Annotated in this window: 312 protein-coding genes, 11 pseudogenes, 1 CRISPR repeat array, 1 riboswitch and 2 other annotated features; of the genes and pseudogenes, 286 read left to right on the forward strand and 37 right to left on the reverse strand. The window is 37.2% G+C overall.

Features of this window, described 5'->3' with window-relative positions; all coding sequences use genetic code 11:
• Positions 1-476: 476 nt before the first annotated feature.
• On the forward strand, positions 477-1,535 hold the full coding sequence (locus ACE38V_RS06760) for a CAP domain-containing protein (protein WP_375840452.1): 1,059 nt from the start codon (positions 477-479) through the stop codon (positions 1,533-1,535).
• A gap of 60 nt (positions 1,536-1,595) precedes the next feature.
• On the opposite strand, the gene ACE38V_RS06765 is transcribed toward ACE38V_RS06760, so the two are convergent.
• Positions 1,596-2,087 carry a PaaI family thioesterase gene (locus tag ACE38V_RS06765; protein WP_375840453.1) on the reverse strand — a complete coding sequence of 164 codons (492 nt, stop codon included), beginning with the start codon at positions 2,085-2,087 and terminating at the stop codon, positions 1,596-1,598.
• A 134-nt stretch (positions 2,088-2,221) separates the two neighbouring features.
• Here ACE38V_RS06765 and ACE38V_RS06770 point away from each other — a divergent pair, with 134 nt between their 5' ends.
• The 5 genes from ACE38V_RS06770 (at position 2,222) to ACE38V_RS06790 (ending at position 4,280) form a co-directional block, all read left to right on the forward strand.
• Complete coding sequence (locus tag ACE38V_RS06770; protein WP_375840454.1) at positions 2,222-2,623, forward strand: YlbD family protein; 402 nt, start codon at positions 2,222-2,224, stop codon at positions 2,621-2,623.
• 20 nt (positions 2,624-2,643) lie between these two features.
• Positions 2,644-2,883 carry a YlbE-like family protein gene (locus ACE38V_RS06775; RefSeq protein ID WP_375840455.1) on the forward strand — a complete coding sequence of 80 codons (240 nt, stop codon included), beginning with the start codon at positions 2,644-2,646 and terminating at the stop codon, positions 2,881-2,883.
• A 98-nt stretch (positions 2,884-2,981) separates the two neighbouring features.
• Positions 2,982-3,401 (forward strand): hypothetical protein, encoded by a 420-nt coding sequence (locus ACE38V_RS06780; RefSeq protein WP_375840456.1) that lies wholly within the window; start codon positions 2,982-2,984, stop codon positions 3,399-3,401.
• 59 nt (positions 3,402-3,460) lie between these two features.
• On the forward strand, positions 3,461-3,898 hold the full coding sequence (locus ACE38V_RS06785; protein WP_375840457.1) for a YlbF/YmcA family competence regulator: 438 nt from the start codon (positions 3,461-3,463) through the stop codon (positions 3,896-3,898).
• 106 nt (positions 3,899-4,004) lie between these two features.
• On the forward strand, positions 4,005-4,280 hold the full coding sequence (locus ACE38V_RS06790) for a YlbG family protein (protein ID WP_375840458.1): 276 nt from the start codon (positions 4,005-4,007) through the stop codon (positions 4,278-4,280).
• Positions 4,281-4,358: 78 nt separating this feature from the next.
• On the opposite strand, the gene ACE38V_RS06795 is transcribed toward ACE38V_RS06790, so the two are convergent.
• On the reverse strand, positions 4,359-4,748 hold the full coding sequence (locus tag ACE38V_RS06795; RefSeq protein WP_375840459.1) for a DUF7147 family protein: 390 nt from the start codon (positions 4,746-4,748) through the stop codon (positions 4,359-4,361).
• A gap of 569 nt (positions 4,749-5,317) precedes the next feature.
• On the opposite strand from ACE38V_RS06795, the gene ACE38V_RS06800 reads away from it, so the two are divergent.
• The 3 genes from ACE38V_RS06800 to coaD all read left to right on the forward strand — a co-directional run bounded on the left by ACE38V_RS06800 (position 5,318) and on the right by coaD (position 8,169).
• Positions 5,318-6,745 carry a hypothetical protein gene (locus tag ACE38V_RS06800; RefSeq protein WP_375840460.1) on the forward strand — a complete coding sequence of 476 codons (1,428 nt, stop codon included), beginning with the start codon at positions 5,318-5,320 and terminating at the stop codon, positions 6,743-6,745.
• Positions 6,746-7,114: 369 nt separating this feature from the next.
• Positions 7,115-7,672: a 16S rRNA (guanine(966)-N(2))-methyltransferase RsmD gene (gene rsmD / locus ACE38V_RS06805; protein ID WP_375840461.1), complete on the forward strand. Its 558-nt coding sequence runs from the start codon at positions 7,115-7,117 to the stop codon at positions 7,670-7,672.
• Positions 7,673-7,686: 14 nt separating this feature from the next.
• Positions 7,687-8,169 carry a pantetheine-phosphate adenylyltransferase gene (gene coaD / locus ACE38V_RS06810; protein WP_375840462.1) on the forward strand — a complete coding sequence of 161 codons (483 nt, stop codon included), beginning with the start codon at positions 7,687-7,689 and terminating at the stop codon, positions 8,167-8,169.
• Positions 8,170-8,230: 61 nt separating this feature from the next.
• Here coaD and ylbJ read toward each other — a convergent pair whose 3' ends face one another.
• Complete coding sequence (ylbJ, locus tag ACE38V_RS06815; RefSeq protein ID WP_375840463.1) at positions 8,231-9,451, reverse strand: sporulation integral membrane protein YlbJ; 1,221 nt, start codon at positions 9,449-9,451, stop codon at positions 8,231-8,233.
• 191 nt (positions 9,452-9,642) lie between these two features.
• Between ylbJ and ACE38V_RS06820 the strand changes: the two genes are divergently transcribed.
• Together ACE38V_RS06820 and ACE38V_RS06825 are read left to right on the forward strand one after the other, a co-directional pair.
• Positions 9,643-10,422, forward strand: coding sequence for a patatin-like phospholipase family protein (locus tag ACE38V_RS06820; protein WP_375840464.1), 780 nt, complete (start codon positions 9,643-9,645; stop codon positions 10,420-10,422).
• 7 nt (positions 10,423-10,429) lie between these two features.
• Positions 10,430-11,455: a SepM family pheromone-processing serine protease gene (locus tag ACE38V_RS06825; protein ID WP_375840466.1), complete on the forward strand. Its 1,026-nt coding sequence runs from the start codon at positions 10,430-10,432 to the stop codon at positions 11,453-11,455.
• Positions 11,456-11,508: 53 nt separating this feature from the next.
• Here the strand turns inward: ACE38V_RS06825 and ACE38V_RS06830 are convergent, their stop codons facing one another.
• Positions 11,509-12,723 (reverse strand): nucleotidyltransferase, encoded by a 1,215-nt coding sequence (locus ACE38V_RS06830; protein ID WP_375840467.1) that lies wholly within the window; start codon positions 12,721-12,723, stop codon positions 11,509-11,511.
• A 155-nt stretch (positions 12,724-12,878) separates the two neighbouring features.
• Between ACE38V_RS06830 and ACE38V_RS06835 the strand changes: the two genes are divergently transcribed.
• From ACE38V_RS06835 to ACE38V_RS06850, 4 genes are all read left to right on the forward strand, one after another.
• Complete coding sequence (locus tag ACE38V_RS06835) at positions 12,879-13,403, forward strand: YceD family protein (RefSeq protein ID WP_375840468.1); 525 nt, start codon at positions 12,879-12,881, stop codon at positions 13,401-13,403.
• An 81-nt stretch (positions 13,404-13,484) separates the two neighbouring features.
• The gene (gene rpmF / locus ACE38V_RS06840; RefSeq protein WP_009791160.1) at positions 13,485-13,658 is read left to right on the forward strand and encodes a 50S ribosomal protein L32; all 174 of its coding nucleotides are present in this window, start codon (positions 13,485-13,487) and stop codon (positions 13,656-13,658) included.
• A gap of 133 nt (positions 13,659-13,791) precedes the next feature.
• On the forward strand, positions 13,792-14,550 hold the full coding sequence (locus tag ACE38V_RS06845) for an enoyl-CoA hydratase/isomerase family protein (protein ID WP_375840470.1): 759 nt from the start codon (positions 13,792-13,794) through the stop codon (positions 14,548-14,550).
• Positions 14,551-14,631: 81 nt separating this feature from the next.
• Positions 14,632-15,270 carry an RsfA family transcriptional regulator gene (locus ACE38V_RS06850; protein WP_375840471.1) on the forward strand — a complete coding sequence of 213 codons (639 nt, stop codon included), beginning with the start codon at positions 14,632-14,634 and terminating at the stop codon, positions 15,268-15,270.
• 90 nt (positions 15,271-15,360) lie between these two features.
• Here ACE38V_RS06850 and ACE38V_RS06855 read toward each other — a convergent pair whose 3' ends face one another.
• The gene (locus ACE38V_RS06855) at positions 15,361-15,837 is read right to left on the reverse strand and encodes an N-acetyltransferase (protein WP_375840472.1); all 477 of its coding nucleotides are present in this window, start codon (positions 15,835-15,837) and stop codon (positions 15,361-15,363) included.
• A gap of 609 nt (positions 15,838-16,446) precedes the next feature.
• Between ACE38V_RS06855 and ACE38V_RS06860 the strand changes: the two genes are divergently transcribed.
• The 21 genes from ACE38V_RS06860 (at position 16,447) to ftsZ (ending at position 39,403) form a co-directional block, all read left to right on the forward strand.
• Positions 16,447-17,331: a 2-dehydropantoate 2-reductase gene (locus ACE38V_RS06860; protein ID WP_375840473.1), complete on the forward strand. Its 885-nt coding sequence runs from the start codon at positions 16,447-16,449 to the stop codon at positions 17,329-17,331.
• 12 nt (positions 17,332-17,343) lie between these two features.
• Positions 17,344-17,733 carry a DUF3397 domain-containing protein gene (locus ACE38V_RS06865; protein ID WP_375840474.1) on the forward strand — a complete coding sequence of 130 codons (390 nt, stop codon included), beginning with the start codon at positions 17,344-17,346 and terminating at the stop codon, positions 17,731-17,733.
• Between the two features lie 81 nt (positions 17,734-17,814).
• Positions 17,815-19,449 (forward strand): bacillithiol biosynthesis cysteine-adding enzyme BshC, encoded by a 1,635-nt coding sequence (gene bshC, locus ACE38V_RS06870; RefSeq protein WP_375840475.1) that lies wholly within the window; start codon positions 17,815-17,817, stop codon positions 19,447-19,449.
• Positions 19,450-19,615: 166 nt separating this feature from the next.
• Complete coding sequence (mraZ, locus tag ACE38V_RS06875) at positions 19,616-20,047, forward strand: division/cell wall cluster transcriptional repressor MraZ (protein WP_375840476.1); 432 nt, start codon at positions 19,616-19,618, stop codon at positions 20,045-20,047.
• 136 nt (positions 20,048-20,183) lie between these two features.
• Complete coding sequence (gene rsmH / locus ACE38V_RS06880; protein ID WP_375840477.1) at positions 20,184-21,119, forward strand: 16S rRNA (cytosine(1402)-N(4))-methyltransferase RsmH; 936 nt, start codon at positions 20,184-20,186, stop codon at positions 21,117-21,119.
• Positions 21,120-21,207: 88 nt separating this feature from the next.
• Positions 21,208-21,576, forward strand: coding sequence for a cell division protein FtsL (gene ftsL, locus ACE38V_RS06885; protein ID WP_375840478.1), 369 nt, complete (start codon positions 21,208-21,210; stop codon positions 21,574-21,576).
• Positions 21,573-23,753, forward strand: coding sequence for a penicillin-binding transpeptidase domain-containing protein (locus ACE38V_RS06890; RefSeq protein ID WP_375840479.1), 2,181 nt, complete (start codon positions 21,573-21,575; stop codon positions 23,751-23,753). Before ftsL ends, ACE38V_RS06890 begins: the two co-directional genes overlap by 4 nt.
• 161 nt (positions 23,754-23,914) lie before the next feature.
• A complete protein-coding gene (locus ACE38V_RS06895; protein ID WP_375840480.1) occupies positions 23,915-25,843 on the forward strand; it encodes a stage V sporulation protein D in 1,929 nt (642 codons plus the stop codon).
• A 415-nt stretch (positions 25,844-26,258) separates the two neighbouring features.
• Positions 26,259-27,719: a UDP-N-acetylmuramoyl-L-alanyl-D-glutamate--2,6-diaminopimelate ligase gene (locus tag ACE38V_RS06900; protein WP_375840481.1), complete on the forward strand. Its 1,461-nt coding sequence runs from the start codon at positions 26,259-26,261 to the stop codon at positions 27,717-27,719.
• 1 nt (position 27,720) lies between these two features.
• Entirely contained in the window at positions 27,721-28,173 is a 453-nt protein-coding gene (locus ACE38V_RS06905) for a hypothetical protein (protein ID WP_375840482.1), read from the forward strand.
• A gap of 1 nt (position 28,174) precedes the next feature.
• Complete coding sequence (gene mraY / locus ACE38V_RS06910) at positions 28,175-29,149, forward strand: phospho-N-acetylmuramoyl-pentapeptide-transferase (protein ID WP_375840483.1); 975 nt, start codon at positions 28,175-28,177, stop codon at positions 29,147-29,149.
• Positions 29,150-30,502 (forward strand): UDP-N-acetylmuramoyl-L-alanine--D-glutamate ligase, encoded by a 1,353-nt coding sequence (murD, locus tag ACE38V_RS06915; RefSeq protein ID WP_375840484.1) that lies wholly within the window; start codon positions 29,150-29,152, stop codon positions 30,500-30,502.
• 110 nt (positions 30,503-30,612) lie between these two features.
• Complete coding sequence (spoVE, locus tag ACE38V_RS06920) at positions 30,613-31,713, forward strand: stage V sporulation protein E (protein ID WP_375840485.1); 1,101 nt, start codon at positions 30,613-30,615, stop codon at positions 31,711-31,713.
• A gap of 262 nt (positions 31,714-31,975) precedes the next feature.
• Positions 31,976-33,079 (forward strand): undecaprenyldiphospho-muramoylpentapeptide beta-N-acetylglucosaminyltransferase, encoded by a 1,104-nt coding sequence (gene murG, locus ACE38V_RS06925; RefSeq protein ID WP_375840486.1) that lies wholly within the window; start codon positions 31,976-31,978, stop codon positions 33,077-33,079.
• Positions 33,080-33,139: 60 nt separating this feature from the next.
• Positions 33,140-34,048: a UDP-N-acetylmuramate dehydrogenase gene (gene murB / locus ACE38V_RS06930; protein ID WP_375840487.1), complete on the forward strand. Its 909-nt coding sequence runs from the start codon at positions 33,140-33,142 to the stop codon at positions 34,046-34,048.
• A gap of 195 nt (positions 34,049-34,243) precedes the next feature.
• Positions 34,244-34,990: a cell division protein FtsQ/DivIB gene (locus ACE38V_RS06935; RefSeq protein WP_375840488.1), complete on the forward strand. Its 747-nt coding sequence runs from the start codon at positions 34,244-34,246 to the stop codon at positions 34,988-34,990.
• 13 nt (positions 34,991-35,003) lie between these two features.
• Positions 35,004-35,699 carry a DUF881 domain-containing protein gene (locus ACE38V_RS06940; protein ID WP_375840489.1) on the forward strand — a complete coding sequence of 232 codons (696 nt, stop codon included), beginning with the start codon at positions 35,004-35,006 and terminating at the stop codon, positions 35,697-35,699.
• Between the two features lie 20 nt (positions 35,700-35,719).
• Positions 35,720-36,433, forward strand: coding sequence for a DUF881 domain-containing protein (locus ACE38V_RS06945; protein ID WP_375840490.1), 714 nt, complete (start codon positions 35,720-35,722; stop codon positions 36,431-36,433).
• A 17-nt stretch (positions 36,434-36,450) separates the two neighbouring features.
• On the forward strand, positions 36,451-36,795 hold the full coding sequence (locus ACE38V_RS06950) for a small basic family protein (RefSeq protein WP_375840491.1): 345 nt from the start codon (positions 36,451-36,453) through the stop codon (positions 36,793-36,795).
• A 146-nt stretch (positions 36,796-36,941) separates the two neighbouring features.
• Positions 36,942-38,225 (forward strand): cell division protein FtsA, encoded by a 1,284-nt coding sequence (gene ftsA, locus ACE38V_RS06955; RefSeq protein WP_375840492.1) that lies wholly within the window; start codon positions 36,942-36,944, stop codon positions 38,223-38,225.
• A 38-nt stretch (positions 38,226-38,263) separates the two neighbouring features.
• On the forward strand, positions 38,264-39,403 hold the full coding sequence (ftsZ, locus tag ACE38V_RS06960; RefSeq protein WP_375840493.1) for a cell division protein FtsZ: 1,140 nt from the start codon (positions 38,264-38,266) through the stop codon (positions 39,401-39,403).
• Between the two features lie 59 nt (positions 39,404-39,462).
• Here ftsZ and hmpA read toward each other — a convergent pair whose 3' ends face one another.
• Complete coding sequence (gene hmpA / locus ACE38V_RS06965; protein WP_375840494.1) at positions 39,463-40,683, reverse strand: NO-inducible flavohemoprotein; 1,221 nt, start codon at positions 40,681-40,683, stop codon at positions 39,463-39,465.
• Between the two features lie 636 nt (positions 40,684-41,319).
• Between hmpA and spoIIGA the strand changes: the two genes are divergently transcribed.
• The 24 genes from spoIIGA (at position 41,320) to pyrE (ending at position 65,619) form a co-directional block, all read left to right on the forward strand.
• Complete coding sequence (spoIIGA, locus tag ACE38V_RS06970; protein ID WP_375840495.1) at positions 41,320-42,258, forward strand: sigma-E processing peptidase SpoIIGA; 939 nt, start codon at positions 41,320-41,322, stop codon at positions 42,256-42,258.
• A gap of 46 nt (positions 42,259-42,304) precedes the next feature.
• Complete coding sequence (gene sigE, locus ACE38V_RS06975; RefSeq protein ID WP_375840496.1) at positions 42,305-43,024, forward strand: RNA polymerase sporulation sigma factor SigE; 720 nt, start codon at positions 42,305-42,307, stop codon at positions 43,022-43,024.
• A gap of 184 nt (positions 43,025-43,208) precedes the next feature.
• Entirely contained in the window at positions 43,209-43,988 is a 780-nt protein-coding gene (gene sigG / locus ACE38V_RS06980; protein WP_375840497.1) for an RNA polymerase sporulation sigma factor SigG, read from the forward strand.
• A 134-nt stretch (positions 43,989-44,122) separates the two neighbouring features.
• A complete protein-coding gene (locus ACE38V_RS06985) occupies positions 44,123-44,389 on the forward strand; it encodes a YlmC/YmxH family sporulation protein (RefSeq protein ID WP_375840498.1) in 267 nt (88 codons plus the stop codon).
• 106 nt (positions 44,390-44,495) lie between these two features.
• Positions 44,496-45,317 (forward strand): peptidoglycan editing factor PgeF, encoded by an 822-nt coding sequence (gene pgeF, locus ACE38V_RS06990; protein ID WP_375840499.1) that lies wholly within the window; start codon positions 44,496-44,498, stop codon positions 45,315-45,317.
• Positions 45,318-45,324: 7 nt separating this feature from the next.
• Positions 45,325-45,996, forward strand: a complete 672-nt coding sequence (locus tag ACE38V_RS06995) for a YggS family pyridoxal phosphate-dependent enzyme (protein ID WP_375840500.1) — start codon at positions 45,325-45,327, stop codon at positions 45,994-45,996.
• A 66-nt stretch (positions 45,997-46,062) separates the two neighbouring features.
• Entirely contained in the window at positions 46,063-46,500 is a 438-nt protein-coding gene (locus tag ACE38V_RS07000) for a cell division protein SepF (RefSeq protein ID WP_375840501.1), read from the forward strand.
• Positions 46,501-46,506: 6 nt separating this feature from the next.
• On the forward strand, positions 46,507-46,770 hold the full coding sequence (locus ACE38V_RS07005; RefSeq protein ID WP_375840502.1) for a YggT family protein: 264 nt from the start codon (positions 46,507-46,509) through the stop codon (positions 46,768-46,770).
• 91 nt (positions 46,771-46,861) lie between these two features.
• Positions 46,862-47,635 (forward strand): YlmH family RNA-binding protein, encoded by a 774-nt coding sequence (locus ACE38V_RS07010; RefSeq protein ID WP_375840503.1) that lies wholly within the window; start codon positions 46,862-46,864, stop codon positions 47,633-47,635.
• A gap of 85 nt (positions 47,636-47,720) precedes the next feature.
• Positions 47,721-48,236 carry a DivIVA domain-containing protein gene (locus ACE38V_RS07015; RefSeq protein WP_375840504.1) on the forward strand — a complete coding sequence of 172 codons (516 nt, stop codon included), beginning with the start codon at positions 47,721-47,723 and terminating at the stop codon, positions 48,234-48,236.
• 48 nt (positions 48,237-48,284) lie between these two features.
• Positions 48,285-48,530 (forward strand) — a binding site (T-box leader).
• A 276-nt stretch (positions 48,531-48,806) separates the two neighbouring features.
• The gene (gene ileS / locus ACE38V_RS07020) at positions 48,807-51,572 is read left to right on the forward strand and encodes an isoleucine--tRNA ligase (protein WP_375840505.1); all 2,766 of its coding nucleotides are present in this window, start codon (positions 48,807-48,809) and stop codon (positions 51,570-51,572) included.
• A 326-nt stretch (positions 51,573-51,898) separates the two neighbouring features.
• The gene (locus ACE38V_RS07025) at positions 51,899-52,186 is read left to right on the forward strand and encodes a TraR/DksA C4-type zinc finger protein (protein WP_375840506.1); all 288 of its coding nucleotides are present in this window, start codon (positions 51,899-51,901) and stop codon (positions 52,184-52,186) included.
• An 80-nt stretch (positions 52,187-52,266) separates the two neighbouring features.
• On the forward strand, positions 52,267-52,731 hold the full coding sequence (gene lspA / locus ACE38V_RS07030; protein WP_375840507.1) for a signal peptidase II: 465 nt from the start codon (positions 52,267-52,269) through the stop codon (positions 52,729-52,731).
• Positions 52,731-53,642, forward strand: coding sequence for an RluA family pseudouridine synthase (locus tag ACE38V_RS07035; RefSeq protein ID WP_375840508.1), 912 nt, complete (start codon positions 52,731-52,733; stop codon positions 53,640-53,642). Before lspA ends, ACE38V_RS07035 begins: the two co-directional genes overlap by 1 nt.
• 206 nt (positions 53,643-53,848) lie before the next feature.
• Positions 53,849-54,385 carry a bifunctional pyr operon transcriptional regulator/uracil phosphoribosyltransferase PyrR gene (pyrR, locus tag ACE38V_RS07040; RefSeq protein WP_375840509.1) on the forward strand — a complete coding sequence of 179 codons (537 nt, stop codon included), beginning with the start codon at positions 53,849-53,851 and terminating at the stop codon, positions 54,383-54,385.
• Positions 54,386-54,493: 108 nt separating this feature from the next.
• Positions 54,494-55,804: a solute carrier family 23 protein gene (locus ACE38V_RS07045; protein ID WP_375840510.1), complete on the forward strand. Its 1,311-nt coding sequence runs from the start codon at positions 54,494-54,496 to the stop codon at positions 55,802-55,804.
• Between the two features lie 305 nt (positions 55,805-56,109).
• Entirely contained in the window at positions 56,110-57,039 is a 930-nt protein-coding gene (locus ACE38V_RS07050) for an aspartate carbamoyltransferase catalytic subunit (protein WP_375840511.1), read from the forward strand.
• Positions 57,002-58,288: a dihydroorotase gene (locus ACE38V_RS07055; RefSeq protein ID WP_375840512.1), complete on the forward strand. Its 1,287-nt coding sequence runs from the start codon at positions 57,002-57,004 to the stop codon at positions 58,286-58,288. The genes ACE38V_RS07050 and ACE38V_RS07055 overlap by 38 nt, the downstream gene beginning before the upstream one ends.
• Positions 58,285-59,391, forward strand: a complete 1,107-nt coding sequence (locus ACE38V_RS07060) for a carbamoyl phosphate synthase small subunit (RefSeq protein WP_375840513.1) — start codon at positions 58,285-58,287, stop codon at positions 59,389-59,391. The genes ACE38V_RS07055 and ACE38V_RS07060 overlap by 4 nt, the downstream gene beginning before the upstream one ends.
• Positions 59,370-62,582, forward strand: a complete 3,213-nt coding sequence (gene carB, locus ACE38V_RS07065) for a carbamoyl-phosphate synthase large subunit (protein WP_375840514.1) — start codon at positions 59,370-59,372, stop codon at positions 62,580-62,582. The genes ACE38V_RS07060 and carB overlap by 22 nt, the downstream gene beginning before the upstream one ends.
• On the forward strand, positions 62,579-63,358 hold the full coding sequence (locus tag ACE38V_RS07070; protein ID WP_375840515.1) for a dihydroorotate dehydrogenase electron transfer subunit: 780 nt from the start codon (positions 62,579-62,581) through the stop codon (positions 63,356-63,358). Before carB ends, ACE38V_RS07070 begins: the two co-directional genes overlap by 4 nt.
• Positions 63,355-64,266 (forward strand): dihydroorotate dehydrogenase, encoded by a 912-nt coding sequence (locus ACE38V_RS07075; protein WP_375840516.1) that lies wholly within the window; start codon positions 63,355-63,357, stop codon positions 64,264-64,266. The genes ACE38V_RS07070 and ACE38V_RS07075 overlap by 4 nt, the downstream gene beginning before the upstream one ends.
• A gap of 1 nt (position 64,267) precedes the next feature.
• On the forward strand, positions 64,268-64,978 hold the full coding sequence (pyrF, locus tag ACE38V_RS07080; RefSeq protein ID WP_375840517.1) for an orotidine-5'-phosphate decarboxylase: 711 nt from the start codon (positions 64,268-64,270) through the stop codon (positions 64,976-64,978).
• Between the two features lie 2 nt (positions 64,979-64,980).
• A complete protein-coding gene (pyrE, locus tag ACE38V_RS07085) occupies positions 64,981-65,619 on the forward strand; it encodes an orotate phosphoribosyltransferase (protein WP_375840518.1) in 639 nt (212 codons plus the stop codon).
• A 45-nt stretch (positions 65,620-65,664) separates the two neighbouring features.
• On the opposite strand, the gene ACE38V_RS07090 is transcribed toward pyrE, so the two are convergent.
• Positions 65,665-67,380, reverse strand: a complete 1,716-nt coding sequence (locus ACE38V_RS07090) for an Rqc2 family fibronectin-binding protein (protein ID WP_375840519.1) — start codon at positions 67,378-67,380, stop codon at positions 65,665-65,667.
• Positions 67,381-67,623: 243 nt separating this feature from the next.
• On the opposite strand from ACE38V_RS07090, the gene ACE38V_RS07095 reads away from it, so the two are divergent.
• The 17 genes from ACE38V_RS07095 to spoVM all read left to right on the forward strand — a co-directional run bounded on the left by ACE38V_RS07095 (position 67,624) and on the right by spoVM (position 85,886).
• Entirely contained in the window at positions 67,624-70,299 is a 2,676-nt protein-coding gene (locus ACE38V_RS07095) for a cation-translocating P-type ATPase (RefSeq protein ID WP_375840520.1), read from the forward strand.
• Between the two features lie 508 nt (positions 70,300-70,807).
• A complete protein-coding gene (locus ACE38V_RS07100) occupies positions 70,808-71,683 on the forward strand; it encodes a YicC/YloC family endoribonuclease (protein ID WP_375840521.1) in 876 nt (291 codons plus the stop codon).
• Positions 71,684-71,743: 60 nt separating this feature from the next.
• The gene (gene remA / locus ACE38V_RS07105; protein WP_375840522.1) at positions 71,744-72,007 is read left to right on the forward strand and encodes an extracellular matrix/biofilm regulator RemA; all 264 of its coding nucleotides are present in this window, start codon (positions 71,744-71,746) and stop codon (positions 72,005-72,007) included.
• A gap of 10 nt (positions 72,008-72,017) precedes the next feature.
• On the forward strand, positions 72,018-72,632 hold the full coding sequence (gene gmk, locus ACE38V_RS07110) for a guanylate kinase (protein WP_375840756.1): 615 nt from the start codon (positions 72,018-72,020) through the stop codon (positions 72,630-72,632).
• A gap of 2 nt (positions 72,633-72,634) precedes the next feature.
• Complete coding sequence (gene rpoZ, locus ACE38V_RS07115) at positions 72,635-72,835, forward strand: DNA-directed RNA polymerase subunit omega (protein ID WP_375840523.1); 201 nt, start codon at positions 72,635-72,637, stop codon at positions 72,833-72,835.
• A 181-nt stretch (positions 72,836-73,016) separates the two neighbouring features.
• Positions 73,017-74,231 (forward strand): bifunctional phosphopantothenoylcysteine decarboxylase/phosphopantothenate--cysteine ligase CoaBC, encoded by a 1,215-nt coding sequence (coaBC, locus tag ACE38V_RS07120; RefSeq protein ID WP_375840525.1) that lies wholly within the window; start codon positions 73,017-73,019, stop codon positions 74,229-74,231.
• The gene (gene priA / locus ACE38V_RS07125) at positions 74,218-76,632 is read left to right on the forward strand and encodes a primosomal protein N' (protein WP_375840526.1); all 2,415 of its coding nucleotides are present in this window, start codon (positions 74,218-74,220) and stop codon (positions 76,630-76,632) included. Before coaBC ends, priA begins: the two co-directional genes overlap by 14 nt.
• Before the next feature lie 62 nt (positions 76,633-76,694).
• Positions 76,695-77,180, forward strand: coding sequence for a peptide deformylase (gene def / locus ACE38V_RS07130; RefSeq protein ID WP_375840527.1), 486 nt, complete (start codon positions 76,695-76,697; stop codon positions 77,178-77,180).
• Positions 77,177-78,139 carry a methionyl-tRNA formyltransferase gene (gene fmt / locus ACE38V_RS07135; protein WP_375840528.1) on the forward strand — a complete coding sequence of 321 codons (963 nt, stop codon included), beginning with the start codon at positions 77,177-77,179 and terminating at the stop codon, positions 78,137-78,139. Before def ends, fmt begins: the two co-directional genes overlap by 4 nt.
• Positions 78,123-79,472 carry a 16S rRNA (cytosine(967)-C(5))-methyltransferase RsmB gene (gene rsmB, locus ACE38V_RS07140; protein ID WP_375840530.1) on the forward strand — a complete coding sequence of 450 codons (1,350 nt, stop codon included), beginning with the start codon at positions 78,123-78,125 and terminating at the stop codon, positions 79,470-79,472. Before fmt ends, rsmB begins: the two co-directional genes overlap by 17 nt.
• 23 nt (positions 79,473-79,495) lie before the next feature.
• Positions 79,496-80,560 carry a dual-specificity RNA methyltransferase RlmN gene (gene rlmN / locus ACE38V_RS07145; protein WP_375840757.1) on the forward strand — a complete coding sequence of 355 codons (1,065 nt, stop codon included), beginning with the start codon at positions 79,496-79,498 and terminating at the stop codon, positions 80,558-80,560.
• A 4-nt stretch (positions 80,561-80,564) separates the two neighbouring features.
• Positions 80,565-81,314, forward strand: coding sequence for a Stp1/IreP family PP2C-type Ser/Thr phosphatase (locus ACE38V_RS07150; protein WP_375840531.1), 750 nt, complete (start codon positions 80,565-80,567; stop codon positions 81,312-81,314).
• Positions 81,315-81,319: 5 nt separating this feature from the next.
• Positions 81,320-83,308 (forward strand): Stk1 family PASTA domain-containing Ser/Thr kinase, encoded by a 1,989-nt coding sequence (pknB, locus tag ACE38V_RS07155; protein ID WP_375840532.1) that lies wholly within the window; start codon positions 81,320-81,322, stop codon positions 83,306-83,308.
• A gap of 95 nt (positions 83,309-83,403) precedes the next feature.
• Positions 83,404-84,285, forward strand: coding sequence for a ribosome small subunit-dependent GTPase A (gene rsgA / locus ACE38V_RS07160; protein ID WP_375840533.1), 882 nt, complete (start codon positions 83,404-83,406; stop codon positions 84,283-84,285).
• A 2-nt stretch (positions 84,286-84,287) separates the two neighbouring features.
• The gene (rpe, locus tag ACE38V_RS07165; RefSeq protein WP_375840534.1) at positions 84,288-84,932 is read left to right on the forward strand and encodes a ribulose-phosphate 3-epimerase; all 645 of its coding nucleotides are present in this window, start codon (positions 84,288-84,290) and stop codon (positions 84,930-84,932) included.
• A gap of 88 nt (positions 84,933-85,020) precedes the next feature.
• Positions 85,021-85,668: a thiamine diphosphokinase gene (locus ACE38V_RS07170; protein ID WP_375840535.1), complete on the forward strand. Its 648-nt coding sequence runs from the start codon at positions 85,021-85,023 to the stop codon at positions 85,666-85,668.
• A gap of 137 nt (positions 85,669-85,805) precedes the next feature.
• On the forward strand, positions 85,806-85,886 hold the full coding sequence (gene spoVM, locus ACE38V_RS07175; protein ID WP_375840758.1) for a stage V sporulation protein SpoVM: 81 nt from the start codon (positions 85,806-85,808) through the stop codon (positions 85,884-85,886).
• A 468-nt stretch (positions 85,887-86,354) separates the two neighbouring features.
• Here spoVM and rpmB read toward each other — a convergent pair whose 3' ends face one another.
• Positions 86,355-86,543 (reverse strand): 50S ribosomal protein L28, encoded by a 189-nt coding sequence (rpmB, locus tag ACE38V_RS07180; RefSeq protein ID WP_066197044.1) that lies wholly within the window; start codon positions 86,541-86,543, stop codon positions 86,355-86,357.
• Positions 86,544-86,842: 299 nt separating this feature from the next.
• Between rpmB and ACE38V_RS07185 the strand changes: the two genes are divergently transcribed.
• From ACE38V_RS07185 to mutL, 127 genes are all read left to right on the forward strand, one after another.
• The gene (locus ACE38V_RS07185) at positions 86,843-87,205 is read left to right on the forward strand and encodes an Asp23/Gls24 family envelope stress response protein (RefSeq protein WP_375840536.1); all 363 of its coding nucleotides are present in this window, start codon (positions 86,843-86,845) and stop codon (positions 87,203-87,205) included.
• 16 nt (positions 87,206-87,221) lie between these two features.
• Positions 87,222-88,901: a DAK2 domain-containing protein gene (locus ACE38V_RS07190; RefSeq protein ID WP_375840537.1), complete on the forward strand. Its 1,680-nt coding sequence runs from the start codon at positions 87,222-87,224 to the stop codon at positions 88,899-88,901.
• Between the two features lie 239 nt (positions 88,902-89,140).
• A complete protein-coding gene (gene sdaAB / locus ACE38V_RS07195; protein WP_375840538.1) occupies positions 89,141-89,803 on the forward strand; it encodes an L-serine ammonia-lyase, iron-sulfur-dependent subunit beta in 663 nt (220 codons plus the stop codon).
• A gap of 123 nt (positions 89,804-89,926) precedes the next feature.
• On the forward strand, positions 89,927-90,805 hold the full coding sequence (gene sdaAA / locus ACE38V_RS07200) for an L-serine ammonia-lyase, iron-sulfur-dependent, subunit alpha (RefSeq protein WP_375840759.1): 879 nt from the start codon (positions 89,927-89,929) through the stop codon (positions 90,803-90,805).
• Position 90,806: 1 nt separating this feature from the next.
• Positions 90,807-92,855, forward strand: a complete 2,049-nt coding sequence (gene recG / locus ACE38V_RS07205; RefSeq protein WP_375840539.1) for an ATP-dependent DNA helicase RecG — start codon at positions 90,807-90,809, stop codon at positions 92,853-92,855.
• Between the two features lie 451 nt (positions 92,856-93,306).
• On the forward strand, positions 93,307-93,870 hold the full coding sequence (gene fapR / locus ACE38V_RS07210) for a transcription factor FapR (protein WP_375840540.1): 564 nt from the start codon (positions 93,307-93,309) through the stop codon (positions 93,868-93,870).
• Between the two features lie 91 nt (positions 93,871-93,961).
• Entirely contained in the window at positions 93,962-94,957 is a 996-nt protein-coding gene (plsX, locus tag ACE38V_RS07215) for a phosphate acyltransferase PlsX (protein ID WP_375840541.1), read from the forward strand.
• A 32-nt stretch (positions 94,958-94,989) separates the two neighbouring features.
• Positions 94,990-95,937, forward strand: a complete 948-nt coding sequence (gene fabD / locus ACE38V_RS07220; protein ID WP_375840542.1) for an ACP S-malonyltransferase — start codon at positions 94,990-94,992, stop codon at positions 95,935-95,937.
• Positions 95,934-96,677, forward strand: coding sequence for a 3-oxoacyl-[acyl-carrier-protein] reductase (gene fabG / locus ACE38V_RS07225; RefSeq protein ID WP_375840543.1), 744 nt, complete (start codon positions 95,934-95,936; stop codon positions 96,675-96,677). Before fabD ends, fabG begins: the two co-directional genes overlap by 4 nt.
• A gap of 138 nt (positions 96,678-96,815) precedes the next feature.
• Positions 96,816-97,049 (forward strand): acyl carrier protein, encoded by a 234-nt coding sequence (locus ACE38V_RS07230; RefSeq protein WP_375840544.1) that lies wholly within the window; start codon positions 96,816-96,818, stop codon positions 97,047-97,049.
• A 178-nt stretch (positions 97,050-97,227) separates the two neighbouring features.
• Positions 97,228-97,989 (forward strand): ribonuclease III, encoded by a 762-nt coding sequence (gene rnc / locus ACE38V_RS07235; RefSeq protein ID WP_375840545.1) that lies wholly within the window; start codon positions 97,228-97,230, stop codon positions 97,987-97,989.
• 32 nt (positions 97,990-98,021) lie between these two features.
• A complete protein-coding gene (gene smc, locus ACE38V_RS07240; RefSeq protein ID WP_375840546.1) occupies positions 98,022-101,588 on the forward strand; it encodes a chromosome segregation protein SMC in 3,567 nt (1,188 codons plus the stop codon).
• Positions 101,589-101,604: 16 nt separating this feature from the next.
• Positions 101,605-102,591, forward strand: a complete 987-nt coding sequence (gene ftsY, locus ACE38V_RS07245; protein ID WP_375840547.1) for a signal recognition particle-docking protein FtsY — start codon at positions 101,605-101,607, stop codon at positions 102,589-102,591.
• Between the two features lie 103 nt (positions 102,592-102,694).
• Positions 102,695-103,027 carry a putative DNA-binding protein gene (locus tag ACE38V_RS07250; RefSeq protein ID WP_375840548.1) on the forward strand — a complete coding sequence of 111 codons (333 nt, stop codon included), beginning with the start codon at positions 102,695-102,697 and terminating at the stop codon, positions 103,025-103,027.
• A gap of 12 nt (positions 103,028-103,039) precedes the next feature.
• Positions 103,040-104,392: a signal recognition particle protein gene (gene ffh, locus ACE38V_RS07255; protein ID WP_375840549.1), complete on the forward strand. Its 1,353-nt coding sequence runs from the start codon at positions 103,040-103,042 to the stop codon at positions 104,390-104,392.
• A gap of 162 nt (positions 104,393-104,554) precedes the next feature.
• A complete protein-coding gene (gene rpsP, locus ACE38V_RS07260; protein WP_375840550.1) occupies positions 104,555-104,827 on the forward strand; it encodes a 30S ribosomal protein S16 in 273 nt (90 codons plus the stop codon).
• Between the two features lie 10 nt (positions 104,828-104,837).
• Positions 104,838-105,068: a KH domain-containing protein gene (locus tag ACE38V_RS07265; protein WP_375840551.1), complete on the forward strand. Its 231-nt coding sequence runs from the start codon at positions 104,838-104,840 to the stop codon at positions 105,066-105,068.
• 75 nt (positions 105,069-105,143) lie between these two features.
• Positions 105,144-105,527, forward strand: a complete 384-nt coding sequence (locus ACE38V_RS07270) for a YlqD family protein (RefSeq protein ID WP_375840552.1) — start codon at positions 105,144-105,146, stop codon at positions 105,525-105,527.
• Between the two features lie 13 nt (positions 105,528-105,540).
• Complete coding sequence (gene rimM, locus ACE38V_RS07275) at positions 105,541-106,059, forward strand: ribosome maturation factor RimM (RefSeq protein ID WP_375840553.1); 519 nt, start codon at positions 105,541-105,543, stop codon at positions 106,057-106,059.
• Positions 106,056-106,790 carry a tRNA (guanosine(37)-N1)-methyltransferase TrmD gene (gene trmD / locus ACE38V_RS07280; RefSeq protein ID WP_375840554.1) on the forward strand — a complete coding sequence of 245 codons (735 nt, stop codon included), beginning with the start codon at positions 106,056-106,058 and terminating at the stop codon, positions 106,788-106,790. The genes rimM and trmD overlap by 4 nt, the downstream gene beginning before the upstream one ends.
• Before the next feature lie 144 nt (positions 106,791-106,934).
• Positions 106,935-107,279, forward strand: coding sequence for a 50S ribosomal protein L19 (gene rplS / locus ACE38V_RS07285; RefSeq protein ID WP_375840555.1), 345 nt, complete (start codon positions 106,935-106,937; stop codon positions 107,277-107,279).
• A gap of 183 nt (positions 107,280-107,462) precedes the next feature.
• A complete protein-coding gene (gene lepB, locus ACE38V_RS07290) occupies positions 107,463-108,014 on the forward strand; it encodes a signal peptidase I (RefSeq protein ID WP_375840556.1) in 552 nt (183 codons plus the stop codon).
• A gap of 22 nt (positions 108,015-108,036) precedes the next feature.
• Positions 108,037-108,909 carry a ribosome biogenesis GTPase YlqF gene (gene ylqF, locus ACE38V_RS07295; RefSeq protein WP_375840557.1) on the forward strand — a complete coding sequence of 291 codons (873 nt, stop codon included), beginning with the start codon at positions 108,037-108,039 and terminating at the stop codon, positions 108,907-108,909.
• A 120-nt stretch (positions 108,910-109,029) separates the two neighbouring features.
• The gene (locus ACE38V_RS07300) at positions 109,030-109,809 is read left to right on the forward strand and encodes a ribonuclease HII (protein WP_375840558.1); all 780 of its coding nucleotides are present in this window, start codon (positions 109,030-109,032) and stop codon (positions 109,807-109,809) included.
• Positions 109,810-109,821: 12 nt separating this feature from the next.
• On the forward strand, positions 109,822-111,726 hold the full coding sequence (locus tag ACE38V_RS07305; protein ID WP_375840559.1) for a hypothetical protein: 1,905 nt from the start codon (positions 109,822-109,824) through the stop codon (positions 111,724-111,726).
• Positions 111,723-111,998, forward strand: a complete 276-nt coding sequence (locus tag ACE38V_RS07310; protein ID WP_375840560.1) for an EscU/YscU/HrcU family type III secretion system export apparatus switch protein — start codon at positions 111,723-111,725, stop codon at positions 111,996-111,998. Before ACE38V_RS07305 ends, ACE38V_RS07310 begins: the two co-directional genes overlap by 4 nt.
• A gap of 535 nt (positions 111,999-112,533) precedes the next feature.
• A complete protein-coding gene (gene sucC, locus ACE38V_RS07315) occupies positions 112,534-113,694 on the forward strand; it encodes an ADP-forming succinate--CoA ligase subunit beta (RefSeq protein ID WP_375840561.1) in 1,161 nt (386 codons plus the stop codon).
• 100 nt (positions 113,695-113,794) lie between these two features.
• Positions 113,795-114,697 (forward strand): succinate--CoA ligase subunit alpha, encoded by a 903-nt coding sequence (gene sucD, locus ACE38V_RS07320; protein WP_375840562.1) that lies wholly within the window; start codon positions 113,795-113,797, stop codon positions 114,695-114,697.
• A 138-nt stretch (positions 114,698-114,835) separates the two neighbouring features.
• Positions 114,836-115,705, forward strand: a complete 870-nt coding sequence (dprA, locus tag ACE38V_RS07325) for a DNA-processing protein DprA (RefSeq protein WP_375840563.1) — start codon at positions 114,836-114,838, stop codon at positions 115,703-115,705.
• Between the two features lie 428 nt (positions 115,706-116,133).
• Positions 116,134-118,209, forward strand: a complete 2,076-nt coding sequence (gene topA / locus ACE38V_RS07330; RefSeq protein WP_375840564.1) for a type I DNA topoisomerase — start codon at positions 116,134-116,136, stop codon at positions 118,207-118,209.
• Between the two features lie 532 nt (positions 118,210-118,741).
• Complete coding sequence (trmFO, locus tag ACE38V_RS07335; RefSeq protein WP_375840565.1) at positions 118,742-120,049, forward strand: FADH(2)-oxidizing methylenetetrahydrofolate--tRNA-(uracil(54)-C(5))-methyltransferase TrmFO; 1,308 nt, start codon at positions 118,742-118,744, stop codon at positions 120,047-120,049.
• 63 nt (positions 120,050-120,112) lie between these two features.
• Positions 120,113-121,015 (forward strand): tyrosine recombinase XerC, encoded by a 903-nt coding sequence (gene xerC / locus ACE38V_RS07340; RefSeq protein WP_375840566.1) that lies wholly within the window; start codon positions 120,113-120,115, stop codon positions 121,013-121,015.
• Positions 121,016-121,028: 13 nt separating this feature from the next.
• Positions 121,029-121,571, forward strand: coding sequence for an ATP-dependent protease subunit HslV (gene hslV / locus ACE38V_RS07345; protein ID WP_375840567.1), 543 nt, complete (start codon positions 121,029-121,031; stop codon positions 121,569-121,571).
• Between the two features lie 15 nt (positions 121,572-121,586).
• On the forward strand, positions 121,587-122,993 hold the full coding sequence (hslU, locus tag ACE38V_RS07350; RefSeq protein ID WP_375840568.1) for an ATP-dependent protease ATPase subunit HslU: 1,407 nt from the start codon (positions 121,587-121,589) through the stop codon (positions 122,991-122,993).
• A 202-nt stretch (positions 122,994-123,195) separates the two neighbouring features.
• Positions 123,196-123,975, forward strand: a complete 780-nt coding sequence (gene codY, locus ACE38V_RS07355; protein WP_375840569.1) for a GTP-sensing pleiotropic transcriptional regulator CodY — start codon at positions 123,196-123,198, stop codon at positions 123,973-123,975.
• A 458-nt stretch (positions 123,976-124,433) separates the two neighbouring features.
• Positions 124,434-124,826 (forward strand): flagellar basal body rod protein FlgB, encoded by a 393-nt coding sequence (flgB, locus tag ACE38V_RS07360; RefSeq protein ID WP_375840570.1) that lies wholly within the window; start codon positions 124,434-124,436, stop codon positions 124,824-124,826.
• A gap of 2 nt (positions 124,827-124,828) precedes the next feature.
• Entirely contained in the window at positions 124,829-125,287 is a 459-nt protein-coding gene (gene flgC / locus ACE38V_RS07365; RefSeq protein WP_375840571.1) for a flagellar basal body rod protein FlgC, read from the forward strand.
• A gap of 16 nt (positions 125,288-125,303) precedes the next feature.
• Positions 125,304-125,612: a flagellar hook-basal body complex protein FliE gene (fliE, locus tag ACE38V_RS07370; RefSeq protein ID WP_375840572.1), complete on the forward strand. Its 309-nt coding sequence runs from the start codon at positions 125,304-125,306 to the stop codon at positions 125,610-125,612.
• Between the two features lie 68 nt (positions 125,613-125,680).
• Positions 125,681-127,276, forward strand: coding sequence for a flagellar basal-body MS-ring/collar protein FliF (gene fliF, locus ACE38V_RS07375; protein WP_375840573.1), 1,596 nt, complete (start codon positions 125,681-125,683; stop codon positions 127,274-127,276).
• A gap of 11 nt (positions 127,277-127,287) precedes the next feature.
• Positions 127,288-128,304: a flagellar motor switch protein FliG gene (gene fliG, locus ACE38V_RS07380; protein WP_375840574.1), complete on the forward strand. Its 1,017-nt coding sequence runs from the start codon at positions 127,288-127,290 to the stop codon at positions 128,302-128,304.
• On the forward strand, positions 128,297-129,064 hold the full coding sequence (gene fliH / locus ACE38V_RS07385) for a flagellar assembly protein FliH (protein WP_375840575.1): 768 nt from the start codon (positions 128,297-128,299) through the stop codon (positions 129,062-129,064). Before fliG ends, fliH begins: the two co-directional genes overlap by 8 nt.
• Positions 129,065-129,078: 14 nt before the next feature.
• Positions 129,079-130,398, forward strand: coding sequence for a flagellar protein export ATPase FliI (gene fliI, locus ACE38V_RS07390; protein ID WP_375840760.1), 1,320 nt, complete (start codon positions 129,079-129,081; stop codon positions 130,396-130,398).
• Positions 130,382-130,825 carry a flagellar export protein FliJ gene (gene fliJ / locus ACE38V_RS07395; protein ID WP_375840576.1) on the forward strand — a complete coding sequence of 148 codons (444 nt, stop codon included), beginning with the start codon at positions 130,382-130,384 and terminating at the stop codon, positions 130,823-130,825. Before fliI ends, fliJ begins: the two co-directional genes overlap by 17 nt.
• A gap of 8 nt (positions 130,826-130,833) precedes the next feature.
• On the forward strand, positions 130,834-131,445 hold the full coding sequence (locus ACE38V_RS07400; protein ID WP_375840577.1) for a MotE family protein: 612 nt from the start codon (positions 130,834-130,836) through the stop codon (positions 131,443-131,445).
• A 28-nt stretch (positions 131,446-131,473) separates the two neighbouring features.
• On the forward strand, positions 131,474-132,850 hold the full coding sequence (locus tag ACE38V_RS07405; RefSeq protein ID WP_375840578.1) for a flagellar hook-length control protein FliK: 1,377 nt from the start codon (positions 131,474-131,476) through the stop codon (positions 132,848-132,850).
• Positions 132,851-132,861: 11 nt separating this feature from the next.
• Complete coding sequence (flgD, locus tag ACE38V_RS07410) at positions 132,862-133,503, forward strand: flagellar hook assembly protein FlgD (RefSeq protein WP_375840579.1); 642 nt, start codon at positions 132,862-132,864, stop codon at positions 133,501-133,503.
• Between the two features lie 17 nt (positions 133,504-133,520).
• Positions 133,521-133,907: a TIGR02530 family flagellar biosynthesis protein gene (locus ACE38V_RS07415; RefSeq protein WP_375840580.1), complete on the forward strand. Its 387-nt coding sequence runs from the start codon at positions 133,521-133,523 to the stop codon at positions 133,905-133,907.
• A gap of 72 nt (positions 133,908-133,979) precedes the next feature.
• Positions 133,980-135,254: a flagellar basal-body rod protein FlgF gene (gene flgF, locus ACE38V_RS07420; protein ID WP_375840581.1), complete on the forward strand. Its 1,275-nt coding sequence runs from the start codon at positions 133,980-133,982 to the stop codon at positions 135,252-135,254.
• Between the two features lie 49 nt (positions 135,255-135,303).
• A complete protein-coding gene (locus ACE38V_RS07425) occupies positions 135,304-135,525 on the forward strand; it encodes a flagellar FlbD family protein (RefSeq protein ID WP_375840582.1) in 222 nt (73 codons plus the stop codon).
• Positions 135,515-135,940: a flagellar basal body-associated protein FliL gene (gene fliL, locus ACE38V_RS07430; protein WP_375840583.1), complete on the forward strand. Its 426-nt coding sequence runs from the start codon at positions 135,515-135,517 to the stop codon at positions 135,938-135,940. The genes ACE38V_RS07425 and fliL overlap by 11 nt, the downstream gene beginning before the upstream one ends.
• A 45-nt stretch (positions 135,941-135,985) precedes the next feature.
• Complete coding sequence (fliM, locus tag ACE38V_RS07435; protein ID WP_375840584.1) at positions 135,986-136,987, forward strand: flagellar motor switch protein FliM; 1,002 nt, start codon at positions 135,986-135,988, stop codon at positions 136,985-136,987.
• Positions 136,974-138,251, forward strand: coding sequence for a flagellar motor switch phosphatase FliY (gene fliY, locus ACE38V_RS07440; RefSeq protein ID WP_375840585.1), 1,278 nt, complete (start codon positions 136,974-136,976; stop codon positions 138,249-138,251). The genes fliM and fliY overlap by 14 nt, the downstream gene beginning before the upstream one ends.
• A gap of 22 nt (positions 138,252-138,273) precedes the next feature.
• A complete protein-coding gene (gene cheY / locus ACE38V_RS07445) occupies positions 138,274-138,636 on the forward strand; it encodes a chemotaxis protein CheY (RefSeq protein ID WP_375840586.1) in 363 nt (120 codons plus the stop codon).
• A 27-nt stretch (positions 138,637-138,663) separates the two neighbouring features.
• Positions 138,664-139,329 (forward strand): flagellar biosynthetic protein FliO, encoded by a 666-nt coding sequence (locus tag ACE38V_RS07450; protein WP_375840587.1) that lies wholly within the window; start codon positions 138,664-138,666, stop codon positions 139,327-139,329.
• A complete protein-coding gene (fliP, locus tag ACE38V_RS07455; RefSeq protein ID WP_375840588.1) occupies positions 139,326-139,991 on the forward strand; it encodes a flagellar type III secretion system pore protein FliP in 666 nt (221 codons plus the stop codon). The genes ACE38V_RS07450 and fliP overlap by 4 nt, the downstream gene beginning before the upstream one ends.
• A gap of 17 nt (positions 139,992-140,008) precedes the next feature.
• Positions 140,009-140,278, forward strand: coding sequence for a flagellar biosynthesis protein FliQ (fliQ, locus tag ACE38V_RS07460; protein WP_375840589.1), 270 nt, complete (start codon positions 140,009-140,011; stop codon positions 140,276-140,278).
• Positions 140,279-140,280: 2 nt separating this feature from the next.
• The gene (gene fliR / locus ACE38V_RS07465) at positions 140,281-141,060 is read left to right on the forward strand and encodes a flagellar biosynthetic protein FliR (protein ID WP_375840761.1); all 780 of its coding nucleotides are present in this window, start codon (positions 140,281-140,283) and stop codon (positions 141,058-141,060) included.
• Positions 141,060-142,142: a flagellar biosynthesis protein FlhB gene (gene flhB / locus ACE38V_RS07470; RefSeq protein WP_375840590.1), complete on the forward strand. Its 1,083-nt coding sequence runs from the start codon at positions 141,060-141,062 to the stop codon at positions 142,140-142,142. Before fliR ends, flhB begins: the two co-directional genes overlap by 1 nt.
• A gap of 34 nt (positions 142,143-142,176) precedes the next feature.
• Positions 142,177-144,213, forward strand: coding sequence for a flagellar biosynthesis protein FlhA (gene flhA, locus ACE38V_RS07475; RefSeq protein ID WP_375840591.1), 2,037 nt, complete (start codon positions 142,177-142,179; stop codon positions 144,211-144,213).
• The gene (gene flhF, locus ACE38V_RS07480; RefSeq protein WP_375840592.1) at positions 144,210-145,391 is read left to right on the forward strand and encodes a flagellar biosynthesis GTPase FlhF; all 1,182 of its coding nucleotides are present in this window, start codon (positions 144,210-144,212) and stop codon (positions 145,389-145,391) included. The genes flhA and flhF overlap by 4 nt, the downstream gene beginning before the upstream one ends.
• A complete protein-coding gene (locus ACE38V_RS07485) occupies positions 145,384-146,250 on the forward strand; it encodes a MinD/ParA family protein (RefSeq protein ID WP_375840593.1) in 867 nt (288 codons plus the stop codon). Before flhF ends, ACE38V_RS07485 begins: the two co-directional genes overlap by 8 nt.
• Positions 146,251-146,259: 9 nt before the next feature.
• Positions 146,260-147,357: a protein-glutamate methylesterase/protein-glutamine glutaminase gene (locus ACE38V_RS07490; RefSeq protein ID WP_375840594.1), complete on the forward strand. Its 1,098-nt coding sequence runs from the start codon at positions 146,260-146,262 to the stop codon at positions 147,355-147,357.
• A 20-nt stretch (positions 147,358-147,377) separates the two neighbouring features.
• On the forward strand, positions 147,378-149,432 hold the full coding sequence (locus tag ACE38V_RS07495) for a chemotaxis protein CheW (protein ID WP_375840595.1): 2,055 nt from the start codon (positions 147,378-147,380) through the stop codon (positions 149,430-149,432).
• A gap of 48 nt (positions 149,433-149,480) precedes the next feature.
• On the forward strand, positions 149,481-149,954 hold the full coding sequence (locus ACE38V_RS07500) for a chemotaxis protein CheW (protein ID WP_375840596.1): 474 nt from the start codon (positions 149,481-149,483) through the stop codon (positions 149,952-149,954).
• Positions 149,947-150,600, forward strand: coding sequence for a chemotaxis protein CheC (locus tag ACE38V_RS07505; RefSeq protein ID WP_375840597.1), 654 nt, complete (start codon positions 149,947-149,949; stop codon positions 150,598-150,600). The genes ACE38V_RS07500 and ACE38V_RS07505 overlap by 8 nt, the downstream gene beginning before the upstream one ends.
• Positions 150,593-151,090: a chemotaxis protein CheD gene (locus tag ACE38V_RS07510; RefSeq protein ID WP_375840598.1), complete on the forward strand. Its 498-nt coding sequence runs from the start codon at positions 150,593-150,595 to the stop codon at positions 151,088-151,090. Before ACE38V_RS07505 ends, ACE38V_RS07510 begins: the two co-directional genes overlap by 8 nt.
• A gap of 182 nt (positions 151,091-151,272) precedes the next feature.
• Positions 151,273-152,052 (forward strand): FliA/WhiG family RNA polymerase sigma factor, encoded by a 780-nt coding sequence (locus ACE38V_RS07515; protein WP_375840599.1) that lies wholly within the window; start codon positions 151,273-151,275, stop codon positions 152,050-152,052.
• Between the two features lie 26 nt (positions 152,053-152,078).
• A complete protein-coding gene (locus tag ACE38V_RS07520) occupies positions 152,079-153,434 on the forward strand; it encodes a flagellar assembly protein A (RefSeq protein ID WP_375840600.1) in 1,356 nt (451 codons plus the stop codon).
• Positions 153,435-153,496: 62 nt separating this feature from the next.
• Entirely contained in the window at positions 153,497-153,808 is a 312-nt protein-coding gene (locus ACE38V_RS07525) for a hypothetical protein (protein WP_375840601.1), read from the forward strand.
• Positions 153,809-153,817: 9 nt separating this feature from the next.
• Positions 153,818-154,516: a DUF6115 domain-containing protein gene (locus ACE38V_RS07530; RefSeq protein ID WP_375840602.1), complete on the forward strand. Its 699-nt coding sequence runs from the start codon at positions 153,818-153,820 to the stop codon at positions 154,514-154,516.
• 151 nt (positions 154,517-154,667) lie between these two features.
• Positions 154,668-155,375 carry a 30S ribosomal protein S2 gene (gene rpsB, locus ACE38V_RS07535; RefSeq protein ID WP_375840603.1) on the forward strand — a complete coding sequence of 236 codons (708 nt, stop codon included), beginning with the start codon at positions 154,668-154,670 and terminating at the stop codon, positions 155,373-155,375.
• A 227-nt stretch (positions 155,376-155,602) separates the two neighbouring features.
• Positions 155,603-156,484: a translation elongation factor Ts gene (tsf, locus tag ACE38V_RS07540; protein ID WP_375840604.1), complete on the forward strand. Its 882-nt coding sequence runs from the start codon at positions 155,603-155,605 to the stop codon at positions 156,482-156,484.
• Positions 156,485-156,593: 109 nt separating this feature from the next.
• Positions 156,594-157,316, forward strand: coding sequence for a UMP kinase (gene pyrH / locus ACE38V_RS07545; protein WP_375840605.1), 723 nt, complete (start codon positions 156,594-156,596; stop codon positions 157,314-157,316).
• Positions 157,317-157,318: 2 nt separating this feature from the next.
• Positions 157,319-157,876: a ribosome recycling factor gene (gene frr / locus ACE38V_RS07550; protein ID WP_375840606.1), complete on the forward strand. Its 558-nt coding sequence runs from the start codon at positions 157,319-157,321 to the stop codon at positions 157,874-157,876.
• Between the two features lie 359 nt (positions 157,877-158,235).
• Positions 158,236-159,012 (forward strand): undecaprenyl pyrophosphate synthase, encoded by a 777-nt coding sequence (locus ACE38V_RS07555; RefSeq protein WP_375840607.1) that lies wholly within the window; start codon positions 158,236-158,238, stop codon positions 159,010-159,012.
• A gap of 94 nt (positions 159,013-159,106) precedes the next feature.
• Complete coding sequence (locus tag ACE38V_RS07560) at positions 159,107-159,901, forward strand: phosphatidate cytidylyltransferase (RefSeq protein WP_375840608.1); 795 nt, start codon at positions 159,107-159,109, stop codon at positions 159,899-159,901.
• A 103-nt stretch (positions 159,902-160,004) separates the two neighbouring features.
• On the forward strand, positions 160,005-161,147 hold the full coding sequence (gene dxr / locus ACE38V_RS07565; RefSeq protein ID WP_375840609.1) for a 1-deoxy-D-xylulose-5-phosphate reductoisomerase: 1,143 nt from the start codon (positions 160,005-160,007) through the stop codon (positions 161,145-161,147).
• 16 nt (positions 161,148-161,163) lie between these two features.
• Positions 161,164-162,429, forward strand: a complete 1,266-nt coding sequence (gene rseP / locus ACE38V_RS07570; RefSeq protein WP_375840610.1) for an RIP metalloprotease RseP — start codon at positions 161,164-161,166, stop codon at positions 162,427-162,429.
• 162 nt (positions 162,430-162,591) lie between these two features.
• Positions 162,592-164,295, forward strand: coding sequence for a proline--tRNA ligase (locus ACE38V_RS07575; protein WP_375840611.1), 1,704 nt, complete (start codon positions 162,592-162,594; stop codon positions 164,293-164,295).
• 169 nt (positions 164,296-164,464) lie between these two features.
• A complete protein-coding gene (locus ACE38V_RS07580; protein WP_375840612.1) occupies positions 164,465-168,787 on the forward strand; it encodes a PolC-type DNA polymerase III in 4,323 nt (1,440 codons plus the stop codon).
• A 224-nt stretch (positions 168,788-169,011) separates the two neighbouring features.
• Complete coding sequence (rimP, locus tag ACE38V_RS07585) at positions 169,012-169,482, forward strand: ribosome maturation factor RimP (RefSeq protein ID WP_375840613.1); 471 nt, start codon at positions 169,012-169,014, stop codon at positions 169,480-169,482.
• A gap of 55 nt (positions 169,483-169,537) precedes the next feature.
• Positions 169,538-170,671, forward strand: coding sequence for a transcription termination factor NusA (nusA, locus tag ACE38V_RS07590; protein ID WP_375840614.1), 1,134 nt, complete (start codon positions 169,538-169,540; stop codon positions 170,669-170,671).
• A 17-nt stretch (positions 170,672-170,688) separates the two neighbouring features.
• Positions 170,689-170,979 carry an RNase P modulator RnpM gene (gene rnpM / locus ACE38V_RS07595; protein WP_375840615.1) on the forward strand — a complete coding sequence of 97 codons (291 nt, stop codon included), beginning with the start codon at positions 170,689-170,691 and terminating at the stop codon, positions 170,977-170,979.
• On the forward strand, positions 170,969-171,271 hold the full coding sequence (locus tag ACE38V_RS07600) for a YlxQ family RNA-binding protein (RefSeq protein ID WP_375840616.1): 303 nt from the start codon (positions 170,969-170,971) through the stop codon (positions 171,269-171,271). The genes rnpM and ACE38V_RS07600 overlap by 11 nt, the downstream gene beginning before the upstream one ends.
• A gap of 19 nt (positions 171,272-171,290) precedes the next feature.
• Positions 171,291-173,498 (forward strand): translation initiation factor IF-2, encoded by a 2,208-nt coding sequence (gene infB / locus ACE38V_RS07605; RefSeq protein ID WP_375840617.1) that lies wholly within the window; start codon positions 171,291-171,293, stop codon positions 173,496-173,498.
• Positions 173,498-173,779 (forward strand): DUF503 domain-containing protein, encoded by a 282-nt coding sequence (locus ACE38V_RS07610; protein WP_375840618.1) that lies wholly within the window; start codon positions 173,498-173,500, stop codon positions 173,777-173,779. The genes infB and ACE38V_RS07610 overlap by 1 nt, the downstream gene beginning before the upstream one ends.
• A 68-nt stretch (positions 173,780-173,847) precedes the next feature.
• Positions 173,848-174,195, forward strand: coding sequence for a 30S ribosome-binding factor RbfA (rbfA, locus tag ACE38V_RS07615; protein ID WP_375840619.1), 348 nt, complete (start codon positions 173,848-173,850; stop codon positions 174,193-174,195).
• Positions 174,196-174,264: 69 nt separating this feature from the next.
• Positions 174,265-175,185: a tRNA pseudouridine(55) synthase TruB gene (truB, locus tag ACE38V_RS07620; RefSeq protein ID WP_375840620.1), complete on the forward strand. Its 921-nt coding sequence runs from the start codon at positions 174,265-174,267 to the stop codon at positions 175,183-175,185.
• A gap of 38 nt (positions 175,186-175,223) precedes the next feature.
• Positions 175,224-176,171 (forward strand): bifunctional riboflavin kinase/FAD synthetase, encoded by a 948-nt coding sequence (ribF, locus tag ACE38V_RS07625; protein WP_375840621.1) that lies wholly within the window; start codon positions 175,224-175,226, stop codon positions 176,169-176,171.
• A 124-nt stretch (positions 176,172-176,295) separates the two neighbouring features.
• Positions 176,296-176,565: a 30S ribosomal protein S15 gene (rpsO, locus tag ACE38V_RS07630; RefSeq protein ID WP_375840622.1), complete on the forward strand. Its 270-nt coding sequence runs from the start codon at positions 176,296-176,298 to the stop codon at positions 176,563-176,565.
• Between the two features lie 145 nt (positions 176,566-176,710).
• Positions 176,711-178,831 (forward strand): polyribonucleotide nucleotidyltransferase, encoded by a 2,121-nt coding sequence (pnp, locus tag ACE38V_RS07635; RefSeq protein WP_375840623.1) that lies wholly within the window; start codon positions 176,711-176,713, stop codon positions 178,829-178,831.
• Positions 178,832-179,047: 216 nt separating this feature from the next.
• Positions 179,048-180,001, forward strand: a complete 954-nt coding sequence (locus ACE38V_RS07640; RefSeq protein WP_375840624.1) for a polysaccharide deacetylase family protein — start codon at positions 179,048-179,050, stop codon at positions 179,999-180,001.
• Between the two features lie 182 nt (positions 180,002-180,183).
• Positions 180,184-181,425 (forward strand): M16 family metallopeptidase, encoded by a 1,242-nt coding sequence (locus ACE38V_RS07645; protein WP_375840625.1) that lies wholly within the window; start codon positions 180,184-180,186, stop codon positions 181,423-181,425.
• A 202-nt stretch (positions 181,426-181,627) separates the two neighbouring features.
• On the forward strand, positions 181,628-181,870 hold the full coding sequence (locus ACE38V_RS07650) for a YlmC/YmxH family sporulation protein (RefSeq protein WP_375840626.1): 243 nt from the start codon (positions 181,628-181,630) through the stop codon (positions 181,868-181,870).
• A 196-nt stretch (positions 181,871-182,066) separates the two neighbouring features.
• Complete coding sequence (dpaA, locus tag ACE38V_RS07655) at positions 182,067-182,969, forward strand: dipicolinic acid synthetase subunit A (protein ID WP_375840627.1); 903 nt, start codon at positions 182,067-182,069, stop codon at positions 182,967-182,969.
• A complete protein-coding gene (locus ACE38V_RS07660) occupies positions 182,966-183,559 on the forward strand; it encodes a dipicolinate synthase subunit B (protein WP_375840628.1) in 594 nt (197 codons plus the stop codon). The genes dpaA and ACE38V_RS07660 overlap by 4 nt, the downstream gene beginning before the upstream one ends.
• Positions 183,560-183,788: 229 nt before the next feature.
• Positions 183,789-184,844: an aspartate-semialdehyde dehydrogenase gene (gene asd, locus ACE38V_RS07665; protein WP_375840629.1), complete on the forward strand. Its 1,056-nt coding sequence runs from the start codon at positions 183,789-183,791 to the stop codon at positions 184,842-184,844.
• An 89-nt stretch (positions 184,845-184,933) separates the two neighbouring features.
• A complete protein-coding gene (gene dapG, locus ACE38V_RS07670; RefSeq protein ID WP_375840630.1) occupies positions 184,934-186,163 on the forward strand; it encodes an aspartate kinase in 1,230 nt (409 codons plus the stop codon).
• A 34-nt stretch (positions 186,164-186,197) separates the two neighbouring features.
• Positions 186,198-187,073: a 4-hydroxy-tetrahydrodipicolinate synthase gene (dapA, locus tag ACE38V_RS07675; RefSeq protein ID WP_375840631.1), complete on the forward strand. Its 876-nt coding sequence runs from the start codon at positions 186,198-186,200 to the stop codon at positions 187,071-187,073.
• A 226-nt stretch (positions 187,074-187,299) separates the two neighbouring features.
• Positions 187,300-188,967 (forward strand): ribonuclease J, encoded by a 1,668-nt coding sequence (locus ACE38V_RS07680; RefSeq protein ID WP_375840632.1) that lies wholly within the window; start codon positions 187,300-187,302, stop codon positions 188,965-188,967.
• A 145-nt stretch (positions 188,968-189,112) separates the two neighbouring features.
• On the forward strand, positions 189,113-189,865 hold the full coding sequence (locus ACE38V_RS07685) for a ClpP family protease (protein WP_375840633.1): 753 nt from the start codon (positions 189,113-189,115) through the stop codon (positions 189,863-189,865).
• Positions 189,862-190,086, forward strand: a complete 225-nt coding sequence (locus ACE38V_RS07690) for a YlzJ-like family protein (protein ID WP_375840634.1) — start codon at positions 189,862-189,864, stop codon at positions 190,084-190,086. The genes ACE38V_RS07685 and ACE38V_RS07690 overlap by 4 nt, the downstream gene beginning before the upstream one ends.
• Positions 190,087-190,236: 150 nt before the next feature.
• The gene (locus tag ACE38V_RS07695) at positions 190,237-192,555 is read left to right on the forward strand and encodes a DNA translocase FtsK (RefSeq protein ID WP_375840635.1); all 2,319 of its coding nucleotides are present in this window, start codon (positions 190,237-190,239) and stop codon (positions 192,553-192,555) included.
• A gap of 305 nt (positions 192,556-192,860) precedes the next feature.
• A complete protein-coding gene (locus ACE38V_RS07700; protein ID WP_375840636.1) occupies positions 192,861-193,589 on the forward strand; it encodes a GntR family transcriptional regulator in 729 nt (242 codons plus the stop codon).
• 83 nt (positions 193,590-193,672) lie between these two features.
• On the forward strand, positions 193,673-194,758 hold the full coding sequence (locus ACE38V_RS07705) for a BMP family lipoprotein (protein WP_375840637.1): 1,086 nt from the start codon (positions 193,673-193,675) through the stop codon (positions 194,756-194,758).
• A 218-nt stretch (positions 194,759-194,976) separates the two neighbouring features.
• The gene (locus ACE38V_RS07710) at positions 194,977-196,512 is read left to right on the forward strand and encodes an ABC transporter ATP-binding protein (protein ID WP_375840638.1); all 1,536 of its coding nucleotides are present in this window, start codon (positions 194,977-194,979) and stop codon (positions 196,510-196,512) included.
• The gene (locus ACE38V_RS07715; protein ID WP_375840639.1) at positions 196,505-197,548 is read left to right on the forward strand and encodes an ABC transporter permease; all 1,044 of its coding nucleotides are present in this window, start codon (positions 196,505-196,507) and stop codon (positions 197,546-197,548) included. The genes ACE38V_RS07710 and ACE38V_RS07715 overlap by 8 nt, the downstream gene beginning before the upstream one ends.
• Positions 197,549-198,508, forward strand: a complete 960-nt coding sequence (locus ACE38V_RS07720; protein WP_375840640.1) for an ABC transporter permease — start codon at positions 197,549-197,551, stop codon at positions 198,506-198,508. It abuts the gene before it with no gap.
• Between the two features lie 385 nt (positions 198,509-198,893).
• On the forward strand, positions 198,894-200,171 hold the full coding sequence (gene yfmF, locus ACE38V_RS07725; RefSeq protein WP_375840641.1) for an EF-P 5-aminopentanol modification-associated protein YfmF: 1,278 nt from the start codon (positions 198,894-198,896) through the stop codon (positions 200,169-200,171).
• Entirely contained in the window at positions 200,171-201,457 is a 1,287-nt protein-coding gene (gene yfmH / locus ACE38V_RS07730; RefSeq protein ID WP_375840642.1) for an EF-P 5-aminopentanol modification-associated protein YfmH, read from the forward strand. The genes yfmF and yfmH overlap by 1 nt, the downstream gene beginning before the upstream one ends.
• Positions 201,458-201,853: 396 nt before the next feature.
• Positions 201,854-202,576 carry an elongation factor P 5-aminopentanone reductase gene (gene ymfI / locus ACE38V_RS07735; protein WP_375840643.1) on the forward strand — a complete coding sequence of 241 codons (723 nt, stop codon included), beginning with the start codon at positions 201,854-201,856 and terminating at the stop codon, positions 202,574-202,576.
• A gap of 88 nt (positions 202,577-202,664) precedes the next feature.
• Positions 202,665-202,922 carry a DUF3243 domain-containing protein gene (locus ACE38V_RS07740; RefSeq protein WP_375840644.1) on the forward strand — a complete coding sequence of 86 codons (258 nt, stop codon included), beginning with the start codon at positions 202,665-202,667 and terminating at the stop codon, positions 202,920-202,922.
• Positions 202,923-203,499: 577 nt separating this feature from the next.
• Positions 203,500-204,291 carry a DUF3388 domain-containing protein gene (locus ACE38V_RS07745; RefSeq protein WP_375840645.1) on the forward strand — a complete coding sequence of 264 codons (792 nt, stop codon included), beginning with the start codon at positions 203,500-203,502 and terminating at the stop codon, positions 204,289-204,291.
• A gap of 56 nt (positions 204,292-204,347) precedes the next feature.
• Entirely contained in the window at positions 204,348-205,229 is an 882-nt protein-coding gene (locus ACE38V_RS07750; protein ID WP_375840646.1) for a helix-turn-helix domain-containing protein, read from the forward strand.
• Between the two features lie 77 nt (positions 205,230-205,306).
• The gene (gene pgsA / locus ACE38V_RS07755; protein WP_375840647.1) at positions 205,307-205,885 is read left to right on the forward strand and encodes a CDP-diacylglycerol--glycerol-3-phosphate 3-phosphatidyltransferase; all 579 of its coding nucleotides are present in this window, start codon (positions 205,307-205,309) and stop codon (positions 205,883-205,885) included.
• 56 nt (positions 205,886-205,941) lie between these two features.
• Positions 205,942-207,198 (forward strand): competence/damage-inducible protein A, encoded by a 1,257-nt coding sequence (locus ACE38V_RS07760; RefSeq protein ID WP_375840648.1) that lies wholly within the window; start codon positions 205,942-205,944, stop codon positions 207,196-207,198.
• A 265-nt stretch (positions 207,199-207,463) separates the two neighbouring features.
• Complete coding sequence (recA, locus tag ACE38V_RS07765) at positions 207,464-208,507, forward strand: recombinase RecA (protein WP_375840649.1); 1,044 nt, start codon at positions 207,464-207,466, stop codon at positions 208,505-208,507.
• A 303-nt stretch (positions 208,508-208,810) separates the two neighbouring features.
• Positions 208,811-210,370, forward strand: a complete 1,560-nt coding sequence (rny, locus tag ACE38V_RS07770) for a ribonuclease Y (RefSeq protein WP_375840650.1) — start codon at positions 208,811-208,813, stop codon at positions 210,368-210,370.
• Positions 210,371-210,492: 122 nt separating this feature from the next.
• Complete coding sequence (locus ACE38V_RS07775) at positions 210,493-211,290, forward strand: TIGR00282 family metallophosphoesterase (protein ID WP_375840651.1); 798 nt, start codon at positions 210,493-210,495, stop codon at positions 211,288-211,290.
• 495 nt (positions 211,291-211,785) lie between these two features.
• Entirely contained in the window at positions 211,786-212,046 is a 261-nt protein-coding gene (gene spoVS / locus ACE38V_RS07780; protein WP_003181955.1) for a stage V sporulation protein SpoVS, read from the forward strand.
• Positions 212,047-212,368: 322 nt separating this feature from the next.
• Complete coding sequence (locus ACE38V_RS07785) at positions 212,369-214,105, forward strand: 2-oxoacid:acceptor oxidoreductase subunit alpha (RefSeq protein ID WP_375840652.1); 1,737 nt, start codon at positions 212,369-212,371, stop codon at positions 214,103-214,105.
• On the forward strand, positions 214,106-214,972 hold the full coding sequence (locus tag ACE38V_RS07790; protein WP_375840653.1) for a 2-oxoacid:ferredoxin oxidoreductase subunit beta: 867 nt from the start codon (positions 214,106-214,108) through the stop codon (positions 214,970-214,972).
• A 331-nt stretch (positions 214,973-215,303) separates the two neighbouring features.
• On the forward strand, positions 215,304-216,848 hold the full coding sequence (gene miaB, locus ACE38V_RS07795) for a tRNA (N6-isopentenyl adenosine(37)-C2)-methylthiotransferase MiaB (RefSeq protein ID WP_375840654.1): 1,545 nt from the start codon (positions 215,304-215,306) through the stop codon (positions 216,846-216,848).
• A 1-nt stretch (position 216,849) separates the two neighbouring features.
• The gene (locus tag ACE38V_RS07800) at positions 216,850-217,281 is read left to right on the forward strand and encodes a YlbF/YmcA family competence regulator (RefSeq protein WP_375840655.1); all 432 of its coding nucleotides are present in this window, start codon (positions 216,850-216,852) and stop codon (positions 217,279-217,281) included.
• A gap of 531 nt (positions 217,282-217,812) precedes the next feature.
• Positions 217,813-218,361 (forward strand): outer spore coat protein CotE, encoded by a 549-nt coding sequence (locus ACE38V_RS07805; protein ID WP_375840763.1) that lies wholly within the window; start codon positions 217,813-217,815, stop codon positions 218,359-218,361.
• 340 nt (positions 218,362-218,701) lie between these two features.
• Positions 218,702-221,314 carry a DNA mismatch repair protein MutS gene (gene mutS / locus ACE38V_RS07810; protein WP_375840656.1) on the forward strand — a complete coding sequence of 871 codons (2,613 nt, stop codon included), beginning with the start codon at positions 218,702-218,704 and terminating at the stop codon, positions 221,312-221,314.
• Between the two features lie 199 nt (positions 221,315-221,513).
• On the forward strand, positions 221,514-223,403 hold the full coding sequence (gene mutL, locus ACE38V_RS07815; RefSeq protein WP_375840657.1) for a DNA mismatch repair endonuclease MutL: 1,890 nt from the start codon (positions 221,514-221,516) through the stop codon (positions 223,401-223,403).
• A 42-nt stretch (positions 223,404-223,445) separates the two neighbouring features.
• On the opposite strand, the pseudogene ACE38V_RS07820 reads toward mutL, so the two are convergent.
• Both ACE38V_RS07820 and ACE38V_RS07825 read right to left on the reverse strand, forming a co-directional pair.
• Positions 223,446-223,592 (reverse strand): annotated as a pseudogene (locus ACE38V_RS07820) (site-specific integrase); the annotation flags it as partial.
• 545 nt (positions 223,593-224,137) lie between these two features.
• Positions 224,138-224,536: a YkvA family protein gene (locus ACE38V_RS07825; protein ID WP_375840658.1), complete on the reverse strand. Its 399-nt coding sequence runs from the start codon at positions 224,534-224,536 to the stop codon at positions 224,138-224,140.
• Between the two features lie 358 nt (positions 224,537-224,894).
• Between ACE38V_RS07825 and ACE38V_RS07830 the strand changes: the two genes are divergently transcribed.
• From ACE38V_RS07830 to ACE38V_RS07840, 3 genes are all read left to right on the forward strand, one after another.
• On the forward strand, positions 224,895-225,389 hold the full coding sequence (locus tag ACE38V_RS07830; protein ID WP_375840659.1) for a hypothetical protein: 495 nt from the start codon (positions 224,895-224,897) through the stop codon (positions 225,387-225,389).
• 242 nt (positions 225,390-225,631) lie between these two features.
• Positions 225,632-226,054 (forward strand): hypothetical protein, encoded by a 423-nt coding sequence (locus tag ACE38V_RS07835; protein ID WP_375840660.1) that lies wholly within the window; start codon positions 225,632-225,634, stop codon positions 226,052-226,054.
• Between the two features lie 540 nt (positions 226,055-226,594).
• Positions 226,595-227,044 (forward strand): hypothetical protein, encoded by a 450-nt coding sequence (locus ACE38V_RS07840; RefSeq protein ID WP_375840661.1) that lies wholly within the window; start codon positions 226,595-226,597, stop codon positions 227,042-227,044.
• 30 nt (positions 227,045-227,074) lie between these two features.
• Here the strand turns inward: ACE38V_RS07840 and mreBH are convergent, their stop codons facing one another.
• A complete protein-coding gene (gene mreBH / locus ACE38V_RS07845; RefSeq protein WP_375840662.1) occupies positions 227,075-228,079 on the reverse strand; it encodes a rod-share determining protein MreBH in 1,005 nt (334 codons plus the stop codon).
• 275 nt (positions 228,080-228,354) lie between these two features.
• On the opposite strand from mreBH, the gene miaA reads away from it, so the two are divergent.
• The gene (miaA, locus tag ACE38V_RS07850; protein WP_375840663.1) at positions 228,355-229,317 is read left to right on the forward strand and encodes a tRNA (adenosine(37)-N6)-dimethylallyltransferase MiaA; all 963 of its coding nucleotides are present in this window, start codon (positions 228,355-228,357) and stop codon (positions 229,315-229,317) included.
• 28 nt (positions 229,318-229,345) lie between these two features.
• Positions 229,346-229,582, forward strand: coding sequence for an RNA chaperone Hfq (gene hfq / locus ACE38V_RS07855; protein ID WP_375840664.1), 237 nt, complete (start codon positions 229,346-229,348; stop codon positions 229,580-229,582).
• Positions 229,583-229,670: 88 nt separating this feature from the next.
• Here hfq and spoVK read toward each other — a convergent pair whose 3' ends face one another.
• On the reverse strand, positions 229,671-230,618 hold the full coding sequence (gene spoVK, locus ACE38V_RS07860; protein WP_375840665.1) for a stage V sporulation protein K: 948 nt from the start codon (positions 230,616-230,618) through the stop codon (positions 229,671-229,673).
• A 285-nt stretch (positions 230,619-230,903) separates the two neighbouring features.
• Between spoVK and ACE38V_RS07865 the strand changes: the two are divergent.
• The 11 genes and pseudogenes from ACE38V_RS07865 to ACE38V_RS07915 all read left to right on the forward strand — a co-directional run.
• Positions 230,904-231,136, forward strand: a pseudogene (locus ACE38V_RS07865) (cation efflux transmembrane domain-containing protein); the annotation flags it as partial.
• Between the two features lie 196 nt (positions 231,137-231,332).
• Positions 231,333-232,595, forward strand: coding sequence for a GTPase HflX (gene hflX / locus ACE38V_RS07870; RefSeq protein ID WP_375840666.1), 1,263 nt, complete (start codon positions 231,333-231,335; stop codon positions 232,593-232,595).
• A 12-nt stretch (positions 232,596-232,607) separates the two neighbouring features.
• Positions 232,608-233,882: a methionine gamma-lyase family protein gene (locus ACE38V_RS07875; protein WP_375840667.1), complete on the forward strand. Its 1,275-nt coding sequence runs from the start codon at positions 232,608-232,610 to the stop codon at positions 233,880-233,882.
• Positions 233,883-234,063: 181 nt separating this feature from the next.
• Positions 234,064-234,471, forward strand: a complete 408-nt coding sequence (locus ACE38V_RS07880; protein ID WP_375840668.1) for a MerR family transcriptional regulator — start codon at positions 234,064-234,066, stop codon at positions 234,469-234,471.
• Between the two features lie 39 nt (positions 234,472-234,510).
• A complete protein-coding gene (gene glnA, locus ACE38V_RS07885) occupies positions 234,511-235,845 on the forward strand; it encodes a type I glutamate--ammonia ligase (protein ID WP_375840669.1) in 1,335 nt (444 codons plus the stop codon).
• Between the two features lie 493 nt (positions 235,846-236,338).
• Complete coding sequence (locus tag ACE38V_RS07890; protein WP_375840670.1) at positions 236,339-236,737, forward strand: MerR family transcriptional regulator; 399 nt, start codon at positions 236,339-236,341, stop codon at positions 236,735-236,737.
• A complete protein-coding gene (locus ACE38V_RS07895; protein ID WP_375840671.1) occupies positions 236,727-237,731 on the forward strand; it encodes an oxidoreductase in 1,005 nt (334 codons plus the stop codon). The genes ACE38V_RS07890 and ACE38V_RS07895 overlap by 11 nt, the downstream gene beginning before the upstream one ends.
• Positions 237,732-237,833: 102 nt before the next feature.
• Positions 237,834-237,929: riboswitch (guanidine-I (ykkC/yxkD leader) on the forward strand.
• 69 nt (positions 237,930-237,998) lie between these two features.
• Entirely contained in the window at positions 237,999-238,340 is a 342-nt protein-coding gene (locus ACE38V_RS07900) for a DMT family transporter (protein WP_375840672.1), read from the forward strand.
• The gene (locus tag ACE38V_RS07905) at positions 238,340-238,654 is read left to right on the forward strand and encodes a DMT family transporter (protein ID WP_375840673.1); all 315 of its coding nucleotides are present in this window, start codon (positions 238,340-238,342) and stop codon (positions 238,652-238,654) included. The genes ACE38V_RS07900 and ACE38V_RS07905 overlap by 1 nt, the downstream gene beginning before the upstream one ends.
• 196 nt (positions 238,655-238,850) lie before the next feature.
• A complete protein-coding gene (locus ACE38V_RS07910) occupies positions 238,851-239,861 on the forward strand; it encodes a DUF3231 family protein (RefSeq protein WP_375840674.1) in 1,011 nt (336 codons plus the stop codon).
• A gap of 242 nt (positions 239,862-240,103) precedes the next feature.
• Positions 240,104-240,356, forward strand: a binding site (T-box leader).
• Positions 240,357-240,442: 86 nt separating this feature from the next.
• The gene (locus tag ACE38V_RS07915; protein ID WP_375840675.1) at positions 240,443-241,834 is read left to right on the forward strand and encodes an amino acid permease; all 1,392 of its coding nucleotides are present in this window, start codon (positions 240,443-240,445) and stop codon (positions 241,832-241,834) included.
• Between the two features lie 224 nt (positions 241,835-242,058).
• On the opposite strand, the gene ACE38V_RS07920 is transcribed toward ACE38V_RS07915, so the two are convergent.
• On the reverse strand, positions 242,059-244,098 hold the full coding sequence (locus ACE38V_RS07920; RefSeq protein WP_375840676.1) for an SH3 domain-containing protein: 2,040 nt from the start codon (positions 244,096-244,098) through the stop codon (positions 242,059-242,061).
• A gap of 173 nt (positions 244,099-244,271) precedes the next feature.
• Positions 244,272-244,625 (reverse strand): hypothetical protein, encoded by a 354-nt coding sequence (locus tag ACE38V_RS07925; protein ID WP_375840677.1) that lies wholly within the window; start codon positions 244,623-244,625, stop codon positions 244,272-244,274.
• Positions 244,626-245,036: 411 nt separating this feature from the next.
• Between ACE38V_RS07925 and ACE38V_RS07930 the strand changes: the two genes are divergently transcribed.
• The gene (locus ACE38V_RS07930) at positions 245,037-245,303 is read left to right on the forward strand and encodes a phage holin (RefSeq protein ID WP_375840678.1); all 267 of its coding nucleotides are present in this window, start codon (positions 245,037-245,039) and stop codon (positions 245,301-245,303) included.
• 43 nt (positions 245,304-245,346) lie between these two features.
• Here the strand turns inward: ACE38V_RS07930 and lexA are convergent, their stop codons facing one another.
• Positions 245,347-245,970, reverse strand: coding sequence for a transcriptional repressor LexA (gene lexA, locus ACE38V_RS07935; RefSeq protein ID WP_375840679.1), 624 nt, complete (start codon positions 245,968-245,970; stop codon positions 245,347-245,349).
• A gap of 155 nt (positions 245,971-246,125) precedes the next feature.
• On the opposite strand from lexA, the gene yneA reads away from it, so the two are divergent.
• The 5 genes and pseudogenes from yneA (at position 246,126) to ACE38V_RS07960 (ending at position 247,880) form a co-directional block, all read left to right on the forward strand.
• Positions 246,126-246,449: a cell division suppressor protein YneA gene (gene yneA / locus ACE38V_RS07940; RefSeq protein ID WP_375840680.1), complete on the forward strand. Its 324-nt coding sequence runs from the start codon at positions 246,126-246,128 to the stop codon at positions 246,447-246,449.
• Positions 246,450-246,467: 18 nt separating this feature from the next.
• The gene (locus tag ACE38V_RS07945) at positions 246,468-247,109 is read left to right on the forward strand and encodes a YneB family resolvase-like protein (RefSeq protein ID WP_375840681.1); all 642 of its coding nucleotides are present in this window, start codon (positions 246,468-246,470) and stop codon (positions 247,107-247,109) included.
• Positions 247,110-247,188: 79 nt separating this feature from the next.
• On the forward strand, positions 247,189-247,422 hold the full coding sequence (locus ACE38V_RS07950; RefSeq protein ID WP_375840682.1) for a DUF896 domain-containing protein: 234 nt from the start codon (positions 247,189-247,191) through the stop codon (positions 247,420-247,422).
• Between the two features lie 53 nt (positions 247,423-247,475).
• Positions 247,476-247,670 (forward strand): annotated as a pseudogene (locus ACE38V_RS07955) (GNAT family N-acetyltransferase); the annotation flags it as partial.
• 45 nt (positions 247,671-247,715) lie between these two features.
• Complete coding sequence (locus tag ACE38V_RS07960) at positions 247,716-247,880, forward strand: hypothetical protein (protein ID WP_375840683.1); 165 nt, start codon at positions 247,716-247,718, stop codon at positions 247,878-247,880.
• A gap of 858 nt (positions 247,881-248,738) precedes the next feature.
• Here ACE38V_RS07960 and ACE38V_RS07965 read toward each other — a convergent pair.
• Positions 248,739-248,945, reverse strand: a complete 207-nt coding sequence (locus ACE38V_RS07965; protein ID WP_375840684.1) for a hypothetical protein — start codon at positions 248,943-248,945, stop codon at positions 248,739-248,741.
• A gap of 70 nt (positions 248,946-249,015) precedes the next feature.
• On the opposite strand from ACE38V_RS07965, the pseudogene ACE38V_RS07970 reads away from it, so the two are divergent.
• The 19 genes and pseudogenes from ACE38V_RS07970 to pntB all read left to right on the forward strand — a co-directional run.
• Positions 249,016-249,772, forward strand: a pseudogene (locus ACE38V_RS07970) (transposase); the annotation flags it as partial.
• Positions 249,773-249,793: 21 nt separating this feature from the next.
• The gene (locus tag ACE38V_RS07975; RefSeq protein ID WP_375840764.1) at positions 249,794-250,579 is read left to right on the forward strand and encodes an MmgE/PrpD family protein; all 786 of its coding nucleotides are present in this window, start codon (positions 249,794-249,796) and stop codon (positions 250,577-250,579) included.
• A gap of 33 nt (positions 250,580-250,612) precedes the next feature.
• The gene (locus tag ACE38V_RS07980; RefSeq protein ID WP_375840685.1) at positions 250,613-250,933 is read left to right on the forward strand and encodes a hypothetical protein; all 321 of its coding nucleotides are present in this window, start codon (positions 250,613-250,615) and stop codon (positions 250,931-250,933) included.
• 53 nt (positions 250,934-250,986) lie between these two features.
• On the forward strand, positions 250,987-251,289 hold the full coding sequence (locus ACE38V_RS07985) for a hypothetical protein (RefSeq protein WP_375840686.1): 303 nt from the start codon (positions 250,987-250,989) through the stop codon (positions 251,287-251,289).
• A 643-nt stretch (positions 251,290-251,932) separates the two neighbouring features.
• Positions 251,933-253,193: pseudogene (locus tag ACE38V_RS07990) on the forward strand (IS110 family RNA-guided transposase).
• A 476-nt stretch (positions 253,194-253,669) separates the two neighbouring features.
• Complete coding sequence (locus tag ACE38V_RS07995; protein WP_375840687.1) at positions 253,670-254,914, forward strand: MFS transporter; 1,245 nt, start codon at positions 253,670-253,672, stop codon at positions 254,912-254,914.
• A 126-nt stretch (positions 254,915-255,040) separates the two neighbouring features.
• Positions 255,041-255,814, forward strand: a complete 774-nt coding sequence (locus ACE38V_RS08000; RefSeq protein ID WP_375840688.1) for an IclR family transcriptional regulator — start codon at positions 255,041-255,043, stop codon at positions 255,812-255,814.
• Between the two features lie 14 nt (positions 255,815-255,828).
• Entirely contained in the window at positions 255,829-257,124 is a 1,296-nt protein-coding gene (locus ACE38V_RS08005) for a CapA family protein (protein ID WP_375840689.1), read from the forward strand.
• A gap of 21 nt (positions 257,125-257,145) precedes the next feature.
• The gene (locus ACE38V_RS08010) at positions 257,146-258,405 is read left to right on the forward strand and encodes a Zn-dependent hydrolase (RefSeq protein WP_375840690.1); all 1,260 of its coding nucleotides are present in this window, start codon (positions 257,146-257,148) and stop codon (positions 258,403-258,405) included.
• A 2-nt stretch (positions 258,406-258,407) separates the two neighbouring features.
• Positions 258,408-259,193 (forward strand): dihydroorotate dehydrogenase electron transfer subunit, encoded by a 786-nt coding sequence (locus ACE38V_RS08015; protein WP_375840691.1) that lies wholly within the window; start codon positions 258,408-258,410, stop codon positions 259,191-259,193.
• The gene (locus tag ACE38V_RS08020) at positions 259,190-260,134 is read left to right on the forward strand and encodes a dihydroorotate dehydrogenase (protein WP_375840692.1); all 945 of its coding nucleotides are present in this window, start codon (positions 259,190-259,192) and stop codon (positions 260,132-260,134) included. The genes ACE38V_RS08015 and ACE38V_RS08020 overlap by 4 nt, the downstream gene beginning before the upstream one ends.
• The gene (allB, locus tag ACE38V_RS08025; RefSeq protein ID WP_375840693.1) at positions 260,112-261,512 is read left to right on the forward strand and encodes an allantoinase AllB; all 1,401 of its coding nucleotides are present in this window, start codon (positions 260,112-260,114) and stop codon (positions 261,510-261,512) included. The genes ACE38V_RS08020 and allB overlap by 23 nt, the downstream gene beginning before the upstream one ends.
• A gap of 1 nt (position 261,513) precedes the next feature.
• On the forward strand, positions 261,514-261,693 hold the full coding sequence (locus ACE38V_RS08030; RefSeq protein ID WP_375840694.1) for a hypothetical protein: 180 nt from the start codon (positions 261,514-261,516) through the stop codon (positions 261,691-261,693).
• A 718-nt stretch (positions 261,694-262,411) separates the two neighbouring features.
• Positions 262,412-262,645 carry a DUF896 domain-containing protein gene (locus ACE38V_RS08035; protein WP_375840695.1) on the forward strand — a complete coding sequence of 78 codons (234 nt, stop codon included), beginning with the start codon at positions 262,412-262,414 and terminating at the stop codon, positions 262,643-262,645.
• Between the two features lie 767 nt (positions 262,646-263,412).
• Positions 263,413-263,973 (forward strand): TetR/AcrR family transcriptional regulator C-terminal domain-containing protein, encoded by a 561-nt coding sequence (locus ACE38V_RS08040; RefSeq protein WP_375840696.1) that lies wholly within the window; start codon positions 263,413-263,415, stop codon positions 263,971-263,973.
• A 134-nt stretch (positions 263,974-264,107) separates the two neighbouring features.
• Positions 264,108-265,139 carry a hypothetical protein gene (locus tag ACE38V_RS08045; protein ID WP_375840697.1) on the forward strand — a complete coding sequence of 344 codons (1,032 nt, stop codon included), beginning with the start codon at positions 264,108-264,110 and terminating at the stop codon, positions 265,137-265,139.
• A 92-nt stretch (positions 265,140-265,231) separates the two neighbouring features.
• A complete protein-coding gene (locus ACE38V_RS08050) occupies positions 265,232-266,002 on the forward strand; it encodes an SDR family NAD(P)-dependent oxidoreductase (protein WP_375840698.1) in 771 nt (256 codons plus the stop codon).
• A 167-nt stretch (positions 266,003-266,169) separates the two neighbouring features.
• On the forward strand, positions 266,170-267,708 hold the full coding sequence (locus tag ACE38V_RS08055) for a Re/Si-specific NAD(P)(+) transhydrogenase subunit alpha (RefSeq protein ID WP_375840699.1): 1,539 nt from the start codon (positions 266,170-266,172) through the stop codon (positions 267,706-267,708).
• Positions 267,709-267,721: 13 nt separating this feature from the next.
• Positions 267,722-269,113, forward strand: a complete 1,392-nt coding sequence (gene pntB / locus ACE38V_RS08060) for a Re/Si-specific NAD(P)(+) transhydrogenase subunit beta (protein WP_375840700.1) — start codon at positions 267,722-267,724, stop codon at positions 269,111-269,113.
• A 141-nt stretch (positions 269,114-269,254) separates the two neighbouring features.
• Here the strand turns inward: pntB and ACE38V_RS08065 are convergent, their stop codons facing one another.
• From ACE38V_RS08065 to ACE38V_RS08080, 4 genes are all read right to left on the reverse strand, one after another.
• Positions 269,255-270,244, reverse strand: coding sequence for an aliphatic sulfonate ABC transporter substrate-binding protein (locus ACE38V_RS08065; protein WP_375840701.1), 990 nt, complete (start codon positions 270,242-270,244; stop codon positions 269,255-269,257).
• A gap of 35 nt (positions 270,245-270,279) precedes the next feature.
• Positions 270,280-271,611, reverse strand: coding sequence for an LLM class flavin-dependent oxidoreductase (locus ACE38V_RS08070; protein ID WP_375840702.1), 1,332 nt, complete (start codon positions 271,609-271,611; stop codon positions 270,280-270,282).
• Between the two features lie 77 nt (positions 271,612-271,688).
• The gene (locus ACE38V_RS08075) at positions 271,689-272,531 is read right to left on the reverse strand and encodes an ABC transporter permease (RefSeq protein WP_375840703.1); all 843 of its coding nucleotides are present in this window, start codon (positions 272,529-272,531) and stop codon (positions 271,689-271,691) included.
• Positions 272,532-272,543: 12 nt separating this feature from the next.
• Positions 272,544-273,314 carry an ABC transporter ATP-binding protein gene (locus ACE38V_RS08080; protein ID WP_375840704.1) on the reverse strand — a complete coding sequence of 257 codons (771 nt, stop codon included), beginning with the start codon at positions 273,312-273,314 and terminating at the stop codon, positions 272,544-272,546.
• A gap of 1,031 nt (positions 273,315-274,345) precedes the next feature.
• On the opposite strand from ACE38V_RS08080, the gene ACE38V_RS08085 reads away from it, so the two are divergent.
• Together ACE38V_RS08085 and ACE38V_RS08090 are read left to right on the forward strand one after the other, a co-directional pair.
• On the forward strand, positions 274,346-276,373 hold the full coding sequence (locus ACE38V_RS08085) for a hydantoinase/oxoprolinase family protein (protein WP_375840705.1): 2,028 nt from the start codon (positions 274,346-274,348) through the stop codon (positions 276,371-276,373).
• A gap of 17 nt (positions 276,374-276,390) precedes the next feature.
• Positions 276,391-278,361: a hydantoinase B/oxoprolinase family protein gene (locus tag ACE38V_RS08090; protein WP_375840706.1), complete on the forward strand. Its 1,971-nt coding sequence runs from the start codon at positions 276,391-276,393 to the stop codon at positions 278,359-278,361.
• A 168-nt stretch (positions 278,362-278,529) separates the two neighbouring features.
• Here the strand turns inward: ACE38V_RS08090 and ACE38V_RS08095 are convergent, their stop codons facing one another.
• Positions 278,530-278,970: a DUF6376 family protein gene (locus ACE38V_RS08095; RefSeq protein ID WP_375840707.1), complete on the reverse strand. Its 441-nt coding sequence runs from the start codon at positions 278,968-278,970 to the stop codon at positions 278,530-278,532.
• A 969-nt stretch (positions 278,971-279,939) separates the two neighbouring features.
• On the opposite strand from ACE38V_RS08095, the gene ACE38V_RS08100 reads away from it, so the two are divergent.
• From ACE38V_RS08100 to ACE38V_RS08140, 9 genes are all read left to right on the forward strand, one after another.
• Positions 279,940-280,146 (forward strand): helix-turn-helix transcriptional regulator, encoded by a 207-nt coding sequence (locus ACE38V_RS08100; protein ID WP_375840708.1) that lies wholly within the window; start codon positions 279,940-279,942, stop codon positions 280,144-280,146.
• A gap of 51 nt (positions 280,147-280,197) precedes the next feature.
• The gene (locus ACE38V_RS08105; protein WP_375840709.1) at positions 280,198-280,575 is read left to right on the forward strand and encodes a permease; all 378 of its coding nucleotides are present in this window, start codon (positions 280,198-280,200) and stop codon (positions 280,573-280,575) included.
• 242 nt (positions 280,576-280,817) lie between these two features.
• Positions 280,818-281,141, forward strand: a complete 324-nt coding sequence (locus ACE38V_RS08110) for a TetR-like C-terminal domain-containing protein (protein WP_375840710.1) — start codon at positions 280,818-280,820, stop codon at positions 281,139-281,141.
• A gap of 288 nt (positions 281,142-281,429) precedes the next feature.
• Positions 281,430-281,987 carry a hypothetical protein gene (locus ACE38V_RS08115; protein ID WP_375840711.1) on the forward strand — a complete coding sequence of 186 codons (558 nt, stop codon included), beginning with the start codon at positions 281,430-281,432 and terminating at the stop codon, positions 281,985-281,987.
• 278 nt (positions 281,988-282,265) lie between these two features.
• Positions 282,266-283,468, forward strand: coding sequence for an IS110 family RNA-guided transposase (locus ACE38V_RS08120; RefSeq protein WP_375840712.1), 1,203 nt, complete (start codon positions 282,266-282,268; stop codon positions 283,466-283,468).
• 259 nt (positions 283,469-283,727) lie between these two features.
• Positions 283,728-284,288 carry a GNAT family N-acetyltransferase gene (locus ACE38V_RS08125; protein ID WP_375840713.1) on the forward strand — a complete coding sequence of 187 codons (561 nt, stop codon included), beginning with the start codon at positions 283,728-283,730 and terminating at the stop codon, positions 284,286-284,288.
• Between the two features lie 123 nt (positions 284,289-284,411).
• A complete protein-coding gene (locus ACE38V_RS08130; protein WP_375840714.1) occupies positions 284,412-284,636 on the forward strand; it encodes a cyclase in 225 nt (74 codons plus the stop codon).
• Between the two features lie 190 nt (positions 284,637-284,826).
• Positions 284,827-285,102, forward strand: a complete 276-nt coding sequence (locus ACE38V_RS08135; protein WP_375840715.1) for a hypothetical protein — start codon at positions 284,827-284,829, stop codon at positions 285,100-285,102.
• A gap of 182 nt (positions 285,103-285,284) precedes the next feature.
• Positions 285,285-285,896 (forward strand): class I SAM-dependent methyltransferase, encoded by a 612-nt coding sequence (locus tag ACE38V_RS08140; protein ID WP_375840716.1) that lies wholly within the window; start codon positions 285,285-285,287, stop codon positions 285,894-285,896.
• Between the two features lie 212 nt (positions 285,897-286,108).
• Here ACE38V_RS08140 and ACE38V_RS08145 read toward each other — a convergent pair whose 3' ends face one another.
• The gene (locus ACE38V_RS08145; RefSeq protein ID WP_375840717.1) at positions 286,109-286,846 is read right to left on the reverse strand and encodes an SDR family NAD(P)-dependent oxidoreductase; all 738 of its coding nucleotides are present in this window, start codon (positions 286,844-286,846) and stop codon (positions 286,109-286,111) included.
• Between the two features lie 118 nt (positions 286,847-286,964).
• On the opposite strand from ACE38V_RS08145, the gene ACE38V_RS08150 reads away from it, so the two are divergent.
• The 3 genes and pseudogenes from ACE38V_RS08150 (at position 286,965) to ACE38V_RS08160 (ending at position 289,087) form a co-directional block, all read left to right on the forward strand.
• A complete protein-coding gene (locus tag ACE38V_RS08150) occupies positions 286,965-287,516 on the forward strand; it encodes a TetR/AcrR family transcriptional regulator (protein ID WP_375840718.1) in 552 nt (183 codons plus the stop codon).
• 780 nt (positions 287,517-288,296) lie between these two features.
• A pseudogene (locus ACE38V_RS08155) lies at positions 288,297-288,751 on the forward strand (LysE family translocator).
• A 30-nt stretch (positions 288,752-288,781) separates the two neighbouring features.
• Positions 288,782-289,087, forward strand: a complete 306-nt coding sequence (locus ACE38V_RS08160; RefSeq protein WP_375840719.1) for a hypothetical protein — start codon at positions 288,782-288,784, stop codon at positions 289,085-289,087.
• 957 nt (positions 289,088-290,044) lie between these two features.
• Here ACE38V_RS08160 and ACE38V_RS08165 read toward each other — a convergent pair.
• A pseudogene (locus ACE38V_RS08165) lies at positions 290,045-290,740 on the reverse strand (DinB/UmuC family translesion DNA polymerase); the annotation flags it as partial.
• 65 nt (positions 290,741-290,805) lie between these two features.
• Here ACE38V_RS08165 and ACE38V_RS08170 point away from each other — a divergent pair.
• Together ACE38V_RS08170 and ACE38V_RS08175 are read left to right on the forward strand one after the other, a co-directional pair.
• On the forward strand, positions 290,806-291,267 hold the full coding sequence (locus ACE38V_RS08170; RefSeq protein ID WP_375840720.1) for a hypothetical protein: 462 nt from the start codon (positions 290,806-290,808) through the stop codon (positions 291,265-291,267).
• A 406-nt stretch (positions 291,268-291,673) separates the two neighbouring features.
• Positions 291,674-291,970, forward strand: a complete 297-nt coding sequence (locus ACE38V_RS08175; protein WP_375840721.1) for a hypothetical protein — start codon at positions 291,674-291,676, stop codon at positions 291,968-291,970.
• 547 nt (positions 291,971-292,517) lie between these two features.
• Here the strand turns inward: ACE38V_RS08175 and ACE38V_RS08180 are convergent.
• The 3 genes from ACE38V_RS08180 to ACE38V_RS08190 form a co-directional block, all read right to left on the reverse strand.
• On the reverse strand, positions 292,518-292,694 hold the full coding sequence (locus ACE38V_RS08180) for a hypothetical protein (RefSeq protein WP_375840722.1): 177 nt from the start codon (positions 292,692-292,694) through the stop codon (positions 292,518-292,520).
• A gap of 249 nt (positions 292,695-292,943) precedes the next feature.
• Complete coding sequence (locus tag ACE38V_RS08185; protein ID WP_375840723.1) at positions 292,944-293,387, reverse strand: carboxymuconolactone decarboxylase family protein; 444 nt, start codon at positions 293,385-293,387, stop codon at positions 292,944-292,946.
• 135 nt (positions 293,388-293,522) lie between these two features.
• Positions 293,523-294,164, reverse strand: a complete 642-nt coding sequence (locus tag ACE38V_RS08190) for an NAD(P)H-dependent oxidoreductase (protein WP_375840724.1) — start codon at positions 294,162-294,164, stop codon at positions 293,523-293,525.
• A gap of 243 nt (positions 294,165-294,407) precedes the next feature.
• Here ACE38V_RS08190 and ACE38V_RS08195 point away from each other — a divergent pair, with 243 nt between their 5' ends.
• Positions 294,408-294,899 (forward strand): RrF2 family transcriptional regulator, encoded by a 492-nt coding sequence (locus ACE38V_RS08195; RefSeq protein ID WP_375840725.1) that lies wholly within the window; start codon positions 294,408-294,410, stop codon positions 294,897-294,899.
• A gap of 513 nt (positions 294,900-295,412) precedes the next feature.
• Positions 295,413-296,351 carry a DNA/RNA non-specific endonuclease gene (locus tag ACE38V_RS08200; protein WP_375840726.1) on the forward strand — a complete coding sequence of 313 codons (939 nt, stop codon included), beginning with the start codon at positions 295,413-295,415 and terminating at the stop codon, positions 296,349-296,351.
• A gap of 214 nt (positions 296,352-296,565) precedes the next feature.
• Here the strand turns inward: ACE38V_RS08200 and ACE38V_RS08205 are convergent.
• Positions 296,566-297,318: pseudogene (locus ACE38V_RS08205) on the reverse strand (tyrosine-type recombinase/integrase).
• Between the two features lie 148 nt (positions 297,319-297,466).
• Between ACE38V_RS08205 and ACE38V_RS08210 the strand changes: the two are divergent.
• The 4 genes from ACE38V_RS08210 to ACE38V_RS08225 all read left to right on the forward strand — a co-directional run bounded on the left by ACE38V_RS08210 (position 297,467) and on the right by ACE38V_RS08225 (position 300,577).
• Positions 297,467-297,838, forward strand: a complete 372-nt coding sequence (locus ACE38V_RS08210; RefSeq protein WP_375840727.1) for a DUF2185 domain-containing protein — start codon at positions 297,467-297,469, stop codon at positions 297,836-297,838.
• A 120-nt stretch (positions 297,839-297,958) separates the two neighbouring features.
• Entirely contained in the window at positions 297,959-298,492 is a 534-nt protein-coding gene (locus ACE38V_RS08215) for a cysteine hydrolase family protein (protein WP_375840728.1), read from the forward strand.
• Between the two features lie 426 nt (positions 298,493-298,918).
• A complete protein-coding gene (locus ACE38V_RS08220; protein WP_375840729.1) occupies positions 298,919-299,068 on the forward strand; it encodes a hypothetical protein in 150 nt (49 codons plus the stop codon).
• A 342-nt stretch (positions 299,069-299,410) separates the two neighbouring features.
• Complete coding sequence (locus ACE38V_RS08225; protein WP_375840730.1) at positions 299,411-300,577, forward strand: epoxide hydrolase family protein; 1,167 nt, start codon at positions 299,411-299,413, stop codon at positions 300,575-300,577.
• 361 nt (positions 300,578-300,938) lie between these two features.
• Here the strand turns inward: ACE38V_RS08225 and ACE38V_RS08230 are convergent, their stop codons facing one another.
• Complete coding sequence (locus tag ACE38V_RS08230) at positions 300,939-301,508, reverse strand: DUF2812 domain-containing protein (protein WP_375840731.1); 570 nt, start codon at positions 301,506-301,508, stop codon at positions 300,939-300,941.
• On the reverse strand, positions 301,495-301,815 hold the full coding sequence (locus tag ACE38V_RS08235) for a PadR family transcriptional regulator (RefSeq protein WP_375840732.1): 321 nt from the start codon (positions 301,813-301,815) through the stop codon (positions 301,495-301,497). Before ACE38V_RS08235 ends, ACE38V_RS08230 begins: the two co-directional genes overlap by 14 nt.
• Before the next feature lie 994 nt (positions 301,816-302,809).
• Between ACE38V_RS08235 and ACE38V_RS08240 the strand changes: the two genes are divergently transcribed.
• Positions 302,810-303,676, forward strand: coding sequence for a hypothetical protein (locus ACE38V_RS08240; RefSeq protein ID WP_375840733.1), 867 nt, complete (start codon positions 302,810-302,812; stop codon positions 303,674-303,676).
• 494 nt (positions 303,677-304,170) lie between these two features.
• Here the strand turns inward: ACE38V_RS08240 and ACE38V_RS08245 are convergent, their stop codons facing one another.
• Both ACE38V_RS08245 and ACE38V_RS08250 read right to left on the reverse strand, forming a co-directional pair.
• On the reverse strand, positions 304,171-304,329 hold the full coding sequence (locus ACE38V_RS08245; RefSeq protein WP_375840734.1) for a hypothetical protein: 159 nt from the start codon (positions 304,327-304,329) through the stop codon (positions 304,171-304,173).
• A 187-nt stretch (positions 304,330-304,516) separates the two neighbouring features.
• Positions 304,517-304,981 (reverse strand): low molecular weight protein-tyrosine-phosphatase, encoded by a 465-nt coding sequence (locus ACE38V_RS08250; protein ID WP_375840735.1) that lies wholly within the window; start codon positions 304,979-304,981, stop codon positions 304,517-304,519.
• Between the two features lie 712 nt (positions 304,982-305,693).
• On the opposite strand from ACE38V_RS08250, the gene ACE38V_RS08255 reads away from it, so the two are divergent.
• On the forward strand, positions 305,694-306,959 hold the full coding sequence (locus ACE38V_RS08255) for a LysM peptidoglycan-binding domain-containing protein (RefSeq protein WP_375840736.1): 1,266 nt from the start codon (positions 305,694-305,696) through the stop codon (positions 306,957-306,959).
• A gap of 343 nt (positions 306,960-307,302) precedes the next feature.
• On the opposite strand, the pseudogene ACE38V_RS08260 reads toward ACE38V_RS08255, so the two are convergent.
• A pseudogene (locus ACE38V_RS08260) lies at positions 307,303-307,435 on the reverse strand (transposase); the annotation flags it as partial.
• Between the two features lie 82 nt (positions 307,436-307,517).
• The gene (locus tag ACE38V_RS08265; protein ID WP_375840738.1) at positions 307,518-307,928 is read right to left on the reverse strand and encodes a MerR family transcriptional regulator; all 411 of its coding nucleotides are present in this window, start codon (positions 307,926-307,928) and stop codon (positions 307,518-307,520) included.
• 361 nt (positions 307,929-308,289) lie between these two features.
• Between ACE38V_RS08265 and ACE38V_RS08270 the strand changes: the two genes are divergently transcribed.
• A complete protein-coding gene (locus ACE38V_RS08270; RefSeq protein ID WP_375840739.1) occupies positions 308,290-309,330 on the forward strand; it encodes an NAD(P)-dependent alcohol dehydrogenase in 1,041 nt (346 codons plus the stop codon).
• Positions 309,331-309,763: 433 nt separating this feature from the next.
• On the opposite strand, the gene ACE38V_RS08275 is transcribed toward ACE38V_RS08270, so the two are convergent.
• Positions 309,764-310,327 (reverse strand): hypothetical protein, encoded by a 564-nt coding sequence (locus ACE38V_RS08275; protein WP_375840740.1) that lies wholly within the window; start codon positions 310,325-310,327, stop codon positions 309,764-309,766.
• A 263-nt stretch (positions 310,328-310,590) separates the two neighbouring features.
• Here ACE38V_RS08275 and ACE38V_RS08280 point away from each other — a divergent pair.
• Positions 310,591-311,489, forward strand: a pseudogene (locus ACE38V_RS08280) (DNA replication protein DnaD).
• 39 nt (positions 311,490-311,528) lie between these two features.
• On the opposite strand, the gene ACE38V_RS08285 reads toward ACE38V_RS08280, so the two are convergent.
• Both ACE38V_RS08285 and ACE38V_RS08290 read right to left on the reverse strand, forming a co-directional pair.
• A complete protein-coding gene (locus tag ACE38V_RS08285; protein WP_375840742.1) occupies positions 311,529-313,475 on the reverse strand; it encodes an oxidoreductase in 1,947 nt (648 codons plus the stop codon).
• A 427-nt stretch (positions 313,476-313,902) separates the two neighbouring features.
• Entirely contained in the window at positions 313,903-314,160 is a 258-nt protein-coding gene (locus tag ACE38V_RS08290) for a hypothetical protein (RefSeq protein ID WP_375840743.1), read from the reverse strand.
• A gap of 776 nt (positions 314,161-314,936) precedes the next feature.
• Between ACE38V_RS08290 and ACE38V_RS08295 the strand changes: the two genes are divergently transcribed.
• From ACE38V_RS08295 to ACE38V_RS08340, 10 genes are all read left to right on the forward strand, one after another.
• Complete coding sequence (locus ACE38V_RS08295) at positions 314,937-315,953, forward strand: LacI family DNA-binding transcriptional regulator (RefSeq protein WP_375840744.1); 1,017 nt, start codon at positions 314,937-314,939, stop codon at positions 315,951-315,953.
• Positions 315,954-316,212: 259 nt separating this feature from the next.
• Complete coding sequence (gene fucP / locus ACE38V_RS08300; RefSeq protein WP_375840745.1) at positions 316,213-317,553, forward strand: L-fucose:H+ symporter permease; 1,341 nt, start codon at positions 316,213-316,215, stop codon at positions 317,551-317,553.
• A gap of 84 nt (positions 317,554-317,637) precedes the next feature.
• On the forward strand, positions 317,638-318,645 hold the full coding sequence (locus ACE38V_RS08305) for an aldose 1-epimerase family protein (protein WP_375840746.1): 1,008 nt from the start codon (positions 317,638-317,640) through the stop codon (positions 318,643-318,645).
• Between the two features lie 13 nt (positions 318,646-318,658).
• Complete coding sequence (rbsK, locus tag ACE38V_RS08310) at positions 318,659-319,600, forward strand: ribokinase (protein WP_375840747.1); 942 nt, start codon at positions 318,659-318,661, stop codon at positions 319,598-319,600.
• 103 nt (positions 319,601-319,703) lie between these two features.
• Complete coding sequence (locus ACE38V_RS08315; protein ID WP_375840765.1) at positions 319,704-319,904, forward strand: DUF5694 domain-containing protein; 201 nt, start codon at positions 319,704-319,706, stop codon at positions 319,902-319,904.
• A 390-nt stretch (positions 319,905-320,294) separates the two neighbouring features.
• Positions 320,295-320,351 carry a DUF4083 family protein gene (locus ACE38V_RS08320; protein ID WP_375840766.1) on the forward strand — a complete coding sequence of 19 codons (57 nt, stop codon included), beginning with the start codon at positions 320,295-320,297 and terminating at the stop codon, positions 320,349-320,351.
• Positions 320,352-320,526: 175 nt separating this feature from the next.
• Complete coding sequence (locus ACE38V_RS08325; protein ID WP_375840748.1) at positions 320,527-320,931, forward strand: hypothetical protein; 405 nt, start codon at positions 320,527-320,529, stop codon at positions 320,929-320,931.
• A gap of 703 nt (positions 320,932-321,634) precedes the next feature.
• Positions 321,635-322,606, forward strand: coding sequence for a DnaD domain protein (locus ACE38V_RS08330; protein ID WP_375840749.1), 972 nt, complete (start codon positions 321,635-321,637; stop codon positions 322,604-322,606).
• Positions 322,603-323,865 (forward strand): DnaB-like helicase C-terminal domain-containing protein, encoded by a 1,263-nt coding sequence (locus tag ACE38V_RS08335; protein WP_375840750.1) that lies wholly within the window; start codon positions 322,603-322,605, stop codon positions 323,863-323,865. The genes ACE38V_RS08330 and ACE38V_RS08335 overlap by 4 nt, the downstream gene beginning before the upstream one ends.
• Before the next feature lie 65 nt (positions 323,866-323,930).
• Positions 323,931-324,356 carry a hypothetical protein gene (locus ACE38V_RS08340; protein WP_375840751.1) on the forward strand — a complete coding sequence of 142 codons (426 nt, stop codon included), beginning with the start codon at positions 323,931-323,933 and terminating at the stop codon, positions 324,354-324,356.
• A 375-nt stretch (positions 324,357-324,731) separates the two neighbouring features.
• Here the strand turns inward: ACE38V_RS08340 and ACE38V_RS08345 are convergent.
• Positions 324,732-324,905: pseudogene (locus tag ACE38V_RS08345) on the reverse strand (TetR/AcrR family transcriptional regulator); the annotation flags it as partial.
• 23 nt (positions 324,906-324,928) lie between these two features.
• Here ACE38V_RS08345 and ACE38V_RS08350 point away from each other — a divergent pair.
• The 5 genes from ACE38V_RS08350 (at position 324,929) to ACE38V_RS08370 (ending at position 327,669) form a co-directional block, all read left to right on the forward strand.
• Positions 324,929-325,126: a hypothetical protein gene (locus ACE38V_RS08350; protein ID WP_375840752.1), complete on the forward strand. Its 198-nt coding sequence runs from the start codon at positions 324,929-324,931 to the stop codon at positions 325,124-325,126.
• A gap of 301 nt (positions 325,127-325,427) precedes the next feature.
• Positions 325,428-326,213: a hypothetical protein gene (locus ACE38V_RS08355; protein ID WP_375840753.1), complete on the forward strand. Its 786-nt coding sequence runs from the start codon at positions 325,428-325,430 to the stop codon at positions 326,211-326,213.
• A 208-nt stretch (positions 326,214-326,421) separates the two neighbouring features.
• Complete coding sequence (locus ACE38V_RS08360) at positions 326,422-326,655, forward strand: hypothetical protein (protein WP_375840754.1); 234 nt, start codon at positions 326,422-326,424, stop codon at positions 326,653-326,655.
• A 590-nt stretch (positions 326,656-327,245) separates the two neighbouring features.
• The gene (locus tag ACE38V_RS08365) at positions 327,246-327,527 is read left to right on the forward strand and encodes a DUF4011 domain-containing protein (protein ID WP_375840755.1); all 282 of its coding nucleotides are present in this window, start codon (positions 327,246-327,248) and stop codon (positions 327,525-327,527) included.
• Positions 327,528-327,534: 7 nt separating this feature from the next.
• Positions 327,535-327,669 (forward strand): hypothetical protein, encoded by a 135-nt coding sequence (locus ACE38V_RS08370; RefSeq protein WP_375840768.1) that lies wholly within the window; start codon positions 327,535-327,537, stop codon positions 327,667-327,669.
• A 274-nt stretch (positions 327,670-327,943) separates the two neighbouring features.
• Positions 327,944-328,435: a CRISPR direct-repeat array (repeat unit 32 nt; unit sequence GTCGCACTCTTTATGAGTGCGTGGATTGAAAT).
• Positions 328,436-328,593: the final 158 nt, after the last annotated feature.

Raw genomic sequence — 328,593 nt, forward strand, 5'->3', positions numbered from 1 at the left:
ATGAATATTGTGGGATCCAACAGCGACCATATTATTCAAATATTCCCTTTTTATGGAAAAGTTGAAGAAGAGGGCATATTTAAGCACGCCCTCCTCCACCAAAAGAATATTACTTTCTGACTATACATGATGAAAACAGTCATATAAAATTTAAAAAACTGAGAAAAACGGAGAAAACGCGAGAAAATCGTTACTTTTATGAGGGAGTATAAATTGGCAACCATGATGAAAATTCGACGTAGAAGCCAATTTTAGGAATAAAGTATAAGTGCACAAAGGGAGGCTTCTGAGAGACGCTTCGCAGCCGAAAAAAGCGCTTTTCTTTTTTCGGTGAACTACGCATCTGTCTTCGCCTGAAAACTCGCCAATCGGAGAGTTTTCGTTATTTATTGAATATTAGTGGAAATCTAGTAATTTTAATTCTACTTTTTATGATTCCACATATAATGGTAGAAAAGCGGAATAGGGGGTATGACATGCATAAGCGAACCCAATGGCTATTAGGAATCGCAATGATATTCTCCATTTTATTGCTTATTTTATGTGGACATAAATACTATTTATCGAGAGAATCAAAAGTTAGTGCTTTAGAGAAAGAGAAAAAAGAAACAGTGCAAGAAAAAAACACAGTTGAGAAGGTAATTCCAAAGAATAGCTTTTTAAATCTAATAGGTAAGGATATTCGTGAAGTAACAGAAAAATTAGGGCAACCAATAAGAATTGAGCCATCTTATTATCACTATGATTGGTGGATTTATAATCAGGATTTGGACAATTATCTGCAAATTGGGGTTAGTCATAATAAAGTAGTTACACTTTATGCGAATGGGAAAAATGTAGATGTACTACCATTTACGGTTGGTGAATCATATAGGAATATAAAAGAAAAATATCATTTAAACTCGAGGGTTAGTTTTGAGTATGAAAAAGGCTCTTATCAATTTGTTTTAACTGAGGATGATCTTAAGATACAGCCATTAATTCCAATAGGGGAAGCATTTGTACAAGCCTATATTGATAAGTTTACAGGGAAGCTTTCGGGTTTGAGGATGCTTGATAAAGAGACTCTAATTAAACAAGGACCTTATGAGCTTTTCTATCGGGGAGAATTAATCCAATCTACTATAAATAGCAGAAAGCAGATGGATAAAATTGAGAGAGCGAATGAAAGACAAATATTTGATATTACCAATATTCTAAGGATTAGAGAAGGGGTAAAGCCGCTAAAATGGGACGAAAAAATAGCGAAAGTAGCTTATTTGCACAGTAAGGATATGTTTACAAGTCAAGTGTTCTCTCATGATTCGAAAAAATATGGAAAATTGGCAGATCGATTAGATAATGGTGAGGTTTTCTATCAATTAGCAGGTGAAAATATCGCCGCAAATTATATTGATGCGCCTGCCGTTGTGGAGGGATGGTTAAATAGTTTTGGACACCGGGAAAGTCTTCTAAATGGGGAATTCACCCATTTGGGAGTAGGAGTTTATCGAAAATACTACACTCAAAATTTTATCGAGAAATGGACCCAATAAAAAGAATAAACAAGACTGACTCCATTAGGGTATCAGTCTTGTTTATTTTTATGGTTATCCTTATTTTGCTTTTTTCTCAATAACAAAAAAGCTACCTGTCGCTTGGGCAATTTTTTTTCCATCGGAGCGGAAAACATCTGAAGTTAATACCATAGTTTTGGATCCCTTATGTTCCATTTTTGCTTTACAAATTAAGGATTCTCCAACACCTGCAGATAAATAATGAATATTTAAACTGGTTGTTACTGCTCCAAAGCCTTCAGGTAAAATCATATTAGCAAAAACTCCCATCGTTGTATCGACAAGTGTTGCTGTAAAGCCACCATGAACGATATTTAAGTTATTATTTAAAAGTGGGGTAATTGGAATTGTAATTTTCAAACTGTCGTTTTGAAAATTATGTTCCATTTGCATGAGTTCGCTAATATAAGTACTAAATGGATTTTCCTTTTTTCGATGCAACCCCTCGAGGATGTTCTTCAACACCAATTGTTCTTCTTCTGTTGCTACCTCAATGTAGTGATTAAATAATTGTTGTAAATCTTTTTTCAATTCAGCACACTCCCATCATCTATGCAAAATATCTTATCATTTTTTTGGCATTTTTGAAATTCTGCAGAATCACCTTTTTTTTCTTTACTCATATGGTAATATAGGTAATTGTTTCAATCCTGAGGTGAAATAAAATGAAAAGCAAAAATCTGCATCCCTCAATTATTAAATTTAAAGAATTTGTTCGTGAAAATCCCCACATTTTGAAAGAAGTCAGGAATGGAAATAGTACGTTGCAGGAGTTATATGAGGACTGGTATTTACTTGGTGAAGACGATCCAAAATGGAATGGTATGGGAATTGAGAAAGAAGAAACAACTGTTAAAGAAGATAAAAAAGAAAATGATTGGTTATCGAAAATTATGAACAATGTGTCAAAAATGGATCCAAATCAGATTCAATCCCATCTATATAATGCAAATCAAGCAATATCTGCCATTTTAGGTGTGATTTCGCAGTTTCAGGGGCAAGGACAAACCCAGCAGCCACCGCAGCAAAATCAATCACCACACCCTTTCTCCTTTAGAAAAGACTAATGGTACGGAGTGATAAGAATATGAGAAAGGAAGTAATGAATTATATTTATCAAGAGAAAGAATTAAAGCAATTTTTAAGAGAACAATCTAGATGGTATAGAGAGCTATCGAGAAATCCTAATAAACTCCAGGCTTTTGAAATAGCCTCTCTTCATTATTATAAAAAGACAATTCCACACCAAGTTGAAAAAATTACTTCTGGAGTTCAGATGGCATCTGTAATGATGAGTATGTTTCAAGCAATGAACAAGCCATCATAATTTGTGGGATCAAGCTTTCTCAAAATACGGGAGGGCTTTTTATTTTTGATTAAAAAAGGAATTGCTCGCTAACAATAAGAAACAAAGGAGTGATTCGTTTGCTATATAGGATTGTTTTCTTCATAGTCACTTTATTTCTATTAACAGCTTGTCAAAAGGATATGCCGGAGCCAGAAGCAAAGAAAGGGAAAGACGTGTCACAATCAATATCACAATCCAAAGCATCCCCCGTTTTTCAAGCTTCAAAAGGAGTTACTTTTGATGTTTCTCATCAATTAAGAGCGAATACGATCTTTGTAGAATGCAAAGTGAATGGCATCACATTTCGAAAAAATGAAAAAGGGGAGAGTGGGAGAATTCTTATTTTTATTGACGGAAAGAAGAAACATGAGATTGGGCGGGCAGCATTTGTTATTAAAGGGCTCTCAAAAGGAAAACATACGGTAAAACTTATCCTTTTGAATAAGGATTCTCAGTTCATGAATACAAAATCATTCGAGGTAGAAATTCCCTCATAAGGTTGTTAGCTTTTCTGCTAAATGGATTCATGGTAAAATATGAATCGGAGGTGAGCCTTTTGCTTGCTACATTAGAAAGTGTGAAAATTATGGATGAAGCTAACATATTGACGAGAATGATTTTAGAGTCAGATATAGCGGAGAGTTATCGCTTTTATTTATATAAAATGAAAAAAAGTCAAAAGACCCAAGATAAAATTAAGGCATTTGTCCAAGTGAAAGAACAGTATGAGGATGTTCAACGATTTGGTCGCTATCATCCTGATTATAAGAAGGTGATGCAATCCATTCGTGAATTGAAACGAGAAATGGATTTGGACGAGAATGTAGCTAATTTTAAGAAAGCAGAAAATGATCTGCAAAACATGCTAGATGAAATTAGTGTGCTCGTTGGCCACTCTGTATCTGAGCATATTAAGGTACCGACTGGAAATCCATTTTTTGAATCAAGCTGCAGTGGAGGCTGTGGTTCAGGTGGTAGCTGTGGTTGTTCCTAAGAGTTCAATGCCGCTTCATTAATAAAATGCTTTTTACTTATTGAAAAAAATACTTTTTGTATGCTAGACTTATGTAAACAATTGGTCTTTGAAGGGGAAGGAAACAATGCTCGGTCAACGTCAAGGAATTATTATTTGGTTACATTCTCTTAAACAAGCAAAAATGCTTCGTAAATTTGGTAATGTCCATTATGTTTCAAAACGATTGAAATATGTGGTTCTTTATTGCGATCAAAAAGATATAGATGGAATTATGGAGAAAATCAACTCATATTCCTTTGTGAAAAAGGTTGAGCCTTCCTTAAAGCCGTTTTTAAAAATTGAATATGAAAATTCAAAACCAGATAAAGCGAAAGAATATGATTATAAAATGGGAATTTAAAAGGTGAGTCCTAAGAGACTCACCTTTTTTTTGCAATATCTCTGATGAGATCATGATAGTTGGTATTTTAAAACTCAATTATTTCATTGGTGGAATGTATCGATTCATTCTTAAAATGCCAATTAAGTGCTGGAAATATAGCTCTTTTTCGGCAAATTGGCTAGATGGCTTCACGGTTAATTCCATGATGTCTTTTTGTTGTGATTTTGCGGTTTTAGCAAACAAATCAAATCTTTTATTTGGAGTTGTATGGGGATTTGGAATTCCTTCCCGACATATATAAAGCGGTTGGAAGTCCCCAGGATTTGTTGGACTTAAGACGATGGCTAAGGAAGTAACATCCCGATCTTCCTTATTTGTATGAAAAGCCATAAAATGCTGTAATCGGTGTTGATTTGCTTTGGCGATCTCCAATAATTCGTATAGATCAGAATACCCTTCTCCAAGTTCAATAAAGCGTTGAATCAAAATAATCTCTCCCTTAATCATGTTCAATGAAGTTTCAGATTCTAAACTCTACTTTATCATTTTCATCATTATAATAGAAGAAGTAATCCTCTGAACAAAAAAATCTAGAAAAGCTGTTCATATTTAAAAAATCTATGAAGATTAAGTAAGAATTTGATAAGGTAGTTTTATCCCACTCTTAACGGACATTTTGACTCCCACTTCAAGATTCTGAGAATACGAAGAAGATAAGTGGGAGATCAACTGTCCGTAAAGGCCCGACGAGGGATTAAGGTCCTAGTCAGGCGAAGCCACAGGATGTGGCGTTATGAGCGTGATAAGTGAAATAAGATTTTTCTTTGGGCTTCAGACTTAGAAAAATCAATCAGGCTCTGCGTGACTAACCATCAGTGGGGGATGAATGGCAGACTAAAAGCGCGACGTCAACACATAAGTCTGCACACTTCACGTCCTGTGCGTCGAAAACCCCCACTGATGGAAGTTTCACTTTATCAGTTTAATTTAAGAAAAAAACTAATTTTCGTAAAGTTGCTATCAGCGAAAAAGTGTAATAAATAAAGGAGAACTAAATGTGGAAGGTATTATTAAGTATATTTTTCGCCCTTGCAGCCACGGTTGGTGGCTTGCTGCTTTGGCAATGGCATTCATACTCCAATCAAACTGATCAATCAAACAAGTCAGAGGTGGAAAGCATTAACCAAATGATATCAATTGAAGTGAGAAATAATCAATTGAACATTGTACAAAATATTGAAGGGCTTTCCTCAAATAAAGAATATCGGCTTATTGCTCCAGCATCAGTAAAAAGTTGGAAATGTTTTGTGCAGGATTCGAAATCCTGTAGTTCACAGGATAAAAATTCAAACACATTCCAGGCAAAGAATGAGAAAATGAGAATACAAACCATTATTCCGTTAAATAAAAAAGAGGAAGCATTCCTTTTAAATCATTGGCTTGTAACCATTTCAAATACGACGATTAACCATTCTTCAATGGAAATTGTTGACTATAGAAGAAAGAATGGTTCATGGGTAACTGGAATCCCACTGAAAGGGGGTAAACAATTAGACTTTGTCAGCTATTATTTTTTTCAAGGAAATAAAGATCCAGGTTCTCTTTATTGGCAAACAAAGACTTTAAAACAAACTGATGATTCAATGGGCTTTTCGTTTTTTTATGAAGGACAGCAAAAGCCTAAATTTTCCATTTCAAACCTAAAAGACTCAGTTGCTTTCCCTTACGTATCCATTGTCATATCGAGCCAATTTCATGAAACGTTTGGAAAGGGAATCTTGATTATGAATCGTAATGTCCGCCAAGAGGTGATTGAAAGAAAGCTGATGGAAGTCTATTATGCATCAAAATTTGAGGGGATAGCCCAAGAAGAAAAATGGCTCATCGAAGTATTTGCCTCTATGGCGATAAATCAAAATAGTCATAGTGCTAAAGGAAATAGAATGATTAAGGATATTGAAAATGTTTTAGATGGTCAACAATTAAAGAGATTTTTAAAGACTGTAAATTCAGAAAAATCGCCATTAAACCCACGAATATTAGATAATCTCTTTAGTAAGACGGTTGGACGACCAACACATTTTTTCACGCTGAATCAAAATGAAAAGACGCATTTTATTCCAATCTTCTATTATGATCAGCGAAAAGTGGTCATTAGCAAAAGGATAACAGATCAAATTGAGGTTATTTATCATGGTGAAGATAAATTATTTCCATTAGAAGCCACCTTAAAGGAATTGGGTTATGAAGTGGATATTTCCACAAATCATGATTCGATTGTCTTAAGAAAAGGAAATAATCAGTATCGCTTATTTTTGTATGACCCCATTTTTATTTTTAATCAACAAAACTATGGGTTACTAGAAAATCCACTTGTAAAAATGAATGGAACCGTCTTTATAAAGCAAAATGGGTTACAATCGATCTTTAAAATTCTAATTAATGAGACGAGCGAGAGGATTATGTTGTCTTCTATGAAATAATATGATTTTTAATTGGTGGAACTTGTCAACCATAATTTGCTTAATTATTTTTTTACAAAAGTAAAAAACCCTGCATTTCTGCAGGGTCCTTCTATATCCTTTTTAGGAAAGAAGGCAAAGGGAGAGGAGAAACCGGAGGAAGAACTTATGGGGAAACGTAAGTCTTCTCCGCGGTTGGCAACAACACCCTCGAATAGATGTTGTTACTTACATTATTTCCATAAAATATATCATTATACATTCAATTTGGATATTTTTTGGCTGCAATGGACTATTGCTAATTCTGAATATTTTGGATATTGTCGTTTCCTATCTAAATATGTTAGGATAGGTGGGAATGAAATTTGTAAAATGATAGTGGTGATTAAGATGAGAGTCGTTTCCGGTGACTGTAAAGGAAAAACACTGAAAGCCGTACCGGGATCTTCAACTAGACCTACAACGGATAAAGTTAAAGAAGCCATTTTCAATATGATTGGTCCGTATTTTGATGGGGGAACTGTACTTGATCTTTTTGCTGGTAGCGGAGGTTTGGGTATCGAGGCATTAAGTCGAGGAGTAGAGAAAGCCATTTTTGTTGATCGTGATGGTAAGGCTATCCAGGTTATTTGGGATAATATCAAATATTGTCAACTCGAGGAAAGAGTAGAGGTTTTTCGTAATGATTCTGATCGAGCATTAAAGGCCATTATGAAAAGGGAATTGAAATTTGATTATATTTTCTTAGATCCGCCTTATAAAAAGCAGCAATTGCAAAAATTAATTGAACTCATCGATAAAAATCAGTTATTGCAAGACAATGGTGTTATTGTATGTGAGCATAGTTCGAATGTAAATCTTCCAAACATAATTGGGGATTTAGTGAACATAAAGCACGAAACCTACGGCATCATTGCCATTTCAATTTATACATATAGCAAGGATTAATGAGGGGGATTTTAGTGGAACGTATTGCCGTCTGTCCAGGTAGTTTTGATCCAATAACTTATGGTCATATTGATATTATTAAAAGAGGGGCAAAGGTCTTTGATCAAGTAAGAGTAGTAGTTATGCATAATTCTTCAAAGCACCCACTCTTTACACCTGAAGAAAGAATTCAATTAATTCGGGAAGTAACGAAAGATATTCCCAATGTAGAGGTTGATTCTTCAAGCGGCTTATTAATGGATTATGCGAAAAAAGTCAATGCAAATGCGATTATAAGAGGCTTAAGAGCAGTTTCAGATTTTGAATATGAGATGCAGATCACGTCTATGAACAGAGTCCTAGATGAAGACATTGAAACATTTTTTATTATGACCAATAATCAATATTCTTTCCTAAGCTCAAGTATTGTTAAGGAAGTAGCAAAATATCATGGGAATGTTTCTACCCTTGTTCCAGCTATTGTGGAAAAATCGTTGAATGAAAAATATGCTAAGTAATGAAAAAAGGATGAAGGGGTCGTTTGCATCAGACGCTTTCATCCTTTTTTATTTGGAATCATTAATTCCTAAGATTCTTCATTCGTTTGAAATAAATCAAGATATAAATGATTAACGCGATGATCGTTAAAAGTGGACCTAATTCTTTTGCGATTGTTAGCCATTCAATCATCCAGGAATTTTCATTAGCAAAAAAGGTAGGTACAACCCCTTTTGGGCTTTCTGCAAAATGATTTCTTACGTATACAGGCTCCCAAAGGAGAAAAGCAAAGAAGCTTGCGAAAAAGCCGTGACAAATTCGTGCAAAGAAAAAGGGTTTAAAACGAATATCGGCTTGTGCTAAAATGCTGGCAACTTGAGCTTGAACACTAAATCCACTAAAGGCTAAGATAAAGCTTGTGACAACGGCTTGTTGCATTAAGCTAGCTTCCTCAACACCACTAGCTAATTTACTTCCAAGTGTAATTTCAAATAGTCCAGAGATGAATGGAATACTGAGTTCTTCTGTTAAATGAATGGAATGGAAAATAAATTCTACTCCTTTGCTAAAGAACGAAGTAATATGTAATTGCACAAGAAGTTGATTGATTACTGAGAATAATATGATGAATCCACCAATCATAAGTAAAGTTTGGATGGATGATACCACTGCGTCTCCTAACAATTTGCCGATAGGGCGTTTGTCATTTATCCTTGTCTGATGCAATGCACTAAATGCTTTACGAATGGAAATTTTCCTCCGCTCTTGCTTTCGGCTTCTTTCATTTTCTTTTCCATAAAATCTCATCATTAGTCCTACACATAAATTGCCTAAATAATGAGCTAACGCTAATAGAATCCCTAAATGAGGATTGTTAAAAAATCCAACAGATACAGCTCCAAAAATGAAGAGCGGATTGGATGAATTTGTGAAAGATGCTAGTCGTTCTGCTTCAATCTTTGTGAGTTGTTTTTCCTGTCTGAGTCGTGTGGTCAGCTTTGCGCCAGCAGGATATCCGGAGGCCATTCCCATCGCCCACGCAAATCCCCCCACTCCAGGAACCTTAAATAAAGGCCTCATAAAAGGTTCTAATAAAACGCCGATAAATGTAACCACTCCAAATCCGATAAGAAGCTCCGTTACGATAAAAAAAGGCAATAGGGATGGAAAGACAATTCCCCACCACATATTAAGCCCCCTGATAGAAGCATCAACTGACTCTCGGGGAAAAGAAATGAGTGAAATGGCTACTATGAGTATGGTTGTTGAAAGTAAAATCGTTTTAAGTTTTGATCGAAACACGCCATCAATGCCTCCCTGTAAAGGTGAACTAACCGTGCAACTTTTTATAAAGAATGATAGAATGAGTGTTATACTTCTAAGATTTAGGCCTTGTCCTCATATATTTCAATATACTCATAGAAAACAAAATTAGACCATAAGATTAAATGTGTCAGTTTAAAATGGGGTCATATTTAAGGAGGGATTCTTGTATGCATCGGCCAAAAATTGGTCTTGCTCTTGGTTCTGGAGGTGCACGCGGGTTTGCCCATTTAGGAGTCATTAAAGTACTAACTGATGAAGGAATTCCCATTGATTTAATTGCCGGAAGCAGTATGGGAGCGATGATCGGCTGTTTTTATGCTGCCGGTCAAAATATCGATAACTTGTATAAATTATCCAAAGTGTTTAAACGTAAATATTATCTAGACTTTACTGTACCTAAAATGGGTTTTATTGCAGGGAAAAGGATTAAAGGGTTAATTCGTATGTTTACACATGGAAAAACGATGGAACAATTGAATATTCCTGTTTCTGTCATTGCAACAGACCTATTAAGCGGTGAAAAAGTGATTTTTAATACAGGTTCTATTTCGGATGCCGTGAGAGCAAGTATTTCGATTCCAGGAATCTTTGTTCCAGAAAAAAATAATGGCAGACTTCTTGTTGATGGCGGTGTGATTGATCGGGTACCTGTTTCTGTTGTGAAAGAGATGGGGGCAGATATTGTCATAGCAGTTGATGTTGCTCATGTCAAAACAAATGCGGAGATAACGTCTATTTTTGATGTGATTATGCAAAGTATTGATATTATGCAAATGGAACTAGTTACAAACCGCGAGATCGCATCGGATATTATGATTCGTCCACGCGTTGAAATTTATAGTTCAAGAGCTTTTACAAATATAGAAGAAATTATTAAAATGGGTGAGGAAGAGACGAGAAAACAGATTACGAAAATTAAGCAATTATTGGACCAGTGGGAGGAGTAAACTTGAAATGAGGAAAAAGATATTCATCCGTTCTTTAGTATTCTTCATCGCACTCATTTTAGTGGCAGGTTCATTTGTCTATTTACCTTATTATGTTTCAAAACCAGGAATGGCAAAAGAGCTTAAGCCCATTATAAAAGTGGAAGATGGCTACAAGGAACAGGGCAATTTTATGCTAACAACAGTGAGAATGGGTCGAGCTAATATCTATTCATATATGTATGCAAAATTAAGTAAATACCAAGAAATCTATCCACTAGATGAAATACGGGCTGAGGATGAATCTGAAGAGGCTTATAATGTGCGCCAGCTTTATTTAATGTCCAGTTCCAAATCGAATGCGATTGAAGTTGCTTTCAAAAAGGCTGGTATTCCAATAAAGTACGATTATAATGGTGTTTATGTGTTAAATGTTCTTCCAGATATGCCAGCAGATGGAAAACTCAAGCCTGGCGACCGAATATATCAGGTGGATGGAAAAGAGTTTAATTCGACTGAACAATTTATTCAGAATATAAGTAAGAAAAAAGAGGGAGATCGCGTTAAACTTGCCTTTGATCGCAATAATAAGAAAAAGGATATTACGCTTTCATTAAAAAGATTTGAGGACAATCATACAAAAAAAGTTGGTGTTGGGATTTCCTTAGTCGATGATAAGGAGCTTGAGGTGAGTCCAAAGGTATCTGTGCAGACAGATGATATTGGTGGTCCTTCAGCAGGCCTCATGTTTTCTTTAGAAATCTATAATCAATTAACGAAGACGGATTATACGAAAGGATACCAAATTGCCGGAACTGGAACTATTTCTCCAAATGGAACAGTGGGACCAATCGGGGGTATTGAACAAAAGATTATTGCAGCAGATAAGTCAGGTGCGGAAATATTTTTTGCCCCTAATGAAAATGGAAGTAAGAAATCAAATTATCAAGATGCGGTAAAAACAGCAAAGGATATTGGAACGGATATGAAGATAATCCCAGTGGATACCTTCGCTGATGCACTTAATTATTTGAAAACTTTAAAAGCAAAATAAAGAAAAGTGAGCGGGGCGAGGTATGCTTAATCCTCCCCGCTCACTTTTCTTCATTATTGATAATAGATAGGGGGCTGTGAAAATTCTTTTTCTAATAATAATTGCTTAGCTTCTTCCTTTACCCCTAAGGCATAAACTCTCGCTGCTTTTATATCTAAGTGGATCTGCTCGTTTTGAAAGGAAGAGAGCTTAGACACTAGCGGGATTGAAAGCTTGCTTTTTCTTTTGTTTAAAAAATCCCGTCCTTTATTTGTCATTCCAAGAAGGCGCAAGTAACTGACTTTTTCATCTCTCAATTTCATTTCCGCTTTTTTTGTATTGGTTAACACATGGACGCACATTCTTTGAAGTCTTGTCCATGTGTATCGCTTTGTTTTTAAAAGATTCATAAAGTCTACAAAAGAATGGGCCTTTAATCCAGCTGAGATTAAGCGATTTTCAATTCCTTCCTCTACCTCGTATATACCTCTCAGTTCTTCTTTTGATAGACTAATGAGCCGATATTTCAATAAGGGCCAATAGCTTTCCCATTGTTGAAAAGATCCGATACTCCTTTTATATTGAAGCAATCTTTCGAAAGTACTTTCAGGTACAAACTGTCGAATCTGTTTGATATCGCTATCTTTTGAAAAGAGCGCTTTTCGAATGCTTGTTGCACTGGCAATCGTATCAGAGGAGAAATGACTGTCATGGTATGCCGCCTGACTTCTTGAAACGGTCAAAACTTTCATTGGAATTCCATTGGTATGGACAGCCTTTAAATAATGGTAGCCTAGAATGTTATTAGGCTTGGAAAGATCCATCATTTCGTTATTTGGGAAAAGCCTTGAAAAACTTTGAGCGGATGCAGATGGATAACTTAGACCCTGACCCATCAATTCTTTAATATGAAATTGATATTCTGTGTCATTTTTTTCAAGAAAATGTAAGGTGTTTAAAAACAGATCCATATCACCCGCTTCACTTCCAAAACATAACGCTTCACAGCCTGCCTCAGCGAGAATGGATACGGCACCATTTGCGAATGTTTCTGCCTTTTGTGTAGCAAACTGATAAGGTAATTCAAAAACAATATCTACTCCTGCTGCTAATGCCATTTCTGTTCGAGCCCATTTTGTCATTAATGCAGGTTCGCCACGCTGAAGGAAATTTCCGCTCATGGCGGCAATAACAACATCGTTGTTAGAGATTCTTTTCGCTGCATTTAGATGAAAAGCATGTCCATTATGAAATGGATTATATTCGACAACAATCCCAACAGCCTTCATAATTACCTCCTTGCCATGTGAAAATAGATATGATTAAATAGAGAATATTTGATTAAAGAACTTGGATAATGACCACATTATACTGTAAAGAAAAAATATTGACAAATAATTATAAGGAAGCTATAATTACCTTTGTTGCCTTTGGGGTGATTCGAATGAAATGGACGTTAAGTCAATTATCAAAATATCGAAGCAAGGATTTTCCGATTGATGAAACAATCATTGTAGACGATATTAAAGAAATCGATCAAACAATACGAGATGTTTCACCAATGCATATAACGGGTCGAGCAGATATCGACTCGACAAAAGTGACTTTTCATTTACAAATAAATGGTCATCTTGTTTTGCCTTGTTCTCGTACGTTAGTTGATGTGAATTATCCAATTAATGTTGAAACAACAGAAACTTTTCTCTTAAAAGATTTCGATTATGAAACGGGAGAGGAAGTTCATCAAGTAAATGGGGATATCATTGATCTCTATCCGGTTATCAAGGAAATTCTTTTACTTGAAGTACCATTGCAAGTTTATTGCGATGAAAATAGCAAGGAAACTGGTGCTCCACAGTCCGGGCAGGATTGGGAAGTTATTCAGGAATCGGATCAAACAAAAAAAGTGGATCCGCGCCTTGCTGGACTTGCAAAATTTTTCGATCAAGACCATTCTTCTTCCGATTGACACGGAAGAACTTAGAAAGTATGGAGTTAAAGTGATTTAGCCTTCATAACTTTCTTGATTCTCTTTAAGGAGGTGGGAATAATGGCTGTACCTTTCAGAAGAACATCTAAAACTGCGAAAAGAAAGCGTCGTACTCATTTTAAATTACAGGTTCCAGGTATGGTAGAATGCCCAAACTGCGGTGAAATGAAACTTGCTCACCGTGTATGTAAAGCTTGTGGAACATACAAAGGAAAAGAAGTTGTAAACGACTAATTTCTTGACTGAGATATAAAGCACAGGAACAAATTGTTCCTGTGCTTTTGTCGTTTTTTCGGGAAAATGCTTGAAAAAATTTAATTTTTGTATATAAAATAAAGAATATTCGTATTTTTTTCAGGAGGGCATTATGGAACCATATACTATTAATGAGGAACCGGAAGGATATATACTATTTACAATTAATAGACCAGAGAAGCGTAACGCCATAAATGATGACGTGATGAACGGACTTCGAGATGCAATTGATAGGACAGAAGAGTCAGATGCTAAGGCACTTGTTATTACAGGTGCAGGTGATAGAGCCTTTTGTTCAGGAGGAGATTTATCTGTTTTTCATGAGCTTCGTACGGAAGAGCAAGCATACTCTATGCTTTCAAAAATGGCAAAAATACTATACCGCTTGCTAACCCTAAGCAAACCTACAGTTGCTGTTATCAACGGTGCTGCTGTTGGTGGAGGGTGTGAAATCGCTACAGCATGTGATTTTCGAATTGCTCAAAAGGGAATTAAAGCAGGATTTGTCCAAGGTACATTAGCCATTACAACGGGCTGGGGTGGAGGAACCATGTTACTGGAAAAAATCCCAACTGCCAATGCCTTGAAAATGTTAATGGAGGCTAGGGTCTTTACCTCAGATGAATTAGTTGACCTCGGGTTTGTACAATCTACTTACGAGGGGGCAGAAGAAAATAGATGGAGGGAAGTACTGGCTCCACTCCTTCATATTGAGTCTGAAGTTTTACAAGCCTATAAAAATTTATTGCTCCAAAAATGGACTGATAGTCAATTATGGGAAAGAATGGAGAAGGAAGTACGTGGTTGTGCGATTTTATGGGAAGGGGAGAAACATCACCGACAAGTAGAATTATTCCGAAATCGAAAATAGTTCAGATACAAATTGGGAATCGAGTCTATCTTTTCTAGTAGATGCATATGTATGATAAAAAACACTAGGAGGGATTGACGGATGCCAATAACTCGTCAAGATGCATGGTCACAAGACGAAGATTTGCTTCTTGCAGAAGTAGTTCTTAGACATATTCGCGAGGGCAGCACCCAACTGCAAGCATTTGAGGAAGTAGGGAGACAATTGTCCAGAACATCAGCTGCTTGTGGATTTCGGTGGAATTCATTTGTGAGAAAACAGTATAAATCTGGAATAGATTTGGCTAAAAAGCAAAGGAAAGAGTTGAAAAAATCAGCTTCACTGGATAATGCAAACGATACAACAGGCGCAATTAAGTCACTAGCAACGAATGTGACTTTACTTCCTAAGACCACTGAAGGAGAAAAGAAGCTTGATTTTGAAGAAGTGATTTCTTATTTACAAACCATTTATAAGGAAGCACAAATAGCAATGAATCACGAGGAAGAAATGGGTGCTTATGACCATAAAATTCAATCTCTAGAGAAACAAATATATTATTTGGTAGCAGAAAATGAAAAATTAATCAAGGATATCAAAACAATTGAATCGGACTATAAGGCATTAATCGAAATTATGGAACGAGCTAGAAAAATGGTTGTTTTACAGGAGGAGGATCGACAGCAAAAGGTTAAATTTCAAATGGATAAAAACGGGAATTTAGAACGTGTTGAAAAGTGAATAAAGAGAGAACAGATAAAAATGAAGGGACTGATTCATGATCATTAAATCAGTCCCTTCATTTATTGGTGTTGGCATTATTCGAAATCATCAACTTGCTGAAGTGACAGGAAATTTTCCTGGAAGCCAAACAAGTGAGTTTTCAAAAGAAAGATCTTCCCCAATATTTTCAATGGGGGAAAAGCCCATTTTGTTCCAAAACTCTTTGGAATTCACCCTTGAAATGGTTTTGATAGGAAGTCCCTTTGATTTAGCGTATTCGACAAGTGCGGTACCAAAGCCTTGATGCTGATATTCAGGTAAAACTTCAAGCTTCCAAAGCTCAAGATAATATTTAGCAGGTTTTAAAACGGGATTAAATTTAGCGTTCACCTTGTATAGGCTCATACGGGCGGCAAGTTTACCTCCGAAATAAATCCCATAAAACGGTGAGTCGCTATCATTATCAATGATATTTGCTTCAAGATCCTCAAGCATGGAAAGCTCCTGAAGGCCATACTCCTTAAATTCCTTGAATTCCTCTAACGTTTTAAAGTTCACCTTTAACTTCTCAACAGTAAGATTCAATTTTATTTCCCCCTTTGCAATGTTGTAATAATAATAACTATTTCCATCAAGAGAACGTTTACTTTAGAAAAATGGTAAAGATTTGCTCTAATTGTTTTGGCGTGAATAGACTAATAGGCTAAAAAATTGAAGTTAAAATGGTCTTGTAGTATTTTTTTTCATGATTCATTGGATTTGTTCGTTTAGACCTATACTTTGAAGCTCTACATTGTCGTAGATTAATAGGAGTCAAATTTGGATAAGGAAGTATCACTTTGACGAACGGGTTTTGACCTTTTAAATAATTTAAAAGATCCGTTGTTTGTATACGAATTGAAGTAAACGCTTCCATTGATATCATTATATACTAATTAAACCAAAAATTCTGCACTTAAATTTTGAAAACTTTTACAAAATGAACTGAAAATAGATTTTTTCTACAAAATTCCTAACCAGATGGGCATCACGCTTAGATTATTACATTTTTTCCTCCCTGTATTCACAAATTGGGACATTCATCTGATAAAATATGACTAAAGCAAATAAAAAAACATAGTCGATAACTTGCTCCTAATAAACACAAGGAATTTTTATTTAACGAAAACAATTTTGTTAAAAGAGGAGACGCACATGAAAATTGGGATAATTGGTGGTGGAGCAATTGGCCTGTTGTTTGCAGGTTATTTACAAAAAAATCATCAGGTCATGATATATACAAGAACAGTCGAGCAAAAATTAAATTTGCTAAAACATGGATTATACATAACTAAAGATCAGCATACTTCCCAGATAGAGGTTGAAGCGAAATTAATGGATGAGTGGAAGGGGGATGATGACTTAACACTCATTACGGTTAAGCAATATCAACTTCCTCAAGTGATGGAGAAAATAGTGGCCCAAGGAAATCAAGAAAATTCCTTTCTGTTTTTGCAAAATGGAATGGGACATTTGAAATGGTTGGAAAAATTGGTTGCTAACAATATCTATGTTGGCACAGTTGAACATGGAGCAATACGTGAAAGCAACAATCATGTTCGATTTACTGGGAAAGGGAAGACGAAGTTAGCCATATATCACGGGGAAGATTCTTTGCTAACAAAATTAATGGAGCCAGTGAATCCAGAATTTCCGTTTGAAGTTGAAGAAGATTATTATGAAATGCTCATTTCCAAGCTGATCATAAATGCTGTTATTAACCCATTAACTGCTGTTTTGAAGGTCAAAAATGGAGAATTAGTCAATAATCCCTATTATTATCGTGTTTTAATTCAAGTTTTTGAAGAGGTTATTGATGTGCTACAAATTCATAATCGTTCTCGATATTTTGGCCAACTCCTGCAGGTTTGCAGGAATACTGCAGCAAATCGTTCCTCAATGTTAAAGGACATTGAAGAAAACAGACAAACTGAAGTAGATTCCATCTTAGGCTATTTATTAGAGAAGGCATTGAAAGAGGAGAGAAAAGCACCATTATTGATGGCTTTTTACCATTGTGTAAAGGGTAGTGAACAATAGGGAGGGAAGTAAATGTCTTCTTTTTTGTCCATATTTTTGTCGATTTTCATTACCATCCCGTTCCTTGGTTACCTTATGGTCTTCATCATCACAAAATTAATTACTGGAGAGCACCGTAAGTCTGTTCATCTAGCGATTGACTGTAGTACATTCCTGTTTATCATATCCGTTCATTATTTAATTTTAACAATCTGGCATAAATCTTATTTCTGGGTCGTAATATTATTTATGCTTATCGAGGCCATGATTTTTGTTATCATCCATTGGAAAATCAAGCATGAAATCCACTTTTCGAAAGTCTTAAAAGGATTTTGGAGATTCAATTTTTTAATCTTTATATCTGCCTATTTTGTTTTACTCCTGTTTGGTGTGATTAAAAGTGTTACCCAATCTATTATGTAAGAAGCGGATTTTTTCCTTTTTTCGTCTTTCAATGATATACTCTATTAGGAAAAACAAGTTGACTAGAAAGGAAGTACATGAATGGAGATTTTAAATCTCTCTCTCCCTGCAACTAATCGATTTGCAACGGATTATTTAGCGCAAGATCATGCAGTGGAAGGTTTTTTTCATTATCATTTTCTACATTCATCTGAGTATGAAAGACGTGTAATGGAATTAAGGAATAGATCTTTTAAACGAAAAGAACTATGTGACCATATTGAACAATTTATGGATCCATTTCCAACCTCCAATCAAGTTAAGAAATCATTGGAGAAATTAAGAAGTGAAAATAGTGTTGTGGTCATTGGTGGTCAGCAAGCTGGTTTATTGACAGGACCACTTTACTCCATACATAAAGTCATATCCATTATTATGCTTGCAAGACAACAGGAAATGGAACTTGGAGTGCCAGTTGTTCCTGTATTTTGGATCGCTGGAGAGGATCATGATTTTCAAGAGGTAAATCATCTATACATAAATAAGAATCGAAAAGTAGAAAAATGGATTTACCCAGAAAAAATAAAAGAAAAGAAGATGGTCTCTCATATTGAATTAAATCAAGAAATCTGTTTATCTTGGATCGATAGTATTTTGGAGACCTACGGCGAAACGAAAAATACGAAAGATTTACTTGATTTTTCTAAAAAGGCTTTAGAAAAATCAACAACCATGGTTGATTTTTTTAGCTGGATTATTATGGAGTTATTTAAGGAAGATGGTCTTCTCATCATTGATTCAGGGGATTATAATCTGAGAAAGCTTGAAAGTGAATATTTTATTAAACAAATTCAATGTGCCAATGAAATTACTAGCTTAGTAAAAGAGCAACAAGCAGAGATAAATCTATGTGGGTTCCCAAATACAATCGAAATTCCAGAACAAGCAGGAAATCTCTTTTATTATGATGAGGAATTCAATGAACGGATTTTACTTGAATACGACGAAGAAAATTTAATTTTTAAATCGAAAAATGGTCAAATTCATTTTACGAAGGAGCAATTGCTTCAGATTGCTTCCCAATATCCGGAAAAACTTAGCAATAATGTGGTTACTAGACCGATAATGCAGGAATGGTTATTTCCTACATTAGCCTTTATTGCAGGACCTGGAGAGATCTCTTACTGGGCAGAGCTTAAAAAGGCATTTGAATTTTTTGATATCAAAATGCCGCCAATCGTTCCTCGTTTAAATCTAACCTTTGTGGAAAGACAAATTGAAGCAAACCTTCGAGCTTTCCATTTATCCATTGAAGATGTATTAAAAGAGGGGATTTCTAAAAGTCGGGAAGAATTTTTGGCTTCTGTACGGAATAAAAAGCTCCAAGCACTGTTTGCAAAGACGAAAGAAGAGGTTATTAACCGTTATCGAGAGCTCGAAGAATGTGCTAATGAAGAAGATAAAGGTTTGGCTCCTTTATTGGAAAAGAACAGTAAACTAATAATGGATCAGCTCCAATTTATGGAGAATAAAATGGAATTAGCATTACAGTTTAAAAACGATGTGGTGCTGAAAAAGTATGCAGCAATTGAAAACTCGTTAAAACCTTTAGGCTCTCCACAGGAGAGAATCTGGAATATTTACTATTATTTAAATCAATATGGTTTTTCGTTTATTCATCAGATCATGCAGTTGCCATTTGAGTTTGATGGAAAACATAAGGTGATAATTATGTAAAGCTTAACTCATGTGAGTTAAGCTTTTTTTTTGATACCTGCAATAAAATTTTAGAAATATCACAAAACAATGAAGGAAAATAATGCTAATCGTAGAATTTATATAAATAGGTGGTGAAAAGTGGGGGGATGTGGTACATTTGATGTAGAAAGTGGGGGTAGTGGGTATGTTCATGGGTGAGTATCATCATAACGTTGATATAAAAGGCCGTTTAATAGTACCTGCAAAATTTCGTGACGACTTAGGCGAAATCTTTGTATTAACCCGTGGACTTGACCAATGTTTATTTGGCTACCCGCTTGATGAGTGGAAGATACTTGAAGAAAAGTTAAAGGGTCTCCCCCTTACAAAAAAAGATGCTCGTGCTTTTACCCGTTTCTTCTTTTCAGGGGCAACGGAGTGTGAACTTGATAAACAGGGAAGAATTAATATCACAGCTCCTTTGTTGAATTATGCAAAGCTTGAAAAGGAATGTGTGATCGTAGGCGTTTCCAATCGAATTGAAATCTGGAGCAAGCCTCTTTGGGAGGAATTTTTTGCACAATCTGAAGATTCTTTTGCGGAAATAGCAGAAAATATGATTGGATTTGATATATAATGGGAATGTTTTTTGTAAATAAGTAAACTTCTCGATTAACTGTTCTCGAAAAGAACGATGCAAACTTTTTGCAGGACACTCAGATTCCAACATACAAAAACTCCGGAACAATTTCGGTAGAAAAAGGTGGACAAGCATGTTTAAACATACAACAGTTCTTTTGCATGAGGCGGTCAATGGCTTAAATATTAATCCGGATGGGATATATGTTGACTGTACCCTTGGTGGTGCTGGTCATTCCTCATTGATTTTATCAAAGCTATCCGATAAGGGACATCTATATGCATTTGACCAAGATGATGTGGCCATTGCGAATGCAAAAGAGAAGCTGTCACAATATGGGGATAAAATAACGATTATTAAAAGTAATTTTAGATATTTGAAGGAAGAACTTACTCAACTAGGGGTTCAGAAGGTAGATGGAATTCTTTATGATTTGGGTGTTTCATCCCCACAATTAGACACCCCTGAAAGAGGTTTTAGTTATCATAATGATGCTCCACTCGATATGAGAATGGACCAAGAATCTGATTTGTCGGCCTATGATGTTATCAATCATTGGAGTTATGAGAAGCTAGTAAAAATCTTTTTCAAATATGGCGAGGAGAAATTCTCCAAGCAAATTGCAAGAAAGATTGAATCTGCAAGAGAAAAGAAGCCGATTGAAACAACAAGTGAATTAGTTGAGCTAATCAAGGATGCGATTCCTGCACCGGCAAGAAGAAAGGGAGGTCATCCAGCAAAACGAATTTTTCAGGCTGTCCGTATCGCGGTGAATGATGAACTTGGTGTTTTTGAAGATTCCTTGAAGCAAGCAATTGAGATTTTGAACAAAGATGGCAGAATCAGTGTCATTACCTTTCATTCTCTTGAGGATCGTATTTGTAAGGTCACTTTAAAACAGGCAAGTGAAACACCGAATTTACCGGTGAATTTGCCAGTAATCCCTGATGAGTATCAACCAAGCTTAAAGTTAGTTACAAGGAAACCGATTTTACCTTCCGAAGAGGAATTGACTGAAAATAATCGGGCACGCTCAGCTAAATTACGTATAGCTGAAAAAATTAAGTAGGGTTTATCCCTTCAAAATGAAGATTCTGTTAGATCAGGGAAATAGTCAGTAAGAGGGGAAGGTATTCATTTTTTAGGAGGCGAATTGGATGGGTAATCTAGCAAGAACATTACAGCAGGAAGAAACACAAAAGAAGAAATATCAAAAAGAACTTGCACCTAAAAAAGCAGAAATATCGAAATCATGGTTTTCGCCTGGAGAGAAAATTTTAGGGCTTATTTTTGGTGCAGCACTTTGCTTTGGTGGAGTCCATGTAATATCAAATCAAGCCATGATATATAACATGAATAAAAATATTCAGGAAACTGAAACCTCGATTCAAGACCAAAAAAAGGTAAATAATGACTTAAAAATGCAGGTGAGCGAATTAAGTACATATGATAGAATTATAACGAAGGCAAAAAAATTAGGCCTTAAATTAAATGAGAATAACGTTAAGGTTGTGCAAGAAAAATGATAAAAAAACAAAAAAATATGAACATAGGAGCAGCGATATTATTAGTAATATTTTGCCTGCTCTTTTTTGTCTTAATATTTCGTTTTGTCGGCATTCAGGTTACGGGAAAAATAGATGGTGTAAATCTATCCGTAAAGGCGTATCAGAAATATATGAAGGTTGAATCTTTAGATGCAAAACGAGGGAACATTTTTGACAGGACTGGAAAAATCGTGGCTGAAGACACGTCTACTTTTACGGTGGTGGCTATACTTGATAAGAAGATGACGATTATCCCAAAAGAGCCACAGCATGTCACAGACCCTGAGAAAACGGCGCGGGAATTATCCAAGTATATTGATTTAAAGGAATCTGAGATTTATAGAATTTTAACGAAAAAGAAAAAACAAGTTGAATTTGGCAAGGCTGGAAGAGGCCTGACTTATGAACAAAAGAATCAAATTGAAGCATTAAAGCTTCCTGGGATCATTTTTAATCGCGAAACGAAACGATTCTATCCTAATGGATATTTCGCTTCTCATTTAGTCGGTTATGCGGATCAAAAAAATAACAAAATGGTGGGGCAGCTTGGTATTGAAAAGAGTATGGATCATGAGCTCACTGGGACAAACGGAAAAATCGATTATGAGAGCGATTTGTGGGGTTATTTACTTCCAAATAGTAAGGAAAAAGTAAAACCGGCAAAGAACGGAAATGATGTGTACTTAACGATTGATAAAAAAATTCAAACCTTCTTAGAAGAATCCTTAACAAAGGTTCAGAAAACCTATAATCCTAAAAAAATCATTGCGATTGTCGCCAATCCAAAGACAGGAGAAATTCTTGCGATGGGGCAAAGGCCGACATTTGATCCGATGACAAGGGATGGAATTGAAAATAGCTGGCATAATTTGGCGATAGAAGAATCATATGAGCCTGGTTCAACAATGAAAATGTTTACTTTATCCGCCGCCGTTCAGGAAAATGTATTTAATCCGAATGCATGGTATAAATCTGGTACTTACGCTGTAGGGCCTAATATTGTTCCAGACCACAATGGCGGGGTTGGTTGGGGAACAATCACCTATTTAGAAGGGGTTCAACGGTCCTCTAACGTTGCCTTTGCGAAAATCGCAAAGGAACAATTGGGCTTTACAAAATTCCGGCAATATTTGACGAAATTCGGTTTCGATAAACCAACTGGAATTGATCTTCCCAATGAAACAAGTGGGAAAATCCTTTTTCAATATCCAATTGAAAAGGCGACAACGGCATTTGGACAAGGAACTGCCATCACACCGATTCAGCAAATTCAAGCTGCAACAGCAGTTGCTAATGATGGCAAAATGATGAAACCACATGTTGTTGATAAAGTAGTTGATCCCAATACGAATAAAGTGATTAAACAAGTTGAACCAGAGGTAGCAGGCCAACCAATTTCAGCGGCAACGGCGAAAGAAGTACGGGACATTCTTGAGACGGTCATCACCTCTAAAAAAGGTACTGGGTATGAAATCTATAATATCCCTGGCTATGATGTCGCTGGGAAAACGGGTACAGCCCAGATTCCAGATCCGAATGGAGGGTATTTAGAAGGCTATAAGAATTATGTATTCTCCTTTTTAGGGATGGCACCAAAGGATGATCCTGAATTGATTATGTATGTTGCTGTGCAGCAGCCGGAAATTGATGCAAGTGTGAGCGGTTCTGAGCCGGTATCGATGATTTTTAAATCAGTGATGAAGAACAGCTTACAATATATGAATATTAAACCGACAAAGCAAAAGAAAAAAGAAATTATTACGGTTCCTGACTTAACCACAATGTCTGTTGATGAAGCAAAACAAGCATTAGAGCAAAAAGGTGTTGAACTTGAAGTGTTAGGAACAGGTGACCAAGTTCATGCACAACTACCTGAAAAAGGTACTACCATTCTTGAGGGAGAAAAGGTGGTTGTGAAAACGACAGGGAAAATGGCGATTCCTAACCTGGTAGGATGGTCGTTAAGGGATGTCCTCAAGGTGACAGAGATTGCCGATTTAAAATTGAACTCTACAGGTGAAGGATATGTCACGAAGCAGAATATGAAAGCTGGAACGGAAATCAAAAAAGGGGATTATCTAGTTGTTAACCTGCAAACGGCACAGGAGCAAATAGAGGGAAAGAAAAAAACGAATAAAGAAGCGGCGAATGAATGACTAGGTGGTTAGATCATTTCTAATGATGAAAAAATTGGCGGAAACGCCAATTTTTTTTTTGCCATGAATGGACGTTTAGTGGAAATCGCTCAAAAGTTCTATAGGACGAGGTACAAGCATATATTTAAACGAGCCAAATGTGAGGAGGTTCGAATGAGCTTATGCGAGTATCAAATGTTACCGTTCGAAAACGATTAACAGCAGCGTTGTTAGTTGGGTTTCTTATCTTTTTTATTATTGATGTCAGATTGGGGTATGTTCAATTTTATTTAGGTGATTGGTTGACAGGACTTGCGAAAAATTCATGGAGCCGTGAAATTCCGTTTGAACCTGAAAGAGGTGACATTGTTGATCGAAATGGTGTGAAACTGGCAACTAATATTAGTGCTCCAACCGTTTATGTAGTTCCAAGACAAATTAAGGATCCCGCCAAAACAGCAGAAAAATTAGCTGCAACATTGAATCTCTCAAAGGAAAAAGTCTATAAGGAAATTACAGTAAAGGAATCTATTGTCCGAATTAAGGAAGGGCGAAAAATCTCTCATGAAAAGGCGAAGGAGATCAGAGGCTTAGGGTTAGATGGGGTTTATATTGGGGAAGATTCCAAACGGCATTATCCTTTTGGAAACTATTTGTCCCATGTTTTAGGGTTTACTGGCGTGGATAATCAAGGGTTAATGGGATTGGAACTCTATTATGATAAAGAACTAAAAGGAGAAAAGGGCTCTGTTCAATTTTATGCCAATGCCAAAGGGGAACGGATGAATGATATGGCGGATGATTACAAGGCTCCTGTTGAAGGGCTAGATTTAAAGCTAACCATTGATTCAAAAGTTCAAACGATTGTGGAAAGAGAGCTTGATATTGCGCAAGCAACCTATAATCCTGATGGCATTATGGCGATTGCGATGGATCCTAATACGGGTGAAATTCTCGCGATGAGCAGCAGACCAGATTTTGATCCGGATAATTTTCAAAATGTAGCACCAGAAATTTATAATCGAAACCTTCCTGTTTGGAGCACTTATGAACCAGGTTCAACCTTTAAGATTATTACTTTAGCGGCTGCACTGGAGGAAAAAAAGGTAGATTTAGAAAAAGAGCATTTTCATGATCCCGGCTATGTAAAAGTGGATGGTTCTAGACTTCGCTGTTGGAAAAGCGGTGGTCATGGGGATCAAACTTTTCTAGAAGTCGTCCAAAACTCCTGTAACCCTGGTTTTGTGGAATTGGGTCAAAGGCTAGGAAAAGATACATTGTTTAAATATATTAAAGATTTTGGTTTCGGTGAAAAAACGGGAATTGATCTTCAAGGTGAAGGAAAAGGAATTCTATTTAATATTGATAAAGTCGGTCCGGTAGAATTAGCAACAACGGCTTTTGGTCAAGGGGTTTCTGTCACACCGATTCAACAGGTCACGGCCCTGTCGGCGGCAATCAATGGAGGGGCGCTATATACGCCATATATAGCGAAAGAATTAGTTGATTCGACGACAGGGGAAGTGGTCATGAGGAATTCGCCCAAGGCTAAAAGGAAGGTTATTTCCGAAAAAACATCGAAAGAAATTCGATATGCATTGGAGAGTGTCGTTGCGCAAGGATCAGGAAAGAGATCATTTATTGAAGGTTACCGTATTGGGGGAAAAACTGGGACGGCCCAAAAAGCCAAGGATGGAAGATATTTAGAAAATAACCATATCGTTTCCTTTATCGGGTTCGCTCCCGCTGATGATCCGCAATTAGTTGTGTACGTAGCCGTCGATAATCCAAAAGGGACCGTTCAATTCGGGGGAGTCGTTGCTGCCCCTATTGTGGGAAATATTATGGAGGATAGTCTTAGAAGCATGGGTGTGAAGCCAAGGAAGGACCAAATTGAAAAGGAAATAACTTGGCCGGATACCCCGCTTATTAAAGTTCCAGATGTAGTCGGAATGACTAAAAGCGAATTAGAGGAATTATTCGTTAATTTAAAAATTGATGCAAGTGGCTCAGGAGATACGGTTATCAAGCAATCTCCAGAACCAGGTGTGAAGGTAAAAGAAGGTTCTACGATTCGCTTATATTTTAACGATGAAGAAAAAGATAACTAAAATAAAGTGAAACTTCCATCAGTGGGGGTTTTCATTCATCCCCCACTGATGGTTAGTCACGCAAAGCCTGATTGATTTTTCTAAGGGCTGAAGCCCAAAGAAAAATCTTATTTCACTTATCGGACCTTTACGGACAGTTGATCTCCCACTTATCTTCTTCGAAATCTCAGAATCTTTAAGTGGGAGTCTTACTGTCCGTTAAGAGTGGGATAAAAATAGATGGGTGGGTGGTGTTCCAACTGCCCACCCTTTAACTATGGAAGAGGATATTAGGAACAACGATTGAATTTACTGTTGAATTTATTCTCAAATCCATCATAATACATAGCGTAAAGTTCATTTTTCATGTAAAATAATAGTCGCATGTTTTTTGCTAATGCTTTAAGTTTTTTACTTTTGAGAGGATTGAATAGTAATGAAATTACATACTCTTCTAGAAAAGTTACACCCGCTTGTGTCTTTTTCTGGAGATAATCCGGAAATCACCTCGATTGCAAATGATAATCGAAAAGTGATTGAGGGTAGCTTATTTGTTTGTATAAAAGGGTACACCGTGGATGGGCATTCATTTGCATTAGATGCTGTGAAAAAAGGAGCTGTAGCAGTATTAGCTGAAAGTAAGCTGCAACTTGATGTCCCAGTTATTGTTGTCAAAGATACGAAAAGAGCACTGTCCGTTCTGGCTGACGCATTTTTTGGTCAACCAAGTCATAAAATGCATGTTATAGGGATTACTGGCACAAATGGAAAAACAACGACAAGCCACTTAATTGATCAAATTCTTATTGATGCAGGGAAAAAGACTGGCTTAATTGGAACAATGTATACAAAAATTGGCGACCAAATCAATGATACGAAAAATACCACTCCAGAAAGTTTAACTTTACAAAAAACATTGAAGGATATGGTTGATTGTGAAGTTGAAAACGTTACGATGGAAGTATCCTCCCATGCTCTCGATGAAGGGAGAGTTCATGGCGTGGATTATGATGTCGCTGTGTTTACAAATTTAACACAGGATCATTTAGACTATCATAAAACAATGGATGACTATCGCAGAGCAAAAGGTCTCCTCTTTGCTCAACTTGGAAATGTCTATTATCATGATCGCCCTAAATATGCGGTCTTAAATATGGATGATCCGGCAAGTAAGGAATATATCCGCTCCACATCGGCAGTTATTGTGACATATGGGATCGATGAAGAAGCAGATATTATGGCAAGAAATATTGAGATTACGGCGAATGGAACTACTTTTGAGCTAATCAGCCCATTCGGCAAGCATTTCATTTCCATGCAGTTACTTGGAAAATTCAGTGTTTATAATGTACTTGCAAGTATTTCAGCTGGACTTGTTTCTGGAGTATCGATAGATTCCATCATAGCGACGATTGCGAAAATTGAAGGAGTTTCTGGTCGTTTTGAGTTAGTGAACGCGGGTCAGAATTTTACCGTTATTGTTGATTACTCACATACTCCTGATAGTCTTGAAAATGCCTTGAAAACCATCAATGAATTTGCAAAGAAAAGAGTTTTGGTCGTTGTCGGTTGTGGTGGAGACAGAGACAAGACAAAGCGACCGTTAATGGCTCAAATTGCATGTAAATACAGTACAAATCCGATTTTTACGTCAGATAACCCAAGAAGTGAGGATCCTGAACAAATTCTGTTAGATATGACAGAAGGTGTGAAGGGGGGAAAATATGAGGTCATGGTTGATCGTAGAGAAGCCATCTTCCATGCCGTTCGTCAAGCAAGTGAACAGGACATCATTCTAATTGCCGGTAAAGGACATGAAACGTATCAGCAAATCGGAAAAGAATTTCATGATTTTGATGATCGCCTTGTTGCAAGAGAGGCAATTGAGGAGAGATAGTATGGTTTTGAAGAACGCGGACTTAATGACATTATTTCCAAAAAATAGAGGGTATATCAGTGAGAAGATTATTTACAAAACAGTTGCTTTACGTGCCTCTTCCATACAGCCTAAGGGACTATTTTTTCCAATTTTCAGCGATTCCGGCGAGTTGAAGGAAGCAATTAGGAATGGAGCGATTGCGGCTGTATGGAATGAGGAGAAAAGCATTCCTCCTTATACTCCAAATGATTTTCCAATTTTTTTAACAAATGATTTATTGAAAGGCTTATTGAACATGATAAAACTATATTTAGATAAATTAGAAGAAAACAAGTTTAACAAAAACGAATTGGCGAATTTTCTTTTTGAGGAGGATAACCTTCTTCATCATGAAGAAACAAAAAATATCGCGGTAATTGCCCAGCAGCTGCAACAATCGATCGAGCAAATTCGTACGGAAAGGAGGGGGTAATATGTTGGAGCAAGTTATTTTTTTCACGATCTTACTCGGATTTTTAATTGCTGTTCTCTTATCGCCCATATTTATCCCTTTCTTAAGAAGGTTGAAATTTGGACAAAACATTCGTGAGGAAGGTCCTAAATCCCATCAAAAGAAATCTGGGACACCGACCATGGGTGGGATTATTATCCTTTTTTCCATCGTTGTGACAACACTAATCATGACGGAGAAATTTGCAGAGCCAACAGTGAAAACTTTTGTACTTTTATTTGTCACTTTAGGATTTGGTCTACTTGGCTTTTTAGATGATTTTATAAAGGTAGTGATGAAAAGAAATCTAGGGCTGACTTCAAAGCAAAAGCTATTGGGTCAAATCATTATTTCTATTATTTTCTATTTCATTATCAAGCATAGTGGATTTTCAACAGAAATAGAAATTCCTTTTACGGATTATTCCTTTGATTTAGGATGGGGATATGCACTTTTTATCATTTTTTGGTTAGTCGGATTTTCAAATGCTGTTAACTTAACGGATGGCTTAGATGGATTAGTATCAGGAACTGCTGCCATTGCTTTTGGTGCATTAGCTGTCCTTGCTTGGAATCAATCGCTTTTTGAAGTTTCTATTTTTTCAGTGGCCGTGGTTGGAGCAGTCCTTGGCTTTTTAGTATTTAATGCGCATCCTGCTAAAGTGTTTATGGGGGATACCGGTTCTTTAGCACTAGGTGGAGCCATTGCCTCAGTAGCTATATTAACGAAACTAGAGATCTTACTCATCGTTATTGGTGGCGTTTTTGTGATTGAGACTTTGTCCGTTATTTTGCAAGTAATCTCATTTAAAACAACAGGAAAAAGAATTTTCCGCATGAGTCCATTGCATCATCATTATGAGCTTGGTGGATGGTCTGAGTGGCGTGTCGTGGTAACGTTTTGGACGGTAGGATTATTGTTTGCAATAATTGGAATCTATATCGAGGTGTGGATGTAATTGAAAAAGATTAATACGTATCTTCACAAAAAGGTTTTAGTATTAGGGTTAGCAAAAAGTGGTGTTGGAGCGGCATCTCTCTTACATAAACTAGGTGCTTTCGTAACGGTAAATGATTATAAACCTTTATCAGAAAATCCAGCCGCTCAAGGTTTATTAGAGCAAGGAATAAAGGTAATCTGTGGGGAGCATCCTGTGGAACTGCTTGAGGATGGTTTTGAAATAGTAGTGAAAAACCCAGGCATTCCTTACCACAATCCAATGATTGTGGAAGCTTTGAAGAGAGAAATACCGGTAATTACAGAAGTGGAGCTCGCTTATCAAGTGTCAGAGGCTCCTTTTATTGCGATTACAGGAACAAATGGAAAAACAACCACTACTACATTAATTTATGAAATGCTTCATTCAGGTAAGAAAAAACCATTAATTGCAGGGAATATTGGTACAGTTGCATCCGAAGTGGCTCAAAAAGCACATGCTGACAATAAAATTGTGATCGAACTATCCTCTTTTCAATTAATGGGGATTGATGCTTTTCGTCCGAAAATTGCCATTATCACCAATCTATTTGATGCTCATTTAGATTATCACGGAACTAGAAAAGAATATGAGAAAGCGAAAGCAAGAATTACAAAGAATCAAATGGAAGAAGATTATTTAATAGTAAATGCTGAACAAGATGAGGTAATGGCCATTGCCCGTCAATCTAAAGCGCAAATAATTCCTTTTTCAACTAAAAGAAAAATGGATAACGGAGCTTATATTGAAAATGGTTGGATTATGCTCCAAGGTGAAAAAATCATGGAAACGAAGGATATCGTTTTACCGGGTGCCCATAACCTGGAAAATATCTTGTGTGCAGTTGCAGCCGCAAAGCTTTCAGGCGTTGATCATGAAGCCATTTTTCATGTTTTAAGTACCTTTAAGGGTGTAAAACATCGTCTGCAATTCATAGGAGAAATAGCAGGAAGAAGATTTTATAATGATTCAAAAGCAACCAATATTTTGGCGACATCGAATGCCATTAAAGCTTTTGAGCAGCCGATTATACTTCTCGCTGGAGGACTTGACCGGGGGAATGAGTTTGATGAATTGTTACCACTATTTAAGAAGGTCAAAGCGATTATTACCTTTGGCCAAACAGCAGAGAAATTAGAGCGTGTGGCGAAACTTGCAGGAATAAAAACGATTCAGCGTGTCGATAATGTTGAAAAAGCCGTACCAGTCGCTTTTGAACTTTCTGAGCCGAATGATGTTATTCTTTTATCCCCTGCATGTGCAAGTTGGGATCAATATAAAACTTTTGAGGTTAGGGGAGACATTTTTACGAGTGCGGTGCATAAGCTTAAGTAAGGGCTTGTCTATATGTAAAACATCCGGTATTTCATCATAAGAATTTTGTTCGAGCGTGGTTTTGTCCACACTCATACAGGCCCTAAAACTTGCCGTTCGAGGTGTGTGCAGTGCCGACAAAAAAAGCAACTCCCGATATGATTTTGATTATGACCACTTTTGCCTTGCTTGCCGTAGGTTTGATTATGGTTTATAGTGCAAGCGCCATTTGGGCAGAGTACAAATTTGATGATTCTTTTTTCTTTGCCAAGCGACAGCTTCTTTTTGCTGGAGCTGGTATTGTCGCGATGTTCTTTTTCATGAATGTGGATTATTGGACATGGCGAAAATGGTCAAAACCATTATTAATCATTTGTTTTGCTCTATTAATTGTTGTTCTTATTCCTGGAATCGGAACAGAGAGAAATGGCTCAAGAAGCTGGATTGGGGTAGGGGCATTTTCGATTCAACCTTCTGAATTTATGAAGCTTGCCATGATTACTTTTCTTGCTAAGTTTCTCTCGGAAAATCAAAAGAAAATTACTTCCTTTAAAAATGGACTGGCTCCATCATTAGGGTTAGTATTTTTAGCTTTTGGATTGATTATGCTTCAACCGGATTTAGGAACAGGGACTGTTATGGTAGGAACCTGTGTTGTCATGATTTTTATTTCTGGAGCAAGAATAAGCCATTTTGTTGGTTTAGGAATGATTGGGGTACTTGGATTTGTTGGCTTAGTTATTTCCGCTCCATACCGCATGAAGCGAATTACATCCTTTCTGGATCCATGGGGAGATCCGCAAGATAGTGGTTTTCAAATTATTCAATCCCTTTATGCAATAGGTCCTGGAGGTTTATTTGGGTTAGGTCTAGGGCAAAGCAGACAAAAGTTCTTTTATTTACCTGAGCCTCAAACGGATTTTATTTTTGCCATTGTTGCTGAAGAGCTAGGGTTTATCGGAGGCTCTTTTGTTTTACTACTATTCGCTCTATTGTTATGGCGGGGGATTCGCATTGCTTTGGGAGCACCAGATTTATATGGAAGTTTTCTCGCAGTAGGGATTATTGCAATGGTAGCCATTCAGGTCATGATTAATGTTGGAGTAGTCACGGGATTAATGCCCGTAACAGGCATTACGCTTCCATTTCTGAGTTATGGAGGATCATCGCTAACGCTTATGTTAATGGCTATAGGGGTATTATTAAATATTAGTCGACACTCAAGGTATTAAGCTTTTAAAGATGGCATGCCAAATTTTTTGTTCATTGAACAAAAAAATCTTGTAAAACTTCTGACCCTGTTTATTACAGGGTTCTTTTATTTTTGTATCAAAAAATGATGAATTTTCCATAAATATTACATTTAAGTGACATTCTTGTGTAGAAACTAAGTTGTAGTCTAGAGTATAGTAGAATAGGGGAGAAAAAGAATGCTTTGGATTAGAAAGATTGTTGATTGCAATAAGAATGAACACTCTTTAATGAGGTGAAAAAATGCGTATTGTCGTTAGTGGAGGAGGAACCGGCGGCCATATTTATCCGGCTCTGGCCTTAATTCGAGAGATTCAAAAGGAAACTAGAGATGCTGAATTTTTATATATTGGCACGGAAAAAGGATTAGAGAGCAAGATTGTGACAAGAGAAAATATTCCCTTTAAATCCATACATATTACAGGTTTTAAAAGAAAGCTTTCCTTTGAAAATGTAAAAACGATTTATCGATTTTTAAAAGGTGTGAGAGACAGTAAAAAAATTTTGAAGCAATTTAAAGCGGATGTTGTGATTGGGACAGGAGGCTATGTTTGCGGACCTGTTGTCTATGCTGCTTCAAAGTTGGGAATTCCAACGATTATTCATGAGCAAAACAGCGTCCCAGGATTAACGAATAAGTTTCTTAGCCGATTTGTTAACGCAATTGCTGTTTGCTTTGAAGAGGCAGCTGAATTCTTTCCAAAAGATAAAGTAACGATGACCGGAAATCCGCGAGCATCTGAGGTATTAGGTCAGGATGGAATAAAAGGGCGTCTTTCTGTTGGATTAAGCTTGAAAATCCCGACGGTTTTAATTTTTGGTGGTAGTAGAGGTGCACGTCCAATTAATGAAGCGGTAATTAAATCTTTAGCTGAGTTTGGGGCAAGAAAATATCAGGTTCTTTATGTAACTGGAGATGCCCATTTTGAAGAAGTACAAAAGGAAGTTCAGTTAGTAGGAAATCCAGAAAATGTGATTATTAAGCCATTTATTCATAATATGCCTGAGGTTTTAGCAGGAATTGATTTAACTGTTGCCCGTGCGGGTGCGACTACATTAGCAGAACTCACATCCTTAGGAATTCCAAGCATCTTAATACCAAGCCCTTATGTGACGAATAATCATCAGGAAAAGAATGCAAGAGCTTTAAGTGACCACGGAGCAGCGCAAATATTGCTTGAAAAGGAATTAACCGGAAAGAAGCTAGTGGAACATATAGATCAAATTCTAATGGATGATAAAGTCTTAAATGAAATGAAAAAATCCGCCCTTGAGCTTGGAATTCCAGATGCAGCTAAAAGATTATATAATGTCATGGAAGAGCTCGTGAAACAAAAACAAAAGTAGCCCATTTTGCTCTTAAGCATAGAATATAAGAACATCAAAGTAAGCGAGAGGGAGGTTATCATGAAAGAATTTTTGACTAAAATAATGGAAGAAAATATTGGTAAAATAAAAGAAAATGAACCTATGTCAAACCATACGACGATTAAAATAGGTGGACCTGCAGAAATATTTATTGAGCCTTCATCCATTGAAAACCTTCAAAAAACGATGGAGTACATTCATCAATATCAGATGAAATGGAGAGCAATTGGTCGTGGATCCAATTTGCTTGTTTCGGATAAAGGAATTGAGGGAGTTGTCATTAAACTTGGTGCTGGACTCAATCAATTAGAAATAAAAGGAACTGAAGTAAAGGTGGGAGGAGGCTATTCACTTGTTAGTTTGGCCACATCCATCAGTCGCCAAGGTCTTTCAGGGCTAGAATTTGCTGGGGGTATTCCAGGATCTGTCGGTGGTGCTGTGTATATGAATGCTGGTGCCCATGGATCAGATATTTCCAGAATTCTGACTCAAGCGCTGATTTTATTTGATGATGGCAAGCTAGAATGGCTGACGAATGAAGAGATGGAATTTAGCTACCGTACATCGGTGTTACAAAAGAAGCGTCCTGGAATTGTTGTTGAAGCGATCTTTCAATTAAAGAAAGGGAATCGTGAAATCATCATTGCAGAAATCCAAAAGAATAAAGAATACCGCAAAGTGACTCAGCCTTGGAATTATCCATGTGCAGGCAGCATCTTTCGAAATCCACTTCCAAATTATGCAGGAAAATTGGTTGAGGAGTCAGGACTGAAGGGATATTCTATCGGGAATGCGCAAATCTCTGAAATGCATGGGAATTTTATCATAAATGCTGGTCATGCGACTGCAGAAGATGTGCTCGCACTTATCGACTTTGTGAAAAAATCAATTGACGAAAAATTTGGTGTGAAAATGGAAACAGAAGTAGAAATAATTGGCCGAAAGTAACAGGATTTTCTTCTTACGAATGACAAATATTGTGTTATAATATGACACTAGACAACATTTTAAATGTTAGAATGTGGATAACGGCATGAGAATTCGTGCCGTTTATTAACTAATCAGTCATCTAATAGAGGAAAACGATAGAAAGAAATGGACAAGCAGTAACAGTAAGTAAATTGCGTTTTTGAGGTGAAGGAGATGAAACAAGGAAAAGTCGTATCGATTGAAGATCGAATTCCTAAATTAAAACAACAAAGGCGAAAAAAGGCTAATAAAAGACTAATTTTCCTCTTGTTTTTATTCTTTTTTCTTATTGTCTTAATTGTTTATTTCCAATCACCATTGAGCCACGTAAGAACAATATCAATCTCAGGAAATCAAATTTATTCAAAGCAGCAAATTGAAAAGATAAGCGGAATTAATCATCATACAAATATCTGGAAGATAAATGATGAGAAAATAAAAAAAAGCATTCGCAAACTTCCTGAAATTAAAATGGTAAAAGTATCTGTTCAATTGCCTAACACATTGATTATTACCTTAAAAGAGGAAAAAAGAGTGGCTTACATGGATATTGATAATGCTCTTTATCCTGTGCTCGAAAACGGAAAAATATTAAAGCAAAATTCAGCAGCGAAACTGCAAATGAATGTCCCAATCTTAAAGGGCTTTTCTGAAGGAGATATATTAAATACCTTAATAAAAGGGTTAGGGGAAATGCCTGGAGAAGTGAAAAATGCCATTTCTGAAATTCACTACACTCCTAAAAAAATGGATGATGACCATATTTCTCTATATATGAATGATGGATTTGAGGTTAGCGCATCCTTAAGAAATTTCTCCAGTAAAATGGCTCATTATCCTGCAATAGTCAGCCAATTAGATCCAAATAAAAAAGGAGTCATTGATTTGGAGGTTGGTTCCTATTTTAAGTCTTTCGAATAGGATGTGTTAAAAAATGAAAAGAAAGGGCAGGCACGTTATCTTTTCACTAATTTTTCTTGTTTTAGGATATATGTTGGCATTTTCGTTTCACCTTACCCAAACAGATAATAAAAGCTCGAAATTAACGAATAAGCAATGGGATCGGGACTTAAATCTTCATAATCAAATCATTGCTCAAGAAGAAAAAAACCGAAAGCTGCAACAAGAACTTAATGAAAAGCAAGCGAGTGTTTTGGATATCGAAAAAGAGCTGGCTAAGGAAGAAAAAATATTTTTCAATCTTGCAGAGGATGCTGAAAAATATCGGATGTTTGTTGGAAAAGTAAAGGTGAAGGGGAAAGGTGTAAAAATCACCTTAGCAGATGGAGAGTATGACCCTTCAAAGGAAAATGTAAATAACTATATCGTTCATGAGCATCATATCTTTAAGGTCATTAATGAATTATACATATCTGGAGCAAGTGCTATTGCTGTAAATGGACAAAGAATTAATCACAGCTCTTATATAATGTGTAATGGACCAGTCATCGAGATTGATGGGAATCAGCATCCGGCGCCGTTTGTTATTACAGCGATTGGAGATCCAGATGTTCTCTATTCTTCCTTAAACTTAAATGGAGGCATCAAAGATTTACTCGTGAATGAAAATGTTGAATTTTCGATAGAGAAAGAAGAAGAGATTGTGATGAATCCAATTTTAGGAAATTAATTTCCTTGCAGGTGAAAAAAGTGGAGAAAAAACAAAAGCTTAGCTTATTTTTAATCGCAATGATTATCGGGTTAATGGTGGTTGTTCAATTTCGCTCAGTTCACAAACCTATAGTGAGAGATACAAGGGATACATGGCAATTGCGAGAGGATTTAGCGAAGGCAAAAGATTTACAGTCTAAATTATTAATTGAAATTACTTCAAATGAAGATAAATTAGCCAAGTATGAGACAAAAAGAAAGCAAAGCAAAGAACAAGCATTAGTTGAGACATTAAATGAACTTAAGAAAGACGCTGGTCTTGAGAAAGTACATGGTCCTGGTCTCAAAATGATTATAGAGCCAGCTTATGAAGATTTGCTTGTCAATCATACAAAGGCGCAAATTTCACCTGATATACTCAAGAGGTTAATAAATGAGCTAAATATATATGATGCCGATCAAATATCGATTGATGGAAGAAGGGTCATAAATACAACGGTAATACGAGATATCAATGGTGACACAAAAATAGATGGTCATTCATTAAATCATTTTCCAATAGAAATTCATGTGATTACGAATAATCTTCAAAATGCTGAAAAGCTCTATAATCAAATGAAAGTATCCAAAATTGACGATGAATTTTTTATTGACAGTATGAAAATCAATGTATTAAAGCCAGAGTCAAATTTAACGATTCCTGCCTATCAGGATACGATACGGATTCAAAACATGGAACCCGCTAATCAATAGACTAAGGAGCGAACCAAATGTGGCTACCTCTTCTTGGATTACTTGTAGGGGTAATTCTTGGATTATTAACAGATTTTAGAATTCCAGATGAATATTCAAATTATTTGTCCATTGCGATACTTGCTGCACTTGATACTTTATTTGGGGGAATTCGGGCCTATTTGCAAAATATTTATAATCAAAAAATATTTGTGTCGGGCTTCTTCTTTAATATTATCTTAGCTGCAAGTTTAGCTTTTCTAGGTGTCCATCTTGGTGTAGACTTATATTTAGCAGCAGTTTTTGCGTTTGGCGTAAGATTATTTCAAAATATTGCGGTGATTCGCAGAATCTTGTTAACAAAATGGTCATCAAAGCCATGAAAATTTAGAAAAAAAATGGTTTAATAAAAAAGGGAAAATACCAGTTTTGACGAATAATTTTAAATATAAATAAAAAAACTGCAATGATTATAGTGATTGATTGTTGTTGTTCAATTACTTGAGTAGTAAAAGGGAGGTGCCAAAGAATGAACAGCAATGAAATATTTGTAAGTCTTGACATCGGTACATCCAGTGTAAAAGTAATCATTGGTGAAATGGTCAATGACTCTTTAAATATTATTGGAGTGGGGAATGTTAAATCTGAGGGCTTAAGAAAAGGCTCCATTGTCGATATTGACGAAACCGTTCATTCTATTAGGCAGGCGATAGAACAAGCTGAGAGAATGATAGGAATGCATATAAATAAAGTGATCGTAGGAATATCCGGAAATCACGTTTTTCTTCAGCCTTGTCATGGCGTTGTCGCTGTTTCAAGTGAGAACCGTGAAATTACGGATGAAGATGTTGCCAGAGTAATTGATGCAGCTCAAGTGGTTTCAATTCCTCCAGAAAGAGAAATTATTGATGTAATCCCTAGGCAATTTATCGTCGATGGTCTTGATGAAATAAATGATCCACGGGGAATGATTGGTGTTCGCTTAGAAATGGAAGGAATAATTATAACTGGTTCAAAGACAATCCTACATAATACTTTACGCTGCGTGGAAAGAGCTGGATTAGAAATTATGGATATCGCCCTACAGCCTCTTGCAGCAGGTTCTCTTGCCTTATCAAAGGATGAAAAAAATCTTGGTGTTGCTCTAATCGATATTGGTGGCGGCTCAACAACGATTGCTGTTTATGATCAAGGCTTTTTGAGAGCAACAAGTGTCCTGCCAGTCGGTGGAGATCATATCACAAAGGATCTATCCATTGGTTTAAAAACTTCTTCGGAGGATGCTGAGAAAATTAAGATTAAATATGGACATGCCTTTTATGATCTTGCTTCCGAAGAAGAAGTCTTTAGTGTCCCTATTATTGGGAGCGACCAACATCAACAATACAATCAACTTGAAATTTCGGATATCATTGAGGCAAGAATGGAAGAAATTTTTGAATTAATTCTAAAAGAAATTAATAGATTAGGTGTTAGAGGGCTGCCGGGAGGTTACGTTTTAACAGGTGGAGTTTCTAATACAGAAGGAATTTTAGAATTAGGACAAGCTGTTTTACAAAATCGTGTAAGAATTGCAATTCCTGATTATATTGGGGTAAGAGAACCTCAATATACAACTGCAGTTGGACTCATTAAATTTGCTTATAAAAACGCAAAGGTTCAAGGCAGAAAAATGGGACATGCAGCTATTGCTGGAGAAATGAAAGAAAAAAGAATACAAAAACAACCGCAACCAAAACAAAAGCCGGTGAAGCAACCGGAAGAGAAAATGTCATCTAGAGTAAAAAAATTCCTAGGCTACTTTTTTGAGTAAGATGGTATCTGGAATACGTCGAAATAGGAGGATTTATCATGTTGGAATTTGATACAAGTGTAGAGTCTTTAGCAACAATAAAAGTCATCGGCGTTGGCGGCGGTGGTAATAATGCGGTAAACCGTATGATTGAACACGGCGTACAAGGCGTCGAATTTATAGCTGTTAACACAGATGCTCAAGCGCTTAATCTTTCAAAAGCAGAGATTAAAATGCAAATTGGGGGAAAACTGACTCGTGGACTAGGTGCAGGTGCAAACCCTGAGGTTGGCAAAAAAGCTGCTGAAGAAAGTAAAGAGCAAATTGAAGAGGCGTTGAAAGGCGCAGATATGGTGTTTGTTACTGCTGGGATGGGTGGTGGAACAGGTACCGGTGCAGCTCCAGTTATTGCACAAATTGCTAGAGATTTAGGAGCTCTTACGGTAGGAGTTGTTACTCGCCCTTTTACTTTTGAAGGAAAAAAGCGTTCTACGCAAGCTGCTGGAGGAATAGCGGGTATGAAGGAAGCGGTTGATACGTTAATCGTTATCCCTAATGATCGCTTATTAGAAATTGTTGATAAAAGTACCCCAATGTTAGAAGCCTTCCGTGAGGCCGATAATGTATTACGTCAAGGTGTTCAAGGGATCTCCGATTTAATTGCTGTACCTGGTCTAATAAACCTTGATTTTGCTGATGTGAAGACGATTATGTCAAATAAAGGTTCTGCCTTAATGGGTATTGGGGTGTCCTCTGGTGAAAATCGTGCAGCAGAAGCTGCGAAAAAAGCAATATCATCCCCACTTCTAGAAACCTCCATTGATGGAGCACAAGGTGTACTTATGAATATTACAGGTGGAACCAACTTAAGCCTATATGAGGTTCAGGAGGCTGCTGATATTGTAGCTTCAGCTTCAGATCAGGAGGTCAATATGATCTTTGGTTCTGTTATAAATGAAGATTTTAAAGATGAAATTGTCGTTACCGTTATTGCAACTGGTTTTAATGAAGAACAGTCTCAACAAAGAATTGTCCGTTCTTCAAATCCTCAACAAACTAAACCTGGTGTTGAAACCGGAAGAAGAGAGCCAAAGAAAGATGATCCGGTCTATGACCAGCCAAGAGGAACTAGCACAACTCAAATGGAAGAAGCTTTAGATATTCCAACTTTCTTACGTAATCGCAATCGTCGAAAATAATGAAAAAAGCAATCGAGAAAACTCGATTGCTTTTTTCATGCAAATGATTAGTTAGTTTGTCATTCTTTAAAGGTTAAAGCAGGTCCGAAAAATTCATAATGGATGTTTTCCTTCTTGAGGCCAATCTCAAGTAATGCATCGTACATAGCTTGCATGAATGAAACAGGACCACACATATAGACCGTCGACTGTTTATCATGAATAATTGTATCCAGTATATTTGCTGTGATATAGCCAGATCCATTAAAGTGATTATTTTCAAAATCTTTGTCTGTTGGCTTTTCAAAATAGACATATTTTTTAATATTTGAGTTTTCATTAACAATCTTGTCGACACTGTCTGAGAAGGCTTGATGTTCACCATTGAACGCAGCTTGAATAAAGTTTACTTTTTGTTGTGGAATTTGATGGCTTAAATGATTTAACATGCTCATCATTGGTGTTATTCCCACTCCACCACCTAATAGAACAATTGGACTTTCATACTGATTTTTCAAAACAAATTCACCAGCTGGAGCGCTAATTTCAAGAACATCACCTTCTTGAATCTTGGAGTGAAGATAAGTTGAAACCATTCCATCTGGACGATTAGAATCACCTGCTTCTCTTTTAACAGAAATGCGATAATAATCTTTGTCTGATGAGTCTGATAAACTATACTGACGAATATGAGTATTAGCTTGTCCAGGAATGGTTACTTTGACACTAATATATTGCCCTGGAATAAACGAAGAAATTTCACCGTTATCAGCTGGTTTTAAGTAGAATGAAGTAATCACAGCACTTTCTTCTACCTTCTTTACTACTTTAAAGCTTCTAAAATCCTTCCAGCCTCCCACTTTTTTCTCTGCTTTCTCATATAGATTTTCTTCAACCCCAATAAAGGCATCTGCAATGATTCCATAAGCTTCCGTCCAAGCATCAATAATTTCATCTGTCGCTGCTTCTTTTAGGACGTCCTTAATTGCGAGAATTAAATGCTCTCCCACGATTGGGTAATGTTCTGGTTTAATTCCAAGAGAACGGTGCTTATGAGCAATTTGGGTAACAACTGGTAGAATCGTTTCTAATTGGTCGATATATTGGGCAGCTGCATAAACCGTATTGGCGAGTGCTTTTTGTTGACGCCCTTGTTTTTGATTGGCATGATTGAAAATATTTAATAATTCTGGATGATTCGTGAACATCATTTGATAAAATCTCTTCGTAATGGCTTCCCCATGAACTTCTAAAACAGGCACAGTACTTTTAATAATGTCGATTGTTTTTTGATTAAGCATCTTTTGTAACCTCTTATTATTTATTTGCACCGTAATTATAGTGATAAAACTTTGCTGCGTTAGTGATGTAAATCACACTTTGCGCTGTTTTACTGAAATAAAAGAACGCAAAAGGAGAAAAAATGACAAAATTTGAAAGAATAAATGAAAATTTCTGTTTTTTTGAATACAGAAAGTGACACACTTCATGGAAGCATTTGGCTATACTAGACCGTAACATGATTAATAGAAACCTCTTTGATGAATATTTGATAAAGTGAGACTTCCATCAGTGGGGGTTTTCGACGCACAGGACGTGCTAGTGCAGACGTAGCGATTGACGTCGCGCTTTTAGTCTGCCATTCATCCCCCACTGATGGTTAGTCACGCAAAGCCTGATTGATTTTTCTAAGGGCTGAAGCCCAAAGAAAAATCTTATTTCACTTATCACGCTCATAACGCCACATCCTGTGGCTTCGCCTGACTAGGACCTCCTGTCCGTCGTCGGACCTTTACGGACAGTTGATCTCCCACTTATCTTCTTCGTATTCTCAGAATCTTGAAGTGGGAGTCAAAATGTCCGTTAAGAGTGGGATAAATAAATAGAGTTACCAATGGATGGATTAATATCTAACGAAACGAAAAGGGGGTAAATGATTGGCAGTTTATTTAGATATTATATGGGCTTTGAACCTTCTATTTGATAGTTTACTCCTTTACTTAACTGGAATTATTTTGAAAAGAGAAATCAAATATTGGCGGGTTTTATTAGGGGGATTTATTGGCTCTATTTTAATTTTATTAATGATCACACCAATACATACCTATACTGCCCATCCATTCACAAAATTATTATTTTCCATTTGGATGATTTTAATCGCTTATGGATACAAACGCCTGTCCTTTTTTTTGAAAAATTTACTGCTCTTTTATCTTGTAACATTTTTAATGGGTGGTGCTCTCATTGGTACTCATTATTTTTTAAATTTTGACACTGAGTTGTCATCGTCCTTTTTTTTGGCAAGCGTGAAGGGTTTTGGAGATCCAATTAGCTGGTTATATGTCATTCTTGGTTTTCCCATTGCCTGGTATTTTTCAAAAAATAATATTGAAAATATTGAGATGACGAAAATTCGATATGACCAAATCATCAACATCAAGATATCGATTGATGACACCACTCTTGATTTTAAAGGATTAATTGATAGTGGAAACGGATTGTATGATCCGATTTCCAAAGCGCCGGTCATGTTTGTATCAATCAAAAATCAAATGGAAAAGGTGAATGAAACGATTCAACAGCTCGCAACACATCCAGAGGAAATAATTATGGGAGGTAAGCCAATCCACGAAAAATGGGAGAATCGAATGAGAATTATTCCATACAAGGTGGTCGGTCAGGAACATCAGCTTATTATTGCTATAAAGCCAGACCAATTAATCATCGAACATAATGAAGAGTGGCTTATGGTGGAAAAAGGTCTGGTTTCGTTTACCGCACAACAACTCTCATCAGATGAAACATTTCAATGTATTGTTCATCCGAAAATGCTCACAGGTACTAAAAAGCTTCATTCCAATATAAAGGTTAGCTAAACACAAAAAAATAAATGTATTTCGCACAATAGAAGGAGGATTCTGGATGAAAAATATAAAACTTCGATTATCCTATTATTGGTATAAATTATTAATAAAACTTGGTTTAAAAACAGATGAAATCTACTATATAGGTGGAAGTGAGGCACTGCCACCGCCATTAAGTAAAGAGGAAGAGGAAATACTGCTGGAGAAGCTTCCAAAGGGAGATAAAGCAGCCCGATCGATTTTAATTGAAAGGAATTTACGATTAGTTGTATATATTGCTAGAAAATTTGAAAATACGGGTATTAATATTGAGGATTTAATTAGTATAGGAACGATTGGACTTATTAAAGCGGTTAATACCTTTAATCCGGAAAAAAAAATTAAGCTTGCAACCTATGCTTCTAGATGTATCGAAAATGAAATCTTAATGTATTTAAGAAGGAATAATAAGATTCGTTCCGAGGTTTCATTTGATGAACCATTAAATATTGACTGGGATGGGAATGAACTTTTGCTCTCGGATGTTTTAGGAACGGATGAAGATATTATTACGAAGGACTTAGAAGCTAATGTAGATAAAAAATTACTTTTAAAGGCTTTGCAGCAGCTAACCGATCGAGAAAAGCAGATTATGGAGCTTCGTTTCGGACTAGGAAATGGAGAGGAAAAAACACAAAAGGATGTTGCAGATATGCTTGGAATATCGCAATCCTATATTTCCCGTTTAGAAAAAAGAATTATTAAAAGATTAAAGAAGGAATTAAATAAAATGGTATAAAGGTTTTGCCTCATAATCATAAGCTTTATAGGGACAATCCAAAATAATTTTTTAATCTCTCATCCCTTATTTATGAATGCTTTTCCTAAGTTTTGTCAATCTCATCCCTCATAAGGAGTGCATATTTTTCCTGCTCACGGAGATACTGTTTTTGTACAGCAGCTCCTGTGAGGAGGGAACAGAATTGACTCGAAATAAGGTTGAAATTTGCGGAGTTGATACATCAAAGCTTCCTGTTTTAAAGAATGAAGAAATGAGAAAACTCTTTAAAGAGATGCATAATGGAGATTTAACTGCTCGGGAAAAACTCGTCAATGGGAATTTGCGTCTCGTATTAAGTGTTATACAACGATTTAATAATCGGGGCGAGTTCGTTGATGACCTATTCCAGGTTGGCTGTATCGGTCTCATGAAATCAATTGATAATTTCGATTTAGGACAAAACGTGAAGTTTTCTACCTATGCAGTACCGATGATTATTGGAGAAATTAGGCGTTATTTACGCGATAATAATCCAATTCGGGTTTCACGATCATTAAGGGATATCGCTTATAAAGCTTTGCAGGTAAGGGAAAGATTAATGAGCGAGACTTCAAAGGAACCAACAGCGGAAGAAATTGCAAAAGTATTGGAGGTTCCCCATGAAGAGATTGTCTTTGCGCTTGATGCCATTCAAGATCCAGTTTCCTTATTTGAACCAATTTATAATGATGGCGGAGACCCAATATATGTAATGGATCAATTAAGTGATGAACGGAATAAGGATATTCAGTGGATTGAAGAAATCGCCTTAAAAGAGGGTATGAGAAGATTAAATGAACGTGAAAAATTAATTTTAAGAAAACGATTTTTTCAAGGAAAAACGCAAATGGAAGTGGCTGAGGAAATTGGAATTTCCCAAGCGCAGGTTTCCCGTTTGGAAAAAGCTGCGATCAAGCAAATGAATAAAAATATTCAAAGTTAGCCACCAGTATTGGTGGCTTTAATTTTTTTTTTAGCATGATTAAACTAAAGATAAATGAATATTATGATTCGTGGTAAAAAAATCATTTTTCCATGCTTATCCCTCATATATTGAAAAAAAGGAGTGAATAAGAAATGGTGAAAATATCAGAGTTTCAAGTGAAGGACGTTGTGAGTGTGGTTGACGGCAAAAAATTAGGCAATATTACAGATATTGAAATTAATTTAAATTCCGGAAAAATCGAAGCGATTATTATTAACGGATCTGGAAAAGTACTTGGTTTTTTTGGCCGTGATGAAGATATTGTCATCCCTTGGAATCATATTTTAAAGATTGGAACAGATGTCATCTTAGTCCGAAATAAAGATGTTGTTCCTACTAGTTATATCGAAGAAAAGTAATGATATAGCAGACTGGGAGCAATTGCTGGATTATGATAGAATGAATGTAAAATAAAAACATGAAAGAACGATTGCGAGGAAGCTTAATATATAGTGAGGTATCATGATGGAGCCGTTTTTATTTAAAGAAAAGGAATACTTTAGTATCGAGAATTGGAGTGGGCACGATTCGGCGCTAATTGCGGGGTTTACAACAAAACACGGCGGGGTGAGTCTTGCTCCTTTTTCAAGCTTAAATTTAGGTTTTCATGTGCAAGACAAAGAAGCGGCGGTACGAGAAAATCGACGAAAACTAGCTGATATCCTCGATTTTTCCATCAATAATTGGGTTGGGGCAGAACAAACCCATGAAGTGCGTATTGAAACTATAACACGAGCTGGGTGTGGAAGAGGCTCATTGGATTATGGATCTTCATTTAAGGCAACAGATGGTTTTTTTACTCAAGAAAGAGGGATTCTGCTCACGCTTTTATTTGCGGACTGTGTTCCAATCTACTTCTATGCTCCTAAAAAAGGGGCAATTGGAATTGCTCATGGCGGTTGGAAAGGAACTGTTGGAGGAATCGCAGGGGAAATGGTCAAGCATTTTCAAGAAAATAACATCCCCCCATCTGAAATTTTTGTCGTAATTGGTCCTTCTATTTGTGAAACATGTTATATTGTAGATGAACGTGTTATCACTTTAGTGCAAAATATACTAGAAGATGTCGGGAAAAAGCCATATAATCGAATAAAAGATAACCAATATCATCTAGATTTAAGAAAATTAAACAAACAAATTCTGATGCATTGTGGAATACTTGATGAGCATATTCAAGTAACGAATTATTGCACTAGTTGCCATGTTGATCATTTCTTTTCACATCGGAGAGATAAAGGACAAACTGGGAGAATGATGGGGTTTATTGGCTTTAAGGAGGCTTATTGAATAAAAAATGAAAGTTCAAGATAATTTGACAAGAATTGAGGCTGAAATCCAGAAAGCATGTAAAGTTGCCCGCCGTAATCGTTCTGAAGTGAAAATTATTGCTGTTACCAAGTATGTTTCAACAGAAAGAGCATTGGAAGCCTTAGAAGCAGGGATTAGGCATCTTGGGGAAAATCGTCCAGAAGGATTACTCGAGAAACAAGAAGTGCTTTTGGACAAGCCGGTTTGGCACTTTATAGGATCCTTGCAAACACGTAAGGTAAAAACTATTATTGATAAAGTAGATTATATTCACTCTTTGGATCGATTAACACTTGCTGAGGAAATCCAAAAAAGGTCATCGAAAAAAATGAAATGCTTTGTTCAAGTCAACACTTCTGGAGAGGAATCGAAGCATGGGCTTTCACCTGATGAAGTTATTAATTTCATTGATGAACTAGCAGGATTTGATCGGATTCAGGTGGTAGGTCTAATGACAATGGCACCTAATACAACGGATGAAGCGATAGTAAGAAATTGCTTTCATACCTTGAGAGAAATAAGAGATCAAATTGAAAAACGAAATCTTGACTATGCTCCTTGTCATGAATTATCCATGGGTATGTCCAATGATTTTGCTATAGCGATTGAAGAAGGGGCAACGATGGTTCGAATCGGAACCGCATTAGTTGGAGAATAAAATGAAACCAAAAAATTCGATAAAAGTCACTGATTATGGGTTATATATTTAAGGAGGTGTAAGAAAATGAGTTTAAAATCAAAATTTAAAACATTTTTCTTTTTAGATGATGAATATATTGATGAAGAAGAGGACATGGTCGAAGAGGAAATGGAGCCAGCCAAGCCTCATAAGCAGCAAGTTCAAAAACAAAATGTGGTCAGTTTACAAAGTGTGCAAAAATCTTCAAAGGTGGTTCTAATTGAACCGCGCGTTTATGCTGAAGCACAGGATATTGCGGATCAATTGAAAAACAGACGTGCTGTTGTAGTGAATCTGCAACGAATTGAACGAGATCAAGGAAAAAGAATCGTTGACTTCTTAAGTGGAACGGTTTATGCCATTAGTGGGGATATCCAAAGAGTGGGAACAGATATCTTTTTATGTACTCCAGACAATGTCGAAGTATCAGGGAATATTTCACAGATAATGGCTGAAAATGACTTTGAAAATACGAGGTGGTAGCATTACATGTATATTCTTCTAAGTATTTTAACGAAATTAATCGTGTATTACTCCTATGCTTTAATCATCTATATTTTGATGAGCTGGTTTCCAGGAGCGAGAGATACATCAATTGGGAGATTTTTTGAAAAAATATGTGAGCCATATTTGGAACCATTCCGACGAATCATTCCTCCATTTGGAATGATTGATTTCTCTCCAATTGTTGCCTTTTTAGTTTTACGCTTAGCATCCGGTGGTCTAAGACAATTATATTACTGGTTTCTATAAAGAAAAAGAGTATTTATTTGGAGAGCATTCACCGTCTTCATTTAATAAAAGTGAATGGTCTCTTTTCTAAATGGGTAAGGGAGCAATATAAATGAATATTTATCAGCATTTTCGACCTGAAGAACGTGACTTTATTGATTCTGTACTCCAGTGGAAGGATGATGTTGAAAACACCTTTGCCCCCAAATTAACGGATTTTCTTGACCCAAGACAACAACATATTGTCAAACTCATTATTGGTCAGGGGTCAGAAGTTCAATGTCAAATTTTTGGAGGCGCAGAAGGAACGGAAAGAAAGAGAGCTTTACTATATACTCAATATGATCAGATTGAACCTGCTGACTTCAAAATTAGCTTATATGAAATCAACTATCCAAGTAAATTTTTGAAAATCGAGCATTCCCAGGTACTGGGGACTTTGATGTCATTAGGTTTAAAGCGAGGGAAATTTGGTGATATATTGGTTCATCATGAGAGGGCTCAATTTTTTGCAACATCCGAGGTGGGTCACTATATTTTGACACAATTGAGCTCTATTGGAAGAGCAAAGGTGCAAATTGAAGAGATATCACTAGATCAAGCATTGGTGACCTTTGAGAATTGGAAGGAAGTATCTGTAACCGCCACATCATTGCGCCTAGATGTAATCCTTTCCACTGTATATCAAATTTCAAGAGCAAAGTCACAGGCTCTGATTGTTGCTGGGTTAGTCAAGGTTAATTGGACCACAATAGAAAGCTCTTCCTTTGAATGTCAAGAAAGTGATCTTCTTTCAGTTCGCGGTCTTGGAAGGTCGAAAATTCTATCGATAGAAGGAAAAACCAAAAAAGATAAATGGAAAGTGAATGTAGGAAAACAAAATTAGCCAAAATTTGCAGGATTTCTATGAAAACTGTCGAATATTAGAAAAATACATAAACAAGAGCATATCATTCAGGGAGGTGGCCTTTATGCCATTAACACCATTAGATATTCATAATAAAGAATTCAGTAAAGGTTTTCGGGGATATGATGAAGATGAAGTTAATGAATTTCTTGACCAAGTGATTAAGGACTATGAATTAATTATTCGTGAAAAGAAAGAAATGGAAGAGAAATTAAAGGATTTAAATGATCGCCTTGGTCATTTTAATAATATCGAAGAAACATTAAATAAATCGATTGTTGTCGCGCAAGAAGCAGCAGAAGAAGTGAAAAGAAATGCTCAAAAGGAAGCAAAGCTTATATTAAAAGAGGCAGAGAAAAATGCTGACCGCATCGTTAATGAATCTCTTTCTAAAGCAAGAAAAATTGCTTTGGAAATTGAAGAATTAAAAAAGCAATCTAAGGTATTCCGAACGAGATTTAAAATGCTGATTGAAGCTCAGCTCGATTTATTAAATAATGATGATTGGGACCATCTGCTTGAATATGAATTGGATGCGACCGAATTAAAATCAACGAATAAAGAAGATACTTTGGCTTGACGAATAAGCCAGAAATCGCATATAATTTCTTAACAAAAGCTAAATCATGAGTATACGATGATGGGGAGAGTACAATTTTTTCGCAAAAGTTGTAAAAGCGAGTCGGGGATGGTGAAAGCCCGAAAACTTGAAAAATTGGAAAATCACCCTTGAGTACCCAACACGAACTTCGATTATCGATTAATAGTGGAGGGCGTTTCATTCACGTTACGAATATTCGGAGTGGATGTATTTTTATTTTTCAAATGCATCTATAAGGGTGGTACCACGGGAAATAACCTTCTCGTCCCTTTTGGGATGAGGAGGTTTTTTTATTTTCCAAAGTAATTCATTCGTGATTTATCCCACTCTTAACGGACATTTTGACTCCCACTTCAAGATTCTGAGAATACGAAGAAGATAAGTGGGAGATCAACTGTCCGTAAAGGTCCGATAAGTGAAATAAGATTTTTCTTTGGGCTTCAGCCCTTAGAAAAATCAATCAGGCTTTGCGTGACTAACCATCAGTGGGGGATGAAGGAAAACCCCCACTGATGGAAGTTTCACTTTATGAAATATAGGAGGATTAAAATGGAGTACAAGGATACGTTATTAATGCCGAAAACAGAATTTCCTATGCGTGGAAATCTTCCAAAGCGCGAGCCAGAAATTCAAACTAAATGGGAAGAAATGGATATTTATGCTCGAGTTCAAGAGCACACTAAAGGGAGACCGATGTTTGTTTTACATGATGGACCTCCATATGCAAATGGAGATATCCATATGGGCCATGCGCTAAACAAAATTTTAAAGGACATGATCGTTCGATATAAGTCTATGAGCGGATATCATGCACCTTATGTACCTGGGTGGGATACTCATGGTTTACCAATTGAACAGGCTTTGACGAACAAAGGCGTAAAACGTAAGGAAATGTCCGTGGCCGAATTTCGCAAGTTATGTGAAGAGTATGCTTACGAACAAATCAACAATCAACGGGAACAATTTAAACGACTTGGTGTTCGCGCCGATTGGAATAATCCATATATCACTTTGAAACCCGAATATGAAGCGCAGCAAATTAAAGTATTCGGAGAAATGGCGAAAAAAGGATATATTTACAAAGGGAAAAAACCTGTATATTGGTCTCCATCTAGTGAATCAGCATTAGCTGAGGCCGAAATTGAATATAAAGATAAAAAGTCTGCTTCTATCTACGTAAGCTTTCAAGTTAAAGATGGAAAGAATGTTCTTGATACAGATACAAACATTGTCATTTGGACAACAACTCCATGGACGATTCCGGCGAACTTAGGGATTTCAGTTCATCCAGATTTAACCTATGTAGTGGTTTTAGTGAATGGACAAAAATATTTGGTTGCCCAAGAATTATTAGAATCTGTAACGAAAGAAATTGGTTGGGAAAATCCAGAGGTCGTACAAACAGTCAAAGGAAAAGACCTTGAATATATTGTTGCTAAACATCCTTTATATGATCGGGATTCTCTAGTCATGTTAGGGGAACACGTAACCATTGATGCTGGTACAGGTTGTGTTCATACCGCACCAGGCCATGGTGAAGACGACTTTATTATCGGACAAAAATACGGTTTAGATGTGTTATGTCCGGTCGATGATAAAGGAGTGATGACGGAAGAGGCTGTTGGCTTTGCTGGTCTATTCTATGATAAAGCCAATAAACCAATTACCGAAAAATTAGAAGAAGTAGGGGCATTATTAAAGCTTTCCTTTATTACACACTCCTACCCACATGATTGGAGAACAAAGAAACCCGTTATTTTCCGGGCAACAGCTCAATGGTTTGCTTCCATTAAAGATTTCCGTGAAGAGTTACTTCAAGCTGTTAAAGAAACCAAATGGGTTCCGGCATGGGGAGAAACCCGTTTGTTTAACATGGTTCGTGATCGTGGAGATTGGTGTATTTCCCGTCAACGTGCATGGGGTGTTCCAATTCCTGTCTTTTATGCAGAAAATGGCGATGCGATTATTTCAGATGAAACGATTGAGTATATTTCTAATCTATTCCGTGAATATGGTTCGAATGTGTGGTTTGAAAGGGATGTAAAAGACCTACTTCCTAAAGGCTTTACACATCCAAGCAGTCCAAATGGCATCTTTACGAAAGAAACAGACATTATGGATGTTTGGTTCGATTCCGGTTCTTCACATCAAGCTGTTCTTGTTGAACGAGAAGACTTGCAGAGACCAGCGGATTTATATCTAGAAGGCTCCGATCAATACCGCGGATGGTTTAACTCAAGTTTATCAACAGCGGTTGCTGTTACTGGAAAAGCTCCATATAAAGGAGTCCTTAGCCATGGATTTGCTTTAGATGGAGAAGGACGGAAGATGAGTAAATCAATTGGTAATGTTGTTATCCCTGCAAAGGTTATGAATCAGCTTGGTGCTGATATTTTAAGATTATGGGTTGCTTCTGTTGACTATCAAGCGGATGTTAGAGTATCCGATGCCATCTTGAAGCAAGTGGCAGAGGTTTACCGTAAAATTCGTAATACTTTCCGCTTCTTACTTGGAAATTTAGCAGATTTTAATCATGCAAAGGATTCTGTGCCTTATGCGAACTTAAGAGAAGTAGATCAGTTTATGCTTGTGAAATTAAATAAATTGATTAAAACGGTTCGTGATTCTTACGAAAACTATGAGTTCTCAACGATTTTCCATGCAGTTAATAACTTCTGTACGTTAGATTTAAGTGCTTTCTATTTAGACTTTGCAAAAGACGTCCTTTATATTGAAGCGGAAAATCATCCAGAAAGACGAGCCATCCAAACTGTCTTGTATGACTGTTTACTAACTTTAACGAAATTAGTGACACCAATTTTACCTCATACGGCTGATGAAGTGTGGTCCTATATTCCTCATGTTGAGGAAGTTAGTGTACAATTAACTGATTTACCTGAGTATCAGGAGCTTCCAAATGCTGAAAGTTTAGAGGAAAAATGGACAGCATTTTTGAAATTAAGAGATGACGTTTTAAAGGCTTTAGAGGAGGCACGTAATGAAAAAATTATTGGTAAATCCTTAACTGCAAAGGTTACATTATATGTTCATGAGGATACGAATAAATTATTAAATTCGATTCAAGAAAATCTAAAGCAAATCTTTATTATTTCTGGTTTTGAAATTGCAGGAAGTTATGAAGATGCTCCAGAAAATGCCTTAAAGCTTGATACAGCAGCTATCGTTGTGACTAAAGCAGAGGGAGAGACATGTGAACGCTGTTGGACTGTAACAACAGATGTAGGTCATGATCATGATCATCCAACACTTTGTTCACGTTGTGCAACGGTTATAAAGGAAAATTATAGTAGCTAATTGGTAAGGATCATTACTTAACTTTATCTATATTAAAAAGACACACGATCATTTTCATAAGAAAATGACGTGTGTCTTTTTTTGGATATCCTTAATACGGCAAATTTTAATCTGATTTTCATTTATGTTTGAAAGGTAAAACAGTAACGTTGGTTGATTTAGACTCTATTCAATTGATGAAAGAAAAAAGATATTTCCACCTTCACTAATTGTTGTTCTCAATGTCAAATTTTTTTGAGAGTGCTTGACATTGCTCAGGAAATAATAGAGTCAACAACACGAAATAATCGATAGGTATTATGAAAAAGCGAAACGGAGGTAAAAAGATGGAAGCCCAATTTGAAAAGCTCTATTCGGAACTCCGTAAGACAAGAGAAGAATTACAGGATAAGCTAAAGGATGAAAATGGATCAAAACTGATTAAACCAATCATTAAAGCGGAATTAATGGATATTGAAACCGCCATAGAAAAAATAGTAAACGGTACTTATGGAAGATGCGAAATTTCAGGAGAGTTGATTCCATTTGATTTATTACAATCTTTTCCGACAGCAAAGACCGTTAATGATTTTCAAGCATTACAAAAATATTACCGTAAACCTTTTTGGTCCTAAAGCTATTGCTATAACTTTCTAATAAAGTGTGATAAAATTCAGAAGGTAGCAGAAGAAATTGTGTTTGGAGGTTGCCTTTCTTGTTTTATTACATAATTGCATTATTTGTTATTGGATTGGATCAATTGACAAAATGGCTTGTTGTTCAAAATATGGAATTTGGTGAAAGTATACCGATTATTGATCATTTCTTGAATATTACCTCTCATCGTAATCAAGGTGCGGCGTGGGGAATTCTGCCAGGGCAAATGTGGTTGTTTTATATCATCACGATTATTGTCATTTTAGGGATTATTTATTACATTCAAAAGGCGGCAAAAGGGAAAATTCTATTTGGTGTTTCATTAGGATTCATTCTTGGTGGAGCAATTGGAAACTTTATTGACAGAGTTGTGCGAAAAGAAGTGGTTGACTTTGTTGACACTAATATTTTTGGATATGATTTTCCAATATTTAACATAGCGGATTCAGCCCTTTGTATCGGAGTGGTGATGCTGATTATACATCTGTTCTTAGAAGAGAGACAATTGAAGGAGAAAGCTTAATGGAAATAAGGGAATACACCGTTCAGGAGACTGAAATAGGAGAAAGAATGGATAAGTTTCTTTCTGTACAAAATGAAGACTGGTCACGAACCCAAGTCCAACAATGGATAAAAGAAGGACTAGTTTTAGTAAATGGGAAAAAAATTAAATCGAATTATAAATGTCAATCGAATGATAAGATAGAAGTCCACATACCGGAGCCTGAAGTTTTAGATTGTTTTCCGGAACAAATGGATTTAGATATTTATTATGAAGATCAAGATGTCTTAGTTGTTAATAAACCAAGGGGTATGGTGGTTCATCCGGCACCTGGACACTTAACGGGAACACTTGTAAATGGAATCATGTATTATTGTCATGATTTGTCCGGTATAAACGGTGTTTTACGACCAGGAATCGTACATCGAATTGATAAGGATACCTCAGGATTGCTGATGATTGCCAAAAATGATATGGCACATGAAAAGCTTGTCAATCAATTAGTTGAGAAAACTGTTACGAGGAAATACCGCGCTATTGTCCATGGCGTGATTCCTCATGATTATGGGACCATCGATGCACCATTAGGACGTGATCCAAAAGATCGACAAAGCATGACGGTTGTGGAAAATGGAAAGCATGCCGTTACTCATTTTCAAGTTTTGGAAAGATTTAACGATTTTACTTATGTGGAATGCCAATTGGAAACGGGTAGAACACACCAAATTCGCGTTCATATGAAATATATTGGGTATCCGCTTGCAGGTGATCCCAAATATGGGCCAAGAAAAACATTGGATATTAACGGCCAGGCTTTGCATGCTGGAATATTAGGATTTACCCATCCAAGAACGGGTGAATATTTAGAGTTTGAAGCTCCACTTCCTACAGATTTTGCCGAATTATTAGATTTCCTCAGAAATAACCGTTGACAGAAAGCTGAATGAGGTATAAGATATTTTTAGTTGAATAAGTCCTTTAAATACAGTCCCGTGAGACTGAGAAGGAGACGGATATTTCAAGTGGATCTTATTTCTGCTTGGAAAGATACGCGTATGCGCTAATCCTCTCACCTCATGGTGTGAGGATTTTTTTGTAAATCGCTATTTCACAAAATAATTCTGAAAGGGTGAAGCATGTGTCCCAGAAAGCGATTGTCTTAGATGAACAAGCAATCCGCCGTGCATTAACAAGAGTAGCACATGAGATCATAGAGAAAAATAAGGGCATCGAAGGTTGTATTCTTATCGGGATACGTACTCGAGGAATTTATTTAGCGAAACGTTTAGCTGATAAAATTGAGCAAATTGAAGGGACATCAGTTCCGGTCGGTGAACTCGATATCACTCTATATCGTGATGATTTAACGACCAAAACGGATGAACCGCTTGTAAAAGGTTCTCATATTGAAACAGATATAAAAAATCTCAAAGTCATTTTGGTTGATGATGTTTTGTATACCGGAAGAACTGTACGTGCAGCCCTTGATGCACTTGTTGATATTGGTAGGCCCGCTTCTGTGCAACTTGCTGTACTTGTAGATCGTGGACATCGGGAGCTGCCGATTCGTGCAGACTACGTCGGAAAGAATATTCCAACATCAAGTTCAGAAAAAATTGTGGTTGAATTGCACGAGGTAGATAAAATTGATCAAGTAAGTATTTATGATAAATAAATAATCACCCTTTTAATGAAGTCCAGAGAGACTGCCAAAGGGAAAGCAAATGAATTTAATTGCTTTTATACATGGTGCATTAAAGGGTATTAAAAAGGAGAATACCTAATGGATAAACCAAATTTAGACATTAACGACATTCCATCACCAGGTAAATGGTTGACTTTAAGTATCCAGCATTTGTTCGCCATGTTTGGCGCAACCATACTTGTTCCTTATTTAGTGGGTTTAAGTCCAGCAATCGCATTAATTTCTAGTGGTCTAGGAACGCTTGCCTTCCTTATCATTACAAAATGGCAGGTTCCAGCCTATCTTGGATCTTCATTCGCCTTTATCGCACCAATCATCGCTGCAAAGGCGAGCGGCGGACCAGGAGCCGCAATGGTTGGTACTTTTTTAGCCGGTTTAGTTTATGGAATTGTATCATTAATCATCTATAAAGCAGGTTATAAATGGATTATGAATTTACTTCCACCAATTGTAGTAGGCCCAGTCATTGTTGTTATTGGTTTAGCTCTTGCAGGAACAGCAGTTGGGATGGCAATGAATAATCCAGCTACGGGAAAATATAGTTTGCTCCACTTTTCAGCAGCACTGATAACTTTGATTGCGACAATTGTTTTCACGATATACGGACGTAAGATGCTGAGCCTTATCCCTATTTTAGGGGGGATTATCGTAGGCTATATATATTCCGTCATCATCGGAATTGTGGACTTCAGTCCAGTGTTAAAAGCAAACTGGTTTGAGATGCCAAAATTCATGTTCCCGTTTGTCGATTATAAAGTGAACCTGACACTTGATATTGTCTTACTAATGGTTCCTGTGGCTGTCGTGACTTTATCAGAACATATTGGACACCAATTAGTACTAAGTAAAGTAGTTGGCCGTGATTATATAAAAGAACCAGGCTTACATCGATCCATCCTTGGAGATGGTACAGCTACGATGATTTCCGCTCTTATTGGAGGACCGCCAAAAACAACGTATGGTGAAAACATTGGAGTATTAGCCATTACAAGAATATACAGTGTATATGTCCTTGCTGGTGCAGCTGTTATCGCCATCATCTTCGGTTTTATCGGAAAGATTACGGCTTTAATTAGTACGATTCCATCCCCTGTCATGGGAGGGGTATCAATCCTACTCTTTGGAATCATCGCTTCTTCAGGATTACGTATGCTTGTGGATAGCAAAATCGATTTTGGCAATAATCGCAACCTGGTTATCTCATCGGTCATTCTCGTTATCGGAATCGGTGGTGCTTTTATCAAAGTTTCTGATCAATTCCAAATCCAAGGTATGGCGCTTGCAGCCATTCTTGGGGTTTTATTAAATCTAATCCTTCCTGGTAGAGAGAAAGTAGTGGATCTATTTAATCTCGAAGACAATGTAGGAGAGAAAGATGACGTAGCTTAAATCACCTTTTAAACAGGTCCAGAGAGACTTAAAAGGGTGTTGAGAGGAATTGGTTTCATTTGTTCCTGAACAAACGGCAACATTCATGCTGTTTAAAAACCAATCCTCTATTACAGGACATACATTTTATGCTTACTTAATGAATCAGGCTTCTTTCATAATTAATATGAGAGGTGTGTCTGATTTAAATAAGTCAGAATGACAGTCTGTATCAACACCCTGACAAAATAAGGTCAGGGTGTTTTTTTTATAAAAATGTTGTGATCAAATGAAAACCATAACTGAACCTTTGAGGAGGATGAACAATGAAGCATTTATTGAGAACAACAGACTTAGCATTAGAGGAAATTTTCGGGATTTTGTCAGATGCACAACAATTTTCTGAAGGAGGAAGCTGGAAAACAGAATCACAAATGTTTGCAGCTAATTTATTCTTTGAGCCAAGTACAAGAACAAAATGCAGCTTTGAGGTTGCTGAACGTAGACTTGGATTAAATGTTATCCCATTTGAAGTAAGTACCTCTAGCGTACAAAAAGGTGAAACACTATATGATACTGTACGAACACTTGAGTCTGTAGGAGTGAATGCTGTTGTCATTCGTCATCAAGCGGATGAATACTTTCAAGAATTAGTTGGGCGGGTTAATATCCCGGTGATTAATGCTGGTGATGGCTGTGGGCACCACCCAACACAATCATTGCTTGACTTATTAACGATACAGCAGGAGTTTGGGCATTTTACCGGACTTAAGGTGGCCATCATAGGAGATATTCGTCATAGTCGTGTGGCTAGATCCAATGCTGACACTCTTGTTCGATTAGGAGCGGAGGTTGTATTCTCTGGTCCAAAGGAATGGTTTGATGAAAACATTATGCAAAACGGACACTACGAAGACATCGATTCCGCGATCGAAACTTCTGATGTCGTGATGCTCCTTCGAATCCAACATGAAAGACATCATTCCGGTGTCAATCGAACAGCAAATGAATATCATCAAGAATTTGGATTAACGGTGGAACGGGAAAAACGAATGAAATCCAATGCCATTATTATGCATCCAGCACCAGTGAATAGGGATGTCGAAATTGCGGATTGTTTAGTAGAATGTGGGCGGTCTAGAATCTTTAAACAAATGCAAAATGGAGTATTTGCGCGAATGGCAGTATTGAAGAGATCTTTAGAAGGGGGTGTAAAATATGTCGATACTTATCAAAAATGGCCAATTGCTTACTGATGATGGAAAACAAGTGCAAACAGATATATATATAGAAAATGGAGAAATCGCAGAAATCGGAGTGTCAATAGTTCAAGAGGCAGAGGAAATCATTGATGCAACGGGGTTATTGATTGCTCCTGGATTTGTCGATCTTCATGTCCATTTACGTGAACCGGGAGGGGAACAGAAAGAAACGATTGCAACAGGTACACAAGCAGCTGCAAAAGGCGGGTTTACAACGATTGCAGCCATGCCAAATACGAGGCCTGTTCCGGATAGTATCGAGCAATTAAATTGGCTCAATCAGCGGATTGACGAACAAGCAGTTGTTAGAGTTTTACCATATGCTTCAATTACTGTAAGAGAACTAGGTAGGGAATTAACGAATTTTTCGGAATTAATGGAATCAGGAGCATTCGCATTTACAGATGATGGCGTTGGTGTTCAATCGGCAACCATGATGCTTGACGCAATGAAAAAGGCTGCCAAAATCAATGCAGCAATCGTGGCACATTGTGAAGATAACACACTCATTCATAAGGGATGTGTTCATGAAGGTCATTTTTCACGGGAACATGGTTTAAATGGGATTCCATCTGTTTGTGAATCGGTTCAAATCGCGCGAGATGTTCTTTTAGCAGAGGCAGCAGGATGTCATTATCACGTTTGTCATATTAGCACGAAGGAATCTGTGCGGGTTGTTCGTGATGCCAAACGGGCAGGAATCCATGTGACAGCGGAAGTAACACCGCATCATTTATTGTTATGTGAGGAAGATATTCCTGGTTTAGATGCTAATTTTAAGATGAATCCACCATTAAGAGGAAAAGATGATCGTGCAGCGTTAATTGAAGGACTTCTTGATGGAACGATTGATTTTATCGCTACCGACCATGCTCCACATACGGCTGAAGAAAAAGCTGAAGGAATGGAATTGGCTCCATTTGGAATTGTTGGTTTAGAAACAGCGTTTCCTCTCTTGTATACACATTTTGTTGCGGAGGAATTGATGACGTTAAAGCAATTAATCGCTCTTTTAACAATTAAACCTGCTCATAGCTTCAATCTCCCCTATGGAAAGTTAGAAGTAGGCTGTGAAGCAGATTTAGTTTTGCTTGACTTGGAACATCGAAAGGTGATTAATCCTGATACATTTTTATCAAAAGGGAAAAATACCCCATTTGTTGGCTGGGAATGCACAGGATGGCCGGCATATACGATTTCTAGAGGGAAAATTGTTTGGAGTAAAGGAAGTGTCATCGTATGAATAAACAGTTAGTTCTTGAAGATGGAACGGTTTTTATCGGGAAAGGCTTTGGCAGTGATACTAGTACGATTGGTGAAGTCGTTTTTAATACGGGGATGACAGGATATCAAGAAATTTTGTCGGATCCGTCTTATTGTGGACAGATTGTGACCTTAACCTATCCGCTAATCGGAAATTATGGAATTAATCGGGATGATTTTGAATCCATTATTCCCGCTGTTCAAGGTTTTATTGTGAAGGAAGAAGCGGAGTTTCCATCCAATTGGCGCAGCAAATTTTCATTAAATGAATATTTTCAAATGAAAAATATTCCAGGGATTGCAGGAATTGATACAAGAAAGCTAACTAGAATTATTCGAAAGCATGGGACATTAAAGGGTGCTATCTGCAGTGCAATGGAAGACCCTAATGCGATTATTGAAAAGCTAAAAGCAACAAAGTTACGGAATGACCAAGTTAAACAAGTGTCAACGAAGACGCCTTATCCGAGTCCAGGTCGTGGAAGAAGAATTGTTCTTGTCGATTTTGGAATGAAGCATGGGATATTGCGAGAATTAAATAAACGCAATTGTGATTGTATAGTTGTTCCTTACAATACAAAGGCAGAAGAAATTATCAGCTTAAGTCCAGATGGTGTCATGCTTTCCAATGGTCCTGGGAATCCAAAGGATGTTCCTGAAGCCATCGAAATGATCCAAGGAATTTTAGGAAGTGTTCCGATATTTGGCATATGCTTAGGACATCAATTATTCGCCCTTGCCAATGGCGCAAATACGGAAAAAATGAAATTTGGTCATCGCGGTTCTAACCACCCAGTCAAGGATATCAGAACAGGTCGAGTGTCCTTAACTTCACAAAATCATGGATATACCGTTGATGAATCATCCATTTCAGGTACTCCTTTAGAAGTGACGCATGTTGCTCTAAATGATGGCACAATCGAAGGATTGAGGCATAAGAAATTTCCTGCCTTCACGGTTCAGTACCATCCAGAGGCATCGCCTGGTCCTGAAGACAGCAACTACTTATTTGATCAATTTTTACAATTGATAGAATCTGAGAAAAAGGGATGTGCTGATAAATGCCAAAGCGTACAGATATAAAGAGTATTTTAGTCATTGGTTCTGGTCCAATTGTCATTGGGCAAGCGGCAGAATTTGACTATGCAGGAACACAAGCTTGTATCGCCTTAAAGGAAGAAGGATATCGAGTTATTCTAGTCAATTCGAACCCTGCAACGATTATGACAGATACAGAAATTGCGGATGCCGTTTATATCGAACCTCTTACGCTCGAATTTGTGAGTACTATTATTCGAAAGGAGCGTCCCGATGCGATTGTCCCAACCTTGGGAGGTCAAACTGGGTTAAATCTTGCTGTCGAGCTTGCGGGATCTGGTGTTTTAGAAGAATGTGGAGTAGAGATATTAGGCACGAAGCTTTCTGCCATCAATCAGGCAGAGGATCGAGATTTATTTCGGAGTCTAATGAATGAATTAGGAGAACCCGTTCCTGAGAGTGAAATTATTCACTCATTAGAAGAAGCTTATTCATTTATTAAACAAGTTGGCTATCCAGTAATTGTCCGTCCTGCCTTCACGCTTGGAGGTACAGGCGGGGGGATATGCCAGAATGAGGAAGAACTAATCGAAATCGTCACAAGTGGATTAAAACATAGTCCCGTCACGCAATGTCTATTAGAACGGAGTATTGCGGGCTTTAAGGAAATTGAATATGAAGTTATGCGTGACTCAAATGACAATGCCATTGTGGTCTGTAATATGGAAAATATCGATCCAGTTGGAGTCCATACTGGTGACTCCATTGTGGTTGCACCGAGTCAAACCTTAAGTGATCGGGAATATCAGTTGCTGCGAAATACCTCATTAAAAATTATTCGTGCATTAGAGATTGAGGGTGGCTGTAATGTGCAAATGGCTTTGGACCCAGATAGCTTTAATTATTATATCATCGAGGTAAATCCACGGGTGAGCAGGTCATCTGCACTAGCATCGAAGGCAACAGGATATCCAATCGCAAAACTGGCTGCCAAAATTGCTGTTGGTCTTACCTTAGATGAAATGATTAATCCCGTTACAGGTAAAACATATGCTTGCTTTGAACCTGCTTTAGACTATATTGTAACGAAAATTCCACGGTGGCCATTTGATAAATTTGAATCTGCGAGCAGAACATTAGGAACGCAAATGAAAGCAACCGGTGAAGTGATGGCCATTGGGCGTACATTTGAAGAATCACTCTTAAAAGCAGTACGCTCGTTAGAAGCAAACGTCTATCATCTAAGCCTACATGATGCAGAAACCATTCGTGATGAAATACTGGAAAAACGGATCCGTAAAGCAGGAGATGAACGTTTGTTTTATATTGCTGAGGCGATAAAAAGAGGTATTAGCATTGAAACGATTCATGAATGGTGTCTAATCGATCTCTTTTTCCTACACAAAGTGGAGAAAATCGTCTTATTTGATGAGGTTGTGAGAAAAAGTCCATTCCAATTAGAAGTAGGGAAGCTTGCAAAAGAAATGGGCTATGCCGATCAAGTAATCGCCAAGATGTGGAATTGTTCGGAACTGGAAGTATATAATTGGCGAAAAACTCTTGGGCTAATCCCAGTCTATAAAATGGTTGATACCTGTGCAGCGGAATTTGAATCAGAAACTCCATATTATTATGGAACGTATGAGGAAGAAAATGAATCCGTTGTTACAGAAAGAAAAAGTGTTATTGTGCTAGGCTCTGGACCAATCCGGATTGGTCAAGGGATTGAGTTTGACTATTCTACCGTTCATGCAGTCTGGGCCATTAAGGAAGAGGGATATGAAGCAATTATTATCAATAATAACCCAGAAACTGTTTCAACGGATTTTAGTATCTCTGATAAGCTCTACTTTGAACCGCTGACGATTGAAGATGTCATGCATATCGTTGATTTAGAAAAACCAGTTGGCGTTGTTGTTCAATTTGGTGGGCAAACCGCCATTAACCTAGCTAGCAAGCTAGTTGAAAGAGGAGTCAAAATTCTCGGTACTTCTCTTGAAAATCTTGATCGAGCAGAAGATCGTGATAAATTTGAGCATGCTTTATCAGTCATGGAAATTCCACAACCTGAAGGGAAAACCGCTCTCTCTGTTGAAGAAGCTGTAGAAATTGCCAAGGAAATAGGCTACCCGGTTCTTGTGAGACCATCCTATGTTCTTGGCGGAAGAGCAATGGAAATTGTCTATCAAGAGGAAGAATTGCTTCACTATATGGAAAATGCCGTAAAGATCAATCCGGAACAACCGGTATTAATTGACCGTTATATAACAGGAAAAGAAATTGAAGTCGATGCAATTTCAGATGGAGAAAATGTGGTCATTCCTGGGATTATGGAGCATATTGAACGTGCAGGGGTCCATTCTGGAGATTCCATTGCTGTATATCCACCTCAAAGCTTAAATAGGGAGATTAAGGAAAAATTGGTTGACTATACAGAAAGATTGGCAAGAGGATTAGGAATAATTGGTCTATTAAATATTCAATATGTGGTGACAAAAGATCATGTTTATGTTCTTGAAGTCAATCCCCGCTCAAGTAGAACGGTTCCGTTTTTGAGCAAAATAACAAATGTACCAATGGCGAAAATTGCAACCAAGGTAATATTAGGTCAATCATTAGAAGGTCTTGGATACAAATCAGGTCTAATACCAGAGAAAAATGGTGTCTATGTGAAAGTCCCTGTCTTTTCCTTTGCAAAGCTTCGCAAAGTGGATACCACATTAGGCCCAGAAATGAAATCTACTGGTGAAGTGATGGGGAAAGATATCACCCTTGAAAAGGCTTTATATAAAGGGTTAGTAGCCTCTGGAATCAAAATTAACAAGTTTGGCACTGTTTTGATGACCATTTCAGATAAGGATAAAGCTGAGAGCTTGCAATTAGCGAAACGATTTGCTTCAATTGGCTATCGTCTTATGGCAACAAACGGGACGGCAGGATACCTGCAAAAGCATGGGATTCCTGTGAAGATTGTTGAAAAAATAGGATCTGACGGCCCGAATTTACTTGATGTTATCCGAAATGGGGAAGCTCAATTTATAATTAATACTTTAACAAAAGGAAAGCAACCTGAAAGGGACGGTTTCCGAATTCGCAGGGAATCTGCTGAAAATGGTGTCCCTTGTCTCACTTCATTAGATACGGCTGAAGCCATTTTAAGAGTTATAGAATCCATGAATTTTTCCGCTGATCCAATGAATAAACCAGTGGAAATTCGGGAGGCAATACTATCATGATAAAAAAGGAAATATGTCAAATCGTCTCACAAAAACAGTTAGCAGAAAATATTTTTGAGCTCACCATAACAGGTGAGCTTGTTCAAGAAATGGGTGAGCCGGGTCAATTTGTTCATTTGAAAGTAAATGATGGCCATGATCCGCTATTACGTCGGCCAATAAGTATTAGCAGGATCGACCATAATAATTTACAATTGACACTCATTTATCGAAAAGAAGGAAGAGGCACCTCTATCCTTTCAAAAAAAGTTGCCGGAGAAACAGTAGATATTTTAGGACCATTAGGGAATGGTTTCCCAATTGCAGAAACAAAAGAAGGGGAAACTGCTCTACTTGTAGGTGGAGGAATCGGAGTTCCTCCTCTGTATGAATTATCCTATCAACTTGTTAAAAAAGGGGTCAAAGTCATCCATGTGTTAGGATTTCAAACAGAATCTGTCGTGTTTTATGAGAAAGAGTTTACAAGATTAGGAGAAACCTATATTGCAACGGTTGATGGAACTTTAGGGATAAAAGGATTTGTAACAGATGTCATTGATCACCAAAGAATTCGATTTGATAGTATGTATGCATGTGGTCCAACACCAATGCTAAAAGCTCTATCTAATAACTATTCTCAGGAAAAGTTGTTTTTGTCATTAGAGGAACGAATGGCTTGCGGTATCGGAGCCTGCTTTGCTTGTGTTTGTCATACAGACAATGATTCTAATGGGCATTCATACAAAAAAGTCTGCAGTGATGGTCCTGTATTTCGTGCTGGGGAGGTTGTCTTATGAAGCGACTACATGTTGAGCTGCCGGGATTAAATCTAAAAAATCCAATAATGCCAGCATCCGGCTGCTTTGGTTTTGGCCGTGAATTCAGTCAGTTATATGATTTAAGCAAGCTTGGTGCAATCATGATTAAAGCGACCACGTTAAACCCGCGGTTTGGCAATCCGACTCCACGAGTGGCCGAAACAAGTGCTGGAATGTTAAATGCAATCGGTTTACAAAATCCAGGACTTCAAAAGGTTTTAACTGAGGAGCTTCCTTGGCTAGAACAATTTGATGTACCCATTATTGCCAATGTGGCAGGTTCATCAGAAGAAGAATATGTTGCGGTAGCAAGGAAAATCTCGAAAGCACCGAATGTAAAGGCACTTGAATTAAATATTTCCTGTCCAAATGTCAAAACAGGTGGAATCGCTTTTGGGACTATTCCAGAAGTAGCGAAGAATTTAACCAAACAAGTTAAGACAGTCTCAAGTGTTCCAGTATATGTGAAACTCTCACCGAATGTAACCAATATAGTAGAAATGGCAATGGCTGTAGCAGACGGAGGGGCAGATGGCTTAACCATGATCAATACTTTAATTGGGATGAGAATCGATTTGAAAACAGGCCGTCCTATTTTAGCGAATAACACAGGCGGACTTTCTGGACCAGCGATAAAACCAGTGGCTATCAGAATGATTTATGAGGTTAGTCAGCATGTATCATTACCGATAATTGGCATGGGTGGCGTGGAAAGTGCTGATGATGTGGTTGAATACTTTTATGCTGGTGCAAGTGCCGTTGCAGTTGGGACGGCAAATTTCGTGGATCCATTTGTATGTCCAAAGATAATAGAAGAGCTTCCACATGTATTAGAGAAGTTAGGCTATGAGCATATATCGGAATGCATCGGAAGGAGTTGGAAGTAGGATGAAGAATCCACTCATCATTGCCTTAGATTTTCCAAACAAGGAGGAAGTGCTTCAATTTCTAAGTAAATTTTCAAATGAAAAATTATTTGTTAAAGTTGGAATGGAGCTATTTTATCAAGAGGGTCCGCAAATCATTTACGATTTAAAGGAACGGGAGCATCAAATTTTTCTTGACCTAAAGCTTCATGATATTCCCAATACAGTAAAACAAGCGATGAAAGGCCTGGCTCGCATGGACTGTGATTTAGTCAATGTTCATGCAGCAGGTGGTAAAGATATGATGGAATCTGCGCTTGAAGGATTAGAAATGGGAGTTCATTCGAGTAAGGATCGTCCCAAGCTTATCGCGGTTACCCAATTAACTAGCACTTCAGAAGAGCAAATGAGAAAAGAACAATTAATCCAGGCTTCTCTACAGCAATCTGTTTTACATTATGCCATGTTAACTCAAGAAGCTGGTCTAGATGGAGTGGTTTGCTCGACACATGAAGCTGAGATGATTCGAAATGAGCTTGGAAATAATTTTTTAACGGTAACGCCAGGAATCCGTCTCAATCATGATGATGCCGAGGATCAAAAGCGGGTTGCAACACCGCAAATTGCAAAAGCAAAAGGGGTGTCTGCCATTGTTGTCGGACGGTCCATAACAAAAGCGGAAGATCCACTATTAAGTTATTATACAATCAAGCAGGCATGGGAAGGAGAATGACAATGAAAAAATTAATTGCAGAAAGATTATTAGAGATAAAAGCGGTGGCCCTTCAGCCTAATCAACCTTTTACGTGGGCATCTGGAATCAAATCTCCTATTTATTGTGATAATCGTTTAACTCTTTCCTATCCAGAAATTAGAAGAGAAATTGCCAAAGGCCTAAAAGCATTGATTTTAGAAAAATTTCCTGAGGTGGAATTAATCGCTGGAACAGCAACGGCAGGTATTCCTCATGCCGCATGGGTTAGCGAATTATTAGAATTGCCTATGTGCTATGTTCGTTCAAAACCAAAGGATCATGGACGCGGAAATCAAATTGAAGGAAAAGCGGATAAGGGTCAAAAAGTAGTGGTCATTGAAGATTTAATTTCCACAGGAGGAAGTGTGATTACAGCCGTTGAAGCATTAAGAAATGCTGGATGTGAAGTGATAGGGGTCGTTTCTATATTTACTTACGAACTTGAAAAGGGTCGTAAACTGTTAAATGATAAGGAAATTATGACCTATTCCTTAACAGATTTCACTACATTAGTCACGATTGCATCAGAGAAAGGATATATGCAGAAAGAAGATTTAAAGAAAGTATTAGAATGGAAGAAAAACCCTGAAGCATGGGGAAAAGCATTCATTCATGAATAAAGAAAAAATCCAAGCTTTATGGCTTGGATTTTTTTTGCGGATCAACTAATTATTCGCTTTTAGCTTTAAGATGATATCTTCATCAGGTGTAACATATACGGTTTGCTGATTTTCATAGATGACAAATCCAGGCTTTGCTCCATTTGGTTTTTTGACAAAGCGTACCTTTGTGTAATCAACTGGTACGGCACTGGAACTTCGTGCTTTACTAAAGTATGCCGCAAGCATCGCCGCTTCCATGATGGTATTTTCGTCCGGTTCTTTGCTTCTAATGACGACGTGAGACCCAGGGATATCCTTTGTATGAAGCCAAATTTCATCTCTTGCTGCAAATTTATTCGTTAAATAATCATTTTGTTTATTATTCTTCCCAACGAAAATGTCTGTTCCATTTGAAGATAGGTAGTGATCTAGAATGGGTTTTGAGTTCGCCAATTTTTTCTTTTTCCGTTTACTGCGAATACGTAAATAACCACCTTCTGCTAATTCCTCCCTTATTTCTTCAATGTCACTCGTGGATGCAGATTCAATTTGTTGATAAAGCATATCAAAATAGGCAATTTCTTTTTCCGTCAGTTCAATTTGTTCTTTGACAAAATGAATAGCATTTTTCGCTTTTTGATATTTTGTAAAGTATTTTTGGGCATTTTCAGAAGGAGTCTTTTGCGGATCTAATTGAATTTTCACCTTCGCCTCATTTTCGTCATAATAGTTAATGACTTCTATTTCTTTCATGCCTCTTTTCATCGCATAAAGATTGGCTGTTAATAATTCGCCAAAGAGCTGATATCGATCGGAATTTTCCGCTTCCTCTAAGGTTTTCAATAGCTTCGTTAATTTTTTTTCATTTTTTACTTTTTCATTAACGATAAATCGCTCAAGATCATTTCCTTGCTGTTTGACACGGTCCCGTTCTGCTTTTCCAAAGTAAAAACGGTCTAGCATTTCACTTAATGAAGGGAATTCTTTTGTTTCCCCTTTCATATAGGTAAGCGGAAAGAGATAAAAGGCCTCTTTTCCGTTTTGTAAAGTGATAGTTGGGAAATATTGTCTTTCTTTTATTTGATTTAATAAACTGAAAAATGTTTTAGGAACCGTGACCCGATTTGCTGTACCTGCTTGGTAGATGACCTCGCGCGCAAATAATGGGGAAACCCCTGCAAATTGGTCTACTAATTGACGATCTACCTTTCCGGCATTGAAATCTAGCTCTTTCTGAATTTCCTGTTCATCCACTTCTAATGGATTCACCTTGTTTTGATTAGGAGGAAAAATATAGGGCTGCCCCGGTAAAATCGCCCGGTGGGTGTTCACAGCAAAAGAAATATGTTTAATCGAATCTAAAATCATATTTTTCGACTTATCCACTAAGATAATGTTGCTGTGCCGTCCCATAATCTCGACAATCAATTGTTTGTTTGAGAGATCCCCAACTTCATTTCGTCCTTTTACATCAAAAATAATCATCCGATCGAGATTAACCTGGTGAATTCCTTCTAAAATATAGCCTTCTAAATGCTTTCTCAGCAGCATGCAGAACATTGGCGGCTCGTTTGGATTATTATGTTGCTCATGTGTAAGCTGTGCTCTTGCATAGCTAGGATGGACAGACAGCAGTACCTTATGATTTTTTCCACTGGCCCTTACTATCATGATGATTTCATTCTTATTTGGCTGATGGATTTTATTTATTCTTCCACCAGATATTGCTTGAGAGAGCTCTTCTACCATTGCCCTAGTAAATAATCCGTCAAACGACATATAAACATCCCTTTTCTATAAAAATGCAAACAATCAAAGTCGTAGATAAATTTTTTTCTTCGTGATTCTAGTAATTATAGGAGGTTACCTTACCCTGTTTAAAAGAATAGCAAATTAATGAAAAGGAATCGAGTAAATAGCGGAATTCCCTTAGCATTTTTTTGGACAAGTGTGAATATGTTTAGGTTAGAGAAAGTTCAGAACCGACAATGATGGTTGAAATAAAGGAGGAAGTGAGTCCTTATGAAATTTCATGAAATGAAGACAGAAGAAGTGGGGGTAGCATTAAACACGGACTTTTCGGCAGGATTATCGGATCATGCTGTAAATGAGAGAAGGAAAAAAGATGGTTTAAATGAATTAGAAGAAGGAGAAAAGCAATCTGCTTTACTCTTATTTTTTAGTCAATTTAAAGATTTTATGGTACTTGTCTTATTGGGGGCCACTCTCATCTCAGGCCTGCTTGGAGAATATATAGATGCTATTGCCATAATTGCTATCGTCATTATTAATGGATGTCTTGGCTTTTTTCAAGAAAGAAGAGCAGAGAAATCACTAGATGCTTTAAAAGAACTGTCTGCTCCACAAGTTCACTTATTGCGAAATGGGAAGTGGACAAAGGTTGCTTCAAAGGAAGTGGTAGTAGGTGATGTTTTACGATTTTCAAGTGGAGACCGCATTGGTGCCGATATGCGCATTATCGATGCTCATAGCTTAGAAATTGAGGAATCTGCTTTAACCGGGGAATCCTTACCCGTACAAAAAACGATCGAAAAGCTTGCAGGAAGTGATCTAGGGATTGGCGATATGGAAAATATGGCATTTATGGGGACAATGGTTACCAGAGGAAGTGGTAAAGGAGTAGTGGTCGCAACAGGAATGAAGACAGCAATGGGACAAATAGCTGATTTGCTGCAATCAGCTGAAACCATTGAAACGCCATTACAACGAAGATTAGAACAACTAGGTAAAATTTTAATTATCGCAGCGTTATTTTTAACCGTACTTGTTGTTCTTGTGGGTGTGATTCAAGGACATGACTTATATACTATGTTTCTTGCAGGCGTTTCCTTGGCTGTTGCGGCTATTCCTGAGGGATTACCAGCTATCGTAACGGTTGCACTTTCTCTTGGTGTTCAAAGAATGATTAAGAAAAATGCAATTGTGAAAAAGCTTCCTGCTGTTGAAACCCTTGGCTGTGCATCTGTTATCTGTTCCGATAAGACAGGGACAATGACGCAAAATAAAATGACGGTCACACATCTTTGGAGTGGAGGAAGAGTTTGGACTGTTGATGGAGTTGGTTATTCACCTAAGGGAAATTTTTATCGGGAAAATAACCAAATTCATTTAAAGGATCATAAGGAATTACAACAATTGCTAATGTTTGGGATGCTTTGTAATCATGCAGATATTTTGCAAAAAGAGAAAGAATTCGTTATTGATGGCGATCCAACCGAAGGAGCGCTGCTTGTTGCTGCTATGAAAGCGGGGTACAAGCGGGAACAACTTCTGAATCAGTATGAAATTGTCAACGAATTTCCGTTTGATTCGACTAGAAAAATGATGAGCATCATTGTTAAAGATCATACAGGAAGAACCTTTGTTGTGACAAAGGGCGCCCCTGATGTCCTAATTGGAATAAGTGAATCCGTATTATGGGAAGGCAAAAAGCATTTAATGACAGACAATATGAGTAGGGCAGTTAAGGAGGCAATAGATGGCTTAGCTTCACAAGCATTAAGAACGATAGCCATTGGGTTTAAAGAAATATCCCCCCAAACGATTATTTTAGCAGATAAAGAAGCAGAGAAAGAGTTAACGATCATTGGATTACAAGGAATGATCGATCCACCAAGACCAGAAGTTAAAGAGGCTGTCAGAGAATGTAAGCAAGCAGGAATTAAAACCGTTATGATTACTGGTGATCACGTCATTACAGCAAAAGCCATTGCCAAACAGCTTGGGATTTTAGCTAAAAATAATAAGGTTCTCGATGGGAAAGCTTTATCAGAAATGACGGTGGAAGAGTTGGAGGAGATTGTGGAGGATGTTTCGGTATTTGCCCGGGTTTCACCGGAACATAAATTGAAGATTGTGAAGGCTTTACAAAACAAAGGCCATATTGTTGCCATGACAGGGGATGGAGTTAATGACGCTCCTGCCATAAAAACTGCTGATATCGGGGTTGCAATGGGGATAACAGGGACCGATGTTGCTAAGGAAGCATCCTCCTTAATCCTTCTAGACGATAATTTTGCGACGATCAAAGTGGCGATAAATGAAGGCAGAAATATTTATGAAAATATTCGAAAATTTATCCGCTATTTGCTTGCATCTAATGTGGGAGAAATTTTAGTGATGCTTTTTGCTATGCTGCTTGCTCTTCCACTTCCATTGGTACCTATACAAATATTGTGGGTGAATCTTGTAACAGATGGTCTTCCTGCTATGGCACTTGGTTTAGATCAACCAGAAGAAGATGTCATGAAAAGACATCCACGGAGTCCAAAAGAGGGGGTTTTCGCCCGCGGATTAGGATGGAAGGTTATTTCAAGAGGGTTTTTGATCGGATTAATGACCTTATTTTCATTTATGATTTCTTATCATGAACATCCTGATAACCTTGCTTATGCCCAGACGGTGGCTTTTTCAACACTCGTTTTAGCTCAACTTATTCATGTCTTTGATTGTCGAAGTGAGAAATCAGTTTTCTCAAGAAATCCATTTGGAAATAAATATTTATTATGGAGTGTGCTTTCGTCTGTATTGCTGATGCTTGTGGTTATTTATTATCCGCCATTACAGCAAATTTTCCATACGATTCCGATACTCGGGAGAGATTGGCTGTTAGTTATCGGATTATCCGCAATCCCAACTTTTTTACTTGCGGGTTCACTTTTCGCAAGAAAAAAATAGGAAGTTATGATATAATCCAAAAGGTAGTAGAGTTATACTCTATTACCTTTTTGTTTTGAACATAGGTAATGATTTATCCCACTCTTAACGGACATTTTGGCTCCCACTTCAAGATTCTGAGAATACGAAGAAGATAAGTGGGAGATCAACTGTCCGTAAAGGTCCGACGACGGACAGGATGTCCTAGTCAGGCGAAAGCCACAGGACGTGGCGTTATTGAGCGTGATAAGTGAAATAAGATTTTTCTTTGGGCTTCAGCCCTTAGAAAAATCAATCAGGCTTTGCGTGACTAACCATGAGTGGGGGATGAATGACAGACTAAAAGCGCGACGTCAATCGCAACGTCTGCACTAGCACGTCCTGTGCGTCGAAAACCCCCACTCATGGAAATTTCACTTTATAGAAAGCATCCTGATCAATTAGATATATGATAATCTTGTTAGCGTGATATTTCACGACCTCTTAACTATAATGATATAGAAGATAAATTGAATGGATGTGTTATAAATTGGTTTTAAGTATGACAGGATTTGGAAGAAGCAAAAAAGAATCTCAAAGCTATTCAGTAACTGTAGAAATCAGATCTGTAAACCATCGTTTTTCTGAATTTGTGATTCGTATGCCAAGACAATTATTGAAAATTGAAGATAAATTGAAAAAGAAAATGGCTGAACAAATTAAACGGGGACGTGTGGAGGTATTTGTTACGATTGAGGGATCTGGAGCCTTTCATCGCAGCATTCAAGTAGATTGGGATTTATTAGACCAATATTATCAATACATAGAACAAATTCAGCAAAGATATCAGCTAAATGATTTTATTTCACTAAGTAATCTTTTAAATAGAGAAGAATTCGTTTCTATTGAAGAAGAAAGTGACAGAAACGAAGAATTAGAGCAATTAGTGACAAGTGCCGTTGAGGAAGCAGTTGAACAGGTAATTGAGATGCGGAAAATTGAAGGAGAGGCATTAAAAAGAGATTTAGAAGCTCAGTTGCAAAGGCTAGGAACGATTGTTTTCAAGGTTAGTGAATTTGCACCAACTGTCGTGCAACAATATCAGGAAAGGTTGGAAAAGAAGTTTCAGGAATTTTTTCAAGGGGAAATTGACCAGAATCGTATCTTAACCGAAGTTGGAATTTTTGCTGATAAGGCAGATATTAATGAGGAACTGAAGAGATTGGAAAGCCATCTACAACAATTTCAGCAAACGCTAAAAGAACAAGAACCTGTCGGGAGAAAGCTAGATTTTTTAGTACAAGAAATGAATCGGGAAGTGAACACGATTGGTGCAAAGGCTAATCATTCAAGCATTGCCCAACAGGTAGTTGAAATGAAAAGTTTATTAGAAAAGATGAAGGAACAGGTGCAGAATATCGAATAATGATGTTTAGAAAATATATGGCAAGGTCAAAATAATTAACTGATGATTGGAGTAACACGGATGTCAATTAAATTGATAAATATTGGCTTTGGCAATATTGTCTCTGCGAATAGAATTATTTCTATTGTTAGTCCAGAGTCAGCGCCGATTAAAAGAATTATTCAAGAGGCTAGAGAACAAGGATCACTAATAGATGCAACATATGGAAGAAGAACGAGAGCTGTCATTATCATGGATAGTGATCATGTTATTTTATCAGCAGTTCAACCTGAGACGGTAGCTTCCCGTTTGAATGATCGTGATGAAATTAGTGAAGAAGGGTAGGAATATAATGATTAATGAGAGTGGTTTATTAATTGTTCTTTCGGGACCATCAGGAGTTGGTAAAGGGACCGTCAGAAAAGCCATCTTTTCTCAACCTGATCTCGATTTTGAATACTCTATCTCGATGACAACAAGATCTCCTAGAGAGGGAGAGGTTGATGGTGTGGATTACTTTTTTAAATCGAGAGAGAAATTCGAAAGTTTAATTGAGCAGGGGAAATTACTTGAATATGCCGAATTTGTTGGCAATTATTATGGAACTCCTGTTGATTATGTTCGGGAAACATTAGATAATGGTAAGGATGTTTTTTTAGAGATTGAAGTAGAAGGTGCGAAACAAGTTAGAGAGAAGTTTCCTGATGGACTATTTATCTTTTTGGCGCCTCCTAGCCTTTCTGAATTAAAAAATCGCATTGTAACAAGAGGGACTGAATCAGAAGAGGTTATTAATAATCGCTTAAATGTGGCGAAAGAAGAAATTGACATGATGCATTTATATGATTATGTGGTTGAAAACGACCAGGTCGAGCATGCTTGTGAGAAAATCAAAGCGATTGTAGTAGCTGAGCATTGCCGTAGAGAAAGAGTAGAACCAAGGTATAAAAGAATTTTGGAGGTTGAATAATTATGTTATATCCGTCTATTGATTCCTTATTAACAAAAATTGATTCAAAATATTCATTAGTATCTGTAGCAGCAAAGCGTGCGAGACTGCTTCGCCAAAATGCGACTCCATTGCTTGATAAATATGTGTCACATAAAGCAGTTGGTAAAGCACTGGAAGAAATTCATGCGAATAAATTGACATATAAAATAACTCAAGATTAATGAAGTGAAAAAAATGATGACAAAATGAAGGGTCTCTCTCTAATATGGCGCACAATAAAAAGTGTGAATGGATTGGAGAAATAGACCCTTTATTTTTTTGACCATAAGAATAAATTAATGAAAAAAATCGTCATTTCCTGCATAATGAAAAGAAGGATTAGAAAAGAGGAAGTGCATGAAAATGTTGAACGGAAAAAAGATTTTATTATGTGTAACGGGCGGAATTGCCGTATTTAAGGCAGCTGCGTTAACAAGTAAATTAACCCAAAAAGGTGCAGAAGTAAAGGTGATCTTAAGTGAGTCCGCTGCTAAATTTGTGACTCCTCTAACCTTTCAAGTTCTATCTAAAAACGATGTTTATACTGATACATTTGATGAAAAAAATTCAAAGGTTGTAGCTCATATTGATTTAGCTGATTGGGCAGATCTTGTACTTATTGCTCCAGCTACAGCTAATGTCATTGGAAAGCTGGCTAATGGAATTGCTGATAACATGCTTTCTACGACATGCTTGGCAGTAACAGCACCTGTATATATAGCCCCTGCAATGAATGTGCATATGTATGCTCACCCTGCAGTGCAAAAAAACCTTCAAACATTAGCGAATTACGGATATCGTTTCATCGAGCCAGGAGAAGGCTATTTAGCATGTGGCTATGTCGGAAAAGGAAGATTAGAAGAACCGGAGACCATCGTTGATATTCTCGAATTTGAAACTTCAGCGGAAAAGCCTTTTAAAGGGAAAAAAGTAGTCATTACTGCTGGTCCAACGAGGGAAAAAATCGATTCTGTTCGTTTTCTTTCCAATCATTCAACGGGAAAAATGGGTTATGCCATTGCCGAGGCAGCTCGCGACTTCGGAGCAGAGGTGGTCTTAATATCAGGTCCCGTCTCTCTTTCGGCACCAACTGGAGTGGGAATGATTCAAATTGAAAGTGCTGAAGAAATGTATCAAGCTGTTTTACATGAATTTGAGGGAGCTGATTTAGTCATTAAATCAGCTGCTGTAGCTGATTATCGTCCAAAAACGGCCTATGATTACAAGGTGAAGAAACTACCAGGGGAACAATTATTAGAACTTGAAAGAACAAAGGATATTTTATTCGAGCTAGGCAAAATAAAAACAAGCCAAGTCTTGGTGGGCTTTGCAGCAGAAACAGATCATCTTGAAGAGTATGCCAAAGGGAAGCTGGAACGGAAAAATGCAGATATGATTGTCGCCAATAATGTGAAATCAGAAGGAGCCGGCTTTGGAACCGATACAAATATTGTGACGATTTTTAAACGAAATGGTGATCCTATCGAGCTTCCTCTTTTAGCCAAAAAAGATGTGGCACAACGTATTCTCAAAGAAGCACTCACCTTTTTTAAGGATGATCTGAATGAAAATTGTTAGTATTATTGTGGATGTTCCGGCGAAACAAACGGATCGTGCATTTGATTATTTTATTCCGGATGAATATGAAGAGATTATTAAACCTGGAATGCGCGTCATTGTCCCTTTTGGACCAAGAAAAGTACAAGGATTTGTCGTCGCTATTCAAGAGGAGTCAGATTTTCCGCAACTTAAGGAAATCATTGAACCGATGGATATAGAGCCAGCTCTTACAAATGAACTCTTATTGCTTGGAGACTGGCTAACTGATAATACCCTATGTTATAAAATCTCTGCCTTTCAAGCGATGTTGCCTGCTGCATTAAAGGCAAAATATCAGAAAAAAGTTCAAGTGGTGGATGGCTCCTTATTTCAAAAGGCATCTGAAAAAATCCAAGCGTTATTTCAGGGAGTTTCTACACTTAATTGGGAAGAAGTCAAAAACAGCGGACTTCTGTCTGCCGTGCAAAAGGAAGTAGCAACTGGATCTATGGAAGTCATCTATGAAGTGAAAGGGAAAATCAATAAGAAAAAAAAGAAATATGTTTTTCCAAATGGGACAACCTCAGAGCTCCAGATGAAAAAAAATCAACTTTCCACCCGAGCGATAAAGCAGAAGGAAGTTGTTGATTATTTTATTGAATATCCGCATCCGGTAGAACATCGTTTTATTCTTTCTGAATTAGGGATTTCTAGTGCCATTATTAAAGGCTTAGTTGAAAAAGGGATCCTACAGGAAAAGGAAATGGAGGTTTATCGGGATCCGTATCAAGACCGAATTTTTGAGAAAACGGAACCTCTTACACTTACAAAGGAACAAGATGAAGCCATCACTCCGATCTTAGGGGCGATTGAGAAAGAAATGCATCAAGTTTTCCTTTTATTTGGTGTGACAGGAAGCGGGAAGACCGAGATCTATTTACAATCCATTCAAGAAGTCTTAAATAAGGGGAAAGAGGCCATTGTTCTTGTTCCGGAAATCTCATTAACTCCTCAGATGGTGAAAAGATTTAAAGGAAGATTTGGCAATGAAGTGGCGGTTCTTCATAGCGGCCTTTCTGTCGGTGAAAAATATGATGAATGGAGAAAGATCCACCGAAAAGAAGTTCGGGTTGTCGTTGGTGCAAGATCTGCTATATTTGCTCCCTTTGAAAATTTAGGAATCATCATTATCGATGAGGAGCATGAAAGCAGCTATAAGCAGGAAGAGAATCCAAGATATCATGCAAGGGATGTTGCAATCGAAAGAGGAATCTATCATCATTGTCCTGTTATTTTAGGAAGTGCGACACCTTCTCTTGAAACATTTGCAAGGGCACAAAAAAAAGTATATCAGCTTTTAACCTTACCAAAGCGGATGAATAATCAGGCTTTACCTACCGTTAATATCGTTGATATGCGTGAAGAATTGAGAGATGGCAATCGTTCGATGTTTTCTAAAATTCTATTTGAAAAGCTACAAGATCGTTTAGAAAAACAGCAACAAACCGTTCTGCTTCTAAATAAGAGAGGACATTCTTCTTTTGTTATGTGTCGAGATTGTGGTTATGTTTTAAATTGTCCTCATTGCGATATCTCCCTCACCTACCATCGGTTTCAATCACAAATGAAATGCCATTATTGCGGCTACGAAACTTTTGTTCCTACTCGTTGTCCAGAGTGTAATAGTGAGCATATCCGTTATTTTGGAACAGGAACACAAAAGGTGGAGGAAGAGCTTGGAAAGGTATTGCCTGAGGCAAGGGTGATCCGTATGGATGTAGACACCACCAGCCGAAAAGGCGCACATGAACGATTATTAACAGATTTTGCGGAAGGAAAAGCGGATATTCTATTAGGAACACAAATGATTGCCAAAGGATTGGATTTTCCCAATATCACTCTCGTTGGGGTCTTAACTGCGGATACCATGCTTCATTTACCGGATTTCCGATCCTCTGAAAAAACCTTTCAGCTGCTCACTCAAGTCAGTGGACGGGCAGGTCGTCATAAATTGAAAGGCGAAGTGGTCATACAAACATATTCTCCTGAGCATTATAGCGTTGTGCTATCGGGAAAACAGGATTTTGAACAGTTTTATCAGCATGAGATGATTGAAAGGAAATTGCGAGCATACCCGCCTTTTTATTTTCTATCATTAATTACCGTTCAGCATGAAAATTTAATGAAGGTTGTATCAGTTACGGAAAATATAACAAAATACGTTGAGTCCAAACTATCAAATGAAGCGATTATTTTAGGCCCTGTTGCTTCTCCTATTCCTCGGATAAACGATAGATATCGCTATCAATGTTTGATAAAATACAAACGGGAACCGAAGCTTGGGATTTGTTTGAAAGCAATCTTAGACCAATATCAACAGGAAATAAGTTCAAATGGATTGCAAATATCGATTGATTTAAATCCTAATATTATGATGTAAAAAGTTATGAATTTCAACTTTTTGGTTGAAAATAGAATATAGTATTTTTGGAGGAATTGCATTTGACTGTTAGAACGATAATCTCTTATCCAGCAGAGATTTTGGAGAGAGAATGTGAACTGGTTACGACTTTTGACCGGAAGCTTGGCAAACTATTAGATGATATGTACGATACGATGATTGAATATGATGGCGTAGGATTAGCTGCTCCACAAATTGGCTTAGCAAAACAAATCGCTGTAGTGGATATAGATGATGAGATCGGAACCATTGAATTAATCAATCCTGAAATTTTAAAAACAAGTGGTGAGCAAACCGATGCCGAAGGATGTTTAAGTTTTCCAGGTATATATGGAGAGGTAACACGCCCTAATTATGTTAAGGTAAAGGCCAAGGATCGAAAAGGGAGAACCTTTATTTTTGAGGCGGAAGGATTTTTGGCCCGCGCTGTTCAACACGAGATTGATCACCTTCATGGGATATTATTTACGACAAAGGTTTCAAAATATGTAGAAGCAGAGGAATTAGAAGGGGGAGAAGAAGCGTGACAAAGATTATCTTTATGGGAACACCTGATTTTTCCGTCCCTATTTTAAGAAATGTGATTGCAGAAGGTTATGAAGTGATTGCCGTTGTAACACAACCGGATCGGCCGGTGGGAAGGAAGAAGGTTTTAACCCCTCCTCCTATAAAAGTAGAGGCAGAAAAGCATGGAATTCCTGTTTATCAGCCAGAAAAGCTTCGTCAAAAAGAGGAGTTAAGTAAAATCTTAGCTTTAAATCCTGATCTTGTTATTACGGCTGCCTTTGGACAAATCCTTCCTAAGGAATTGTTAGAGGCACCTAAATACGGTTGTATTAACGTCCATGCATCCCTTTTGCCAGAATTGCGCGGAGGGGCTCCTATCCACTATGCAATCCTTCAGGGGAAGAAAAAAACGGGAATAACGATTATGTATATGGCTGAAAAACTTGATGCCGGAGATATATTAACGCAAGCAGAGGTTGAAATCGACGAAAAAGATACTGTTGGCTCCTTGCATGATAAGCTTAGCTTGGCAGGAACGAAGCTCTTATCTGATACGCTTCCAAAATTATTGGCAGGAAATATTACCTCCATCAAGCAAAATGATGAAGAAGCCACTTTTGCTTCCAATATTAAAAGAGAGCAGGAGAAAATTAATTGGTCGAAATCAGGAGAGGATATTTATAATCACGTCCGCGGATTGAATCCGTGGCCTGTTGCCTATACCACCTTCCAGCAATCCGTTTTGAAAATTTGGTGGACAGAAAAAATTCCTGCGACGAAAAAGGCTGAACCGGGTACGATCATGGCAATCGAAAAAGATGGGATGATCATCGCAACTGGAAATGATACAGCTATTAAAATTCTGGAACTTCAACCTTCTGGAAAAAAGAAAATGGCAGCAGAACAATATTTAAGAGGTGCAGGTTCACACGTTGCCATTGGAGATAGGTTAGGAGCAGAAGATGAAGACAGCAAATAAAAATGTTCGTGTTTCGGCCTTAGAGGCTCTTGAAACCATCGAGAAAAATCAAGCTTATAGCAACATATTATTAAATCATACGATTAAGAAAAATGAGATTACCAAGAAGGACGTTGGCTTATTAACTGAATTAATCTACGGCTCCCTTCAAAGGAAAATGACTTTGGACTTCTACCTTGCTCCGTTTATCAAAAATAAAAAGAAAATGGAAAACTGGGTGTTACAATTATTGCGTTTAACGCTCTATCAAATGGTATATTTAGATAAGATTCCAGATCGGGCCGCTATTTATGAAGCAGTTGAAATTGCCAAAGGACGGGGACATAAAGGAATATCTGGTCTTGTCAATGGCGTTCTTAGAAGTATCCAGAGAGAAGGATTGCCAAGTTTTGAAACGATCAGCGATCCAATTGAGCGATTATCGATTGAGACAAGTCATCCAGTATGGCTTGTCAAAAGATGGGTGAAGCAACTGGGGCTTGAGAAAACAAAGGCAATGTGTGAAACCAATTTGATAGCTCCTTTGCAAACTGCAAGAGTTAATCTGACAAAAACAAGCAAAGAAAACTGTATTCAGCTTTTACAAGAGGAAGGATTCCAAGTGGAAGAAAGCACCATCATCCCAGTGGCCATTAAATGTCTAAAGGGAAACTTGGCTCATTCTTCCGCATTTAAGGAAGGTCTGTTAACAATCCAAGATGAGAGTTCGATGCTTGTCAGCTATGCTTTAAACCTGGAAAAAGGAAATAGGGTGTTAGATGCTTGTGCTGCACCAGGGGGGAAATCAACTCATATTGCTGAAAAGCTCTCACATACTGGTCAAGTTATTTCACTTGATCTTCATGATCATAAAGTAAAGCTTATTTCAGAAAATGCGGACAGACTTGGCCTTTCCAATATTGATGTTAAATCACTTGATGCAAGAAAGGTTCAGGAATATTTTCAGAAGGAAGAATTTGACCGGATTTTGGTAGATGCTCCTTGTTCAGGGTTAGGTGTCATGAGAAGAAAGCCAGATATGAAATATACGAAAAAAGAACAAGATGTTAAACAATTGCATTCTGTGCAATTAAATATTTTACAAGCAGTCGCGCCGCTCATGAAAAAGGGGGGCATTCTTGTCTATAGTACATGCACAGTGGATAAAGAAGAAAACCAAGGTGTTATTGACTCCTTTTTAGCAGAAAATCCTGACTTTTATGGAGATGAAACTTTAAAAGAAAGAATGCCAAAAGCCATCCAAGCATTAGTTGATGGATTTGATTTGCAAGTCTTACCGCAGGATTTTGGATCAGATGGTTTTTATATAGCTTGTTTAAGAAAGAAGGGTTAATTAAAGTGGAACAAACAAAAGAAATGGCATCAATAGAAACACAGAAACCATCGATTTATTCCTTGGAATTAGGAGCTTTAAAGGATTGGCTCAAGGAAAAGGGAGAAAAGCCATTCCGTGCTGAACAAATATTTGATTGGCTTTATAAAAAACGTGTAACCTCATTTGAGGAGATGTCCAATCTTTCGAAGAATTTACGTGAATTACTTGATGAATCCTACTCCATCACTACATTAAAAACATTAATTCAACAAACTTCTTCTGATGGGACAATTAAATTTCTGTTTGAACTTCATGATGGTTTTTCCATTGAGACTGTGTTAATGCGCCATGAATATGGAAATTCTGTTTGTGTGACGACTCAGGTAGGGTGTCGCATTGGCTGTACTTTTTGTGCCTCTACTTTAGGTGGGTTAAAAAGAAACCTGCAAGCTGGAGAAATTGTTGCCCAAGTTGTCAAGGTTCAAAAAGCGCTTGATGAAACAGATGAAAGAGTAAGTTCTGTAGTCATTATGGGAATTGGAGAGCCGTTTGACAATTATGATCAAATGTTGTCCTTTCTTAAGATCATCAATCATGATCAAGGGTTAAATATTGGTGCTCGCCATATCACCGTCTCAACAAGTGGGATTATTCCGAAGATTTATCAATTTGCAGATGAGAATATGCAAATTAATTTTGCTATTTCATTACATGCACCAAATACGGATATTCGAAGTCGATTAATGCCGATTAATCGGGCATATAAATTACCTGATTTAATGAAAGCTGTCCATTATTATATTGAGAAAACAGGGCGGCGTGTAAGCTTTGAATATGGATTATTTGGTGGAGTTAATGATCGAAAGGAGCATGCTGAGGAACTTGCACAATTAATCAAAGGGATAAAATGCCATGTGAACTTAATCCCTGTGAACTACGTCCCTGAAAGAGACTACGTTCGAACTCCGAGAAATCAAATATTTGAATTTGAAAAAACGCTTAAAGAGCATGGCGTAAACGTAACGATACGCCGCGAGCACGGTCATGATATTGATGCAGCATGTGGACAACTTCGTGCAAAGGAGCGAAAAGAGGAGACGAGGTGATCGTATGAAAGCTGTTTTTATGACAGATCGAGGAAGAATTCGACAGCATAACGAGGATAATGGTGGAATCTTTTTGAATAGGGATGGTGACCGCTTAGCCATCGTGGCAGATGGCATGGGGGGACACCGTGCGGGAGATGTTGCCAGTGAATTAACGATGTCCCATTTACAAAAATTATGGGAACAATCAGAAAAAATCGAAACCGCTGATGATGCTGAAAGTTGGCTAAGAGCCCATATTACTCAAGTGAATTCGTTAGTTTATCAACATTCGCAAGATCATACTGAATGTGAAGGAATGGGTACAACGGTTGTCGCTGCCATTGTCACCAATCGTTTTACAACCATCGCCAATATTGGAGATTCAAGAGGATATATCTTAAATGAGACAGGCTTTCAACAGTTAACAGAGGACCATTCACTAGTCAATGAACTGGTTCGAACAGGACAAATTTCCAAAGAGGATGCGGAAAATCATCCTAGAAAAAATGTCCTGTTAAGGGCGCTGGGAACAGAAGGCGCCGTTGAAATGGATATTAAAACGATTATTTTTGAGGATGGAGATCATGTATTGCTTTGTTCGGATGGACTTTCCAATAAGGTTTCTGAGGAACAAATGGAATCAATCCTCAAAAAAGAAGAAACGCTTGAACAAAAGGCATCAGAACTGATTGAACTTGCAAATGAAAATGGCGGCGAAGATAATATCACCCTGGTAATCTTAGAATTCTTAGACAACAGTGAAAGAGGGTGATATAAGTGCTAATTGGAAAAAGAATAAGTGGTCGCTACAAAATTTTGGAAATGATTGGCGGCGGCGGAATGGCGAATGTGTACTTAGCACACGATATGATCTTGGATCGTGATGTGGCTGTTAAAACACTTCGACTTGATTTCGCAAACGATGAAGAATTTATTCGCAGATTTCATCGAGAGGCACAATCAGCAACCAGTCTTGCACACCCGAATATTGTCTCCATTTATGATGTTGGAGAAGAGGATTCCATTTATTATATTGTTATGGAGTATGTAGATGGACAAACTCTAAAGCAGTATATTCAGCAATATGCACCATTAAAGGTGGAAGAAGCAATAGATATTATGAAGCAATTGACATCAGCCATTTCACATGCCCATCAAAATCATATCATTCATCGAGATATTAAGCCGCATAATATTCTTATTGATCGAAATGGCAATGTGAAAATTACGGATTTTGGTATTGCAATGGCCTTAAGTGCGACAAGCATTACACAGACAAATTCTGTCCTTGGGTCAGTCCATTATCTTTCCCCTGAACAAGCAAGAGGAGGAACAGCTAATCGCAAATCAGATATCTATTCTTTAGGTATCGTGATGTTTGAGATGTTAACGGGAAGATTGCCTTTCTCTGGTGAATCTGCCGTATCGATTGCTTTAAAGCATTTACAATCAGAAACGCCATCTTTAAGACGCTGGAATCCAAATATTCCACAAAGTGTCGAGAACATTGTCTTAAAAGCAACTGCAAAGGATCCTTTTCATCGCTATGCCAATGGGGAAGAAATGGAAGATGATTTAAATACCGCTTTAGATCCAGATCGGATTAATGAAAAGAAATTTACGATTCCTGTCGATATGGATGCAACGAAAGCGATCCCGGTTATTACAAATGATCGCCCTTTCCAGAATTTAGATGAAACCATTATTCATCGAAATGAAGAAGAGGAACCAGAAAAGAATGAGAAGAGAAAAGAGAAAAATGTTAACAAGAAGGCAAAACCGGATAAGACTAAGAAAAAAAGAAAGAAATGGCCAGTCATTTTAATATCTGTATTTGCTTTTCTCCTTATTCTTGGAATTTTTGTTATTACTGTATTGCCTGATTTAATGACACCAGAAGATGTTGAAGTCCCTGATGTGACCGGTCTTGAGTTAAGCCAAGCTAAAGAGCAATTAAAGGATAAAGGCTTTGAAATTGGTGAAGTTATTTCAATCAATGATGATAAAATTGAAGAAGGCAACGTGATTAAAACGAATCCAAAAGAAGGAAAGCTTGTTAAAGAAGGCAGTGAAATTGATATTTATCAAAGCTCAGGCAAGGAGAAATTTGAGCTCTCAAATTATCGAGATCGCAAATATAATGACGTTGTTAGTCTATTGGAAAATCGTAATTTTAAAGATATTCAGAAGACTGAAGTATATGATGAGTCGGAACCTGGCACCATTATTGATCAATCTCCAAGTGAAGGTGAAAAGGTTGTTCCGGAAGACACTGTTTTAAAATTTACCGTTAGCAAAGGAGAAGAACCTATCTATCTAAAGGATCTCACAGAATATAATGATAAAGCACTTAAGGACTATGCATCATCTGTGGGCATTAAGATAGAAGTTTCGAAAGAGGACTACAGTGATACAGTGGAAAAAGGGTTAGTGATATCACAAAGTCCAAGCTCTGGTACACAAATTTATAAAGGTGATAAGGTTACGGTTGTTATTTCTAAAGGGAAAAAGGAAATTCCACCAAAAACGGTGACAAGAGAAATCACCATTGATTATGAACCTGAAATTATCGGAGAACCACAAAAGGTTCAGATTTTTATTGACGACATGAACAGAAGTATGACGGAGCCTTATAAAACATTATCCATTACGCAAACGGTGACGAAAACGATTGAACTGAAGATTCCTTATGGTGAAAAAGCTGGGTATAAAGTCATTCGAGATGATAAAGTTATTATAGATGAGGTTGTTCCTTATCCGGAATAATGTAAATGAAAACTAGGAGTGACAATATTCCACCTATTATATCGGGAAATATTGTCTCTTGCTCTCTAAAAATGTTGCAGACAAGGAGAGATGCTATGCCAGAAGGCAAAATTATTAAAGCACTTAGTGGATTTTACTATGTGCTAGCAGGTGATGAAGTAATCCAATGCCGCGGTCGAGGAGTATTTCGCAAAAACAAAGTCACTCCATTAGTAGGAGATGAAGTTATTTTTGAAGCAGAGAATGAAACAGATGGCTATATTTTAGAGGTAAAGGCACGAAAAAATGAATTAGTTCGCCCGCCAATTGCCAATGTTGATCAGGCATTTTTAGTCTTTTCAGCAGTTGAGCCAGATTTCAGTACGTCTTTACTTGATCGGTTCCTTGTTCTAGTAGAATTTAATCAAGTTCGGCCGATCATCTTGATCTCAAAATTAGATTTAACGACTAAAGAAGAGCGGTTTTCAATAGAGAGATATGCAGAAGAATATAAGCAGGCTGGGTATCAAGTGATATTGACATCATCTGAAACGGATGATGGGGTAGAGGAGGTTTTAACCTTCATTGATGGGAAGATTTCGGTTTTTGCCGGTCAATCTGGAGTGGGGAAATCCTCCTTGCTCAATGCTTTGAATCCAGAATTAGAATTGAAAACGGATCATATTTCTTCTCATTTAGGACGGGGAAAACACACCACAAGGCATGTTGAACTTATTCATATAGAAAACGGTTTAGTTGCTGATACTCCTGGATTTAGCTCTTTAGATTTTTCAGAAGTGGAGCCTGAGGATTTGAATTATTGCTTTCCGGAAATTCAAGAAAAAAGCAATGATTGTAAATTTCGCGGGTGTCTACATGTAGCTGAGCCGAAATGTAAGGTGAAAGAAGCCGTTGAAAATGGGGAAATACCAAAATATCGCTACGATCATTACATAGAATTTTTACAAGAAATTAAAGAGAGAAAGCCGAGGTATTAATTATGGTGAAAATAGCACCTTCCATTCTTTCAGCTGATTTTTCTAAATTAGGAATGGAAATAAAGGATGTTGAACAAGGCGGCGCAGATTATATTCATGTTGATGTCATGGATGGACATTTTGTGCCTAATATTACAATAGGACCGCTAATTGTTGAGGCCATTCGACCTGTAACCAAATTACCGCTTGATGTTCATCTTATGATTGAAAATCCTGATTTATATATTGAATCTTTTGCAAAAGCGGGTGCTGACTATATTACGGTCCATGTTGAAGCATGCAAGCATTTGCATCGTACCATTCATTTTATTAAAAGCTTCGGTGTAAAGGCAGGGGTTGTCTTAAATCCGGCAACACCGCCTGAGATGATTCGTCATATTATTGAGGACGTAGATATGGTTCTCTTAATGTCTGTGAATCCAGGCTTTGGAGGTCAAAAATTCATCCCATCTGTATTGCCAAAAATAAAAGAGGTAAAACAGCTTGCTGATTCATTAGGCTTATCGATTGAAATTGAAGTGGATGGCGGAGTGAATGAACAAACTGCAAAGCAATGTATTGCGGCAGGTGCTAATGTTCTTGTTGCAGGATCAGCAGTTTATAACGCAAAGGATCGGGCGAAGGCTATCGCTGGTTTAAAAGGCTAAATAGGGAGTATTTTTTCATCAGTCAGCTGACTTTCAGCTGGCTTTTTTACTCAAAATCTTGCATAAAAATAGGAAGGCGGATAGTAAGATGAAGATTCATATTCTAGGGGGAGGGCCAAGCGAATTAATCCCAGAACTACAAAGTTATGCTGGGGAAGATGTGATTTGGGTAGGTGTCGATCGCGGGGTTTACTATTTAATTTCCAAGCAAATGGAACCGCATATAGCATTTGGAGATTTTGATTCTGTTTCAGAGCAAGAATATGACCTGATATTAAATCATGTGCCGAATGTGAATCAATATCAAGCAGAAAAAGATGAAACAGATATGGAACTCGCGATTGAATGGGCCCTAAAGCAAAATCCTGAAATCATTCGCATATTTGGTGGAACGGGTGGGAGGTTGGACCATTTATTTGCCAACGTTCAGTTATTATTAAGACCGATCATTCAGGAAAAAAAGACGATTATTGAAATGATTGACCGACAAAATATCGTTTCTGTTAGAAAAGAAGGAAAATATCCATTAAAGAAAATGGGTGAATATCGTTATATTTCATTTGTTCCCATTTCAGCTGATGTAAACAATTTAACCCTTGAAGGATTTAAATATCCATTAAAAGACTGTCATATTCCTTTAGGATCTACATTATGTATTAGTAATGAACTTATTAATACTTATGGTACTTTTTCGTTTACGAAAGGCATATTAATGGTGATAAGAAGTCGAGATTGATCAAAAAGTTAAATTAAGTGCCTCGATGCTTTTATAGGGAATGCTTCATTCTAAAAGTACTTATTTCTATTTTTTGAATATGCTATTGAAGAACGTATTAAAAAGATGGATGGGTAATATCCGCGAGGAGGGACATTATGAAGTTTTATACGATTAAACTGCCAAGATTTTTAGGCGGCCTTGTCCGCGCCATGCTAGGGACATTCAAAAAAGGATAAAGTGAAACTTCCATCAGTGGGGGTTTTCGACGCAAAGGACGTGAAGTGTGCAGACGCTGCGATTGACGTCGCGCTTTTAGTCTTCCATTCATCCCCCACTGATGGTTAGTTGAACATATCGGACCTTTACGGACAGTTGATCTCCCACTTATCTTCTTCGTATTCTCAGAATCTTGAAGTGGAAGTCTTACTGTCCGTTAAGAGTGGGATAAAAAAGGATATTGTTGCCATTTTGAAGGTAGTGTAATAGCGAGGCATACTTAATGGAATAGGATTGCAAGGAAAATAGCCCATTAATTAGCTATTTTCTTTGCTTTTCGTATTTGCAAACAGTGGCCTCATTTTTTTGTGCATGAAAAAATTCTGTTCCTTGATTACAGGTCTACATAAAAACCTAATTGGGGAAACTATCTTTGAGATAAAAAAACAGAGCATCCATAAAAGGTGCTCTGTTTTATCAATTTCACATTATACGCGTTCTACTTTACCTGATCTTAGCGCTCTTGCAGAAACCCAAACTCGTTTAGGTTTACCATCAACAAGAATGCGGACTTTTTGTAGGTTAGCACCCCAAGTACGTTTGTTTGCGTTCATAGCATGTGAACGTGCGTTACCTGAAGTGGTTTTTTTACCAGTTACTACACATTTGCGTGGCATATGTTTTCCCTCCTTACTTGCTAAGCTTGAAAAATATGTTTTCATGCTTTTCATATACAAAATGATGATGAAAAACCGCGTTGTTAAGGTTTTTCGCGCATTAAAAGATACTTTAATAATTTATCACACATATATGGTGTTTGCAATAGTTAACCCAAAAGGTTTCAAGAAAAATTCCTTGACATAGGTGCTGAAATGGTACTCTATAATTAAATATAGCTTTTATGGTATACTTTTAATATTGTTTTACTTATAGTAAAATGGCAATAGTTAAGGATTATTCCAAAGGGGGAATAAAAATGACCATCGAACTTAAAACGAAATACGGACAAATTGATATTTCCAATGATGTTATTGCAACATTAGCTGGCGGTGCTGCCGTTGATTGCTATGGAATTGTTGGAATGGCGTCCAAAAACCAAATAAAAGATGGCCTTACTGATATTTTAAGAAGAGAGAACTTTACACGAGGTGTAATTGTTCGCCAAGAGAATGATGAAGTCCATATTGATATGTATATTATTGTTAGCTATGGAACGAAAATTTCCGAGGTTGCTCACAACGTGCAATCAAAAGTAAAATACACTCTAGACAAAACAGTTGGACTTAGCACAGACTCGGTTAATATTTACGTTCAGGGAGTTCGTGTAACGAACCCATAGTGAGGAGGAAAGTTTTGTGTCAATTAAAATTCTAGACGGAAAACGATTTGCCCAGATGGTTATTCAGGGTGCTAACCATTTATCCACGAATGCAAAGTACGTGGATTCATTGAATGTTTTCCCAGTCCCAGATGGTGACACCGGTACGAATATGAATTTATCTATGACTTCTGGTGCCAAGGAAGTGAAAAACAATATACAAGATCATATAGGCAAAGTTTGTCAAGCTTTATCCAAAGGGTTGCTTATGGGGGCAAGAGGGAATTCTGGGGTTATTTTATCACAGCTTTTCCGAGGCTTTTCAAAAGCAGTTGAACAAAAAAATGAGATAAACGGAAAAGATTTTGCCAGTGCATTAGAGGCTGGTGTTGAAACAGCTTATAAAGCGGTTATGAAACCTGTAGAAGGAACGATTTTAACCGTTGCGAAGGATGCGGCAAGACAAGCAGTTGCAACAGCTAAAAAAACAGATAACATCGTTGAGATTATGGAGGAAACTGTTACTGAGGCAAAAGCTTCACTTGTTAGAACACCGGAATTACTGCCAGTCCTTAAGGAAGTTGGTGTTGTTGATAGTGGTGGTCAAGGATTAGTCTTTGTTTATGAAGGTTTCTTAGCAGAACTGAAAGGTGAGGCGTTACCAGATACGTCCATTCAGCCGTCCATGAATGATTTAGTGAATGCAGAACATCATAAAAGTGTCCAAGGTTACATCAATACTGCAGATATTATTTTTGGATATTGTACGGAGTTTATGGTTAAAGTAGACCAAGCGAAACTAAAGGGCAAGGCATTTTCTGAAGACCAATTCCGCCGAGATTTAAGTAAGTTAGGAGACTCTTTGCTTGTTATTTCCGACGAGCAAATTGTTAAAGTACATATTCATTCTGAGCATCCAGGAGAAGTGCTAAACTATGGACAGCAATACGGAAGCTTAGTGAATTTGAAAATTGAAAATATGCGAGAGCAGCATACGAATATTGTTGGAGAGTCTCATGTCGCGAGTCAAGCAGTGAATCCTGAACAAAAGCAGGAGTTACTTGAATATGGAATTGTCACAGTCTCAATGGGTAATGGCGTGGCGGATTTATTTAAGAGTATAGGAGCCCATGCAGTCATTGAGGGCGGACAAACAATGAACCCAAGTACAGAGGACATTGTGAAAGCGATTAAAGAAGTACACGCAAAGAAAATCATTATTTTACCAAATAATAAAAATATTATTATGGCTGCTGAACAGGCTGCTGAGGTTTCTGAAGAAGACGTTATTGTGATTCCATCTAAAACGGTACCACAAGGACTATCTGCCCTTTTAGCCTTTAATCCTAATGCTAATTCGTTTCAAAACAAAGAGGCCATGACAGAAGCATTACAACATGTAAAAACAGGGCAAATCACCTATGCCGTTCGGGATACCAGTATAGATGGTTTAGAAATTGCGAAGAATGATTATATGGGTATTGCTGATGGGAAAATTGTTGTTAAGGGAATCAATAAAGTAGAAACTTCTATTGAGCTACTGCAAAAATTACTTGATGAGGATTCTGAAATCTTAACCATCATTCAGGGTGAAGATGCTTCAACTGAAGAAGTAGACGAGATTACTCAATATGTTAAGGCAAATTATGAGGATGTTGAAATAGAAATCCATGATGGCAAGCAGCCGTTATATGCTTTTATTTTTTCTATTGAGTAATGAATCGGTAAAGCCTAGAAAAGGGTTAGCTCTATTATCATCATAGAGCTTTGCCCTTTTCTTTTTTTGCTCTTTTAGGTTAAATTTAACAGAACTTTTTTTGTAAAAACATCCCTTTTTCATAAGATTTCAATATATTATAGAAAAGATAATATATGTATTTGGATAATAGATGTCTGTTGAAGTGTGAATTAGAACGCTTATAGATAAATGCATCATTAGATTAGGAGGATAGAGATATGAAATATAAAAGCGTTTTTGATATTATCGGACCTGTTATGATCGGACCTTCTAGCTCCCATACTGCCGGAGCTGCAAGAATCGGAAGAGTTGCAAGAAGTCTTTTTGGGCGTGAACCGAAGACTGTTCGAGTATCACTCTACGGGTCTTTTGCTGAGACATACAAAGGTCATGGTACAGACGTAGCTATAATTGGCGGGATCCTGGATTTTGATACCTTTGATGAACGAATTATTCATTCGATTGAGATTGCTGAACAAAAAGGGATTTTAATCGAATTTATTGAAGAAGAAGCGATTCCTAATCATCCTAATACAGCAAGAGTGGTGATTCGTGATGACCATGGTGAGCTTGAGTTAGTGGGAATTTCAATTGGCGGAGGGAAAATTGAAATTACAGAATTAAACGGCTTTGAATTAAAATTATCTGGTCATCATCCCGCCATTTTGGTTGTTCACAATGACCGATTTGGAGCTATAGCTAATGTTTCTAATGTACTAGCAAAATATGAAATCAATATTGGTCATATGGAAGTATCACGAAAAGAAAAAGGACAACTTGCATTAATGACGATTGAAGTTGATCAAAATATTGACGATTTCATCTTAGAAGAAATAGAAGCATTACCTAATATGGTGAAAGTGACGAAAATTGTCGAGTAGGGATGATATTTAATGGAAACGCTTACAAAATATTCAGAAAACGAATGCGTTTCTTTCATAAATTTGACTTGAACCATACAGATGATTAGTTTAAAAACATGATAAAAAGGGGAAGGTTAAATGATGTTTCGTAACGTTAGTGAGCTTGTTAAACTTGCCGTTACTCAAAATAAAAAAATTTCTGAAGTAATGATTGAGCAAGAAATTGAGGCAACAGGAAGAACAAGAGAAGATATTCTCGCTAAAATGGAAAATAATTTGCAGGTAATGGAAAAAGCTGTTGAAAGAGGATTAGGAGGAGTTCATTCTCATTCCGGTTTAACTGGTGGAGATGCGGTGTTGCTGCAAAAATATCTGGAAAAAGGAAATTTTCTATCAGGTGAATTACTACTCGATGCAGTCAGTAAAGCTGTCGCAACGAATGAAGTAAATGCTGCAATGGGAACAATATGTGCTACACCTACTGCCGGTTCAGCAGGTGTGGTACCAGGTACCTTATTTGCTGTGAAAAAGAAATTAAATCCTACAAGAGATGAAATGATTGCTTTTTTATTTACTGCTGGAGCCTTCGGGTTTGTTGTTGCAAATAATGCCTCCATCTCGGGAGCCGCTGGTGGCTGCCAGGCAGAGGTAGGTTCAGCCTCTGGAATGGCTGCCGCTGCAATCGTTGAAATGGCGGGTGGAACCCCAGAACAATGTGCTGAAGCTATGGCAATTACATTAAAAAATATGCTAGGATTAGTATGTGATCCTGTAGCCGGGCTGGTAGAAGTTCCATGTGTGAAGCGAAATGCCATGGGAGCTGCCAATGCGATGGTTGCAGCAGACATGGCTCTAGCGGGAATTACCAGCAGAATCCCATGTGATGAAGTGATCGATGCTATGTTTAGAATAGGTCAAACAATGCCTACAGCATTAAAAGAAACAGCGCAGGGAGGTTTAGCGGCAACCCCGACAGGTCGAAAATTAGAGGAGAAGATCTTCGGAATACCGCGAAAGTAACGTGAAAAATACGCTAAATCAATCAGTTACCGTCATAAAAGGGATTGGGGAAGAAACGGCAGAAGCGCTAGCCGCGATGAATATTCATACGATAAATGATTTATTTGAACATTTTCCATATCGATTTGAGGATTATCGTTTACGTGATTTAGCTGAGGTTCAACACGAGGAAAAGGTTACTGTTGAAGGGAAGGTCCATAGCGAGCCTTCTCTTACCTTTTTTGGGAAAAAACGTTCTCGGTTGACGATCAAACTGCTGGTTGGTCGTTATTTAATTTCCGTCGTATTCTTTAATCAGCCTTATTTAAAAAATAAGATGAAAATCAACGAAACGGTTACTGTAACTGGAAAATGGGATCAACATCGACAAACCATTACTGCCAATGAAGCAAGCATAGGTGAAATGAAGCAAGCCAAAAGCTTTGAGCCTGTATATAATGTGAAGGGAAATATGACGGTGAAGGGAATTAGAAGAATGATGAAGCTTGTCTTTTCACAATTTGGTCATGACATAGAAGAAACCCTTCCACAACATCTTCTTTCGAGGTACAAACTGTTAAACCGCAAAGACGCATTTCGGGCAATGCATTTTCCCCTAAATGAAACAGATATTAAACAGGCAAGAAGAAGGCTTGTATATGAAGAATTTCTTACTTTTCAATTAAAAATGCAGGCGTTGCGAAAATTTGAGCGAGAGAATTCGCAAGGTGTACCACAACATTTTCAATTAGAAAGATTAAAAGCTTTTATTGACTCCCTTCCATTTCCTTTAACGAATGCGCAGAAAAGGGTTGTGAATGAAATCTTAGCAGATGTGAAATCACCCTACAGGATGAATCGCCTTCTGCAAGGGGATGTTGGCTCTGGCAAAACGGTCGTTGCTGCTATCGTATTATATGCAAGTTATACTGCTGGTTTCCAGGGAGCATTAATGGTACCAACAGAGATCCTTGCTGAACAGCATGCTGACTCTTTAATTGATTTATTATCACCTTTTGGAGTTCGTTGTAAATTATTAACGAGCTCTGTTAAAGGAAATAAAAGAAAGGAGATTCTGAAAGATTTAAAAGAAGGACAAATTCATATTTTAATAGGAACTCACGCTCTTATTCAGGATGAAGTAGCATTTAAAAATCTTGGTCTCGTTATTACGGATGAGCAGCACCGCTTTGGCGTGGAACAGAGAAGGATTTTAAGAGAAAAGGGAGAAAATCCGGACGTCTTGTTTATGACTGCCACCCCAATTCCACGAACCTTGGCTATTACGGTATTTGGTGAAATGGACGTGTCGATTATTGATGAAATGCCAGCTGGTAGAAAGGCGATTGATACGTATTGGGCAAAACACAATATGCTGGATCGAGTTCTTGGTTTTATGGAAAAGGAATTGAAGAAGGGAAGGCAGGCCTACGTTATTTGTCCTTTAATTGAAGAATCTGAGAAGCTGGATGTACAAAATGCCATTGATGTACATACTACTCTAACGAACTATCTTCAAAATCGGTCTCGGGTGGGTTTGATGCATGGCCGTTTAGGATCTGATGAGAAAGATGCCGTCATGAAATCTTTTAGTCAGAATGAGGTACAAGTCCTCGTTTCCACAACCGTTGTGGAAGTAGGTGTAAATGTACCAAATGCTACATTTATGCTTATATATGATGCAGAGAGATTTGGATTGTCACAACTTCATCAGCTACGTGGAAGAGTCGGGAGAGGGCAGGAGCAATCCTATTGTGTTCTTTTGGCTGATCCGAAGACAGATATCGGTAAAGAACGAATGAGAATCATGACAGAAACGAATGACGGCTTTGTCTTAAGTGAAAAGGACTTAGAGCTACGAGGACCTGGAGATTTCTTTGGAAGGAAGCAGAGCGGCGTGCCAGAATTTAAGGTTGCTGATATGGTACATGATTTTCGAGCCTTAGAAACTGCACGAAGTGATGCCCAAACCATGATTGAATCGAAAATTTTCTGGGAATCGGAAGAATATCAGCATTTACGGGAAAATTTGCTTCAGGCAGGCGTTCTTGAAGGTGAGAAATTAGATTAAATCATTTATCCCACTCTTAACGGACATTTTGACTCCCACTTCAAGATTCTGAGAATACGAAGAAGATAAGTGGGAGATCAACTGTCCGTAAAGGTCCGACGAGGGATTAAGGTCCTAGTCAGGCGAAGCCACAGGACGTGGCGTTATGAGCGTGATAAGTGAAATAAGATTTTTCTTTGGGCTTCAGCCCTTAGAAAAATCAATCAGGCTCTGCGTGACTAACCATCAGTGGGGGATGAATAGCAGACTAAAAGCGCGACGTCAACACATAAGTCTGCACACTTCACGTCCTGTGCGTCGAAAACCCCCACTGATGGAAGTTTCACTTTATGTTGATTGCAAGAAGGAATTAAGGGGTCTAGGTGAAGGTTATTTTTATTCTTGCAATCTGTTTTTCTTAATTATATACTACTATTAGTACCTAGTCATAATATCTCGGACGGTGTATTATATGAGGAGAAGTAAGAAAGAACGTCAAATATTGCTGACGAAAACGATTCAAGGGAATCCTTTTATCACGGATGAAGAATTGGCTGATAAGTTTTCCGTTAGTGTTCAAACGATTCGTTTAGATCGCTTAGAATTATCGATTCCGGAATTACGTGAACGGATCAAATCAGTTGCTGAAAAAAGATTCGAGGATGAGGTTAAATCTCTTCCTTTGGATGAGGTCATCGGGGAAATTATTGATATCGACCTTGATCATTCAGCTATCTCGATTTTTGATGTAAAAAGTGAACATGTATTTAAACGAAATAAGATTGCGAGAGGGCATCATCTTTTCGCTCAGGCAAACTCTCTGGCGGTTGCTGTCATTAATGATGAACTTGCCTTAACAGCGAAAGCGAAAATATATTTTACCCGCTCTGTTATAGAAGGCGAAAGAGTGGTTGCCAAGGCGAGAGTTTTAAGAAACGATCAAGAAAATGATCGAACTTTTGTTCATGTTGATAGCTTTGTCAATAATGAAGTCGTGTTTCGCGGAGAATTTGAAATGTATCGTTTATATAAATAATCATTTTTTTATTGTTAGAAGTCAGATGTCCGATTCATATTTGGTACATTCTTCTTACAAAGAGAAAAATGAAAATAGAGGGTGAACATTCATGAGATTAGCGATTGATGCAATGGGTGGAGATAACGCCCCAAAAGAAATCGTGCTTGGAGCGATGAAGGCCATTCAGGCTTTTAGTGATATTGAGATAACCCTTGTTGGTCATGAGGAAAAAATAAATGAATTTCTCATCAATAAAGAAAGAATCCAAATATTACATACAGATGAAGTTATACTTGGAACTGATGAGCCGGTAAGGGCTGTTCGCCGAAAAAAGAATGCATCGATGGTTCTCGCTGCAAAACTTGTGCATGATGGAGAAGCGGATGCCTGTATCTCAGCAGGAAATACAGGAGCCTTAATGGCAGCAGGATTGTTTGTAGTGGGTCGTATTGAAGGAATTGATCGTCCTGCATTATCACCAACACTACCAACAATAAATGGGGATGGTTTTACTCTCCTTGATGTTGGAGCAAATGTGGATGCAAAGCCACAAAATCTGCTTCAGTATGCCATTATGGGATCGATATATTGCGAAAAAGTAAGATCCATCTCAAAACCTCGAGTTGGTTTATTAAATATCGGAACGGAAGAAAAAAAAGGATCAGAGCTTACAAAAAATACATATAAACTTCTTGAAAAAGCCGATCTCCATTTTGTTGGCAATGTGGAGGCACGTGATTTACTTGATGGGGTTTGTGATGTTGCTGTGACAGATGGCTTTACTGGGAATATGGTACTGAAAACAGTTGAAGGAACGGCAATGTCAGTATTTCAAATGTTGAAAGCTGCCCTTTCCAGCAATTTGAAAAGCAAATTAGCAGCAGCCGTTCTTATGCCTAATCTTAAGCAATTAAAATCAAAAATGGATTATTCAGAGTATGGGGGTGCCGGTTTATTTGGGCTTAAAGCTCCTGTGATTAAAGCGCATGGTTCATCAGATGCTAATTCCATTTACAATGCAGTCAGACAAGCAAGAGAAATGGTTAATAAGAATGTGACTGGGAAAATAAAAGAAGCGATTGAAAAAGAAATAATAGAGGAATAGCTATTAGAGAAATTTCATAAAGAGGTGTTTGCATGGGTAAACTGGCATTTTTGTTTCCAGGACAAGGATCACAAATCGTTGGGATGGGAAAAGAACTAGCAGAAACGAATGAGTTGGCAAAAGCAATCTTTAAAAAAGCGGATGAACGCTTGGAGGATCCATTAACCTCCGTGATATTTGAAGGACCACAAGATAAACTAACATTAACCACAAATGCACAGCCTGCATTACTTACAACGAGCGTGGCAATTCTCACAATGTTTGAAGAGGCTAGCATTCGTCCAGATTATGTTGCAGGCCATAGTTTAGGAGAGTATAGTGCCCTGGTTGCAGCAGGGGCTATTTCGTTCGAAGATGGTGTATATGCTGTTAGAAAACGTGGAGAATTTATGGAGGAAGCCGTTCCTAATGGAGAAGGAACAATGGCTGCTGTCTTAGGATTGGATAGAGAAAAGCTTCGCGAGGTCACGGAAGAAATTACGAATAACGGTGATTCTGTCCAATTGGCCAATATCAATTGTCCAGGGCAAATTGTTATTTCTGGAACAAGAAAAGGGATCGAACTTGCTGGGGTGAAGGCGAAAGAAGCAGGGGCTAAAAGAGTTTTACCACTTGAGGTAAGCGGGCCTTTTCATTCTTCATTAATGAAGCCGGCTGCTGAAAAGCTATCCGTGGTTTTGGATGAAATCGCGATTCAAGATGCTAAAATTCCAGTTATAGCTAATGTTGCAGCTCAAGAGATGACCCATTCCGAGGATATTAAAGAAAAATTGATTCAGCAATTGTTTTCGCCCGTTTTATGGGAGGATTCTGTGCAAAAAATGATCTCTCTTGGTGTTGATACCTTTATTGAAATCGGACCAGGAAAGGTTCTCTCTGGTCTTGTGAAAAAGATTGATCGCAGTGTGAAGACCTATGCTGTTTCCGATGAAGTGACCTTTCAATCTGTATTGGAAGCCTTAAAGGAGGAAATACAATGAGATTACAAGGAAAAAATGCCCTTGTTACAGGAGCTTCACGTGGAATTGGACGTGAGATTGCTCTTGAGCTAGCAAGAAATGGTGCCAATGTGGTGATAAACTATGCTGGCAGCGAAGAAAAGGCAAATGCTGTTGTTGATGAAGTAAAAGCATTAGGGATGGATGCTATTGCGATTCAAGCAGATGTTTCTAATGCGGATGCAGTTGGATCAATGGTAAAAGAGGCAATTGCAAAATTTGGAAGCCTTGATATCCTTATCAATAATGCCGGTATCACAAAGGATAATCTTCTTATGAGAATGAAGGAAGATGAATGGGATGCTGTTATCAACACCAATCTAAAGGGAGTATTCCTGACAACGAAGGCCGTTACAAGACAAATGATGAAACAACGAAGCGGCAGAATCATTAATATTTCCTCTATTGTTGGTGTTTGTGGAAATCCTGGTCAAGCAAACTATGTTGCTGCGAAGGCCGGAGTGATCGGACTTACGAAAACCTCTGCCAAAGAACTTGCATCAAGAGGAATAACCGTAAATGCGGTAGCACCTGGATTTATTACAACAGATATGACTGATCAATTGAATGAGGAAGTAAAAGCGGAAATGTTAAAACAAATTCCATTGGCTCATTTTGGCGAGCCACGTGATGTCGCACAGGTTGTTATTTTTCTTGCATCTGATGAAAGCCGCTATATGACTGGTCAAACCTTGCATGTTGACGGTGGAATGGTTATGTAGGATTTTAGGAAATCCTTATAAGATTAACTGTGAAAATGAGAATTTCTCGCTAAATCAATAATTTTTGTGAAAAATTCTCAAACGACATTTATTATTTTACAAAAATACAATATAATGTCTTGAGGGGAGGTGACAAGCATGGCAGATGTATTAGAACGTGTAACGAAGATTATCGTTGATCGACTTGGTGTTGAAGAATCCCAAATCACACTTGAAGCTTCATTTAAAGATGATCTTGGTGCTGATTCCCTAGATGTTGTTGAACTAGTTATGGAATTAGAAGATGAATTTGATATGGAAATTTCTGACGATGACGCTGAAAAAATTTCTACAGTGGGTGACGCTGTAAATTACATAAATAGCAAACAGTAATCGTTGGATCAAGAAGGCTCCGTTTAATCGGGGCTTTCTTCTTCTAAAAATGGTAAACAAAGAGTAGGGATTAATAAGTAAAACTTGGAGTGAAAAATCCTCCAAGTTTCTTTGCGTTTTTTAGCTAAATTCCGTAAACTTATAATGGTATGCAAATTATTAGCAAGGTGGAGTAATAATGAGAAAGATGGGTAAAGAAAGAGATAAACGTATGCAAAGTGCAATTGATAAACAATTGAAGGAATTACAAAACAAGATTGGGATTCAATTTTCGAATATTCAGTTGCTTAAACAAGCATTTACACATTCATCATATGTGAATGAGCATCGAAAAAAGCCATATGAAGACAATGAAAGACTTGAATTTTTAGGAGACGCAGTATTAGAGGTGACGGTTTCACATTTTCTATATAATAAATATCCGATGATGAGTGAAGGAGAGCTCACGAAATTACGGGCAGCTATTGTATGTGAGCCATCACTTGTTGATTTTGCCAATGAACTCATCTTTGGAAATCATGTTCTTCTTGGTAAAGGAGAAGAAATAACTGGTGGAAGAGAAAGACCGGCATTGCTTGCAGATGTATTTGAAGCCTTTATCGGTGCTTTATTTCTTGATCAAGGAATGGATAAAGTAATCTGTTTCCTAGAAAATATTGTCTTCCCAAAAATAAATTCTGGTGCTTTTTCTCATGTGATGGATTTTAAAAGTCAACTACAAGAACTAATTCAGCGAGATGGAATCGGGGTTTTAGAATATAAAATTTTACAAGAAAAGGGTCCTGCCCATAATCGTGAATTTGTTTCCATTGTTTCGTTAAATACCAAAGAGCTCGGGACCGGTACAGGGCGTTCAAAAAAAGAAGCAGAACAGCATGCCGCGCAAATGGCATTAGAAAAATTAAGAGCTCATCTTTTTCAGGATGAACAAAGGAAATAACCAGATTCATTTATTAGAAATGGGGGGATACTGTGTTTCTGAAACGTTTAGACGTTGTCGGCTTTAAATCATTTGCCGAACGAATTAGTGTTGATTTTGTCCCAGGTGTGACAGCTGTTGTTGGACCAAATGGAAGTGGGAAAAGTAATATTACAGATGCAATTCGTTGGGTACTAGGGGAACAATCTGCCAAATCCCTCCGTGGCGCAAAGATGGAAGATATCATTTTTGCAGGTAGTGATTCAAGAAAAGCACTGAATTTTGCTGAGGTTACCCTTACTTTAGATAATGAAGACTCTTTCCTGCCTCTTGACTATAACGAGGTTAGTGTGACAAGAAGGGTCTACCGCTCTGGTGAAAGTGAATTTTTTATAAATAAACAGCATTGCCGTTTAAAGGATATCGTCGATTTATTTATGGATTCTGGGTTGGGGAGGGAAGCCTTCTCCATCATTAGTCAGGGAAAAGTAGAGGAAATTCTTAATAGTAAGGCGGAAGAGCGCCGAACAATCTTTGAAGAAGCTGCAGGTGTGTTGAAGTACAAGACAAGAAAGAAAAAGGCTGAGAGCAAGCTTACTGAGACACAAGAAAATCTTAATCGTGTGAATGATATTTTATATGAACTTGAAAGCCAGGTAGAGCCGCTAAAAATCCAGGCGTCCATTGCCAAAGATTATCTGCAGCAGAAGGAAGAGCTTGAAAAGATTGAAGTGGCCCTTACCGTTTTTGAAATTGATGAGTTGCACGGAAAATGGGAAAAGACTTCCGAACAATTTGAAAAGCATAAAGAAGAAGAAATGCAATTATCCGTATCTTTACAAGCGAAGGAAGCTCAGGTTGAGGAACTGAGGGATCATATTCAAGCATTAGATGAATCAATTAATGATTTACAATCTGTTTTGCTTCATACGACAGAAGAGCTAGAAAAGCTAGAAGGTCGTAAAGAAGTATTAAAAGAAAGAAAGAAGAATGCCTTTCAAAATAAGGATCAGCTTGAAAAAAATATCGAAGAGCTGACAAGTAAGCTACAGGGTATAGAAGCGAATAAAGTGGAAGAACTTCATGCGGTGAAGCTCCTGGAAGAGGAAGCGAAAACACTGCAGCAGGAGCTTAAGAAAAAACAAGAAAACATAAAGCTCTTTTCGGTTAATATCGAGGAAAAAATTGAATCTCTAAAAGGAGATTATATTGATTTATTAAATCAACAGGCTGCCTCTAAAAATGAGCTGCAATTTGTGGAGCGAGATTTAGATCAATTGGATCATCGCACCGGCAAGCTTGAAGAAGAAAATGAAAAATACCTTCAAGAACGAAGTGAAATGGAGGCTGTTAAAAAAAGAATTGAAACCAGTCTCGAGGAAATCCAGCAAAAATTAGAAAATCAGGTTCATATTTTTCGAAATGAGCAAAACAAACTCGAAACATTAAAGAATAGTTATCAGAAGCAAGAAACAACGCTATATCAAGCCTATCAATATTTACAAAAATCAAAATCGCGAAAAGATATGCTTGAGGAAATGGAAGATGACTATTCTGGCTTTTTCCAAGGCGTTAAAGAAGTATTAAAAGCACGCGATCACAAGCTCCAAGGGATAAAAGGTGCTATAGCTGAACTGATTACGGTTCCTAAAAAATTTGAAACAGCGATTGAAACTGCTCTGGGTGGCGCGATGCAGCATATTGTCGTTGGCGATGAGGAAAGTGGTCGAAAAGCCATTCAATATTTAAAGCAAAATTCGTATGGCCGAGCTACCTTCCTGCCCTTAAATGTGATAAAAGGGAAGACATTATCCAATCAGCAATTACAAGCTATTCAAAGCCATTCGAATTTTATTGGAGTTGCTTCTGATTTAGTTCAATATTCTGAAGAATATCGCCCTGTATTTTCTAATTTGCTTGGGAATGTTGTCATTACAAGTGATTTAAAAGGAGCTAACGAGTTAGCAAAGATTCTCCAATATCGCTGTCGCTTTGTAACCCTTGATGGTGATGTCGTGAATCCGGGTGGGTCCATGACAGGGGGAGCGATAAAGCAAAAGTCTACTTCGCTTTTAAGCAGAAAAGGAGAATTAGAAGAACTAAAATCGAAGCTTATCACCATGGAACAACAAACGGAGAAGCTTGAGGAACAGGTTAAATCCTTTAAAAACAAAATTCAAGATCAAGAAAAAGCATTGGAAGATTTAAGAAAACAAGGGGAAGAGTTAAGAATCGCTGAACAGACCATAAAAGGTGACCTCCGTGAGGTAGAACTCAATGAAAAGAATAATAATGAACGCCTGACATTATATGATTTGGAAAAGGTTCAATATCTAGAAGAAAGGGCTCGACTGACGAAGCGCAAAGAAGAATTGCAACAGCTGTTAGCTAGTTTCCAAGAACAGATAACAGTCTTAGACCAAGAGATCGCTAATTTAACGGAACAAAAAAATACGGATAATGTTTCAAAAGATACATTAAGTGCTGAGATTAGTGATTTGAAGGTGAAGGTTGCTGCGAAAACCGAACAGCTCTCCCACGCGAAAGAGAAGTTGAATCGATGCCTAGCTGATTTAAATGAAACAAAAGAGAAGCTTGCAACATTGAAGGAAGATCTTAACTTATTAAGTTTAGAAATGACGGATAGCTCTTCCGGTGAAGTCTATTTAGAAGAAGAAGCCAAAAGAAGGTTACAAGACAAAACAGAAACACTTAACTTAATATCTACGCGGAGAGATGAACGGCTACGATTACAAAATAACCTGGAAGACCTAGAATTAGAGGTAAAAGAGTTAAAGAGACAGCAAAAAGGAATGAACATCAGCCTTAAAGATGAAGAGGTGAAAATGAACCGACTTGACGTCGAATTGGATAATCATTTAACCCATTTGCGAGAGGAATATCTTCTATCATATGATGGCGCCAAGGAAATGTATCCTTTAATGCTGCCTGCTGAAGAGGCTAGAAAGAAAGTGAAGCTGATTAAGCTCTCCATTGAAGAAATGGGTGCAGTTAATATTGGCGCGATTGAAGAATATGAACGTGTGTCGGAAAGATATGAGTTTCTCTTAGAACAAAAGAATGATTTGCAGGAAGCTAAGGATACCCTATTCCAGGTCATTGCTGAAATGGATATTGAAATGAAAAAACGCTTTGAACAAACCTTCAATGGTATTCGTTCACATTTTGAGTATGTCTTCCAAGCATTATTTGGTGGAGGTAGAGCGGATTTGAAACTGACGGATCCTGATGATCTTTTGAATACAGGGGTTGAAATTGTCGCACAGCCACCTGGTAAAAAGCTGCAAAACCTTGGATTATTATCAGGTGGCGAAAGAGCTTTAACCGCCATTGCTCTTCTTTTCTCTATTTTGAAAGTTCGACCGGTTCCATTTTGTATTTTAGATGAGGTAGAGGCTGCTCTCGATGAAGCAAATGTATTTCGGTTTAGCCAATATTTAAAAACTTATAGTACAGAAACTCAATTTATTGTTATCACCCATCGGAAAGGAACGATGGAAGAAGCGGATGTGCTTTATGGAGTGACCATGCAAGAATCTGGAGTATCAAAACTTGTTTCTGTCCGACTCGAGGAAACAAATGAACTCATTCAAACATAAGTAAGGAAGTGAAATAATGAGCTTTTTTAAAAAGTTAAAAGAAAAAATTACAAAACAAACAGATGCTGTTACAGAAAAATTTAAGGATGGCTTAACCAAAACACGGAATAATTTTTCCAATAAAGTAAATGATCTTGTTTCTCGATATCGAAAGGTAGACGAGGATTTTTTTGAAGAGCTTGAAGAAATTCTCATTCAAGCAGATGTTGGTTTTGACACGGTGATGAAATTAATTGATGAATTAAAATCAGAGGTAAAACGAAGAAATATTCAAGATCCAAAGGAAGTTCAAGATGTTATTACAGAAAAATTGGTTGAAATATATAAACAAGATGAGGAACAATCTTCAGAGCTTAATTTTCAAGAGAATGAGTTAACCGTTATCTTGTTTGTGGGTGTAAACGGTGTTGGTAAAACGACAACGATTGGCAAGCTTGCTTATAAATTTAAGAGTGAAGGAAAAAAAGTCCTTTTAGCAGCAGGAGATACTTTCCGTGCCGGAGCCATTGATCAATTAGAAGTTTGGGGAGAAAGAGTAGGGGTTGATGTCATTAAACAAGCAGAGGGTTCTGATCCAGCTGCTGTTATGTTTGATGCAGTAAAAGCAGCAAAATCTCGTAAAGTCGATATTCTCCTCTGTGATACAGCTGGGAGACTGCAAAATAAAGTCAATTTAATGAAGGAACTTGAAAAAGTTAAACGTGTCATCGAAAGAGAAATTCCGGGTGCACCTCATGAGGTTCTCCTTGTCCTTGATGCGACGACTGGTCAAAATGCCATGATTCAGGCTAAGACGTTTAAAGAGGCGACCGATGTTAGCGGCATTGTTTTAACAAAACTAGACGGAACAGCTAAAGGTGGAATTGTTTTAGCCATTCGCAATGAACTCAATATTCCAGTGAAATTTGTCGGTTTAGGTGAAAAAATGGACGACCTGCAAGAATTCGAAGCCGAACAATATGTATATGGTTTATTTTCTGAGTTAATTGATAAGGAAGACTAAACTGGAACGCTTTTCTGTAAAGATTTTTTCTTGACATCGCCCTATCATCTGTGTAAACTAGTGAATTGTAAAGGCTTTTCACTTAACAAAAGGGGGAATTGCCATGCTTGAGAAAACAACGAGAATGAATTTTCTGTATGATTTCTATCAGTCGTTGTTGACACCAAAACAGCAAAGCTATATGTCCCTGTATTACTTAGATGATTTTTCTCTCGGTGAAATTGCGGAGGAATATGATGTAAGTCGACAAGCTGTGTATGATAACATCAAAAGAACAGAAGCAATGCTTGAGGAATATGAAGAAAAGCTATTATTATTTCAAAAATTTCAAGAGCGCAGTAAACTTTTTACCCAACTAAAAGAGATGATAGAAATGGAGTCTTCTTCAAAGCAATCTCTTTTAGACATTGTAACAGAGATTGAGAAATTAGATTAGGAGGCGGCATTTATGGCATTTGAGGGATTAGCCGACCGACTGCAAAATACAATCCAGAAAATCCGCGGTAAAGGGAAAGTATCAGAAGCAGATGTAAAAGAAATGATGCGTGATGTGCGTCTTGCTCTTTTGGAAGCAGATGTTAACTTTAAAGTTGTTAAGGAATTTGTTAAAAAAGTCAGCGAGCGTGCTGCTGGTCAGGAAGTCTTAAAAAGCCTAACCCCAGGTCAACAGGTTATTAAGGTTGTGAAAGAAGAACTAACGGAATTAATGGGCGGAGAACAAAGCAAGATTGCTGTAGCTAATCGTCCTCCAACCGTGATTATGATGGTCGGTCTTCAAGGGGCAGGGAAAACAACTACTACCGGAAAACTCGCGAATTTGCTGAGGAAAAAGCATAATCGTAATCCTTTACTTGTGGCAGCGGATATTTATCGTCCAGCGGCAATTAAGCAGCTAGAAACTCTGGGCAAGCAGCTGAATATGCCGGTATTCTCTCTAGGTGATCAAATTAGTCCTGTTGAAATTGCAAAACTTGCGATTGAGAAAGCAAAAGAGGAACATAATGATTATGTCTTGATTGATACAGCAGGTCGTTTGCACGTAGATGAACGATTGATGGATGAATTAAAGCAAATTAAAGAATTGACCAGTCCGGATGAAATTTTTCTAGTTGTTGATGCCATGACTGGACAGGACGCGGTAAATGTGGCTCAAAGCTTTAACGAGCAATTAGGACTTACCGGGGTTGTGCTCACTAAATTGGATGGCGATACCCGTGGTGGGGCAGCTTTATCTATTCGTTCTGTCACGAATACACCGATTAAGTTTGTCGGTCTTGGTGAAAAATTGGATGCCTTAGAGGCTTTTCATCCAGAACGCATGGCCTCTCGTATTCTAGGTATGGGAGATGTTCTTACCTTAATTGAAAAAGCGCAGGCAAATGTCGATGAAGAAAAAGCAAGGGAGATGGAGCAAAAATTCCGAACAGCTTCTTTCACATTGGATGATTTTTTAGATCAATTAGGCCAGGTTCGTAAAATGGGACCGCTTGATGAATTGCTAAAAATGATGCCCGGGGCGAATAAAATTAAGGGATTAAATAATATGCAAATCGACGAAAAGCAAATTAGTCATGTTGAGGCAATTATTAAATCCATGACAAAGAATGAAAAAAATCATCCAGAAACAATAAATGCCAGCCGCAGAAAACGAATTGCGAAGGGGTCTGGAACTACAGTACCCGAAGTCAATCGTTTATTAAAGCAATTTGAAGATATGAAAAAAATGATAAGGCAAATGAGTGGCTTACAGCAAAAAGGAAAGAAAAAAGGCGGCTTTAAGCTCCCATTCAATCCTTTTTGATGGGGATTTTTGCCTGATTTTATGTAAAAAACATCAATTTTTCTTCGCTAAATGCAGTTTTTTAACAAAAATTTAACATGTAAAGAAAAAACACTTTACAAACATTAAAACAATTGATATTATACTATCTTGTGTGAAACTATTCGGAGGTGCTTATTTAAAATGGCAGTAAAAATTCGTTTAAAACGTATGGGAGCAAAGAAAACTCCTTTCTATCGTATTGTAGTAGCAGATTCTCGTTCACCACGTGATGGACGTTTCATTGAAACAGTTGGAACATATAACCCAATTACAGTTCCTGCTCAAGTAGAAATCAATGAGGAATTAGCATTAAAATGGTTAAAAGACGGTGCAAAACCATCTGACACAGTTCGTAATCTTTTCTCTAAACAAGGCATTATGGAAAAATTCCATAACGCAAAATATAGCAAGTAATTCTTAACAAATGAAAGAATTAATTGAAACGATTGTGAAACCCCTTGTTGATTATCCAGATGACGTTCTTGTTGATGTAGTGGAAGAGGATGATCGCATCATCTATCATCTAGCTGTCAATAAGAGTGACATGGGAAAAGTGATTGGAAAACAAGGTCGGGTTGTTAAAGCTATACGAACTGTTGTCTATGCAGCAGGAGCTTCACAGCAGAAGAAAATTTTATTAGAAATAATAGAATAAGTAGGCAAAAAATTAGGAGGGGATTCCCCTCCTTTTTTTACAATTCAGTTTGAAAAACGCTAAGGAGGCAAGAATATGAAAATCCTTCAAAGTGTCGTCATAAAGCAAGTATTAACAGAAAAAAGCAAGGAAGAACTATTATCTAAAATTGAAAGTGATAAAAACCAATACCAAAAAGAATGCGATCAGCTGCGGTTTGAAATTAAAAAACTTGAAAAGACGAATAAGCTGAAGCGGACAAGATTCATTCAGCATTTAGAAAATGAAATCATGAATCGTCAAGAAAAAATAAAACTCCTCGATTTTCAAATAGAACAATTACATATGCTACCAATAGGAAGTGAACTGAAGGAAAAGGAAGTTCAAGCGATCCTTGATGTTCAAGTAGGGGATAGCTGGGACGATAAGGTAGAGCAAACGATCGTGATTAAAGATGGAATTGTCGTAGAAATACGCTAGAGGTGAAAAGAAAATGGAAAAATGGTTTAACGTTGGAAAACTCGTGAACACTCATGGAATAAAAGGCGAAGTAAGAGTTGTTTCAAGAACAGATTTTGCGAATGAGCGCTATCAATCAGGAAGTATCCTTTATTTGTTTATGCCAGATGAAAAAGAACCCATTCAGCTAAAGGTAAAATCGCACCGTGTCCATAAATCATTTGATTTATTAACCTTTGAAGGCTATGAGAATGTTAATGATGTGGAGAAAATGAAGGGCGGGATTTTGAAGGTTTCAGAGAGTTCCTTAGGTGAGCTAGAAGAAAATGAATTTTACTACCATGAAATTATTGGTTGCACAGTATATACGACTGCCGGTGAAATTCTAGGGGAAATTAAAGAGATTTTAACACCGGGTGCAAATGATGTATGGGTGATAAAGTCCAAAGGCGGAAAAGACATCCTTATCCCTTACATTGAAGAGATTGTGAAAAAAGTAGATGTTAAAGAGAAAAAGGTCATAATCGAACCAATGGAAGGGTTATTATCATGAAAATCGATGTCCTAACTCTTTTTCCTGAAATGTTTGATGGTGTTCTGGGCCAATCAATTTTGAAAAAAGCTGATGATCAGCATATTGTTTCCTATAATATCGTGAATTTTCGTGAGTATGCAGAAAATAAGCATGGACAAGTCGATGACTATCCTTATGGTGGCGGAGCAGGTATGGTACTAAAGCCGCAGCCTATTTTTGATGCGGTTTCTGCTTTAACAGAAGGAGCTAAGCAAAAGCCTCGTATCATTTTAATGTGTCCTCAGGGAAAAAGGTATAATCAAAAAATAGCTGAGGAATTAGCGCGTGAAGAGCACCTCCTAATAATATGTGGGCACTATGAAGGCTATGATGAGAGAATTAGAGAGCATTTGGTGACGGATGAGATCTCAATTGGGGATTTTGTCCTAACTGGTGGAGAGCTTGGGGCAATGGTTGTGATTGATAGTGTTGTAAGACTTCTTGGAGGAGTATTAGGCAATGAGGAATCCCATCAGAAGGATTCTTTCAGCACAGGATATCTGGAGCATCCCCATTATACGCGTCCGGCTGATTTTAGAGGCATGGAGGTCCCAGAAGTATTACTGAGTGGAAATCATCGTTTAATCGAGGAATGGAGAGCGAAAGAATCGCTCCGAAGGACCTTTATGCGAAGACCAGATTTACTGGATGAGATTGAATTGAATGATCAACAAAAAAAGTGGTTGGAAGAGTTTAAAAGAGAAGAATAGTGGTTGCGTCTATTCACCGGTTATGGTATGATATTTTTTGTGACTTAGACTGAAACTTTTCAGTTTATAGTCTGATAACGATGTTCCGCTGCACGTGATTTAGTAACAGTTATGCAAGAGCATCTGTGGGAGGAGTTGAAAACGATGCATAAATTAATCGAAGAAATCACTAAAGAACAACTTCGCACTGATCTTCCAGCTTTCCGTCCTGGTGATACTGTACGTGTACACGTAAAAGTTATCGAAGGAACTCGTGAACGTATTCAGGTGTATGAAGGTGTTGTGATTAAGCGTCGTGGTGGTGGCATTAGCGAAACTTTTACAGTACGTAAAGTTTCTTACGGAGTAGGCGTTGAACGTACATTCCCTGTACACACACCAAAAATTGCGAAGCTTGAAGTTATCCGTCGCGGTAAAGTTCGCCGTGCGAAACTTTATTATCTACGTAATCTACGTGGTAAAAAAGCTCGTATTAAAGAAATTCGATAATCGCCTTAAAGAAGGAGCTTGTTCAACAAGCTCCTTTTTCATAGCAAAAGATACTTGGGATTGTAAACTTTTTATAAAAAAGTTGATCATGTTAGGTATATTATTCTTTTTTTTGTAAAATAAACATATTAGGGTATGATGATCATAAACCCAAATTTTCTATTGATGGATGGAGGGGAAAGGATGGCAAAACAAAAAAACGAGCTTTGGGAATGGGTAAAGGCACTAATCATTGCGGTTGTATTAGCTGCAGTCATTCGCTATTTTTTATTTGCTCCAATCGTTGTGGATGGGGAATCTATGATGCCGACACTACAAGATAAAGATCGTATGATTGTGAATAAATTCAGCTATAAAATTGGCGAGCCAAATCGATTTGATATCATTGTTTTTCACGCTCCGGAAAATAAAGACTACATAAAAAGGGTTATCGGTTTACCCGGAGACAGAATTGAATATAAGAATGATACGTTATATATAAATGGGAAGAAATACGATGAGCCCTATTTAGATAAATATAAAAAAGAACTGGTCGATGGACCATTAACAGAACCATTTACACTTGAAGAAATTATTGGACAATCTACTGTCCCAAAAGGGCATTTGTTTGTTATGGGAGATAATCGCAGATACAGTAAGGATAGTCGCCATATAGGGACGATTCCATTGGAAAAAGTCCTTGGTCATACAAGTGTCATTTATTGGCCATTAAAAGATGTCCAAATTGTGAAATAAACATGAGGGAGGTGTCCCTTAAATGACAATTCAATGGTTTCCGGGGCATATGGCAAAAGCAAGAAGACAGGTGACAGAAAAACTGAAGCTTGTTGATATCATTTTTGAATTAGTGGATGCAAGAATTCCGTATTCCTCTCGAAATCCAATGATTGATGAAATCATTCAGCATAAGCCAAGATTAGTGCTCTTAAATAAAGCGGATATGGCAGATAAAGAAAAAACGAAGGAATGGATTCAATTTTTTCACGACAACGGTATAAAAGCATTAGCGATCAATTCTCAGGCTGGAGTAGGGATGAAAGAAATCGTTCAAGCTTCTCAAGAGATTTTAAAGGAAAAGTTTGACCGGTTAAAAGCAAAAGGTGTAAAGCCTAGAGCAATAAGAGCTATGATTGTAGGGATTCCTAATGTTGGGAAATCCACTTTAATTAATCGCCTTGCTAAGAAAAACATTGCGAAAACAGGAAATACACCTGGAGTAACAAAAGCGCAGCAATGGATTAAAGTCGGGAAGGAACTGGAGCTTTTAGATACACCGGGGATTCTATGGCCGAAATTTGAGGATCAAGAGGTAGGCATGAAGTTAGCTGTAACGGGTGCAATCAAGGATACGATTTTAAATCTCCATGATGTCGCGATTTACGCATTGAAATTTCTTGAAAATGAATATCCAGAACGCCTTAAAGATCGTTATAAGCTTGATATAATACCGTCAGATATAATTGAGTTGTTTGATACGATTGGAAGGCTTAGAGGTTGTTTAATGGGCGGAGGAGAAATCGATTACGATAAAGTAACAGAACTTATCATTCGTGAAATCCGTACTGAACAGCTTGGGGCCATTACATTTGAAAACCCTGTGATGATTGAAGAAAAAGAAGCAGAGAAATAAATATCGACAATGAATATACGTATAAAGGCCTTCGTATGAAGGCCTTTATTTTTTCAGAAAAAATCCGATAAAAGGATTAGAGAACGTTAAACATATAGGTGTTTACTAAAAGGAGTTATGATGAAAAAATTAACCATTTCAGAAATTGAAACAAGATTAGATTCTATAATGGACCAAGCGGATCCGTTTATTGTTCAATTAGGGGAAGATGAACGAAAAGGGGTTCAAACCTTACTAGCTAGGTGGAGAAAGAAAAAAGCACAGATTGAAAAGGAAAAAACAAAATTTCTAGAGATGTGTTGTTATGAAAAAAAATATCGAGCACAAGGGTTTGAACGTATTGCAGGGATTGATGAGGTGGGCAGAGGACCACTCGCTGGACCGGTTGTGGCTGCGGCCGTAATATTACCAAAAAATTTTTATCTACCGGGTATTGATGATTCTAAAAAATTGTCCGAATTAAAAAGGGAGGAATATGCTGAGATTATTCAGCAAAAGGCATTGGCTGTTAGTATTGGAATGATTGGTGTTGAGGAAATAGATCAAATAAATATTTTAGAGGCATCCAAAAAAGCCATGCTTGCCGCCATTTCTGACTTATCAATGCCGCCCGATTTCTTATTGGTGGATGCTGTGAAGCTAGCTACCCCATTTCCAAACGAGGCGATTATTAAAGGGGATGCCAAAAGTATTTCGATTGCAGCCGCATCCATTGTTGCAAAGGTAACAAGAGATCGATTGATGCGGCAAATGGATCAAGAGGTGCCGCAATATAGGTTTTCACAAAATATGGGATATGGCACTAAAGAACATTTACAAGCGCTGGAGCAGTACGGGGCAACAAAATATCATCGGAAAAGTTTTTCGCCAGTGAAAAATGTGCTGGAAAGAAAGAGGTAAGAGGGTGTAAATATGAATTCGGCAAATGTTATCCAATCACTGATTAAACAGGATGGAAGCAGTATTAAAAAGGCTATTTCTCTTCAGCCTGGGCAAATTATTCATGGAAAAGTGATAAAGCTTTTTCCTAATCAAACAGCCGAAATTCAAGTAGGTTCCCAAAAGATGGTTGCTCAACTTGAGGTGCCTTTAGCTGCAAATGATCGTTATTGGTTTCAGGTACAGCCTGGAGAAGGGAAAATTCATTTAAAGGTTTTGCTGAATCAAGCATTAGGAGACAATGGAAAAATCCTGAATATCGATGGTTTATTAAAGCAGTTGGGCTTAGCTGCTTCAAAAGAAAATATCGAACTTGTTCAATTTTTTATAAAGGAGCAATTACCATTAACAAAGGAAACATTGAGTACTGCAAATGAATGGTTTCTTCAGCTCGAATCCGATAGGGACGGGTTGGAAGCGTTAAAACAGATGATCACAAGAAATCTACCTCTTTCAAAGAATGTCTTTTACAGTATGCTAGCAGCCGTAAAGGATGATTCGATGAATTCGCTTGTGACAAATCTACAAGATCTTCTCGAAAATGATCAACTTTCATCGGATAGTGCGAAGAAATTATTCGCTACTTTGACAATGCTGCAAAGTCCCATTAGCACGGAAGGTAAAGATAAAGTCGTATCGCAAATGATGATGTCCTTGCTTAGTCCCAATTATGAAAAATCAGAAACTACTATTCAACTATTACAAAAGCTTGGTTGGATATCGATGGATAAGATTAAGGAAAACCAGAATCAAGAAATCATAAAAGATGGTCAGTTGACATCCAACAGGAATAATCAGAGTCAAACTGTTCCATATCAAATCAATCTCACAGAGAAAAATAATGAAAATCAGCATGAATTGATAACAGCTTTTCAGGAAAAGGAAAATATACTGTCAAGGAATTCCCTTCATCAGTCATTGAATGTCCTTGCTGAAACCTTAACAAATATGATAGATAAAAAAGATTACCTCTCGGAGAATATCAAGCCAGTAATACATTCTTTCATTTCAGATGAACATTTATCTGACATGCAGAAGCAAAACATCATGAGAAATGTTATTAATCTTCTCGAACATCTTCAAGATGAAAATACGGGAAATCATGCTTTTCAATCTCTTTTAAAAGCTATAAATGGAATAAAGGACGGCAAGGGATTACATTTGTCCTTTTCAGAAAGAGAAATATTAACGGCAATTAGCACTCTCATTGATCGCGATATCAGTCAATTATCAGAGGGACCTTTTGTCGCGAATAAGCTGAAACAGCTTATTAAGGTAATAGGCTACGATTATGAGCATGATGCAATTCAATTCATGAATAATGGTCAAATATCGAAGGATGCGCAAGATTTCGGAAGTCTTAAGCCATTGCTGATTAAATACCTAAATGAGGATCCGCCGCAAATGGTAAAAGAAGCTGCTGAGCAATTATTAAACAAAATAACAGGAATTCAAACCCTTTCTCAGGAAATGGGTCCCGTTCAGCAATTTGTCGTTCAACTCCCTTTAAGGATTTTAGATCAATCACTGGATATAACGATGCAATGGAGTGGTCGAAAAAACAGTGATGGCAAGATTGATCCGAACTATTGTCGGGTATTATTCTATTTGGATTTAAGTGCCTTAAAGGAAACGATTGTGGATGTGAAAATTCAAAATCGCATTATGAATGTTTCCGTGATAAATGATCACGAGGATATCAAAATAGTTGCCGCTCCATTGATCAACCATTTAAAGGAAAATTTAGCCTCTTTTAATTATCATTTATCTTCTATATCATTTGTCCAAACAAAGAATATGGCGAATCATGTATCAGCCAAGACCTTTGATTCATTATCGAGAATCAAACAATATACTGGAGTAGATATTAGGATATGAAAAAGGAAAACGAACGGAAGGAAGCAATTGCATTAGGATATGATACATCCGAAATGGATACCCCTAGAGTTTTGGCCAAGGGTAAAGGGATTATTGCTGATAATATTATTGCCAAAGCGGAAGAAAGCAATATACCTATCCAAGAGGATCCCTCACTGGTGCAGCTATTAAGTAAGTTAAATATTAATGAAGACATTCCTGAAGAACTTTATCAAGTTGTCGCAGAGTTATTTGCGTTTGTCTATCGCATTGATAAAAAAATTCAGCAATAAGCAGACCGAGATAGCAGGTCTGTTTTTTGCTGATCAGGTTAAAAATGCAACTGTTTTCTCAAAGGTTTTAGCTATTAAATAAAAAATTCGAGAAGTAAGATTTTTCAGTTTGGATTCAAATGTAAGACTCCTACGGAAAAGGCCAACCGCTACCCATGGAAAGTGAATTGGTTCTAGGTGGAGTTTTATTAGCAGCATTCGAAGTGAAAACTGTATGATTAATGAAAAAAAATAAGAAAGATAATACTATTTTAGTAAAATAAAATCATAATAAATATTCTATTAAAATAGTAAAAATAAATAAATGAAAATATAATTATTCCAAATAAATCTAATATTTTATGCATAATGGTAGACAAGGTATGTGTTGTTTTATAAAATGAAAGCGCGGTCTTATTTTTTGAAAAGTTAGATAGAAAAAAATGCACAGTCGACAAAGATACATACATGGAAATGATTGCATAAAAGTTATTCTCTTAAACAATTATTTTTGAGTGTTTCAAGAGACTAGTGCAAGATTAAAGGAGGATGGGTAATGAATATTCATGAGTACCAAGGAAAAGAGATCCTCAGAAAATACGGGGTAACAGTTCCAAATGGGAGAGTTGCATTTACAGTTGAAGAGGCTGTTGAAGCAGCAAAAGAGTTAGGTACAGATGTTTGTGTTGTGAAAGCGCAAATTCATGCAGGGGGACGTGGAAAAGCTGGCGGTGTAAAGGTTGCCAAAAATTTAGATGAAGTTCGTACATATGCGAGTGAAATCTTAGGCAAAACACTTGTAACACACCAAACAGGTCCAGAAGGGAAAGAAGTTAAACGCTTACTTATTGAAGAAGGCTGCGATATTAAGAAAGAATATTATGTTGGCTTAGTTTTAGACCGTGCAACCTCACATGTCGTTTTAATGGCCTCAGAAGAAGGCGGAACAGAAATTGAAGAAGTAGCTGCAAAAACTCCAGAAAAAATATTTAAAGAAGAGATTGATCCAGTTGTTGGATTATTGCCATTCCAAGCAAGAAGAATTGCCTACGCTATTAATATTCCAAAAGAATTAGTGAATCAAGCTGTGAAATTTATGCTTGGCTTATATCAAGCATATATCGAAAAAGATTGTTCCATTGCAGAAATTAATCCATTAGTTGTTACAGGTGATGGAAAAGTTATGGCACTGGATGCAAAATTAAACTTTGACTCAAATGCATTATTCCGTCAAAAGGATGTTGTGGCTTACCGTGATTTAGAAGAAGAGGATCCAAAGGAAATCGAAGCCTCAAAATATGATTTAAGCTATGTTGCTTTAGACGGAAATATCGGGTGCATGGTTAATGGCGCAGGTCTAGCTATGTCAACGATGGATATTATTAAATATTATGGTGGCGACCCGGCTAACTTCCTTGATGTTGGTGGCGGTGCAACAGCAGAAAAGGTAACGGAAGCCTTTAAAATTATCCTTTCTGATCCAAATGTAAAAGGTATTTTCGTTAATATCTTTGGTGGAATTATGAAATGTGACGTCATTGCCGAAGGTGTAGTAGAGGCTGCTAAACAAGTTGGGCTAAGTGTACCATTAGTCGTTCGTTTAGAAGGAACAAATGTTGAGCTTGGTAAGAAGATTCTTGCAGAATCTGATGTATCTATTATCTCTGCTGACTCAATGGCTGATGGTGCCCAAAAAATTGTTTCATTGGTTGGTTAATGAAATTCATTTGAACGGACCTCGGAGAAGGGATATTTTCGTCTGAATTTCGGAAAGGTTTCCTACTAGGCAATGCGGATTAAAGAAAGGAGAAATCGAAGTGAGTGTATTTATTAATAAAGATACCAAGGTGATCGTCCAAGGGATTACTGGAGCAACGGCTAGATTTCATACAAAAGAAATGCTTGATTATGGGACAAAAATCGTCGGAGGAACTTCACCTGGCAAAGGTGGAACTGAAGTGGAAGGGGTTCCTGTATTTAATACGGTATCAGATGCAGTGAAGGAGACAGGTGCCAACGCTTCTGTTATCTATGTTTCAGCACCTTTTGCAGCTGATGCGATTATGGAGGCAGTTGATGCCGAATTAGATTTGGCTATTTGTATAACGGAACATATTCCGGTTTTAGATATGGTTAAGGTTAAGAGATATATGGAAGGAAAGAAAACAAGATTAGTGGGTCCAAACTGTCCAGGTGTCATTAGTGCGGATGAATGTAAAATTGGAATCATGCCTGGTTATATCCACAAAAAGGGCCATGTAGGCGTTGTTTCTCGCTCAGGTACCTTAACCTATGAAGCAGTTCATCAATTAACTCAAGCGGGCATTGGACAAACGACAGCGGTAGGTATTGGCGGGGATCCAGTTAACGGAACAAACTTCATTGATGTATTAAAAGCTTTTAATGAGGATCCAGAAACCTACGCCGTAATCATGATTGGCGAAATTGGTGGTAATGCGGAAGAAGAAGCGGCCCATTGGGTGAAGGCTAATATGACAAAGCCCGTCGTTGGTTTTATTGGTGGTCGTACTGCGCCTCCTGGAAAACGCATGGGTCATGCTGGTGCCATTATTTCAGGTGGAAAAGGAACCGCAGATGAAAAAATAAAAGTCATGAATGAATGCGGAATTGAAGTGGCTAATACCCCTGCTGTTATGGGAGAAACATTGATTAAAGTTCTAAAAGAAAAAGGACTCTATGATCAATGTAAAACACATTAATCAATATGTGCTGAGGGGTTGACAATATTTGTCAGCCTCTCTCCTCATTTCTTCTTTACCTCATCAACCCCGATTTTCATCATTATCAATTTATTAATATAATAATCCATATTTAAAACATATTTGGGAGGAAGAACAATGCATGATTTTAAAAATCGCTTGGCTCATCTTCTTCACTGTCGTGGAGTGGGATGGAAATTGGTCTATCAGTTAATGAAATTAGACCCGGAATTAAAAAGTCTTTATCAAGATTCCACCATTAAATTTTTTGAAAAGTCGGCTCCAGCAAATTACTCCTCGATTATCTCTGATTTGCACTCTCCAACTATTCTCAAACAAATTCTCAAGTATCAAGAAAACCAAATCAACATGATTAGTATAGTTGATCAAGAATATCCTGCCCTTTTAAAAGAGACTTACCAGCCACCGTGGATATTATTTGCCAAAGGCAATATCGAATTATTAAGGAAATCCCCCAAGTTAGCTGTAGTTGGTTCAAGGTATGCGACTGAATATGGGAAAAATGCGATCCGTCATCTATTTCCATCATTAATGAAAAAAGGAATTGTTATTGTAAGTGGTTTAGCAAAAGGAATAGATACGATTGCCCATCAAACGGCTATAAGAAATAATGGGAGCACGATTGCTGTCCTTGCAGGGGGTTTTAACCATGTCTATCCAAAGGAAAATAGAGCATTAGCCTTAGAATTAATGGAAAATCAATTAATCATTTCAGAATATCCGCCTGATATGAAGCCATTAAAATGGCAATTTCCTATGAGAAACCGCATTATAAGCGGTATCAGTTGGGGGACATTTATTATAGAAGCAAAAGGGAAAAGTGGCTCATTAATCACAGCTAATTATGCCTTAAATGAGGGAAGAGAAGTATTTGCCCTTCCTGGGAGCATTTTCAGTCCTTTCTCTATAGGGACAAATGAATTAATACAGCAAGGAGCAAAGGCGGTTAAATGCCCTCAGGATATTTTAGAAGAAATAGTGGAGTAACAGCCAGTTCAGGAGGATGATTTGACTCGAAAAGTGGTCAAAATTCATAAATATTCCATATTTAAATGAAAAAATTTTTAGAAATTAAAAGGAATTTTCATAAATGGGTTGAAATTATTTTTAAACTGGTATACATTTTGCTTCATAAGTTTGAATAATTTGGTTGTAAATTGCTATTAATCAAAAGAGATGTTTGAAATCGCTTAATTTTTCTCGAATTTCTCCGTCAACAAGATAAAAAGGTGCTCGTTAAGTTTGACAAGGGCAAACTTTTGATTAATAATAATCAATATTTTAAAGGGGAAACTACTCAAAAATTTTATGATGAAATCATGTCTTATCCTGAATCATATTTTCAGGTCTATTATAATGGAGTGAACATTAGTGATATTTGATTGCTATATTATCCCTCTCAAGGAGGATTTTTGATGTCAGAGTTTTTAGTAATCGTGGAGTCTCCGGCAAAGGCGAAAACGATTGAACGCTATTTAGGAAAAAAATATAAAGTGAAAGCTTCTATGGGCCATGTCCGTGATTTGCCGAAAAGCCAAATGGGTGTAGATGTTGAAAATCATTTTGAACCAAAGTATATAACGATTCGGGGAAAAGGTCCGATATTAAAAGATTTAAAATCCGCAGCAAAAAAAGCAAAGAAAATATATCTTGCAGCTGACCCAGATAGAGAAGGGGAAGCCATTGCCTGGCATTTGGCCCATACATTGGATATGGATATTCATTCAGATTGTCGGGTTGTCTTTAATGAAATTACAAAGGATGCCATTAAAGAATCGTTTAAAAACCCCCGACCAATTAATACTGATTTAGTTGATGCACAGCAGGCACGCAGGGTTTTGGACAGACTGGTAGGCTATAATATCAGCCCTTTGTTATGGAAAAAAGTGAAAAAGGGATTAAGTGCAGGTCGAGTTCAATCCGTTGCGGTTCGTCTAATCATCGATCGTGAGAAAGAAATTAAGGAATTTATTCCAGAAGAATATTGGACAGTTGAGGGTCAATTTTTAAAGGGAACGAACCAATTTGAAGCCTTTTTCTATGGAATAAATAACAAGAAAATGGAATTGCCATCTGAAGAAGATGTGAAGGCGTTATTAGCGAAAATTAAAGGGAATACTTTCCAAGTTATGAATGTAACCAAGAAGGAAAGAAAACGGAATCCGGCAGCTCCATTTACAACGTCATCCATACAGCAGGAAGCAGCACGAAAATTGAATTTCCGTGCCAAGAAAACGATGATGATTGCTCAGCAACTATATGAGGGCGTTGATATCGGGAAAGAAGGTACTGTCGGTTTGATTACCTATATGAGAACTGACTCAACTAGAATTTCTGAAACAGCCCAAGGAGAAGCAGCTTCTTATATTAATCAACATTATGGTATGGAGTATTCTCAAGTTGAAAAAAGGAAAGAAAAGAAAATTGCGAATGCTCAAGATGCCCATGAGGCAGTTCGTCCAACAAGTCCTTTAAGGGAACCTAATTCAGTTAAAGCGTTCTTGTCACGTGATCAATTTCGATTATATAAATTAATCTGGGACCGCTTTATCGCAAGTCAAATGGCCCCTGCGGTGATGGATACCATGAGCGTAGATATGCAAAATGGGGACGTTACTTTCCGCGCTAATGGATCGAAAATAAAGTTTCCAGGATTTATGAAAGTATATGTGGAAGGTACAGATGATCAAACTGAAGAAAAAGATCGAATGCTTCCAAATCTTGAAAAAGGAGACGAAGTGTTCATCAAGGATATTGAGCCGAGCCAGCATTTTACCCAACCGCCTCCGCGTTATACGGAAGCTAGATTGGTTAAAGAACTTGAAGAATTAGGAATCGGAAGACCTTCAACCTATGCTCCAACCCTTGATACCATCCAAAAAAGAGGTTATGTTGCTCTTGATAATAAACGATTTATTCCGACGGAGCTAGGTGAGATTATCACAGAATTAATGATGGAATTCTTTCCTGAAGTCCTCGATGTTGAATTTACGGCTAAAATGGAAAAAGGTTTAGACAATGTCGAAGATGGAAAAGAAAAATGGGTGAATATCATTGACGATTTCTACAAGGGTTTTGAAAAACATTTGAAAATTGCAGAGCAAGAAATGCAAAAGGTCGAAATCAGGGATGAGCCAGCTGGCGAGGACTGTGAATTATGTGGAAGTCCGATGGTGTTTAAAATGGGCAGATATGGTAAATTTATGGCATGCAGTAATTTCCCGGATTGCCGCAATACAAAGGCCATTGTGAAGGAAATTGGGGTTACCTGTCCGAAATGTAATGAAGGACAGATTATCGAAAGAAAGAGCAAGAAAAGGAGAATTTTCTATGGCTGTAATCGATTCCCCGAATGTGATTTTCTTTCTTGGGATAAACCACTACCGCGAAACTGTCCAAAGTGCGATGGTCTTCTCGTGGAAAAGAAATTGAAAAAAGGCGTACAAGTACAGTGTGTGAACTGTGATTATAAAGAGAATCAACAATCATAAAAGAGTGAGCAGGAGCTCACTCTTTCTCTTGGAAAAAAAGAAAAAGTACGTTATAATCATATCCTGCTTGAATTTATCCCACTCTTAACGGACATTTTGACTCCCACTTCAAGATTCTGAGAATACGAAGAAGATAAGTGGGAGATCTACTGTCCGTAAAGGTTCGACGAGGGATTAAGGTCCTAGTCAGGCGAAAGCCACAGGACGTGGCGTCCCTTGAGCGTGATAAGTGAAATAAGATTTTTCTTTGGGCTTCAGCCCTTAGAAAAATCAATCAGGCTTTGCGTGACTAACCATCAGTGGGGGATGAATGACAGACTAAAAGCGCGACGTCAACACATAAGTCTGCACACATCACGTCCTGTGCGTCGAAAACCCCCACTGATGGAAGTTTCACTTTATGTGATTTTCAAAGCTTTTTACGATTTTCTCGTATGAATTAATGTAAGTACAACTGCTCAAGTGGGAAGACTGAATATATAACAGCTGTTTCCTGGTGAAATGTACATATGCTTTCGGAGGTTAAATGACTATGTCCAATAAACAAATTAATGTTATCGGTGCTGGATTGGCTGGAAGTGAAGCGGCCTTTCAAATTGCAAAAAGAGGAATTCATGTCAATTTATTTGAAATGAGACCGGTAAAACAAACACCGGCACACCATACAGATAAATTTGCAGAACTAGTTTGCAGTAATTCCCTTCGAGCCAATACCTTAACCAATGCGGTCGGAGTCTTAAAAGAAGAAATGAGGATGCTTGATTCCGTCATTATTCAATCTGCAGATGCTTGTGCGGTTCCGGCGGGAGGTGCCCTTGCGGTTGATCGCCATGAATTTTCTCAGTTGGTAACAGATAAGGTAAAGAATCATCCTAATGTAACAGTCATCACAGAGGAGGTAACGGAGATTCCTGATCTTCCAACAGTCATTGCGACAGGTCCTTTAACTTCTGAAGCTTTATCAAAAAGTTTAAAGGATATCATGGACGAGGAATATTTATATTTTTATGATGCGGCCGCTCCGATTATTGAAAAGGATAGCATCAATCTGGATAAGGTATATTTGAAATCCCGTTATGATAAGGGTGAAGCCGCGTATTTAAATTGTCCCATGACTGAGGAAGAGTTTAATCGTTTTTATGATGCCCTTATTTCGGCTGAAACCGTGGAGTTAAAGGAATTCGAGAAAGAAGTTTATTTTGAAGGATGTATGCCGGTTGAGGTTATGGCAACTAGGGGGAAAAAGACGCTTCTTTTTGGTCCGATGAAGCCAGTGGGACTAGAAAACCCTAGAACCGGAAAAAGACCTTTTGCTGTCGTTCAGTTAAGACAAGATGATGCAGCAGGAACATTATATAATATTGTCGGTTTTCAAACTCATTTGAAATGGGGACCACAAAAAGAAGTCTTACGCTTAATTCCAGGGTTGGAGAATGCAGAAATTGTTCGTTATGGCGTGATGCACCGCAATACATTTATCAATTCTCCTAAAGTGCTAAATGCAACTTATCAATTTAGAAATCGACCTGACTTATTTTTTGCTGGGCAAATGACAGGGGTTGAAGGTTATGTGGAATCTGCTGCGAGTGGATTGATTGCAGGAATTAATGCGTCTCGTCTAGTTAATGGAGAGAGCACTGTGGAATTTCCGGCTGAAACAGCAATTGGAAGTATGGCGAGATATATTACGACAGCAAATCCAAAAAGCTTCCAACCTATGAATGCTAACTTCGGATTGTTTCCAGAATTACCAGTGAAAATTAAAGGAAAAAAAGAAAGAAATGAGCAGCACGCAAAAAGAGCATTAGAAACAATTCAGAAATTTGTGAAAAGTTTGTAAACTTTCTTGCATGGGCTATGAAAGTATGCTAATATTTAGTAGCCCTTGTGAGGTGTTTATATAATGGAAGAAAATCCACATCAATTTCTAAAGCTTTTCATGGAATATATGCAAATTGAAAAAAACTATTCTCCATATACCGTTGAATATTATAAGAAGGATATTGAAGAATTTTTTTTGTTCATGATTGAACAATCGATCAAAACATTATATGATATTCAATATTCAGACGTCCGATTATATCTTACTACACTTTATGAAAAAAAACTCTCCAGAAAATCAATTTCTAGAAAAATTTCAAGTTTGAGAAGTTTTTATAAGTTTTTAGTAAGAGAAAAATATTTATTGGAGAATCCATTTGCGTTAGCCTCCGTTCCAAAACAAGAAAAACGACTTCCACAGTTTTTCTATGAAGAGGAGATGGATGAGCTTTTTAAAGCATGTAATGAACAAACTCCATTAGGTCAGAGAAACAGGGCGCTTCTTGAATTATTATATGCTACAGGAATTCGCGTAAGTGAATGCTGTGGATTAACGATGGATGATATTGATATGTATTTATCCACTATACTCGTTCATGGGAAAGGTCAAAAAGATCGTTATGTCCCATTTGGCCATTTTGCTCATGATGCATTAGAACAATACATACAATATGGACGTAGGGAGATTTTGAAAGATAAAAATGATCACAGATTTTTATTTGTCAATTTTCGAGGTGGTCCCATTACGGCAAGAGGGATAAGGACAGTCCTAAATAGCATTATTGAAAAGTCTTCCTTATCTGCTAATATTCATCCGCATATGCTCAGACATTCATTTGCAACTCATCTGTTAAATAACGGGGCTGATATGAGAACGGTTCAAGAACTATTAGGACACGCGTTTTTGACTTCTACGCAGGTTTATACCCATGTGACAAATGAACATCTAAGAAAAACATACATGAATCACCATCCCAGAGCATAGGAGGAGATATGAAATGTCAGATTTTCATGCTACAACGATATTTGCTATTCAACATAATGGGAAATGCGCAATGGCTGGCGATGGTCAGGTGACATTTGGAAATGCCGTTGTGATGAAGCACACAGCGAGAAAAGTCAGAAAGTTGTTTAATGGAAGAGTATTAGCTGGATTTGCAGGCTCTGTAGCGGATGCTTTTACTTTATTTGAAATGTTTGAAGGCAGGCTTGAAGAATTTAATGGAAATCTCCAAAGAGCTGCAGTCGAATTGGCGAAAGAATGGCGCAGTGACAAAGTGCTCCGAAAGCTAGAAGCAATGCTCATCGTCATGAATGAAACAGATTTATTGCTCATTTCAGGCACAGGAGAAGTCATTGAACCGGATGATGGAATATTAGCGATCGGTTCAGGTGGAAATTATGCATTAGCTGCTGGAAGGGCTTTAAAAAGATTCTCAAGTGAACAATTGTCAGCGAGTGACATAGCAAAAGCGGCACTTGAGATTGCTGCAGAAATATGTGTATATACTAATCATCAAATAATCGTGGAAGAATTATAGGGGAGGTACTTTGTGATGAGTAAAGAAACAAACTTGACACCCCGTCAAATTGTAGAACGTCTTGATCAGTATATTATCGGCCAGAAGGAAGCCAAAAAAGCAGTTGCTGTTGCCCTACGAAATCGATTTCGTAGAAGTTTACTTCCTGAAAAGCTACGTGATGAAATCATTCCCAAAAATATTTTAATGATTGGACCAACTGGAGTTGGAAAAACAGAAATCGCCCGCAGAATTGCAAGAATTGTCAGGGCTCCATTCATTAAAGTGGAAGCCACGAAGTTTACTGAGGTTGGCTATGTCGGTCGCGACGTAGAATCAATGGTTAGGGACTTAGTTGAAACCGCTGTCCGCCTTGTTAAAGAAGAAAAAATGCAAAAGTTTAAAGGCATCGCTGAAAAGAGTGCGAATAAGCGACTTTTGGATTTACTCGTTCCTTCAAATAAAAAATCATCAGGCTATAAAAATCCATTAGAAATGCTGTTTGGTGGAAATAATTCTGATGATAATCAGGAAAATGAGCCAGCAGAAGATGTTCAAATGCAAGAAAAACGAAAAGTAATTCAAGAGAAATTAGCTAATGGCGAATTAGAAGATGAGATTGTTACCGTAGAAGTTGAGGAACAACCTCCATCCATGTTTGATATGCTTCAAGGCTCTGGTATGGAGCAAATGGGAATGAGTATGCAGGATGCGCTAAGTGGGTTAATGCCTAAGAAGAAGAAGAAAAGAAAATTAACCGTTCGTGAAGCAAGGGTCATACTAATTAATGAAGAAGCATCAAAATTAATCGATATGGATGAAGTGACACAGGACGCCATTTACCGGGCAGAGCAAACTGGAATTATTTTTATTGATGAAATTGACAAAATTGCCAGTAAAAGTGCTGGAGGTTCATCAGCAGATGTTTCCAGAGAGGGAGTTCAAAGGGATATTCTTCCAGTTGTCGAAGGATCAACGATTGTCACCAAATATGGATCGGTTAAAACCGACCATGTCCTTTTCATTGCTGCTGGTGCCTTTCATATTGCTAAACCATCAGACTTAATTCCAGAATTGCAAGGGAGATTTCCTATTCGGGTGGAACTAACTAAATTAACTGTTGATGATTTTTACAAAATATTAGTTGAACCGGATAATGCATTGATTAAACAATATCAAGCATTATTGGAAACAGAAGGTATACAAATTGAATTTTCTGACGATGCTATTCGTAGGATTGCAGAGGTAGCTTTTGAAGTGAATCAAAATACGGATAATATTGGTGCTAGAAGATTACATACCATTCTTGAAAAACTATTAGAGGATTTATCCTTTGAAGCACCGGATATTGCAATGGAAAAGATTACGATTACTCCTCAATATGTCGAAGAAAAACTTGGGGCTATTTCTAAAAATAAAGATTTAAGTCAATTTATTTTATAATCCCTATATGTTATATTCTGATAATAAAGGAGTAAAAGATGCGAGTGCGTACTTAATTAAGAATAGAGAGAAACAATCACGTTTGTTTGGAAGGGTTTAAAGATAAAACTCCTTTATAAGGAAAAGTTTATAGAAAAAGATATTGTAAAATTGAACCAATTATTATTATTAAGACGTTTTGGAAAATTAGGAGGAAGAATCAATGGATTTATTAACAAAAACGAGAAAAATTAATGCATTATTACAAAAGACTGCAGGGAAACAAGTTAATTTTAAAGAAATGGCAGAAACATTAAGTGATGTTATTGAAGCAAATATTTTCGTCGTGAGTAGAAGAGGGAAATTATTAGGTTTTGCTATCAATCAGCAAATTGAAAATGAGCGTATGAAAAAAATGCTAGAGGATCGTCAATTTCCTGAAGAGTATACCAACAGTCTCTTTAATATAAATGAAACATCTCCAAACCTTGATGTTGACAGTGATTATACTGCTTTTCCTGTCGAAAATAAGGAATTATTCAAATCAGGATTAACAACGATCGTTCCTATCATCGGTGGGGGCGAAAGACTTGGAACATTAATTCTTGCAAGACTTAATGAGAAATTCCATGATGATGATTTAATCTTGGGGGAATACGGGGCAACGGTTGTAGGTATGGAAATTCTGCGAGAGAAAGCGGAAGAAATTGAAGGAGAAGCACGCAGTAAAGCTGTGGTTCAAATGGCGATTAGCTCATTATCTTACAGTGAACTAGAAGCAATTGAACATATTTTCGAAGAACTTAATGGAAATGAAGGATTATTAGTTGCTTCAAAAATTGCAGATCGCGTTGGAATAACACGTTCTGTGATTGTAAATGCGCTTCGTAAATTAGAAAGTGCTGGTGTCATTGAATCTCGTTCATTAGGTATGAAGGGGACCTATATTAAAGTTCTTAATGACAAGTTTTTAGTTGAATTAGAAAAATTAAAAACCAATTAAGCTTATATATAGATAGATGCATTCGGAGATTAGAGTTGGAGTGAAACTAACTCTAATCTTTTTTTGCTCTTTTTCTTAAATGTCATTGTTTTGTTCTAAATCATAAGGCATGCTGAGAGAGGTTAATACAAAATCTGTTCGAAAAAACAACGATCTTAACGAAAACAGCACATTTTTTAGAAAACTCACCGATATATATTTAATTTATTAAAGATCGGATAAATAGGAATATAGGAGAAACGATGTAAAATTGTGGGGATCAATAGTGGAATCAACTAGAAATACATAATTTTATGCCTAAAATAGGTAATTTTTATTAGGAAATAAGACTTTTATTACATAGACATCTGAATTAATTTTCATTACAATAAACATTAGATAACATTTGCCGTCATTTTTCAGCAAAATCCAGCAAAATAAGTATTATTTCAAATTAGTCGTATAGTGAGGTGGCATTCTTGAAATTATTTTCTAATACATTCACAACGCTTGAAAATGCCTTGAATTATTCATCTTTGAAGCAGAAAGTGATTTCGCAAAATATTGCGAATGTTGACACTCCAAATTACAAAGCAAAGGATGTTAGTTTTCAGGCTGTTTTTCAATCGGCTTTAGATGGTTCGATGTCTGCTCATCGGACAAATAGTAAACATATTGAATTTGCACAAACTTCCACTACAAATCCAATCGTTAATCAAAAAAATGTCTCGTATAACGATAACGGAAATAGTGTGGATATGGATAAAGAAATGGCTGATCTTGCTACCAATCAAATTTATTACAATGCCATGATTGACCAAATGAATGGGAAATTCTCATCTCTACAGAATGTCATTCGAGGTGGTAAATAAAAATGTCGATATTTAATAGTATTAATACATCTGCTTCGGCATTAACTGCTCAAAGACTTAGAATGGATGTAATATCCTCTAATATGGCAAATGTTGATACAACAAGAGCTAAGCAGCTTAATAATGGAGAATGGGAACCGTATCGTCGGAAATCTGTTGTTCTCCAAGCAAAGGAAGGCAATTTTTCTTCCTTTTTAAATGCTGCTGCAAATAATCAAAGTGAAGTAGGTACTGGCGTCAAGGTGAAATCAATTGAAGAAGATACCGAAACCCCTTTTAAAGAGGTTTATGACCCAGAGCATCCAGATGCTGATGAAAATGGCTATGTAGAATTACCTAATGTCGATCCATTAAGAGAAATGGTCGATTTAATAAGCGCCACAAGATCCTATGAAGCAAACGTTACAGCGTTGAATGCTTCAAAAGGAATGTTAATGAAAGCACTCGAAATCGGAAAATAGAAGGTGGTATTTCTAAATGAATCCAATTACTTTTCCAACAACAACTAAGATTTTATCTAACCAAGAGATAACTAATAAGCCTTCATCTACACCATTCGAAGCACAAAAGAGTTTTGCGTCCGTCTTAAAAGAATCTATTAATCAAGTAAATGAAGCTCAGGTTACTTCAGATAAACTAACGGAAAAACTCGCTTCCGGACAAGATGTAGATCTGCACGAAGTGATGATTGCAGGCCAAAAAGCAAATATTACTTTGCAGGCAACAATTGAAATTAGAAATAAAGCAATTGAAGCTTACCAAGAAATGATGCGAATGCAAGTTTAATATATACATATCATTTTTATTTGGTTATTAGATGCTGTCAATTAGACACAATAACCGGGGGTTCATAAATGGCAGGTACTATTAAAAAATATTTAATTAATATAAAAGAATATTGGACAAGCCGATCAAAAAAACAAAAATTCTTTTTCATCGGTTCTTTCTTTTTTTTGATAGCAATAATTGCAGTTGTCGCTTTTTTAACAACGAGAACGACTTTAGTTCCTTTATATAGTAATTTAACTCCATCTGAAACAGGAACCATTAAAGAAAATCTTGATGGACAGGGGATTAAATCTGAAATAACCGATGGCGGAACGACGATCAATGTACCTGAAGAACAGGTGGATAATCTAAAGGTAGAACTTGCTGCTGAAGGTATTCCAAAATCAGGCAGCATTGATTATTCCTTTTTTAGTCAAAAAGCCGGCATTGGCATGACAGAAAATGAATTTAATGTCGTCAAACTTGAAGCAATGCAAACTGAATTATCCAATCTAATTAAAGGAATAGATGGCGTTAACGATGCGAAAGTAATGATCAATCTTCCTGAAAAAGGCGTTTTTGTTAACGATGGAAAAGAAGAGGCTTCTGCCTCAATTGTTCTAAATACGAAACCGGGTTATCAATTTCAAGATAATCAAATCCAGGCCTTATATCGTTTGGTTTCTAAAAGTGTTCCGAATTTACCTACTGATAATATCGTCATCACCAATCAATATTTTGAGTACTTTGATCTGAAAAATAGTGAAAACTCTTCAGGCTCCACTTTTGAAGCTCAAAATGATATTAAAAAGCAAATTGAAAGAGATATTCAAAGACAGGTTCAAAGCATGCTTGGAACATTAATAGGTCAAGACAAAGTGGTAGCGAATGTTACAGCTGATATAGACTTTACACAAGAAAAACGTGAAGAACATTTAGTAACCCCACCTGATAAGCAAAATATGAAGGGGATTGCAGAAAGTGCCCAAAAGATTACTGAAACCTATACGGGTAACGGAAGTAATGCTGCCGGGACTCCACAGGCAGAAGATCCTGCTGATTCACTCGGCTCTAGCTATGTAGCTGGAAGTGATTCAAATGGAAATTATGAAAAGGTTCAAGATACAGTTAATTATGGTGTGAACAAAATTCGCAGAGACATTGTGGAAAGTCCATATAAAATCAGAGATTTAGGCATCCAAGTAATGGTTGAACCACCGGTGGCAAAAGATCCTACCTCACTTCCACAGGCACGGGTCGATGATATTACGAAGATGTTGGGCACGATTGTTCGTACAACCATAGATGGAACACAACCTGAGTTAACAAATCAGGATTTAGCACAGAAAATAGTCGTTTCTGTTCAACCATTTAAAGGGAAAACAACTACCGCTACAAATTCAACGAAATCAGTTATACCATGGTGGATTTACGTGATCGGTGGAGTACTTCTTGCTGTTATTGGTCTATTGATCTTCTTATTTATTCGTGCACGTAAAAAGCATGAGGAATATGATGAAGAACTATTCATGGATGAAGTGGCCTCCACTATTTCGGTTCCAGATGTAAACGATGAAAAGGAAACAGAAGAAACGCTAAAACGAAAACAACTGGAGAAAATGGCGAAAGAAAAACCAGAGGAATTTGCTAAGCTATTGAGAACTTGGATTACTGAAGACTAGGGGGAGTGAAATTGGCAAAGAAAGATCATAAGGATTTAACAGGAAAACAAAAGGCTGCCATTCTTCTTATTTCTCTTGGTCCTGATGTGTCTGCATCCGTTTATAAGCATTTAAGTGAAGAGGAAATTGAAAAATTAACACTTGAAATATCTAGCGTGAAAAAAGTAGATTCTCATGCAAAAGAAGACGTATTAGAAGAATTTCATAATATTGCTTTAGCACAGGACTATATTACTCAAGGTGGTATTGGCTATGCAAAAACGGTATTAGAAAAAGCGTTAGGCAGTGAGCAGGCCGCTGTTATTATCAATCGTTTAACTTCTTCCTTGCAGGTAAGACCATTTGATTTTGCAAGAAAAGCGGATCCTGCTCAAATATTAAATTTTATTCAAAATGAACATCCACAAACGATTGCTTTAATTTTATCTTACTTGGATGCTTCACAGGCAGGACAAATTCTTTCAGAGCTTCCACAAGAGATGCAGGCCGACATTGCGAGGAGAATTGCAGTGATGGACAGTACTTCTCCTGAAATTATCAATGAGGTGGAACAAATCCTTGAAAGAAAGCTTTCATCAACTGTGACACAGGATTACACGCAAACAGGCGGTGTGGAAGCAGTTGTAGAAGTGTTAAATGGTGTGGATCGTTCTACTGAAAGAACGATTCTTGATGCTCTGGAAATTCAAGACCCTGAACTTGCTGAAGAGATCAAGAAACGCATGTTTGTCTTTGAGGATATTGTTACATTGGATAACCGTGCAATCCAAAGAATTATTAGAGATTGTGAAAATGAGGATCTGATGCTATCGCTTAAAGTATCTAGTGATGAGGTTAAAGAAATTGTCTTTAAAAATATGTCGACACGTATGGCAGATACATTTAAGGAAGAAATGGAATATATGGGACCTGTCCGCTTACGTGATGTGGAAGAAGCACAGTCTAGAATCGTTGCGATTATTAGACGTTTAGAAGACGCAGGTGAGATTGTGGTAGCTCGTGGCGGAGGAGATGATATCATTGTCTAGATTGATCAAATCAGGATGGACTCCACCAAATGCTGAAGGGAAAAAAATTATATCTATTAAAATGCTGGATCATTTTTTTCAGGAAGATCATGAGGTTTCGTCATTTCACAGCGAAATCGAGTATCAACGAATAATGGAACAGGCAAATCTTGAAGCGGAAACCTTGATCCAAAAGACAAATCTTGAAGCGGAAGCAATCTTGAATCAAGTCAATCAAGAAAAACAATCTTGGGAACAGGAAAAGCAAATTCTTACCAATCAAGCTCAAGAACAGGGTTTTAATAGTGGACTTGAACAGGGGAGAATAGAAGCTCATAACGAGTATCTTGAACAACTCCACCTTGCCAAAAGCGTTGTTGATTCTTCTAAGGAAGATTATCTAAATAAGATAGAATCCTCAGAAAGAACGATATTGGATTTGGGAATCAAGGTTGCTGAGAAAATTCTTGGCTTAAGGCTTGGTACACGTCCAGAAGATTTTATTTCCATCGTGCGACTGGCAATTAAAGAGGCAAGAGATTATCGGGAAGTCCAAATTCATGTAAACCCGATTCACTATGATTTATTGTTAAGTCAAAAAGAAGATTTAATTAGTATTTTTCCGAAAGAAACAGATTTGTATCTATATCCTGACGATGATTTGCCAAAGGATAGCTGTATCATTGAATCTGCCAATGGCCGGATCGATGCCAGTATTGATAGCCAATTAGAAGAAATAAAGCATAAACTAATCGAGCTTTTGGAGAGTGAGGATTCTTGAAGTTAGCAGAGGTCATGCAGCAAATAGAATCAATCAATAGCTTTAAGAAGTTTGGAAGAGTCAAAAAAGTCATTGGATTAATGATTGAATCTCAAGGTCCAGAAAGCTCTATTGGTGATGTTTGTCATATTCATGTTGGTCAAAAAGGCAGAAAAAGAGTCATTCAAGCTGAAGTAGTAGGTTTCAAGGATGAAAACATTCTTTTAATGCCTTACACAACCATTAATGAAATTGCTCCAGGTTGTTTAGTTGAGGCAACGTCAAAATCACTTGAGGTTAAGGTCGGTATGGGACTGATAGGAAATGTTATCGATTCACTTGGCAATCCATTGGATGGTTCATTATTGCCGAAAGGGCTTTTAGCCGTACCAACGGAACAGAATCCTCCAAATCCGATGACCAGACCTCCAATTTCAGAACCAATTGAAATGGGTGTCCGGTTAATTGATGGTTTACTAACAGTTGGCAACGGACAGCGTGTTGGGATATTTGCTGGAAGTGGTGTTGGTAAAAGTACTTTGCTTGGGATGGTTGCAAGAAATTCAAAGGCAGATTTAAATGTAATTGCCCTAATTGGTGAACGCGGGCGTGAGGTTCGCGAATTCATTGAGCATGATTTAGGTCCGGAGGGACTGAAAAAATCAGTCGTAGTTGTGGCGACCAGTGATCAACCAGCACTTATGAGGATTAAAGGGGCTTTTACAGCAACAGCGATAGCAGAGTATTTTCGTGATAAAGGGTTAAATGTCATGATGATGATGGATTCTGTCACGAGGGTAGCAATGGCTCAACGTGAAGTAGGTTTGGCAACAGGAGAGCCACCAACAACCAAAGGATATACACCATCTGTATTTGCAATTTTACCGAAATTACTAGAGCGAACAGGACGAAATGAATTGGGCTCTATCACAGCTATCTATACGGTGCTTGTTGATGGAGATGATATGAATGAACCCATTGCCGATGCGGTACGGGGGATATTAGACGGACACTTTGTGCTTGATCGCAGTTTGGCCAATAAAGGTCAATATCCAGCCGTCAATGTGCTAAAGAGTGTCAGTCGGGTCATGAATAACATCGTTCCTTTCGAACATTGTCATTCAGCAGAACAGCTTCGTGATATGCTTAGCACCTATATTAATTCAGAAGACCTTATTAATATAGGTGCGTATAAAAAAGGTTCTTCCAATCAAATCGATGAAGCGATTCGATTATATCCTGAAATCATTTCTTATTTAAAGCAAAGTACCGATGAAAAAGTCACTTTTCAAGATAGTGTCAATTCTTTGCATCAGCTAATGGAAAAGGGTAGAAACAATGAGATATCAATTTAAATTCGAAAAAATATTATCGATTCGTGAACGAGAAAAAGATGAAGCACTTTCGGTTTACAATGAGTCAATCAAAAAATTCGAAGAAGTCGCTGAGAAACTTTATAGTTTATTGAAAAAGAAAGAGGATATCGAAAATTATCAATCATCGAGGTTAAAGGAAGGTCTTCCCATACAAGAAATTAGGCACCATCAACAATTTATCATCAATATTGAAAAAAGTATTGAACACTATCAAAAAATGGTTATGAATGCCAGAAATCGGATGAATTTTTACCAGGAAAAACTGATGGAAAAAAATATTGAAGTAAAAAAATATGAAAAAATGAAAGAAAAAGATGCCTTAAATTTTTTTAAGGAAATGCAAATGCTTGAGAATAAACAAATGGATGATATCTCGATTCAGTTTTATATGAATCGAGGAGGCTAGGTGATGAAATGGATAAAGCGATAGAACAACCTGAAAAAAAACAAAATCGATTTCAATGGTTTTTATTTGTTATTCTCATTCCTTCCTTATTTGCCATTGCGCTAGCTCTAATTGTATTAACGATAGCGGGAGTAAATGTATTCGACAAAGCCAAGGATTTGAGCGAAAAAATACCGTTTATTTCATCAATGGCTGATGAAAAACAACCATCGAAGTCATTAGAATCATTGGAAAAAAAGTCCATTTCTCTTGAGGCTGAAATAAAAGACAAAGAAGCAAAAATTGACCAATTAGAAAGTCAGCTCGATAGCAAGGATTTAGAAATAGAACGTTCCAATCTTGAAAAACAGCAACTCCAAGCAGAGATTGATGAGTTACAGGCAGCTAAAAATGAAAATAAAAGAGCGATGAAGGATATTGTGCAAACTTATGAATCAATGTCTCCTAGCAAATCAGCTCCAATCATTGCAGCAATGAAACAGGAAGAGGCAGCTAAAATATTGTCTAATGTCCAGGCTGATACACTGGCTGCTATTATGGAAAAAATGGATCCAAAGGATGCAGCAAGATTTACAGAAATCTTAACGAATAAAAGCCAAACATCAGCATCACAACCTTAATTCATGGATTTTGAAAGGAGGTGAAAAAGTGGAAATTGGTGCACTTGGTTTTATTAATAGTTTAATTTCAAGTGGAAAAAAGGAAATCTCGGCAGGGAGTCAGCAAAAAGGCTTTATTAGCATTTTAAATGCTCAAATTCAAGGGAATTCAAGTGAAGTTTCATCAAGTATAGCTTCTGATTCAAAGTTATCTAACGCTGATTTAAAAAGTCTGATTGATTTTCTGCAGACGGATGATATTCTCGATTTGGATAATGGTTTGAGTCTGCTCGATCAGACACTTTCTTCCGGCCAAACCAATTTGCTGAAGCTGATTCAGGATTTCTTAGGATTATCGGATTCATCTATTCAGGAAGCAATTCAGTCTTTGAAAAAACTAATCTCACAATCTTCTATTGCAAATGATCAATTAAACGAATCCCTTAGCGCAATTGGGAATCAAGATGATGAGAAAGATCATCAAACGGAGGATACAGTAAGTAGTTTAGCTGCGCTCATGTCAATGATTGCAGCAATGCCTGCTAGTGAGCTTAAGTCCTTAACAACAAACGATTTTGCAGAAGTTGTAAAGGTGGCAAAATTGTTGGATCTAATCTCAAAGCACGAGGATGGAAATGGAAACAAGGGTCAATGGAATGAATTATTAAATAAGGTTAGCGAAAAAATAGAAACCTTTCTTCAAAGTCAGACCCAAAAACAACCAGAGCGGCTTGAATTTTTACAAAAGACTTTTGCTCCAGTAGCAGCAGAATTGAATCAAAAAGAATCAACAAGGCAAAATAGTGTTTTTACGGAGAATCTCAGCCGTGAATTGCAAAATGCTGTAAAAGAATCCGAGAAGAATTCCAATATTGTCACCTCCGTAAAAGGAGAGTCAGGCGTTCAAAACAAAGCAGAATTCTTAAATGGACAGGCTATTCAATTACAGCAAATGTCTAAACCGGAACAATTAACTTTAATGCTTGAAAAAAATGGGAGACCCGTTTCAACGGAGCAAATGATTCAGCAGTTTGAATCTATATTATCTAAAAGCAGCTTAATGAAGTCGGGTGACGCGCAAACTTTATTATTAAAATTAAACCCAGAGCATTTAGGTTCACTGCGAATTCAATTAATTCAAACTGAATCGAGTTTTGTCGCAAAAATTATGACCTCAACAGGAGCAGCTAAGGATGCGTTAGATGCGCAATTGCAGCATTTAAAGCAAGCGTTTAGCGCACAAAATATACCAGTTGATAGAATCGAAGTAACCCATCAAGTGAATCAAAATGAGAGCTTTTTAAATCAGGAGCAGCAAGGGAAAGAGCAGCAAAGGCAAAATCCGAGGAACCAGAAGGATGATCAAGATCAAAACGAAGGATTTCAGATATCCTTTGAAGATGCCTTGCTAAATATTGAAGTATAGGAGGTGGAATGATGACGAATTCTATTGATTCATCTTTGTTATTAGACAACTATCAAAATAATCAAAGAAAGACAGGCGATGTTTTAGGAAAGGATGATTTTTTGAAGTTGTTAATGACGCAATTACAAAATCAGGATCCATTGAATCCCATGCAGGATCAAGAGTTTATTGCTCAAATGGCTCAATTTTCTACCTTGGAACAAATTACGAATATGAGCAATGCATTTAATGCATTTGCCGAGGCGCAGGACCAAAATAAAATGATTACCTATAATCAATTTATAGGAAAAGAAATTACTTGGCACAAAATTGCTGATGAGAAGGATGAAAATGGTAATACGATTATCCAGCAGGGGTCAGGAAAGGTGAAATCAATTCAATTTAAGGATGATCAAGTCTATTTTATCCTTGAGGATGGAACCACCCTTGAACCAGGAAATATTTCACAGGTAAATGAACTGTCTACCGATAATAATCTGGTACAGGCAAGTCAGTTAATAGGGAAAAAAGTAACGTATCTCAATGATAAGAATGAAGAAATATCAGCAACGGTAAGCTCGGTTTCCTTAAAAGACGGAAAAACCTTGTATGAACTAAATGATGAAGCAAAAACAAAAATTAATTCTTCACAAATAACCAAGATTGAAGGCTAGAAAAAGGAAGTGATTGGATGGAGAAGCCAATCTTTCGTCCGATTCAGTCACCAAGTTTAAACTCTCATTCTGTTCGTAAAAATCCGCAAGCAGTGAACCCAGGTTTATTCTCTAATCAATTGCATGCGGCGATGAATGCAAGTAACAAATTAACAATTAGCAAGCATGCACAAGAACGAATTGAACAAAGAGGGATCGATATTAATGCGGATAGATGGAAGCGAATAGAGAGAAAGGTAACTGAAGCAAAAAGTATGGGAGTCAATGATTCACTCGTATTATTGCAAGATGCTGCCTTAATTGTGAGTGCTAAAAACAACATAGTTATTACCGCAATGGATCGGAATGAAATATCATCACAAATTTTTACCAATATTAATGGAACTATTATTTTAGATGATTAGGCTGGACCACATAATGGAGGCCAAGAGTTGCGGACTGACTGAAGCAGCTCAAGTCATGAAAGGAGAACAATTATGCTACGTTCAATGTATTCCGGTATTAGTGGGATGAAAAATTTTCAAACGAAATTAGACGTAATTGGTAATAACATCGCAAATGTGAATACACCAGGCTTCAAAAAGGGTCGTGTAACATTTAAAGATACCATGAACCAAACAATCTCTGGTGCAAGTGCATCAACTGCTTTACGTGGTGGTAAAAACCCAACTCAGGTAGGATTAGGCTCAACCCTTGCAACGATTGATACGATCACGACTGGCTCAAGCTTACAAACAACGAGCCGACCTCTTGATCTGGGAATTGATGGAGATGGTTACTTTGTTGTGAAGCAAGGGGATGCTGAGTTTTACACTCGTGCTGGGAATTTTTATTTAGATGATACTGGAACACTCGTGAATGCTGATGGCCTTAAAGTTCAGGCTTATAAATATGATGACAAAGGGAACTTAACCAATGTTTATGGGGATGTTTCTGTCAATGTCAATGCAATACTTCCGGCCGTTACAACGAAAAACATTACATTTTCTGAAAATTTATCAGCGGATGCGAATGTTAATACGGTTTTTAGTCAGCAACTGAAGGTTGTTGATAAGAATGGAGATCCGCAGGCGATCACTATATACTTCAAAAAGACTGCTCAAGATAAATGGGATGTTTATATTGATAAGGATCCTAATGCTAAAAAGGATGATGGTTCACCTTTATATACAGCTACGGATGCAGATGTGAATCTTGATTTCTCAGGTACCACTGTATCACCAGCTAAGAAAGCTTTAACAAATGTTCAGATACCTTCTGGACTAAAGGATGATGAGGCAACTGCTACCGTAGATGAAAGTAAGCAGACATTAGCAACATTAGATCTTGATTTTACCAAACTTACCCAAAATGATGGTGCAACCACAGCACTAGTAAATCCGGATGGAAATACAGAAGGAAAACTTGAAAGCTTTAGTGTAGGTTCAATGGGTGAAATCAATGGAGTCTATTCAAATGGCCAAATCGTCACACTAGGGCGTCTTGCTATCGCTAAATTTAGTAACTCCTCAGGTCTAAACAAAGCAGGCAGTAATCTCTTCCAAGAAACGGTAAACTCAGGTACGCCAGATATTGCTGCTGCTGGTGAAGGCCGGGGGACAATTGCTTCTGGTTCTCTCGAAATGTCAAACGTTGACCTTTCAGAAGAATTCACGGAAATGATTACTGCTCAACGTGGATTCCAGGCGAATACGCGAATTATCACAACATCCGATGAAATACTTCAAGAGCTAGTAAACTTAAAACGATAGTTTAAGGGAGGGACAGGGTTGAAGTCTTACTTCAACCCTGAAAATAACATTGATTAAGCTTACTCGGTTAAATGGCAAACCATTTATAATTAATGCGATCTATATTGAAACCATTGAATCGTTTCCAGATACGACGATTACATTAACCAATAATAGAAAATATGTTGTAAGGGAAAAGGAAGAAGAAGTCATCCAATTGGTAGAAAAATTTTATCAATCCGTTAATCTTCTTGGTAGACAGCAGTTGGAGGATAATGAAGATGAAGAATAATAAGCTATTAATGATTATGTTAATTTTGATTGTTGCTATCACACTTGTTGGTGCAGTAGCGGCTGTAGTTGTGTTAAAATTTACAGGTCAGGAAGATAAAAAGCCGACGATTGATGAAGTATTAGAGGCTTCTGTGGATGTCCCGGAAATTACCACTAACCTAGCGGGTGAGGATTTTATTAAAATTTCCTTTAAAATTCAAACTGATAGCAAAAAAGCAAAAGAAGAACTAGAAAAAAGAGATTTTCAGGTGAAGAATATTATTATTGAAGAATTGTCTGAGAAAAAGGCTGAGGATCTGAAAGGTAAAGAAGGAAAAACCAAATTCGAAGAAGATTTAAAAATGAAAATAGATGGATTAATGCAGGAAGGAAAGATTGAACAAGTCTATATTACAGAGTGTCTCCTCCAATAAGTAAATATATTGGATAATTGAAGACTTAATTTGGAGGTGAGAACATTGTCTGGTGAGGTTTTATCACAAAGTGAAATAGATGCATTATTGTCAGCATTGTCAACAGGAGAAATGGACGCGGATGAGCTAAAAAAGGAACAGACCGAAAAGAAGGTAAGAGTCTATGACTTTAAAAGGGCATTGCGGTTTTCAAAAGACCAAATTCGAAGCTTAACACGAATTCATGAAAACTTTGCAAGGTTATTAACGACTTTCTTTTCTGCCCAGCTAAGAACCTATGTTCAAATTTCGGTTGCCTCAGCTGACCAAATTCCATATGAAGAATTTATCCGCTCTATTCCGAAGATGACAGTTCTGAATGTCTTTGAGGTTCCGCCTTTAGATGGACGGATCTTAATGGAGGTCAATCCCAACATTGCTTATGCCATGATGGACCGGCTCCTTGGAGGAAAGGGGGCAAGTATTAATAAAGTTGAAAATTTAACCGAAATCGAAACGAGAATCATGTCAAATACATTTGAACATGCTTTTGAGAATTTGCGAGAAGCATGGGAATCTATTGCAGAGATTGATCCAATTCTCTCAGATTTCGAAGTGAATCCACAGTTTTTACAAATGGTATCTCCGAATGAAACCATTGTTGTCATCTCATTAAATACCACTATTGGTGAAACGAGTGGAATGATCAATATTTGTATCCCACATGTAGTTTTAGAACCAATTATTCCTAAGCTATCTGTACATTATTGGATGCAAACAGATAAAAAGGAAAAAAATCCTCAAGAAATTGCATTACTTGAGAAAAGAATTCAAAAAGCAGATGTAACTGTAAATGCGGAGCTTGGTGATTCAGAAATCACGATTCATGATTTTCTTATGCTCGATATTGGAGATGTAATTGAACTCAATCAAAAGATTGATCAGCCGCTAATAATCAAAATCGGCGATATCCCAAAATTTATTGGACAACCAGGGAAATTAAACAAAAAATTAGCGATACAAGTTTTAGATGCTCTGAAGGAGGGAGACGACGATGATGAACGGTGATATGCTTTCTCAAGATGAAATAGATGCGCTTTTACGAGGAACAGATGATGTGAATGATGATATGACGAAAAATGATGTAAACGTCGATGATTTGCTGTCTCCAATGGAACAGGATGCATTAGGTGAAATCGGAAATATCTCATTTGGGAGTTCAGCGACCGCATTATCTACTTTATTAAATCAAAAAGTTGATATTACTACACCAACAGTTACGATAGTCTTAAAAAATAAGGTTGCTGATGAATTTCCACATCCTTATGTCGCCATTCAGGTTAAATATACAGAAGGATTTGCTGGAAGTAATCTCCTCATTATTAAACAAACAGACGCAGCGGTTATTGCAGACCTTATGCTTGGTGGAGATGGGAAGAGTACAACAACAGAAATGCTAGGCGAGATTCAACTAAGTGCTGTTCAAGAAGCAATGAATCAAATGATGGGATCTTCTGCGACATCCATGTCAACGATCTTTCATAAACGGGTCGATATCTCACCGCCCTCCATTGATTTCTTAGATGTCATTCATGGAGAAGGAACAGACCAGTTGCCAAACGATGATATGCTTGTAAAGGTTTCTTTTCGCTTAAAAGTTGGGGATTTAATTGATTCGAATATTATGCAACTCCTTCCTTTGGACTTTGCAAAGAGTTTAGTCAATGAATTATTAAATCCAAATACTCAAGTAGCGGAGGAACCTGTTAAAATAGAGGAGGAATCTCCCACTAATACGATTGAACAGCCTGGTGCAACTCCGTCAACATCGATACCAAATCAGGAATTTCCAAGCAATTCTTCACCGTATACGGAGAACGCGTCATATAGTTCTGGGCAAGCTGGTAGCATGAATATGCAACAGACAACTATTGAGAATCCGGCGAATTTTCAAAATCCTTCTTCTCAAAGCAGTCCACAGCTGTTCGGAGGTTATCCAGGTGGAAACCCACCAAATGTTCAACCTGCCGTTTTCTCAAGTTTTGAGCCGGTTCATCTTCAAGAATCAGAAACAAAGAATTTAAATATGCTTCTAGACATTCCATTACAAGTAACCGTTGAACTTGGCAGGACGAAAAGATCCGTGAAGGAAATTTTAGAATTATCGGCTGGATCGATTATTGAATTGGACAAGTTGGCTGGAGAACCAGTAGATATTCTCGTCAACAATCGACTCATTGCAAAAGGTGAAGTGGTTGTCATTGATGAAAACTTTGGTGTACGCGTAACGGATATAATAAGCCAAAGTGACCGATTAAAAAAATTAAGATAATCTAGTGGAGGTTAAACACGATATGGCACAAAGGATTTTAATTGTTGATGATGCAGCATTTATGAGAATGATGATTAAAGATATTCTCTCAAAAAACGGATATGAGGTTGTAGGGGAAGCTGCAGATGGGGCTCAAGCCGTTGAAAAATATAAAGAAACGCAACCTGATTTAGTAACAATGGATATCACGATGCCTGAAATGGACGGAATTACTTCCTTAAAAGAAATCAAAAAAATTAATCCTAATGCAAAAGTAATTATGTGCTCGGCAATGGGGCAGCAAGCGATGGTGATCGATGCGATTCAAGCGGGTGCAAAGGATTTTATCGTGAAACCTTTCCAAGCAGATCGTGTATTAGAAGCTATTTCCAAAACCTTGGGATAAATCTACTGATTTAGAGGTGCTTAAATTTTGCGAAACCTAATGTTTTTCATGAAAGTATTGCTTTTCGCAACGATTGCTCTGCTGGGCGTAGAGAAGATGGCCTATGCAGAGCAGGTTAATCAAAGCGTCAAGGAATGCATTGAAAACCCAGATGCATGTAAGCAAAGTCAACCCGCTAATGATAATAACACCAATGCCTCAAATCAAAAGAACGCTGATGTAGGATTAACAATTTGGGATTTTATTAAGATGATTTTTGCGACTATATTTGTTATTGCCTTGCTTTATTTCCTGCTTAAATTTCTTAATAAAAAAAGCCGATCCTTTAAAAGTTCTCAGATAATAGAAAACATTGGTGGAACATCCCTCGGGTCTAATCGTTCTGTACAGATTATTAAGGTAGGTCATCAATTATTAGTCGTTGGTGTTGGGGAAAGTATTCAGCTTCTTAAGGAAATTGATGATGAAGAAGAGTATCGCCAAATTTTGTCAGACTATAATCAAAAGATGGAACAACTTGTTCAGCCAAGCGATATTGTGACAAAGGTATTGCAAAGAGCAAAATCAAAGAAAAAAAACATAAATGAAGAGAACCAGTTTAACAAGTTATTGAAAAAACAGCTACAAGATATAAAAAATGAAAGAAAAAAGGTATTTGAAGAGATGGATAAGAAGGGACCAGAAGATCAATGAGTCAGTTTATGGAGTTTTTTAACAGCAGCTCACCTGAAAATGTTTCTACTTCAGTGAAGCTTTTACTTCTTTTGACTGTACTATCAATTGCTCCTAGCATACTCATATTGATGACATGTTTTACACGTATTGTCATTGTTCTTTCCTTTGTCAGAACGGCGCTTGCAACGCAACAAATGCCACCCAATCAGGTGATAATCGGTTTATCTATATTTTTAACCTTTTTTATCATGGCGCCAACTTTTCAAGAGGTCAATAAAACAGCTCTAACTCCTCTTTTCAATGAGGAGATAAATTTGGAGCAGGCCTATGATAAAGCGGCACTCCCCTTTAAAGAGTTTATGAGTGCTCATACAAGGCAGAAGGATTTAGCATTATTTCTTGATTATGCCAAAGCGGATAAGCCGAAATCGATAAAAGATATCCCATTAACGACTCTCGTACCTGCATTTGCAATCAGTGAAATTAAAACAGCTTTTCAAATCGGATTTATGATTTTTATTCCATTTTTAGTCATTGATATGGTTGTAGCGAGTGTGTTAATGTCTATGGGAATGATGATGCTTCCACCGGTCATGATATCATTGCCATTTAAAATTCTTTTATTTGTTCTTGTTGATGGATGGTATCTAGTAGTGAAATCATTATTAGAAAGTTTTTAAAAAGCAGGTGACAAATAGTGACCCCAGAATCTGTTATTTCAATTGCTGAGCAAGGAATATGGGCCGTGATAATCGTATCCGGACCACTTCTTTTGTTAGCGCTTATTGTCGGATTAGTTGTTAGTATTTTTCAGGCAACAACACAAATTCAAGAACAGACACTTGCATTTGTCCCTAAGATTGTTGCTGTTTTAGTTGGAATTGTCTTTTTTGGACCATGGATGCTTAGTCATATGCTTTCTTACGCCAATGAAATATTTTCGAATTTAACTAGGTTTGTAGGATGAATATAGTAGAGTATTTACCAAAGTTTCCGGCATTTTTATTAGTTTTTGTTAGGGTTACTTCCTTTTTTCTAATGATGCCCTTATTTTCTTACAGGACGATTCCAACTCATTATAAGATCGGTCTAGGGTTTTTTTTATCATGGATTATGTTCTTTACAATCGATGCACCGACACTTGATATTGACGGTGCTTACTTTTTATTGATTTTAAAAGAAGCCTTGGTGGGGATTTCCATTGGCTTTATGGCGTATTTAATTTTATCGGCTATTCAAATAGCTGGGGGATTAATTGACTTTCAAATGGGATTTGCGATTGCCAATGTTATTGACCCACAAACAGGTGCTCAAAGTCCACTTACTGGGCAATATTTCTACATAATTGGTCTTATGTTTCTATTAGCAGTAAATGGTCATCACCTTTTGTTGGATGGAATTTTCTATAGCTATAAATTTATCCCACTTCAACAAGCATGGCTTCCATTTAGTCACGGAAATGTGATGGAGTATATCATCCAATCCTTTAACTCGATGTTTATTATTGCCTTTCAAATGTCGATTCCTGTCGTAGGGAGCCTCTTCCTTGTAGATATTGCTTTAGGGATCGTTGCGAGGACGGTTCCACAGCTTAATATTTTTGTTGTGGGGATTCCCGTAAAAATTGTGGTTAGCTTTATAGTATTAGTTTCTGTCATGAGCGTTATGATTATGGTCGTTTCACAGTTGTTTAACACGATGTTTGATACGATGAGAGGTCTTATGGATCTATTGGGAGGGTCATCGTGATGAATTGGATATCCTTAGATTTACAATTTTTCGCTGGTGAAAAGACAGAAAGGGCGACACCGAAGAAACGGCAAGATGCTCGAAAAAAAGGACAAGTTGCAAAAAGTCAGGATATCAATACGGCTGTGGGATTACTTGCCATTTTTCTTTATTTAATGTTTGCAAGTAGTTATTTAAAGGAACATATCGTCAATTTATTTCGGTTTCCTTTTCAAAAATATATGTTAATGGATCTTACGGAAAATAATATTCAAGTTATTTCCCTTGATATATTAAAAGAACTTGCTCTCTTTCTTGGACCAATCCTTTTAGTTGCAATGGTTGCCGGGATTTTATCGAATTATATGCAAGTGGGTTTTTTATTTTCAGCCGAAGCAATTCAATTTAAATTAGAAAAGATTAACCCTATTAGTGGATTTAAAAGAATTTTTTCAATGAGATCCATTGTAGAGCTGTTAAAATCCATTTTAAAAATTAGTTTTGTCGGCTTCGTCACTTTTACGGTTCTTTGGTCGAAAAAGGAAGAGATTTTGGTTTTATCTCATAAATCAATTGGGGCCATTATGGCCACACTTGGTAATTTGACCGTGCAAATGGGTTTGTTTGCTTCTGGCGCCCTTCTGTTTTTAGCTTTATTAGATTTTCTTTATCAAAAATATGATTTTGAAAAAAATATTCGCATGTCAAAGCAGGATATTAAAGATGAATATAAAAACTCAGAAGGGGATCCGCTGATTAAATCAAAGATTAAGCAAAGACAGCGTGAAATGGCAATGAGAAGAATGATGCAGGAAGTCCCAAAGGCAGATGTCGTCATTACGAATCCAACGCATTATGCGATTGCCTTAAAATATGATGAAAAAAAGTTAGAAGCTCCCTTTGTTGTAGCAAAAGGAGTGGACTTTATGGCACAAAAGATTAAATTAATAGCAAAAGAAAATGATGTGATGACTGTTGAGAATCGACCATTGGCACGGGCATTATATAGCCAAGTGGAAATTGGTGATGCCATTCCGGAAGAATTCTTTAAGGCTGTAGCTGAAATACTTGCTTATGTCTATAAAACGAAAAATATCATGTAAGTTCATTTTCTATTGAAAGATTGGGGAGGAAATCATGTCAGCTAGAGACTTATCAGTATTGCTTAGTGTTATTTTAATCGTAGCAATGCTAATTATCCCTTTTCCCACGTGGTTGTTAAGTATATTAATCATTATCAATATTTCCCTGGCATTGCTTGTTTTATTAACTACCATGAATATGAGTGAGCCTTTGCAATTTTCGATCTTTCCTTCCTTATTATTATTGCTTACTCTCTTTCGCCTTGGTTTAAATGTTTCAACCACACGTTCTATATTATCAACAGGAGATGCAGGTGGGGTCGTTCATACGTTTGGAACATTCGTTGTTGGAGGAAATGTTATAGTCGGGCTGGTTGTCTTTTTAATCTTAGTCATTATTCAATTTGTGGTTATTACGAAAGGTGCAGAACGTGTTTCTGAGGTAGCAGCACGTTTTACATTAGACGCGATGCCTGGTAAACAAATGAGTATTGACGCTGATTTAAATGCAGGGATGATTTCTGAACAAGAAGCACGTGAGCGACGCGAGAAGGTAAGCCGTGAAGCGGATTTCTATGGGGCCATGGATGGTGCTAGTAAATTCGTTAAAGGTGATGCGATTGCAGGTATCATTATCGTATTAATCAATTTGATTTTTGGAATCGTCATTGGAATGCTCCAACAAGATATGTCCATTGCAGATGCAGCCACTCACTTTTCACTTCTTTCCGTCGGTGATGGAATTGTAAGTCAAATTCCCGCTCTTTTGATCTCAACGGCAACAGGTATTGTGGTAACGCGTGCAGCATCTGATGGAAATCTTGGACAAGATATTACAAAGCAATTATTTGCTTTTCCAAAGATGCTTTATGTGACGGCAGGTACTATTTTTCTATTAGGTTTATTTACTCCAATCAGCGATATTCTAACCATTCCTGTAGCTGGGTTATTAACTTTAGGGGCATATTGGTTTAATCGGATACCAGAACCTGATCAAAGTCAGCTGCAAGAGCTTGAAGAAGTCATTGAAACTGATGAAATGAAGAGTCCGGAAAGTGTTGTGAGCCTTTTAAATGTTGACCCTATTGAATTTGAGTTTGGTTATGGTTTAATTCCGCTTGCAGATACCAATCAAGGAGGAGATTTACTTGATCGCATTGTGATGATTCGTAGGCAGCTTGCGATTGAGCTTGGCTTAGTAATCCCGGTTGTCCGAATCCGAGATAATATTCAATTGCAGCCTAATGAATATCGCTTGAAAATAAAAGGGAATGAAATGGCACGGGGAGAATTATTGCTTGATCATTATTTAGCGATGAGCCCGGGTATTGAGGATGATTCGATTGATGGAATTGATACGATAGAACCTTCATTTGGTTTACCGGCAAAATGGATTACAGAGGATATGAAGGAAAGAGCGGAGATATTTGGCTATACGGTAGTAGACCCTCCTTCCGTAGTGTCTACGCATGTAACAGAGGTTATTAAAGCGAACGCGCATGATTTGCTTGGCCGCCAGGAAACCAAGCAATTAATCGATCACTTAAAAGAAAGCTATCCAATATTAGTGGATGAGGTTACACCGAATCCGTTATCAATTGGAGATATCCAAAAGGTTCTTGCTAAGCTTCTCAAAGAAAATGTATCCATTCGAAATTTACCAATTATTTTTGAGACACTAGCTGATTTTGGGAAAGTAACGACGGACACGGATTTATTAACAGAATACGTAAGGCAGGCTTTGGCTAGACAAATTACGAATCAATTTGCAGCGCAAAATGAAGCTTTAAAAGTGGTTACCTTGTCCGGAAAAGTGGAAAAATTAATTGCAGACGCTATTCAACAGACAGAGCATGGGAACTATTTATCACTTGATCCAAACAGTTCGCAAAGTATTCTTGAATCTATTGCAAGTTCTGTGGAGCAACTTTCTGTGATGAATCAAACTCCGATTGTCCTTTGTTCACCAGCGGTTCGAATGTATGTTCGACAATTAACCGAACGTTATTTTCCACAAATTCCAATATTATCTTATAATGAACTTGAGGCTAATGTAGAAGTTCAAAGTGTAGGGGTGGTGAATATAGATTGAAGGTAAAAAAATATGTCGCACCAAGCATGCCAGAAGCAATGAAAAAAATACGGACTGAGCTTGGAAATGAGGCAGTCATCTTAAATTCTAAGGTCATTCAAACAGGCGGATTCCTTGGGCTATTTAAAAAGAGAAATATTGAAGTTATCGCAGCTATTGATCCTAAACCCAAAATGGAGCCTGTGGTGAAGAATAAAGAAAGACCTGCTCCAATCTTTCAGGAATCACAGGGATCAGCTATTCCAAAAGATTCATTGATTCAATCCATGGTCAAACCCGATCACGATGAAAAAGCGACAGAAGTAGTGTTAAAGGAATTGAATGAATTAAAAGCTCTTATCCAAAATTTTCCTGCCCAAAAGGGAGAAAATAATATTCCATATCCGGAACCGATTAAGGAAGTGGAGCAAATGCTCCTTGGGATGGAAGTGAACGAGAAAATAAGGGAAGAACTTTTAATTCAACTTCTTGAACGCTGGTATCGAAGTGGAGCACATTTAACTAAAAATGAGCTTCAAATTTGTATAAAAGAATTATTATTGCTGAAAATATCAAGAATTTCCCATGGAGGGATTTCTTTTACCAAGAAATTTGTCAATGTTATTGGTCCGACCGGTGTAGGGAAAACAACAACCCTTGCCAAAATCGCTGCAGAATGTGTTTTGAAGCATAAAAAGAAGGTGGCATTTATTACGACAGACACCTATCGAATTGCTGCGATTGATCAATTAAAAACGTATGCCAAAATATTAAATGTCCCTTTGGAAGTTTGTTATAATATGGAAGATTTTAATAAGGCTTCTATCCAATTTAGTCAGTATGATATTGTTTTAATTGATACAGCTGGACGGAATTATCGAAATAAAAAATATGTCGACGATCTGTCGGAAAAATTGGATTTTTCTAATAATATCGAGACATTTCTTGTCTTATCTTTAACAGCAAAGCAAAAGGATATGGAGGAAATCTATCAACAATTTTCCACGATAACCATTGATAAATTTATTTTTACCAAGGTGGATGAAACCTCTTCGTATGGAGCAATGTTGAATCTTATAGATAAATATAATATTGGAATGGCTTATTTAACGAATGGTCAAAATGTCCCAGAAGATATGATTGAAGCAAAACCAGAAGTGATTACGAATATTATACTTGGAGTCGATCGCCATGAATGATCAAGCTCAAGGTTTAAGAAATCAATTGAACTCGATGGATTCTAGCAAAAATACCAAGACCCTTGCAGTTATAAGTGGGAAGGGTGGAGTGGGAAAATCGAATTTTTCGTTAAATTTTGCCATCTCCTTGGCTAAACGGGGACATGCCGTGTTACTATTTGATATGGATATTGGAATGGGAAACCTTGATATTTTAATGGGGCAAACAGCTGATTTCACCATTGTTGATTTCTTTAATGAAACAGCTACATTAACAGAAATCATTATGAAAGGTCCTAATCATGTAGATTACATTGCAGGAGGTACTGGGCTTTCCCAATTTGTAAAGTTAGATAAAGAAAAAGCAAACCGGTTTATGAGAGAGCTATCCACAATCTTAATCCATTATGATTATGTGATTTTCGATATGGGTGCCGGAGCCAGTGAGGAATCGTTAAATATAATTCTTTCGGTAGACGAGGTTGTGGTCATTACAACATCAGAACCAACCTCTATTACGGATGCTTATGCTATGATGAAGTATATTCATTTATTAAATACAACTATTCCTTTCAATATCGTAGTCAACCGAGTGCAAACAGAAAGAGAAGGAAAAGAAACGATGCAACGTTTACAGACTGTTGTGAAGCAATTTCTTGAAAAAGAAACGAATGCTATCGGAATGATTCCAGATGATCGTTCTATTCATCAAGCGGTTAAGAGACAAATTCCTTATTCACTTTATAATGAAAATTCTCCTGCTGCAAAAGCTTTACGCGAAATAACCGACCGATATGTGAATGAACAATTCAATCAAAGCCAAAGATCCAGTGCTTTTCGTTTTGTTTCAAAGTTAAAGCAATTTCTCTTTGAAAGGTAGTGCGATTGTGTGGAAAAAATTAAGGTGCTTGTCGTAGACGACTCAGCTTTTATGAGAAAATTAATCCAGGACTTTTTTTCGGGAAATCCACGTTTTCAAGTTGTAGGGACAGCTCGAAATGGACAAGATGCGATTAAAAAAGTAAGTGAATTAAAGCCTGATGTAGTAACGATGGATATTGAGATGCCAATATTAAATGGCTTGGAAGCTCTTAAAATCATCATGAAAGAAAATCCTACCCCCATTGTCATGCTTTCAAGTACAACTTATGAAGGGGCAGAAAATACGGTTCTGGCTATTCAACTTGGGGCAGTGGATTTTATTGCAAAACCGTCTGGGGCAATATCTTTAGACCTCCACAAGATTAAAGAGGAACTTTTTGAAAAGGTAATCTCAGCAAGTAAAGTCAATATGAAGCAACTTGTTAAATTGCCTACTTTAGGAAAAAAGAATTTAAAAACAAATCAAAACTATAGTAAAATAGAACCAAATGATAGAATGCAAAAACCATTGAAAGAAAGCAGTTGGAATGCTACTGCAAAAAAAATAATTTGTATTGGAACTTCAACCGGAGGTCCTCGTGCATTGCAGCATGTAATAACGAAGCTTCCAAAAAATTTAGGTGCGCCTGTACTGATTGTCCAGCATATGCCACCTGGTTTTACCAAGAGTCTTGCTCATCGACTTGATTCTCTGTCTGAAATTACTGTGAAGGAAGCAGAAGATGGAGAAATGATTAAGAAGGGAACAGCTTACATTGCTCCTGGAGGATATCATCTTAAGGTCAAACAAACGGGAAGTAATTTAACTGTTCAATTGGATCAAACACCAGCAAGAAATGGACACCGCCCATCAGTAGATGTCCTGTTTGAATCAATCAGTGAAATTACGGATCATGCAAAAATTGCTGTTGTCATGACTGGAATGGGTTCAGATGGTTCCCTTGGACTACAAGCATTAAAGAAAAAAGGTATTGTTAAGGCAATAGCAGAATCAAAAGAGACATCCATTGTTTTTGGAATGCCAAAAGCCGCAATTTTAACGAATCAGGTAGATGAAGTACAAAATGTTGAGTGTATTGCAGAATCAATCATGAAATATGTTTAATGCCAAGGGGTGTAAGGCTAATGGATATGAATCAATATTTAGAAGTGTTTATTGAAGAAAGTAAGGAACATTTACAGGCTTGTAATCAACATATACTAGAGCTTGAAAAAAATCCGAATGACATGGATATTGTGAATGAAATCTTTCGCTCTGCCCATACTTTAAAAGGAATGTCTGCAACAATGGGCTATGAGGATTTAGCTAATCTAACCCATAAAATGGAGAACGTTTTAGATGCAATCAGAAACCATAAAATTACCGTGACTCCTGAAGTATTAGATGTTGTTTTTTTGGCAATTGATGACCTTGAAGCGATGGTTGAATCGATTGCAGAGGGTGGTGACGGGAAAAGAGATGTTTCTGAAGTCGTCAACAAATTAGGCTTAATTGAAAAGGGAGAAAGTCCTGTCATAACCGACTCAAAAGAGGAAGTGGCTGTCGCAACGCTTGAGCCAAAAGTTAAATTAAGTAGTCAGTATGATGAATTCGAACTCACTGTTATCCAACAATCAAAAGAACAAGGTTTTGAATCTTACGAAGTCCATGTCACTTTGAGAGAGGATTGTTTATTAAAGGCTGCTCGAGTTTTTATGGTATTTGAAGTCCTTGAAAAGTTAGGTGAGGTCATTAAATCTTATCCAACGACGGATCAATTAGAGGAAGAACAATTTGATCATGATTTCATGGTGACCCTCGTCTCTAAAGATTCAAAAGAAGATATTCAAAAGAAAATCATGAAGGTTTCAGAAATAGAAAAAGTGGAAGTACAACCGATTTCTTTTGAGGAAATTCGCCAAAGACAAGAAGAAACAGTTCGAGAGGAACAAAAAGTTTCTGAGGAACAAGCTGTAACGGATAGTACAGTAACACCAAAACAAACCGATCAAAATAAGAAGGCAAATACCACACATGCAACGAAACAAACAGCAAGCAAAACCATTCGCGTCAATATTGAAAGATTGGATATTTTGATGAATTTGTTTGAAGAGCTTGTCATTGATCGCGGTAGATTAGAGCAAATTTCCAAGGAATTAAATAATCAAGAATTACATGAAACCGTTGAAAGAATGTCTCGTGTATCAGGAGATTTGCAAAATATTATTCTTAATATGCGCATGGTTCCAGTTGAGACCGTATTCAACCGCTTCCCACGCATGGTTAGACAACTTGCTAGAGATTTAGGAAAGAAAATCAACCTCGAAATTATTGGGGCTGAAACGGAATTGGATCGAACGGTTATTGATGAAATTGGTGATCCACTTGTCCATTTAATTCGAAATGCTCTTGATCATGGTGTTGAAACACCAGATGTTAGAAAGGCAAAAGGAAAAAATGAGGAAGGCTCAGTTGTTCTGAAAGCCTATCATAGTGGGAATCATGTATTTATTGAAATCGAGGATGACGGTGCAGGTATTAGTAGAGAGAAAGTTTTGAAGAAAGCGTTAAATAAAGGGATTATAAACGAACAAACGGCTGCTGCGATGACTGACAAACAGGTATATGAGCTTATTTTTGCCTCAGGATTTTCTACGGCTGAAAAAATATCTGATGTCTCTGGACGTGGAGTTGGCTTGGATGTTGTGAAAAATACAATTGAGTCTTTAGGTGGAACGGTTTCAATCGATTCTAAAGAAGGAGAAGGGTCCATCTTTTCCATCCAATTACCACTAACCTTATCGATCATTTCTGTCATGTTAGTTGAAATTCAGAAAGAAAAATATGCGATTCCATTATCATCCATTATTGAAACAGCTATCGTGAAAAAGGACGAAATCATGAATGCACATAATCAAAGAGTGATTGATTTTCGCGGTAGAGTCGTTCCTCTTTTATTCTTAAAAGATATTTTTCAAGTTCCTGTTTTTGAGGAAGAAGATGAATTTTATTCCGTGATTATCGTTCGAAAAGGCGATAAAATGGCGGGACTTGTAGTTGACTCCTTTATCGGACAACAAGAAGTTGTCTTGAAATCACTGGGAAATTATTTAACCAATGTGTTTGCAATTTCAGGAGCAACAATTCTTGGTGATGGACAAGTAGCACTCATCGTTGATTGCAATGCTTTGATCAAATAGAAAATTTCTTAGGTGGAAAAATGTACGTTAAATAAAGGAGTGAAAATGATGACTGAAGCGGTTATAAAGCCTTCTGATGTAAAATTAATTGTATTTCAAATAAAGGAAAAAGAATACGCTATTCCAGTCAGTCAAGTTCGATCAATCGAAAAAATCGAGCATATTACTAGAGTTCCAAGTACCGTTAATTTTGTCAAAGGGGTTATTAATTTACGTGGTGTAGTGACTCCGATTATTAATTTGAGAACTCGTTTTTGTTTGGATGAAGTGGAATATTCAGATAATACTCGGGTGATTATTGTAGCTTTAGAAGATATGGAAGTCGGTTTAATAGTGGATGCCGCTAATGATGTCATCGATATTCCGACAAATTCAATTGAGCCTCCACCCGATATAGTTGGGGTTAAAGAAGCTGAATATGTCCAAGGTGTTGCCAAAGTAGATAAACGGTTATTAATTTTAATTGATCTTGAAAAAGTGCTAATGACAATGGAAGCAAAAGGACAAAATGTACATGACTGATAACAGTAATTTCATTCAAAATATATCCACCCTCCATCTTGATGTATTGAAGGAAATTGGGAATATCGGTGCAGGTCATGCAGCCACTGCTTTATCTCTGTTGCTTAATAGAAAAATAGATATGAAGGTTCCAGATGTTCGCATTGTTTCATTTGATGAAATGATGGAGATGGCGGGTGGAGCGGATAATGTTGTTGCTGGGGTTTTCTTAAGAATTGAAGGGGAAGCACCAGGTAGTATGTTCTTTGTCTTACCCTTACAACAAGCTACCAAATTTATCCAACATATGATTGGGGACGAATCTTTTCGTTTCGAAGAACCCCCATATAATGAAATTGCTCTTTCTGCCTTACAAGAGTTAGGAAATATTTTGGCTGGATCGTATTTAACATCATTATCAGATTTTACACGTCTAGATTTATACCCATCTGTTCCGGCATTGACAATTGATATGGTTGGAGCCATTATTAGTTACGGGTTATTGGAATTATCTCAAGTAAGTGATTATGCCATTGTCATCGATACTGCACTAAATGAAGAGGTTGATAAAATATCCGAAAGTGTCAGAGGGCATTTCTTCTTACTTCCTGATCCGGATTCTTTTCATATTATTTTCCAGGCTTTGGGAGTTATAGAAAATGAATGAATGTCTTCAAGTGATTAAAGTTGGAATAGCAGATATGAATATTGTCACAACGCCTAATTGTATTCGTACATCAGGATTAGGTTCATGTGTTGGGGTTGTATTATATGATCAAGCGAAGGAAATTGCAGGCTTGGCACATGTTATGTTACCAGATTCCTCTCTTGCTAAGGCTGGTCAACTGAATATCGCAAAATATGCAGACACAGCAGTAAAGGAACTGGTCAATATTTTGGCCAAAAACGGTGCCCGCTCCAGTTACTTAAAAGCAAAAATAGCTGGAGGGGCTCAAATGTTTCAATTTACAAATGCAAATGATCTGATGCGAATTGGTCCTCGAAATGTTGAGGCCGTGAAAAGAGAATTAAAGGACCTTCGAATTGAAATTATCGCTGAGGATGTCGGTGGAAATAGTGGCAGGACAATTGAGTTTAATCCGAAAAACTGTATGTTGAATATTCGAACAGTCAATAAAGGGATCCAAGAAATATAAAGTTTCGTATATTAATGTTTTCTATAAATTAGTTAGGTAATATATTATGAAACAAATGATCCATGATAAATATCAGCCATCGAATAATAGATAGGCTGATTTTTTATGAATTGACTTTGTTAATGCAAAACAGATTTTGGTATAATGATGGTAAGGATGGTAACGTTTTAAGGAGGATTACAATGGTACAAGCTTCCACAACAGAAGAACAAAAGATTTGGGAGAATTGGATACAATCTCGAGATTCTGAAGCAGGAAATCTTTTGGTAAAAAAGTATATGCCATTAGTGAATTATCATGTTCAGAGGATCTCAGTAACTCTTCCGAAAAACGTTTCAAGGGATGATCTCCGAAGTTTAGGTATGGTAGGATTATATGATGCATTAGAAAAATTTGATCCATACAGAGATTTGAAATTTGATACATATGCTTCGTTCAGAGTAAGAGGTGCCATTTTAGATGGATTAAGAAAAGAAGATTGGCTGCCACGAGGAACGAGAGATAAGGCAAAAAAAATAGAAGCAACAATTGAGAGACTTGAACAGAAATTCATGAGAAATGTGAAGGTATCTGAAATTGCATCTGAACTAAATATTAGTGAGGATGAGGTCTATACAACAATTAATGAATACTATTTTGCCAATTTTGTTTCTATCGATGAACGTCCTAGTGACAAGGAAGATAATGAAAACCACTCATTTCATTTAAAGGATGAAAGGGCTCAAGACCCACAGGATAAAATCGTAAAAGAAGAAAATATCCAGGAATTAACGAGGATCATTTCTCAATTGAATGAAAATGAACAATTGGTTTTAAGCTTATTTTATAAAGAAGAGTTAACCTTAACCGAGATTGGACAAGTCTTAAATTTATCTACATCTAGAATCTCTCAAATTCACTCAAAAGCACTCTTTAAGTTGCGTCAGACTTTACAAAATGCAATGAACAAAGTAAACAAATAGAGACAGTCTATGGGGAGATGATCACTTTGGAAGAATTATTGAAAATACAAGTATCCAAAGAACGATTAAAAGCGTACCTAGAAGTCACACATACTACGGATACCCATACCTTTTCTTTAGATGAACTGGATACATTTATTCAGAAACAGAGGATTGTATTTGGAGTAAAGAGAGAGCAGTTAATGAATTTAGTCACTCAATTACCGTTTATTCAACAACCTGTATTAATTGCTGAGGGAGAACCATCCATTCCTGGACAAGATGCTTATTTACAATATGAAATACAAAATATGAAGCATGAGCAAAAGGAAAAGCGAAATTTTCGCGAGGTGCTCGATATTCCCTCAGTCAATAACGGGCAGTTACTTGCAAGCGTGGTTCCTCCGACTAATGGAAAAAATGGAAAAGATATATTTGGCAGGATTGTGCCAGCTAAACCGGGAAGGCCATTGAAAATCAGACCTGGGAAAAATGTGGTTCTCAAAGGAAATCAGTTTTTTTCAACAATTGACGGTCAACTTAGTGTAACCAATCATCAGATTTCTGTTAATCCAGTTTTTGAAGTGAATGGAGATCTTGATTTAAAAACAGGTAATATCCATTTTGTTGGGACCGTTACGATATCTGGGGATGTTCCATCTGGATATGAAATAATCGCTGGAGGAGATATCCTAATTCAAGGGACTGTTGAGGGTGCGATCTTAGAGGCCGGTGGAAATATAACTGTTAAGGGAGGAATAACAGGTGGGAATCGTGGTAAGGTTGTTGCAAATGGTGATATCCAAGCTGCTTATTTAAACCAAGCAAATGTTAAGGCAAAGCAAAATATCATCATTGATTCCTCTATTTTAAATAGTCATGTTCAAGCAACGGGTTCAATTTTCTGTCATAATGGACGCATCATTGGCGGTCAATTATCAGCCGGGGAAGAGGTCAGGGCAAAGGAAATTGGAAATCGCTTATTTGCCAAAACCGATTTGTACGTTGGATACGACCCTCAATTGGAGGAAAAAGAACAAGGATTACAGGAAGAAATAAGAGATTTAACGGAAAACTTAAAAAAACTAATGGAATTTGAAAAGAAGTTATCAAATGTGCTTAAAGTAACTGGAAAATTGAATACGGAACAAAAGCAAATTTTTCAGCGACAACAAGCAACTAAATCTATGCTTCAAGCGAATATCAATCAAGCGAATGAGCAATTAGATGAAATTGCAGAGGAAAAACAATCGAAGTTAAACGCTTCAGTTTCAGTAACGGATACTGTTTATCCTAATACTACCATTCACTTTGGTAAGTATGCTAGAGTCATTCAGAAAAAGCATGAATTCACTAAATTTTATATCACAAACGGAGAAATTCAATTTGAACCACTTGCTTAAATAGTTGGGAATTTGTTTTTTTAGAAAATATAAATAGTTCATAATTTAAGGGAAGTGATAGTTTGAGTCTAAAATCGATTGAACTACAAGTGGCACTTCCAAGAACACTTGAAGCAGGAAAACTTCAAGAACAGTTACAACAACAAGGAACCATACTTCAGGAGCATGCCTCTTTGAGTGTGAAAAGGGAAGAACAAGAACAAAGGACAAAGGTATTGAAATCAGATTTAAAAGAAATAAGGGCTACGCTAAAGGATCAAGGCGGTAATGGAGCTGCTAATTATAGTAGAAAAAAACAAAAACGAATAAAAGAGGAAGAGACAAAGAAAGAAAATCATCCATATAAGGGGACAAATATTGATTATTGTGGATAGAGGGATGTCATGACCACGTTTCTATTATTTCTAAGTTTCATATTAAACATTATTGCGATTTTTGCGGTTATTATCCTATATCTCCGTCAAAATCGTTTTTTTCAAGCAGAAGAACGTCAAGCTAAAATGATGAAAGAGCTAGAAGAATTGATTTCCACTTATATGTTGGAAATGAAGGAAGAAAACGAGGATTTCATTAAGAAGTTCTTAAAACAAAAAGCGAGTCAGGAAAATACAGAGCGTCATAAGGAATTTTCCTATAAGCAGCAGAACCAAGGTCGGGAAACCGCGCCTTCTATACATTTAATGGAAGAATCGAAGGAACTGATTGAGGTACAAAATGATGAAATGGGCAAGTTTGAGTTCGCGCCGCGAATAGAGAAAGCTGTAGCCTATCAGGCAGTTAAAGCCTATCAACAAAATACATCACCGAAAATCAAAGAGCAGCATGAAAAGGATTGGGTTCCTGGCGAGAAATTTATGGAAGATGAAATTAGAGTGGAAATTGATCATCATTCTGTTCATCAAGACATACAGGAAAATAATAAAAAGGAGAAAGAGGACAAGGATAATCTTTATATGAAATCCTTGTATAATCAAGCTCTTCTTCTTAAAAAACAAGGATATAGTGAGGAAGATATCGCTAGAAAATTAAATAAGGGCAAAACAGAAATTGAGTTGTTATTAAAATTATATCAAATCAACTAAGAATACTTGATTTCTCATATACCTTTATGCTATATTTACAAATGGTGTTAATACACACGCTTATGGATTTAGTCGAATGGTGCTGGATGAAAACAGTTTTTGACTAAAAATGAAATGGGCGGAGGAAATCAAACCATTAGGAGGAAAAAACATGTCAGTAATTTCAATGAAACAATTGCTTGAAGCTGGTGTACATTTTGGACACCAAACTCGCCGTTGGAACCCTAAGATGAAAAAATATATTTTCACAGAGCGTAACGGCATTTATATCATCGACCTTCAAAAAACAGTGAAAAAGGTTGAAGAAGCCTACAACTTCGTAAAGGAACTTGCTGGTAACGGCGGAAAGATCCTTTTCGTAGGAACAAAGAAACAAGCTCAAGATTCTGTTAAAGAAGAAGCAGCTCGTTCTGGTATGTACTTTGTTAACCAACGTTGGTTAGGTGGAACATTAACAAACTTCGAAACAATCCAAAAACGTATTGCACGTCTTAAAGATATCGAAAGAATGTCTGAAGATGGAACTTTTGAAGTTCTTCCTAAGAAAGAAGTTGTTCAATTAAAGAAAGAACAAGACCGTCTAGAAAAATTCCTTGGTGGAATTAAAGATATGAAAGAGCTTCCTGATGCTTTATTCATCATCGACCCACGCAAAGAGCGCATCGCTGTTGCAGAAGCTCACAAATTAAACATTCCTATCGTCGGAATCGTTGATACAAACTGTGATCCTGATGAAATCGATGTTGTCATCCCAGCAAACGATGATGCTATCCGTGCTGTTAAATTATTAACTGCAAAAATGGCAGATGCTATCCTAGAAGCAAAACAAGGTGAAGAAACAGCTGCTGAAGCTGAATAATTTCGTAGCCGAGTTTTTCGAAAAGCATCTCGATGACAGCCCTAGTATTAAAAAAGGTTTTTATTCTCAGAGGGATTAATCGAGAGTTGCTTGATAAGCTATGATTTGGGAGGAAAGGTGATAAGAGGGATGTACCTTTTATCACCTTTTTTTAAAACGAAAGGTTTAGCATTGCAAATGCTTGCAAAGTATATTATTACATAGGATTTAAGGAGGAATTATTCGTTATGGCTATTACTGCACAAATGGTAAAAGAACTGCGTGAAAAAACTGGCGCAGGTATGATGGATTGTAAAAAGGCTCTCACTGAAACTGGTGGAGATATGGAAAAAGCAATTGACTTTTTGCGTGAAAAAGGAATCGCAAAAGCAGCGAATAAATCGGATCGTATTGCTGCAGAAGGTACAACATTTATTCAAGTGGAAGGGAACGAAGCAGTTATCCTAGAAGTAAACTCTGAAACTGACTTTGTTGCGAAAAACGAAGGTTTCCAAGTTTTAGTTAAAGAACTTGCAACTCATCTTCTAAAGCAAAAACCTGCAACAATTGAGGATGCGCTTGCTCAAACAATGGATAACGGTGCAACAGTAGATGCTCATATTAATGCAGCTATTTCAAAAATTGGAGAAAAAATTTCACTTCGTCGCTTTGAAGTGAAAACAAAAACAGATAATGATGCATTTGGTGCATATTTGCATATGGGCGGAAGAATTGGTGTTCTTTCTGTTCTTGAAGGTACAACAGATGCAACAGTCGCAAAAGATGTTTCTATGCACATTGCTGCATTAAATCCAAAATATGTTTCACGTGACGAAGTTTCTCAAGAAGAAGTAGAACATGAACGTGAAGTACTAACTCAACAAGCATTAAATGAAGGAAAACCTGAAAAAATCGTTGTCAAAATGGTTGAAGGTCGTCTAGGTAAATACTTTGAAGATGTTTGTGTAAATGACCAAGCATTCGTTAAAAATCCAGATCAAAAAGTTGGTCAATATGTAAAAGCAAACGGAGCTACCATTCGTGATTTCGTACGCTACGAAGTTGGCGAAGGAATGGAAAAACGTGAAGATAACTTTGCTGAAGAAGTTATGAACCAAGTGAAAAAATAATCTTTCTTTTTCTACACGAATATAAAATGCAGAATAGGGAACACGTTGTGTTCCCTATTTTTAAGAGAAAGTGTTCATTGGAATTCACTTATTACATATGGAGGTTCTCATGCTTAGTCCAAAATACAAAAGAATTGTTTTAAAATTAAGTGGTGAAGCGTTAGCTGGAGAGCAAGGATTTGGGATTGACCCCACTGTGATTAAATCCATTGCTACTCAAGTTAAAGAAATTGCTGATTTAGGTGTTGAGGTTGCTGTTGTTGTTGGAGGCGGCAATATCTGGCGTGGGAAAATCGGTGAAGAGATGGGAATGGACCGAGCAAATGCCGATTATATGGGAATGCTTGCAACAGTGATGAATTCCTTAGCTCTACAGGATAGTCTTGAACAATTAGGAATAGAAACAAGGGTACAAACTTCAATTGAAATGCGTCAGGTAGCTGAGCCGTATATTAGAAGACGTGCCATTCGCCATCTTGAGAAAAAACGCGTCGTAATTTTTGCAGCAGGTACGGGTAATCCTTATTTCTCCACAGATACGACAGCAGCTTTACGTGCAGCAGAAGTGGAAGCGGAAGTCATCTTGATGGCTAAAAATAATGTGGATGGCGTTTATTCAGCAGACCCAAGAGTCGATCAAAATGCAAAGAAATACGAGGAGCTCACCTATTTAGATGTTTTAAAAGAAGGTTTAGCTGTTATGGATTCAACCGCTTCATCTTTATGTATGGATAATAATATACCGCTTCTTGTATTTTCGATTATGGATCAAGGAAATATTAAAAAAGCCGTAATGGGTGAAACCATTGGGACTATTGTGAGGGGGAAATAATCATGCCTAAACAAATTATTGCAACTGCAAAAGAAAAAATGACAAAGGCAGTGGCTGCGTATTCACGTGAACTAGCTAGCATTCGTGCTGGGCGAGCAAATGCATCTCTTTTAGATCGAATCACTGTTGATTACTATGGCGCTCCGACCCCAATTAATCAATTAGCTGGTGTATCTGTGCCAGAAGCTAGACTTTTGGTCATTCAACCCTATGATAAATCGATTTTGGGGGATATAGAAAAAGCCATTTTAAAAAGTGACATCGGATTAACGCCAACAAATGATGGCAGCCTTATCCGCTTGACGATTCCACAATTGACTGAGGAAAGACGTAAGGAATTGGTTAAAGTTGTGAAAAAAGAATCTGAAGAAGCTAAAGTTGCCGTTCGTAATATTCGCAGAGATGGCAATGATGATTTGAAAAAGCTTGAGAAAAATGGTGAAATCACAGAGGATGATTTAAGAGGTTATTCAGATGATATCCAAAAATTAACGGATGATTACATCGCTAAAATTGATCAAATGACGAAAGAAAAAGAAAAAGAAATTCTTGAAGTATAATTGAATTTAGTTTGTGACTCACAGTAAATGATGGACTCGGAATTTGCTGAAATAATGACCCTCTATCAATAGGGGGTTTTTTCGCTGTTTAAATCAAGTTCATTTCATTCTGAAGAAAAAAGTATTGAATGATTGATTATAGTATTTTCATCTCTGTCTATTCTTAAATTTAATCATGTACATATCTTTTTATAGAGACTTTTGTAGAAAATTTGGTATGATAATAAAAACGGTGCCTGAAAAAGTCATTATTATATCATAAATTATAAGTCTAGAAACTTTTTTATTCATAAAAAGTACTTATCAAGATTATTCTAATTTCGGAGACCGAGATTAATTTCTTTTGGAGGAGCATTATTATGTTGAATAAATTGAAGCTTTGGAAGGACAAAAATCATTCTTCCAATCTCCGAGAGCGAATAATAGCTATTCGTAATCAGCAAGTTCCATCACACGTAGCCATCATCATGGATGGAAATGGAAGATGGGCAAAGAAACGCGCTTTGCCTAGGATAGCTGGTCACCATGAAGGAATGAAGGTCGTACGGAAGATTACTAAATTAGCGAATGAGCTTGGAATTAACACGTTAACTCTCTATGCTTTTTCAACAGAAAATTGGAAGAGACCCAAAAATGAAGTGGACTATCTAATGAAGCTTCCTGAAGAATTTTTAGGTACCTTTCTACCTGAATTAATCGACGAAAATGTTCAAGTGAAAATGATTGGCTACAAAGATAAATTACCTGAGCACACAAGAAGATCAATTGAAAAAGCAATGAATGAGACACAGAATAATACAGGGTTAATTCTAAATTTTGCGCTAAACTATGGCAGTCGTGCGGAAATTTTGGAGGCTGTAAAACGCACGGTGACAGACTGTAAAAGCGGGATAATGGATATAAATGAATTAAATGAAGATCTATTCTCAAACTATTTGATGACCAAAGGCTTAGAAGATCCAGATCTCTTAATACGGACAAGTGGGGAAATTCGCTTAAGCAATTTTATGTTATGGCAGCTCGCTTATACAGAGTTCTGGTTTACAGATGTTTTATGGCCAGATTTTGAAGAAAAGCACCTATTGGAAGCCATCGAGGTTTTTCAAAATCGTCAAAGAAGGTTTGGCGGTGTTTAGGGCCTTAACCACAAAAGGAAAGAGCATTCATTTTCTTTCAAAAATGTATCGAAGTAAGAATCAATAGATGAAGCAAAGGTGTTGAAAATAATATATGAAGCAAAGGATTATTACAGCGGTAATTGCAGCTGGAATTTTCTTGCCAATAGTTGTATTTGGTGGGATTCCTGTTATTATCGTTTCTTATTTATTAGCTTCTGTTGGTCTATATGAATTATTAAAAATGAGGAAGATCTCTCTTTTATCCATTCCCGGAATCATATCATTGATTATACTTTGGATCATATTAATTCCATCACGGTATATGTTTATTTGGGATCATATCCTGTTTTCAAAAGTTGAAGTGATACTTTTTGCTATTTTTTGCTTCTTAGCTTATACCGTAGCGACTAAAAATCGATTTACTTTTGATGATGTGGCCTTTTCTCTTTTAACTGTTTTATATGTAGGAGCAGGGTTCTATTATTTTGCTGAAACAAGGGATGCACATAATGGATTACAATATCTTTTTTATTCTTTGTTTATTATGTGGGCGACAGATTCCGGAGCTTATTTTTTTGGAAGAGCCTTGGGCAAACGTAAGCTTTGGCCTGAGATTAGTCCAAATAAGACAGTGGAAGGATCAATAGGAGGAATATTGTCAGCTCTTGTCGTAGCCATTTTATTTGCTCTATTTTCTGATATTGATCATTCATTTCTTACTATCATGATTGTGACAGTTGTTGCATCTGTATTTGGTCAAATTGGTGATTTAGTGGAATCGGCATTTAAACGTCATTATCATGTGAAGGATTCAGGTAAAATTCTTCCTGGACATGGTGGGATATTAGATCGAATGGATAGTTTATTATTTGTGTGGCCTTTATTGCATATATTACACTTTATCTAGTGAAGGAAAAGCTAACTCGTTTTAAAATATAATGGGTACTATTAAAATCAAATTCTTATTGATATTAAGGTGCTAGCGTTTTCCCATTTTGGAGATGATATTAATGAAACATATTAGTTTATTAGGTGCGACGGGATCTATTGGCACGCAAACTTTAGATATTATCAGGGAGCATCCTGAAGAGTTTTCACTAGTGGGCATTTCAGTCGGAAGAAATTTGGAATCAGCAAGAAAGATAATCGATGAATTTCAACCAGAAGTGGTTTCAGTGTTAGAAAAATCTGATTCAGATCGGTTAAAAGCTGAATTTCCTTTCATTTCGTTCTATAATGGAATGGAAGGCCTAACAGAAGTGGCTGTATATGATAAAACGGATATGATGGTGAATGCCGTAATCGGGAGTGTTGGGTTACTGCCAACCCTTCAAGCGATTGAAGCAAAAAAAGCAGTGGCACTAGCAAATAAAGAGACATTAGTGACAGCGGGACATTTAGTCATGGATGCTGCACAGAAAAACGGTATTCAGGTTCTCCCGATTGATAGTGAGCATTCTGCCATTTTTCAAGCCCTGCAAGGAGAGCAAGAAAAAAATATAGAACGATTAATCATTACAGCTTCTGGCGGGAGTTTTCGCGATCGAACAAGAGAGGAATTAAAACATGTTACCGTAAAAGAAGCACTCAATCATCCAAATTGGTCCATGGGTGCGAAAATTACGATTGATTCTGCTTCGATGATGAATAAAGGACTTGAGGTGATCGAAGCACACTGGCTATATGGAATTGAATATGAGAGAATAAATGTTCTTCTTCATAAGGAAAGTATCATCCATTCGATGGTAGAATTTCATGACAGCAGCATCATTGCTCAACTGGGGACACCAGATATGCGGATTCCCATTCAATTTGCTCTATCCTATCCGGACCGTTTGCCACTTCATTCAGCGAAAAGACTCAATCTTGCTGATGTTGGATTATTGCATTTTCAGGAAATGGATTTAGAAAGATTTCGTTGTTTAAAATTTGCCTATGAGGTAGGAAAAGCCGGAGGAACACTTCCAACGGTAATGAATGCAGCAAATGAAGTTGCGGTCGCTCTCTTTCTAAATGAAAGAATAACTTTCTTACAAATCGAGGATTTGATTGAAAAGGCGATTTCTACTCATGATAATATTGAAAATCCAGACCTTTCAACTATTCGAGAGGTAGATCAACAAACAAGACATTACGTAAAAACACTTCTATAAAAAAGGTGGTCATATTTTGAGTACAGTCATTGCCTTTATCGTTATTTTTGGGGCGTTAGTATTTTTTCATGAATTAGGACATTTTATTTTTGCTAAAAGAGCTGGAATCCTTTGTCGTGAATTTGCGATTGGAATGGGTCCAAAGGTCCTTTCATTTAAAAAGGGTGAAACCGTCTATACGGTGAGACTATTGCCAATTGGAGGCTTTGTCAGAATGGCGGGGGAAGACCCAGAAATGGTAGAAATCAAACCAGGATTTCGCGTTGGACTTTTATTTGACCAACAAGACCATGCTAATAAAATTATTTTAAATAATAAAGAAAAGTTTCCCAATGCCAGAGTAATCGAGGTTGAAAAGGCTGATATTGAGCATGAATTGTTCATCCAAGGATATGTGGAGGGTGAAGATGAAGAGGAAACACTTAAAACCTTTCCAATCAGCCGCGATGCTGTGCTCATTGAAAACGGAGTTGAAACACTTATTGCTCCATATGACCGACAATTTGCTTCGAAAACCCTTGGTCAAAGAACAATGACAATCTTTGCTGGTCCAATGATGAACTTTATCTTGGCATTCGTAGTCTTTGTCCTGATTGCCTTATTACAAGGTATGCCCACGAATGAGCCAGTTCTTGGAAAATTGACTCCTGATGGCGTTGCCCTTGATGCCGGCTTTAAGCAAGGGGATATTGTCCAAAGCATTAATAAAGCTGAAATATCTGAATGGACTGATGTTGTGGAAATCATTCAGAAAAGCCCAAATAAAGAATTAAATTTTGCTATTGAAAGAAATGGAAAGGAAATAAATATTCCCGTAACACCTGAAGAAAAGGTTGTCGACAAGGAAAAAATCGGTGTAATTGGTGTGTACAGTCCAATGGAGAAATCACCTTTAAAGTCATTAACCTATGGAGTTAGCGAAGTCTATAATTGGACAAAAGATATCTTCGGAATGCTTGGAAAACTCGTGACGGGTCAGTTTTCCATTGATGCCTTATCAGGTCCAGTGGGCATTTATGTGTCAACAGATACAGTGGCTAAAAGTGGAATTTATTATTTAATGAAATGGGCAGGTGTCTTAAGCATCAACCTTGGGATTATGAATCTATTGCCAATTCCTGCATTAGACGGTGGTCGCTTGTTGTTCTTTGCAATTGAAGGACTTAGAGGAAAACCAATTGACCGTCAAAAGGAAGGAATGGTCCATTTTATTGGTTTTGCTTTACTCATGCTGCTGATGTTAGTTGTTACATGGAATGATATTCAAAGATTCTTTCTTTAATGAATAGCAGCATTTGACCTTGAAATTAACGATTTACTCAAGGCCAAATGCCGCTTTTTTCGAGCAATCCTTTTTTTATTGTTTTTACTACTATTCGAATAGATGTTATGATGTGAAAATACATGTTGATTTTTTATGAAGCAAAAATGAGGTGCTAATTTAATGAAACAGAGTTCGATGCTTATCCCTACTCTACGTGAGGTTCCAGCAGATGCAGAAATTAAAAGCCATCAGTTGCTACTGAGAGCGGGTTTTATCAGACAAAATGCTAGCGGGGTATATAGCTATATGCCACTTGCTATTAGAGTGTTAAAAAAAATAGAGAAAATCGTTCGAGAGGAAATGGAGGCAGCAGGTGCTGTTGAGCTATTAATGCCTTCATTAGTTTCAGCTGAGGCTTGGCAGGAGTCTGGCCGTTGGTATACATATGGACCTGAGCTTATAAGATTAAAGGATCGTCATGATCGCGACTTTGTCCTTGGTCCAACCCATGAGGAAGTGATCACGCAATTAGTGCGCGACGAGGTAAAATCATATAAACGCTTGCCTCTAACATTATATCAAATTCAAACAAAATTTCGCGATGAGAAACGACCACGATTTGGGCTGCTTCGCGGGCGGGAATTTATCATGAAGGATGCCTATTCCTTCCATTCTTCACAGGAGAGCTTAGATAAGGTTTATCAGGATCTTTTTCAGGCTTATTCTCATATTTTCACTCGTTGTCAGTTGAATTTCAGAGCAGTTATTGCGGATTCTGGAGCAATGGGTGGAAAGGATACTCATGAGTTCATGGTTTTATCGGAAATCGGCGAGGATACAATCGCTTACTCTGATACATCCGATTATGCGGCGAATATTGAAATGGCTCCGGTGATGACGAAGTATGAAAAAAGCAACGAGCCCGTTAGAGATTTAGAAAAGGTGAAAACGGAAAATCAAAGAACAATAGAAGAAGTATCTTCCTTCCTTCAGGTAAAAGCAGAACAATGTATTAAATCATTATTATTTAAAATTGATGATCAGTTCGTCTTGGTGCTTGCACGTGGTGATCATGATATCAACGATATTAAACTTAAAAACTTATTTGAGGCCGGCTCTGTTGAATTAGCAACACCAGAGGAAGCAAAGGAAGTATTGGGCTGTGCTGTAGGTTCTTTAGGTCCTATCGGAGTGGAAAATGTTGAAATCGTTGCAGATCACGCTGTAGAAGCCATTGTGAACGGAGTTTGTGGTGCAAATGTTGAGCATTATCATTATCTTCATGTCAACCCAGAACGAGATTTTGCAGTGAAGCAATATGCTGATCTTCGTTTCATTCAGGAAGGGGATGTATCTCCTGATGGACAAGGAAAGATTCTCTTTGCAAAAGGAATAGAAGTCGGTCATGTGTTTAAGTTGGGAACACGTTATAGTGAAGCGATGAATGCGACTTATTTAGATGAAAACGGCCGGGCTCAACCAATGATTATGGGCTGTTATGGAATCGGAGTTTCTCGTACCATGGCTGCTGTTGCCGAACAGTGCAATGATGAAAAGGGCCTTGTATGGCCAGTAAATATTGCGCCATTTGATCTTCATCTTATTGCGGTGAACATGAAGGATGAGGCACAAGCTTCTTTAGCAGAGGAATTATATGCGGAATTCTTGAAAAATCATTTTGAAGTATTGCTTGATGATCGCGTTGAAAGACCTGGTGTTAAATTTGCCGATTCTGATTTAATCGGCTTACCAATCCGGATAACGGTTGGAAAGAAAGCTCAGGAAGGTATAGTTGAAGTGAAGGTCCGAAAAACAGGAGAAATGCAGGAAGTTCATAAAGATCATCTAATCGATATGATTACTAATCTTATGGTAACATTATAATAGAGTGAAAAAGCGGGTTCCGTTACACGGAACCCGCTTTTTAAAAATTCATGAATTTGGTTGGATTTTCTATTGCATGAAATGATATTGGATTCGACACTTATGATATAATGACGTAGTTCAAAAAAATTTTTAAGTGAGAAGAGATAAAAGAGGGGGAGAGAGACGAATGAACGATTTCGCCGGATCAAAAGAGCGATTTCAACTCTTGCTCCAGCAGTTGAATTTAACTGATGATTTTTATGTTCCACATTTTCAAAATGCGAGCATTCAAAAGGTTTTAGTTGAGAAGAAAGAAAGAAAATGGCATTTTCAATTTCAAATGCAAAAAATCTTACCAAATCGGATTTTTGAGCAATTTCATGTTCATCTAAATCAGGCATTTTCCCATATTGCGAATATTTCTTTTACGATTGATGTGCTCGATAAACAAATTTCTGACAACTTGGTTTTGGATTATTGGAAAACATGTATTCAAGAAATTGAAGGGATTTCACCGCCTATTATTAAACTACTTAATGAGCAGCACCCAAAAATCCAAGGTCATAGAATAACGATTGATGTTAATAACGATTTAGAAGCTATGGCAATCAAAAATAAATACTCGTACCCCATCATTCATGCCTATCAGTCCTTTGGATTTCCTTCTCTTGCCATTGATACGGAAATAAAAAAAGAGGCTTCCTCTAATAAGGCATATGAGCGTTTTCTTGAAGAAAAGGCAAAAGAGGACCAAGAAAGAGGCCTCCAAGCATTACTTGAATTAGAGAGAAAATCTGAAGAAATAGCATCTGGTGGGGAAGAGCAACAAGGACCGTTAATGATTGGCTTAACCATTAAAGATGATGCTGATTTCAGAAAACTTGAAGAAATCGTGGATGAGGAAAGAAGAATTGCGATTGAGGGCTATGTATTCAGTGCTGAAACGAAGGAGCTTCGAAGTGGTCGAACGTTATTAACCTTTAAAATCACGGATTACACTAGTTCCATTATGGTTAAAATGTTTTCTCGCGATAAAGAAGATGCGGCAAATTTCCTACGTGTGAAAAAGGGGATGTGGCTTAAAGTTCGTGGAAGCATTCAAAATGATACCTTCGTTCGTGATTTGGTCATGATTGGGAATGATGTAAACGAAATAAAACCAATTGAAAGAAAAGATACAGCTCCTGATGGAGAGAAAAGAGTTGAGCTTCATCTTCATACTCCTATGAGTCAAATGGACGCTGTAACTCCGGTAAGCACATTAGTGGCTCAAGCGAAAAAATGGGGACATAGAGCAATTGCCATCACGGATCATGCGGTTGCACAATCCTTCCCTGAAGCCTATGGAGCAGGGCAAAAGAATGATATTAAAATCTTATACGGGTTAGAGGCAAATCTAGTAGATGATGGTGTTCCAATTGCCTATAATGATGCTCACCGTTTACTTGCATCAGACACTTATGTTGTATTCGACGTGGAAACAACAGGTCTTTCAGCTGTATACAACACGATTATTGAGTTAGCTGCAGTTAAAATACACAATGGAGAAATTATCGATCGTTTTGAATCTTTCGCTAATCCTCATCATCGACTTTCTGCAACAACGATTGATTTAACAGGGATTACAGATGAAATGGTTGAAATTGCACCTGATATTGAGATCGTGCTAAAGAAATTTCAAATTTGGATTGAGGATGCCATTCTTGTTGCTCATAATGCCTCATTTGATATGGGATTTTTCAATGTTGGTTTGAAAAAAATTGGACAAGAAAAGGCGACCAATCCAGTAATTGATACTCTTGAACTTGCTCGTTTCCTTTATCCAGAAATGAAGAACCACCGCTTAAATACACTTGCTAAGAAATTTGATGTGGATCTAACCCAACACCATAGAGCGATTTATGATGCAGAAGCCACTGGTTATTTGCTATTAAAAATGCTTAAGGATTCGGAGGAAAAAGGGATTGAGTACCATGATCAGTTTAATGATAATATGGGGAAAGGAAAGGCTTATCAAAGATCCCGCCCCTATCATTGTACATTGCTTGTCCAAAATGATGTGGGATTAAAGAATCTTTTTAAGCTCGTCTCATTGGCACATATCAATTATTTCTATCGCGTTCCACGCATTCCGCGCTCTCAATTGCAAAAATACCGAGAAGGAATTATTGTCGGATCTGGCTGCGACAAGGGCGAGATTTTTGAAGGAATGATGCAAAAAGCACCGGAAGAAGTCGAAGAAGCAGCTAATTTCTATGATTATATCGAAGTTCATCCAAAAGAAATCTATGCTCATTTAATTGAATTAGAATTAATTCGCGATGAAAAAGAATTAGAAGATATCATCGGCAATTTAGTAAAATTAGGGGAGAAATTATCGATTCCCGTTGTGGCAACAGGAAATGTCCATTATTTAAACGAAAATGATAAAATTTATCGAAAGATCTTAATCAACTCTCAAGGTGGAGCGAATCCGTTAAATCGACATAAGCTCCCAGACGTTCATTTTCGGACAACAAACGAAATGCTTGATGCTTTTTCATTTTTAGGAGAGGAAAAAGCAAAGGAAATTGTTGTCACCAACACCAATAAAATCGCCGATATGATAGATAACGTGAAACCCATTAAAGATGACCTTTATACCCCAAGAATTGAAGGCGCGGAAGAAGAAATGCGCAGTATGAGCTATGAGATGGCAAGAAAAATTTATGGCGACCCACTTCCTGAAATCGTTGAGGCTAGACTTGAGAAAGAGTTGAAGAGTATTATTGGACACGGATTCGCTGTTATTTACTTGATTGCGCATAAGCTTGTGAAAAAATCATTAAATGATGGCTACTTAGTTGGTTCTCGGGGTTCTGTTGGTTCCTCTCTAGTAGCAACGATGACAGAAATTACGGAAGTCAATCCATTGTCGCCACATTATATCTGTCCAAACTGTAAGAACTCAGAATTCTTTAATGATGGGTCAGTTGGTTCAGGATTTGACTTACCAGATAAGGATTGTCCAAAATGTGGGTCGACCTATAAAAAGGATGGACATGATATTCCATTCGAGACCTTCCTTGGCTTTAAAGGGGATAAGGTACCTGATATCGATTTGAATTTCTCTGGTGAATATCAACCACGAGCCCATAATTATACGAAGGTCCTCTTTGGTGAAGACTACGTTTATCGTGCAGGAACGATTGGTACCGTGGCAGATAAAACGGCATTTGGCTATGTAAAGGCCTATCAGCAGGATAATAATTTACAAATTCGTGGTGCAGAAATAGAAAGATTGGCCTCTGGATGTACAGGTGTGAAACGGACGACTGGCCAGCATCCAGGTGGAATCATCGTGGTTCCAGATTATATGGAAATTTACGATTTTTCGCCTATTCAATTTCCTGCAGATGATAAGAATTCAGAGTGGAGGACGACGCATTTTGACTTCCACTCCATCCATGATAATATTTTAAAGCTTGATATTCTTGGACACGATGATCCGACGGTTATCAGAATGCTGCAGGACTTGAGCGGGATTGATCCAAAGACGATCCCAACGGATGATCCAGAAGTAATGAAAATCTTCAGTGGTCCAGAGACACTTGGAGTAACTGAAGAACAAATCATGTGTAAAACCGGGACCCTTGGTATTCCTGAATTTGGAACTAGATTCGTTCGACAAATGCTAGAAGATACAAAACCTACGACATTTTCTGAACTCGTGCAAATATCTGGTCTTTCTCATGGTACGGATGTTTGGCTTGGAAATGCTCAAGAACTTATTCAAAATAAAACTTGTACTTTAAGTGAAGTAATCGGATGTCGTGACGACATTATGGTTTACTTAATCTATCAAGGATTAGAGCCGTCCTTCGCATTTAAAATCATGGAATCCGTCCGTAAAGGAAAAGGATTGTCTGATGAAATGGAAGCGGAAATGAGAAAGAATGAGGTTCCTGAGTGGTATATTGATTCTTGTAAAAAAATCAAGTACATGTTCCCGAAAGCTCACGCGGCAGCCTATGTTTTAATGGCTGTTAGAATTGCCTATTTTAAAGTACATCATCCGCTTTTATATTATGCAGCCTATTTTACAGTTCGTGCTGAGGACTTTGATATCGAAGCGATGGTCAAGGGTAGTCATGCGATAAAAGCAAAGATCGAAGAAATAAATGCAAAAGGGCTGGATGCTTCAACGAAAGAAAAGAATTTGTTAACCGTCTTAGAATTGGCGTTAGAAATGTGTGAACGTGGTTTTTCTTTTAAAAAGGTGGATTTATATCGTTCGAGTGCTTCTGAATTTACCATTGATGGAAATACATTGATTCCGCCTTTTAATTCCATTCCAGGACTTGGAACGAATGCAGCGATTAATATCGTTAAGGCTAGAGAACAAGGGGAATTCCTTTCAAAAGAAGATTTACAACAACGAGGAAAAGTTTCCAAAACAATCCTTGAATATCTCGATAATCACGGCTGTTTAGTAGATTTACCAGAACAAAATCAGCTATCCCTATTTTAAAGAAAAAGAGTGATAGCAATTGGTCAAAACAGGGAAATTGCCGGCTGCGTTTGCATTAAATATTTGGTTATGGTATAGTTTTATTGGAAATACTAAGAATAACTCTCGTTTTTAAGAGTGGGGAAACCCGCTCTTTCGTATTTTGTAGGCAATTTTACATATCAAGCTCGTTTGATTTTAGTAAATATTCGAAATGGAAATTGATGAAGGTTTGGAGGGATACGATGAGTAAAGTGACGGAAATTGTTGAAGACTTAGTTATTCCTATTTTAAATGAGCTAAATCTAGAATTAGATAATATTGAATATGTGAAAGAAGGAAAAGACTGGTTCCTTCGCGTATTTATTGATAAAGAAACAGGTGTCGACATCGAAGAATGTGGAATTGTCAGTGAAAAGTTAAGCGAGAAATTAGATGAAATAGATCCAATTCCATATAATTATTTTTTAGAGGTTTCTTCACCAGGTGCAGAACGTCCTTTGAAGAAAGAGAAGGATTTCGAAAAGGCTATTGGAAAAAATATATTGATAAAATTATATGAACCATTAAATGGTGAAAAAACTTTTGAAGGCATTTTAAAGGAATTTAATGGGGAAACCGTCATCCTTGAAGTAAAAATAAAAACAAGGAAAAAAATAGTGAAAATTCCATTTGAAAAAATCGCCAAAGCTCGTTTAGCCATTACTTTTTCATAAATCGTGAGAAAAAAAGCTAGTAATTGTATAGAAAATGAAGGGGGATACAAAAATCATGAGCAGTGAATTAATAGATGCTCTAACCATGCTTGAAAAAGAGAAAGGCATTTCACGTGATGTAATCATTGAGGCAATTGAAACAGCACTAGTATCTGCATATCGCCGAAACTTTAATCAAGCACAAAATGTTCGCATTGATTTAAATTTAGGCGTAGGAACGATGAGAGTATTCGCTCGTAAGGAAGTCGTGGATGAGGTGTTTGACCCACGATTAGAAATTTCTCTTGTAGATGCTCATAAAATCAATCCAAACTATCAACTAGAGGATGTCGTTGAATTAGAAGTAACACCAAAGGATTTTGGCCGAATTGCCGCACAAACAGCAAAGCAAGTTGTGACACAACGCGTGAGAGAAGCAGAAAGAGGAATTATTTATTCTGAATTTATTGATCGTGAAGAAGACATCATGACTGGGATTGTTCAACGTCAAGATGCAAAATTTATTTATGTTAGTTTAGGGAAGATTGAAGCCATTCTCCCTGCAAATGAGCAAATGCCTAATGAACATTATAAGCCACATGATCGCATTAAGGTGTTTATTACAAAAGTCGAAAAAACGACCAAAGGTCCGCAAATTTTTGTTTCAAGAACCCATCCTGGTTTATTAAAACGACTCTTCGAAATCGAAGTTCCAGAAATTTATGATGGGACAGTTGAAATTAAATCTGTTGCAAGAGAGGCAGGAGATCGTTCAAAAATCTCTGTTCATTCTGATAAACCTGAGGTAGATCCAGTAGGTTCATGTGTTGGTCCAAAAGGAACTAGAGTTCAGGCTGTTGTTAATGAACTAAAAGGCGAGAAAATTGATATCGTCAAATGGTCTGAGGATCCGGTTGTATTTGTTGCAAATGCTTTAAGTCCTTCTAAAGTATTAGATGTCATAGTAAACGAGGAAGAAAAAGCAACAACTGTAATCGTTCCGGATTATCAATTATCATTAGCCATTGGAAAAAGAGGTCAAAATGCAAGATTAGCAGCAAAATTAACAGGCTGGAAAATTGATATTAAATCGGAAACGGATGCAAGAGAGGCTGGAATTTATCCACGCGAAGAAGGTATTCTTTCATTTGATGACGAAAAAGCAGATGATGCTGATTTAGAATTCAATTTATTAGATGAGACTGAATGAAGGATAGGTGAATGATCGTGAACACTCGAAAAAAAGTTCCTTTGCGAAAATGTGTGGCAACAGGTGAAATGAAGCCTAAAAAAGAACTTGTTCGCATCGTTCGCTCAAAAGATGGCATTGTTTCAATTGATTTATCTGGGAAAAAATCTGGTCGTGGGGCGTATCTTTCTAAAGACAAAGATGTAGTATTACAAGCAAAGAAGAAAAATATTTTAGCGAACCATTTACAAGTCCCAATAAGTGATGCAATATATGATGAGCTCTTAGAGATTATCGAGAAGGAGAACCGACTTCCAAATGAAAGATAACCGGTGGATGTCATTGCTTGGCTTAGCAAATCGAGCGCGTAAAATCATTTCAGGAGAAGAGCTTTCCATTAAGGAGATTCAGCGTGGGAAAGCGAAACTCATTTTGTTATCAGCAGATGCTTCTCCTAATACTACTAAAAAAGTGACGGACAAATGCAATTTCTATCAGGTTCCTTTTAAAACGGTTCAAGACCGATTTCTTCTGGGGCAAGCGATAGGAAAGGATGCTCGTGTTGTAGTAGCTATTTTAGACAATGGATTTGCCAAAAAACTTTTAACGTTGCTCGATTAATATTATCGGGGGTGAAAATATGAGTAAAATGCGAGTGTACGAATTCGCGAAAAAGAAAAATGTCTCCAGTAAGGACGTAATCGCAAAACTGAAAAGTATGAATGTTGAGGTTTCTAATCATATGACAACAATTGAAGAAGATACGATTGAAAAACTAGAAAGTTTATATAAGAATGATAAAAAAGAAGTTGCAGTAAAACAAGAAAGAGATCATAAACCGGTGCAAAAGGTTCAACCAAAGGTAGAATTGAAGCAAAAAGCAAGTGCTTTTGAGGACGATGACGAAAGAAATATTGCTCCAACAAAGGAAAAGGTTAAAACATCACCTAAAAATAAGCCCACTCAAAATTCCGGATCAAAAGAAAATAAAGTATTTAATAAAAATAAAGCAAATAAAAACAAGCATCAACAAAAAGGAAAACATCAAAATCATCAACCACAACAAGTTCAGCCACAAAAGAAAAAAGAAAAAGAGCTACCGGCAAAAATCACTTTTAGTGAATCTCTAACAGTAGCAGAGCTTGCGAAGAAGCTTCACAGAGAACCATCTGAATTGATTAAAAAGCTCTTTATGCTTGGTGTAATGGCTACGATTAACCAGGACCTTGACAAAGATGCGATTGAATTAATCGCTGCAGATTATGGGGTTGAGGTTGAAGAAGAAATCAAAATCGATGTGACGGATCTAGAGGCTTATTTTACAGAAGATGAAACAAAGGATTTGGTGGAAAGACCATCAGTTGTCACCATCATGGGCCACGTTGACCATGGGAAAACGACATTACTTGACTCGATTCGAAACACGAAGGTAACCGCTGGAGAAGCAGGTGGAATTACGCAGCATATTGGTGCCTATCAAGTTATTGAAAATGGAAAGAAAATAACCTTCCTTGACACACCAGGACATGCAGCGTTTACAACCATGCGGGCACGTGGTGCGCAAATTACGGATATTACCATTCTTGTTGTGGCTGCAGATGATGGTGTCATGCCTCAAACAATCGAAGCCATCAATCATGCTAAGGCAGCAGAGGTTCCGATTATTGTGGCGGTTAACAAAATTGATAAACCAACAGCAAATCCAGATAGAGTGATGCAAGAATTAACGGAATATGGTCTTATTCCAGAGGCGTGGGGTGGAGATACCATTTTTGTTCCCCTATCAGCACTAACTGGAGAAGGTATTGATAATTTGCTTGAGATGATCCTATTAGTAGGTGAAGTAGAAGAATATAAAGCAAATCCTAAGCGTAAGGCACTTGGTACGGTGATTGAAGCACAATTGGATAAAGGACGAGGTTCAGTCGCAACTTTACTTGTACAAAATGGTACCCTTCATGTTGGAGACCCAATTGTTGTCGGAAATACGCATGGACGTGTTCGTGCGATGGTCAATGATTTAGGACGCCGTGTGAAAGAAGCAGGTCCATCTACTCCTGTGGAAATCACGGGTCTTAATGAAGTGCCACAAGCAGGAGACCGTTTTGTGGTTTTCGAAGATGAGAAAACAGCACGTCATGTTGGTGAAGTCCGTGCCAACCTTGCACTACAAGCTCAAAGAAGTGAAAAAACAAGAATCAGCTTAGACAATTTATTTGAACACATGAAGCAAGGGGAAATTAAAGAACTTAATCTAATCATTAAAGCAGACGTTCAAGGTTCAGTTGAAGCTTTAGCATCCGCCCTTCAAAAAATTGAAGTGGAAGGTGTTAATGTAAAAATTATTCATACCGGCGTAGGTGCTATCAACGAATCAGATATTACTCTTGCAGCTGCTTCAAATGCAATTGTGATTGGATTTAACGTCCGTCCTGATAATAATGCAAAACGAGCTGCGGATGAAGAAAAAGTTGAAATCCGCCTACACCGAATTATTTACAAAGTCATTGATGAAATCGAATTGGCAATGAAAGGGATGCTCGATCCTGAATTTGAAGAGAAAATCATTGGTCAGGCAGAAGTTCGTCAAACCTTCAAAGTTTCTAAAGTTGGAACCATTGCTGGTTCTTATGTAACAGACGGGAAAATTACTCGTGATAGCGGAATCCGTTTAATTCGTGATGGTGTCGTTATTTTTGAAGGGGAAATCGATGCATTAAAACGCTTTAAAGACGATGCCAAAGAAGTAGCCCAAGGCTATGAATGTGGAATTACGATTAAAAAATTCAATGATATCAAAGAAGGCGATGTTATTGAAGCATATATTATGGAGGAAGTGGAACGTTAATGGTAGTTGGTTTAGCTACCTGTGAGTGCTTGATTTATGAAGCTCACTCTTTAAAGGACAAAAGAGCCGTACTTCAAAGAATCTTAATGAGACTGAAACAGAAGTACAATGTTTCTGTGTCGGAGGTTGATTATCAAGATTTATGGCAGCGAACGAAAATTGCGATTGTTGCCGTAAGCTCTTCTCAAGTTTCAACTGAGAAAGAATTAACGAATGCACTAAATCTAATTGATTCCTTTCCGGAAATTGAACGAACGATAACGGAATGGGAATGGATATGAATGAAAAGGATGGGGCTAGAACTCCATCGAAAAGAATATACGTATCGCACGATAAAGAGGTGATATTTATGAGCCTAAGAGCTAATCGTGTTGGTGAGCAAATGAAGAAAGAGCTAGGGGATATTATTGGTAGAAAAATTAAAGACCCCCGTATCGGCTTTGTGACTGTTACAGATGTCCAAGTAACTGGTGATCTCCAACAAGCAAAAGTATATATTTCTGTTTTAGGTGATGAAGAGCAACGAGAAAATACGTTAAAGGGACTGGCAAAAGCGAAAGGCTTTATCCGTTCAGAAATTGGACAACGTATTCGCTTACGTAAAACACCTGAAATCATTTTTGAATTTGATGAATCAATTGATTATGGAAATCGAATAGAGTCACTTCTCCATCAAATTCATAAAAACGAGGATTAAGGTAAAGGCATTAAAGAATAATAAGAGGCTGACCCATGTTAGTCTCTTTTTTTCAATTGGAGGATGAAGATGGAAGGAATTTTACCATTATTTAAACCTAAAGGGATGACATCACACGATTGTGTCTTTAAACTGCGAAAGATGCTAAGAATCAAGAGGATTGGTCATACAGGGACATTGGATCCTGAGGTAGATGGTGTGCTTCCAATTTGTATTGGAAGAGCAACCAAGGTGGCAGAGTACATAACGGATGCGGGCAAAGAGTATATTGGAGAAGTAACCTTGGGCTTTTCTACGACAACAGAGGATGCTACAGGAGAAATGGTTGAGAAGAAATATCTTCAAGAAAACATAAAAAGGGAACAAATTCTTTCCGTATTTAAGAATCTTACAGGAGAAATTTCTCAAACTCCTCCGATGTTCTCTGCTGTGAAAGTGAAGGGAAAAAGATTATATGAATATGCGAGAGAAGGTAAAACAATAGAAAGGCCCTCACGATTGGTCACGATTTATTCCATGGAACTACTAGATGGCCGAACGGTTTTTGAAGGGAAGACAATTTCCTTTCGTTTTCGAGTTGCCTGCAGCAAAGGAACGTATATTAGAACGCTTGCAGTGATGATAGGGGAGGAATTAGGATATCCTGCTCACATGTCACAGCTAACAAGAACACGTTCAGCCTCATTTACCCTTGACGATTGTTTGACACTAGAAGAGGTAGCTAAGAAAATGGATCTAGGCACTTTCATCAATGAGTTGCGCCCACTTGAATTTGCGTTAACTCATTTGCCGAAATATCAAATAAATGATAAAGTAGCAGAGAAAGTAAAAAATGGAGCCGTTCTTCAAATTCCGGAAGGCTTGGAGGATGAAGATGGTCCTATATTGATTGAAACCTCTACTGGAACGGCTTTGGCAGTCTATCAAAAACATCCAAGCAAAATAGGTTTAATGAAGCCAACAAAGGTCTTGCGAAACGATCAATGTTAAGTTAAACCTGAAAGTATGAAGAAAAGGTGAGTAGCTTCATGGAAGTAATAACGATTGATCATCCTCATGAGTTTAATAGATTTGATTTTCCACCTCTTGCGATGGCATTAGGTTATTTTGATGGAGTTCATTTAGGACATCAAAAGGTTATTCTCACAGCCAAAGAGAAAGCAGAGCAGAAAAACTTGAAAAGCTCCGTCATGACATTTGACCCGCATCCCTCCGTTGTATTAGGAAATCGGGATAAAGTAGAATATATTACCCCTTTAAAAGAAAAGATTAAAAGGATTTCTGATTTAGGGGTTGATTATTTATTTGTGGTTCACTTTTCAGCTGATTTTGCCAATCTACTCCCACAGGAATTTGTTGATCATTATTTAATTGGGTTGCATGTTGAGCATGTGGTAGCTGGATTTGATTTTACATATGGGAGAATGGGAAAAGGGAATATGGAAACACTTCCTTTTCATTCTAGAAATCAATTTGAGTATACAACTGTATCAAAGCTTTCCTGTCATAATGAGAAGATTAGCTCTACCCTAATTAAGAATCAAATCAAAGCAGGCAGACTTGAAATCATGCCTGAGCTATTGGGATGTTTTTATACAACATCTGGACTTGTCATCCACGGAGACCACCGGGGAAGGACCATAGGTTTCCCAACAGCTAATGTAGACATATCTGAGGAATATATCCTGCCTCCGCTTGGAGTCTATGCAGTTCGAATGAAAGTGGGGGACAAATGGTATATTGGTGTATGTAATGTTGGCTATAAACCAACCTTCCATGAAGAACGGATTGAAAAACCTTCTATTGAAGTTCATATCATGGATTTCAATCGTGATATTTATGGAATGGAAGCGAGCATTCAATGGCACAAGCACTTGCGTTCAGAGAAAAAATTCTCTGGAATTGATGCACTAGTATCTCAAATTCAACTAGATAAAGAGCAAACGGTGGAGTACTTTGAAAAAAACAGAGGTTAGTCTTGCTTTTTGTCAAAAAAAGTTGTATTCTAATAAACGTACTAAATGAACCTTTCCTTGGCAAGTCGAATCTCCGACGCTTGCTCAGGTATGGGGATATTTAAATTAATAGGAGGTGAACAGGATGGCAATCTCACAAGAACGTAAAAATGAACTCATCAATGAGTATAAAACTCATGAGAACGATACTGGATCTCCAGAAGTTCAAATCGCTGTCCTTACAGAATCAATTAACAATTTGAACGAGCATTTACGTACTCATAAGAAAGACCACCATTCACGTCGCGGTCTTTTAAAAATGGTTGGTAAACGTCGTAATCTACTAACTTATCTACGTAACAAAGACGTTCAACGTTACCGTGTGTTAATTAATAAACTTGGTTTACGTCGATAGTCAGCAAAAGCGGGATTTTTTCCCGCTTTTTTATTAGGATAAAATATCTTTTTACATAGTAAAAAAATGTACATACTAGGTAGAAAACAGTTAGAATGAAAATGTAAATATTTCGACCAGATTTTAAATAGAGAGGGGTTATTAAATGGGACAAGATAAACATGTCTATTCAATAGATTGGGCAGGACGTAAATTAACTGTTGAAATTGGCCAGCTTGCGAAGCAGGCAAATGGTGCAGTTCTTGTGCGCTATGGTGAAACGGCGATTTTAAGTACCGCTACTGCATCAAAAGAACCAAAAAACGTTGACTTCTTTCCATTAACTGTAAACTACGAAGAGCGTTTATACGCTGTTGGAAAAATTCCAGGAGGATTTATTAAAAGAGAAGGTCGTCCATCTGAAAAAGCGATTTTAGCCAGTCGCTTAATTGACCGTCCAATTCGCCCATTATTTGCGGATGGCTTCCGTAATGATGTGCAAGTTGTTAGTATGGTAATGAGCGTGGATCAAGATTGTTCTCCTGAAATGGCTGCGATGTTTGGTTCCTCATTAGCTCTTTCCGTATCAGATATTCCTTTTAAAGGTCCTATTGCAGGTGTGACAGTCGGACGTATTGATAATGAATTTATTATTAATCCAACAGTTGCTCAAGCTGAAAAAAGCGACATGCATCTCATTGTTGCCGGTACTAAGGATGCCATTAATATGGTTGAAGCAGGTGCGGAGGAAGTTCCTGAGGAAATCATGCTAGAGGCGATTATGTTTGGTCATGAAGAAATCCAACGATTGATTGCCTTCCAAGAGGAAATTGTTGCTGAAATCGGTAAAGAAAAGATGGAGGTTTCTTTATACGAAGTTGATCAGGAACTAGAGGCAAAGGTGCGCGGCATGTGTGAGCAAGAAATGATTCAAGCCATTCAAGTTCAGGAAAAGCATGCACGAGAAGATGCAATTAAAGCAGTTAAAGACTCTGTCATTGAAAAATATACAGCTGACGAAGTGGAAGAAGAGTTACTCAAGCAAATCAAACAAATTTTAGATAAGATTGTGAAAGGTGAAGTTCGTCGTTTAATTACGGAAGATAAGATACGCCCTGATGGACGTAAAATTGATGAAATTCGTCCACTGTCTTCAGAAATTGGAATATTACCTCGGACTCACGGGTCAGGTTTGTTTACTCGTGGACAAACACAAGCTCTTAGCATTTGTACTTTAGGTGCTTTAGGGGATGTCCAAATTCTCGATGGACTTGGAATTGAAGAAGAAAAGCGTTTTATGCACCATTATAATTTCCCTAATTTCAGTGTTGGGGAGACTGGTCCAATGAGAGGACCTGGTCGTCGCGAAATTGGTCATGGCGCATTAGGAGAACGTGCTCTTGAGCAGGTGATTCCTTCTGAAAAGGATTTCCCATATACGATTCGTCTAGTATCAGAAGTTTTAGAATCCAATGGTTCTACTTCTCAAGCAAGTATTTGTGCAAGTACATTAGCCATGATGGATGCTGGGGTACCAATTAAAGCTCCAGTTGCAGGGATTGCAATGGGTCTTGTAAAATCAGGCGATTACTATACGATTTTAACGGATATCCAAGGCATGGAAGACCATCTTGGAGACATGGATTTCAAAGTGGCCGGCACGGCTATTGGGGTAACGGCTTTACAAATGGATATCAAGATTGAAGGCTTATCGCGTACGATTTTACAAGAAGCTTTACAACAAGCGAAAAAAGGCCGCATGCAAATTCTTGACTCTATGTTGGCAACGATTTCTGCACCAAGAGGGGAATTATCTCAATACGCTCCAAAAATATTAACGATGACGATTAATCCAGATAAGATTCGTGATGTGATTGGACCAAGCGGAAAACAAATTAATAAGATTATCGAAGAAACCAATGTCAAGATTGATATAGAGCAAGATGGAACGATCTTTATCTCTTCAACAAATGAAGAAATGAACCAAAAAGCGAAGAAAATCATTGAAGATATCGTTCGCGAGGTAGAAGTAGGTCAAATGTATTTAGGAAAAGTGAAGCGAATTGAAAAATTCGGTGCATTTGTAGAAATCTTCAGTGGTAAAGATGGACTTGTTCATATTTCTGAACTTGCAGAGGAACGTGTTGGTAAAGTGGAGGATGTCGTTTCCATTGGAGATGAAATCTTAGTAAAAGTCATGGAAATCGATAAACAAGGTCGTGTAAATCTTTCTCGTAAAGCAGTTTTGCGTGAACAAAGAGAACAGAAAGAGCATGCACAACAATAAGTAAGTTTTCTATGTTTACTCCACAGTTTAGAAGTCAGGGGGAGCCCCCTGGCTTTTTCTTATATCAAGGCAAAAGGAAAAAGCAATTATTTTCTATCGGTTTAAATGACAGCGCTTTATTTTTCACTATGCAATCTCTCTCTGCGGTTATCGCTGCAAATCGTTCTACCTTGTCCTTTTCATACATAATTTGTATGGAAGGGGGAGGCTTTATTTATGAAAAAGTTAATTTCGATTTTTTTCATCATGGTTGTTTCATTAATCATCGTCAGTAATCCATTGACTGGGGAATATATAAAAGCTCTTACTATGAAGGCTGAACCTGCGTTTAGCTATAGTGCCGGAGATCATTTGCTAGAACAAATTGAAGAGAAGGCAATAGAATACGATATAAAGCCAATTGATGCAAAAATAGATCCTATTTGGAAGGCTGTTCCAGGATTAAATGGCAGAAAGGTGGATATTGAGGGGTCTTATCGGAAAATGAAAAAGGATGGAGAATTTAATGAAGATAAGCTCCAATTTCAAAAAATTAAGCCAAAGGTACATTTGGCTGATTTGCCTCCAAATCCAATTTATAAAGGGAATCCGAACAAACCAATGGTTGCTTTTATTATCAATGTTGCATGGGGAAATGAGTACTTATCTGATATGCTCACGATCTTAAAGGAACAAAATGTAAAAGCAAGCTTTTTCTTAGAAGGACGTTGGACGAAAAACAATCCGGAGCTTGCGAAAATGATTGTTAGTGCGGGTAATGAAATAGGGAATCATTCCTATACTCATCCGGATATGAAGCATCTTACTTCTGCTAGAATTGACGAAGAAATTCAAAAAACCAATGATGTGATTGAGGCAACCACTGGTGTACGACCAAAATGGTTTGCTCCTCCGAGCGGAAGTTATCGGGATGAAGTCGTTAAGATTGCGGCAAAGGAGCATCTTGGGACGGTCATGTGGAGTGTGGATACAATTGATTGGCAAAAGCCTGAAACCAATGTATTAATCAATCGGGTGATGAGCAAGGTTCATAATGGTGCTTTAATCTTAATGCATCCAACGGAATCAACGACCAAAGCCTTAGAACAACTAATCATTCAAATGAAAGAAAAGAACCTGGAGATTGGCACAGTATCGGATTTGTTAAATGAAGAGAATTTGAAGAGGTAATACTTCCAAAATGAAATGGTTTATGATATTTTAAGCGTGGTGACCTCTAAGTTTAGAAGAGATTCATTTTTAAATAAAAAGGGATAAAAAATCTTTTTTGGAAAAGCTAAAAATGATGATAAAACTTCATTAGTCATATGGTTGGTTGTTTCATCTGGTTTTAGAGAACAGGAGGAATTTAGTTGATTAAGAAATATACATGTCAAAATGGAGTAAGGGTTGTTTTAGAAAATATTCCAACGGTCCGTTCTGTCGCAATTGGTATCTGGATTGGAACAGGATCTAGAAACGAAACCCCTATTAATAATGGAGTTTCTCACTTTTTAGAGCATATGTTCTTTAAAGGGACCCAAACAAAATCAGCAAGAGAAATTGCAGAAGCCTTTGATAGCATTGGTGGTCAAGTTAATGCCTTTACCTCAAAGGAATACACATGCTATTATGCGAAGGTGCTTGATACCCATGCACAATTTGCTTTAGATATTTTAGCTGATATGTTTTTTAACTCTTCTTTTGTGCAAGAGGAATTGCAAAAGGAGAGGAACGTGGTTTGTGAAGAAATAAAAATGTATGAGGATACCCCCGATGATATCGTTCATGATATTTTAAGCAAAGCCATTTATGAGGACCATCCACTTGGCTACCCGATATTAGGAACAGAAGAAACTTTAGAAACGTTCACGGGTGATACGTTAAAACAATATATGCATGATACATACACTCCTGAAAATGTGGTCATCTCGATTGCTGGTAATATTTCTGAAGCTTTTATTAAGGAAGTGGAACATTATTTCGGATCCTACGAGGCTGGAAAGCTTTCAATTGCAGAGAATAAACCATCCTTTCATGCAAATCAATCGGCTAGGAAGAAAGATACGGAACAGGCTCATCTATGTTTAGGATTTGAAGGCTTACATGTTGGACATGATGATGTATACAGCTTAATTATTTTAAATAATATTCTCGGTGGAAGCATGAGCAGTCGTTTGTTCCAAGAAGTGAGAGAAAAGCGCGGACTTGCTTATTCCATTTTTTCTTATCATTCCGCATTTCAAGATAGTGGGATTGTTACGATTTATGGTGGAACAGGGGCCAAGCAACTGGATGTCCTATATGAAACCATTCAGGAAACGTTGTCTATCATTAAGAAAGATGGCGTTACCGATAAAGAAATTAATAATAGTAAAGAACAGCTTAAAGGAAGCCTGATGCTTAGTCTTGAAAGTACGAATAGTCGAATGAGTCGTAATGGAAAAAATGAATTATTGCTCGGTCGCCATCGCTCCCTCGATGAAATTGTCGATCAAATTGATTCTGTAACATTGCAAAGTGTTAATACGATGGCTCAAACGATATTTTCTGCTCCACATTCGGTAGCTCTTGTAAGTCCAAGTGGAGAACTGCCGAAGATCTTAGATAAATAATTCGAATCACTTAAAGTCTACAGTACATTGTTGTAGGCTTTTTTTGCGGTTGAAGTTTGACCAAAATACGCAAGAACTTTAAGGAAGAAAGTTTTTTTGAGTTATTCCAAGATTGTTTTTTAATAACTGATTCTAAATAGGGACGACTGTCGATACATTATTAGTAAGAGATTAAATTGTACGAGGGAGGCACCAGATACCAATGAGATTAAGCGAGCTTAGCGGAAAAGAAATCGTCGACTTAAAAAAGGCAGAGCGTCTTGGTGTGCTTGGACAAACGGATTTGGAAATCAATGAGAGCACAGGACAAATTCAAGCATTATTGATCCCATCTTCGGTTAGCTGGTTTGGTTTAAAGAAAAATGGGAATGAGGTTAGGGTACCGTGGAGCCATATTAAAAAAATCGGCAATGATATGGTGATTATCGATATTCCAGAAGAATAAATGAGCTTTTAATACAAAAAATCCTCTGTAAATCAGAGGATTTTTTGTTTGAACGATTAACTATATGATGTCTGGGCATTTTCCCTATTTTTTTCCCTAAGAGCACTCACCGTTTTTTATCTAAAACATAAGATGTTGAGTAGTCGACAATCATTTTCTACAAAGGATTTCTTTTAAAAGGTAAGGTGAAAATACAATGCTGACAGGGATGCAAATTGCCGTCATTGGTGGTGATGCAAGGCAGCTCGAGATTATCCGTAAACTGACGGAGCTTGACTCGAAATTGTCCTTGATTGGATTTGAACAGCTTGATCATGCCTTTTCTGGTGCAATAAAGGAAAAATTAGATGAAGTGGATTTTTCAAATATTGACTCAATTATTTTACCAGTACCTGGAACTAGCTTGGATGGGCAAATTGAAACTATTTTTTCCAATGAAAAGGTTTATTTAAGTGAAGAGGTATTAATGAAAACACCTCCTCACTGTACAATTTATTCAGGGATTACAAATTCGTATTTAAATGCAATCACAAAAAAGGCTAACAGGCGGCTTGTTCAGCTGTTTTCAAGGGATGATGTAGCTATATATAATTCCATCCCAACAGTTGAAGGAACGATCATGATGGCCATTCAGCATACTGATTTTACGATACACGGTTCGAAAACCATTGTTTTAGGATTAGGGAGAGTAGGAATGAGTGTGGCAAGAACCTTTGCTTCATTAGGAGCAAGAGTTCAGGTTGGTGCAAGAAAGAGTGAGCATATTGCTCGTATAACGGAAATGGGCTTAACTCCATTCCATATTAACGATTTAGCGCAGCATGTTCGCGATGTAGATATTTGCATCAATACGATCCCACATTTGGTCGTAAGTGCTTCGGTAATTTCGCGAATGCCCTCACATACATTGATTATTGACCTTGCCTCAAAGCCAGGAGGAACGGATTTTCGCTATGCTGAAAAACGCGGAATAAAAGCGTTGCTTGCACCGGGTTTACCGGGAATCGTAGCCCCAAAAACGGCTGGGCAAATATTAGCCAACGTTCTTTCTCAATTGCTTCAGGATGATTTTCAATCTAGGAAGGGGAAAGTAACATGAATTTGAAGGGAAAAAGAATAGGTTTTGGATTAACAGGATCGCATTGCACCTATGATGCCGTCCTTCCTGAAATAGAAAATCTTGTCAATGCAGGAGCAGAAGTTCTACCAGTGGTCACTTTTACCGTTCAAAATACAGAAACTCGTTTTGGAAAGGGCGAGGATTGGATTCATCGAATTGAAGAAATCACAGGAAATAAGGTGATTGATTCCATTGTAAAAGCAGAACCCCTGGGACCGAAAATTCCACTTGACTGTATGGTCATCGCTCCACTTACAGGAAATTCCATGAGCAAACTGGCGAATGCCTTGACAGATTCTCCGGTGCTCATGGCAGCGAAAGCAACGTTAAGAAATGGGAATCCCGTAGTATTAGCTATTTCTACAAATGATGCACTCGGCTTAAATGGGGTGAACTTAATGAGGCTTATGGCAACGAAAAATATCTATTTTGTTCCTTATGGACAGGATGATCCCATTAAAAAACCAAACTCCATGGTTGCACGAATGACGATGCTGAAGGAATCTGTGGAATCCGCTCTCGAAGGGAAACAAATTCAGCCTGTCATTGTAGAAAGATATCGCGATTAAAGGACCCTTTCTGCTTTTTTCGGCAATAGGACAAAAAATTTTGCTTCTATAGCGAATGAATATGGTAAAATAAGTTTTATTATAAGATTCAATCAACCATGTTATATATTTAAGCGAAGAAAGGCAATGGAGAAGGCGGAAGTCATGTCCGCCTCATCCAATCATCTGATTTCACTTTTGCCGGAAAAAGCTTACCAAATCTATTGGAATTGGAAGGGGAAACTTAGATATGACAGTGAAAAAAGGATTTCATGTTGCAGTTGTTGGGGCAACAGGCGCAGTAGGTGGGCAAATGCTTCAAACTTTGGAAAATAGAAATTTTCCCATCTCTAAATTAACTTTATTATCCTCAAGTCGTTCTGCTGGGAAGAAGTTAACCTTTAAAGGTGAAGAATATACGGTACAAGAAGCAAAACCTGAAAGCTTTGAAGGGGTGGATATTGCTTTATTTAGCGCTGGTGGAAGTGTTTCAAAGGCATTGGCACCAGAAGCTGCAAAACGCGGTGCCATTTGTGTGGATAATACAAGTGCATTCCGCATGGATCAGGATACTCCACTTGTTGTCCCTGAAGTGAATAAGGCGGATCTTCACGAACATCATGGAATTATTGCGAATCCAAACTGTTCAACCATTCAAATGGTCGTTGCACTTGAGCCGATTCGCCAAAAATTTGGTCTAAAAAAAGTGATTGTTTCCACTTATCAAGCAGTATCAGGAAGCGGGGCTTCAGCCATTGAAGAATTGAACCAACAAACGAAAGCAATCGTTTCTGGTGAAAGCTTTGAACCGAAAATTTTACCTGTTAAGTCTGATAAATTGCATTATCAAATTGCTTTTAATGCCATTCCGCAAATTGATGTTTTCGAGGATAATGGTTTCACTTATGAGGAAATGAAAATGATTAATGAAACAAAGAAAATCATGCATTTACCAGAAGTACAGGTAGCAGCAACTTGCGTGAGAATTCCAGTTGCAACCGGACATTCTGAATCTGTCTACTTTGAAATCGAAGAAGATGGGGTAACAGCGAATGATTTGAAGGAAATATTCGCCACTGCACCTGGAGTTATTCTTCAAGATGACCCAAGTAATCAAATCTATCCAATGGCTGTAGATTGTGTGGGTAAAAATGATGTTTTTGTTGGCCGAATTAGAAAGGATTTAGATGAACCAAAGGGATTTCATATGTGGGTAGTATCTGATAATCTACTTAAGGGTGCAGCATGGAACTCAGTTCAAATTGCCGAAAGCTTAATTCATTTAGGATTAGTAAAAGAAAAATAATCAACATGTGAGTAAAAGCTCCCGATAAGTCAAAATGTCATATATCAATTAAACTAAATGAAAATGGGATCTTTTTTTGAGGTGTTATCATGAAAATTATTGTTCAAAAATTTGGCGGAACCTCTGTTCGTGATGAAAAAAGCAGAGAGCATGCTAAAAAGCATATTGAACATGAATTAGCGATAGGATACAAGGTAGTGGTTGTTGTTTCAGCGATGGGACGCAATGGGGATCCATATGCAACGGATACATTACTTTCATTAATTGGTGGGACGAGAGGCAAAATCAGCAAAAGAGAAAGTGATAGCTTACTTGCATGTGGTGAAATTATCTCCAGTGTTGTTTTTTCAAACATGTTGTTGGAAAGTGGAATAAATGCGACTTCATTAACTGGAGCACAAGCAGGTTTCCTTACTAATAATGAGCATTCCAACGCTAAAATTGTGGAAATGAAGTGTGAACGCTTATTCGAAGAATTAGAGGATTATGATGTAGTGGTCGTGGCAGGATTTCAAGGGGCAGGACCAAACGGGGATACCACAACCATTGGTCGTGGTGGCAGTGATACCTCAGCCGCTGCTCTTGGTGCTGCATTAAATGCCGAACGCATTGATATTTTTACCGATGTTGAAGGGATTATGACAGCAGATCCAAGGCTCGTTGATAATGCGAGACCACTTCCGCAGGTGACGTATACCGAAGTGTGTAATTTGGCCTATCAAGGGGCGAAAGTGATTCACCCACGCGCCGTTGAAATTGCCATGCAGGCGAAGATACCTCTAAGGATTCGCTCTACTTATTCCGAGGGTCTAGGGACTTTAGTAGCGGATTTACCGGACCATAATTTGGGTAGTGATATATCTGAAAGATTAATAACTGGAATAGCCCATCTTTCTCCTGTCACGCAAATTAAGGTATTTCCGAAGAAGGATCAATATAATTTACAAACAGAAGTATTCCAGTCCATGGCTAATGAGAAGATTAGTGTGGATTTCATCAATATCTCACCAAGTGCCGTTATTTATACGGTAACAGATGAGATGACAGATAAGGCAGTTGAAGTACTAAGAAATCTTGGACATGAACCAAGTTTAGAAAGAAATTGTGCAAAGGTATCAGTAGTTGGTGCAGGAATGGCAGGAGTCCCAGGGATTACTTCAAAGATTGTATCAGCTCTTTCAGAAAGTGGTATTCGCATTTTGCAATCTGCTGATAGTCATACAACGATTTGGGTTCTTGTAAAGCAAGATGATTTAGTCCAAGCGGTGAATGCATTGCATGCTGCATTTGAGTTAGAATCAGATGCTAATTCAAAATAGGGCATTAAGATTTAAACAGATAGGAGTGAGAAAAGTGGTTTTATTTGGTAGAGTGGCAACGGCGATGGTGACACCATTTGATATAAAAGGACATATCGATTTTCAAAAAACAACCGTTCTGATTAATCACTTAATTGAAAATGGTACAGATACAATTGTCGTGGCGGGTACAACGGGGGAATCTCCAACCTTAACGAAGGAAGAAAAAATTGCCCTTTTTCAGCATGTTGTAAAAGTTGTTGATAAAAGGGTTCCGGTTATTGCTGGTACTGGAAGTAATAACACGTATGATTCCATCCTATTAACAAAAAAGGCGGAAGAGATTGGCGCAGATGCGATTATGATCGTCGCTCCGTATTATAATAAGCCAAACCAGGAAGGATTGTATCAACATTTCAAAGCAATTGCTGAAAGTACTTCCCTTCCAGTGATGGTATACAATATCCCGGGAAGATCGGTCGTTAATATTCAGCCGGATACGATTATTCGCCTGTCACAAATTTCTAATATCGTGGCGGTTAAAGAGGCTAGCGGTAATTTAAGTGCAATGACAAAAATTATTGCAGAGACGGATAATGATTTTCTTCTATATAGTGGTGATGATGGATTAACTCTTCCAGTAATGGCGATCGGTGGAGCAGGAATCGTTTCGGTTGCCTCTCATATTATTGGAAATGACATGCAAGAAATGATTCAGGCGTTTCTAAATGGTGAAAATGAAAAGGCAGCTAAGATTCATCAAAGAATATTGCCAATCATGGAAAGCTTATTTAAGGCTCCAAGTCCTACTCCGGTTAAAACAGCTTTGCAACTGAAAGGTCTGGATGTCGGTTCCGTCCGTTTGCCATTAGTTCCTCTTTCCGAGCAAGAAAGAGTTGCATTGGCTAAAACTTTAAATAGTTATCAATAATGTTAGAAAAAATATTTCGACAAATTTCTTCCTAAGGCAATTCTTATTATATATAGAAAAAGCCAATCAGATTCGTTAAAATCTGGTTGGCTTTTTCTATATGGCTCGTTTTCAAAATATGGCAGATTTTGTCGTTAATAAATTGGGTTGTAAAGGTTTTCTATCATCAAGTATAATAGTCATAACTGATTTCGATCGGAAAGTTTCAACATAGGAGGATACTGAAGTGAAAAAAAGAAAGAATGAAATCATTAAATTGATGCCACTTGGTGGAGTAGGGGAAATCGGCAAGAATATGAATATTGTTGAAGTGGATGATGAAATATTCATTGTGGATGCTGGTCTTATGTTTCCCGAAAATGAAATGCTCGGAATCGATATTGTCATCCCTGATTTTACATATTTAATACAAAATGGTGAGAGAGTAAAGGCTGTTTTTTTAACTCATGGACATGAGGATCATATTGGTGCCCTGTCTTATTTGCTAAGACAAATTAAGGTGCCTGTATATGGGACACGCTTAACGTTAGCACTGGCGAAAGCAAAATTGAAAGAGCAGGAATATAAGGGGAATGTTCAATTTAATGAAATTCATTCCAATTCCATCATCGAATTTGATTCGGTAAATGTGAGCTTCTTTAAAACAAATCATAGTATTCCAGATTCTGTTGGTATTTGTATTCATACCTCGGAAGGAACTATAGTCCATACTGGAGATTTCAAGTTTGATCAGGCTGCAACGGATTTATATAAACCTGAGATTGGCAAAATGGCACAAATAGGAGAAGAAGGAGTCTTATGTCTATTATCGGACAGTACGGAAGCGGAAAAACCAGGCTACTCCATTTCTGAAGGGGTCATCTCCCGCGAAATGGCAGATGCATTCTATAATGCTTCAGGAAGAATTATTGCTGCATGTTTTGCTTCTGATTTAAGTCGCATTCAGCATGTGTTTGATGCGGCCTATGAAAGTAGAAGGAAGGTTATCCTCTTAGGAAAAAGTTCACAACGAATTCTCGATATTGCCTTAAGTTTGGATTATCTTCGCGTTCATGATGAAATTATTATTCCGATAACAGAAATGAGCCACTATGCCGATGATGAACTTGTCGTTTTAACGACAGGGATCCAGGGTGATTTTATTGAAGTTTTACAGAAAATGGCGAAACAAAATTATAAACATATGAATATTAAACCAGGTGACACTGTATTAATTGCAGCTTCAACGTTAATTGGCAATGAGGTTTTTGTCTATAAAACGATTGATATGCTATATCGGGCAGGGGCCAATGTCTTAACCAAAAAAAATATGGTGAATAATTCAAGTCACGGACATCATGAAGAACTTAAATTTATGATTAATTTAATGAATCCCAAATATTTTGTTCCGATTCATGGTGAATTTAGAATGCTGAAGGCACATGCGAAAATCGCCAAGGAATGCGGCCTCACGGATGATTCCATTTTTATTGTTGAAAAAGGCGATTGTCTTGAATGGAAAAATGAACGTCTTAGATTTGGCGGAAAGGTTCCTTCTGGCAATGTTCTAATAGATGGAAGTGGTGTAGGCGACGTAGGAAATATTGTTTTGAGAGATCGTAGATTATTATCTCAAGATGGAATCTTAATTGTAGTAGTGACTCTAAATAGGGTAGATAAAAAAATAACTGCCGGACCGGAAATTATTTCTAGAGGATTTGTCTATGTGAGAGAATCAGAGGAATTAATGGTAGAAGCGACGAAACTCGTTAAGGAAATTGTAGAAAAAAACATTGGCAAGGAGACATTTGATTGGGCGAGCATTAAACAGGACATGCGTGACCAGCTTTATCAATTTTTATTTGAAAAAACCAAGCGTCGTCCTATGATTTTACCAATCATCATGGAAGTTTAATGAATAAAAATGGGTCTATCTCTTTCAAGAGAAGACCCATTTTTATTTTTCTAATGTGAAATCATGGATTCCATTTGTTCTTTTTGGCATGAAAATCTGTTGGGTGTTTCATACTAAACATATCATGTGTGAAGGGAGAATTGGAATGGATAGAGAAAAGGAACAGAGTGAAACGGTTAACAATGAGGATCAAGATCAGCCGAAAGAAGATAAACCGTCTTCCTTAATGGAAAAGATCCAGCAATTAGGTCAAACGAATGTTCCTCAATTATCTCAGGATACAAGAATCCATTGTTTAACGATTGTCGGTCAAATTGAAGGTCATATACAATTACCTCCACAAAATAAAACAACCAAGTATGAGCATCTTATTCCACAATTAGTTGCGATTGAGCAAAATCCAAAAATTGAAGGCTTGTTAGTGATTTTGAATACAGTTGGGGGCGATGTGGAAGCAGGACTTGCGATTGCTGAGATGCTAGCCTCTATTTCAAAACCGACTGTATCGATTGTACTTGGAGGAGGTCATTCGATCGGGGTTCCGATTGCAGTGTCATGCAATTATTCCTTTATCGCAGAAACAGCTACGATGACGATTCATCCGGTTAGGTTAACGGGCCTCGTTATTGGTGTTCCGCAAACTTTTGAGTATTTGGATAAAATGCAGGACCGCGTCATTAATTTTGTGACAAAGCATTCAAATATAACAGAAGTTCGATTTAAAGAGCTCATGTTTGAAAAAGGGAATTTAACAAGAGATATTGGAACCAATGTTGTTGGAACAGATGCAGTAAAATATGGTCTTATCAATGAAGTTGGCGGTCTTGGAGCAGCTATGAAAAAATTAAATGAATTGATTGATTTAAATAAGGATGAAAGTGAGAGTATGGTTCAATGATTCTATATACAATGATGCCTCATGATATGATTTTTCCGACTAATCAAGATGATTTTTCAAAACAGAAAATGGTCTCATTTGATGGTATTCCATTGCTTGTGGAAAAAGATGATCAATCTCAACAATATCGAGTTTTGAGGGTTTTAAGCAGTGATCCGGTCCATTATTTAGATGGTAGATGTGAGCCCGGTTCTTATCTATCTATCCTAGAGGTTGAATAAGATAAATAGACAAAAATGTGGTATAATTAGGATAAACTTCAGGAAGCAGCCAAATAGGGCTGCTTTCTTCATTGATTATGATGAGACTGGATATGCAAATATTCCCTTTTTGAGTAGTGGTACGTAATTATGAACTGATAAGGTGATTCTATGGTAAAAAGGAAGAAAAGAAAAACAAGACAAAAGGAAAAATTCAAGCGATCCGTGCAATTTGAGCTATTAGGAATCATATTGATTGCTCTTGCTGCTATATCCATAGCAAAGCTTGGAGCGGTTGGAAAGGCAGTTGTCCTGTTTTTTCGCTTTTTTTTGGGCGAATGGTACATGGTCTCTCTTATCGCTTTAGTCGTATTGGGTGTTTACTTTATGTGGAAAAGGGCGGTCCCATTTTTATTTCATACAAAGTTAATCGGACTTTATCTCATTTTTTCAGCTATATTGCTATTAAGTCATGAAAAGTTGTTTGAATTGTTATCGAATGGTGAAAAATTCGCGAATCCCAGTGTAATTAAAAATACTTGGGAACTGTATCAAATGGAAATTAAAGGCGAGACAAGTACAACTGATTTAGGTGGCGGTATGCTTGGAGCTGTTCTTTTTGCCGCTAGCCACTATTTATTTGCAGATGCGGGAACGAAAATTATCGCCTTTGTTTTATTCATCATTGGTTTTGTTTTACTGACTGGGAAAACATTTGGTGATGTTCTTGGTAAGGTGTTTATCGCCATCTATCAATTTATAAAACAACAGTGGAATGCGTTTAAAGAAGATACGAAGGAATGGAAAAATAATAAAAAGAAGAAGAATACGGCAAAAAGGGAAAAACGGAAAGAAAAACGAATCGCGGAAAAACCTCCTGTCGAACCTGAGGCAGAAGTTGAGGAACCACTTCCCGAGCCAATCATCTCTAGCTTTGCGCAAAAGGTTCAACATCCAGAAACATTGGCTGAAAACAGCAGAACAAATCCAGTACATGAGGAAATGGATGAGGTGGATGATGGTTCTCCTCCAATGATGTTTACAGAGGTAGAAAATGTGGATTATCAATTACCTCCTCTACATATTTTGAAATTTCCCAAACAAGCTGATCAAAGTGGAGAATATGAAATGATTCATTCCAATGCAGCAAAGCTTGAACGAACCTTTCAAAGCTTTGGCGTGAAGGCTAGAGTGACTCAGGTCCATTTAGGACCAGCTGTAACTAAATATGAAGTTCATCCAGATGTCGGAGTCAAGGTAAGTAAGATTGTTAATCTCAGTGATGATTTAGCACTTGCGTTGGCAGCGAAGGATATCAGAATTGAAGCTCCAATACCAGGAAAGTCCGCAATAGGGATTGAAGTCCCCAATTCCGAAATTGCGGTGGTGTCATTACGGGAAGTCATTGAAGCAACGCAAAATGAAAAGCCGGAATCAAAACTTTTGATTGGGTTAGGCCGCGACATTACGGGAGAAGCTGTCCTTGCTGAATTGAATAAAATGCCCCATTTACTTGTTGCAGGGGCAACAGGTAGTGGGAAGAGTGTGTGTATTAATGGCATTATTACAAGTATTCTTATGCGGGCAAAGCCCCATGAAGTGAAACTGATGATGATTGATCCGAAAATGGTGGAATTAAATGTTTATAATGGGGTTCCCCACCTTTTAGCACCTGTTGTGACAAATCCGAAAAAAGCAGCTCAAGCCCTAATGAAGGTTGTCAATGAAATGGAGCGGCGTTATGAGTTATTCTCCCATACAGGCACGAGAAATATTGAAGGTTATAATGAACATGTGAGAAGACAAAATGCTGAAGAAAATGAAAAACAGCCATTATTACCTTTTATTGTGGTAATCGTGGACGAGCTTGCGGATTTAATGATGGTTGCCTCTTCAGACGTTGAAGATGCTATTACTCGCTTGGCACAGATGGCTCGTGCTGCAGGAATTCACTTAATTATTGCGACACAAAGACCTTCTGTAGATGTCATTACTGGAGTCATTAAAGCTAATATCCCTTCCAGAATTGCCTTTGCCGTTTCTTCACAAACGGATTCGAGAACGATTTTGGATATGGGAGGTGCAGAGAAGCTTCTAGGGAGAGGGGATATGCTCTTCATGCCTGTTGGGGCTTCAAAACCGATTCGCGTTCAAGGCGCCTTTCTTTCAGATGATGAGGTAGAAGAGGTCGTGGATTTTGTTATTTCTCAACAAAAGGCTCAGTATCAGCAGGATATGATTCCTGATGATATCCCAGAAATAAACTCTGAAGTAGATGATGAATTATATAATGATGCCGTTGAGCTAGTAATCGAGATGCAGACTGCCTCTGTTTCCATGCTGCAGCGCAGATTTAGGATTGGTTATACAAGAGCTGCTAGATTAATTGATGAGATGGAGCTAAGGGGAATTGTTGGACCCTATGAGGGAAGTAAGCCTCGAACTGTGCTAATACCAAAGTCTTCTGATGAGGCTAGTTCTTCATTTTAGTGAAGGAAAAGTAAGTAAAAAATTGTGAAATCAAAATGAAATCATGAAAATAAGAAAAGAGCGGATATGTGGAGCTCTTTTCTTATTTTCCATTCAAAGTTTTGAAAGCGCTTTATTCTAGCGCTATTTTTGAAAAAAATGGCGTTATTATTGAGAAAAATCCTTATTTGGATTTTTGACATTATCGAGAAAAATAAAAATCTCTATTTATTTATACAAAAAAAAATGGTATATTATTGACGATTAGTAGGAATGGTAAAACATCAGAGGTCTGATGTCTATAGAGAAACTGGGGGAATGCCTACATGTCATCAATCAAGTCAGATAATCGACATTTGTATTTACAGGTCATTGATCGGCTGAAGCAGGACATTGAGCATGGCAACTATAAAGAAAAAGAGAAGTTGCCTTCGGAATTTGATCTTGCCAAGCAGCTGGGGGTTAGCAGAGCAACACTGAGGGAAGCGTTACGTATATTAGAAGAAGAAAACGTTATCATTCGTCGCCATGGTGTTGGAACTTTTGTTAATTCAAGGCCCTTGTTTACCTCTGGTATCGAGCAATTACAAAGTGTCACTGCAATGATTGAGCAAGCAGGTATGAAGCCAGGTACTATTTTTCTTAGCTCAGAAAAACATGTTGTAACCGAAGAAGATATGCGGCGATTCTCTTGTTCTAAAGAAGATTCTATGGTGGTAATTGAGAGAGTAAGGACGGCGAACGGTGACCCGGTGGTTTATTGTGTGGATAAGATTCCAGAAAATATTTTGCCAGCGAGGATATCACCAATTGAAACATCGATATTTGGAATATTAGAGGATGTTTCAAACCGGAAAGTTACATATGCTGTTGCCCAGATTGAACCTCTGGGGTATCATACGAAAATCTCACCTATCCTTAATTGTGACCATGAATCTGCACTGCTTGTTTTAAAGCAAATGCACTATGACGAGATGGACGAGCCAATTCTCTATTCGGTCAATTACTTTAGAGCGGATAAATTCAGTTTTCACGTTTTACGAAAAAGAATGTAATTCGTATATTTGGGGAAACTACAATTTGACGCGAGTAAAGTTCATTTCTACCAAATCAAAATAAAAAATAGGGGGCAACATCCTTGAAAAAGCGTAAATTTGGTTTAGCGCTATCACTTGTTTTAGCTGCTGGAACGATTTTAGGTGCTTGTGGCAACGGTGACGAAAAAGACAAAACAGCTGATAAAGGAACGAAAGAAGATAGTTTCTCAGTTGGGATGGTTACGGATATTGGCGGTGTTGATGACAAATCCTTTAACCAATCTGCATGGGAAGGTCTTTCTGCATGGGGTAAAGAAAGTGGAATGGAAAAAGGTAAAGGTGGATATGATTATCTTCAATCCAAATCTGATGCAGACTATACAACTAACCTCCAACGTTTAGCTCGTGAAAATTTCAACTTAATTTTCGGTATTGGCTATTTATTACAGCCAGCAGTTGAGGAAATTGCCAAACAACGAAAAGATACAAACTTTGCAATTGTTGACTCAACAGTTGATCAACCAAACGTAGCAAGTATTACATTCAAAGAACATGAGGGTTCATTCCTAGTTGGTGTTGTTGCTGGATTAGCGACTAAATCAAATAAAGTAGGATTTATTGGCGGTGTTGATGGAGACTTAATCAATAAATTCGAAGTAGGCTTTGTTGCAGGGGTAAAATCAGTTAACCCTAAAGCTGATGTAGATGTTGAATATGTAGGTTCCTTCGGTGATGCAGCAAAAGGTAAATCAATCGCAGACAAAATGTACAACTCTGGTATCGATGTTATCTATCATGCTTCAGGTGGTAGTGGTGAAGGATTGTTCGCAGATGCTGTAGAATTAAAGAAAAAAGATCCTAGTAGAACAATTTGGGCTATTGGTGTAGATAAAGACCAATCTGATCTTGGTAAAGTTGATGATAAAACAAATATCACTTTAACTTCAATGGTTAAACGTGTGGATATTGCTGTAAAAGACGTAGCACAAAAAGCGAAAGACGGCGAATTCCCTGGCGGAAAAATTCTTGAGTATGGACTTGAAGAAAATGCCATTGGTATTGCACCAACACAAGATAACTTAACTCCTGATATGTTAAAAGCAGTAGAAGAGTGGACAACTAAGATTAAAAACGGTGATGTTAAGGTTCCAACTACTCGCGATGAATTAAAGAACTTTAAATATTAATATGAATGAATGGAATAGAGGGCTATTTTATATGATAGCCCTCCATTTTCCTAGTGGAAAATAAAATTTCAAAGAAAGAATTGAATTGAAAGTAAAATTCAAATCTTTCTTTAGGATTTTATTATAAAAGTGGATAATAAAATTCATTATTTGTTTGAGGTAAGACCTCTTACAACCTACAATATTATGAATATTGTTTTTTAAGGAGTGAGTACAGGGTGGAATACGTTATTGAAATGCTTAACATTCGTAAAGAGTTTTCTGGTTTCGTTGCCAACGATAATATTACCCTGCAGCTGAGAAAAGGCGAAATACATGCCTTACTCGGTGAAAATGGCGCCGGAAAATCAACTCTAATGAATGTTTTATTTGGTTTATATCAACCGGAACAAGGGGAAATACGTGTTCATGGTAAGAAAGTAGATATCACCAATCCAAATATCGCTAATGATTTAGGGATTGGGATGGTACATCAACACTTTATGTTGGTTGATAAATTTACGGTAACAGAGAATATCATTCTTGGCAAAGAACCAAAAAAGGGTTTGAAGATTGATATTAAAAAAGCTGAACAAGAGGTTCGCGAAATTTCCGAGCGTTATGGACTGTCAGTCGATCCGCAAGCAAAGATTTCTGATATTACAGTTGGGATGCAGCAACGTGTTGAAATTTTGAAAACCTTATACCGTGGTGCAGAAATTTTAATTTTTGATGAACCAACAGCTGTATTAACTCCTCAAGAAATCCACGAATTAATTGGAATTATGAAAACTCTAATTAAAGAAGGAAAATCCATTATTTTAATTACACATAAATTAAAGGAAATAATGGAAGTAAGTGATCGTGTAACCGTTATTCGTAAAGGAAAAGGGATTGATACGCTCAATGTCTCTGAAACGAATGTTAATGAACTGGCAAGCTTAATGGTTGGCCGCGAGGTTGTGTTTAAGACAGAGAAGGTCGAAGCAAAACCTAAAGAGGAAGTATTGGAAATCAACAATTTAGTTGTCAAGGATTCTCGCGGAATTGAAGCAGTTAGAGGCTTGAATTTATCTGTTCGCGCTGGTGAAATTGTGGGAATTGCCGGAGTAGATGGCAATGGCCAGGGGGAATTAATCGAAGCAATCACAGGTTTACGAAAATCTGAAAGTGGAACGGTTAAAGTCAACGGGAAGGAAATTCAAAACCATTCACCAAGAAAAATTTTAGAAACGGGTGTAGGACATATTCCACAAGATCGTCATAAGCATGGACTTGTTTTAGACTATCCCATTGGAGAAAATATGGTTCTGCAAACCTATTATAAAGAGCCATACTCTAAGGCTGGTGTCCTAAATTATAAAAAAATCTATGAACATGCTAAAAAAGTCATTCAAGAATTTGATGTGAGGACTCCAAGTGAGAAGACGTTGGCGAGAGCACTTTCAGGTGGTAATCAGCAAAAAGCCATCATTGGCCGTGAAATCGATCGAAATCCAAACCTTCTTATTGCTGCACAGCCTACACGGGGGCTAGATGTTGGTGCGATTGAATTTATTCATAAGCGTTTGATTGAACAGCGGGATCATGGTAAGGCTGTCTTACTTGTTTCTTTTGAATTAGATGAAGTCATGAATGTGAGTGACCGAATAGCTGTTATCTATGAAGGGAAAATCGTTGCAATCGTGGACCCTAAAGAAACAACCGAACAAGAGCTCGGTTTATTAATGGCTGGCAGTAAAGGTAAGGGAGAAGGTGTAGAGAAGCATGTCTAGTCGATTACAAAATATCATCGTACCAGTAATTTCTGTTATTTTGGGGATTATCGCAGGCGGAATTATCATGCTTATTAGTGGTTATAATCCAATAGATGGTTATGCTGCACTATGGAATGGAATTTTTGGTGAAGTATATTTTATGGGGGAAACCGTTCGCCAAATCACTCCATATATTCTTGCAGGATTGGCGGTTGCATTTGCCTTTAAAACAGGACTTTTCAATATCGGAGTTGAAGGACAGTTTATCGTGGGCTGGACAGCAGCCGTTTGGGTTGGAGTTGCTTTTGATTTACCTAAATTTATTCATTTACCTTTAGCTTTACTTGCAGCAACTGTTGCTGGGGCTTTATGGGCATTTATTCCGGGATTATTAAAAGCAAAGCTAAAAGTTCACGAAGTTATCGTAACCATAATGATGAACTATATTGCTTTATATGTAACCAATGCACTTATTCGTGGTGTTATCGCAGTTAAAGGGGATACAACAGAAACGGTTCACCGTTCCGCATCCCTAAGATCATCATTTTTAGAAAGCATTACGGACTATTCACGGATGCACTGGGGGATTATCATTGCACTCGTAGCTGCGTTTGTGATGTGGTTTATCCTTGAAAAAACAACTTTAGGCTATGAATTACGTTCTGTTGGATTTAACCAGCATGCTTCTCAATATGCAGGGATGAATGTTGGGAGAAACATCATTTTATCCATGGTGATTTCAGGTGCTTTTGCAGGCCTAGCAGGTGCAATGGAAGGGCTTGGAACCTTCGAATATGCTTCCATTAAATCAGCTTTTACTGGCGTTGGTTTTGATGGGATTGCGGTTGCGTTATTAGGAGCAAACTCTGCAATTGGTGTTATTTTTGGAGCTATATTATTTGGGGGCCTAAAAATAGGTGCCTTGAATATGCCGCTTGAGGTGGGAGTTCCAAACGAATTAGTTGATATTGTTATTGCCTTAATTCTTTTCTTTGTCGCTTCAAGCTACATTATCAAATGGGCGATTTCACGTTTTAAAAAGGGGGGGAAATAAATGGATGTCATGCAAGTTTTAGAATTCATAATTTCATCAACGATTTTTATGGCCGCTCCTCTTGTTTTTACTGCATTAGGCGGGGTATTTTCAGAACGATCTGGTGTTATTAACATCGCATTAGAAGGATTAATGTGTTTTGGAGCCTTTGTTGCGATTGTCTTTAACCTCACTTTTGCGGATACTTTTGGCGATGCAACGAAATGGATTGCTTTATTGGTTGCAGCCATTTTAGCTGGAATTTTCTCCCTACTCCATGCAGTAGCGTCCATCTCTTTCCGCGCTGACCAAACCATCAGTGGGATTGCGATGAACTTTTTAGCTTTAGGGTTAGCCATTTTCTTAGTAAAGAAATTCTATGGCAAAGGGCAAACAGATGTTATCACTGACCGTTTTTATAAGACGGATGTTCCTTTCTTAAGTGATATTCCAATTATTGGTCCATTGTTCTTTTCCAATGTTTACTATACTTCCTTTATTGCTATTGTTGTGGCAATCTTAGCATGGTACATTATTTTTAAAACACCATTTGGTTTAAGATTACGCTCTGTTGGTGAACATCCATTAGCAGCAGATACAATGGGGATTAATGTTGTAAAAATGCGATATATCGCTGTTTTCATTAGTGGGATTCTTGGTGGTCTTGGTGGTGCTGTTTATGCCGAAACCATTACGATGAACTTTGGACATTCAACGATTGCAGGACAAGGCTTCATGGCTTTAGCGGCGATGATCTTTGGAAAGTGGCATCCAATTGGTGCCCTTGGAGCTGCTATTTTCTTCGGCTTTGCCCAAAGCTTAAGTATTGTAGGTTCAAGTATTCCATTATTAAAAGATGTTCCGGATGTTTATCTATTCATAACACCATATGTATTAACAATTCTGGCACTAGCAGGTTTTATCGGCCGTGCAGAAGCTCCAAAAGCAGATGGTGTTCCATATATTAAAGGGCAACGATAAAGAAAACTCGTCGATTGGCGAGCCCCTAAGGGCGAAGACAGAGGCGTAGTTGACCTTATACTAAATTCCTAAAATTGGCCACAGCGCCCGAGTTTCTTCTTTGCAGCCAATTTATTCATTCTTTACGTATAAGAAGAAACCTGTCAGTCTTTAGGCTGATGGGTTTCTTTGTTTTTCACTTAATTTTTGAAGGAAGAATGTTTTTATTAACTTAATATCCAATTACTTGAAAATTGGAATCCATGCAAGTTATAGTAAGAATATGTTTAGCACATAGGGTAAACATATGATTATTACGTTTAAGCTCTTTAAATGATCAAGAAAGCAAAATGATTTGAAAATGGATTACATAGAATGAATAAACAGGTTTAGAAGGAGGCAGGTTATGGCGATTATTTCAGAATCCGTTGAAGAAATGAAGGGCTATAAGCTTCATCTTGTGAAATCAGATAAATACAAAACAAATACGTTTGTCTGGAAAATGAAATCACCTTTGTTAGAAGAAACGGTGACCAAAAGAGCTCTCTTACCTTATGTATTGCAAAGCAGTTCAAAGAATTATCCAACTACAGCAAAGTTACGTGCCTATCTTGATGATTTATACGGAGCATCCCTTTATGTTGATTTAGCAAAAAAGGGTGAGTATCATGTAATCAGTTTTTCTCTGGAAATAGCGAATGAAAAGTTTTTATCGGACTCAACGCCGTTATTAAGAAAAGGAATTGAATTATTTGCTGAAATCTTGAAAAATCCGAATCAAAACGGGATTTCCTTTGACGTAGACACTGTAGAACGGGAGAAGCGAACATTAAAGCAACGAATTCAATCTGTCTTTGATGATAAAATGAAATATGCAAGTAATCGACTTGTTGAAGAAATGTGTGAAGGAGAACGATATTCGCTCTCAACATTCGGTGAGAAGGAACAGGTTGATGCCATTACAGCGGAAAGTTTATTTACTTATTACGAACAGGCATTTAAAGAAGATGAGCTTGATTTTTATGTGATTGGTGATGTGGACTTCAAGGAAGTAAGCTCCATCTGTGATGAACTATTATCATTTTCAAATCGCACAAGCCCATTACTAGAAAGAAAGAAAGTAACCATAGATAAAGTTAATGAAGTCAAGGAGAACCAGGATATTAAACAAGGAAAGTTGAATATCGGTTTTCGAACAAATATTTATTATGGCGATAACGACTATTATGCCCTTCAAGTTTTTAATGGAATATATGGGGGATTTTCCCATTCAAAGCTGTTTATTAATGTGCGCGAGAAAGCAAGTCTTGCCTATTATGCTGCAAGTAGATTGGAAAGTCATAAAGGCTTAATGATGGTCATGTCTGGTATTGATAATAAAAACTATGACCAGACTGTAACCATCATTAAAGAACAGATGGACGCCATGAAAAAGGGCGACTTTACAGGCCAAGAGCTTGAACAGACAAAGGCTGTCATAAAAAATCAAATGCTTGAAACGATTGATTCTGCAAGAGGATTGGTTGAAGTCCTTTATCATAACGTGGTTGCAAAAACCGATATTACCTTAGACACATGGCTTCAAGAAACAGATAAAGTAACAAAAGAGGAAGTCATCCATGTTGCACAAAAGATTGAATTAGACACTATTTATTTTCTTACTGGATTGGAGGCGGGCAAATAATGGAGAAAATATCTTTTGACCAGCTTCAGGAGGAATTATTTCATGAAAAACTAGAAAATGGTTTAGAAGTTTATATTCTTCCAAAAAAAGGTTTTAATAAAACGTATGCGACTTTCACAACGAAATATGGTTCCGTTGACAATTACTTTGTTCCAGCTGAAAAAAGTGAATTTACAAAGGTACCTGATGGAATCGCCCACTTTTTAGAGCATAAAATGTTTGAAAAGGCAGATGGAGATGTCTTTCAGCAGTTTAGCAGACAAGGGGCTTCTGCCAACGCCTTCACTTCTTTTACAAGAACGGCCTATTTATTCTCAAGTACTTCTGATGTGGAAAAGAATTTAGAAACTCTCATTGATTTTGTGCAGGATCCCTATTTTTCAGAGAAAACAGTGGAAAAGGAAAAGGGGATTATCGGCCAGGAAATTACGATGTATGATGATAATCCGGATTGGCGCCTCTATTTTGGTTTGATTCAGAATATGTATAAAAATCATCCGGTAAAAATCGATATCGCAGGTACGATTGAATCGATTTCGCATATAAACAAGGATTTGTTATATGAATGCTACTATACATTCTACCATCCAAGCAATATGCTCCTGTTTGTTGTCGGACCGGTGGATCCAGAGGCAATCATGGATCAGGTAAGAGAGGATCAGGCGAAAAAGACCTATCATGAGCAACCGGAAATTAAACGGAAATTTGCTGAGGAAATCGAAGCGGTTGCAGAGAAAAAGCAAATTTTAAAAATGAACGTCCAAACATCCAAATGTTTGGTAGGGATGAAGGCTGTTGATGTAGATATCCAAGGAGAAGAGATGTTAAAAAAGGAATTGACGGTTAATATTCTTCTTGATTTACTCTTTGGAAAAAGCTCGGATAATTATAATCAATTGTATGATTCAGGCTTAATTGACGAAACCTTTTCCTATGATTTTACTCAAGAAAAGGGTTTTGGATTTGCCATGATTGGTGGAGATACAAGCGACCCTGAAAAATTAGCGGATACATTAAAAATGATGTTATTTGCTGCACATAATGGGAAAGTGACGGAGGAAATGTTAGAACGAACCAAGAAGAAAAAGATTGGTGGATTTTTACGAGCAGTCAATTCTCCAGAATACATTGCTAATCAATTTACGCGTTATGCTTTTAATGAAATGGATCTTTTTAATGTCGTTCCGGCTCTTGAAAAAATCACTTTAGCGGATGTTTTAGCTGTAGCAAAGGATTTCATTAAGGAGGAGCGGTTCACCGTTTGTCAGGTTATTCCTAAAGGATAAAGGATTCTTTTTTAGGCTTTTTCTCAAAAAAATTGAGAGTAAAGCCTTTTTCTTTTGATGATTTGCAATAGTGGAAGGATGTGACCATACTATAAAGTGAAACTTCCATCAGTGGGGGTTTTCATTCATCCCCCACTGATGGTTAGTCACGCAAAGCCTGATTGATTTTTCTAAGGGCTGAAGCCCAAAGAAAAATCTTATTTCACTTATCACGCTCAATAACGCCACGTCCTGTGGCTTTCGCCTGACTAGGACATCCTGTCCGTCGTCGGACCTTTACGGACAGTTGATCTCTCACTTATCTTCTTCGTATTCTCAGAATCTTGAAGTGGGAGTCTTACTGTCCGTTAAGAGTGGGATAAAAGATGTAAGCATTTTTACTGTGGGGTAGAGGACATGAATAAATACATATTAATAACAGGTGCTAGCGGGGGAATTGGTCAAGCCATCGCCAAAAAACTGGCACAACAAGGGTATTCCTTATATTTACACTATTATAAAAATCAAACTGGTATGGAAAGGCTTTTAGAGGAGCTTAAGGAGTATGGCGGGGAGTATATTCCGATCAAGGCAGATTTAGCTTCAAAGGAGGGATATAAAGAACTGACGCAAAATATTTTCTCCTTGGATGGAATGATACATAATAGCGGAATAAGTCACTATGGACTTGTGATGGATTTAGACCCAAACTTGCTTGAAATTATGATGCGGATCCATGTTACATCCCCTATTTTGGTTACGAAGGAATTATTGCCGAAGATGCTTTCTAAACAAGCTGGAAGTATCATTTTTATCTCATCCATTTGGGGGCAAATCGGCGCTGCATGTGAAGCCGCGTATTCTGCAGCTAAGGGTGCGCAAATCGCTTTTATGAAAGCGTTAAGTAAAGAGGTAGCCTATAATGGGATTCGGGTGAATGCGGTTGCCCCTGGAGCCATTCAAACGGCTATGCTTGAAGGTTTTACGAAAAAAGAGCTTGAGGATATTCAGGGAGAAATTCCGATGGGGAAGCTAGGCAGTGCAGAAAATGTAGCGGACGCAGTGAATTTTCTCTTATCTGAGCAAGCTTCTTATATGACGGGTCAGGTTTTATCGGTAAATGGCGGCTGGTTTATGTAGAAAAAAATGCAGGCAATTTCAGTGCCATGAATATTTTTGTCCTCCTTATGCAAAATATAGTTGTACTACCTAAAAAGGAGGATAATACATGTCTGTACTAGAAAATTGGCAACAATGGAAGGATTTTTTAGGTGACCGATTAGATCATGCACAAAATCAAGGGATGAACAAAGAAGTTATTAATGATCTTGCCTTTCAAATTGGAGATTATTTAGCGAAACAGGTAGAACCAAAAAATGAGCAGGAAAGAATTCTAGCTGATCTTTGGTCTGTTGCAACACCAGAAGAGCAGCATGCAGTCGCTAGCATCATGGTGAAACTTGTTGAAAATAACGGAAGTCATTAAAATGAAGAGAGGGTAAGCCTCTCTTTTTATTATGGGAAAAATAAAAAACAATAATTATTCTATGTGTTTAGCTTGTGCTTGTTGCATCTATTCAAGCCGCCTCCGCTTTTCGTGTTGTCCAGCTCCGGCGGCTAGGGGCTCGAGGTCATAAGCCAAGCAGTCCATGGGAGGAAAAGGCACCTCCCACGGCCTGCTTGTCTTATGCTTGTCGCCCCTGTTCAACGATAAGTCAACATCGGTTCGTGCCTCACCGTGTTTCCTTTATCTCCTACGGCTGCAGTCCAGTCCATACGGCGCTGAGCAAGCCGCCTCCGCTTTTCGTGTTGTCCAGCTCCGGCGGCTAGGGGCTCGAGGTCATAAGCCAAGCAGTCCATGGGAGGAAAAGGCACCTCCCACGGCCTGCTTGTCTTATGCTTGTCGCCCCTGTTCAAGCCGCCTCCGCTTTTCTGTACATGTGGCATTATTTTAACATTTTATTATTGAATTTGGTTTTTTCTTTCATCTTAATGGAAAATCATATATTATAGTATGTGGAATCTATTGTATAATCATTGCTAGCAGCCATAGGAGGGGTTTTATGGAAAAAAAAGAATGGTATTTAGAATATGAAATTCAAAAAAACCGTCCTGGTTTGCTCGGTGATATTTCTTCATTATTAGGGATGCTTTCTATTAATATCGTAACGATTAATGGCGTTGACGAAGGGCGGAGAGGTTTATTAATCTTAGTAAAAGATGATGATCAGATTGTTCGCTTAGAATCAATTTTAAATACAATGGACACAATTAAAGTAATTAAAATTCGTGAACCAAAACTGCGTGATCGACTTGCAGTTCGCCATGGAAGGTATATACAAAGAGATGCAGATGATAAGAAGACCTTCCGATTTGTCAGAGATGAATTAGGATTACTAGTGGATTTTATGGCTGAATTATTTAAGCAAGAAGGGCATAAACTAATCGGTATTCGTGGCATGCCCCGTGTGGGAAAAACCGAATCCATTGTTGCAGCAAGCGTTTGTGCCAATAAACGTTGGTTATTTGTCTCCTCTACACTACTAAAGCAAACCATACGGAGTCAGCTCATTGATGATGAGTACAATGAAAATAACCTTTTTATTATCGATGGCATTGTCTCAACTAGAAGAGCAAACGAACGTCATTGGCAGCTTGTCAGAGAAATTATGTCACTTCCTGCAGTCAAAATAATTGAGCATCCAGATGTTTTTGTGCAAAATACCGAATATTCTTTGGAAGATTTTGATTCCATCATCGAACTTAGAAATGAACCTGAAGAAGAAATAAAATACGATGATGTTGAAAAAGAAAATATATTCTCTGATATGGATTTCGGAGGGTTTGATTTTTAGTATATTGGAAGGTGTTTTCGTTGTCAGAACTAGGGAATAGACTAAAAGAGGCTCGAATGAATAAAAATATGAGCTTGGACGATTTACAAACGGTTACGAAAATTCAAAAACGTTATTTACAAGGAATTGAAGAAGGAAACTATGACATGATGCCCGGAGCTTTTTATGTTCGTGCATTTATTAAACAGTATGCAGAAGCGGTTGGGCTTGAACCTGAAGAAGTATTTACGCAATATGCTTCAGAAGTACCGGCTACTCATAATGAGGATATTCCGGAAAAAATCTCTAGAGTTCAATCTAGAACAAGTATTTCTCCTAATCACTCAAAAATTTTTGATATTTTACCCAAAGTTTTAATTGCGATTATAGTTATTGGGATAATTGCGGCAATTTGGTATTTTCTGCAAAAAAATGCGAGCGATGCCGATCAAAATTCGAAAAAGAGTGATAATCAAACCGTTACATACCAAAAATCTGATAACTTAAAAACAGATGAAACAGATTCAAAGGATCAGTCTACTAAAGACGATGCGAATAAAGAAGAGCCTAGTAAAACTGAAGATAAAACTCAGGATGAAATGGCAAAAGAACCAACTCAAGAACTTACGGTTGCGGAATCAAAAGGTGATGCAACCACATACGAATTGAAGAATGCAGATGATTTTCAAGTGAAGATTGTTTCAACTGGAGAAACATGGATCAATATGTTAAACGGGAAAGGTTATTCCTTCTTTCAAGGTACGTTGAAAAAAGGGGAAACAGATAATAAGACCGTTGATTATTCAAAAGAAGAAGAAGCAGTTATTGTTGTTGGAAATGCAGCGAATACCGAAATCTACGTTAATGACCAAAAATTAGAGTATAAGGTATCTCCAACAGATGTGGTTACTCAGAATATAACCATTAAGAAGGATGCAGATGATTCAGTGGGTGAATAGTCATCAAGGGATGACTATTTTTCACTTTCATATTAAAGAAAGACTTACACGTTCTTTTACACACGGAGGTCACATGAATGAATTTACCAAATAAAATCACAATCTCAAGGATATTTTTAATTCCAATCTTTCTCATCATTATGCTCGTCCCGTTTTCATGGGGGGAAATGACTATCCTCGGAGCGACGATGCCGGTTACTCATTTTGTGGGTGCGCTTATTTTTATTTTGGCTTCAACCACTGATTGGATTGATGGACATTATGCACGAAAATATAATCTCGTAACCAATTTAGGGAAATTTTTAGATCCATTAGCAGACAAATTATTGGTTTCCTCTGCTTTAATTGTTTTAGTTGACTTAGGTTACGCTCCTTCTTGGATGGTTATTATTATCATTAGCCGTGAATTTGCCGTTACTGGACTTCGTCTTGTCCTTGCAGGTGCAGGAGAAGTAGTTGCGGCTAATATGCTTGGAAAAATTAAAACCTGGACTCAGATTGTTGCCATATCTTCCTTGCTTTTGCATAATATTATTTTTGAGTTGATTTCTTTGCCTTTTGATACCATTGCCTTGTGGGTAGCTACCTTCTTTACCATTTTGTCTGGATGGGAATATTTCAGCAAGAATATGGATGCTTTTAAAAATTCAAAATAGCCATCCTACGGGCTTTAACTGTGTAGGGAATAAATCATATTAGAGGTGATGAATCAATGAACGCTGAGATCATAGCGGTTGGTTCGGAATTACTCCTTGGACAAATTGCCAATACCAATGCCCAATTTTTATCTCAAGAGTTAGCAAATATGGGAATTGATGTCTATTTTCATACAGTGGTTGGTGATAATTCTGTGCGACTTCAAGCTGCAATTGAAATCGCAGAAGATAGGGCCGATTTCATTATTTTTACAGGCGGTCTTGGACCAACGAAAGATGATTTAACAAAAGAAACCATTTCCCATCATCTTGGAAAGAATTTAATCATGGATGAATATGCATTGACTTCTATTGCGCAGTTTTTTCAAAAAACGAATCGAGTGATGACCGATAATAATCGGAAGCAGGCACTAGTATTAGAAGATTCATCCGTTTTGAGAAATGATCATGGAATGGCACCTGGAATGCTTTTTGAAGGTCCATCCAAGATGTATCTTCTTTTGCCTGGACCTCCGAAGGAATTAATTCCAATGTTCTTAACATATGGAAAGCCAATGCTTCTTGATAAGCTTAGGACAAACGAAAAAATTATTTCACGTGTCTTACGTTTTTTTGGAATCGGCGAGTCGATGCTTGAGACACAAATAGAAGATTTAATTGATCAGCAATCGAACCCGACTATTGCTCCTTTAGCAGCTGATGGAGAGGTGACATTGCGCTTAACGGCTAAGGCTGAGACGCTTGAAAAGGCAAAAAATGTAATTGATGATACAGAGGCAAAAATTCTAGCAAGAGTGGGCGAATATTTCTATGGCTATGATGATACAACTTTGATAAAGGAATTATTTCATTTATTAAAAGCTAAAAAATGGACGATAGCATGTGCTGAAAGTCTAACGGGTGGACTATTTCAAGAAGAATTGACTTCCCTTCCCGGTGCAAGTAATCATCTAAAAGGTGGAATTATTTGCTATACGAATGAAGTGAAGGAGCGAATTCTACGGGTGAGGAAAGAAACACTTGAAAATGAGGGAGCTGTTAGCGAACCATGTGCAGCTCAGTTAGCGGAAAATGTAGCTCATTTACTAGATACGGATATCGGCATAAGTTTTACTGGAGTTGCAGGACCTGGAGAATTAGAAGGGAAACCAGCAGGAACAGTATTTGTGGGAATATCTATGAAAAATGCACCAACAATCGTAAAACGATTATCTCTCGCAGGGTCAAGAGAGGCAAATAGAATGAGAACTGTTAAATATGGATGCTATTATTTAATTAATAGGATCAAAGAAATCACAGAGAGCTCTATTTAGCTTTCTGTGATTTTTAATGGAATCCCTTAAAAATTTTTTGAAAATCCCTTAAATAGTAAATATCAGCGCTCGTGACAGATCAAAAATTCATTTTTCTCTAGAGTAAAATGTGAATTTACTATCTATTTCACTTCTGAAAATAAACGAATGGATGTTCGATTTTTATCTCGACAAACAAATAAAAAACGGGTATAGTTAAGATAGAATTTCGAGCACGAATTTGTCTCGTTAAAGCATTATTTGTTATCTAAAGGAGGATTTATTTGTGAATGATCGTCAAGCAGCCCTTGAAATGGCGTTAAAACAGATAGAAAAACAATTTGGTAAAGGTTCTATTATGAAGCTCGGTGAAAAGACCGATCGTGAAATTTCTTCCGTGCCAAGTGGTTCATTAGCATTGGATGCAGCCCTTGGAATTGGGGGTTATCCTCGTGGAAGAGTCATTGAAATATATGGACCTGAAAGTTCAGGTAAAACAACAGTTGCTCTCCATGCCATTGCTGAAGTTCAAGCAGACGGCGGACAAGCAGCATTTATTGATGCAGAACATGCGCTGGACCCGATATATGCCCAAAAGCTTGGAGTAAATATCGATGAGCTATTATTATCGCAACCTGATACAGGGGAGCAAGCCCTTGAAATTGCGGAAGCGTTAGTCAGAAGTGGTGCGGTAGATATTATTGTTATTGACTCCGTCGCTGCCCTTGTACCGAAGGCTGAAATCGAAGGGGAGATGGGGGATTCCCATGTGGGTCTTCAAGCTCGTTTAATGTCTCAGGCCCTTCGTAAACTATCAGGAGCGATTAATAAATCTAAGACAATCGCTATTTTCATCAACCAAATCCGTGAAAAAGTGGGTGTCATGTTTGGAAATCCTGAAACTACGCCAGGTGGACGTGCGCTTAAATTCTATTCTTCTGTCCGTTTAGAAGTTCGACGTGCAGAACAATTAAAGCAGGGTACAGATATCGTCGGAAATAAGACAAAGATTAAAGTTGTAAAGAATAAGGTAGCGCCACCGTTCCGTACAGCTGAGGTGGATATTATGTATGGGGAAGGGATTTCAAAAGAAGGAGAAATCATTGACTTAGGTTCTGAACTCGATATTGTTCAAAAAAGTGGCTCTTGGTACTCTTATAATGATGAAAAGCTGGGCCAAGGTCGTGAAAATGCCAAGCTCTTCTTAAAAGAAAATCCAGATCTTCGCCTGGAAATTCAAAAGAAAATCCGCAATCATTATGGTTTAGATAATGTAAAAGTTGCTCCAAATGAGGATGAGGGACAAGAAGAATTTGAATTAACTGACTAAGTTAGCGGGTAACTATTTAATAGTTACCCTTATTTTTTAATAGTGGAAAAAGAAAAAAATTTTTAGTGATTTTTATTATATGCATATTACTTAAGGTTAATTCTAAATATTAGGAATTGCCGAAAGGACAAACCCTTGACAATAAAAATTTCCAGCTTTACAATTAGGATGTATATTTTACATTTTTATATGACTATTAAAACGTTTAAAAGCCCATGTGCTGTATATTGATGAGAACAATGTACATGCCGACACTTTAGAAAACGTAACACAAACAAGTTCATAGCAAGAGGAGGTGAAATGATGGATTTATTAGCAATCATCTCCATTTTGCTTGGTCTAATCGTAGGTGCAGTTGTTGGCTATTTTGTTCGTAAATCTTTTTCTGAGGCAAAAATAGCAGGAGCAAAGAATTCCGCTGAGCTTATTTTAGAGGATGCAAAGCGTGAAGCGGACTCCCTAAAAAAGGAAGCTCTTCTTGAAGCGAAGGATGAAATTCATAAGTTGCGTTCTGAAGCTGAACGTGAAGTTCGTGATCGAAGAAATGAACTGCAAAAACAAGAAAATCGTTTATTGCAAAGAGAAGAAAATCTTGATCGCAAAGACGAAACGCTAGATAAACGTGAAGCACAATTAGAAAAGAGGGACGATTCTCTAAACAAAAGACAACAGCATATTGAACAGATGGAAAGCAAAGTGGACGAGATGATACGTACACAACAAAATGAGCTTGAACGCATCTCAGGTCTAACTCGTGATGAGGCAAGGTCCATCATTTTAGAGCGAGTTGAGCAGGAATTATCTCATGAAACTGCTTTAATGATTAAAGAGAGTGAAAATAGAGTGAAAGAGGAAGCTGACAAGAAAGCGAAAGATATCTTGTCACTAGCAATCCAACGGTGCGCTGCAGATCATGTTGCTGAAACGACAGTATCCGTAGTCAACCTTCCAAATGATGAAATGAAGGGACGTATCATTGGTCGTGAGGGACGTAATATTCGTACACTTGAGACGTTAACGGGAATCGATTTAATCATTGATGATACTCCTGAAGCAGTTATTTTGTCAGGATTTGACCCGATTCGTCGTGAAACAGCCCGCTTAGCTCTAGAGAAGCTTGTTCAAGATGGTAGAATTCATCCAGCTCGGATTGAAGAAATGGTCGATAAGGCAAGACGCGAAGTGGATGAGCATATTCGAGAAATCGGTGAACAAACGACTTTTGAGGTTGGTGTTCATGGTCTTCATCCGGATCTTATCAAAATTCTTGGCCGCTTAAAGTTCCGTACAAGCTACGGACAAAATGTACTAAAGCATTCAATCGAGGTTGCCCAATTATCTGGATTACTTGCAGCAGAGCTTGGTGAAGATGAAACCTTAGCTCGCCGATCTGGTTTACTTCATGATATTGGTAAGGCAATTGACCATGAAGTAGAAGGAAGCCATGTTGAAATTGGTGTTGAGCTTGCAACGAAATATAAGGAACATCCTGTTGTCATTAATAGTATTGCCTCACACCATGGTGATACAGAACCAACTTCCATTATTGCAATCCTCGTGGCAGCCGCTGATGCATTATCAGCCGCAAGACCAGGTGCACGTAGGGAGACGTTGGAGAATTATATCCGACGCCTTGAAAAGCTTGAGGAAATTTCTGAGTCTCATGATGGGGTAGAAAAATCTTTTGCCATTCAGGCAGGTCGAGAAATTCGTGTGATTGTTAAGCCTGATCAAATTGATGACTTAGAAGCTCATCGCTTAGCAAGGGATATTCGAAAGAAAATTGAAGAAGAACTTGATTATCCAGGACATATTAAAGTAACAGTGATTCGTGAAACGAGAGCTGTTGAATACGCAAAATAAAGCGGTGCTTTTGCACTGCTTTATTTTTTGCTCTCTATTATTTTGGATTAACTTGAATAGAAAGCTTTAGTATTGTGATACAATTTAAATAATATCGATTTTTACATAGAAAGGGTCAATACATGAATATATTATTTATTGGGGATGTTGTAGGGTCACTCGGACGGGATATGGTCCATGAATATTTACCAAAATTGAAGGAAAAATATCGTCCGCATGTGACGATCATCAATGGAGAGAATGCCGCAGGCGGAAAAGGAATTACTGAAAAAATTTATCGGGGATTTCTGGAAGCAGGTGCACAGGCCGTTACATTAGGTAATCATACATGGGATAACCGCGAGATATTCGAATTTATTGATCAAGCCAAATACATGGTTCGACCAGCTAATTTTCCGGAAGATAATCCAGGGAAGGGCATCACCTATCTAAAATTAAATCAATTTGAAGTAGCTGTCATTAACCTACAGGGTCGAACTTTTCTTCCGCCCAATGATTGTCCATTTAGAAAGGCGGATGCATTGCTTAAAGAAGCAAAAGAAAGGACTCCCTTTATTTTTGTTGACTTTCACGCAGAAGCTACCAGCGAGAAACAAGCAATGGGCTGGTATTTAGATGGTCAAGTATCTGCTGTTGTTGGGACACATACACATGTACAAACAGCAGATAACCGTATTTTACCAGAAGGAACGGCTTTTATTACCGATGTTGGAATGACCGGTCCCTATGATGGAATTTTAGGGGTTGAAAAAGAACTAGTTCTCAAACGGTTTTTAACCAATCTTCCTGTTCGCTTTGAAGTGCCGAAAAATGGGAATACACAACTTAGTGCAGTACATATAGAATTGGATAGTAAGACGGGATTAGCGAAAAAAATCGAAAGAATTTTGATTAATCAGGACCACCCTTTTTATTCCTAAAAATAGGAAGGAAATAAGCCTGCCGTATGTGGCAGGCTTATTTTTATCCCACTCTTAACGGACATTTTGACTCCCACTTCAAGATTCTGAGAATACGAAAAAGATAAGTGGGAGATCAACTGTCCGTAAAGGTCCGACGAGGGATTAAGGTCCTAGTCAGGCGAAAGCCACAGGACGTGGCGTCCCTTGAGCGTGATAAGTGAAATAAGATTTTTCTTTGGGCTTCAGCCCTTAGAAAAATCAATCAGGCTTTGCGGGACTAACCATCAGTGGGGGATGAATGACAACCCCCACTGATGGTTAGTTGAACTTTATGTAAATAAAAAAGTCATCTTTCATGTTAAGCTCTCTTACTTGAAAAGAGGCTGTTTTTATGCTTTTTTTTGACCAAGCCGGAATATGTGGAAAAAAGCCTGAATATAGTAGCAATGGAAGAGATATACCGAACATGCCTGATTACAGGCATAGGGATGGGAAAACAAGGAGGAGCTAGGAATGGAAATATTAAAAGTTTCAGCAAAATCTAATCCTAATTCTGTAGCAGGTGCGCTTGCAGGAGTTCTGCGGGAAAGAGGTGCTGCAGAAATCCAAGCAATCGGTGCGGGTGCATTGAATCAAGCCGTCAAGGCAGTAGCAATTGCAAGAGGATTTGTGGCACCTAGCGGAGTAGATCTAATTTGCATTCCCGCATTCACGGATATTCAGATTGATGGCGAAGAACGAACTGCAATTAAGCTCATTGTTGAGCCTCGCTAAATTACTCATATTTCAGCCTGTTTGCCTTTAAGCAGACAGGTTCTTTTTCATGAAAAAATCTATTTTTTAATAAAAATTCTCTAACTTATTTATCATTATTTTAATAATAAAAAAATATTCATATTTTCGTCAATATTTTACTTGAAAGGGTTGCTTTTTTTGAAACATAGGTCTAGAATTGAAAGCGTTTAGTACCCTACAAGGCATAATTATTCATAAATTTCAACTGTGAAATTATGAATAATTAGCAAACAAATTGTATGAGTGCTATTCAAGAAAAAATAATTACATAATTTTTTAGGTGTCTAAAGGGGTGTAAGTCATGATCAATCAACTTTCTTGGAAAGTTGGCGGACAACAAGGGGAAGGTATCGAAAGCACTGGGGAAGTTTTCTCTATTGCTCTGAATCGTCTAGGCTACTACTTGTATGGGTATCGTCACTTTTCTTCACGTATTAAAGGCGGCCATACAAACAATAAGATTCGTGTAAGTACAAAGCAAGTACGTTCTATATCAGATGATCTAGATATACTTGTGGCATTTGATCAAGAAACAATAGATTTGAATTACAAGGAGCTTCATGTTGGAGGAATCATCATTGCTGATTCCAAGTTTGATCCAAAGAAACCGGAAGATACAGAAGCTGGCATGTATGCGGTTCCATTTTCGCAAATGGCTACTGAATTAGGAACATCTTTAATGAAAAACATGGTAGCAATTGGAGCAACAAGTGCTATATTAGACTTGGATATTCAAGTATTTGAAGAGGTTGTTAAAGAGATTTATGGAAAAAAAGGGCAGCAAGTAGTGGATAAAAATATGAAAGCCATTGCGGCTGGATTTGATTTTATGAAGGAAAAGCTAGGAACTACTACTCCTCAAATGCACTTAGATAAAGCGGATGGAAAAAAACGCTTATTTATGATTGGCAACGATGCCATTGCATTGGGAGCGATAGCTGGTGGATGCCGTTTTATGGCTGCATACCCAATAACACCTGCTTCTGAAATAATGGAATATTTAATTAAAAAATTGCCTGCATTAGGTGGAACAGTCATTCAAACCGAAGATGAAATCGCCGCATGTACAATGGCGATTGGTGCTAACTATGGTGGTGTTCGTACCATAACTGCATCCGCAGGACCAGGTCTTTCTTTAAAAATGGAAGCTATTGGTTTGTCTGGTATTACAGAGACTCCATTAGTTATTGTCGATACTCAACGTGGCGGCCCTTCAACAGGTCTTCCAACAAAGCAAGAACAATCTGACTTAATGGCCATGATTTATGGTACACACGGAGAAATTCCAAAAATTGTCCTTGCTCCAAGTACAGTTGAAGAAGCATTCTATGATGCTGCTGAAGCCTTCAACTTGGCAGAAGAATATCAATGTCCGGTTATTGTATTATCTGACTTACAATTATCACTAGGAAAACAAACAGTTGAACCTCTTGATTATAATAAAATTGAAATTCGTCGTGGTAAGCTTGTGAAAGATGAATTACCTGAAATTGAAAATAAAGGGTACTTCAAACGTTATGAGGTTACAGAAGATGGGGTTTCACCTCGTGTTATTCCAGGCATGAAAAATGGGATTCACCATGTAACTGGTGTTGAACATGATGAAACAGGGAAACCATCTGAATCCGCAGCAAATCGTAATGCACAAATGAATAAACGTTTCCGTAAAGTCGAAAATATTCGTTTTAATACACCTGTATACAAAAATGCTCCACATGATGAGGCAGACCTACTTTTAATCGGTTTTAATTCAACTCGTGGTGCGATTGAAGAAGCGATGATTCGTCTTGAAAATGATGGAATTAAAGTGAATCATGCACATATTCGTTTAATCCATCCATTCCCTACTGATGAACTTTTACCACTTGTAAAGAGTGCGAAAAAGGTTGCTGTAATTGAAAACAATGCTACAGGGCAGCTAGCAAATATTATTAAGATGAACGTCGGAAATGCAGAAAAGATTCATAAGCTGTTAAAATACGACGGGAATCCGTTCTTGCCACATGAAATTCATACAAAAAGCAAGGAGTTGTTTTAAATGGCAACATTTAAAGATTTTCGAAATTCAGTAAAACCAAACTGGTGCCCTGGGTGTGGTGATTTCTCTGTTCAAGCAGCGATTCAGCGTGCAGCTGCAAATGTTGGATTAGAGCCTGAAACTTTAGCTGTTATTTCTGGTATTGGATGTTCTGGACGTATTTCTGGATACATTAACTCATATGGTTTTCATGGGATTCATGGTCGTTCTTTACCACTTGCTCAAGGTGTGAAGATGGCTAATCGCGATTTAACCGTTATTGCCTCTGGTGGTGATGGCGACGGTTTTGCTATCGGTATGGGTCATACAATTCATGCAATCCGTCGGAATATTGACATTACTTATATTGTAATGGATAACCAAATTTACGGCTTAACAAAGGGCCAAACTTCACCAAGATCACAAGCAGGTTTCAAGACAAAATCTACTCCATCTGGATCGATTGAACAACCAATTCATCCAATGGAAATGGCTTTAACAGCTGGCGCAACGTTTGTGGCTCAAAGCTTTTCAACCGATTTAAAAGATTTGACTGCTCTAATCGAAGCGGGTATTAAACATAAAGGATTCTCATTAATCAATGTGTTTAGTCCGTGTGTTACTTATAACAAAGTAAACACCTATGACTGGTTTAAAGAAAATTTAACGAAATTATCCGATATTGAAAATTATGATCCATCTAATCGCAAATTAGCGATGCAAACCTTAATGCAACATAAAGGTTTAGTGACAGGATTAGTTTATCAAAATACTGATCGTCCATCTTATCAAGAATTAATAACAGGATATTCTGAAGCCCCATTAAGAGATGCTGATTTAACATTAGATGAAGCGCATTTTAATTCTTTAGTTTCAGAATTTATGTAATAGTATGTGAAAAATGCTAAAGCCTTCATTCGAAAGAATGAAGGCTTTTTGAATATTATTTTATCGAAAGAAATATGGCCTTTGTTAATAGTTACGTTGATAATCATAGTGTTTTCACAGTGGAAATGAAATGTTTAAGTGAATAAATTTTCATTCTATTGTTTTAAAGACCTGAAAGCCTTATACTATAATAATGTGTATATATGATAAATATATGCATCTTTCAACGAAAAAAATAATTTTCTTAAACCGTCTCCATGTATTTGAAAAAGGGGCTTAAGTCTATTTTTATGGCTACTATTATAATAATGAGAAAGGGGATTTTTCATTAATGAATGAAAAACAACGACTAGATAATCAACAAGTGAAAACGGCTAATTCTTCGGACAAAAAATCCGATAAGGACTACAGCCAGTATTTTCAAACCGTATATATTCCGCCTTCCTTGAAAGATGCAAAAAAGAGAGGAAAAGAAGAGGTTCATTATCATGATAGCTTCTCCATTCCTGAAGAATTTAAAGGGATGGGAAAAGGCCGCAAGTTTTATATTCGCACCTATGGTTGTCAGATGAATGAACATGATACAGAAGTAATGGCGGGAATTTTCTTGGCGTTAGGTTATGAACCGACAGATACAGTAGAGAATGCGAATGTGATTTTACTTAATACTTGTGCCATTCGTGAAAATGCGGAGAACAAGGTTTTTGGGGAGCTTGGTCATTTAAAGCAATTGAAAATCGAAAACCCAGATCTATTACTTGGTGTATGTGGCTGTATGTCTCAAGAGGAGTCTGTTGTAGGGAAAATCCTCAAAACTTATCATCATGTTGACATGATATTTGGAACTCATAATATCCACAGACTGCCAAACATTTTGCATGAAGCCTATATGTCGAAAGAAATGGTCGTTGAGGTGTGGTCAAAAGAGGGAGATGTCATCGAAAATCTTCCAAAAGTCCGCCGTGGAAACATAAAGGCATGGGTTAATATTATGTATGGTTGTGACAAATTCTGTACGTATTGCATCGTTCCTTTCACTCGAGGAAAAGAACGCAGCCGCAGACCGGATGATATCATCCAAGAAGTTCGTCACCTTGCAGCCCAAGGTTATCAGGAAATCACTCTTTTAGGACAAAATGTCAATGCCTATGGAAAAGATTTTGAGGATATGTCATATGGTCTTGGAGATTTAATGGAAGAAATCCGTAAGATTGATATTCCAAGAATTCGTTTTACGACTAGTCATCCAAGAGATTTTGATGATCGCCTAATTGAAGTATTAGCAAAAGGCGGAAACCTGGTAGAACATATCCACCTTCCTGTACAATCTGGGTCAAATGATGTCTTGAAAATAATGGCCAGAAAATATACAAGAGAGCAATATCTTGAGCTTGTTAGAAAAATTAAGGCAGCAATCCCAAATGTCTCATTATCAACGGATATCATCGTCGGATACCCAAACGAAACAGACGAACAATTTGAAGAAACCCTTTCATTATATCGCGAGGTTGGTTTTGAAATTGCTTATACCTTTATTTACTCTCCGCGTGAAGGGACACCAGCAGCAAAAATGGTGGACAATGTCCCAATGGAAGTGAAAAAGGAACGCCTTCAAAGATTGAATGCATTAGTCAATGAGCTGTCTGCTAAAGCGATGAAACAGCATGAGGGACAAATTGTGGAGGTCCTTGTAGAAGGAGAAAGCAAGAATAATCCAGATGTCCTTGCTGGCTATACGAGAAAGAATAAGCTTGTGAACTTTGTTGGACCTAAATCTGCAATCGGGAAGCTCGTAAAGGTAAAAATTAACGAAGCGAGAACATGGTCACTGAATGGAGAAATGGTGGAAGAATTCAATGCGGCAGAGGTGAAATAGTATGGTCAATTTTACAAAAGAGGATATTGTTGGCAAGGCAAGAGAAATTGCAAAGATGATTGCGGAAACAGAAGAGGTGGATTTTTTCAAAAAGGCAGAAGCGAAAATCCATGAGAATAAAAAAGTGACAGAAATCATCTCGCAAATTAAAGGGCTGCAAAAACAAGCAGTCAATCTTCATCATTATGGCAAAGAAGAAGCTTTGAAGAAGACAGAAGAAAAATTGGCTGCTTTGGAGCAGGAATTAGATGAAATTCCAGTTGTTCGAGAGTTTAAGCAATCGCAAATCGATGTGAATGATCTTTTACAAATGGTTGCTAATACGATATCGAATCGGGTAACGGACGAAATCCTCATTTCAACCGGCGGTAATCTATTAAGTGGTGAAACAGGCGCAGAAATTAAAAATAAAGAATGCTCCCATCATCATTAAGATTTATCCCACTCTTAACGGACATTTTGACTCCCACTTCAAGATTCTGAGAATACGAAGAAGATAAGTGGGAGATCAACTGTCCGTAAAGGTCCGACGACGGACAGGATGTCCTAGTCAGGCGAAAGCCACAGGACGTGGCGCTATGAGCGTGATAAGTGAAATAAGATTTTTCTTTGGGCTTCAGCCCTTAGAAAAATCAATCAGGCTCTGCGTGACTAACCATCAGTGGGGGATGAATGGCAGACTAAAAGCGCGACGTCAATCACAACGTCTGCACTAGCACGTCCTGTGCGTCGAAAACCCCCACTGATGGAAGTTTCACTTTATGAGGCTGACTTTTTATAAGTCAGTCTTTTTCTATTCCATTTTTCAAACCTCCTACTTCCCACATCTAAAATCACACTTCCATAGGTAAACGCATAAAATGCACTATACTTCAAACTTATATCTTGCATGAAAAATATAATCACACTAGTCTAATATCCCGCATAGGATGAATTGAAAATGAATGAGGAGGTTTCGCTCGTAATGGGAGAATACAGAGAGATTATTACGAAAGCCGTCGTAGCAAAAGGCCGCAAGTTTACACAGTCCAGCCATACCATTTGCCCCGAACACCATCCGTCAAGTATCCTTGGCTGCTGGATTATTAACCATACGTACGAGGCAAAAAAGCACGGCAAGGCTGTTGAAATAAGTGGCTTCTATGATATTAACGTTTGGTACTCCTATAACGATAATACAAAAACAGAAGTTGTTACGGAGCGTGTTGAATATCTTGACGTCATTAAATTAAAATATCGTGATCCTGATTTCTTAGACGATCAAGAAGTCGTCGCACGTGTACTTCAACAGCCAAACTGTGTGGAGGCCGTTATTTCACCAAATGGGAATAAAATCATTATTCACGTTGAAAGAGAGTTTCTAGTCGAGGTTATCGGAGAAACCAAAGTATGTGTAAAGATTTACCCTGGTGAATGTGAAGACAATGATGAAGACTGGGGCTTCGATCAAGTGGAAGACGAAGAGTTTGAAGAATTAAGCCCAGACTTCCTATTAGGAACTGAAGAGGAATAAATGATCGCTAGGAAGGTAATGCTTCCTAGTTTTTCTTATTTTTTAGTCTATTTTCTCATAGCTAGTTGATTTAAAAAAAGAATACACGAAGATTCCTATGAGCGAAAGGAGAAGCCTGATAGAGCGGTTGGTAGTGAGGAAACTCGCCTGTAGCTAACGAATTTCAGTTGTACACATGGATGGTTTTTATAGCAGTATTTCAGATGGAAATCAACCTATTAAAAATTTTTGGTGACAGAAGTACAGACCTTCCAAAATCAGATGCGGTCCATGCCAAAAAAATTATGATATAATGTATTGTTGAAGACGATAAATAAGTATGGATTTTTTGGAGGAAATTATGGCAGCTTATACGCCGATGGTACAACAATATTTACAGGTAAAGGCTGATTATCAAGATGCCTTTTTATTTTTTCGTTTAGGAGATTTTTATGAAATGTTCTTTGATGATGCGGTGCAGGCATCAAGAGAACTTGAAATTACATTAACCAGCCGTGAAGGTGGGGGAACCGAGCGGATTCCTATGTGTGGCGTTCCTTATCATTCTGCTGCAACCTATATTGAACAATTAATTGAGAAGGGCTATAAAGTAGCAATCTGTGAGCAGACTGAGGACCCGAAACAGGCGAAGGGTGTCGTCAGAAGAGAGGTCGTTCAGCTGATTACTCCCGGAACGATGATGGAAGGCCGAGGCTTAAATGAAAAGGAAAATAATTATCTCGCCTCCATTTCTTCATTTGGAGAAAAATCATATGGCTTTGCTTATACGGATCTTACCACTGGTGAAAGCCGGGTAACCCTTTTAATGGATGGTTTTGATGAAGTGTTAAATGAATTGTCTGTCTGTGGCGCCAAGGAAGTGGTACTCGCCCATGATTTTGATCAAGGGCTACAGCAGCAACTAAAGGAAAGATCCTCCATCACGATTTCGTATGAAGATGCTGATGAATTACAAGAACATGATCAATCTTTAGTTGCAAAAATCGATCAAGAAAAGATGAAAAAGACGATTTCCCGCTTATTTCATTATTTACATCGCACGCAAAAAAGAAGTCTTGATCATTTGCAACCAGTTGAAAGCTATCAAACCAATCATTTTATGAAAATTGATTATTATTCAAAACGAAATCTTGAATTAACCGAGACCATTCGTTCAAAAGGGAAAAAAGGTTCTTTATTATGGCTATTGGATGAAACGAAAACCGCCATGGGTGCAAGGCTCCTTAAGCAATGGATCGATCGTCCGTTAATCAACCAAAGTAAAATTGAACGGCGTCATGCGTTTGTTCAGATTTTAATAGAACACTATTTCGAACGTCAGGATTTACGGGAAAAATTAAGAGAAGTTTACGATATCGAACGGCTTGCAGGAAGAGTGGCTTTTGGAAATGTCAATGCACGCGAACTAGTACAGCTAAAGCGTTCCTTACAGCAAATTCCTTTGCTTAAAGCGATTTTAGAGCCATTTTCTGAACGGTCAGCTCAAGATTTAGCTACTCGTTTAGACCCGTGTGAAGAAATTACTGACTTGCTTGAAAAAGCCTTAGTCGAAAATCCACCTATTTCTGTAAAAGATGGAAATATGATTCAAGACGGTTTCCATGAAGAATTGGATAAGTATCGGGATGCGAGTCGAAATGGGAAGACGTGGATTGCCCAATTAGAAAGAAAAGAACGGGAAAAAACAGGGATCAAGTCTCTTAAAATTGGCTATAATCGTATTTTTGGCTATTATATCGAAGTGACAAAAGCTAATATTGGCTTATTAAAAGAAGGTCAATATGAACGAAAACAGACTCTTGCTAATGCAGAGCGTTATATTACCCCGGAATTAAAAGAGAAAGAAGATTTGATTTTACAAGCGGAAGAAAAAAGTGTGGGGCTTGAATATGAATTATTTGCATCAATTCGCGAGCAAGTAAAAGAATTTATTCCGAGATTACAAGCATTAGCAAAAACTGTCAGTGAATTGGACGTGCTTCAATGCTTTGCAACGATCAGTGAAGAGCGGAAATATGTGAAACCAGGCTTCTCTTCTGAAAAAAAATTATGGATTAAGGATGGCCGTCATCCTGTTGTCGAAAAAGTCATGAATGCCAGAAGCTATATTCCCAATGATTGTTTAATGGACAAGGAACGCGAGGTTCTCTTAATAACAGGACCAAATATGTCTGGGAAAAGCACCTATATGCGGCAAATTGCCTTAATTTCAATATTGGCGCAAATTGGTTGTTATGTACCGGCTTCGGAGGCCATTCTTCCTATCTTTGATCAAGTTTTTACGAGAATTGGAGCGGCAGATGATTTGATTTCGGGACAAAGTACATTTATGGTGGAAATGCTTGAAGCAAATAATGCGATTTCGAATGCCACGGAGAACAGTTTAATCTTATTCGATGAAATTGGCCGTGGAACTTCCACCTATGACGGCATGGCCCTTGCTCAAGCGATCATTGAATACATTCACAATCGAATTGGCGCCAAAACATTATTTTCAACTCACTATCATGAATTAACTTCACTAGATATGGAGTTAACGAGAGTGAAGAATGTTCATGTTAGTGCGATGGAGCAAAATGGGAAAGTCCTCTTCCTTCACAAGATTAAAGAAGGGGCGGCTGACAAAAGCTATGGAATTCATGTGGCTGAATTGGCAGAATTGCCAAAGGATTTGATTTCAAGAGCCAAAACGATTTTACGAACCCTTGAAGAACAAGCTCCTGATGCGATTGAACAACATAAAAATGCAGCAATTGCTCATACCATACAGGAACCGATTCAGGAAGAAATTGCTCAACTATCATTCTTTGCAGAAGTTAAAGATGATAAGAAGCATCACTTAGCTTCAAAGGAAAAGAAAGTCATTGATTTACTAAAAGAAATCGATATATTAGAAATGACACCGATGAAGGCCATGAATTTATTATATGATCTTCATAAAAAGATGAAATAAGGTTCATATTTGGAAGTGGATCAGTGTGGGATTAAATTGACCCAATATCTTAAGCTCATTGATCTTAAATAAGCCTATTAAACGGATTTAATATAAAATATTCTACCAAAAGACACCTCTTTGGCATAAAGAAAAAAATAGCAAGACCGATAAAAATGAACTGTTTTCAATACTAGCCTTAAAAAGGGAGGCGAATTCTATGGGCAAAATTATTCAACTGGACGATGCACTTTCGAATAAAATTGCTGCTGGCGAAGTGGTAGAAAGACCAGCCTCTGTAGTCAAGGAATTGATTGAGAATTCAATTGATGCGGGTAGCACAGTTATTGAAGTGGATGTCGAAGAAGCAGGGTTAGCACAAATTCGAATCGTGGATAATGGGGATGGCATTGAAGAAGAGGATGTTCTTCTTGCCTTTTCCCGCCACGCCACAAGCAAAATCAAAGATGAGAATGATCTTTTCCGCATTCGCACATTGGGATTCAGAGGAGAAGCACTTCCAAGTATCGCTTCTGTCTCGAGATTGGAAATGGCCACATCAACAGGTGAAGCCGGAACGAAGGTTGTCATTGAAGGGGGAAAAGTTCATTCCTTTGAAAAAGCAGCGAGCCGAAAAGGGACAGATATCACCATCTCTGATTTATTCTTTAATACACCGGCACGACTTAAATATATGAAAACGATTCATACGGAACTAGGAAATATCACTGATGTGGTTAATCGGTTGGCGTTAGCACATCCAGAGGTATCCATCCGCTTAACCCATAACGGTCGTAAACTGCTCTTTACAAATGGAAATGGGGATGTTAGACAAGTATTGGCTGCGATTTACGGATTAAGCATTGTGAAAAAAATGGTTCCAATTGATGCCTCTTCTTTGGATTTTCATATCACCGGATGGTTAGCATTACCGGAAATCACAAGAGCATCACGAAATTATATCTCGACGATGATTAATGGTCGTTTTATTAAAAATTATCCATTAGTGAAGGCTATTCAAGAAGGGTATCATACCTTGCTTCCAATTGGTCGATACCCGATCGTTTTGATGAATATCGAAATGGATCCAATTTTAGTAGATGTGAATGTCCATCCTTCTAAAATGGAGGTTCGCCTCAGCAAGGAGCAGGAATTGAATAGGCTTGTGAGCGAATCGATTAAATCTGTCTTTCAAAAGCAGCAACTAATTCCTGCCGGTTTTTCTCAAGAAAAGAAAGAACGACCAAAATCAGAGCAGACGATTCTGAATTTAGATCATATCCCTGTTGAAGATGACGTCCTTTCCTTGCAAAAACAAGCAAGCAGTCTCTTCATAAAAGAGCCAGAGGTTCATAGCAGGAATGAAGCTTCTATTTTTGAAAAAGAAAAGGTTCAGGATCGTTTCGAGGAATCATTTGAATTGCCTGATTTCGGGGCCTTTGATCTAGAAGACATTCATGATAGAGGGGAAGAGCAAAAAAACGGTGAGGAGGTTTTACTCGCGGAATTGGGGGCAAAGGATTCCTCCCGGGTACCTCCACTTTATCCAATTGGACAGATGCATGGAACCTATATCTTCGCGCAAAATGAACGCGGGCTTTATATTATCGATCAGCACGCGGCCCAGGAACGGATCAAATATGAATTTTTTAAAGAAAAGGTAGGAGAAACGATCCAAGAACTGCAAGAATTACTTGTCCCATTAACCTTTGAATACTCAACTGATGAAACCTTGAGAATTAATGAAGCAAGAGAAGAGCTTGAAAAGGTTGGGGTTTATTTAGAGCCATTCGGATTTAATAGTTTTATTGTTCGTTCTCATCCAACCTGGTTTCCAAAGGGGGAAGAGAAAGAAGTCATCGAAGACATGATTGAGCAGCTTTTATCAATGAAAAAGGTGGACGTGAAGAAGTTAAGAGAAGAAGCAGCTATTATGATGAGCTGCAAAGGTTCCATCAAGGCTAACCGACATTTGCGTAATGATGAAATTCAAGCATTATTAGATGAATTGCGACAAACAACCGACCCCTTTACCTGTCCGCATGGAAGACCGATTATTATTCATTATTCTACCTATGATATGGAGAAGATGTTTAAGCGCGTGATGTAGAGGAGTTCCTGGCGTATCTAAACCTCTTTTGGCCACTTTAGTTCAATACGCTTCTAAATTAAGGTGATTTTCTGTTTCATATTTCTTTGTTATATGAACATATACATTGGCGGTCATGTTCACACTAGCATGTCCTAATCGATTACTCATAAATTTAATATCTGCACCCCTTTCTAAAAGCATGATAACGTGAGTATAACGTTATCCATGTGGAGTAATGTGGTGCAGATTTGTTTTTGATAAGATAGAATCAATAGCTTTATTTACTCCGAATTCACTTATTTCTTTACTTCTTGGGAAGGCTATTAAATATTCTGATTGCCGGTAATCTTTGCATATTTTTATTTGTTCTTATTCTGCTCAGGTATTTTCCTGCTTGTTAAAATTCTGTTGCTTATTAAGAAGCTGATTCAATCTATCCCGTTTTTGGTAATGCCCTCAAAAAGAGCTTCTTTAAATTCTTGTATTTGTAATTTCAAATATTGCTTCTTTGAGAGCAAGGTATCTGTGGTGAAAGTGTGGTTTTGGGTAACAGGAAATCTTGCTCTCAAATATTACAATAACCAGTTTTTGTTATTACTATACCATGTGTGAGTTTTAGACCTTTGGGATTTTTCCTATCTCTACTTGAGTTTGTGGGTATACTTGTTCAATAACTTTTTGAAAACCATAGTTCATCAATGCATCTGCGTATATTAAAAGGAAGAAATAAGTAAATAAAAAACAAGCATTTTTTAATGAAATGCTTGTTTTACAAGTTTATAAACCCAAACAGCAAGTAATATCCAAGTTAGTATAAAAAGAATGCCAACAAACCAATTTTTAGGCTTTCCATTCTTTTTCATCTCTTCAGCTTTTTCTCTATTGTCTTCTATGATATGTTGTGGAATTAATTTTAGGGCCAATGAGATACCAAGAGGGACAATGACTAAATCATCTAAATATCCTAAAACCGGTATGAAATCTGGAATTAAATCAATTGGGCTAAACGCATAGGCTACAACACAAATTGCGATAACTTTTGCATACCATGGTGTTCTTTTGTCTCTTTGGGACAGGTATAGCACGAAAAGATTTTGTTTTAATTTTCTTGCATAACTCTTGAGCTTAGATAATTTACTGTCATTGTTCATGTCAAACCTCCCATTTACACATATTATAAAGTAAATAATGGGAAATAAAAATATGGTGTCAGAGTACGATAATTTACCTCAATAAATGAAAAGCAAGGCTATTCCCTACTTAGCCGCCTGCAGCATGAAATAAGCGGGCTTGTTCCAGTTGAACCAGAAGGTGGAAAGGTAGCCAGGGCAAATGTTGTTTCTCCTTTTGCGGAAGCAGGAAATGTTGATCTTCCCCATCCTAACCAATGCCTGTAGGTAAATGATTTCATATAGCAATATGTTGTGGATTAAAACACATATAAATATGGTCCACTGGTTATTTTAACAATAAAAGGGGAAATGACCATTAATAAAGGGATGATGTTCTATGACTATCAAAATTCAAAGATTGGTTAATATTGCTCTGATTTTATTGACTTGGTTAACACTCCCTTTTATGGGGGGGCGTAATTTAAAAAGATTTCTTCCTGCTACCATTATTATTGTCCTTTTTGAAATTATAAACGGAATGATTGGAAAAAGACGTCATTGGTGGTTTTTTTATAACAAGCCACAATCACATTTATTTGGGGAATTTCCATATTATATTGGACCATTTTTTGTAAATTCACTTTGGATATTAAAATGGACGTTTGGAAATTTTAAAAAGTTTTTATTATTCAATGCGATTCTTAATTTTACCTTTGCTTTTCTGATATCAAGATTTTCAAGGAAAATAAAATATTGGTCATTAGATAGAATAAATGAATTTCAGTTTTTCCTTTATTATTTTTATAAAGCATTAATATTATATGGGGTTCAAATCCTATTTGAACGATTTTATTCGCAGAAAGCTAAAAGAAAATTTTTTGGGATTAATTAGATAGGTTGAGGCCAACAGTTATATGTTGGCTTTAGTGCCGTATTCGAAGAATAAACACCACAAACCCCACTAATTAGTTGGTGTAATTTTTATGCCTATAAGAACTCATCATGTTCTGAGCCGATCGGGACTATTTTTATAGAAAGAAGGTTAGTCAAACAGTTGGAAATCATTTTCCCCCATACACTTAATTTATTGTAGTATAATCTTATACAATAAGTAAAAAGCAAGGGTGTGAGAATGTGAAATTCCTCAAATATTTATTCATATTGATTATTGTACTGGGTATTCTTGGTTATGGTATCTACTATTTTGGAACTAATATAGCATCTGAAAAGGTAATGAGTATCGTTTCAACTGAATTAGAGGATAGTGGTCAAAAAGAAGAACTTAAACAGACTATTGAAAAGGATCCAGAATTAAAAGCTTTTATAGAAGATGCTGATAATGTAGATGAGTCCAAATTACCATTTACTACAAAGGAAGAAGCAACAAGAGTTTTAGTAAAAAAACTTGGAATCTCAGAAATTAAAGATATTCAAACAAAAGTACAAAAAGGAACAATTTCAAAAAAGGAAGTATATCAGGAAATTAAAGGTAAATTAACAGACGATGAAATACAAGCTTTGAAATTAATAGCGTACAAAGAATTATATAAAAAGTGAGATTAAAAGAGAGTTTTGATGCTCTCTTTTTATATTTCATAATGATATTAATTTGTTCCGAGCCGATCGGGGCCATTTTTATCCTTGCATTATTTTAGTGTGAATTTTTTGGAAAATCACCTATTTTCTTTTACACCAAGTACATCACTGAAAGTAGCTTCTTTTATATTGTTTTCTTATATTTAATCTAATATTAGGCTTGTATGCACTACCTATGGTATGGAAAGATGCTGAAACGCGTGATGTAGCCTAAATACATGTTTTCCTTTTTTACAAAAAAATAATCCGGCACCTACAAACCGGATCATTCAACATATGTTAAAAAAAGGGGGTGTGTGAAAAAGTGTTTTCACTAGCACATCTTTATCCTACAAAATAAAAATGAAAAAACTATGAAAAAATGATTAAGTTTTTAATAAAATTTCATATGAATCAAATAAGTAGACCAAATGAAATTTAATGAGCACATGCCAATAAGGGTTCCATAACCATTTCCTATCCTTTATATTTGAAGTAGAAAGAGTGAATGGAGGTGTTCACTTGATTGCTTTTAGTATGGCTTTAGGAATTGTACCGATTATTTTCATTATTTTTGTTATTGCTTATGCAGTGAAGTATAAAGAAAAAGGAGATGAGAATGTGTTCCGAAATTTATACATGTATTTGGTCTTATTTGCGACATTAATGATGGTTATTGGCGGAGGAATCTCCATTTTTATGGCGGCCGCGGATTTAGTCAGTCCAACCTCTTATTACCAAAGTTATTCTGATTTTAAGCTAGTCAGATTGTCTGATAAGGCAGGAAATACAGAAACAAATCTTACAGAACAACAATTACGGTCAGAATATGATCAATTACAAAAGGATGAAAAACAAAGACAGCAGCAAAATGCAAAGAATCAATTGATCAAAAGCTTAGGATTTATTGTGATTCCATTACCAATCTTTCTTTACTTTAATCGCAAACGAAGAACAATTGTTAATGAATGAGGAAAGCTCTGAGCTGGTAACTCGACCAGCTCAGCTCTTTTTATTTAAGGTGTTAATATATTTTAAAGCTTCCCCTGTTCCAATCGCAACAGATTCTAACGGACTTGGTGCAAGTTGAACGGGAACATCAATTTCTCCGCTAATCCATTCTTGCAGACCATTTAAGAGCGCTCCTCCGCCTGTTAAAATAATACCGCGATCAACGATATCACCACTTAACTCAGCAGGGCTGTCCTCTAAAGTCATGCGAATGGTCTCGAGAATTTGCGACAAGGAATCTTTTATGGCACGATAAATTTCTGTTGAGGTCAATTCGATTGTTTTGGGAAGTCCCGTTAATAAATCTCTTCCACGGATAGGGAGCGAAAGCGGCTCGTGATCCTGCAGGGCATGACCGATTTCCATCTTTATTTTCTCTGCCGTATGTTCGCCAATCAAAATATTATAGGTTTTTCGAACATAGTTGATAATATCTTCATCCAGGTGATCCCCGCCAAAGCGTAATGAATGACAGGCTACGACTCCGCCAAAGGAAATAATCGAAACTTCTGTTGAGCCGCCACCTATATCGACAATGACATTGGCGACCGGTTCATCGACCGGAAGCCCTGCCCCTATAGCAGCAGCAACAGATTCTTCAATGAGATGAACCTTCTTCGCTCCGGCATTTCGAACCGCATCTTGAATCGCTCTTCTATCCACACTCGTTGATCCTGATGGAGTGCAGACAATCACGTTTGGTTTGCGAATGGCAAATCCCAGTTTTTTTGAAGCATTTTTTAATATAACCCTGAGCATATTGGTGGTCATATCATAATCAGCGATTACTCCATTCTTCAAGGGTCTGATGACTTTGATTTTTTCAGGAGTTTTGCCAATCATTTCTTTTGCCTCATGACCTACAGCAACAATTTTATTCGTTCCCGTTTCAATCGCGACAACGGATGGTTCATTGATCGCTACTCCTTTATTTTTACTATATACCAATATATTGGCTGTTCCTAAGTCTATTCCGATATTTGAAGTTGAAAACATCATTGTCCCACCTATTCTAATTATTAATGTACAAGAATAATTTTCTGTCCTAAACTTCATCTTTTGGGGGTATTGACCTGAGTTGTAAAGAACTCGTAATGCCTGTAATTTTTCAGAGGATTGGTAATAAAGAAATATTGATTTACTTGATTAGAAAATTTGAAAGTGGGAATAATGCATAGATGTTTAACTGCTTTTTTTAATTATGTTATGATTTATCCGACCATGGTAAGATGTCATTATAGTATTTTGTTGAAGAAAGCAGTGTGAAGATCTTGAGTCATAAGGAAAAATTATTGGTGATTATTGGTCCCACGGCCGTTGGAAAAACAAAGCTAAGTATCGAATTAGCGAAAAAATACAATGGGGAAATAATCAGTGGCGATTCGATGCAGATTTATAAAGGGATGGATATCGGAACGGCTAAGATCAAAGTAGAAGAAATGGAAGGAATTATCCACCATTTAATCGATATTAAACAGCCTGAAGAGTCGTTTTCTGTTGCAGAATTTCAAGAGCTAGTTCGAGCCAAAATTACCGAAATCACGAGCAGAGGGAAACTGCCGATGATTGTTGGGGGAACAGGCCTTTATATTCAAGCCTGTATTTATGATTACCATTTTTCGGACGCACCATCAGATGAAGGTTTTCGAGAAGAATTAGAGAGTAGAGCTCAAGTAGAAGGAAATGAAATTCTTTATCAGGAATTACAGAAAGTGGATCCGCTTAGTGCCGAAAGAATTCATCCCAATAACGTACGACGTGTGATTCGGGCATTAGAAATTTTCCATTGTACAGGAAAAACGATGCAGGAATTTCAGGAACAGCAGAGACCCGGATTATTCTATGACGTAGCCTTAATTGGACTCACGATGGAGCGGGAATTGTTATATGAGCGCATAAATTTGCGTGTGGATCAGATGGTTTCTGAAGGGCTAATAGAAGAAGTAAAGCAATTATATGATCATGGTTTGCGCCAATGTCAATCGATTCAAGCGATCGGCTACAAAGAGCTTTACGAATTCTTGGATGGTCGTGTTCTATTGCCGGAAGCGATTGAAAATTTAAAGCAAAATTCCAGACGCTATGCCAAAAGGCAATTAACCTGGTTTCGCAATAAAATGGATGTGAAGTGGTTTGATATGTCAGTTGCCATTGAAAAACAACTGTTTGATAAAAAAATTGCGGAAATTTCATCCTATATTGAAGGAAAGCTCGAGATAAAATCGAATACATAGTAATAGAGATAAAAGAGGAGGATTTTGTATGAAACAACCCATTAATATTCAGGACCAATATTTAAATCAATTACGTAAAGATGGAACAAATGTGACGGTTTTCTTATTAAATGGTTTTCAATTGAGAGGCCAAATAAAAGGTTTTGATAATTTCACTGTTCTTTTTGAATCTGAAGGTAAGCAACAGCTTGTCTATAAACACGCCATTTCAACATTTGCACCACAAAGAAATGTTCAAATTGATTTAGAAGGTCAACAAGCTTAATCGTCGCTTATTTTTTTGATAAAATTCTCTATTATAAAAGGATAAGAGGTCTCAGTTGAAAAGGGACCTCTTTATCATGAGTACTTCTTTACTCATCCTCAAAGACTAAATCATTACTCCGAATCGTAACTAGCTCGTGGCGATCATACTGATTTTGCATCAGCAGCCTCATAGCCTGTGCTCGAATGGATTTTTCAATGACATTGCGGACATAACGGCCATTGGAAAAGCTAATCGCACTGATATCCACCTTTTTCCATATGAGATGCTCCCGCAATTTTTTTTCTCCCTCATGACTTAATGAATACTCTTTTTCCTTTAACATTCTTTGAGCAATTTCCATTAATTGCTCAACCGTATAATCTGGGAAATCAATGACAAGAGGAAAACGGGAATGGAGGCCAGGATTTAGAGTAAGAAATTGGTTCATCTCTTTTGAATATCCGGCAAGGATTAAAATAAATTCGTGCTGCTTATCCTCCATATGTTTAACCATCGTATCGATTGCTTCTTTTCCAAAATCCTTTTCACCGCCACGACCTAGGGAGTAAGCCTCATCAATAAATAAAATGCCACCGAGCGCCTTTTTGATTAAGTCGCGGGTTTTTTGTGCTGTATGACCAATGTATTCCCCGACGAGGTCTGCTCTCTCTGCTTCAATTAAATGTCCCTTTGATAGAACATTCATTCTTTGAAATAGTTTTCCTATTAGCCTTGCAACAGTTGTTTTCCCTGTTCCGGGGTTGCCTTTAAACATCATATGGAGGGCTTGCTTTCCTGCTTTCAGTCCAGCTTCCTCTCGCTTTTTATTCACGTAAATCCAAGCATAAATTTCTTTAATCATTTTTTTCATTTCTTCCATCCCGACGAGAGCACTTAATTCCTCTTCAATCTCTCTGAGAGCAGCATGCTCCTGTGGAAGGACCTTTGGAACAACTTCTGGATCGGGAAACACAGTATTAAATGTTTTTCGTTTTTGTGTATTCAGGACGACACTAATTTGCCCATTATTCTTCATTCGAATTGGTTGGTCCAAAGTGTTCACCTCTCTTGTCAAACATTATACGCAACAAAAGGGAAATTTGTGACATTCGCCCATAAGGGAATAGGTTATCTATGTTGAGTAGGATCACTCTAGATACAAAATCTATATTTACGCGAAAATGACAAACTATATACTATACTTATTCAAACATTTTTCATTTCATTAAAGGTTTTCGCTTCTTCGCCTTTTTATATTTGAAAGGTCCACATTGTGAATCAATATTATGAATTTAGAAGAGGAATAGTAAGGATAGAAAAATGATATGGAGGTATAAAATTGAAACCAAAACCAGAGAAAGAAAGTTTTCGCAAGCTGATAAAAAAAGGCAATAAGTCGTCATTCATGGCTGCTCTTGGCAATGTATTTATGGCATTGATTAAATGGATAGCCGCTGCAATGAGTGGAAGCGGTGCTATGTTCGCATCCAGTATCATAGTCTAGCAGATGCAGTCAATCAAGCCTTCGTATTTACAGGAAGTGTATTAGCAGAAAAGAAACCCACAAGAAGATTGCGAATAGTCATAAGTCTATGACTCGCTTTTATTATTTATCATCGTGTTCTCTTTCATCAGAAATTCATGAAGATTGTAGATTCTATTTTGATTTTTGAAATATAATGAATGAAGGAATAGTTGGTCATTCGTGTTTTCATGTATTTTTTGATAAGATGATGGAATGCAAAGATGAAAGAAAGAAGATGATTACTTGGAACAAAAATCACTGTCAGATAGTGAAAAAGTCATCCTTGTAGGATGTCAAACAGATGAAGAGGATTCAAGATTTGCTTACTCAATCGAGGAGCTTTCTTCCTTGACAGGAACAGCAAAAGGAAACGTTGTTGCGACTTTAACTCAGAAAAGAGAGAGAATTCATCCTTCTACATACATAGGAAAAGGGAAAGTTGAGGAATTAAGAGCATTAGCAGATGAGTTGCAGGCTGATTTAATTATTTTTAATGATGAGTTAACACCTAGTCAGGTGCGAAATGTTGCTAGTGAAATGGACGCGAGAGTCATTGATCGGACACAATTAATTTTGGATATTTTTGCGCAAAGGGCACGTTCCAAGGAAGGAAAGCTTCAAGTTGAACTTGCGCAGCTTCAATATTTGCTGCCGAGACTTGGGGGACAAGGGACACAGCTTTCAAGACTTGGTGCCGGAATCGGAACAAGAGGACCAGGTGAAACGAAGCTGGAATCAGATCGAAGGCATATCAGACGTCGCATTGATGATATTAAATCGCAGCTTTCCGTCATTGTCCAGCATCGTGAGCGTTATCGCGAGAGAAGAAAGAAGAATAGGACCTTTCAAATTGCCTTGGTTGGCTATACAAATGCAGGGAAATCAACCCTTTTTAATCGATTAACCGAGGCTGATTCCTTTGAAGAAAATCAATTATTTGCAACCCTTGATCCGATGACAAGAAAATTGATTTTATCAAGCGGCTTTGGGACACTATTAACAGATACTGTTGGATTTATCCAGGATTTGCCGACTACTTTGATTGCTGCTTTCAGGTCCACTCTTGAGGAAGTAAAAGAGGCTGACCTTTTATTGCATGTCGTTGATATGTCTAATCCAGATTATTTTCAGCATGAGAAAACAGTTAATTCCTTATTGGATGATATGGAAGTGATGCAGATTCCACAATTAACGGTCTATAATAAAAAAGATATGAAGCACCCTGAATTTGTGCCAACGGCCAAAACCGAAACGATTTTAATCAGCGCATTTGATGAAGAGGATTTGAAGCTGTTGAAACAGAAAATGGAACAGATGATGATCCAGCAAATGGATGCTTATCATGTGGAAATTCCAGCAACGGAGGGGAAGCTGCTTTCTCAGCTGAAAAATGAAACGATTTTACGAAAATTAGAATTTGATGAAGAAAAACAGGTATATGTTTGCGCAGGGTATACGCAACGGTATCATCAAATTTCCGGGAAATTACAACAATACAAACAGTAAAAGGAGAACAACATGTTTCAACAATTGCAAAATGGGGAAAAGCTTGAACCAATCGTTCAAGCGGTAGAAAAACAAATAGAAGCGGTTCATAAAGAAATTGATGCTAAAATTGAGATCAATCAATTTCGTGTATTAAAAAGTTTTCAAGAGCATAAGGTGAGTGATTCCCATTTTAATCCATCAACGGGCTACGGGTATGATGATATTGGGAGAGATACATTAGAAAAGATTTATGCAGATGTATTTGGTGGGGAAGCTGGATTAGTCCGACCACAGATTATTTCCGGTACACATGCGATTTCCATCGCTCTTTTTGGCGTTCTTCGACCTGGTGATGAATTATTGTACATAACTGGAAAGCCATATGATACATTGGAAGAAATCGTTGGAATAAGAGGAAATGGGGTTGGCTCTTTAAGGGATTTTCAAATTGGCTACAATAGCGTTCCGCTTAATGAGCAAGGTCGAGTTGACTTTGAAGCCGTAAAAGAAGCGATACATCCAAATACAAAAATGATCGGCATTCAGCGTTCAAAGGGATATGCCACAAGACCCTCCTTTACGATTTCAGAAATTGAAGAGATGATTCGGTTTGTTAAAGAAATCAAACCCGATGTAGTTGTTTTTGTCGATAATTGCTACGGTGAATTTGTGGAAGACTGTGAGCCTTGTCATGTTGGCGCGGATCTGATGGCAGGATCTTTAATTAAGAATCCTGGCGGAGGGATTGCGAAAACGGGAGGATATATCGTTGGGAAGGAGAAATGGGTCGAAGCTTGTTCCTATCGAATGACATCCCCCGGAATCGGAGCAGAGGCGGGAGCTTCTTTATATAGTTTACAGGAAATGTACCAAGGCTTCTTTTTAGCTCCACATGTTGTCGGTCAAGCATTAAAAGGCGCTGTTTTTACAGCGGCAATGCTTGCAAAACTAGGGATGAATTCCAATCCAAAATGGGACGCGAAAAGAACAGATTTGATTCAATCTGTACAATTTGATGATCGTGATAAAATGGTCGCCTTTTGTCAGGCAATTCAATTTGCTTCACCAGTCAATTCCTATGTCAAGCCATATCCAAGCTATATGCCAGGATATGAAGATGATGTAATCATGGCTGCCGGAACTTTTATTCAAGGTGCAAGTATTGAATTGACAGCAGATGGTCCAACGAGAGCGCCATTTGTTGCCTATATTCAAGGAGGACTTACCTATTCCCATGTAAAAATCGCCATCTGCATCGCCCTCGATCGGTTATTAGATGAGGGATTAATCGGATTAAATTCATAGATGAGAGAGGAACAGCTTTTAGTTGTTCCTATTTTCGTAGATTTTGAAGATAGGAAATCATTTGATTTTCTTATGTCAGAAATTTTTCATAATTTTTATGTTATATTTCCTTACATTCCATTGACAACATATATAACATTGAATATAATGATATCAAGATTAGAGGAATGGAGAATGCAAAATGAGTGGAAGCGAAATACGCCGTTCGATGCCTCTTTTTACAATTGGGATTGTGATGAAACTAACGGATTTATCCGCTAGACAAATCCGCTATTATGAAGAACATGAATTGATTTCTCCTGCAAGAACTGAAGGGAATAAACGCTTATTCTCTTTATATGATATTGATAAACTCTTAGAAATTAAGGATTTAATTGATCAAGGTGTGAATATGGCGGGGATAAAGCAATTATTCCAAGTGAAAGAGCAGCACCTGCAAGAATCTGATTTAAGTCAGCAAAAAGAGAAGGTTAGACGTGAATTGAGTGATGATGAACTTCGAAAATTACTGCGTGCTGAATTAGTGCAAGCCGGACGCTTTAATCGATCCTCATTACGCCAAGGAGATATGTCTCGCTTTTTCCATTAAACAAATATATATTTTTTGAATCATTAAGGAGGAACCGTAATGGTAAAGTTCACAAAAGATGACATCAAGAAAATGGCTACAGAAGAAAATGTAAAGTTTATTCGTTTACAATTTACCGACATTCTAGGTACAATTAAAAACGTGGAAATTCCGATTAGTCAGCTTGAAAAAGCTTTGGATAATAAGATGATGTTTGATGGTTCATCAATTGAAGGTTTTGTACGTATTGAAGAATCTGATATGTATTTATATCCTGATTTAGACACTTGGGTTATTTTCCCTTGGACAGCTGAAAAAGGAAAAGTGGCACGTCTTATCTGTGACATCTACAATCCAGACGGAACACCTTTCGAAGGGGATCCTCGTAATAACCTAAGAAGAGTATTAAAAGAGATGGAAGAATTGGGCTTCACAGATTTCAACTTAGGACCTGAACCAGAATTCTTCTTGTTCAAATTGGATGAAAAAGGAGAACCTACTTTAGAGTTAAACGATAATGGTGGTTATTTTGACTTAGCACCAACTGATTTAGGTGAAAACTGCCGCCGTGATATCGTTCTTGAATTAGAAGAAATGGGATTTGAAATCGAAGCTTCTCACCATGAAGTGGCACCAGGCCAACATGAAATTGATTTCAAATATGCGAATGCTTTAACAGCTTGTGACCAAATTCAAACTTTTAAACTAGTAGTTAAGACAATTGCTCGTAAGCATGGTCTTCATGCTACATTTATGCCAAAACCATTATTCGGTGTAAATGGCTCAGGTATGCACTGTAATCTATCATTATTTACTAATGGAAAGAATGTATTCTATGATCCTACCGGTGACTTAGAATTAAGTGATACAGCTCGTTACTTTATCGCTGGTGTGTTAAAGCATGCTCCTAGTTTTACAGCTGTAACTAATCCAACAGTAAACTCTTATAAACGTTTAGTTCCAGGTTATGAAGCACCTTGCTATGTTGCATGGTCAGCTAGAAACCGTTCACCATTAATTCGTATTCCTGCTTCTCGCGGCTTGAGTACTCGTATTGAAGTACGCAGTGTTGACCCATCCGCCAATCCTTATCTTGCAATGGCAGTTCTCTTAAAAGCAGGATTAGATGGAGTGAAGAACGAATTAACTCCTCCAGCTTCTGTTGACCGCAACATTTATATCATGAGCAAAGAAGAAAGAGAAGAAGCTGGAATTCATGATTTACCAGCAACCTTAGCTCTAGCTTTAGATGTGATGGCTTCTGATAACGTAATTGTATCTGGACTTGGAGATCATATTTTTGAACACTTCATTGAAGCAAAAGAAATTGAGTGGGATATGTTCAGAACTCAAGTTCATCCTTGGGAACGCGAACAATATATGAAGATGTATTAATAAGGAGAAGCCTTGACACCATTGGTGTTGAGGCTTTTTTTATTTTGTGGGTGTTTTTATGTTTGGTTTCATGAATTTTGAAACTGCCCCGAAAATAAATAATAAAATGATTTGAGGATGTTTATACATATGCTCCTCGAATTTCCTCATTTGAGCCTGTTCAATTTACTTATTGATGTGCATTGTGCATAATCATCAGCTGAAATCTGTATGATTCCGCCCTAATCGCTCTTGGATATATTTCAAATCTGCTCCGGCTTCTAATTGAAGAGCTTCAGGTGTATGTTTTGTGGATTGGATAATCAATCAGAAGCAGTCTGAAGACTTGGAAATTAAATCTTAGACTGTCATAAATTAATTATGAACTATCGTCTCTGATACGTGATACTTTCTTTCTTCTTTTTGTTCTGAAGGGTTAGGAAACCTTGACTTAGAGTATACTCCAAGTAATAAGATTATGATGGGAGAAAGAAAAGCAAGAAAGGAGACATTTATGAACAAAGAACAGACGTATTCGATTTCCAAAGTTGCTGAACGAACAGGACTTTCTACGGAAACCCTTCGTTATTACGAGAAAATAGGACTGCTCGCTTCACCGATGAGAGGCGGTGGACAAAAACGAATGTACAACGAGAAAGATATAGGCCGTATCCTTTTTTTGAACCATCTCAAACGAACAGATATGCCACTCAAGAAAATTAAGGAGTATGTGCATCACTACTCGCAGAAAAACGATGCACATTGTTATGCGTTGTTGGATTCGCACCGAGAGGCGATCGAGCAACGGATATCCGAACTAAACGCTACTGCTGAAATCATTCGATACAAGCTTAAGCATTTTCAAGAAATCAAGGATGGACATCAAAAGGAGGAAAACACTGATGAGAATTGATGCAAACCAACGGACACCGCAACAACCACTGCATACCGGATATGGACCACGTACGACTGCCGAAGAGATCATGCAAGGAGTGGATTTGACTGGCAAGGTTGCCATTGTGACTGGCGGATATTCCGGAATTGGCTTGGAGGTATCAAGGGTATTTGCGAAGGCAGGAGCCCAAGTCGTCGTTCCTGCCCGTTCGCTAGACAAGGCCAAAGTCGCATTGAATTCGATTCCTAATGCAGAACTAGGAGAACTTGATCTTGCCAATCCAGATTCGATCGATGCCTTCGCTCACCGATTCGAGGAATCGGGCCGTCCCCTTCACATTCTCGTGAACTGCGCAGGGATCATGGCCATACCTGAACAACACGATCGTAGAGGATATGAATTACAGTTCGCTACCAATCACTTGGGTCACTTTCAACTGGCATCACGGCTCTGGCCAGCTCTGAAACGAGCAAACGGTGCTCGAGTTGTTTCCGTTTCTTCAGGCGCTCATAGACAAAGTAGCATCCATTTCGAGGATCCGAATTATCAACGTCGCCCTTATAGCAAATGGGAGGCTTACGGGCAATCCAAGACGGCTAACGCCCTTTTCGCCCTAGAACTGGATAAACGGGGCAAGCCACATCATGTAAGAGCTTTCTCCGTTCATCCCGGAACCATCATTACCGAGCTCTCCCGTCACTTGTCCAATGAAGAATTGAGCGCTTCTGGGGTGATCAATGTGCAGGGACGGCGGACGTATAGTGAATTGACGGAAGAACGCAAAACCGTACCGGAAGGAGCCGCGACGATCGTCTGGTGTGCTGTAAGCAACCAACTTGACGGGAAAGGTGGAGTTTATTGCCAAAATGTCGATATTGCTCCTTTGGTTCCAATTGAAGATATAAAGAAGCCGGGGGTACCCGGAGTATGCCCATGGGCTATAGACGAGCAGACTGCTAAGCGTCTCTGGTCACTGAGTGAAGACCTCACAGGTGTTCGTTTTACCATTTAACGGACTGATTTTGAGATTAAAAAGATAAAACCATAATCGTAACGATCATTTTTGTATTGAATGATTATGGATTATGTGTATAATTTTAAATAATTGTATAGATTAAATGTTTTCTAGGGTTCCGCAACTTCATGTTGGTCTGGTCCGAGAGAAAACGCACAGTTTGCTGTGTCACGGAAGGATAAAAGCCTGGGAGAAACTATTGATAGTTTTCTCTCAGGCTTTTTTGTTTTTTATCACAAGTAAAATGGAGGTTGGATTTTTAAAATGAGCATTAATTGGATTAAAGTATTTATTGCAGCTCTATTTGAAGTAATATGGGTGATTGGTCTGAAGCATGCAGATGGCTTTTGGACATGGGCTGGTACGACTGTAGCCATCATCATCAGCTTCATGGGCTTGATTATGGCAGGAAAAAAACTCCCAATAGGAACAGTATATGCAGTATTTGTGGGGTTGGGGACAGCAGGTACTGTTATTTCCGAAATACTATTCTTTGGGGAACCGTTCAAAATGAGTAAAATTCTTTTGATTATACTGTTGCTAGTAGGTGTAATTGGCTTGAAATTAGTTACAAAGGAAAACGTTAAGAAAGGGACTGATTCCTAATGGCGTGGATTTCATTAGTAATAGCAGGGTTATTTGAAATGTTTGGTGTGACAATGATCAATAAAGTTCATGATGAACGTAATTGGAAATCAATTGTTTTATTAGTGTTTGGATTTGGAGCAAGCTTCCTATTATTGAATTATGCAATGGAAACACTCCCTATGGGGACAGCTTATGCCATATGGACGGGAATCGGTGCATCCGGTGGAGCAATATTGGGAATGATGTTATACGGGGAGTCTAAGGATTGGAAAAGGCTGGTTTTCATTGGTATGGTTTTAAGTGCAGCAGTTGGGCTAAAACTTGTTTCTTAATTAATTTAAGAATCCAATAAATTCTTTTCAAGTCGCATTAGGTTTTTGAACCTTCGCCAAGTAGATAACTACTCCCGATGCCGTGTTTAGTCGTATTGGGTAAGTGCATATATTTGTGAATATCTATAGGCGCTGTATAATTTTGTTTCGTATTTATTAAACTATATGGAAAGCCGCTAAAAGGAGTTTTTCGATAATGAATGAGAATTTACCATTAAATGAATCATTAACCTCCGCAGAAATGGGAAAGCTTTGGACTACTTATACAGGAAACACGCTTGCAAAGTGTATAATTCGCTATTATCTCCAGCATATTAAGGATCAGGATATACAAAATGTATTAAGTAATGCCCTAAATTTAAGTGACACGATTGTGGAAAATGTGAAAGAAATATTCATTAAGGAAAAATTTCCTATCCCAATTGGGTATACAGAAGAAGATATCAATTTGGATGCTCCCAGATTATTTTCTGATGAATTTTATCTTCATTACTTGAAATATGCAGCTAAAGCAGGGTTGGGGATGTATTCCATCGCTATTCCAATCATGACTAGAGAGGACATAAGAGATTTTTTTATCCGTACTCTTAACTCGACTGTGAATTTAATCACCGAAGTTAACGGAATATTAAAGGCAAAAGGGTTATATATAAGGCCACCTCAAATTCCTATCCCCAAAAGAATAGATTTTATAAAAAAGCAGAATTATCTTCATGGTTTTTTGGGAGATGTTCGCTCTCTTAATGCATTAGAGATTGCCCATCTATATGATAATCTTGAAAATAATTTAACTAGCAAGGCATTATTATTAGGATTTAGTCAAGTAGCAGAAAATAATAAAGTTCGGGAATATTTTATTCGCGGCATGGAGATGACCAACAAGCATATAGAAATTAATTCACAAAAACTAAATAAGGAAAATTTACCATCCCCTATGTTATTAGATCACTTTGTTAGTGAAGCAACCGTTTCACCCTTTTCTGATAAAATAATGGTAGCCCATAAAATTGAAATGTTTTCAATGAAAATCAGAACTATAGGAAACGCATTATCACTTAATGCCCGAAAAGATATTGGCGGGATGTATGCAAAGGCATTAATGGATATAGGTCTTTATGTTGAGGATGGGGCCAATATTATGATTGATCAAGGCTGGATGGAACAACCACCAAAAGCTGCCGATCGGGATAAGCTAGTATTGGATTGAAAATTGGGTAACAATATCTACTTTTTTTCTATGTCAAAAAATCTTCACAATTCTTTCCGTAACATTTTAAGATGGGTTTAAGCAGCATTCATAACAAGCTGAAAGCATTCATCTATGAATAATGGAGATAAGGATGAACGGAGTATCTTTGTTGCAAAAGCACATTTGATATTGACAAACTTAAATAAATCGCTAAAATTATAAACAATTAATATTTGCATAAATCATTTCGGAATATAAGAACAAAAGCTATGATAAGAAATAGTAGCAATCATGTAAACAGACAGAAAGTGACCGGTTGATGAGAGGTGCATGTGGAATGATTGCGAATTCATCTTGGAGCTGTGTACTGAATAGGATTCCCTTAGTAGGCTACACCGGCTTAGCACCCGTCATCATGTGCTAAAGTATCGTCTGACGACTGTACTTATGAAGGTAAGCAATTTGAGTTGCTTATGAATTAAAGGTGGTAACACGAGCTGAATCGTCCTTTTGGTTAATCCAAAAGGGCGTTTTTTTTTATCATTTGTTTCTTATCGATTTGGCGATATTAGAAATCATATATTTAGGAGGAATCACCATTGAGGAAAGATCAGCAAAATAAGAGACTTCAACGAGGATTAGACAATCGGCATATCCAGTTAATTGCCCTTGGAGGTGCAATTGGAGTTGGATTGTTCTATGGCTCAAGTGCAACGATTCAAATGGCGGGCCCAGCTATTTTGTTCTCCTATTTAGTCGGAGGCCTGGTTATTTTCACCATTATGAGAGCGCTTGGGGAAATGGCGGTGGAAGAACCGGTTGCCGGTTCATTTAGTTCATATGCTCATCGATATTTAGGCCCTTTTGCCGGTTATTTAACCGGCTGGACTTATTGGTTCATGTGGGTTGTCGTTGAGATGGCAGAAATAACGGTGGTCGGCGTATATGTAAACTATTGGTTTCCTGATATTCCCCAATGGCTGACAGCACTAGCCGCACTTATTGTCATTACTATGATCAATATTGCGAATGTAAAAGTCTATGGAGAGCTTGAATTTTGGTTTGCACTGATTAAAGTCGTGGCCATTATCGGAATGATTCTCCTCGGATTAGGAATCATCTTCCTTGGAATTGGAAACGGAGGTCAGCCAATTGGCTTTGACAATCTTTGGGCTCACGGTGGGTTCATGCCAAATGGAATCAAGGGGATTATTATGTCATTGGTTCTCGTGATGTTTTCTTTTGGCGGGGTTGAATTGGTTGGAATTACGGCAGGAGAAGCAAAAAATCCGCAAAAATCGATTCCATCTGCAATTAATAATGTGATTTGGAGAATCCTCATTTTCTATATTGGTGCATTAGGAGTCATGATGATTCTATATCCTTGGAATAAAATCGGCACAAACGGCAGCCCATTTGTGTTAATTTTTGATAAAGTGGGAATTCCTGGTGCTGCGAATATCATTAACTTCGTTGTCATAACAGCAGCATTATCTGCTTTTAATAGTGGTTTATTCGCTTCTGGAAGAATGCTGTACAATTTATCCCTGCAAAATAACGGACCGAAATACTTCGGAGAACTTAGCAAGAATGGCAGCCCGAGACGTGGAATCCTTTTCTCTTCCTTATGTTTATTAGTTGCAGTCGTGTTGAATTATATCGTTCCTGAAAAAGTGTTTCTGTATATTTCTGCAGTCGCCACGGTTGCGGTTATTACCAGCTGGACGATTATCCTGATTACACAATTAAAGTTCAGACAATCAAAAACAAAAAAAGAAATAGAGAAATTATCATTTAAAATGCTCTTATATCCAGTTTCAACCTATTTAGCATTAACATTTTTGGGATTTGTCGTTGTCCTAATGGCATTTATAGAGGACATGCGAATTGCCTTAATGGTAGGGCCTATATGGTTTTTGATTCTGTATTTCGGATATAAAATCAAAAAAACAAATGCAAAAGAGGATACCATGGAAAAGGAGATTGTTTGATCTATCGGAAATAGAATTCGATTTATGAAGAAAATTACGTTGAAAACAGTGTATAGAAATAAGGTATTTTGAGTCTACCAAATCCTTGTGTTATTAATGAAAAAAAGGGAGTTTACCATCTCAGGTGATAAACTCCCATGAAAGGTTTAAGAAATCAGGCAGGAAGCCACACATAAGCTCATTAAAATGCCCCTCCTGTAAAAAGGAAAGGCATTCATTAGAATTTATTTTAGTTCTCGTGTTAGATAACTAGCAGAAACCCAACCGATTTTCTCTGATGAAAGTTTGACTTTATACCAGGTTTTAGAAGGGTCCATGGTTAAATTGCCGTTACTGTCTAATACAAGTTGAACATATTGATTTATGGATAGTGTAGCGATTGGAGCATTGGCCGTTGATGGATCGGGCCGGACGTTTAATCCGTCAACATTCACTCTTCCTAAGTTTTTCACGGATAAATAATCATTATAGTGATCAAACTTGATGATGGATATCCAATAAGTTTTCCCTTCATACTGAACCCTTACCCAGAAATCATTCGTTTTTTCGAGGAGAACAAATTCCTTGCCTTTTTTCAGCGTAATGACTGAGGCGGTATCTCCTTTTTTCAATTTTAATTCTAAATCCATTTTGGCAACTGCAAGGATACTAGCTGGAAATACCTCGCTTCCAGTAGGAATCGGTGGATTTGCGAATACTCTTGTATCTACTGCTGCCCCAGTATAATCTGCTTTATTATATGGAAGAATGTTTTGCATATGTGCGGCAATCTTCACTCCCCATTTTGGATCAGAGGCATAATAGAAGTTCATTCCTTCACTATTCGCATCTACTCGTGTATTATTCAGCGTCTTTGTACTAAATCCCAGATATGCCCCTTGATATTTCCAGCTTTTTGGATTTAAATAAGTGGCTTTCAATTCTTGAGCGATGTACATGATATTATCGTCCACTGTTTGGAAACGGTAGGCCGCAATAAATGGTGTCGCATCATAGGCCGCAAAGCCAAATAAATTGAATTTTCCCAAAGAAATATTCGAAGTTCCATAAGCACTTTCATGAATCGCATGCGCAGCAAGATAGAGGGCATTTACGCCATATTGGTCGCCTGCTTGGATAAAAACACTGCCTTTATTATGTAAAACGCTGGTTTTTCCCGTTAATTTTTCATATGCACTAATATAATTATTGATTTGTGCTGCGGTTACTCTTGATTTAGTTCGCAAGTCAATAAATTGATAACCATCGTGATGATCCAGTGGATCTCCGGTGGTGACTTCTTGGAGAGTGTTGCCATTAACATAGCCGATTTTTCCACTATAAGCCACTTTATACCATCCATTTGATGTTTGATGTGTAGGAATGACGATTTTTCCTTTTGACACGGTGGTTGTCATCGCGCTGCTCTCTGCTGGAGTCTTTCTTGCGATGGTATCAGCAGTCATTAAAAAGGTCTTTCCTGAAAGGGCAATCTCCGTATAATCAGGATTATCATCATCTGGTTCTTCCTCATCGATAACCTGCTCAAAATCATCTTTGTAGATGTATCCGGTTATCCCGTTATAGGTCACTTTGTAGAAATCTCCAACGATTTTACTTGCCGAGAGGATTTGATTCATCCCAATTTTTGCAAGAGCTTTATAAGATTTTCCGTATGCCTGATATATAACTGTATTCGCTTTTGCCTTTAACTGAATAGCAGCGAACGTTTTTGGAGTCACTTTCGCAACGGAACTACTTTTTACATAGAGTGTTCGTCCATTATATGAAACACGATACCAGGTTTGACCAACACTGTTAATAATTTGCTGGGTGGAATAAAATCCGTTGTTTTGCGCGATTTTATAAGCTGCTTTTTTCTTCGTATCTGGCGCAGGGTACAGATACGCCGTTTTATTGGAAAAATAGTAGGTGCCCTTGGTTTTAATATATTGGTAATACTCCTTCATATAAGTTGAGCTCACCCATCCGCTTTTTGTCAGCTTTTTCCCCCGATAGGTATACGTATACGAAACCTTAACCCATCCACCTTTTTTTTCAGTTGCATAGATGATTTTACTTTTTGGAATCGATAATATGATGGAATATTTGGTGCTTGTGCCAGTACGTAAGTTTAGATTTGCGGTTGTTTGGTAAGCAGTCTTTGGCAATTTCGCAGTGCTAGTTGCCTCTACATGATTGCTTCCAAAAGGATGTGGCAACCCAATAAGAAAAAAGATCATAAGAAACGCTGTAAGGATGCTTTTTTTCCAATTCGTTTTCATATAACACTTCCTTTACTGATTTTATCTAATGCTGCATAAGAAATTCTATTAATCTATGAAACCGTTATAGTCATTATAATGTGAAATTTGGAAAAGATAAATAGAATTGTAGGCACAATAAACCATTATAAAGAAAGGATGCTCTCAATAAAGAGACATCCTCGTAATCATGATTATTTAGATTTATTATCACGGAAGGTTCCTTGAGAAAACCAAGGGTATTGCTGACCCATTCCACCTTGAGGATAAGGATAACCTGATTGAAAACCACCAGGCATTTGTCCAAATCCAGGGCCATACATTTGGCCCGGATAATGTTGCATCCCATGACCGTATCCCGGCATATGAGGCATTTGCCCATGACCGTATCCCGGCATATGGGGCATTTGCCCATGGCCTTTTCCATATCCCTTTCCAAGGCCTATACTTTTACCAGGTGCTTGCGGATAAGGCATTTGACCATAGGGTTGTCCATAGCCTCCTGGTTGTGGATACATTGGCTGCGGATAATGCGGATTAAAAGTCATTCTTTCACTTTCCTTTCTATAGTTGTCCATATACATTATGTGGGAACTTGGACATCGTGCCTGTCCAAAAGAAACATAGGCAAGGATTACAAGGTTTTGACAATTTGTGTAGATCCTTTTTGTCGTATTCCTAAACTGGGATGAAAAATATATTTAAAGAAGCAAAAAGTTTTCTATTATTGTTCATATATGACTAAGTACAAGGTTCTATTTGGGGTATCAGTGGATTTTTATTTAAGGAAGTCATAAGTGGTACGAAATATTAATGATATTAATATAATAAATTAACTAGTTATTTTTATAGAATGACGAAAGGTTTGTTAATTTATTCACAATGTAATCTTATCCCCATTTATTCATTCTATAAAAATGGCCTAAATCATAAGATAGAGAATTAGAGGGGGGGTTACTTTGATTAACTGGAAGGTTCGACTAAAAAATAGGCTCTGGGTTATCACTCTAATTGCGCAAATTTTTATATTGGCGGAAATCCTATTATATGGTGCCCATGCGATTGGACTGACAGATTTTCAATTAAATAAAGAGTTTGAAGATTGGGTAATAGGGTTAGTAAATGCTGTATCTATGATTTTATCTACTTTAGGAATCATTCAAGACCCAACCACAAAGGGTTTAAGTGATAGTGAGCAGGCATGTAAATATGATAAGCCAAAGTAAAAACAACAAGCTGGATGGCTTGTTGTTTTTTACTAGATTGGTATTAGTGAATACGGCGATAAACGCCGATGACTTTTCCGAGAATGGAAACATTATTCAAAATAATCGGCTCAAGAGTAGAGTTTTCCGGCTGAAGACGAATGAAATCTTTTTCTTTAAAGAATCTTTTCACGGTTGCCTCATCCTCTTCGGTCATAGCGACGACAATATCCCCATTTATAGCAGTATTTTGCTGCCTTACAATGACATAATCTCCATCCAAAATTCCAGCCTCAATCATACTGTCTCCCATTACTTCAAGCATAAAGATCTGTTCATCTGAAGGGGCGAGACTCTCAGGCAATGGAAAGTATTCTTCTACATTTTCAATCGCAGTAATAGGCTGGCCGGCTGTTACCTTTCCAACAACTGGAACGTTGACAACATTGTATTTTGGAATATTGGAATTTTCATCATATTCCAATATTTCAATGGCCCGAGGCTTTGTGGGGTCTCGACGAATTAGGCCCTTGCTTTCCAGTCTAGCAAGATGTCCATGGACGGTTGAACTGGATGCCAGTCCAACAGCTTCCCCAATCTCTCTTACGGAAGGGGGATATCCTTTTGAACGAACTTCATCTTTTATGAAAGATAATATATCCTGTTGACGTTTCGATAATTTTGTCATAAACGTACACCTCTAAGATTATTCTTGTTCGTATTATAGCATGAATTACCAGTTGGTACAAACATAAGTTCGAATTATTTCTTGACACAAACGAATGTTCGTATTATGATAAAGAAAAAGAATCCGAACAAACATTCGTATAGAGGTGTTAAGAAATGAAAAAAATATGGAATCAATACAGCTATATCATTCTATTCATCATATTAAGCTTTTCGGCAGCCTTTGTTTTTTCAAATAAAATTCATGAAAATAATCCTTCAAATTATGTTAAGATAACGGTTCAGGAAGGAGAGTCACTTTGGAAAATCTCTGAAAGATATGCTTCAGAGCATCGGCTTTCTTCCAATCAATTTATTAAATGGGTAGAAGAGAAAAATGGAATTTCTGGAGATCAAATTTTTCCTGGTGAAAAGATCATGATCCCCGTAAAAAATACAAAATCAGACGAAACGCAAGTAGCAAGTTCAGAAAATTATTGATCTTATTAAGGTGATTAGATGAAGAGCATCATATATTGCAGAGTGAGTACTACTAAGGAAACGCAAGAAACCTCGCTAAAGCGTCAGGAAGAGGAATTAACAGACTTGGCGAAAAGAAGCGGCTTCCAAATCGCTGCAGTGATAAGGGAGCAGGCAAGTGGTTATGATTTGGAAAGAGAAGGAGTTTTTGAATTATTAGACGCGATTAAGGATCCGGATGTGAAGGCTGTTCTCATTCAGGATGAAACAAGATTAGGTCGAGGGAACGCCAAGATTGCGCTATTGCATTGTATCCTTAAAGAGGATGTGAAATTATATAGTTTAACTCAAAATGGTGAAATGCAACTTTCAGAAGCCGATTCAATGGTCTTGCAGATTGTGGGAATAGTAGAAGATTACCAGCGGAAAATTCACAATATGAAAATCAAAAGAGGAATGAAAAGGGCGATAAAGAAAGGATTTCAGCCTGAAAACAACTTAAAAAATCAAGGCCAGAATGCTGGAAGGGACCGAAAGCAAGTACCAATTGAGGAAATTATTCGATTAAAACAAAATAAACTCACTTTTTCCGAAATCGCAGCGACCTTAAGAGGTTTCGGCTATGATGTTTCAAAGGCTACGGTACATAGAAGATATAAGGAATATATGGAAAATCAATAAAGCACGTGCAACTTGCTTGTCAATAACACTTGATTCGAGTAACATATATTTATTATGTTTGATTAAAAGGAGTTAAAGAATGATATCCAAAGAAAAATTGGCAAGAATTAATGCCCTCGCTAAAAAATCGAAAGAATCAGGTTTATCGATTGAAGAGGCTAAGGAACAATCCTTATTAAGAAGTGAATACTTAAAGGCCTTTCGATCTTCCATGAAGAACACATTAAAGAACGTCACAGTTCTTGATCCAAACGGGGAAGATGTAACCCCTAATAGAATAAAAGAATTAAGAAACAAAAAAAATCTGCATTAATAACTAACTCACCTATTGAGTTGGTTGTTTATGTGGATTTTTTTTCGTTGTTAAAATATCTGTTAAATATGGCGATGAAAATTGCGCTGGAACGTAATAAAAAGAAAATCTGGTTAGGCGTATGGGAAAAAAATGAAAATGCTCTTGCCTTTTATAAGAGTAGGGGATTTGTTCAAACAAGAATCCACTCTTTTTATATGGGGGAAGAAGAACCAATAGACTTCATCATGACCAAAACACTTATATAACTATCTTGGTACGAAACACCGAAGTCAGTACCTATTTGGAATTATGTGTCTGTCCATATTTATGGGAAATTGGAGATAATTGAAGAGCGAAAAGTAATAATTGATTCGTTAGATTGCTTGGTAAATAAGAAAGCCCTGATAGTCCATACCACTAAAAGATGTAGACTCCAGTTTTATCGAAGGGATGATGAAAGGATATCCAATTTGTAGAAGTAGCTTTAAATTATCAAAATTAAGTTTTGCATTTGCATTAAAGACAGGTTTCATGAACGAACGAATTGTTACATGCCCCGTTTGTGGCTATAAGGGGAAAATGCCAATTATAAAAGATTAGACCAGAAAAAGCATGATCCTTTCAAAAGTTGAATGGTCATGCTTTTCTTTTGCTAATTGATATGTTTTTTACATTTTTTGATTTGAAAAGGAACGTTAAAGAAAATATAGCCCCCTCATTTTTATTGTGAAAGACTCCCTGGGTACCGTCAGAAGAAGAATTCTTCTGCGTTCCTGCTTACATGTATTTTTTGGGATTTATGGAAAGATGCTAGAATATAAAGCGATATATGCAAACCTCCGATTACTTAGGCAGCTATGAAAAAAGTAGTTACTTTTTATTTTTAAACTGACTGGCGTTTGCAATAAGAAGATACATACACAGAAAAAGGCATCTCTGAAGAAAATGCCTTTTCAATGAAGTATGAAAGGATAATTAAATTTAGGAATGTGGATATACATAAGTAGTTCAGATAATGTGGATAAAATCTTAAATGATAATGGATTTTCAAGTTAATTTTTATAAATTTCCATTTCTAACCTTGATATTACTGAATGACGATATTCCCTACATATTGAGCAGTTCCTTTATACGTAGGGAGGTCTAAAACAATCATATACTCGCCTTTTTCTTTCGGTAAGTTGAAATTTTGACCAGCGGTATCAATTGCTAAATCAATTATGTTTTTATTTGCCAAAGTGAAATTTTTACCTTTTTTGCGTCAAGTTCTCCGTTTTCAAGATTGAATTGAACTCGCTGTCCGGAATTAAAGTACATTGTGTTTTGTTTTTTTGCTAATGATAGAATACCCTTCGTTTTCTTGTTGTATTTTTTATCAAGGTCCAATCTATGTTTGCTTCTGCTAATTTTTCTTCTTGGGTAATATCGTCAGGATTTACAAGTGAAACAGTAGGGGGAGTAAAATCATATTCTTCTCCAAAACATCCTGTTAATGTCAAGATAAATAACAAGCCTATAAATAATTTGAAAAATCTGTTCACATATTCACTCCTCCACATTTTTGGCTAATAAATTCTATACAATTTTTAACATTCTATAATATTATTTTAACAAATTAAAAAACGATATGGTTTCCGTTTAGGCTGCGGAATTTGTTTTCTGATAAAGTACCATCAGAAGTAGCTTATTCAAGAATGGGGACCATTCTTAGTGAATCGAGTGTTCTTGAAAAGGCTATGGGCACAATTCTATAATCCATTACAGAAAGATTTATCTAGGATGAAAAGGCAGCCACTGATGCGACACACTTAAAAGCTAAAGATCAAGCACCTCCGAAAGTGGAAAAACCCAAAACTGAGCCCAAGAAAAGAGGGCGTAAATCAAAAGAAGAGAGAGAACAATGGTTGATTGAGAAGGATGAACGCGAAGCCAATCTCCCTCTTTTTGAAAAGAAAATAGAAGCACAGTTGGATGTTCCTTTAGATCAACTTCGTGCCGAAATTCCTCAAAATCCAGAATGGAGTGTGAAGAAAAACAGCGAAGGAAAGAACGTTTTTTGGTGGGGATAGAAGGAACAAAAAGCCAGTACATTCTTCAATCCATCTTTTATTCTGGTAATTTGAATGACGGGAAGGCAGCAATTCCTTTATTAAAAGGAATCCTCGAAAGTGTACAACTTCCCACTTTACGTTATCAAACGATGGATGCAGGATATGATTAAGAATCTATTTATGAACAAATTCATCGAATGGGCCAACAATCGGTTATTGCGCGTAATGAGCCGGAGCCAGTAGGTTTTGATAAACATTTCGCGTCCACTTATTTCTGGGAACACTCGTATCGGTATGATAGTTTCGATCCAAAGTATAGCGGGGGGGGGACATCGTGGATGCCAAGCTTGGTCGGTGCAACCATACGAAATGCTTATCCCGCGTTAACCATAATGACTGCTTTTTTTGTTAAGGATCTCATTGAAAGTGGATTTGTCGGTTACGAGTATGCCCTTTCAGAGGCTTTTGGTAAAATTTTAGGGGAAGATTTTTCTAGTGAAACATTAATTGAAAAACTGAATTGTAAATACGGAGTTTTAGATAATTATTTTAAGTTTCATGCGGCTTATGCACTAACACATCCGGCTTTGGATGCAGCAGTGGACGCTGTCAAAAAAATGATTCATACAGGTGAATATCCACCTATTAAAACCTCACGTACATTTAAAGCTGATGAAATTAAAGAGGTTAATGTTAAAGTCGCACAAAATGCAGCGAGGCTCGATGTTCTTGTAGCATCCCATCAGCTTTCGGCAAAGTTTTCCATTCCCTACGCTGTTGCTGCTATTTTATCTAAAGGGCATACATCATTTGAGCTATTTAAGGAGCCTTATTTATCGAACAAAAATGTACAAGATTTGCTGAAAAAAGTGAATGTAGCGGTAGACAATCATTTTAGTCGCGAATGGCCAACAAGCGCGATGGCTGAGGTTAGCATTTTTTTAAACAATGGAGAAATATTACATGGAGAGTGTATCAATCCTTATGGGAGCGTCCAAAATCCTTTCATTGAAGTAGATTTATACGTCAAATTTTCGGAATTAACTAATAACATTTTAGGTAAGGAACAAAAAAAAGAAACTATGGTTCTCACTATTAAACGTAGAACAATATTCAGATATTAATAAACTATTTCATTAATCAGGTGGAGGATGGGTATGTATTATGATTTGGTAATTAAAAATGGGGAAATCGTTAATTCTAAAGAAACATTTACTGCAAATATTGGTGTGAAGGATGGGAAAATCATTACTATTGGAACAATTGATGGGGGAAAGGAGATAGAAGAATACGATGCAGGCGGCAAATATGTATTTCCAGGGTTTATAGATGAACATGTTCATAGCCGTGACCCTGTTCTTACTTATAAAGAAGATTTTTATCATTTAACAAAGTCGGCAGCTGCCGGCGGAGTAACGACGGTTATTGAGAGCCAAATTCGATACCTCCCGTTAGCGATGTCGATTCATTCCGTTTAAAAGCTGAAACTCTTGGGAAAAATGCTTTTGTCGATTTTTCACTTTTAGGTATGGTGCTCGGTGACTTCAACATCAAAGAATTACCGAAATTAGCTGAAGCTAGTGTTGTAGGATTTAAGCTGTTTTGGGGATACTCATTAAATCCTCATACACTTGAACTGGTTTATAATTTTTCTAAAGATGATGATGTAGTTCTGCCACCGGATGATGGGCAAATCTATGATGCCTTTTGTGAAATTGGGAAAACAGGCAAAGCTGTGTGCATTCATGCAGAAAACAGTGCGATTATTTCTAGATTGGCATCTACGATAATTTATTACCTCAAAAAGCAAGGATTTTGCTCATGCTGGCACTGAAAAAGACAGATGACTTTGACGAAATTCAACAATTGTTTAATCAGTATTAGCACCAGAAAATCTGATTCTATTTTCTCTATTTATTTTCATGTCAGATTTTCTAACAAAGACCTTTACAGATTTAATTTGGAAAATTTATAATAATATTATTATTTTTATTGAATAACTTTAAATGCTAAGAAGTAAAAATTCATTTAAGGGTGGTGTTATTAAGGTTTAAAATTAATATAAATGCTATTCATTTGTATCTCCATCTCAATTCTTTCAACCTAGAATGGTCATCTCAAGAAACTTTTTGCATCTTTAGAGTACTTCGTATTAAAGAAAAATCTCCAAAATATATTGGGTTATGACTGTGATTAGATAAATGAAAAAAGTCTAATTCAAATAGGGTTTTAAAAATCCTATTAATAACCAAACTATTGCCGTAAATTGGAATGGTGTTCCGTTGGAAGGAACGGGTAAATAATTTAAACATCAGGAAAAGTCTTAATAATTTTTTTAGTTTTCATTTATTAAAGGAGCATTCCTGTAATGAAGAAATTTGAGGTTTGAAAGAAGAAAAGCCCCCTTGGTAGAATACGAGGTGTCCAAAAGCTGCGCAGCAAAAGGACCCTTAACTGATTACAAAGGAGGACTCAAAATGAATGATAACCAAAATCGTAAAATATCTCAAATTACTTCTTCAACTCTCATCATTGGCGTTGATATTGCTAAACACAAGTATGTAGCACGTGCACAGGATTTCAGAGGAATAGAATTTGGGAAAGCCCTCACCTTTGAAAACAAAAAACATGGATTTGAATTCCTTGAACAGTGGATCCAGCTACTTTTAAACAAACACGGTATGTCGGATGTAATCATTGGAATGGAGCCTACAGGACATTATTGGCTTAATTTTGCCTATTTCCTTAAGAGAAAGGGATTAAGTTTGTGATCGTAAATCCAATGCATGTCAAGAAAAGCAAAGAATTAGATGATAATTCCCATACCAAAAATGATGTGAAAGATGCAAAGACTATTGCGTAGTTAGTTAAAGACTGAAGATACGCCGAACCAAACCTTCCAGAAGACATGAAATTGCACGATCTTCTATCTTCTGACCTTCAATCAGCACAGGGGCAAGTCCACAACTGGATTGACCGATATTTTCCTGAGTTTCTAGCAGTCTTTAAGGATTGGGAAGGGAAAGCGGCACTACAAGTTTTAAAGCTTTGCTTATTGCCAAATGAAATATTAACTTGGGCCGACTACGCATTATTGGCTCACATAAAAAGGAGGCTAAACGAGGCGAAGGTCTAGCCTGAGTAAGGGCTTTAAAAGATGCGGCACGACGTTCTATTGGCATCAAAGAGGGAGTTGGATTAGCCAAATTAGAACTAGAAACCCTTTTGGAAAAGTATTGCCTTATCCAAAGGAAACTCTAAGAGTTGGAATCACAAATAGATGAGTTACTTAAAGAGATTCCAGGGGTAACCGAAATCCTTCAAATCAAAGGTATTGGGAAGCTTACTGTAGCAGGGTTCTTCGCTGAAGTAGATGAACTGAGTAAATATTAACATCTCAAGCAGATTTGAAAGTTGGCAGGGCTTAATTTGCGCTTGAATACTTCAGGGAAACACAAGGGTCAAACCAGGATTACTAAGCGGGGACGTCCAGGCCTAAGTGCTCTTTTATTCCGAGTCATTATGCCTCTGGTCGCTAAAAATCCTGCTTTTAAAGCGTTGAACCAATACTATACAACGCGCCCAGTCACCCCCTTGAAGAAGAAGCAGTCTTTAATAGTCCTATGTTGTAAGTTAATACGAATTTTGTTTACAGTAGCGACAAAACAATGCCAATTTAGCTATAAAAAAACGTTAAATGATATGCCATATATGAACACATTACAGGAAGTAGCTTAAAACTTTGAAACAGCTTGAAATGTACTCTAACTCAGTATAAAGAATTGTTTAATCAAAGGTATGACATTAGAAGCACGGAGAAGCCAGACGTATTTTTTTCCATACGGGCATTGACCCTGCAAAGGAGCTTTACTGACACCCACCTCATGGATAAGTTGAACGAAGGAATGTAGGAGCATTGACTCTGTTAGACATGGGAGGTTAAACCGCCGTGAGCCTTGTGGAGATCCAATTGTGCGATCAAAAAGGTTATTGATTTTTCCGCTATAAGGAAAATAGGTAGTGGGCTATATTTCCACGTTCCCCCACTATCCAAATATTTAAAGAAATTCAATTTTCATCCATAATTCTTGTGTCAATGATATTTTAACTAATACGAAAAACTGAGAAAACGGGAGTATTTTTAAGAAAACTAATAGTTTATAGAGAGAGAAATCACTTTACATTGAAGGGATTTCTTAAATGGGAGGAACAATATGGAAGCAAATATTCGAAAAATCACAGGTCAAATTGAAGTTGGTTCAGAAAAAATAACTGGTTATCAATGGAAGACGCTTTGGGCCTCAACAATTGGTTACGCTATGGATGGCCTAGATATGATGATCCTTGCTTATACCATGCCGTTGATTATTGCTTATTTTGGGATCAACGCAGCCCAGGCCGGCAGTATTTCCACCATTACATTATTAGGGTCTGTGCTTGGCGGAATTGTCTTTGGTGTGTTAGCCGATAAATATGGACGTGTCCGTGTGTTCACTTGGACCATTTTAATCTTTTCATTATTTACGGGGCTATGTGCTGTGGCACCTAATCTTGAGACATTGGGAATTTTCCGTTTCCTTTCCGGGTTAGGGCTTGGGGGAGAGTTCGGAATTGGAATGACCCTTGTAAGTGAAGCCTGGCCAAAGAAATACCGTTCACGGGCTACATCTGTCGTGGCAACTGGGTTTCAGATTGGAATTGTACTTGCGACATTAGCTGTATTATTTATCGCTCCAAAATTCGGCTGGCAGGGAGTTTTCGTTGCTGGTGTAATTCCAGCATTGTTAGCCTTCTGGTCCCGCCGGAATATGAAAGAACCTGAAATTTGGGAGAAATTAAAGGAGGAAAATAAGAACAAAGTTGCCATTGGCCACTTATTTTCTTCAAGTAAAATAACAAAAGCAACAATTGGATTAATCATTGCTACCAGTGTTCAGAATTTTGGCTTTTACGGAATTATGACTTGGATGCCAACGATGCTGTCTAGCGAATTAGGATACAACTTTAATAAAACTACCTGGTGGACGGTTATAACGATTGTTGGGATGGTTGTCGGAATTATTGTTTTTGGTTACCTTGCAGATAAGATTGGGCGGAAACCGTCCTACTTAATCTTCCTTTTTGCCTCCGCGCTGATTGTTTGGATCTATTTCCAACAAACATCCATGGTTGCGTTATTAATTCTAGGAGGAATATTAGGATTCTTCGTAAATGGAATGATGGGCGGTTTTGGTGCACTTCTTGCAGAGAACTATCCGACAGAAGCAAGGTCATCAGCAGAGAATATTATTTTCAATATTGGTCGGGCCATTGCCGGATTTGCCCCTTTCGTCATTGGATATATTTCTTTAAACCATTCATTAAGTTATGCGCTAAGCTTAATTTCCGGAATTTATATTTTATCTGCACTTGCATTTATCTTTTTAATACCAGAAACAAAAGGCAAAGAATTAGTATAAGTAAAATATCCTCCCTACTCTATTATTATGAGTAGGGGTGTTTCTTTTCATGAAAATGGAACAATGTCCCGTTTAGCAGAACTATCAATAATAAATCATTTATTACACGCAAAGGAAGATGGATAGATGGAATGGCTTAATCGATTTACAGAGGTTATGGATTGCATTAGTGAAAATCCAATTGAGGGGATTGGTATCAGTGAATTGTCAAGGAGAACGAGTCTTAGTAAAAGCACAGTTCACCGGATGCTGAGCAGCATGATGTTGCACCAACTCGTAACACAAAACCTTCAAACGAAGCACTATACCCTTGGTCCAAAGGCTATGTTTTGGGGAAGTCAATTCTTACGGGCGCAAGACCCCATTGGATTAATGGGGAGGTATTGCGAAGAGGTTTCAAGAAGAACAGGCCAGTATTCTTATTTAAGTAGATTCCAGGATGATCAGGTCTATTGTACACATACCCACCAACCGTCTCAATTACGAAGTAAATATTTTGTTCATGTTGGACAGCGAATGCCGTTTAATTGTTCAGCTGCATCGAAAGCCATCATCGCTTATCAAGAGAAGGAGAAAATCTGTTCATTACTGGCAAAGGAGAGCTTTACACCCATTACCCCCTATACCATAACGGAATGGGAGGCTTTGGAAAAAGAGTTGGAAACGGTTATAACAGAAGGTGTTTCTTATTGCCTACAAGAATTGGAAATAGGTGTGTCAGCCATTTCTGTTCCGATTTTTCATGATGATGGAAAAACTTCTATGAGTCTAAGCGTTGTTGGGGAGAGTTCCTACTTCGAATTCCATCATGACCGGATTGTCACTGCACTAAAAGAGGTTTCGATGTCTGCCAGCGAGCAACTAAAGTCAATGAATTTACTTACATCAATCAAATTTTAGAAAGGGGTAAACCAATGATTAGGGCAGCCTTAACCGGTGATTCATTTATTACGCAAAGATTGTCAAGAAATGAACCTTATTTAAAAGAAATTCAAGAATTCCTTCGACAATATGATGTGAAGTTTACAAACTTTGAAGTTACGGTACATGAGTTTAATCAGTCACCATCCGCAACAAGTGGGGGGACATGGGCGGCTGCACGTCCGTTTGTATTAAAGGATTTAGAATGGCTGGGTTTCAATATGCTTGCCTGTGCCAATAATCACAGCCTGGATTGGCTTCATGGGGGACTGTTATCAACCATTGAGTGTTTAGAGAAAGAAGAGTGGGTTTTTGCCGGCATTGGCAGAAACTTGGCAGAAGCGTCACAGCCTAAATACCTGGAGACAAAAGAGGGAAGAATTGCTTTGATTTCGGTTACCTCCTCGTTTGAACCATGGCATCGGGCAGGGGAACAAAGACCGGATGTTCCCGGTAGACTGGGCGTAAATCCTCTTGGCCATAAAAAAGTTCATAGAATAAGTAAAGAGAAGCTTGCAGTTTTACAAGAGATTGATTCCTGTACGGAAGTGAATAGTACAAGGAACCTGAATGTGAAAGAGGGGTTCTGGAAAGAAACGAACGGTTCGTATGTCTTTGGCAGCCTTCATTTTGAAGAAGGGGAGTCAGGTACTTGTACGTTTATGGATCAGGTCGATGCATGCCGAATCAGAAAGGCGATTTATGAGGCGTCCCGTCAGGCAGATCTCGTATTTGTTAGTCTTCATGCCCATGAAATGAAGGGTGATCAAAAAAATAGACCGGCTGACTTCATCCGCGAGTTTAGCAGGTTTTGCATTGACGAAGGAGCCCATGGGGTGATAGGGCACGGACCCCATATTTTTAGGGGAATCGAAATCTATCAAAAACGGCCAATTTTTTATAGTTTAGGAGATTTTATTTTTCAAAATGATACGGTTGAAAGACAGCCAACTGAATTTTATGACCTTTATCAGCTTGATCATGGTCATACGCCGGCAGATGGGTTTGATGCCAGAAGCCAAAATGGAACCAGGGGACTCGCTGCCAATCATAAAGTGTTTGAATCAGTTATTGCTTCGTTTGAAATTGAAAATAGTTCGATATCGACGATTGAACTGACCCCAATCTCTTTAGGTTTTGAGAAAAGGCGGGCAGGAAAAGGCAGACCGAAATTTGCAGATCAAGAGCATGGGGCTCGAATTCTTCAGGAACTGAAGGAATTATCGGCTGAGTTTGGGACCACAGTCACCATCGAGAACGGGAAAGGATACATTACTTTGCAGGATTGAAATATAATGGAGGACATTTGTATGGATAGGAAACAAAGATACCAAACCTTACTTGATAAGATTAATCAATATAACTCAGGGGAAAAGGGCATAACCAGAGTTGCTTATACCAATGAAGAGCAAGCTTGTATCCATGCACTGATGCGACTTTGTAAGGATGAAAAAATGGAGGTTAGGCTTGATCAAGCAGGAAACCTGATTGCCAGAAGAGAAGGGATGAATCATAATTTACCACCGGTTATAATGGGATCTCATATTGACACGGTCTATGAGGGTGGGAAATATGATGGGGTGGCAGGCGTTACGGCAGGCCTTGAAATCATCCGCCGTTTAAATGAAAAAGGAGTTGTTACAGAACATCCGATTGAATTGATTTCATTTGCATGTGAAGAATCCGCCCGTTTTGGAGTATCAACTGTTGGAAGTAAGGCGATGGCTGGGCGTATTGATAAAGAAAAATACCGTCGATTAACGGATCGAGATGGAATATCGATGGAAAAGGCCTTTTCACTTTGTGCCCTTGATTTTAATAGTATTAATGAAGCGAACAGAACAAAAGAAACATTTCGGGCTTTTTTTGAGTTACATATTGAACAAGGGCCCGTCCTCGAAAATGAACAAAAAAAAGTGGGGATTGTTACTGGGATTGCAGCACCAGCCCGATATATTGTAAGAATCCTCGGAAAGGCTTCACATTCTGGGACTACACCCATGGATATGAGAAAAGATGCCCTTTTAGGAGCAGCAGAGATTGCTCTAGAGTTAGAAAAGGCTGCTGTTTCAGAGCAAGCATATGGCACAGTTGCAACGGTTGGGGTTCTGGAGGTCCATCTGGGAGCTATGAATGTAGTACCGGGTGAGGTTGAAATGAATATTGATATTCGGTCATCTTCCGTTGAATCTAGAAAGCGGGTGCTTGACAGGTTATTTGAAACGATTGTTTCTTCCAGGCAGCGAAGATTGCTAGAAATTGATTTGAAGGAAATTAGCATGGAGGACCCTGTGCAGTTATCCTCTGAAATTATCGTGTCATTTAAGCAAATTTGCGAGTATAAACAATTGCCTTATAGACTTATGCAAAGTGGCGCAGGGCATGATTCTATGAATATGGTCAGCCTTGGACCGGTGGGACTTATTTTTGTTCCGTCAAAGGATGGTTTAAGCCACCATCCTAATGAACACACAGAAATTGATGAAATCTTAACCGGGATCGATGTTATGGAAGCGGCGGTGCTTCAATATGCAAAAGTGTGTCCATCATCTTTACAAGTTGGGGGTTAATAATGAATTTAACAAACGCAGAGATTCTCTCCAATCAACCAATCAGCGAGAGATATTGTCATATGGAAATTGCAATAACCGGCTGGAGTGTAGCCGACGTGAAGCCGGGGCAGTTTTTCCACATTCGGACGATTGATGCTTATTCTCCTTTGCTAAGACGCCCATTCAGCATTTACCGAATTAATGAAGAAGATAATACATTGGAATTTCTTTATCTAGTCAAAGGAGTAGGTACAAAGGTAATGGCTAAAAGAATGCCAAAAGAACACTTGGATATCTTCGGTCCGCTTGGAAATACCTTTACATTCCGTGAGGGATCAAGCGGTATCTTGTTAATTGCCAGAGGTGTTGGAATTGCAACTCTTTCCGCTCTCGCATTTGATGCAGGCAAAAAAGGTATTCCCTGTTATGCAATTTTAAGTGCCAGAACAAAGGATGACATTTTAATAGAAAAAGAACTGACTGCCGCTGGAATCAAGACATTTCCTGTGACCGATGAGGATGGCTCAAGCGATCCTCTTCTTGTACGAAAGCTGGCAGAGGAAATCATTAAAATGCAGCAAATTGATTCTGTCTATACCTGCGGCTCAAGGAGGTTAGCGATTCTAACGAAAGACATTGGAGAACAACATCAGTTATTTGCAGAAATTGCTCTTGAGGAAAACATGGGTTGTGCGATGGGAGCATGCTATGCATGTGTTTGCGATATTCAGGATGAAGATGAAATTCGCTCGATTCGAGTTTGCCAGGAAGGGCCTGTTTTACCATTGAAGAAGGTGATTTTATGAGAAATTTAGCAGTGTCAATTGGAAGTCTTTCATTGAAAAATCCTATTATGCCTGCTTCTGGAACATTTGGGGAGGAAATGGAAAAAATTATTGATTTTAATCAACTTGGTGCCCTTCTGCCGAAAAGCATTACAAAAGAAGTAAGGGGAGGGAACCCCACTCCCCGTATTTGTGAAACAACGGGGGGGATGATTAATTCAATAGGGATCCAAAGTAAAGGATATGATTATTACCAGAGGGTCACCGTCCCTTTTTATTCACGATTTTCCAGCCCGCTTATATCTAGTATTTCAGCAGATAGCATAGATGAATTTGAAGAAATGAGTGAGAAAATTGCTTCAATGGATGCCGTTGCAGCCCTCGAACTGAATATTTCCTGCCCTAATTTGAAAAATAACGGGCTTGCGTTTGGAATGGATGAGAATGTTACTCATAAGCTGGTCAAAAAGGTTCGTCAGGTCACAGATAAACCGATCATCGCGAAATTATCTCCAAATGTTACGAATATTGGGGTAGTGGCAGCGGCTGCAGAAGCAGGTGGAGCGGACGCACTTACGGTAGCAAATACTTTAATTGCCATGTCGATTGATGTTCATACAAGAAGACCGAAGATTGGAAATGTCATAGGGGGAATTTCAGGTCCGTCAATTAAGCCCATTGTAGTTCGCTTGATTCACCAGGTGTATCAGGCTTCGTCTATACCAATCATTGGTTGTGGGGGAGTGATGAATGGAGAAGATGCCATTGAAATGATGCTAGCAGGAGCAACAGCAGTTCAAGTGGGTACAGCCAATTTTGTTCAACCGACCGCCATGTTAACGATTTTAAAGGAAATTAAGGACTATATGGAGCACTATGATATTGTCGATATAAAGGAATTAATCGGTCAAGTGAAAATTGAATCAAGGAGTGATGAAAATGGTATGGGATCATGTCATTAAAAATGGGTATATTTATTCGGGAACTGATTTTGTTAAAGGGAATCTTTATATTAAGGATGGGAAAATCGCAGCGATTTCAGAAAATGAGCTGGAAGGTGAAACTTTAAAAACAACGGATGCAAACGAACAATATGTGCTTCCAGGCTTTATTGATACACATATACATTCAAGGGATCCAGGAGCGACATATAAAGAAGATTTTTATTATAGCACACAAGCTGCTGCTGCCGGTGGGATTACATCTGTGTTTGAGATGCCAAATACGAATCCGCCCATTAATAATGTAGAAAATCTGCAAAAACAGGTCGGAAATCTTTCTCCTAAAGCACATGTTGACTTTGGTATTTGGGGAATTTGTCTTGGGGATTTGAACATGAAGGATCTTCTTCCGCTTCACGAGGCAGGTGTCATTGGATTTAAGTTTTTCTGGGGCTATGCAATTAACAGTAAAACTTTCCAGCTTATGTATAACTATAAGGATGGGGAGGAAGAAGTTATTCCGCCACTACCGGACGGCGAGGTATATGATATTTTTCAGGAAGTGGCAAAAACGGGCCAAACCCTTGCCATTCATGCTGAAAACAATGAATTGATTCAGAGACTTACGAAAAAGGTTGAAGAATCCGGAAGACGTGATTATGAGGCACTGCTTCAATGCAGACCGAATCTTGCAGAGAAATTGACGATTCAGACGGGTATTGCCATGGCGAAAAAGACCGGAACCCGGCTCCATATTCTTCACATCAGTTCGGAGGAAGGCGTGCAGGCCGTTCGGCAGGCGCAGAAAGAAGGATATCCGATTACAGGAGAAACCTGCCCACATTTTCTCTTTTTAAGCAATGAGGATTATGAAACGGTTGGGCCGCAAATGAAAGTGTACCCTCCAGTAAAATATAAGAAGGACCAAGAGGAGCTTTGGCAGGGTATTCAGGATGGAACAATTAGTATTGTTTGTTCCGATCATGCCCCTCATACAGAAGAAGAAAAGGATGGTGACTTATGGTCCATTCCTGCAGGGATGTGCGGGGTAGAAACACTTGCTCCGCTTCTGCTAAATGCGGTGAGTGAGGGGAAAATTACACTTAACCGAGCTTGTGAATTGCTTTCAGAGAATCCAGCTAAGCAGTTTGGGGTCTATCCGCAAAAAGGTTCTCTTGCAGTTGGAACTGATGCGGATATCACGATTGTGGACATGAACAAAGAGATGGTGATTAAAAGGGAGAATCTTCATAGTAAGAGCAAGGTAACGGCGTTTGATCAGTTTCCTGTTAAAGGGGTGCCTACTGCCACAATTGTGCGGGGAATTACGGTAATGGAAGAGGGCCAAATTGTTTCAAAACCGATTGGGCAAATAATAAAATCAGGGAAGGTGGATTAATATGGCGGAAAAAGTGGAAAAGGTAAAGCGGTTATCAGAATTATATGATCTTATTCAATATTATTATGAAAATCGCGATCGGCCTGTAAATGATAGTGGTGATTTCTTCCAAAAGGTTAAGGAGTGTTGTGACGTTCTTGATTTGGATTTTGAGGTATTTAAAAGGGAATTTAAGTTATAAGGTTTCAATGTTTTTTGTGGGAGAGGGCGAAGAGTCAAGGACCGGGATGTTTTTGTAACGGGTTCCGTTTCCTACCTTAAACATTGAAAATGTAATGTAAATTGGCTATCAATTTGTATCTGAATTTAAAGATATGGTTTTAAGAAATAATTTTTAAAAAAGGTATTCCAAAATGGCAACGGGCTCACTATAGATGTGTTCCAACAAATAAATCACAAATGAAAACGCATTAGGAATCACATTGAATTCTAATGCGTTTTCATTTGTTATAATGGTTCTGGTGCAAATACTTGAAGAAAATATAAAAAAGCAAAAGATTTCTAGTGATCCCTGGTCTTAAGCAACTAGTCCAAACAGTTGATGGATGAATTCTTTTTGATTGTGGAGAGACTTCTCCCTTGACCGAAAAAATGTTTTTTTTCAATTAATCACAGGTTAAATTCACCCGTATCGGAGGAAAGGGAGCCTCCATCATTTGACAATTTGATTTTGTGATTGAAATCAAGCGTTTTTTTCGTTAAAGTGACCATATAAAGAATCCTTTCTGTGTGTTTTTGTGTGGTTACTTAAACTTTAACAGGAATGGATTCTTTTTTGTATTAATTTAGTGCAGAATCAAAACGGCCAAGATAGCCTAGAGAACTGGAATTTAAGGTTGATTCTTAAATAACTATGAATAGATCGGGATTTATTATGTTTGATTAAAAGGAGTTAAAGAATGATATCCAAAGAAAAATTGGCAAGAATTAATGCCCTCGCTAAAAAATCGAAAGAATCAGGTTTATCGATTGAAGAGGATAAGGAACAATCCTTATTAAGAAGTGAATACCTAAAGGCCTTTCGATCTTCCATGAAAAACACATTAAAGAACGTCACAGTTCTAGATCCAAACGGGGAAGATGTAACTCCTAATAAAATAAAAGAATTAAGAAACAAAAAAAATCTGCATTAATAACTAACTCTCCCATTGAGTTGGTTGATTATGTGGATTTTTTTTCGCTGTTTTGTTTGCAGTATGGAAAAGAAATCTCAAGGGTTAATATGAAAATTCTAATACGTATCAATTATTTTTTTGCTGCTATGTAATAAAATGGAGGGAAAAAATGGGTCTACACCAAAACATGGTTTTGACCCTACAAAAAAGATGATAGATATTTTTGCTTATCGCAGCAAAAGTATTGCTTATACAATTCGTTTGCACACTATTGATAACTTATTAGCCTTAAATTAACAAAAGAAGGGAATGTCATATTAGAAAAAATGGTTTATGACTATTGTGATTCTAATATATACTTTAGACATTCTTTATTTCCTTATAGAAAGAAGCAACATTACAATTTTATCCTTTTTATTAAGCTTTATATTGATTCCGATCCTTTGCTATTCTTGTCTAACCTTATTGTATCTGGCTAAAGAGAAAAAGCTGATGCAAATGCTTGGTAAAAATATGATTATTCAGGGGTTTACTATTTCATTATCTATTTGATAATTTCTAGAAAAAAATTTTTTGAAATGATTATTCATTACACAAACATGCTTCTAATTCTCAAATGAAAATAAATAATTTGTCAGTATATACCAGTTTCTCTTCGTTATTATTTATCTTTTTCAAGTCTATATTATTACAGCCTTATTAACGTTAGGGAGATATAAAAACATTTTCATTCTGTGTTATCATATTGATAGAGAATATTTAGTAAATGGTGTGGGGGGAGTCACATGGCTAATGCTAAAATGACCGAAACTGCTATAGCAAATGCGATGAAAAAGCTTATGAAAGTCAAGCCTTTTAGCGATATTTCAGTAAATGACATTATTAAGGAATGTGACGTCAGCAGAAAAACCTTCTATTATCATTTTCGAGATAAATACGATGTGATCAATTGGATATTTAATACAGATGTAGTAGATAGCATACTTGAAAGCACAACTTTGAACAACTGGGCTGATGGCTCCTTAAAGCTGTGCCGCTATATTTATGAGAATCGAACCTATTATACTAATGTCGTTAATATAGTAGGACAGAATAGTTTTATTGAATATCTGAAAAATTTAACACGTTTACAGGTTGAAAAATTATCTACACAGGCATGTGGACATCTTAAGATTGATAAAGATGATAAGGATTTCATGATTGAGTTTTTTTATAATGCCTTTGTTGCGGTTTTTACAACGTGGATAAAAAGTGGAATGAAGGATACGCCAGAATTAATAGTAAAAAGGTGGAAGGCAATAGCTGATAAAAGCTTGGAGAATTATGTTAAAATAATGGCAAAATAGTCATTGATCATATAGGTAACAAAAGAGACTGTTTGTATCGTTTTTACACAAACAGTCTCTTTTGTGTATGTAATAGTTTTCATATTTTTTGTAATATTAATTATATAATAATAATTAATGAGAGGGGTATATTTATGAAAAAATATAAAGTTATTATTTGGGGTCTTGGCAATGTAGGAAGAGCAGCCTTACGTATGTGTATGGAGAAAGAATCTCTTGAGCTTGTGGGTGTTCTAGATGTTGATCCTAACAAAGTTGGAAAGGATGCAGGAGAAATCTTTGATTTTGGCAGAGCAGGAGTACTTGTATCCAATGATATGGATAAAGTATTCTCTATGGATGCAGATGTTATCCTAAACTATACTCCTCTTATAAGAGATGAAAAGGGTGAATTTACTCCCAGTGCCATGAGTATAATAAAGGCTCTTGGATACAAGAAAAATGTTATTACAACTATTCCATTATACTATTCGCATGTTACAACACCTGAACTGTTTAAGCTGATTGACGATGCTGCAAAGGAAAATGGAGTAACATATCTTCCTTCAGGCCTACTTCCCGGTGCATATGCAAGTTATATCCCAATGGTTATGAGCGGTATTATGGGCAGGGTGGATAAAATTGTTGTTGAGAGTGGCGAAGATGATCAGCATAACTTCTCAAGTTGGGTTAAAGTATTTGGTTATGGAATGGATCCGAAGATATTTCCAAATGAGAAACTGAAAGCAGGAATCGTTTCTTACTATAGTTCTGGCGTGTATGAGATGGGAGATGTGCTCGGCTTTAAGTTCACAGAACTTCGAACAAGCCATGAAGTATTCACAGCTCCTATTGATCTGCATCCAATCTTTGGTGAGGTTAAGGCAGGAACGATTTGTGGGCATAGGTTTGAAATGACAGGTGTAGTTAATGGAGAGGAAAAGGTTACTCTTAGATACGTTCATAAGATTTGTGATGATAAAGTAAAAGAGCCTAGAATAAGTGATAAGATTCATATTGAGGGATGTCCAAGTTCATTAGACATCGAAATTCAGGGCATGATGCCTTTAGACGAGAGTTATGTAACTAGTGCAGCACCTACGGTTAACATCATTCCTTCAGTTGTAAATGCAGCACCAGGATTTAAACAAGCAATGGAGTTAGCGGTTGTAAGACCAATTCATTAATAACAGGTACTTAACAGAGTCTATCAAAGTAATAAAAATTAATTCTTATAATAGCCTATTAGATGCTGATAAATTGAGGGGGTAACAATGTTATGAAGTATCAATTCGATTTTACTGATAAGATAGTGCTAATTACGGGCGCAAGCCGGGGAATAGGGAGAGCGATTGCAGAAGGATTTTCTTCATTGGGAGCAATTAGCCTTTTGGTAGGACGTAATGTTGAAAAACTGAATGAAACAGAAGCAGCTATCCTAGAGCAGGGTGGAAAATGCATTAAAATTCAGGCAGATATAAACGTCGTTTCTCAAGTTGATACCATGATTAATAACATAAAACGCGATTTTAATAGGGTAGATATTTTGATCAACAATGCCGGTGTCGGACATCGAATCCCATCTATCGATGTAACTGAGGAGCAATGGAAAACAGTACTAGATACAAATTTGAATACACCATTTTTCCTTAGCACAAAGATAGCAAAGGAATTTATGATTCCACAAAAATGTGGCAAAATTGTTAATACTGCTTCCATGGGTGGCTTTTCAGGAATACCAATGTCTGCAGCTTATAGCTCAAGCAAGGGAGGAATACTTCAGATGACTCGTTCTCTTGCTGCAGAGTGGGCAAAATATAATATTCAGGTTAATTGTATTTGTCCACATTATACGAAAACAGACCTTATACAAGAAGCTATGTCAAACGAAGATTGGATACGTTTGGTGGCTAGTAGAACACCAATTGGCAGACTTGCTGAACCCGAAGAAACAGTTGGTGCAGCTTTATTCCTTGCTTCCCATATGGCAAGCTATATTACAGGTACGTATATTCAAATTGATGGTGGTTGCTATGGTGGTGGATTTTAAGTTAATGGTCAGAAATATCCTACTGAGATAGTGGAATAATTGACTATTGGACCTCTTTTTGAATGTGGTTATATGAATAATCTCACATTTTTATTGTTTTTTTCATCTCTTGTAGAATCAATTCAATTGGTAAATTTATGGCTTTACAAGCAGGAAGGAGAATGAGCATGAGAATTGGTATTCCAAAAGAAAGCGTTGGTGGAGAAACCCGCGTTGCTGCAACTCCTAAAACCGTCGAGCAATTAAGAAAACTAGGCTTAGATGTTGCAGTTGAGTTTGGAGCAGGTGAGCAAGCCAGCTTTACCGATGAACTGTATATCATCGCAGGAGCTAATGTTGTAAACGCAGCCGATGTTTGGCAATCAGATTTGATCTACAAAGTAAATCCTCCAAACGAGGAGGAAATCGCGAAAGTAAATGATGGAACAACCTTGGTTAGCTTCTTATATCCAGCACAGAATTCAGACTTGGTTAGTAGGCTTTCTCAAAAAAATATTAATGTGCTGGCGATGGATATGGTACCAAGAATTTCCCGCGCCCAGTCAATGGATGCATTATCCTCAATGGCTAATATCGGCGGATATAGAGCTGTAGTGGAAGCAGCTCATCATTTCGGACGTTTTTTTACCGGGCAGATAACTGCAGCTGGTAAAGTACCGCCAGCTAAGGTTTTGGTAATTGGTGCAGGGGTAGCAGGACTAGCTGCAATAGGAACCGCCAGATCGCTTGGAGCCATTGTGCGGGCATTTGACACTCGTCTTGAAGTAGCAGAACAAATAGAATCTATGGGAGGAGAATTTTTAAAGCTAAGCTTTGATGGTGATGAAGATAGCTCTACTTCTGGCGGCTACGCAAAGGTAATGTCGGATGAGTTTATTAAAGCGGAAATGGAATTATTTGCTGAACAAGCAAAAGATGTAGATATCATTATTACAACCGCACTTATTCCTGGGAAACCGGCACCAAGGTTAATTTCCAAAGCCATGGTTGACAGCATGAAACCAGGATCAGTGATCGTTGATATGGCAGCTTCTACAGGTGGTAACTGTGAATATACGGTTCCAGGTGAATTGTTTGTTACTAATTCCGGAGTTAGAGTTATAGGCTATAATGATCTTCCTGGGCGTTTACCAACCCAATCCTCGGAAATGTATGCAACAAATCTGGTGAATTTAACCAAACTGCTTTGTAAAGATAAAGATGGTAATATTAATATTGATTTTGAAGACGTCATATTGCGCAACATGAGTGTAATAAATAATGGAAACGTAACCTTTCCTCCACCTGCAATCAATGTGTCTGCGACACCAGTAAAAAAAGAAGCCGATCAAACCGAAGCACCAGTTAAAGTCCAGAAAAAGCCTTCAAAACTAAAATACGTGATCGGTGCAGCGGCTATCGTGCTGTTTGGATGGATCGGTCAAGTAACACCTCCAGAGTTTTTGTCCCATTTTACCGTTTTTGTTCTTGCTTGTGTAGTAGGCTATTATGTTGTTTGGAATGTAACACATTCTCTGCATACCCCCCTAATGTCCGTTACGAATGCTATCTCCGGAATTATCCTGGTGGGGGCATTATTACAGATCAGCAGTACAATCCTTACAGTTAAGATAATATCTTTTATTGGTATATTGATAGCGTCAATTAATATTTTTGGAGGTTTTACTGTAACCCAACGTATGTTAAAGATGTTTAACAAGGAGTAGGGAGGTGGTCTGCATGTCAAATGGTTTAATTACAGCAGCATACATTATTGCAGCAATACTATTTATTCTAAGTCTGGCAGGTTTATCAAAACAGGAAACTGCCAGAAATGGTAACAAGTTTGGGATAATTGGAATGGCAATTGCATTGATTGCCACGATTGTAAGTCTCAATGTCCAGAGTATAGTCTACATTTTGGTTGCAATGCTGTTAGGCGGCCTGATCGGAGTTCGTTTGGCTTTAAAGGTAGAAATGACTGAGATGCCTGAATTGGTTGCGATTCTGCACAGCTTTGTAGGCTTGGCAGCAGTTTTGGTTGGCTATAATAGCTTTATCAGAATTTACACAGATGCTCATTCCTATGCAAATGGGGCAATCTTAAATATTGAATTGACTGAAATATTTCTTGGAGTTTTAATTGGGGCAGTAACTTTTACCGGATCTGTTGTCGCTTTTGGTAAGCTTCATGGTTTAATTAATTCTAAAGCAATTTCTTTGCCAGGCAAGAATAAGCTTAACCTGTTTGCTCTTCTAGCATCTATTGTACTTATGTTCTTATTTATCCATGCAGGAGGTTCATTGCTCTACCTTGCCATTATGACGGCAATTGCTTTAGTTTTTGGTTGGCATTTGGTTGCATCAATAGGCGGAGCAGATATGCCAGTTGTCATCTCCATGTTAAACTCCTATTCCGGATGGGCAGCAGCCGCAGCTGGATTTATGCTTTCAAATGACCTGTTAATTGTAACTGGAGCTTTAGTTGGCTCTTCTGGGGCCATTTTATCATACATCATGTGCAAGGCGATGAACAGATCATTTATTTCCGTTATTGCCGGAGGATTTGGCAATGCAGGAGTTAGTGTGGGAGACTCAGAAGAAAAGGGTGAATACCGTGAGATGATTCCGGAAGAAGTTGCGGAAATTTTAAAACAATCCAGTTCTGTTATTATCACTCCAGGTTATGGCATGGCTGTGGCTCAGGCTCAATATCCGGTAGCTGAAATTACAAAAAAACTTCGTGACATGGGTATAAAAGTTCGCTTTGCTATTCACCCAGTGGCAGGCCGTCTGCCAGGCCATATGAATGTACTTTTAGCGGAAGCAAAAGTGCCATATGACATTGTTTTAGAAATGGATGAGATTAATGATGATTTTCCTGAAACAGACACCGTACTTGTAATCGGGGCTAATGATACGGTAAATCCTTCTGCTCAAGAAAATCCATCCAGTCCGATTGCTGGTATGCCAGTACTTGAAGTATGGAAAGCACATAATGTAATCGTATTAAAGCGTTCAATGAGAACCGGTTATGCTGGAGTACAAAACCCGCTATTTTTCAAAGATAATACATACATGTGCTTCGGTGACGCTAAAGCTACGGTACAGGCAATACTAAATTCAATTTAATTCATGTTTTCTTCATATTGTATTGCTGAGAATACAAACCATTTTAAAGAGGCTCGCCGTGTGTTAATGTTTTGCCCGTGAACGACAAAAAAAAGAGATGGCTTTCCATCTCTTTTAAATTTTTTAATATAAAGTTTCCTGTTACTTTAATGCTTTTTCAACAAATTTATTATCGATTATTTTAGAGATATCGATTTTTTTATCGATTACTTTTTTCGCATATAAAAAGTTTGCTTGTTCCTGCTGTGCTTTTGCAAACTCTTTCGTTGTCGGGGAGAGAATAGGATCTGATTTCTCAATTACTTTACGAATAATTTTTTGATCTATCCCTTGAGACGCAGCTAATTCCTTTGATACTGAATCAATATTTGCAATGTACGATTTACTTGCATTATGATATGCCTTTAAGAACAGTACAGTATAATTGGGATGCTCCTCGGTGAATTTTGTTCTTGCAACAATAAATCCCGGTGATAATGCATTCAAATCCTCTGAGGTTAGAATTGGTACTGCGCCTAATTGATAGATCGCTGTTGTCAAATAGGATTCCCATATTGCCCATGCATCAATGGAACCGTTCTCAAATGCTGGACGTGCTTCGTCCGGCTGCAAAGGAACGATTTCAACATCTTTATCCGTAAGTCCATTTTTGTCCAAAGCTGTATATAAAAAATTGTAAGAACCGCTCCCTTGTGCGACAGCTATTTTCTTACCCTTTAAATCTTTTAAACTTTTAAAGGATGATCCCTTATTAACCAAAATGCCATAATTTTTCTTTCCGTCACCCGTCACCCCAATGGCACGAAAATCAATTCCTCCGGCCTGACCCGAAATAAGAGGAGTCGCCCCGGTAGCACCAAAATCAAGTCTGCCTGATGCAATCGCTTCAAATTCCGGAGGACCGCTGGTAAACTCGTTCCATTTTATCTCCACATTTTCTTTTTCAAATGCCTTTTCAAAAATTTTCTTCTCTTTTGCGTATTGCAGGACGCCAACCTGACCTTGAATTCCGATGTTTATGGTGGTTTTTCCCTTTGATTTATTCCCGGCGTTTGCTTTCTGATCCACTCCGCAGGCACTTAAAGCCATGACTATCAATAATATAAGTACTCCCATAATACTTTTTTTCATTTTATTAAACCCTTTCTTTTTATCCTTCAAAAAGTTTATACAGACAGAAATTGATTACTCGGTATTGTCAATCCAAAATGTTCTCTTAAGGTATCTCCGGTATATTCGGTTCTAAACAGGCCTCTTCTTTGCAATTCAGGAATGACCAGTTGAACAAAACGCTCAAAATCATGATTCATCACCTGAGGCATGATATTAAAACCATCAGCCGCTCCATTTAAAAACCAATATTCTAGGACATCCGCAATTTTTTTAGGTGTAGCGGCAATGGTATAATGGCCTCTGCCGCCTCCTAAGCGAATCAACACTTGTCTGAGCGTAAGGTTCTCTCTTTGCGCCAATTCAACGATTAGCTGTGTGCGGCTCTTATGGCCTTGAATCTCATCAAGCTCCGGCAGCTCCGGAAATGGTTCATCCAGAGGTGCTGAAGTTAAATCCACTCCAACTCGATTGGATAATTTCAGAAGGCTGTGATCAAAATTGATTAATTCCTGCATCTTACTTTCTCTTTCGATAGCCTCCTCTTCGGTTTCTCCAATAATAGGGCAAATGCCCGGTAAAATTTTGACTTGCTCCGGATTTCTTCCATTATTAATGACCCTTTGTTTTATATCCTGGTAGAAGGCTCTTGCATCTTTAAATGATTGCTGAGCTGTAAAGATCGCTTCAGCATATATTGCGGCAAATTCCTTACCATTCTCCGATGTCCCGGCTTGGACAAGCACCGGCCTTTTTTGAGGGGACCTCGGGATATTTAAAGGCCCGCGGACTTGAAAAAATTCTCCTTTATGATTGATTTCATGCACTTTTTGGCTGTCAGCAAATACCCCGGTTTCTTTATTTGCCAGGATGGCATTATCCTCCCAGCTGTCCCACAGCTTTACAGCCACTTCTAAAAATTCCTTTGCCCTTTGATAGCGTCGGGCATGATTTGGAATCTGCTCCAAGTTAAAATTCTGTGCTTCCTCGTCCGTTCCTGAAGTGATGATATTCCATCCGGCCCGCCCGTTGCTCAAGAAATCAAGTGATGAAAATCTTCTGGCGACATTGTACGGTTCATTAAAACTTGTTGAAACCGTTCCTATTAATCCAATCTTTTCTGTTACTGCCGCCAGACCCGATAATAGTGTTGTCGGTTCAAAGAAACCTGTAGCACCATTTTTTACTGATTGTGGCGAGGTTGAGGTTCGATCTGCTAAGAAGATCGCATCCATTTTGGCGTTTTCAGCTTTTTTTGCCAGTTCCGCATAATACGAAAAGTTCTTTGCTTTTTCAACAGGGGCATCCGGATAACGCCAGGATGACTCATGGTGACCCAAAACACTTAAAAATAAATTGAGACTCATTTTACGTTCTTTGTTGCCCATTAATAAATTCCCTCCAATTTAAAAAAATTTATTGTTACTATTTCAAATAACAAGTATGTAGTTTGAAATAGCTACAGCTAACCCTGAAAGCTATCACGCCATTTAAGTAATCTTTTTTCTAAATAACGAATAAGCGAATCTGTAACTTTACCGAATAAGGCAAAAATAATGATCCCAACAAAAATGACATCCGTTCTTGAAAATGTTCTTGCATTCACGATCATGTATCCAACCCCTTCGCTTGATCCCATCAGTTCTGCTCCGACAAGGGCAACCCAAGCGGCACCTAACGAAAGGCGAATACCAAGCAGAATATTCGGCATTGCTGACGGAATGATCAGCTTTGTGATTTGTTTCCATTTACTAAACTCAAGAACCTTTGCCACATCTAAAAGTTTCGCATCCACTCCCCGGATCCCTAAAAAGGTATTAACATAAATGGGAAAGAAAGCCGCTTTGGCAATTAAAAGCGTTTTAGAAAATTCACCAAAGCCAAACCATAAAATAAATAACGGCAGAACAGCCAAGGTCGGTATAGTTCTAATCATTTGCAAAGTCGAATCCAATGACTGTTCAACTTTATGAAAAAAGCCGACAAGAATCCCGGCGGTCAAGGCGATAAAACCTCCAACGAAAAACCCGCTCATTGAACGGCGAAGACTTACTAGAAAGTGCCGCAATAATTCTCCATTCATTGATAACTCAATAAATCTTCGAAACACAGTATCTGGGCGCGGTAATAAAGTTTCAGACACCAGACCGGCCAGTCCGGAAAGCTCCCAAATGAATAGAATGATAATAGGTAGTCTGATTTTCCGAAGAAATTGCATGTATTTAATCTGTTTTTTTCCTTGCCAAAAGCTGACCCGTTTCTTGGGATTCAAATGTACAGGCAGCAAGACTTCTTTTGTTTTACTCAAGTCATTCCCCTCCTATATTCCGGCACTATTTACTAACTCAAGTTCATCTACCTTTTCAAACTTATTTAAGAGCAAATGCCTTATTTCTTGAAAGGAAGATGAAGATTTTTTTCTCGGAAAAGGAAGGTCTACAGGGAATATTTCTCTAATGGTTCCGGGTTTGGAACTCATAATAATCACCTTCTTTGCGAGATAAATCGCTTCATCAATATCATGTGTAACAAATAGCATCGTCGTACGATTTTCCTGCCAAATATCAAGGAGAACCTCCTGCATATGAGACCGAGTAAAAGCATCTAATGCTCCAAACGGTTCATCCAGTAACAATACCTTTGGATTTCTCAATAAGGCTCTTGCAATTGCCACTCTTTGTGCCATTCCTCCCGAGAGTTCCTTCGGGTAGGCAGCTTCAAAGCATTCCAAGCGAATCAGTTTAATTAACCGTTCTACTTCTTTTTTTATTTCCGCTTTTTTAAGCGGAAGATCTGAGGCGATATTTTTTTCCACAGTCATCCAAGGAAACAGCCGTGGCTCCTGAAAAATAAATCCTTTATCAATCGAAGGTGCCTTTACTTCACTTCCATCCAAAAATATTTCTCCATCAAAATTTGTATCCAGCCCGGCTATTGCTTTAAGCAAAGTGCTTTTGCCACATCCACTCGGGCCAATAATGGTAATAAATTCACCCTCCTTGCATTGAAAACTAACATCCTGTAATGCCTGCACTTTACCTTTTGTAGTATCAAATGTTTTTTGCCGAATACTAACCTTTAACAATGGCATGTCATCACCCCTTCATAAAATCGTATTAAAAAAATAAAAGCTCCTATACTTGGTAAACAAGTCTAGGAGCCTCCTGTGGCCTGGTCGGCAATTTATTCATAAGGAAATATAAATATTATCACTGTTACTAAATTTAAAATCCATTTTAATCCCATTATTCCTAGCTGTCAACAGAGATTTAAATAAAATTAATTTAGTTGACACTTATCATTAAGAATTTTACAATGATTAAAATATATTATTCATATCGAAATAAAGTTTCGTTTATTTCTTGTCTACTGGACAACCAGTGATGCTTTCTTAGTTGAGGATGGATTACCGGTTGTCTTTCTTTATTGGTAGAATTTAAAATGGAGGGCAGGTTCATCTTTGAAGGAACCAGTGATCACAATTCTCCATTTGTTGTCTTTTAAAAAAAATTATCAAATCCTGATATCCTTGGTATGCACGGTATCAGGATTTAATTTGAGACAGCCTTTAGCTGCTTAAATTATTTGGACATTGCTGCTGTTTTATTAAACAGTATCTTTGCTGAGTTTTAATTAATTACCAGTTCTCTGAAAGTACGATTAATAATCGTTAGTTTACACAAAGGAAAATCGAAAGGAAATCTGTTAACATCTAAGATATCAATAAAAGAGCAGAATTTTTTCTGACGAGTTAAAATATTTTAAAATAGCTATTGAATTATTCAGAAAATTCTTATAAAATTAAGATTAACTTCATTTGGTTCGCCTTTTCAGCGGAAGTAGTGAAGGAATTTTTATAAAAATCAAAATAATATTTGACTGTTAAGTTTCCACTCCCAGCCTTAGCCGGCTGGTTTAAATGGATTTTAAAGCCAGTCCATACCACTATTGTGTGTATTTGGGCTGGCTTTTTATTTTTAGAATAATATAAGAAAAGGAGGGGTGGAAAGTATAAAATAGTACGACTTTAAAGTAAGTATTTATTTAATCCTAGCAATTTGGAACGGTTGTAATCTGTTAAAAAATAAATTAAGAATTATCGAAAATAGGGAGGTTACAATATTGAAACCTATTAGACTTGCTATTGATGTTGGCGGAACATTCACAGACGTGTTTGTTTTTGATGAAGATACTAGGAGTATTTCGGTCACTAAAACTTCTTCTACCCCATCCAATCCAGAGCAGGGAATATTAGATGGAATAGAAAAAGCCAAGATAAAGGGCGGCGACATTAAGGTCTTTTCTCATGGTACCACCGTTGGTACCAATGCATTAATTGAAAGAAAACTTCCCAAGACTGCCCTAGTTACAACAAAAGGATTCCGAGATGTCCCAGAGATCCGCCGCGGAACAAAACTAGATTTATGGGATGCTTATAAGGATAACGCAAAACCATATATTCAACGCCGAGACCGATTTGAAATTAATGAAAGGATTGATTTTAACGGAAATATTTTAACCCCGGTTGACCTAAATGAAGTTCGTCAACTTGCCCAAAAATTGAAAAAGCGTGGAACTGAATCTATTGCTGTTTGCTTCATGAATGCATATGTAAATGGTGAAAATGAAAAAATAGTGAAAGAAATCCTTCAAGAAGAATTGCCAAATGTTTACGTTTGTGCCTCAAGTGAAGTTTTACCAGAAATCTTTGAGCATGAGCGAATGAGTACAACCATTGTAAATGCGGTTTTAGGGCCGATTATTAGTAAATATATCAGTACATTAGAAGGAGAGATGGAACAAAAAGGTTATGAGGATGATATTCTTGTACTCCATTCTGGCGGTGGAGTGATGACTTCCAGCACTGTCCCTCGTTATGCGGCAAGGATTGCGAGCTCCGGTATTGCTGCCGGTGCAATTGCCAGTAAACACATAGCAAAGCTATGCGGATTTAATAACGCCATCGGCCTTGATATGGGAGGAACGAGTACTGATATCTCTCTCATGTACGATGGTGATATAAGAATCACAAAGGATTGGTATATCGAATATGGCTACCCAATTGGTTTTCCAAGTATTGAAATCTTAACGATAGGTGCAGGCGGCGGTAGTATTGCTTGGAAGGATGAGGGAGGTTCACTGCGTAATGGTCCGCAAAGTGCAGGTGCTGTCCCGGGACCAGCTTGTTACATGCGCGGCGGCGTGGAGCCTACTAACTCTGATGCCAATTTAGTGCTCGGAAGACTTGGGGCAAATCTATTAGATGGAAGCATGCATTTGAATCAAGAGAGAGCCGAACAAGCTGTTAATAAAATTGCGGAAGAGTTTCATTATTCAACTGTTGAGGCGGCCGACGCCATAATCGAATTAGCTAATGCTAATATGTGTGATGCATTAAGATTGATTTCGGTAAGACGCGGCTATGATCCAAGAGAATTTGCCCTAGTTGCCTTCGGCGGGGCTGGTCCATTACACGGGGCTTATTTAGCAAAAGAAATGGAAATCCCGACTGTCATCGTTCCACCCCACCCAGGTGTAGCTGCAGCCATGGGATGTTTGCTGGTTGATGTACGCCACGATTTATCGAAAACATACGTGAGAAAATTTGATGAGGTTTCATCAGAAGAATTAGATTTGGAATTTTCCGCATTGGAAAAAGAGGCAGAAAAGCTGCTAGATGATGAAGGGGTAGCAAAGGACAATGCTACACTAATGCGTTATATCGAAATGCGATATAGCGGTCAGTGGAGATCTTTAGCAATACCAATTAGTTCAAAAACTCCTTCTTTATTAGAGACATTAGAAGCTTTCCATCAGGAGCATGAACGTGAATATGCATTTTCTAATCGAAATCAGTCGGTTGAAATATATGGTTTACAATTAACGGCAATCGGAACAGTCCCAAAGCCGGAGTTTCCTAAATATGGTCCATCAGGAAGTTTAGAAGATGCCCTTAAAGAGATTAGAGAAGTTTACTTTGAAAACGAATTTGTTCCAACTAAAGTATATGATCGTGAAAAAATTCCTGTTACTTCTGAAATACATGGCCCTGCTATCGTCGAGCAGCTTGATGCAACAACAGTAATTCCGCCAGAGTATACTGCCGTTGTGGATGAGTATAAAAATATCATTATAACTGTTAACAAATAAGGAAGAGGTGAGAGACCATGAGCAATATTCAAACGGCTAATATGAATAGGTTAGATCCTGTTACATTTGAGGTTTTAAAAAATGGATTTGTTAACCTTGTAGACCAAATGGCAGAACAAATCTTAAGAACCTGCTATTCCTTTGTTATTTACAGTAGAGATTTTAGCTGTGCCCTTTGTGATGCAGAAGGGAATACCGTGATGCAAGGAACACAGGACATTTCTGTACATGTTGGGACATTACATTTAACAGCGAAGGCTGTGTTAGAGGATTTTAAAGATGATATCCACCCTGGGGATGTCTTCCTTGTCAATGACCCGTACCGCGGGGGAACCCATTTTAATGACACCCGGGTTATTTTACCTGTTTTTTATGAAGGAAAAATGATCGCTCTAATGCAAACGAATGGTCACTGGGCAGATATGGGCGGTTCCACACCGGGGTCTTTCGATATTACCGCAAAAGAACACTATGGTGAAGGAGTTCGGATACCGCCGGTTAGGATTTACAGCAAGGGAGCTTATTTAAAAGATGTAGTAAATGTATTGGCAGCCAATATGCGGATTCCAGAGGAGCGAATCGGCGATTTACGTGCCCAAGTTGAGGCTGCAAAGGTCGGGCAGACTCAGTTGATGGGTATCGTCAATAAATATGGAATTGAAACGACCTTGATCGCATTTGAAGAAGTGCAGAATTATGTTGAAAGGCTAGCAAAATCGAAAATTGCTTCCTTGGAAAAGGGGACGTGGGAGACAGTTGACTACATTGACATGGATCCGGAACTAGGGGACGGACTTATTCCAATCCGTGTAAAAATGACTATTTCTGACGATGAGATTTTGTATGATTTGGCTGGCTCACATGACTATATCGGCTGTTTCTTAAATGCTGGGTTTGGTGCTTCATTATCTGCTGTCTATGCGGGAACCAAAACCTTTTTCCCGGAAATCCCTTTAAATTCAGGTTTTTATCGCGTGGTTAAAGTGAAACTGCCTGAAAATTCCGTTGTAAATGCTCCAGCACCTATCGCTGTAACTGGTTTTTGTTCTGGCGCATATGAAAAAATTATGAATGCATGCTTTGAATTATGGTCAAATATTTTGCCGAAAAGAGCAATCGCATGTTCATTTAACCTTGAGTATTTATTAATTGGCGGATGGGATCAAAGAATGGAACAAAAACATTACTTTATGTGGTATGACTGGATGGCGGGAGGTCATGGCGGCCGTTCAGGACTAGACGGTGCTAATTCAACCTCGCCGGTGTTTGGCGTAGGCTTAAGCGTACAACCATGTGAAGGGCAGGAAAGACTGTCGCCGGTCATTACGACAAAGCATGAAATTATTACTGATTCAGGCGGACCCGGAAAATACCGCGGTGGGTGCGGAGTTGAGAAAGGGGGCGTTCTAACCAAATTAAATAACTCGGTTATGTCCTATTGCTGTGATCGTGCGCGATCTGTAACGTGGGGGATATTTGGAGGACTGCCTTCTTCACCACATGGGGCATGGTTAAATCCTGGACGAGAAAATGAACAATATTTAGGCGCTATTTTTTCAAACGTAAAGGTAAATAGCGGTGATTCATTTACAAGACCATCAGCAGGAGGCGGTGGTTTAGGAGATCCTCTTGAAAGAAATCCAGAAGATGTCCTGGAAGATGTGATTGATGAATACGTTTCGATTGAAAGAGCAAAAAAAGATTATGGAGTCATAATAAACGAAATTGACAGAGACCTGGATCTATTTGAAATTGATTACGAAGAAACAAATGCAGAAAGGGATCAAATCAGAAGAGAACGGAAGCTTTGGTTAGAGGTTGATCCAAAGCTGGTTGAAGAGAAATACCTTAATGGTCAAATCGATAAGTTAGATGTCATCCGCAGGTATGGCGTGATTATGGATTATGGAACCAATAATGTACTACTCAATTCGACAGCACAATATAGAGAATCTATGAAAAAACGTTCACTTGCTTTTTGGGAGTAAGGTTATAAGGCTGACTCATAAATACTGTTTTTTAAATCTAAAATGGTATTTCATGCGAGTCAGCCTTTTTTACCTGACGATATTCCAAAGATGGATTTAGTTTTTAGGGAATATAGTGCCTCCTTTAAACGTTCTTTTATTTAGGTTTGATAAAGAAAAAGACTCCTTTTATTGACCAAGGTTTTCAATTCTATTTAATAAATTTGTTAATTCAGTAATCGTTGTAAATATTTCTGAGTTTTCTAACTTATCTAACGTCAAATTTCCGCTTTGTAACACTTTATTTATTTCATCAAGTAAGAGTTCATTTTTTGCAACTAATTCTTGATGGATGTCTTTTGCTACAGAAGGGACATCATTGATTTGAATAAAATCCTCGATATCCTGCTTAAGGGTCACTAATTTTGTTTCTAGTTCTTTCTTGATCTCTAAATCATTTGCAGCATTCTCGATCAATTGAGGAGCTTCTTCTGCAAAGGTATTCAATTTATTAATATGATCAGTCGTTTGATTTACATAGTCAATTGAATTATTAACTTCACCTAGAAATGAGCATGCGCTTAGTATCAATGAGACCGCAATGATAAGAAAAAAATGTATTTTTTTCATGCCAGACTCCTTTCTTAAATTAACTTTTCATTTGTGATACGTATTAAATCAAGAAAGGTTTCATTTCTTTAAACGGCGCTATATCAAAACCAATTTGATGATCCGATACGTGGACGCACCCGAGCAGCATTTATTAACGGGATTTCGTTTTATGTTATTTTGTTATTAGGATTACCTCTTTTGAATAGAAAGTGAGTTATTAGAGAAAATAGGTATTTCAATGTAAAAAGTGAAAAAATGTCCAGTATCTAGTAATAGGCCTGATTTTTGGGTAGTGGTTCTTTCCTTTATCCCTACATCAAATCAAATAGATACCATATATTCATAGCGTGAACATACATACAAAAGTAAAGACACCTATCACAGAACCATATTGCTGAAGATGGACAACGAAAAAAGAGCATAAATTATGCTCTTCAATATTATGAGTTATTCAATGGTGTTCTCCATTAATTTCTTTTATCGTTAGTCCTTGATTCTCTTTCATTTCTTTTATCTCTGCTAACCAAACCTACATATGCTGAAAATGAATCCATTTTGATCGATCTTTTATTAAAATGGATTCTTCTTATTTATTGTAAAATATGGGTTTTCAAGGTTTTTTTTGATCAAACTTTATTTCAAAGCTACAAATTGTTGTGGATTTGATGTCTCTATAAAAAATATATGGTTCTTAGAAAAAAATAATCGTTCCTTAAATAAAAATAACGTTCCCAATCCGAGGGTTTTTCCGATACTTTTCCCGGCAGACCTTCGGATTTTTTTGTGCCAAATTCGGTGGTAGTCCAATCGTGAACCAACCCCATTTTCAACTTCTTTTTCTATTGTATGTCGCTGTTCTTTTCCTATTCATACGAACTTCCTTTATTACTGTACTAAAATTGGTACAGTTTTTTTACTTTTGTAAAGTAAACTTGACGTAAAGGTAACTTTACAATATGATGAAAATACACAGAGGTGGTGAGTGGGTTGAAGAATAAAGTTTCGGAGTTAAGGAAGAAACATGGTTTTTCACAAGATAGATTAGCTGAAAAATTAGGGGTTTCCAGGCAAACGATTATTTCGATTGAAAAGGGGAAATACAACCCTTCTCTTCCTTTGGCAATGATTATGGCTGAATTATTTGAAACAAATGTGGAAAGTATTTTCATTTTGGAGGAAGAGGACTATAAATAAGGATTCGAGGGAGATTGAAAGAAATACATTACTTGATAAGGGGGAAGTAACATGGGCAATTCAAGGGTTCTTTTTATCGTTTTTGGTATTTTGTTTTCTGTGATGTCTGCGTTTACGATATTTGTTGGAATAATGGCGAAATCTGCACCTGCACCCATGGCTTATATGACACTTGCTATGGCTGTTATGAGTTTTTGTTTAGCCTATCTGTACCCTCAATTTAAACAAAAGGATGAACGGATGAGGCTCATCAGGCAAAAAGGCATGTTCGCTTCTTTTGTTGCTATGATGATTTATTTAATCATCTTAAATATTGGAATACAGCTAGATTTCTTTATTTTAACAGCAAATGAACTCATTCAAATCCTTACAGTATTAATGATAAGTACCTTATTTATTTCCTTTGTTGTCTACTCGAAAATTTATTAATTAGGGATGTTCGGAAAGAGTGAAAAATAGGATTGGTTAAGGAGTTGTTGGCATCCTTTTCCTTACGAGTAAAAAAAATGATACCAAAAGACCAACTATAATTGTTGAATAAAGATTCCAGATTTAAACGACTTTATTGTAACTTATTTGAGCTGTGATTCTATAATTAATACAAAAACGGTTATAAACAAAGAGAACTGGATGAAAAACAAAATAAGAAAAGCGAGGAGATGATTAATAAAATGATCTCTGAAATTAATAACAAAATTAAAGATGATAATCTTCTTAAAGAGATGAATGAACTTACTAAACTGATTTCAGAATCTAATGAGCTGGTAAACAAACAATTAGACCATTTGAATAAAGAAATTCTTATCGATAAAATTGACCAATTGGAAACCAAACCCGATGTCGACAAGGAATTAAATGCCCAATTCATGGCCTCTGCTTTTATTGGCATTGTGAAGTGGTGGATCCGTCATCAGATGCCGCAGTCCTCGGAATATATGGCTATTCAGGTCAAGAAATTATTTGAAAAAAATGAGGTTTTATCAAATTATCATTAAAATGAACTGCCTGCTTTTTCTTAATGGGGTCCTTTCCTGAAAACGCAGTTTTAGGCAAAAAAAAACTGGCTTTTTTCATGTCGAATTTTGCTTAGCGTATGTTTTCCACGTTTCGTTGGTGGGACCCCTTTAAAGAAAATTGGATATCTGTGTTAGAGTTTCGAAGAGTTTGTGAAGGTTTGTACTTAAAGTAACGTAGCAGTTTAGTACAGTAAGAAGGAAAAATTATAGTCCTACTCGAATAAATAGGAAATATGTGAAAATTCCTATTTTTTCGAGGTGTATTTAATGAATATTCAATTTGCTAAATTATTAGGTGAAAAAATATTTATAGATAGAGAGGAAAAATTTAAAAATGCTGATGTAGTGCTCTTTCACCCAGGGCACTTTCCTGAATTAAATGGACATATTGTCAGACTATACGAAGAAGAGCCATTTAAGAAAATAATGATACCGAATGTGCATAATAAATTTCTAAATGAAGATGAATTTTCCTACCATAAAAAGTTACTTATGAAATTAGGAATACCTGAAAATATCCTTTTTCCAATTAGAGGAGAAGCAGAATCTGCAAATGATGTAATAAGAAATGCAATGTCTCAAATAGATTATAAAACAGATAAAAATATACTCTTAGCAGGAAAGACATTTTTTATGAGCAGATTTTTATTAATTGCTTCTGCATATGCGAAGGATGATGTGGTTTTAGACGTACTTCCATTAGAAGATAATCGTGGATTGAATAAAGAAAATTGGTATTTATCAGACGGTGGGAGGAAACGAGTGATAAATGAATATCATATGATTTCTCAATTTTTGAATAAAAACAGTCAAGAGATATTTTGAAGTCTAAAATTTGTTCAACTAAAGGGTGCGTTCGTATTATAAGGTTAACCAGTTTTTACTGGTTGACCCTTTTTTAATAGAATCTATTATATCAGTAGCCAGGGTAGGACGTACGGGTGCGTGGGACAAAGATCCCGTCAACTAAACTGTCCGCCCCCTACTTGGAGAAACATGTTTGAGGCTGGTTGGGACAATGATCTCGTATAACAAGCGAAGCTATGATACTGCATGGAGGAATAGGGGTTACTGGCAAATAAATGGAGAGGAAGAGATAAAAAATGAATCCAGTAGTTGGTCTGGATGTTTCAAAAGGGGAAAGTCAGGTTCAAGCATTTTTAGATAAAGGAAAGCCATATGGAAAAAGTTTTACTGTATTTCACACTACTGAGGAATTAACAAATTTACTTCGCTTTTTAGAGGAGGTGGAGAAGGAGTCTAAGGTTGAGCCAACAATTATATTAGAATCCACGGGGGATTACCACATACCTGTAATTCAATTTTTAGATGAACAAAATTACTTGTATATTCTGGTTAATCCGTTACTTTCTTATAACGCTAAAAAGTCAAGTTTACGAAAAGTAAAGACGGATGAAATAGATGCATTTCGTTTGTGTGAACTGTTTTACAAAGAAGATTTTGAGCCGTATAAGAAAAGGGGAATCCAACTTTTAAACCTTCGTAATCTTACAAGACAGCATGAAACAATTACTGGTCTATATGTTCAAGCTAAATTACAGTTCCATGCGATTTTTGATCAGGTATCTCCTGAATACAAAGGGGTATTTGGAGATACGTATTCTAAAGTGTCTTTAAATTTACTGTTGGAATTTAGTACTTCAGAATCTGTGTTACAAGCTGGAGAAACTAGATTAACAGAAAAGATTTCAAGTTTATGTTTGAGTCGTTCAGAGCGTTGGGCTAGGGACAGAGCAAAGAAGCTCCTTGAAGCAGCGAAACGCAATCCATTTAAGAGCACATTGTATCAAAGTCATTTGATAAGCCTTGAAATGTATATCCAAATGCTTCTCCAATACCAAGAGCATCTAGCAAAGTTAGATGATCAAATAGATGCCCTTGCAGGAGAAATAGAAGAATATAAGATTATCCAGTCAATCCCTGGCATCGGAGAAAAAATCGCGGCAACGATTATTTCCGAAATTGGAGAAATTGAACGGTTTAATCATCCTAAAAAACTGGCTGCTTTCTCTGGGATTGATCCAAGTGTACATTCGTCAGGTAAATTTACAGCGACAATAAATCGGATTACCAAGAGAGGTTCAAGCAGATTGCGTCATGCCTTATATATGGCTGTTCTCTGTGGGATAAGAGGTTCTCGCAATAAGAAACTTAAAGCGTTCTATGATAAAAAGCGAGAAGAAGGAAAGCCTTTTAAAGTAGCTATGATAGCCTGTACAAACAAATTTGTTCATTGGATTTTTGCCTTACTAAAAAGCAAAGAAACTTTCCTGGATTTGGCTTAAGAGATACAATTAAGTAACTAATGAAAAACCTTCCAATAGGATTGAGGAAGGTTATTTGGCATGAGCATTTTTAGTATAGCATTTATTTTTATAGAATTTTAATGAAAAATATTGACATCCTATTAGCTGGTTTAATCCAAGAAGCGATTGCGCTCTTTTTTATGAAATTATTAAACTAACGGGGGCAGGATAGTTGAAGAAGGTTCTTGGATTTTTATGGTAAAATACACAGTAGATATTTTATTTTTATGGGGAGGATGTGTTTAGTATTTTATCAACTAATTTTGTCTCTTATTATACAAAGAATGGAAAAAAAGTTACTGTTCGGGAAGCAACGATACTGGATGCAGATAGGATATTGGTTGCTGCTTCGAAAGCATTGGTAGATGCTCCATATATGATAAGTACTACTGAGGATACACAGAAAATAACACTAGAAGATATGAAGAAGTTGTTAAGTATGTATGTGAAAAATCCAAATTATGTACAATTTATTGCTGAAGTTGATGGTAGACTTGTTGGTGCCATCGATTTTAGAAACGGTGACAAAGAGAAAATTAGCCATCAAGGTGCTTTTGGAATGACAGTGCTCCCTGAGTACCGTAATTATGGTATTGGAAGAGCATTATTAGAAACATTAATCAATTGGGCAAAAAATAATAGCAAAATTGAAAAAGTTTGTCTTGAAGTAATGGAAGATAATATTGGGGCAATTAAATTATATAAAACAATTGGATTTGTTGAAGAAGGAAGAAAAACAAAAGGTGTAAAGATAGGAAACAGTTATCAGGATTTAATATTAATGGCTTTATTTGTTTAAAGTTATCTTGTTGAACGGGTGCTTGAGTGAAAGATCGATTTCCGACAATAATCGCTGCGACGGTAATTTTTTCAAAAACCAGAATATATATAATACTCTAAAATACGTTGAGGTGGAGTAGAAATGGATAAAAGAGTTTTATTTGATTTTGAAATTGAGTTTACGAATGGCGGTGGAATTCAAGGACAGGAATTCCGTCTTGATATTGAAGGAGATGACATTTCTGACGAAGAGTTAGCTAGGTATATTGTTGAAGATATGAGGTTGCTAATGGTTGGTAAAGTAAGGATACTTAACAAGAAAATCATTAATGAAAAACATAAACGAAGAACTGATGATGAGAAATAAAAAGATTGTGAAGAAATGCACTTAAACTAAAGGGGGGCATTAATTCAAGAAGGATTAATGCTTTTTTTATTGAATTTATTGAACTATCAGAGCAGATTACTTCAACAAGAATTAAAAAAAATTAAACCAATTACAGCTTGTTTTATGTTAGTATTTACGTAACAGAATTTTCCAAAAAGGGGATTGTGTTATGCAAAAGATGTTCATTATACTTGCTTATTTGTTATTCCTTGTTCCTCTAATATTCATTGTGAATTTTATGTTTGATATTACAACCCTTGAAAAGATACAAGGGTTACCAGTATTTTTTCCTTTAGTTTTTTGTTCTTTAGGTCTATTTTTTGCATCAAAAGCGTACCAAATCAAAAAAAGTGCTTTGACGCTTGGTGCCATAATTGCAAATTCAGTCTTATTCCTATTTCCATTTATTTATATGATTGGTGGTACATTGATTTTTGGTGTTTAGTTTAGTTAATTTAATAACCTTATTTTTACAAACGGGTGCATTACTGGAACAACTGTAATGCCTTTTTCTTATTCAAGTAACGGGCAGATTAGTTGAATTGTGATATGCAAAATCGTATCCTAATTAATGGCAAGTTTTTTAGTGTTCAGGTTTGTTTATTAAGGCTGATTGGAGAGATAATAATGGGAAATACTGATAAATTTGAAATGATAGCTAATAAATATGATACTCCTGAAAGAAACCAAATTGCAAAGGTATCATCAGATGCTATCCGTAATTATTTAGTTGACGCTAAAAGTAAGAATGCTATTGATTTTGGGTGTGGAACTGGTCTTGTCGGAATGAACTTGTTAAACGAGTTTAATTCTATACTTTTTCTGGATACGTCACAAAACATGATTAATCAAATAAAGCAAAAAATAACTGATGTTAATATTCAGAATGTAGATACATTATGCTTTGATATTGAAAAGGAAAGGCTATCGGATTTACATGCCGACTATATTTTTATGTCTCAGGTTCTACTCCACATTCATGATGTTGAATTAGTTTTATCAAGATTATTTGATGTTCTTAATGAAGGAGGACATCTATTAATCGTGGATTTTGATAAAAATGAAAAAATAGTTTCAGATATTGTTCATAACGGATTTAATCCAGAAGAGTTAACCGACATTATGACTAAAATAGGGTATAGGGATATTCAATTCAAAACTTTTTATACTGGAAATAAAATATTCATGGGACAAGATGCGTCTATGTTTATTCTTGATTCAAAAAAGGGACATCGGTAAAGGATGGACTTAAACCTTGCAGTTACAAATAACACGGAGAACCGTACCGCAAGTAAAGGAGTTTGTTGTTTAAAAAAGCAAACTAAAGAAAAAGCTGTCAGTATTGACGGCTTTTTCTGTTAGAGTTGGAGCGTTTGTTCATCATTTGGTTTGGATCATATCAGAATTTTCTTCTACAAATTTTTAAAGATTTGCCTGGATTTGATCAGTTATCAGTGTATTTGCACTTCGTAATCTGTAACGATTTTCCCGTCAAATTGAATCATCTGACCGTTGTGGTTTTCCGTGTCAAGCGCGAGTTTCGCGATGAGCTCACCCGCTTCTTCAGCTGATTTGATGTAGCCATCAAGCGCGCCAGCGGTATGTCCGTTGAGATCCGTTGCCACACCACCAGGCATGACGCCAAAAATCTGTTTGCTGCTGCCCGTATTTTTGAACTCAAGTGCGTAAGTCATCGCCATCACATTTTGCGCGGCTTTACTGGTCTGATAAGCGAGTGGATGCCAGAAATTATTTGGCTGAATCGGTACCGTGATGTTCACGATTTTTCCATTTTTAGCGAGTTTCGGCAGGAAACTTCTAATCATCTCGTGCGTCCCGAGGAAATTGACTTCCAGTGTCTCACGGAGGTCGTCGGTCGTGTAGTCAAACGTTGTTTTCTTATGGTCAAGGTCGGGGCGGTCAGCCTTGTGACTGTCAGGAATTCCCGCATTGTTGATAAGCAAATCAAACTGATCGATTTCTTCTGCAGCGTTGTGAATCGTGTCAAAATTGTTCAAATCAATTTTGACAAAACTTGCTGTAATACCTTGTGCTGACAGCTTTTTAACTGCTTCTTGGCCACGACTTTCGCTGCGTGCGCCAACCAAAATTCCAACGCCTGATTTTCCGAGAGCTTCTGCAATAGCAAAGCCAATGCCTTTATTTGTGCCTGTGATGAGTGCTTTCATAAATTTATTTCCCCTTTATCAAGTTATATTTTATCAGTTTTATAACTAACTGATGGAAAATATAATAACTTACAGAGTTATATTTGTCAATAATTATAACTTGTGATAAAATAAAAGCATGAACACCAAGGAAAAAATTTTAGAAAAAGCGCAGGAACTGCTGTTAGAAAAAGGCTACGGAAACGTGAGTTTGACGGATCTCGCAGCATCCGTAAATATCTCTCAACCCGCACTGTACAAGCATTTCAAGAATAAAGCAGATCTCTGGGAAGTGCTCGCTTTTAACTGGCTTGATGCTATGCTGGCTGACCTTTTCCCGTACAAAGTTGACCCGAAAAAGTCGCAATCCGAGACGATTCACAACTGGTTTTGGACGCTCGCGAGCGCTAAACACGCTGCTTACAAGGCTGAACCTGTCATGTTCAAGCTCCATATAGAGTATTTAAGTACTAAGCCTGAGCTTGTTGAAAGACACATGAACGACCTGATTGACAGCCTCGGGGCCGCTTCTGGTATGACTGACCGCCAAGAAAATCTGTGTCTGATTGGCTTGTTTTCGCGTTTTCATCACCCAATGTTCGCTGACTTTTGGGATGAGAACACGCAAGACGATTTTGAGCGAACCTGGAAATTTGTTGAACCTTATTTTAATTCAAAAAACAGCTTATAATTTCGTAAGCTGTTTTTAAATTTCCGTCAACACACAAAAACCAATTTATCCAAAGAAAATGAAAGAGGAGACTAGTTCAGAATACAGAAATCGTAAAGCGTTATACTACTTGGCAAACTGCAAAATTAGACATAAACTCTCAAAGAACGCAAGGAATTAAAAGGGATATATATATATTGTTTTGCCTTGTTTAAAGAACGAACATGAGGGTATGTATGAAAAGCATTATATCACATGGGATAATGATCAAAGTCACTTCAAACGTGTTCGGAATAGTAATGAGTATGTAAATATCATAAAACCACCCAAATGGGGATACGCTATCCTAGCATCAAAGAAAATAAATCATCATTAACTGAGATATATTGAGAATAACCTATATCAAATTATTGGGAAAATTAACAAAAAACAGTCTGTCACACTATCCATGTTTGAACCGCAAGCGAAAAAAATAGATAAAAAATGAAAGGTAGAACTTATTCTTAGAAACAGAAAACAATCTTCCACAATCGGGGGCGTTTGTTGAACAAGAAGTAAAAGGATGGTACATATTATACATGACTAATATGTATCACCCTTTATTTTTTATGGCTTTTTACAATTTAGGTCTTGATAACATACGTTTTCCACGTTTTGTTGGTGGGACCCTTTTAAGAAAATTGGATATCTGTGTTAGAGTTTCGAAGAGTTTGTGAAGGTTTGTACTTAAAGTAACGGGCAGGACAGTGCAATAAGGTCATGGAAAGATTGATAAATAAAATTTGATAGGAGTGGGTCATATTGGTTGGAATCACATGTTTCGGACTATTTTTATTAACAGCACTTTTGATGAATATTACTCCTGGTACAGATACAATGTACATTGTTAGCAGAAGTATATCTCAAGGTAAAAAAGGAGGAATTATTCCGTTCTTGGGATTTCTACAGGTTCATTAGTGCATACATTTTTGGCTTCTATTGGATTATCTGTCATTCTAACAACATCTGTTGTATTATTCACCGTTGTTAAAATCATAGGTGTAGGATATTTGGTTTATCTTGGTATTCGAATGTTATTACAGAAATCATCTAACTTTCAACTTAAGGATACAAAAAGTATATCTATAAAAAAGATATACACCCAAGGTCTTCTTACTAATGTGACTAATCTAAAAGTAGAATTCATATTGAATAAAATAACAGGTGTTATTTTTATCGGATTAGGAATAAAGTTGTTTCAGACAAAGGCATCTTAATAACCCTTCTTCAATTATAGGGAGCAAGAGTTGAAGATCATAGCTGTCGTTGCGGCAGCTTGGGATGGGGGTCTTTTCCCTGCTAATAGTCCAAGAATTGTTTGGATGGGGGATTCAAACGTACCTAAAGCGGCACTACCACTTAGTGATAAAGTGCTGGGGACAATTGCGAAAATGATAAGTGATAGAATGGATTACAGGAATTCTAGACAACCAGCTACCATTCAGATTATCACCCCTGATAAAAGGGAGATCGCTAGGTGGATTGTCGATGATATTACAGAAATACAGGAATTTAATTTGTATAATGCTAAACTCTTCCGCGGCAGATTGTAAATACATGAAAAAGCCCCTTACTCGTGTGAGTAGGGGGCCATTTTTATTTTGCGGAATACTTAAATAGTAATATAGTACCTGTATTATTAAATTGCAAAATCTTACATATCAACCTAGAAAATTTTAAATACTTAAATATCACTCTATGCTCCTGAAAACATCGAAAATACCCAAGAAAGTGTAAGTATCTCAAATATTAAAAACATAATAAATGGGACGCTTATCTTTCGGTAAACAAACGATGTACTCAACCAAGTTATGATATTTGGTATGGTATGCAAAATGCATAAAAATCTAAAATTTGACCAGCTCGCACCCGAACCATCTGGTGCATCACTCAAAAGCATAATATCTGGTAGCAATAATAATATGATTACTCCTACATTACAAACAAAGAATATCCAAAAAATTTTTATCATTCTCTTACTCCTTTGTTGCTCACCCTTTATCAGCGGAGCTATCTGAGATAAATTATATCAACACATATCTGATATATTGTTCGACTCGATAATATTAGAAAAAAACCTCAATCTTTAGGAGATTCATAGAAATAAGAGAAACCATCATCTTCAACTTTTTTATTATAGACTTTCGGTTTATTATTAAGCAACTGCCTCATCCTAAATAAGGCCATATCCTTGCGCCTGTTGTTTTGTTGATCCGTAGCAGTTATACACCGTGCAAAAACTGGTGCTAGCTACTGCAATGAAAGTATCATCTTCTTGATAAAAAACTCTAATAACAATAAATCGCCCGTTTTCTCTAACTAACTTTCCACCACTTAGTCGTAACCTGGTGATGTAAATCCACATTGAAAATCGATTAAATAAAATCTCCCACTAACCATATTTCCCCACATTGTAAATTTCGACAAATTTCTATATATTTCCTATTAGTGGTTATGTCTATTTTGTGCCAAATAAAAAACCTCTCATTTTGGAGAGGTAACAACTAGCCTTAACCTTTATGCCCGCCAACTAGGGTTGATCGATGTTTGGTCGTTCCTGCATCTGTATACGATACGGCTCTTAAGAGGGAAGCTGATCCAAATTTTTTCCGGATCTGGTCAACGACGTAACCAAGCTCACGTTTTTTCCAACCGTTTTTATCAAAAAGATCGAGTTGCATCTCATAATCGACAAATAGTTTTGTGATCGATAAGGAGACTTGTCTCACTGTATTATCTCTGTAGTGTTCTTTCATTAAATCGAGGCAAACTCGATATATATCCATTGTTACATTTGTGGGAGTTTCGATAGTTCGTGACCGATAGAATCCACCACCAAATTCATCTTTACTATAACCCAATCCAAACGAGATTGTCCGGCCAACTTTTCGGGCGTTCCGAGCTCTTCTTGCGACTTCTTCGCACATTTCCAAGACGACAGCTTTAATATCTTTCTCATCCTTATAATCTCGTAAGAGGATTTGACTTTTACCAAGGCTCACCTGTCCTTGGATAATCGGAGCACCAATTTCGGACAGATCTACGCCCCAGGTATGGTGGTATAACTGGTTGCCCATAATCCCAAATTTCTTTTCTAATAATGCTAAATCGTAGCGGGCCAGTTGACCAACATTAAAAATTCCCATTCTATTGAGTGTTTTTTCAGTTTGTCGACCGATTCCCCACATTTTTCTTATTGAAGTAACGGGCAGGAAAGTTGAAGAAGAAAAGGAATATAATTAATTGAATTCAATAAAGGTGGTAGCAATTAATGAAACTTCCTAATGGAATAACTGGCTTTTATGAAAGATATAATGAACCTCCAATGATTGATGGAAAACAGTATAAACAGATTTGTTTTAATGTCATAAAAAATAACGGAGGAACGGTTATAGAGTTTAAAGAACCAAATGAAAAAACTAATTTTTTTTGTGTAGAAGTTAATGTCCTTAATAAACATTTTTATATACTTTTAAATGCACATTATCCTTTATTAGCTTTTGCCTCTGTTGTTAATTTTGGAGAGATTGACTTCTATGATGAACCTCATTTTAAAAAAGAGTTTAGCCCTTTTTATAGTGTTCTGGGTACAAAGGAGTTGAATGAACCAATAATAATAAATTCTGATTCAAAAAGTACTATACAAAATGAACTGAACAGTGCTGAATTGAAGCAATTAACGTATTGGAAACCCGAGAGAATTGGAGATGTAATCTTTAATTATTGGGATTAGAAACTGCTAAATCGAATTGGACTTCTTCAACTATCGGGTGCATTCCTTTAAGTAGGGATGCTTTTTTGTTTACAACGAAGCAATTAAGTTTAACTAAGGGTGGTTTACAAATGATATGGTAAACAACATTTTCAGGGTGGTATATGCCCTAAATCCAATGCTTTGTAGAGTATCAAGAGGAAAATTAAAATTTTATTCTTTTAAGCATGGCTAAATGATGATTTTCCAGTTACTTGGAGGGTTAATTTATTATAACTTAGATTCTGAATATGATTTCTTTTGGAAATTCCAGAATGTTTTATTACTGTGTTTTTAAAACTTTAATAAATAATAATCGATGAATTGTATGGGGAAAAAAGTTCAAACTATAAAAGTAAAATAATATTTGGAAAGAAGGACTTTTATTATGCATGAAGGCTTTGAAAAACCATTTATACGTATCCACTTGTTGTATCATGCGAATCAAAAATCAATTACTCCTGAAGGAATACAACCAGAGATTAACAGCCACCGATATCAAATAACCCCACAGGAGATTCAACAGGAATTAACTCATTTAGCAAACGAAGGATATTTAACTGCCAATGGTTCTCAATACAGTATTACGGCAAGTGGGAAAGGAGAGCTTCAGAGTGTTCAACAGCATCTGGAGCCTTTATATCAAGAAGTGGTTAAAAACAAGAAAAACGTATCCTCTTTTTAGGGGTTCGGTTTTTTATTAGACTATTTTGAAAGATATTATTCGTTAATTGTAATTCAACAAAAGATTAATGAAGGTAATAGTACCTTTTTTGGTTGAATAGGAAGGGCTACCCTTTTTATGGGGAATTGTGAAGTATTGTACTTAAGCTAACGGGGTGATTTAGTTCAATAAGAAATGATCAAACTTTATTAAAAAAAATTGATATTTAATCAAATAGAAAACCGTCATTTTGATCAATCTCTTTTCAAAATAACGGTTTTTTAATTGCTGCTGTATATGGAGAGAAGAGAGTTTTTAATCAATCTTTATTTTAAAGCTACAAAAATAGTTTTTTAGTGTAAACCTAGAGTGAAAATGGATTTTTCTCTAAGGGACAATGAGTTTTTTGAGCCAGAATAGATTGCAAAATTGAATTTTAAGGTTTTTTTTTAAAACAATATAAGTGTCTAACTTATAAATGCATTAAACAGTAGAGCAAAAAATTAAGAAGGCGATTGCATCTATTTAGCAATCGCCCAATTTATTTAGGCAAATAGCCTAAATATTTTTAATCAATATAACCTTTATCCTTTAAAAACTCATAAGCTGATGTTTGATTTTCTTCCTTTATTTGAAACTCAAGTGAACCCTCAGCAATTTTAGCACACCGTCCACCATAAGGTTTAATAGCTTCTTTGATTTCTTTTAAGTCAACAGTTTTTTTTAGTTGATAATTTACTTTCATTAGAATAACATCTCCAATAGCATATAATAATGACTAAATTTATATTTTATTCAAAAACAATAATTCAATTTAAGTTACCCTACTTTATGATTTTATGCATGTTCTGAAGCCAGTACGCCAAGTAGGATATATTGGTTTCCATCCATATTCTTTCGCCTTAATATTTGAAGCTCCGCGTTTACCTCGATCACAATAATGCCTTCTATCTAAAATCAGAAACAAGCACTATAAGATGTTCATTGAGAGTTGTTATTTTTCAGTTGCTGTATTTCCCATTGCAATAGAAATTCTATTCCAACTGTTAATTTGGTTTATTATCAGAACAAGATCAACATACTGGTTCTCATCATAATGTTCACGCACTCTTTGATAAAGTTCATCTGGAACACGTTTTGTCGGGATTAATGTCACGTGCTCTGCCAATTCTAAAGCTACTTTTTCTGCTTCAGTATAGAATTCACACTCTTGCCAAGCACTTACACAGTATATTCTTTGTTCTGTTTCACCCATTTTTCGTGCATCTGTTGTATGCATATTCAAACAAAATGCACAGCCGTTAATTTGAGAAACACGAATTTTAATAAGCTCACGAAGTTTTCGCTCGATTGTTGTCATTTTCGTGTATTTTTCCATATCCATCATAATTTTCATACCATCAGGTGCAATTTCATAGTAAGAAACTCTTTGGCTCATATAGCAAGACTCCTTTGATTTAGTATAAAACTAAGCTTCCTAATTTCATCTATAAGTTCTAGGAACTTTGTGTCCTTTGAAAAGATTTGTACGCTAGCATCTTAAAATTTCATCAGAAAATTTTTACATGAAATTCTACTTGTAAGAATTTGAGCTAATATAACCTACTAATTCTTTTTCAGCTGATTTCATTATTTCTTCTTTGTCGTTAATAATAATGTCTAAGCCTTGAGCACGTATTAATTTCATTTGGTTAATTCCCATCATGTGCAGTACTCCGCGCATATATTGTGGTGCAATATCTAAATTTACATATCGGTAATCAGTATCATATTCACTTCCACTCGTGAGGATAAATGTGACCTTGGTAGTTTTGTCTGACATTAATCCAACTGAACCAGTTTCAGTGTATTTGAATGTTTCTCCTGCTGTTAGTATATTATCCAGATAGTCTTTAAACTTTGCAGGCACATTCCAATTATGCAAAGGCATATAAATATAAATATACTCTGCTGACTTCCATTGTTTAATTAATTTATGTTGTGCTTCATGATTTTTTAAACGTTCAGCAGACGTTTCTTTAGGATTAGTAAGATTTAAAGTGTCAGCAGTAATTTGCGGGATAAAATTATTTGGATCGTAAACATTTAATGCTTCGATTGTTCCTTGACCATTTAATTTTTCTTGTAAAGTTTTTAATCCAACATCTGCTAAACGGTTTGCTGCTCTTTTTTGATTGTTGTAATCAGGATGAGCCATTAACTGTAAAATATTCATTGTTCCACCTCTATTAGTTTGATTATTTTTGTAGTTCCATTCTTTATTCCAATTTATTTCCTCATAAAAAGGTTGAATTAAAGAGCAGATTAATCGTCGATTAACATTGTCTATAATATATGCTATAATTAATTTTGTCAAATGAATAAAATTTACCAAAAGAGACTTCTTTTATTTGACTAGAACTCTAAATACTCGTAAGATACAATTTGATAATCCTTAATCAAAAGTAGGTGAGGTTATATGCAGTATAGTGTGGGAGTTGAGTATGCTTTACATTGTCTGGTTTATTTAATTGATGTTCCTTCCAACGATAGTATTGGGATAAAGGATTTGGCAGAGTTCCAAGGACTTTCTGAGACATTTCTTTCAAAAGTTTTCGGTAAATTATCTAAGGCTGGTATTGTAAGTTCTGTCCCCGGTGTAAAGGGAGGATATAGGTTATCTAAGTCTCCAAAAGATATTTCCTTTTGGGATGTAATTGAGGCAGTTGAAGGTCCTAAGCCCATTTTTCAATGTAAAAATATTAAAGATAATGGTTATTTGTATAGAGAAAACTGCTGTACAGCTCCATCCTTTTGCACCATCAATTTAGTTATGCTCTCTGCGGAAGAAAAAATGCGTGATGAATTACGTAGTAAAACACTGTCATGGTTAAATGAAGAACTTGATCGTGTCTTACCCAAACAAATACGTGAAGATACTCTGAAATATTTTTCGAAGAGCGACATATAAAATAAACCTCTCATGAAATTCCTTAATCAAGAGGAATTTAGAGAGGTTGTTTCTTAGTTCACAGAAAACGTATGTTTCAATTGTTTATTGATAACTACAACCAATCCACAACTTTAGCCATTTACAAAGTGAATATAACCTTTGTTTCCGTTAGTTATATATGTGTAAATCAAGAAAGTGAAGTATTGCCCTTTAACAATCGGAGGCTTTATAGAAATTCGACTTTTTAAACGAATAGTAAAATATAACATAATAAAATATATCCTGTTACTTGCCTTATGAATCTCAAAACGATTGTTTTTGAGATTATTTTATTTAAGCTAATTTTTAACGTATCAAATCATTGCTTAAAATCTATATATCTATAACTACCGTTTTTGTTATTCTTTAGGACAATATTATATGGATATTTATGTTATATAAAAGTGAAGTTTGTGAAGTGTTACACTTAAAGTAACGGGCAGGTTAGTTCAATAATATATGGAATTGAAACTATTATAGGAGAGTCCTAAAATGAAAAAGAAAATGAACTATTTAATATTACTTTTAACGACCATTTTTATGGTTGGTTGTAGCAATGTAGAAGATATATCCGTTACAAATAGAAAAACAAATCCGCAAGAAGTAACCACTGTTAATACAAATAAAAATAGTAAAAACGAAGAAACGAACACTACGGTTGTTCAACAACCGGTCGTCGAGAAAACACCAACCAAATCAAATCATGAACTGTTCTCAGGATACAAACTTATTGAAGTTGATGGTGGTGATTTGACTGGATATCGTGAACCTAACGTTGTCGTTGACATTGGTTATGGGGACCGTGAATATTGGGCATTTACCAATGAATACGGGCAACTAGTACGTGTCATTGCTGACGAAATCATTCTACAAGATGACCGTAACGAACCTGTATTATCATCTGGCAGATACTACTCTGATGAGGCAAAGGTTCCTGGTGTCGAAAGTGATGTTTTAGATCAAGGACATATCATTGCTGATTCTCTCGGAGGGGTATCGAATGCTTATAATATTACCCCCCAAGATAGTACGCTCAACCGACATGGTGATCAAGCTTATATGGAAGACGTGATCCGTAGCGCAGGTGGAGCCACTAATTTTGAAGCAATTATCACATATCCGAATACGGAAACGCAGATTCCTTCAAGTTATCAGTATAGCTATACTTTAAGGGGTAACGAAATCGTTGATACATTTGACAATGTGAACCCTGATGAAGTAAACGCATCACTCGGTTTAACAGGCAGTGAGCCTTCCGATTCAACTAGTTCAAACACAAGCGGTGATATTTCTAGTGTTGATACAAACGGTAATGGACAAGTGACGATTAAAGAAGCAAAAGCAGCAGGTTTCAGTATGCCAATAACGAGTGATCATTGGTTATACCCCTATATGCGCGATAATGATAATGACGGTATGGTGGGTGAGTAAGCCCCTAGAATTTTGAGGCAAAATAAATTAACGAAAGAACATTATCCTTGTTGGACAATTGATAACAATTGGCGAATGAGTGTCTGTACAGGAACGACTGAAGTTAATGGTCATATCATCTAAATTTGTATGGTAAAAATATAATTATTTTTCACTAACAGGGGCAATAGTGAAAAGGCACCGGAATTATCCGTTGCCTTTTGCCATTCAATTTCTAAAAATATTTTCTATAAAATTCTCTTCTAAGGCTTCCACTTAACTGAGCATAAATCCTAGTGGTCTCGCTCTTTTAGTGTCCTAGTAAACTTTGAATAACATCAATGGGAGCACCGTTATTCAAAAGGTGCGTGGCATAGCTGTGGCGTAGTTGGTGAGGATGAATTTCTTTATTGATTCCTGCACGACTTGATATTCGTTTTATGATGTACCTTATCTGCCCAATACTCATTCTATGCGGGTACCGTTCCGTAACAAAAATAGCTGGGTCCTTATCCTTGCGAAGGTCTAAGTATCGTTTTAGCCAGATTTCACAACGTATATTAAAGTAGACCTCCCTTTCCTCATCCCCCTTTCCAAGCACAATGGCAGAACGATTAGACCAGTTGATACAATTTTTATCAATAGAAACAATTTCTCTCTCCGTTAGAAACTTTGGAATCCGTTTCCCTTGTTTAGGTTCTTTGATTTTAGCAGCTGGATTTTTGGGCAGATGCCCTTCCTCGTGTGACCAACGAAATAAAGATTTAATAAATCGAATTCGATGAGCCCAACTTGACGGCTTTAGGTGTTCACTGGATTTTGCTAAGTATCCTTTCAGTTGGTCAGTGGTCAATGACTGAATATTCACATCGTTAAAGTGTTGAATCAGAAACTTGGACTGGAGCCTATAAGTTCTTAATGTTTGAGGAGAGAATCCTTCAATCCTTTTGTCCGATTCATATAATTTCCAGGCTTTTGATAATAACAAAATCATTTCCTGCTTTTCGTTTATTACAGGAATTATTGCCCTGATTATAGAATTGAAAACGTGGTATTGAAGTAACGAGACAGGTTACTCGAAGAAGGAAATACTTTTCTCAAGGTCGAATTTAATGAAATGGAACAGGAGTGAGGAAATGTTTAGGTTTAAAAAGAAGGCAAAAAAATTCTACATACCAGGTGACAAGATTATACGATTAATCCACTCTGAAGAAGGTTGCATTGCTTCTGATAGAATAACGGTTGATGGTTGCAAAGTTGGATTTATGTATAGAGAAGAACCATATCAAAACGGAAATCCAGATAGTGGTTGGAGATTTCTTGCTGGTGATGAGAGTGATGAATATATGGATAACTCTGAGAACCATTCAGTTTTTCAAGTTAATACAATATGTAATTACGATAACGAAATAATTCCGTTTCTTAGTTCCCCTCCAGGTATGGCATATATCCGTGATGAAGAGGGGAAACTCGTCCTTGATGAAGAGTGGGATCAACCAAAAGATTAAAATGCAGTTCTTCAACTAAGGGGTGCGATTGCTTAAAAAAGAGTAGTCACTTTTTGTGCTAACGGGCCAGGTTAATATAATAAGAATGCCTGTTAAATTTTTTATGAAGGATGATGTTTTATGAGTAATAGTGCTTTGTTGGTTGTTGATGTTCAAACAGCATTAATTAAAGAACATCCATATAATGAGGAAAAAGTAATTGGAAATATCAAAAGACTTATCTCTGTTGCAAGGGATTCTAATAAAGAAGTGATATATGTACGACACGATGATGGAATTGGAGAAGAATTAGAGTATGGTAATGATGGATGGCAGGTTTATAGTGAAATAGCACCTAATAAGAATGAAAAAGTTTTTGAAAAGAAATATAATAGTGCTTTTTTTAAAACAGGTTTAAACGAATATTTGGAGACTAAAAAAATAGATACTATTATTTTGACAGGACTTCAAACAGAATATTGTATTGATGCAACTCTGAAAAGTGCATTTGATAATGGATATAAGGTAATTATCCCAGAACAAACAAATACAACTTTTGATAATGAGTATCTATCTGGTCAAAAACTTTATGAGTTTTATAATTATAAAATATGGAATAATCGTTTTGCAAAAGTTATTTCTGTTGATGAAGTAAGTAAAGTTTTGTTAGGGTAAAGCCATTTTCCTTGGCTACATAGGTTTAACAAAGTCAAATTGTTATATAATTATTCGTGACGAAGGGGGATTAAGATATGGCTAATACATATAAGCTGCAACTTAAAAATGGTGAAATAATGGTATTTAAAATCAGAGATGAACAAGCAGGAAATATACGGATTACCACAGTTTGCTAACTAGCATGAATTTTTTATCTATTTTAAAGAAAAAGGAATTATAATTCATGGAATCGTTAAACCATCATTGGTGGATAGCAACGAGAAATAGTAATTGCCAGCAAGGTGATTAATCATTTTGATTCTTCAACTCCTTGATGAACGGGCGTAAATCGTAGAAGGATTATTTCTATTTTGTTCAAATAATGTACATACAGATTAATGAAATAAGCCTTCAAAAAATAATAATTTAGTATGAGGTGTTATTATGGAGAAACTACTTGAATTGTATGAAAAGCAAATTGATATATTAAAAAATGCTTTAGAACAGATCGCAACCTCAAATCAAAGTGAACAAAATCAAGAAATAGCAAAACAAGCACTTACAAAAATCAAAAAAATGAAAACTGATATTTAATTTTTTTTAGAAGCACTGATAGAGAAACTATAGGGCGTTAGTTAAAGTATCATTAATGATTTTATGGTAAAAGGACATATCATAGTTACTCAATTAAAGGGCGCTATCCTTGAACAATGATAAACGCTTATTTTCTATTTTAGGGCCATTTTCTTGAATAACGTGTTTATAGAAAATCGTTATGGAACGAAGAGATTGTGATAATCCGTAGTCAAAAAGGAAAATTGATTAGGTGATGGAATATGCATATAAACATTTTTTAACGACATACTATTATTAATCATTAAACGAGAGTTTTGGTTATTAAATTTTGCCAAAACCTATATGTAAGGAGAATTCATAATGTCTGTTGAACCCTTCCATATTCAGGTATCTGATAAAGTTCTTGATGATTTAAAATACAGGCTGGGCCATGTCCGCTGGCCCAATCAGTTAGAAGGCTCGGGTTGGGAACGAGGTACCGATATAACCTATTTGCAATCGCTCGTTTCGTATTGGCGGGACCAATATGATTGGCGCGCACAAGAAACTGAATTAAACCGCTTTTCTCAATTTCACTGTGGCATCGATGGAATAGATATTCACTTCGTGCACGAGCGTGGTCGTGGGCCTAGGCCTATACCGATTATCCTTACCCATGGCTGGCCTGACAGCTACATACGCTACCAGAAGATTATCCCTTTTCTTACTGATCCTGCCCATCACGGTGGCGATCCTGAAGACTCTTTTGATGTAATTGTCCCTTCACTGCCGGGATTTGGCTTCTCCAGCTGGCCTAAACATAGCGGCGTCAACAATTATTTTGTTTCTGAGCTTTGGGCCAAACTGATGACTGAGAAACTGGGCTATCATAAATTCGCTGCAGCAGGCGGGGATGTAGGTTCAGGTGTTACAAGATATCTGGCCTTCAATCATCCAGAACTTCTGATTGGAATCCACCTGACAGATATCGGCATCATTAGAAGCCTCATGACTTCACAGGATAATGCGGGACTTTCAGAAAAAGAATTGCAATACAAAAAAAGTGCCCCTTCATGGATTTCCAATGAGGGAGGCTATATGTCTATTCAATCGACAAAACCCCAGACTCTTTCATACGGACTTTCTGACTCACCAATAGGTGTAGCTGCCTGGATTATTGAAAAATTCCTTGCATGGAGTGATTGTAACGGTGATCTGCAGCAAAGTTTCAGCAAGGATGAATTGCTCACTAATATTATGATCTATTGGGTGACAAATACCATTGGATCATCAGTTCAGATCTATTATGAAAACACGCATTCTTTGCCGCCAATGGAGCGTATAGATGTGCCGACAGGTTTAGCTCTTTTTCCTGCAGATATCTTGCTGCCGCCCAAAGAATGGGCCGAACGCAATCTGAACATCACCCGTTGGACTACAATGCCTAGGGGTGGACATTTTACTGCCATGGAAGAACCTGAACTTCTAGCCAAAGAAATTCGAGCCTTCTTTAGACCATATAGAACAAAAAGTAATATTGATCTATAAGTCAAGATAGATATTAATGTTTCTTTTAGGCCGAATAGATAGTGCTAACGTGTAGCTTTAATTCAATAACTATATTCTACAATCGAGCGCATTTCTGCAGTAAGAAATGCGCTCTTCTTAATGAATTCGGCCAGATTGTTGAATAATACTCTGGCTCAAATTCATATTGACAATAACACTAGAAACAAAACATTTCTTAAATAAATATTAGGTGAAAAATACTTAATTGCTCGAGGATCATTTATAGATAATCACTTCAAAAGGAGCTTTAAAGCAGGACCCTTCCACTAGTAATATACTGGAAAGGGATTTAAAGTTATTTAATTTGTTAATTAAATCTTATATTTTAGCACCCTAAATACTATTTCTCTTTTAATATTGAGTATTGACGATATGCTTTGAAGTAGTTGATTCCAAAGAGGATAATCATGATTAAGGGAATTAATTTGATAATGACAAACGGTGTTTCAAATAAGAAGGCTTTCCAAAACAAAGACCCTTCCATATCCCAAAGCCCTTTAGTTTCATATAAATTTGAATCCCTATATACCGTATAGCTAATCATCAAAAACGTAACAGCTAGTGATAATGAGTAGTTCATTAATCGTTTATAGTATTGTACATATGATTGACGATCTGAGAAAATCTCATTTTGACTATCAGCTGTTTTTTGCCAATAATGAATACTACCAAGTCGTGAACCTTTCATATGTGTCCAGCCAAAATCTTCATATATCGTTTTGTATTCTTCAAACTTATTTGCTGATAAAAAATCCTGATAATCCAACCGTATAATATAGGCTTTGTTTGTTTTTTTAAACGTATATATTCCTAATCCACTAATGTTTGTACAGCGATATCCTTTTTGTAATTGCTTATTTAACCATTGCTCTTCTTCTACAATATTAAAAAACAATTTAAATTTCTTCATCGATCTCACTCATTTCATATAGGGATATAATATGGAGTAATCTTTCGCGCTCGATATTCAAAATTGTTATTCCTTTATCTGTAATTTTATAAACTTTTCGTCTACCATTCTCTCCGGATACTGGCTCAATCCAACCATGCTTATTTAAATTTTCAATCGCACCATACAAAGTTCCAGCAGCCAAGATAACTGTGCCTTTACTCATTTGTTCAATCTTTTGCATAATGGCATAACCATGAAGTGGTTCACGTAGAGCTAATAAAATATAGTGCATGGTTTCAGACAATGGTAACAGTTTATGTTTCATATACTCACCTACTATTCAGTTTGACTATACAGTTGAACTTAATAATATTATATACAGTCTAACTGAATAAGTAAACGTAATTCCTTAAATTTTTTTCGCTTATTAACTTTTTGCTAAAAAATGCTCGTTTTGTTTTAGAACCAAATAGTTCAATAATAAGATTTCTTAAAGGGTAAAAACGCTATAATTAACAAAAAAAGGAGAGGTTCAACAGTGACCATTAATTTGCTTGAATCCGTTAATAAGTGAATTGAAGAATTAACAGCTTTTAAGTCAGAAACTCTAATGCAATGTTTTGCATAAAGTCGCGATGCTTGCAAAAAAATTACGATACTTTGCCCCCTTTGAATTAGTTATCTAAATGGGTGATTTATAGGAAAGGAAAAGTACGTTTGAATTAAAAGGTGGATTAGGGAATTGTTGGGTGACAATAGAGTTGGTCTGTAATCGGGCCATTTTCTTGAGTAACACATTTAAAGAAAATCGTTATGGAGCGAAGAAATTATGAAGATTTTCTCCAAAGATAATTGGATATTTATGTTAAAAATAAAAATTACGAAGGAAAGTACTTAAATTACGTAGCAGGTTAGGAAAGTAATACTCAAAAAAGGGGTATTGAAAGTGGATTTCTTACTTGGGATAACTGTTGTTTTTTACATAATCGGATTTGTTGTTCTCTCTTTGATAAGAAGAAATATGGAAAGGAAGAAAAGTACTATCCAATCCTTTGTTTGGTGGATAGTGGGAACCACAGTTTGGGGAGTAGCGAGTCTCATTCTTATTATGTGGTGGTTTAGTAAAATTTAGTGAGTTTTTGGCAACGCTCTTAGAGGGAAGTAGTTCACTTTTGTGAAGAAATGTACTTAAACAAATGGGTGCTTGAGTTGAACAAAAGGATGCACTGCGGCTCTTTTTCTTGTTCGACTAACGGGAGTTTAACTAGAAATGTTAAAATAAAGAAAAAACATTCTATATAAAAGGGGGGTTAATGTAAATGAAAAAGATAATAGTTGTTTGGGTTGTTCTTCTTGGGGTAGTGCTTTCTGGATGTGGAAAAACGACCGGTGAATCAACCAAAACTTTCCCACAAAGTGCGAAGCAAAACACAAAAACAACAGAAACGACATCACAAAGTTTGGAACAAAAAACAAAACCGGCAGTAAAGACATCACCATCTAAAAGTTCAACATCTTCAGAAGTACCACAGGCGAGTGATAATATCAGTGGTGTTTGGCTGGCAACGGGAAAACAAGATGGTGTAAGTAGCACTTGGTACTTTAACAATGGGCAATTAACAGTCAATTACGTGTACCATTTTTCTTATGTAATCGCTAGAAATAAAGATCCTCATGGGTATACTGTTGTAACGATAAAAAATAGCGAAGGTAAGCAGCAACATGCTTTGTTATTGAAAAGAAATGGCAGCAATTTTGAAGGTATAACTGCTGAAGGGGAGGCTTACAACAAATACTTAGCTGATGGTACAATTCCCAAAGAACAGATTATCGAATTTACATTCCAAAAGAATGTCTGGGGAAGTATGGATGAAGCAATTGATTTTTATGAGAACACATATAAGAATACTAATAATGAAATTTCTAAAGATATTATATGGAATAATTACCGAAGGGATTTGTGGAGTTTGGTCAAGAAAGGAACTTCAGGCAATACGATAGCATTACACTGGACGAATATCAGCGGGGCTGGGGGAAGCTTTGATCAATTTGTTAAAAATGATGGAACCACAGTAATTACGTTCTTCGATGGAAATGTGGGGTATCCCAATCATCCTACCGTGAGATATACGGTTCGAAATGCAGATTATAAAGTGATTAAGACAGAAGAATTGTGGAAGCAATAGTAATTAAATAGGTATGTTTCTTTCTTTGTAGAGGGATGAAGGGACATATCAATTTTGCTTCCAATAAAAAACCGTTTCACGACGGTCTTTTTTTAAAGACAATTCCTTATTAAAAAGAGAGGTCAATGAGAAATAAATTTTGAAATACATTGGGGCTGTCACGCCGTAGATGCAATATGTGCCTTACATTCAATTAATTTTTAAGATATTGATTAACCTTCTTTGTTCAACTAACTGGTGCGTTAGTGGAGGATTAGGGTTGTGGCGACGATCCCTTAGCTCAATTAAAATAAGGGTTGCCCAATTGATGTAACCTTCTGCAATATTTATTTGTTTTTTTCTTGAGCTAGATATTCACGGTCAATCGCTTGATGTAGTCTTTCAAACCAATCGTGCTAATCACTAAATTTGCAGGATCTCTATCAAATCGAAATGAGAAATGCAAAGTGTTTAATTTTGAAGCAGAAAAGTAAAAAACCACTCATCGTGGTTTTTTAATCGCGCATTGCTCCTGCCTCTCGGGAAGTCATTGCACCTTGTCCTTCGCTTATATCTTTTTGAATATCTTGTTTTACTTTTTGTGCATCAGTTCCGGAAAATTCTGGTTTCATAATAGAACCTAATTTCTCTTTAGCTTGTTGATCCTGTTGCATACAAGTCCTCCTCAATTTATTGTTTAACAATCTTATTATTTACAAAAAAGCACTTGGTATATCCCGAGGATTGGAGCCATCTTTAAATAACGGCCTGTGAGGGGAGTAACCGGATTTTACAATTTCAAAAAATGGGTTCAGTGAGATAAACTGTTTTGATCGCCGAATTAAGATGGATGCCTTGTTGTTATAAGTTTTGTTCGCTGCGTATTTTATTGAGTAATGCCCGACAGCCGGCTGAAACAAGACGATAGGTTTCATCAAAATCACCTGTGTAAAATGGATCGGGGATATCTTTCCTGTATTTGGTCAGGTCGAGCAGCCTAATGATCTTTGGATGATTAGGCTTGCCGGTTATTCTGTAAATATTTTTTATGTTGCTTTCGTCCATACCGATAATATAATCGAACTTCCAAAAGTCTTCTTTCTTTAGGTGGCGTCCAACAAGCCCATTAGAAGAGATATTGTATTTCTTTAGAATATCAAGAGTTCCTTCGTGCGGAGGGAAGCCGATTTGCCATGAACTGGTCGCAGCGGAATCAACAGCAATTTTGTTTTTCATATTTTCTTTTTTGACTAAGTAACGAAACAAAGCTTCAGCCATCGGTGAACGGCAAATATTCCCTAGGCATACAAATAAAACGTTGATCATGTACTTAACCCCTTTTTATTAAAATTATTTTTTTCCATTTTAATAATCTTTTTTGAAATGAATTATGTATTTACAAAATAGTGGATTGGACAGGTGTGTTGTTTTGCACACCTCCAGACATTATTGGAGTCTTTTAATACCAAGCTGCTCCAACGATGATAAGAAGTATACACATACAATAATGATTAGAGCAAAACCAGCTCCGTATGCACCATCTGCAATTTACAGAGCATCCTTCCATTCGTAATTACAAAATATGTACCAAACAGAAATGTGGAACGGCGCTAGTCCTAATTGAAGAGACTGTTTCCCAAGAAATCCTTGTGATTTGTCTTTCATTATTTAGTGTTTAAAATAACTCTTTTTTATGTAACAGCTGAATTGTGATTAACACTACTTAAGCTAAAGGGTGCGATTCTTCAATAAGAAGGATCGTTTTTTCTTATTCAAGTAACGATGTAGAATTGTTGAAATATAGGTTTTGAAAAAATATAACAGGAGCGAGTCCCAAGGTCTGCTATGTTTCTCCTCCTCCTTTCCCAACCGCACATTATATTAGGAAAAGAAGTAGAAGAGAGGCGTAATATATGGCAAGGAATGCTCCTTTTTTCTTTAAACAAACATTCCTTTGTATTTTCTAAGGGAATCGTAAGTTTTAAGTACTATTTAATGAATTCAAGACCATAAACTAGGAACAAAGGGGTGAAAACGAATGACCGTTCACGTTGTCCAAAATGGGGAATCCTTATGGAAAATTACAAATCAGTATCAGGTTTCGGTTTCTGCTATTGTTGAAGTGAATGGTTTGCCTTCTACGAATACCATCATACCTGGTCTTGCTCTTTACATTCCGGACGAAGCTATTGTTCAGATAAGACCTTATATGGTCAAAGCAGGAGATACGCTTTGGCAGCTGGCTAATCGTTTTAATACCACGATAGAAGCTATATTACAAGCAAATCCCAGGATAGATCCGAGTCAATTATATAATGGCCAAAGGCTACTGATTCCAACACCGTTGAAACCACAAATAGAAACGCTAGGATTTATTATTCCATACTCACCACAATCCATTTTACCTATTCTTCGGACTTTATCTAATTCGCTTACGTACGTGGCTGTTGTATCTTATTCGTTCACCACACAAGGCTATGCCTATGTGTTATTAGATGATACAGAGGTCGTTAGGGAAAGCAACCGGCTGGGTGTCACACCTCTTTTAATGATTCGTAACTATACATCCGAGGGTTTTGATGCTCAATTAGCCGGGAACGTGTTTGCTAATCCGGTTTATCGGAGAAATTTAATAGATAGTTTATTACGGTTTGTTAATGAAAAAGAATATGGCGGAGTTTCACTGGATATTGAATTTATTCCTCCTGCACGAAGGAGCGAGTTTAATACATTTTTGAACGACTTAAAAGCTGCTCTTGGTCCGCGCATTCTACATGTTAATGTACATGCAAAAACAGAAGATCTGCCAACGAATCGGATCGTAGGAGCCTATGACTATCAGGCAATTGGAGCGATTGCAGACGTGGTAGCTGTAATGACAATTGATTATGGATATCCAGGCGGTCCACCCGATCCGGTAGCCCCGTTGTGGTGGATGTACCAGGTTGTCCAGTATGCAACGAGTTTGATTGATTCTCGTAAGGTACAAATTGCTTTTCCTTTGTATGGATATGATTGGAGAGTAATCGATAATACGACCACGGCTTTATCAGTTAATGGTGCACAAAACCAGGCAATCTCTGCTAACACAGTGATTGAATTTGATCAGGCAGCTGCCTCACCATGGTATCGATATTGGAAGGGAATGGAAGAACATATCGTTTGGTTTGAAGATATTAGGAGTTATCAGGAAAAATACAATTTAGTCGACCAATATCAATTATTAGGTGTAACGTACTGGCAATTGAACCTGCCAGCACCGCAGAATTGGGTTTATTTAAATAATCATTTTATTGTTACATAGAGCAAACCGGATCTGAGTTGCTTTTTTTTCCGCAATCGGACTAGATTGTTGAACAACACCTAGATATCTAGGTGAAACTTTAGAGGAGATTGTGAAATTTTGTACTTAAAGTAACGGGCAGTTTAACGCAGCCTCAGGATTAAACTTATGTTCGTTTTGGATTTTAGTCTAATCTCAGTATAAAGAACGCTAACCGAAATGATTAACGTTCTATACATGATGGAAGGGAACACGCAGGTGGCGGATATCTGGTGACCACATTAATAGATTCAAAAAAACGATCTCTGATTATGTGAAAGCCCAGACGCTCCTAAAGTAAGACTGAACGAATCGATTACGAAGGGGTCTTCGCTGATTTCCTCTTTCTTGCACTTTTGTTATGTCCAGGGACCTCCAGCCCAAGAACACATATGAGCTGCACTAGGAAATTGTTTCTGAACAGCTGTACCGATTTCAGATAAGATTTGTTCTGCCATTTTTGTAGATATTGTAACGGAGAGAGGTGTGTGTTTCTCGTTTTAATGGATAACTCATGATTAAGTGTTGCTATGATGACATTCAAATAGTAATCTCTATTTTATTGTTTTTATGAATATCTTCCGTTCCAGCATCCAAAGCAGTCTTGTAATATGAACATTTATGCTCGATGAGTTTCATTGTTTTTTTGAGTTCTTCCATCTGTGCTTCCACACTAGCTTTTCTTTCCATAAACATGTCATATCTTTGCTGCAGCGTGGAATCCCCTTCAGAACACCAATCAATGAAATTCTTAATTTCTTTAATTGGCATCCCAGTGGCTTTCAGACATTCAATTATTTTTAAAGCGTCGATATCAGATTTTTTAAACAAGCGTGTTCCGCTTGCTGTCCTTTCAACAAAAGGCATAAGTCCCTCTTTGTCATAGTAACGTAATGTATATACAGTAAGATTCAATTCTTTAGCAACTTCGCTAATCGAATAGGACTTCAATATTTATCTTCCTTTCTTTACAATCTAGACTTCGAGTTAACTCTATTTTTATGAGGGGATTCTATCACGATACTTCCTGAATGTCAAAATTCTCTCCTAAAGGAAGTAATATCACCCCGGCTTAATAGATATAACCTTAATTTTAAAAAATGCAGTTAGCTATTTGGCCAGATTGATAGATGATAGAAACGTGTATAGCTAGAGGAATCTTCCCAGAAATTTTTACTTGACCTAGAGTTAACTCTAGAGGATAAAATGGGTTTGCAGGAGAAAAGAGAAGGGATCAAAATGAAAACTGATTTATTCATTTACCCTAGAATACAATCTCTTGAAGAGTATAAATTATAGGAGGATACAATTAATGATAATTGCGAAAGCACGAGCTGTCGACGGTCCAGACAAACCTTTTCATGAAGCTGAAATTAAACGACGCGATCTTGATTTGCATGATGTCCTAATTGAAATTAAATATGCAGGCATATGCCATTCAGACATCCATACTGCCCATGGAGAATGGGGCGAAGTAAACTATCCACTCGTCCCTGGACACGAAATTGCGGGAATTGTCACTGAAGTTGGAGCAGAGGTCACAAAGTTTAAGATTGGTGATCGTGTAGGGGTCGGATGTATGGTTGATTCCTGCGGCGAATGTGAGAACTGCCGTAAAGGAGAAGAACAATACTGCCTTAAAGGGAATGTCCCTACCTATGCCGGTGTTGATAAATACGGCGAACCTACTCAAGGCGGATATTCTACCCACATTGTCGTTACCGAGGGCTTTGTTGTCAGAATTCCTGATAGCATTGAGCTTGATGCTGCAGCACCATTACTTTGTGCAGGTATTACGACATTTTCGCCACTAAATCATTGGGGAGCAGGTCCTGGTAAGAAAGTGGCGATTGTAGGTATGGGTGGTCTTGGTCATATGGCTGTGCAAATTGCACATGCCATGGGTGCAGAAGTTACTGTTCTATCTCAAACATTGAAGAAAAAGGACGATGGTCTGAAATTAGGAGCAGACCATTACTATGCCACAAGTGAGCCAGAAACATTCGAGAAACTTGCCGGAACCTTTGACTTAATGATAAACACGGTTAGTGCAAAGATTAACCTGAATCAATATTTAGGACTACTCACTCTTGATGGGACGCTGGTAAATGTCGGTGCTCCTGCAGAACCGCTGTCATTAAATGTGATAAATTTAATTGGTCATCGCCGTTCATTTGCAGGATCCATGATAGGAGGTATCCGTGAGACCCAGGAAATGCTGGATTTCTGTGCGAAACATAACATTGTTCCTAAAATAGAAGTGATTTCCGCTGATCAAATTGACGAAGCATACAAACGAGTATTAGCTTCTGATGTGAAGTATCGATTCGTGATTGACATCAGCACCATGTAAGTGGTGTAAATGAAATTACAAGGGTATCCTAAAAGTCTAGCTTTTGGGATATCCTTTGTTTATTAGATTTTTAGGGGAAAAGTTGCTCTAGCCCAAAATTAGCAGCTGATAAATGGAGGATAGGGGAGCGGTCTTTCTTGGAAAAACTCTTTTTATTATTGACCTTGTTCAACTACCGACAATCAAGCAGGTTAGTATAAACTTGGCGTTGTTTTGATCAAATAAAGAAGCGTATTCATCTTATAAGATTGAATAGCTTCTCCTCCTCTCTTGGGTGAATATTAACATTGAGCTTTTTTAGGTATTCACACGAGGTATATCACATAATTAAGCAACTGTTTGTTTTCGGATAGAAAATGAATTTTTTCAATACTTAATTCTTCCCCAAAGGGTTCTAATCATATTTGCCCTCAAAAATTTATTAAAGTTGAGGTTAAGGATACCATGAAAGTTTGATATCACTGTCTAATGGTTGGGTTTTAATTTCAGCACGCAAGGTATTGAACCAGTTGCTTGAAATTTCTTCCTTTACTAGATGGGCATTGCCATCGTCTTCCCATATTACATGGGAAAACCAAGCTCCAGTTGCCCGTTCAAATTGTAGCTCAGCAAATGCAATCTTAGGGTGCTCAACTTCTGCAAAGTTCCCATTTACTGCAGAAGCGACAGTAGATGCTTGCGGTAATAATTCATTTTCAATCTTCTCTTTTATCATCGAATCTTCAAGTTGTCTCCACATAATTAAATGGCCATCAATTTGATAAAAAATATCAAAAGAAGGTTGTTCTCTCATATCTACTAAGATAAAGGCACGATCTACTGAGTTGTTCGCCGCTTTAACTGCATTTACGATTATATTCTGGGCAATTTCCACCCAGAAATTCGTGGCTTCTTCTTCTGGGGACTCTACATAAAACTCAGAATCAAGTTCAGAAACAGCAGCTTCTCCTTTATTAACATCTTCTATTTTGTTAAAAAAACGTTTAAAGAACCCCATTCAATGCACATCCTCCAATTCTATTCATCATTTTATCGAGAAGTTCATTCACAATTCACCTCAATATAGATTATTATTCTACAAACTTTACTAAAACCCTTGGTAGGCTATATTTTTTGTTAGTGGAATTATTACGTAATCATTACCAAAATGGACAATCCAAAATAAAGGAGGTTTTTTCAATAACCCCGATCCTTTTTCTAAATTTAACCACATATCTTCTATGATAGAAATTTCCATGGAAGAAAGGGCAGTGGTTGATGATGGCAAAATATCGAATGGTGCGCACTGAATTTTGGAAGAATCCGATTGTTTCGGAAGAGATGACCCCCGAGGACAAGTATTTTATCTTTATCTGCTGACAAATCCCCAGACTACTCAAATTGGCATCTATCGAATTACGAAAAAACAAATGGCTTTTGATTTGGGTTATTCGATTGAGAGTGTGGCTTCGTTAATGGAACGATTCACCTGGCAACACAAATTGATTCGTTACAATCTGCAAACAAGAGAACTCGCCATTAAAAACTGGGGGAAAGACAATCTGCATAAAGGCGGAAAACCGGTGATGGATTGTATTTTATCTGAATTAAAAGAAGTGGAGGATCATTCTCTTATCCAATATGTATCGGAATCTATTGATAAAAGTGATATTTGCAGCCTATATGAATCTTTCTGTAAGCAAAATGAGATGCAAGGCAAGAAAGATAAAGACCGAGATGAAAGTGATACGGATCTCACTGAATCTGATAAAGTTGACGATTCGTTATCGCATCGTTATCCGATAGGTAGGCAAAAAGAAAAACAAAAAGAAAATGAAAATGAAAAACAACAAAAGACCTTTTATCCGGATATAGAGAATCTCTTACATAAGAATCAATCCCAAGAAGACGAGAAAGAAATTATTGAATTTTGGGATACGAATGGATTTGGTTTGACGAACATTTATGCAAAACAACAGCTGTTAGCTTGGCTGGAGGATTCTCGCCTTTTACAGCCAAAAGCGGTTATTTTAAAAGCGATGAATATTGCCTGTGCGAATAACAAGCGAAGGCTGAACATATTGTCCAACCCTAATTCAGGCCTCGAACGACGATTGGGATCGGCCCCCACTCAACGCCTATTTCATACAGGCATAAATTATAAAGGCACACCTACTTAAAAAGGTGTGCCCAAAAAGTTTATTGCGTCCGAAATGGGATTAGATATTTACCAATACCTTCTTACTGCTGACATTAAGACCTGCTAAATAGCCCTCATCAATTGCTTCAACCGCTTGTCTAATCCTGACGGCATCGCCAATGGTTTTAACAGGAAAGGACTCTTTCTCCAGTTGTGCAGCCAATTCATTGATCGGCTGAGCTCCGACTGCCAGAACAACAGTGTCGGCTGGGATTATGAATTCCTCATTATCTTTTGTTACAACGACTCCATTTGGCAATATCCGCTTAACTGTCGTATTCACAAACAAGGTAACTTTTTTATCTTCAAGATCTTTCAGCAGATAGATCTTCGGCAATGGCTCGCAATCTCTTGCAATTCCAGAAAGAGCTTCGACAATAGTGACTTGTCTTCCATAGGTTCCCAGGTGGCTGGCTGTTTCGGCGCCAACCTGCCCGCCGCCAATGACTAAGACACGGTCATCCACATCCACTTTGCCTTCCAAAACATCAAAGGCATTTACCACATTCGGATTGTTAACTCCTGGAATGTTGGGGATCAACGGTTTTCCTCCAGTCGCCACAATAACGGCATCGGGATGTTGTTCTTTTACTAAATCCACAGTAACCTCAGTTTTTAAATGCACATTGACATTCCACTTTTGTAACTGGTTGATTTGCCAATTGATAAACTTGGAGATTTCTCCTTTGGAAGGAGGGATGCTTCCAATATAAAATTGTCCACCTAAGCGGCTGTCTTTTTCAAAAAGATGAACCTCATGGCCTGCTTGTGCCGCAACAATGGCAGCTTCCATGCCTGCAGGTCCGCCACCGGCAATGACGACTTTTTTCTTCACGTCAGCCGGTTTTACCTCCAATTCACGTTCTCTGCCAAGAGCCGGATTGACAAGGCATTGGAGTGACACATCTTCAAACAGTCGTTTTAAACAACCCTGGGTACAGCCAATGCACGTGACAATTTCATCATATTTGCCTTCGGCTGTTTTATTCGGCAATTCCGGGTCTGCAAGACTAGCTCTGCCCATTGCCGTAAAATCGGCAATACCCGCAACGAGAATCGACTCAGCAATGAGCGGGTCGTTTATTCGCGATACCGTAATGACCGGAATCGATACCACTTTTTTAATTTCAGCTGCCAAGCTTGTCAAGTTTCCGTGCTCAACTGCAGCCGGTGGAATAAATCTGTCAGTGCTGGCGTAGTTGCCTCCGGATACATGGATGACATCTACTCCGGCTTGTTCCAAACGTGCTGCGATGGCTCTTGCGTCAACAATTGTGTTTCCTCCTGGAACAAATTCATCAGCAGAAATCCGGATGCCAACTGGAAAATCCGGTCCGACTTTTTTTCGGACATTTTCAATAATTTCCAGCGGAAAGCGAAGCCTATTAGCTAAACAGCCGCCATACCGATCGGTTCTTTTATTGGAAAAAGACGAAATGAATTCGGCTACTAAATATCCATGGGATCCATGAATTTCTACTCCATCATAGCCGGCTTTTTTTGCCCTTAAGGCGGCATCACCATATTTTTCTACAATATCTTTAATTTCATCGATTGTTAACTCATGAGGAATTTCTTTTTTCATCGGACATGGAATCGGTGAAGGAGCGACCGGCTGCATCCCGATTACCTTTTTGCTCGTTTGTCTTCCTGCATGAAAAATTTGTGCAAAAATTTTACTGTTATATTTATGAATTCTTTCGGTGAGTCTTTGGTGGCTTTCGATTTGCTGATCGTTCCAAAGTCCGGCCTCCTGTTGAAAACCTCTGCCTCTTGGGTCAACAGCAGTGGCTTCGGTAATGATGAGACCCCATCCGCCTTTGGCCCGTGCTTCATGGTAGGCAATATACCTTTCAGTAGTGGTTCCATTTGGATTACAGAAATTGGTGATCATCGGTGGGACAACGAACCTGTTAGAGATTTCTAGATTTCCAATTTTAATTGTGGTAAATAAGCAACTGTTCATGTTCTTACCTCCAAATTAAATATTGTGATATGTTTCACAAATAAAATTATATAAAAATATTTTATAAAAGTATATGAATATTTAAATTATTCACCAAGTCTTCACTGAAGGTACCAGTCACGTCCCAAGGTTATAAAATAGAAGACCCAATTTAACTCGAAAAATCGGGATCTTAAGGAAGCAACTACCACACTTTTTGCATCAAATTGAATGAATGGATTTAATTAAGAATAATTAGCATTTTTACCCTGTTTTAAGTGGACATGGAGCTGACGCTAAAATGGAAGAGTTAGGAATAGATGAAAATGTGCTTTTCGGGGTTCTACCAACTAAAAGCTCAAAACATACGCTAAGGGATTGTACAGAAAATGAAGAGTTACTTAACACCTTTTCGTCAAAGGGTTTGTACGGGTTATTCCTAAATGTCTTAGCGTATATAAAGACTCATAAATCCTTGTCGAATGTTGCTTAGAGTATGTCTTGCGCTAAATGTTGGTGATACCCCTTCTTGTAGAGTCAAACTTTTCTGTAATCCATTCTCTCCTCCTCGTTCAGGAAAATTAACTAGTAGAAAGGGACTTTTCATTTCTGGTACAACTGGTTCCCAAATACGGCTTTCTAAGCCTGCACCTTGAATAAATACCAAACCAATTTGTTCATTTTCCCGCTCTTTAATTTCTCTCATCTTTCTTCCTCCACTTCTTTTCAATCAGGAAAAAGAATTACTATTACCTATGAAAGCAAGTATAAGTATGTATCTTTTAATTTTTGATTATTAAGATAAAATCCTTCTTTAGATAACTGTCCGTTAATTGAATTACTTATAATTGCGATTCACTTTCATTCCTTCTCTTATTCAAGATAAGGGCCATTTTCTTGAGTAACACATTTAAAGAAAATCGTTATGGAGCGAAGAAATTGTGAAGATTTTCACTTAAACTAAAGGGCAAGATAGTTTAATAACAAAAAATCCCAGAACTAATGTATAATCAATTATAAATATTTTAAAAGGTGGAGGGATTTTTAGTAGCTTATCATATTAGAGTAAAGGCGTGTACACTCATTTTAGAAAACGATTCGACTCTTTTAGTTGAATTTAACAATGAAAATGGGCTGAATTATAACTTGCCAGCAGGTGAGTTGAACTTAATGAATCTGCTATTGAAGCAGTTCAAAGAGATGCAAAAGAGGAAGCATCAATTGATGTAGAAGTCGGTCCTTTAGCCTTTGTTTATGAGTATGTGCCACACTTACAAATAAATATGGAGAAACACACTCTTTACAGTTAATGTTTGAATGTAAGATAAAAGATGGATTTATTCCAAAGCTACCAAATAACTCCGACCCAAATCAAACTGATGTTAAATGGATAAAACTATAATTCTTGCTATGTACTAGAAAAAATGCTAGTTTGGGTTCAGAAACAAAATCTAAACGTTATCATTTAGGAGCTATGTAAAAATGGATTCAAAACCAAATATCCAGGATGTAGCGAGACTAGCTAATGTTTCAATAGCAACGGTCTCGAGAGTAATAAACAACCAGGGTGGCGTCAGAAAGCAAACGGAGGAGAAAATTCTAAAGGCTATTAAGGAACTAGGCTACATTCGCAATGCAGCAGCGAGAACAATGAAACGAAGAGAAACCAAAACTATAGGGGTCATCGTGCCCGACATTAAAAACCCATTCTTTCCACTTGTGATGGCAGGGATTGAGGAGAAAGCCAGAGAGAAGGATTATTTCACCATTCTGAGCAGCACGAATGAGTCACCGATTGTTGAGGAGAAAATTATTAAAAATTTCATTGAACGAGGTGTGGATGGAGTCATCATCACGACAGCCAATGAAAATGGAGAGCATCTGAAACTACTAAAGGAACAGAATATACCAATGGTAGCAGTAGATAGGAGCATCAGAAGCTTTGAAGTAGATACTGTCCTTGTTGATAACGTAAAAGGAGCCTATCAGGCTGTTCAGCACTTGATTCTTCAAGGGCATAGTAAAATAGCTATTATCTGTGGTCCACAAAATACAACACCGGGATTTGAGCGGTTTATTGGTTACAAAAAGGCACTTGAGGACTATAACATTCCTCTGGATGAAAGCTTGGTGGTTCAGGGTGACTTTGGGGAGCAAAGTGGTTATCTAGCAACAAAGCGGCTAAGAGATTTACATCAGCGTCCAACTGCCATTTTTTCTTCGAATAACTTGATGACAATTGGCTGTATGAAGTCATTGGATGATTTGAACTGGAAGCTTGGTGAGGAGGTGTCGTTTATTGGTTTTGATGATGTGGATATAGCTACATTCTTGAATCCTAAGCTGACAGTTGTGGCAAGACCGATGAATAGGGTTGGCGAAATTGCCTTTATGTTCTTGTATGAACGGATTCAATTTAAGGGGAATCTCCCGAAAAGACAATATTCACTTCCTCCAGAACTAATTATTAGACAGTCCTGTCGTCTTTGGAAGAAATAAATGGAGAGATCCGTCTGTGTTTTGGACGGACTCTATATTCAAGAAAGAAGAGTTTGATATTTTTTGAAAACGCATCCAAAAAATCTTGCTACATTAAGAAAAAGGTGTTAATCTAAATTTACAAATAAAATCTAAACGTTTACATTATATTTATTATTGATAAAACACACAGGGCTTGTTAAAATCATTTTTTTTACAGCAAAATCTAAACGTTTACATTTTGAAAATTAATGAAATTTAATTAAAAGGAGAAATGAAAATGACAAGTAAAAACCTGATTCAGTTGCCAGACGGATACCTTAATCGCACTCCTATTTTTCAGTACATAATGCTTTCGATGCTGTTCCCAATGTGGGCAGTTGCGGCTAGTTTAAATGACATTTTAATTACCCAATTTAAGAGTATTTTTGAATTAAGTAATTTTGCGAGTGCCTTCGTACAGAGTGCTTTTTATGGTGGTTATTTCTTAGTAGCTATCCCTGCATCTATGGTAATTAAAAAAACAAATTATAAAATTGGAATCGTGACAGGACTAATATTCTATATTATTGGTTGTTCTTTATTCTTCCCAGCCTCACATATGGCAACTTACACCATGTTTTTATTCGCACTTTTTGCCATTGCAATTGGTTTAGGGTTCTTGGAAACTTCAGCTAATACGTATAGTTCAATGATTGGCCCTAAAAAGTATTCATCACTTCGTTTAAATATCAGTCAAACCTTCTATCCAGTTGGATCTATCGCAGGAGTTTTAATGGGGAAATATTTGGTTTTCCAAGAAGGAAAAAGCCTTCAAGCTCAGATGGCTAAAATGACACCTGAAGAAGCTCGTGCATTCGGAGAACAAATGCTGCAACACACTCTGGAACCATATAAATATATAATTTTTGTACTTATTGGTATGTTAATTCTTTTCCTTGTAATTAAATTTCCAGCTTGTAAAACAGTAACACATAAGTCTTCAACTAGTAAAAAACCAAGTATTCTTGAAACCTTAAAGTACTTGTCTAAAATTAAAAACTTCCGTAAAGGGATCCTTGCCGAATTTTTATATGTAGGAATTCAAACTGCTATTTGGTCTTATACTATCCGATTAGCATTGGAACTAAACCCACAGATAAACGAAAGATTTGCATCTAATTTTATGGTATTTAGCTTTATTGCATTCTTTGTTGGGAAGTTTGTTGCGAATCTGCTTATTGCCCGTTTCTCTATATCTAAAGTTTTGACAGCGTATTCATTGATTGGTTCATTGCTATTGGTTTACGTTGCCTTTGTACCAAACATGACATCTGTATATGCTGCAATCCTTGTAAGTTTATTCTTTGGTCCATGCTGGGCATCCATTTATGCAAAAACGCTTGAATTCGTGGAAGACAAACGGCATACAGAAACAGCTGGAGCTATCCTGGTTATGTCAATCGTCGGTGGAGCAGTTATTCCAGTAATTCAGGGACTTGTATCAGACTTAACAGGTTCAATGCAATTGTCCTTCTTAGTATCGATGGCTTGCTTTGTTTACATTGGAAACTATTTCTATAAAGAAATGAAGAAAGAATCAATGGTAAAACAAGAAGAAAAAACGATAAAAGCAATGTAATATAAATAATTACACAAAACATTCAAATGGGTCACTTATTTACTTCTAAGTTGGAGTGATCCTTTTTGAAAGGAGAGATTCAATATGATCGGAAGAATTGAATTACATCGGGAATTTTTTAAAGAAAATAGCAAAATTATCTTTCAAAATAATGAATTCACAGTTTCTTTATTTCGATATCCATCCGGTATTGAAGCCGTCGAAGTAGTAAATTCACGAGGAAAAATGGTGGTTCTTCCTTACCAAGGTCAAATAATTTGGGATTTAGAATTTGACGATGTCGACCTAAAAATGAAAAATATGTTCTCTCAACCAAAGCATGCGAGAGAAATTGTTGAAACATACGGATGTTTTGCTTTCCATTCAGGCCTATTGAGTAATGGTTGTCCAGCACCGGAAGATAATCATTCTCTACACGGAGAAATGGCATGTGCAGATATGGACCAGGCTTGGCTTGATGTATCAAATAACAGTTTAGCGATTTGCGGTGCAACAGAATATGTAAAGGGATTTGGTTACCATTATTTAGCCAAACCAACTGTAACAATGTTTGCACGCGAAAGTTATATTGAAATTGGTATGAATGTTAAAAATCTTTCAAGTTCTGAAATGCCTTTACAGTATATGTGTCATACTAACTATACTTATTCTCATAATGCCTTAATGAAGCAGAATATTCCAGATAGTGCGTTTGTTCTTCGTGAGTCTATTCCGGATCACGTTAAACCAACAGAAAAATGGCTTAAATTTAATCAAAAAATTAAGAACGAAGCTTTGAAAACTCTTGATCGTCCGGATATGTATGATCCAGAAATCGTTTTTTTTGCTGACAAATTGGATCAATATACTAAAGAAGCCGAGTTTGAAATGGTTTCGCCAGAAGGTGTAACATATTTCACAAATTTTTCTACTGATGAATTTAACTATGCTACTCGCTGGTTATTATATAATGAAGACCAACAGGTTGCGGCGTTTGTATTACCAGGTACATGCCGGCCAGAAGGATTCTTAGCTGCTAAAACCTCAGGTAGTCTAATTACCCTATCAGCAGGTGAAGAAAGATCATTTAAAGTTGTAACTGGTAAAAAATAAGGAGGTAACTATCGTGGATATTGCAGTGATTGGATCAAATATGGTAGATCTCATTACATATATTGATAGAATGCCAAAAGAAGGAGAAACTCTCGAGGCCCCAAGTTTCGAACTTGGTTGCGGAGGCAAGGGTGCAAACCAAGCAGTTGCAGCTGCAAAATTGGGTTCTAAGGTAATGATGGTAACAAAAGTTGGAGACGATCTTTTTGGTAGCAATACCATTCAGAATTTACAAAAATATGGAATTAACACGGAATTTACTAGTAAAGTGCCAGGAATCCCAAGTGGTGTAGCACCAATCTTTGTAGATCCAGAATCTAAAAATCGCATTCTGATTGTTAAGGGGGCCAATCAGAATCTTTTACCAATGGATATCAATAATGCAACTGCTCGGCTCAAAGAATGTTCATTGATTGTTTTACAACTAGAAATTCCATTACCAACAATTTATCGTGCTATTGACTTTGGTAATGAACATAATATTCCTATTATTTTAAATCCAGCTCCGGCATCCCGTGAATTAGATTTTGATTACATTTGCAAATGTGATTTCTTTATGCCAAATGAAACCGAATTAGAAATTTTAACGGGAATGCCAGTAGATACGGAAGAGCATATTCGCGATGCAGCTGCATTCCTCATTGGAAAAGGTGTAAAAAATGTGATCGTAACTATGGGTAACCGCGGTGTCCTATGGGCGACAAAGGATAATGTTCATCGTGTAGAAGCACATAGCGTTGACGCTATTGACACTACAGGAGCTGGTGATGCATTCATCGGCTGCTTCTCTCACTATTATGTAAAAGATAAAGACATACTAAGTGCAATCAAGATGGCCACAGGATTTGCTGGATTGAGCGTGACAAAACGGGGAACACAGATTTCTTATCCGAGTAAAGATGAATTGATCCAGTTTGTTAAAGAAAAAGAGTCATCCCTTTTTAAGGGGTGTTAATTATAAGAATGATATATATTGAAGTAGCTAGGAAAGTCTTTTTGAGTCTATCCTAGCTATTTTTTTTAAGCAGAAGTTTTGGTACATCATAGGCTGTTCCATCATATATAAGAACATAGTTGAACTAATCGAATCAGATGCTGAAAGAATTTTTGCTTTATACGGTGAAGGACATCTTCATTTACTTAATCATTTTTTAATGAAAGAGGACTTTTTAAAGTTGAGAAGGTTGAAGATTATATATAACTTATCCCTTTTAATGTTCTTTATCAATGGTATTGCAACCTCTCAAATTATTATTTAGAGGCAATTGAATTTCTGTTATCTAGTCCAATTGTTCCAATACTTCCTTAGTTAACAATGATTATTGGTCTTTATTTTTCTTTAAATACAACCATAGGTAAGCTGTTAATAACAAGTTTGTGAATAAATGCACTTAAACTATCGGGAACTTTCCTTGAATTAGGAATTGCACCTTAATCTACTAACGGTCAGTAATCTTTAACAAGATAAATGGATTTTTATGGTAAAATAATGAAATATATAAATTATAATTCATTGAGGTGTAGATTATGAATATTGGTGATTTAATTGACCAATTAATTATGTTTTTTATATTATTAGGGATGACTTTTGCTATTTTTTATGTTTTTCGCACAATAATAAAAAAACAAGAAGTTCTGACTCTGATAAAATTAAACAAAAACTTGATAGAATAATTGAACTCCTTGAAAAGAGGAATAAAGAATAACCATTAATAATTTTTTTGAACAAACGGGGGCAATAATCTTAGAAGGATTAATGCTTATTTTTTTGAAGTTATTGTCCTAACGGAGCAGAATAGTTTAACAAGGAAATGGATTTATATGGTAAAGTGGATACAAAAATGTGTTTAATCAAATTTCTAGAGAAAAGAGGTAGAAAAAGTGGAAGTGGGCGACTATTTTCCTTTGGTACCTTTATTAGTTGTTGTTGCTTTTATACTACATCCCTCAAGAGTATTCCCTAAAATAATTAAATATATTGGTTATGGATACTTCTTTGTACTAACGTTGGTATTCATCATAGTAAGAGAGAGAATTAGTTACCTTTATGAACATCCTCCTATTCCTGAAATTTATTGGGAGAAAAATTCAGATTGGTCTGATATAGGGCTTTTACTGTATTTAGTGCCAACAGCAGTTATATTTCTAATCTTTTGCTTTTCTTGGTTTAAAAGAGAAAAAGACTCTAAAGGAAAAATTCTTATGTTATTTTTCTTTGTAGTTGGATTGGTATTGCTCTTTGTTTATGCTTTTTTCTTTAGTATGACTTTGGGATATAGTCCGTAAAATCATTTTCTTAAAGTAACGGGGACTTTTGATTAATTTCCAAAATGATCAATAAGTTAAAGATATGCAATTTTTTATTCATTTCTTACATATTTTCGGTTTTTTTTACATTAAAAAAACATCCTGCTATAAACTACATTATTTTATTACCAAATACAAGATTAAACCTTTTAAGATTAGAACTCTGAAGGATCTGTAGTTAAGATCCTTCAGGGTTCTAATCATTCAACAACCAAAGGGCTATTATTAAAATGAACTGTTGTAATTGTAAATGTAAAATAAAAAACAAATAAAATAAGTTGGCTTATTTTCCTGAGAAGAAAATCTGTTTTTCATAAATAATTTTTTGTAAGATATTGTATGTCTTAAAATGATTTGAGGGTTTATACCTTAATTTATCAAAGGGTGATTTTCCATACATCTTTTTGCTATTTTTGATGGATTCATCTGTTACCGCCAAGTAGAAATGAACACTTCATTCCGCTAAAAAACACAGTTACCCCGCAATCAAAAAACGAACAAATAAGACCGACTCCCCAACAATGTGACTCAAGCTCGTAAGACCATAACTTTTCTAAAATGGACGATCATAAGCAAAGGAAGTTTTTTTATATTTTCATCAACAACATCCCTCCTTTTTCTATATTTATCTATATATCTTCTATGATAGAAATTTTCATGGAAGAAAGGGCAGTGGTTGATGATGGCAAAATATCGAATGGTGCGCACTGAATTTTGGAAGAATCCGATTGTTTCGGAAGAGATGACCCCCGAGGACAAGTATTTTTATCTTTATCTGCTGACAAATCCCCAGACTACGCAAATTGGCATCTATCGAATTACGAAAAAACAAATGGCTTTTGATTTGGGTTATTCGATTGAGAGTGTGGCTTCGTTAATGGAACGATTCACCCGGCAACACAAGTTGATTCGTTACAATCCGCAAACAAGAGAACTCGCCATTAAAAACTGGGGGAAAGACAATCTGCATAAAGGCGGAAAACCGGTGATGGATTGTATATTATCCGAATTAAAAGAAGTGGAGGATCATTCTCTTATCCAATATGTGTCTGAATCTATTGATAAACGGGATATTAGCAGCCTTTACGAATCGTTTTATCAGCAAAAAGAGATGAATCAAGAAGACCAAGATGAAAGTGATACGGATTTCACTGAATCTGAAAAATTTGACGATCCGTTTTCGCGTCGTAATCCGATAGGGGGGCAAAAAGAAAAACAAAAAGAAAATGAAAAAGAAAAACAACAAAAGACCCTTTATACGGATATAGAGAATCTCTTACATACGAATCAATCCCAAGAAGATGTGAAAGAAATTATCGAATTTTGGGATACGAATGGATTTGGTTTGGCGAACATAAATGCCAAAGAGCAGCTGTTAGCTTGGCTGGAGGATTCTCGCTTTTTACAGCCAAAAGCGGTTATTTTAAAAGCGATGAATATTGCCTGTGCGAATAACAAACGAAGACTAAACTATATTGTTGGGATTCTAAGAAACTGGGAAAACGAATCCTTATTGACGGTAGAAGAAATAGATTCGTTTCATGAGGGCCAAAAATCTCTCACAAAGAAATTGCCAACAACCGAATCGTTTCCTTCTGGAAGAGCAATACCAGGTGAATTTAAGCTCGACCTTACAGCAGGTGAAGAATCATGAGTCACCCTGAAAAAGTGTTCTTAGGAAGCTTAATGAAGGAGCAGTACCTGATCAAGGACACCGTGATTCAACCTGAACACCTGGAAAGCACCCGGCATCAAGAATTAATGAGAAGAATGGTGGAATTCAATCGAGCCGGAAAGAGTATTGATTTGGTTCATTTAACAACATTGCCGAATCTCGAATCCTACGGTGGAATGTCTTACCTTTCGGAGCTGCTGTCATATGCAGAGGTTGAGAAATTTGACCAAACAGAGCAGCTCATTCTTGAACAGTGGAAGGAACGGGAGAAGCGGAACATCTTGACCCTTGCAAGCCTAAATGATTGGGAGATTGAAAGGGTAATTGCTCAATTGGATAAAATCAATCAATTGAAGATGGAGGATCATACATCGATCACACAGGCGCTGGCAAATATCTATGAGGCACCCTGGGAAGATCTATTCACCTTTAAAAATGTGACAAGTGGCATCAAAAAGCTAGACGAAATGACGGGAGGATTTCAGGACGGGGAAGTGACGATAATCGCCGCAAGACCATCGATGGGAAAAACCGATGTGATGCTTCATTTTGCAAAAGTGGCAGGTTGGGCAGGGTTTCTGCCCCTCGTATTCTCGTTAGAAATGCCTGAGAGGCTATTAACAACCCGATTAATTGCTTCGACAGGAGGCTTTAACCGCATCAAAATGCGGGATCCGAAAAGAATGCTGAATCAAAGTCAAAAAAATAAATGGTCGGATGTGCTTAGTGATCTTGATGAAACCCAAATGCAAATTTTTGATGGAGCCGGACAAACGGTTGCGGAAATGAGAGCGAAGACGAGAAAATTGATGCATCAATATCCATACAAGAAACCGATTATTTTTATCGATTACTTAACCTTGATCCATACCAGTGAATTTTATGGAGGAAATACCCATTTACAAGTAACGGAAATCTCGAAATCCCTTAAAACAATGGCGAAGGATTTTCATTGCCCTGTCGTTTGTTTGGCGCAGCTCAATCGATCCGTGGAATCAAGGGCCAATAAACGGCCAATGATGTCTGATATTCGGGAATCTGGCAGTGTGGAACAGGATGCAGATGTCATTTTGTTCCTGTTCCGCGAATCCTATTATGACAAGGAAACGGACAATCATTCCCTTGAAATCATTGTCTCAAAAAATCGTAATGGTCCGGTTGGAACGATTAGAGTGAAATACAACGAACATACTGGGGGGATTGAGGACCAGAAGGAAACGAGTCTTCCTTCCACTTAACATTTTTGATCTTTAAAGACGAAGATCATGGTCGTTAGAAAAATCGAAAGTTGAGGTGTGATCACATGCTAGTGGAAGAACTTTACCTAGATTCTATCCGTTTTGAAGAATCCTCATTGGTCCATTATCTCTACCATCTACTAACCGAACAGAAAATTTCCCTTGATGACTCTATCCAAGCATTAGATTTTGACCAAGCAGACCATCAGAAAGTAGCGGAAATGATTCAAAACAATGTACTCGGGTTTTACAAAATCCGCATCTACTCATTGAAGATGAATCAAAACGATTTTGTCTTTATCTTTGCCAACAGTGAGCAAGAGGCAATCCAATTCTATACCGAAAACTTTCAACAATCCCCATTGAACTGTCACGAATATACACTCGATTTCCAACTTGCTAGAGGTAATGAAGTGATTTCCTTTCGGGACATGAGGAAGGAATTTGAAAGGTTTCCAGCGATAGCGGGGTATTTTGGGAGAATGGGATGATGGTGAATTTGGATGGTATCTTCTTTTATATTTTTAATCCGCTTATTATGTTTCTGCATAAAGGATAGAAAAGATTTCATTCTCCTCCGATATGATTCTCTAGAGAATTCTGGGATAGATTAGGTTCAAAATAATGATTATTTTTAACTATTTTATTTATGATATTGAAACCTGATTATAGATTTAGTTGTGATAACAAAAATCAAAGGAGGACTCCTGATTGGCTGTCTCTATCAAGTAGAGCTGACCAACTTGCTAAGAAATTTAATCCAAAGAAGAAAACATTTTGAAAAAGAACAAGAAATTGTCCTGAAAATAGTCAAAAACCGATTTCAGTTTCAATTCTTTACTTACTTGATTTGATTCGCCTCTCACACAAAACGGGAGCAAATTGCATATATGATCTTCAATACATTTTTCCAAAAGATCGTATTTTTCAGTGTAATGCAAATAAATAGTGCCACGGTTAACATTTGCACGCTCCGCTATCTCGTTAATAGTTATCTGCTCAAATTCTTTTTCGGAAAAAAGCGCATCAATTCCACTAATTTATATAAGAAGGGTGGGTTAATATGCAAGATGTTATTAGAAAGACACAACATAAGGGTGCAAGAAATTTAGCACCGGTACAGGCAAGAGAATATGGAAGGATAGGCAAGAGCACAATCACACCAGCACAGGGAAGGAAGGACAAACGGATAGGGACAGCAATGAACGAAGGAAAGAACGAAAAAAACGAAGAAAAAAAAACATGCAAGGAATATGGATAGATCATTGTGAGGTAAAGAGGTTAAACCAAACATTGGATGTGAAGTATGACACTTTCCTGTACCATAGGGGAGCGCTATGTATATATGTCTGGTCTGGTGTCTGAATCGGATACCCCATGTTTTTTTAAAAAAGTCACCAAATTTTGTATGCTGTTGAGGATTATTATAAAGTATACAGCCTTTTATAAAGAGGGGTTAAGGTTTTTGCAATTTTCCTTTCCCAATTCCTTAAAAAACATTTTACTAAATTTTAAAAAAATTTAAAATAGAATTAATAGGGATAATAGAAAGGAATGTATTTATGAAAAGTGATCGTTTTGATTATATAAAAGAAAACTATATGTCAAGTGATCGATTTGGGGTTATTCCTGAAACAGATATACAAACTGTAGCTTCACAATTAGGAGTAACTGAAACAACACTAAAGAAATACCTAAAGGAACTAAACTGTGTCGTTTACAAAAGGAAACCACCTAAAATTAAAGACCTAGAAACCTATATTCCCATTTTAGAAAGTTTAAAGTTAAAAATTGGTAGACGCATGCCAAAATATGTTCAAAATAAATCAGTACGGACTTTGATAGGACAAACGTTATGGGGGAAAGTAAGAACCATTGTTTTAGATCAAAATAATAAATGTTGTTCTGTTTGCGGCTATTCATCTGATGATCTTACTCAACTTCACGTTCATGAGGAATGGGATTTTGACGAAGATAATACTATTATTAAACTAACAGGTTTATCCTTATTGTGTCATTTATGCCATTCAATGCAACATATAGACTATACCTATTTTAGATCAGCAGAAAAAGATAAGTGGGACGAAGTTAAGCAAAAGTTGGACATTCACTTTATGAAAGTAAATGAATGTAGTCTCGAAATATTGATTGCTAGTAAAAGATTAGCTGCTAAAGAACAAATACAAGATAAAATGCCTAAAGCAAGATCAGTCGAAACATTACATGAGTTCTTTGAGAAACAAAAAAGGTTACAGAGTGCCAAGTGGTCATATTCAGTCTTTAATGAAATGCCACTAAGAGAAGAGGTTATTAAGGTACTTGAAAAGAAAGTATTAGTTGAAAAATAAATCAATATATAATAAGAGAATATTGAATGATTAAGTAAACTCCTTGGTGACTGAAATTGTTGAGGCAGTTAAGATTTGGTTTGATTGTCGGATTGGTTCGGAAATAACTAACAACTATTTACAAATAAAACAAAAAGAGGAGTATAATATGGGTATAAATAGAATTGTTTTTTCAGCTGCTTACATATGAAAGATTTGAGGTTTGTATATGAAAAATAATTTAGATATACCATCAAATTTTCTAAACAAGTTAATTTTTAAGGCTATTGAACCGAGAACTATCAAAGAAGTATTGATGGCATTTGGCATTCCTACTACTATTATTTTTGGAAGTGAATTTACCCAAAATCCTAAGATTTTCTCTTTTAACTTTCTACTCCTTTTAGTGGGAATGGGACTAAATATTTGTGCTTTGAGTTTAAATAAAGGTGGCCGAAGCTAATCTCTAAAATAGAAGTTCAATCACTTTGTAATCAATTAAAAACTGCGATTCTTCAAGAAGAAGGTCGCATTTTTTATGCAAAAAAAAAACTAATAATTGGAAAATACATAAAATTGGATTTCTTTTAAAAGGTATCAAAAAGTCATCATAAAAATTTAACATAGCCAATGATTTAATAGTTTAAGAATATATAGATAGTAGCATAATCAAAGTGCTTATCTGCCATCTAAGCCATGTTGATACAGTTAGTTAGGATGATTTTTTACTAATGCAGGTGAAAGGGATGTCTGGCCCCATTTTTCCATTTTTTGATATAATAAGGATAACATCAGAAATTGTCGTATTTGAAGGATAACGATAATCGGTTCTTTCATATATATTAATGCGTTTGTTTCGCATAAGTTAGGAATGTAAACTTGTTATAAAAAGGAAAGAGGACTGTCGAATGAAAAAACATTATTATATATGAGGGATAAGCTGAATGATATCAGTTGACGGAATCGCTCAATACTACTGCTAAAACTCAATAATAAATGGAGTTTTGAATTAACGGAACTAGATGATCTTTCTTGGGAGGTAGAAAGTATTCAATGTTAGAAAAAATCATCAAGCCGTATAAAAGCAAAATCGTTTTGTTGAAACTGTCCATTTACGATGAGAAATCATTGGTTTTTTCAAGAAAACTGACAGATCAATATAGAAATATGAAAGGGATTGAAGAAAAGACAGGGGTTCACGATTTTTATCTTGGTTTTTCTTTTTTATCAGTATTTTTATCTAATGGAACGTTTTTTCTAGCTCCGTTATTTCATTACCCAGTCAGGTTGGGAAGCATTAATCAATATGTGGGATTTAGATTGTTCAGCGTCTAGAGGAAGAATGTCTTGCAGAGGTTTATATGTATTTGCACATGATAGTCAATATGGAAATGCTCCTTCTCATCTATTGTTTGATAAAATAAATATAAAAATTGAAGCATATAATTATTCTCCACGTTTTCAAAAAGATTATTAGGTAACAATTGATGAAGAAATGCCAGATGGAGTTGTACTATACTCACTTGTTTCTTTTTAATTTAATTGGGTGGTGCGAACCAGAAGTGAACATAAAATACCTGGAAGATACGCACCTACTAAGTAGATTAATAAAAACGCTAACATAACGGAATTTTACAAACGAGTGAGTATATAACATATGAAATTGGATAGTCAAGTTTCAAAAATTAAATACATGTTTCGCACTTTATGGTGCAAAAAGTATTGATATACAAGTCTTTAAAGACAACGCTGTCGCACTCTTTATGAGTGCGTGGATTGAAATCCACTACTACTTGCAATCCAGCTGTTGCTTCTACGTCGCACTCTTTATGAGTGCGTGGATTGAAATTTGTAACTTGACCTTTAAATAATTTAGCAATTGGAGTCGCACTCTTTATGAGTGCGTGGATTGAAATAAATATTTACGAGAGTTGCCAAACCTCTTAGAGGTCGCACTCTTTATGAGTGCGTGGATTGAAATAAATAAAGCCTCTTGATGAGTTTCTTCGTCTTGGTCGCACTCTTTATGAGTGCGTGGATTGAAATTATTATCCTATCAAGCTCAAGCATTTGATACTTGTCGCACTCTTTATGAGTGCGTGGATTGAAATCCAAGAAGGAGAAAGTGATTGGGGAACAAATACTGTCGCACTCTTTATGAGTGCGTGGATTGAAATTGCTCTTAAAGAAGCACTCAATAAAGAAGTCAATGTCGCACTCTTTATGAGTGCGTGGATTGAAATATGTTTGGCAATTCTGATAAAGCTTGGGGAATGATGCTAGACTAAAAAGTAGACACAGATTGTTATAATAAATATATCAACTATAACGAGGTGTGTCTGTATGGCAAAAGGTAATGGCAAACGATACGAAGAAGCATTTAAAATTGAAACGGTAAAGT

Origin of the sequence: Cytobacillus sp. Hz8 (assembly GCF_042263505.1) — a bacterium.
Lineage (GTDB): Bacteria > Bacillota > Bacilli > Bacillales > Cytobacillaceae > Bacillus_BE.

Coding starts and splice junctions, on each gene's coding strand:
- ACE38V_RS07790 (WP_375840653.1), top strand. CDS start 214,106: ATGGCAACATTTAAAGATTTTCGAAATTCAGTAAAACCAAACTGGTGC.
- ileS (WP_375840505.1), top strand. CDS start 48,807: ATGGAGTACAAGGATACGTTATTAATGCCGAAAACAGAATTTCCTATG.
- mraZ (WP_375840476.1), top strand. CDS start 19,616: ATGTTCATGGGTGAGTATCATCATAACGTTGATATAAAAGGCCGTTTA.
- ACE38V_RS08355 (WP_375840753.1), top strand. CDS start 325,428: ATGAAAAGTGATCGTTTTGATTATATAAAAGAAAACTATATGTCAAGT.
- flgD (WP_375840579.1), top strand. CDS start 132,862: ATGACGAATTCTATTGATTCATCTTTGTTATTAGACAACTATCAAAAT.
- ACE38V_RS07895 (WP_375840671.1), top strand. CDS start 236,727: ATGAGAATTGATGCAAACCAACGGACACCGCAACAACCACTGCATACC.
- dxr (WP_375840609.1), top strand. CDS start 160,005: ATGAAACATATTAGTTTATTAGGTGCGACGGGATCTATTGGCACGCAA.
- ACE38V_RS08210 (WP_375840727.1), top strand. CDS start 297,467: ATGTTTAGGTTTAAAAAGAAGGCAAAAAAATTCTACATACCAGGTGAC.
- ACE38V_RS07270 (WP_375840552.1), top strand. CDS start 105,144: ATGAAAATCCTTCAAAGTGTCGTCATAAAGCAAGTATTAACAGAAAAA.
- rnc (WP_375840545.1), top strand. CDS start 97,228: ATGAGAAAGATGGGTAAAGAAAGAGATAAACGTATGCAAAGTGCAATT.
- pgsA (WP_375840647.1), top strand. CDS start 205,307: ATGAATTTACCAAATAAAATCACAATCTCAAGGATATTTTTAATTCCA.
- ACE38V_RS07015 (WP_375840504.1), top strand. CDS start 47,721: ATGCCATTAACACCATTAGATATTCATAATAAAGAATTCAGTAAAGGT.
- ACE38V_RS07720 (WP_375840640.1), top strand. CDS start 197,549: ATGGATGTCATGCAAGTTTTAGAATTCATAATTTCATCAACGATTTTT.
- ACE38V_RS06950 (WP_375840491.1), top strand. CDS start 36,451: ATGTGGCTACCTCTTCTTGGATTACTTGTAGGGGTAATTCTTGGATTA.
- ACE38V_RS08200 (WP_375840726.1), top strand. CDS start 295,413: ATGAAAAAGAAAATGAACTATTTAATATTACTTTTAACGACCATTTTT.
- ACE38V_RS07695 (WP_375840635.1), top strand. CDS start 190,237: ATGGTAAAAAGGAAGAAAAGAAAAACAAGACAAAAGGAAAAATTCAAG.
- ACE38V_RS08290 (WP_375840743.1), bottom strand. CDS start 314,160: ATGAGAGAAATTAAAGAGCGGGAAAATGAACAAATTGGTTTGGTATTT.
- ACE38V_RS07925 (WP_375840677.1), bottom strand. CDS start 244,625: ATGACTTTTAATCCGCATTATCCGCAGCCAATGTATCCACAACCAGGA.
- ACE38V_RS07035 (WP_375840508.1), top strand. CDS start 52,731: ATGGAAATAAGGGAATACACCGTTCAGGAGACTGAAATAGGAGAAAGA.
- rpsO (WP_375840622.1), top strand. CDS start 176,296: ATGGCAATCTCACAAGAACGTAAAAATGAACTCATCAATGAGTATAAA.
- glnA (WP_375840669.1), top strand. CDS start 234,511: ATGGTAAAGTTCACAAAAGATGACATCAAGAAAATGGCTACAGAAGAA.
- ACE38V_RS07580 (WP_375840612.1), top strand. CDS start 164,465: ATGAACGATTTCGCCGGATCAAAAGAGCGATTTCAACTCTTGCTCCAG.
- ACE38V_RS08305 (WP_375840746.1), top strand. CDS start 317,638: ATGATCGGAAGAATTGAATTACATCGGGAATTTTTTAAAGAAAATAGC.
- fliL (WP_375840583.1), top strand. CDS start 135,515: ATGAAGAATAATAAGCTATTAATGATTATGTTAATTTTGATTGTTGCT.
- coaBC (WP_375840525.1), top strand. CDS start 73,017: ATGTTGAACGGAAAAAAGATTTTATTATGTGTAACGGGCGGAATTGCC.
- ACE38V_RS07400 (WP_375840577.1), top strand. CDS start 130,834: ATGGATAAAGCGATAGAACAACCTGAAAAAAAACAAAATCGATTTCAA.
- rny (WP_375840650.1), top strand. CDS start 208,811: ATGGATTTATTAGCAATCATCTCCATTTTGCTTGGTCTAATCGTAGGT.
- rpsB (WP_375840603.1), top strand. CDS start 154,668: ATGTCAGTAATTTCAATGAAACAATTGCTTGAAGCTGGTGTACATTTT.
- ACE38V_RS07095 (WP_375840520.1), top strand. CDS start 67,624: ATGAAATTTCATGAAATGAAGACAGAAGAAGTGGGGGTAGCATTAAAC.
- ACE38V_RS07750 (WP_375840646.1), top strand. CDS start 204,348: ATGAATAAAAATATGAGCTTGGACGATTTACAAACGGTTACGAAAATT.
- pgeF (WP_375840499.1), top strand. CDS start 44,496: ATGGAGCCGTTTTTATTTAAAGAAAAGGAATACTTTAGTATCGAGAAT.
- flhA (WP_375840591.1), top strand. CDS start 142,177: ATGTCAGCTAGAGACTTATCAGTATTGCTTAGTGTTATTTTAATCGTA.
- codY (WP_375840569.1), top strand. CDS start 123,196: ATGGATTTATTAACAAAAACGAGAAAAATTAATGCATTATTACAAAAG.
- ACE38V_RS07775 (WP_375840651.1), top strand. CDS start 210,493: ATGAATATATTATTTATTGGGGATGTTGTAGGGTCACTCGGACGGGAT.
- ACE38V_RS07150 (WP_375840531.1), top strand. CDS start 80,565: ATGAAAGCTGTTTTTATGACAGATCGAGGAAGAATTCGACAGCATAAC.
- ACE38V_RS07485 (WP_375840593.1), top strand. CDS start 145,384: ATGAATGATCAAGCTCAAGGTTTAAGAAATCAATTGAACTCGATGGAT.
- ACE38V_RS07610 (WP_375840618.1), top strand. CDS start 173,498: ATGGTAGTTGGTTTAGCTACCTGTGAGTGCTTGATTTATGAAGCTCAC.
- ftsZ (WP_375840493.1), top strand. CDS start 38,264: ATGTTGGAATTTGATACAAGTGTAGAGTCTTTAGCAACAATAAAAGTC.
- ACE38V_RS07575 (WP_375840611.1), top strand. CDS start 162,592: ATGAAACAGAGTTCGATGCTTATCCCTACTCTACGTGAGGTTCCAGCA.
- ACE38V_RS08245 (WP_375840734.1), bottom strand. CDS start 304,329: ATGCAACAGGATCAACAAGCTAAAGAGAAATTAGGTTCTATTATGAAA.
- ACE38V_RS07890 (WP_375840670.1), top strand. CDS start 236,339: ATGAACAAAGAACAGACGTATTCGATTTCCAAAGTTGCTGAACGAACA.
- ACE38V_RS08055 (WP_375840699.1), top strand. CDS start 266,170: ATGAGAATTGGTATTCCAAAAGAAAGCGTTGGTGGAGAAACCCGCGTT.
- allB (WP_375840693.1), top strand. CDS start 260,112: ATGGTATGGGATCATGTCATTAAAAATGGGTATATTTATTCGGGAACT.
- ACE38V_RS07510 (WP_375840598.1), top strand. CDS start 150,593: ATGAATGAATGTCTTCAAGTGATTAAAGTTGGAATAGCAGATATGAAT.
- pnp (WP_375840623.1), top strand. CDS start 176,711: ATGGGACAAGATAAACATGTCTATTCAATAGATTGGGCAGGACGTAAA.
- ACE38V_RS07800 (WP_375840655.1), top strand. CDS start 216,850: ATGGTCAATTTTACAAAAGAGGATATTGTTGGCAAGGCAAGAGAAATT.
- carB (WP_375840514.1), top strand. CDS start 59,370: ATGCCAAAGCGTACAGATATAAAGAGTATTTTAGTCATTGGTTCTGGT.
- ACE38V_RS07310 (WP_375840560.1), top strand. CDS start 111,723: ATGAAAAAGGAAAACGAACGGAAGGAAGCAATTGCATTAGGATATGAT.
- ACE38V_RS08285 (WP_375840742.1), bottom strand. CDS start 313,475: ATGAACAGTTGCTTATTTACCACAATTAAAATTGGAAATCTAGAAATC.
- ACE38V_RS08340 (WP_375840751.1), top strand. CDS start 323,931: ATGCTAGTGGAAGAACTTTACCTAGATTCTATCCGTTTTGAAGAATCC.
- mutS (WP_375840656.1), top strand. CDS start 218,702: ATGGCAGCTTATACGCCGATGGTACAACAATATTTACAGGTAAAGGCT.
- ACE38V_RS07950 (WP_375840682.1), top strand. CDS start 247,189: ATGATATCCAAAGAAAAATTGGCAAGAATTAATGCCCTCGCTAAAAAA.
- ACE38V_RS06820 (WP_375840464.1), top strand. CDS start 9,643: ATGCATCGGCCAAAAATTGGTCTTGCTCTTGGTTCTGGAGGTGCACGC.
- ACE38V_RS07005 (WP_375840502.1), top strand. CDS start 46,507: ATGTATATTCTTCTAAGTATTTTAACGAAATTAATCGTGTATTACTCC.
- murG (WP_375840486.1), top strand. CDS start 31,976: ATGCGTATTGTCGTTAGTGGAGGAGGAACCGGCGGCCATATTTATCCG.
- ACE38V_RS07830 (WP_375840659.1), top strand. CDS start 224,895: ATGACTATCAAAATTCAAAGATTGGTTAATATTGCTCTGATTTTATTG.
- ACE38V_RS08105 (WP_375840709.1), top strand. CDS start 280,198: ATGGGCAATTCAAGGGTTCTTTTTATCGTTTTTGGTATTTTGTTTTCT.
- priA (WP_375840526.1), top strand. CDS start 74,218: ATGAAAATTGTTAGTATTATTGTGGATGTTCCGGCGAAACAAACGGAT.
- mraY (WP_375840483.1), top strand. CDS start 28,175: ATGTTGGAGCAAGTTATTTTTTTCACGATCTTACTCGGATTTTTAATT.
- ACE38V_RS07785 (WP_375840652.1), top strand. CDS start 212,369: ATGATCAATCAACTTTCTTGGAAAGTTGGCGGACAACAAGGGGAAGGT.
- ACE38V_RS08090 (WP_375840706.1), top strand. CDS start 276,391: ATGAGCAATATTCAAACGGCTAATATGAATAGGTTAGATCCTGTTACA.
- frr (WP_375840606.1), top strand. CDS start 157,319: ATGCCTAAACAAATTATTGCAACTGCAAAAGAAAAAATGACAAAGGCA.
- ftsY (WP_375840547.1), top strand. CDS start 101,605: ATGAGCTTTTTTAAAAAGTTAAAAGAAAAAATTACAAAACAAACAGAT.
- ACE38V_RS08030 (WP_375840694.1), top strand. CDS start 261,514: ATGGCGGAAAAAGTGGAAAAGGTAAAGCGGTTATCAGAATTATATGAT.
- ACE38V_RS06800 (WP_375840460.1), top strand. CDS start 5,318: ATGTGGAAGGTATTATTAAGTATATTTTTCGCCCTTGCAGCCACGGTT.
- tsf (WP_375840604.1), top strand. CDS start 155,603: ATGGCTATTACTGCACAAATGGTAAAAGAACTGCGTGAAAAAACTGGC.
- flhB (WP_375840590.1), top strand. CDS start 141,060: ATGAATTGGATATCCTTAGATTTACAATTTTTCGCTGGTGAAAAGACA.
- rimP (WP_375840613.1), top strand. CDS start 169,012: ATGAGTAAAGTGACGGAAATTGTTGAAGACTTAGTTATTCCTATTTTA.
- fapR (WP_375840540.1), top strand. CDS start 93,307: ATGAGGAGAAGTAAGAAAGAACGTCAAATATTGCTGACGAAAACGATT.
- ACE38V_RS07505 (WP_375840597.1), top strand. CDS start 149,947: ATGACTGATAACAGTAATTTCATTCAAAATATATCCACCCTCCATCTT.
- ACE38V_RS06935 (WP_375840488.1), top strand. CDS start 34,244: ATGAAACAAGGAAAAGTCGTATCGATTGAAGATCGAATTCCTAAATTA.
- truB (WP_375840620.1), top strand. CDS start 174,265: ATGGAAGGAATTTTACCATTATTTAAACCTAAAGGGATGACATCACAC.
- ACE38V_RS08275 (WP_375840740.1), bottom strand. CDS start 310,327: ATGGGGTTCTTTAAACGTTTTTTTAACAAAATAGAAGATGTTAATAAA.
- ftsA (WP_375840492.1), top strand. CDS start 36,942: ATGAACAGCAATGAAATATTTGTAAGTCTTGACATCGGTACATCCAGT.
- rsmB (WP_375840530.1), top strand. CDS start 78,123: ATGAAGACAGCAAATAAAAATGTTCGTGTTTCGGCCTTAGAGGCTCTT.
- rplS (WP_375840555.1), top strand. CDS start 106,935: ATGCATAAATTAATCGAAGAAATCACTAAAGAACAACTTCGCACTGAT.
- ACE38V_RS08270 (WP_375840739.1), top strand. CDS start 308,290: ATGATAATTGCGAAAGCACGAGCTGTCGACGGTCCAGACAAACCTTTT.
- rpe (WP_375840534.1), top strand. CDS start 84,288: ATGGTGAAAATAGCACCTTCCATTCTTTCAGCTGATTTTTCTAAATTA.
- hmpA (WP_375840494.1), bottom strand. CDS start 40,683: ATGCTTAATCAAAAAACAATCGACATTATTAAAAGTACTGTGCCTGTT.
- sdaAA (WP_375840759.1), top strand. CDS start 89,927: ATGTTTCGTAACGTTAGTGAGCTTGTTAAACTTGCCGTTACTCAAAAT.
- ACE38V_RS07910 (WP_375840674.1), top strand. CDS start 238,851: ATGAATGAGAATTTACCATTAAATGAATCATTAACCTCCGCAGAAATG.
- mreBH (WP_375840662.1), bottom strand. CDS start 228,079: ATGTTTTCAACTTCAAATATCGGAATAGACTTAGGAACAGCCAATATA.
- ACE38V_RS07250 (WP_375840548.1), top strand. CDS start 102,695: ATGCTTGAGAAAACAACGAGAATGAATTTTCTGTATGATTTCTATCAG.
- ACE38V_RS07560 (WP_375840608.1), top strand. CDS start 159,107: ATGAAGCAAAGGATTATTACAGCGGTAATTGCAGCTGGAATTTTCTTG.
- ribF (WP_375840621.1), top strand. CDS start 175,224: ATGGAAGTAATAACGATTGATCATCCTCATGAGTTTAATAGATTTGAT.
- ACE38V_RS08035 (WP_375840695.1), top strand. CDS start 262,412: ATGATATCCAAAGAAAAATTGGCAAGAATTAATGCCCTCGCTAAAAAA.
- fucP (WP_375840745.1), top strand. CDS start 316,213: ATGACAAGTAAAAACCTGATTCAGTTGCCAGACGGATACCTTAATCGC.
- miaB (WP_375840654.1), top strand. CDS start 215,304: ATGAATGAAAAACAACGACTAGATAATCAACAAGTGAAAACGGCTAAT.
- rpmF (WP_009791160.1), top strand. CDS start 13,485: ATGGCTGTACCTTTCAGAAGAACATCTAAAACTGCGAAAAGAAAGCGT.
- rlmN (WP_375840757.1), top strand. CDS start 79,496: ATGGCATCAATAGAAACACAGAAACCATCGATTTATTCCTTGGAATTA.
- trmD (WP_375840554.1), top strand. CDS start 106,056: ATGAAAATCGATGTCCTAACTCTTTTTCCTGAAATGTTTGATGGTGTT.
- ACE38V_RS08120 (WP_375840712.1), top strand. CDS start 282,266: ATGAATCCAGTAGTTGGTCTGGATGTTTCAAAAGGGGAAAGTCAGGTT.
- ACE38V_RS07760 (WP_375840648.1), top strand. CDS start 205,942: ATGAACGCTGAGATCATAGCGGTTGGTTCGGAATTACTCCTTGGACAA.
- ACE38V_RS06940 (WP_375840489.1), top strand. CDS start 35,004: ATGAAAAGAAAGGGCAGGCACGTTATCTTTTCACTAATTTTTCTTGTT.
- fliJ (WP_375840576.1), top strand. CDS start 130,382: ATGAGATATCAATTTAAATTCGAAAAAATATTATCGATTCGTGAACGA.
- ACE38V_RS07650 (WP_375840626.1), top strand. CDS start 181,628: ATGAGATTAAGCGAGCTTAGCGGAAAAGAAATCGTCGACTTAAAAAAG.
- ACE38V_RS08110 (WP_375840710.1), top strand. CDS start 280,818: ATGATCTCTGAAATTAATAACAAAATTAAAGATGATAATCTTCTTAAA.
- rpoZ (WP_375840523.1), top strand. CDS start 72,635: ATGTTATATCCGTCTATTGATTCCTTATTAACAAAAATTGATTCAAAA.
- spoVS (WP_003181955.1), top strand. CDS start 211,786: ATGGAAATATTAAAAGTTTCAGCAAAATCTAATCCTAATTCTGTAGCA.
- xerC (WP_375840566.1), top strand. CDS start 120,113: ATGGAAGAAAATCCACATCAATTTCTAAAGCTTTTCATGGAATATATG.
- ACE38V_RS06860 (WP_375840473.1), top strand. CDS start 16,447: ATGAAAATTGGGATAATTGGTGGTGGAGCAATTGGCCTGTTGTTTGCA.
- ACE38V_RS07875 (WP_375840667.1), top strand. CDS start 232,608: ATGTTTCAACAATTGCAAAATGGGGAAAAGCTTGAACCAATCGTTCAA.
- lexA (WP_375840679.1), bottom strand. CDS start 245,970: ATGACAAAATTATCGAAACGTCAACAGGATATATTATCTTTCATAAAA.
- ACE38V_RS08045 (WP_375840697.1), top strand. CDS start 264,108: ATGAAAAAATATAAAGTTATTATTTGGGGTCTTGGCAATGTAGGAAGA.
- ACE38V_RS08020 (WP_375840692.1), top strand. CDS start 259,190: ATGAGAAATTTAGCAGTGTCAATTGGAAGTCTTTCATTGAAAAATCCT.
- ACE38V_RS08040 (WP_375840696.1), top strand. CDS start 263,413: ATGGCTAATGCTAAAATGACCGAAACTGCTATAGCAAATGCGATGAAA.
- sigE (WP_375840496.1), top strand. CDS start 42,305: ATGAAAAATATAAAACTTCGATTATCCTATTATTGGTATAAATTATTA.
- lepB (WP_375840556.1), top strand. CDS start 107,463: ATGGCAAAACAAAAAAACGAGCTTTGGGAATGGGTAAAGGCACTAATC.
- fliE (WP_375840572.1), top strand. CDS start 125,304: ATGAATCCAATTACTTTTCCAACAACAACTAAGATTTTATCTAACCAA.
- ACE38V_RS06850 (WP_375840471.1), top strand. CDS start 14,632: ATGCCAATAACTCGTCAAGATGCATGGTCACAAGACGAAGATTTGCTT.
- ACE38V_RS06845 (WP_375840470.1), top strand. CDS start 13,792: ATGGAACCATATACTATTAATGAGGAACCGGAAGGATATATACTATTT.
- ACE38V_RS08180 (WP_375840722.1), bottom strand. CDS start 292,694: ATGAAAGTAAATTATCAACTAAAAAAAACTGTTGACTTAAAAGAAATC.
- ACE38V_RS08250 (WP_375840735.1), bottom strand. CDS start 304,981: ATGATCAACGTTTTATTTGTATGCCTAGGGAATATTTGCCGTTCACCG.
- ACE38V_RS08335 (WP_375840750.1), top strand. CDS start 322,603: ATGAGTCACCCTGAAAAAGTGTTCTTAGGAAGCTTAATGAAGGAGCAG.
- ACE38V_RS06890 (WP_375840479.1), top strand. CDS start 21,573: ATGATAAAAAAACAAAAAAATATGAACATAGGAGCAGCGATATTATTA.
- ACE38V_RS07980 (WP_375840685.1), top strand. CDS start 250,613: ATGTATTATGATTTGGTAATTAAAAATGGGGAAATCGTTAATTCTAAA.
- sdaAB (WP_375840538.1), top strand. CDS start 89,141: ATGAAATATAAAAGCGTTTTTGATATTATCGGACCTGTTATGATCGGA.
- ACE38V_RS07530 (WP_375840602.1), top strand. CDS start 153,818: ATGACCACGTTTCTATTATTTCTAAGTTTCATATTAAACATTATTGCG.
- ACE38V_RS08080 (WP_375840704.1), bottom strand. CDS start 273,314: ATGCCATTGTTAAAGGTTAGTATTCGGCAAAAAACATTTGATACTACA.
- ACE38V_RS08230 (WP_375840731.1), bottom strand. CDS start 301,508: ATGAAGAAATTTAAATTGTTTTTTAATATTGTAGAAGAAGAGCAATGG.
- bshC (WP_375840475.1), top strand. CDS start 17,815: ATGGAGATTTTAAATCTCTCTCTCCCTGCAACTAATCGATTTGCAACG.
- ACE38V_RS07305 (WP_375840559.1), top strand. CDS start 109,822: ATGAATTCGGCAAATGTTATCCAATCACTGATTAAACAGGATGGAAGC.
- ACE38V_RS07075 (WP_375840516.1), top strand. CDS start 63,355: ATGAAGCGACTACATGTTGAGCTGCCGGGATTAAATCTAAAAAATCCA.
- rbfA (WP_375840619.1), top strand. CDS start 173,848: ATGAGCCTAAGAGCTAATCGTGTTGGTGAGCAAATGAAGAAAGAGCTA.
- pyrF (WP_375840517.1), top strand. CDS start 64,268: ATGAAGAATCCACTCATCATTGCCTTAGATTTTCCAAACAAGGAGGAA.
- ACE38V_RS07660 (WP_375840628.1), top strand. CDS start 182,966: ATGAATTTGAAGGGAAAAAGAATAGGTTTTGGATTAACAGGATCGCAT.
- ACE38V_RS07745 (WP_375840645.1), top strand. CDS start 203,500: ATGGAAAAAAAAGAATGGTATTTAGAATATGAAATTCAAAAAAACCGT.
- ACE38V_RS08330 (WP_375840749.1), top strand. CDS start 321,635: ATGGCAAAATATCGAATGGTGCGCACTGAATTTTGGAAGAATCCGATT.
- ACE38V_RS08360 (WP_375840754.1), top strand. CDS start 326,422: ATGAAAAATAATTTAGATATACCATCAAATTTTCTAAACAAGTTAATT.
- ACE38V_RS08295 (WP_375840744.1), top strand. CDS start 314,937: ATGGATTCAAAACCAAATATCCAGGATGTAGCGAGACTAGCTAATGTT.
- ACE38V_RS07415 (WP_375840580.1), top strand. CDS start 133,521: ATGGAGAAGCCAATCTTTCGTCCGATTCAGTCACCAAGTTTAAACTCT.
- ACE38V_RS08005 (WP_375840689.1), top strand. CDS start 255,829: ATGATTAGGGCAGCCTTAACCGGTGATTCATTTATTACGCAAAGATTG.
- ACE38V_RS07900 (WP_375840672.1), top strand. CDS start 237,999: ATGAGCATTAATTGGATTAAAGTATTTATTGCAGCTCTATTTGAAGTA.
- cheY (WP_375840586.1), top strand. CDS start 138,274: ATGGCACAAAGGATTTTAATTGTTGATGATGCAGCATTTATGAGAATG.
- ACE38V_RS06825 (WP_375840466.1), top strand. CDS start 10,430: ATGAGGAAAAAGATATTCATCCGTTCTTTAGTATTCTTCATCGCACTC.
- ACE38V_RS08150 (WP_375840718.1), top strand. CDS start 286,965: ATGAACACCAAGGAAAAAATTTTAGAAAAAGCGCAGGAACTGCTGTTA.
- ACE38V_RS07045 (WP_375840510.1), top strand. CDS start 54,494: ATGGATAAACCAAATTTAGACATTAACGACATTCCATCACCAGGTAAA.
- ACE38V_RS06905 (WP_375840482.1), top strand. CDS start 27,721: ATGGTTTTGAAGAACGCGGACTTAATGACATTATTTCCAAAAAATAGA.
- rsmD (WP_375840461.1), top strand. CDS start 7,115: ATGAGAGTCGTTTCCGGTGACTGTAAAGGAAAAACACTGAAAGCCGTA.
- rimM (WP_375840553.1), top strand. CDS start 105,541: ATGGAAAAATGGTTTAACGTTGGAAAACTCGTGAACACTCATGGAATA.
- ACE38V_RS07640 (WP_375840624.1), top strand. CDS start 179,048: ATGAAAAAGTTAATTTCGATTTTTTTCATCATGGTTGTTTCATTAATC.
- sucC (WP_375840561.1), top strand. CDS start 112,534: ATGAATATTCATGAGTACCAAGGAAAAGAGATCCTCAGAAAATACGGG.
- ACE38V_RS06830 (WP_375840467.1), bottom strand. CDS start 12,723: ATGAAGGCTGTTGGGATTGTTGTCGAATATAATCCATTTCATAATGGA.
- ACE38V_RS06895 (WP_375840480.1), top strand. CDS start 23,915: ATGCGAGTATCAAATGTTACCGTTCGAAAACGATTAACAGCAGCGTTG.
- ACE38V_RS07700 (WP_375840636.1), top strand. CDS start 192,861: ATGTCATCAATCAAGTCAGATAATCGACATTTGTATTTACAGGTCATT.
- ACE38V_RS08365 (WP_375840755.1), top strand. CDS start 327,246: ATGTTAGAAAAAATCATCAAGCCGTATAAAAGCAAAATCGTTTTGTTG.
- ACE38V_RS08065 (WP_375840701.1), bottom strand. CDS start 270,244: ATGAAAAAAAGTATTATGGGAGTACTTATATTATTGATAGTCATGGCT.
- ACE38V_RS07055 (WP_375840512.1), top strand. CDS start 57,002: ATGTCGATACTTATCAAAAATGGCCAATTGCTTACTGATGATGGAAAA.
- ACE38V_RS08350 (WP_375840752.1), top strand. CDS start 324,929: ATGCAAGATGTTATTAGAAAGACACAACATAAGGGTGCAAGAAATTTA.
- ACE38V_RS06775 (WP_375840455.1), top strand. CDS start 2,644: ATGAGAAAGGAAGTAATGAATTATATTTATCAAGAGAAAGAATTAAAG.
- rpmB (WP_066197044.1), bottom strand. CDS start 86,543: ATGCCACGCAAATGTGTAGTAACTGGTAAAAAAACCACTTCAGGTAAC.
- ACE38V_RS07495 (WP_375840595.1), top strand. CDS start 147,378: ATGGATATGAATCAATATTTAGAAGTGTTTATTGAAGAAAGTAAGGAA.
- ACE38V_RS07170 (WP_375840535.1), top strand. CDS start 85,021: ATGAAGATTCATATTCTAGGGGGAGGGCCAAGCGAATTAATCCCAGAA.
- ylqF (WP_375840557.1), top strand. CDS start 108,037: ATGACAATTCAATGGTTTCCGGGGCATATGGCAAAAGCAAGAAGACAG.
- yfmH (WP_375840642.1), top strand. CDS start 200,171: ATGGAGAAAATATCTTTTGACCAGCTTCAGGAGGAATTATTTCATGAA.
- hfq (WP_375840664.1), top strand. CDS start 229,346: ATGAAACAACCCATTAATATTCAGGACCAATATTTAAATCAATTACGT.
- ACE38V_RS07995 (WP_375840687.1), top strand. CDS start 253,670: ATGGAAGCAAATATTCGAAAAATCACAGGTCAAATTGAAGTTGGTTCA.
- ACE38V_RS08215 (WP_375840728.1), top strand. CDS start 297,959: ATGAGTAATAGTGCTTTGTTGGTTGTTGATGTTCAAACAGCATTAATT.
- ACE38V_RS06835 (WP_375840468.1), top strand. CDS start 12,879: ATGAAATGGACGTTAAGTCAATTATCAAAATATCGAAGCAAGGATTTT.
- ACE38V_RS08050 (WP_375840698.1), top strand. CDS start 265,232: ATGAAGTATCAATTCGATTTTACTGATAAGATAGTGCTAATTACGGGC.
- ACE38V_RS08235 (WP_375840732.1), bottom strand. CDS start 301,815: ATGAAACATAAACTGTTACCATTGTCTGAAACCATGCACTATATTTTA.
- ACE38V_RS08255 (WP_375840736.1), top strand. CDS start 305,694: ATGACCGTTCACGTTGTCCAAAATGGGGAATCCTTATGGAAAATTACA.
- yneA (WP_375840680.1), top strand. CDS start 246,126: ATGAAAAAAATATGGAATCAATACAGCTATATCATTCTATTCATCATA.
- ACE38V_RS08015 (WP_375840691.1), top strand. CDS start 258,408: ATGAATTTAACAAACGCAGAGATTCTCTCCAATCAACCAATCAGCGAG.
- dapG (WP_375840630.1), top strand. CDS start 184,934: ATGAAAATTATTGTTCAAAAATTTGGCGGAACCTCTGTTCGTGATGAA.
- ACE38V_RS07010 (WP_375840503.1), top strand. CDS start 46,862: ATGAATATTTATCAGCATTTTCGACCTGAAGAACGTGACTTTATTGAT.
- ACE38V_RS07000 (WP_375840501.1), top strand. CDS start 46,063: ATGAGTTTAAAATCAAAATTTAAAACATTTTTCTTTTTAGATGATGAA.
- remA (WP_375840522.1), top strand. CDS start 71,744: ATGTCAATTAAATTGATAAATATTGGCTTTGGCAATATTGTCTCTGCG.
- fliP (WP_375840588.1), top strand. CDS start 139,326: ATGAGTCAGTTTATGGAGTTTTTTAACAGCAGCTCACCTGAAAATGTT.
- ACE38V_RS06790 (WP_375840458.1), top strand. CDS start 4,005: ATGCTCGGTCAACGTCAAGGAATTATTATTTGGTTACATTCTCTTAAA.
- ymfI (WP_375840643.1), top strand. CDS start 201,854: ATGAATAAATACATATTAATAACAGGTGCTAGCGGGGGAATTGGTCAA.
- spoVM (WP_375840758.1), top strand. CDS start 85,806: ATGAAGTTTTATACGATTAAACTGCCAAGATTTTTAGGCGGCCTTGTC.
- ACE38V_RS08115 (WP_375840711.1), top strand. CDS start 281,430: ATGAATATTCAATTTGCTAAATTATTAGGTGAAAAAATATTTATAGAT.
- ACE38V_RS08240 (WP_375840733.1), top strand. CDS start 302,810: ATGAAAAAGATAATAGTTGTTTGGGTTGTTCTTCTTGGGGTAGTGCTT.
- ACE38V_RS08175 (WP_375840721.1), top strand. CDS start 291,674: ATGCATGAAGGCTTTGAAAAACCATTTATACGTATCCACTTGTTGTAT.
- ACE38V_RS07025 (WP_375840506.1), top strand. CDS start 51,899: ATGGAAGCCCAATTTGAAAAGCTCTATTCGGAACTCCGTAAGACAAGA.
- fabD (WP_375840542.1), top strand. CDS start 94,990: ATGGGTAAACTGGCATTTTTGTTTCCAGGACAAGGATCACAAATCGTT.
- ACE38V_RS06865 (WP_375840474.1), top strand. CDS start 17,344: ATGTCTTCTTTTTTGTCCATATTTTTGTCGATTTTCATTACCATCCCG.
- ACE38V_RS07920 (WP_375840676.1), bottom strand. CDS start 244,098: ATGAAAACGAATTGGAAAAAAAGCATCCTTACAGCGTTTCTTATGATC.
- asd (WP_375840629.1), top strand. CDS start 183,789: ATGACAGTGAAAAAAGGATTTCATGTTGCAGTTGTTGGGGCAACAGGC.
- ACE38V_RS07070 (WP_375840515.1), top strand. CDS start 62,579: ATGATAAAAAAGGAAATATGTCAAATCGTCTCACAAAAACAGTTAGCA.
- flgC (WP_375840571.1), top strand. CDS start 124,829: ATGTCGATATTTAATAGTATTAATACATCTGCTTCGGCATTAACTGCT.
- rsmH (WP_375840477.1), top strand. CDS start 20,184: ATGTTTAAACATACAACAGTTCTTTTGCATGAGGCGGTCAATGGCTTA.
- fliY (WP_375840585.1), top strand. CDS start 136,974: ATGATGAACGGTGATATGCTTTCTCAAGATGAAATAGATGCGCTTTTA.
- ACE38V_RS07945 (WP_375840681.1), top strand. CDS start 246,468: ATGAAGAGCATCATATATTGCAGAGTGAGTACTACTAAGGAAACGCAA.
- ACE38V_RS07825 (WP_375840658.1), bottom strand. CDS start 224,536: ATGAACAATGACAGTAAATTATCTAAGCTCAAGAGTTATGCAAGAAAA.
- ACE38V_RS07230 (WP_375840544.1), top strand. CDS start 96,816: ATGGCAGATGTATTAGAACGTGTAACGAAGATTATCGTTGATCGACTT.
- mutL (WP_375840657.1), top strand. CDS start 221,514: ATGGGCAAAATTATTCAACTGGACGATGCACTTTCGAATAAAATTGCT.
- dpaA (WP_375840627.1), top strand. CDS start 182,067: ATGCTGACAGGGATGCAAATTGCCGTCATTGGTGGTGATGCAAGGCAG.
- ACE38V_RS07690 (WP_375840634.1), top strand. CDS start 189,862: ATGATTCTATATACAATGATGCCTCATGATATGATTTTTCCGACTAAT.
- fabG (WP_375840543.1), top strand. CDS start 95,934: ATGAGATTACAAGGAAAAAATGCCCTTGTTACAGGAGCTTCACGTGGA.
- ACE38V_RS07060 (WP_375840513.1), top strand. CDS start 58,285: ATGAATAAACAGTTAGTTCTTGAAGATGGAACGGTTTTTATCGGGAAA.
- nusA (WP_375840614.1), top strand. CDS start 169,538: ATGAGCAGTGAATTAATAGATGCTCTAACCATGCTTGAAAAAGAGAAA.
- pntB (WP_375840700.1), top strand. CDS start 267,722: ATGTCAAATGGTTTAATTACAGCAGCATACATTATTGCAGCAATACTA.
- ACE38V_RS08185 (WP_375840723.1), bottom strand. CDS start 293,387: ATGAGCCAAAGAGTTTCTTACTATGAAATTGCACCTGATGGTATGAAA.
- ACE38V_RS08170 (WP_375840720.1), top strand. CDS start 290,806: ATGAAACTTCCTAATGGAATAACTGGCTTTTATGAAAGATATAATGAA.
- ACE38V_RS06995 (WP_375840500.1), top strand. CDS start 45,325: ATGAAAGTTCAAGATAATTTGACAAGAATTGAGGCTGAAATCCAGAAA.
- topA (WP_375840564.1), top strand. CDS start 116,134: ATGTCAGAGTTTTTAGTAATCGTGGAGTCTCCGGCAAAGGCGAAAACG.
- murB (WP_375840487.1), top strand. CDS start 33,140: ATGAAAGAATTTTTGACTAAAATAATGGAAGAAAATATTGGTAAAATA.
- ACE38V_RS06985 (WP_375840498.1), top strand. CDS start 44,123: ATGGTGAAAATATCAGAGTTTCAAGTGAAGGACGTTGTGAGTGTGGTT.
- ACE38V_RS06900 (WP_375840481.1), top strand. CDS start 26,259: ATGAAATTACATACTCTTCTAGAAAAGTTACACCCGCTTGTGTCTTTT.
- ACE38V_RS08370 (WP_375840768.1), top strand. CDS start 327,535: ATGTCTTGCAGAGGTTTATATGTATTTGCACATGATAGTCAATATGGA.
- ACE38V_RS07090 (WP_375840519.1), bottom strand. CDS start 67,380: ATGTCGTTTGACGGATTATTTACTAGGGCAATGGTAGAAGAGCTCTCT.
- pyrH (WP_375840605.1), top strand. CDS start 156,594: ATGCTTAGTCCAAAATACAAAAGAATTGTTTTAAAATTAAGTGGTGAA.
- ACE38V_RS08130 (WP_375840714.1), top strand. CDS start 284,412: ATGGATAAAAGAGTTTTATTTGATTTTGAAATTGAGTTTACGAATGGC.
- pyrE (WP_375840518.1), top strand. CDS start 64,981: ATGAAAAAATTAATTGCAGAAAGATTATTAGAGATAAAAGCGGTGGCC.
- fliI (WP_375840760.1), top strand. CDS start 129,079: ATGCAGCAAATAGAATCAATCAATAGCTTTAAGAAGTTTGGAAGAGTC.
- ACE38V_RS07515 (WP_375840599.1), top strand. CDS start 151,273: ATGGTACAAGCTTCCACAACAGAAGAACAAAAGATTTGGGAGAATTGG.
- ACE38V_RS08140 (WP_375840716.1), top strand. CDS start 285,285: ATGGGAAATACTGATAAATTTGAAATGATAGCTAATAAATATGATACT.
- ACE38V_RS07300 (WP_375840558.1), top strand. CDS start 109,030: ATGAAAAAATTAACCATTTCAGAAATTGAAACAAGATTAGATTCTATA.
- infB (WP_375840617.1), top strand. CDS start 171,291: ATGAGTAAAATGCGAGTGTACGAATTCGCGAAAAAGAAAAATGTCTCC.
- rpsP (WP_375840550.1), top strand. CDS start 104,555: ATGGCAGTAAAAATTCGTTTAAAACGTATGGGAGCAAAGAAAACTCCT.
- hslU (WP_375840568.1), top strand. CDS start 121,587: ATGAGTAAAGAAACAAACTTGACACCCCGTCAAATTGTAGAACGTCTT.
- ACE38V_RS07555 (WP_375840607.1), top strand. CDS start 158,236: ATGTTGAATAAATTGAAGCTTTGGAAGGACAAAAATCATTCTTCCAAT.
- ACE38V_RS08190 (WP_375840724.1), bottom strand. CDS start 294,164: ATGAATATTTTACAGTTAATGGCTCATCCTGATTACAACAATCAAAAA.
- ACE38V_RS06760 (WP_375840452.1), top strand. CDS start 477: ATGCATAAGCGAACCCAATGGCTATTAGGAATCGCAATGATATTCTCC.
- trmFO (WP_375840565.1), top strand. CDS start 118,742: ATGTCCAATAAACAAATTAATGTTATCGGTGCTGGATTGGCTGGAAGT.
- ACE38V_RS06770 (WP_375840454.1), top strand. CDS start 2,222: ATGAAAAGCAAAAATCTGCATCCCTCAATTATTAAATTTAAAGAATTT.
- ACE38V_RS08010 (WP_375840690.1), top strand. CDS start 257,146: ATGGATAGGAAACAAAGATACCAAACCTTACTTGATAAGATTAATCAA.
- ACE38V_RS07975 (WP_375840764.1), top strand. CDS start 249,794: ATGCCAAGCTTGGTCGGTGCAACCATACGAAATGCTTATCCCGCGTTA.
- dprA (WP_375840563.1), top strand. CDS start 114,836: ATGCATGATTTTAAAAATCGCTTGGCTCATCTTCTTCACTGTCGTGGA.
- ACE38V_RS07600 (WP_375840616.1), top strand. CDS start 170,969: ATGAAAGATAACCGGTGGATGTCATTGCTTGGCTTAGCAAATCGAGCG.
- ACE38V_RS08145 (WP_375840717.1), bottom strand. CDS start 286,846: ATGAAAGCACTCATCACAGGCACAAATAAAGGCATTGGCTTTGCTATT.
- ACE38V_RS07740 (WP_375840644.1), top strand. CDS start 202,665: ATGTCTGTACTAGAAAATTGGCAACAATGGAAGGATTTTTTAGGTGAC.
- ACE38V_RS07880 (WP_375840668.1), top strand. CDS start 234,064: ATGAGTGGAAGCGAAATACGCCGTTCGATGCCTCTTTTTACAATTGGG.
- ACE38V_RS07265 (WP_375840551.1), top strand. CDS start 104,838: ATGAAAGAATTAATTGAAACGATTGTGAAACCCCTTGTTGATTATCCA.
- ACE38V_RS07805 (WP_375840763.1), top strand. CDS start 217,813: ATGGGAGAATACAGAGAGATTATTACGAAAGCCGTCGTAGCAAAAGGC.
- ACE38V_RS07500 (WP_375840596.1), top strand. CDS start 149,481: ATGACTGAAGCGGTTATAAAGCCTTCTGATGTAAAATTAATTGTATTT.
- ACE38V_RS08220 (WP_375840729.1), top strand. CDS start 298,919: ATGGAGAAACTACTTGAATTGTATGAAAAGCAAATTGATATATTAAAA.
- ACE38V_RS07715 (WP_375840639.1), top strand. CDS start 196,505: ATGTCTAGTCGATTACAAAATATCATCGTACCAGTAATTTCTGTTATT.
- flgF (WP_375840581.1), top strand. CDS start 133,980: ATGCTACGTTCAATGTATTCCGGTATTAGTGGGATGAAAAATTTTCAA.
- ACE38V_RS08095 (WP_375840707.1), bottom strand. CDS start 278,970: ATGAAAAAAATACATTTTTTTCTTATCATTGCGGTCTCATTGATACTA.
- ACE38V_RS08000 (WP_375840688.1), top strand. CDS start 255,041: ATGGAATGGCTTAATCGATTTACAGAGGTTATGGATTGCATTAGTGAA.
- ACE38V_RS08195 (WP_375840725.1), top strand. CDS start 294,408: ATGCAGTATAGTGTGGGAGTTGAGTATGCTTTACATTGTCTGGTTTAT.
- rsgA (WP_375840533.1), top strand. CDS start 83,404: ATGCCAGAAGGCAAAATTATTAAAGCACTTAGTGGATTTTACTATGTG.
- ftsL (WP_375840478.1), top strand. CDS start 21,208: ATGGGTAATCTAGCAAGAACATTACAGCAGGAAGAAACACAAAAGAAG.
- ACE38V_RS07185 (WP_375840536.1), top strand. CDS start 86,843: ATGACCATCGAACTTAAAACGAAATACGGACAAATTGATATTTCCAAT.
- plsX (WP_375840541.1), top strand. CDS start 93,962: ATGAGATTAGCGATTGATGCAATGGGTGGAGATAACGCCCCAAAAGAA.
- ffh (WP_375840549.1), top strand. CDS start 103,040: ATGGCATTTGAGGGATTAGCCGACCGACTGCAAAATACAATCCAGAAA.
- fliF (WP_375840573.1), top strand. CDS start 125,681: ATGGCAGGTACTATTAAAAAATATTTAATTAATATAAAAGAATATTGG.
- yfmF (WP_375840641.1), top strand. CDS start 198,894: ATGGCGATTATTTCAGAATCCGTTGAAGAAATGAAGGGCTATAAGCTT.
- ACE38V_RS07050 (WP_375840511.1), top strand. CDS start 56,110: ATGAAGCATTTATTGAGAACAACAGACTTAGCATTAGAGGAAATTTTC.
- ACE38V_RS08225 (WP_375840730.1), top strand. CDS start 299,411: ATGTCTGTTGAACCCTTCCATATTCAGGTATCTGATAAAGTTCTTGAT.
- ACE38V_RS07685 (WP_375840633.1), top strand. CDS start 189,113: ATGGATAGAGAAAAGGAACAGAGTGAAACGGTTAACAATGAGGATCAA.
- ACE38V_RS08135 (WP_375840715.1), top strand. CDS start 284,827: ATGCAAAAGATGTTCATTATACTTGCTTATTTGTTATTCCTTGTTCCT.
- hslV (WP_375840567.1), top strand. CDS start 121,029: ATGTCAGATTTTCATGCTACAACGATATTTGCTATTCAACATAATGGG.
- ACE38V_RS08070 (WP_375840702.1), bottom strand. CDS start 271,611: ATGGGCAACAAAGAACGTAAAATGAGTCTCAATTTATTTTTAAGTGTT.
- ACE38V_RS07905 (WP_375840673.1), top strand. CDS start 238,340: ATGGCGTGGATTTCATTAGTAATAGCAGGGTTATTTGAAATGTTTGGT.